Origin of the sequence: Haloferula helveola, assembly GCF_037076345.1 — a bacterium.
In the GTDB taxonomy this organism is placed as follows: Bacteria; Verrucomicrobiota; Verrucomicrobiia; order Verrucomicrobiales; family Akkermansiaceae; genus Haloferula; species Haloferula helveola.
Genome location: NZ_AP024702.1, coordinates 4,548,075 through 5,009,447, shown reverse-complemented (window position 1 = coordinate 5,009,447; position 461,373 = coordinate 4,548,075). Strand labels below are relative to the sequence as shown.

Here is a 461,373-nt window from a genome sequence, read left to right as displayed (position 1 = left end):
TCGACGACCCGGTTCCCTTTCTGGTGCAGTCGTACCTTTACTACAAACACCGTGCAAAGATCTTCAGCAAACGATGATTGAATCCCTGCAACTGCCATCGCGTGAGGACAAGCCACGGACCTCCGGCCTGACCTGCATCATCGATTCGGGCTACCCGACCTCCTACTTCGAGGACGTCGTCCGGAGCCACCACCCGCTCATCGACGCGGTCAAGTTCGGCTGGGGCACGTCGCTCGTCACGCGCGAGATCGAACGCAAGATCGCCATCCTCCGCGAACTCGAAGTCCCCTACCTTTTCGGAGGGACCTTGCTTGAGGTCGCCTACACACGCGACAGCGTGGACGAGTTCGCCGAGTTCGTGCGAAAGCACCAATGCCCGATCGTCGAGGTCTCCGACGGCACGATCAACCTGAGCTCCGACGAGAAGTGCGAGCTGATCCGTCGCTTCGCCGGCGAGTTCACGGTCTGGAGCGAGGTCGGCTACAAAGACCAGCAGCGCTCGCTCGACCTTCCGCCGTCGAAGTGGGTCGAATACATGCGCAAATCTCTCGACTGCGGCGCCTCGATGGTCCTGACCGAGGCTCGCGAGTCGGGAACCAGCGGGATCTGCCGCTCGGACGGCGAGGTGCGGTTCGGACTGATCGAGGACATCATCGGCTCCGAGATCGATCTCGGACACGTGATCTTCGAAGCCCCGAACAAGGCGCTGCAGACCTACTTCGTGAAGCGCGTCGGCGCCAACGTGAACCTCGCCAACGTCGCGTTTTCCGACATCGTCGGCCTCGAAACCCTGAGGCTCGGGTTGCGCTCGGACACGCTTGCCCCCTAAATCGCCCGCGAACCACCAGTCATCCATGAGAGACCCCGAGAACGTTTTCCACCTCGCCATTCCCTGCGCCGATCTCGACGCCACCCAGGACTTCTACGTCAACAAGATGGGCTGCGAACTCGGCCGCCGCTACGACGACCGGGTGACCCTGAATTTCTTCGGCGACCAGGTCGTCTGCCACCTCGATCCCGACGGCATCGACAAGGAGCCGAAGATGTATCCCCGCCATTACGGCGTCACCTTCCGTCACGCCGCCGACTACGACGCGCTGCTGGACAAGACGGAGAAACACGGGCTGCCGTTCTTTCAGGAGCCCTTCGTCCGTTTCGGGGGCAAGCGGGAGGAACATCGGACCTTCTTCCTCATCGATCCGTCGAACAACCTGCTCGAGTTCAAGCACTACAACGACCCATCGATGATGTACTGAGCCGATGAGCGGCATTCGTCTGGCTTCCGGAGAGTCGGCCGCGGGTGAGGCATCGGCACGAGGCGACGTGATCGTGCTCATCGATGCCCTCCGGGCCACCACAACCATCACCACTGCTCTCGCCCACGGGATCCGTGCGGTGATTCCCGTGGCGAAGGTCGAAGACTGCATCGGTGAGCTCACGGCCGGTGAGCGAGGTGGACAGAAGCTGCCGGGCGTGGACCTCGACAACTCGCCGCGCAGCTTCCTCTCCGATTCCCATCGGGGCAAACGGCTGACCATCACGACGACAAACGGCACTCGCTGTCTCGAGGCCGCCGCGACCCATCCGATGGCGATCGTCCTGCTCGGAGCGTTCGTCAATCTGACCGCGACCGCACGAGCTGCGGAGCGGATCGCGGCCCACTACGGGAAGGACATCACCATGCTCGCCGCCGGCCGACTGAAAGAAGATGCGGTCGAGGACAACCTGACCGCCGAGCTGATGGCGGAAGTCATCCGTTCCGGAGAACCGGCCGCTCCGTCTGACATCCATCTCAAGACCTTCCTCGAAGGCGGTTCCGGACGGAATCTGCTGAACCTCGGACTCCGCGAGGACATCGATTTCTGCGCCCGGCTCGACGAGTTTGATCTGGTCCCGGTCTACCGGAACGGCAAATGCCGTCCGCTGGCTGCAGACGAACCCCCACTCCACGGCTTCCCCGGCTGAGCCGCCGGGTTGACACGGTCGGCCCGGGCTATCCATAAGCAGTCATGAGATCCGCACGCCGCTACGCCTTTGGCTTCGTCGGCATCGTGGCGGGCTTCACCCTGGTCGCCGCGGCGATCAACACCTGGGTCAACCCGCTCCGGGTCACCCCGGCGCCGTGGTCGGATCCCTCGTTGGAGCAGTACCGCGAGATCTCCAACCAGATCCGCACCGGAAAGGCGGGCATCCTCCGCTCGTCGGGCCACGCCGACGCCGCGTTCGTCGGCTCGTCGCGGGTTGCCAACGGAATGGATCCGAATTTCGAAGGCTGGGGCGATCAGAAGGTGCTCAACCTCGGATGCAGCGGCGGCTTCATGTTCGAGACGACAGGCATCTCGCGCTACCTGCTCGAGCAGGAGATGCCCGAAGTCATCCTGTTCGGTGTCGATCCGGGTGATCTCTCATCCCCCTTCGACACCCGCCCTCTCGGCGACTACTACGGTTCGCCATTCGCCCCCGGCGGCGACCGGGTCGACCGCGAAATGCGCTACCTGATCGGCATTTCGACCCTCGAGATCTCGATCGAGACCCTGAGCCGGAAGCATCGCGGCAAGCTGGCGTCCTACACGCCTGAGGGCCTCCGTGTCCGCTCGGACAAGGCCGGACAACGTTCCCAGATCGACTTCATCCGAAGCCGGTTGCTCGGCGAAGCCTTCCTTGCCGAGGACGGCCGCAAGCAGCGTCCGATCAACCAGGACAAGGCGAAGGAACTGGAGAGCATCCTGAGAATGGCAAGGACCGCCGGCACACGGGTCATCCTCTACATCCATCCGCAGCACGCGGTGATGCACGCGCGGGCGGCGGACAAGTCGGATCCACCCGTGTTCTTCCGGCGGGAGCGGCCGACGCTTGTCGAGATGGTCGATCGCGTGAACGCCGAGGGACTCGCCGGCCCGCCGGTCGAGCTTTGGGACTTCTTCGACTTTCATCCGATCAACTGCGAGCCGCTCCCGATCGATGGACGCGAACGGATGGATTTCTGGGGTGACCTCGGGCACTACTCGCTGCCGGTCGGGAATACCATGCAGGCGAGGATGATGGGATGGGACGTGCCGCTGGAAATCGGCGAGGACTACGGGACACGCCTGAGTTCGGAGAACCTCGAGGAGCGACTGGAGGAGGTCCGCGCGGGCTACGAGGCGTATCTCAACGGCCCGGGAGCACGGGACGTCGAGTGGAAGGAAGAGTTGTTCAGGAAGGCGGAGTGACCCGATGATTTTCAACTCCTACCCCTACCTCTTCCTCTTCCTCCCGATCGCCCTGATCGGCTTCCACCTGCTGCGCCGCGCGCCGTTCAGGGTTTCCATCGGCTTCCTCGTGCTGATGAGCTTCCTCTACTACGGATGGTGGAGGCCGCAGGACCTTTGGGTCATCGGCGCATCCTGCGGTTTCAACTTCCTCATCGGACGACGCGTTTCACGGCTGCGCGACACCCGGCCCGGCTTCGCCACACTGACAGCGGGCGTCGTTGCCAACCTCGCATTGCTGGGCTGGTTCAAATACGCCGGCCTCTTCGACAAGACCTTTGCCGCGCTGACGGGAGAAGGCCTCAACTTTCCCGAGATCATCCTGCCGCTCGGCATCTCCTTCTTCACCTTCCAGCAGATCGCGTATCTCGTCGATGCATGGCGCGGCGAGACCGAGGAGTATCACTTCACCGACTACCTTCTGTTCGTCTCGTTCTTCCCGCAACTCATCGCGGGACCGATCGTCCACCACAAGGAGATGCTGCCGCAATTCCAGCAGCAGAAGGGACGCGGCCTGAACTCGCTCGATTTCTCGATCGGTGTCACGATCATCGCGATCGGGCTGTTCAAAAAGATCATCCTCGCCGACTACCTCGCCCGCACCAGCGGCCCGATCTTCGACCTCGCGGCGAGCCCGGAAGGCCGCGACCTGACCATCGGGGAGGCGTGGGCCGGCACGCTGGCCTACACGCTGCAGATCTACTTCGACTTCTCCGGCTACTCGGACATGGCGATCGGTTCCGCCCGGCTCTTCGGCATTCGACTGCCGCTGAACTTCGACTCCCCCTACAAGTCGTTTTCCATCGTCGAGTTCTGGCGGCGCTGGCACATGACCCTGTCGCGCTTCCTCCGCGACTACCTCTATTTCCCGCTCGGCGGCAACCGGAAGGGACCGTCGCGGCGCTACGTCAACCTGATGCTGACCATGCTGCTCGGCGGTCTCTGGCACGGCGCCGGGTGGACCTTCCTGATGTGGGGCGCCCTGCACGGCCTCTACCTCTGCATCAACCACGGCTGGCACCACCTCCGGCGGAATTTCAAGCTGCCCGCGATCCCCCGTCCGGTCGGCGTTCTGCTCACTTTCCTCGCGGTGATGTTCGCGTGGATCCCTTTCCGCGCCGGCAATTACGAGTTCGGTGCCGACGGGTCCACCTCCGCCGCGCTGGGCGCGACCCGCAACATCCTCGAGTCGATGTTCGGCCTCAAGGGCGCCACTTTCTGGCCACCTGACGCCGCCATCGTGGTCAAAGACAGCCGCGCCTTCAAACCGATCATCCTCGGACTGATCCTCGTGCTCTTCCTGCCGAGCACCCAGCAGTTCATGCGACACTACAATCCCGCGATCGGCCTGCTGAAGCCGTCCGAGGGCTTCCGCCGGAGGTGGTGGCAGTGGCGGCCCACGCTGCCGTGGCTGGCCTTCACGCTGGCCATGCTCTACCTCGTCGGCCGCGAATTCGACCAGCTGAGCGAGTTCATCTACTTCCAGTTCTAGCCGGTCGGCCGCCACCCACAGCCGTGCCCGCGACCCGAATCGGCGTTGCATGCGGGCCCTTCGCGGCCTAAACCGAGCGCGGCCGGCAGGTCTCCGCTTCAGCGATGATTTTCAATTCCTACACGTTCCTCCTGCTCTTCCTGCCGCTGACGCTGCTCGGCTTCCATCTGGTGGCCAAGCGCAAGGTCCGGGTCGGCTTCGCGTGGCTCGTGCTGATGAGCCTCGTCTACTACGGCTGGTGGAATCCGAATCCCGACGAGCCGTGGTCACCCTGGTGGCTTTCCCTGATCCTCGGATCGTCGGTCGCCAACTTCTTCTTCGGTCGCGCGATTTCCCGCAACCGCGGAGCCCCGCCGGGGAAAGTCACGCTGATTGTGGGGGTCGTCGCCAACCTCGGGGTGCTCGCGTGGTTCAAGTACGCCGGACTCTTCGCCAAGACCCTCGCCGCGCTCACAGGTGCCGGCCTGACCCTGCCCGACATCATCCTGCCGCTCGGGATCTCGTTCTTCACCTTCCAGCAAATCGCCTACCTCGTCGATGCCTGGCGCGGCGAGACCGAGGAGTATCACTTCACCGACTACCTCCTGTTCGTGACCTTCTTCCCGCAGCTGATCGCGGGACCGATCGTCCACCACAAGGAGATGCTGCCGCAGTTCCAGAAGGGCCGCTACAACTCGCAGCGCTGGGTCAATTTCTCCGTCGGCATCACCATCCTCATCGCCGGTCTCTTCAAGAAGGTCGTGCTCGCCGACAATTTCGCCGCCATCGCGACGCGGCTGTTCAGTCTCGCGGCGACCGGCGAGCGTGACATGACGGTCGGCGAAGCATGGGCCGCTGCGACGACCTACGGACTCCAGATCTACTTCGACTTCTCTGGCTACTCGGACATGGCGATCGGCGCCGCGCGCCTTTTCGGCATTCGCCTCCCGCTCAACTTCCACTCACCCTACAAGGCAACATCGGTGGTCGACTTCTGGCGTCGCTGGCACATGACGCTCTCCCGCTTCCTGCGCGACTACCTCTACATCGCCATCGGTGGAAACCGCTGCGGCAAGGTCCGGCGCTACGCCAACCTGATGATCACGATGGCCCTCGGCGGCCTGTGGCACGGCGCCGGCTGGACCTTCCTCCTTTGGGGCGTGCTTCACGGAATCTACCTCTGCGCCAACCACGCGTGGTTCGCGCTGCGCAAGGCCATGAACTGGCCGGCGCTGCCGAAGCCGCTGGCAATCGCGCTGACTTTCATCGCGGTTCTGGTCGCGTGGGTTCCCTTCCGTGCCGGCAACTTCGAACTCGGGCCGAACGGATCGACCGAAGCCGCCTTGCGGGCGACGCGCTCGGTACTGGCATCCATGTTCGGCCTCAACGGCTTTGAAGGCTGGCCGGACCGCAGCGCGATGATGGTCAAGGACAGCCACGCCATCCGCGCGGTCCTCTGCGTGTTGCTCGTGTGGTTGCTGCCGAACACCCAGCAGTGGATGCGCCGCTACCAACCGGCGCTCGGCGTCGGATCGATGCCCGGCGGCATGCTCGGCCAGCGCCGCTGGTGGCAATGGCGCCCGACCCCGATGTGGGCGATCTTCCTGATCCTGCTGCTTGCCGGCACGATCTACCAATTCGACAAGCTCAGTGAGTTCATCTACTTCCAGTTCTGATCGATGACCCGGTTTCCCCAGAAGGCCTACCGCCGCTTCGTGCTGACGATCGTCGGATTCGTCGCGGTCGTTGTGGTCGGCTTCACGGCGCTGAATACCTGGATCAATCCGCTCTGGGTCACGCCTACCCCGTGGACCGACACCGGCTTCGCCGAGTGGCGTCCCGTCTATCGCCACCAGCGGACAGCCAAGGCAGGCATGGTCCGCGCCGAAGACTGGCAGGCCGCGTTCTTCGGATCGTCACGCATCGATATCGCGCTCGACCCCGCCCTGCCCGAGTGGGGCGACACAAAGGCGGTGAATCTCGCGGTCAGCGCCGGCACCCTTCCGGAAACGTCGGGCATTCTCCACTACGCGATCGAGCGTGACCCGCTCGAACTGGCCATCGTCGGAATCGACCTCGGTGACCTTATGGGCGCCGGATCCGGCATCCGCACGACCGGTTACATGGAGTCGCCGTTCAATGAGAAGGGTGACCCGTTCGAGCGAGAGCTCCGCTACCTCGCCGGTATCTCAACGTTCGAGAGCTCGATCCGCGCGATGGAAAACCGCGCCGAGGAGCGCCTTCCGGAATACACCACCCAAGGCCACCGGCTGCGGCATCAGGAGCCGGACAATGTCGCGAAAGTGATCTACCGCGACTCGATTCCGCACGCGATCCGTGTCGTGCGACGGCGTCGGACGCTCGAAGTTGAACCCAACCCGTGGAAGGTCGCCTGTCTCCAGCGCATCCTCGACGACACCAAGGCGAAGAAGTGCAAGTTGGTGGTGGTGATGCCACCCAACCACGCGACCTATCTGGGCGTTTATCACTACCTCAACGATGATGACCGGGTCCACAGCACCGACCGCGCCCTGATGGTCAAGATGCTCGCCGAGAGCAATGCCCGGCATCCCGACGCTCCGCCGGCCGTCATCTGGGACTTCAACGACTTCCATCCGCTCAATTGCGAACCGATCCCGACCGATGGCAGCCGGATGCACTGGTGGCTCGACGGCACCCACGCCCGCAAAGCGCTCGGCGACGTGATGCTCCACCGCATCATGGGCTGGCCGATCGATGGCGAAGGTCAGGACTACGGCATCCAACTGACCGCCGAGAATCTCGAGGACCGTTACCAGCAACTGCGTGACGGCTACGAACGTTTCAGAACCGAGCAACCGGAGCTGTGGCAGTGGATGGTCGACGCGATCTCCAACTACCAAGGCACCGACGAGTTGCGCGACGGCGAAATGGACAGCGACGCCCGCTAATCGCCGCCTCAGACCGCGCCTTCGATCTTCTCGAACACGCCTCCGCCCAGCAGCCGGCCACCCTCGTAGAAGGCGCAGATTTGCCCGGCTGCCAATGCCCGCTGGGGTTTCTCGAACTCGATCTGCACACAGTCGTCACCCAAGGGCGTGACCCTGCATGGCTCGGCCTTCGATCGATAGCGCGGCTGGGCTTCAACACGCATCGCACGGTCAAACGGCTCGTTGATGGTCGAGACACTACCAATCACCGCCTGCCGCGCGTAGAGCCCCGGTGTGACGCCTTCGTCCCAACCGAGGATGAGCCGGTTGTTCGCGAGATCCTTCCCCACAACCACATACGCCATGCCATCACGCGGTGATGCCACGCCGTGCCCCTTCCTCTGCCCGAGGGTGTAAAGGTGCAGGCCGTCGTGACGGCCGAGCACTTTCCCTTCGGTGTCGACGATATCGCCGGGCGAGTCCGGAATGTAGTGGCGGATGAAATCGCGCATCTTGATTTCACCGATGAAGCAGATCCCCTGGCTGTCTTTCTTGCCGGCGGTCGGCAGGTCATGACGACGCGCCACCTCGCGGACTTCCGGCTTCAGCATCTCGCCTGCCGGGAACATCGCGTGCGCCACCTGATGCTGGGTCATCAGCGAAAGGAAGTAACTCTGATCCTTGTTCGGATCCGCACCCTTCAGGATCGCGGCCTGCCCGTTCGAAAGCTCCCGGCGTCGCGCGTAGTGTCCCGTTGCCACCCGCTCGAACCCCTGCTCGAGCGCGTAATCGAGGAACACCCCGAACTTCATCTCGCGGTTGCACCAGACGTCTGGATTCGGAGTGATCCCGGATCGGTAGCCCTCGACGAGGTAGTCGACGATCCGCTGCTTGTACTGGTCGATCAGGTCGATCACCCGGAACTCGATCCCGAGCTTTCTCGCCACGGCGAGCGCATCATCGAGGTCCTGCTCCCACGGACAATCCCCCGGGAGACCCTCGGCGTTGATCCAGTTCTTCATGAAGGCACCGGACACCTCGTGGCCCTGCTCGATCAGCAAGGCCGCGGCGGCGGAGCTGTCCACTCCGCCGGAAAGTCCCACCAGCACCTTCGCCATGCGCCGATTCAATCGTCGCGCCACCACCTGCCAAGCGCCCATTTCCGGTTTTTGGAATTGGAAAATCGGGCATCCCGAGGCACAGGGCCTCCCTCCAACCGTGTCCAATTCCGCCCGTTCACCCCTCTCCGGCTGCGCCATTCTGATCGCCGCCGTCCTGATGCTCGTGTTCCTGATCGGTTTCTCGATCTGGACGCCCCTTCGCCAAGCCGACGAAATCGAGAAGTTCACCCAGGACAAACCGTCCCCGGTTCCCTCAGAGTCGATCGAACAGCGCGAGGACGATGCCAAGGCTCTGGTCGAGCGGCTCGAGACCTTCCGCAGTCAGCTCAGCGACGACAAAACCGAGGCCCGGATCGAACTGTCGGCCGACGACCTCAATCTGGCAGTCGCGCTTTTCGAACAGCTCGAACAGCTCCGCGGTGCCTTCCACGTCCGTGAGATCGCGGACGAGGTCCTGAAAATCGACATCTGCTACCAGCTCAACGGCCGCCCGCGGCTGACCAAGGAAGACGAAGAGGGCTTCGTCACCTCCGACCCGCGCTACCTCGTCGGGGAGCTGATCGCGACACCCCAGCTCGGCAAGCGCGAGCTCGCCCTCCGCGTCGAAGACCTCAACGTCGAAGACGCCGAGGTGGCAGAGGGTTTCATGGGGCACTTCTCGACGCTCCGGATTTTCGAACAATCGATGCAGGACCCGGCGGTCGGGCCACCGATGGCCAAGCTGACTCGCGCCGAGATCGATGGCGACAAGCTGGTGCTCGCCCGGATTCCGGGCGAAGCGGTCCCGGAAACGGTCAGTGACGAGGAATTTCGTGAAGGTGGCGGCAAGATCGCCATTTTCCTCGGCGCCGCGATGCTCGTTTTCCTGATTTTGGCCGGAACTTTGCTGTTTGTTGGCTACAAGGCCCAGCTTCGGAAAATCGCCGAGGAATCGGACACGAAAAGCGGGTCAACCGACGCTTGAGGCCTGAGTAAAAGAAATCGGCCCAATCGCCGTATTCCCAGTCCCAACGTATGAAAACCACTGTCACCCGCTCCGCCCTGCTTGGCCTTGCCCTCGCTGGCACCCTTTGCGCCCAGCAAAACTCGGCCTCACCCTCCGCTGCGACCACCCCACCGGTGGAAATCAAGGTCGAGAAGAAGGCCGACGAAAAGAAGCCTGCCAAGAAGGCCCCGAAATCGGCCGAAGCTCCGAAAAAGGAGGCCAAGACCGACAAGCCGGCCCCGAAGAAGAACCGTGAGGAGCAGATGAAAGAGGAGCAGGCCCGCCTGGCCCTCGAAAACGCCCTCGCTGACGAGCGGGTCAAGAAGGAGACTGCCAAGCTGCGTTCCGAAGTCGCCCGCCTGAAGGCCGAAAAGGAACTCATCGCCGAGCGGATGTCGTTCGCCGCGATGAAGCGCAAGGCGGATGACGAAGCCCAGGCCGCCAAAATGGAGGTCGAAGCCGCACGCCTCGCCCGCGAAGCGAACATCGCCAAGGCCCGCGCCGAGATGCTCACCAATGAACTCAAGGCCGTCCAGGCCGAGAGCGGCATCGAGATCACCAAACTCCAGAACCAGATTCAGGAGTTCGAGATGGCCGAGAAGCGCAAGACCTACGCCGACGCCAAGCCCGAGTACCTCAAGAAGCCGCTGAAGGCCGACGGCACGCTGGTCATTTCCGACCGCCGGATCGCGCTCAATGGCGCCATCAGCGGCTCGACCGCCGACTACATCACCGATCGGATCCACTACTTCAACAACCAGAACCGCGAGCACCCGATCTTCATCGTCATCGATGAGTCGCCGGGGGGCTCGGTCATGGCCGGCTACCGGATCCTGAAGGCGATGGAAGCCAGCGACGCCCCGATCCATGTCGTGGTGAAATCGTTCGCCGCCTCGATGGCCGCCGCCATCACCACCCTCGCCGAGGAGTCCTACTGCTATCCGAACGCGGTGATGCTTCACCACCAAATCAGTGCGACGGTGTTCGGCCGCCTCAACCTGACCCAGCAGGAGGAATTCCTGAAGGAAAGCCAGCGCTGGTGGGAACGCCTCGCAACCCCGATCGCCGACAAGATGGGCATCACCAAGGAGGAGTTCATCAAGAAGATGTATGCCCAGTCGACCAGCGGTGACTGGAGCGAGTTCGGTGTCGAGGCCCAGAAGCTCAAGTGGGTGAACCACATCGTGCAGGGCATCGACGAGACGTCCTTCCTCCGCAGCCCGGATGCCGCCCGCAGCGCTCCCGCCGCGACTCCCACCGCCTCGGTTCAGACCGGCCCCCCGGTCATGGAGGCGACGCTCGACGAGGACGGACGCCCGGTGATGTACCTCCCGCGCATCAACCCGAAAGACGTCTACTTCATCTACAATCCGGACGGCTACTACCGCCTCCGCTGAATGCGGTCCGACTTTCCCACGGCGGAGCCCTTACCGGGCTCCGCCGTTTTTGCGTACCCGTCCGGTGATCCGAAAAGATTCGCCGAACGACCCCTTGAATAGTTAAGAAATGTTGATAATTTGGATACGTAACGTTGTTTACCATCCCATGAGCACCCACACCCTTGACCAGAACGCCCCCATCGATCTCGACACTCCGGAAAGCGATCCCGCCGCCAAGACACGCCGCTGGTGGAATCCCTTCACCCGCAGCGACCGTCCCCGTCGGCAGTGGCTGGGCAAGCGCCGCCGCCTGATGGAGGATCTTCGGGCCGAGCACAATCGTCTGGTCGAGACCCTTGAGAAGCTCAACGAGCGGCTGGATGCATCCGAGAGTTCGTCGTCGCCATCGATGGAAATCGATCCGATGCCGGTGATTCGCGGGATCGAGGACATCAGCAAGGGACAGAAGGAGATTTCCATGGGGCTGTCCTCGCTCAACGAACACATGGAGCGCTCGGAGAAGGTCAGCGACCGCCTGACGAACTCGATCGATCACGTGGACCAGACGCTGGAAGGCGTTCGCAAGAGCCAGACCGATACCGCCGGCGCCGTTGCCCGGGTCGGTGAGCGCATGGAGGACGTGACCGCACGCTTCGAGTCGCTGTTCGATCGCATGGCGGAGTCCGAGAAGGAAATGGCCCGCGACTACCAAAAGCTCCAGCAGCGTACGCTCGTCGCCGTCGCCGGCATCGCCGCCACCGTGGTTTTGGTGCTGGCTCTCTTCATGACCGCGCCTTGGGCCTAACCCGCGACCGACATCAGGGAGTGCTCACCCTGACGAAAAGTCGCTGCGGCGGATCACCGGGAAGACTGGCGGACGGAATCAGTGCCTGCGTGGACTGCGCGGGCCAGTCCGACGCCTCAACCCTGCCCGCGTCCGTCCAGGTGCCAAAGTCGGTCGACCAAGAGATCGCGTAGACCCGCCCCGGAATCGAACGGAAGTTCACCACCGCTCCCTCACCGGGTGACGGGGTAACCTCGATCACCTCGAACCGGCTCTCCCGGTCGGTCGGATCGGTTCCGGCCTCAAGCTCTTCCGCATCGGTCGCTCCGTCGCCATCCGAATCACCGGGACCGAGCTCGGAGAGATCGTCGACGTAGACCAGCTCCCACGAGTCGGGAAGCAGATCACCGTCCTCATCCTCGTTGCCGCCGAATCCGATCGACAACGAGAACAGATAGCTGCGAGGCCCTTGGGATGCCCCGTAGGGATGCGGCACGATCGGTGCTTGGCCGAGTTCCAAGGTTGCACCCACATGGTCCGGGAAGTGGTAACGGTAGTAGTTGGTCGATCCCCCTTCGACGTAGGCCATCGACCCTTGCGAGTCTCCTCCGGATCCATCGGCGAACGAGTCGACGAAGCCCGCCGCCACCGTTTCTCCCGGTGCGACCGAAATCAGCGAGGTGGAGCCTGTGAACGGAACATCATTCAGCCCGACTGCGTAAACCACCTGCGACTCGCCGACCGCGATCACGGTGAAATCATCCGGACCGTTGACCCGAACGACGAAGGGCGTGAGTGGATCGGTCACGCGGGTCGTCCGGAAACGGAAACGGTCCACGCTCACCTTCAGGGTCTCTGACGTATTGTTGGTAAAGGTGTCGCTCAGGTTGATGACGAAGTTCGAAGGGGCTCCGTCCGCCGCTTGGAACCCGGGATACTCGGTTCCAACACCGAGTTGCAGCGATGTGACCGCGTAATCGATCGAGAACCGGTAGTCGCGGTTCTGGTTCGTGAGCAGGTTGCCGCCTGGATCCGGCGCCAGCCCGACGGCCACCGAACCCGCATCCGATTCATCCGGTCCGCCGCCGTGCCAAACCTCGGAACCGCCATCGCTCCAAACCACCACTTCGCCTCCCGATCCACCACTTCCGTCCACAATCGCATCAAGGAATCCGGCGGCGAGCACCTCACCCGGCTGCAACACGACCTCATCTGCAATATCGGAGAACGGATACTCGTTCGCACCAATCGCATACCCGCTCCGACTCGTTCCGACCGCCAACACGGTGAAGTCGTTGTCGCCGTTCACCCGCACCACGAACGGCGTGACCGGATCGCCGGAGACCGACGCCTCGAACTGAAAGTCGCCGAGCGAAACAATGATCGGAGCACCGCTGGTGTTGGTGTAGGTCGAGCTCTCGTCGATCACGATGTTCGTCTGCCATGCATCACTCCCGGCAACTCCGGTCGAAGTGACATTACCCATCGCACCACCCTCGTAGAAACTTTGGGCATTGGTGCAAGCATCGGGCGTCATCCCGAGGATCCAAGCGGCTAACTCGACCACGGCTTCGTCGTCGATCCGACCTTTGGCAAGCGGCGGCATCGAGATACTGGGATCCATGGAGTGCACCCGCTGGAACAGGACCGAATTCTCGAGGCTTCCGGGCTTCACCACCGCGGGCGCATCGAGCCCGAGCGACTCGATCACGGGGCCACAAAGGATTCCCTGATTCTCCAGAGGAGTCGTGAGGCGCGCGTCGAAGAAGGCACGCGAGCTCCCGGAAGGCTGGTGGCAATGGGAACAGTTGCTGTCGAGGTAGGATCGCACCCGGTGGGTCAGGTCGACCGAGCCATCATCAAACCCCGCCGACGTCAGCGCTCCGACAAGATCTTCCTCTTTGATGACTTCCTCAATGAATCCCGCCGCGCTCAGAGCCTCGATCTGGTTGCCGACAAGACCGGATGGATACTCGATACTCGCATTCAGCTGTCGCGTGCGGAAACCCAACACCGAGCCGGCCGCCGTAGTGTGGCAGAGCATGCACTGGTTTCTTGCCGGGTAGAGGTAGGGAAACGTCTCACCCTCCAGTGTGAGCATCTCCTCCCCGCCTTCCTCAAGCAGGTCCGCCTCCAGTCCGTCGGGACGCCACCGGTAGGTCACTCCACCCCAGCCATCGACACCGTGCACCATCACCCGGGTTTCCAACGGCGCTCCATCGTCGGGGCGTTCGAAGTGCTTCACGAACACGGTTCCGAACGGGAATTGCCAGGACTGGTTCTCGCTGTAGGTGATCCGCTCTGACGCGTCGCTCGGCACCCCGTCGTTGGGAATCATCACCCAGCGCTTCTTTGAAACTCCCGCACTCCAGAGAGGTGCATTGACCTCGTAAGGGATCATCGAATCCGCAGGGACGAGGTTCTCAAGGTCGGTGAAAAGACCGGTCTCGGAAAGCAGTGCCGGATATTCCCACTCAAGCGTCGAAGCGGTTCCCGCCGGCTGAATCCGGGAAATCAAACCTCCGCCTGTGACACCGCCGCCCATCTGCAGAACCAGAGGCTCCCCGGAAGAGTCGACTCCGAAGGAGCTGAGCCCCACCCAGATCACTCCCTCGCGGGCCGTCCCCACTTCCTCAACGGCGATCTCGGTCACCACCCCGCCGGTGTCGTCGTATTCTAGCGAGTAGATTTTCTGCGTACCGTTGTCGCCGAACAGGTACTTGCCCTGCAGCTCCGGCATGGCGACGCCGCGGTAAACCATGCCGCCGATGATGCATGTTCCGGTTCCGTGGTCATACTCGTGAACCGGACCGCGCTCGGTGCCGATGATCGGCGACGGCACACTTCCGAAGCCGGTGATGCTGCCTTCCTTGTAACGCCACTGGAAGTTCAGGCCGACCGTCCCACTGGGACCGTCGAGCACATCCACCTCCTCGATGGTATTCGCTCCGACGTCACCGATCCAAAACCGGTCTTCCACAGAATCGTAACTCATCCGGTGCGGCTCCCGCAATCCGATGGCATAGAATTCCTCAAGCGCATCGGCCTCCGGATCAATCATCGGATCGAAGCCGGCATCCACCCAAGGATTGTCACTGGGAATGTAGTAGTTCTGCGTGTAGGAATCGTGGGAAGGCGACGCCTTCGCCGGCTGCCGACGAATCGGATGCGAAACCGAGCCACCGGTTTCGTCCACATCGATCCGCCAGACCCCCGAGCGTGGCCGGTCGTCGATCTTCTGGACATGCGGGCCGGCGTCCTCGCTGGCGGTTCCTTCGTCGCCAAAGGTGATATAGAGAAACCCTTCCGGCCCGAAGACGAGGCTGCCTCCGTCGTGTCCCTTCACCGTGTCGTATTGCTGGATCAGGATCTCCTCGCGCGGCAGCGGCCCTCCGCCATCGAGCTCGAAGGCGCCGGTCATCTCATCCCAGAAGAACCGACTCACCCGCTGGAAATACGGTGGGCTCGCTCCCGGCGAATCTGTCGGATGATTGAGGTAGAAGACATACAACTCATCCTTCCCCGCTCCGGTGCCGAACAATGGGTGAAAGGCGCACGACATCACCCCGCCATGCTTGTGGGCGAGAATGTCCGGCGGATCCGAGCCGCTGTCCCAGTTCATGTACCAAGCGCGGTCCTGGATATCGAGCACCAGCTGCTTGGTCTTCGTGGCGTCATCGTCCGCCACCCGGTAAAACCGGCCGTCCATCTCGACGACCATCAACTCACCCGGGGCTCCCGGCCAAGGCCGGGCGTCGATGGGAGAATCCCAGGCAAGATTTGGGAACGCCGGCACGATCTCATAGCCCGTCGGCACGATCGAGGAGTTCGGCAAGACACCATCGGCATAGGGCCCGACCGGCACCGCCCCACCAAACGCCGCGAATCCTTCCGAGTAGGGCCGCAGGGAGGTCTCCGTCGTGCCGGGGAAGTCCACGGGCACGGTCGACGGCGGAACGTCTCCCGCCAGCCACTTGATCGCCCGGACAAAAATCTCTTGGAACGCCGCGCAACGCATCCCCTCCGGCTCGTCTTCGAAGTCGAAGATGTGCCCGAAGGTCGACGCGTAGACGCGACCGGTTCCGTAATCAACGGTCCACTCGATCGGCCAGTTCTGCGCAGGATCACCCACAGGCGGATCGGGGTCGGTGGCGTAGGAAAGAATGCTCAGGTTGGCAGCCGGACCGCGAGGATAGCGGACAACCTCGAGATTCGCCGCCATCCACGACACCGGAAGACCCGCGTGGATCGGATGACTGCCGAGCCGTGTGACCAGAGAGTCCGTCTGAGCGCCGTGGGCGGTCGCACCTCCGGTTCCCGGAGCGTGGAAGATCAGACTCCCATCTCCCGCAATCTCGACCGCGGTCCCCGGCTGCCCGAACTCCGTGCTGAGTCCGATCATCGACTGATACTCCGTCCAGTTCGGAAATCCCTGCAGCGCTTCGTGGAAAACCATCAAGCCGCCGCCGCCATTGACGAACCCCACCAGCGCCGTCTTCACAGCGGCAGGCCAATCGGGTGAACCATTGTCCCCACGGTAGCCGGAAATCACGACATCGTAGCTCGCAAAATCGGGCTCCCACGTCGCCCATCCCGGATCACCCGCATCGGCGGGCGGCACCGTGACGTCCATCGAAATGCCGCCGTCTCGCGAGACGATCGATTCGAGAATCGAGATTCGACGCTCCCAGTCGTGATTGCTCGCACCTTCAATGAGAAGCACACGAATCTCCGCCTGTGCGAAGCCGGTGACCAGCAAGGCACAGATCAGTCGGGACAGCCGACGAATCCAAAGGGACATGGGTGGGAGGGGGGTGACGCGGAATAGGCAGCAGCATTTATGCCGCCCGGCGGGGGGACGATATCCCAACCTCGGCAATCTGCCAACTCCCCCACCTCACGCGATCGCGTGCCCCTGCGGGCACTCCCCCACCCGTCAACCCCGCTCCAGAAGCGACTTCCCGGTCATTTCGGAAGGCTGCGCCACGCCCATCATATCAAGCAGGGTCGGGGCGACATCCGCAAGGATCCCGTCCCGAACCGAGACACCTTCCGCGTCGTCAGCAACGTAGAACGCGTGGACCAGATTGGTCGTGTGGGCGGTGTTCGGCGAGCCGTCGGCATTGACCATGAACTCGCAGTTCCCGTGATCGGCGGTAATCAGCAGCTTGCCACCGAGTCTCAGGGTTTCCTCGACGACGGCCTTCACGCCGGCATCGATCTTTTCGCACGCCGCGATCGCCGCTTCGACGACACCGGTGTGACCGACCATGTCCGGGTTGGCGAAGTTGAGGATCACCATGTCGTAATCCTTCAGCTTCGACACGACCGTCTCCGTGACCTCGTCCGCGCTCATTTCGGGCTTCAGGTCATACGTGGCAACATCCTTCGGTGACGGAATGATCACACGGTCCTCGCCCTTGAAACTCTTCTCGACGCCTCCGTTGAAGAAGTAGGTGACGTGCGGATACTTCTCGGTCTCCGCGATCCGCAGCTGCTGCTTGCCCTTTGCGGAAACGACCTCGCCAAGAACCTTCTCAAGTTCCTCCGGAGGGAAGATGACATCGCAGTCGTACTCGGCGTCGTACTCGGTGAGCGTGACGTAGTTCACGTTCGGACGACGTCCTGCCTTGAAATCGGTAAAGCGTCCCTGGTGCAGGAAAACCTCAGAGAGCTGCCGCGCGCGGTCGGCGCGGAAGTTGAAGAACAGCACGACATCGCCACTGCGGATCCGTTGCTTGTTGGCTTCGCCGAAGACCATCGGCAGCAGGAACTCGTCCGTCTTGTCCGCAGCGTACATCTCGGCAACCGCCTCGGAAGCGAGCACTTCCTTATCCTCGCCCTTGCCATGGACGATCGCGTCCCATGCCAGCTTCACACGCTCCCATCGCTTGTCGCGGTCCATCGCGTAGTAGCGACCGACCACCGTCACGATCCGGCCCCCGAACTTGGCGATGCGGTCCTCGACTTCCGAAATGTATCCGGCTCCGGCGGTCGGCGAAGTGTCACGGCCATCGGTGATCGCGTGAACGAGAATGTCCTTCACTCCGGCGCGGTTCGCCATTTCCACCATCGCGCAAAGATGGTCCTGATGACTGTGAACTCCGCCATCCGACACGAGTCCGATGAAGTGAAGCCGCTTGCCGCGCGCCTTGGCCGCTTTCATCGCGGCTTGGAAAGTCTCGTTGCTCTCGAGACTGCCGTCCTCGATCGCCTTGTTGATCCGCGTCAGGTCCTGATACACGATCCGGCCCGCACCGAGATTCAGGTGCCCGACCTCGGAATTGCCCATCTGTCCGTCAGGCAAACCGACATCCATCCCGGAGGCACTGAGGAAACCCTTGGGATACTTGCCCATCATGTCGTCGTGAAACGGGGTATCCGCGAGCAAGGTCGCGTTGCCGTCCTTCTCGGCCGTTTCCTTGCCACCTGGATTCACACCCCAGCCGTCGCGAATGATGAGCACCACCGGTTTCTTTGCCATGACGCGCCGCGTTTAACCCCCACCCGTGCCGAGGTCCAGTGACAAGCCGTTCAAATGCCGCATCCGTCCCTGACACGATGCGCTGATACATCGCCCGTCCGCCGACGTTTCCTCACCCATGAAATCCATCCTCCTGCTGCTCGCATCCGCCGCCGTCTCCGCCGCGACCCCGGTCCTGATCGGCACCCGGACCAACGGTGAGTCGAAAGGCATCTACGCCGCCGATTTCGACGATTCGACGGGCAAGCTGTCCGACGTCCGGTTGGTCGCCTTGGCGCAGAACCCCGGATTTCTCGCCCTCCACCCGGACAAGCCGGTGGTTTACGCGACCGGCAAGAACGCCGCCGCGGCCTACAGCTACGGGAAAGACGGATCCCTCAAGCTGCTGAATAGCTTCTCGACCCAAGGAACCAATCCTTGCCACCTCGAAGTGGATCCCGGCGGCAAGCTCCTTGCCGTGGCCAACTACGGAGACGGCACGCTTTCGTGGTTCCCACTCGCAGAGAATGGCTCGCTCAAGAAGCTGGGCGCTGTGATCCAGTTCGAGGGATCGAGCGCGCACCCCCAGCGGCAAACCGCACCGCATGCCCACGGAGCTCACTTTCTCGGCGATCTTCTCGCGGTCCCGGACCTCGGCACCGACCGGGTGATGCTATATCGGACCGACGGCGATTCCGGACTGAAACCGTCCGAGCCGGCTTTCGTTAAAGCCCAACCTGGCGACGGCCCGCGGCACCTGACCTTCTCGCCTGACGGCAAGTTCGCCTTCGCCATCCACGAGCTCTCGTCCGTGGCCGAAGCGTATCGAGTGGATGGCGGCAAGCTCACCAGCACCAGCCGGTCATCCACACTCCCTGACGACTGGGAAGGTCAGAACACCACCGCCGAGATCGAGGTCGACCCGACAGGCAAGTGGGTCCTTGCGTCAAACCGAGGCCACGACTCGATCGTGGTGTTCCGCTTTGACGCCGAGGACGGAAGCCTTGAGCGAAAGGCGATCGTGCCCGCCGGCGCGAAGATCCCCCGCCACTTCAAGATTGCCCCGGGCGGGCGTTGGGTCCTCGTAGCCGGACAGGACTCGAACGACATCCACGTTTTCGCCTTCGATCCAGAGACCGGAGAACTCAAGGGCACCGGAAACACCGTCTCGGTCCCCTCCCCGATCTGCGTGCTTTTTCTGCCCGTGGACGCCTGATTTCCGGGTTGACACCCGTCCCGCGCAGGGTATCTCCTTCCCGCCCGCTCCGGCGGTAATGCCTCGTTAGCTCAGTTGGTAGAGCAGAAGACTCTTAATCTTTTGGTCCTTGGTTCGAGTCCAAGACGGGGTACCAGCTTTTCAGACGGAAATCCCTGCAACTCAAATGGTTGCGGGGATTTCTCGTTTCGGGGGTCAGGGCACGAAGATGCGTGGAAACGCATGATTCTGTAACCAAAAGTGGTTACACTTGGTTACAGAATCTGGGAATCCGAGCCTCGTTAACTGAAACGGGCCATGGAGCAAACTCCACGAGTGCTCCGGCTGGTCTCCCCACTTCCCGCACCTCCCTCACCCCGCCCCTACCTGACCAGCTTCAGGAGCTCGTCGTAGCTGTCGACTTTATCGTATTTTACTTGGTCGGTGGAGATCTTGGCGAAGAACTTCCGGGCACAGTCGATCTTCGATTCTTCGATCGGCCGGATCTCGAGCTTGGACATCGATCCCTTGGTCTCGGCGATGAAATAGACATGCCGGACCTTGCCCGAGTCAAAGACCACCGCCCAATCGGGGTTGTAGTCGCCGACGGGGGTCGGGATGGCGAAACCACGGGGGAGCTTGGCGTAGACCACCACCTCGGCACTCGTGTCCAGCTCCTCAACGAACTCCCTCTCAACCTTGGAGTCGGTGAAGACGTAGTCGTAGATGTGATGGTTGGCCTTGTAGGCCTTTGAGAAGTCCTCCTTGGCCTTCTCCACGGCGAAGATCGTCGAATCGTAGCGCTCGTCGATCGGGTCGTAGGCGAGGTGCTCGATGATCATGGTGGCCTTCTGCTCCTTGATGAGGGTAGCGGCCTTGCTGATGAACGCCTCAGGGTTGGCCTTGAAACGGCCGAATACAGCAACGTTGATGCCCTTGAGGATGGCGGCCACGGTTCGGCGGGTCAGCTGGGTCCGCTCGGCCATCTCGCCGATCAGGTCGTAACTCACGGTCGCCCTAATGGAGCCTTTCATGTACTCCGTCTCCCGCTCCTTCACCTTGAAGCTATCGCGGGCAGCAAGGTCCTCGTGGGCGATGGTGTCCTCCTGTTCGCCGCGTACCACTTGGAACCGCAGCTCTTCGACCCGCAGGTCCTTGTCGAGAGCCTTGATGGACTTCGCGATCAGCTCATCGCTGTCAAAGTCAACGGTGTAAGCTGCCTTCCGGTTGATCTTCTCCCACAGGTCCTGGAACTCCTTCTTCTTGAAGTTCTCGTTGAGGACGTTCGGCTTGGCCTTCCGGCCGTCCTCGATGTCGGGCAGGGCGGCGTCGGAGTAAACCGAATCGACGAGCTGGAAGAGCTGGGCGGCATAGGCCCTCAACTCCTCGGGAAGCTCGGCCAACGTGCCCTCCTTCTTGGCCATGTGATAGGCCTCGGTGACATTGTCATCGTCATCGACATAATCCTGCTTCACGAGGTAGCGGTGAAGCTTGGTCGCCATAGCCGGCGTGACCTTGATCTCGCCATCCTCGGTCTTGAGGATCTTGTCGGTGAAATACTTTTCGGTTGCCTTCCGTGGTCGGTCGGAAAGGCCGTTCCTGATGTCATCCTGCAGGCCACGGACGAAGTCGTCGTAGGATTCGTTGGCGATGACCGTCAGCACGTTGATCTGATGGGCGGTCGCAGGGTTATCCATCCGCTCGCCGTGCTGGTTCACGCATAGCCGCATTCCCCGACCCACTTCCTGTCGCCGGGAGATGGTACTATCGCTGTGCTTGAGGGTGCAGATGTTGAAGACGTTCGGGTTGTCCCAACCTTCCCGCAGGGCGGAGTGGGAGAAGATGAACCGCACCTGCTTCTTCCGCCGGTCGAGGTCCGAATCGTGCGGCCCCGGAAACGACAGGAGAGTCTCCTTGTCGCGGAGAATCAGGTCGTAGGCATCCACGTCGTCCGCTGTGCCGGCGTCCTCGCCGCGTGACTTAACCGTCGGGTCAACCAGCCGCTTGCTCTTCTTATCGATGGAGAAGTAGCCGTTGTGGGTATCCGCCGCGGTGATCTCCTTGAGGAAGCGCTGGTAGGGGCTGTCCTCGAGATCCAGTTCCTCGTTGAGCGCCTGCTCGTATTCTTCCTCGAAGGCGGTGGCGTACTCGCCGCCGAGCTCGTTGCCATCGTCGTCGTACTGCTTGTACTTCGCCACCTCATCGATGAAGAAGAGGCTCAGGACCTTAATTCCCTGATCGAAGAGCTTCTTCTCGGCCTCGAAGTGAGCCCGGATGGTTTCGCGGATCTGGATCCGCCGGAGAGCGGACTCGGTGATGTCCCCGCTGACGGCTCCGACCTCCAGTTTCAGGTCGTTCCGGAACGAAATGGTGTCATGATGGGCATCAACCTCGCTGACAACGAACCCTTCGTATTGTGGGAGGCCACCAGACTGCTCCTTGAGGTTGTAGCCACTTCCGACCCGTCGCACGACTCGCTTGATCGCTCCCGATTTCAGTCTTACCTCGTGTTCGAGCCGGGCGTAGGCCTTCGGTTGGGCAGGCACGATCGCCTCGAGGAAAAGGTAGCAGTCCGTTCCGCTCAGGCCCTTCTGGGCGATACCGTGCACCCGGATCTTCTTCACCAGCTTCTGGTTGTAGGCATCGAGGGCGTCGAGGCGGTGGATCTTGTTGTGCTCGGTTTTGTGCGTGGCCGAGTAGCGGAGGATGAAGAGCGGGTTGAACTCCTTTAGGGATTCGATCGTCTTTTTCCCCTCCATCTTCTGGGGTTCGTCGAGAATCAGAATCGGATGGTTCGCCTTGATCACATCGATCGGCCTGCGGGATTGGAAATCGTCCAGCTCCTCATAGATCCGCCGGGCATCCTGACCAGTTGCATTGAAGGCCTGGACGTTGATGACCATCACGTTGATCCCCCCGTCGGAGGAGAAGCTCTCCAGCTTGTGTGGGTGCTTCGAGTCGTAGGTGAAGAAGCGGGCCTTCTTGCCGTAGTCCTGGAGGAAATGCTCGGCGGTGATTTCGAGGGACTTCTGGACCCCTTCCCGGATGGCGATGCTCGGGACCACCACGATGAACTTGCTCCAGCCGTAGCGGCGGTTCAGCTCGAACATCGACCGTAGGTAGCAGTAGGTCTTCCCGGTTCCCGTCTCCATCTCTACATCGAGGTGGAGGGACGAGGCAGCCAGGATTTCCTTCCGATATGAGGCCTTGACCGCCGACTTTTTGTTCTTCTTGCCGTCGATGACCGTAAACTCGGTCAGGGACGAGGACTGTGGCAGGTTCTGGCCCCGCTGGACCTTCTGAATGTTCTCCAGCAGCTGTCCGTCATCGAGCATGATCGGAGCGTTGCGAAAGGCCTCGGTGCCGTAGTCCATTTCCGATTGGGTCTGCTTCGCAGCCATCTTGCCGGGATCGAGCCGGTAGCCGACGCCCTCAACCTTCGGCTGGCCGGCGAAGCAATCGACCACGGCATCCACCGCAGCGGCTTGGTATTCCTTGTGCTTGAATTGGAGTTTCATCGATCGGCTCAGCTTTCCTTCCCAAGTTCTTGCCAGTAGAGGCCCTCGTTCATCGTCGCCAGGAACGGTGACGGCTTTCCTGAGTAAAACAGCCGCACTTCGTCGCGGGCCCGGGTCATCGCTACGTAGAGCCGTAGAGCCTCCCGCCACGACTCCTTCTGGCAGCCGTTCTTGCTGGGAAGCAGCTTCGCTCCGCATCCAACGATGAGGACGAGTGAGAATTCGAAGCCCTTCACGTCCGCCATCGAAGCGACGCTCAGCGTATCCGTCTGCTCAGTATAGTCGCCGGTAATCTTGCCCGCCTTTACAGGAAAGTCCGCCGGGCAAGCTGCGATGATGTCGGCGGGTGATATCTCCTCACTGGCGGTCACAATGCAAATCGACCACGGTATTGCGGCTCCGGTCTGGATACATTCGCGTGCATACTCCCAAGCCCGGCTCACATCTTTGCCTGCCTCGCACTCCACGGCCATCGGATAGCTGGTTTCGCGTACCGCAAGCTCGGGGTCGAGGACCTCCACGTCCTCGCCGAGATCTTTCGCCTCTTTGCCATAGGCGTTGGCCAGATAGGAGGCCGCTTCGAGAATCTGTCGACTATTCCGGTAATTCTTCAGAATCCGCTCCCGGGTGGAGTTGATGATGTCGAGACCCACCGCGCCGAGGCGAAGGTCCTTCACCATCACCCGCTGCACCGTATCTCCGGTCAGGAAGAAGCCGTCGTCGGTGCCTGTCGGAATGAGGCGAAGCAGTGCCAAATCCCGCGTTGAGAGATCCTGGAACTCGTCAATCAAGAGGCACCGGAATCTCATCTCCGGCGGCAGGGTCTTCAGTTCGGTGAGGTGCGGAACCAAGGCGAGGGTGAGGCCCAGCTCGTCAAGAATTCCGCCGGTGAACATGGTTTCCTCGTAGAGCAACAGCATTTCGAGCACGTTTTTCTTCACGGCGTCCGTGAAGCGGATCGCCCGTCCGTGCCGTTCCAGTTCTTGGTAGCCTTTGACCCGGTTCGAGGTCGGAACCGCACTTCGTATCAGGCTGAACTCCTCCCTGAGATACTTCCGGCTGTCGACCCAGTCGTCGTACTTGTACAAGTGCTCCCGGAAGTAAGTCAGCCGGGTCCGAACCGAATCTTGGTCACAGAAAAGGGCCCATGTATCGTCAAGCGTCTCCCCTGAAAGCTGGCAGAATTCGCGGGCGAATCTCTTGGGGTCCACCCGATCGATTGCACGAAGTATGTCGTCGCTCTCGTCGTGGCCAGCAGCGAGATCCCTGAGCTGATCGAGCTCCTTGGCCGGAGTAAAATGCTCCACAAGGCCGGCAAAGTAGTCGTAGAAAGCCGTCACGTGGATGTTGGCCCGCTCTTCTTCGGTGCAGAGCTGGGAAATGAGATTGTCGATCAGGCGGGTAAGGCTCCGATTGAGCGTGATGACTCCGATCCGTTCACCAGGATACCGGCGGGCAAGCTGACGGGCCCTATGCACGAGCACACAGGTCTTGCCGCTCCCTGAAACGCCGGTCAGCACGGTGGGCCGTTCATACTTTGCCTCGGCGACCCGCTTCTGCTCTGGATGGAGGAAGAGCATCCATTTGTGGAACTTTCCTGGTGAGAACAAATCCTTCAGCTGTTCCTCGTTGAGGCCGGTCAAATTGATCAGCCTTTCGGAATTCTCGATGGAGGCGATGGCCTCCCTCTCGAGTTCCTCCTGTTCCTGTACGGCCACGGCCTCGGCATGGTACTGCTCAAGCCTGGCCTCGGCAGCGTCCAGCTTTCCCTCCCGAATCTCGAAAAGCAGGTCGAGCATAAGGTTTGAGATCGCTTTGTCGACGTCACTCAGATCTTCGACAAGCTCCCCCAGTTCTTCGTCCGAGGTATCGTCATTGATCCGCGAAAGGGACCGTGCCAGCACCCGCTGCGACACGTATTCGGCCGGATCCACGCCGATCCGTTCCAGGTAGGGCAGGTTGGCCTCGGTCAAGTTCTCCATGCTGACCTGGGGAGTCTCGCGGGGTTCGTCCCGGGTAACGTGGGTCACCGTGATCCTGCGGGTCGATGGGTTGCAAGTGACGGTCAGGCCACGATTCCGGTTCAACCAGCTTTCCGTCTCATCGTGGGAGCCGATGAAAAGAAGGTAGATGAAGTTGTTGGTGTGAACCGTGACCAGTCGGTGGGCGTCGTTGCTGATATCGTACTTGATGCAGTGATCGATCCGGCTCTCGCCGTGCTTTGTGAGCTTGTTGCTGACGTCCGCCTCCAGCTCGAGGCACTTGATAATCCGGCAGGCTTCGTCGAAGGCCCGCTGGGACGCTCCACCCTTCTTCCGCAATCGCATCATGGATTCGCGGAATCCGGCTTGGTCGATGTAAATGACTTCACGCATGATATCAGACTAAACTGGGACGCTCGCTGAGGCAGGCCTCTGCTCTTTGCCTCGGGGCGAAGGACCGCAAAGATACCCCGTCAACCGCTCCGCAAGAGCCTCGCGGCGGGCACGGGCACGCTCTTGGTTCCATTCAGCATTCTCTTCGGCGAAGGTCTGCACGGACCGGAACCGGCTCTCTGCCAGATAGCGGGCCCGCTTCTCGGTAGCATAGTCGTGGTTGCCGATCGACCGGTTGAGGTCAAATTCCAGGACCGTCAGGTTGCCAAGCTGATGGAGCTCTGCTCCCCAATCCTGATGGATCCGCTCCCTCTCCATGGGATCCTTGTGGTTGGCGGATTCGATGTGCTCGATGTCGATGGGTGTCTCGAACAGGAGCGCCCCGAGATTCTCCGGCTCGGAGTCGACTTCGAGTTCGGTGAACATCGCGACAAGGCGGCAGACCAGATTCTTGGCTTTCGGAATATGGGCGATCCAATCGGTCAACAATCGCTCCCGGATCTCGCCGGAGCATTTCGCCCGCTCCAGCTGCAGGTAGGCGATCACGTCTGTCGGCTCGATATGGGTGGCATTGCTGGACATCAGGGTCATCAGCTCACGAGCCTTCTGCCTGCCTTCGTTGGTGACCCGCTGGTACCTCAAGCTGTAGACCACGAGTAGTTTCCCGAGTTCGATGACGAACTCCTCCAGTTCGCTTTGAAAGGCAACGGTGTCCCGGTCGGAACGGTCCCGGAAGCGGTGCAGGAAGTAGGCGGGCAGGTAGTGGTAGCGGCCGTAACGGCTCCACCAAATAAACCAGATCATGGCGTCGGCCTCCGGGCGGAACTGCTTCAGGCGGGCGTCCCACTCGATGAGGACCCCGATCAGGTCGCTGAAGAACCGGAGCGGCAACCGCACCTGTCGACACTTGTCGGGCTGAAAGTTTTCCCAGTTCTGGAGGCCGAGAGAAACGTCGAGCAGGCGCTCGAAGAAGGTCGTACCTGCGAGAGAGCGGGTCTCGTTGCTCAGTTCGTGGTCTGTGATGAGGATCTGCTGGGCAAGTGCGAGGACTTCCCCAATTTCCAAGACAGCCCGCTTTTGGTTTGAGTTCTCGCGATCAATCCTTTCGTACAGGGCGGAGACCTCATGGAAGACCTCCTCGGCTGCTCCCTCACGCTTCCGGAGGAACTCGAAATAGCGGATCTTGAAGACGTCCCCACCATCCAGCTCCATGCCGGACGTATTGATCGCATCAAAAATCTGGAGGGTCTTCGAGAGGGGTGCCCGGGTCTCGATGATCACGAAGTAAACTCGGGAACAGAGGTAGTCGACAAAGCTGCCAATATCCGCCTTCAGTGCGTCGAACTCATCGTCATCCCTGATCTGGTCCCTGATGCCGGTAAGGTTGCGGAGGTAGGCGTTGAGTTCGGCGGAATCATTGAGGTCATCGGCTCCGGTTTCCAAAGCCCGCTGGAGGTAGTCTTGCTGGATCTTGCCGCTCACGGCTGTGGTAAGACGCTTTTGGAAATCCAGACGCGGCCAAATCGAGAGTTCGGGCACCAGGTCTTGAAGGGCCTTCAGGATCAGGATCAGTGTTGAGATCCGCTGTTGGCCATCGATGATGTCGTGCTGAATCTCGTAGTCGCCCCATGAGCCGGTCTCGGCAGCGGAGAGCTGCATCGTCCCGATGAACATCTGTTCCCGTGGAATCCGGCCGTTCCTTCCGAAGTAGCCCATCAGGAGATCCGTCATCAGCCGATGCACTTCGGCGATTCCCCATGAATATGGCCGCTGAAAAATCGGTACGCGGTAGCGGACTCCGGGTCGCCAGAGAACGTCGTGGGGAACGCGGTCGTTCGTGAAAAGGGTGCAGCTTCGAGCCTGAATCTCGAACTCGTCCGATCGGGGTAGCGTCACCTCTTTCTCCATGGATTCGGGGGATGATTCGACAACACCGACGCACCGTACTCTGGTCTGCATCGGCTCCATGGCGTCAGAGTGTCTTGAGCTCGGTGTGGGGGCTGAGGGCCTTGAATATCTGCTCGATGTTGATCTTGGTGGAGTCGCTGGCGTAGCCGGCGTCGCGGAAGACGGCTCGCAGCGGCTCCCGCTTGGCGAGGGTCTTGCAGAAGTCCTCGGTCAGCCCTGTATCGAAGCAGGCGGCGAGCGCGTTGTCGGCCACGAAGAAGACACGCCTGCCCTCGATCACCTCTTCGGTGATCGGCAGGCCGAGATCGACCCCCCAATCCAGAAGAACTTGGAAGAGGAGGTCTTCGGGTTCACGCCCATCCTTCAGGTTATCGACCTGAAAATCGAGGCCATCTTGAGTGACCTCGTCTGGCTGGTAATAGACGTCAGCCATGTTTGAGCTATCGATCTTCAGGACGCGAAAGCCGATGTCGAGATCCTGAATGCGTCGTGTAATTTCCTGATGTCTCTCGGTATCCTTCAGCTCCCCGTCGAGACTGGCTTGAAGGCCTTCTCGAATCTGAGAACCCGCTTTGCGTATCCGATCTTTCCCAATGTCGGAAATTGTCGAGTAGCCCGCTTTGAATGCTTCACTCTTCTCTTCACACGGCTCAGGAAGCTGCACTGCAATGTACCTCCGATTTCCTCCGTCCTCAGCGTTGAGCTGAATTACTGAGTGGGCAGTAGTCCCGGACCCAGAGAAAAAATCCACGACAAGAGAGTCTTCAGCTGCACAGCTCTTTATGAATCTCTTGATGACATTCTCGTCCTTCGAAAATGGAAACACGCCTTTTCCCAAGAGCCGGGAAAGCCTCTTGGATGAAGCCCTACGATCTTGGTAAAAAACCGAACTGGGCGCCCAAGTCTCGTGTTCATGGAGATACGACTTGAGGGCAATTCGACCGTCGCTGGACGCTGGATAATGGAGCCGATCCTCCGCATCCATTCTTGCCATACGCTCCTTTGCGTATGCCCATCCATTCTTGTGGGGCTTGTATCCCTTCCAGTCGTAGACGAGGTTTGGACGAGGATTTGGACTCCGAAGGTCTGCAGGAGCATAGAGCCCTCGCTGATCAAAATAACTGAAGTGCTTGTGTTGAAGAGCTCCGTGGTCCTTTGGAAGACTGCGAAACCATTCATTGAGATCAGCCCGACACTTCTCGAAGTCCTTTCCGTTTCTCTTCCGGATCAACGATTCCTGTTTGTATATATCGTCCAATCCAGCCTTCCGCTCCCGCCACCGCACATTTCTCTCTGTCAGGAGATCCCGTGATTTGACCCAGCAACAAATGAAATCATGACTATTGGACACCAGCTTTGCGTCGTTTTTTCGCCCCCCTTCCCACACAAAGTTCCCTACGAAGTTTTGCTCCCCGAATACCTCGTTCCCAATCTTGATAAGGTTGGCGACTTCCCCATCATCAATACTAACAAGGATTACACCATCTTCCTGAAGCAGGTTTCGTGCGAGCTTGAGGCGGGGGTACATCATTGACACCCACTCAGAGTGGAAGCGACCACTCGCACTCGAGTTCTGCTTCCATTTCTCCTCGTCAAACATCGCATTACCCTCTTCATCACGTTCACCAGCTTCATCCTCGTAATCCTCCCTACTCATCGAGAAGTTGTCGTCGTAGATGAAGTCGTTCCCGGTGTTGTAGGGCGGGTCGATGTAGATCATCTTGACTTGGTTCAGGTAGGTCTCCTGGAGCAGCTTGAGGGCGTCAAGGTTGTCGCCCTCGATGTAGAGATTTCGGGTCGTTTCAAAGTCCACCGATTCCTCCTTGCAGGGCCGCAGGGTCTTGGTGATCGGGGCATTGGCGAGGGCCAAGGACTCCCGCTTGCCCGGCCAATCCAGCCGGTAGCGTTCCTGAACTCCTTCCACCAGATCGCCGGACAGTTCCTGTCGCAGCAGATCGAAGTCGATGGCCCGCTTGATCGATCCATCCTCAGCCCGACTTTCGGTAACGCAATTCGGGAACAGCTCCGCCAGCTTCGCAGCGTTGGCCTCCACAAAGTCCGGAGTGTGCAGTTTGAGTTTGTCCATAGCTTGCAGGATGAGTGAGTGCGGCGCTTTACGACTCCACGACAAAAGTGGGTTGCTTCGGCTCGGCGCTACCCGGGGTGATCTTGATCTTGAAGCCCAGCGGGACTACCTCGAACACGCGACCAATTCTTCCTGCGACATCGAACACCTGCGGGCACTCAAGATTGCCTCCCAGGGGGTGCGATCCGATCAGGTTGAGTTTCTGACAGGCGTATTCAGTTCCGTCATCGACGGATCGGATAAATAGGGCAGCAGAGGTCATGGTTGGCGAAGTTGGAAAGAGGTTGGCGGAGGGTATTCAGGTCGTGATGTCGATGCCTGCTTCGATGGCTTGGATGGCGGCCTCGATTTCGGTGTAGACCGGCAGATCCGCATCGATCTCAAGGCTGACGATGAGTGAGTATGGGACCGTCTTCTCGTGGCAGTTGTGTTCCTGCCGTCCCTCGGCGTACTTGCGGGTCGCCCACCATCCCTTGGCTCGGGGGAAGACCGCGATGGCTTCCATGGCCGCGAGGTCGGCGGCCGGACCTCGCCAGACGTCCTGAACCAGCGAGCCGGCCTTGCCTCGAAGCTTTGGGCCGATGGCCCAGCCGGGGTCGTTCAAGCTCCCGACAAGAGCTTCCTCCTCCGCGTGGAGGCGTGAGCGGAATTCCTCGAGACTGTGCTCTTTGTGCTTGTGCGTGAAGCCCAGTAGGTGGCTCGCATACTTGTATTTCTGCCCATTGTCCCAAGAGCGCGTCCCGGGATTCGGATGGATGAAGTAGGAGAGAGTGACCCGGAGCGTGCAGGTGACGTTCGGATTTGCCTGAAGCAAGTCAACCGGCCAAGGGAGCCTGATCAGGTGGCACTCGTTGAAACTGGCGTCGCCGGCCCTGCCCTTGTAAGGCTGGATGCTCTCTCCGGTGAAGAAGGTGGTTTGGTTTCCCAGGCTATCCAAGGCACGCTGCTCATTGATCACGCCGAATCCGTATCCACGCATGAGGTCCTGCATCGCCTCGTTGCCCCTCATTTGATGGGGATCGAGACCGAGGCGATCGAGGACCGCCTGGGGCCAGCGTGCGGAGTGCACAAGGAGGCCGCGAATGGTTTCCGGGCTGGCATCCGGGTAGCGCTGGGTGACCTGAGCGGCGATTCGTGCCGCCAGTGCGGTCGCGGCACTGGTGGCGTTGAAGGGAGCGATCGGCCGGAGGTTGAAATTGGATGCCGTGGTGAGAGGCGCCAAGGAGTCGAAGGCGGGATATTCGTTCTCCAAGTCCCGATGTTTTCCGAGATTGGCTCCCTCCATGACTACGTCCGGAGCGATCGGCCAGTCTTTCCGCCCAAGGCACCAAGCATGGCTGGTGCGAGTGTATGGACTGAGGTGGTGCTCCGGAGCGAGAGGGTCACAGCGACGAGCCTCATCATCGTCCTCGGTGATGGTCGTACGATGGGTGACGGCTCCAACGGAGATGGCATTCCATGCTTGGGCCGGATCCTCCACTGGGTTGCCCCGCATGGTGTCGGGATAGCTGAAAGTTTCGTCGTGCACCTCGGTGTTGCCGGCGGAAACGAGAATGACCCGTGCTTGGTCGGTTTCGTTCTGAGCACCTGCGGCGGCGATGTCCACGGCAGTTGACCAGGCGCTGGGGTTGCCGAAGGTATTCGGACCATCCGCGGTGACCGCCATGCAGAAGACCCGTGGGCGGTCCGGGGCGATACTCTCCGGCTCATTGATCGCGGCGAGTGTGACGGCACCGTAGTTCTCAGGATCATGCTCGGTGGAGCTGCGAATGAGCTTCACCGACTCGAGGCGATGTAGCTGATCCCACGTCTGGGTGGACATCATCAGCGTCCGCAGGTCCCCGAATGCGGCCAGTCCGGCCATGGGCGTGCCGTGCTTCAATTGGTTGTCATCCGCAGTGTCCCCATCGCCGAACACCGTGGACATATCGCTCTGTGAAAGAGCGGGCTCGATGAGAGGGTGTCCGCGATTCACCCCGGTATCGAGCAGGCAGACTGCCGGGGCGTCGTCGCCCGGCCACTGGATCCTCTCAAGGGCCTCGTCGATCCACTCTTCCTGATCGAGGCCGTTCAGATCGGTGAGTCCGACGCTGCAGGGCCGGGCCTTGCGAATTTCCGAGAGGCAGTTCAGCAGGTCCAGCGACGACTCAAGCTGGCTCCGGGTGCCGTGGCCAATCACGACCACGTGATCGGGGAAGACAAGGGTCTGCTCCGGCACCTCAATACCGAGCTCGGCACACTCTTGGATGAGTTGGCCCTGCCAGTCCTTTTGGTCATCTCGTCGAATCCACAGCTCGAACCAGCAGGGCTCATCTGCCTCGGGGAGCGGCTCCGGGTCTGTCCATAGGGCATCGACGGCCGCAGAGGAGATGGAGTGGATGTTGTTGAGCAGAGGGGCGTTCCGCGGATTGGTGACATTCCCAGCCTTGTCCTTGCTGTCCTTGCTGGGGTCCGCGTACTCGGCGATCTTCTTCTCGAGGACGTCCAGTTGCCCATGAGGAACGAAGATGGCGGCTTTCGTGATTTCTCGCCCTTGCTGGTCCTTTTCATGCCTAAGGTTGAGAAGGGTAATCCCCTCCCCTTTGCTGGAGGGGGCTTTCTCCAGGCTCCAGTAGGCCAAGGGAAGGTCAGGTTCCGAGGTGACGTTCAGGATGAGCCCGAAATCCGAAGATAGCGCCAAGTCCGCCCGCTCCTTCTCCACCTTATCGAATTCCTGCTGTACAGCCGCCACCTGCCGTTGGAGGTAGGAGACGTGTCCGGCTCGATCAGCCACGGGACGGATCTTGAAGTCGCCCCGACCGTCACCTTTGTAGGCGAGCTGCTCAGTGTTCGGCGTGAACCTGAGGTGCGTGAGTCGATTGGGGAGATGATCAGGCATGGGGGAGACTTATCTGACGACTCAATGGTTGAGGTGAAGTCTCCTTTCGGTGAGTGCCCCGTAAAGGGCATCGTTGGTGACCTTGGGCAGGTCGTGAATGAGCATCCCCTTGATCGCCTCCTCGGTAGCCCGGGTAATCTCCGCATAGCTGAGCCCCTTGGCGGCGGGTTGGATCCGTTTCCAGACGAGCTTTTCCTTCGCGACATCCCTCAGCAGACGTTCGATGGTCTCCCGGATCTGGGGTGGCTCAGGGAGCCCGAATTCCACGAGATCATCAAACCGGCGGAAGAGTGCCGGATCGAGTCGCCTTCCGTAATTCGTGGCCGCAATCACCAGGCTGTTGCTCTTCATCTTCTCAATGAAGACGAGGAAGGCATTCAGCACCCGCCGCATTTCCCCCACGTCGCCAGCGGCGTCCCGGGTGTAGCCGATGCTGTCGAATTCGTCGAAGAGGTAGACCGCCCGGTGCCGCTCCGCCGCCTCGAAGATGAGACGCAGCTTGGAGAGGGATTCGCCGAGGTAGCGGCTGATCAGGGAGTCGAGACGCACGACGAAAAGCGGGAGTCGAAGCTCGTTCGCAAGTGCCGAGGCGGTGATCGTCTTTCCACACCCGGGCGGTCCGGTGAAAAGGAGCCGTTGGCGGGGCCGGAGATTCCGCTCCTTCAACCTGCTGAGGTTCTTCTGCTCCTGGACGATTCGTTCGATCCGCTCCCGCAGCGAGTCCTCGAGGACGAGGTCGGAGATGTGAAGGTGGGTCTCAGTGGGTTCGAGCAGCTCCCCAGCCTCACCTTGGGGCGTGGCCAGGCTGTGGACCTTTTGGAAGGCCGATTCGGACTGGGCCTTGCGTCGTGCCTCGTTCACCAGCTCCCGGATCTCGTCGGCGAGCTTCTGGTGGCCCTTCCGGGCCTCGGCCGCGGCGAGTTGGAGTGCGACCGCATGAAAACGCTCGTTGTCGCCCGTGGAGTGGCTGGTCAAGAGGGCTTTGATCTGGGAAGCGGTAGCCATAAAGGGGTGTTTTCCTGCAATTCGGGAGCTAAAGGAACCTTGAATAATCCTACCGACCATTCGAGCAGAATCTGCCACTGAGGATGGGACAAATGCAGGGGGGGGCTGCAAGTTTTGATCGGAAAAAGCGGGTCACTCTTCGGTTGGCGTCAGGGAGCTGAGAGGGCCTCCAACTCAGCCTTCAAGGGCTTCAGCTCCTGATTGAAGGCGACTTTGCGGTTGAACTGCCTTTCTCGGCGGATCCGGGATGTGAGCTGATCGACCTGCCGCTTCAGGATTCGGAACCGCTCGCAGCGGGCGACTTGGTCTCCGAGTGGCTCGCGCTTGCGGGCCGGGAGGGGCATCAGGCCCGCCATGAGGGCGCCGTAGAGGTGGCCGAGGTCGAGAACGGTGGGCAAGGCCGGCAGGTCCTCCGGGGGCGGCCGGAACTCCGAGGTGAACCGGGAGCCCACGACCCATTGGCTTGAGTCCACCTCGCTCGGGCGCTTGAAGGCCGCACTATGGGCGACTCCCTGCTCCGAACGTAGTCGATGGACTATCGGATAGGGAATGGCCCGGTCGATGGCCTCGAGGACGGCGTCGTCGAGCGTCGGCGTCTTGAGCCGGATCTCGAAGATCTCGATTTCCGGAACCCCTGCGGTTTCAGGCAGGTTCAGGGTCTCGCGGGACAGCTTGTGGGCCCAGCGAATCTCGGCGACTTGAGAGGTGAACAGTTCGCGGACGCGCCGGCTCGGTTCGGCATGGGCATAGATCCGGGATTTGGGGATGATTTTCCCGAACGCGGTTTTCTGGGGAAAGGCGAACATAGGGATCAATCCGCTGGCTGAACGACCAGGAAGGAGATCAGCTCGAAGTCGTCGAGGCCGGAAATCGAATCGACAAGCGCCGTGGTCTTGCCCGGCTGGAACAGGCTGTCGATGTCGCCCTCTTCTTTCACGTCGATCATCGAGCGGATGGCATCATCGAGCAGACCGGAGTAGCGACTCATGTCCCGGCCGTCTTTCGTGGCCGCATTGAAACGACGGCAGAGATCGGCGTAGGGCTCTCCCCTCCCCTTACAGGCGGTCCGAGCGAGATCGAGCAGTCGTTTCACCTCAGTGTGACGGGTGACAACCTGCCCGTCATCACTGATGAAGACGAGGTAGTAAGGGTGGAGCCGGTTCTGGTGATCGATGTTCACTCCGTCTTCCCGGTTGCGGAGGGTGAAGAGCACCCCGGGCACGAGTCCGCGCTCGGGATTCGCAGGCACGATGGCGTGCAGGCCGTTGGGCGTGCGGCTGGGGTCGCCGTGTTCCTTCACGTAGCTGACGAGATCCATGCGGAAATCGTTCAAGCCGAGGTCGGTGATCGAGATTCCCGTCTTGAGGTCCTCCATGTCGATAACCTCCTCCTGGAGGCGGCGAAGCTGCTCTTTTCGGTAGGAGACCTCGTTTGCCTTTGGGTCGAGAACGTTGTCACTGCCCGTGCCGGTGACGTCGACGATCACCATGCGGTTCTCCACCCGCTCCTTGAGGTTGATGTACTCATCGAGCGAGATGTCCGGCCAGTAGTTGACAAGCTGGATGCACGCATTGGGGGAGCCGATCCGGTCGATGCGGCCGAATCGCTGGATGATGCGTACCGGATTCCAGTGAATGTCGTAGTTGATCAGGTAATCGCAGTCCTGAAGGTTCTGACCCTCCGAGATGCAGTCGGTTCCTATGACAAGATCGATGACGCCCTCCTCGTCAGGCATTACGAGCGCCTTCTCCTTCGAGATCGGCGAGAAAAGGGTCATGACGTCCTGAAAGTCGTAACCCTGGCCGAGGGTGGTCTTCGGACTGGTGGTCCCGGTGATCTTTCCGGTGTGGAGGCCGAACTTCTGCAGGTGTCGCTTTGCGATGTTCTCGTAGAGGTAGTCGGCGGTATCGGCGAAAGCGGTGAAGATAAGCACCTTCCGATTACCAGGATTGATGGGTGACTGGACCTTCGAGCTAATCTGCTGGAGAAGGTGCTGGAGCTTGGCGTCATGCTCGGGAGTAACCTTCTCCATCTCGGCAATCAGGGCGAGGATCACCGACTGGTCGTTCTCCATGGCCCGCTTCCATGACGGCAAGTCGAGGTCCTCGAGCGCGATCTGACTCTTGCCCCCCAAGGTCATTTCGTCGGGATCGGGGAGCTCGTCGTCATCCGGATCGAAGCTCTCGGCATCGATGCCAGACACCGAGAGCGTCGAACGGTTGCCCGCTTGGAAGTCCGCGATCTGCTTGAGCAGCTTCCGGTGATTGGCCTCCAGCTTACCGAGGGTGATTCGGAAGGCCTGGACGGAGCTTTCAAGGCGCTTCAAAAGGTTGACCGTCATCAGGGCTCGGATGCCCTTCTGCTGGCCCTCGAGACTCACGTTGCGGGAAATTCCCTCGAGATCGTCACTGTAGGCCTGCTCGTATTTCGACCGCCGACTCGGGAGAAGGTATTCTGCGGGCGTGTAGACGGCGAGATCAAGCTGGGTGAGCTGATCGTAGATCTCGTCGAAGCCATCGACGTCGTCCCTCGTCGTCAGCGGCGGGTGAAACGCGACAGGCGGTCGGCGCTCAGGGAAGGTTCCGATGTCAGCTGTATCGTAATAGGCCTCGATGTGCTTCCGGGAGCGGGCGATCGTGACGCTGTCGAGCAGCTCGAAGAACTCGAAGTCGAGGGCCTTGAGAATGGCCTCCGGTGTCCGCTCCTCTGCCGGCATCTTGCTCCACCGGGTGAACGCCGCCTGAGCCTGCCGGAAGATCTCCTCAATGCTGTTCTTGGTCTTGAGCTTGGAACTGAGCTTCTCCGATTCACCCTCGTAGGCCAGGGCGAGCTGGTTTCGCAGATCCGAGAAACGGTTGTTCACCGGGGTGGCGGAAAGCATCAGGACCTTTGTCTGTACGCCGGCCCGGATCACTTGCTCCATCAGTAGCTCGTAGCGGGACTTCCGCTCTTCCTCGCCCGGGTTGTTGTTCCGGAAATTGTGGGATTCATCGATCACCACGAGGTCGTAGTTGCCCCAGTTGACCTGCTTGAGGGGGGTGCCGTGGGAGTATCCGCTTTTCCGTTGGAGGTCGGTGTGATTCAGGACATCGTAGTTCAGCCGGTCGCCAGCCAAGACGTTCGTCTTGAGGTTGTGGTTGTAGGTCAGCCAGTTGTCGGCGAGCTTCTTCGGGCAAAGCACGAGAACGGACTTGTTCCTAAGCTCGTAGTATTTGATCACGGCAAGTGCTGCGAAGGTCTTCCCGAGGCCGACGCTGTCGGCGAGGATGCAGCCGTTGAAGGTTTCCAGCTTATTGATGATTCCCACCGCAGCATCACGCTGGAAATTGAAGAGCTTCCGCCAGACGACCGAGTCTTGGTAGCCTGTCCGATCGTTGGGCATCACATCCTCCGTGATGTCCTCGAGGAACTCCGTGAAGATGTTGTAGAGCATCACGAAGTAGATCCGCTCAGGGGAGTTCTCCGAATAGACTCCGGCGATGTGGTCGCAGACCTGCTCGGTCACGTCTTCAAGCTTCTCCCGGTCATTCCAGATTTGCTCGAATAGCCGCAGGTAGCCGTCGGTGAACGGCGATCCGGTGAACTTGTTGACGATGTTCGAGAGGGCGTTGCCCTGCTGGTAGCCGAGGTCCACCGCAGTAAAGCCCTGAAGAGGGAAATATACGACCGGCTCCTGGCCGTCCCCCTCCACGCATGCCATCTGCTGCATGGACGACTTCGTGGCGTTCGACCGGAAGGTGGCCTTGCCGCGAATCCACTCGGCACACTCCCGGGCGATGGCCCGCTGGGTCAGCCTGTTGCGGAGCTGAATCTCGAATTCGGTCCCGTAGAGGCTCCGCTCCCGCTCCAGCTTTGGGATGAAGAACTCCCGCCTCTCCTTCGGTAGCTTGTCCGTCGCCTCACCGTGCACGAAGGTCGGCGAGGTGAAGATGAACTCCACCGACTCAACCTGTGCCAGCTCCTCCTTCAGGGCCTCGTAGGCGTAGATCGAGAAGCAGGAGGCTGCGATTCGGAGCTTTGCTCCGGGTTGGACCGTCCTCTTGAGATCGTCACCCAGGAGGTCGTTGACGTTGTCGATTGTGTTCACTCGAAGGCCTCGGGGGATAAACGGGACGCTCTGGTCATGCCGCCACTCTACGTGACAGAGGGAAAGTCCCAGTCTGCAGGGAGGTTGGAATGGTCGGCCCTGCAGGGTCAACCCGATGCTGTGCCGGGGCGCGATACGCGCACGGATCGGCTGGGCGAGGACAGCCCTTTACCGGGGAGGTCCCCTTGGCAGCCTCACGAGGGGCCGGAGACGGTTGGCTTCGGCAGTTGAGGCGGGGTCCAGGGGGGCAGGAATCCGCGGTCAAGGGCTCCCGGAGCCGGGGTGCGGAGCCCGGGACGTGTCCCGCGCAGCGGGATCAGGTCCGCCTTCCCTATCCTGCGCCGGAAAGAGTCTGTGACCTGATCCGGAGCGAGGAACGAGCGAGGCCTCCGGACACTGTCTCTTGACCAGCCTGACTGTCTCCTGGGGGCGTTGCGGGGGTAGCCCCCGCTCGAAGGGGTAGGACCGCACGAAGTAGGTCCGAGGGGAAGGCTTTCCCCGCCACATCCGGAAGTCAGTCCAGACCTGAGAACAGCTTGGCCAGCTTCAGATCCAGTGCCGCTGCCAACTTGATGATGGTCCGAAGCTGCGGGCTCCGCTCACCGCTTTCAATCTGGAGGATTCCGACGTGGCTCATCCCTGCCAGCTCGGACAGCCGGCTCAAGGACATGCCCAGACTCTCCCGCCGTGCTTTCAGTCTGGAGACGATCTCAGCGACTCGGGTATCGGCTTCCTCCTCTTTCACCCCCCAGCTTGTAGAGGGCGATAGAGACGGTTGTGGTTGTAACAGGAGCTACAACTCGTCAATCTGGCACCCAATGAATGCCGCCCGACTTGCCCCGATCGCATTGGCCACCTTCAAGGGCGGGGGCGTCGCCCTTTCCCTACTGCTCTCAGTCCTTTGCTTGAGCTGCGGATCGAAGGACGAAATCTCCAGCGAGCCATCCAGCGAGCCAGTAGGTGCCGAAGCCGAGTTCAGAGAAGGACTGCGATACAAGGATGGGGACGGGGTCACGGCAGATCCGTCGAAGGCAGTGGAATGGTTTCTCAAGGCCGCATCGCAAGGCCACGCCGACGCACAGTGCGTGCTCGGCTTAGCCTACGCGGCAGGGGAAGGCGTGCCTGCCGATCCCGGCGAGGCTGCCAGATGGTTCCGGGAGGCCGGGGAGCAAGGCAATGCCGAGGCACAGGGTCAATTGGGAACGTTCTACATGACCGGAATGGGTGTGCCCGAGGACCACGCCGAAGCTGCGAAGTGGCTTCGCAAGGCGGCCGAGCAAGGGGAGGCCACTCCGCAGATGATCCTTGGATCCCTCTATGATAGCGGCCAAGGCGTTGTGAAAGATGAGGAAGAGGCCGCGAAGTGGTATCGCAGAGCTGCCGAACAAGGACTTGCCGGAGCTCAGTGTTGCTTAGGAATCTGCTACGAATTGGGGTCAGGCGTCGAAAAAGACCTTCCCAAAGCCTTCGCATGGTACCGAATGGCAGCCGACCAGGGCTTGGGAGAAGCGCAGTTCGCTCTGGGTCGACTCCATGAGAGCCACAAGAGTGGCCCTCAGGATGTAGAGGACTCGGTGCGTTGGTATCGCAGGGCCGCTGAGCAGGGAAATGCGGACGCGCAGGCCAACTTGGGACGTCTCTACATGCTTGGAGCAGGTGTACCAAAGGACACCGTGCTCGCCTATATGTGGTTCAATCTGGCCGCAGCGTCCGGTGACGATCGTGCTCAGAAGGCCAGGGAAATACTTTCGGACGTCATGGATCGCAGCCAGATCGACGAAGCACAGAAGCTGAGCCGGGAGTGGAAGCCCAAGAAGGCTGAGTAATGGTCAATCCACAGCGGCTCTATCGAGGAAGACCCCATGGACGGTGAGAAGATCTACAAGGGCGGATGCTTCACGCTTCTTGGCGTGGGGATCGTCTTCCTGATCTGGGTGAAGATCGACGATTGGTCTGAAGACAGTTGGAAGTCACTGTCGATCTTCCTGGCAGCCGTGCTGGTTCCGATCCTGCTCGCGCTGATCATTGCAGGCTTCAGAACCAAGCGAGATCCGAAGGACGCGATGTTCAAGGTTCTCTCGCTCGCGCTTTGTGGCTTCGGACCATTGGTCATCTTCCTGGTGATCTTTGGAGACATCGACCAGATGATGGACTGAGCCGGGAGAGGATCATCGCCGCCGGAAGGCTACGGCATGAGAGCTCGAATCTCCTCCTCGCCGAAGAATTCAACGAGGTCTTCAGCAATCTTCCTTCTGAGGTTGAGGGCTCCACTATCCTTGAGGCCGCACCACCGTCCTGCCTCCCGCATCGTTCTACCCTCCGCGAGCGCCTGGATCGCGATGCAGTGACGTTCGGGGTGGGAGCCGAGGAACAATTCCCAATCGAGATTCCGGGCGGCTTCCTCCGCGGGATCTTCTCCCTTGCCCAGGTAGTCGGACAGTGGAATCGCCTCATGGAGAGCTCCGGTCCACCCCTCCTCGAACTCGACCTCCTGATCGAGGTAGGTGAAGCGACAGGCGCCATCGAGCTGGCACCCAGGGGACATGACGTCACTCCGGCCCGTGTAGTGGCTTCTGCGGCCGCTCCTGACCGCTTTGGCGGCAAAGTAGGCTATGTTGCCCGCCGTGAACGTCCGGCCCTTCTGCGAGGCCGACAGCATCAGCCGTGCAGCCTGCAGCGTGGCGTCTTGAAGCATCTCCTCCTCATCATCCGCCCCCACCGTGGGGAAGGTCGCGGCAAGCGCCCTAAGTCGCGGAATCACGTCATCAACGAGCATCCTGCCCAGTTCGGCATTCATCGCGTTGTCGTTCGAGAAAGCGGCTGCTCCCTCGTGGTCATCGTTCGGCATTTTCATGGTCGTGTGGGTGCCGGCCCCTTCCCGAAGGCGATGCCTGTACACGCAAAAGCCCCGCTCGTGGCGGGGCTTCGACATGCCGGGAGAGGCCGGCGGTTGTTTTGCGTTTGGTTTCGGTTCGTTGGCGGGAATCAGTCGTGGAAGGCGGATCCGAGGCGACAGATCGGGAATCCGTCGAGGGTGTCTCCGGTTGGCTCAACGACCCGGTGGCGGATCAATTGCTCAAGGCAGCCCTCGTGCTCCGGGTAGTCCTTGATCGCGACATGCCCGGCCGGGATCCCCGGAACCCAGACCGTCGCGGTCATCAATGGGCCGTCGTGGTCGATCACTCGCAAGGCGATACCGCCCCGGGTGTAGTCGTCGATGCTGACGACAGCGATCGGGCTGACGCCGGCGATGGTCCTGAAATTCGGGATCGTGACCGAGTGGCGCTTCAGTGGTGGATGCGGGTCGGGTTTCCTGGGCGGCGCTATGGCCTCCCGGCTCGGACTGCGGAACCCGCGGGTGCCATTGTGTTTCAGGGCTGTGTTTCCCCCGGATGCAGGGGCGTGGTGGTGTTGTTTCATTGTCGTTGTTGGTAGGTGCGGCAGATTCGCCAGCCGCGGCGGCGTTGGACGATGCGTCCGAGAACGAAAAGGCCCCGCTGGTGCGAGGCGTGGGGAGAGTCGCGAATGGGAGGCGCTGAGAGGGCGACAGGACCCGTCAGGTAGGGGTCGGATTTTAGTCAACCAAACTAATCATCACGGCATGCGGTGTTCACGACAGGACGGTGGACACTCCGTGGACGAGCTCCTTGCTGCTTCATACACAAGGGGTGAGGAGGAAGGTTTGGGTCGAATGCTCCAAAAGTCACACGTCCGCAGCCCTCACAGACGCGGAACCTGCTTAGAATCAGAGAAAAACGGAGCTCACTCCTTTCTGAACAGAAGGAGTATGTTAGAGATTCTCGAATTTAGTCAGAAATCAGACCCTCCGTTGCATACTCCGATTGAGAGTCTGCAAAACCCTGAACTGTAACCAAAATCCGGACGGCGGGGGGGCTCGGGTCGATCCCCCTCAGACCCTACCCCAACGGAGAACCAAGGGTGAGTGAGCGTGAGAAAATTTCATCTCAGGTTTTCAGGTCTGATTGCGATCTGCCCCCCTGGTTCCCGGCTTCTCCGACGGTTCGGGAAGGCGCGGCAGCCAGCGGTAAATCGTAGCCTTACGCCGGCGGCCCTTCTCAAGGGGTCTTTCCTTCTGAAACGAGTCACCCTTCTTGACCACTTTCAGAATGTCCAATTCGCAGAATGCCTCGAGAATCATGGCTGCAATGTATTTGGTCTCCCCCAGCCTCTGCGCCAAATTGTTGGCTCCGAGGTAGAAGCTGCCGCGCTCAAGTTGGACATCTTCAACCATGGCAAGACTGCGACAGATCCGGAATGCCTCAATCTCCAAGTCCGAGGCGGGAAGCTGTTCGACGATCGACTTTTCGTTGACCGAAAGGCTCGATAGCCACTGAGCATTCAACTCGTCAATCAGAGCTTCAACGTGCTCGATCGGGAACTTGCTGGCCTCCGTGAAGATCAACTGGTTCATCTCGTAGTGGGCGGTCACGAGCAGGATCAGTTGGCTCCTTGAGACGCATTCGAACAAAAAGGGGATCATGATTTCCAGTTGCTCCAAGAGCATCCCCTTTTTCGCCGTGTATCGGTTGCCGATGTACCGCGAGTAAAGTTCCCTGATCGAATCAGGTAGATCATTTCTTGCATCAGCCTGCCTTTGGAGGAGGCGGAACTTTTCCATAGAAGCCAAAGAATCCCCACAACCCAAAGAATCCTCAGCAATCCCAGTCGCTACAGCTTCCGTACATGTTCCAGTCTCTCCACAACCACCAGATGCCCCAGACAAGTCAGGCTTTCCAGATTGCCCAGATGGCTCGGTGCCGCGAGAATCCTCAGCCACTGGTGCGCCAGAAGGCCCCACGCGCTTCCTGCCGTGAGAGTCTTCGACACCTGTGGGGCCGAGATCACCCGCCTTCGCTCCGCTGGCCTGGGATGCCTTGGAAGTAGCGCAAGACTGCTTCGGTTCTACCGGAGCGCCGGTCAGACGGGAACCCTCATCGGAGGAATTCCGCGCCTTCCCTGCCAGAGTCGTGATCCCTGCTCCCGGGCCATGGTCCCGGCCCCCGTTCAAGTGATGCCGATTCATCGCTTGGTGCGGTTGCGATATCCTTCCCGTGCCTCGATGAAGTATTCGATCGTGCTCGGACGAATTCGCACGCTCTTGCCGATTCGGATCACGGGTATCTCACCCTTGGCGACAAGGCTGTCGAACAAGCGGAGGGAGATGGCGAGGGCTTCTGCGGCCTCGTTACGCGTCAGGAGGGGTGGTTGTGCTTTCTCGTGCATGGGCACGAACACACCCCGGATCGTTATCTGGATGCAAAACTATGGTTGGGAACCGAATCCTTACTGCTTCGGACCAGCCTTGCGGTTCTTCCCCTCCTTGGTCTCGTAGCCCAAAGCCTTCAGATGGTACTGGATGATCTGTAGACTCTCCAAGGGTTTGAGAAAATCTCGACGGAGCCCTCGATTGACGTGATCGAACACCTCCGTCATTCGGGGAACACGGTCGATACGCTCATAGAATGAGGCGATACGAAACCGAATATCCGACGGAGCCGGCTCACTCTTGGATTTGTCCAAAGATGACTTCTTACGCCTGGATTCATCTTTCCTCCACTCCTGAAGAACATAGTCGACTTGCTTGAAGAAGCCTTCGTCCTTGCGCAGCAACGCGACCAGCGCTGCCTCCTGAAATTGCTTCTCTAAGAGCTCAAACTTGGGATCGTGCGTATCAGGGTCATGTTCGTCCCAATCGTTCCGATAATCCGCTGGATGAACCCATCTCAACTCCCACAGGAGACTGGCCAGCCGGGGACTGACCTCGGCGGCGGTCGTTAGACGCATCAACCTCTCGCGGTCCTGGAGAACCCACTCGCCGCTATCGTTGAGTTTCGCCTCACTCGAATGAATCTGAGGTAGCGCATCTTCGGTTTCCTTTTTCAGGGGCGGCAGTTTCGGTGCACGACTCATGCTGATTTCCTTTCCCGGATCGAGGTGACATTCTTCGGCTTCGACGGACGGATCGACCAGAAGGCCTTCGCTTCCTTCTCGCTCGAGATCCCGCGGTAGTGGCGATGGAGGAGTTCGGGACTCCCGCCGTGCCCCAATTGCAGTGAGGTTTCCCCCGGGTGGCGGAACGCGAGCAGGTGGAAGGTGGCAAAGCTGTGCCGTGCCGCATTCTTGGGCATGGAGAAGGGCTGGAACTTCTTCCCCTTGGCCCGCTTCTGAGCGGCTGCGTCAATCGCCTTGATCGTCTTCTTCAATGCGTAGCGCCGTGCGGTCACGGTGGCATCGCACAGAGGGCCCGACGGCTTCGCAAGAGGTTGAAGGAATGCTTCAAGAGCCGGCCGGATCGAAATCGTCCGGTCGACTCCGGTCTTGGTGATCGTCTCCGGGAGATGGATTTCGCCGGCATCGAGGTCGACCATCGCCCAATCCATCCGGAGGGTCTCCTGCTCCCGGACGCCGGCAAAGAACCGGACGGCCCAGAATGGGACCAGCTCGGGAGCACAAGCTCCCAGGGCTTCGAAGAAGTGCTTCACGTCCTCAGGCGAGAGAACCCCCGGCCGCTTCTTCGGCGGCTTGGGCTTCGCTGCGTTCTCCATCGGGTTGTCGGAAAGCCAGCCTCTGGACTTCGCGAAGCTGAACATGGTGGCCACGTCCCGGCGGTAGTTCTTCTTGGTGAGAAGCGAAACCTCTGCCGGTGCCTTCCCCTTCTGCTTCGGAACCCGGGTATCGACTAACCCCAGAACCCAATCCGAAACCTCGGTCGTGGTGATGGTGCAGATCGGTCGCTCGGCGAAGTCCCTGGCGAACCGCCCGCAGCGGGTTCTCAGACCGTCCACGGAGAGCCTCCGAAGCCCCTCTGCCTCCTTGGTTGCGATGAACCGGTCGAAAGCCTGCTGGACCGTCACGGACGTTCTGGTGGCCTTCCAGCGATCGGCGTACTCACGCACGACATCGATCAGGGGCGGTGGCGCCGCATCGGACGATTCACTGACGAAGTTTCGCCAGAACTCGATCACGGCCTTCTCGTCGGCTCCCAGCTTTCCGAAGGCCTTCCCCTCGATGCCGGTTTCCTTGTCCGTGTCCTTGGCGAACGCGAGTGCGTCCGTCTCATTCTTGAACCATCTCTGGAGGGTCTTGCCCCCCGGTCCGGTGTATCTCACCCTGTGGGTGTAGCGGGGATGTTTCACCTCCGCGACGGTTGCCTGTTTCATAGAGCCAGAATGGTGTGCAGCACGATGCAGGAAAGCCAAAAGTGGTTACAGTTGGTTACACCCGGCGCTGCAACCCCCATAAAATAAGGAATTGCGCAACGACTCTTAATCTTTTGGTCCTAGGTTCGAGTCCTAGACGGGGTACCATGAAAGGCGCTGAACCTCACGGTCAGCGCCTTTCACCTTTTTGGGACCGGAGCGTCCTTGAGACTTCAGTGCTTCGGATTCGGCCTGACAGTCACGCCATCCACCCATTCGCTTCCGATCAGGGTGGCGCGGGGATACTTCGAGATGCCTCGCTCGTGGTGCTGGACGAGTGAAACCAGCATGTCCACCGCCGCCTCGCCGACCTGGTCGTTGTGCTGGTTCATCCCCGCCCATGCCGCATGATCCTCACGCCACTCGTACTGGATCAGCCCGACGTCTTCCGGACAACGCAGGCCGATCTCTTCAATCCAACGCGCGACATCGTGATAAAGCGTGAAGATCACATCCGGTCGGTTGACCTCAAACCAACGCCGGAACACCTCGAGATCGATCCGCGCTCCTGACACATCGAAGAACGGTTCGGTTCTCTCGGACACGGGAATAACGCGGCTCTGCGCCGTCAGAAAACCCGCGGTGAAGCGGCCCTCAATGAGACGGTCGATCACTCCATCTAGCACCATGGCCGGACGCCGGTAGCCGAGTTCCAAAGCTTTCTCGAAAGCAAGAATCGCAAGCGAGTGGTGGTCGCTGCAGGCGTAGGACAACGCCGGGTTGCGCGTACGGACACCGGTCACCAATGCGGGGAACTCTTCCCAGAGCGGGGCCAAGCGCACGGGCAATCTATTGGAACTCATCATTCCGACGATCAATGCGCCGCGGATGTTCCTCGCACGAAATATCGACTGCCAACGGGCCAGCGAAAGCTCCGGGTCGTGCAGCCAGAACTCATCGAGAGCGTATCCGAGCCTCTCCGCCCGACGACGGCAACCTTCGACGTAGATCGGCACGGTCGGGTGATCGGCAAACGCGCTGCGGCTCTCGTTCGCGTTGACCAACGCAAGTGTCGCCTGAAAGCCCGCGGTCCGGTTCTGCCGAAGCTCCGACATCAGCTGCGCCACGGTCGGATTCAGCTGGTAGCCGAGATCCCTCGCGACCGCTTCAACCCTCTCCCGCGTTTCCTTCGCGACGCGGTGACTCCCCCGCAGAGCAAGGCTCACGGTATTCTTGGAGACTCCGGCCTCACGGGCCACATCGCCCATATTCGGCCGATCCATCAAGTGATCCTAGACGCCACGACATCGCTGCGCCAGCCTCAATATGACTGTCATACTGAGGAACCCTTCCCGAAATCGTCGGTCCCCTGCATAAATCAGGAACCATGCCATTCACCATTGGACTTGATTACGGAACCAACTCGGCCCGCGCGCTGGTGGTCGACTGCACCGACGGAAGGGAGATCGGCACCGCCGTGGTCGATTACCCGTCGGGCCATCAGGGCATCCTTCTCGACCCGTCGAATCACCACCTCGCCCGCCAGAGCCCGGCCGACTACCTCCACGCCCTCGAGCAGGCGACCCTTCAGGCGCTCGCCGAAGCGAAGAGCGCGGTGAAGGGCTTCAGCGCTGATCAGGTGGTGGGCATCGGCATGGACGGCACCGGCTCGAGCCCGATCCCGGTCGACGACAAGAACGTCCCCCTCGCCCTCTCCGACGGGTTCCGTGACAACCTGAGCGCGCAGTGCTGGCTGTGGAAGGATCACACCAGCATCCCGGAAGCCGCCGCGATCACCGCCAAGGCCAAGGACCTGCGCCCGCAGTATCTCGCGAAAATCGGTGGCACCTATTCCTCCGAATGGTTCTGGGCCAAGATCTGGCACTGCCTCAAGACCGACCCCGAGGTCTTCTCCGCCGCCTACTCGTGGGTCGAGCTATCCGACTTCATCCCGTCGGTCCTCGCCGGCGTCACCGATCCGAAGGAAATCGTCCGCGGGGTCTGCATGGCCGGTCACAAGGCGATCTACGCGGAAGACTGGGGCGGACTCCCGGATAAGGAATTCCTCTCGGCACTCGATCCCCGCCTCGCCGACCTGCGTGACCGTCTCTACGACGAAGCGCACGACGCATCGGTTTCCGCCGGCAAGCTCTGCCAGGAGTGGGCCGACAAGCTCGGCTTGCCCGCCGGCATCCCGATCGCGATCGGCGAGATGGACGTCCACTACGGGGCCATCGGCTGCGGCGTCGACGAAGGCACCCTGGTGAAGGTAATCGGCACTTCCACCTGCGACTGCGCGGTGGTTTCGGCCGACAAGGAAGTGGCCGACATCCCGGGCATCTGCGGGATCGTCAAAGGCGCGATCCTCCCGGGATTCTTCGGCGTCGAAGCCGGCCAGTCAGCCGTCGGCGACATCTTCAAGTGGTACGTGGAAGGCGTGCTCGGCGACGTCGAACTGCACGCGACGCTCACCGAAGAAGCGGCACGCCTCAAGCCGGGACAATCCGGCCTGCTGGCGCTCGACTGGAACAACGGCAACCGCACCATTCTCGTCGACCAGCTCCTGACCGGCCTGATGCTTGGCCAGACGCTCTACACGACCCGCTCGGAAATCTACCGCGCGCTGATCGAGGCCACCGCTTTCGGGGCCCGCGCCATCGTCGAGCGCATCCGTGAATACGGGGTTCCGGTCGAGCGGATCGTGTGCACTGGCGGAATTGCCGAGAAGAATGCGTTACTCATGCAGATCTATGCAGATGTCACCGGTTGCGAAATGCGCGTCTCCCGCTCGGCCCAGTCTTGCGCCCTCGGCTCGGCCGTCGGTGCCGCGGTGGTCGCCGGAGCGCACCCCGACTTCCCAACCGCCCAAGCAGCGATGACCGGACTCAAGGAAACCTCTTACCACCCGATCGCCGGAAATCAGGAAATCTACGACTCGCTCTACCAACTCTACCGCCAGTTGCACGACAGCTTCGGTGGTGTCGAAACCTCAGCGGACCTCGGCCGCGTGATGAAAACCCTCCTCGCCATCAAGGCCCAACAGTCCAACTGACCCAACCCATGTCCGACATCAACAACTTCGACGAACTCGAGATCTGGTTCGTCACCGGCTCCCAGCACCTCTACGGCCCTGAAGCCCTCGAGCAGGTGGACCGCCACTCGGCGGCCGTAGTCGACGCGCTCAACACGTCGGGTGCCCTGCCCCACCGCATCGTCTTCAAGCCGGTCCTGAAATCGGCCGAGGAGATCACGCAGCTCGCGATCGACGCGAACTCGTCGGCAAACTGCATCGGCATCATCGCATGGATGCACACCTTCTCGCCCGCGAAGATGTGGATCGAGGGCTTGGAAATCCTGCGCAAGCCGCTCGCCGACCTCCACACGCAGTTCAACCGGGACATCCCGTGGGGTGAGATCGACATGGATTTCATGAACCTGAACCAGACCGCCCACGGCGGCCGCGAGTTCGGTCACATCGGCGCCCGCCTGCGCTACCCGCGCAAGGTGGTGGTCGGCCACTGGGAAGACCCGGAGGTTCACGAGCGGCTCGCCGCCTGGTCGCGTGCGGCACGCGGTTGGCACGCCTCGCGGACGCTCAAGGTAGCCCGCATCGGCGACAACATGCGCTACGTTTCGGTCACCGAGGGCGACAAGGTCTCGGCCCAGATCCGGTTCGGCTGGGAAGTCAACACGTGGGGCATCGGCGACCTCGTCGCCAAGATCGACAGTGTCACCGATACCGAGGTCGACAGCCTTTGCGCGCTGTATGAGGAGAAGTATCGCGTCTCCGACGAACTGAAAAAGGGCGGTGCGCGCCACCAGTCGCTACGCGACTCGGCGGCGATCGAGATCGGTCTCCGCGCGCTCCTCGAAGAATTGGGTGCGACCGCCTTCACCACGACCTTCGAAGACCTCCATGGCATGAAGCAGCTGCCCGGCCTCGCGGTCCAGCGGCTGATGGAAGACGGCTACGGCTTCGCCGGCGAAGGCGATTGGAAGACCGCCGCCCTGACCCGGGTGATGAAAGTCATGGCCCATGGCCTCGAGGGCGGGACCTCCTTCATGGAGGACTACACCTATCACCTCGATCCGCAGAACCCGCTGATCCTCGGCGCGCACATGCTCGAGATCTGCCCGTCGATCGCCAACGAAACTCCGAAGATCGAAGTCCACCCGCTGGGTATCGGCGGCAAGGAGGACCCCTGCCGCATGGTCTTCGACTGCGGAGCCGGCAAGGCCGTCAACGGCTCGATCATCGATCTCGGCAACCGTCACCGGTTCCTCGTCAACGAGGTCGACTGCGTTGCCCCGCTTCACGACCTGCCGAAGCTCCCGGTTGCCCGGGTGCTGTGGAAACCCCTGCCCGACCTCAAGACCGCCACCGCGGCCTGGATCCACGCCGGAGGCGCCCACCACACCGTCCTTTCCTACGCGCTCACGTCCGAACACCTCGAGGACTTCTCCGAAATGGCGAAGGTCGAACTGAGTGTGATCGACGAAGACACCAAGCTGCGCGGCTACAAGAACGAGCTCCGGCAGAACGATCTCTATTACCACCTTGGCCAGGGCATCACCGGCTGAACCCGAACAAACCTTCCCAACAACCCATGAACTCCACACGCCTCATTCTCTCCTCAACATCCGTTGCCCTAGCGATGACCCAACTTAGCTGCGAAAAGCCCGAGTCCACCCCGACCGTCAACGCCGGCATCGTTGTTAGCGAGTTCGGCGAACTTCCCGATGGAGGGAAAGCCAAACTCTACACGCTGACCAACGCCAACGGACTGAAGGCAACGATCACGGATCTCGGCGCGACGCTCGTCTCGCTGGAGGTGCCGGACAAGGACGGCAAGCTCGCCGACGTCACCCTCGGCTTCGATGATCCGGCCGGATACCTGTCCGACGGCAACCCGTATTTCGGCGCCACCGTCGGCCGTTTCGGCAACCGCATCGCCGATGGCAAGTTCACGCTCGACGGCAAGGAATACACGCTCGCCACCAACAATGAACCCGGCGGCATCCCCTGCCACCTTCACGGAGGCGAGGACGGCTTCAACCGCGTGATGTGGTCAGGCGAAGTCGATGAAGCGAATAACGCGGTGGTCTTCACCTACGTATCGAAGGACGGCGAGGAAGGCTATCCCGGCACGCTCACCTCGAAGGTCACCTACACGCTTACGGAAGACAACGAGCTGAAGTGGGAGGCCGAAGCCACCACCGACGCACCGACCGTGCTCAACATCGTCCACCACACCTACTGGAACCTCAGTGGCGAGCCGAACACATCGATCAACGACCACCTTCTCGCACTCGATGCCGACCGTTATCTGACCACCGATGCGGGACTGATTCCGACCGGCGAGCTCGCTCCGGTGAGCGGAACGCCGATGGACTTCATCAAGGCGACCGCGATCGGCGACCGGGTTGAGACGGACTTCGAGGCCCTGAAGCTGGGTGGTGGATACGACCACTGCTGGGTCCTCACCGAAAAGGACGGCGTACGCCTTGCCGCCCGCCTCAAGGATCCCAAGTCCGGTCGCGTCATGGAGATCTTCACCGACCAGCCGGCGATCCAGTTCTATGGCGGAAACTTCCTCGATGGCACCGTGGTCGGCAAAGGCGGGGTGAAATACGGACACCGCACCGGACTCTGCCTCGAAACCGAGAACTTCCCGGACGCTCCCAATCAACCGACCTTCCCGAGTTCGGTTCTTCGCCCAGGCGAGACCTACAAGCACGTGATGGTTCACAAGTTCTCGGCCGAGTAACCGTCGACTTCACCCAGCCATGTCCGACTACAACGCCATCCGCGAGGAGTGCCTCGCCGCCAACCTGGCCTTGCCGAAGACGGGTCTCGTCGACCTCACCTTCGGGAATGTCTCGGTGGCCGATCCGGAACGGCGGGTCTTCGCCATCAAGCCGAGCGGCGTCGATTACACCGAGCTGACCGCCGCCGACATGGTGATCCTCGATTTCGACGGCAACACGGTCGAAGGCGACCTGCGCCCGTCGTCGGACACGCCGACCCACCGCTGCCTGTTCCTGAACTTCCCCGGCATCCGTTCGGTCGTTCACACCCACTCGCGCTCGGCGGTCGCCTTCGCACAGGCCGGTGTGGACCTGCCGTGCTTCGGCACCACCCACTGCGACTACTTCCACGGTCCGGTGCCGGTCACGCGCGGCATGACTCCGGAGGAAGTCGGGGGCGACTACGAATGGGAAACCGGCCAGGTCATCGTCGAGCGCTTCAAGGCCGCCGAAATCGATCCGCTGAACGTGCCCGCCGTCCTCGTCCGCAACCACGGCCCCTTCGCCTGGGGACCGAGCGGAGCCAAGGCCGTCGAAACCGCGCAAGCTCTCGAAATCGTGGCCGACATGGCCATCAAGACCCTCGCGGTGAACCCCTCCGCACCACAAGCCCCCGAGCATCTCCTGAACAAGCACTTCTTCCGCAAGCACGGACCCGGCGCCTACTACGGACAGCCGAAAACCTCTCAATCCTGACCCCAAACCCACACAACCCATGCACTACATCGCCTCAACCCTGCCCCAGCTGTCCGGTATCGATTGGACGGTCATCGGGCTGTATTTCTGCCTGCTGGTCGGCATCGTCTACTGGTCGTCCAAGCAGCAGAAGAGCACGGCCGACTACTTCCTCGCGGGACGGCATGCCGGATGGTTCGTCGTCGGTTGCTCGATCTTCGCATCGAACATCGGCTCCGAACACATCGTCGGACTCGCCGGCTCCGGCGCCAACAACGGCCTCGCCCAGGCTCACTGGGAGATGCAGGGCTGGGTGCTGCTGCTGCTCGCCTGGTTCTTCGTGCCCTTCTACTACAGCTCCGGTGTCTTCACGATGCCCGAGTTCCTCGAGAAGCGCTTCGACGCCCGCTCCCGCTGGGTGCTCTCGATCGTTTCCCTGATCGCCTACATCTTCACCAAGGTGTCGGTGACGGTTTACGCCGGTGCGATTGTCTTCCAGACGCTGCTGCCCGACACCTTCCAGTTCGGGCCGCCCGAACAGTGGGCCGAGAACGCGTTCTGGGTCGGCGCCTTCACTACCGTAATACTGACCGGGATCTACACGATCTTTGGCGGCCTCCGAGCCGTCATCTACACCGAGGTCGCGCAGACCGCGGTGCTGCTGGTCGGCTCGGCCTTCATCACGCTGTTCGGCCTCGGCAAACTCGGCGGCTGGTCCGAACTCGTCGCCACCGCCAAGCCCAACGCCGAAGCCTTCGCCCTGTGGCGTCCGCTCAGCGACCTCAACTTCCCGTGGCTCGGCGTAATGATCGCCTCGGTCATCATCGGTGTGTGGTACTGGTGTACTGACCAATACATCGTCCAGCGCACGCTCGCCTCGAAGGACCTCAAGAACGCCCGACGCGGTGCGATCTGGGGCGGCGCGCTCAAGATCTTCCCGGTCTTCATCTTCCTCGTCCCCGGCATGATCGGATGGGCGCTTCACCAGAAGGGAGCCATCGTGATTCCGACCGACGGCGAAGGCAACCTCGCCGGCGACACGATCTTCCCGACCATGGTCGCCTCGCTGCTTCCGCTCGGACTTCGCGGTCTCGTGGTGGCCGGCCTGATGTCGGCCCTGATGTCCTCGCTCGCCTCGCTGTTTAACTCCTGCGCGACCCTGTTCACGGTCGACATCTACGACAAGCTCCGCCCCGGCCAGAGCGAGACCAAGCTGGTCCGCGTCGGTCGGATCGCGACCATCGTCGTCGTCGGCTTCGGCCTGATCTGGATTCCGGTCATGAAGGTGATCTCGGAGAAGAGCAAGGGGCTCTACGACTACCTCCAGAACTTCCAGGGATTCCTCGCACCGCCGATTTTCGCGGTCTTCATCCTCGGCCTGTTCGTCAAGCGAGTGAACGCTTCGGGTGCCTTCGTAGGGCTGCTCACCGGCTTCATCGCCGGGATGTTCAAGCTCACCGTCCAGACGCTTTCGAAGTCAGGCACACTTGAAGAAGGAACCCTGCTGTTCAAGATCGGTGACTACAACGGCTACTACGCCTGCGGATGGCTCACCCTGCTGAGCGTGCTGGTGATTGTCGGGGTTTCCCTCGCAACCCCTCCTCCGTCCGAGGAGAAACTGAAGAACCTCACCATGTCGACCCTGAGCCCCGAGGCGAAGAAAACGTGGAAGGACTCCATCGGCCTCAGCGACTATCTCGGCACTGCCGCAGTGATCCTCATCATCCTCGTCGGCTATCTCTACTTCAGCTTCTGGCTGAGCTGATAGCTCTCGTAAACTCACGGGACCGGCGATTGCCCGCGCCGGTCCCGCATCCTTTCGACCCATCGTGAAAACCCTCATCGCCTCACTTGCCCTCACGACCCTCTCCGCCCTCGCCCAGGACGGAGGCTACCTGTTCCTCACCTTCCGTGGTGAAGCCACGCCGATGAGCGAGCAGATCCACTTCATGGTCAGTGAGGACGGCCTGGACTGGCAGCAACTGAACCACGGCGAACCCGTCCTCGTCAGCCACGTCGGCGAAAAAGGAGTCCGGGATCCCTACATCCTGCCGTCACCGGACCGCTCGAAGTTCTTCCTGATCGCGACCGACCTTTCGATCAACCTGACCAAACATGACTGGGGCCGCGCGGTCCGTGGCGGCAGCAAGTCACTGGTCGTCTGGGAATCAAAGAACCTGCTCGACTGGTCCGAACCGCGCCTGGTCAAGGTCGCGCCCGACACCGCCGGATGCACCTGGGCGCCGGAGGCGATCTACGACGAACAACGTGGCGAGTACATGGTGTTCTGGGCGTCCACGACTTCGGACGACGACTTCGGCAAGCAACGAATCTGGGCCGCGCACACCAAGGACTTCCGCACCTTCGGCAAGCCCTTCGTCTATATCGAGAAGCCGACCACCGTGATCGACACGACCATCGTCCGCGATCAGGGGACCTACTACCGCTTCACCAAGGACGAGAAGCATAAGGCGATCACCCTTGAGAAGAGCAAGAACCTGATGACGGGTTGGGAAGACATGCCCGACTTCTCCCTGGGGCGGCTTACCGGTTACGAGGGCCCCGCGTGCTTCCGCCTCAAATCGAACAAGCCCGGCGAGGACGGCAAGTGGTGCCTGCTTCTCGATTGGTATGCCACCGGCCGTGGCTACCAGCCATACGTCACCGACGACCTCGCCGGCGGCGAATTTGTCGAACGCGATGCCATGAAGTTCCCCTTCCATCCCGTCCGCCACGGATCGGTCCTGCCGGTAACGAAAGAGGAGATGGCTTCCTTGATCGGAAAGTGGGGCAAATTCGAGATTGGCTCCGATTCACCTCAGGTGAAGACCCGGAACATCGTCGTCGACACGGCAGCCGGAACCGTTGAGCTGCCCGTGATGCCCGGCACCGACCTGAAGGCATTCGATCCACAACTCACGACGAACTCCGGAGCCGAGATCAAGCCGAAGGGCCCCCAGGACTTTTCCAAAGGACCGGTTGTCTACCATATCGGCGCCGACCGCACCCTCGAGGTTTCGGCCGTCGAGAATCACAACCCGGTGCTCAATGGCTACTTCGCCGATCCCGACACCATCTGGTCCGAGAAGGAGAAGAAGTTCTTCATCTACCCCACCAGCGACGGCTACGACGGCTGGTCCGGCACCTACTTCAAGGCCTTCTCGTCGCCCGACCTTGTTAACTGGACCGACGAGGGAGTCATCCTCGACCTCGGGAAGGACGTGAAGTGGGCCGACCGCAACGCCTGGGCTCCGTGCATGATCGAGCGCAAGATCAACGGCAAGTATCGCTACTTCTACTACTTCACGGCAGCCCAGAAGATCGGCGTGGCCGCCTCCGACGAACCGACCGGCCCCTTCCGTGATCTCGGAAAACCGATCGTCGACTTCAAGCCCCGCGGTGTCACCGGCGGCCAGGAGATCGATCCGGACGTCTTCGAGGACCCGGAGTCCGGCAAATGCTATCTCTACTGGGGAAACGGGTATCTCGCCGCGGGCGAACTCAGCGCCGACATGGCGAGCGTGAACCGCCGGACCGTGAAGGTGCTCACGCCGGATGAGACTTTCCGTGAGGGAATTCACATCTTCTATCGCAAGGGCACCTACTACTTCCTGTGGTCGGAGGACGACACCCGGAGCCCGAACTACCGGGTGCGTTACGCGATGGCGAAGACCCCGCTAGGACCGCTGGAAATCCCGGAGAACAACCTCGTGATCGCCCGCCACGATGATGAAGGCATCTTCGGCACGGGGCACAACTCCAGCATCTCCGTCCCCGGAACCGACGAGCACTATCTCGTTTACCACCGCTTCACCTACCCCCACGGGATCGAGATGGGCGACCGCGCCGGCTTCCACCGTGAGATCTGCATCGACCGGATGGAGTTCGACGAGAACGGCTACATCCGCCAGGTGACGCCGACCCATTCCGGAGTGACCCGGAAGTAGGGCGGTTGCAGATTCTTCCCGAATCAGGAGAGCGGCTTTTCAATCCGCTCATCGCTGGGAATCGATACGAGAGATGCAGCGGCTTAAAAGGCCGTCCTCTCCAACTGCCGCTACGGCAGTTCGTAGGGTCCGTCCGGAACCGGTTCTCCGAACACCGGCGTGCCATCCGCGGCCCACTTGACCAACTGGGCCCGCGTGGCGCGGTCGTGGTTGTAGAGCGGCTCACCGTCGATGTGCTCGTAGCTGCGGGCGTGGTAGAAAATGATGTCCGTCTTGCCGTCGGGCGTCGTGGTGAAACAGTTGTGCCCGGTGCCGAACTGGCTGTTCTCCCGACTCGTCTTGAGCACGGGCTTCCGTGACTTGCTCCATGACTTCGGATCGAGCAGGTCGGCATCCGCATCGGCGGTCAGCATGCCCAGGCAGTAGTTCGCATCCGTAGCGCTGGCCGAGTAGGTCATGAAGACCTTGCCGTGGCGGATCAACACGGCAGGCCCTTCGTTCACCCGATGCCCGCGATTCTCCCAATCATATTCGGGATGGGTGAGCATCACCGGCTCTCCGGTGATCGAGGTCGGACTGTCCATCTTGGCGATGTAGATGTTCGTACCGTCGTAGGGCGGCGCGCCGCGCTGCGTCCAGACGTAGTAGCGCGTTCCCTTGTAGCTGAAGGTAGTCGCATCGAGGGAGAAGGACTCCCACGCAAGCTTGATCTTCCCCTTCTCAATCCACTTGCCGGTCAGTGGATTCGGACCGGCGCACTCCATCACATGCGGACGGATATCCCAGACATGCTCGGCCGGAGCTGCGGTGAAGTAGAGATACCAACGACCGTCGATATGGTGGATCTCCGGGGCCCAGATGTGCGCCCCCATGGCTCCCTTGTCGTGCTTTCGCCAAACGGTCTCCGGCGATGCCTTCGAGAGCCCACCGATGGTTTTCGCGCGACGCAGCTCGATGCGGTCATACTCCGGCACGGTCGCAGCCATGTAGTAGTAGCCGTCGCTGTGCAGGAAAACGTGTGGGTCGGCACGCTTCGGCAGGATTGGATTGGTCCAATCGGCCGCGTAGGCGACGGCACAAGAAAGCAACGAAGCGACCACCAGGAAAGACGGGAAGACAGGCGGAGGTTTCATCGTGACAGGTAGAATCGCAGCAGGATGTCAGAAGGGCGGTCCCGAACGATACGAAAAAGCGCTTGGGGTCCATGAATACCCCAAGCGCTTCGTAACGATCCCATCGATCAGTAAGAAATTGCCAAATGCTTCTGCTTCAGGTCACCCGGAGCCATCCGCTCCACGTGGCCGTCGGCGAAGACGAACATCCCCTTGCCGTCGCCGAAGCGGAAGAAGTCGGGAAGGTCATTGTACTGCTGCTCATCGGCTAGGCCGTCGGGCAGCTTCAGAGGCTTCTGGGCAAGGTTACGGTTGCTTTTTGGAACCGTACCATCGGCCGGAAAACCGCCTCCCGCCATGTTGCGCATCGCCCAAGCGATGGCGTGCGCGGACTTGTACTGGGCGTCCTCACCCGCGGGCGGCATGCTGCAAAGAAGGAACTGCTCGGCCGGGCGCATCAGGCGGTTCTGGGTAACGCGCCACTTCGGCGCCGCTTCTCCGGTATTCCGGTCCGGCGGACCCGAGTCGGCGAAAACATACGGATTACCACCGAAATGAGTAACGGTCCAGTCAGCACCCGGATCCACTTTCACGTTCAGGACCGGAGAACGGAAGGTGTCACCCTGGATCGATCCACCACCCTCGCCGAGCGTGTACTCCAAGGTTGCCGTGGCCCACGACTTGCCCGAGGTCCAGTTGTAGCCTGCGGGGAAGTATCCGATGTCGGTCGAGTAGGCGCTCACCGCAAGAGCCGCCTGGCGGAGATTGCTGAGCTCGGCGGCGGTGCGCGAGGCACGGATGGCCCGCTTGCCGACGACGAAAGAGATCGCGACGAGGGCCGCGACGATCACGATCACGACCATCAGTTCGATGAGAGTGAAACCGCGACGGGTTTGACGATGGGTTTGCTTCATTTCAGTGGGTTGGTTGGCGTAATGAGAAAATACCACAAATTGGGGATTGGCCCAAATGGGTAGATCACCGGATGGTGATGGGTTTCGAGGATCTCATCCCCTTCACCTCATGAGAACCCGGTCCAGGCCGCAAACCCGACATTCGCATCGAAGATTGCGCCCATTTTCCATGAAACTGTCGGGATTCCGGGCCAAAATCCGTTTCTACGGGGCGCGCCCGGCGGTAAAATCCAAGTCTTGGAATGCCCCGGCAAACCCGTCCGTGATTCCCAACACCTCCACCCGATGACCCGATTTCTTCTCTCCCTAAGTTTCCTCAACCTATTGGCCGCCGCAGCTCCTGCGGAATCACCCGGCCACTTCCATGAATGGGCCGAGAAGCCGCCGCTGGGTTGGAACAGCTGGGACATTTTCGGCACCAGTGTGACCGAGGCCCAGATCCGCGAACAGGCGGACGCCATGGCCGAGCACCTCCTGCCCTCCGGCTACGACATCCTGACGGTCGACATCCAGTGGTACGAGCCGAATGCGAAAGGTCACTACTACACGCCGGGCGCGGAGCTGGCGATGGACGATCACAGCCGCCTAATTCCTGCGGAGAACCGCTTTCCCTCCGCCGCCGGCGGCAAGGGTTTCAAGCCGCTGGCGGACTTCGTCCATTCGAAGGGGCTGCGGTTCGGCATTCACATCATGAGGGGCATCCCCCGGCAGGCGGTCGAAGCGAACACACCGGTGCTCGGAACCGACCTCCGGGCTCGCGACATCGCCAACACCGACTCCATCTGCCCGTGGAATCCGGACATGTTCGGTGTCGACGCGACCAAGGCCGGCGGCCAGGCCTACTACGATTCGATCTTCGCTCTCTATGCCTCGTGGGGTGTCGACTTCGTCAAGGTCGATGACATCTCGCGACCTTACGACGAGGTCCAGCGGGCCGAGATCGAGGCGATCCGCAAGGCGATCACCAAAACCGGCCGAAAGATCGTGCTCAGCCTCTCTCCGGGTGCGACTCCGGTCACCGCCGGCCCCCACGTCATGGCGCACGCGAACATGTGGCGGATCACCGACGACTTCTGGGACCGCTGGGGATTGCTCTACGCGATGTTCGAGAGGACCGACGCATGGACGCCGTTCCGGGGACCCGGGCACTTCCCGGATGCCGACATGCTCCCCATTGGAATCGTCGAGTTCGACCGACCGACCCACTTCACCCGCGACGAACAGTACACCCTGATGTCGCTGTGGAGCATCGCCCGCTCACCCCTGATCTTCGGTGGCGACATGACGAGGCTGGATGACTTCACGAAAGAGATGCTGACCAACCCCGAGATGCTGGAACTCAACCAGAACAGCACCAACAACCGTCAGGTCTACCGCAAGAAGAACCTGATCGTCTGGACGGCCGACGCCGTGGGGAGCGAAGACAAATACGTCGCTCTCTTCAACGCGCAGAGCAAGGGAGAGGAGCTGGATTTCGCCAATGCGGACTACGCCAGCCCGGTGATCGCCGGCCTCGGACGTTCCCAAGAAGTCGAGGTTTCGTTGAAGGACGGCAAAAGGCTCGTCCTCTATGTGAAGGATGCCGGCGACGGCTTCGAGTTCGACCACGCCGTGTGGGTCGATCCGGTTCTTCGCGGTCCTTCGGGCGAGCGCAAACTGACCGAACTGACCTGGAGCCAGGCGGACTCCGGATGGGGACAGCCCCGCGTGAACCGCACCTGCGAGGACCAGCCATTGATGGTCGACGGGCAGGAAGTCGGGGGCATTGGCACCCACTCCAACTCGATGATCGTTTACGATCTTCCCGAAGGTTTCGACCGCTTCACCGCGAAGGGCGTCGTGACCAACAAGGGGTCCGTGGTCTTTGGCGTTCTTGTCGACCGGGGTGGTGAGCAAGTTCAGGACGAGACCGAAGTGGCGGTCCAACTGAAGGACATCGGAATCGAGGGCAAGGTGATGGTGCGCGATCTCTGGAAGCGCGAGATCATCGGCGAATTCGAGGGCGAGTTCAGCCAGACCATCCCGCTCCACGGAGCCGGTCTTTACCGCCTCCGGCCCACGCCCTGAGAGTGCTCGCTAGAGCCTCTCAGCGGTGCCGCCCGAATCGGCTGAAATAGGGAGAGCGGCTTTGCAAGCCGCCCGCTTTGTCGGGAGATCCAAGCAACCGTGCAGCGGCTTTCAAAGCCGCTCTCCACAAGACCTTGGCTCTTTGCGGTTCGGAGTATGCCGCCTGCGCCTCACGGGCGCGGTTGGCATTCCGCTCAACCGCCCGCGGTCGACTCCGGTGAAGCCCCTTGGCGCTTGATCCGGATGAACTGAACGGACATCGCCGGCAGCGTATGATCAAACTCGCTTCCGACTTCCAGATCGCTCTCCTCGATCCTGACCCTGTCCGGATGGAAGATCGTGTTTATCGCCGAACGATCGCCTGACAGCGAGAACAAGGTTGCGGCCGGGTCCACCCTCCCCACCCCTTCCAAGGTGATCGACGCCTCCATCGGATCGTCTGTCGGATTGACCAGCTTGAGAATCACCTCACCGGTCCGCCGGTCGAGCGTGGACGAAAGACAGACCGGAGGCGGATCAAGGTGGACGTCATGGACGAGCTCCTGATCGAGAAAACAGCGGATGTTCCCGGGGCCCAACTCGATCTTCAGATCGTACCAGCGGCCGGACTCGATCACCCCGGGCTTCTGGTCGAGCTGGCGGTTTCCACTGGAGTGGATCTGTTCGATCGCGTGGAGGGAATTGTTCCAGCCACCCAGGTTCCACCAGTAGGTGTCGTCGTGGTTGTTGCCGCCGAAAGCGATCAGGAACCCTTCGTCCCCGCCCGTCTTCCTGGCTCGTAGCGTGTAGGCGACGGTCTTTCCGGCATAACGTTCGTTGCTCAGACGCAGCGCTCCTTCGAATGCCACATCCGTCTGCGACCACCGGCTGCCTTCTCCGAGAAACTGTCCGCCCCGGCTCCTCCAAAGCGAAGGATCCACCGCGACACCGTTCACCTTCAGATCCTCGACCTCCACGCTGGTGCGCCATGAACCGAAGCCGACCGAACCCGCAACCGTAGCGACAGCATGGTGTCGGGCACGCCGCACGGTGTTCGGCAAAAACACGTCGCCCTTGTGCTGTGAGAACATCTGCTGGACGTGGTAGTTGGCGGAACGGACGACGGTTCGCTTGTCGAAGTAGATCATGTCGGGATTCCACTGGCTGTGGTGCGCATGTCCGAACAAGGGCGCGTAGCAGGTCATGTCGACAATGTCCGCATTGCGCTCGACACCCGTGAGGTAGGCAGCCTCGGCCACCGCGTTGAACATCGAGCTACCCTTCGAGGCATACTCGCCGATGAAAATCTTCGGCTTGCTCCGATCGAACGAGTCGAAGCGGGCCACGTTCCCGAGGAACCATTCCGGGCTCTCGTAGTAGTGCTCGTCCGCGCTATAGACCTCTTGCTCCGCCATCAGGTCGTAGATCGGGATCTGCCAACCGAGTCCCGACGTCCCGATGATCTTCAGATCGGGGTGCGCCTCCCGAACCGCCTTCACGAATAGCGGAAACCGCTCCCGAAAGAGCTCGTTGTCATGCGGCTCGTTGCCGATGCAGATGAACTCGAGACCGAAGGGCTCCGGGTGGCCCATCCCGGCGCGCACGGCACCCCACTCGCTGTCGACCGGACCGTTGGCGAACTCGATCAGATCGAGCGCGTCCTGCACGCAGCCATCCATTTCCTCCATCGGCACCGCCTGCTGGGGCGGCCGGAATCCGCAGGACACCCCCACCGGAACCACGGGTAGCGGCGCCATTCCGAGGTCCTCACAGAGCAGGAAATACTCGAAGTAACCGAGCCCGTAGGTCTGATGATAACCCCACAGATTCCAGTTCGGCTTGCGCTCGGCGACATCACCGACCGTGTCCTTCCACGAGTAGGCGTTCTCCAGTCCCTGACCGTGCGCGATGCAGCCACCGGGGAAGCGCATGAACTTCGGATTCAGATTCTGCAGCGTCTCGACCAGATCCTTTCGGAGCCCTCCCTTGCGGGCCTTCCACGTGTCCTGCGGGAATAGAGAAACCATGTCCAGATGCAGCGTGCCTTGCCCCGGCGTCGACACGATCAGACGTCCGACATCGGAAGTCAGTCGGGAGAAGATCTCCGTATCGAACTTCGCCCAGCCTTCACCGATCCCCTCGACCTTCGCCGTCCCTGCGACCTTGCCATTGGCATCCTCGATCACGACATCCAGTCTCGCAGGCCCCTGCCAATCGCTCACGCGGGCATAGAGCGAGAAGTCATAGCGTGCACCGTCGTCGAGCCGGATGCCGTCGAACCCGAGATTCCGGATTCCCGCACTCCCCGGTTTGCTGATCCGCAGCACGGCGTGGTGGGGATTGTTGGCATGAATCGGAGAATCGGATGACACCTCCAGCAGGCACCGGGCCCCGTCGCGCTCGACCTTCTCCCAAGCGAAAAGCGGATGCATGTCCCGGCCCGCCGGATCATTGCCGTTCACCCCGTGATATTCGAATGACCGGTTCTGGATCAGTTCCGCATAAAGCCCACCATCGGCCGCGAAGTTGATGTCCTCGAAAAAGAGACCGTAGAGATGAGGGCTGAGTTCGACCGACGGGTTCGCGACATCGACCGTGATCTCCACGTCCGCGGCGGGGGAAAATAGCGGTATCGCAGCCAGCACGGAGCAGGCGGCGATCAAAGGGTTTGTTTTCATAAAGCTTGTTGGGGAATCGGACGCTATCGCCACAGGGAGACCGTCATTGGGATTCGAACGCCCACTGCTGGTTCGCCCCTCCGTTTCCGGTCCACTGCACGACGTTCGCTCCGTTGGCATTCGATGCCTCGAAGACATCGAGGCACCGGTTGCTGTGGGCTGCCCGCAGGGTGTAGAAGCCGCTGCCGACAAACTCGATCGTCCACTCCTGGTTCGGCTTCGCGGTCGCATCCCAAACGGCCACATTCGCGCCGTCCTTGAACGAGTCGCCGTACACATCGAGATAGCGGGAACTGGCGACGTTCATGATGTGGTAGCGGTTGCCTCCGAGATTCTTCAGCCTCCACTTCTGGGCATTGTCGGAAACCGACATCCGCTGTTCGACATTGCCGCCGAGCCCGTCCTGGGCCGTGAGGGCTTTGCCGCTGTTCCGGTTGACCAGCTTGTAGATTCCGTCCGGCAGATCATAGGCACCCGCAACGAAACACTGGTTCTCCTCCCGGAAGACTTCGACGCCCTCTTTGGATGCCGAGAGCACGAGATAGAGCGGGGTTCCATTCGGAACATCCGGGGTCGTAAAACGGATCTGCTCAGTCGTCTTGTAGCCGTAGGGCACATTGACGGTAAAGGATCCGGATTCTTCCAGTTCGCCGTCGGCCGAGCCGTTCCGGAGCGCCCAGGAAACCTCCACGGATGTGCCGCCGTGAAACATGTCGTTGAAGACCGAGAGCGAGCGGGCAACCTCGGATCCCGGCGACAGATACGGCGGATGCGCCGGCCAATCCCCCGCAGTGTTCGAGAGGCGCGTGGTATCCCAATACGCCGCATCGGCCACCAGCATCGGATGGAACCCTGCCTGGACCCGCCGGATCTGCGGATTGGCCCACGGATCAGGCAAGTTGTCTTCACCATAGAGCGGATAAAGCTCCTCGTCATTCCACGGCGGATTCTCAAGGCGCATGTCGCGCGTCCGGGTCCCGGGGATCACGCTCGCCCATGCGGAGAGCAAGGTGTAGGGGCGTATGTCGGAGGCGCCCTTGATGCGCATGTTCGCCGTCGAAGTGGCGAACCACAGAAAACCCTGCGCGGTGTTGTCCCGGTCCCACAGATGCTCCCCTGATCCGAAAGGACGGTTGGCCACGGAGAACACCTCGTCGGTGTAGCGACCCCACTGCCGGTTGTCGGTGCCGTAGTGGCGGAAGCACGAGAAGTTGGCATGACCGAGGCCGCCGCGTTTGCTGCCGGGTTGGTAGTCATACTCGGCCGCATCGATACTGATCGGACGGGTGCCGTCGACTTCCATGGCCGCCGCATACAGCGCCTCTTGGAAGTCCACGCTGTCGGTCGCGCTCCAGTCCGGCTCGTTGCTGATGCTCAGCCGGACCACCGAGGCGTGATTGCGATCCCGGGCGAAGAGCTGGCGCACGTGATTGACCATGTTCTCACGTCCCTCGATGAAATCCTGCTGGTCCCCCGCCCCGCGGATCCCGGTTTCATCGATGATCATCAGTCCCATCTCGTCGCACACGTCGAGCATGTAGGGGCTGGCGGGAATCTGGTGGATCCGGACGACGTTGTAGTTGAGCCGCTGGAAGTTATCGACCGCCTTCGGCCATCCTTCCGGACCGGGAAGGAAACCGGGATAGGTGTCGAAGGCATTGCCCTGACCGTCGTGGTCGATGCGGTCGTAGTTCGCGCCCTGCAAGCTGTCGCCGCGGAAGTTCACCCGGCATCCGTTCAGCGTGTAGATGTTGTTCTCCTGACGGCACTCGCGAAATCCGAACCGCACCGACTTTTCGTGCGATGCGCCTCCGGAGAGCGAGAGATGGAGATCGTGGAGCTTGGCGGTGTAGCCCTCCTGGTACGGCACGTTCGGCCACCAATACGATTTGGCCCCGAGGTCCCAACTCACCGGACCCACGGTGACCTTGGTTGTCGACTTCGCCTGCAGCTTGATGGGCAGCTTCGGCAGCGACGGGTATGGCCAAGCGTCACCGTTCCATGAACTCAGGCTGCCTTCCAACGCGACCGTTCTCGGTTCGTCGGACGCGTTTCGGATCCAGACGTCGTAGCACAGGGATGTGTTCGACACATAGGGCCGGACGAACGCGTCGGCGATGTACAGTTCGGGGTAAATGAGCAGCTCCGCCGAACGGAAGATTCCTTGGGGCAGAAACTCCTTCGCCCAGCTACCGGCCCCATTCGGAACCAAGGAGCGACCGGTGCTGCTCAGGAGCGCGTCGTGCCCTTTGACGTGTAGCCGGATCTGGTGGTCAGAGCCGGGAGTCACATGCCCGGTGATGTCGAAGCTCGCCGGCGTGTAGGCCTGGGTGCTGGTGGCGACGAACCGGCCGTCGACGAACAGGTCCGCCTGGTAGTTCACCGCGCCGAATTTCAGGATCGTCACCTGCGGCGCGCCGCGATCCGGCACGTGAATGGTGCGCGAATAGTCGGCCTCGGATGTCCGGAAGCCCTGCTTGTACCAACCGCCGCCGGGAACCTCGATCTCCGTGTCGACTCGCTCCCCAGCCGACGCCCCCTTGTAGGAGAAATCCCACTCACCGGACAGATCGACCCGTTGGACCGGGTCGGCCCGAAGGGCATCCAGGCATGACACCATCAGAAGCGCAGCAACCGCGATCCACCACCCCCGCCGGTGGCTAAGCGTCGGGATCGCGCGGGCCGGGCGAATGCCGGTGCCCGCGCCGACGATTGCCGACGGTGCGTGATTCATGGGTTGCTTGCGAACTTGGCCGCTCTCCGGGAGCCGGAAGCGAAAGGGTTTGGGTCCGAGGGAAACGATTCCCTCATGTTGAAGAGAACGCCTTTTCGGTGCTCAACCCGACACCGGAATCCCTGATTCTTCCGAACTTTTCAGGGCTACGGGTCAACCCGGACGCGAAGGAACAATCTCGGCTCGCCACCCGCCGGACGGGTGAAGCGGATGAACTCCACTCCTGACACCGTTTCCACAGTTACCTGGCTCCCGGCGGCGGGGCTCCATGACCCTGCCAGACCCGTGTTCTCCTCCACCTCGAAAGTGAGATCCGTCGCCGCGACCGCGCGCCGGTAGATGATGCTCAGCTTCGGCTGGGTAGGATCCACCGATGGCATCAACCCTTGGTCGGCCGCCAGCGGATTGCCGCCGAAGGCGCGCTCGAAGAGGTTGCTCACCCCGTCCCCGTCCGGATCCTCATCATCCCCGGCGATTCCCGCCGACGAAATCGAACCGAAGAAACCGAACCGCCATTCCTCCCCAGGCGTCCACGTGGTGGCGGACTGCTCGCCGGAGTCTGGTCCCTCTCCGGTGCCATTCTCGGCGCTCACGACATAGTAGTAGGTCGCCCCGGGAACCAATCCGACATCCTCATAGGTGGTGTCGGCAATGCCCGAGGCAATCGTGACGAAGGGCCCGCCCTCCGTTTCCGAACGCTTCACCCGGTAGCTCAGGGCCGACTCCTCGGAATCCCAACTCAGCGCCGCCGACTGGGAAGACGCCGCAGCGGCGACCAGTCCTGTAGGTGCCGAAGGAATCGGTAGGAGTGCGATGAGTTCTTCCGGCGGAAGCGCGGCCGAACTGAAGCGGATGTTATCCATGCTCCCGTCGATGTGATCGACGAAGTTGCCATCGAACCAGCCCCGCCCGAAGGTCCACGTAAAGTCACTCAGCGCGAGGGCGTTGTCCGCCACACTCTGGGCGGAAATGTCGAGCGATCCGATCTGCTGGTAGCCGTTACCGTCATCGAGCCACATCGAAAGGGTCGAACCATCGCTCCGAACCGCCAGAGCATACCAGGCGCCGAGCTGGGGCGAATAGTTTCCGTCGAGCGTCCAACGTGCGCCACCGACGGTGCGGAAGTTGATACGGAACCGGTCATCGATTCCGTTGTTCTGGAGGTAGAAGTCCGAGGCGGCCACGCCGCCACTCGAGCCATCGCGGCCGATCAGGGTTCGCCACCCTGTCAGGTCCTCGAGATGCACTGTGGTCTCGATGGTCCACTGGGTCGGCGACCAGCCGTGAAGCGCCCCCCCACTGACGTACCCGTCCCGATTGCCGTCCGCTAGAACCATCGCCAGTCCGTCCCCGTTGGGCGGAGCGGCAGCTGTCCAGGAAGGGCCGACATTCGAATCGAAGCCGCGCAAGAGCAGACTGTTCACGGTATCCAACGCCCCTCCTGATCCGCTGGGCTGACCGTCGGGAGTGAACGCCTGACCGGCCACACCATCCTCGAATGTCCAGAAGGCGCGGGTGGTCGTCTGACCTGCCAAAGAGGCTATCGCGGAGGAATCGAGGGCGTGGTTGTAGATCCGGAAGTCATCGATCGATCCGTCGAAGAAAGGATCCGCGGGAAACTGGCTGGCTCCAATCAGATTGAGGGCCGGCTTGAAGTCGGAAGGCCGGAGCGTGACCGCTGTCGATTCGTCGGCCAGCGATCCATTCACGTAGAGGCACGAAGTCGACGGACCCAAGGTCACTGCCAAGTGCACCCACTCGCCCGTGACAAGGGCGGGTGCGTTGAGCTGCTGTTCGACACCTCCATCCTTGATCGAAAACCGCAAACCTCCACCGCCCGCTTTCGGACTGAGGTAGAGATACTCCTCGATGCCGTTGCCGAAGTCGAAGATACGCTGCCAATCCGACCCACCGTCCCAGCGCACCCACGCGGCGACCGTGATCTCTCCGTGATTGGCAATCTCGGCGGGAAGCACGGCCGATTGCGTGCCGTCCAGCACCAGTGCCTGAGACCCGATCCATCCGGGTCCGTATGTTGCGCCCCCCGTCGCCTCGGCGTGGTTGGCGTTGCCGGAGTCGTCATCCGAATCCCCCTCGAATCCGAGCTGCGTGACCAGTGTATCCACACCGCTGGGGGTGGCGTTGACCGTGCCGGAGTAGGGCGACCGGTTCAGCGATTCGTCCACCGCCTTGATCTTGTAAAAGTAGGGAACGGGCTGGTTCGCGGATTCATCGGTGAAGGCGGTCGCCGTCACGCCCCGCGCGATCATGTCGAAAGGACCGCCCGCATCAGTCGCACGGTAGATATTGTAGCCCGCGAGATCGGCCTCGCCGTTTGCCGTCCAGGAAAGATCGACCGTGACCGCATTGGCCGTTGCCACCAGATTGGCTGGCGCGGCCGGAGCCGCGAACTCGACCGCGGCGCCCACCGGAATGAGCCGCCATTGCTGGTTCGCTCCACCTGAACCCGCCCATTGCTGCACATTCGCCCCGTTGGCCGTTCCGGAGACCGCTCCGCCCAGGTTCACATCGAGGAACTTCCCGCTCCATCGGTTGCGGATGTGGAAATAGCCATCGCCCGCATACTCGAGATACCACTGCTGGTTCACACCGGCACCGGTGCCGAACTGAATCACGTTCGCTCCGTCGTTGTAGGAGGAGTTGAGGAGGTCAAGGCTCTGCCCGCTGTGCACGGCTCGGATCGTGAAGTAGCTGTAGTCACCTCCCACCGTCGATGGCAGCGGCTGGACGTCCCATTGCTGATTCTCGTTTCCGGTGAAGGCCCATTGCTGGACATTCGCGCCACCAGCCATGCTCGCCCCGTTCACATCAAGCACCTTGCCGCTGTGCTTTGCTACGAGGTAGTAGCGACCATCGACCGGTGGCTGGACGTCCTCGCCCCAAGTGATCCTCACCATCTTCTCGGCGTTGCGATGATCCGTCGTCCCGTAGCCGGGAGCACCTGTCGTGGTCACCGAATAGGACCGCTGTGGACCGTATCCGTCGTAGAAGACGGGGCGGTCCTTGCTGAAGAAGCGATAGGTGGTCGGAACGGCCTGCCGTTCCGACTCTCCGACAAAGCCCAGCACCTGCCCGTCGGGCGCCCGGTACACGGAGGCAGCCGTCCAGTTCGGCCGGTGTTCGGCGTATCCGAGCCGTTGGCCATCGCTGGCCTTCACGAATTCGCCGCGCGTGAGTTCCGCGGTTCCCCACCAGATTCCTCCCTCCATCCCGTATTCGGCGCCGACCATTGCCTCCATCACGTTGTGGAGTTCGTCGTTCATTCCGATGTCACCGTTGGAGGCCACCGATTGAAAAAACGCCGCGTAGCTGTCGAAGCTGCCGGCGAGCTGGTGCGTACATCCTTCCTCGATGAATCCGAAGCCGTTCAGCGGGTCGTACCACGGCGCGGCCTGGTCGTTGTTGAGCGTGCTCGCACCATAGAGGCGGATGCCGGCCATGTCGGCGCCGAAGGTGTTCCGGAGTTGCCAGCAGACATCACCGAGGCGCGTCGAGTCCCCTTGCCATGTCGTGTAATCCGGCTCGTTGAAGGGGGCAACCGAGACGACCGTGCGGCCGGCGGTATTGAACTTCTGAGTGGTGACGTTGATCAACTCGGCCCACGCGAACGGGTCCACACCGTTGGTTCCCTGGTAGGAGGCATGGAGCGAAACCGTGTCGTTGTTCAGGTAGATCTGGGTGTGGGCATCCGTCCAGGCATTGACAATCGCCAGCCGGTTGTTGAATTCCGTCAACCCAGACCCGGTCAGATCTTCACCGGCAACCGGTGTGTCGCCGGTGAACGAGCAGCGGATGACGTCCACCTGCGGCTGCCCCATGTAAATCGCGCCCCGGCGGACATGGGTTTCGCTGAGCCATGCGAGATCCAGCCCCCAGATCGGGATCGACTTGGTCACACCGGGATCGCTGGTGTCGAAGAACACGTCCCGGTCCTGCGACCACGCCGTGCCCAAGGCAACGATCAGGGTCAGCGGGATCCACGCCGCCACCCGAATCGGGCGCGGGTCTGGGAGAGACTGGGTCATCTGGGTTTCTGGCGACCGTCCGAATCGTCGGTCGTCACCCCCAAAGACACATTCCGACACCGAAACCCGACATGGTCATTGCCCACCTGCGGGGCTACACTCCTTGGATCCGACCCTTTCCACCTCCCAGATTCGGATGGACACCCTGTTGGGGGGCTTCGTATTCATTGGGAAACCCCAGAAATTCGATCAAGGAACCCCAATTCACCGCCTCGGGCGCTGAAGCCGCCTTGATCCTCCAGAAATGAGCGAAATCGAGAAAATCCTGGAAGCCGCGAGCGGCAATTCGCTTCACGTCTCCGAGGAAATGCTTCCCCTCGTCTATGACGAGTTGCGCTCGCTGGCCACCAAGCGGATGTCCGGCCAGGCGCCCGGCCAGACGATCCAGGCGACCGCCCTCGTCCACGAGGCATGGCTGCGCCTGACGGCCAATGCCGACAAGAAGTGGAACGACCGGGCCCATTTCTTCCGGGCCGCGGCGATCGCGATGCGGCACATCCTCGTCAACCGGGCGCGGGCCAAATCCAGCCTCAAGCGGGGTTCCGACCGGCCCAAGCTCGACATTTCCACTCTCGAGGTGGCCGACACCGCGCAGGAGGACCGGATTCTCGACGTCGATGAAGCCCTCGTCTCGCTCGAGAAAGAGGATCCGGACAGCGCCCGCGTCGTCACCCTCAAGTTCTTCGGCGGCCTGACGAACAAGGAGATCGCCGCCATGGACGAGGTGGCGGAACGGACGATCGAGCGCAAGTGGGCTTACGCCCGCAGCCGGCTCTACCAAATCATCACCGAGCGGTGCTGACCGCCGTCGCCCCTCATGGATCGCGCCTACGAAAAGGCCCTGTTTCTCGCGGTCTCCGGACTTGAGGACGAGGCCGACATCCAAGCCTTGCTCGACGGAGCCTGCAAGGATGACCCGGCGATGCGCGAGCGGATCGAGTCGCTTTTCAAAATCCAGACCGAAGCGGAGTCGTACTTCGACGCGAAGCCCGAGGAAAAGAAACCAAGCACCCCTGAAAAGTCGGACGACTCGGAGGAGCTCGATACCCGCATTGGCCGTTACCGGATCATTGACCGGGTCGGCGACGGCGGCTTCGGAGTGGTTTACTTCGCCGAGCAGACCGAACCGGTCCGGCGCAAGGTCGCGCTGAAGATCGTGCGCCCGGGAATCGACACCGAGCATATCATTTCCCGTTTCGAAATGGAGCGCCAGACGCTGGCGCTGATGGACCACCCGAACATCGCACGGGTGCTCGACGCCGGATCCACCGCCTCAGGCCGCCCGTTCTTCGTGATGCAACTGGTGGACGGAACATGGATCACGAAGTTCTGCGACGAGAACCGGATCGGCCTCACCGAACGCATCCGGATGTTCATCGCGGTCTGCAAGGCAATCCAGCACGCCCACCAGAAAGGCATCATTCATTGCGACATCAAACCGTCGAACATCCTGATCACGATGCTCGATGGCGCCGCGACACCGAAGGTCATCGACTTCGGGATCGCGAAAGCAATGGAGGGCGAGTTTGCGAACCAACCCACCCCCTCGGCGTTCCTGTCGATCGGAACTCCGGCCTACATGAGCCTTGAGCAGGTCGACGGACGCGGCCTCGACATCGACTCTCGCAGCGACATCTACAGCCTAGGCGTGGTTCTCTACGAACTCCTCACCGGATCGACTCCGCGGGATCCGAAGAGATTCGAGCCCTTCGACCGCGACAAACTCGGCCGCATGCTCCGGCGCGAGTCCGTCCTCAGCCCTTCCGAGTCGCTCAAGGCACTTCCGCCCGAAGCGCTGGAGGAGATTTCGACCACGCGCCGGATCGAGCCCGCCAAACTGCTCAAGACCCTGCGTGGGGATCTCGACGCGATCGTGATGAAGGCGATGCAGGTGAACCGTCAGGACCGGTATGCGACGGCCAACGAACTGGCTGCGGAGCTTTCCCGGTACCTCAACCACGAACCCATCACCGCCAGCAAAGGCAATCGCGGCTACCGGCTCCGCAAGCTGGTCCAGCGCAACAAGGTCGTCTTCGCGGTCGGCACGGTGGCCGTTGTCGCCCTTGCCGGTGGCTTCGGAGTATCCACCTGGCTGTTTTTTGCTGAAGCGGAGGCAAAGAAGGAGCAAGAGCGGCTCACGGAAGCCTCCAATCGGGCGCGGGCACTCGAGGCCGAGCTCCGGAAACGGGCGGAAGCCGGCGAGGCCGTGTCCCAGGCGGCCGTGTGGATCCGCGACAACCGGCTCGAGGAAGCCAACGCTCTGGTCGAGGACATCGAACTCAGCAACGTTCCGAACTCCCTCGAAGCCGCGGACACCTTCCGCGCGGTCGGCGAATGGCTGTTGCCGCAGGGACGGTTGGAAGAAGCGGCGAAGCGCTTCGCCGCCGTGGCGCAGTCGCTCTCGACCGTCGACAAGTCGAACTCGGAGTCGATCTCCATCCACTTTGTCGCGGCCTCGGCCGCGCTGGTGGCAGCCGGAGATCTCGAACACTACGAGGAACTCCGACAAATGGCGGCAACCCGTTTCTCGGATGCCACCCACCCGTTCACCGTCGACGAGATCCTCAAGACCTGCCTCATCATCCCACCCGATCCTGACTTGCTGGAGCGTTTGAATCCGATGCTCAAGCTTCTCGACTCGAATCTTCCCTGGAGCCGCGAGGACCTTCAGCAGGAGGTCATGGAGGCGTGGCAAATGCTGAGCCTCACTCTCGGAGCCTACCGCAACGGGGAATTCGCGCTGGCCGAAAGCTGGGCCCGCCGCGGCTTGCAGCACCCGAATATCAGCCACTCGCGAGATGCTTCACTTCGTGCCGTGCTCGCGATGGCTCTCTACCGCAGTGGACGCGAGAAGGAGGGCTACGCGGAGCTCTCATCAGCCCGCCGGGCGGTCGACGAACATTTCGAAGGCGACTACATCCACTGGACCGAGGAGGGTGGCTACTGGTTCGACTGGTACAATGCCCGCATCCTCTGCGAAGAGGCGGAGAAGCTGATGGGAGACGATCCCGAAAGCACCGACTCCTGAAACTCCGCCACTGACCGGGGACGGGACATCCTCCAATTGCCTGCGCCGGTACACGAAAAGGCCGGAGCAGATGCACCTGCTCCGGCCAAAGGGCTCACTTTTTCTCGATCCGTGCGAAACCCATGCACGGATCGGGAGTCCGCGAGAGTGAAACCCCTGCCGCCGCATGCGCGACGGCAGGAGTTGGAAGTCGCACGATTACTCGCCGGTCTCTCCGAAGAGGCGACCGAACAGGCGGCCGTCGGCAGCTTGGGCCGAACCGATCGTCGCTTGGACGTCGTTGAGGTCGCCGTTCGGGGTGATCACGAAGGTCACTCCGCTGGTCGGACCGCCGCTGACTTCGGGAACGAGGACCGTGGTCCAGGCATCGAGGACGCCGAGGTCGCTGCTGTGCTCGACGCTCAGGGTCGCGGCACCGCGGGCTGCGGCATTCAGCATGCTGAAGTTCAGGACCAGTCCGCCGCCACCGGTGCTGGTCGCAGTCGGGAGAAGGCCGAGGGCGTTCTCATCCGGGCTGGTAGCACCGAGGAGGAAGGCGAGTCCGTTCGGGACCGAGTCACCGTTCTTGTCGTCCTCGAAGGCTTCGCCACCGGACCATGCGTCATACGGGGAACCACTGACCGCGACCACGCTGACCACACCGGCACCGGTGAAGTGGACGTCGTCGATGTTGTCCGCGCCCGAACCGGTCGCACCGTAGGTGCCGGCCGCAACCGGCCCGCTGCCGAAGTCGAGAGCGGCCACCACTTCGGTGCCGGTCACGTTGACCACCGCTCCGGTGTTGATGAAGAGCGTGGCGGTGTCGGACAGCGAGGTGCCGTTGATCGCAAGCGTGCCGCCGTTGACCGTGGTGTTGCCGGTGAAGGTGCTGACACCGTTCATCGTGAAGGTGCCGGCCCCGGCCTTGGTCAGGCCGCCGTTGCCGGTGCCACCGAGGAGTCCCTTGAGCGAACCGATGTCGAAGCCGTTCGAATCGATCGTCATACCGCCGCCGTTGATGGTCAGCGATGTCGAGGCGCCACCCCAGAAGTTGAGGAAGTTCGGGTCGCTCACGCTGGCGCGGAGCGTTCCGCCGTCGACGGAGACCGTTCCCGAACCGCCCGTGGCGATCCAGCGAGCTTCGAGGACACCACCGCTTTCGATCACGGTGCTTCCGTTCCAGGCATCAAGCGCGAAGCCCTTGACCTCGCCGCCGTTGCGGATGGTGATCGTGCCGGTTCCAGCTTCGATGACACCACCGGAGCCGTTGATCATGCCGCCGTCGACGGTCACTTCGTGGCTACCGCCGTTGAGCGCCATCTTCATGTCGGTTCCTGCGTTGACGTTGACCACACCGCCGTTGCCGACGTTGAGGATACCCTTGGCACCGTCGTAGCGGCCGAGGATCAGCCAGCGGTAGGTGGCGGAGGCCACGTTGACCACACCGTTGGATCCGACGTTCATCGTTCCCAGCGCGGTGTTGTTACCGGCGTGGGCGATGATCAGATCGCCTTCCGAAGTCACGGTGCCGTTGGTCACGTTGACCGTGCCTTGGTTCTGCTCGTCGAAGCCGTTGCCGTCCTGAACCATGAAGGTTCCGCTCGTCGTGATCGAACCACCGTTGATGATATCGATCTGACCTTGGGTCAGCGCGCCGGTCCAGGCGCTCGATGCGACGCGGATGCCATCCGCGCTGATCGAACCGCCGTCGACGGTCACCGAGCCGTTACCTTGGTTGCGGCCGGCGAAGAAGAACCGTCCGGGCATCGAGATGCTGCCGGTCGGGGTCACTGTAAGCGCACCAGCGTTGCCGACTCCGTCAGCGATACCGATGTCGCCAAACAGCGTGGTGGCACCGTTGAAGACAGCCGAGCCTTCGTTCACCGCGACGTAGGCGTCGGCGGTGTAGGCGCCGAAGGTCGCGGTTCCCGCACCGATCTTGGTGAGGACACCGGTCGAATCGGTCGCACCGTTGAAGGTGAGGTTGGCAGCGGCATCGAGCGACTGGTCACCCGCGAGCATCACTCCTGCGTTGAAGATCTGCTCGTTGGCCGAACCGTTGGTGATGCCGGAGGTCACCGTGAGGACTTCGGCAGCATCAGCGCCGATCGTCACGTTGCCAGCCGAAGCATCGAAGGCGAGGCTCTTGATCTCGAAGTCCGAGCCGAGGATCGTGGCTTCGTTGGCGGCGCCATCGGCCGAGAAGACCACGTCGGTCGGGACATCCGGTGCCACAACGGTGCTGCTCGCGCCGGTGTCATCGGTGGCCCAGTTGAAGCCCGCGCCGTCCGGAGAATCCCAGTAGGCATCTTCGCCGCCCTTCCAGAAGGCGGTGGCGGGAGCGAGCGAGGTGATCACCAGTTGCAGCTCATCGCCGGCGACCTGGAGTTCCCAGTCGTATCCGGTCGGAGCCGAGCTGGAGACCGAGAAGTCGTTGACGTCGATGCCGGTCGCGCCGCTGATCAGCGTGCGGGTGCCGAGACCGAGCGTTCCGACCACCTCGAGATCGATGGTGACGGTGTTGCCCGGAGCGGTGTAGGTGCCACCGGTGATCGAAACCTGGTCAGCGGAAGCGCTGCCGACCTCGAAGGTCATGTAGTTCCAGGTCGCGAGCGACAGACCGTTCTGCAGTTCGAGCACATCGGTCGCGGCTCCGTTGACGAAGTCGAATTCGGCGTCGTCGCTCAGCACCATCGGACCCGCGAACGAGCCGCTACCACCGAGGCGGGTGTAGCCGGCAACGGTCGTCGCGCCGGTGAAGGTGTGAGCTCCGTAGAGACGAAGGATACCTTCCCCGATGACGTCGAGGCCACCACCGGTCGAAACCGCATCTTCAAGCAGCGCGTCCTGCACCCCGAGGGTGAGGGTGTTGGTGTCGATCGTCACACCGCCCGCGAAGACATTCACGGTTTCGGTTCCGGATCCCGTGAAGTTGATGAAGTTCGGGTTGTCCAACGTGGCGCGAAGAGTCGCATCATCGAGATTGACGGTCTTGTCGGTGCTGCCACCGCCAAAGATACCCGCAAACTCAAGCAGACCGCCATTTTGGACGGTGAGGGCGTTGGAGCCGGCGTTATCGTAGCCGAAGTCCACGAAGGTGTTGTCACCACCGATGATCTGGCCGCCGTTGATGTTGATCAGGCGTGCGCCGCCGTTACCCCAAGGTCCGGTCACGAGGTCGGTGCCTGCATTCAGGTTCACCGTGCCGCCCGTGTTGACGTTGAGCGTACCGTCGATGCCGTCGTAGGTTCCGACGATCAACCAGCGCTGGGTCGCGGTGCCGACGCTGACCGTCGCACCGTTATTGACGTTCATGACGCCGGAGCTGCCTGCTCCACCGCCCGAACCGACGCGCAGGTCGTTTTCGCAGTTCACCGTGGCGTTGGTCACGTTGATGGCACCGGAAACGACGTCCGCCGCACCACCCGCACCGACAGCCACGATGTTGTCGAAATTCAGGATACCGCCGGTGATGTTGGCGATACCGGTCGTCACGTGGGCAGGATCGCCGTCGCCGAAGCGACCGAGTTCGATACCGCCGAGGTTCATGGTGCCACCCGACTGGTTCAGCGTGGCGCTACCACCGAAGCAGCCGAGCCACATCGTTCCGTTCGCGGAATTGAAGGTGCCCGCCTGCATATTGAGCGTGGCGGAGCTGCCGAAGTCACGGCCCATGTCGAAGTTGTCCTGCTCCCACCAGCCGCCGGGGTTCGCGCCGTAGATATCGACGACTCCCGAGGTGTTGACGGTCATCGTGCCCTGACCGGCCGCACCGAGCATCACACGCGAGGCACTGAAGTTTGCCGTGCCGGTGATGTTGTAGGTGCCGACGCTGCCCGCATCGAGACCGATGAAGGCCCAGTTGCCGGTGCCCGTGGCGAGATCGCCCGCGCTGTGGTCGAGCTTACCCGAGTTTCCGCCCTGACCCACGAGGATGTCGACCGGAGTGAAGGTCGGGGTCGCGGTGATGATTGGCGTGTTGCCGGTGGCGATATCGACGCCGATGGACTGACCCGTCGGGTCACCGCTCCAGTTGGCGATCGTGTTCCAGTCCTGCTCGACTCCAGTGGTGCCGCCGACCCAAGTGATCGGAGGGGCAGCCGCTTGGGCCAAGGGCGTAGCAAACGCCGCGAGGGAAATCGCGGCGAGCGGTGTCAGCGGGGAACCTTCGAAAAGGTTGGGCTTCGTGGCGTTCGGTTTCATTGGGCTATTGTTGGATTCAGAGAGGTTTGCCGGGCCTTGGGCCGCTCGACGGAGGGAGCTGCTCCGGCAAGGCTCGGGAGGAATGCACGCAGGGGTTCGCTTTGCGCTGGGGATTCGGGTTTTGGGTCTGTTGGGGGGTTCAAATCCCCCGATTGGGTTGGAGCGGATGAATGGGATCGACCCGCCTTGTCCTGAAACACACGGATCCGTCGCGAAACCCGACACGGATGCGCAAAAAAAGTTTTCCGGACTTCACACAACCCGTCCCGGCGATCCGTCCAATGCCCCTGCACTCCCGGCGGTCACCCACCCCGAATCCCTTGATTCACCGGCCCTTAGCGGCCACCCCAATTCCCGCGAACGAAACAGAATTGCTGCTTCACCAATTTCGGTCGTCAGCGCCCGTCAGGACCGCCCCATCCCCAATCCTCACCTTTTGAAAACTCGGCACGGACCCGTCTAGAGCCCTGTGACCTCTTCGTCATACGAGACCAAGACCAACGATGTCCAACTTGGCAAATCTGGGCGCTTGCAAGCAATCGTGCACCGTGCACTCTGCGCGGTGTTCACGTTTCGTTCCCCTTTTGAAACACGACCCCAACAACCACCTCGACGACTTGGCGCGCAAGTTTGCCGCAAGTTCACGCCAAGCGCCCGCGGCAAAAGCCGAGCCGCATCGCCACGGTAGAGGTCGCTCCAACTGGGGAGCTTACCTGATCGCGCTGATACTCGCGGTCATCGCCGCAGTCGCGGTTGCGGCGATCCTGCTGAGCCGCTGACTCAGGCGGTGCCGTTCTCGATAATCGAGAGGAAGCTCGACGGCTCGAGAGATGCTCCGCCGATGAGTGCACCATCAATGTCGGTGCAGGCCATCAGTTCGGCAGCATTGCCCGGCTTCACGCTTCCGCCGTACTGGATTCGGATGCGCGCGGCAGCATCGGCACCGAACTGCTCGCCAATCAGCGAGCGGACGAATGCGTGCGCCTCCTGGGCTTGCTCAGCCGATGCCGTGACCCCGGTGCCGATCGCCCAGACGGGCTCGTAGGCGATGACGGTGTCGATCAGATCCTTCTCGGTGACGTCTTTCAATCCGACGGTCACCTGGCGGCGCAGCACCTCCTCAAGCTTGCCGCCTTCACGCTCTTCCAGCGTCTCACCAATGCAGAAGATCGGACGCAGGTTCACCTCGCGGGCCTTAAGCACCTTGGCGTTGATGACCTCGTCGGTCTCGCCATAGATCGAGCGTCGCTCACTGTGCCCGAGGATCACGTAGTGCACGTAGAATTCCTTGAGCATCATCGGGCTGACCTCGCCGGTGTAGGCTCCCGAATCGAACTGCGAGCAGTTCTGGGCGGCGAGCGCCACGGAGGAAACATTGCCGAACAGCTCGCTCGCCTTGGCCAGAGAGACATACGGCGGAGCGATCACGATGTCGCTCGGGAAGGTCTTGTGCTGGACCTTGGGAAGGAACGATTTGCCGAAGTCCTCGGTCTCCGAGGGCCCCTTGTTCATCTTCCAGTTCGCGGCGAAAATCGGTTTGCGTTGCATGGCTTGTCGGGTGGGGTGAGCAGATTGCGGGCCGGGACCGGGTCAGGCTTCCGAGAGGGCGGCAACCCCGGGCAGTTCCTTGCCTTCGAGAAGTTCGAGCGACGCGCCGCCGCCGGTGGAAATGAAGGTCATCTTGTCCTCAAGACCGAACTTGTTGACCGCGGTCACCGAGTCACCGCCGCCGACAATCGTGACGCCATCGGTTTCGGCCACCGCCTCGGCGATCGCCTTGGTCCCGATCGCGAAACTACCGATCTCGAACACGCCCATCGGGCCGTTCCAGACGATGGTCTTCGACGCCTTCACCGCTTCGGCGAACTCCTCGATCGCCTTGTCGCCGATGTCGATGCCTTCCCAGTCGGCCGGGATCGCGCCGCCTTCGGAGTAGGGCGCGGTGACCTGGGTCTCGGCACCGTCCTTGAACTCCTGCGTGATGCGAGTGTCGGCCGGCAGAAGGAACTTGGTCCCCTTCTCTTCGGCGTTCTTGAGAATATCCAGCGCGAGGTCGAGCTTGTCGTTCTCGACCAGGCTCTTGCCGACCTCGTAGCCCTGCGCCTTGCGGAACGTGTAGGCCATGGCACCGCCGATGATGAACGCGTCGGCCTTTTCCATGAGCGCATTGATCACCTCGATTTTGTCGGAGACCTTGGCGCCGCCCATGATGACGAGGAACGGACGCTCCGGGTCGCGGAGCTTGTCGACGAGATACTCGAGCTCGCGCTCCATCAGGAATCCCATGGCGCTCTTCGTGACATGATGCGTGACGCCTTCGGTCGAGGCATGCGCGCGGTGCGCCGTGCCGAACGCGTCGTTGACGAAGATCTCGGCACTGCCGGCAAGTTGCTCGGCGAAGGCCGCGTCGTTGGCCGTTTCCTCGGAATGGAAACGGGTGTTCTCGAGAAGCAGCACCTGGCCGGACTCGAGGCCCGACCGCAATGCGGCGACTTCGTCACCAATGCAATCCGGAGCCAGCTTGACTTCGCAGCCGAGCAGTTCTCCCAAACGCACCGCAGCCGGAGCCAGCGAGTACTGGGGATCAGCCTGACCTTTCGGACGTCCGAGGTGCGAGCAGAGCACCAGCTTCGCGCCGCCTTCCATCAGCTGACGGATCGACGGCAGCGCCGCCTGGATGCGGGTGTCATCGGTGATCGCGCCGTCCTTGAGGGGCACGTTGAAATCGACACGCATCAGGACTTCCTTGCCCTGGACATCGAGACCGCGGATGGAGAGTTTGGCCATGGACGGCAGTGCCGCATGACCGCTGGCTTTTAGTCAAGCACCGCTTGATGCGCTTCCCGTCAACACCTCGGGGTGGGACGCCGGAGCCGACCGGTTGACCCGCGCCTCGACCGCGACCAGGCACACATCGTCCTCGTATTGGTAGACTTTCCGGAAGCCGGAAGCAGTTCCGACAATCTGGGCCGGCATCGCCGCCAAGGGACCGTCGAGTGCCTGGTCGAAGGCACTCGCCAACCGCTCCGGCCCGAACGCCTCGCCACTCCGGTCCTCGGCCTCGATCAGGCCGTCGGTGTAGAGCAGGAACACATCGCCCGCGTCGAGTTCCTCGCGATGCGACACGTATTCGGTTCCCGCGACCAAGCCGAGGGGCGGCTGGTGCTGGGGCGACGTCCACAGCGGCTTCGGCAGCCGGCCATTTCCCCGACGCGCCTTCAGCGGTGACGGATGCCCGGCCACCGCCCAGCTCATTTCCGACTTCGCCGGATCCAGAACCATGAGGAATGCGGTGACAAACAGCGTCTGTCCGCTCCTCGCGATCACTTCGTGCAGACCTTCATTCAAGGTGCCGAGGAACTCGCCCGGATTGCCGAGAGCTGAACCGTGGTTACCGACCAGCGCCCGGAGGATGGCGGTGACGAGAGCGGAGCGCGAACCATGGCCCATCACATCCGCGATCAGCACACCGACCCGCCCGTCTTCGAGTTCGATCAGATCAAAGAAGTCGCCACCCACCGTGCTCGCCGGCTGATAGAAGTGGGCGAAACCGAGACGCAGCGGAAAATCGGATCCCGCCGGCGACTCCGGATAGGCCGACGGCAACAGCGCCGTCTGGAACTCGCGGGCCATTTCCAGATCCTCGCGGATCACCGAAGTCTTCGACTCCACCTCGGCCTCGAGTTCGCGCTGGTAGCGCAGCACCCGGGAAGTCATCACCCCCACGTCTTTCGCAAGCGCCTCGATCTCGTCGCCGGTGCGGATGGACTCGATGTTGAGCAGCGCTTTCTCGGGATCGGTCGGAGGACCATCGAGCGGATCGGCCCGATGCAGCCGCGCGGTATCGGCCACGGCGCGGGCCGCGTCGCCGAGCAAATTCATCGGACGCAGGATCTGGCGGTCGATCAGCACGTAGCCGAGCCCCCCACAAACGAGCACCCCAAAGCCGGCCGCCAAGGCCACCCAGCCGAGCTGGGCCCTCACCGGAGCGACCACGCTCGACCGCCGCGAAGCGAAAATCACATAGCCCCCGGGATCGGCGTGCCGCTTGTCCTCGAGCGACGACTCGATCGCGGCGAACCCGGTCATCCACAGGTCGCCATTGGTGTCCTTCAGGGTCGTCCATCCGCAGCGCCCCACCAGCAAGGTCAGCATCGAGTCGTGATCGAAGACCAGAGCGGAGCCCTCCTTTCGGTCGAGCGGTCGTGAGATCACGACTCCGTCGGGGAGAATCACCTCGATCTTCTCCGCTTCCGCACCGACTCCCACGGTGGCGAAGAGAGGTGAGACCTCGATGACCATCTTCACCACGCCAACCGGCTGTCGGTCGGGACCTTGGAGTGAGAACACGAGATCGATCGAGTGCACTCCGGCACTCTCGTCGAAGTGAAGCACGTCCGCCCGGAACTCGCCTTCCTTCAGCCGGACACCTTCCTTCCACCAAATCTCGTCCGACTGATCAAAGTCGCTCGTCTTCCGCGACGCCGCGATGAGGCGTCCCACCGTGTCCGCGACGATCAACTCGGCGGTCGAAGGGTTGGTCTCGATGAACTCCACCAGGCGCTCCGCCGCGACATTCGAGATCACCGATTCCAGTTCCGGATCTCCGGGCTCCAGCGATGGCCACGCCTTCTCCAGTTCCACCAACTCCTTGTCGGCCTCAGCCGGATCCGCCTCGGCCTCAGCCGACTTCTCGATCGCCAGTTCCTGCACGGCGTCGCCCGCCGAGATCCACGTCCGCAGCTTGCCGGCCTCCCCGACCACCATGTGATCCATGTCCTCCGCGAGTGCGTGCGCCTCCGCCCCGTGGGCTCTACCCCGCTCGGCGAGCATGTGCTTGAAACCCACCGTCTGGAGGACCACCACCCCGACCACCAGAGGCAGCAACGCGGCCACGAGCAGCGCGACGATGAACTTGCCGCGCAATCCGGGTTTGAGGGGATTCACCCTGACAGCCTAACCGGCGCGATGGAGACAAGACCAGAAGAAGTCTGCGCGGAGCCGGTGGCAGGAGTCCGCGGCGAAACACCGGCCCCACGTAAGACATGGAAATCTGTCATACAGATTGACCCGTTCGGCCTGAGGCCTGCATCTTCCCCGCATGATCGATCGCATCCTCGCCAAGCGCATTGTCCCTGTCGTCGTGCTCGATGACGCCGAGTCCGCCGCCCCGCTCGCGGAGGCCCTTCTGGCCGGAGGCCTCGACATCATGGAGATCACCTTCCGCACCGCCGCCGCCGAGGAATCGATCCGAAGCATTGCTACTTCCTTTCCGGAGGTTCTGGTTGGCGCCGGCACACTTCTGACCCCCGAGCAGGCGCAGCGTGCCAAGGACGCCGGCGCGGTCTTCGGCCTTGCTCCCGGCCTCAACCCGGAGGTGATCAAAACGGCTCGTGCGGCGGGGCTCGAATTCTCGCCCGGCGTGATGACCCCGAGTGACATCGAGGCCGCGCTTTCGCTCGACTGCAAGCTGCTGAAATTCTTCCCCGCCGGTGCCGCCGGCGGCCCGGGCATGCTGAAAGCGCTCGCCGGACCCTACGCCCACACCGGCGTGAAATTCATCCCGACCGGGGGCATCAGCTCCGCCAACCTCGCCGACTACCTCGCCCTGCCGGTGGTCGCCGCCATCGGCGGTTCGTGGATGGTCGACAAGAAACTCGTGGCCGAAGGCAAGTGGGACGAGATCACCCGTCTGACCAAGGAAGCGCTCGCCGCGGCGAGCTGATTACCGTCTTACGGGGAGCATCGTAGGTCGACGGCGATTCCGAAAACCCGCACATCGGACTTCCGCCGGAAGCCCGGAGGAGGCAGGATTCCCGGGATGGATCGCGACGCCTCCCTGCCCCTCGACCGCCGCCTGCGGCAGGAGATCCTGTTCGCCCGCGAACGGGTCTACCATTTCGCGCAGCCGACGCCGCTCGAGCGACTGGAACTCCCGGAGCTTGATATCTGGGTCAAGCGCGAGGACCTATCGCCAATCAAGGCCTACAAGTGGCGGGGCGCCTGCAACCGGATGGCGGTGCTCACTGATGACGAGCGCGCTTCGGGCGTCGTCACCGCATCGGCCGGCAACCACGCGCAGGGGGTCGCCCTCGCCGCCCGCCAGCTCGGCATCCAGGCCCGGATCTACATGCCTCGCTCAACGCCCCGGGTGAAACAGGATGCAGTACGCAAACTCGGCGGTGACCTGGTTCAGATCATTCTCTCGGGAGACAGCTACGACGAGGCCGTGTCGGGGGCGAAGGACGATGCCGAAAGCACGGGCGCCGTCTATGTGCACGCCTACGACGACCTCCAGGTGATGGCCGGCCAGGGGACACTGGCGGACGAAGTCGTTCTTTCCGGCCACGGGCCGTTTGACGTCGCGTTTCTGCAGATCGGCGGAGGAGGCATGGCTGCGGGCGTCGCCGAGTGGCTGCGCACCTACTGGCCCGACATCCAGCTGATCGGCGTGGAGGGAGAAGGTCAGGCATCGATGAAACTCGCGATCGAATCCGGCGAGCCGACCCCCCTCGCCCAGCTGGACATCTTTTGCGACGGCACGGCGGTGCGGCAGGCCGGCAGCCTGCCTTTCGAGATCTGCAAACAGCATCTCGACCGAGTCGAGACCGTCACCAATGCCGAAGTGATCCGCGCCATTCGGTGCCTTTGGGAGGGCCTGCGCTGCGTATCCGAACCGTCGGGCGCGATGGGACTCGCCGCCGCGCTGAAGTGCCGTGAGCAACTTGCCGGCAAGCGCGTGCTGGTGATCCTCTGCGGAGCCAATGTCGACTTCCTGCAACTCGGGCACATCGCCGCTTCCGAGGGCGCCGCCAACATGCGGACCAGAACGATCCGGGTCCGGATCCCCGAGCGTCCCGGGACAATGCTGCAGCTCCTCGATACCTGTTTTGCCGGACTCACGATCACCGACTTCCAGTATGGCAAGGTCGATGACGACGCCGCATGGCCGATCTTCACCGTCAGCTCCGAAGATCCGGAGACCTTGGCTGGGCTCGACGGGCGCTTGGACAAGGGCGACTTTGAATGGACCGACCTTGCCGGAGCGATCGACGTCCGGTTCCGGGCGATTCCGCTGCGCTCCGACCTGCTCGCCCACCCGCTGTTCCTCCGGCTCGACTTTTACGAACGCTCGGGCGCCCTCCACGACTTCCTCGACCAACGGGTGCGCGACCGCGCCAACCTCTGCTACTTCAACTACCGTCAGTCGGGCGAACGCATCGGCCGGGCACTGATCGGCCTCGACTTCGCCAGCGAGCAACTCCGGGAAGAATTTGTTGCAGAGCTGCCACCCCACGGCGATGGCTACCGCCTGTGCGAACCTTTGCCTTCCGACTCCGCCGCGCGCCTCACCGGGCGGCCGGAATGATCGCCATGAAGTGGCTGATTCTCTTTCTCCTGATCTCCCCGCTCACCGCAGCGGACTACGAGCTGGTCATTGTCGCCGGCCAGAGCAACGCCCAAGGATGGAAGGGCGACGCGTGCCGCTATCCGAAGGGCCCTCCGGAAATCGATAGCTCGATCCCGATGTACTACGCCTCACCGGGAGTCGGATCGTCAGGCGGCAAGTGGCTCGGACTCGGGCCGCAACAAGGACTCTTCAAGCGCGGGCATTTCGGGCCGGAAATCACTTTCGCCCGCGAGCTCGTCGCGAATGGCCGGCGACCGGCGATCTTCAAGTTCGCTCTCGGGGGAACCCAACTCGAAGGCCGGTGGAAGCGCCCCGGCCAGGGAGGTCTCTACGACGAAATGGTGCGCGAGCTCGCGAAGGCCGGCCGAGCGTTCCGCAAGAGCGGCCACCGGCTCGTGTTCGGCGGGATGATATGGATCCAGGGTGAGTCCGATGCCATGGATGCCGGCAGCGCCGCGCGCTATCGGGAGAACCTCACCGTGCTCCTCAACGACTTCCGCAGGAACGTCGCGGGAAACCGCCGGCTTCCCGTCGTGCTCGGCGTCGATGAGCAGCACAAGTTCGTCGTCCGCCGGCCGATCATTGTCGAAACCCAGAAGTCGCTTGCGGAATCGGATCCGAAGATCGTCTTCACGACGATGCACCACCTCAAGAAGGCCGACGGCACCCACCTGACGCCGAAAGCCCTCGCCGAGCACGGCAAACGGCTGGCCGGCGCCTATCTGCAAATCGCGCGCTAGCCGATGCCAATGGGAGAGACTAACGGACAGCCATCTCGGACGAATGGGTACTGCCGGGTTCCCGAACCGCTCCGAACTCGCCGAGTGTCACCTCGATCTCGTGCTCACCGGAGGTGAAGTACGGCACACACGTTCCGTCGAGCTGCTTTCCATCGATCGCCAGGCCGACGACACCCGAGTTGACCCGGCCGGGATTCGACACCCGGATGTGATACGTCGCTCCCCGTACTTTGCGGGTCACCGAGAATCCGTCCCACGCGGACGGAATGCACGGATCGATCACCAGCCCGTCGTGCGCCGGACGCACCCCAAGGATGAAACGCGTCGCGGCCTGATAGGTCCACGAAGCCGTACCCGACAGCCAACTGTTGCGACCGAGCCCGAACTGCGGATGCTCGTCCCCTAGGATGTTCTGCGGATAGCAGTAGGGCTCGACCTCGAACAGGTCGATGTCGTCGTTACGCTTCGCCGGATTGATCTGCGAGTAGTATTCGAACGCCCGGTCCCCACGTCCGAGCATGGTTTCCGCGATCATCACCCAAGGATTCGAATGGAGGAAGATGCCACCATTCTCCTTGGCTCCGGGCGGATACGTCGTCACCCCTCCGATCTCCGGATCGTAGGCGTTATACCCGGGCCCGCTCAGCTTGATCCCGAAGCGGGTGTTGAGACGTTCGTTGACCGCATCAAGGGCGCTCAGCGCACGCTCGTCGGGAGCGAAGCCGGCCAGCACGGCCCACGACTGGGCGTTGGTGTAGATCGCACCGTGGGCGTTGTCGCTCGAGCCGAGGACCTCGCCGGACTCCATGAAGTAACGGACATACCACTCCCCATCCCAGCCGACGCCGTTCACGCGCGCGCCCATTTCGGCGTGATCGGACTCGTAGCGGGCAACCAAGTCGCGTTTCCCAAGGAATCGGCAAAGGTCGGTCAGCTCACGTAGGCCGACACCGTAGAGACAGGCGTTAAACAGACTCTCCGCATCTCCGGGAAGATTCACGGTGTCATTCCAATCGGCGTAGCCGAGAAGCGGAATCCCGTGGCGACCGACGTTCCGCTTCGTCCATTCTAGGGCACGCTGGAGGTGATCGAACACGCTCCCGCCCTCCCGTTCATCGATCGGGATGGCACCTTCGTAAAAGCTGATTTCCTCATCGAGGAATCCGTAGTCGCCCGTCTCCTTGAGAAACGCGCACACGGCCGAAACGATCCATAAATGGTCATCACCGTAGACCAGCTTGCCCTTCTCTTTCTCCTCCTCGGCATCGCCGCAATCGGCGTGCATGGTCGCCGGGTAAAACTGGTGCATCGCGGAACCGTCCGGCTTCTGGATGCTGAGCAGCTTCCTCAGCAACTCCTTCGCCTCGGACGGAGCACCGGCCATCCCGCCCATCACATCCTGGGAGCTGTCGCGGAACCCGATGCCACGCGTGCCGATGCCGAGTTGGTAGAGCGACAGGTAGCGCGACCAGTTCATGGTCATGTAGCACTGCCGCGGATTGTGGATGTTCACCATCGCATCGAACTCGGCGTCCGGTGTCTCGCACTGGAACACTGAGAGGTTCTCTTGCCAGAAGTCCGCGAGCCGACCGAACGCGGCATCCACTTCAGCCGGATCACTGTATTTCTCGACCACGAAGGGAATCCGCTCGCGCCGGTCCTGACCAAGCATGGTCACCGTCCGGACCTCGTCTCCCGAAGCGACGGATCCCATGCCGATCGCCAGCGCGCCGATGTTGTCGCCCCGACGCGCCTCGCAATTCGACAAACGTCCGCCCTCCGCCAAAGCACCGGGACAGGCCCACGTGCCGTATTCGTTGTCACCGAGAAACGCTTTCCGATCACTCTCGAACGAATTCACCGGACGGCTTGCGGAAAGGAAGTTCACGGCATCGTCCTTGCGCAGGAAAGGATACTGCAGCAGCGCCATCCGCCCGTATTTCAGCGAGAGCTTTTCGCTCATCATCGTCTGCGGAACCCAATCGGCATTGGTCAGTTGCTTGAGCGCGTCGAAGTGGCTGTATTCGACCACCGGTACGATCTCGATTTCGACCGGACGGCCACGCAGGTTCGTCACGCGGATGTCGCGCAGTTCGACCGCCTCACCCGCCGGGATGAAGATCGTGACCTCGGTCCGGATACCGGCGATCTCGGTGGTGATCTTCTGATACGAAAGCCCGACGCGGCACTCGTACGAGTCGCACGGATCAAGGCATGGCGTGAAGAACGGACTGATCACCGAAACCTCGTCGCCATCCCGAACGCGGAGGTAGAGCGTCGTGCCCTTGAACTCCGACGCCGGCATCTGCGGGATGTACTTCGTGATCCGGTTCAGACCCGGGTCACCGGCACAAAGCAACGCACCGCCGGTGTGGTCGACGATTCCCCCGAAAGCGAGGCAGCCGACATAGTTGACCCACTTCGTGGGAGTGCGCGGATCGGTAATCACATACTCGCGCCGATCGTTGTCAAAGAAGCCGTATTTCATGAATCCGGAAGAACCGAGTCGTCGTCCGCTGCCGCTCACTCACCCTTGTAATAGATGTCGAAGCCGTCGCCTTCGGCGCCGGGGTCCTGGGTCATGAATTCGACGTGACCGTCAACATAGAGGAAGTGCCGCCCATCGCCATGGCACGGTCTCTCGGCATCCTTCTTGATATCACCCTCGTAGCGCAGGCCGTTGCCCTTCCACAGTTTCGAGTTCCGGCCCCAGTCCTCGATAACGAGGAAGGTGCGCGCGGGATACTTCAGCGCCTGCTGGCGTTGCGGAGAGAAGGCGCCGTTGCCCAGCCAATCGCCGTCGCCGGTCTTCATTCCGACCACCCGTGGATTGGCGAGATAGCTCTTGTGGAGATTCTTCCGACCATCCTTGTCGGATGGGCAGTTGAAGATCTCCCCGCCGCCGCTTTCGAAATAGGTCTGCTTCTCAGCGTTGCCTCCATTCTCGGGATAACCGGACACCATCTCGACGCAGAGCCGATCGATCCACCCGTCGGGAGGCCCACCGTGCGGATACTGCCCGAAGTTCTCCGACGCGTAGCCATTCATCAGCATGCCGACCTGCCGGAGATTCGATGCGCAGGTTGCCGCACGGGCTTTCTCCAGACCGCGCCTTGCGACTACGAAAACGAGTGACGACAGCGCGGCAACGATCACGATGACGACGAGCAGTTCGATGAGCGTGAAGCCTGAGGACGCCGGGCGGCGTGAAAATCGGTGTTTCATGGGTTTGCTGATGGGTTGACCGGAAACTCCCCCGACACCAGCGCTCGCACAAGGTCATGGTGCAGCGATTTTCGACCGCTTTTGGCTGTGTTTGCGCACCACATGAATCGTGCACTCTCGCCAATCCCGGCAGCATCAGGCTCCGCGCCGATTGAGTCGTGACCGAATCCAGTCAGAGGGCGCTATTTCAGTGTTTAGTCACTGATTTTCACACCGTCGACATCTTGAACAAACCCGTGAGGAGGTGTCCTCTGACCACGATCAAACCCGAATCTTGGTCGAACGAAACCTCAGACAACCCATGAAAATCCAACAGATCTTCCCGTGCATCGCCGTTCTGGCGGCAACCCAGCTCGGGGCAACCAACCTCGGAGCCGCCATCGAAGATTGGCAATTTGACGAAGCCGCCGACACCCAGCTTTCCGGCCTTATCAACTCGGTCGGCTCGGCAGCCTGGGGCGGCGATGTTCCTAACGTCGTGACCGACGGCAACGGCAACCTCGACTTCACCGTCAGCGTGGATGACCCGGAGACCGCGGAGACGGACGAATCCACCAACAGCCTGTTCCGGAACAGCGACCTCACGACTGCCCAATCCACCGGAAAGTTCGAACTGGCCTTCACCTACACCGCTGCCGACCTGAGCACGGGAGACCTGACCGGTGCCAACGTCGGTTTCACGATCCGCAACCTCGCCAACACGGACCTTCTCAACGTCCGGCTCCAGAAGCAAAGCGGTACACTCCGACTTCAACGCCGGGACTCGAACACGGGGACCAACACGGATCTTGAGGACTTCGGAGTGACCAGCCTTGCCGGCCCCTTGTCCGTGCGGGTGATCCTCGATCTTGATACCGACACCTACGACGTCGAGTGGACTCCGGATGGCGAAGGCACCCGCTGCCAAACCAATATCCCGATGGACCTGCCGAGTCTGAATATGGAGCGCCTGCGGATGTATGCCAGCACCAACGCGACCGACTGGGGCGCTACCGATTCGGTGCAGGTGGAATTCCTGACGCTTTCCAATTACGTTGCTTCGGCCGCACCGTCGACGACCGCCATCGAGGACTGGCAGTTCGATATCGACTCCCAGAGTCTCGGCCACGCCCAGAACGACGCGGGAGCCGCCAACTTGGGCGGTAATGCGGACAATGCCGTGACCTCCAGCGGCGACCTTGTATTTACCCAAGGCATCGACACCGGAGACAACATCTTCCGCAATGGCGGGATCACCAATCCCGATCAAGGTACCGGACGCTTCCAGATGGACTGGCATGTCTCGTCGGCTGACCTTTCCACAGGTGACCTCACAGGAGCCAATGTCGGATTCGGAATACGCGATGACGGCAACACCGACCTGTTCACGGTCCGGCTTCACAAGCAGAACGGAACCCTGCGGCTCCAGCATCGTGTCGGAACTACCAATACCAACCTCGTCGACTTCGGCACCACCACCCTCACGGATCTCACGGTCTCGGTCATCGCCGACATGGACACCGATACCTTCAGTGTCTCGTGGCAGCTCGCCGGCGACCTCGGAGGATGCTGGTCCGGCATTCCGATGGCAGCCACCGGGCTTGAGTTCGACATCATCCGGACGGCCGCAAACACCAACACCAACGACTGGGGCGCGACCGACCAGATCGCGATCGACTACCTGACCATCAGCGAGCTCTCCGACACTCCGGCCGAACTCAGCCTCTCCGTTCAGTCCGGCCCCGGAGCGGGCGAGATTACCTTGGTCTGGCCGACAACCACTCCGGGAAGCGCCGTACTTCAGGAGTCCACCGACCTCGGCGGCACCGACCCGTGGTCGGAAGTCGTAGGAAGCCCGGTCATCAACGGGCCCAACTACGAGCTCACGATCACCATCGGCCCCGACAGCAACTTCTACCGTCTCAACACGACTCCGTAACCAAGGAGGGGCTCCCTCCGGGTGCCCAACCATACCTAGTAAAAGACCGGCATCCCCAAGATGCCGGTCTTTCCGTCCGAATCCCTCCTCGCATCCCTTCGCATGCGCAGCCCAAACCCATGACGCTCCGCTTCCCAAAAACCCTCCTGCTGCCGTGTCTGGTCCCCAGCCTGCTGGCGATCGACCCACCGATCGATGGCGCCGCCACTCCCGCAGGTCCCTCGACCATCGCCCTTGCCTGGACGGACACAACCACAGCTGAAACCGGATTCCGCGTCTACCGGAACGGCTCCCCGGTTGCCGATCTGCCCGCCGACACCACGCACTACTACGACCGTGGTCTTACCAGCGAGACCTCCTACTCTTACGAGGTCACCACGTTGGACGGCGGAGCAGAATCGACCCCGCTGAATCTCGGAAGCGCGACCACCACCATCCGGATGAACATCCTGTTCTTCTTCGCGGACGACATGGGCGCGAAGGACATTGTCGGGCTCCGCAACCCGGCCATCGATGGACCTACGATCCACGAAACCCCGGCCCTCGACTCGCTGATCGCTCAGTCGCTGGTCATCGACAACGCCTACTGCTCCGGGCCCCGCTGCGTCGTCGCGCGCAGGTCATTGCTCACCGGCACCTACGATTGGAATCCCGATGTGCTCGAAACAGGTGGCGGCATTCCCGAGACATCCGTGACGTACGGAGAAGCCGCGCAGGGAGCGGGCTACCGGACCTGCTACATCGGCAAGTATCACCTCGGCCAGAGCGACGACAGCCCGGCCCGCGGCCCGGCGGAGCAAGGCTTCGATGTGGCGATCGCCGCCGGCCATGCCGGCGCCCCATCCTCCAATCCGACCAACGGCCTCTCCTACTTCCCCGACCCCGGCACCCTGCTCTACGAGACGCTTTCGGATCCGGTCTATAACCAGGGCTCCGGCAAGGGTCTGAACATTCCGGCTGCCAGCGCCGACGAATACCTGACCGACCGACTGACCGGCGAGGCGATCGACTTCATCGATGACAGCGTCACCAGTCACCCGACCGAACCGTTCTTCGTCACCCTCGCCCACTACGCGGTGCACACGCCTGCGGAGGCGAAGCAAAGCGACATCGACCATTTCACCACCAAAAAAGCGTCCATGGCTGCTGAACTCGCGAGCCACCCGGGCGGCACCGGTTTGATCCGCGACTACTCATCGGCCACCCGCATCGTGCAGGACAACCGCGTCTATGCCGCGATGATGAAGAGCTACGACGACAGCCTCGCAGCGCTTCGTGCCCATCTCGCCGCGACTCCCGACCCCCGGAACCCGGGACTGATGCTGTCCGACACCACGGTGCTGGTCGTTTCCTCCGACCACGGCGGCAAATCGACCCACGGCTTCGGGACTGGAGCCAATCCTTCGAAGGAGCTCGAAAACGACGCGACGGACGCCGTCAACACCGGTGACTTCTCGAACAGCTACTCCAACTATCCGACATCGAACTACCCGCTCCGTCAGGGCAAGACATGGGTCTATGAAGGCGGCCTCAAGATCCCTTTGATCGTCCACTATCCTGGCGTGACCTCTCCCGGAGTCTCGAAGGCATTCGTGCACGGCGCTGACTTCTGGGCGACCTTCGCGGACATCACCGGTGCGGGCCAGCAACCGGCCGAAGCACGGGACTCGGAAAGCTTCATGCTCGCCGCCGGACAATCCGGGCGCTCGGCACGTCCCGACATCCACCACTTCTTCACCAACGCCTCCACCGGAACCGCCAATCCGGCCCTCGGGGCCTACCGCAAGGGCGACTACAAGCTGCTCTACTTCATGAACCAGCGCCGGGTGGAACTCTACCATCTCGCGGCCGACGTCTACGAACGCAACGACCTCTCCGGATCCCGGCCCGACCTCGCGGCCGAGATGCTCGACACATTGTATGCCAAGGTCCTCGACGCCGGCACGAAGATGCCGAAACCGGGCAGCAACTCGTGGCGCAGCGAGCAGGAGGTGCTGGTCGACAACGCGGTGATCGGCGCTCTGCCGACGCCACCCGACGCCGCACCTTCGGGCCTCTCGCTCAACCAGCTTTCCGATCATGCGATCGAGTTGTCCTGGACCGTCAACGCAACCAATGCGACCCACTCGGTAATCTATCGATCCGGCCCCGACGAACGGGCACTCAATGGTGGCAGCGATTCGTATCGTGAAATCGCCTATGTCCCGGTCGGACAGACCAGCCATGTCGATGCGAACTTCACTTCGATCGACGGCGAGAAATACAAATACCGGGTCGAAAGCGAAAACCTCGGAGGATGGAACGGCTGGACGATCGATCCCAGCGGGCTTTTCTCCGACGGCAGCAACAACAACGGGGTCACCAACACCGGGAACGAGATCCTGACCCTCGCCACCGGCGCGTTGAGTCCGGCGCTCGTCGCGGCAGACGACACGATCACTGTGCTGCCGGGAGAGGTCCGCGAGTTCACCCCCCTTCGCAATGACTTCGGCGATGGCTCGCTTGAGATCACTTCGATCACGCCGCCCGCAAGCGGCACCGTCACCACCAACGGTTCCACGATTACTTTCGAGGCTCCCGGTGATTTCATCGGTGGTCTGACGATGAGCTACACAGTCACCGACGGGGCCTCGCAATCCGACACAGCAACGGTGACCTTCATCCTTCCCATCGCACCCGCCGACGAAGTCGTCGAGGAGTGGAACTTTGATGACGTCGCAGGAACACAACTCGAGAGCTGCGTGAGCACCAACGGCACGGCATTCACCGGAACCACATCCGACAAAGTCGCTACCAACGGATCAGGGCAGCTGCTCCTCCAGCAGGACTCGACCAATCACTTCCGCACCAGCACTCCGTTTCCCGGAAGCCCGTTCACCACGGGTAGCTTCGCACTGGAAATCCAAGTCGACTCGATCGACTTCACGAACTCGAACAATGGCACGGTCGTCGGTTTTTCGCTGCGCGACGACCTTGGCACCGACTTCGGAAACATCCGGCTTCGCAAGGCCGGCGGCACCTTGGTACTGGAGAACCGTATCGGATCCAGCAACGAGCGTCTCTACGACTTCGACCAAGGCGGCGGAGCGGTGAATCAGGTCAATGACCTCCTGATCGAGGCCGTGCTGAATCTCGACACCCGGAAATGGAGCGGATCGCTTACGATCGGAGGCGGCAGCACGATCACCCTTCCGCTTCTGGACGCCGATCCGGCCGCAACGGGGGGACTCTCGCTCACCCGGTTCCAAGGTCAGCAGGATGCGGCCAACTGGGGGGCGGGCGACACGATGCTGATCGACCGCGTCACGGTGCGCCGTCTGACCGGCGACCTCAGCCTCTACGAGCAATGGTCGACCGGCCAGCCGTGGAACGGCAGCCTCCTGACCGCACCGGACGATGACGCCGATCGTGACGGGCTCACCAATTTCCTCGAGTTCGCGCTCGGCTGTCCACCGACTTGCGCCGCTCATCCGTCGCCGGTCACGGCTGGCGATTCCGGATCCGGACCGGTCGTCCGCTTCACTCCGGTCCGGGATACCGCGGCCATCCGCTACTTCGTCGAACGAACGCTCGACCTCAGTGATTGGTCTTCTCTGGCACCGGTCGAGATCCTCACACCCGCCGGCGTCTTGGTCGAAGTCCCGCTCCCTGCAGGCGGCGTGGGATTCGGTCGGGTGGGAGCCGAATGACTCCCCCGCAACGGGCGCATTTGCAGCGTTTCGGCACGAGTTTTCGTCCCTGCATCCAATTGAACCGGTGAGCCAATCGTTCACTCTCGGAGCAAATCCAAAGCCTTCCAATACCCATGACCCGACGCAGCATTCCGATTCTCCTCGCCCTCACCACGCTCGGTGAAGGCGCGCTAGTTTTCAACATCGACGGCATCGGCCCCGACGCCAGCCCGACCGCATCGGCGGGCGCGATCGGTGCCGGGGACGACGGCACGGTCAACGTCGCTTACAGCCAGTCACCGGCCACGATCAACGGCGAGACCTCCGTCACCCTGATCCTCACCGTAACCAGTCTGACTCTCGACGGAAACGGCTTTGACGATGATACCGCCGTTCTCAACTTCTCCCTGGTCTCCTCCGGCGGAACGATCAACCACACGACCGACCTCGGGGTCTCAGGAAATGGAGCCGGTCGCATCAGCGACGTGTCCGAGTCGCTCACCTTCGCTTACACCGGCGGCACGATTACCCTCGGCGCCGGTGCCGCCGCCGGCGACATGGGAGTCATCGACTTCATCGGATTCAACCAGATCGGGCTTTCTCAGTTCGACAATGTCGATGGTGATATCGCCACGCTAGCTCTCGGTACGGGCTCTCCGGTAAACGTCACTACCAATGAGTTCTCTTTCTCGGCCGACCCTGGCGACATGACCGTCGGCTACGCCCAGGGCGGCGCCGCCAACGATGGCTTCAAGGTGAATCACTTCCGGAGCCGCTTTTCGTTTGATGTCGTCTCCGTGCCGGAGCCATCGGTTGCTTTTGTTGTCGCGCTCGGAGCCGGAGTCATCCTCCCACGCCGACGTCGGTGACAAGGAGCGGCACCCTCCGGGTGCCGTTACTCAATTCCCGGCACCCGAAGGGTGCCGCTCCTTGCTCGCCTTGACATCGGACCTGAATATGTTCGTATGAACACATGTCGACATGGCCAGCCATCCGCTTTCTCCACGCTGGCGCCGACATTCGCCACACGCTCAACCGACTTCCCCACTGGCAGCAGGAAGGCGCCTGCTACTTCCTCACCTTCCGCCTCGCTGACTCGCTCCCTTCAACTCTGCTGAACCAATGGCGGGACGAACGCACCCGTTGGATGGCATTTCACCCCCAACCTTGGGACGAGAAGACCGAGCTAACCTACCACCGCCGATTCTCGACACGGATCGACCACTGGCTCGACGCGGCGCACGGAGAATGTCGCTTACGTCACCCTGAAGTCAGCCGAATGGTCGCGAAGGCGCTTCGACACTACGACCGCGGCCGCTATCTCCTCCATAGCTCCGTGATCATGCCCAATCACGTGCACCTGCTCGTCTCTCTTGCCCCGGACCGCACCCTCGAGCACATCGTCACCTCGTGGAAAAGCTTCACCGCGGTTCAGGCCAATCGCATTCAAGGCCGCAGCGGGCCCTTCTGGCAGAGAGACTACTTTGACCGGCTCATCCGTCACCATAGGCACTTCGGGAACGTCGTCCGCTACATTCGGAAGAACTCTGTGAGCGACTCACGGTCCCACCTCTACGAAGCAGAGTGGGTCAAGGAGGGACTCCCTCCGGGTGCCCGTTCACCCAAGGCACCTTGAAGGTGCCTCTCCTTGCAGTTCGTTGGCACGAACCACATCCGAGTACCACAGCGCCGAGCTCTTCGGCGTGCGCTTCAGCGTCTGACGATCCACATGCACGAGCCCGAACCGGAACTTGTAACCCGAGGCCCATTCGAAGTTGTCCATCAAAGACCACGCGAAATAGCCCCTGAGATCCACGCCATCCCCGATCGCCTGATGACAGGCCTCGAGATAGCCGCGGTAGAATGACAGGCGGTCCTGATCATCGACCGTTCCGTCGGGCAAAACGACATCATCCATCGCACAGCCGTTCTCCGTGATGTAGATCGCCGGGCTGCCGTAACGGTCCGCAATCCACTTCAGCAGCTTCCGGCAGCCCCAGGGCACCACCGCCCATTTGAACTCGGTAAGCTCCCACTCGGGATCGACGGAGAGATCCACCTCCTGGTCCTCGGAAATCCCGCCATTGCCGTAGACACTCTGCTCCGCACCATCCTTCGACGCCCCCGCGGCGAACATCGTCGTGTAGTGATTCAGCCCGAAAAAGTCCGATGAACCGAGCAACGACCGCCTTTCCTCATCGGTGAACTCCGGCAACCGGTCGCCCACCCGCTCCCGCATCACCTCGGGATAATCTCCGGTCTTGAAAACCGGATCGGCAAACCAACCGAGATAGAACAACAACGCACGCTCGGCCGCCTCATGGTCCTCGGGCCGATCCGTCAACGGCTCGCGCCAATCGCAGTTGTTGGTAATACCGATCTTGCCTCCCTGATGCTCGAATTCGCTACGATAGCATTGCACCGCCTTCGCATGCGAACGGAGAATATGGTGCCCCGCGATGTATGGCTCGACGTTCGACTCCCGGCCCGGAGCGAATACCCCCTGCCCGTAGCCGAGGATCGTCACGACCCAAGGCTCGTTGAAGGTGATCCAGTGCTTCACCCGGTCACCGAACTCCTCGAAGCAAAGCCGTGCGTAAGCCTCGAAGTCATCCGCGATCTCCGGATTGAGCCAACCGTCACGCTCGGTCTGCAGCGCCAGCGGAAGGTCCCAGTGGTAGAGCGTGACCCAAGGCTCAATCCCGTGCTCCAGAAGCGCATCGATCAGGTCCGAGTAAAAACGGATTCCTTCGCGTTTGATGGACCCCTTCTCCAATCTTCCGGTCGGCATCACGCGAGGCCACGAGATCGAAAAGCGATACGCCTTCAGACCGAGTGACGCCATCAGTGCGACGTCCTCACGAAACCGGTGATAGTGATCGCATGCGAGCTGCCCGGTGTCCCCTTCCGCGACCCGTCCGGGCACTTGGCAAAAGGCATCCCAGATCGACGGACCCTTGCCGTCGGCATCGTGCCCGCCTTCGATTTGATAGGCCGAGGTCGCGGTGCCCCAGGTGAATCCTTCCGGAAATCTCATGCGCTGTTCCTCTCTACTCCGGCTTCAGGTCACCGAATGGTCCGGGCATCTCCTTGAGGTGCGCCTGCAACGCCATCTTCAACTCATCCAGTTTCGCTGCATACCGGGAGTCGCCCGCCAGATTCCTCTGCTCCTTCGGATCCTCCGCCAGATTGTAGAGCTGGTCCTGATCATAGAACGCGGGATACTTGCCGATCGACATGTGCTCCGCATCGCCCCCGCCCGGGATGGCCTGCACATGGGAAAAGGGAGTCCGCGGGTTCTCGGTGTAAACCGGCCGACCCCGCCGCTTCTGGTTCTCGTTGAAGCGATCCAACACCTGCTGCCGTTTCTCGACCGACATGCCCGCGACCGGCTCCGGGTATCGGAGTGCGATGTACTTCCAGTCTCCCTGAATCACACCGCGCACGAATCCCAACTCGAAGAACAGTGATTCGTGCACCTGTTCCTTATCACCCTTCAGGACGGGAACGATCGACTCCCCATCGAATCTGGCATCGCCCGGAGAAACGTCCGCCAACTCCAGCAAGGTCGGCGCGAAGTCGAGATTGCTGACCAAAGCATCGGTCCGCTTGCCCACCGGGAACGGCCCGTTGTGGCTGATGAAGCCCTCGGAGTGGACGCCACCCTCGTAGATCGTCCCCTTCGCCTCCTGGCCGTGGTCATTGAAATAGACAATGATGGTGTTCTCCAACTGCCCGGTCTCCTCAAGTTTCGTGACCAGTGCTCCGACCATATCGTCGAGCCACAGCAGGTTCGGCCTGCCCCATTTCGCCGGCACGCCGGCTTCCTCAAGCCTCGGTTCGAGCGTCTCACGCGGCGGAAGGACATCGAGCGGCTCATCCAGCATCCCGAGCGCGGTGATGCGCGGATCCGCCTTGTAGGACCGTTCCGGTTCGCCGGGGCCATGAGGAATGGTGACCGCACAGTAGAGGAAGAACGGTCGCTCATCCTTCTCATCGAGAAAGTCGAGGGCACCCTTGGCGATCCAGTCGAGGTTGTGCGACGCCAGCGCCTTCACGCCGATGAAGTCGGGATTGTCGTAGTAGAGCGAGGCACCGAACTCGAATCCCGCTTCGTGGATCGCGTCGAGCTGCTTGTCGTAGTTCTCCCGGAGGACCTTCAGCATCGCCGGGTCGTCAGCCTTCGCCAACCACTCGGGCTTATCCATCCCGTTCACCTCCACCACGTGGTTCTTCCCGACGATACCAGTTCGGTATCCGGCATCCCGCAGCAGCTTCGGCAGGGTCGGCATGCCTTCGGTGATGAAGGTATTCCACTCGACCGAGGTCTGGCCGCCGAGTTCCCGCTGACGGTCGAGAAACACCCCGGCCATCGACCGGCTGGGATACATTCCGGTCAGCACGGCAAAGCGGCTCGGCGTGCACACCGGAGAAGTCACATACTGGCGATCGAACACCGTCGCATGGTCCGCCAACCGGTCGGTATTCGGCGTGAAGTTCCGGAACTTGCCGTTCGCCTGCCTGCCTTCAGGCATCCAGTTCATGTGTTGCTTGAACTGGTCGTCCGTGATCAGGAACAGGATGTTCGGTCGCTTGGAGCCAGCTACGGCCTCCGGCCCGGAGTCGCTTCCGGCCTTCACCGTTTCGGTGCCGTCCTTCGGTTTTCCACATGCCGACACAAACAGCGCGGCAAGCAGCGGAATCAGCAATGGATGAATCAATCGCATCGGATCAGAGACTCAGGAACTTGTCGGTGGCGGCACGGAAACGCTTCACGACATCCGCGAGTCCCGGCTCGTCGATCAGGCTCTTCTTTTCGAGCGGATCGCTTTCGTAATCGTAGAACTCCTCGAACTTGAGCTTGGACGGATCGCCCTTCTCGACCCAGCGGACGTAGCGGTAGCGGCCGTCACGGAGCGCATAGCCCATCAACTCACGGGCACCTCCGCCACGGGGATACTGGCTGATCGCGTAGTCCTTCACCGTGGCCTCCGGATCCTCAATTACCGGGACAAGGCTTTCCCCCTCGAGGGCGTCCGGCCTCTCAAGCCCCGCGATGTCGCAGAGCGTCGGGAAGATGTCGATGAACTCAACCGGCGATGACGACTTGGCCGCCACACCTCCTTTGGCACGCTTCGAGATGATCATCGGCACCCGGGTCGCCTGCTCGTAGTTGGTATGCTTGCACCACATGCCGTGGTCTCCGAGGTGCCATCCATGGTCACCCCAGAACACCACGATCGTGTTCTCCGCCACACCTTGCTTGTCGAGCGCGTCGAGCAACTTGCCGACCTGCGCATCGATGTAGGAGACACATGCCATATAGCCGTGGATGAGTTCCCGTTGCTTCTTATCGGGAACGACCTTGCCCTTGAGACCCTCGTAGCCGGCATAGCTCCCGTTCTTCAGCTCCCATGAATCCTGGAAGTGCACCTCCGGAGCGCCCTCCGGCATCTTCTGGAATTCCGCCAGGCGGATGTCATCGCCGGAATAGAGGTCGGCGTACTTCTTCGGTGCGACGAACGGCAGATGCGGTTTCTTGAAACCCACCGCGAGAAAGAACGGCTTGTCGGACTTCGAGAGTTCGCCGATCAACTCGACTGCCTTGTCGGCAAAGATGCCGTCGTCGTAGGCGTCGTCCGGCACGTCCTGATCGATCTCGACCGCAGGCGTACCACCGAGGGCCTCCTTCATCTTGTTCCAGTTCCCCCGGTTCTCCCGCTTGGCGACCTTGGCCCGCTCGACGAATTCCGAACCGAGGAAACCCATCTGGGAGTCCGGATTGTCGGCGGTCTTGATGTAAGGCCGACTCCACGAAGCCGGGTCATCCTTGATCTGACCGTCGACACTCCGGGGGTCGAAGATCTTGCCGAGCCCGACCGACTCGTAGCCGTTTGCCTTGAAGTGCTGGGGCAAAGTCACGACATCAGGGAGATTGTCCCGCAGCCGGGTCTTGAGGTCCCACACCTGCGTTGTGTCGGGCCGAAGCCCCGTCAGGAGGCTTGCCCTCGACGGACCACAGACCGCCTGCTGGCAGTGGGCATTGAGGAAGGTCGTGCCCTGGCCGGCGAGCCGGTCGATGTTCGGCGTTTTGATGACGGTGTCGCCGTAGCAACCGAGCATCGGCTTGAGGTCATCGACCGCGATGAAGAGAACATTGGGCTTCTCGGCGGCCGAGACCGTTGCTGCGAGCAGCAGCGCGAATAGTGAGGATTTCATCATGGGTTCACTTGGACTTGCTATCGGAGTCGAAAGGGTTTCTACCGCCCTCTTTTGCTCCTGTTTGCTGTTTGAGATCGTTCAGAAGCTTCCGCATCTCCGCCGCTCTTTCCGGATAGGTTTCAGAAAGGTCCTTCGCTTCTCCGGGATCCGCTGCGAGATCGTACAGCTCCAACTGGCCGCTTCCGTGGTTTTGGAAGAGCTTCCACCTGCCGTCGATCACGGCCGATGCGTTGCGGTCGCCCGTCGACTGGGGACGACCGCGGGGCGAATGGAAGAACATCGGCCCACGCTCCATTGACTCGCCCTTGAGCAAAGGAAGATAGCTGACGGAGTCCACGGCCTCGCCGGGGTCTGCCTTGAGGCCGACTGCCTCAAGGACGGTGGCGTAGTGATCGGTTCCCAGCGTTGCGGCCTTCGTGGTCCCGGGTTTCACGACACCGGGCCACTTGACAATCATCGGCACCCGCAGCCCTCCATCGTACAACCAGCCTTTGCCATGACGATACGGCAGGTTTGTCGTCGCCAGCGGGCGCCCGCTCGATCCGCCACGCGTTGAAAGTCCGCCATGATCGGACGTCATCAGCACGAGGGTGTTCCCAGAGAGCTCCAGTTCCTCCAGCGTGTCCAGCACCCGACCCACACTGTCGTCCATGCTCTTCACCATCGCCGCATAGACCGGATTGTTCTGCACCGTCTTGTCCGTCGCTCCATCCGAATCCTTAAAATCCGGATCCTTCCACTTGCCGCCCTCAGGGTCTCCGTTCAACCGCTTCCGCGCCTGATCCACCATCCCCTCGGGCGCTTGGAACGGCGTGTGCACGGCGTAGTGGGCAAGCACGAGCAGGAACGGCCTCTCACGATTCTCTTTCAGGAAATCGACCGCCTCATCCGTCAGGCGATCGTTCAGATACTCCCCTTCCTTCCCGTCGACCACCGGAAACACCTCGTTCTCCTTATGCTTCCCGTCGGGAGTCAGGTGAAACGGATAGAAGTAGCTGTTCGGGCCCCCCGCAGCACCGGCGATCCGGCTGTCGGAGAAGCCCTGCGTGTCCGGACCTCCGCCCTCCTTGCCGAGGTGCCACTTGCCGATGTAGCCGGTGACATATCCGGCATCACGCATCACCTCGGCAAAGGTCACCCGCTCGGGAGCGAGCGTGTGTTTCCGTCCTTCGAATCCCGGAACCCCATCGCGAGCCGGCAGGCGCCCGCTGAAGATCCCATACCTCGACGGCACACATCGGGGATGGGCGCAGTAGGCGTTCTCGAACACCAAGCCTTCCTTTCCGAGGCGGTCGATGTTGGGAGTGTCGTGAAAGGTGCTTCCGTGCACCCCGATATCCTGCCGACCGAGATCGTCGATCAACAGAAGAACGACATTCGGCCGCGCGAGCAGCGGAGCGGCCAGAAGCAGAAGTGACAGGATTACTTTCATTCGCCGCGCAAGATGAAGCCGAGGTCGTCGAGATAGATCCGACCTTCCACCGGCTGGTTGGACTTCAGGTGAAAACGAATGCCGTATAGCTCGCCCATCGCCTCCAGTAATCGAGGATCGTCCAGAACGATCGAGAGCTTCTCCCAACTGCCCGCGAGTTTCCTGAGCGGCACGCGTCCAACCGGCATCCAGTGGTCGAGATTACTCTGGAGCACGATCTGGACGAACGCGTTGGGATCATCGCTGTGGAGATCAGGCGACCCGCCAAGCAGCCCGATCACGCCGCCGATGCGCTCGCGTTCCAGACCCTCGGGCAGCGACTTGATGGCAAGCAGGGTGTTCTTCTCTGCCACGTCCTCCGCCGCTTCTAGGGTCATCATCGCGACCGTCTGGTTCGGCCGGGCCTGGCTGTCGGCAGCGAGTTGATAGCTTGTTTCCAAACCGGACATCGACGCATCTCCGGCGAACTCCCAAACCACCTGATCCCGCTGCTTCACCTCGGTCCAACGGATCGTTGCCTCTGCCTGAAGACCGTCAGCGGTCGCCTTGATCCGTGATTCACCCGGACCTTCAGGAGTCACCTCAAACACCCCAACCGAACTCGCGGTGTCGACTTTCTTCAAACTGGCGCCGCCCACACCTTCTAGGTCCAAGCTTACTTCCGAAAGCGTACCGCCCCACGCGCCGTCGTCTCCACGAACGAGCACAAATCCTTCCACAGGTAGATCCGCAGGCGCCTCGGCCGGAACGAGAATCTCAAGCGACGGCTTTCCGGCAAACTCCCCTTCCAGCTCCTCGCTCTCATCACTCACGACAAGCGCGCAGAAGCCCGGCACCTCAAAGCCGGACGCATCGACCGCTATCTCACGCGCGGCATGACTCCACTCCGGCCGCTGCTTCAGTGGATTCCAGAAGTACTCACGTTGCGAAAATCGCCAGGCCTTCACACTGCCCGTCAGTTCCGCCCCGTCCAAAGCGACCCCATCGATCCTCACCGGCCGCCGGGTCTTGTTGATCAGCATGACCCGCGGCTTGCCATCGCGCAGGGTCGCGAATCCCGCCACGCCTTCGGGCAAGCCCGAGATTTCCAAAAGCTCGGATCCCATGTGCTCCCGCCAGAGCATCATCGCGTGGAAAACCGCGCGAGCACCCTCGCCGTTCACGCCGAACAACCCGTGCCCTCCCGCTCCGACATCGGAGAAGTAGTCCCACTGGTTCGCGAAATCGACACCGCTCTCGGCCATCGCCCCGATGAAAAGGCAGGTCCAAAGCCCACTGGAGAGATCGACGGTCGGGCGCGTCTCCATCACCTGCTTGTGCCACTCGGTGACTCCAATCTCGATTTCGTCTTCCCGGCCCGGCTGATACTTGGCGATCCACTCCCGGATTCGCTCCACAGCCTTCGCCACATCATCGGCCTTGGCGAAGCGCTCACCCTCGGATTTGCCTCCGCCGAGCACCGGGTAGGTATGGAAAGTCACGAAGTCGAGCAGCTCGCCCGACTCACGGATCAGCGTTTCGACAAAGGGCAGCTGGTCATTCGAAGCCGTTGGCCCTCCGACCTTGATGCCCGGGTCGACCGCCTTCATTGCCTTGGCGAAGGCCGCAAAGCGCCGTGCATACTCGTCTGCATCCACGACCTTTCCGTCAGGACCGACATGGCCGAGTTCCCACTCGCCATCGAGTTCGTTGCCCACTTCCCAGTAGTCGACGCGGTAGCCCTCCTTCTTCGCCCACTTCACCCACTCGGCCGCCATCTCCGGGGTGCCGGTGCCGGCGTTGACCGTCACGATCGCCGCCGCTCCGCGGTCACGGACGTACTCGTGCAGCGCCCGGACATCGAGGTGCCCGTGAAAGTCCGACAGCGAACCGTCGGCACTCCCCAGCCGGAGTCCCGGAGCATACTCGGAATAATCGATCTGCCACTGCGGGCCTTGCCGCTTCGACGCATCGAAGTCCTCACCCTTCCGGACCCCGTTTCCGTTCCAGTAGACCTCATCGGACCACGATCCGCCCGGGAGTCGCAGCAACGATGGCTTCCAGCGCTCGACGGCGTTCCGCACATCCGCGGCTTCGAGATCGCGCTTCTGATACCAGAGCGCGACGTTGCCACCGAGGAGGCGGCCGAGATCCACCGGTCGCTCCTTTTCAGGAGTCCGGATCTCGATCCCGGCGGCAACCCACAACGGCAGTCCCGCCGTCAAAATCGCCAGCATCCTCGTGGTCCTCATTCCCTCCGATTTGACACCCTTTTACTCGGTGGCTTCGAGCGAAACCTTGCGCAGCGAAACATCACCCTTCAGGTCCCCGAGCAGGAACTTGAGCGTGGGCGCATCCGTGCCGTCCGTCTCCTTGGGGGTGATCCGGAGTTTCTTGCTGGTCCAATCCGCAGTGATCGGCACCCGATTGAAGTAGGCAAATTTTCCCGGGCCCGTCGTCACCACAACCACCACTTCCTTGCCTTTCTCGAGGTCGCCTTTGATATCGAAGCTCAGCGAGTAGGTCCTCCCCGCCTCGACCGCCACTTCCTGAATCAGTTGCCGGTTGCCGGGTTTGCCGCTCGCGTCGGCGGCCTTGATGGTCAGCACACCGTCGGCGACCGCCCGATCCGTCGCTGGGGTGTCCTTGATGGAGAACAATTTCCAAGGTGCCAACGGTTTCTCGAACTCGCCGTTCTTGATGAGAGGCTCTGCCGAGCCAAGGCCAACACAGGCGCCGATCAGCACACTGTAGCAAAAGATTTTCCTGGTCATGGGTTCAGTCGTGTTTGGATTGGATGAGTGAGGGTTCAGGGGAGTTCGGAAACCTTGAGTTCACCGACCGATACCGAATCGGTCGCCCCCCAGTCGGTGGTGTTGGTGTTGGCGGTCATCCGCACTTCGTCGAAATTCAGGCCCGTGGCCGACATGGCGATGCCGGTCGAGCTCTGCTCCGGGCCGGCCCCGAGCTGCCAGTAGACGTCAAAGGTATCGGCATCGAGGTCCGCCACCACCCGCACCCGCAAATCGGCGATCGTGGTGGCGTTGAAATCTTCCAGATCGGTATTCGAGGTCCCGACCCGGTGCTGGAGTCGCAGCTCGCTGTTCTGGCGCTGGAGACGCACCAGGAAGAGGTCGGTGCCGCCAGCATCCCGGAAACCGAATCCGACATTCGCACCGGTTGCATCACCTCCTTCGATGGTTGCCGAAGGATAAGTCCACTCCATTTCGAAGACTCCGGTGGTTTGCCCCGGAACCGTCAGCGTCGCGTTGCGGAAGACATTATCGGAGGCGTCCGCTCCGACGCCGAACACCAGATTCCCGGCACCATCGGTCTGCACCTGGTCCTTGTTCCCCGAGAACGAGGCGCTACCTGCGGAATTCGCAAGCCCCGTGAACTGGGTGCCCGCGACGTCCTCGAACTCCCAGTGTTCCAGCACCGTGGCCGAAGGAGGAACAGTCTCGTTGGTCACCGAGATCTGGACTTTGGCAAATGCCGAGGCTCCTGCGGTATCGCTGACCTCAACCGTGAACCAGCCCGCCCCGAGATCTCCAACTGCCGGCGTTCCGGTCAACGCGCCATCGCTTCCGATCGACAGCCACGCCGGACCGTCGAGCTTGGTGAAGGTCAGGGTGTCGCCGGGATCCGAGACATCACCCGCGAGGCTCCCCGTGTAGGCGGCATCGGGAGTCGCATCCGCCTTGAGCACAGGGTCGGAAAGAAAGACCGGCGGCACATTGTCGTCGAAGGTGATCCGGAAGAAGCGCCGGGCGGCGGTCGCCGCAAGCTCGGCCGGCGAGGCGGGCACATCATTCGCATCGTCCGTCCACGGATCCACCAGATCATCATCACCGAGGACTCGATAGCTCACCCCACCGCTGTCGGGCCACGCGAGCTCGACCATCCCCGATCCAACCAAATCAATCGAAACGTCGGGGAGGAAAGCTCCATCACCGGTGGTCGACGGCGCCGCGAGGTTCAACCGCTCGGCGCCGTTGGTCGTCGTCTCGGCCCGCATCGACCGCGAGAGCTGGTAGACGATCGCCGCATAGGCGTCATCCGCCGCGAGGTTGCGCGTCTCAAGGGGATCATCGACGTAGTCGTAGAGATCGACGCCATCGACATTCCCGGACCCGTCCACCCACTCGATGTAGCGGAACCGCTCGGTCCGGTAGGCGTAACCGTAGCGGCCGCCGTTGTTGAAGTGGGTGATAGCGCCGTGATGCACGGCTTCCCGGGAACCGTCGAGCACCGGCACCAGACTCCGCCCGCGCAGCGGTCGGCCGGTCGTTACGGTGTTGCTGCTCGGTTGCTCGGGGATCGGAAGCCCGGTCATCTCGCAAAGCGTCGGGTAGATATCGATCGTGTTGACCGGCGTGGCCGTCGAGTTGGTTCCGGGCGCCTTGGGATCCCGCGGATCATAGATAATCAACGGGCAACGGGTCGCCTCCTCCATCGCCGAGTGTTTGCCCCACCGGCCGTGATCGCCGAGGTGGAAACCGTGATCACCCCAGAGCACGATGATCGTCGTCTCATCCAGATTCTTGCCGGCCTGCACCGGGTCAGCGGTCACCGCCAGCTTGTCGATGAGTTCCCCGACCAGCGCATCCACCATCGATACGCAGGCATAGTAGCCGTGGACCAGCTCGCGCTGCTGCGCCTCGCTCGGCGGCCAGCTCGTATCATACGGCGTGTAGCCTTGCAGCTCGCTGTGAAAGTCGAGCGTCGCCCCCGTGAAGGTGCTTTCGCCGGCCGGATGGGCGCTGAAAGGAGCCAGCGGCATTGAGCTTCGGTCGTAGAGATCCCAGAACTGACGAGGCGCGTAGAACCCCAGGTGCGGCTTCTTGAATCCGACCGCGAGGAAGAACGGCTTGCTGCCGGAGGAAAGCGTATCGATCAACGCCAAACCCTCCTCCTTGATATGATGATCGCCGTAGTTCGCGAAGGGCTCGGTATCGGAATCATCGACCGCCGGCTTGCCCGACGGACTGTAACCGGACGCAGCCTTCACATAGGCGATCGACCACGAGAGCGGGTCGTCGATGTTCGCCCCGTCGGGAAACTGGTCATTGGCGTCGAGCGCGCTCCCGGTGTCGCCCACGGTTCGCGGGTCATGGAATTTCCCGGTGCAGGCGGTCTCGTAGCCCTCGTTCTTGAAGTGCTGCGGCAGCGTGATCACGTCCGGCAGAAAGTCCGGATGGCGGATCGCCTTGAAGCCCATGACCCCTGTCTCCTCCGGCATCAGACTGGTCGTAAGCGCCGCCCTCGAGGGCCCGCACACCGTCCAGTTGCAGTGGTGGTTCAGAAAGGTCATGCCCTGCGAAGCGAGCCCGTCGATTTCGGGCGTCAGCGCCACCGGATCACCGTAGCAACCGAGCGTCGGCACGAGATCGTCGACGGCAATGAAAAGCACGTTCGGCTGCTCCGCCCGGGACACGGGAAGCGCGAATACGGAGGCCAACACGGCCGGCAGGATAAGTCTCATGGGTTTGAAACGGGTTTTCAGGGTTTGAAGCCAGGTTGGGCGGGTCTGACGCTGTGGAACAAAAGCCGATTCCCCCTCCAAAACAAGCGCACTTCGCAATCAAAAACCGATGATTTCCACTGCAAATGCGCCCTCTTGACTTGCCGCCAATCCAAACTTCCGCACAAGCTGTCCGCCATGACAGCGAAGAAGAGGCCGCGGGCGAAGCTTCCCCAGTTCGACGATGGACCATCCCCCGACCAACCGAGCATCCTCGTCGCCTTCGATTGGTTCGACCACCGCATCTACAAGGGCATCGCACGTTTCGCGGTCCAGGCGGGCTGGCACCTCTCCCCTTACCTCTTCTCGGATCGCAATGTCCCCTTCAATTGGCCGGGCGACGGCGCGATCACCTGCTACGGTCCGACCCTTGCCCCCTTCATCGACTCGCTGACGATGCCGAAGGTCGATGTCAGTGTGGCCAAGATGCCGCATACGGTCCCGCGGGTCCTCAACGACAACCTGCTGATCGGCCGGCTCGCCGCGGAGCACTTTCTCAAGCGCGGCTTCCACCACTTCGCCTTCTTCCGCTGGCCCGCGGTCGAGGTGAACCCGATCCGTGAGGCATCCTACCGCGCGGCGCTTCTGGAGTCTGGCGTCGACAAGGATCACTTTCACATCATCCGGCAGCCGGGACCGAAGGTGCTCCGCGACTGGGCCGCCCACGAAAAGGCGATCCTCGAACAACTGGAAAAGCTCCCCCGCCCGCTGGCGGTGTTCACCGGACAGGACAACCTCGGCGCGACCCTGATCGAGGTCTGCGTTCGAAATGGCATCCATGTTCCCGAAGAGATCTCCGTACTCGGCGTCGATAACATCGAGTTTCTTTGCGACTGTCTCGCGGTGCCGATGTCGAGTGTCGACACCCGACTCGACGAGCTCGGCTATCAAGCCGCGAAGCAACTGCAGCGCCGCATGGACGGAGAGATCGCTGACGATGCCCCGCCGCTTCTGATCGCGCCCGGGCGCGTGGTCAACCGCCGCAGCACCGAGGTTCTCGCCGTACCGCATGCGGGGGTGGCCAAGGCCCTTCGGCTGATGCGTGCCGCCTTCAGCACCCCGATGACCCTCGAGGATGTCTGCGAGCACGTCGGGATGTCGAAGCGAGGCCTCGAGAAGGCCTTCCGCACCCACCTGCAGCGTTCGCCCGCGGCCGAACTCCGACGGATCCGGATCGACCACGCCAAAAGGATGCTCACCGAGACCGACATCAAGATCGAGGCGATCGCACGCGAGTGCGGCTACTGCAACAGCTCGAACCTGAGCCTTGCTTTCAAGCGCGACACCAAACTCTCACCACGAGCCTACCGCCGGAAGTTCCGCACGGAGGAACACCCTGCCTAGACCGGGACCGACGCGGCCTCCTGTTCATCGAGCTCCTTTTCGATCTCCCGCATCTGACCGTCGGTCAGGCGGTAGAAGAACATCGCGACTCCCTGGCCGACGATCAGCACCGCGGGAATCAGCGAGAACAGGAGCAGGATCCCGTGCTTGGAGGTATCGGTCTGCTCCATGTTCGCTTTGAATCCGCACCACGTGAGCAGCATGCCGGCAAACCATCCGCCGATCGCCATGCCGAACTTCTGGGAGAACACGGCAGCCGATACGACAAGTCCCGTAATTCGACGGTTGTGCTTCCAGCGGATGAAAGCTGCGACATCGGTATACATCGTCCAGACCAGCGCGACCGGAGGACCGGCGGCGAAAGAACCGAGCAGGTTGATGATGTAGATCCAACGCGGGTTCTCCGGGAAGAACACGACACTTGTCATCTCAAGCCCGAAGATCGAGTAGGCCCCCGTCTCGACTCCCGGCATCGTGATCCGCAGACCCGGATCGATCCAGTACGGCAACGCCATCCCGATGCCACCGATGATGGTCAGCCAGATGATCAGCTTCCGCTTTTCGAAGAACTTGATCAGCAACCCCGTGCACATCACGCCCAGGATCATCGCCATCCACCCGCCCGATCCGAAGCTGGCCACCTCGACGTCGCTCGTTCCCGGAACGACATACTTGAAGTAAAAGATGTTCGATCCGTTCTTGATCGCAACGGCGGTCAGGTTGATCAGCCCGGCGAAGACCAGGATCAGCCAGGGCCGGGTGGTCACCAGCGTCTTGATGTCCTCCCCCAGCTGTTTTCGGTCAGATGTCGTCGCTTCAGGCGCCACGCGCTCTTTCGTGGTCGCGAAGGTGAGCAGGAACAGGATCGTCGCCATCGCCGCGAAAAGCAGCATCGTATTGCGGAACCCGATCACGTCGTCGCCACCGCCCAGCGACTCCTTCAGCGGCGGCAGGAACTGGACGATGACCCAGCCACCGAGGAACGCGAAAATGAATCGGATCGAGGACACCCTCGCCCGCTCCGCCGAGGACGGACTGATCACCGCCATCAGACCGGAGTAGGGAATGTTCACCGCCGTGTAGAGCATCGACACCAGCGTGTAGGTCAGTGCGGCGTAAGCGATCTTCCAACCCGGCGAGAGGTCGGGCGAATAGAACATGAAGTAGCCGGCGACTCCGAACGGAATGGCGAACCAGAGAATGAACGGCCGGAAGCTACCCCACCTCGTACGGGTCCGGTCGGCAATGACTCCCATCACCGGGTCGTTGACCGCGTCCCACACCCGCGACAGCAGGAAGATCCAACTCACTGCCGCCGCCGAGATCCCGAAGACGTCGGTGTAGTAGAAGAGCAGGAACATGTTGAACATCTGGAAGTAGAGGTTCGAGGCCAAATCCCCGAGGCCGTACCCGATGCGCTCGACCCAACCGAGTCGTCCGTTCTGTTCCTTGCTCATTCTAAATTCGCTTATCCATCCGTTCATCGCCGGATCATCCGGATCGCTTGAGGAGAAAAACCTCCTCTCGATTTTCTGTCAGTCTCCAAACCATGCGGCCGGAGGCTCGTTCGAACCTCCGGCCATCCCCCAAAGTCCCTCAACGGGACCGAACCGGCAGAAGCTCACCGGTCGCTTTCCGTGCGACCGATACCCGAGGCGGCCGACATGCTGCCGGACCTGAAAGTTGCAGTGTGGGTTTCATGGGTTGGATGTCGCGCGAGATGGATTCACACCACGGACACGACCTGACCAACTAGCGTTCCAGCCAAACGGGTTCAATCTTCGCTCACGGTGAACTTTCGGCCCATTTGGACTGAAATCACGCACTCGCCCGGGAGGACGGTGAAGCTACGAAGCCCGAGTCGGCCTCTGTCGCAACGGCTAGGAAAATGGTGCGCGATAGTGGGTTCGAACCACTGACCCCATCGGTGTGAACGATGTGCTCTACCACTGAGCTAATCGCGCTTGAGCGGTTGCGGGGCCGAGGGATTAGGGAAATCCGGAGACCGATGCAAGCCTGATGGTCGACCGAATTCCGCTCAGAATTCGACCGTCTCGCCGAGAACCCCGCAGTCCACCGAGCCGTCGTGGAACTCGCGCAAGGCATCGCGGAGCGCTTCCGAATGATCCGACTCACCGTGGATCAGCCAGACCTTCGACTTCGGACCGCTCATCGCTTGGAAATATTCCAGCAACTCCGAGTGGTCGGCGTGACCGGAAAACGAGTCGATCGCCTCCACCGAAGCGCGGACCTTGTAGCGTTTGCCAAAGATGCTGACCTCCTTCTTTCCATCGCGGATGAACCTCCCGAGCGTGTTCTCGGCGCAGTAACCGACAAAGAAGACGGTGTTCTTCGAGTCACCGATCCCGTTCTTCAGGTGATGGCGGATCCGTCCTGCCTCACACATGCCGGAAGCAGCAATGATGATGCATGGCTGGTCGGACTGGTTCAGCTTCTTCGACTCGCTGACCGCGCGCACCAGGCGCAGGCCGTCAAAGACGAACGGATCCTTCTCGTCCTCGAACATGAATCCGTAGACATCCTCGTTGAAGCACTCGGGGTGGAGACGGAAGATTTCGGTCGCTCCGACGGCGAGCGGACTGTCGACGTAAACCGGCATGTGGGGCAGATGCTTCTCGTGGAACAGCCGGTTGAGGACGTAGAGCACCTGCTGCGTGCGCTCGACCGCGAACGCCGGGATCATGACCTTGCCGCCTCTCTCGAAGGCACGCTGCAGGATCCCGAGAAAGTGCTCGTCAGCACCCTCCGGCATCTCGTGCTCGCGACCTCCGTAGGTCGACTCCATGAGGAGAAAATCGATATCCGGCACGTTCACCGGGTCATTCAGGATGCCGTTGCCGCCCCGGCCGACATCACCCGAAAACAGAAAGCGCTTCTTCTTTCCACCGTCGTCCTGGTCGGTGATCTCGAGCAGCACCTGGGCCGCTCCGAGAATGTGACCGGCGTCGAAGAAGGTCAGCGTGACGCCATCGGCGATCGGGAGCGGACGCTCATAGCCAACGGTGATGAACTGCCGGAGGCAACGCTCGGCATCCTCTTTCGAGTAGAGCGGTTCGACCGGCGGTTCGCCATCCTTGGCCCGTCGCTTGTTCAGCCACTCGACATCCTGCTCCTGGATGTGGGCGCTGTCGGCGAGCATGATCGTGCAGAGGTCACGCGTCGCGAAAGTGGCGTAGATGTTTCCGGTGAAACCCTTCCGGCTGAGATTGGGAAGATTGCCGCTGTGGTCGATGTGCGCGTGGGACAGGACCACGATGTCGATATCGGCCGGATCGAAGTGCGGAAAGCAGCAGTTGACCTCATACGACTCATGCCGCCGGCCTTGATACAAACCGCAATCGAGGAGGATCCGCTTGCCGTTGACTTCGAGGAGATGCTGCGAGCCGGTGGTGGTACCGGCGGCACCACAGAATTTGAGTTTCATACCGCCTAACATCGACCAGCCTCTCCCCTTGGAAAAGGAGAATCTGGAAGGCCTGCCGACGGATCCGGATCAATCCTCGTCGCCGAGCGAATCGATCCGCTCGCGACGCGCGAGACGTCGGCCCCAGAGGCGTTCCTTGCCGCGAAGCTTCTTCAATCCTCCCGACTTCATGCGGGTGATCTTGCGCACGGTCGCCGCGTGGGGCGGCACGCTCGCCTTGCGGTCGCGGGCCTTGCGTCCGCCCTTCTTCTTCGCGGCGGGCGGCTTTTCGGCCGCCGGCTTCGCCTTCTTCTTTTTGGCTTTCTTGGAGGGCTGCCCCTCGCCGCCCGCACGCTTCTTCGGAAGCACGAGAGTGCTGTCGGAGAACAGGAGAACGTGACCTTGGGTGAGCAACCAGAAGAGATCCACCAACCACTCCTTCGGCGGCTCCTCGACGCCCTCCGGCAGCACGGCTTTCCAAAGCTGTTCGAGCTTCGAGTCGGGATTGGCGTCAAGCCAGCGCACGATCGCCGCCGGACGCTCCGAGAGCTCGTCGAAGTTGACGAGCGGATGGGGACGGGCCGGCCCGCAGAAGAGTTTGCCCTGCTTCTTGAAGATCGCGAGATGGTCGGACTCGAGCATCCGGCAGATCGTCGGAATGATCATCGCGGGATGACGCCGCGCGTGACTCCCCGCGATGCGGATCGCGGCAAGAACCCCTTCGGACACGGCCCTCGCCGAAACGTCACCCGGAAGCTCGGTCTGATGCACTTCTTCGAAGGCTTCGGAGAAACCGCGCGTGATGAAGTCCCTTTCGATCTCGGCACGGTCGAATGTCCATGCGTCGTCATCACCGCCGACCGGACGCCAACGGACCCGCTTCTTCATCGTTTCAAGCCACTCGTTCACCGCCTCCTCACCGCGCTCGGTGCGAACCTTCGCGGCGTAGCGGTCGAACGGCATGTTCGAGAAACGCTCGCGATGCAGGCGTCGCAGGTTCGCCTGATAGCTGTGGAAGTTCGGCGGCCCGAGCCACTCACCGGAGATCCCGCAACGCGCCACGACCTGGAAGTTGCCGCTCGGCGGTTCGGTTTCGATCTCCTCGCTTTCGTAAAAGTCGGCGAAGCCGTCGGACTGGAAGAAGTAAGCGGCCGCCTCCTCTTTCGTCAGGAACAGGCAGTCGTCCTTCTTGCCGTGGAAAAGCGCGGGACGCTTCGGATCGACCTTCACCTCGAGGCGGTAGCGTTCGCGTGACCCGAGAAACAACTGTGCGAGATCGAATAGCGAATAGACCCGGGCGCGGTGGTGGATCTCCTTCACGATGAGATGCACCGATTCGATGTTGGGAATGACAGTGACCCTCACTCCGTCTGCCGGCGCGGGAAGATCGCGTGGTCCTCCTTCGCGACCGCGTTGCCCCTGCGGGCCACGTCCGCCCTTGCCTCCACGAAAGCCTCCTCCTTCGCGACGCCCGCCGCCCTCACCACGACCTCCGCCTTCACGACGACCGCGTCCACCGTCGCGACCACCGCGTCCGCCGTCCCGTCCACCACGCCCGCCGCGTCCACGGCGGTCGCCGGGATCCTCACCCCGGTGGTCGTCGTACTTCTTCGACGGCGCGTCACTCCGGGCCCATGCCGGACCAAGATCCAGGGCGGACAGCAAATCCTCGGGTTTGTCAGAACCTTCGCTCACGCCCGCGATGCTACCTTTCTCGGCGACGATGACAAACCTGTGATTGCATCTTTACCGACAGCAATCCGGCAGGCCTTCCTCAACCCAATCGAGCGTCCGCGCCGCCGCTCCCTGATGGGCCTGCAGGCAGCCCCTCGCCTTGTCGGGAGCGACATTTCCAACCAATGCCCTGCGGATGCCCTCGGACAGATCTCCGGTTTCGGGCACCCGGATGACGCCTCCGGAATCGGACATTTGGGTGGCCAGAGGCTCGAAATTCTCCATGTGCGGGCCGAAAACGACGGGCACTCCCGCAAGAACCGCCTCCGCCGGACTTTGACCGCCGACCCCGAGAAAACTCTTTCCGATCACCACGGCGTCGGCATGAGCGGTCCAGTCCCGGAGTTCCCCGGTCGAATCGACCACCAGCACGACATCCTCGTTCACCTCCGGCGGAGCGAAAGCGGAACGGAGCACCACCTTGAAGCCCGCCTTCTCAAGCGCCTGGGTCACCTCCCACCTCCGCTCCGCGTGACGCGGCACGATGAGTGGAAACGCCCCGGCCTCCCGCACGGCCGCAGCAACCAACTCCTCCTCACCGGCGTGGGTGCTCGCGGCCAACACCACCTCCCGCCCGCCGGAACAGACACGGATCATCTCGGCGAATTCGGGTCGCTGTTGGGGAAGCGCTGCTCCGGTGGAGTCGAACTTCAGACTGCCTGTGCAGCGGACCTTTTCGGAAGGAACCCCGAGAACCTCCCAAAGCGCCGCGTCAGCTTCCTCCTGAAGGGCCACCCGATCCAGCCGTGAGAATACCGGTCGCACCAACGACGCGAACTTGCGGAACCGCCGGCGCGAGCGTGGCGACATCCGTGCGTTGACCAAACTCACCGGAATTCCGGAAGCCTCGCAGCGGAGCATCAGGTTCGGCCACATTTCACCCTCCACAAGCATCACCGCCGCAGGCTCGAAGCGGGAAAGATAGCGATCCACACAGATCCGAAAATCGATCGGCTGGTAAACGACCCGAACCCCTTCGGGCGCACCTTCGACACCGACCGCGTGACCGGTAGCGGTCGCAACCGCCAGCACGATCTGACGTTCGGGATCCCGCTCGCGCCACGCGCGGATCAACTTCAAAGCCAGCAGTGTCTCGCCAACGCTGACCGCATGGACATGGACCGCGCCGGCATGCTCGAATTCGGCGTCACCGCGGTAGAGCCCAAGCCGTTCCGACAAGCCGGTGCCGAACCCACCGCGCCGCCCCATCTTCCACAGCCATCCGGGAAATGCCGCCAGCACGTAGGCCGGCAGCAGCAGACGGTAGAGGAGGATCGGCCACGACATCGCGGCGCAGGCTAGGAATCCCCTTCGCGAGCGTAAAGCAGGATGGCACACCCGCCGTAGCACCTGTGCTCGAGAAGCTCGAATCCGTCCGGCACCCGCGCATCCGCCTCGGCCGGCTGCTCGACCACGAGAATTCCGCCCGGCACGACCCGTTCCGGCAAGGTCCCGGCAGCGAACATCTCGCCGAGGTGATCGCGATCGATGAGGGATTTCGCATACGGAGGATCCGCGAAGACCAGATCATAGATCCCCCGCTCCCGTCGCAGCCATCGATGAACGTCAGCGCGAACCACCGATCCGCCTGCGAGCCGACAGGCCGCCAGATTTTCTCCAAGCACCCGCTCCGCCGCGCGGCTTTCGTCGACAAATACACAGCTCGCCGCCCCCCGGCTGAGCGCCTCGAGACCCAAGGCTCCGGACCCCGCGAACAGGTCGAGACATCGCGCTTCTTCGACGCGCGGCCCGAGGATCGAGAACAAAGCCTGACGCACGAAGTCCGTCGACGGCCGGGTCTCCCCCTTCGGCACCCGGATGGCCCTGCGCCCTGCCGTTCCCGCAATGATCCTCACGCCCTTCCCTTGCCACCCGGGAGGCAGCGCCGCAAGCATCGCGTCGGCAACTACCTGGCTTCCAGAATCTCGGCCAACGGCACAACCGACCCGCCGTCCCCCAATTCAAGCTCCACCCCCTCGGGCGTCCACCATGCCGAAAGGTCCGTGAAACAGCGATCGCCAGCGCCGAGCGATCCGAACCGCACCGCGTACTCGCCGTGGCCGATCCGGCTCGCCACCAGATCCTTGGCGGAGCATGGAATCACCACGCGCGTCACTGCCGCGGCACCGCCTTGGTTCGCCCAACCATTTCCCAGCAGCGACACCTGGTCCCCGATCAGACGCAGATCCGGACATTGGAGCGTCCCTTGCCTCAACAGGAAGCTGCCATCCACCCGATCAAATCGAACCGCCACAGAGGACGAAGCGACCTCAACATCCGCACCCACCACACGAGCCAATCCGGACCAGCTTGAGGGAGAAGTTCCCCATCCTCCCGCTTGAATCAAACCTTCGAATGAACCGGTGGTGGCCTTCAACCGGTCGGCGTCGGACCACTTCTTTGTGTCCGGACATCGAACCGAGAACCCGGCCAGAAAAGGCAATCCTTGGATTAGTTTAACCGACAGACTTCCAGTTATTTGCAAACTTTCTTCCGATTGATTCAAATAATACAGCCGGAGACCTAGAGCCTCACCCTCGACCCCAAGCTTAACATCCGTTTGAAACAATTCTCCTTGGCCAATCGCGACGGTAGCCGATCCGAAGCCCTCCCCGGAACCCCCGACAGGAAGAACAAGGTCGATGTCCCGAAAACTGACCAAGGACTCGCCGCGCCTCCCACCACTGACATCTGCTCGACCGTTGCTGATCTTCACCCAAATCGGATCACGCTCCGGCGTCGGAGGGGCGGATTCGACCACCGGTTCCGGACCGACTTCGGACACACCCGGAGAGGGCTCGCTCCCTTCGACCGCCGCCGGAGGGGCCGACGCGGCAGGTCCGGGCGGTCCGGGCGGGCCGGGCGGGCCGGGCGAGCCGGGCGGCACAGCTGGTGTCGGCGAAGGGATGCGTTGGACGACAGCTGGCGGTGAAACCGGAGGTGCAGCTTCCGATCCCATTAGCAGGATCAGCAGGTCGACGCTGAGATGAAACTCCGGGCGATCGATATCCACTCCTCGGATCCCCAAGTCCCCGGTGGCCAAGGCCGCGTAGTGAGGCCAGATGCGGATCGACCCGACTTCGAGGACCGGATCCGTGGATCGCAGGCCGGGCGGCGAGGCGACCTCCAAACCTACGATTTGAAATCCGTTCCACGGAGTCCACGAGAGCGCATCGATCGAGACGTCCGTGCCCAACCGCTTCTCAAGCCGCTTGCACGCCTCCTCCTTCACCCAAGGGGTGGCGAGAAGGATCTGGATGAGCAGGAAAAGCGCGACCGGCAGCAGCAGGATAACCACTCCGAGCGCCTTCAGGCGTCGTCGGCGCTGCCGACGCCGGTTCATCTCACCGCTTCGGTGCGGGAACTTTCAGGATACCCGCCTCACCCAATGGGAAGCGGATCACGAGACTCTTGTCGAAAAGCCTCGTACCCTCGGAGGAGACCTCCTGCATGCGATAGACGAGCAGACCGAATTTCCCGTCACCGGTCTTGCCGATGGCGAAATTCTCCTTGGTCTTCCCAAGCGGTGTTTCCTCTTCGAACTTCCACTCATGTCCGCTCCACTCGCCGAGGATACTGTTCTTGTCGGCATTGACGTCCTCAAGTCGCTTCAGCGTGCCGTTCGGTGAAACAAAAGCGTCGGCTTCCGGGTCATACTTGAGAGTCGAAATCGGGCTGGAGCCGTCGCTATTCGGCATGACGACCGTAATCGCCCACTTCTTGTCGCTCCCTTCCTTCAGCTGGAGAATCACGGCATCTACAGCCTTGAACTCCCGTTTGCCCCAGAGTTCCAGATACTCGTCATACTGCTCCTTGGTCAGACCGAGCTTCGGATCAAAGGGCAGCGGCACGCCCGGAGGCGCCTTCTTCTGATGCTCCTCGAACCAGTCCGGATCCTTCCGGGCGGCTTCCTCGACCATCGCGACATACTTGTCGAGTTCGGCGGGAGGCACGACCACGGTGGTCGCTCCCTTCACGAACTCATTGGCAGGCAAATAGCTCAGTGCCTTCGGGACTTCCGCAGCGTGCAGGACAATTGAACCGATCAGTGCGGGGACGAGGATGGCGGGGAACTTCATGAACAAGGCGGAGGCTGTGGCCGGAACCGAGGAAAAACAAGCGGCAATCGGGCGCAGCTCAGCGTCGGTCGAGAAAGTCCGATATCTCGACAGCCAACGCTTCCGGCTGCTCTTCAGGGGCGCTATGGCCGCTGGATTCGAGCACCCGAAGCTCCACACGACCCTTCGATTCCGCCAGCGAGGTCTTCAGGGCCTGCAGGGGAATAATGGCGTCGTGTCTGCCCGCGATCACCCGAACGGGCATGTCGATCTCCGCGATCTCGACCCGGTCGCGACTCAAGTCATCCAAGGATGCCCCGAACCCACGATAGGCGTCGTGAAGCCCTTCGATCCGCAACTGCTGTCGGTAGGTCTCAAGGACGTCGTCGGTGAGAACCTCCTTCCGATGATAGGCCGGCTCGAGAAGCGCCCTGAACCGCCGCTTGTCATCGAGAATGAGCCGCAGCCCGGGGTAGACGGCCTCACGCAGCACTCGGGAGCGAATGAAGCTGTCAGGGGCGACTTCCATCCGCAGCGCCGGGCTCACCAGCACCAACCGGCGCACGCGCTCCGGGGAATCTCTCGCGATTCTCATCGAGAGATAGCCGCTGTATGAGTGCCCGACCCAGTCCGCCTCGCGGATCCCCAGCTCGTCCAGCACGCCACACACCATTGCCGCCTGCCCTGCCAGAGAGTACGCGTCGGAAGCTTCCGGCCGCTCGGTGAGCCCGAAGCCGTTCAAGTCGATCGCAACAACCTTGCGCGTCTTGCCGAGAATTGGTCCGAGCTCGCGGAAGGTGAAGGTGGACGTTCCCAAGCCGTGCAGCAGCACCAGAGGCTGGCCTCGGTTTCCCCATCGCCGGATATGGACATGCTGGTCTCCGACTTCAATGAAGCGCTCCGGAGGAACTCCGGCAATGGCCTCCCCGTATGACTGGAGTCCGCCACAGGACGGAAGAGAAATCAGCACCGCCGCAACGAGCGCGGACATTGCCAACCACCTGCTCCCCTTTCCAATCACGCCTCACACGGACGCGGGATTCGCCTGGCACGCAAGGGAAATGAAAGGCCGCTCAACGCTTGAGTCCGCATGCGGGGAGCTTTTTCACACTGGAATGCCACATCGGCTTGAAGCTTCGACCAAGGCGGGTCGTTCCGGACAATTCGAGCTTCAGCCCGCCTCGGCTGAAATCTTCCGCACCATCCGACCGCACCACCATGTCCGACCTGCCGATGAATCGGATCGGCCGACCCGCACCGGCCGCTTCGCGAATCTTCCTCGTAAACTCGGCTCCGGAAAGCTCGCTCCGCAGTTCCACGACGTAGCTCCGTCGGACGACCTCGTTCCCATCGGTGACCGGGAATACGATCTGGCCAACCTGCAGTTCACCGAGGGTCTCCCGCTTGCCGGAGGCATCGCCGCACTCGACCCGGAACGCCGGTCGGTTGAGCGTGACCTCCTTCACCCCGGAACTCTCCAGAGTCAGCACCATTCGTGACTTCCCGTCGGGACCGAAGTGCAACGCATCGATCGAAGCGAGCCGGATCCGCTTTTCGATTCCGTAAGGCTTGGCCAGCACACTGACGACAGGATCGTGAATCTTCACTTCCGCCGATGCGGGAAGCGCCACGAACCCAAGCATGAATGCCAATTCCCTCATATTCCTACAGTGGCGCCCGGCGTCTGTGGCCCAAGGAATGGATTGTGGAGATTTCGTTGCATGAAACTCCATCCGGCGATTTCGCCTCTTTTCAAGGCCCCCATCATTTCTTTACAAAACCCGACGAGCTTTGACCGATGAAACCCTTCCCCCTGCTCCTCCTTTTTGCCCTGCCGCTGGCCGCGCACCCCAATCACGAAGCGTCGGTCCACAATGACGACCTTGACCTCAAGCAGGCTCACACCGATCCCCCGGCCCGCAACCAGGTCTCGATCCGTGTTGCCGGCAAACGCCGGATCATCCAGTCGAACGGGATCCCCGATCACGACACCGGACAGTTCCCCAGCCGCAACAATCCGAACTCGATCACCGAGCAAAGCTACAGTTTCGAGATTCCGGTGAAGCCGGAGGTCAGCAGCCGGGGTACTGCTGTCGGACACAACCTTTTCGGGGTGGCCCTCAATGGCGTCGTCTTTGATCCGGCGACTGCCGAGTACTATCGAAACGACCGGAGTTCCGATTGGAACTACGAGGCACTCGGCGGCGCGGTGGATCTCGGACTCGACGACCACCACGCCCACGTCCAGCCCACCGGTGCCTATCACTACCACGGCCTGCCGAGCGGACTCTTCGAACGGCTCTCCGGCGGCAAGCAACAAATGACTCTCGTCGGTTGGGCCGCCGACGGATTTCCGATCTACGGCTTGTACGGATACAAGGACCCGAAGGATGCCAAAAGCGGGGTCGTCAAGGTCCGCTCCAGCTACCGGCTGAAGCAGGGCACGCGGCAGGGGTCGGCAGCACCTCGGGGAAAGCACGACGGCACCTACACATCGGACTACGAATACGTCGACGGCTTGGGAGATCTGGACGAGTGCAACGGCCGCTTCGGGGTGACGCCGGAGTTCCCCGAAGGCAGCTACCACTACATCCTCTCCGAGGACTATCCGTTCATCCCGCGCCTCTTCCGTGGTGAGCCGAACCGGACGTTCATGAAAGGCGGACCCGGCGGCGGACAGCGCGGAGGACCTCCGGGGGGCGGACCACCTGTCGGGGGAGGCCGTCCGCAGGGTCCTCCACCCGGGTCCGACAGACGCCCTCCTTTCGGCCATCCGCCTCACGGCAATCCTCCGGAAGGACCGCCCCCGGGCCGTCGATGATGCGGTTTACAAACCGGACGGTTCGGGCGACTCTTCCCCCGTGATTCGGATCGCATGCATTCTGAGCATTGCCGTCGCCGCCTGTTCAACCGGCAGGGATGTCGGCGCCCCGCACCACCCGGATCTCAGCCTGACCAAGCTCGCCCTCGAAGCGGAGGGAGGCTCAAAGCTCTTCCGCAGCTATCAGCCCAACGGGCCCGTGCTCTGGAGCCAAGGCTGGACATGGAAGCTTGATCTCACCGGAGTCGCGTGGGACCGGTCGAACACCGCCACCGTGATCACCCCGCGCCACGTGGTCATGGCCGCCCACTACACGCGCAAGGTCGGCCAGAAGCTCGTATTCCATGACCGCACCGGAAAGCGGCATGCCCGGACCGTGGAGCGCATCATTTCATTCAAAGACCGTGGAGTCGGAGGCGACGTCGCAGTCGGACTGCTCGATTCCCCGCTCCCGGCTTCCATCAGAACCTACCCGCTTCCAGCTCTCGGCGAACAGGATGGAGCCTCATTGGTCGGCGCCGTGGCTTTGGTCACCGAACAAAAACGCAGCCTCTACTTTCACCAAATTGGCTCGGTCTATTCCCAGGGCTTGGTTTTTAGATTCGACTCCAGGATTTCATCCAATCGCCGCAAGCATCTGGTCGCCGGTGATTCCGGACACCCTTCCTTTCTGCTCAGCAAAGGGGAGCTAGTACTGCTCGAAACTCATACCGGCGGAGGGCCAGGGTCGGGGCCGTTCTACGGCTCGAGACTCGTTCAGAAACAAATCGAGCGCATCGTCGAAGAACTCGATCCGAAGTATTCGGTCCGGACCATCTCCATCGACAAGCGGGCTCTCGACGAGGCGGAAACCGGACGGGAAGCGATGCCCAAGCCGCCGCCACGCCCAGCCCAAGCGTCTCCGCAACCCGCCCCGCCTTCCAACAGTGGCACACCACGGCGACCGCGCCCTCGCGTTGTCCGTCCTCCCGAAGAACCTACTTCGACACCTTGACCTCGTAATCGCCGAGCGCCCACTGGATGCCGGCGAGATAGTGACGCAGCACCTTGGGGTGCCAGTACATGTCGTGATTGTGCCCGAGTGAGCAGTAGAACACGCGGCCCTCGCCCCAGTGCCGGGCCCACGCGACGCCGTAGTCGTTGTCGTCGCGCTTCATGCCCCCCACCTTCTGGCTCTTCTCGGGATTCAGGCGCAGCAGCATCTCCACCTTGCCCGAGTCATAGGGATCCTTGAACTGGTAGATCTCCTCTTTGAACTCGACCGGATCGCCTTCGAACATCGCCACCAGCGGGTGCTTCTCCTTGCCGGGTTCGACATAGATATGCACCTGCGCTCCGGCACCCCAAGGGTGACCGTTGAAGTAGCCGTTCATCATCTCGCCGTACTTCGGCCAGTTGTAGAAGGTGTCGGTCGCGGCGTGGATGCCGACGAAGCCCTTCCCGCCCTCGATGAATGCCATCAGGCTGTCCTGAAGCTCCTTCTCGTCGGTCGCTCCCTTGAACGCGTTCTGGGTCGTGCTGAGGAACACGATCGCGTCGAACTCGTCGATCTTGCCGGGCTCGAAGTTGGAGAAGTCGTCGCTGACCACCGCCTCGAAAGCTCCGGTATCCTTGCCGAGCTCGGTCAACGCCACCTTGCCGGTCGCGATCGACGCGTGGCGGAAACCCGCGGTCTTCGAGAACACCAGAATCTTGCGAGCCTTCTTCGGCTTGGCATAGGCCTCGTCCGGAATCGCCGCCTTGATCTTTTCAAGCGCGCCGTCCGGAGGAGACTCCTTCTTGGGCGCCCACGCGATGAGGCCGGCTGCCAGACAAAGGCCGAGGGGCAGGAGGATGGAGCTTTTCATGATGGGTCGGAGTGTCAGGCGTCGAGGGACGTCCATGCGGCATTGGCATTCGACGATGCCACCACCGCTTCAATGAAGGCCATCCCGCGGATGCCGTCGTCGATCTTCGGATAGTCGGTCGCGGTTTCCTCGGGCTCGACTCCGTCGGCAACGGCGCGCACGTGGTTGGCGAAGTTCTTGTAGATGTTCGCAAACGCCTCGAGGTAGCCCTCGGGGTGCGACGGAGGCGTGCGGCTCGCCGACGCGGCGTTGGCGCCGAGGTAACCGTTGGCGGTGCGGTAGACCTGCATCGGCTGGTCGAGCCACTTCACCAGCATCGTGTTCGGCTCATTCTGGTGCCACTCGATGCCACCCTTTTCGCCATAGACGCGGAGGTTCAGGTTGTTCTCCTCGCCCACGCTGATCTGGGAGGCGTGGAGCACGCCCTTCGCGCCGCCTTCGAAACGAAGCAAAACGTTGCCGTCGTCATCGAGCGCGCGGCCCGGAACGAACGCGGTAATGTCCGCGGCGAGTTCGGAGATTTTCAGGCCGGTGACGTACTCGGCGAGGTTCTCGGCGTGCGTGCCGATGTCACCGATGCAGCCCGCCGCGCCGGAACGCTTCGGATCGGTCCGCCATGCCGCCTGCTTCTGGTCGGAATCCTCAAGTTTGGTGGCGAGCCATCCCTGCGGATACTCGACCACCACCTTGCGAATCTTGCCGAGCTTGCCGGACGCCACCATGTCGCGCGCCTCCTTGATCAGCGGGTAGCCGGTGTAGTTGTGGGTTAGTCCGTAGAGCTTGCCGCTCTTTTCGATGATGCCCTTCAGCTCCTTTGCCTCGGCCAGATCGAAGGTCGCCGGCTTGTCCGAGAGAACGTGGAAGCCGGCCTCCAGAGCCGCCTTGGCCGCCGGGAAGTGGACATGATTGGGCGTCACGATCGCCACGAAATCCATTCGCTGGTCTTCGGGAAGCGCCGCTTCCTTCTCCATCATCTCCTCGAAGCTGCCGTAGCAGCGGTCCGGAGGAAGGAAGAGGTCGGCACCCGAATCCTTCGAGCGCTGGGGGTCGGACGAGAAGGCGCCGCAGACCAGCTCGAGCTGACCGTCGATGCCGGCGGCAATGCGGTGAACGGCTCCGATGAAGGCGCCACGGCCTCCACCGACCATTCCAAATCGGATCTTGCGTTTGAATGCGGACATGGGTCTGGAAAATTACTGGTTGTCGCGGTCGAAGGCGGCGTCGAAGGCGGCTTCATTCACAGGGAAGTCGAGGTCCTTGACGTAGGCACAGCTCTCGGTGGCACCGTGGAAGCGGTCCATGCGGCCGTCCTCCCATTCGATCGACAGCGGACCGGTGTAGCCGATGTCGTTGAGCGCCACGATCACCTCTTCGAAATTGATGTCGCCGCGGCCGACACTACGGAAGTCCCAGTAGCGACGCGCGTCGCCGAAGTCGGTGTGACCGCCGAACACGCCGACGTCACCATTGCCGTGCCCCCACCAGGCATCCTTCATGTGGGCGTGGTGGATCTGCTCGGCGAAGGTGCGGATGAATTTCACGTAGTCGACACCCTGGTAGCCGAGGTGCGAGGGATCGTAGTTGAAGCCGAAGCGCTTGTGTCCTTCGACGGCCTCGATCGCGCGGGCCGCACTGGCGATATCAAACGCGATTTCGGTCGGGTGCACTTCGAGCGCGAAGTAAACATCCTCGGCTTCGAAGGCGTCGAGGATCGGACCGAAGCGCTTGGCGAAGTCCTCGTATCCGGCATCGAGATAATCCTGACTGGTCGGCGGGAAGGCGTAGAGGGCGTGCCAGATCGACGATCCGGTGAAGCCGTTAACCACCGCCTTGCCGGTTCCGGCAGCGCGGCCGGCCATGTAGTCCTTGCCGGCGTCGAGGAACTTCCGGCAGGCCTTGGCCGTGTCCATCATCTCCTTGGCGGCGCGCTGGCGGACCCCTTCCGGGTCGCCGTCGCCCCAGACATGGCCGGGAAGGATCGCCTGGTGACGCGCGTCGATCGGATCGCAGATCGCCTGGCCGACGAGGTGCGACGAGATTGAATAGGCGCCGAGGTCGTTCTTCTTCAGAAGCTCCCAGCGGGCAGGAATGTAGTCGGGATCATTGAGCGCGGCCTGGACGTCGAAGTGATCGCCCCAACAGGCGAGTTCGACGCCGTCGAAGCCCATGGCTTTGACCTTCGGCAGGAGTTCTTCCGCGGGAATGTCGGCCCACTGGCCGGTGAATAGCGTGACTGGACGTGGCATGGATTCTCTCGGGGTTGTGGATTGGCTAATCTAGCGCGAGCCTAACGGCCTCCCTTTCACCGGATCGATGGGAAAATGGCCGGATGTCGGGGAAAATCGCGTCTTTCACTCGCCTTTCAGCGACTCGTCGAAGGCCTGCCGCAGACGCTCGGTCACCCGCCTGTCGGCGAAGCCCCGGCCGTCCCAGTCGGAAACCCAGACGACGCCCCTTGTGGCGGATGTCAGGAACAGCTCGTCCGCCTCCCTCGCCTCCGCGATCGGAAGCGATTGTTCCTCGACCTTAAGCCCCAGCGAAGTCGCCAGATCGATCACCCGGCGACGCGCCGTCCCGGGCAAACAGCCGCAGTCCAGACTCGGAGTCACGACGGTTCCGTCCATTACCGCGAAGACATTCGCCGTCGCCGCCTCGCTGACATTTCCGCGCGTGTTCGGAAAGATGAGCTCGTCAGCACCCGCCTTCCGCACGTGATCGAGCGCCACAAGGTTCTCCGCGTAGCTCGAACACTTCACCCCGGCCAAAGGTGACCCTTCGTTCCGTGGCCATGGCGAAGTGATGACCCCAACCGACTCCGGTGGAAGCGCAATCGCTTCGACCGCGAGCACGGTCAGCGGCTGGTCACCATCCAGATCGTCAATCCGGCCGCGTCCACCCGTCCGCATCAGCCGGACTTTCGCCCGTGGAGCGGCGAGCGATGAGAGCACCGGGTCAATCGAATCGAGGATCTTCGACTCATCGGGCGGAGCCATGCCGAGCCGCAAGCAACCGGCTTGCAGGCGCTCGAAGTGGAGTTCCGGCGCGACCAGGCGACCGTCGACCGCGAGCATGGTCTCGAAGACACCGAGACCGTGCGTGAAGGAGCGGTCCTCAAGCACTCCACCGACCTCCTCCAGCGTCCAGACCTTCATCGGGGAAAGCCTGCGCGCTATGCCCCGAAGCTGGAATCCAAAACGCGGCGTAACGGGAAAGTTCCTGTAACGTTGAGCCAGCCGGGGACGTTACCCCACGAACCCATGAAGATCCTTGCCCTCCTGTTCGCGCTGTCGGCCACCGCGATCCACGCCGCCCCGGACCGCCCCAACATTCTCTGGTTCTTCCTCGAAGACCTCTCCCCGTGGGCCGGCTGCTACAACCATCCGCTGAATGTCGGCCACACCCCGAACATCGACTCGCTCGCGAAACAGGGTGTCCTCTTCGAACGCGCCTACGCCCCCGCTCCGGTCTGCTCCCCCTGCCGCTCGGCGGTGATCACGGGAGCCAGCCAAATCCGTTCGGGCGCCCATGAACACCGCTCGTCGCGAGTAAAGGGTGGTGAGATCCAACTGCCCACCGGTTGGAAACTCCTCCCCCAACTGCTCAAGGAGGCCGGCTACTACACCTTCAATGCCGGCAAGACCGACTACAACTTCCAGTGGGACTCGAACGCGGCCTACGATTTCAACGGCAAACAGAAGAAGAAGCCGTGGACTCCGGCCGGCGACAAGCCGTTCTTCGGCCAGATCCAGATGGCCGGCGGGAAGGGCAACGGCGACAAGTTCCCGAACGACCGCAAGGTGGAGGTCGGAAAGGTCAAGGTCGCTGACGACTACCCACAGGACGAGTTCCACATGGGGCTCTTCGCCGAGCACCTCAACACCGTCCGCAAGAACGACGACCAGGTCGGAGAGATCCTCAATCAACTGAAGGCCGACGGTCTGATGGAGAACACGATCATCGTCTGGTTCTCCGACCACGGCGCGAACCACCTGCTCCGGCACAAGCAGATGTGCACCGAAGGCGGCCTCCATGTACCGCTCGTAATCACGGGTCCGAAAAAGTGGATCACCGGAGAAGCCGGCAGCCGTCGAAATGATCTGGTCAGCCTGCTCGACCTCTCGGCAAGCACCTGCGCGTGGGCCGGTGTCCCGGTGCCCGACTGGTTCGAAGGCACACCTTTGTTCGCGGAAGGCCGCAAGCCGGCCGAATTCGTCGCCTCCGCCCGCGACCGCTGCGACCAGACGATCGACTCCGTCCGCAGCCTGCGCACCGACCGTTTCCGCTACACGCGGAACCTGCTCACCGACCGCAACCTCTACCAACCGCAGTACCGGGATCCGCGCCCGGAGATGAAGGTCATCCGCGCCGCCTATGCGAACGGATCACTGGATCCGAAGCTGGCGAAGATCTACTTCGGGGAACGTCAGCCCGAGGAGTTTTACGACCTGAAGAACGACCCGCATGAGCTGGTGAACCTGGCCGCCAATCCGGAGTTCGCTGCGGAACTCGAGCGTCACCGCGAGCTGATGGACGGCTGGCTCGCGAAGGGCGACATGGGCGACAACCCTGAGCCGAAGGCGACGATGGTCTACGAAGGCACCAAAAGCCCGTTCGCCAAGAACGCCCACAATCCGGAATACGAAAGCGTCCGGCCGGATAACGACGGCGACGGTCTGTCCGACCTCTGGGAAAAGAACAACGGGCGCGATCCGGCGGACGGCCGCTTCCGCTTCGACTTCGATTGCGGTGGCTGGATGACGGAGGGCTGGACTTCCTCGGGCACCGACGCTCTTCCGGGAATGCAAGGATTCCTCGAGTTCCATCTCACTGCCCCGAAGGCCGAACTTGTTCGCGACGGACTGAAGCTGAGCGGCGCGAAGAACTCGGAACCGCTGCGCATCCGTCTCCGGACCGACAAGCCGGTTCAACTTTCGTTTGGAACTGAACCCGAGAGCAACGCCAAGGGAGTCGAGATCTCTCCCGGCAAGCATTTCCAAGAGATCGAACTCAAGCCCGAGTGGCCCGAAACCACCAGCAAGGTCACCCTTGGCATCGAAGGCGAGACCGGAACCAAGGTCGAGATCGACTGGATCCGCTAGGCACCCGCACCTCCCTTAAAGCAACTCCTTCACGAAGACCCGCGAGTCCCGGCCGCTCTCTTCGAGCTGCTTGCGCCGCGACTCCGGCAAATCTTCTGCCTTCCCTTCCTCGTAGCCCATCCGGTCGTGGAAAAACGCGGCCGAGCGTGTCGTCAGCGCGAACACCCGCGGCAAGCCCTTGCTCTGCGCCACGTGCTGCGCGTGACGGACGAGATCGGCGCCGTAGCCCCGGCTTTCGTGGTTCATCTTGACGTAGAGGCAAGCCACCTCCCCGATCGACATTTCAGGATACACATGTAGGGCCACGCAGCCGACGACGTTGCCGTCGATCGTCATCACGTGGTAGTCGCCCAGCTTCGCCAGAATGTCCTCGTAGTTCCGCGGCACCAACTTCGTCCGGCGCACCACCCGTCCGATCATCCCCAGCAACTCGGGAATGTCCTCGTCGCGCAACGGACGAATCTCGCGGTAGGCATCGGCGTGGATCATCGTTCCGACGCCCTCGTTGGAGAACAGCTCATCGACGAGAACACCCTGCCGCCGGCCATTGAGAACATGCACCCGCGGCACTCCGCGCTGACATGCCTTCGCCGCGGCAACCAACAGGTGCTGGCCGGTGACATCCCCGGCCGCCGCCAGTGCCGCCGCTCCGGAAGCCGGCACGGCCGGAACCGGCTCGCCATCGATGAGGATCGCTTCCTCAAGCAACGTGATGAGCTTCACCGCACCCATCCCCAGCGTGAAATCCACGACCTGCGGGTCGAGCGGATCATTCGACGAAGCGTCGGCCACGACCGTCTGGCCTCGCCCGTGGATCGCCTTGGCCTCCTCGATCGCCCCGGGATCGCCCAGCGGCTTGGTCATCCGCGCCGACTTGATCTCACACTCGAGCGTCCAGTCGTAGAGGTCCTGCAGATCGCCTCCAAGCACGCCGAGGACGAGTTTCACCCCGACCGCCTCCAACGAGGCGAGGTCGAGAAGCGTTTCCGCCACCGCAGGCTCCGGCAGCAGTCCGGCCTCGATCAGCACGACGAAGACCTTCCCGCGGAACTGCGGAACATACTGGAGAACTGCCCTGACGTCACCCTGCGCGGCCACGCGGCTTGTTAGCAACCCGGACCGGCTCGCGCAAGCGGCAGCCTTTGGAGTGCGGTGGCAGAACCCCGTCAGGGGTGGCGACACCGCTTTCGAACCGACCCTCTCCGCCGGATCACCTCAATCCCGGCCAAACCCCAAAAGCGGTGTCGCCGGTCGCAGACTCCCTCTGCCACCGCACTCCAAATCTCACTTGAGGATCCGCTTGCGGACGCACAGCACTCCGGCGAAGTGGACGAGCGGATAGGTGAGCACGAAGACGATCCCGATTCGGAACCGAAAAAATTCCCCGTAGCTGGGATCAACTACGAACATCCATCCCAATACACCGGTCAGACCGAGTATCACCAAAGCGGAAGCCACAAGCAACGACCACCACAACACCCGGCTCACCGACAACTGCCGGACGAGAAACGGCGATCCGAGTACAACAGCCGCTCCGAGAACCCATGCGAAGTCCGGGCCTTTCGATTGGAATGACATGTTATGAAAATCGATAAGGCTCGGAATCACGCTCAACCAAATCTCCCATCCGTGCATAACCTCAAGCATTTGTCCGCTCGAGAGATAACCAGACTCGATCAAGGGCAACGCATTGATCACCAGCATCAACACCGCCGCCGCAATGAACAACCCGCGCGCAACCCGATCGGAAAGCCGGTCCTTCATCCCTTGCGTCTTCCCGCAACACCCACCACCAAGCCAAGCAGCCCGAGCACGACAACCCCCGCATCGCCGATGACGGCGTAGAGCGACAGCGCGGGTCGGGTCGGAATGCGGACATCCGCAAGCAGCCAGCCACGGGTGAGGTGGCTGCCATCTTCGTCGCGCAGTTCCTGGGGCTCGCCGGTGACCGGATGCGCGGAGCTTCCAACCGAATTCACCGCCGCACTCACTCCGGTGTTCGCACAGCGGACCATCGGCCGTCGCAGTTCGATCGCACGAAACTTCGCATTCGCATAGTGCTGCGCCGCCGCCGGACTGTCCTTGAACCATCCGTCGTTGGTGACGTTCAGGATCAACTGCGGACCGGACCGCACGAAGCGGCGCATCAGCCTCGGAACCGTGTCCTCGAAGCACACCGTCGGGATCAGGCCAACCGTTTCACCCTCCACTTCGGCAATCAGCGGATCAAAGCTTTCCCCTTTGGAAAACGCACCACCGTACTGCGCCCCCGACTGCTGCTCGTACAGCGTCTTCAGGAAAGGCAATTCCTCCACGAGCGGGATGTACTCCCCGAAGATCACCAAGTGATGCTTGCGGAAGGTTTGCAGGTCATTCTGCGGATTGAGCAACACCAGCGAATTCCAGACCCGCGCATTCTCCTTCTCGACCATCGCATCGCCAAGCATCTCGCCCTCGATCTCGTTGAGGCCCATCACCAGCGTGAAATCGCCTTCGCCGAAGACGCGCGACATCGTCTGCAGGTTCTCGTCCCATGTCCCCCAACTGCCGTCCTCCAACCGGAGAATCCGGCCAACCAGCGACGACTCCGGCCACATGACCCAATCCGGCGTGTTGAGCACCACGTCCCCTCCTTCTGCAGCCGCCTTCTCGAAAGCTTCGGCATCCTGTTCCTCGATCGCCCTCAGAGCTTTCAGCGTCTCCTCCTCGTAACCGAGGTGAATGTCGGTCGGCGACCAAAGACGCCGCGCCGCTTCCTGCGGAATGTTCAACTGCACCAATAGTACTTTGAGCCGGACGCCCTCCTGCTTGCCGACGGTGTGAAGCCGCCAGACGCCGTAGCAGAACGCCAGCGCGATCAGGGTCGCCGCCACACCAAAGTCAATGTGCGGCCGGAGCTTTCCTCCCTTGGCTTCCTGCCAAAGCCGCAGGCCAGTCTGAACCAACACCGCCTGGAGGAACACAGGCAGGAACGACAAACCACAGATCCCGAGCAGGTCCGCCGACTGCGCCATCACCGGCGTGCGGTGGAAGGCGACACCGAGCGAGTTCCAGCCGAAGCCGGTGAACACCCAACTCCGCAGCCATTCGGTCAGGCACCAGACCGCAGCCACGCAAAAGGCGATCCTCAAGGAACGGAGCGACTGACGCCAATGGTTGTCCTTCTTCGCGGACTTCTCGCGAACCTTCTTCGCGATCCTGCTCTCATCATCCCCTGATACAGGCGCCTCGCGCCACGGGTTCGCGAATTTGGCCGCGAACATTCCCCACAACGCGGGATACAGCGAAAGGAAGGCCGCGACCGCGATCCACCCAACGGGGCTGACAACCCGCAACCACTCGAAGGCGATCACGAAGGCGCCGAGGCCGGCGAGATAACCAAGGCCGAAGCCGCGCCATCCCGGACGCTTGCCCCCGGCCGACCACACCGCCGCCAGCAGCGGAAGAAATGCGACCCAGACCAGCCCGCCGAGATCGAAGGGCGGCACCAGCACCGCCATCGTCACGCCGCTCGCCAACGCAGCGGCCGGACGCAGCAAGCCACGCCCGACCTTCGCTCCAGCGGACGCTCCCTCGCTCATGCCATCCGCGACTGCGCGTCCGCCTCGATCGCGGTCCACAGGCTGTCAAGGGCAGCGCCGACCTCGGCCTTGCGCTCGGCGAGACTGCCACCGGGAGCCGCCTTGCCGAAGAGGTAGAACTTGATCTTCGGCTCGGTGCCGGAAGGGCGCACCGCGAACGAGCGGCCGTCGGCCAGATCGACAAAGATCATTCCTTCCTTCGGCAACTGGTCGCCTTCCTCATCGAACAGGTCCTGCGTCGAGAAATCGCGCATCCGCTCCACCGCGGCACCATCGAGTTCGGTCGGAGGATTCACCGAGTAGGACTTCGCCAAAGCCTGGATCTTCGCCGCACCGTCGGCACCTTCCATGACCATCGCCTTGCCCCGTTCCTCATGGTAGCCGAACTCGTCGTAAATCGAGTCGAGCAGGTCGGGCAAAGTGGTGCCGACCGACTTCGCGTAGGCCGCGACTTCGGCGAACATGACTGCCGCGCCATTCGCGTCCTTGTCGCGAACAAAGTCGCAGCCGAGGTAGCCGTAGCTCTCCTCGCCGCCGAAAAGGAAGAAGCGCGAATACTCGAGCCGCAGCTTGCGGGTCGTGTCCTCATCGAGCGACCGGTAGTCGCCGCCCTTCTTGTCCTCCGGAATCGCGTCCTCGTATTTCTTCAGCTTGGCCGCGATGTACTTGAAGCCGGTGAGCGTGTTGACCACTCCCAGTCCGAACTTGGCCGCGATCGCCGTCTGCAGCTCGGTCGTAACGAAAGTCTTCACGAACAGCGCACGGGCCCGGGTCGTGTCGTTGAGCCAGCCGACCTCAAACGCCGCCATCCCGCGATACCACGCCATCAGCGAGCCGATCTGGTTGCCGGTCAGCAGACGCATCTCGCCCTTCGAATCGCGGGCGACCACGCCCATCCGGTCACTGTCGGGATCCGTGCCGATGACGATCTGGGCGCCCTCCTTCTCCGCCAAAGCGACCGCCATCTCGAGGGCCGCGGCATTCTCCGGATTCGGCGACGCGACCGTCGGAAAGCGACCGTCGCGAACGTCCTGCTCGGGCACCGTCAAAACTTCGAATCCGAGCTCGCGAAGCATCGGCACCGTGATGTGCCCGCCGGTGCCGTGGATGTTGGTGAAGACGACCTTGGCCGATCCGCCCTCAAGCAAGGACGGCTGCATCAGGAGCGACTTCAGGCGATCCATGTAGCGGCGGTCCATCTCCTCGCCGAGAATCGTCACGCTGCCCCGCTCGCCTTCCGGCACCGGCTCGTAGACCTCGCTGTCGATCGCGTTGACCTGGGAAATGATGGCCGACGCGTGGGGCTCGACGATCTGGGCACCGTCGTTGAAGTAAGCCTTGAAGCCGTTGTCGTGCGGAGGGTTGTGACTGGCCGTCAGGACCACGCCGGCATCGGCACGAAGCTCGCGGATCGCGAAAGACAACTGCGGCGTCGAGCGGGCATCCTCGAACAGATAGGCATCACAGCCGAGATCGGCACAGACCTTCGCGCAGAACTCGGCGAAGTCGCGCGAGAAGTGGCGGGTGTCATGGGCGAAGACGAGCTTCGGTTTTCTACCTTCCGGAACCGCTCCCTTGGCACCCGCGATCAGGCCTCGCACGGCGCGCGAGACATTGAAAAAGTTCATCGTCGCGGTCCCAACGCACGGATGCTCCGGTCGCTCGTTCGGTCCGCCGGCTCCTTTCTCGACCTCGGTCACCACGCGGCCGATCGTCCGCCCCCGCAAACCTCCGGTGCCGAAGGCCAGCGTTTTGTAGAACCGATCGTTCAGCTCCTGCCACTCTCCGGCCCCCGCAAGCTCGCGGACCGCGGCCTCGGCCACCGGGCTGGCCGCCCCGGCAAGCAGCAGGTCGATGTTGGCGCGGGAGCTTTCGAGAAGGTCTCCGGCGGCGGTCGCTTGGTCGAGTAGGGCTGGGAGGTCGCTCATTTCGCGCTGGATGCTAGCGGGCATCTCCGGCATGGCAACGCCTCCCATGAGACAATTGCTCTCCGAGGCCATCGCCCGACGCGCGCCGCTGCCCGACGCGGCGACCGACGCGTTTCGCGTGTTCGACGGCATCGGCGACGGCCTCCGGGACCTCGAAATCGATGAGTTCGCCGGTCGCTGGCTGGTCTCGACCCGCGACCGCAGGCTTCCCGACGGTGCACTCGACGCCTTCCGCGAAAGTGGTCGGTCCATCTACCACAAGCGGCTCGACCAGCAACAGAAGGAGTCCCCCGAGCACCTCTGCGGTCCTGAGCAAGACGAGCCCTTCGTAGCGCGGGAGAACGGCCTCAACTATGAGATCTCCTTCCAGTCCGGCTACTCGCAAGGCATCTTCCTCGATCAGCGAGACAACCGCTTGCGACTCCGCGAGGAATCCACGAGCGGCCCGACCTTGCTCAACACCTTCGCCTACACCGGGGCCTTCTCCGTTTCCGCCGCTGCGGCTGGAGCGGAAACCACCACGCTCGACCTTTCCCAGCCCTACCTCGACTGGGCCAAGCGCAACATGCTGCTGAACGGCATCGATCCCGCCACCCAGCACTTCTGCAAGGGCGACACCTTCCACTGGCTCCGTCGCTTCGCGAAACAGGGCCGCAAGTTCGACTCCATCGTTCTCGATCCCCCGACCTTCTCCCGTGACAAGGACGGCAAGGTGTTCCGTGTCGAAAAGGACTACACCCGCCTCGTCGCCCTCGCCGCCGCGTGCCTCGAAAAGGGCGGGCGTCTCCTCGCCTGCACCAACTGCCGCCAACTCACCGATCGCGCCTTCGAGTCCCAGGTCCGCGCCGGCTTCGACCGCCCCGTCCGGATCGAATCCTCCCCCATGCCCCCCGACTTCACCGCCCCGCCCTACCTGAAGTCGCTGTGGGTCATGGGTTGACTGCTAGGGCGCGGCCAAACGCCTCGTCGATTCCCTTTACAATCCTGCCAAAGAGCTCCATCTCGATGAGGGATTCAGCGCTGGTGAAGAGGCTGGTGATCACCATCGATGTCTGGCAGAGCGAGTGGGCGCAAAGAGTGCCCGGCATTCCGAGTCCTTCATGGCTAGGCGCACGAAGCATCGGCGCATTAGCACCAAAACTCTGAGTGCCGAGTGAGGTTGAGATACCGTTGGCTGCGGCGTGAATCTTGTGGCTCGCCCGCTTGTAGAGGACTCGCATGTGTTCTTGCCCATGTTCCTCATCGAGCCGCGCCTCGAGATCCCTGAACTGAGGATTCTTGTCCTGCAAGGTCGCGGAAGCCCATCCAAACGGGTTCTTGAACGAGTCGCCGTGCTTCTCAAGCATCTCTTGGAAAGCCGTCTCCAGGTCCTTCGTGCAGGCATCGGACGGCGGTTTGATTCCTCTTGCCGCCTCAAGTTCTTGCTCCAGTTGGTGACACTTCAGCTCGTCGACAATCTCGTGATCCAGATAGGCCTCCGCGCAGGCTTCCCCGCGGAGCCGAATGAATGTGGCGGTGACCGCGATCTCGTAGAGAGATCTCCAGCGGGCGAACGCCGCATCAGGAAAGCCACCCTTCAAAAGATGGAGAATCTCCTCGGCCATCAGACAGGCTCTCGAGTGATTCCGTATCAGTGCCGAGAAAAGGTGCTCCCCCGGGGATCCATTCGAATTGACCTCTTGGATGAGCTTGGTCCCCCAGTCGAGGTTGAGGGAGATAAACTGCTCCAGTCGGTCGAGCCCCTCCTTCCACAGCAGATACGTTCCGTTCCGAATGTTGTCGAGGTATCCGGCTCGCTCCTTGAGGGTTCTTGACCTAGACGCCGTAAGGCTCGCCAAACGCACCTTCATCTGGCTTTCGAGAACGTGAGGGAAAGCCTCTTCGATTGTCTTTTGGTCATACAGCCGCATCGCTTCGTTGGGATGCTTGCGAAATTCCTCATCAAGGTAGCTCTGGAGGTTCCTCATCATGCGGTGTCTAGGCATCACGCTTCTTGTCGTGGGCCTTGGCCTCGGGCGTGTCGTGAACCTCGCCATCGCACTCCACGACGAGCGCTGCATCATGGCAGTAGAAGTCGCAGATGTAGTCCCCGAACTGATGCTGTCTCCGAAACTTCGCGCCCCCGAGCTTCCGGTCTCGCAGCAGTTCCCACAGCATCTCCTCCGCTGGTGTCTGGTTCTCCCGCAACTCCCTCGCCCTCTCCACCATCCCCGCAAACTCCAGCCCACCCCGATAATGCCGGCCATCCACCTCCCTCTCCCCTTGGGAGAGGGTCGGGGTGAGGGTGCCCGTAGGGCTTGCCTCCCTCTTCATCCCGCAGCACCTCCTCAGCGACTCAATCGCCCGATTCACCCCGAGATACTGGTGATTCCTCGCCACCAACTTCCCCGTCGCCCCCTTCGCATCCACGAACCTGCAAAAGTTCTCCAGCAGGTCCAGCAGCCGCCCCTTCTCGCAGGTCCCGCGCAGCAGCGTGTTCAGCGAAATGTCCGGCGTCTCGTCCTCCGCCGCCACCTTCTTCCAATCGGCGAAATGCTCCCACGCCGCGGTCAGGCTGCCGATCTTGCTCTGCACCCCGTTCGAGACGAGCAGGAAGCCATTGTAGTGGAATAGCTGCGGGATCGCCTCCTTGTAGTCCGCCAGGTTCTTGTCGAAGGCTTCGCGCACGTTCACCCCCGGCTTCTTCAGCTCGATCAACACCAGCGGCAGCCCGTTCACGAAACCGATCAGGTCCGTCCGCCGCGTGTAGAGTTCGCCCGCGATCCAGAACTGCGAGACCAGCAGCAAATCGTTTTTTCCGGGGTCGTCCCAATCGACCACCCGCACCACCTCCGTGCGCTGCCCGCCGCGCTCACGGTCCGGGATCTTCACCTTCACCCCGCCTCGTAGCAGCTTGTCGATCTCCCGGTTCGCCTCCACCAGGCTAAGCGCCGAACGATCCCGCGTCAGCTCCTCCACCGCCGCGTCCAACGCTTCGGCGGGAAGCTCCGGGTTCAAGGATTCGAGCGCCGGCTTCAGCCGTCCCGTCAGCACCACCTCTCGCTTCGCCTCGCGGCCGAGGCTGCTCGCACCCGAAGACCACTCGTCGTAAGCATTCACCGAGTCCCAGCCCAGCTCATGCTCCATGAGTTGGATCGCGGGCTGCTCGATCAGGTGGTCTTCGGTGTAGCCGCTCATGGTTTCTCTTCGATCGCAGCCAGAAACTGCCGGACCAATTCATACGCCCGGCGGGCTTGTTCCTGGCGAGTCTCGGGATCGGTTTCGTTGTGGAACTCCACCACCTGCATCGGGCCATACGATTCCACCGATTCGAATTTCACCCCGAGGTATTCGATCGCCTTGGAAACATCCGCGTCATCCTTCCGTGAGCGCCACGCTTCCGCCAACTCGGAAATCCCGCCCGCGTAGTGGTCGAGACAGTAACAAATGTCGTAGGCGTCCTTCGGCTTGTCCCGCCCAATCAACGCAAAGGCCTTCATCACGAGGAAATCCGGAACCGATGCCACCTGCAGCGACACCGTGTTCGTGGCTCCGCTCACCATCTCACCCTTCAGCTTCTGGGAAAGCGGACTGTGGAAGGCCGCCGCGCAACCGTCCGCCTTCAGCACCCGGAATCCCTCCAGCAACTTCGGTTTGTTCTTCCGCGTCTTGACCTCCTTCGGCGCAAGAAATTCGACCTCGACCACCACCGGCTTCTCGCCATCACCCAGATCCACCTCCGTGACGAACTGGAACTCCTTCTCACCCTGCCAATATCGTTTAGTTCCGAGCAACAACTTCAGCATCTCGGCATACCGCCCCTCATCCAGCTTGCCCGCATCAAGCGCCAGATCGACATCGATGCTGCCAATGTGTGGCTCATCGGTATCAGCAATCACCAGATCCGGCACCCATCCGCCCACCAATACGAGGCAATCCTCGAAGGACGCGAGCACCTGCATCACATCGACGATCACCCGTCTCGCCGCCGTCACCTGCCGGGGCTCGTAGTCGTCCGCGAATCGTGGCTCGTCAGACATGGTTTCCCTCTCCTTCCCACACCGGTTTCAAGCATTGATTCATGATCGCTTCCGCCGCCTCGGCTCCCCTGCCGCCCACGTGGAGCAGATCCAACCAAGTGATTACGGGATTGGTGCAACCAAGCCGTCCGTCACTGTGGTTCCCCATGTAAAAAACACCGGCATCATCAGGAATCAGGACCACCAGGTTCTCCCCGCTTGCCACCCGCTTCGCCTCGGTCACCTCGATGAACTCATCCAACGCCGCATCGCTCACATAAAGCCATGTCTTGTTCTGACGGACACACGGAGCCTGGAAGTCCGCCGCACTGAATGCCGCATAGTCGACCTCTCCTTGCGCATCGTTCAAGCTTATCAGCCTCCTGTGCAGTTCCTGCGGTTTCAGCAACGTGAAATAGCCCAACTTCTGATGCCGATCAAACCGGTAGGCATTCCCCCAGGTTTCCATGAGGCCGACAGCATCCTTCACCCGAAATGTTCCATCATCGAGTGTTTCCAGCCACGCCTCCTCGCGCAGGTGGGTGACCACCTTGTTGACCAATCCGATGCTCACGCCCGGCTCACAGTATTTCTGCAGCGAGGTTTGAGTCCACTTCGCCCCTGCATTCTGTGGGGCAAGAAGAGCGAGCAAGACCCTCGCGGAAGCCGCCGTGCCAAGATTCGCTTTCGGCTTCGGTCGCGTGTGTACGGGCTTGTTTCCGGTCCTTTCGATGTAAACTGCCCCCGGAACCACCAAGCGGCAGTTACCGGCGAGGTCATACCAGCTCCAGCCGTGCTCTTCGCACAATTCCGCCATCCGTGGCGAAATGTAGGGGGCTGCCAGAACCGGAACCCTGGTTTCCCTGGAACCGTCTTCCAGAAACCTGTTCCGAAGACTCACGAACGGGAACTGCGACGGGCGCGGCAGATTCTTGCACTCCACCCACAGCTCGATCTTGTCCCCGCTTCGTGGAAGTCGCAGTTCCCCCATGATGTCGAATGCTTTGTCCGAGGCTGCAGGGTTCCGCCAAACCTTGACCTCGCCCCCCAATCCGGGGATTTCCTCAAGAATCGAAAGGAGCTGCTGCTCCAGCTTCCGCTCAAGCAACTCGGGCTTCTCATTCACGAACTCGGAGCCTTTCACGTAGACATGAAAACCCAGCTTTCCGTGAAACGCAACCCAAGTTTCACGGATTTGCTATTTTCACGTTTTCGTGAAAACACTATATTCATGAAGCAATTCAGCATTTTCACTCGAATCGCCCTTTTCACCGCTCGGTGAAACCCGAGCCCCACCGATCTCCCAGATTTTGCGCGATTTCTGCGAGATCCCGGAAAAATCCCGGATTCCACCGGCTGGATCTCCCAATCCACCACCCGCCCATCACGTGGAGCTTTGCTCTTTACGTGACCAACCTCCGTCCGCTGCCCTCCGTGCTTGGTGTCCGGGATCTTCACCTTCACCCCGCCGCGCATCAGCTTGTCGATCTCCCGATTCGCCTCCACCAGGCTCAGTGCCGCGCGATCCCGCGTCAGCTCCTCCACCGCTTCCCTCCCAGAGCAGGCTGACCACCCTGTCCGCCGTAGCCTTGGCGAAGGAGGATCGTCATAGGCGTTCACCGAGTCCCAGCCCAGCTCATGCTCCATGAGCTGGATCGCCGGCTGCTCGATCAGGTGGTCTTCGGTGTAGGAGATCATTCTGACATTCCCTAACTCAGGCACCTAATTAGCTTTTACACAGTCAAAGTCCACAACCTCCAACTCAAAGCGATCCCTGCACTCCGTCGCCCTCGCTAGCACAACATCCGTAGGCCACCCGACTAACCATCCCTTTACCAGATCAACATCCGGCTCCGTCGAGCGGCACCCAAAAATCACCCTCGTCACCAGGCTTTTATTAATACTCACAATCGACGGCGGCACCCCCTTCCGAAAGATTCGATATTCGTCTTCGTGCGCCCACTCATGGTGCTTCGTAAAAATGATACTGTTGACCAGTTCATGGCTCTCCGTCTTGTCGTAAAGTCGGAGATAGTTCAGTTCGGGAAAGCCACGCGAGTACTTCACATCCTTAAACACCACGCCAGTTGACGTTCTTGGGTCACGAAGAAGGGCCTCCTGGTACGGAATTCCGCACGGAACGCCCATATCGGAAAACTCGAACTCGATCGCTACGCCTTTGTGATTGTCGGCGTAGTAGGAGAACATCGGGATCGAGTTGGGCTTCTTCGAAAGGCAAAAAACGCTGGATCGGTTGTAGGTCTCATCCCAAGTCTTGAGGCCGATATTGCAGAACTGATCCCCCTGCCGCCAGAGCCTCTTGCTCTTCGCAACCTGAAGAGGCTCCTTAAACTCCGGATAAGCTTCCTCCATTCGACTCAAGTATGACACCCATTCCTCATCTGTGGAGTCATTCACATGCAGCCGTAGATTACAGTCGAATGGATCGTTGAAGTCCTTTGGTGCGGCGAACCAAATCTCAGTCTTCTGGAGAATCGCTGCAGTGAACTCATTCACACTGCCGTCGGCGTTTCGCAACGACCTGTATTTGTAGAATTTCTTTACTTCGTCCATGGCTATCAATCGTTCCTTTTTTCTTTAGCGTGCGATCAATATCGCTCAAGCCCCGCCAACGTGCCGCCGCTGATAGCGCCAACGTTCACCAATCGCTCGAAGAGATTCATCGTCAAGACGGGCATTCTTCCATCCCGCATCGAAGCCAATGTCGTGAGACCGCGGCAACTGTGAATCGGTCAGTTCACGAACAAGAATCCTGGAGGGAAGCATCGCAGCGAGACCGACGAAGATCGCCTCCCGCCTCCGCAGACCCGAAAGCATCTTGGTAAGCCCTGCCATTGAATCCGGGAGTACAGACCGGACGTGATTTCGGTCCGACTCGTTAGTAATTCGAAGCACGATCCAGCTATTGCACTGCGACAGAACCGTAGCTTCGACCTCGCTGGGCGCCCAAAAGAAATGCTCTGCCGCTTTGACTCATCAATTCTTCGAATTTGTCGATTGCGGCAATGAACTCGGTTCCACGAAAGGGCGTAAAGTCGTCAGGGTCAGGCATGGCTTCAGGTCGTTCGCGAGAGCAGCTTGGGAAGCAGCAGGTCGCGGGTTTGGCGGAGATTCCGGATCCGGTCATTCAATTGCTCCTTCTGATCGAAGAGCGGCTCAACGAGGCGATCGAAAGCCCGAGCAACGCCCTCCGGCGGCACAGCGAGTTTCAGAGACGTGATGACCTTTGCATTTGCCTGAGGCTGCGCAGAACCACTGAGATTCGTGCGGATAAATGCTTTGTAATCGTCTGACTCAACCAATGTGCCGACATGACGATTGCTGAATGCGGGGTCGATCCGCAGACGGACCAAGTATGAGGCGAAGACGGCTTCCGGGTGGCGCTTGTTCAAGCGCTTGGCGTACCCGGTTGTTGCGCCCGTCCGAGCAACAACAATATCGCCACCCTTCAGCGAGAACTTAGCCAACTTCTTCTCCTCGATTTCGCAGTAGGGCACGGCAGCCCAATCAAGGTTTTCAGGGACGATGTCCGTGATTCGCAGAAACTTTGGACCGATCTGTTCTGACGAGGCGCTAGCCGTGTATCCGTAATCCACCGATTCACACAAATCAGCCAGAGACTTCACCTCCCACCCTTCCGGGATGGGGCCGAGGGGGGAGTCGACGAGGGGGACGCATTCGTGGCCGGGGAAGCGGAAGTGGACGAACCACTCGCGGTAGAGGGATTGCGCCATCTCCTCCAGGATCCGGATGCGCCGCAGGTTGTTCTCGATCAGGTCGTCGTAGGCCGAGAGGATCCCTGCAATCCGGCGTTGGGTGGGGAGGTCGGGCACGCAGATCGGCATTTCTTTGAGCAAGCCGATTGCCATTCGAACTTGATTCGCTGCTCCCCTCGCATGGGCTTTGATGTATTCATGAAAAGCCTCGCTCCTGCCGACATAACCCAACCAAGTTTTGTCCACCGCTGAAGTCGAAGGCCGGAGCAGAACGGCGTTTTGATTGAGCAGAGCTCCGTTTGCTCTAGCAGGAACAATACCTGGGCGACCGACGACAGATCCAGGCTGAGTTGGGTGCGAACCGACAGTGCAAATAATCAGGTCGCCTGTGCGGAGCTCGTGCTTCGCATACTTCGGGAAAGACGCTTCCGAAAGGAATCTGCAATCCGAGAGGTCAACGGTCTCCCCGTGAATATCGCTAACTCGAACCACGGGGATTCCAGATTCCGAATACTCGCTTTGATTCCACGCTCCTCCGTTTGTGAACGTTGCGATCTCGCCAAGGGAGGTCTGACAGAACCCGTTCTTCATGCATCCTCCATTTTTCGGTGAAATACATAGACCCTTGATTGGATCATTTTGACCTCGTCCATCGGAATCACTTCCACGGTTGATTCCTGGGGCTCGAAACCAGGACTCATCACGATGAGCTTTGTATCCCTGACTTCGCGCAGTCGAAGAGCATGCCAGTTGTCGACGAGCTCAATCCTTTTCTCGTCCTTCCACCACTTCTCCCTTCCTACGATAGCCCCAATAGAACCGGGAAGAACAGCGACGGTGCCAGGGATGTCTTCTGGCAGAAGCATATTGACCGGCACCCCCGCCGCCTCGAAGAATGAAGGAAAGTCAGCAGGAGCGATTTTTCCTGGATGAGCACTCCAATCAGGAAACTCGGTCGCGAATTTCGAGAGCATGTCCCGTTGAGGAAAATCGACACCTATCGACAGCAGGATCGACTCGATGCACGCCAAGCCACACGACCACCGGGTTTCTTGCTGGATTTTCGGTAGGTATTTCATGCCGTCTCCAGAATCTCCGCCACGTTTGCCTCGATCCGTTCCTCCAACTCCCGCGCCTCGGCGTTGAGCACTTCGAGTTCCTCGTTGAGGGCTTCGAGCCGTTCCTTGAAATCCTCGTCGCTGAGTTCCTCGCCCTTGGCGACGCCGACGTAGCGGCCGGGATTGAGCGACCAGCCCTGGGCCTCGATTTCCGCACGGGTGGCCGCCTTGCATAGGCCTGGGACATCGACGTAGCCGGTGGCGTCGCCGAAGACCTCCTCCCATTTCGCCTCGGAGCCGTGCTCGAACTCGAGGTCCTCGCCGCGGTAGAAGCGGACGACATTGGCGAGGAACTCGTTCTGCGCCGGGGTGAAGTCGCGGTGGGCGCGGTCGAGCTGGCGGAAGACGTGGCGGGCATCGAGGAACAGGACGGTGTCGCGCAGATGTTTCGGACGGCTCGGAGATCCGTCCCTACCTTTGTCGAGGAACCACAGGGTGCAGGGCAGCGTGACGGTGTAGAAGAAGTTCGACCCGATGCTGACCATGACGTCCACGTGGCCGCTTCGGATGAGTTTTTCCCGGATCTCCTGCTCGGAGGCGCGGGCGTCGGCGGCGGAGTTCGCCATCACGAAGCCGGCCCGCCCGGTGGCATTGAGCGCGGAGTGGAAGTGCTGGATCCAGAGGTAGTTGCCATTGTCGGTGCGCGGCAGGCCGAAGGCGTAGCGCGGGTCGTCGGCGAGGCGCTCCTTGTCGATCTTGCTGACGTTGAAGGGCGGATTGGCGAGGACGAAGTCGAAGCGGCCGACGGAGTCGTGGAGGTCCTCGTAGTAGGTGTTTCCCTGGCGGATGTCGCCGCTGAGGCCGTGGACGGCGAGGTTGAGCCGGGCGAGGCGGCTGGTTTCGGTGACCCGCTCCTGGCCATGGACGGAGATCTCGGCGGTGGGGTTGCGGTGGTGGTTCTCCACGAAGCGGGCGGACTGGACGAACATGCCGCCGGAGCCGCAGGCGGGATCGTAGATGCGCCCGTGGTAGGGCTCGAGGATCTCGACGATGAGGCGGACGATGGAGGTGGGCGTGTAGAATTCCCCGCCCTTCTGCCCCTCGGACATGGCGAACTTGCCGAGGAAGTATTCGTAGATGAGGCCGAAGGTGTCGCCGCCCTTGTCCATGGGGATGGAGGCCATGACCTTGAGCAGCTCGGCGAGGGTGCGGTTCTCGAGGATCTGGTAGGTCTTCGGCAGGACGTCGGCGAGGTCCGGGTTCTCCTTCTCGACGGCGCGCATGGCGTCATTGACCGTCTGGCCGATGTTGCCGCCCTCGGGGAGCTGGAGCAGGTGGCCGAAGCGGGCCTCCTCAGGCAGGTAGAGCACGCCCTTCGCGTGGTAGTCGGCCGGGCCGATCTTGCGGCGAGACGGACGACCGGGGCGGTCGTCCCTACCTTTCAAATCCTCGGCGGCGGCCTGGAAGCGGACGTCGGCGTAGCGGAGGAAGATCAGGCCGAGGACGATCGGAGAAAACTCGGAGGGCTTGAGGGCGGCATTGGCCCAGAGCTGGTTGGCGGCGTCCCAAAGCGTCTTTTCCAGCTCGGAGTGGGAGTCGTCGGCGGAGGCGGGTTCGGTCCAGTGCATGGGGGTTGAAGCGGTTCTAGCAGATGGTGGAGTCAGGGCAAGGAAGGGCGGGATTGGATGTTGATCCTGTCCGTTGCGAGATTATTGCCCCCAGCCCGGCGCGTTGGACGACCGGGGCGGTCGTCCCTACCCTTCGTCGGCGCCTTCGCCTCCGCTTTCGGCTGGCCGGATTCCGAAGATGCGTTAGGGATCGGGCATCATGAAAGGTTCCGGCGCATCCGTGGTCAGCATCCATCCGTATTTCAAGGTCCACGCGGGCAAGCTCGACGAGTTCAAGTCGCTGCTGGCCGACTTCGTGGCGAAGACGAAAACCGAGGAGAAGTGCCTGTGCTACGACTTCTCGATTCAGAACGATGAAGTCATCCATTGCCGCGAGTCCTACATCGGGGCCGAGGGCGTGCTGACCCATCTCGACAACGTCGGCGAGATTCTCGGCAAGGCCTTGGCGATTTCCGACCTGCTCCGTCTCGAGTTCCATGGTCCCGCAGCCGAGCTTGAAAAGCTCAAGGAACCTCTCGCCGACCTGAATCCGGATTGGTTTGAGTTCGAGACCGGCGTCTGAAGAAGCGTCCCCGGGAGGAATCGAACCTCCATCTAAGGTTTAGGAAACCCTTGTTCTATCCGTTGAACTACAGGGACCGGTGACGGCGGGAGACTGGACGGGGATGCGCACGGAAGCAAGCCCGGGACTTGCCGGATTCCGGGGCACCCGCAACGATGGCCCGGAGTGAGCACCCGGAACACCCGACCCACCCTGCTCCACCGCGCCGAATACCTGGCTTTCCGCGGTGTCGAGACGCTGCTGTCGGGCGCCTCGATGGAGAGCTGCGTCACCGTCGGACGCCTGCTCGGGCGGCTCTACCACGTCATCAGCCCGAAGTACCGCCGGCTGGTGCGGCGCAACCTCCGGATCGCCACCGCCGGGGATGCTCCGTCGGCCGAGACCCTCGACGCGCTGGTGCTCGAGACCTTCCAGCGGACCGGCGCCAACTTCATCGCCTCGCTCCGCACCCCGACGATGTCTCTCGACGCCATGCGACGGCATGTGACCGAAGAGGGCCTGCACGAACTCGGCGGATGTGTGCGTCGCGGCAGCGGGTTGGTGGTCGCCATGGCCCACATGGGAAACTGGGAGGCGATGACTTCCCTCGGCGCGAGTTTCGTGCACGAGGGTGTTTACGGTGGAGTCTACCGTCCCCTCGACAACCCGCTGATGGATCGCCTGACCCGCGAGCGACGGACCAAGGACGGCGCCCTGCTGTTCAGTCGTGAGGACGGCTTCCACGCGCCGGCGGCGATGCTGAAGACACCGGGCGCACTCGGAGTGCTGGCCGACCAGCGGGCGGGCGGACGCGGCATTGCGATGCCGTTCCTCGGCAAGATGACCACCTGCTCGCCCCTTCCTGATCTTCTGGCACGGCGGGGTCGCGCCCGGGTCTGCACGCTGTCCATTTCCACCATCGGACAGGCGCAATGGCGGATGGAACTCCGTGAGCTTGAGGGACCGATCAACACCCGCTCGGTGATGGCAGGACTTGAGAAAGCAATCCGCCTGAGCCTCCCCGACGTCTTCTGGTTCCACAACCGCTGGCGGACCGATCCTGCGAGGCCGCTCAGCTTCTTCACCAAGATTGATCCGGCAGTGGCGGCAGAGGCGACGGTTCCGCTGCGACTGATTCTGACGACTCCTGCGCACGCGGATGAGCTCGGCATTCGCCAGATGCTCCTCCGGATGCTGGAAAAGCGGCCGGACCTCCGGATCGACCGACTCTGCACGACCCCGACCGAGACGATCGATCCACGGATTGTGCATCACGAATGGGACCCGACCCTTCCGCCCGAGCAAGCCGACGGATTCCTCGACAAGATCGACCGCACCCATCCGGCACCACTCGACGGATCGCTGCTTTTCGCCGGAGAAGTCGGACTGGCCCGCGCCGCCAAACGGGCCGGCCTGAGGGCCATCATCGGGCTCGGGGTCAGCGGCAAACCGTGGACCCGATCGTTTGAAACGCCCGCCTCTACTGAAGATTGGTTGGAACTTGCTGAGCTCATGGCACGCGTTCCGCAGCGTCACCGTTCATGACTGAACCGCTTCCAATCCTGATGCTTACGGACGGCAAGCCCGGCCATGAGAACCAGTCACTGGGGCTGATCGAAGCGATCGACAAGCTGACGCCCGTCGAACTCCGTCGGGAAAAGGTCGAGCGTAACGCGATCGCCGGACTTCTGCGGGCGCAACTCCCGGAGGTCGCCCCCGCCCTGATCGTCGGCGCCGGGCACTCGACCCACGCACCGATGCTCAAGCTGGCCCGCCAGAGCGGCGCCCCGTGCGTGGTCCTGATGAAGCCTTCGCTGCCGCTCTCGCTTTTCGACCTGTGCCTGATCCCGGAACACGACATCCGCGAGAAGGAATGCCCGCCGAATGTCGAGGCGACCATCGGCGCGATCAACCGGGTGCCGCCCCCCGACGGCAGCCCGCGGCGCGGCGGCCTGATCCTTCTCGGGGGCCCCTCCTCGACCCATGGATGGGATGCCGATTCGATCCGCGAGTCGGTGACGACGATCGTTTCCTCCTGCGGCGACCGCCCGTGGCGGATCACCGACTCAAGACGGACGCCCGACGGCCAACTCTCCGAACTCGCCAAGGCTTGTCCGGCTCTCGTGTGCCACCCCCACGCCGACACCGGCCCGGAGTGGCTCCCCCAGCGTCTCACCGAAGCCGCCGAGGTGTGGGTGAGCGAGGATTCGGTCTCGATGATCTACGAAAGTCTTAGTAGCGGAGCCAAGGTCGGACTGTTCGCGTGTCCGCAGAAGAAAACCAACCGGATCACACGTGGCGTCGATCGCCTCTCTTCGGAAGGCTGGGTCACGAGATTCGCCGACTGGGACCCCGCAACCGGCCTCACCGAGCCTCCACGGATCCTCCGCGAGTCGGACCGCTGCGCCGGACTTGTGCTCGGGCGATTCTTTCCCGAGCGTCTGCCCAAGACATGAAAGTTCTCCAGGTTCTCCCCGAACTCAACTCCGGCGGCGTCGAGCGGGGAACCCTGGAGCTTTCCGGCCATCTGGTGGCAAAGGGCCACGAGTCCCTGGTCCTGTCCGGCGGCGGGCGCCTAGTCGAGCGGCTTGAGAAGGCCGGCAGCCGGCACATCACCCTGCCGGTCGGCCGCAAGTCGCCGGCATCCCTGCTGTTGGTTTCCAAGCTCCGGAAGCTCCTCGAAGCCGAATGCCCGGACATCCTCCACTTGCGATCCCGCGTTCCGGCATGGCTGCTCTGGCTGGCGTGGAGAAAGCTGCCCGCCAGCGACCGCCCGAAACTGGTTACCACCGTTCACGGATTTTACTCCGTCAGCCGATGGTCCGAAATCATGTGCCGTGGCGAGCGGGTGATCTGCGTTTCCGAAAGCATTCGGGAGTACGTGCTCAAGAACTACCCGAAGACCGACCCATCGCTGCTGCGTGTCGTGCCCCGCGGGGTCGAGCCCGCGGAATACCCCTACGGCTTCCGTCCGGACGCCGATTGGATCGAATCTTTCCACGACCTGTTTCCCGAGACGCGCGACAAGCGCTTGATCACCCTGCCGGGTCGCATCACGCGGCTCAAAGGTCATGAGGATCTGATCACCATCCTTGGCAAACTCGCCGACCAACCTGACCTGCACGCCGTCATCGTCGGCGGCGTCCATCCACGGAAGGCATCGTACTTCGACGAGATCCGTGCGAAATTCAAAGACGCCGGACTCAGCGACCGCGTCACCTTCACCGGCAACCGGGACGACCTCCGGAACATCCTAGCGATTTCCACGGTCGTCCTGTCGCTGACCCGCCAGCCGGAGTCGTTCGGCCGGACAACCCTCGAAGCACTGGCCATGGGCATCCCGGTAGCGGGCTATGCCCACGGCGGCGTCGGCGAGCAACTCGACACCCTCTATCCGCAGGGCCGGATCCCGCCATTGGACGTCGAGGCCGCCGGCGACGTGATTGCGAAGCTTCTGGAAACGCCCGGCGACGTGATGCCGGAGAATCCCTTCACGCTGGGACGCATGCTCGACGGCACGCTCGACGTTTACCGGGAGTTGCAGGACTGATCCTCCTCGCCCGTGTCAATGAAGCGATGCGGCCAAACCGGACGATCCTCTCTGGAGCCCGTGCGGAAGCTTTCCCAATCGGCAAGCTTCTGCCGATCCCGTGCCTCGCCCCGCTCCCGCATGCGCCTTCTCCGCAGATCCTCGTCGCACCAAACGAAATGAAGTTCAGGATCGGTTCCGAGTCTCGTCCGCAACTCCTCCGGCCACGCTTCCCTCTGCCACTCCGAAGTGAACGGACCACAAATGACGACCGGGGCGTGGGACAGGTTCGCGCGGGCGACATCGAACAGCGCTTCATAGACCGGCAGGCGATAAGCACGCTTGTACTCCGGCGAGTCCCGATCGTCGGGATCGAGCCCGGCCAAGGTCATCCCCGCCGTCACCAACCGCCCCGCGAGCGTGTCGCTATCGAGCAGGCAGGCACCCAGCCGCTGGGCGAGACTGCGGGAGTAGGTCGACTTCCCCGCCGCCGGAGCGCCGCATACCACATGACATTCGTGCATGGGCCGCTCATAGACCGAGACGCTCCCCTCCCCAAGCCCGGCGACGCCCCGACCGCGGATTTATCGTTTGTCATTCGGCCGTCGCGAAGCAGCCTGCGTGCGTGTCCGCATTTCCCTTCGGTCCCCGCTCGCCGCTTTGCGAAAGCCATGCGGAGGAGGTGGCATCAATGTGGACGCACGGGATCGGCACCCTGATGGCCGTGGTGGCAATGGTGCTGATGGTGCTCGCGGCCGACGGACAACCGCTCGCCACCGTCTCGGCCGCAATTTTCGGCACCACCCTCGTGCTGCTCTACGGTGCCTCGACGATCTATCACTGGGCGCGCGGGCCGAAGCTGAAGAGCTTCCTCCAGATCCTCGATCATGCGTGCATCTACCTGCTGATCGCCGGCTCGTACACGCCACTGACCCTGATCGCCCTTCGCGGTCCGTGGGGCTGGTCGCTTTTCGGGGTGATCTGGTTTCTCGCCATCGCCGGTGTCGTGTTGAAGGCCAGCATGCGGAGCAATCGCGAAGCGTGGTGGTCGACCGCGCTCTACCTCGTGATGGGCTGGCTCATTGTTCTCGCCCTCAAGCCGCTGCTGCACGCGATCCCGGCGGCGGGTTTCGCGTGGTTGGTCGCCGGCGGGCTCTGCTACTCGCTCGGAGTAGGCTTTTTCGTCTGGCAAAAGCTGCGCTTCAACCACGCGATCTGGCACGCGTTCGTCATCGCGGGAAGTGCGTGCCACGTCGTCGCCACCACACTCTACATTCTCCCCTGACCGATGCCCGAGCTTCCTGAAGTCGAGACGACCCGCCGCGGCATTGCCCCCCATCTGGTCGGCAAGCCGATCACCGGAGTGATCGTCCGCGACTCACGACTCCGGCATCCCGTTTCAGCGGACATCGAGGACATCTGCGGCAAGCCCGTCACCGGCATCCGGCGACGCGGGAAGTACCTGATCGCCGATACCGATGACGGGGCACTGCTGATCCACCTCGGAATGTCAGGGAGCCTGCGCGTCTGCGAGCGGACGGAGGACCACCGCAAGCACGACCACGTCATCTTATGCCTGCCCGGCACCCGGGAAATCCGCTACCACGATCCCCGACGCTTCGGAATCGTGCTTCACCTGCCGGCGGGCGATCCGCTCGATCACCCGCTGCTTGCATCGCTCGGACCCGAACCGCTGTCGGATGAGTTCACCACCGCCCACCTCAAGGCTGCCTGCAAGGGTCGCACGGCGCCGATCAAACAGGTCATCATGGACGCGGGCATCGTGGTGGGCGTCGGCAACATCTACGCCAGCGAAGCCCTGCACCGGGCGGGAATCCGACCACGAACGGCTGCCCGCCGGGTCTCGGGTCCGAGGCTTGCGCGACTCGTCGCAGCGATCCGCGAAGTGCTGGCCGCTTCGATCGAGCAAGGCGGCACGACCCTCCGTGACTTCGTCAACTCCGACGGCCAACCCGGCTACTTCCGCCAACGGCTGTTCGTCTATGGCCGCGCGGAAGAACCCTGTCGCAGTTGCTCGACACCGATCCGTCACGCCGTCCTCGGACAACGCGCGACTTACTGGTGCCCGGTGTGCCAGCGCTAGGAGTCGGATTCCCCTCCGGAATCTTCCGTCGGCGCGGTCACGACCTTGGTCTTCGCCCACTCGTCACCAAGACGCAGTCCCTTCTCCGGCTTGCTATCGCGGGAGATCAGGATGATCGCTTCGACCAACCCGAAAATGGGAATCAGGAGCGCGGCATTGCGGATCAAGGCGCTTTCCCAGTCCTTCACGATGTCGCCGCCGTCGGCCTTCTCGACCTTCAGCTTCATCGCCATCTTGCCGACACTTTGGCCCTTCATGAAGGGCAGCGAGTCACGGACGATCCAGTATCCGGCGAAAACCAGCCACCCTACCTTTTCCAAGGCACCCGGGAGAATCATCGTCGCCAACCAATACAAACCACTGGCAACGAAGCCATCGATAAGACCTGCCAGCAACCGGCTGTTGAGCGGAGCGATGCTGCCGGCCTCGAGATTCTCCTCATCCTCCTCGGAGTCTTGCGGAACCTTGGTCACCTCGACGCTGCCACCCTCGTTCGCCGGTGCTGGCGGAGGAGTGCCCGCAACATCCACCGGCGGCGGCTTCGGCGGCGGGCTCAGACTTGGCGGCGGAGGGTCCTTGCGATCTTCATCCTCAGGCATCGCCTAACACCCTAGACTCCGGATCCCGCCCCGTCGAGTTTCCAGAGCAGCGTCAGGCCTCCCCGCGCAACTTTTCGAACACCCGATGCGAGAAATAGCGCTCCATCCGGTCGGGGAAAACCGTCACAACGCGGGCCGATACACCGAGGCGGCGCTTCACCTCCATCGCCGCGGCGAGGTTCAGACCGGAACTCGGACCGACAGGAAAACCCATGCTCCAGAGCCGACGGGTTTGCCGAAGGCATTCCTCCTCACCGACCGGGAGCTCCTCGAGCACACCGGCCTGAACATCGGCCTTCCAGTCCTCGTAGAGTTTGGAAAGGCATTCGACGACTCCGGGAACTTCCTTGCTGAAGGCGAGGCTGCAGCATTCGGCATTGTGCCCGAAGGCGTCTCCCGCATGCGGGATCGCGGCCACCGCCCGCACCCCGCAACCGGCCTCGGCAAATGCTTCCCAGAGACCGCGCAAGGTCCCGCCGGTTCCGACGCCACTGACGATCGCGTCCACCGTGCCGCAGTCCATCTGCGAGAGGATCTCGGGCCCCGTCCCCAAGCGGTGGGCCTCAGCATTGTCGGGATTCTCGAATTGCCGAACCGCGAACCAACCTTCGGAATCCGCCGCCGCCACGGCGGCTCCGAGAACATCCGGCATCCCGCCGTCGACCCGACGCACTTCGCCCCCGTAAGCCCGAATCATCAATCCTCGCTCGGCCGTGGCCGTTGACGGGATAAAGGCGACGAATTTCAGCCCCATCTGGGCACATGCCAGAGCCAACGCGATACTGGTGGAGCCGCTCGACGCCTCGACCACCGTGTCTCCGGCACTGATTACACCCCGCCGCCACGCCTTCTCAAGAATGTGGCGGGCGATGCGGTCCTTGGTCGATCCACTCGGATTCATGAACTCCAGCTTGCACCAAACCGGGCCGAGGCCGGATTCCGGCTCGACGGGGACCAGCGGCGTCGGGGGCACCTGACGGATGAAACGCCCGCCTGCCCCGAGTTTCCGGGCTTCCTGAGTCTGCATGGCCGGATCATCCGCCGACCCGACCCTGCCCTGCCAAGCCGGAATTCCCGAGAAACAAAGATTTCACCAGAACCGTGGCTCCGGGATTCCCAGCAACTCGCATTTCGGAAAACCGAACCACGAATGGACGCAGACATGCTCGAATTGCCACGGAATCGCCCGTGCCTCCAAGATTCGTGTCCATTGGCGTCCATTCGCGGTTTCCCCTGTCGTGGACTTGATGCCCGAATCCTGCATTTTCCTTGACTCCATCGGCACTAAACCCTACCTCCCCGCCCCCACGAACGCCCATCACACGTCATGGCCACCGCTCAAGTCATTCTCCGCGAAAAGATCGAAGGTCTCGGTTCCGAGGCCGATGTCGTCAAGGTCCGCGCCGGTTACGCGCGCAATTTCCTCATTCCCCAAGGCAAAGCGTTCGAGGCGACCCGTTCCAACCTGCGCCACGTCGAGGCCCTCAAGATCGCTCGCGGCAAGCGTGAGGCCGAGGAGCTGAACGATGCCCAGGCACTCGCGACCAAGATCTCGAAGCTGCGTCCGAAGTTCACGCTCGAGACCGGCCAAGGCGGCAAGGCGTTCGGTTCGGTCACCTCGATCGACATCCACAAGGAACTCGAAGCCGCCGGTATCGAAATCGACCGCCACGCGATCGATCTCGAGAAGCCGATCAAGCGTTCGGGCAAGGTGGACGTCGTGGTCCGCGTGCACCCCGAGGTCAGCACGACCCTGACGATCAACGTCGAGGCCAAGACCGAGGAAACCGGCGAAGACGAGTAAGCCGGACGGCACTCAGCATTTTCCCAAGCGGGCGGGTTCCTCGGAACCCGCCCGTTTTGTTTGAAGCCCTAGGGTGCTGTGAACAACTTGATGGTTGTTCACAGACAATTCACCGATTGCCCCCGTTGACCCGAACGGGTCCGGCGGGGCATGTTCACCCGCACCCATGGCCACCGAGACTCAGGCTCCTTCGCTGCAATCACCCGCCACTCCGGATCGTGAAGACGTTTCACGCACGCTCCCGAACGCCCTCGGGCCGGAGAAGAGCATCCTTTCCTCGATGCTCAAGGACCCGGAGCAGTGGATCGTCCGCGCCCAGGAAGAAGGCCTGAGCCGGGACCACTTCTACCTGCCGGCCCACGGACTCCTCTACGAAACGGTCGTCGACCTGAACAACAAGGGCACCGAGATCGAGCTCGTCTCGCTGGTTCAGCTTCTCCACGACCGCGGGATCCTCGATCACATCGGCGGACCGTCGGCGATCACCGACATCTACACTTATGCGCCCAATGCGGCGCACTTCGCGACCCACCTCGGGATCGTGAAGGAGAAGCATGTCCTGCGCTCGATCATCCGCACCTGCACGGAGTCGATTTCCGAGGCCTACGACAACCCGGAGGACACCGCCCAACTACTCGACCGGGTCGAGCAGGAGGTCCTCGGCATCCGCCAGAGCAGCGAAACCGCCAGCGGCTTTTCCATCAAGGAATCCGTCGGCGAGGTAATGACCCGCTTCCAGGAGATCCTCGCGGGCGAAATGGAGGTCCAGGGAGTCGCCACCGGCTACAGCGATCTCGACACGATGAGCAAAGGCCTGAAGCCGGGTGAAATGTTCGTCGTGGCGGCCCGCCCCTCGATGGGCAAGACCTCGCTGATGATGAACATCGTCGAACACATCTGTGTCGATCAGAACGTCCCGACGATGGTCTTCTCGTGCGAAATGACCGCCTTCCAGATCGTCCAGCGTCTGGTCTTCTCACGGGCGCGTTTCGCGATGAGCAAGCTCGGCAAGGGCTTCAAGCCGGCCAAGGAAGAGCTGCTCAAACTGAAGCGCGCGGCGCAGGAAGTGGCCGCGGCCAAGCTGTGGATCGACGACACCGCCGGGATCCCGATCGAGACCCTGCGGGCCAAGGCACGGCGACGGAAACGCGAGGACGGCATCGGCCTGATCGCGATCGACTACCTCCAGCTCCTGAAGTCGAACAGCCGTCAGGCCGCCAACTCGCGGGAACGGGAAATTGGTGAAATCTCCGCGGGTATCAAGGCTCTGGCGAAGGAGCTCGGCGTGCCGATCGTCGTCCTCGCCCAACTCAACCGGGGCCCGGAAGGACGGACGGGGTCGTCGCTCGGTGTGCCCCGGATGTCGGACCTCCGGGAATCGGGAACCATCGAGCAGGACGCCGACATGATCGGGCTGCTCTACCGAAGCGCCTACTACGCCGAAAGCGAGGAGGAGAAGGAGGAGCTCGCCGGCAAGGCGGAACTCGTACTGGCCAAGAACCGGAATGGTGAGACCGGCCACGTGCCGCTGACCTTCATTGCGGAACTCATGCGATTCGAGACCCGGGCCCGGGAAATGGACTGAGTCAAATCCGGGCTCCAGACCCACCAAATTATGACGAAATTGCCAATATTTCAGAATCGGCAATCGTTGGGCACGATATGTGTTAGATTAAAAGGTTGTGCATCGATTCGCCTCTCGTCGGACCCTCTGGCGCCTCAAGTTCAGTTCGCTTTGCTTTCTGGCCTGCGGCGCCACGTGGATCGCGCTGCCCGCGGCGCTCGTCTGGGGAATGTTTTTCCATGACCCGCGGGGCATTCGCCTGACGATCATCCTGCTCGGATCCGCCTTCGGGGTGGGGCTGCTCTATCTCATGACAAGCGGGAACCTCCGCTGTCCGCTTTGCCGGGGACAACTGTTGAGAAAGCTGGCGGCAACGCCGGTGAGCCCGAAAGCCTCCCGGGCCTTCGGCAGCGTTCGGGCGGCAATCGCGCTGAGAGCCCTGTTCACCCGTTGGTTCCGCTGCTTCCACTGCGGCGAACCCTGCAATACCCGGGAACCCCGTCAGCGAGGTCATTGAGTTCGGGTGCATTTGGCGTTGCGCCGAAAGCCGCACCGGCGTCCTCTGGGGCAGATGTCGACCCTTGAGATCCCGGAAAGCTGTGGCGTGATGGTCCTGCACGGCTGCACGCTCTTTCCTCATGGCGGAATGCCACTCCGGATCTTCGAGCCCCGCTACCGCCAGATGCTCTCCGAGACGCTCGAAGGTTCCTGCTTTTTCGCCGTCGGCCGTCTCCACGCGGCAGAGGAGACCGATGACCCCGCCGAGTGCACCTCGCCGATCGGCACGATCGGCCTCGTCCGGGCATCCCGCGAGATGGACGACGGAACCTCGAATCTTCTTCTCCACGGGGTGATCCGGGTCCGTTTCGTCGAATGGGATCTGGAAAGCCCCTACCCGAAGGCGCGGATCCGCCCGATTGCCCAGGTCTTCGAGCCCGAGTCCCAGTCTGCCTCCGCCCTCGAATCCCTCCACGAGGCGGCCGAGGAGGCGGTCGGTCACTTCGCCGGTGAGGTGCAGGACGCGTTCCGCTCGATGGCCCAGTCGATTGATGATCCGGCCATCCTCGCCGACGTCATGTGCCAGCAGTTCGTCCACGATCCCGACGTCCGCTACGAACTCCTGAGCATGGACTCGGTGGCGGCCCGGATCGCGTGGCTGTGCTCGGAGCTGAACAAGTAGCCGGGCGACAAAGCGACGTCCATTTGCGAACCGATTCGACTTGCCCTCGGGGTGGCTTGCGGGCTGAAGTTCGCCCACCCAGATCATGAGCACCGAGGCACAGTGGTATGTCATGCAGGAGGACCAGCAATTGGGTCCCTACACCGGCGAGCAGCTCGTCAGCTTCGCCACCGGCGGCAACATCACCCGCGAATCACTCGTGTGGGCCGAGGGCATGGAAAACTGGCTGCCAGCCGGCGAAGTGGAAGGCGTCTTTCCCGTGCAGGCCCAGCCCGTCGCACAAGCCACCGCCAGCCCCGCAGGCTTCAACGTGAACCCCTACGCCGCTCCCGCGACGGGCATGACGACCCAAACCGTCCAACCCGGCGGCGAGTATCCCCACGTGTCGGTGAAAGGTGCCAGCTTCGGCATGTGGCTCGGTCTGCTGCTGACAGCGGTGGCTCTGATCATCATCCCGATCGCACTCATCGGATCCCAAGGTGATCGGATGAGCAACGGTGCGGCCGGGATCCTCTCGATCCTGATGATCGGCGGCTACGTCCTGAATCTGTTCGTGGCCATCCTCGGCTACATCTATCTGTATCGGGTTTGGAAATGCATTGAGAACGGCGGGTTCGCAAGGGCGAGTGCGGGCAAAGCGATCGGCTTCATGTTCATTCCGCTCTTCAACCTCTACTGGATCTTCCAAGCCTTCTACGGGCTCAGTGTCGACTGGAACAAGACCGTCGAGGCCTACCCTGAGCTCGCACCCGCGCCCCGCTTGTCCGAAGGCCTGTTCATGACCTTCTGCATCCTCATGATCGTCTTCTACCCTGTCGCCATCTTTCTCGCCTTTCCGGTGATGGCGCAGATCTGCAAGGGCATCAACTTCTTCGCCTTCCGTCCGACCAAGCATCTCGGCGGCACGGGCTTCTCGCTGCGCTGAGCCTGGCGCCCGCCGCACGACGGCACGAAAAAAGGCGGCCCGACCGGGCCGCCTCTTTCGAAAAGTTATCGAGAAGCCAGGGATCAGCCCCCGATCTCGGAGCGGCCGCTGTGGGAGGCGCCGTCTTCCATCACGATGCTCTTGGTCTTGATGTCGCCATCGAGCCGGCTCTTCGCCTTCAGCTCGCAGCGCTCGGAGGTGATCTTGCCCTCGACCTTGCCGAAGACCTTCACCTCACCTGCGGTGACGTCGCCCTTGACCTGGGCATTCTCGCCGATGGTAACCCGGCCTTTGTCGGAGATGATCTCACCTTCGATCTTGCCGTCGATGATCATGTCGTTGGAGAAGCGGATCGAACCGTTGATGTCGATCCCGCTAGCCAAAACGTTCGTTGCGTTCGCCATGCCTGCAATCGAGCAGAGCCGGAGCCGCTTGGCAATCGGGATTTCCGTGCCAGTGAGGTCGGACGATCAAGCTCGTGCGAAGTCATGCTGATTTGGAGAGATCGGGACCAGGATGAATGGGATGGATAGGATGGTTTTCCCTTCGAATCACGCGTTTCCAAGGGCAGCGCAGCGAGGTTCCCGCCTTGGGTCCAGAGGGCCGATTCAGCAATCCTATCCATTCCATCCATCCTGGTCCCCCGATTGGCAAAAATCCGGGCCCGCCTCCCCCGCATGATTACCATTGCCAGTGAGGCGCGGATTTTCCGTGCGGGGGCCCGCCGAATGGCGTTAGAACGTCGCTGAACCCAGCGTTTTCAAAGCATGCCACGCGTCACCATCACCATTCCCGACAAGAACGCTCAGCCCTACCGCTTCGCACTGGACCGGAAGAGCGTGACCCTAGGCCGGGGTAGCGAGAACGACATCGTCATCGACTGCAGCTCGATCTCGGTGCACCACGCCGTGATGGAGCGGATCGAGGGCGGCTACCAGCTCCGTGACCTCGGCTCGACCAACGGCACCAAGTACAAGGGCAAGGCCCGCGATATCATCGAGCTCACCGACGGCATTTCCGCCAAGATCGGGGACGTTGCCTTCGATTTCAGCCTGACCGCCGACGAGCAGCTCGAACTCGCCAAAGAGCGCCCCGACGGTGAGTCGCCGATCATCCGGGAAGAGCCGGAGGAAACCGACGAGCCGAAGCGCAAGAAGGCCGCGGCACCCGCCCGTAAGCCGCCGGCTCCGGTTACTCCGCCGAGTCCTGCCGCCAGCTTCTTCATGACCATCCTCTTCTTCGTGCTGGCAGCCGGAGCGTTCTTCATCGGTCTGTCGATCCGATACAGCAAGGAGAACCCGGGACGGTCGATGGTCGCCGACATCAAGAACGGCGTGCCACCTCAGGAAGCACCCGCGGAACCCGCCGAGGACGCACCGACACCGGCCGAATAGTAGCCGGGCAAACGAAAACGGCCGACAGTCGAGACTGTCGGCCGCTTGGAAGTTCTTTTGCGAACCGAAGACTCAGCGCCCTCCCCGGCCGCCGAAGCGACGATCACCGCCGTCGCCGTCGTTGCTGAGAATGCGCTCCTTCATCTGATCGTCCAGCAGAGTGGATGACTCGACGTAGGCACGCGCGGCGGCCTCGTCCTCGCGCATCCAGCGAGCGGCGGTCATGCCCACGGCACGGCTGCGATCACGTTCGTCGCTGATCGTTTCCGCCAGAGCCAGGGACTCTGCCGGATCACCATCGCGGTTCATCCAGAGATAGCTCTGGGTCGCGCTGTCACGCACCTCACCGGCAGGCTGGGATTCGATGAAAGCCAGCGCTCCAGCCTGATCCTGCGAAACCCAGTTGCCCATCACCCGGCGAATCGCGTCGCCCGGATCTTCGGTCTCCTGGCTGGCGACCCAGCTTGCAGCTCCGGCCGGGTCCGTCCTCGACCATTCCGACGCGACATCGCGGATCGCTCGGTCGCGCGAATCTCCCGCCTCAAGCGAGGCAATCCGGCTGGCCGCAGCCTGCGGATCCGAATTGGCGAGCACGCCGATCGCTTCGCTCAGCGCGCGCTGCTTGGCGTCGCCCGAAAGGGTCTGAATCCAGGCCTCGGCCGCAGCGAAGTCGGTGCGTGCCCATTGTTCCGCGATTTCTCCGTAGGCGCGGGCTTGATCACCTTCTCCCAGCGTCGCCGCAAGCGCGGCCGCCCGGGACGGATCACTCGCCGCCAGTTCGGAAATCACCGACACCACGGCATCGCCCCGGCTCCGCTCGTCGAGGCCGTTGGCCCATGCGAGGGCGGCGTCGGGATCAAGCTTCGCCCACTCGCGGGCAATCAGCTCGGCACCGTCGTCGCCTCCCGGGCCACGCCCGCGGCCCATGCCGGCGAACTCGCTCGGATTCTCGGTGAAATACTTGGCGGCATTGACCGGGTCGACACTTGCCCAGCTGCGCAGGATGGTCGGGCGGGCGAACATGCCACCCATTCCCATATCCTTCGAGTAAGCCAAGGCCCCTTGGGGGTCGATCTCCGCCCAGCGGCTGAACAGCAGCACCGAAGCGAGGATCCGGTCGGACATCGGAAGACCGTCGAGCTTGCCGGCCTCTTCGGCCAGCTGGTCGGCGTCCATCCCGGCATACATGTCGATCAATGCCTGCAGACGGGCCGTTTGACCCGGCTCACGCATGATTTCCTCCATGCTGCGGGCCCCCGCACGTGCCGATCGGTCCGACACCCGGTCGTCAGCACGGTCGCTTTTGGGACGCAGCTTGGCCGGAGCCTGCATGGCGCTATTGCCCGAATCGGCGTCCTCCGGACTGCCTCCGGAGTTTCCGATAATGAATCCTCCCGCGCCTCCGACGAGGAGAGCGGCCAGTCCGATGGTGATCGATTGGTTCATGAATCTTGGGCGGCAACACCCGACGTCATGAAAAGTTGCGGAGCCGTTCCGGCGCCTGCGTCATTCCTGCCCGGAGCCTTCCACCGGCTTCACTTCAAGCTCGGGCAAAACTTCCTTCCGGTCGCCCACCCGCTCGATCGAGGCGAAGAACGCGCCGATCTTGCGGTCGGCCGGCAACTGACCGCCAAACCACGCTTCGAGGTCGGCGGGACCCGCGTCCAGATCGATCTCCATCGCGACCGAACTGGCGCGTTCGACCACTTCCAATTGGACCTCCCGCTTGGCGACCCGCACGTGAGCTGTCCCCGAACGGAGCAGGCCGATCCGCCTCCGCTCGTCATCCGGAGCGGACTTGGGAAGGAGCGACATCCTCACCCGGTATCGACCCTCCCGGGCGACATCCAACTTCCAATGGCCGCTGGCGCCCGGCAGCGCGTTGCGCGTCTTCGCGACCCTTGACTTGTCGAGGTAAGCCCGGATCTGCGCCTGTCCGCGAAACTCGACATGAGTCCCGGTCTCCGCCTCCAGCGAAGGCCACCAATCGGCACAGGTGAGATCCACCACCGGACACCGGTCGTCGCCGACCCGGTAGCGGACCGGACTCATCAGCGACGGCTGCACCGAATCCCACCAGCGGCCGTAGTCCACCAATAACCGGCTCGCCATTCCGTCCGGACCGGGAAACAGGTTCTCCCGCTGCTCCGGGTCATTCTCCATGTCGAACAACTCGAGTCCGACCAGACGCCACTTCGGAGTCCTCACGGAAAAGCCGCGGGTTCGATGCCTTGCCGGACTCTCATCCCCCGGCCAACCACCGGCATGGAAAAACAAGGTCCGCTCCTTCGGAAACTCCGATTCACTTTTCAGCGCCGCGGACAAATCCATCCCGTCGCCCCTCCACTGCGCGGGCATCGCGACACCACACAGGGAGGCAACGGTCGGCATCAGGTCGAAATGCGCTGCCAACGCATCCACCTTCCTCCCCGGAGCAATCTTGCCGGGCCATCGGACGAAACACGGAACTCGAACCGTCCCGTCGTCCGCGATCCCACCGATACCGACACTCCCGCCACCGCCGTCAGAAACGAACACGACGATGGTTTCATCCGCGACTTCACGCTCTTCAAGGGTCCGCAGCAATCCTTTCAGATTCGCCTCAAGCTCACTGAGGCGCTCACCGGAATCTGCCGACATCTCGGGAGCTAGCCAAAGGAAGAACGACTTCCCCTTTTCCACCTCCTCGTTCAGCCACTTCGTTGCCCGCTCGAAGACGACTTCGGCCGCCCCGCCCTCGGTCTCCACCCAGCCGGCTCCCGACCGCAGCAGAGGAGCGGTCCGCACGTTCCCCCATGCATCGGGGACCGCACCGATCCCGGCTCCTCCGTGAACCAAGATCTCTTCGAAACCGCGATCTTCGGGACGACACGGAAACGCGTCGCCAAGCTGCCAGAGCCCGAAAATCCCGGTCGAGTATCCCGCGTCCCGCATCAGCTCCGGCATGGTCGGAACACCCGGGCGGAGCAGGTTCCGCCCCACGAAGCCGTGGCTGACGCCAACTGCGAATTCATGCCGTCCGGTGATCAGTGCCGCCCTTGATGCCGCACCCGTCGGACTGACGAACAATTGCTCGAACGCGGTCGACTCTTCACGCAACCCCTGGAGCACCGGTGCATCCTCCTCGTCACCCTCCTCCGACCCGAGATGGCTCCAGCCGACATCGTCGGCAACGATGATGATCACGTTCGGAGCTCCGGCGGCCACGCAAAGGAAAAGCGCCTTTGCGATTGCCGTGAGCAGCCAAATCCGGAGCATGGCAGGACTACGGAGCCTATGACCGACACTTGCAAGCCCTACCGCGTACTCTTCGTTTGCATGGGAAACATCTGCCGCTCCCCGGCGGCGGAGATCATCTTCCGGCACCGCGTCGGAGAAGCAGGCCTCACCGATCGCATCGAAATCGATTCCGCCGGGACAATCGGCTACCACGCCGGCAACCCGCCCGACCCGAGGATGAGCGAAACGCTCTCCGCACGCGGCTATGAGATTGCCGGAAGCTCGAGGAAGATCCGCGCCCGGGATCTCGAGGACTTCGACCTCATCCTCTGCGCCGACCGCGACAATCTCGACGACGTCCGCTCGCTCGACCCCGGCGGCGAGCGTCACGACCGGATCCATCTGATCACCCGCTACTGCATCGACCGCGAAGCCGACCATGTTCCGGATCCCTACTACGGCGGACGCCGTGGTTTCGAAGAGGTCGCGGACCTCGTTGAAGATGCCTGCGACGGCCTGCTCGCCGAACTCACCGGAACCAGCGGTCCCGTTCGCTGAATTCGTCGATCCTTCACACGCCCTTCACCCCTTTCCAATCATCTCCCCGCCATGGAAGCGCAGCCGCCACCGGACAACCCCCAGGCCCAATACCTTGCTCAGTCGCCCTTCCGGCACCTGAGACCGGAACTCTGGGAGCGCAGCAAGGTCGCGCACATCACTCTCGTTTCGATCGGCACCCTGCTGCTGCTGCCGGCCGCCTACGTCTTTTTCGGAATGTTCATCTTCATTACCTTCGTCGGCGGCATGGGAGGGTCGTCTTGGGGCGGAATGGACGCGGAGACCATTTTCCTGATGATCAGCGCGGTGGGCTCCGCCGGTTTCGGAGTGCTCGCATGGTCCGCCCTCGGCTTCCTGTTCTTCAAACGCAACGACGCCCGCTGGCAACGCGCCTGCTGGATCTTCAGCGCAATATTCGGAGGCTTCACCACACCATGCGCGATCGGATGGCTGATCTACATCGGCAACCAGTCACCCTCCGGAGAGGAGATCGTGTGGGTACTGCTCGTATTCCTTATATTCCTCGCGGTGGCGCTCTCAACCCTCGTCCTCGGAATGCGCTACGCGCGTGCGGCCCACGGAGCCCTCAAGGAACCCGTGCCCGCACAGAACGCCCCCTACTACGGGTGACGTAGAAACAACCGCGCTCAGCCCTTTGCCGGCAGGCTTGCCGCAGCCACGGCCTGACCGTGGCGTTTGGTCTTCTCATCCGGCACCACCAGGCGGATCGACTGGTCGGGGAACTCCTGCCCGAGCACCTTCTCGGCTTCGGAGATGATCACATCGCCGCCGTCACCCGAAGTTACCCGGCCGAGGATCAGCAGATTGCGGATCTCGTAGAAGTCGGCGTAGTGGGCCACCGAGTATCCGAAACACGTGCCGATCGTCTCATAGATCTTCCGCGCCCGGTCGTCGCCACCCTTCATCGCCTCCTGGACCTTCACGAGCTGCTCGGGGAACGGCATGTCGCCGAACTCGAAACCTGCCAGCGGAGCGAGTCGCGCGACTCCCTGCTGGGAAAAGAACTGGACGCCACACCCGCGATCCCCGCTCCATTCGTCGAGAGGCCCTTGGTCACGATAGTCGACCGGAGCGAATGCGAGTTCGTTTAGCCAGGGACGGATGTGACCGGAGCCGTCGACGTAGCCGGCCGCTTCGCTGGTTCCCATCGCCACGCCCAGCACGGCGTTCTCGCCGAGTGCCATCGATCCCGCCAGGGCCGTGACTTCACCGTCGTTGACGACTTCGAACGGCACCCCGTTCCAGCGCTCCTTGAGCGTGCCGAAGATGCCGCGGATGTGTTTCTCGAAATCCTCTTCCGAGACCCCGCGGAACAGCGACGCCGCGCGGACCTCGTTGTTGACGTAAACGCCCGCCGAGCTGCCACCGATGGCATCGACCCGTGGCAGATGCGCCGCCGCGCGCTTGAGGGAATCGTGAATGCCCTCGAGATGATACTCGGGGTCACTCTGGAAGTAGGGATCCCAAACGACCTCCTCGGAGAAGACGACCTCGCCGTCGATCACCGCCGCGCACTTGCGGTCGGAACCACCGAGGTCAAAGCCGATCCGGCAGCCGTCGAGGTGCCGGCCCAGCGGCATCACTTGGTCATTTGCCTCGGGCAGGTCGTCCGCTTCGGCGGCTTCGATGGAGATCCCGCCACCGAAGATCTTGCGGCCGATGAAGTCCCAGTCGAACGCCCGATCTCCATCGGCGGAGTAGATCAGCCCCAGCTTGGCGGCCAGCTCAGGAGCTCCCGCGATCCGGATGCGGTTGCCGCCCTTCTGCCAGAGCAGGAACTTCAGAATCCGCTCGAGGTAACGCAGGTTGATCTCGGCGTGCTCGGCGGCATCCGGAAGCATGAGGGAATTCCACCGGAAAACCGTGCCGTCCGGACGCTCGAGACTGACCGCCACATCGCGCGCACCCGAGGTCTCGCCGGCAACCCGGCGATACAGACGGTTCCATGCCACCGCCGGAACAAACCCCGGGTCGAGAACAGGACGACAGGAGGCGAGAGAGGAATCGAAGGCGGGGGTTGCGGCGGTGCTCATGAATCGGGCTTGTCATACGGCGAACAAACTCGGGAATGAAATGTTTTAATGCGCAACGTGACCGTGAAAGAGCGAAAAGTCCCGCGCCTCCGGGGCGTATTCATTCCTGTCCCTGTTTGCTATTGCAAATCGGTCTCAATTGGATGAACTTCCCGCGAATGCCGCACGCAACCGCCCACGATCTGGAAAACGACAGCCTGCAGAGTCTTGCGCAGGCGACCGTGGGCTGTGATTTCCGGATTCGTTTCCTCGAAGGGCCGGCCTGCGAGCAACTGCGACGTTTGGGCTTCTGTGAGACCCTTCAGGTGCGGAAATTGGCAAACGGCCGCAATCTGATCTGCTCGGTCTGCGGCACCCGGATGGCCCTCAGCCGCGAGTTGGCCGATCAGGTTCTGGTTTCCCCGCTCCCCGCCTGATTTCCCGATGACCGACGAACGGATCGAAACGGTCGTCCTGGCCGGCAACCCCAACGTCGGCAAAACGACCCTTTTCAACGCGCTGACCGGGGCCAATGCCAAGGTCGGAAACTTCGCGGGGGTCACGGTCGAACTGAAAACCGGTCACACGTTCACTGCCCACGGCCGCAAGGTCAGGATCCTCGATCTGCCAGGCTGCTACTCGCTTCAGGGCGGCTCCCCGGACCAACAAGTCGCCCATCGCGCCCTGCGCGGCGAGATCGGGGAGATCGGCCGCCCGGATCTGGCGATCTGCGTCCTCGATGCCTCCAATCTCGAGCGCCACCTGAACCTCGCGCTCGAGGTGATCGAGACCGGCCTGCCGGTGGTGATCGCGCTGAACATGATCGACGTCGCCGAGTCGTCCGGGCTGCGACTCGATCCCCAGAAGCTCTCCGAAGAACTCGGCGTCCCGGTCGTCCCGATCCAAGCCAACCGCGGCAAGGGTCTCGTCGAACTGAAGCAGGCGATCCGTCATCCGCTGCCTCCGGCCGCTGACGCTCCGTGGAGCACAGGCTCCGACGTCGAGGACGCCCGTCGCTCGCGGGTCCTCGCGCTCTGCGAAATCGTCGCCCGACGCCCGACGGCCCACACCAGTACGGTTTCCGACCGGCTCGATTCGGTTCTTCTCCACCCGGTGCTCGGCTGGCTGTGCTTCATCGGCATCATGCTCGCGGTCTTCTGGACGATCTTCTCCCTTTCGGAGACTCCGATGGGATGGGTCGAAAGCGGACAGATCTGGCTGCAGGACCTTGTCGCCAACTCGATGGCCGAGGGTGACCTGCGGGACCTCCTCGTCGACGGCATCATCGGAGGCGTCGGCGCGGTCGTCATCTTCCTGCCGCAGATCCTGATGCTGTTCTTCTTTATCGGGCTGCTCGAAAGCTCCGGCTACATGTCCCGGGCGGCCTACCTGATGGACGGGGTGATGTCCAAGGTAGGCCTGAGCGGTAAAGCCTTCCTCCCACTGCTCAGCAGCTACGCGTGCGCCATTCCGGGCGTCATGGCGACCCGCACGATCGACTCCGCGAAGGAGCGGTTGGTGACGATCTTCGTCGCACCGTGGATGAGCTGCTCGGCGCGCCTTCCGGTCTATCTGCTGCTGGTTCCGATGCTGCTCGGCGGTTCCGAAGGCGGCCTCGTACAAGCGCTTATCTTCACCGCCATCTACGCGGTCGGAACCCTTACTGCCTTCGTGGTCGCACGCGTGCTCCGCGGCCGCCTCGGCCCCGAGGAAATCGTTCACCACTTCATCCTCGAACTGCCGCCCTACCGGGCGCCGCAGTGGGGCTACATCTTCCGACACCTGCTGGAGCGGGCAGGCGCGTTCCTGAAAAAGGCCGGCACCTTCATCCTGGGTCTGATGATCCTGCTGTGGGCCGCGCAGACCTACCCCAAGCTCGACAGTGAGGATCCTGCGGAACGCTTGGAACATTCGATCGTCGGCCGCATCAGCCAGGTGATCGAACCGGTGGTCCGGCCTCTCGGCTTCGACGGCCGCACCGGCACCGCGATCCTGACATCCTTTGCGGCACGCGAGGTGTTTGTCGGTTCAATGGCCCAGCTCTACCACGTCGAGGAGTCCGACGACGAAACGCAGACCCGCCAGCGCATCCGCGAGCGCATCGCCAACGAGAAGCGCCCCGACGGCAGTCCGTTGTTCTCGCCGCTCGCGGTGATTTCACTGCTGGTGTTCTACATCTACGCGCTGCAGTGCCTGCCGACGTCCGCTGTGGTGGCGCGTGAGGCCGGCTCGTGGAAATGGGCGGTCGGCCAATTCGTGTTCATGTCCGCCTTCGCGGCGATCGCCTCGCTTGTCATCTTCCAAGTCGGGAGCCTGCTCGGATTCTAGCGAGATGGAAGATTGGCAGACATGGGCGGCGGGGGCGATTGTCGGTCTGACCTTGGTCTTGTTCGTTCGCAGGATGGTGGCCGGCAAGAAGACCGGCTGCGGCGGCGACTGCAGCTGTGACTCGACAGATCGCGGCCGGAGCCAACCGGACGCGCCCAAGAGCCAGCGCCGAAGGGGCGACGGCATTTAGCCCCGGGGTTCACCCCGGGGAAAGCTTCTGCATGCGATATTGAGCGCCGAAGGTGCGATGGCAGACGTGTTTCGACCTTTCGGTCCGCGCCTTCGCCCCTCCGGGGCTTGAATGGTCTCCCGCTCAGATCCCCCGGGGTGAACCCCGGGGCTAAATGCCGCCGTCCCTTCGGGACTGGAGCCCGCAACATAGGGCATGCCGTGGCGCCGAAAGCATCGGCTACCCGTCTCGACCTGTTCGAACAGCCCAGGCGTGTGGCTCAGGAGCCGGTCTTCACCGGTCGGCCTGCGGCGCCTTGTTGTTCTGCGCGTCGGGCCGAGGCCTGCACCACTTCGATGATCCACGCGACCGCGCCGAAGAGGATAAACAGGGCAACGACTCCGTAGAGTAGCGTGATGTAGCCGCCACCTTCGGTGAAGCCGTAGTTATGCAGGCCGGTATCGAGCATGTTCACGTGCCACCACGAGAAGGTCACGACCGCGGCGAGGAAGATCGACGCCAGGTGCAATCCCCACTCCTTGAGGAAGCCCCCGACACGGGCATGGAGGATGGCCAAGGTCGCGAGCACGATCATCAGCGCTCCGTTCTCCTTGGGATCCCAGCCCCAGAAGCGGCCCCACGAGTCGTTCGCCCAGATACCACCGAGAACGGTGCCCACAAGCGAAAGGAAAAGCGTGAGGCACACCATCCCGTAAACGGCACGCGTCAGGGAGCGTCGCAGGCTCTTGTCGCCGCCATCGAGGCGAAGGCCGCGGAGCAACACATAGATCATTCCGAGCGCCGCCGCCACCAGGCCGCCGGCATAGCCGAGCGTGATGGTGATGACGTGGGTGGTGAGCCAGTAGTTCGAACGCAGCACCGCGATCAGCGGATCCATGTGGTCCTTTCCATCCCCGACCTCGAACAATCGGGCGAGAACGATCAGGACGATTCCAACGATCGGCAGCATGCCGAGAGCGAACTTGCGCCTCGTCAGCAACTCGACGAGCGCGCCAAAGAACACGGCGGCTGCGGTGATGAAGATGATCGTGTCGTAGAGGTTCCCGACCGGTGGCCGTTGCATGATGATGCATCGCTTGACGATCGGAATGACCACATAGGCCCAACCGGCGAGGGTGGTCGCCCAAACGAAGTAGCCGAGCGCGTCCTGCGCCTTGCCGCGGACCATCCACATCGCGATCGCGAAGACCGTTCCCAGCAGGAACCAGATCATCGCGTAGAGGAACCAGTTCTTCCGGTAGTAGTCGGCCTCGAGCTCGATGCTGCGGTACTCTCCGCGTGACTCGGCGCGCGCGACGATGTCCGCCTTCAACTCGCCAAGGTGCTTGCGGAACTCGGACTGACTCTCGGTTACCGACCTGACGGCGGTCTCGAGCATCTCCATGTCCTTGACCGAACCTTCAACATCACGGGTCTGCATCGACATCACATTCATCACCCGCTCGCCCGGACTCAACCAATGGCCGTCGTCCTTCGCCTTCGGAGGAAACAGGAACAAACCGAACTTCGAGGCGTTGGCGCCGTCGAGCAGTTGCTCAAGCAGTCTCTGGACGTGCGGTGGAATCGGCTGTCCGGAATTCTGACTCTCCTGCAGCACCTGACGGATCACCGGTGCGGTGGCCATCACGGCACTGACGTTGGCGCGCCTCGCGGTGTCTTCGTTCTCCGGAAGGCCGTCGACCGTCATCATCGCCAGTCCGTTCCGGGCCATTCCGAAGACGCCGATCAGTTGCTCGTAGCTCTGGAAATTCTCTGCCAACGCGAGGACCTGGGTTTCGAGCGGCGAACGCTGCTTTTTCTCCAGCTGGCTGTAACTGCGGGCCAACTCGTAGAGACGTTCACGGCCGGGCTTGAGCTCCTCGTAACTGTAGCGGTCGCGCTTCTCGCGCGTTTCCAGTCCGATCGCCCCGACGACCGCCGAGTCTTCGATCCGGAACGAGGGCTGCTGCTCGGCGAACTCGGGACGGAACAGGAGATCCATCATCCACGCGATCGGCTTGAGCTTCACCGGATCGCCGTCCTCGGTGGACTTTACCTCCATCGAGCGGGCACCGTAGAGCCTGAGCATGGTGAACCCCGCATAGGTGGTCAGCGGCTTGATGCGGCCGCCATCCTGGACCGGAATCGACTCGGCCATTTCCAAGGTCTCCGCATCCCACGGCTCGTAGCCTTCCACCACGCGAACATCATCGGGCGGCGACGCGTCGCGGGCGACAACCGCCAGCACTCCCACGAAAAGGAGGATGCCGAGTGAGAAGAGAATCCAGCGCGCTACTTGGTTCATGGGGTCGAAGGGGTTCGCGGTTTGGTCGAGCCGAGAATGAACTGGAAGAGCTTCATCAGGAAATGGACGCCCATTCCCGTTGCAACGACCCACAGGCTCCACTTCGGCCACTGGTCGGCGGGATTGGACACGACTTCGAATCCGGAGAACTCGGGGCCGCCCGTCTGCTGCGGTCCGCTGCTCATCGTCCGTTGGAAAAACGTGTAGCCGCCGCGCCGCATCGGCTCGTTCATGAAGATCTCGACCGGCACCTCCTCCTCGTCGATGCGGCGGATCTTGCTGCGGAACGACTTCGGTCGAGTCGAGTTCGGGAAGTAGACCGGGATCGCGTCGTCGAGCTGGACCACATACGGCACCGGAATCGTCTGCTTCACCATCCGCACGGCGAACTTCCGTCCGTCGGCCTCCACCGTGACCGGAGCAAATGCTTCAAGACCGCTGGTGGGTTGCGGAACCGCGAGGATGAAGGGCGAACCTTTGGAGCCGTCCCCGTAAACAACGCGCGCATAGCAGGCGGGGGCATTGAGCTCGCCCTCAGGGCGGACCGGCAGTTCCCGAAGCGTCCACCCGTCGATGGCCGCATTGCCGGCATCGGGTCCGGCCTCGACCACGCTTGCATTCCGCATCCAACCGGTCAGTTCGAGATCGATGGGCAATCCGGCGAAGCGGACGGTTCGCGAGTCGCCCCGGCCCAAGCCACGGAGTTCGGGTTCGCCAGCGACGTGCACCTCTCCCACGACCTTGCCTTCCTTGATCTCGAGTACCTCGATCGTCGGGTCGGTCAGCGATACCGCATAGTCCGACTTTTCCCCTTCAAAGAGGAACATCACACCGCGTTCTTCGAAAAGCTGGGCCACACCACCGGCGGCAACCATGAAGATGATGCCGAAGTGGGCGACCACCACACCCGCGGTTTTCCAGCTTTTGCGGATCCGGATGATCCCGCCCAGCGTCATGTTCAGCAGCAGGAATGCACAGACCCAGTAGCCACCCGGCATAGGAACCACGAGGTGACGGTCAAAGTAGGGCACCGGCACCTGCGCCAGCACATACCACGACGTCCAGTGGAAGTATTTCTGGAGCGTCGCCAGCAGGCCGGCATCCACCATTTCGAGGGTCGCGAGCCAAGTCTGGATCCCGAGCAGGACCAGCAGGAAAGTCGCGAGTCCCATCCCGGAAAGGAACTTCCAGATCAGTTGGGAAGGTGTCTTGGATTTGCTCATTTTGCCGGTGCGGCAGGCGCCCATGCCCTACGTGGCAAGGGCCGGATGTCGTTCACTTTGCAGTCTCCAAACCCGCCACGAAGGCCTTCAGCGCCTCATCTTCCGAGGTCACCTCGACGGTCGGGCCGAGCATCTTCACCGTAAGAATCCCCTGGGGTCCGGCAGCCACCACTCCCCGCAGCGACCAATCCGACTCCGCGGCCTTGCCCATGCCCCCTCCGAAGTCACCGTCCACCGAGACCCAGACGCCCTTGAATCCGGCGACTTCGATCGGTTTCAGCTTCTCGAGACCGGCGGCATCGAGCTTCTCCGCACCGAATTGGCCAAGCCAGCGGTTGACGTTTTCCAGCACTCCACCGCGGCTCAGCGAGACGTAGGCCTCGCCCTTCGTGCCGAAAGTGTAGTTGAGCAAACGGAACGAGCTCCCCGGAGCGGCTTTCCATCCTTCGGGCACGGTTTCGGCGACGACCGGGGACGGAGGCGTCTCCACACTCGTGGCGGGTGCCGGACGTCCTTCCTTGAAGCGTTCGTCACTGGTTGCGTCGAGCTGCAGATTTTCATCGCGCATCGTCGTCGGGCGCGTTTCGGTCGCTGTGACCTCCTCGCGCTTGCCACAGGCACCGAGTATCAGCGAAAAGCCCAGCAACATTGCGGTTCGTCTCATCAACCGCCCGATACCCCCGCTCCCCATTCCGCGCAAGTCCTACCGAGTTCTCTCCCTGTCTGTGGAAACCATCGAGTTCTTCAACCGCCACCGCAACCGCCTCGAATACGAAAAGGTCTACGGCGAGGGCTTCCTGCGCTTCACCTACGCCAATCCGCTGGGAGCGCTGCCCCTCCACGCCTTCGTCAAACGCGCCGCCTTCTCGAAGTGGTACGGACGCCGGATGGATGATCCGGCGACCCGCTCCAAGATCGGGCCATTCATCGAGACCTACGGCCTCGACCCCTCGGAATTCGCCGACCCGCCCGAGTCGTTCCCCCACTTCAACGCCTTCTTTTACCGCAAGCTCAAGCCGGAGGCGCGGCCGATCGACACCGTTGCCCCAGCGGTTTTCCCGGCCGACGGACGCCATTTCGGCTTTGCCGAGGCTTCCCGGATCAATGCGGTGTTCGTCAAAGGACAACGGTTCGACCTCGGCAAGCTGCTCGGTGACGATGACCTCGCCAGCCGCTTCCAACACGGCTCGCTGGTTCTTTCGCGCCTCTGCCCGGTCGACTACCACCGCTTCCACTTTCCGTGCTCGGGCACGCCGCAGGAGACCACTCTGATCAACGGCCCGTTGTTCTCCGTGTCACCCATCGCCTTGCGTCGGAAGCTCTCCTTCCTCTGGGAAAACAAACGCTGCCTGACCAAGATCGAGACCGATGATCTCGGGCTCGTGCTGATGCTTGAAATCGGCGCCACCTGCGTGGGCTCGATCCAGCAGACTTTCACGCCGGGGCAGCCGGTCCGGAAAGGAGATGAGAAGGGCTACTTCGCCTTCGGCGGATCCTCCACCATCACCCTTTTCGAACGCGGAGCGGTCCAGTTGTCGGTCGATCTGCTCGAGCACAGCGGAAACCGCCGCGAGCTGTACGCCCGCATGGGCTCACCGATGACGGTGGCCTGAGGGAGTGGCGCATTCCATGCGCCATATCATGGGACGGCGGCTTTCAGCCGCCCGTTTGATAACGCGGTCTGGAGACCGCCGCGCCCACTCATGGCGCTTGGAAAGCGCCACTCCACCTAATCCTCGACCGGCGGCGGGAACGGCACGTCGCTGACAATCCAGTCCGGGTTCTTCTCGGTAAAGGTCCCGAGCGTCCACTCGCTCGGGATCAACGCAACGAGGTGACCGTGGATGTCGCGCACCAGCTTCACGTCCATCGACAACTCGGGAAGATCCTCGGGGCGGGTCTCCCCCTCCTTCTTTCGCATCCATCGGGCAAACCCCCACGATGCATGCTCCAAGCGCGTCTCGGCATCGTACTCGCCCTGCAACCGGTGCTGCAGCACCTCGAACTGGAGAGGCCCGACGGCACCCAGCAGCGGCACGTAGGCGCCGGTGGTATCCAGCGGCCGGAACTCGGTGACCACCCCTTCCTTGAGCATCTGCGCAAGGCCGGCCCGGAAGCGCTTGAACTTCGCCGTGCTGGCGTTGTGCAGATAGGCGAAGCACTCCGGCGGGAAGCGCGGGATCTCATCGAAGACGAGTTCCTTCGAGGAAGACAGCGTGTCGCCGATCAGGAAGTCGTGATTGCCAACCAATCCCGCCACATCACCGGCGTAGGCGTCATCGACCGTCTCGCGATCCTGCGCGAACAAACGCATCGAGTTCGACAGGCGAACCTTTTCGCCGGTGCGCGTGTGGATCACGTTCATGTCGCGCTCGAACTTGCCGCTGACAATCCGGATGAAGCTCACCCGGTCGCGATGCTTCGGGTTCATGTTCGCCTGGATCTTGAACACGAAAGCGGAGAAGTCGGGTGAAGTCGGCTCAACCGAAGCCTCACCGCTCCGGCGCGGGGCCGGTGGCGGCGCCAACTCGATGAATCGGTCGAGCAACATCTGGACGCCGAAGTTGTTCGCCGCACTTCCGAAGAACACCGGCGTCAATTCGCCGGCCGATACCGCACCAAGATCGAAGTCCGCACCGGCGCCCTCAAGCAGTTCGAGTTCCTCGCACACCTGGTCGTAGACATCCGGGTCGAGCTTCTCTCTGACCGCCGGTTCGCTGATATCGCTGACCGCGACAGGCGCCCGGAAGGCACCGCCCGGCGTCCTTTCGAAAAGGTGCACCTGTCCCTTTTCCCGGTCATAGACTCCCTTGAAACGCGGCCCGTCGCCGAGCGGCCAGTTGAGTGGGAAGGCGTCGATTCCAAGCACGCTTTCCAGATCATCCAGCAACTCGAGCGGCGGCCGTGCCGGACGGTCGAGCTTGTTCATGAAGGTGAAGATCGGCACACCGCGACGGCGGCAGACTTCGAACAGCTTGCGGGTCTGGCTCTCAATGCCCTTACCGGCATCCACAACCATCACGGCGGCATCGACGGCCGTGAGCACGCGATAGGTGTCTTCGGAGAAATCCTTGTGCCCCGGGGTGTCGAGGATGTTGACGACGCAGTCCTTGTAGTCGAACTGCAGCACGGTCGAGCTCACCGAGATCCCCCGCTGTTTCTCAAGCTCCATCCAGTCCGAGGTCGTGGCCCTCTGGTTCTTCCGGGCCGTCACGCTGCCCGCCAGATTCAGGGCGCCCCCGTAGAGCAGGAACTTCTCGGTCAGCGTGGTCTTGCCGGCGTCCGGGTGGGAAATGATCGCAAACGACCGGCGGCGGGACACTTCCCGTTTGAGTTCGGCACTGGAGACACTCGACATGCGGCCCGATGGCGTAGGCGCAGCCCGCCGCGCCATCAAGGGCGATCTCACCGACAACGAAAACGGCGACCCCGGTCAGGGGGTCGCCGTGAAAGGAATCCCGGAAGCTTACTCGCCGCCGCCGATCTCGATTCCGAGCACGATCTCGCACTCGGGCATCTTCTTGCGGATCTCGTCCGCACCGGCTGCGTCCACTTGGGTCTGCCAGAGGTAGAGCTTCCGGAGCTTCGGCAACTCGGAAATCTTCATCACGCCGTCCTTGGTGACCGCCGTGCCGTAGAGATTCAATGACTCGAGCTCGACCATACCGGCGACCGCATCGAGGCCCGCATCGGTCACACCGGTCTCGGAAAGCCGGAGCATCCGCAGCTTCTCGGCACCGGCGAGCGACCTCAGGCCTTCGTCGGTGACGGTGGTTCCCGAAAGGTCGAGCGACACCAGCGAGCCGACGACCGGCTGCAGTTTGGCGAGGTGCTCGTCGGTGAAGTTCTTGCGCATGCTGACCGCGGTGAAGGTCAGGTCGCTGGATTCCTGCGACTCGAAGTTCAGTGCCGAAGGGAATTCCTCACGGACCTTCTCGACGACCTCCGCGAGCTTCGCGCGTTCGGCGGCCTCAGCAGCGGCAGCGGCCTCGGCGGCCTTCGCCTGGGCGGCAAGAACTTCCGGCGGAACCAGCTTCTCGGTGGCCAGCTTGATCGGCTCCGGCATCTCGGCATCGACCACCTTCACGTCGGGCGAAGCGCCGGAGTCGATCCACCACTCGATGATCTCGATCTCGTGAGCCTCGAGCTGCTTCTTGCCTTCCGGCGGCATGTGCTCGTCATCGTCCTCCGGCAGGTGGACGCGGAACATGATACTGCTGTCCTCGGCATTGCCCGGCTCGATCCCCTCACCTTCCTTGCCGCCCTTCACGAGCAGCTCGTAGGTGTCCATGCGGAACTTGCCCTTCTGCTTCTCGGCGCCGTGACAGGACACGCACTTCTGATCGAAGATCGGCTGGACGAGGTGCGTGTAGACGATCTGCTCCTCGACCGGGATGCCCGGATCGACCGCTCCACCGCCGGCACCCTCACCACCCTCTTCCGGCAGCATCTCCAACTGCTCCTCTTCCGGAACCACTTTGTTGTAGAGCTCGCGGACCTCGTTCGGGGCCTCGTCGGTCAGGTAAGACTTGCCATGGGTGATCGAGCCACCGTCGTGGCTGGCCACACCCATCACCACTCCGCTGCCCAGCAGCGTCACGAAGTAAAGCCAGTTACCGGCACCGCCGGCGACATCCACCCAGCCCTTGATCACGAAGGCGGCCACCATCATCGCGGCGAAGCCGGTGCCCCACCACAGGTGGTCATTGACGAGTTCCTCCGGGTAGTCGCCCGGGTTGCTCTGCCAAAGAAGGAAACCGAAGATCACGGCCACCACCGAGGAAGCGGCGGTGAAGAACGCCGGCACGATGGTCGAGGCTCCCTTGTCCTTACGGAACAGCTTCCCGAACTCGAGAGCGAGGACCAGCACCAGCATGCCGATCGGCAGGTGCAGGACGAGCGGATGGAACCGCCCGAGGAACCTCTGCCACTGGGAAAGGGCGCCCTCCGCCGGTTCACCGGCGATCAACGGCATCGCGATCAGCCCGGCAATGGTGGCAAGGCCGACAATGGTAAAGAAAACGGCGCCGGCCTTGGATCCGCCCTTCGGCGGTTCTTCAACGGGGGCGGCGGCCTTCTCAGGAGACTCGGATACGGATTCTTCAGACATCAGCGCGGGAAACTACGCTACGGAAAATCCAATATTTCGTAGCATTCGGTCAGATATCCACGACCGGACCTTCCTTTTTTCCCTGCTCTTTCGGCATCTTTTTTCCGAAAAACGGGAGAAAGCGTCCCAGATCGACCCCCAGCACGCCCAAGGACTTCGCTAGAATGAGAAGCGCCGTGGCCTCGTCGAGGAACGGCAGCGGGTCCGGAGCGATCCCCAAGGTCAGCAGGTAAAACCCGGACAGGGCGGCAAAGAAGAAGGCGAGCGGCTTTTTCACGAGCATAGAATACCCCAATTGCAGGCGGGATCAATCATCGGCCTGCAACCGGGGAACTAGCGCCATTTCAACTACTTCCGAGACTTCGCGGCTTTCTTGGCCACTTTCTTGGCAGCCTTCTTCGCAGCCTTCTTGGCGGCGGGCTCCTCCTTTGCGATCTTCTTGGGCAGCTTCTTCGGAAGTTTCTTCGGCAGCTTCTTGGCTTCGGCGGCCTCCGCCTTCTCGGCAGCCTTTTCTGCCGCGATAACCTCCTCGGCACTGCGTTTCGGCGCCTTGCGTCCGCCCTTCTTGGCCTGACCGAAGAACTCGTCGTCGTCCTCGCCACCGTGGTTGAGGATGAACTGGAGGTCTTCGAGACCGAGGTTGGAAGCGAAGCCTTCGTCGCCGAGCACGTTGGTGACGAGCTGGGTCTTCTGGTGCTGCAGGATCCGGATCTTCTCTTCCACCGTGTCGCGGGTGAGCAGGCGGTAGGCAATGACCTTGTTCTTCTGGCCGATCCGGTGGGTCCGGTCGATCGCCTGGTTCTCGACCGCCGGGTTCCACCACGGATCGTAGAGGATCACGTAGGAAGCCGAGGTCAGGTTCAGGCCGGCACCACCTGCTTTGAGCGACAGCATGAAGACCGACGCGTCCTTGGTCGTCTGGAAGCTCTCGATCTCGCCCTTCCGGTCCTTGGTCTGTCCGGTGAGGTAGTGGAACGGACGGGCCTCGAGTTCAAGACGCGCCTTGATCAGGTCGAGCATCGAAACGAACTGCGAGAAGACGAGCACCTTGTGGCCTTCCTCGTAGAGCTGGTCGAGGAGGTAGAAGAGCGACTCCATCTTGGCGCTCTCTTCCTTGAGATACTTCGGATCGATCAGGCCCGGGTGGCAGCAGATCTGCCGGAGCCTCATGAGACCCTGGAGAATCGCGAACGAGTTCTTCTTCACCGCTTCGTCGGAGTCGAGTCCGAGGAGCGCCTTCTGGATTCGCTTCAGCTCGGCCTTGTAGAGGTCCTGCTGAATACCGTCCATGGTCGCGTAGACCTCTTCCTCGGTCCGCGGCGGAAGGTCCTGGGCGACCTGCAGTTTCGTCCGACGCAGGAGGAACGGCCGCAGACGAGCCGCAAGGCGGTTCTGCGAGAGCGGATCCTTGCGCTTGTCGAAGCGCTTCTTGAAGTAGGCACGGCTGCCAAGCACGCCCGGCATCGCGAAGGCCATCAGTGACCACATGTCGAGCAGGCGGTTCTCGATCGGCGTTCCGGTCAGCACCAGACGGTTCTCCGAATCCAGCTCGCGGGCGCACTTCGCCGCCTTCGAATCCGGGTTCTTGATCTGCTGGCCCTCGTCGAGAATGACGGTGAGCCACTTGATCTCGTTGAGCAGATCCCCGCACACCCGCAGCTGGGCGTAGTTGAGGATCAGCATGTCGATGTTCTCCTGGGTGTCCTTGACGTCGAGATCGTCGCGGTTGCGGAGGATCTTGGCGCGAACTCCCGGGGCGAACTTCACCGCCTCGCTGGCCCAGACATCGAGGACCGATTTCGGACACACGATGAGCGCCGGGCGGTGGCTCTCCTTGTTCTTCTCGCGCTCGTCGAGCAGCCAGAGGATGTAGGTGAGCGACTGGATCGTCTTACCGAGACCCATGTCGTCCGCGAGGATGCCGCCGAAGCGGTTGGTCGCGAGGTAGGCGAGGAACTGATAGCCCTCGACCTGATAAGGACGCAGCGTCGCGTTGAGGCGCTCGGGCACCGGAGGCGTGACCTCGATGGTAATGTCGCCGGCGCGGTCCTTGATCCGCTTCCAGGCCTTCGGATCGAAAACCTCGGCCGCCTTCGGATCAGCGAGCTGCAAGGCGTGCATGCGGTGGGTCTCTCCGGAAAGGTCGAACGGATCGAGACCGAGCCGCGTGACCGCGTCGCGCTGTTCGGGATCGAGTTTGATCTCGAGGCGCATCCACGAGCCATCTTCCATTCGGACATACCCGCCGCGCGCGGCAACGAGTTGGCGGATCTGGGCCTTGGAAAGGTTGACGCCCTCGACGTCGATCACGATGCGGAGGTCGAACCAATCGATGTCCTGGTTGATCACCTCGAAGCGGACGGCGGCGGTCACCGGGTCGGCGAGGATCGACTTCAGGCGGACGTCGATATCGAGATCGAGGTCCTTCGGCATCGCGTCGATCCACTCCGCGAACTTCTCGGGGAACTGCTTGGTGATCCGCGATTTGAACGCACCGAGTTTCTCGTCGTAGGTGAGGCCCATTTCCTCGAGCAGCGTCGGGACGGGATAGAGCGCCTCGCGGGCGAAGCGGAGCAGCTGTTTGCCCTTGAGGGCCTTCTGGTCAACGACCTCCCAGCCCTCTTTGGTAAGCTTCTCGGTGCGGCGGTCCTTCGCTTCAATCGCTGAGACCTCGACCACCAGGTGCTCGGTTTCGGCGGCGGTCAGGCCTGCCACCAGCTTCAGCTCGAAGCGCGGCTTGAGCTCGAGATCGACGACCCGCTTCTTCAGCGACTCCGGCAGGCTCGCGCCGATCTTGCGGAGGAACTCGACGCCTTCGAGCGAATCGATCACCCGCTTGGGGATCAGATAGCGCGGCATCACTTCCGTCTCCTCGAGCCAGCGCGGCGGACCCGGGAAGACGGTTTCGTCCGATTGGTAAAGTTCCTTGCGGCCGGGAAGCATCCGGACCGAGTGCGACACGTTCTCGCCTTCGGAAGTGACGAGTTGCAGCGCGTAGCTGCCCGGGTCGTACGGATCATCCTCACAGACCCAACTCAGCGGACGGTCGACGACCTTGAACTCGCGTTCGTCGAGATTGACCAGATACCCCTTCAGCGCCGGCTGGCGGAACAGGCGGTTCATGAAGCGGCACGCTTCCTCCTGATCGAAGTCGAAGGTCGTGTCTCCGTGCTCGCGATAGTAGGCAAGGAAGTGTTCCCAGAGCACCTGGCTCGGCGCATCCATGCGCAGCGCCGCCTCACCGAACAACGGCAGCAAACGCTCGATCTCATTCTTCTCGCGAAGCTGGATCCACGGAGTGTCTCCCTCGCTCAACTCGAGGCGGGCTTCGTTGATGGTCGCCACCAGGCGGAACTTCACCTCGACCGGCGGACCGAGCGGCGGGCGCTCGTTGACCTGCTCGATGCGGTCATACCAGGCCGCGACCTCGCGCTCCTGCTCCCAGTCCGCCATCTTCTTCTGAACGTAGCTCAGATCGGTGATGACGTTCATGAACTCCGGGTAAGGGAGCTTCTTCTTGTAGAAAGCGTAGGCGAGGTAGTTCCAGAACTCAATAATGTCGCCGGGCGGCATCGGCCACAGTTCGAGCGGCTCATAGGTGGTGATCTCCCACCGAGGCGTAAGGCGCACCATGTCGTGATCGTGGATCTCGCCCTCGATCACATAGCGGCGGTAGCGCTTCTCGACCTTCGAAACGAAGTCCGCCTCCTTGTCGTCAAGCTCGCGGCCGAGCTTGTCCTCGATGACGTCCAGAATCGGCGTGTCGTCGAACTCGTTGGGGGACTCCGGCAGGTCCTCGCCCCGGTGCATCCGCTCCATCATCGTCGCGTACTGGCAAGCGCCCGAGACGATCTCGTCCTCGGCGGTGCACGACCCGAACCAGCGGTTGCCCTGAAGGCGGAGACTGGTCCGGTGGGTGCCCGACTCATCCTCGACGCGACCCTGGATGAAGAGATGGTTTCCGAAAATCTGCGTGACGGCCCCCTCCTGCTGGAGCGTCTCGCCTTTGCGGCGTGCCTCCTCGGGGAAACTGTTCAGAAAATTGAGCGTCGCTCGATCAGGATTCATGATGGTGTCAAAAATCCGCCTGCGTCCGGACGGAGGAACCGTAGGGAGGGAACCACCGCCACCCGGAGCGGAAGCGGGCCGGAAGGATAGATCTCCCCTTTTCGATCCGGCAACAAAAACCTGAATCGCTGCGTGGTTCGACGGAGAACTTGCACCGGCGGAGAAGATCAAGACCTGCCGAGGGCCTGCCCGCGCTGTCCCGATCGATGATGCAGATGGGCAAAAATACGCAGTTTAGCATGGCCAGCCAGACCGATGGTCGCTTGGTTAGACATCAGCTGTTCTGAGCATCATCCCCCAGCGATTGGCGACGCTCTCCTCCCTCCTTCCGGCATGCCCTCTCCCCAGTTTTCTCCGATCCCACGGCCCCGTCTGAATGCATCCGTTGTCGCCCGCTTCGCGATACTGATCCTGCCAGTCACAGTCTTCGCCCAAGGCCCTGCGGTGTCGGGCACCCAAACCGCGGATCTCGACGACACCAACAGCAACGGCGTCGCCAGCCCGGGAGAGGATATCGACTACGACATCCGGCTGAACAATTCCGGCTCGGATGCCAACAATGTCCGGGTGACCGACACGATCGACGGGAATGCCACGCTCGGCGCGGTGATGGTCGGGCCGATCGGCATCGATGAAACCTACGCGGTGACGGGCAACATCGGCATCAGCGTGCCGGCTGGCGTCGGTGTGCTGGTGAATGACCTCGATCCCGACGGCGGCGTGAGTCCGGGGCTCGCTGTCGAAAGCTTCGACAGTTCGAGCACGCAGGGCGGCACGGTCGCGGTCGCGCCCGACGGCTCTTTCACCTACACTCCCCCGACGGGATTCACCGGCACCGACAGTTTCACTTACAAGGTCCGCGACGCCCAGAACCTCGTCGGACTGAGCCCGGGTGTCGTCACGCTGAATGTCGGCTCGCCTGTTTGGTTCGTGAACGATCTCGACGCCACCCCGGACGACGCCACGGCAGGCACCGCGGCCAACCCGTTCAACTCGGCTGCCGCCTTCGCCGCTCGGAACAACGGAGCTGCGGGCAATCCGGGAGACGGTCATGCGATCTACGTTTTCTCAGGCAGCGGCGCCACCCTGGGGCCATTCTCTTTGCGAGCCTCTCAGGTGCTCCTCGGCCAAGGCGTCGCTCTCAGCAGCGGCAACCTCGGCTTCGCACTCGCCACCTATTCGACCGGCCTCCCCGCCCCCGGCGCCCCGCCGGTCATCACCGGCGCATCGAATGCCATCCTGTTGGCCACCAACAATACGGTGCGCGGGCTCTCCGTAGGCAACATCCCGCCCGCCACCAACGCGATCTCCGGCTCTTCATTCGGAACCCTGACGCTCTCGGACTTCAGCACGAGCGGCACCGGCGGGATCCTCGATCTGAGCAACGGAACGCTCAACGCCACCACCGGGATCACCCGCCTCGACTCGGTCGATTGCGGCACCGGCATCTCGCTCAGTTCGGTGGCGGGCAGCGGCCTCACGGTGTCCACCGGCACAAGCATCGCGAATTTCCTCAACAACGGTATGAGGCTGACCAACTGCACCGCACCGGTGGCGCTGGCGGATCTCGACCTGTCGACGACCGCTCCGCAGACCAACGCCGGAGCCGTCGGAATCTTCGCCAGCAACTGCACAAGTATCGCTTCGACGAGCGGCACACTTTCCACCGCCGACGCGGTCGCGGTCGACATCGACAACTCCGCCCTCGGGCTCGCTCTCGACCGCGTGAGTGTGGATGGCGCCGACCGCGGCATCGATCTCGACACTACCACCGGGACGTTTTCGATCACCGGCGACGGCAGCAACTCGGCGAACGGATCCGGCGGCACGCTCGCCAACACCGTCAACGACGGCATCGTCCTGTCAGCCGCCGGCGGACTGTCGGTCGCGCAGCTCAATATCCAGAACACCGGTGGCAGCGCGGTCCACGGCCGTAACGCCTGTTCGAACCTGTCCTTCCGCCACGGAAATTATTCCAACATCGGAACCATTCCGGCTCCGGGGCTCCACGCGATCGACTTCGACAACACCGACGGCAGCGGCACCTCCTCGGTGACCGGCACACTCGACATCCAGAACATCTCGGTCAGCGGCATCGTCTCCAGCGGCTTGGTGATCCACAATGAGTCGGACAGCCTCATCGCCACGGTGAACGGCTCGTCGAGCTTCACCGCCGGCAACCCGACCTTCGGCCTGTTCGGCATCCACGTCGAAGCCAACGCGGGCGCTGCGGTGAATCTCGCGGTCAACGGCGTGACCTTCGACCAACTCGAAGGCCAGGCGGTCCGGTTCGAGCACGACAGCTTTTCCCCCTGCCAGCTCTCGATCACCGGATGCACCAGCACCAACGGCGGTGGCATTGACGACTCGCTCGGGGGCGGAGGGATCTCGGCGACGGCTTCCGGCACGGGAGCGCTGACCGCTTTTATTACCGGAAACGTGCTGAGCGACATCACCGGCGAGGGCATCAGTCTCGACGGGGCTCTGGGTGCTACGCAAAACGTCAACGCGTCGATTTCCGGCAACACGATCACCGCCACCCAGCCGGTTCCCTTCCTCCTCGGAGACGGAATCGCCGTGCGGAAGGACAGCGGAGGCCTGTGGCAGGTCCTGGTCTCGAACAACAACCTCAGCCCGAGCGCCGGATCCGCCTCGAACCTGCTGCGGGGGATCTACGCGAGGACGCGCGACAACGGCGGCACACTGACCCTCGAGGTCGCCGACTGCACCATCAGCGGGACCGACGAGGAGGGCTTCCGCCTTTTCTCCGACCAGGACCTCCCCGGACCGGGGGCAACGACCAATCTGACCCTCATCAACAACGACATCAGCAGCACCGGCCCGGACACCATCGGTCTCCGGCTCCGGGACTTCACGACGCTTTGCGCCAATATCGACAATCCGTTGCTGGCAGTGACCGACACGATCGACATCAACCTCGGGACCGCGCTGGGGCCGATCGCCTCGGTTACGCAAGCCGATCCGGCCGGTCCTTCGCCCAACCTCTCGAGCGAGAACGGCGGCGCGGCCATCCAGACCACCGCACCCGGACCGCCGGGCACCAGTCTCATTTTCTCCGCCCCGCCCTGCCCGCGCCCCCTCCTTCCAACCCCCTGATCTCCATGTCCGAACCATTTCTCGCAGAAATCCGGGTCGTCGGATTCAACTTCCCACCTCGCGGCTTCGCCCAGTGCGACGGGCAGATCCTGCCGATCAACCAGAACCAGTCGCTCTACTCGCTGCTCGGCACGACGTACGGCGGGGATGGTAGAACCACCTTCGCCCTGCCCGACCTCCGCGGCCGCGTGCCCGTTCACGAAGGAGCCGGATTCACCCTCGGCCAGAAGGGTGGCGAGGAAGTCCACACTCTCAACGCCACCGAGATGCCCGCGCACACCCACGAGCTGATGGCTTCGACTTCCCCGGCATCGACCGGCCAGCCGGACTCGGGCGTCCTTTTCGCGAAGTCGTCGGATCCGATCTATCACGCGCCCACGACCACCGTCGCCCCCGCCGCAGGGACCCTCACCACCGTGGGCGGAGGTCAGGCCCACAACAACATGCAGCCCTATATCGCGATCAACTTCTGCATCGCGCTGCAGGGCCTCTTCCCCTCACGCAACTGATCCCATGTCCGAGCCCTACGTTGGAGAAATCAAGATGTTCGCGGGCAACTTCGCGCCGCGCGGCTACGCCCTCTGCGACGGGCAGCTGCTCTCGATCTCACAGAACGACGCGCTTTTCTCGCTGCTCGGAACGATCTACGGCGGTGATGGCAGGACGACCTTCGGTCTTCCCGATCTTCGCGGTCGGCTGCCGGTTCACTACGGTTCCGGCCCCGGGCTGACCAACCGCAACATCGGAAGCAAGGGCGGCGCACAAAGCGTCACCCTCACCGTCAATCAGCTCCCGTCCCACACCCACGGCGGGGCCGTCCACTGTCCGGATAACGCCGAGACCACGGTGCCGGTCGGCGCGGTCCCGGCACGACCGGGTCATGATCTCTACATCGACGACGCCCCGGACACATCGCTGAACTCCGCCGCCGTCACCAACACAGGGGGCAGCCAGTCGCACGACAACCTGATGCCCTCCCTCTGCGTGAACTTCATCATTGCCCTCGTCGGCATCTACCCCAGCCGCACCTGAGCCATGTCCGAACCCTTCATTGCCGAAATCAAGATCTTCGCCGGAAACTTCGCCCCGCGAGGCTGGGCCCTCTGCGACGGCCAGCTGCTGCCGATCTCCCAGAACACCGCGCTCTTCTCGCTGATCGGAACGACCTACGGTGGCGACGGACGGACCACCTGCGCGCTGCCGAACCTCCAGGGACGGGCGCCGATGCATCCCGGCAACGGGCCGGGTCTCACCCCGCGCGCCCTCGGCCAACAAACGGGGCAATCGACGGTCACGCTCACCGGGGCCCAGATGCCCACCCACAACCATGGCTACCGGATCTCCAGCGCCCGGGCCGATGAGGAAGGTTCGCCGCAGCCGGAGAACCGAACGCCGGGAAGACCGCAACGATCGAAGACCTACCTCGGTCCGCCGACTTCCCTCGCCAAGCAAGCCGACCTCCAAGCCACCGGCGGTGGCCAGGCGCACAACAACCTGCAGCCTTTCATCGTGGTGAATTACATCATCGCCCTCACCGGCATCTATCCCTCACGCAGTTGATGGAGTTCCGCTTCAGCCACCCCGAACTCGCCTCCCGTCCGGTCACGCCGGCCGACCGGGAATTCCTGCGTCTGCTCTACCACAGCACGCGCCAGGACGAACTCGCGGTGACCGGCTGGCCGCAAGAGCGGATCGACGCCTTCCTCGACCAGCAGTTCGAGGCGCAGAGCGATCACTACAGCAAACACTTCAACAACGACGGATTCACCATCCTCGCCGAACAGGAAAAAGACGTCGGGCGCCTCTATCTGGAAGAACGGGAAGACGAGATCCGGGTGATCGACATCTCCCTGCTGCCGGAACACCGCGGCCAAGGCATCGGCGGTTCGGTCATGCGGGACGTGCTCGACCTCGCCGGCAGCCGCGGCAAGTGCGTGCGCATCCACGTTGAGCAAAACAACCCCGCCCAGTCCCTCTACCAGCGTCTCGGCTTCCGCAAGATCGACGAGCATGGCGTTTACCTCCTGCTCGAACGCGCCCCCATCCCCAGCCCCGCCTGAGTCCATGTCCGACCCACTCAACCGCCGCCGCTTCGGCCGCAACATATTCGCCACCGGAGTTGGAACCCTGCTCGCCGGAGCCGGCTTCCATGCGACCGCACGCTTCGTTCTCGCCACACAAGAGCGCCGCACCCTCCACTCGCTGACCGGGCTCTTCCCGCAGGTGATCATCGAGGACGTTACCGAAGGAAAGGGCCGCACGGTCCGGGCCGCGGCATCGATCGACGACTTCGACGCCTTTCTCGACCCATCCCGAAGGCAGGCCGCCTTGCCCGACACCGAAATCCGTGCGGATGGCGATGCACTCTATTTCCGCCACTCCGGTACCGACTACATCGTCCGGCTACTCCTGCCGCGCGACTTCGCCCGCCTTCACGGCACGCCGCTCCAGATCGCCTGATCCGAAATGACCGTGCACCCCCCGATCACTCGCGAAACCTTCGAGCCGCTTGCCAGCCAGCAGGTCGAGTTGCGGAGCGCGGACGCGGAATTCACTGCCACCCTCAACGAACTCACCCCACTGCCGTCGCACAATCCCGAGGCGGATCGCCCGCCGTTTTCATTCCTCCTGCAAGTCGACGCCCCGCAACTCCCGCAGGGCATCTACGAGATCCGGCACCCCTCGCTTGCCGAGCCGGTCAGCATCTTCCTCGTTCCGATCGCCGGCGACGACGGGCACACCACCCTCCAGGCCATTTTCAACTGATGTTTCTCCCCCGCACCGTTCTCCCGATCCTCGCGCTCTTCGCAGGACCGCTCCACGCCCAGGGCAACCTCGACGTCACGATCCCGTCGCTGCCCGCCGGCAAGCAGGTCCAGATCGTTTACACCACGACCGTCAACGGCACACCCACCGGCATCAATGCCGACGGCACCTTCGAGATCTCCCAGCAGGCAACGATTGCCGCCACGGGCCAGAGCAACACCGTGACCGACGACCCGGCCGAACCGGGAGCAACCGATGCGACCATTGTCGACGGCTTCGTAAATACTCCACCGACGGTCTTCGGCGGGTCCACACCGTCGGTCACGTCCGCCGGCGCCACCGTCTACAGCTTCCGGATTGATTATCGGGACGACGGCGTTTTCACCGTGGTCGACGCCGACTCGATCGACGCCAACGACGTGGTCGTCACCGGCCCCAACGGTCCCGTCCCCGTGACCAGCGGCACCGCCTCGGGCCCCGACGCCGCCCTCCTGTCCGGCAGCTATACCCTGACACCACCTGGAGGAAGCTGGGACCCTTCGGACAACGGCACCTACACGATTTCGCTGGTGGGCAACCAGGTATTCGACCAGCCGCTCTCAGGGATGGAGCCATCACTGGCCGCCGTCGCGGTACCGACCCTTTCGACCTTCGATGTCGAAATCCTCACTCCCCCCGGCTTCGCCAAAAACTTCGCGCCCGATGTCATCGGCGAAGACGGGATTTCCACGCTCACCTTCACCATCGACAACACCGCCAATCCGGTGGCCGCGACCTCGGTCGACTTCACGGACAACCTTCCGTCAGGCGTCGTGATCGCAACCCCGGCCAATGCCTCGACGACCTGCGTCGGCGGAACCCTGACTGCGGTATCGGAGACGGGCACCGTCTCCTACACAGGAGGGACCGTCCCCGCCGGCACCTCCTGCACCGTCACCGTAGACGTGACCTCCTCAACCCCCGGCAGCTACCTCAACACCAGCGGCGACCTGACCAGCTCGATCGGCAACAGCGGCCCCGCCAGCGACACGCTGACCGTCGCTCCGCCTCCCCTTTTCTCGAAGGAGTTCTCGCCCGCCAGCATCGCTTTCGGCGGAACCTCGACCCTGACGTTCACCATCGACAACTCTCTGAGTCCGCTCGACGCGACCGCCATCGATTTCACCGACAATCTCCCAGCCGGGATGACGGTCGCCACTCCCGCCAACGCGTCGACCACCTGCACCGGCGGCACCCTGACCGCGACATCGGGAACCGGCGTGATCTCTTACACCGGCGGAAGCGTCGCCGCCGGAGCCAGTTGCACCGTGACGGTCGATGTGACCGCCATGGCCCTCGGTGATCTCGTCAATACCAGTGGCGATTTGACCTCGTCACGAGGCAACAGCGGCACAGCCACCGACACGCTGAGCGTCGTCGACAACACCCCGCCGGCCATCACCTGCCCGCCCGGCATCACCGTCGAGTGCGATCAGCCCACCGACCCGTCTGCCACCGGATTCGCGACCGCCATCGACGATCTTGATCCGAATCCCGTGCTCGGGTTCGCCGACTCCACCATTCCCGGATCCAACGCCGACAACTTCACGATCGTCCGGACGTGGACCGCCATGGATGCGTCCGGGAACCAGAGCTCTTGCCAGCAAACCATCACCGTTCAGGACACCACCGCACCGGTGATCACCTGCCCGGCGGGTATCACCATCGAGTGCGATGATTCCGAGGACCCGTCGAATACGGGATCCGCCACCGCGACCGACAACTGCGATCCGAACCCGGCCATCACCTTCAGCGACAACATCACGGCCGGCTCCAACGCCTACAACTTCACCATCACCCGCACGTGGACCGCCACCGACGCCACGGGCAATGCCAGCAGTTGCGACCAGACGATCACCGTTCAGGACACCACCGCGCCGGCCATCACCTGCCCTGCGGACACCACCATCGAGTGCGACGAATCCGAAGCTCCCGCGAATACCGGATCCGCCACCGCCATCGATGGCTGTGATCCGAATCCGACGATCACCTTCAGCGACAACATCACGGCCGGCTCGAACGCCTACAACTTCACCATCACCCGCACCTGGACCGCCACCGACGCCACGGGCAATGCCAGCAGTTGCGACCAGACGATCACCGTCCAGGACACCACCGCACCGGTGATCACCTGCCCGGCGGACACCATGATCGAGTGCGACGAGTCCGAAGACCCGTCCAACACGGGAACCGCCACCGCGACCGATGCCTGCGACCCGGACCCGGCGATCACCTTCAGCGACAACATCACGGCCGGATCGAACGCCTACAATTTCACCATCACTCGTACGTGGACGGCCACCGACGCCTCGGGCAACTCAAGCAATTGCACCCAGACGATCACGGTTCAGGACACCACCGATCCGGTGGTCGTGTGTCCTCCGGATGTCTCGGTCCTCAGCACCGAGCCCACCACCCCGGCTGATACCGGCTTCGCAACGGCCACGGACACGTGCGATCCCAATCCGGTCGTCACCTTCAGCGATGCCACGGCACCCGCTCCGAATGGCGTCGATTCCATCCTCACCCGTACCTGGCGCGGCACCGACGCCAGCGGCAACGAGGGCAGCTGCCAACAGGTCATCACGATTCTTGCGGGTCTCGACCTCGTCGTAACCGCTGCGGAATCGGTCGACCCCGTCACCGCCGGGAACGTTCCCCTTCCGAATCTCACCCACGAGTTCACGGTCACCAACAACGGGCCGATCGAGGCGACCAACATCGTGCTGAGCCTGAGCTTCACGGAGACGACGGGAATCAGCGCCTCCGGCATCACACCCGAAAGCGGCACCGTGACCGATCAAGGCCCCGGCGCGGCGCAGTGGACCATCCCGACCCTCGCCATTGGCGCCAGCGTCACGCTCGAGGTCGACTACGGAGTCGATGCCGCAGCAACCGCCGCCGTCGACGCCGTCTCGTCGACCCTCACCGCCCAGTCCCTTGACCAGCCGCAGATCAACACCGGCGACGAGTCGGCGACGGTGGCGACCTCGGTCGTCCGCGAAGTCGACATCGTGCCCTCCATCGAGGTTCTACAGGATCCTTTGGTCGCCGGTGGGGACGCTCTTGAAACCTTCCGGGTTCTGGTGACCAACAACGGCCCGAGCGACGCCAGCGGTGTCGCGATTTCACTGCCAGGCGTCCTCCCGGCAGACGTCAGCTTCACCAACTTCGACACCGCGTCCGGCACGGTTGCCGGAGGCACTTGGACGATCGGGGACCTTCCCGCGGCAGGCAGCGCGTCCCTGATCATCACCGCCCAAGCAGGGTCCGGCGCGTCGAGCGGCACCGACGTCATCCCGCTCACCGCTGTGGTGAGCTCCATTACGGAGTCACAGTCCGAGACTTCAAACGACTCTGCTTCCGCTGCCACTTCGATCATCAGCGCGGCGGATACCGGCACCGGAATCACCGTCGCGCCCACCGTCAACCTGCAGAGCGGGCTATTCGTCAGCGAAGTCACGGTGACCAACAACAACAGCGAAGCCATCCCCGCCTTCCGGCTCTACGTGAAGAACCTTCCGGCGGATGTGGAGGTCCACAATGCGACCGGCTCGCGGACTTTCGGCACTCCGCCAAGCGAGCTGCCCTTCGTTCTCCACAATCAGCCCCTCGCGGCGTCGGACAGCGTGACGCTCAGCATCGAGTTCTTCCGGGCGTCTCTCGACCCCGGATTCACTCCGCAGTACGAGATCGAACTGCTTCCCATCCCCGAGCCTGATCCGACTGCGGCCCCCGCCGGCCTCGCTGTGGCACGCAACGAACGCCTCCCGAATGGCGACCAGTTGATCGAGATCGTCAGCACGCCGGGCTCGACTTACGCGGTCGAGTACAGCGCCGACATGACCACATGGGTCCGCGTCGTGCCGGCCGTGACCGCAGTCGCCAACCGCCTCCAGTGGATCGACAACGGGCCACCGAAGACCGTAAGCCACCCGTCCACGGTGGGCAGCCGGTTCTACCGCTTCGTCCTGATCACCCCTCCAACACCGTCCTCCGAGTGACTGCACGCCTCCTATTTGCCCTCCTTCCGGCGACTCCCGCCTTTGCGGGTCCAGCCTCCCCGAAGAGCCCGATCGAACCGCCCGCCGAGATCAGCCCTTGGCGCATCGGCACCGGCGTGATGTGGCGCAACATCGGCGATCTTTCGGTCAGCCCGGACCTCGCCAACGGCCGCTTCGCAGGCAATCTGTTCGTCCCCGACCCGGCGGCTGGCCCCGCCAACGCGAACGCCGATCGCACCTATGACGACGGCTACGTCAACCAAGGCGCGGCCACACCCGGCACCGGACTGACGACCTTCTGGGGATATCAGAATGCGTCACAGGTCGGCGGAGGCAATCTGACCTACACGGCAAGCGGTGGACTTGGACTCTCGGCTCCAGGTCCGGGATCGGACGATGCCGACGCCGAAGCGGCCCCCTACATCGAGGTCAGCTACCTGCAACCCATACGGGCCGATCTCCTGATCGGACCCACCGCGAATTTCTCCTTTGTCAGTCTCGACGGCCGAACCGCGAGCCCGATGGCCCTTTCCGACGCTTCGACGGTCGACAGCTACGCGTTGAACGGCGTGATCCCGCCCTTGGCCGGCTACATGGGAACCTTCGCCGGCCCCGGACCTCTCATCGGCAACCAACCAACTACTAGAACCACCGTACTAACTCCAGCCGGCGGGGGCGGCAGCTACGCATTCGACAGCTCCACCGACCTCTACAGCCTCGCCCTTGGCGGCGAGGCGCACTGGCTTCCGACCGACCGCTGCTACATCGGCTTCGGCGCGGGCCTCGTGCTCAACTACGCCGAGTGGGACGCCGGCTGGTCCGCCCGCCTGATCGATCCTGCCACGGTCGCCCTCTCGACCTACGGAGCGCGTTCGAGCGGCGATGACTTCCTTCTCGGCGCCTACCTGAAGACCAGCGGCCGATACCGCTTCACCGACCAGTGGAGCATCGAGGCATTCTTCCGCTACGACTGGAACGAGTCGCTCGACGGCTCCGCGGGACCGACGACGTTCAAGATCGACCTCTCGGGTTGGAGCGCCGGGTTCGGCGTGGGATTCACTTTTTGAACGCCGGCCGTTTGCCCGACCGGCCGCCTGCGGCGGTTTGACAGCCCGGCGGAGCTGCGGCTTGATGCCGCCGTGACGGAAATCCAGCGCTTCGAGGGCGGCTACCTGCTTACCAATTCCTATCTGGCGCCCACGCCACAAGGCGGCTGGGTGATGATCGACGCCCCGATGGAGGCGGACCAGTGGCTGGAACAATCGGGGATCCGGCCAACCGCCCTGATCCTCACCCACCAGCACTTCGACCATGTGATGACCGCGGCAGCGATTTCGGCGATGGGAGTGCCGGTCTACGCATGGTCCCCATTCGACCGCTCACTGACGCTGGAGGAAGTGGTCCGGGAATGGGGCATGCCCTTCGACGTCGACGCCTACTCCGTCGATCACACGCTCAAAGGACGGGATACCCTTGAAATTGAAGGACTTGAGTTCCGGCTCGCCCATCTGCCGGGACACTCTCCCGACAGCGTGATCCTGCATCAACCGGAGGCAGGGGTGGTGTTCGCTGGCGACACGCTCTTCGCAGGATCGACAGGGCGCCCCGACCTTCCGGGTGGCGACATGGACCTTCTTTGTGCCGGGATCCGGGAGAAGATCTACACCCTGCCGCCGGACACGCGGGTTTTGCCGGGTCACGGACCCGAGACGACTTCCGGCACGGAAGCTGCAACAAATCCCATTTGCCGCGCTTTCTGAAAGCAAAGCCCCACCCCGACGGCGCTGCCTTTATCAAAGATTTCCGCTGGAAAAGCCCGACTCCCTCTGGGACTTTCGCAAAGGATCCATAGCGAACGACGTTCATATTCCATGCCCAAGGACGCCCCATCCCAGACTCCGCTGCCGGAATCACTCCGGAACCAGCTCGACGAATTCCGCCGTCAGCTGTGGCGGACGAAGATCGCCGAGGCGGTTTTCGCCGGCATTTTTGGGCTCCTGCTCTCTTATCTCGTTGTGTTCGCCCTCGACCGGGTCTGGACCACACCGGGCATCGTCCGGCTCGCGATTCTTGTCGGCGGCACGTCGCTGGCGGCGATTTTCGCGCCGATCTGGCTGCACCGTTGGGTCTGGCGGCATCGCCGCGAGAACCAGCTGGCCCGGCTCATCGCCCGAAAGCACCCCGGCCTTGGCGACCGGCTTCTGGGGGTCGTCGAACTCCAAGGGCAGAACGAAGACGCCGACAGCCTCTCGCCCCGCCTACGTGCAGCTGCCATGGAGGCGGTCGCTGCGGAAGCCGCCCGCCGCAAGCTCGACGACTCGCTTCCGGTGTCGCGTCACCGCCGCTGGTCGCTGGCGGTGGTCGGGCTCTTCCTTCTCGCCGGCGCCGCGCTGACGATCGTGCCGCAGGCCGGTCTGAATTCGCTCAAGCGCTGGCTTTTCCCCCTGTCCTCGACTCCGCGCTACACCTTCACCTTGATCGACGGTGTGCCCAGCGAGCTACCGGTTCCGGTCGGCGAGGCATTCGCCATCGATCTCTACCTTTCGGAAAACTCCGAGTGGCAGCCGCTTGACGGCCGGGCCCGCTACGCACGGCAGGATCCGGTCACGTCCCAGCTCGATGGCCGCCTTTACCGGTTTGAGTTTCCCGGCCAGCAAGAGCCCGGCGATGTCCGGGTGGAAATCGGAGACGCAAGGCATTCCATCCGGGTGCTGCCATCGCTGCGTCCGACGCAGGAGCGGACGGTCGCCGAGATCCGCTATCCCGAGTATCTCCAGCTCGATCCTGAGTCGGTCGACCTCGCAACCGGCGTGGTCAATGCCGTCCAAGGCTCCACGGTCCAACTGACCGTCGAGACCAGCCGTGCGCTCAGCCAAGCCACCTACGGTCCGCTGGGCTTCCCGGACCGGGCACCCCTGGAACCCGGGGCATTGGTCGAAGACGGCGAGGCCGAGGCCAGTGAGCCATCTGCCATGCTGGTCCGGAACCAGCGGGCCACGACCAACGAGATCGAGATCGGCAAGGAATCGATCGAGGTACCGATGCACTGGACCGACTCGCTAGGACTCGCCGGGGCGGAGGGCTTCAAGGTGCGCATCGAGGCGATGCCCGACGAGGCACCGGTCTGCTACATGGAAGGCATCGCCGCCCAACACGCGATCCTCGCGGTGGAAACGATCGACTTCGAAGTCACCGCCAGCGACGACTTCGGCATCCGCGAATACGGGCTCGAATGGTATGGCGAGCCGACCCAGGCGGGTGCCGGAAAGGTTTCGACGGGTGACCTCATCCTGGAGAAGGGCGCACCCGATCTGATGCGGAGTTCCACGCCAGCTTCGTTTTCACCCAAGGCCTACAACATCGGCCCCCAGAAGCTGTTCCTTCGTGCCTACGCCGAGGACTACCTGCCGGATCGCGGGCGGATCTACTCGCAGCCGATCATTGTCTATATCCTTAGCGAGGAAGAGCACGCCCAGATGCTGAAGAACCGGTTCGACCGGGCCATCAGCGAGCTTGAGGACCTTGCCCGGCGCGAGCGCAGCCTCTTCGAAGAAAACCAGCGCCTCGAGCGGCTCGACGGCGAGGAACTCCAGGATGAAAAGAATCGCGAGCGCCTCCAGAAGCAGGAGGAAGCCGAGCGCCAGCAGGCGGAGAAAATGAAAGAGCTGGCCGATCAGATGGAGGAACTCCTGAAGGACAGCGCACGCAATGGCAGCATCGACAAGGAGACGATGCGCAAGATGGCCGAGTCGATGCAATCGATGAAGGAACTCGGCGAGCAGGATATGCCAGAGGTTGAAGGCAAACTCGGCGAGGCGGGCGACCAGAAGAACACCGAGCAAAAGTCACAGGAGGACCTCAAGAAGGCGGTCGAGGATCAGAAAAAAGTCCTCGAGAAGATGCAGGAGACCATCGACAAGGCGAACGACGCGAACCAGCGCTTCGAAGCGAGCACCTTCGTCAGCCGGCTCAAGAAGGCGGCCTCGGATGAGGATGCGGTCGCTTCGGCATCACTCGAGGGTTCCGAGAGCTTCGGACTCCGCCGCGAGCAGATGGACCCGGCGGCGATCGGCATTCTCGACGATGTCGTCGCGCAACAATCCGACACCACTTCCGACGTGCGCTGGATCCTTGAGGATCTCGGGCACTTCTTCACCCGGACCGACAAGGCCGAGTACGGAGACATTCTCCGCGAAATGGTCGACTCCCAGATCGAGTTGGGCATGGAGGACGTCCGCACCCGGCTGAGCAACAACCACTCGTTCATCGCCGCCAAAGGCGCTGCGGGTTGGGCCGAGAAACTCCGCGAGTGGGCCAAGAAGCTCGAAGGCGCTTCCGACGACGGAGGCGGCGGCGGTGGTGGCGGCGGAGGAGGCGGCGGTGAGGATGAAGATTTCGAGTTCATGCTGCGGGTGATGAAGCTCGTGCAGCAGGAACAGGACTTGCGCGCCCGCACCCGGGCCTTGGAAACCCTGAAACGCTCCTTCGAACTGGAGAACACACCATGAAGTATCTACTGCCCCTCGTATTGCTCCCGACCTTGGCCTTCGCCGAGGACAATCCCGAACTGGCCGAGAAGATCGGACGTCATCAGGAAGGAGCACGCGACCTGTCCGACGAGCAGGACGAACTGGCCGCCGACGTTCAGCAGCTGACGATCGAACAGACCCACCCGAAAGTCATCGAGATGTTCCGCGCGGTCGAGGATGCCATGGATGATGCCAGCGAACTCCTCTACGAGCACGACACCGGCGGCGAAACGATCGCGGCGGAAACCGATGTCATCGAGAAAATCTACGAGGCCGCCAAGGAGCGCCAGAAGCAGTGCAGCGGAGGTAACCCGTCGAGCCCGGGTGGCGCAATGATGGAGATGATGGAGCGCATGATGGGCAAGCAGCCCGGCGGCCAGAAGCCGGGTGACAAGCCCGGCGACCAAGGCGGTGAAGGCATGACTGGAGACTCCGACGCAGCCAACGAGGGCATCGCCGGTTCCGCCGAGGGCAAGGTCGAGGAGCGTAGGGTTCCCAAAGGAGCCGGCACCGCCGGCAAGGGCCTTCCCGGAGAATTCCGTGACGCCCTGAAGGCCTACAACCGCGGAGCCGAGAAGCTCGTCCGCTGATCTGATGCGTCTTTCGTTCCGCCTCCCGGCAGCGGCGATTCTCGTCGCTGGTTTCGTCGTGCCCGCGACGGCGCAGGACCTGCGTCGCCGACCCGACGACCCGATCCCCGCCCAGCTCGAAACCCTCTACGAACGCGGCCTCTCCTATTTGGCCAAGAGCCAGAACGACGAAGGTTCGTGGAATGACCAGATGGGCAGCGAGCCCGGAGTGGTTGGACTCTGCACCATCGCCTTCCTGGCCCACGGCGAGGATCCGAACTACGGACCTTACGCGAAGAACATCAAGAAGGCGGTGGAGTTCATCCTCTCCCGCCAGCGCGAGAGCAACGGCTACATCGGCTCCTCGATGTACAATCACGGCTTCGCGACCCTTGCCCTCGCCGAAGCCTACGGTGCGGTCGATGATCCGAAGATCGCCCCGGCGCTGAAGAAAGCCGTCGAGCTCATCCTCAACGCCCAAAGCCGCAACGCGTCCGGAGGCTGGCGCTACACGCCGGAGAGCCGCGACGCCGACACCACCGTCTCGGGTTGCCAACTGGTGGCGCTGCTCGGAGCCCGGAATGCCGGGGTGCCGGTGCCGGACGAAGCGATCAAGAAGGGCTTGGCCTACATGGCCCGCTGCCGAGGTGGCGACGGAGCCTACGGCTACACCTCGGCGGGCGGCGGCAAGCCGACCCTCACCGCGATCGGCGTGACCTGCCTGGCGCTTGCGAAGGAAAAGGAAGGCAAAGGATTCACCAACAGCCTCGGGTATCTGCGGGACAACCTGAACTACCGCGACCGTCACTACCCGTATTACTTCGAGTATTACATGTCGCAGGCCCTCTTCCACGCTGACGAAGCGGCATGGAACGAGTGGAATTCCAAGAATCTGCGCTACCTTTCAACACTGCAACGCCCTGACGGCTCATGGCCCGGCAACAAGGGCGAGTCATTCAACACCGCCGGCGCCCTCCTTTCGCTGGCCCTCAACTACCGCTATCTGCCCATCTACGAGAAATGATCCGCCATCTGCCCCTGATTGCCGCCCTGATTGGCACCGTCGCCGCCGATGATGCCCCAGCCGACCTGCTGCGCCTGACCAACGGCGAGTTGGAGGGACGGTTCGGTGGAATCAACCGGGACGGCGTTCTCCGCTGGGACCGGGACGATGGCATCGCTCCGATGGAATTCAGGACCGACAAGGTCCGCCAGATCGTGCTTCGGGGAGGCAGCAGCCTCAAGCCGGGCAAGGACACTTCCCATCTTTTGCTGCTGAATGGCGACCGCCTTCCGGCCAAAGTCGTCTCGCTGGATGACGAAACCATCACGCTGGACACGGAAGTGGCCGGCTCGATGGTCGTTCCGCGCGATGCGATCAAGAGCCTCGCTCCCAATCCATTCGGTGGAAAGCTGCTCTATGCCGGACCTTTCCAAGCCGACGAGTGGAAGATCACCGGTCTCGAAGAGGACGAGGAAAAGCCCGACGAGGAGGCGAAAGAGGACGATGCCGAAAAGCCGGAGGAGAAGCCCGAGAAGCCGGCCGCCGAGAAAAAGGATCCCGGTTGGCGCCATGTCGGATCGAAGTGGTACCACACCAGCGGCAGCAACGCCCTCCTTCTCGACCCGTCACTCCCGGACCGTTCGGTCTTCCGTTTCCACCTCGAATGGCGCAGCCGGCCTCCGATCTCGATTGCTTTCCACGCCGACTTCAAGGAGCCGAAGGTCGAGGAGGACGTCGATGTGAAGGGCAACCGGCAGGTAGTCCGTCACTCGTCGAGCAGCTTCGTCGATAGCTTCGGCAACGCCCTCGTCCTGACGCTGCGGAGCAGCTACGCCCAGCTCTACCGCTGCGGCTACGACGCCGATGGCGAAGCCTTCAACGATCAGGTCCGCTCATCGTCGACCACAGTGCGCGTCGATGACTCCGGCGAAGCCGATTTCGAACTGCGCACGGACCGCACGAAGGGCACCGTGTCCCTTTTCGTGAATGGCGAGTACTCGCTGCAATGGCAACTCGACCCGGTCGATCCCGACAATCCGGACAACAACTCGATTCCGGCAGGTGGCGGCATCGGATTCCAAATCCTCGATGACGACTCCCCGGTGCGCATCTCCGACGTAATCGTCGCCGAGTGGAACGGGATGCCCGACTCCGCCCGCAGCCTTGAGAGCGATGACTTCGATGTCGTCCTCCTGACCAACGGCACCGACCGCTTCTCCGGCAAAGTCCGCTCGATCCGCGACGGCTCGCTCACTCTCGAGGGCCAGTATGCGGAACTCACGATCCCGATGGAGGAGATCGCCGAGGTCCACTTCGCACGGTCCGCACTGCGGGAGACCGAGGAGAGCGCCGATCGAGAGATTCGCGTCCACTTCCAGCCGCTCGGCCGGCTCAGCGGGATTCCCGGAGTCACCGCCGGCGGCAGCATGAAGCTCCGGTCACCACTGATCGGGGAGCTCGCGGTCGACCTCGACAGCGCCGTGATCCTCGAGTTTCAATCGGGCAACCGTTTCCTGAACTACTGGGACGAAGACCTATGAGACGCGTCCTGCCGATTCTGACTCTGGCACTCGCCGGTGTTGCCTTCGCCGACCAACTCACCGTGACCGACGGCGGCACTCTCACCGGCGAAGTCCTCTCGATGGGTACCGATGGCGTGCTGAGCATGCGTGCCGCTGTCGCCAAGGACCCTGTCCGGATCCGAGCCGAGAGTGTGCGGAAGGTCGCCTTCGCCAGCGCCTCTTCAAAACCCGGTGATCATGACGCCAAGGTCACGCTGACCAACGGGGATGTGATTCCCTGCGACCTGACCGGAGTCGACGACAAACGGCTCACGGTATCGACGCCGTTCGCCGGACTGCTCGAGATTGATCGCAAGTTCGTTTCGCACGTGCAGCTCGGAATCCGGCCGCGGCGACTGATCTACTCGGGCGTCGGCAAACTCGATGACTGGAGCGCTTCGGACGACTGGCGGATCGACGACGGCAAACTCATTGCTTCCGGCCGCGGATCCATCGGTCGGGACTACGGCGAACTCCCGGACTCCTTCGCACTGAGTTTTCTTCTCGAGTGGACCCGCCGACCGAACTTCAAAGTCTACTTCTGTTCCGAAGACACCTCGGCGGGTGGCGGCAAACACGACCGCTACTACCTCCAGTTCGCCAGCGCCGGTTTCGAGCTGAAGCGCCAGAGCTCGGGCAAGACGACCTACCACACCCTCGGCATGGTGAATCGCGCACCGGAGGCATTTCCCGACGACAAGGTCACCGTCGACCTCCGGATCGACCGTGCATCGAAGATGATCCTGCTCTACCTGAACGGCGAACTCGAAGGCCGCTTCCCCGACCGCCTCGACGATGTACCTCAGGGGCGGTGCGTCGCCTTTCTCTCATCCGGCAGTGGCGATGATCACCTGAGCGTGTCCCAGATCGACTTCCGCGAGTGGGACTCCGCCGGCGACCGCCACAAGAGCGAAGAGCGAGGCGAGAAGGACGTCGACGCCGTCATCGACCACGATGGCCAGCGTTTCAGCGGCAAACTCCTGCGCGCTGCCGAGAAGGACTCCCGGGGCATCTTCCTGTTCAAGAGCCCCCACTTCCCACAGCCGCTCGAAATCCCGGCCGACCGGGTTTCCACCCTCTTCTTCGCCAAAGGTGGTGACGAGCCGCCTTCGTCCCCTCTCGTTTTCGGATTGAACGCATCCGGGACCCTGAGCGCCTCGGGTTGCCGTTTCGACGGTGACACGATGAACCTGATCCACCCGCTGCTGGGTGAAATCGCGGTCAGCCGCGAAGCGGTGGAATCCCTCGACCGGCGCGAGGAACCTGAAACCGAGGAGGAAACCGACGAACCCGAAGCCGACGAGCCATGAAGACCCTTTCCCTGTTCCTGCTGCTCGCCGCGCTGGTCACGCCTTCGATCGCCGACGAGAAAATGGTCATCCGTTTCGACAACGGAGACCACTTCCAAGGGATGCTGGGGGGCATCGACGGGGAATCGGTCCTCTGGAAATCCAACGCGATTTTCGGCACCCAGGCCTTCAGCCTTGAACGGGTCACCGACATTTCCCTACCGCCCTCGAACGAACTCGAATTACCCGAGGGAAATCATGTCGCCGTTGCCACCCTCACCAATGGTGACGAGGTGCGGGGCAGCCTCCTCAACCTGACCGAGAAGGAAATCGTGATCCTCACCAGCTTTGCCGGCGAGCTGACATTCCGCCGCGACATGGTCGCCAAACTCGACATCGAGGATCGCCCGGAACTCTTCTACGTCGGCCCGACGGGCATGGACGGCTGGGTGCAGTCGGACGATGGCGGCTGGACCTACGATGCCGGGGCGCTCATCTGCGAAATGGGATCGAGCATCGGTCGCGACATCGGCCGGCACGACAAGATCAAGATTGCGTTCGACATCGCGTGGAAAGAAGGGGCGCGCTTCCGCCTCTACACCCACGCCGACAGTGATGATCCGGACGAGATGCAGAACGGCTTCGAACTCGTCTGCCAGAGCCAGTATGCCTACATGCGCAAGCGCGTGACGCGCAACAACCGCACGGAGTCGATGACGATCGGCACCACCGGCGGGGTCCGCGAGTTCCAAGAGAGGGAAAAGGCACGCGTCGAGATCCTCCACGACCTGGTGAACGGCCGGGTGCGCTTCATCCTCGACGGCCGGATCGTCGCGGACTGGCGCGAACCGGCCCCGATTCCCGACAAGATGGGCGGCTTCATCCACTTCTCGGCGGACCGCTCGAACGACACGCGAATTTCCCGCATCCGGATCACCTCTTGGGACGGAACGATCGAAGGCGAGTGGCGCGAAGCGCCGGCCGGCTTCCTCAACATCGAGGAGGAACCCGAGGACGAGGATCCGAAGCCCGAGGAGGAGAATCCGGACATCGTGCTGCGCAACGGCGACCGGATCGAGGGAACGATCGCCGGGATCAAGGATGGCAAGGTCCGCCTCGACACTTCCTTCAAGGAATTCGATATCCCGGTATCCCGGCTTCGCAGCTTCCCGCTCCGAACCGCCGAGGAGGCCGCTGATCCGGAACTTTGCTGGGAGCCGATCCGGCGCAATGGCGACGTCAGGGCATGGTTTGTCGATGGCGGGCGGATCACTTTCCAGCTCACCGGCCTCAAGGACGGCGCGCTGGTCGGAACCTCGCAAACCTTCGGCGAGGCGGCCTTTGAGCTCGATGCCTTCTCCAGGCTCGAGTTCAACCTGTATCCCCGCGGATACCCGAAGGCCGGCGAATAGCCCCGATTCGGTTTGAATCCTCCGGAAGGCTCCGCGAGCCTTCCGGCATGGCTGACATCAAGATCACGATTCACACCGACAAGGGGGACATCAACGGGACCCTCTTCGCCTCCAAGGTGCCCGTCACCTGCGCGAACTTCCTCAACCTCGCCAAGCGGGGCTATTACGACGGGGTGAAGTTCCACCGGGTCATCCAGAACTTCATGATCCAGGGCGGCGACCCGACCGGAACCGGACGCGGCGGCCCGGGCTACAAGTTCGCCGATGAGATCGATCCTACCCTCAAACACAGCAAGCCCGGGATCTTCTCCATGGCCAACGCCGGCCCCAACACCAACGGCTCGCAGTTCTTCATCACCCACCTGCCGACCCCGCACCTCGATGGCAATCACGCCGTGTTCGGAGAAGTGACCGAAGGCCAGGATGTGGTGAACTCGATCGCCCAAGGCGACGCCATCAAGTCGATCACCATCCACGACGACATTGCCCCGCTCCTGGAAGGACAGAAAGACCACGTGGAGCACTGGAATTCGATCCTGGATCGGTAACGGCCAGAGCTGCTTTTGCAGATCGTTTAAGAAAAGCTAATAAATGAAGTCTTCAGACTTCTCATTTTAAAACAGTCACTCCGGTGACTGTTTTTGCTTTCTATACACCCTATAAAAGATATTTTACGCCATTTTTAGGCGACTTTCCGTCCTCCACGATCGCGTAAGAATATCAGGAGCACTTGAAAATCCGCGGATTCGGGTGTCTTTTCGGGCCGTGGTCAGCACCCACTGACCTCATCCCCTAACCCCCCAACAACATGACCCCCACCCGCTCCCCCCGCGGCGGACGGTCGACCCTCGGAAGTCTGGCGATTGCATTCGCCGCTTTCGGGATCACCACCGCCCAAGCAACCGAAGACGTGCCCCGTGGCACGCTCACCGTCGATCGCGACATGGTTCGCGTTGGCGTTCACTCCCAACTTGACTGGGAGATCACGTATCCGACCGGAGTCACCGACATCGTCGACGTCGACCCGAACGGCACCATCACTCCGAAGCGCGACGTCCGCATGAAGGTCCGTGTGCTTGGAGTCGCCTTCCAGTCGGGCAACAAGCTTCTTCCGCTCGACGGCTACTGGGCCAAGAACGGCAGCTCGTGGTCGCGCTTCTTCTACGGCATCGGCACCCAGGTCATCCCGGGTCTGGTTCTCGTCGACGAGCAACTCAAGGCGGGTGACTACGTCGACTTCGGCGCCCGTGGATGGGACGGCCGCGGCTGGCTCCCGTTCCACCACACCCGTGTCGCGGATCCCTACGTGACCGTCCTGAAGGATGGCGACACCGCCCCCGACTACACGCCGGCCTACAACCAGGACACCATCGAAGGATTCCTCGCTCCCTACATTGCGGGCGACAAGATCTCGATCGGCGAGCGCGACCTGATCGTGCTGTGGGAAGCCTCCACGGCCAAGATGGGATCGAAGTATTTCGACATGCAGGACCTCGTTGTCCTCCTCACCTTCGAATGAAATCCAAGCCCCCCGGAACGATGAAAACACTCTCCCTTCTCGCCCTCCTTCCGCTCTGCGCCGCAGCCGCTCCGATGAGTGACCGGGTCTCGAGCGCGGAACTCAACAACCGCCGCCAGTCGCCGTCGCCGCTCAGCCAGCTTGAGCAGAATACCGGCGAGGAGATCAAGGTGGTCCGCCCGGCCGAGCAGAGCCTGATCAACCAATCGATCATCCTCAGCGACGGGCTCAACTGGACCCTCGTTCCGAAGGGGGCTGTCCTTCACCTCCCTGCCGATCACTCCGCCCGCGTCGGCACCAAGCCGATCGGCAATCTCCTTCCGTGGAAGGATTTCCTCACCCTGAACCACGCCTGGATCACCTCGGAAGAGGTAAGCATCCGCCAAGCCGAAGGTGTACAAGCTCTCGATGAGAAGCGCACCGCCCACTGGTCGAAGCAGGACAAGGTCATCGTCGCCGTTCATCTCGGCGGTCCGATCTCGGTCGCCGCACCGACCCCCTCCACCGCAACCGCAAGCACCCGCTGAACCATGAAAGCCACCACTCTGATTGTCACCCTGATCGGTCTCGCATCGCTCGACTGCCGGGCTGACGGATGGATCAACTTCGTCCGCCAGAACCAAATCGATACCGGAGTGGTGTGGGACATGCCCGTCAACCCGATCGGCAACGCTCCCTCAGCTCTCACCCTCGAGGAGGGAGGCGCCCTGTTCCAGCTCTGGACCATCCGACAGGACACCGCCACCGACTACCTGCTCGACCAGAAGGTCGTGGGCACCTACCTTCCCTCCGGTGCAATCCGGATCGAAACCGGTGACCCGTATCCGAAGCTCCACCGCACCCGGGCCGACCAGCCGTTCACCGTCCACTTCGACGTTGATGGTCTACTCTCCGGCCCCGGCGTGCCGGACGCCGCAACTCGCGTGCTGGTCGAACACCACCTCGCCCCCTACATCGGAGCCCAAACAACCGTCGACCCGCGCGTCGCGACCGGCGGCACCCCGGCCAGCAGCGGGTTCGTTTCCACCAACGGCACCACCACGCTGAACTTCGCGGCCTCGAGCCTGCCCGCGACCGATCCGACCAAGGCGCTTGGTGAGGAACACTTCGTGATCCACGCGCTTGCCGACGGCAGCATCCCGCAGACGCAGCTTGCCTCCAACTTCGTCCAGATCTGGCCCGTAGCCGATGGAGCGATCCAAGGCATCTCCAATGGAGACGTCGTCCGGATGAAGGCTCCGAACCTGAGTCTTGTCCTCAAGGACCTCTACCCTTCGAGCACCACCTACCTCCAGGTCTATGAGGGTTCCCCGGCTCTTGGCACCGAGGGAACGGTCATCGAGGGCAGCGCCCTGGTGATCGACCAGGACACCAGCCTCGACCGCACCCTTGTCATCCGCGACTGGGGCGATGCGGTCCAGAAGGATGGCACTTACACGCTCGAACTCGTAACCATCACCCCTTTCGGAACCGAACGCCTGTCGTTCGTCCAGTTCACCGTCAATCGCGAGCTTGCCGTCAATGCGCTGATGGGCGACATCGAAACCGGCTCCGGCCGGATTCCCACAGGCACTGCCCGCTGATTTCAACACTCCCCCCAATGTGAAGGTCCGGTTGGCCGGCTTCGGGCAATCCGAATGCACAGCCCCCGCCCGATCCGGCTGACCGGCCTTCACCCCTTTTCTTTCCAATCCGGGAAGGTCTCATCGAGGATCTCCCGGATTCTTTGTTTCTCGGATCCGGAAAGGTGCGGAGCGATCGAGTCGTCGCCGTCCGAGAGTGCTCCACGCAAGCGTGCCAAGGTCCTTTCGCTGACCGTCGCAGGCATTCCGCGGAATGCCTGCGAGTAGATCATGCACGAGCAACGGTTCTTGAAGAGACGCCGGTAGAGTTTGAAGTCGGCCAGGGACTCACCCGACTCGGTGCGGGGAAACCGCGCGCCATAGTCCCTTTGGAAGGCGTCATCCCCCTCGATTCCGTCCCCGAGATCCGCTTCGTTCCGGAACAGAAGGGCATCAACGATCTTGGACGCCATCGTATCGGCAATCCTCCCGGCCTGGCCCTCGTCGGGATTCGATGACGGATCAATCGCCTGCGAAAGGTAACGGGCACGGCCGTACCGAACCCTTGCCGCGGTCATCAGGTTGTGCAGATTGACCTGATGTTCGAGCACGGCGAGCGCGACAATGTCACTGGTCCCTCTCGGATACTTCGCGACGTCGATTCGTTCGGACAGGTCATCGACATCCTCCGAGGAAGGCTCGGTCGGACCGCCTTCCTCGAAAAACGAGTTTCCGAAGTGTGGATGATCGCTGCTACCGGTGACATAGTAGCCGCCCCAACGTTCCTCGATCGGTGTTTCATGGGTGACGGTGACCGAACCCAGACTGAGCAATGGACGGCCGTCGCGGTCGGGAAAAACAGAGCGGATCAGCATACCCGGAACGTTCTCGGTCCGGGTGGTGCCGTGGCACGAAAAGCAATCGCTGGTGTCACGATCGAATACCAGTCCCGTAGGACCGCCCGCCTCGACGAGGTAAAACACGGGGCCGAGCACCGGGTCCTGCGCGATGACCTCAATCGCCCCGCCGGGAACATACCCGACGTAGGCCTCCTCGGAGAAATAGAGCGCTCTCGGATTCCCCGGATGAATCCGCGAGATCTGCTTGCTGGTCTTCGAGAACACGAGCGTCTGCGAACTCTCAGGGACATTGAGCACCTTGAGAACAAACCGCAGCTTCTCCAACCCCGTGGCCCCTTCGGCTTGGATCTCACCCCGCTCCAATCCACGGGCTAGAGCGGCAACCGCGTCGGTCGGCTCGGTCTCCGAATAGCGCATCGGGGGCAGGTCCCACAGATCGACCTGCTGACCAGCCGCCAGACCGGCCCCGCAGAGCCATGGAAGGAACATCCTCACGCCGGGATTCAACGGACCGAAACGGGCGGATTCCACGCATATTCTCCGATTTTTCCCGATGATCCGGCAACCGTCCGCGCACGCCTGCTTCTACATTGGACGTTCGGTCAAAGCGGTACATCCTCCGCGCCCGCCGATGCTCTCCATCCAGAATCTCCGCGTCGAATACGGCGCACGCGTCCTTTTCAGCGAGCTCTCCTTCGCGGTCCAACCGAAGGAACGGATCGCATTCGCCGGCCACAATGGCGCCGGAAAGTCGACGCTGATGAAGTGCGTCGCCGGAACGATCGAACCGAGCGGCGGAGGGGTCATCACTCCGAAGCGGTTCCGGATCGGCTACCTCCCGCAGGAGGGAATCCACATCCACGGACGGTCGCTTTGGCAGGAAACCCTCTCCGCCTTCGGCGAAACCCTGGAACTCCAGAGAAAGGTGGACCGACTCTCGGCCGAACTCACCAAACTCGATCCGCGTTCATCCCCCTATGCGGAGATGCTCGAGGAGATCGGGGAGATGGAACTCCAGCTCGAGGCCGCCGACCCGGCACGGATGAAGCCGAAGGTCGAGTCGGTGCTCCAAGGTCTCGGATTCCAACGATCGGACTTCGAGCGCGACTGCGGCGAGTTCTCCGGCGGCTGGCAGATGCGGATCGCGATGGCCAAGCTGTTCCTGCAGGAACCGGACGCGCTGCTCCTCGACGAACCGACCAACCACCTCGACATCGATTCCCAACGCTGGGTCGAGCAGTATCTCCACTCCTATCCCGGGGCCATTCTCATCATCTCGCACGATCTCGCGCTCCTCGACGCCCTGTGCACCCGGACCATCGCCTTCCACCACGGCCGGGCCGAAGAGTATTCCGGAAACTACTCTTATTACCTCAGGGAGTCGGTCCACCGGAAGGAAGTCCACAAACGCCGCTACGAGGCCCAGCAGAAAGAGATCGCCGAAACCAAGCGCTTCATCGATCGCTTCCGCGCCTCCGCCAACAAGGCGTCGCTCGTCCAGTCGCGCATCAAACAACTCGAGAAGGTCGAACTGATTCCGCCGCCGGAGCAGGACGACGCGGTCATGAACTTCCGCTTCCCCCAGCCTCCCCAGTCCGGGCACACGGTCGCGAAACTCGAAGCGGTGACCAAGTCCTACGGCGCGCTCGATGTCTTCAGCGGCTTCGATTTCGAGATCAACCGCGGAGAGAAATACGCGGTGGTCGGACCCAACGGCGCGGGCAAGTCGACCTTCTGCCGCCTGATCACGGCGCAGGAACCTCCGACCGCGGGCACCCACGCCTTCGGTCAGAAGGTCACCGTTTCCTTCTTCTCGCAGAACCACGCCGACGAACTCGACCCCGACAAGACGGTCCTGGAAACGGTCGAGGAAACCGCCACACGCGAAGCCGCCGGCCAGTGCAGGAATATTCTCGGGTGCTTCCTGTTCCGCGGCGACGATGTCTTCAAACGAGTGGGTGTTCTCTCGGGCGGCGAGCGATCCCGGGTGGCACTCGTGCGCATGCTCGTGCAGCCGGCGAACTTCCTGATTCTCGACGAGCCGACCAACCACCTCGACGTGCAGAGCCAGGAAGTCCTTCAGAACGCCCTGCTCGATTATGAAGGTACGGTGCTCATCGTATCCCACAACCGGTCCTTCCTCGATCCTCTTGTCACCAAGACACTCGAGTTCCGCCCCGGCGAGCAACCGCGCCTGTTCACGGGAAACATCACCTACTACCTTGAGAAGACGGCGTCGGAAACCGAGGACTCCCCGAAGGGATCCATCGCCCCGTCCTCCGCGAAAACTTCTGCCCCCGCCTCACCAAGCGGCGTCAACCGCAAGGAGCAGAAGCGTCTCGAAGCCGAGCTCCGGCAAAAGCGTTCGCGGCTCCTGAAACCTCTCGAATCCGAACTCGAGACCTTGGAAAGCAAGATCTCGGAGTTGGAGGGCGCACAGGCGACACTGACCGCAGCCCTCTCTTCGGAGTCGGTCGCGGCCGACCCCGACAAGCTCCGCGAGACCGCCAATGCGGTCCAACAGATCACCGAGAAACTCGACAAGGCCTATACCCGGTGGGGCGAGCTCTCGGACGAAATCGAGAAGGTCCGATCGACACTCGAAGCCAGCTCCTAGACGACCCTCACGGCACCTCCGAAACGGACTCGGACACGCTTCCCGACGCCTCCCGAAATCGACATCTCGGCACCTCGCCGCCGATCCGGAAAAATCTCGTTTTACCCCTTATTTTCTAAAGTCATTCGACCGTCTTGACATTCGTCACCGGTTCCGCGAAATCCTCGGCATGGCAAAGAAACCATCAACCATCAAGGAGCGCTACTCGAAGACTCAAATCCTCGAACACATCTCTTCGGAGACTGAGCTGAGCCGCAAGGAAGTGTCCGCAGTTCTGGACAGCCTGACCGGTGTCATCGAGGGCCACATCAAGAAGAATGGAGCCGGCGAATTCGTCCTGCCGGGCCTGATGAAGATCACCACCGTCCGCAAGCCTGCCGTGAAGGCACGCAAGGGCATCAACCCCTTCACCAAGGAAGAGGTCATGTTCAAGGCCAAGCCCGCCACCACCGTGGTCAAGGTCCGCCCGCTCAAGAAGCTCAAGGACATGGCTGGCTGATCGGACATCCGTCCACCCATCATCTTACCATCGGCGGCCTCCGGATTTCCGGGGGCCGCCTGCTTTTGTACGGGAGACGGCGGGTGCTACTCGACCCTCAGGGCGGCGGCCACCGACTCGCTGACCTTGGCCTCGTCGCCATCGACCTCGATCTCGACGATCCCGGCGAGCCGGTCGCGACCCCGCAAGCGGATTCCGGCGCCCGGGCGCAGTCCGCTCTGCTGAAGCCAGCTCAGGAAATCCGGTTCGTCGCGGGCAACCCGAACGAGCCGGTAGTCGCCGGCCTCGCAATCCGCGAGCGATCGCGACCGGTCTTCCCCCACCACGCCATCCGCGCTCGGGATCGGATCGCCGTGGGGGTCATATTCCGGGTGACCCAGCATTTCATCGATCCGCTCCACCATCCGGTCGGACAGCGCGTGCTCCAACACCTCGGCCTCTTCATGGACGTGCGCCCAATCGAGATGCATGACCTCGACGAGGAACAGTTCGATCAACCGGTGCCTCCGGAGAACCTGCAACGCGGTCGTCCTCCCCGGGTCGGTCAGCGTCACTCCCCGGCGGGGCAGGTAGTCGACGAAGCCGTCGCGCTCGAGTTGCTTCATCATGGTCGTGACGGTTCCCGGCGTCAGCCCGAGCGACTTGGCAATCGCCCCGATCGGCACCAGACCGCTGTCGTCTCCGGCGTCGTCCGCCAATCCGAAGATCGCCTTGAGATAGTTCTCGACCGTGCTGCTGGGCATCGCCGCAGACCTTAGACTTTGAGGAATCAAAGTCGAGTGGTGATCCGTCTCGAAATGAGCTCAGATCCACGCCGCCCTCCAGAGACATCTGCGAATTTCCGCCCGGCTGACTTTGACCCCACGCTCGAGCGTCTCCCAGTCCGCAGCATCCAGCAGATCGAGCGTCCTCACCCCGATCAACGCGGGCAGTGCCACCGACATCGTCAGCCGACGCCCTGCCATCGACCGTGCGTAATCCAGTCCATCCCGCATCCTCTCACGAGCGACGGCGCGCCAGCGGGCGGCTTCGGCAAGCACCGTCGTCCGATCGGTCGGATCCTCCACCGGGAGGTAGCATCGGCCATTCCGAAGATCCTTCGGGAGATCGCGAAGGATATTCACGAGCTGCAAACCGCGCCCGAATCGCTCACCGATTTCCCCAAGCTCTTCCGGGGCCGATTTCGAGAATCGGTTGCCGAGGGTTTCGAATCCGATCCGCGTCCAGAATACCCCGACACAACCCGCGACCCGGTGACAGTAGTCTTCGAGTTCGGCTTCTTTGGTAAGCCTGCCGGAGCCGACTTCGAATCGTTCGACGTCCAGTCGCTGACCGGAAGTGATAATCTCGAAGACTCCCCGGACAAGATGCCGCTCCGCCGGAGCAAGCGACGCGTATGCTGCGAAAACATCGTCGAGGCGCGACATCAACGCCTTCTCTCCGGGATGGGTCTGGGTTTCGACAAAGCCGCGGATTCCTGAGCGCCAATCGGATCCCTCCCCTTTGACCTCGGCGACGAACCCATCAAGCCACGCCAACCGCGCCTCCGCCGCAGCCTCCGCGGTATCAGCCAGAGTATCACTCGAGCGAGCCAACAGATAGGCCACCGACACGGGTGCGCGCATCGGAGCCGGAAGAACCCGGAGAGAAAGATAGAACGAGCGCGAAACATCGCGCAGCACCCCGACATCGCCACCCTTGCTCATCGCCGCCTATTGAACGGCATCGAGACGCTGACGGTTCCACGCCAGTGCCTCCTCATACTCGTCGGAAGCCGGACGTTCCCGGCTGAGTTGCTCCCAGACCTTCACCGCCCGGGTGAAGGAGCTGGAGGACAAATCGCCATTTCCGGCCAACTGGGCCGCATGACCGAGGTCACCGAGAAGGTAGCCGAGCGACCTTCGGATCTGCTCCCCGCGTGCGATTCCGTACGGGGTATCCAGTAGGTTCTCGAGCATCTGCACCGCCTTCTCCTCCGCCTCGATTTCGGCATCCCGCTTCCCTGAGAAGCCGAGCATCCTCCCGCGTTCCCAAGTCAGCAGTGCGTACCGGTAACGTGCCACCGGATCCGAGTTATCCCCGATTGCCAGACCTTCGAGAAGCCGCAGACCTTCGTCGTAGAGCTCCATCGCCTCCTCGCTCTCACCCCGGTCACGGAGAATACCTGCCATCAGCCCACGCTGGGCGGCGAGACGCGATCGCGCGATCGCGCTGTCCGGACGCTGGGGCAGGATATCGAGCAGCAGCTTCACCGCTCCCTTGGACATCGCTTCCGCATTCGAAACGTCACCGGCCAGTAGCGAGGACTCCGCGATCGAGCCGTAGCACCCGGCCAGTTCGAGTCGGAGGCTGAGATCTCCCGGCTTTTGCTCGATCAGCTCCAGCAACTTCTCCGAGGCCATTTTCCGCAGCGTCCGGGCATCGCCCATTTCCCCCATGCCATCGAGAATCGTCGCCGAAGACAGATAGCAGGCGACCAGCTCCGAGCGCAGAATCGCAGCGTCCGGCCGCGAGTCAGCCAATGCGTTCAGACTCTGGGTCGCCCGGTGCAACATTTCCAATGCCCGGCCTTCCTCGCCGGATGCGGCGAGTTCGCTCGATTCATGAACGTCGAGCGTCGCGAGAAGGTAGGTCACCCGGTCGGCATCGACGTCGGCCTGGGGCACCGCTTCGAGGGCAGCTCTCGCCTCGGCGAATGCCCCATCGGCCTTGGGGTCGTTCCGATCCTGCAGAAGCAACGCGAGGATCAGCCGGTCGGTCGCCAGCCGCAGCTCGAGTCCGGGCTCCGGATCGAGGTCCTCGGCTGAAGCCATCGCCTCCTCGAAGCGCATTGCCGCCTCATCAGGCTCTCCTTTGGCGAGCGAGATTTCAGCAAGTTGAAGTCGGGCCCGCGCACGCTCGTCGGAGAGCTCTCCGACATCGGCGGTGCGATCCATGAATCGGATGAAGTAGTCCTCCAGACGACTGAGCCGGAGCTGTCGCCCGTCGAGTGGCGGAAGCTGGCGGTGCCCCTTTTCCATCGCCCATGCAAAGAGCCGGTCGCCGATCGAGCGCGACTCCTCGATCCGGGCCAGCCAGGTCGTCCTTTCCGACTGCAAGGTCTGGCGTGCTTCTTCTTCGGCCTCGGCGGACGCATCGCGCTGCCGCTCGGCCACGGCGAGCTGTTCCTCCAACGACTCCACATCCGACACCCGACCGGCCGACTCCTTCGCGAGTTGGCTCTTGACCAGTTGCCAGACGAAAATCATCGCCACCAAGGCCGCGGCGAGTCCACCGGCGAGGAGCGTCGAACGCCACGCGGCACGCTGGGCTCGGCGACGCTGGTCGAGAACCGCATCGCGCTTCTGCTCTTCGTCGATCGCGACCTCCTGCTCGCGCATCATGCGGCGGACCTCCATGGCATTGGCCGGACGATCGACCGGATCCAGCGCCAGACACTGCTCGATGATCTCGCGGTAACGACGCTCGAGTTCGTTGGCGGGCGCGTCCGGCCAGTCGACCTTGCCCTGCCCTTCGAGCGACTTCGCAATCCGTGGCAGATCCGCAGCGATCCCTTCGCGAGTGATTTCCCCCTCGGCCGGAGCGACCTGCTGGAAGGTCGTATCGCAGCGCGGGAAAGCGCCCGTCAGGAGACGGAACGCGAGCGTTCCAAAGGCATACACGTCCCAGCGGTATCCTTCTTCCTCCAGATACCCCGCAGGGTCCCGCAGTTGTTCGGGCGGTTGGTAAAGACAGGCGTCGGAAAAATCATGGTTCACAATCCCCGGCATGTTTCCCAAGGCCCAGTCGACCAAGGTAACGCGGCCCTCATCATCAAAAAACACATTGCCCGGCTTCAGGTTTCCGTGGGCTACCTGCCGGCCGTGAAGAGCCGCGAGAGCCTCGAGCACTCCGAGAACCACCTCCCACGACGACTCGCCGGGGAATGCGTTGATCCGGTGCTGCAGACTGCGCGGCCGCCAGTGACCATCGTCCGCCGGATCCGCAAGGCACGCGGTCACTCTCGCCGCCGGCCGCGCCTGAAAATCGGCTTCGAGTACCGGCAGAACTCCTTCCGGCCATCCTCCCCGCTCGAGGCGCTCGCAGGCCTTCTCAAGGAGCGTCCGGTTGATCGCCATGCCGTCCAGCAGCTTCACGGCCGTCACCGTTCCGTCGGATTTCACCGCACGGAAAACCGCGCCGCTCGAGCCCGAGTCGAGCAATTCACGGTCGCCGAAGGCGTCGAGGTGCGGCGCATCCATGGGGGAATTCTAGTCAGCTTGTGGCGTGAGCCAACCCCGCAATCCGCCTTCCCATCCACAAAAATTCGTTGAGGAACGTGAAATGCTACCCTGAAAGACCTCGTAACCGCTTGAAGCCCGAATTCTTACGCTCATGAAACCAAGCTGCCCTGGCAATCCCCTCGAACGCTACAGCTCCCGCCGCGAGTTCTTCTACGTCGGTCTTCTCGGAGGCCTCGGAATGACGCTCCCGGGATTCCTCAAACAGCAGGCCCGGGGCGCGCAGAAGTTCTACGAGACGGTCGAAGGCCCCGCCAAAGGCATCATTCACATCTTCCTGCCGGGCGGCATGGCCCATCAGGAGTCCTTCGACCCGAAACCGTTTGCGCCCGCCGAGTACCGCGGTCCGTTCGGCGCGATCGATACTTCCCTGCCGGGAATCCAGTTCGGCCAGAAGATCCCGCGACTCGCGAAACTGGCCGACAAGATGACCGTCATCCGGTCGATGTCGCACGGTGAGGCCGCCCACGAACGTGGCACCCACAACATGTTCACCGGCTACCGCCCGTCCCCGGCGCTGGAGTATCCCTCGATCGGCTCGGTGATTTCCCACGAACTGGGATCCAAGAACAACCTGCCTCCCTACGTCTGTGTACCGAACGTCCCGAACGAGTTCGCCAACTCCGGCTACCTGTCCTCCGCCTACGGCCCGTTCGCGCTCGGTTCCGATCCGGCCCAGAAGAACTTCCAGGTCCGCGACCTCAACCTCCCGGGCGATGTCAGTGAGGAACGCTTCGCCCGCCGCAAGTCGTTGCTTGAGACGGTCGACTCCCACTTCCGCGAGTTGGAGAAGTCAGACGCCCTCGACTCGATGGACGCCTTCTACCAGCACGCCTACAAGCTGATCTCGTCCGAAAAGGCCCGCGAGGCATTCAATCTTGAGGCCGAGGACGCCAAGATGAAGGAGCGCTACGGCAACACCCAAGCCGGCCAGAGGATGCTCCTCGCACGACGGCTCATCGAAGCCGGCACCCGCTTCGTTTCGCTCACGGCAGGCGGCTGGGACCACCACAACAACATCAAGAACGGCATCGAGCAGAACCTGCCGCCGGTCGACCAGGCGGTCTCCGCACTGATCACCGACCTCGATGAGCGCGGCATGCTCGACGAAACGCTGGTCGTGGTGACCTCCGAGTTCGGCCGCACCCCCAAGATCAACCCCACCGGAGGTCGCGACCACTGGCCGCGGGTGTTCTCGGTCATGCTTGCGGGTGGAGGCGTGAAGCGCGGCTACGTCCACGGTTCGTCGGACGCGCTCGGCGGCGAAGTCGATACCGACGGCGTCACCGTCGCCGACCTCGCGACCACGCTCTACAAGCAGATCGGCATCACCGCCGACAAGGAACTCATGGCTCCCGGCAACCGCCCGATCGAAATCGTCGATGGCGGAAAGGTGCTGGAATCCATCCTCGCCTGACCCGCCGGCCATTCTCCCGATGATCCGACGCCTGCTCCACGGACTCGCCACCGCAATGCTCGGCGTCTCCGCCGCCTTCGGTTCGTTCACTCCGGAACTCAGCATCATCACGCCCCGCGGAGGGCAGATCGGGACCGAAGTGAAGGTCCGCCTTCACGGCAAACGTCTCGACCAGCCGCAGGAACTTCTTTTCCAGTCGCCGGGGATCGAATGCCTCGGTTTCGAACTTGGAGAGGGTGACAAGGAAAAGCCGCTCTTCGCACGTCTGCGCATCGCCCCGGATGCGCGGCTCGGCGAACATCTGATGCGGCTCCGGACGACCGGCGGCGTTTCATACCTCCGCAGTTTCTGGGTGGGCCCGTATCCAACGGTGGGCGAGGCGGAACCGAACGACGACTTCGACTCCCCGCAGACCGTGGCCATCAATTCGACCGTCGAGGGGGTCGCCAAGACCGAGGACGAGGATTGGTACAAGGTTTCCTTGAAGAAGGGGCAGCGGATCTCGGTCGAGGCCGAAGCGATGAGGCTCGGCACGGCGTTCTTCGACGTCTACGTGGCGGTGCTCGATCCGAAAGTATTCGAACTCGCATCCTGTGATGATGCCGCGCTGCTCAGGACGGACGCTTTCGTGTCGGTCGTGGTGCCCGAGGACGGCGACTATCGGGTCGTAGTACGAGAAGCGGCGTACGAAGGAACCGACGGCTCGCGCTACCGGGTCCACATCGGCGACTTCCCACGGCCGTCCGCCGTTTTCCCTCCGGCCGCGAAGCCGGGAGAGACCCGTGAGTTCCGGTTCATCGACGGCAAAACCGGCATGGAGACGAAGCGCTCCGTCACGATTCCGCCCGATGCGGCGGGACATTTCCCCATCTATGCGGAGACCGAAGGAAAGCGCTCGACCTCGCCGAACTGGATCGGAATCTCGAACCTCGAGAGCATCGAGGAGCAGGAGCCGAATGACGGCAGCAAGGAAGCCAACACCGCGCCCGCCGCGCCCTGCGCGATTCATGGCATCCTGTCGAAGAAGTCGGATGTCGATTGGTTCCGATTCACCGCCAAGAAGGACGAGAATCTCGAGATCCGGGTGATCGGTCGGGAACTCCGCTCACCGATCGACTCCGTCCTCATCCTCCGCGACGCTTCCGGCAAGGGCCTCGCCAACAATGACGACCAGGGTGGACTCGACTCGATTCTCCCGTGGAAGTGCCCTGCGGACGGTGAGTATTTGCTGAATGTCCGGGACAAGCTGATGCGCTCGGGACCGGACTTCGTTTACCGGGTCGAGATCAACAAGCGCACGCCGGCCATATCCGCGAGCTTCCCGACTGCCGAACGAAACAACACGCAGGCGCGGAAGATGATCTGTGTCCCGCGCGGCAATCTCTACGCGACACCGGTCAACATCACTCGCAAGAACCTCGGCTGCGATGTCCGCTTCGAGGCTCTCTCACTACCTGCCGGCGTGACGATGGAGGTACCGCCGGTCCCCCGCTCGCTGAACAACTTCCCGCTTCTGTTCCGCGCCGCCGCCGATGCTCCGGTCGAAGGCGGTTACCATCAGTTCCGGATCCACGCGACCGGCGAAAAGATTCCCCAGGTGTCCGGGCCGTTGAACGAGCAGATCCACCACATCGACATCAACAATCAAGGTGCCTACCACAGTTCGGACTCGGAACAGGTCGCTGTCGCCGTGATCGAGGAGGCACCGTTCCACATCCGGGTCGAGACCCCGCCCGCGCCGATCGTCCCCCGAGGAACGATCCGGCTGAAGGTCCGCGCCGACCGCGGCGAGGGTTTCAATCAGAAGATCACTCTGAGGATGCTCTGGAAACCTCCGGGCATCGGCGCCCAGGACACGGTCGCCATGGAGGGCGACAAGTCGGAAGCCACCTACGAGATCAACGCCACCCCCGAGGCCCCCGCCGGCGAATGGAAGATCTGCATCCTCGGCGAGGCCGAAACCCCGAAGGGCCCGGTGATCGTCTCGAGCGAGTTCGTTGTCTTGCGTGTGGCTGAACCGTGGCTGACCGCCAGCATTGACCTCGGAGCAACGGAGCAGGGACGCGACACGGCCGTCGTCTGCAAACTGGAGCAATCCCGGGAATTCGAGGGCACCGCCACGGCGGAGCTCGTCGGACTGCCTCACGGCACGTCCACCGCACCTCTTGAATTCCAGAAAGGCGTGGAGTCGCTCACTTTCCCGGTGACCGTGGCGCCCGACGCGGCGGTCGGCAAACACAGTGGCCTTTTCCTCCGCATCCGGATTCCCGATGGTGGCGGCGAGGTGCTTCACCAATGCGCGCAAGGCGGAACCCTGCGGATCGACAAGCCCCGACCCGCCGCACCTGAGAAGAAAGACGAGCCGAAAAAGGAAGCTCCCAAACCCGTGACCGAAGCTCCGAAAGTCGAGAAGCCCTTGTCACGGCTCGAGCAGCTGCGGAAGCAGGCCAATGCCGAGTGATCAGGCGAGCGCCTTCTCCCAATCATCGGGCCGGAAGCCCACAAGCGCGACGCCTTTTCCGACCGCGAACGGACGCTTCACCAGATTGCCGTTCCCTTCGAGCAACGAGAACGCCTCGTCCTCGGTCATGGTGGCGATCCGGTCCTTGAGTCCAAGCGAGCGGTAGTCGCCGCCTGCGGTGTTGAACAACCGGCGGAGGTCACCACCGTAGGCCTTGAGCATCGTCTTCAGTTCGGTCCGAGTTGGCGGAGTCTCCCGGATAGGAATCTCCTCGAATCCGATGCCCTTGTCCTTCAGCCATCGCACCGCCTTGCGACAACTGTCGCAGCTCTTGTAGGCATATACTTTCATCCGCCCCGATCTTGCGCGGGAAGCGATTCCACGCAAGGCTGACGACCCCGTCCGATGAGCCAGAAAGCGATCCTCCTCCAGCGCATCCGCAAGGACCTCCGACAGCAACTCGACCGGCTGCGAGCGGCGGCCAGCGAGGCCCATGCCGCGGCCACCGACCCGGGCAGCAAGGCGGAGAGCAAGTACGACACCCGCAGTCTCGAGGCATCCTATCTCGCCTCCGGGCAGGCGCGACAGGTCGAGGCCATGTCGGACGCCTTGGATCGCCTCGACCAGTTCGAGGCTCCCGACTTCGGGATTGAGGACGCGGTGGGACCGGGCGCACTGGTAGAAACCGACCTTGATGGCGAAACCGAGTGGTTCCTGCTTCTCCCCGCGGGTGGTGGGCACGTGGTCGAGGATCAGGGACGGGAAATCACCCTCCTCAGCCCTTCAAGCCGGCTCTATCAAGAGCTCTGCGACCGCCATCTCGGCGACACGCTCGACGACAGCGGCCACCTCGTTACCGAGATCGCCTGAGCCGGAAGCCTCAGAATCCTTCGAGCACGATCTTGCCTCTCGCCGTGCCGCTCTCGATCCGTGCATGAGCCTCGCGCAACGTCGCGGCATCGATTCGGCCGGCAACTTCGGTCAGTGTGGTCTTCACCCTCCCCGCCTCGACAAGCCCGGCGACCTCGTTGAGCAAGCCCCCCTGCTCCCCGACGTCCGGAGTTCCGAAAAGAGGGCGGGTGAACATCAACTCCCAGCGGAGCGAAACCGACTTCCGCTTGAGCGGCATCACATTCAGCTCGGGCGGATCATCGATGAGCCCGAATCGTCCCTGAGGCGCGATCAACTCGATGACATCGGCCATGTGGCGATCGGTCTGGGTGGTGGAGAAAACGAAACCCGGGGCCCCGAGTCCCAGCTCCGCCACCTGCGGAGCGAGGGGCTTGCTGTGATCGATCACGTGGTGCGCTCCGCACTCAAGCACCCATTCGCGGGTCTCCGGACGCGACGCCGTGGCGATGACGGTAAGGTCGGTCAATGCACGCAATAGCTGGATCGTGATCGAACCGACACCCCCCGCTCCGCCGATGATCAGAATCAGTCTTCCGCCCTGCGGGGTCGGTCGCCGGACTTCCAAACGGTCGAACAGCATTTCCCAAGCAGTGATGGATGTGAGCGGCAACGCTGCGGCCTCGGCATCGCTGAGGCTCGACGGCTTGCGGCCGACAATTCTCTCGTCGACACACTGGAACTCGCTGTTGGACCCTGGGCGGTCGATACACCCGGCGTAGTAGACCTCGTCACCGACACGGAAGCCCTCAACCCCTGCTCCGATCTTTTCCACCACGCCACAGGCATCGAATCCGAGCACCCGCCAATCTCCATCCGGAGGTTCGACGCCCTTGCGCTGCTTGGTATCCACCGGATTCACCGAAACCGCACGCACCCTGACCAACAGGTCGCGTTCGCCGGGTACCGGCACTTCCAATTCGACATCCTGCAAGGCGTCATCCCGGTCGATCGCTCCGGGGGTCCGGTAGGCAACGGCTTTCATCATACGCTCTGTCATCGGTCTTTCAGGATTCATCCATCAGGAACCGCCCTTCATCCAGAGGACTTTCCTCGCGAAATCTACCCACACTTCGGTGTCGACGAACACCTGCCCGCCAATCATTCCGTCGATCCCTTCGGGCAGGCTGTCGATGTTCACCACATAGAACTCCATCCCCGGACGGCTCGACGAGCCATTGCCCAACTTCGCTGGCGTGAAGGTGCCAAGAACGTTCCCACCCCCTTCGACTTTCTCCATCTTGAGCCCGAGGCGCTCGATCGCCGCCTTCTGGATCAGGGGTTGCTCGTTGCGATGATCGATCAGCATCTTGATCGTCTTGCCGTCGACATCCAGCGTCACCACGGTGCCTTGCTCGACCTTCTCAATCGGGCAGTCGATGAACCCCTTGGCCTTGAGCACCTCGGCCAGTTCGACGGCCTTCAACCTCGCTGCCTTGTCCTCGGGTGATTCCCAAACACGGATGTAGAGCTGATCCGCCTCCGACAGCGACGTTAGTGGAACCGTGACCGTCTTGCCGGTATCGAGTTTGAGCTCCACGGTGTCGGGTGTCTTCGAAATGATTTCGGCTTCGATCTTCTTGCCGTTCTTGCCGGTGAACTCGCGCCCATGGGCGACCGACAACGGCCAGAGGACCACCAAGGCACTCAGAATGATTCTTTGCATGCCGCCATGCCGTCAAAGACCGGCCCGCAAGTCAATCCGCACCGGCGGACTGCAGCACGCGCTCATCGAACCACTCGGGCACCGGAGCCTCGTAGGTCATCCGCTTTCCTGAGATCGGGTGGCTCAGCGAAATCCTCCAAGCGTGCAGGCACATCGGCGGATCTTCGGTGGAAAGCGTCTGCCGGTCGCCGCGCAGCATGTCGCGCAAATACACCGGATCACCGACGATCGGGTGGCCAGTCTGCCACAGATGGATGCGGATCTGGTTGGTGCGGCCCGTCAGCGGAGTGATCTTGAGCAGGCTGGTGCCGTCCTCGCACCGGTCGACGACCGCCACACGGGTGAGTGCCTCGACGCCTTCCTCCTCATCGATTTCCCGCGCGCCAAGCTTGGCCGGAGCATCGCCAATCGGAGCGTCGATCTCGAATTCATCCTCAAGCGGGTGTCCATGCACCTTCGCCAAATACGACTTCCCGACCTCACCCCGCGCGAACTGTGGCTGGACGATCCGAGCGAAGTGCCGGGTCCGGGTGCAAACCACAACTCCGGTGGTGTTGGCATCGAGCCGATGCGCCGGACGCGGAATCTCCGGCGCCCACGCGTGGCGCAGGAAATACTCCAGGGTGTTTCTATTGAACCTGCCGCAGGGATGCACCGGTAGAGGAGCCGGCTTGTCGATCACCACAAGCGCCTCGTCCTGGGCGAGAATCCGGACCTCGCCATTGACGTCCGGTTCGACCATTTGCGGCAGCACCCGGACGTATTCCTCACCCGCACGCACGCGATCGCCCTCCGACGCGACCTCATCGTCCGGACCGAGAATCATTCCGGAATCGATCCGCTCTTTCCAAGCGTCCCGTCCGAAGTAAGGAAACATCGCGTCAAGGGCGTCGAGCAGCGTAAGCCCGTCGCGTGACCCGGGAATCCGGATCGGCTTCCGGTTGTCGTATGGAGTGCTGCCGGGAAGGCTTCGCGCCAGCTCGTCGAGCACCACCTGCCTGCCGCCAATCGCCGCCAAGCTGCGGGCTTCGTCGCTCCGGTAGCAGTAAGGGCACGACTCGCCCGCCACGTAACGGGGGTCCTCGGCTTCCTCTTCGGTCAGAGGCGTCTGGCAGGCGAAGCAGACCACCGAACCCGATTCGCGCAGCCCCGGGTCGAGCCCGACCCGGTGGTCGAAGACAAAGCATTCACCGTCGTAGTGGTCGCCACCGACCTCTTCGAAGTACTTCAGGATGCCGCCGTCGAGTTGGTAAACCTGCTTGAAACCCATCCGCTCCATGAACGGAGCCGCCTTCTCGCAGCGGATCCCGCCAGTACAGAAAGTCACGACCGGCGTGTCCTTGAGTTTGTCCGGCAAGCGGCTGACCGCCTCGGGAAAGTCGCGGAAGTGGCGGATACCGGCCGGCAGCGCGCCTTTGAATGTGCCGAGCTTGATCTCGTAGTCGTTGCGCGTGTCGTAGAGCACGACCGGACGCCCCTCATCGAGCCACTGCTTCAACTCCTTGGGCGCGATTCGCGGCGAAGTGTGGGCGGCAGGGTCGATCCCCTCGACGCCGAAGGCGATGATCTCCTTCTTGAGGCGAACCAGCATTCGTGAGAACGGCTGCTCGTCGCTTTCGCTGTATTTGGGCTGCAAGTCACCCATCCCCGGCATCTTGCGGAGTTCGAACACCAATTCCTCGATGGCCAGGTGCTCACCTGCGACGAACAGGTTGATGCCCTCGGGTGCGAGCAGGATGGTGCCTTTCAGTCCGTGGTTCTTACAGAAATCCAGCAGGCGGGTCCGCAGCCCCTTGAGATCCGCCATCGGCGTAAAATGGTAGGCGGAGATGTTCGTCACACGCGACACGCGAAGAAACTGTGGTGATCCCCGGCCAATGCCAAGTCACGAGAACACGTTATCGTCCGCTTTTCCCCAACAAATACACCGCGAACGAAGCCAACCAGTGCTCTCCTTCGTAATGTCCCGTACGTACGAATGCCAAGCCGGCAGCTTCGTGTGCGGCCGCTGACCTTTCGAGCACGGACACCCGCGGATCGTCGCACGACAAAGCGGATGCGATTCCCTTCATCGCCCATGAGCGGCTGAGATTCAGCCCGGCCAAATGGATCAGATGACCGTCCGAGGGATCACTGATCTTCACCGGATTCAGGAGGTTGCCTGCCTCTTCCTCCCCCAATCGGGGGAGGAAACCTTCGAGCCATCGCTCAAACCGGTCACGATCGAGCACCCTCCGCATCAGGTCCGCCTCGTTGAGCCCGGGTGAAAAGAAGTCGTTGCCGGACGGCTCGTAGCGGGTGGGGTAATTACGATCCTCGCCGTAGAACCGGAGCGACCGCTCGATCAGCAACTCATCAAGCTCGCGATCTCCCACCCCGCGCGCGTAGTCGAGCATCTGCGCCAGAGGAAACGCCGACTCGGGGTGGAAGCCGCAGCGCACCGGCCAATCCATCTTCGGCAGATAGTCCGTTGCGAGCCGCACCAACGTTTCCTCCAGTGGCTTGAATCGCTGCGACCAGTCCTGCGCCTGAACATCATTCCAATTCGCCAGCTCAAGAGCCAGCCGAAGCGCCCATGCCCATCCATACATCCGTTCAAACGAACGGTTTTCCGGCTCAAGGAAGTAATCCGCCTCGGCCCGCAGACCGCCCGCGGACAGCCGCGAATCGAGCATCTCTCTCACCCGGTCCGAAAAACCGGCCTCAGGGAACAGACGGACCAGCCGCACCAGCATCCAGTGCCCGTGGACCGACGAGTGCCAGTCGAAGTGCCCGAAGAAGACCGGATGCATTTGCCTGGGCGTCTTCAATTCACCCGCACCCGTCAGCACCGCTCCGGGCTTGTTCGGATACTCCCGGTCGATCCCGGCCAACGCCAGAGCCACGAAATCCTCAGCTTGTTCCTCAGTCACAACAGGATCGGGATCGCACCATCCAAGAGACCGACCAAGCATGAAACCACCCCGCCCATTCCACGGCTTAGGGAGTTCCGAGCATCTTGACGGACACTGAATAAAATAGACTACATCACAACCAGAACAGACAATCGCCCGTTTTCTCAGAGAAGCCCAGCATCATCCCCCCATCACCGCCGTGGAAACCCTGACCATTTCAACCTTCGTTCTCTTCTTCCTGATCGTCATCGGCTTTTCCCTGTGGAAAAGCCGAAGGACCCAAGGCACGACCGAGGACGAATCCTCCTACTTCCTCGGAGGCCGCTCGCTGAGCTGGCCGGTGATTGGGATTTCCATCGTCGCCGCGAATATCTCGTCCGAGCAGATGGTCGGCATGGCCGGCGCCGGTGCCGCCAGCCAGGGACTGGCCGTAGCGGCTTGGCAGCTGATGGGCTCGGTTTTCATCGCGCTCGTCGCGATCACCCTGCTTCCGAAGTTCCTGCGCGCGGGCATCTACACGATGCCGGAGTTCCTCGAGTATCGCTACGACAAGGCAACGCGCAGCGTGATGGCCCTGATCACCGTCGTGATCTACGTCGGAGTCCTCCTCACCGCGGTGTTGTACACCGGCGCCACCGCCCTCAAGATCCTCGTCGGAATCCCGATGGGCAGCGGCGTCTGGATCATCGGGGCGATCGGCACCCTCTACGCCGCAACCGGCGGGCTGAAGGCGATCGCATACGCCGACCTGATCCAAGGCATCGCGCTGCTTGCGGGAGGCATGATCGTCTTCTTCCTCGGTCTCAATGCCTCGGGCGGCTGGGCCGACTTTTCGACCGCGAATGCCGACAAACTCAAACTCCTGCTCTTCGAAGGTCATCCCGGCTACAAGGACCTGCCATGGCACACGGTCTTCAGCAGCATGTGGATCGTGATGGTCTACTACTGCGGACTGAACCAGTTCATCGTTCAGCGGAATCTCGCGGCAAAGACACTCCGCGACGGGCAACTCGGAATGATCTTCGCCGGCGCGCTGTGGCTGCTGGTTCCGTTCGCAATCGTGATGCCCGGGATCATGGCAGCGAACCTCTTCCCCGAGGAAATCGCCGACAAGGCGGACGGCGCCTACCCAACCCTGATCAAGCAACTCGTCGGCCCGGGACTCCGCGGTTTCATCTTCGCCGCGATCGCGGGAGCGATCGTTTCGACCCTCGCGTCGTTGCTGAACTCTTCATCGACGATTGCCTCCATCGACCTCTACCAGCGCCTGATCAACCCGAAGGCCAGCCAGTCCCGGATCGTCATGCTCGGACGGATTCTGACGGTCGTTTTCGTCATCATCGGCTGCATCTCAGCTCCGCTGCTCACCGACGGCGTCTTCGGATTCATCCAGCAATTCCAAGGCTTCATCTGGCCCGGTGTGGTTGCCGCGTTCCTCGGAGCCTTCCTACTCCCGCGAGCTCCGTCGCAAGCCGGCTTTGTCGCACTCGTCCTCGGCCCCTTCGCCTACTCCTTCTTCCAGATCGCCACCAAACAGGGACTGTTCGCAGGCATCCTCGGCGAACCGTGGTTCGAAATGCATTTCCTCACCCAGGTCCTCTGCGCCTTCGGGGTCGTGTTCGCGGTGATGATCGGGATCACGCTCGCCCGTCCACTGCACGAACCCCGCGTCCTGCCCGAACGCGAGGACGTCGCGCTGACCACCGAACCGGTCGTGAAGGTCGCCGCCTTCGCGGTCATCGCCGCCGTTGCGGCCCTGTTCCTCATCTTCCGCTGACCCGTCATGTCCGTCATTGCCCGCATCGAACCGCGCATCATCCCGACGTATCCGGTCGGCGAGCCCGAGAAGAACCCGATGTTCTTCGAGCGCCGCGTCTATCAGGGAAGCTCCGGAAAGGTCTATCCGGTTCCCTTCATCGACAAGGTGCACGACGAATCCGTGCCGGTCTCTTATCAGGCCGCGACCCTTGAGAACGACTTCGTCCGTCTCGTAATGCTTCCCGAGATCGGGGGAAGAATTCTGATCGGTCAGGACAAGACCAACAACGACTACGACTTCTTCTACCGTCAGGACGTGATCAAGCCGGCCCTCGTCGGGCTCGCGGGCCCGTGGGTCTCCGGCGGAGTCGAGTTCAACTGGCCGCAGCACCACCGGCCCGGCACGTTCATGCCGACCGACGTCCACATCGAGGACGAAGGCGACGGAGTGTTCACGATCTGGATGTCCGAGCACGACCCGCTGAACCGGCTGAAGGGCATGCACGGGATCCGCCTGCGTCCCGGCTCCTCGCGGGTGGAGCTCCGCGGACGTCTCTACAACCGCACCCCCCACACCCACACCTTCCTCTGGTGGGCCAATGTCGCCGCCGAGGTTCACGACCGCTACCAGTCCTTCTTCCCCCCGGACGTCCATTACGTCGCGGACCATGCCGTCCGCGCGATGTCCAGTTTCCCGATCGCCAGAAATCCCTACTACGGCATCGACTATCGCGAGCGCCCCGGAGCAGACGATCTCTCGTGGTATGCCAACATTCCGGTTCCGACCTCTTACATGGTCTGCCAGACCCGGTTCGATTTCTTCGGTGGCTATGACTTCGCCAGGAATGGCGGCTTCGTCCACGTCGCGGACCGCCACATCGCACCCGGCAAAAAGCAGTGGACCTGGGGCAACGACCGCTTCGGTTGGGCATGGGACCGCGAACTGACCGATGAAGGCGGGCCTTACGTTGAGCTGATGGCCGGCATCTACACCGACAACCAGCCGGACTTCACCTATCTTCTACCTTACGAAACCAAGACCTTCACCCAGTCGTGGTGGCCGATCCAGAACATCGGCCCGGTGCAGCAGGCAAACAACGAAGCCGCACTCGCTCTCGACATCAGGGAAGACCGCTCCATCGCCATTGGCCTCTGCGTGTCGGAGCCCTTCGACGGCCAGCTTCGCCTCTCCACCCCATCCGGCTTGATCGGCACACTGCCCGTGAAGCTGGTCCCCGGCGAATCGCTAGCGGATTCCGGTCTAAGCTTCCCCGGCGAAAATCCGGCGGAGCTTCTGGTCGAACTGCTCGACAGCGAAGGACGTGTGGCGCTCGCTTATCGGCCTGTCGACACTTCGGAGCTGTCCCGGGAAAGGGATGTGGCGACCGAGCCGCCCCTTCCGGACGATGCGAAGACGAATGAGGAACTTTACCTGATCGGCGAACACCTCGAGCAGTACCGTCATCCGACCCGGGAGCCCGAACCCTACTGGCTGGAGGCCATCGAGAGGGATCCGGGTGATTGCCGAGCCCGGACCGCACTCGGACGCCGGGCATTGCTTCGCGGCGAGTTCGAGAACGCCCGCGCGCACCTCACCGAGGCCGTCGGCCGCCTGACATCCCGCCACCCGAACCCCGTCACTGGAGAAGCCCACTACCATCTCGGACTCGCTTGGCGCTACCTTGGCGACTCCGAGGCCGCGTTGCGCTGCCTCCACAAGGCGGCGTGGAACTACGAGTGGCGCAGTAGTGCACACTACCAGATCGCCACGATCGAATGCTCCCGCCACTGTTGGAACTCCGCGCTGGAACAACTCGACGCCTCCCTCGCCACCAATCGGGATCACAACAAGGCCAAGGTTCTCATGTCTCTGGTCCTGCACCGGCTGGAACGATCGGAAGAGGCAACGCGCACCCTCGAACCCCTGCTCGCCTCCGATCCCCTCGACCATTGGGCTCGCGTCGTGCGAGGACTCGTCGAAGGAAAGGGCATCCGGATTCCAGACGCTTGCCGCAATGATGCCCAGACGGTTCTCGACCTCGCGTTTGATTTCGAGGAAGCAGGATTCTTTGCGGAAGCCATCGAGCTGATCGAGGCACACCATGCCGCCGAGACCACCCCCGTCGCCGTCCCCAATCCGCTCGAGCGGACGACGATGACCGCCTACGTGCTCGCGTGGTTCAAGCACCGCACCACCTCGACGGATGCCGATGCCACGCTCACGGCAGCCCGCGAGTCTTCCCCGGACCACCTGTTCCCTTCACGCATCGAAGAGATGAAGGTGCTGGAATGGGCAATCTCGCGACCCGGGCCGGATCCGGTTGCGGCTTACGGTCTGGGGAATCTGCTCTACGACAAACGTCGTCACGCCGACGCCATCCGCGCATGGAGCTCCGCGGCCGATGCCGGTAGCCGCAACCCTCAAGTCCATCGCAATCTCGGAATCGCGATATGGAACCACCAAGGCGACGGCGAGAAGGCTGCCGCTCATTACAAGACCGCGCGCGAACTCGCTCCCGATGACCCGCGGCTTGTCAGCGAGTCCGACCAACTGGCCCGCAAGCGGAACCGTCCGCCGGAAGAACGCCTGCGCTTTTTGGAAGCCCACTCGGAACTCGTCCTCAGACGCGACGACGCAACCGTCGAACTGGCGGCCCTTCTCAATCTTTCGGATCAACCCGCGAAAGCTCTCCAGCTTCTGTTGTCACGCCGGTTCCACCCATGGGAAGGCGGCGAAGGCTCCGTCGTCAGGCAATACACCACGGCACGGCTCAAGCTCGGTCAGGCCGCATTGGACAAAGGAGACGCCGAGGCCGCCCACCGGGAGTTCGGCCTCGCCATGGAGACCCCCGAAAGCTTGGGCGAAGCCTATCACCCGCTCCAGGCGAAGGCGGACGTCAACTACTGGCTGGGACGCAGCCTCACGATGCTGGGCCGCCAGGATGAAGCAACCGCAGCTTTCGAGGCGTCGGCGTCCGAGCGCGGAGACTTTACGGAGATGGCGGTCGCCGAGCACTCGCCCCTCTCCTACTACCGCGGCCTCTCGCTGATCGAACTCGGCCGCGAGAACGAAGCGGTCGGACTGTTCGAAGACATGCGGCAATTCGCGCGGACCATGTTGTCGGAGCCGGCCAAGATCGACTACTTCGCCACCAGCCTGCCGAATCTGCTGGTTTTCGATGAGGATCTCCGGTCCCGCCGCGACGCCGACGCCTGGCTCCTGATCGCTCTCGCCAGCCACGGCCTCCGCGCATTTGACGAAGCGGAGTCCGCCGTCGAAAAGGTGCTCGCATTCGACGCGGCAGAGCCGGGCGCCGCCGCACTCAAGACCACTCTCACGCAGACCTCCGTCCCATGAAAACGCTGACTCTTCTTCTGGCCACCGCCACTCTGGCGTCCGCCGCGCCGCTTACCGATCTCGACACCGAGCTGAAGAAAACGTGGCCGAACAACCGGACGGTCAACATCGTGTTTCATGGCCACAGCGTTCCTTCGGGATATTTCGTCGCGCCCGATGTCCGACCGTTCGAATCCTACCCCCATTTCTTCCACCGCGATCTCAAACAGCGCTACCCGAACGCGGTGGTCAACGTGATCACGACCAGCATCGGCGGAGAGAACAGCATCCCGGGAGCCGCCCGCTTCCAAGCAGATGTGCTCAAACACAAGCCCGATCTGATCTTCATCGACTACGCTCTCAACGACCGCAGCCAGGATGCGGCTGCCGTTGAGACCGCGTGGAGATCGATGATCACCGCCGCGAAGACCGCCGGTGTCCCTGTCGTCCTGTGCACTCCGACGGGCGACACTCGCGAAGATCTCTCCGATCCCGCCAACCGGCTCCGGGTCCTCGCCGACATGATCCGCCGTCTCGCCAGCGAGGAAGACGTCTTGCTCGCCGATGTGTCGGCCGCATGGGTCGCCGAGTTGCAGTCCGGCACGCCACAAGCCGACCTTCACTCGACCGCCAACCATCCCAATGCCGCCGGTCACCGGGTCGCCGCCGACGCGATTCTCCAGAGCTTCGTCAGCGCCACTGAAGACTCCCCATGATCCGACTCCTGCTTCCAGTCGCACTTGCCAGTTCCCTGATGGCGACCGAACCGGTCGACCTCTCGGGCGACTGGCGCTTCGCACTGGACCCGTCGGACTCCGGCCTCCGGGATCAACCGGACAACTGGCGGTTTCCGGATACCATCCGACTGCCCGGAATGCTCACCGCACAAGGATTCGGCGAGTCACCTTCAATGGAATCCGACTGGACCATCGCAAGCTGGCCCCAGCCCGACCTGTTCCGCGAGTGGCTCGACACCGACAATTTCAAGTCGCCCTATTTCCTGACGCCACCACGCCACTATGTCGGCCCGGCATGGTATCAACGCGAGTTCACCGTCCCGGCAGAGTGGAGCGACCGGACACTGAGGGTTGAGTTCGAGCGCGTACACTGGGACAGCACGCTGTGGATCAATGGGCAACGCATCGGCCGACAGGACGCGCTTGGGACTCCGCACGTTTTCGAATTCGGGCCGCTCGATACCGGAGCACACACCATGACGCTGCGGATCGACAATCGCCTGGACGAGGTCAACCCGGGCCCGAACGCCCACTCGGTGAGCGACCACACCCAAGGCAACTGGAACGGGATCGTCGGCTCGATGACCCTGGATGCCCCCGGGAACAACCGCATCGAGCACGTTGGCGTTTTTCCGAGCAACGACGGTAGCGTCCGGCTGATCGTCAGCGGCCAAACCGACCCCAAGCTTCACGAAGCGTCGCTTCTGGCCGAAATCCGTTCTCCTGACGCCTCAAACTCGGCCTTCGCCAAAGCCGTCGCCTTCGCCCGGGAAAAGGACGGCACCTACCGGATTGAGCTCAATGCGAAGCTCGAGTCGGCTCCGCAGCTGTGGGACGAGTTCGATCCGCAGCTCTACTCCGCCCAGGTCCAGTTGTTCACCGGCGACGATATGGCGGTCGATGAAGTCGACACCACCTTCGGCTTCCGGGAGGTCGAAAACCGTAACGGAATCCTGCATCTCAATGGCCGCCGTGCCTTCATGCGCGGCACGCTCGAATGCGCGATCTTTCCAAAAACGGGTCACCCGCCAACCGACCTCGCCTCGTGGGAGCGCATCATCCGCATCTGCAAGGATCACGGGCTCAACCACATGCGCTTCCACTCGTGGTGCCCGCCGAGAGCCGCGTTTGTCGCGGCCGACCGACTCGGGTTCTACCTCCAGCCGGAAGCCTCAGCCTGGGCCAAGGGGTCCGCGGAAGTCGGGTCCGGGCGTCCCGTCGACCGGTGGATCAACGCAGAGACCAAGAGGATCCTCAGCACCTACGGTAACCATCCGAGTTTCGTCTTCATGGCCTACGGCAACGAGCCGGGCGGACCGAAGCACAAGGAGTGGCTGGCGGACTGGGTGGATCGGCAGCGCTCGAAGGATCCGCGCCGGCTCTACACCACCGCCGCCGGCTGGCCGGTAATGAAGGGAAGCGACTTCCACATCCCGATCAACCCCCGCATCCAGGGCTGGGGTCAGGGGCTCGGCTCGATCATCAACTCGACACCTCCTTCGACCACCTTCGACTGGCGCCAATATGCGGACAAGCATCGCGACGCCCCCATCATCGCCCACGAGATCGGCCAGTGGTGCGCCTATCCAAACTTCGAAGAGATTGCCAAGTACGACGGATTCTTCCGTGCCGGGAACCTCGAGATTTTCCGCGAAACGGCCGAAAGGAACGGCCTGATCGATCAGGCCCGCGACTTCCTCATGGCATCCGGAAAGTGGCAGGCCGGCGCCTACAAGCACGACATCGAAGCGGCGCTCCGCACGCCCGGCTTCGGCGGTTTCCAGCTACTCGACCTCCACGACTTCCCCGGTCAAGGCACCGCGTTGGTTGGCGTGCTTGATGCCTTCTGGGATTCGAAGGGCTACACCAGTGCTGAGGAATTCCGGCGATTCTGCGGCCCCGTCGTTCCTCTGGCGAGGATCCCCAAGCTCGTCCTCACCCAGGACGAAACCCTCGAAGCCGAGCTCGAACTCGCCCACTTCGGCCCCGAGGACTTCCATGCATTCCAACCTGTTTGGACCATCGCCGATGGCTCCAAGGTATTGGCGACGGGCGAGCTTGAGGCACGCCCGCTCAAAGCCGGCGAGGTCCACCAGCTTGGCACCGTGAACGTCAATCTCTCCGAGCTCCCCGCTCCTGCCAAACTGACTCTCAGCGTGAAGGGCACAAACACGGACGCCGAGAACTCGTGGGACTTCTTCGTGTATCCGTCCGAGCTGCCTGAGGCACCGGAGGTTTCGATCACCCGCTCCCTTGCCGACACGGTCGAAGCCCTTGAGGAAGGAAGCTCCGTTCTATGGCTCGCCGACTCTTCCGAGGTCGCCGACGATCCGGAATTCCCGCTCCAGATCGGCTTCTCGCCGATCTTCTGGAACACCGCTTACACCGATTGGCAGCCACCCCATACGCTGGGGCTCCTCAACCGGACCGACCACCCGGCTCTCGCCGACTTCCCGACCGACACTCACTCCAACTGGAACTGGTGGGAGATCGTCAGCCGCTCCCGCCCCTTCATCCTCACCGAGCACCACGAGTTGAAGCCCATCGTCCAGCCCATCGACGACTGGGTGACGAACCGCAAGCTGGCGCTCGTCTTCGAAGCGAAGGTCGGGAAGGGAAGCCTGCTTGCCTGCTCGGTCGATCTCACCCGTGGGATGGCCAGCCGCCCGGCCGCGAGACAACTCCTCCACTCACTCAAGCGATACGCGGCTTCCGATCGCTTCCAGCCCACGGTCGAAATGAGTCGCTCCGACCTCGAACGCCTCGTCCGCCGGCCGTCGAGACTCGCCGGAATGGGAGCCAAGGCGGCGGCGAGCAGTGCCGCCCGTGGATTCGAAGCCGCAAAGGCGATCGACGGCAATCCCGGTACTTTGTGGCACACACCTTTCGGAGCCGACAAGCGGCCTTTGCCGCACGAACTGACCGTCGATCTCGGATCCGCAACGCCGATGCGCGGAGTGATCATCACACCCCGCGGCGACGGAAACCGCAACGGGCGGATTTCGGAAATTCGGATCTATGACGACCGGAAACGCCTCGTGACCATCGCCCAACTTCAGGACTCCGCTCGCGCACGGCGAATCATGTTCCAAGAGCCACTGACCACCACCTCACTCCGCTTGGAGATCTCCGGGAGCTTCACCCCTCCCCTCGTCTCCATTGCCGAGATCGACATCGTGCCATGAAGCTCCACCGACTGCTGCTGTCTCTTCTCGGCACGCTCTGCGCACACGCCGGCATCCTCGACCTTTCCGGTGAGTGGAGATTCGCACTCGACCCGAAAGACCACGGTCTCGGCGCGGGTCCCGATACGTGGCGATTTCCAGACACCATCGAGCTGCCCGGCACCACTGCGGGCCAAGGCAAGGGACCGGAGCTCGAAGTGGAGCTCCGGATGGACAAGGAGACGATGAACCGGCTCCGCGAGCGCCACCCGTACGTCGGCCCGGCCTGGTATCAGCGCGATGTCACGATTCCCGACGACTGGAAGGGCAGCGACATCCGGCTGACACTTGAGCGCGTGCTTTGGGAATCCCGTGTTTGGATCGACGGGAAGCCGGTCGGAGAGCCGCAGAATTCACTCTCCGTTCCGCATCGCTACAGCCTCACCGACCATCTCCGTCCGGGGGAGACGCACACCCTGACCCTCCGCATCGACAATCGCCAAATCGTCGATATCGGAACCATCGGCCACGCCTACACGGCTGGAACTCAGACGATCTGGAACGGGGTCATCGGCGATATCCAACTGGAGGCGATCCCGAAGCGACGCCTGGATCATGTGGAGATCCGCACCACACCTGGCCGTCCTGAAGTCAAGTTCGCCTTCGAGATTACGAACCGGTCCACTCCGATCAACGGAACTATCGAAGTCCGTCTCGCAGCCCCGGATCAACCCGAACGCCTACTGGGTAGACGGCCCTACCGACTACCAAAAGGAACCTTCGTACAGGAGCTCTTCCTTCCCGATCGCCCCGATGGTTTAAGCGACTGGTCGGAGTTCAACCCTGAGATCCACCGATTGACCGTTTCGTTGGAAGCAGGTGGCGAACGCCACGTGTTCGAACGAAACATCGGTTTCCGGGAATTTGTGGCGGACGGACGTCACCTCCGGATCAACGGCGAGATGACCTTCCTGCGTGGCAATCTGGAGTGCGCCATCTTCCCGCAGACCGGTCACCCCGACGCCGAAGGCCCGCAGTGGGAGAAGATCATGCGCACCAGCCGTGACTACGGCCTGAACCATTTGCGTTTCCATTCGTGGTGCCCGCCGGAAGCGGCGTTCGAAGCCGCCGACCGCCACGGCATCTACCTGCAGGTTGAGCTCCCGAACTGGACCTTCAAGATGGGACAAAGGCCTGAAGTCGACGCCTTCTTCATCGCGGAAGGCGAGCGGATCTTGCGTGAATTCGGCCATCACCCCTCCTTCGTCATGTTCGCACTCGGCAACGAACTTGTCGGCGATCTGGCGGCGATGGACCGCATGGTCGAACACTTCAGGAAACTTGCGCCCGATGTCCTCTTCACCTCGACCAGTTTCGCCTTCTCGCCCCGCGGCAAGCTTCCCGGACCCGCCGACGACTTTTTCATCTCCCAGCAAACGCAGTCCGGCTGGGTCCGCGGACAGGGCTTTCTCAACTCGACCTTCCCCTCGACCGACACCGACTATGCGGAAGGACTCGAGTGCCTTTCGATTCCTCTCGTCACCCACGAGGTCGGCCAGTATGTCGTTTATCCCAACCTCGCGGAGCTTCCCAAATACGAATCCACGCCGCTCCGCTCCACCGCGTTGGAGGTGATCCGGAAGGACCTTCAGAGCAAGCACATGCTCGACGACGCCCACCGCCTCACACGGGACTCGGGCAAGCTCGCCGCCCTGCTCTACAAGGAGGACATCGAGCGCGCGCTCCGGACCAAGGACCTGGCCGGCATCCAGCTACTGCAACTTCAGGACTTCCCCGGACAGAGCACCGCGACAGTAGGATTGCTCGACTCCTTCTGGGATTCAAAGGGGCTCATTGAACCGGAACGCTTTCGCGACTTCTGCTCGCCCGCCGTCCCGCTTGCCCGGATGAGGAAATTCGTCTGGGAGAACACCGAGACATTCGCTGCGGAGATCGAACTCGCAAATTTCACCGGCTCGACGCTCAAGACCGGCTTTACCGCCACCTTGCTCGAGCCCGACGGAGAAACGCTAGCGCAGGCGACCTTTCCATCCGGACCCTACCCGCAGGGAAACAGCCTGGAAATCGGCCGATTCGAGACCGGACTCACATCGGTGGACTCCGCGACCCGCCTCACCCTGGTGGTCGAGTCCGGAAACAAGACACTCCGGAATTCGTGGCCGATATGGGTCTATCCATCGGAAGAAGATACCCCGGACGCAATCGTTCATCATGGCGCGTCCGAGGCCTGCCTCAAGGATCTGGAAGCGGGCAAGACCGTGCTTTTGCTTCCCAAAGGCAACGCGATCCGCTCACCGATCGACGCCCGGTTCATCCCGGTCTTCTGGTCACCCCTCCACTTCCCGGACCAGCCCGGCACGCTCGGCGCCACCATCGACACCGATCACCCGCTGTGGAGTGACTTCCCCACCGACACCCACACCAACTGGCAATGGTGGGAGCTGACGGCCCAATCCTCCGCCGTCGACCTTGCGGGATCGGTCCGCGAGATCGGCATGCCGTTCCGCTTCATCGACAAGTACGACCGGAACGCACTCCCTGCGGCAATCTTCGAGGCCAAGGTCGGCGAGGGCAAACTTCTCGTCTGCACGCTCGACGTCACCAGCCGGCCCGGCGAGCGGATCGTCGCCCGGCAGCTCTTCCGCGCGTTGAGGAAGTATGCGGCATCGCCGCAGTTCGATCCGACCGGCGCGCTTCAACCCGAGAAGCTGCGGGAGCTGTTCCGACCCGCCGGAGTCATCGCCACCGCGTCGTCAGCGCATCCGGGATTCCCGGCCACGCAGGCGATCGATGGTGACGCTGCGACGATCTGGCATTCGGACTGGCGGGAAGCCTCGGCGAAATTCCCGATCACCTACACACTCGATCTTGTCGAACCGGCCGAACTCGTCGGTGTCCGCGTCCAGAACCGCACCGACAAGACCAATGGCCGGGTGCGCGAGTTCGCCATCGACGCCTCCTCGGACGGCGAAACGTGGAGTCCGGTTCTGACTTCCGCCACACTGGCAGACAGCGGCGAAGCGAAAGACTTTGTCTTCAGAAAGCCGATCGAGGCACGCGCCCTTCGCTTCCGCGCGCTCTCCAGCCACACCGGCAAACCCATGGCCAGCCTCGCCGAATTCGCCCCGATCCGCTCCGACTCCGCCGACGTGCGGGACCTCGGCATCATTCCCGGATTCAACGACTGAACCCCACGACATTTCCACCAAGCTGTCTACGCCGATGGCAGACTCCGCCGACAAACCCACCGTTGCCCTCTTCATCGAGACATCCCGTGCCTACGGCCGGGATCTCTGTCTGGGCATCGCGGACTACTCCCGCTCCCATGGCGAGTGGAACTTCCTGATCCAGGAACGGGACCTAAGGGGTGGCATTCCGGAATGGCTGGAAACATGGAACGGCGACGGAATCCTGTGCCGATTGTCCGACCCCGAGTTGGCTGACCTTTTTGCTAAAGCATCCTGTCCGGTCGTCGATCTCTACGGACAAATCCGCCACCCCGACATCCCGTTCCTCGACACCGACGCCTCCGCGGTGGCCGACATCGCTGCCCGGTTCTTCGTCAATTCGGCCTTCACCAGTTTCGCCTTTTGCGGCTTCCCCGGCCTGTGGTTTTCCGACGACCGGAGTGCCGCATTCCAGAAAGCGGTCAATCGCTATGGCGCGGAGGTCCACGTTTACGAACCTCCGGTCTCATGGAAAGTAACGGACGTCGCGCGACGCGAGTCGCTGCACCCGACCGGCTCACCGGAGCTCGCGAAATGGATCCGCTCGCTTCCCCCGCGCACGGCGATCCTCGCCTGCAACGATGTCCGCGCCCAGCAACTCATCAAGGTCGCCGCCGCGGTAGGACGCGGGATCCCCGAGGACCTCGCGGTCATGGGGGTCGATGATGACCAATTGATCTGCGAATTGTCATCGCCGCGACTCACCAGCGTGCGACCCGACACCCGGGTTCTCGGCTACACCGCCGCCCATTGGCTGCACCAACTGATGCAGGGGCGCACCTTGCCTTACCACCAACTGCTCGTTCCGCCGGTGCAGATCACGGAGCGCGCATCGACCGACACCATCGCCTCGGACGACGAGATCCTCGTCAAAGCCCTCCGCTTCATCCGCGACCACGCTCACGAATCGCTCGACACCTCACAGGTGATCGATCATGTCGGCAGCTCGCGATCTTCGGTCGACAAACGTTTCCGAAAAGCACTCGGTCGCACGGTGAAGTCGGAGATTGTCCGCGCCCGGCTCAACCGGGCCTCGATTCTCCTGCGTGAGACCGAGATGAGTTTGGAGAAAGTCGCGAACGCATGCGGCTTCACCACCGCCTCCCACTTCCTCCGGATTTTCAAGCGGGAGTTCGGCGTCACACCGGGCGAGTTCCGTCGCGGACCGGTCGCCGACGCCCCGTCCGCAATCAGGCAATCGATCCGTTAATTCAGGGAATTGCGGCAACTGACGCTCGGGCACTTGCTGAGAGGATGAAAAATCCCCGCCCACACGTCGCGCCTCCGAAGTCCCGAACCGGATTCACCCTCGTGGAGCTGATGGTGACCATCGTCATTGTCGCCGTGCTCGCGACCCTCGCCTTCATGGGCCTCAGCCGCGCAACCGAGAGCGCCAAGATCGCCACCAACATGAACAACCTTCGCAATCTTGCGCCGATCGTAACCGGCATCGCGGATGACGAAGGCGCCTACCCGCCGGGCTGGAGCTTCTCTCAGGGCGAATCATGGGCCGATCTGGTCGTGCGGGAGATGAGCCCCGACTCCTACCAAAACGCACTTCTCCTTTCTCCCTTCGAAGCCAAGGACATCGATCCGGGCCTGAAGCAGACCGCGATCAGCAACTACGGGGTCAATCCTATCATTTTCCCGGCCCAGGGATACGCCGGAGAGCGTGCCTACCGGGTGACTCCTCCGAAGCTCCAACGCCCGTCCGAGCAGATCCTGCTCGGCGACGCCCTACCTCGTTCGTCCGCCGCACCCTACGGCTTCTCCATGGTCGTTTGGTGGGGCCTCCGAACCACCACCGGCAATACCGGGAGCCCGCCGACATCCCCGAGGAACCGGGCAGGGCGTTCCGTCAGCCTCCCCTCAAACATCGCCGAGATGACCGATTGCGGAGGCAAGGGGCTGCCGGCATTCCGTAACCGCGGAAAGGGGCACTTCCTCTTTGCCGACGGACACGTTGAGGCCCTCCTGCCCGACGATCTGAAGTTCAAGCACTTCGCCATCTCCTACTGATTCCGTCAGGAGACCGCACTTGTGGCAATTCAGGCAATGCCGGTGTGAGAACAGGCCATTCCCGCGGAGAATCCGCACGCCATTCTGCCCAACAACGATCGCTCGATCCGAACATGAACCAAAAACCCAACACGATCCCCCACAGCTTGCTCGCGGCCACCGTTATCGTTACCGGAACGGCCACCGCGGGAAACGTCACGCTTCTGCCCGATGCCGTGAACCAGTTGGACTCCAACACGACGTCCTACTCCGATGCGAATGTCACCCTGACACCGCTCCAAGGCGGAGTGCCCGCCACGTTCAATGCCAACGCTGTCCGTCTTGGCATCGACGATTTCGGCACCAACGTGAACGCTTTCAACGACCCCGACACCGATGCCACCAACGGCAATGGCGAAGAGATGCGGTTCGAGTTCGCCGCCAATGCAGGCCTCACCGGTCTGTCATGGGACTTTGCACGCGCCGACGGACCGAGTCCCGATGACGGCATCAACATCTCGGGGTTCACCTCCGACCCGGGAGTGTCGATTGCCGGCCCCGGCGCCTCGGCCAGCTACAGCAACGGGACCGTCAACATCCAGCTCACCGGGGCTGCCTTTGTTGGGACGGATGGCGTCCTGACCCTTTCCAATCCCGGCGCGAGTGCTGGCGCGACGCTACTGATGACGGTGGCTGACACGACCCAGGCCGGCGCCCAGTTCCCAATCACCTCGATTTCCTACGAAGACGCCGTCCCAACCAAAGCGCCGGTGCTCGATCCACCACTGCCACCGACCCTGTCGCCCGGCGTCGGAGTCTCCACCACACTCACGGCTTCCCTCGAGCCCGGCACCGCTCCGGGGCCCAGCTATGTTTGGGAATTCGATGACGGCGGCGGTTTCGTTCAGGTGGCGACGACGGAGAGCTACACGTTTGTCGCCGGTCCCGCCGCCGACGGCGACTATCGGGTCACCGTGACGAACGCGGTCGGCAGCGATACCGCAACCATCGCCGTTACGGCGATCGACGACGGCGACGGCATCGACAACCAGTGGGAGGTCGACAACTTCGGCGACTTCCAGACCTACGGCGCAACAGACGACGTCGATCAACCGACACCGGACGGCTTGGACAACGCGGGCGAATTCGCCGCTGGCACCGACCCAAACAATCCCGACACGGACGGCGACGGCCTGCTCGATGGCGACGAAGCCGCAAACAATGCGGATCCACTCGTCGCCGACACCGACGGAGACGGGTTCTCGGATGGTTATGAAGTTAACACCGCCGGCACCGCAGCCAACGATCCGAACGACGCTCCTCTGGTCGACTCCGGCCGGAACTCGATCGGCGTAACCTTCGCATCCGCTGCAGGAAACGCAGCCGGGATCAACCTCGGACCGCTGGCGCTCGCCGGAGCACCGGGCTTCGTTCAGAAAAACTGGAACGCGACCGGTGCACTCCCCCAAGCCCAGACATCGACGAGCGAGTCCGACATCGTGACCCCCTCGGGAGGGACTCTCGTCGACAGTAGCGGCAGTGCCACCGCCGCAAACTTCATCATCGGTTCGGCCGGCACCTTCAGCCGTTTGAACAACCCCGATCAGTCGATCAGCGGATTGTACTCCGGCTATCTGTTTGCCACTGCCGCCTCACCAACAGCACTGATCGATATCGCCGACATCCCGTATGCACGCTACGATATCGTGTTCTACGTCATGGGCTTCAGCCAGAACGTCGCCGCAAGGATCGCGGAGATCAACTCGGGCCTTGAATACGGATTCCGCACACCGGCCATCCTGCCCGCGGGAAGCGACCCGGTATGGTTCCGAGGCGCCGACCAGACCAATGCTTCGAACGGCACCTTCGAGAACTACCCGGTCTCGACCCATGTGATCTTCCGCGGCCTGTCTGGCACCGATCAGAGCTTCGACCTCAACCAAGTGACGGACAATGGCGGCATCGCCGCGTTCCAGATCATCGAGGACCTCGACACCGACGGCGACGGAATGGGCGACAACTACGAGATCTCGGTCGGACTCGACCCGAATGACGACGGGACGACCGACCCCGTGAAGGAGGGCGCCAACGGCGACTTCGACGGCGACGGCATCCTCAACATCGACGAGCATGACGACGGCACCAACCCGACCGATCCGGATACCGACGGCGATGGCTATACCGATGACGTCGAGACTGACACCGGCATCTTTGTTTCCACCTCGGACACCGGCACCGACCCGAGGCTTCCGGACTTTGATGGCGACGGCCTGCTCGATGGCGTCGAAACCAATACCGGTATCTTCGTGGACGCCAACGACACCGGCACCGACCCCCTCGTGGCCAACTTCGACACCGACCAGGACGGCTGGAGCGACGAATACGAAGTTGGAGCCGGCGGCACCAACCTGGCAGATCCTGAAGATCCGGGTGGACCGAATCCCACCGGCTTCGCGATCGGATTCAATGCGATCGCTGGTGTCGGTGGCGGCCCCACGGTGGAGTTCGGACCGCTGGTCTATGCCGGTGCTCCGGGCGTCGAGCAGAAGAACTGGAACCGGACCATCGACCTCGCCAACAACACGACCGACGCGAGCGGCACGATCGCCAAAATCGCCACTCCGAATGCGGGTGAGATCGTCGACTCGGCCGGCAATGTCATCGGTGATGCCGGGAGCGGTGTCGGCGTGACCTTCACCGCAGGGTTCGGCGCCTACTCGTCTTTCCCGGACAACGCCACCCCCTACGGCCGCCTTTACAACTCCTTCATCTATGGCCGCTCCCAGGAGGCGACCGATGCATCGATCACCCTGACCGGCATCCCCTACGCGAACTACGACGTCTACGTCTACTTCGGATCGGAAACCAACGGCAGGACCGGCACCATCAGCAGCAGCGCTGCGGGGACCACCTATTCCTTCACCACCCAGGTGGTGGACGGATCGCCCGGGACCTTCCTCCAGACGACCGACACCGGGTCCGGAAATCCAGCCGCCAACTATGCGGTCTTCTCCGGTCAAAGCGGCGGAACCTTCGACGTCACGGTCACACCGGGAGCCCTCCAGAACTCGATGGGAATCTACGGCATCCAGGTCGTCGAAGCAGCGGCGTCCGGTGATCCAACCCTGACCCTGAGCAATCCGCAGATCTCGGGAACGGTCTTCACCGCCGACTTCACGACGGACACGGCGGGAACCTTCATCCTCGAGCGGAGCGAGACCCTGAACAACGACTGGATTCAGATCGGCTCGTCATTCTCGGTCGGGGTCGGCACGAGCCAGGTCACGGATCCATCGGCACCCGCAACCAAGGCATTCTACCGGGTCAGCGAACCCTGAAGGAGCACGAAAGGGATCTTGGACAACGCGTTTCCATACACCTCGCACATGAGCACCACACCGTGGAAGATCTCCGCTCTGGCGGCAGCCGCATTGGCCGTCGGTTGGGCGCCCCCCGCATCGGGGGCCGTCACGACACTGTCCCCTGCGACGATCAGTTCCGACACCAACACGACCTCGTTCAGCGACGGGAACGTGACACTGACACCGTTCGTCGGTGGCACGCCCGGGACCTTCAACGCTCCGAGCGGAGCCGAGCCCCGACTGGGCATGGACGAGCCCGGCACGAACTTCAACGCGTTCAACGACCCGGACACCAATCCGAACAACGGCAACGAGGAGCGCTTGGTTTTCGCCTTCGCCCCGACGGTCGGACTGAGTCAGATCACCTACGACTTCTCAAGGGCGGACGGTCCCGGGCCTGACGACGGCGTCATCATCTCCGGGTTCACATCGGATCCCGGAGTGACCTTCTCCATCACGAACGTGAATCTGTTCGCGGTATACAATGCGGGAACGGTCCGACTGAACATTCCGGGCGGACTTTTCAGCGGCACCGACGTGGCCATCAACTTCGATCCCGACGCCAGCCGGGGCCAAACCCTCGACTTGCGCGTCACCGACACCACCCAAGCGGGCGCCCAGTTCGCCATCCGCAGCATCAGTTACGATGCGGTTCCGGAGCCCGGGATGACACTTCTCGGTGTTTTCGGACTTCTCGGCCTGCTCCGGCGCCGACGCTGAACATTCATGGAAAGTGGTAGCTGAGCGCCCCGCAGCAGTCTCGGTGGCCGCGCGGGGCGCTTTCTTGCCAGTGTCACCGTTCTGACCCTATCTCAACCGCACATGCGATTCCGATCCACAGCTCTCGGACTGATCACCTTCGCCCTTCCGGCCTCGGCCATCACCTTCGGCGACCTCGACGCCGAACTTCGCAAGGAATGGCCGACGAACCGGACGATCAACATCGTTTTCCATGGCAACCAGGTCCCGGCCGGCTACCAGAACCCACCGGCGGTCGATACATTCGGGTCTTACCCACATCTCTTCCGGGTCGCCCTCAAGGACCGGTATCCCCACGCGGTCCTGAACTCGATCGTGACGGCGGCCAATGGAGAGACCAGCGACCTCGGCGCCGCCCGCTTCGCCGCAGACGTGCTTTCGCAGGACCCCGACCTCATCGTTCTCGACTACGCGCTCACCGACGTCGGCATCTCCCTCGCCGCCATGGAAACCGCGTGGCGTGGGATGATCGACGATGCCCAGGCGGCCGCCGTGCCGGTCATCGCGCTGACCCCGCACGGCACACCCACCGATGATCTCACGGACGGATCGACCGACTTGCGTCAAAGGATCGACCTCGTCCGCACCATCGCGGCGAGCGAGGGCATTCCGGTCGCCGACGGTTCGCGTCTCTGGCTCAAAGCCGCCGCTGCCGGCGCCTCGTCCTCGCTACTCACTGCGGCGGGGCTGCCGAACCCCGACGGTCACGAACTTCTCACCGAGTCCCTGGTGACAACCTTCACCCAGCAGATCGGCTCGCGGCTCACCCTTCCCGCCACCGTTTTCCCGACCAATGTCGGCGAGTCCACCTTCACCAGCAACGACCGCCTTCTCACTTTCACGACCACCAACAGCTTCTCGACAGGACCCGGGGGCAACTGGATCGGCGACAGCAACGGGACCAACGTCAACGCCTTCGATGATGGAGAGACGCTGACCATTGGGATCGACCTGACCAGCCGCCTCAGCGGATTCGGAGTGCGCTGGACCAATTGCACCATCCGCATCAGCGGCTTCCTTGCCGATCCGCAGGCCCAGGTGGCAGCCATCGGCGGATCCGTCGGAAGCGCCTCGTGGGACGGCGCGACCAACTCCCTATCCGTCACCGCGCCATGGGACGGCGGAACCATCCGCAACGTCACCTTCGACAACCCCGACGCCACCCTTGGGTCCACGCTCGTCGTCTCCATCCCCGAACCGCCGAACGCCGCTAACGCCCAAGCGACCTTCACCCACTTCGACTACCTCGCGTCCGGCGCGGCGCTGCCGGCCCCGCTCGTTCACTACGGCTTCGAAAGCAGCGGCATCTCCGGAGCCAGCCTCCTCGACTACTCGGGGAACGGCAACGATGCATCGATCGTCGCTTCCGCGACGGCTCCCGTCGCGGGCGAGCCCGGCCTGCCGGGAGAAAGCTTCCGCTTCACCGCCGGCGATGATCCGGACGGCGTGGTGCGGGTCGCGTCGGGCATCACCCCCTCCGGAAACGCCCCCCGGACCATCGCCCTTCGCTTCCGCCAGGCTGCCGATGCCGGCCAGGACAAACTCTTCGGCTACGGCACCAATAGTAGCGGAAGGGCCATTGACCTAGGACTCGAGGCGGGCGGCCTCCGTCTCCGCCATTGGGGAGGTAACATCACCTACGGCAACGGTTACGACTTCACCGGCAGCGACGGCGGTTGGCACCATGTGGTGCTCCGGGTCAATGATGGCGCCACCACGTTCGCAGATGTCGATGTCTTCCTCGACGGCGTGCCGCTCCCGCCCGAAGCCGGCGGCGCGACCGGCGTCACCCTCGATACCGCTCCCTCGCCGCTCGCGATCGGCTCCAGCACCACACCAAGCTCCGCTCTCGGATTCGATGGCTGGATCGATGACTTCCGGATCTACGACTCGGCCCTGACCGACGCGGAGATCGCGAATCTCGCCGAGCCCCCTCCGCTCCCCACGATCCTCGAGTTTGCCGCCTCGCCGCAGAATCGTGTCCCGGCGGGCTCGACCGTGACCCTGTCCTGGAGCGTCGAGGACTCAACCGTCCTGACCCTGAATCCCGGCGCCATCGATGTCACCGGACTCACCAGCTATGCGGTCACTCCTACCGCCAAGACTACCTACACGCTGACCGCGGCCGACGACACCGGTCGCAGCGACTCGGAAACGATCACCCTTTCCGTCGGTGACACGCCCTTCCCCAACGTCATCGTCTTTTTCCTCGATGACTTCGGCTGGGCCGACTGGCAACAGAACGGAGCGCCGACCGGTTCCGTCTTCCACGAAACGCCCCACATGAACCGTCTCGCCGCCGAGGGCCGGTACTTCCCGAACGGCTACGCCTCGACTCCCGTGTGCTCGCCGACCCGCGGCGCGCTGATGACCGGCCAGGCACCCGCTTTCAACAGGCTGACCGACTGGATCACCGGCGCCGGGGATACAGGAAAACCCGTCCGCGAAGCCGAGTGGGTCAAGGAACTCCCGCCCACCACGCCGAACTTCGCGAGCATCTTCCACGACTGCGGCTACCGCACGATCCATGTCGGGAAATGGCACCTCGGATCCGGCTCGGACCCGGCCGCGAATCCGTTGAACTTCGGCTTCGAGATCAACATCGGTGGCAACCAATACGGCACGCCCCCGGCACCCGAGCGCTACTTCGCCTCAGCGAATGGGTTCAGCGCCTTACCCAACCTCGGATCGTCCGTCGCCCCCGACGGCAGCTACCTCACCGACGTGCTCACCGAACAGGCCGTCGCGCAGATCCGCGACGCGGCCGCCGATGGCACCGCCTTCGCGATGTATCTCTCGCACTATGCCGTTCACACGCCGATCCAGGCGCCGGCCGCGACGGTCCAGAAGTATCAGGACAAGCTCGACAACAACCCGGGTACGGACTGGCAGGGACAGACGAACCCGACTTACGCCGCGATGGTCGAACACACCGACCTCTCGCTCGGCGCGATCCTTGCCACGTTGGAGGATCCCGACGGCAACCCGGGCACGGACGATTCGATCGCTGACAACACCCTCATCGTCTTCACCGCCGACAACGGCGGGTTGACCACCTACACCTCTAACCGACCGCTTCGCGACGGCAAAGGCGGCAACTACGAAGGCGGCATCCGCGAACCATGGGTGTTCTGGTGGCCGGGAACCATCACACCGGCGGTGGTCGAGGAACCGATTGTCACACACGACATGCTCCCCACCCTGCTTGATCTCGCCGAGCTTCCGGCACCGGCCGAACATGTGATGACCGGCGACAGCGTCGCGCCACTTCTGACGGGCGCGCCATTCGAGCGCTCCCGGCCCCTCACCTTTCACTACCCCCACTGGTCGCCGCAGGGAGGCTCTCCCTACTCGGCCATCCGCCGGGGCGATTGGAAGCTCGTGTATCTGTATGCGACCGGAAGCTGGGAGCTCTACAACCTTGCCACCGACCCCGGCGAGTCGACCAACCTGATCGGCACAGAGACCGACCTCCATGCGATCCTTTCGTGGTTCATGGTCGACGACCTCGACAATCTCGATGCGAACTACCCGCGCAACACGTCCACGCTGGAGGAACTCCCGCCCGTGCCGCTCGTTCGCGACGACAACGATTCCGACGGCGACGGACGATCCGATCTGGACGAGAAGATCGAGGGGACGAACCCGAACGACGCGACCTCAATGTTCACGCCTTCACCCGCGATCCAAGGAGGTGATTTCCGGCTACCCTTCGATGGACTGGAAGGCAGGCGCTATCGGGTTTGGGCTTCACCGGACCTGACCGAGGGTAGCTGGGATCAGGTCTGGCTGGCCGGACCTCTTCCCGCCGACACACCACTCGTTTTCCAGACACCTGCCAACCGCTCTCGGGAGTTCTACCTGCTGGAGACCCTTTACCCATGAAAACGCTCGCTCTTCTCATCGCAATGCTGCCGTTGTCCCTGCTCGCGGAAAAAGAGGACGTGAGCGCATACAAGGTCACCCAAGTCACTTGGGGCGAACCGGTCAAAGGCGTGCCGGCTTCCGAGATCAAGCCGGCCGAGCTCACCGGAAAGGTTGTCATTGTCGAGGAGTTCGGAGTCCTCACCCCGGCCTGCCTGCAGCGGCTCAAGGAACTCGGCCGTCTTCGCAAGAAGCTGGACCGCGACAAGTCCGACGCGGTGATCATCGCGATCCATCGTCAGCGGCAGGTCTCCGATGAAGACATCGCCAACGCCGTCAAGGACGAGCGAGCCGAGGGGGTCATCATCCGAAAAAACGGCTTCCTTCCCGCATCGATCGGTTCGATGCCCCACGCGGCGGTCTTTCTGCCGGACGGCTCGATGCTTTGGCATGGCGACTCCACCGAGCGCGACTTTGACCGCAAGGTCGACGAAGCTCTGGCGACCGATGCGAAAGACGGGCCCTGAGCCCGCCGTTGCCTACTGATTGCCCTGTCCGATGCGATTGTTTGCCCTCCCTCGGAAAACCGGAAAATCCGGCTTCCGAGTCGCGTTTCCCGGAAGGCTGATCGTTGTCGCCCTCGCCGCGACGCTTACTGCTCAGGCGGACCCGAAGCCCCCGGCACCCACCGGGCCACCGCCCGGCATCGTGGTGGCGGCAAGCCCCGAGCCGGAGAAGATCTACCTGTTCTCCCCCAGTCTGGAGATTCTCGATGACGGAGAACTGCTCGTTTCCTACGACAGTCGCGGCACGACCTACATCCGCGCTTCCGGCGACAAGGGGCTGAGCTGGGAGCCGCGCGGTTCGTTCAAGGGGCAGAAGTGGTCGACGCTGTTCTCTCACCGGAAGGCGCTCTACGCGATCGGAGTGACCACGCCGGGAGGAGCCATCGCGATCCGCCGTTCGACCGACCGCGGAAAGTCGTGGACCGAACCGGTTGACGGAGAGTCCGGATTGCTTGCCGAGGGTGACTACCACTGCGGGCCAGTCCCGATCATAGTGCACGGAGGGAGGATCTGGAGAGCTTTCGAGGAGTTCTCCGCCGAACGCCCGCGACGTCGTTTCAGCGCCTTTGTCATGTCGGCATCGGAGGACGCCGACCTGCTGCGTTCCGGGAGTTGGAAAACGACGAACCGCCTGACCGTCGACCGTCGGTGGCTGAACACCCGAAACGAGGAGTGGCTCGAGGGCAACGTGGTCGTCACTCCCGACGGAGAACTCGTCAACGTGCTGCGTTTCGAGTCCCATCAGGCTGAAGGCGCCGGCTTCGATCTGCCTCTCGCGAATAAGGACATCCGCCGCTTCGAAGTGGCGGCCATGATGCGGATCGACTCGAACAAGCACCGCCTCACCTTCGACCCGGACACCGGCTTCCTGCCCTTCATCGGCGGCGAATCCAAATTCACCATCCGGAAGGATCCCGAGGGCGGACGATACTGGACCCTCGCCAACAAGGTCACGCGACACGATTCCGGTTCGAGTTGGGAAAGGAGCCCCCACCACCAGCGCAACGTGGTGTCCCTCGTTTCATCCCCGGACCTCAGGACATGGGAAGAACACTACCGTCCGCTCAGCTTCGCACCCAGGACCGTGGTCACCAAGGCAGGCCCGAAAGTTGGCTTCCAGTATCTCGACTGGCACTTCGACGGTGCCGACATCATCGCGGTCTGCCGGACGTCGTGGGGCGGAGCGAACTATCACGACTCGAACTTCATCACCTTCCACCGGATCCCGAACTTCCGCACCGTGACGATGTCCAACTCGCCTGCCGACCTGAGCAGACCCGTAGCCACCGAAACGGAGTCTCCCTAGGCCCGTTCGACCGTTTCAATCCGCCATGAGAATACTGCTCTTCCTCCTATTCACCGTCGTTCCGACCTTCGCCGAGTCGCAGCCGAACGTCCTCTGGCTCGTGCTTGAGGACACTTCGCCGCATTTCATCGGCTGCTATGGCAACGAGTCGGCAAGAACTCCGAACATCGATCGGCTTGCCGAACGAGGGATCCGTTTCACCCGCGCCTTCGCCAACTCGCCCGTCTGCTCATCGGCGCGGACCACGATCATCACCGGCACCCAGAACAATCTTCTGGGGACGGGCCATCACCGCAGCGCCTATCCCCTGCCGGACTTCATCAAAGGCTTTCCGAGCTTCCTCCGTTCAAAGGGCTACGCGACCTACAACAATTCGAAGACCGACTACTCGACCTCTGACGAACCGCGCCTGATCCGCGAGTCCTGGAACGAGTCCTCCGGACAGGCCGGCTGGCGGAAACGCCCGGAGGGGTCCCCGTTCTTCACGGTGGTCAACTACAACGCCTCCCACCAATCGCGGACGATGACGGAGTCCTACGATTGGTACAAGACCAACGTTCTGGAGAAACTTCCGACCGAAAAGCGCCTCCCGGACTCATCGATCGGACTGCCGCCCTTCCTCCCCGACAAACCCGTGGTGCGACGCGAATTCGCCCGCGTCTACAACAGCATCACGCTCGCCGACCATCAGATCGGCAACATGCTTGCCCGACTCGAACAGGACGGACTCACGGACGACACCATCATCTTCTGCTACGCCGACCATGGTGAGGCCATGCCCAGAGGAAAGGCGAACCCGATCGGACTCGGCTACCGCGTCCCCTTCATCATCGTCTTTCCCGAGAAGTGGAAGCACCTGAGTCCCTGGGGCGAGCCCGGCAGCACCACCGACGAACTGATCTGCTTCGACGACCTGGCGCCGACCATGCTCAGTCTTGCCGGTGAAACGGCAAAGCCATGGATGACCGGCCGGGCGATTCTCGGAGAACACCGGCAAGCACCCCGCCCGCTGATTTTCGGTACCCGCAACCGGATCGACGAAACCGAGGGCTGCTCGAGAAGCGTGACCGACGGTCGATACCTCTACACGCGGCGATTCCTACCCACCCCCGAAGTCGCGCCGATGAAGTACTTCGACGTCGCCAGCATCACCCGCGAACTTCGGAAACCGGACGTTCTCTCGGATGAAGCACCGGACCCGTTCGCCCCCGGCGCCTGCGAGGTCCTCTACGATCTCGAAGATGACCCGTGGGAACTCCGCAATCTCACAGCCGAGCCCGCCCATACGGACCGGCTCGAGGAACTCCGGAAGTCACTGTTCGACCACCTGATCGGGAGCGGAGACGTTCTTCTGCTTCCTGAGTTCGAATTGGCGCGAATCTCGAAGAAGGCCACGCCTTACGAGTACGGACAAGCGATGTCCGAGGAAAGGCGCCGGGCGATCCTCGAAACGGCGGACCTGGCAAGTCGCCCGGAACCTTCACCGCGTCTTGCCGAACTCCTGACCGACGACGATCCGGTCGTCACCTACTGGGCAGCGGTCGGCCACCGCCTGCATCCGGAACTCCTGACCGATGAAACACCGCTGCCCGAGTACCCGCCCGCCCGGATCGAAGTGTCCGCGGCCTGCTTTCTCACCGGGAATGGAAAGCCCTACCGGGATGAACTGATCCGATTCGCCAAGAGCGACAACATGCAACTGCGCCTCCAGGCACTGCAAAGGATTCAGGAGTTCGGACCGACAGCACTCGAGTTCCGCGAAACGCTCGAAGCGTGTCTCGCCAGCGGCGACCTCAACACCCGCAGCTCCGCCGAGGTTACCCTGTACCTGCTCGGAAAGAGGAAGCTGAGCTACTGAGTTTCAACCACCGGCACACCGACCAATCCGGGTCTCGAAGTGGAAGCTCCCGGAGGGACAAATTCCCTCCATTCATCGAGGATAAAAACCACCTCCCTCAGTGCGCAAAAATCGCGAGGAGTGGTGGAGCATAGCGGATTCGAACCGCTGACCCCCTGCATGCCATGCAGGTGCTCTACCAACTGAGCTAATGCCCCGATCACTCGGACGCCCGCCGGAGCGGGGTGCGCGGTTGATAGGAGCAACGGTGCGGCCGCGCAAGAAGTTTTTCAGCCGTTGCCGGCCAACCCACGGACCAGTTCGGCAAGCTTCCGGGTCGCCTCGGCGTGGACCCCGGGCAAGGGCAGTCCGGAATCCGCCACATCGCCCGTCACGGGCCGACGGGTCGAAATCCGAACCGCAGGCTGACCCGCCTGATACAGGGCCGATTCCAAAGGCGCTTGGTCGATCTCGACGGTGATGACGCGCCCCTCTAGACCGGTGAGCAGCCCCGGATCCGAGGCGGAGGCAATCAGCTTGGCGTCGGCACCCGTCGCCTCAACCACCAGAATCCGCTCGAACGAGCCCAGCTTGCCCAGAAGGCGCTCGAGAGCTTCCTGGCGTGGCGACCCAGCATCGTAGGCATGCGGCACGAATGCGAAGACCACCGGTCGGCCCAGATTCTCCCCTGCAAGGGCTTGGGCGATCCCCATCACCGACGCCACACCCGTCGCATTGGCTTCGACCCCGCCACCGTCCGGAGACGCGTCGTAGGCCGCCAGCACGACCAGCGGCTCCCGCTCGTCACCCGGCAAGGTCGCCCGGATGATCGGCCATGAACCGTTGGGCGTCGGCGGCCCGGGCGAACTCTCGATCCGGTAGCCCGCATTGCTCGGACCCAGCGTCCCTTCGATCATCGCTGCAGCCCTCGACAAGCCCCGCTCCCCTTGCTCGGTGCCGACGTGTCGGGGTCCACAGATGTTGACCAGCTTGTTGACGTCATCCGCCAGCCCGTCCGCCGAAATCTCGGTCCGGAATTTCTCGGGTTCGTGAGCCTCCTGCTGCTGCTGGCCGCGATGCCAAAGCCAGACCCCGAGCACCGTCGACGCCACCAGCCAAAACGGCAGCAGCACCAGCATGATGACGATCTTCGACTTCCTCGCCGGTCGCGCTTCTACCTCCTCATCGGTCACGCCCCTCCCTTGCCGCATCCGACGATCCGCGCAAGCGCCACTTTGCCGAAAAACACCCCTCCCCTTCGCCACTCCATGGCAGTTTGATGATTCATGAACTTTTATTTTGACTCATCAAAGTCCTGCGATTGAATCACGCCCATGCGACCCCTACGGTTCATCCTTTCCGCTCTCGCCGCACTCGGCCTCGTTGGCTGCGGTGAGGACCAGAATTCGACATCCGATGGCACACCGAAGGTCGTGACGACGATCGCGATGATCGGCGACGTTGCGCGCGAAATCGGCGGTGAGCATGTGAGCGTCGAAAGCCTGATCGGAGAAGGCGTTGATCCCCACCTCTACAAACCGTCGAGCCCCGACCTCAAGAAGCTGCAGGCTGCCGACCTGATCTTCTACAACGGCCTGATGCTTGAGGGCAAAATGACCGACACCATGGTCCGTTTCGCTCGCTCGGGAAAACCCGTGCACGCGGTCACGGAGACCATCCTCGGGGACTCGAACTACGTCATGAGCGACGAGGCGGACCACTTCGACCCGCACGTTTGGATGGACGTCTCCGGATGGATCAAGGCGGCGGGAGAAATCGAACTCGCGCTTTCCGAACTCGCGCCGCAGCACGCCGCGGATTTCAAGACCAACCACGACCACTACGTCGCCGAACTCGGCAAGCTCGACGAATACGCGCGCACCAGCCTCGGGAGCATTCCCGAAGGTCAGCGGGTCCTGATCACAGCACACGACGCCTTCGGCTACATGGCCCGAGCCTACGGACTCGAAGTCAGGGGCATCCAAGGCATCAGCACCGAGTCCGAGGCGGGACTGAAGGACATCAACGATCTCGTGAATTTCATCATCGAAAGGAAGATCCCGGCGGTCTTTGTCGAGAGCTCGATCCCGCGCAAGTCGGTCGAGGCGCTCGTCGAAGGCACCCGTTCCCGCGGTCACGACGTCAGCATCGGCGGCGAGCTTTTTTCCGATGCGATGGGGACCACCGGAACCTACGAGGGCACCTACATCGGGATGATTGACCATAACGTGACGACCATCACCCGCGCGCTCGGCGGAACCGCTCCCGAGAAGGGAATGAACGGCAAACTCAACTGATCGGCCCATGCAGCACGAACACCCGCCTGACTACCCGTTGACCGTCCACGACCTGACCGTGGCGTATCAGCGCAAGCCGGTGATCTGGGACGTCGAGCTGAACATTCCCGAAGGCAAGCTGGTGGGAATCATCGGCCCGAACGGCGCCGGAAAGTCGACCCTCATCAAGGCCTGCCTGGACCTCATCCCGAAGACCTCGGGCTGGGCGAACATCTACGGCGAGCCCTATCGCAAGAACCGCCATCTCGTGGCCTACGTTCCGCAGCGTGAAAGCGTCGACTGGGACTTCCCGGTGTCCGCGCTCGATGTGGTCGCGATGGGCACCTATCGCAGTCTCGGTTGGTTCAAGCGGGTCGGTGCCGCCCAGCGGAAGACGGCGCTCGAAGCCCTCGAGAAGGTCGGGATCCGCCATCTGGCCAAGCGCCAGATCAGCCAGCTCTCCGGCGGCCAACAGCAGCGGGTCTTCCTGGCGCGGGCGCTGGCGCAGGATGCCAAGGTGTATTTCATGGACGAGCCCTTCGCCGCGGTGGATGCCGCCACCGAACAGGCGATCGTCACCCTGCTCAAGGAACTGCGCGAACGCGGCCGGACCTGTCTCGTGGTCCATCACGACCTGTCGACCGTCGCCGAGTACTTCGATTGGACCGTCATGCTCAACATGCGGGTCGTCGCTTCAGGACCGACCGAAGAGGTGTTCACCGACGAGAACCTGAAGAAGACCTACGGCGGCCGCCTCGCGCTGCTGGACCGCGCCGCCAACGCGCTGACCCGCCCCCACTGATGCCCTTCTCCTTCCACGACTTTGTCGAGGTGTTGACGCTGCAAAGCTACAACACGCGGCTGGTCGTCGCCGCGACATGGTGTCTGGGCATCGGATCCGGCCTCGTCGGCAGCCTGCTGCTGCTGCGCAAGCGGTCTCTGATGGGCGACGTGCTCTCGCACGCCACACTGCCGGGCATCGCCATTGCCTTCGCCATCGTCGCCTCGCTCGGTGGCGCCGGAAAGAGCCTCCCCGCCCTGCTGGTCGGCGCCACGCTCTCCGGACTGGCGGGAGTCGCGGTGATGCTCGCCATCCGCCGCACCACCCGCCTGCGCGACGACGTCGCGATGGGCTTCGTCCTCTCCGTCTTCTTCGGCACCGGTGTGGCCATCCTGCGGATGGTGCAGAATCTGCCCGGTGCCTCGGGGCTGACTGACTACATCTACGGACGAACTGCATCCATCGTACTTTCCGACCTTCTCCTGATCGCCCTTGTGACAACCGCCGTCATCGTCACGGTGGTTCTGCTACTGAAGGAATTCACGCTCCTCTGCTTTGACGAAGCTTTTGCGGCATCAGAGGGATGGCCCGTCTTGCTCCTTGATACCCTAGTCCTTGCTCTGGTGACGGCAGTAACCGTGATCGGCATTCAAGCCGTCGGCTTGATACTCGTGATCGCATTCCTTATCATTCCGGCTGCGTCAGCCCGTTTCTGGACAGAAAACATGAAGCTGATGCTCGTGATATCTGCTGCAATCGGCGGAATCAGCGGGCACTTCGGAGCACTTCTGAGCGACTTGTTTGCCGACCTCCCTTCCGGACCAGTCATCGTTCTTACCGCTTCATCCATTTTCCTCATCAGCATGTTCTTCGGCGGCAAGCGGGGCGTCCTGCCACGCTACATGGATCACCTGAAGCTCAAGCGCCGGGTCGGGCGCCAGCACCTCTTGCGCTCGGTTTACGAGATCCTCGAAGCCTCGGACCAACCTGTTTCCAACCGCCCGGTCACCCTGCAATCCCTACTTCAGCACCGCAGCTGGACGATGGGACAACTGAAACGAAAACTCTCACTCGCGCGTCGCGAGGACCACCTCGAACCGACTTCCGATCCGTCGGCCGTGCTTCTCTCCGAATCCGGATTCGGCGAAGCCGCCCGCATCACCCGCAACCACCGGCTGTGGGAACTCTACCTGATCCACCACGCCGAAATCGCGCCGAGCCATGTCGATCGCGACGCCGATATGGTGGAACACATCCTCGGGCCCGAGATGGTCCGGGAACTCGAAGCCGAACTCGCACCCGATCTCCAGATCCCCGCCAGCCCCCACCTGATCTGAGCGGAGAGCTTGGAGAATCGAGCTGAGAGTCAGACCTCCGCTCCACGCTCCACGCTCCACGCTCCACGCTCCACGCTCCACGCTCCACGCTCCACGCTCCACGCTCCCCATGAACTGGAACTTCACCGACACCTGGATCGTCGTCACCGGCGTGCTGTGCGCCGTCGCGTGCGCGCTTCCGGGGTGCTTTCTGGTGCTGAGGAAGATGAGCATGATGGGCGATGCGATCAGCCATGCCGTGCTGCCCGGCCTCGCCATCGCTTTCCTATTCACCGGTTCCCGCGCGAGCCTGCCGATGTTTGTCGGTGCGGCCGTCACGGGAGTGCTGACCGCCCTATTCACACAGTGGGTCAACCGCTTCGCCAATGTCGACCGGGGCGCGGCGATGGGCGTGGTGTTCACCACCCTGTTCGCGATCGGGTTGGTGCTGATTGTCCGCGCCGCCGACCATGTCGATCTCGACCCCGGCTGCGTTCTCTACGGGGCGATCGAAACCAGCGCACCGATCGTGCCGTCCGAAGTGCCGCGCGCCGCGATCATCAACGGCATCGTTCTGCTCCTGAACCTTGGCGTGATCACACTGCTCTACAAGGAGCTGCGGCTGAGTTCGTTCGACCCTTCCCTCTCCGACACACTCGGCTTCTCGTCGTCGCTGCTCCACTACCTGCTGATGACCATCGTCGCCGTCACCACCGTGGCGGCATTCGAGTCGGTCGGCAGCATCATCGTGATCGCGATGCTGATCGTCCCCGCGGCCACCGCCCAGCTCCTGACCCACCGGCTGCTCCCGATGCTAGTCATCGCCTCGGCGGTCGGCGCGGCATCCGCGGTGCTGGGCCACATCGGCGCCCTCACTCTTCCCTCGCTGGTCGGGTTCACCGACACGACGACCTCCGGCATGATGGCATTTGCCGCAGGCGTCCTGTTCACGCTGGCGTGGCTGTTTGCCCCCCATAACGGGATTGTCACGCGACTGCTGCGGAAGCCCGAACCCCGACCGACCGATCTTCCGACCTCATGACTGCCCCCAGATTGCTTGCCGCCACGCTCGCTGCATTTCTCGCTCTTCCCCTTGGCGCCCAAGAGCCGGAGATCGCGCGGCACCACCACGCCTCTCCGATTCACCGGCATCACGAACACCCGATGCCGGAAAATTCCGGTCCCTCATTCTCCGTCACCCTCGGCTACGACAGCCGCTACGCCTCCGAAGGCCGGGATAGCCTGGATGGCGACGGCCTGCTCACCTCGGCGTTCGAGGCGACTTGGAACGACTTTCTCTTCGGCGTTTGGTACGGGGAGAGCCCGTCAAATGCCTACAATGAACTCCAACTCGGACTGGAATACGGGATCGAGATCGGCCCTCTCGAAGTTCATGCGAGCTACACCCACCTGCGCTTCCCGCACGACGGCGAACTCGATCACGAACTCAGCGCCGGAGTCTTCATCGACTCCATCCCCGGTGGGTTCCAACTCGGACTCGATGGCACCTATTCGTTCGATGCCAATGGCACGTTCTACGAATTAAGCCTCACCCGTCCGTTCGAGCCGATCGAGTGTCTCACCTTTGAGCCCGGTGTCGTCTTCGGAGCGAACGACGGCTACGTCGCCGACGGACACCACGGCGCGAACCACATCGCACTCTCGCTGGCCGCACTGATTTCCATCACCGACAACATCGAGCTCTCGACCTACGCGAGCTACAACTTCGCGCTCGATTCGAACCCGATCATCCACGGCGATGACGCCCTGCTGAAGGACTTCTTCTACGCCGGCGCGGGAATCACGCTCTCGTTCTGAGCTGCCTCAACGGCAGGCCATCAGCCCGTCGTAAATCGCTCGCGCGGCGGTTTGCTGGTACCACACCGTCGAGCAACGGCGGCGCTCGCTCGAGTTGCTGATGAAGCCGCACTCCACCAGAACCGCCGGACAGCGCGTTTTCACCAGCACGGTGAAACCATGCCGCCGGATGCCACGATTGCGCACCTGGCAGCGGGCCGGAAGACGGCGCTGGATGGCCCCGGCAATCATCCTGCCGGTGGTTCCCCAGTAGTAGGTCTCGGCACCTTTGATCGCCGTGTTGGTCGAGGCGTTGAAATGGATGCTCACGAATACCGCGCTGCGATAGCGGTTGGCGATCGCGGCACGACTCGAGAGAGAAACGAACACGTCGCTGCGGCGGGTCATCACAGTGCGGATGCCGCGCTTCTTGAGCAGCGCCTCCAGCTGGTTCGCGACCTTGAGGTTCAGCGTCGACTCACGCACTCCTCCCCAATAGGCCCCCTTGTCCTTGCCGCCATGGCCCGGATCAATGATCACGGTCGAAAATCTCGCGGCACTCGCCACGCCCGCAAGCACGACCAGTGAGGCGAGGGCAGCCAGAACCCTCGAGAAAAGCGTGTGTCCCATCACGGCCTGCAGCCTAGATGATTAAGCTTTCTTGATCAAAAACTTTTTAAAACTTTTACCCCTCGCTCTCCTTGGCAGCCTCGGGTTCGTCCGATCCGTTCTCGTCGGGCTCCTCGATTTCCTGCCTCACCCGTTTCGAGAGGAACGGCCGGACGATGAGTCCGTAGAGCACGTAGGCACTGAACAGCACGGCCGGCATCAGGTAGTAAAAGCGGATCGTGACCATCACCACCACCGCCGCGATCACGATCACGACCGGCGTGCCACGGGTTTTCCAACCGACTTTTTTGAAGCTCGGGTAGCGGACATCGCTGATCATCAGGATCGACAGCGCCAGCATCATCGCGGCGAGCACGTAGATCCAGACACCGAGATTGCGGTCGGTCTTGTTGAAGAAGATGACCAGGAAGGTCAGCGACGAGATGAAGCCGGCGGCCATCGGGATCGGGATACCACGGAAGTCGGAATCGGAGTCGGCCGTTTTGGGCATCGCGGCCAGACAGTTGAAGCGCGCGAGCCGGATCGCCCCGCACAGGACATAGAGACAAGCGAGCACCCACCCGACCGCGGGAATCCCAAGCGCCTTCTCGAGAGGAAAGAGCACCGCTTTGGCCATCAGGAGCGACGGCGCCATGCCGAAGGAGATCACGTCTGCCAGCGAGTCGAACTCGCGCCCGAAAGGCGACTCCTTTCCGCCGAGCCGCGCGAGACGGCCATCGAGAAGATCGAACAGGCACGACGCGAAGATCAGCAGGATCGCGCGCTCGTAGAACGGCTGCGCCAATTCAAATTCGTAAGCGCCCTTTTGCGGAGTCGCGACGAGGATGCCTTGGAAAATGGAAAGCACCGCGAAGAACCCGCACACGAGGTTGCCGGCCGTCATCAGGTTCGGCAGCAGGTAGATCTTCGGTTCGTCTGGCGATTTCGGGTGGAGCATCCGGCCGCACTCTGGCCCAGCATTCCCGGCTGAAACAGTGGAAAATCGCGAGGACCCGGCCTAGCCTCCGCCATGGCGACGGACGAACTCAGTGTCGACTCCCCGATGGGCGAGATCCTCGATGCCCTGCCGGGAGCCCGGCGGGCACTCTTCTCACGCTACCATCTGGGCGGCTGCCAGAGCTGCGGATTCCCGCCTGAGGAGACCTTGGCCAGCCTTGCCAAGCGCGCCGGCGATCACGATCCGGAAGCGATGCTTTCCCACCTGCTGGCGGCCCATGAACACGACAAGGGCATGCTCGTTTCTCCGGCCGAGGCGAAGGCGATGCTGGAATCCGAATCCCCGCCGCTGCTGGTCGACACCCGCACCCGCGAGGAGCACGAGGCGGTCTCGCTGCCGGACTCCACTTTCATGACCGAGGAGGTCCAGCAGCGATTGTTCGCCGGCGATCCCGGCCAGTCGATCCTGCTCTATGATCACAGCGGCCGACATGTGCTCGACCACTGCTCGTGGTTCCAAGGCCACGGCCTCAAGAACACGCGCGGCATCGATGGCGGCATCGATGCCTGGTCGCGCGAAGTCGACCCGGAAGTCCGTCGCTACCGGATCGAAATCGACTGACCGTGTGCAGGCTCAGGCTTTCGCCGAGAGCTTCACGACCCGCTCCTCACCCTTCTTCATTGAGAACTTCTTGAGGAAGACGAAGTCGTCCGCAGCAACCCCTTCCATTCCCTCCGGAAGCTCGATGCTGGGAGCGGACTGCATCCGCTTCGGCAAACAGCGAAGGTACTGGCCCTCGAAGTCCGCACGCGCGGTCAAGTGAAGCTCCATCCCGCTCTCGGTTTTCCTCCACTCATGCTCCAGCGCGTGCGGCAAACGATCGGGATCAAAGCGCGCGTCCCAAGCGGGATCGCCCCAGAATGCCAGCACGTCACGGTCGTGGATCAACCCCACGGTATCCTTCTCGATCTTCACACCCGATGCCTGGAGTTTGCCCAGCGCTTGGTTGAAGGCCCGGTCCGTGCGCATGCATGATTCGATGTCGTCGGCATCGAAGTCGACCTCGAGCGCGGCCGGGAAACGCGTCCGCGTCTCCTCGATGACCCGCGCGTCGTTCAGGAAGAACGCTTCATTCAACGAGAGGCTGCCGCGCGAGTCCTGCCAAAGCCGGAGCGTACCCCAACCGGCGCGTCCGAACCACGTCGGCACCACGTAGCCGACGAACTGTCGGAACCCGCCGGAGCTCATCGCGCTCACGACCATCGACTCGTCGGTTCCGCGTGCGTCGCCGATCAGACAGTTGCCGGCCGCGACCCATACCTTGGGCTCATCGCTATCGGCCAATACGGGGAGCTTCTTGCTGTCGAGCCACTCGCCCAGCTTGGCCGGATCACCGGTAAACATCGCGCCACCGAGGAAGCGGGCGAACTCGTTCTTCAGGCTTTTCCCGAGAACATGGAACTTCCCGCCGTGGCTGGCGATCAACCCGAGCCCGAACGGCATCTCGAGGTTGAACTGCGTCGCATGCGAGCTGGTGACCAGCAACTGGGGACGATCCTCGTTCCATGCCTTCTCGAACATCCCGACCGTGCCATCGGGCTCGGTCTCCGCGTCCCACTGCCCCTTCACCGGTTTGGCTCCGGCCTCCTTGATGGTGTAGCCGCCCTTCCCGCCATCGCTCAGGGTCAGGCCGGACTCGACCAGTCCGAGATTGATCCCGGTGGTCGTCAGCGCCCTGTCGATCACGAGCGGCTCCCGGGTCTTCACGACCCGCAACGCGTCGTCCGGAGTCGCGCCGGTGATGAGCCCCCAGCGGACGTCCGCATACGGGTCGTCATCCACCTCCCGCGACACCCGGTTGAGCGCCCGGACGAACTTGCCGTCGAACGTGGAAGCCGGACCGACGACCGCAAGATAGCGGGGCCGCTCGGCCTCGAGGATATCCCCCAGACTCTCCGCCTTGCCGTCGAAGCGTTCGAGCTTCGCTTCGTGGACTTCCGCCAAGGCCTTGCCCACTCCGAGCCACTCAGCGGACACCTCCTTCGGCACCGCCACCAGGTATTCCGCCGCCTGGGCCATGCCGGCGGCTCCGATCAACATCAATGCGATTCTTTGCATGCCCGATCAGCGGCTCTGACACCGTTCCTTGTGCAGCATTCCTTGCTTTCGCCACGCATTCCTGTGAATCCTTGCGCCACCGTGAAAAGACGAGGATTTCTCCAATGCGCCGCGCTGTCGGCGGCTCCGCTTGGCTCCGCAACCGCGCAAAGCAGCGACCCTGCGCCCCCGAAGGCGCGACCCAACCCGATCGGCGTCTCGTCGTATTCGTTTTGGGGTTTCCGGCGCGATGAACTCCGCGACCTGACCGTCTGCCTCGACCACGCCGCGCGAATGGGATTCGAAGGACTGGAGATCCTCCAACGCCAACTCACATCGGTCGAGAACTCGGACCTGCAGAAGATCAAACGCCACGCGTTTTTGAACGGCCTCGATCTGATGGGCTATTCGACGCACCAGGGCTTCCTCTCGCCTGACAAGGAGAAGCGGCAGAAGAACATCGACCACACCATCGACTGCATCGAGCAGGCCTACGCGCTCGGCATTCCGACGATGCGGGTCAACTCCGGCACTTGGGGTACTTCGAAGGACTTCGACGAACTGATGGAGCGTCGCGGAGTCGAACCACCGATCGAAGGCTACACCGAGGAAGATGCCTACGGCTGGGTGATCGACGCCTATGAGAAGATCGTGCCGGTCGCAGAGAAGTGCGGCGTCGTGCTCGGGCTCGAGAACCACTGGGGACTCGGCGTCACCCCTGAAGGCATCCTGCGCGTGACCCGGGCGGTCGACTCCCCCTGGCTCAAGGTCACCCTCGATACCGGCAATTTCCTCGAAGACCCCTACGACCGGCTGAAGCAACTCGCCGGTGAGGCGGTGTTGCTGCAGGCGAAGACCTACGTCGGTGGTGGCGTGTGGTACACGCTCGACCTCGATTACCCGCGGATCGCCGGCATTCTCCGCGACGCGGGATTCGGTGGCTACGTTTCACTCGAGTTCGAAGGCAAGGAGGACCCGCTGACCGCGATTCCGAAGAGCCTGAAGATGCTGCGCGAAGCTTTTGCCTGACATGTCCGCCCTCGGCAAAGCGCTGGTCGTGTTCGGCGTCGTCGCGGTCGTCATCGGACTGGCGCTGTGGTTTGGCGGCCGCTGGTTCGGCTGGCTTGGAAAACTGCCGGGCGACATCCGGATCGAGGGCGACAAAGGCGGGTTCTACTTTCCCGTCGTGACCTGCATCGTGATCAGCGTGGTCGCCACGATTGTCCTCTCGCTGATCCGGCGCTTCTTCGGCAACTGAAACCCGAACCGCCTTCCGTCAGAGCCAGCTCAGTCCGGCGAAAAGTGCCCACGCGAAACCACCCAGCAGCAGGATCGCGACGACCCACCAGTACCATTGGATCGGCACCCTGCGGTGAGGCGCGTTGCCGAATTCCCTATTCACGAATTCGTCGTAGTCGAAGTCCTCGTCGGGAAGATCGAGACCGTCGTAGCTCGAGTCCTGTTCCCACGACTTCCGCTCCTGCCGCACCTTCGCCTTCCGGCGTTTCCGCTTCGGTGGCTTGGAGCAGTTCGGACATCCCTTTCGGCCCACGCGCAGCTCCGCGCCACAGCCGGGACAGATCCAGAGGTCCTCGCTCATCGCGGACAGAGTGACGACTTTCGCATCGCGATTCCAGCAGCATCCTCGACTCGCCACACGGGATCCGGCCGATTAGCTTGCGGGTGTGTTCGCGCGGATCGGCAACCAGACTCTGGGCTTCCTCTCCTACCTCGGGGAGTTGGGGCAGCTGATCGCGCAGATCGCCGAGTCGATCAAGAACGGCAAACTCCGGGGCACGCTGATCCTCCGGCAGATTGCGGAAATCGGTTACCGGTCCCAGCCGGTGGTGATCATGACCGGTGCCTTCACCGGTGCCGTGCTCGCCGCGCAGGCGCTGTTCCAGTTCAGCCCTCTCGGGATGGAGAGCGGTGCCGGAGCGTTGGTCAGCGTGGCGATGCTGCGCGAGCTCGGCCCATCGATCACCGCCCTGATGCTGGCGGGGCGGGTCGGTGCGTCCATGGCCGCGGAAATCGGCACCATGAAGGTGACCGAGCAGATTGACGCGCTGCGCTCGATGGGGGTTCACCCGATCGACTATCTGGTGACGCCGCGGATGATCGCGATGTTCATCGCGATGCCGCTCCTCATCGCCGAGTCGGCCGCGTTCGGAATCGGGGCGTCGTTGGTCGTCGGCACCGGCCCGTTCGGCGTCAATGCGGCCTACTGGATGGACCAGGTCCACCACTACACCGACCTCTCCGACATCCTGATCGCGCTGATCAAGGGCGTCGTGTTCGGATTCCTGATCGTCACGGTCTCCTGCCACCAGGGCCTGACCGTGACGAATGGCGCTGTGGGGGTGGGTCAGGGAACGACCCGTGCCATGGTCTTCTCCGCGCTCGCCCTGCTGGTCTTCAATTTCTTCCTGACCTTGCTCCTCAACATGGTCTTTCCGGCGGGCTTCGGCGGTTGAGGCCGTCGGGAGCACGCAGAAATCGCCTTGACCCGCTTGGCGGAAAATCGCCATAATCCCCTGTTTTTCTTGCAGGTTATGCGGCTAGCCACCCCCATCCCCCGGAGATTCCCCCCGTCCTTGCTTCTCGCGGCCTCGGTCGCGATGTCGGGGCTGGCCGCGGCCACACCCGAGGTGGAGCCGGAGGCGGTGATCCAAGCCATCCCGGAGCCTGCCACCGCCTTCCTCGGCGTGCTGGGGTTGTGCCTGATCCTCTTCCGACGGTTCCGCTCCTGAAGCCGCCGGAGACGCGTCTACGACTCCGGTCTTCCCCCCGACCGGAGTCGTGGCCGACCGTCCGCAACTTTTTGCGGTTTCCGGTTTTCTGCAGCTGACATCCGCCCGTGCCGGAGGAAGATTTCCGCCGTCCCGGCTTCCGGGGTGTCACACGCCGATGAGCGTCCTCCGCCTCTTTTCGATCCTGGTTCTTGTTTCGGGTGTTTCGGCGGAAGCTTTTCCCCCGACGTCTCTTGAATTCCTGCCATTGGAGGACCTGCCCGGCGGTTCGGTGAGTGCCCAAGTTTCGGGTATCTCCTCCGACGGCACCGCAATGTGCGGGCAAAGCTCATCGACAAGCGGATCCGAGGCGACCCGATGGCTGCTTCCATTCAGTGTCGAGGGTCTCGGAGACCTTCCCAACAGCCCGTTCCTGTCGAACGCCGCCGACATCTCCGGTGATGGATCCCGGACTTGTGGCAGCGTGGTGCTCGGCGTCGGCGTGGTCCGTGCCTCAAGGTGGGTCGAAGGTCAGGGCCACACCCAACTCGGCACCCTCAACACGAGCGGTTACCAGAACTCGGATGCCCGCGGAATTTCCGATGACGGCAGCAAGGTGGTGGGCATCAGCACCAGTCCGAACGGCCTGCGGGCCTTCCTTTGGACCGCCTCCGGACCGGCCAGCGGATCGATGCAGAGCCTCGGTGTGCTCACACCCAGCCCGTCTCAGACCGGCGACAGCGTCAGCGTGGTCTCTCAGGCCGACGACATCTCCGCGGACGGCAGCACTGTGGTCGGATCGAGCACCTACACGGTCTTCCGGAACACACCCGATCCGGATCCGAACGACGGCTTCACTCCTCCGCCGACTCCCATTGAGCAAGGCAGCATGGCGTTCCGCTGGACCGCATCAGGCGGCATGGTGGGTCTGGGTGACCTGCCCGGTGGTGCGCTTTCTTCCCAAGCCTTCGGAGTCTCGGACGACGGTCGCGTGATTGTCGGATCCGGCGAGTCGGCAGCAGGCGGCGAAGGTGTCGTGTGGACCGACGGCACACCGGCCGGAGTCGGAGACATTCCCGGCGGAGCCACCTACTGCCGGCTGCTCGCCGTGAACGGAGCTGGAACCGTGGCGGTCGGCGAAGGGACCGACGACACAGGCAAGGTCGCCGTCATCTGGGACGCATCGAACGGATTGCGGAAGCTTTCGGCCGTGCTCGCGAATGCCGGACTCGAGCTCTCTGGGTGGTCGCTCACCGGAGCCACCGCCATTTCCCGGGATGGCGACGTGATCGCCGGCAACTCCATCAATCCCAGCGGTCACAACGAGGGGTGGGTGGTCTCCGGCATCAACCACATCCTGAGCGGAGGCACTCCGGAGGAAGTAAGCTATCCGGTGCCGGTCACCGCGTCGCTCCGGGTGGCCAGTGGATTGTCCGCAAACAACGCCACCGCCCATGTCACTGCCCGAAGTGATGGATATGAGCGGTCATTTCCGGTCAGCATGTCTCAGGGAACGGGAAGCCGCGTGCTCTACCTGCCCCACGGCGCGAGCTACGGGCTCACGGCGGAATTCGGCAAACTCGACGGCGGCGCACCCCAAACCGTGGTCCTCGGACCCGCAACCACGGTGTCCTTCGTACTTGATGGAGACAGCGACGGCGACGGACTGCTGGACAGCGAGGAAGTCGCGCTAGGCACCGATTTCAACCACCGCGACACCGACAGGGACGGCCTCAGCGACTTCGATGAGGTCAGGACCCACGGCACCGACCCGAAACGCGCCGACACCGACGGCGACCGGGTGAACGACTCCGCTGAAATCGGTGCGGGAACGGATCCGCTCAACCCAGCCGACAAACCCGTCGCGATCACCGTCTCGGTCAGCCTTGCGAAAGGAGTGATCCAACCCGGCCCGGATGCGACCATCCATGTCGGCACCCAGTCGGGCACCGTCACGCTGAACAAGCGGAAGGGCAACCTCACATTCTACGCCCGCTCCAATACCACCCAGCAGATCCACGCGGAAATGGATCCGCTGACTTCGGGAACTCCCGTGGTTCTCGCGCTCTCCACCCGCAATGCCAAACTCGGGCTGACGCTCGACTTCGACACGGATGGGGACGGACTCATCGACAGCAAGGAGGCCAAGGCGAGAAGTGACAGGAACGACCGAGACTCTGACGACGACGGAATCCCGGACGGAGAGGAAGTGATCCTCTACAAGACCAGCCCCACGCGTGCCGACACCGACGGCGACGGTTTCACCGATCCCCAGGAAATCGCGATGGGCAGCAGCCCGACGAGTGGCAAGTCGAAGCCCGATGCGTTCATCGAGCGCAGGGTCGAAATGGATCTCGGAATCGTCTACACCGACCTTTCCGGTCTCTACCACGACGACCCTGTGGACACCGCCGGATTTGCCTACTGGCTTAGCAGTATCGCCGGCAGTCCGAGGGCTGCAGGTGAGTTATGGATGCGCCAGTCGCTCGATGGAAAGACCCTGCAGTGGCTGATCCGTGGCGACGGACCCGATCTGGATGTCACCAAGGTCATGAAGCCGCCGAAATTCTCGAAACCGGTGACCATGACCGGCGAGGTTGTCGAACCTCACGCCGCCGGCGAGTCGTTCGGATTTGAACAGAGCTTCGGCTATTCGGTCAGCGCCAAGGGGCGCCCGTCGCTCAACTTCATCCTGGCCGGTCCCGGGTTTTCGCAACCCGTGGCGACCGGACAGCCCGGTGAGTGGGTGGATCTCGCGGACCCGACCGGTGACATGCCGTGGCGCCTGACCGGTGCGTTGGTCGATCCGACACTGACCGGCACGCGGCCCGGCCTGCTTTCCGGGACGGTCGATCTCGCCGGAGAGATCGCGGTTCCCGATGGCAGCGGCTCGTTCGTGGTGGAGCGTGAGCTCACAACGAACCTCGAACTCGTGTTCATCAACGGAGCCGGCATCCACCAAACGCTGGCCGTCGACACCGCCACCTTTGCGAAGTGGATCAGCACGATCGCCGGCAGCCCTCGTGATGCCGGGCAACTATGGATGCAGTACTCGGGTGACGGCACCACGCTCAAGTGGTGGATTCGAGGCGACGGCCCGGATCTCGATGTCAGTCGGGTGATGCGCCCGCTTTCCTCCAAGAAGGCGTCTCCATTCGATTTCGAGGTCGTCGAACCCCACGCTCCCGGGGACAGCTTCTCATCGAGCCAGATCTTCGGCTACCGGGCAGCCCGCAAAGGCGGCCCGACTCTCGGTTTCACCTTCTCTGGAAAAAGCGGGTTTTCGATGCTGGAGCTTCCGCAATTCCATCTGGCTCTGAACGTCGCTGAGGCCACCGGAGAACGTCCCTACGAGTTCTTCGGCATGCTCGTCGATCCCGCCCTCACCGGCTCCATGCCCGGGATTCTTTACGGAACCGTGAGTTTGGCCGCGGAGGAAGCGGTGATCCTCGGCGACAGGTTCCAGCGGCCCTGACCCCCTGAAATCAGCCCAAGAAGTTCAGATTCGGGGAGGAATCGGCCAATCCGCGTGCATTCGTGGATCCACGCTTGATCGAATTATCGCCTGACAGGCCCGTTTTCCGCTGGCACGGTTTCGCCGAACGTTGTGCCTTCACTGCCCGTCGCGATGCCCCAATTGACCCGGAAACCGATCCGATGCTGCGCCGTAGTCCTCGGCATGGCCAGCCCCTGCCTCCACGCAGCCGGCCCCGACTTGCCCGAATTCGTGGAATTGCCGGATCTCGGGGGCGGAGAGGTGTTGAGCCGTGCTTGGGGCGTATCGGCTGACGGTCTGATGGTCTGCGGCCAAAGCGATTCGGCCAGCGGCACGGAAGCTGCCCGGTGGACGCTTCCCGGCACGGGACTGGGCCTCGGTGACCTGCCGAACAGTCCGTTCCAGTCCAACGCGGCCGACATCTCGGGTGATGGGACCAAAGCCTGCGGCACGGTGGTGCTGGGTGTCGGAACCGTGCGGGCTTCCCGCTGGATCGAAGGCACCGGCCAAACGCAGCTCGGCACCCTCAACACTTCAGGCTACCGGAACTCCGACGCCCGCGGAATCTCGGACGATGGCCAGAAGGTCGTCGGCACCAGCACCAGCAACAACGGCTTCCGCGGTTTTATCTGGACCGCCACCGGTGCCACCAGCGGCACGATGCAAAGCGTCGGGGTGCTGACACCCACGCCCACCCAGGTCGGTGACAGCTACGGGATCATTTCCCAAGCCGACGACATCTCGGCAGATGGCCAGACCGTCATCGGAACAAGCACTTTTACGATCTTCCAAAGCGTTCCGGATCCCGATCCTACCGACAACTACGTCCCGCCTCCGGTAATCGTCGAGCAGGGCAGCGAAGCGTTCCAGTGGACTTCCGCCAGCGGCATCAGCGGGCTCGGTGACCTCCCCGGAGGTGCGCTCTCTTCCCAAGCACTCGGCATTTCCGACGACTCGCAGGTGATCGTCGGAAACGGTGAATCAGCCGACGGGCTCGAAGGCGTGGTCTGGACAGCAGGCGTCCCGATGTCGGTCGGCGACCTGCCGGGTGGCGACACCTACTGCAAGCTTCTCGCCGTCAGCGGCGACGGCACATTCGCGGTTGGGGAGAGCAGCGACGACACCGGCACCGTCGCGGTGATCTGGGACGCCGCGAATGGTCTGCGGAAACTCTCGACAGTGCTCGAAGGTCTCGGCGTCAGTCTGACCGGCTGGACGCTCACCAGCGCGGTCGGTGTTTCGAGCAATGGCGATGTGGTCGCGGGCAACGGCATCAATCCCTCCGGTGAGCAGGCGGCCTGGGCCATTTCGGGAGCCTCGATTCTGACCGAGGTGATCGTCCCAATCCCCGACGACCTCGTCGACAGCATACGCATCACGCGGGGCAAGGCGGCCCAATTCACCGCCGAAACCGGCCGTCAGTACCAGCTTCTCTACTCGACCAACCTCGGCGACTGGTTCCCGTCGGGCGATCCGCACTCCAGCGCGAATGCCGGATCGAGCTACACCCACGCCCTGCCCTTCGAACCCGGTCTGGACACGGCCTTCTACCTGCTCGGCCCGAACTCGAACCCGCAGGATGCCGACACCCCGATCACGATCATCAACGGCACCCTGCTCCACTTCACCTCGGAGCCGGACTACCTCTACCAGTGCGAGTATTCCGACAACCTGGTCGACTGGTTCCCGATGGGTCCGCCACTCGACACCGGCCTCGACAGCGGCCCGGTCGAACGGGTGATCATCGATAACTCCGCCGGTCCCTTGCATCCGGCACGCTGCTACCGATTCGACGTCGGACTAAGCGAACTCCCCTGACCCGCCCCAACATCAGGCCGACATCCGGACCGCCGTGCGGTCGGGCTCGAGGAAATGGCGCCAGCTGTCGTCCGGCGAACCGTTGTATCCGCGTAGCCCGAAGATCGGCCGCCACTTAGGAGTCACCGGCTTCTTTAAGGGATGCATGTTCGCCTCCTTCGGAAGCTTGTTGGCCTTGCGCGTGTTGCAGCGGATGCAGGAAGTGACGATGTTTTCCCAAGTCATCCGCCCGCCCTTGTCGCGCGGCATCACGTGATCGAGATTGAGCTCGGGCTCGGAGAACTCCTTCGCACAGTACTGGCAGGTGAACTGGTCGCGCAGGAAGACGTTGCGGCGCGTGAGCCGGACCTGCAGCCGCGGAAACTTGTCGTAGAGCGACAGCACGATGATTCGCGGCACGCCGAGGACGATGCTCACCGAGTGGACGAGTTCCTTGACCGCTCCGGATTCCGAGTACTCCGCCCAGCTCGAAAAGTCATGGGTCCGGAACTTCTCCTCGCCCTCCGTTTGCAGCGCCTGGGCATGCCCGAGACAGAGAAGCTTCAGCGCCCGACGCGCCGAGCAGGTTTGCACCGGCTGCCAGAAACGGTTCAGCACCAAAACTGAACGATTAAGAGAAACTTCCATTCTCCATATCAATAATTGCAGCGCAGACTACCGACAAAGCGTCTCGGTTCAATCCGAAAGATGCTCTGAAGCGACAGTTCGGTGACGATAACGTCACGCGTCGCACACGGTCCCGCCTTGCCGACGCTTCACCGGCATCCGTTGCTCTCCCGCGCATGGACACCCTCTGGATGATTCTCGCCTTCGCGCTCGCCGCCTACGCCATTGTGGCGAACGACTCGATCCAAACCCTAGGCACCTTTCTCAGCTCCAACGCAAAGCGACCGTGGTGGATCCTCTGGATCTGGATCTCCGGAATCATGATCGTCACGGTCACCTGGGGCTGGATGATCAACGCGGGAGACCCCGCTTTCGGACGGCTCAACTCACCGGGCAAAGAGGTGCCGTTCCCCCATTCCTACGGCGGATACTTCACGTGGCTCTTCGTCCTCCCCCCACTCGCGCTCGTGCTGCTGACCCGCGCCGGTATTCCGGTCAGCACCTCGCTGCTGGTCCTGACCGCCTTCAAAGGTCTGGTCGCCGCCCAGCAGGGCAAATCGGCGCAGGGTGCCATCGACCTCTTCGGATCGATGATGCAGAAGTCGCTGGTCGGCTACGCCATCGCCTTTGTCCTGGGCCTCGTCATTTTCTTCCTCGTCACCGGCGCACTCGAGCGCCGGTTTTACAACGAACCGGACGAGGTCAAGGACAAGCCCCACCCAGGCTGGATGGTCTTCCAGTGGCTCTCCACGGGGTTCCTGTGGAGCATGTGGCTGGTTCAGGACCTCGCGAACATTTTCGCCTATCTGCCACGGGAGCTGCACGTCGGCGGCCTCGTGCTTTCCCTCGGCGGGATGGTCGCGCTTCAGGGCTATCTGATCCGACAGAAAGGTGGAAAGATCCAGGCAGTCGTCACCTCCAAGACGAACACCCTCGACGTCCGTTCGGCGACCTTCATCGACCTGCTCTACGGCGTGGTCCTACTGATGTTCAAGGTCGACTACATCCCGGCCCTTTTCGAGAAAATGGGGATGGACGTGCCATGGCCGCCGAAGATGCCGATGAGCACGACCTGGGTCTTCCTCGGCCTGCTGGCAGGCCGCGAGATCGGTCTCGCGATGAAGCTCCGTCACCGCGGCAAACCGGTGGTCGCCCGTATCGTGTTCATGGATGCCGGCAAGGCCTTCCTCGGCTCGGTGGTCGCGATCGTGCTGGCCCTCGCCCTCCCGATCTTCGTCACCAAGGTGGTCGCTGACGAACCTGCCGCCGACGCGCCCGCGGAGACGGCAACGGAACAGGAAAGCGACTCTCCCGACGAAGATTCCTGAGCGGTTTGCCGACGGGCTTCAGCCTTGGTTTTCCGGCATCGGTTCCTCGTCGAGGGCGTGGCCGTGGCGAATGTCGCGAGCGGCTTCCATGAACACGGCATCCTCGCCGATGTTCACCGCCAGGTCGCCGATCCTCTCCAAGGACCTCAGGATGAAAATCAGATGGAGGTAGAGCTCGGAATTCCCTTCGGAGCGGCCGAGCGAGTCACTCAGCGAATTGGTGCAGCGCTTGTAGGCGCGGTCGAGCTCCTTGTCGCGCTCGCTGAGTGAGGCACCCAGTTCGACATTTCCATCCGCATAGGAAGCGACGGCATCGGCGAGGATCGACGAAGCCATCGAGTAGAGAAGGTCGGCATAGGTGAACTCCGCCACCTCTCCGCAGCGAAGGATCTTCCGCACCCGTTTCGCAATGCCCACCGCGTGGTCGGACACCCGCTCGAGGTTGGTCGAGATCTTCATCGAGGAAATCACCATCCTCAGGTCGGTCGCCACCGGCTTGAAACGGGCGATCGCCTCCATCCCCATCCGGTCGACCCGACGCTCCGCCTCATCCACCTCGTTGTCGTCCGCAATCACCGTCCGGCACAGGTCGAGATCCTGTTCGACCAACGCCCGGATGGCCCGGTCGATGTTGTGCTTGGCCATGTCCGCCATGGAGAAGACCTCGGAGCGCAGCGCCTGCAGCGCCGAGTCGAAGTCTCCGAGGTAGTGCGATGCTTGGGAATTCATGATTCAACAGATGCGACCGCAGGCCGGCCGCTGAGATAGGCTTCGGTCCGACGGTCTTTCGGACTGGCGAGCATTTGGGAAGTTGTACCCGATTCGACGAGTTCGCCACCGATCAAAAGGTGCATCCTCGAACAGACCGCGGCCGCCCGCTCGGTGTGCTGGGTCGCGAGAACAACGGTGTGGCGCCCGGCGAGCGAGGCGATGAGCTGCTCCATCCGACTCGATTCGAACGGATCGAGTCCGTCGAAAGGCTCGTCGAGCAAGAGGGCCGCGGGACGTAGCGCGAGCGCACGGGCGACGCACAAGAAGCGGCGTTGCCCATGGCCGAGAGCCAGCGCGGGCTTGCCGGCGGGAACGTCACCCAACCCGCAGCGCTCAAGCGTTTCGCTCACCCGCTGACGCAGCTCGGCGCGGTTCTTGCATTGCTCCCGCAAAGCCGCGGCGACGTTGTCGAAGACCGAAAAGGAAAACGGTGCGCCTGCGGAGGGGATCATCACGACCCGGCTTCGCAGTCGGCGCAGATCCGACCTGGTGCGCACGATGTCGAGGCCGCCGATCCGGACATCGCCCGACCTGCGGGTGACGACACCGGTGAAGTGTTCAAGACCGACAATCGCACGAAGCAGGCTCGTCTTTCCGGATCCGGTCGGTCCCAGCAGACCCGTCACCGCGCCAGGTTCGAAAGCAAGGGTCGCGGAACGGATCACCTCATGGCTGCCAACCCGCAGCCGGAAATCGATGAACTCGATTCCGGGCAGCTGGCCTTCCGACCAGTTCTCAACCTGTTCCGCTTCTGTCATGACGACGCCCTTTCCAAGGCCTTGGACTTTCTCCTGCCCACTCCCAGCAACCAAGAACCCAAAAGTGTCACAACCGAGACAACCGCGACGACCTGCCACCACTCGGAAACCGGCGGCGCCTTCTGCGTCTGGCGCAGCTCGTATACCAGCCAGCCAACCGTCAGGGCCCGGGCCACTCCGACCACCACCGCTCCCGTCAAGGCCGGACCCACGACTGGATATCCGACGACCCACAAGGTCCTGAGGCGCGACAAACCCAACGCAAGCGCCGATTCGAGAATGCCGACCGGCAGCTCGGACAAGGCACGGGCCGAAATCCGCCAGATCACCGGCGTGCCCGCGACCATGGCCACCATGCCCCACATGGCGGGCGACTCATTCACTCCCCGGGAAACCAGAAACAAACCCAACAGCACCGAGGTGAGCAGCGTCGGCAATCGACCGATCGACCCGATCAGCGAATCGAACCATCTCTCGGGCACCATTCCCGCCCGCGCGCCAATGACACTTCCCAGCAGGGAGACAGGCACCGCGATCAGCGCGCCCAACCCGACACCCGAACACACCTCGGCGATGCTGGAACCACCGGCATTCGTTCCAGCCTCGGCGATAAGGTGCGGCCAGAAAACGAATCTCATCAGGGCAAGGCGCGAGATCGTCTCCGGACGCGACCCAGACGCAAAACGGTGAATGTGACGGTGTCGTCACACGGCTACGTGCATCTGCGTAGTCGCAGACACGATTACGCAACCGCCGGATCCTTCGGTGCCGTCCGGGCCTTGCGCCAGCCGATGAAGAACAACATCGCCAGTGGCAACCCGTAGTCGCCCCACCGCTCGATCCACTCGAAGATGTTGAGAAGACCTTTCCCCGTCACGGTGTCGGCCGGCACGTAGAGAAACTCGGTGAAGAGCTTCCATACCAGAACCAGCCAAACGATCGGGCGCAGCGGCAGAAGGAACACGAGGAAGCCAAGTGCGAGTTCCGCCCAGCCGATCGCGACGATGGTCGAGACATCGGCATCGACACCCACGGCCTGCCAATGGTCGATCAGCATCTGCTTCTTCACGCCGAAGCCGAACCCGGCATGCCCCACCATCAGGGCACCCACACAAAAGCGGGACAGCCACCATATGGTGTTCGCCTTCGCGGCGGTCATCGCCGGCTCGACATAGGCGCCCAGCCAATCCTTGCGACTCATCACGAAGCCGCCGGCCATCAGCAGCAGTAGAAATGGCGGGCCCCAGTTGCCTGCCCGTTCCCAGAACTCCCAAGTCTGCATCTTAGGCACATGCATGGAGTCGGTTGCCAGTGAGACCACCCACTCGCCATCAACCTGCTCCTTCTTCAGATTTCCCGCGAGCGGCCGGAGGATCGCCGTCCACAAACCCCACAGAAACATCCACATCACCACGATCCGACGCGGCTTCCACAGCAGCACAAGCGCCATCAGGACGTCGAACGCTCCGATCAGCGGTTGGAGCTTCCAGGCAATCCCGGGCTCGATGCCTTGGGATTGGAAAAACGGAAGCCACCCGGACTTGGTGATCACCCCCCAAGCCCCGTGCCCGATGAAGCAAAGGGCGGCAGTCACCCGGAAGGTCCAGTGGAACTGGGCCTGCAGCGTTTCAAGACGGCCGTCGTGCGGTTTGAAGATTCCGGACCAGTTGAAAGTCGAAGCGCTGGGCAAGCTCATGAAAATGATCGCGCCCATACCGCTCCGAAGATCCGGAAATTTCATGAGTGCCGCAGTTTGCCGGTTTTGGTTCGGGACCGGGCATCATCACTTGACGGCGCTGGAGCAAGCGACGGACGCTCGACGCATGAGAATCCCTGTTCGCATCCTCGGCATTGGCTTCACGGTCATGCTGGCATTCCACGCCGCCCAAGCGGGTGAGCTTGGAGCGAAGACTCCGGTTTCCCAACCTCCTTCCCCTTCCGGTGGCGACTGGTGCAAGTCGCTCGTGGACTTTCCGAAGCTCTACAAGAACGACGAGAATCCCTACCTTCAGGAGCTGAATCTCTACCTCGTCTATCACCACCAGTACACCTACATCGACGGCAAGGACCGCAACGGACGGCACTTCAACGATGTCTATGACGAGAACCGCCGTTTCTGGTGGGGGTTCAACGGGCGCTTCCTCGACTACTTCAAGTTCAAGTTCGCCTCGAACGCCTCGCGCGACCTCGGTCCTGCCGGAGGCAGATGGCAACTCGGACACGAGAACTTCCGCAGCGCCTACGTGAGCTTCGACGCCGGGCGGGCGTTCGGCATCGAGGCCGTCGACAGCCTCGAGTTCGGCTACGGCCGCCGCTCGATCCGGATGACCGATCAATGGCAGCGCTCCGCCACGCACATCAATACGATCGAGCGGGCCGACTTCTCCAACAAGATGTGGCCGAACGATGAAGACGGCTCGAACCCTCTCGCCGCGTGGCTGAAATTCACGAAAGGCCTCTCCACCGTGGATATCGCTGTGGTGTCCACCGACGAGTCGGGATACATGCCGAGTTGGAATGCAGGCACCATGCTCTTCGTTTCGTGGGAGGGTGACTTCGCGGGAATGACCCCTTTCGACATGAACGATCTCTGGTTCTCCTTCTTCTACCAGGATGCCGACATTCCCGAAGACCGTCTCGCGGGCGGCATTGAGTGGGCACTCGCGGGCGTCTCGCGGATCGGCCGGGGCCCGTGGGCCGTCCACACGTCGCTCGGCATCGGTGACAATGGCGACCAGACCAATCCGCGCCGCGAAGGCATGTTCTGGGGCGGCTACGTCATGCCGATGTACTGGATCGTCGATGGCAAACTGAAGCTGGTCCTCCGCTACCAGTATCAGGGGGCCGAGGAACCGGACGGCATCCGCCTCAACGGCCGCTACGCTCGCGTCGCCGAGCAGCGTCTCGGCCTTGCCCTGAATGGCGGCCGCGGCGACGAGCACCACAACCTCTACGCCGGCCTGAACTGGTATCTCTGCGGCGAGAACGTGAAGCTCATGACCGGAGTCCAGTACGACCGCCTCGAGTCGGACGGACAGCGGATTTACAGCGGCTGGACCACCAGTGTGGCGGCACGCTTCTTCTTCTGAGCGGAATCGGCAAGCCCGGCATTCCGACCGGACAGACACGAAAAACTGCTTTCTCTCGCAGAAGGAATGGGCCATCAATGTGGTCTATGTCTGCGAATGTAATTCGGACCCTCTCGGTCATCGCCTTTTTGCCGTGGACGGCACTCCATGCACAGGACGATGACCCGAACGCCGCCAAACTGGAAAAACTCGAGGCGTCGGCGGTCTCGTTCGTCGATGCCTACAACAAGGGCGACGCTGCGGCGCTGGCCAAGCTGTTCCTTCCCGACGGCGAGATCACGCTGGCCGACGGCGGCGTGGTTTCGGGCCGCGATGAGATCGAGGAGTTTTACGCCGAGATCTTCTCCCCGGAAGAGACGCCGCAAGCCGCGCTCGAGGCGGGCTCGGTGCGCTTCGTCACGCCGGCCATCGCGATCGAGGAAGGCACCTTCCACGTGACCGCTCCGGATGGCGAAGTCATCTCGCACAACTACACCGCGGTCCAGGTCCAGCAGGACGACGGCTCATGGCTGACCGCCAGCGTGCGCGACTCGCTGGAGGACACCGCCCCGCCGAGCGAGAAGATGCTCGGGCTCGAGTGGATCGTCGGCGACTGGAAGATCCAGGCCGGCGGATCGACCACCTGGATCACCTTTGACTGGAGCGACGACGGTCCGTTCATCGACGGCCGAGCGCTGACCGAGGAGGCCGGCGAGGAAAGCACGTCGGCCACTTGGCGCATCGCCTGGGATCCGAAACGAAAGGGCTACACCTCGTGGGGCTTCGACGCCCTCGGCGGCTTCACCAAGTCGGAATGGACCGAGGTCGACGAGGCCAGCTGGATGCTGCGCACCCGTGGCGTCACCGCCGATGGTGAGAGCAACGTTTCCACCCAGACCCTCGTCCTCGATCCCTCCAGCGAACATTTCGCATGGACCACCCGCGACCAACTGCTCGGTGGCGAGGCCCAGCCCGAACGGACCGTCAGGGTCGTCCGCCGCCCGCCGGAACCGAAGTCCGCCGCCACCGAGTGAAACCCCTAACCTCCTATCCGATGAAACTTCTCTGCAAAGTCATCACCATCCAGGTGATCTGCTTCTCTCTCTTCTTAAACGACGCGATGGCGCGCGGCTTCGGCTCCCAAACCAACAAGGGCGGACTCTCAAGGAGCGCCCCTTCGAAAGCGAAGTTCTCCAAGCCCTCCAAACCGACCTACTCCAAACCCGCTTCGCGCCCGGCTCCGAGCCGCAGCCCGATCACCGGTTCGAAGATCAAGAAGCCGACCTACCAGCGCCCCACCGCCAAGCCAGCCACCCGACCGACCTACAACCGGCCGACCACGCGGCCGTCCACTCCAACCACCCGGCCCTCGACGAAGCCGTCCACGAAACCGACGACCCGGCCCACCACTCCCACGACCCGGCCCTCGACGAAGCCCTCGACAAAACCGACGACGCGCCCATCGACGAAACCAACGCTTCCCACCAAGCCGACAACGCGTCCGTCCACCAAGCCGACGCTGCCGACCAAGCCGTCCACGAAGCCGTCAACCCGCCCCTCCACCCTTCCATCGAACCGACCGGTCACCCGGCCTTCGACCCGCCCGGGCAACATCACCTACCCCAAACCGGACAAGCCGATGACCCTGCCGAGCACCCGGCCCGGGACCGGCAACAATCGGCCCTCGACGAAGCCCGGACTCGGCAACAACCGGCCTGGCACCGGCATCAACCGCCCGGGCATTTCCCAGCCGAGCAAGCCCAAGCCGCTCCCCGGGATCCGCCCTGGTGCCACCGTGCGGCCCGGTCAGAACACCCGTCCGGTCCAGCGGCCGAGCTTCAGCCGTCCGCCGAGCAACAACCGCCCCGGCGGACGTCCGGGTGGCGGCAGCTGGTGGTCCGGAGGCAATACCAACATCGGCTCCGGAAACACGGTCATCAACATCAACAACAACTTCCAGAAGAACGTCAACTGGTCGACCAACCGCCGCTACTGGGGCTACAACCCATGGTGGAGCCGGCCCACGACCCGCCCATGGTACGGCGGCTCCTGGAACTGCGGATGGAACAACCGCTGGTACCGCCACCATCACCATCACTACTGGGGCGGCTACCGTCCTCTGCCGGGATACGTGATCTACGACGACCGCAACGACTTCGCCGAAGCGATCGGCTGGGGCCTCGTCGCGTGGGGCCTCGGCAAGCTGATCTTCGACAGCGGCTACAACAACTACTCGAACCCCTACCCGGCCCAGCCCGTCGGCAACGTGACCTACTCGCAGCCGATCACCGTGGTCGCCGCCGAGGCGACAGGAACCGAAGAGCAGTTGGCCGATGCCACCGGCAACTCGGAAGCCTTCATCGCCCGCTCGCAGGACGCGTTCAAGATCGGCGAGTATCTCGTCGCGCTCGAACTTTGTGACAAGGCGATTGAAGCCGCTCCAGGCGACGGCGCGCTTCACGAATACCGAGCCCTCATCCTGTTCGCCCTCGGCAAGTTCGGCGAAGCGGCCGGCGTGCTGAACCCGGTGCTCGCCTCGGGTCCCGGCTGGGATTGGACGACGATGGTCACGCTCTACAGCTCGCAGGAGGTCTACACCGACCAGCTCCGGAGGCTTGAGGAATACTCGGCCGCCAAGCCCGATGACGCCGGCTCGCATTTCCTGCTCGGCTACCACTACATGGTCTGCGGACACCTCGACCGCGCCACCGAGGAGTTCGAGAGCGCGGCGACACTCCAACCGGCCGACAGCGTGTCGCAGCAACTCGCCGACCTCTGCAAAGCATCCACGAATTCCGCAAGCGACGCCGAAGAGGAGCCCGCGGAGGATGAGGAGCCGCTTGAGGAAATGCCCGTCCCGGAAGTCGTGCCGCTTGAGAGACTCACCGGCACCTGGGTCGCCGACAAGGGCGAGGACGGCACCATCACCCTGACGCTGAAAGCGGACGGCAAGTTCGTCTGGGACTACACCAAGGACTCGAAGTCGAGCGCCTTCGATGGCGAGTTCAGCATGAACGACGGCGGCCTGCTCGTCCTCGATACCGAGGACACCCAGATGGTCGCCGCGGTCCAGATGCCCGAGGAATCCGAGCTGAAGTTCGTCCTCGCCGGCGGTCCGCCCGGGGACCCGGGACTCGACTTCAAACGGAATTGATTTTCGGTGGTTGCCATGGACGGGCGGTGGGGAAACCTGCCGCCCGTTTCGTTTCCCCGTCTTTACTTCCGGACGCCGGCAGCCTAACAAGCAGGTTGCCATGAAGCGGGTCCTGTTCCTCCTCCTCGTTCTCCTAGGTTTCGCTCCCTTCGCCGGAGCCCAAGACACGAAGAATCAGGACCCCGCGTTCGAGCCGGCACCACTGGTCGTCTGGAACCGCGAGATCACGGTCTTCCGCGCTCCGCTCGGGAATCTGACACCCGAGCAAAGACTCAGCAACGCGCTCTCGAAGATCGCGGATGTCGAGGACTTCGAGCTCTACGAGGACATCCGCGGCGAGCGGACTTCCCTCGGCGATCTCAAGACGGTCTCGTTCATGATCGGCGATGAGCACCTGTTCGCAGTCGTCGAGACCGATCTCGACCCGACGACCGGCGAAACGCTCGACTCGCTTACCAAAACAATCATCTCCCGGCTTGAGGAAGTCCGCGACGCCAAACGGGAGCAACGCAGCGTCACCGTGATCCTCAAGGGCGTCGGTGTCGCCATCGCAGCGACCGCGGCTTTCCTGGGCCTCCTCTGGTTCCTCCGCTTCCTCGGCCGCAAGCTCCGCCGTTACATGGTCCAGCGGACTTCGAAGCTGAAACAACTCAAGGTTCGGAACTTCGACTTCCGGCCGATGATGCTCCAGGCCATCCGAAGGGTGATCGTCATGATCGGCTGGGGCGTCGCGCTGTTCGCCGGTTACGTCTGGATCGTCACCGTGCTCGGGCAGTTCCCATACACCGCCCCGTGGGGCCATGCATTGGGCGAGCGTCTCCGCACCCTCACCGCCGGACTGCTCCAGAGCTTCGTCGACGCGCTCCCCGGCGTGATCATGGTGATCGTCATCTTCGCCCTGACCCGCTGGGTCGCGCGGCTGGCCGACAACCTCTTCCGCCAACTCGAGCACACGAAAGACGACGACAGCTGGCTCGGCAGCGATACCGCACGCGCCTCGCGCCGCATCGTCGTCGTGCTCGTCTGGATCTTCGGCATCACGATCGCCTACCCCTACATCCCCGGCTCGGAGAGCCCCGCCTTCAAGGGCATCAGTGTCTTCGTCGGCCTCGTGCTCTCGCTCGGTTCGACCGGCCTCGTGAACCAGGTCATGAGCGGCTTTGTGGTACTCTATTCCGGGGCGGTCCGGACCGGAGAGTATGCCAAGGTCGGTGACACCGAGGGCGTGATCCAGGACATCGGACTGCTGTCGACGAAAGTGCTCACGCCTAGACGCGAATACGTCACCGTGCCCAACGCGGTACTCATCGCCAAGGAGACACTCAACTACTCGCGGATCGAGGAGAACGAACAACGCACCGAGCTCTCGACCAAGGTGACCATCGGCTACGACACGCCATGGCGTCAGGTCCACGCGATGCTCCTGCTCGCCACCGAACGCACCCCGGGCATTCGCAAGAAGCCGGAACCGCGGGTCATCCAGACCGCCCTCTCCGACTTCTACGCCGAGTACGAACTCCGCTTCGTCCCCTCGGATGTCGCGAAGAAGGGCGTGATCCTTTCCGACCTCCACCAACGCATCCAGGACACCTTCAACGAGTTCGAAGTCCAGATCATGTCCCCGAACTTCAGGTCCCAGCCCGAGGAACCGGTCCTCACACCGAAGGACAAGTGGTTCCTCGCTCCCTCCGAGCCCGAGGGCGACAAAAAAGGCGGAGGCAAAAAGGCATAGCCGACCTCACCCGAACCCGGACCGCGCGGCGCCGCCACGCACCTCAGCCGGACCGCGCGACCCCAGTCGCGCACCGAGGTGGCGCTCGAGGTGGCTCTCGCGGTCCCGTTGCCACGGTCCCGTCAACGCCCAATGTTGAGGCCCCTGCAGGCCCGCGCTCCTTGTTCATCCACCGCGACCGACTCGTTTCCACGTGACCTCACAGACCCTGTCCACTATCAACTCACCTGACCATCGCCTGCCATGAAATCGACTCCGCTTCTCGCCCTCACCGCCTCGGCCATCCTGACGACCGCCCTGCATGCCGGCACACCCACCGCACCCGAGCCGGTCATGACCACCACCACCGACAACGGGTGGGAGATCACCCTCGGCCTCTACGGCTGGGGAGCGGGCCTCAATGGCGACATCGGCGCGGGAGGATTCACCACGCCGGTCGACATCTCCTTCGGCGACATCCTCGACACCCTCGACATGACCGCGATGGGAATGATGGAGGCACGCAAGGGTCCATGGTTCGCCCAACTCGAGGGGCTCTATCTCAGAAACTCGCTTACCCTGACGACCTACACGCCGCTCCGGAACACCCCGGCTCAGGCGAAGCTGACCGCGCAAACCACACGCCTCGAACTCGTCGGCGGTTATAGCGTGATCGATACCGATTGCACCCGCCTCGATCTGTTCGCCGGTGCCGTTTACTACGACATCGACAACGAACTCCGCCTGCTCGGACGTCGCGTCGTTACCAGCATCGGCTCGGGCGAAGGCTGGCTCGATCCGGCGATCGGCTTCCGCCTCAACCAACGGCTCGGTGGCCCGTGGAGCGCGCAGCTTCGTGGCGAGGTCGGCGGCTTCGGCGTCAGCTCGGACTTCCTCTGGCAAGCGGTCGCGCTGATCGGCTACGACCTCGGTGAATCATCCACCCTGTTCCTCGGCTACCGCCATGCCGCGGTTGACTATCAGAAAGGCGGCTTCCTCTACGACGCCGCTTCAGGAGGCCCGATCCTCGGGCTGGCTCTGACGTTCTAGTTCCGGCGGGCTCAAGTGCGCAACGGGGAGAGCGGCTTTTCAAGCCGCCTCATCCAGCCCGGCGAAGCGAATGATCCCGCGACTCGCAAAGCCGCTCTCCGAAACACCGGAGCAGTCAGACGCGTACCATCGCGCCTCCGACTCCACACCCGGGCGACTTCTGCTTGCCGTGTGGAAATCCCGGCACCTAGTCTCGCCGATGATGCCGACCCCCGATTCTCCGGAAGTCGCCGTGCGACCCATCCTGCTGACCTCCCTCATGACCGTTCTCGCCACCCTCCTCACGGCCAGTTGCGGGATCAATTACCGGGACGTCCCGAAAACTCCGAGCGCCGCGCTCAAGAAAGCACCGTCCTCCGGCGTCGCTGGGCAGTTCGAGGCCGCCGCCCGACGCCACCCCGGAAAGTCCGGATTCGCTGCCTTGGGAGGCAACCGCGAAGCGTTCACCAGCCGCGTCGCTCTGGCCGACTTCGCCCGCGAGACCCTCGACGTCCAGTACTACATCTGGACCGCCGACACCATCGGACTGACGCTCGCCGACCACCTGATCCAGGCCGCCGACCGCGGCGTGCGCGTCCGGTTCCTGCTCGACGACGTGAACTTCAAGAAACGCGACAGCACCACCGCCAAGATCGCCGCCCACCCGAACATCGAGGTCCGCATCTTCAACCCGCACCGCTACCGGAATCTGCGCACCACCGAGTTCCTTGCCAACTTCGGCCGGCTCAACAAGCGGATGCACAACAAGATCATGGTGATGGACAACTCCGTCGCCATCATCGGCGGCCGCAACATCGCGGACGAATACTTCGGTCTCGGCGAAAGCTTCAACAATCGCGACCTCGACATCGCCGCGGCCGGCCCGATCGTCCGCGATATTTCCGCCACCTTCGACGAGTTCTGGAACAGCGCGGGCGCCATTCCCATCGAGGGATTCGTCCGCGAGGTGCCGGACATGAACGATTTCCGGGAGCAGCTCGCCGTCTTGCGCGGCAACATCCGGCCGGAACGCTACCCGTTCCCCCTGAAACAGGACGTCGATGACCTGCGCGGCCGGATCGACGACATCGCCGACAAGATGGTGTGGGCCAAAGGCGAAGTGCTTCACGACAGCTTCGAGTCGATGCGCGGCAACGATCCGGACGGAAAGATGAACATCCAACTCCACTCGGAGATCGCCGCCGCCAAGCGCTCGGTGAAGATCGAAGCCGCCTACTTCATCCTCCGCGACAGCGGCGTTGAGACCACCCGCCAACTCACCGAACGCGGCGTGAAGGTCCGCACGCTGACCAACGCCCTCGCAGGCAACGACGTGGTGGCTGCCCAAGCCGGACACACCAAGCGTCGTCCGCAGGTCCTCCGCGCCGGCATGGAGGTCTATGAACTGCGCCCCGACGCACCCGCGATGCTCTCGCAGGTGGCGCCCTACGCGACGAGCTCCCGGTCCGCGCTTCATACGAAGTCCCTCGTCATCGACAGCGAGAAGACTTTCATCGGCAGCTTCAATCTCGACCCGCGCTCGGCGGACATCAATTCGGAGATCGGACTACTGGTTCACAGCAAGGCCTTCGCCAAGCAGGTCGAGGACTTCCTCGATGAAGGCGTCCGCCCGGAGAACGCCTACCGCGTCACGCTCGACGACAAGGGCAAAACCCTCTGGACCGCCGAGGTCGATGGCGAAACCAAGACCTGGACCCACGATCCGGAGACCAGCTTCGGCCGACGCTTCATGAACGGCCTGATGACCCTCCTGCCGATCGAGGATCAGCTGTGAACACCGGGAAGCGATTGTTGTCTCGGCGGCTTCCCTGGATTTGTTTGCCAGGAGGACAACTTGGGCATTGCGGCCGGTCGGCTACTACTGGCGATGGCCGGACTACCGGATAGGACCTGAACGACCGGGCGATCTGTTTCATGGAGGCCAACCCCCACGAATAGACGCCCATCTTGGGGCAAAGTCCTTGTCGGCGGACGGCCTCGGAGCTTAGGTGACTCTAACTGCCCACACGATACGCAGTGCCCATCGAATCCAGAGTCATCCTTACCAAGCTCTTCCGGCCGGAACCGCCGAAGGATGTCATCGCGCGGCCAAGATTGCTGGCCCGACTGGATCAGGGAAAGGACGCGCCGCTCACGCTGGTCTCCGCCCCCGCAGGATATGGCAAGAGCACGCTTGTCAGCCAGTGGCTGGGAAGCTTCGGAGCGGGCGAGACGAGCGCCTGGTATTCGGCCGACCCGAGCGACAACGACCCCGAGTCCTTTTTCCTGCATCTGGTCAGTGCGATTCAGGTTGCCCTGCCGGGCGCGTGCGAAGACTCCGCCAAACTCGCGAGATCAAACCGCCTCCCAGATCACGAAGAGGTCGTGCGCCTGTTCAGCAATGAGCTGCTCAAGCTGGAAGGCCGCGTATACCTGGTCGTGGACGACTTCCATTTCCTGAGTCACGAAGGAATCCGCGATCTCCTGAATCTGCTCCTCGCCCATCCCCCGTCCAACTTCCACCTGATCCTCGTCACCCGCCGGGACCCGCCGATCCTACTGAACCGCCATCGTAGGCAGGGCCAGCTGAACGAGTTCCGCCTCGGCGACCTCAGGTTCAATGAACAGGAGGTCGACACCTTCATGGAGGCCAACCTTCCGGTAATCCGTCCGGCGGAGCTCAAGGAACTGGCCCTCAGGCATCTCGAAGGCTGGCCGGTGGCCCTACGCCTGCTAATCGTCGCCCTGCGCGATACGAAGGACGTCGCGGACTTCACAAGGCGAATGCCCGCGGCGCCAGCCTTGGTAAGCAACTTCCTGATCGAAGGGATCCTCGACCAGATTGATGCCGAACGGCTGGCGGCCATGCTCGGAGTCTCTTTGGTGGATCGCTTCAATATCGGCTTGTGCGACGCGATGTTTCCGGGGCTGGACGGACGGGAATTTGTCGATTGGCTGGTGGCTTCCGATCTGTTCGTGATCCCCCTCGACAAGGACCGGGGGTGGTTCCGCTTCCACCACTTGTTCCAGGATACCCTGCAGGCCGAATTGAAGCTACGCCAGTCCCCGGAGGAAATCCGTGGCACCCACCAGCGCGCGGCGATGTGGTTCGCTTCCCAGGAACTAATCGGCGAGGCGCTCGATCATCTTCTCAAAGCCGATGACCTCGATGCGGTGACCGACCTGCTGGTCGCAAAGATCTCGAACATGGAGAATCCTCCCGGCCGCGATCGGACCACCCGGTGGTTTGCGAAGGTTCCGCAGTCGGTGATCGACGCCCACCCGGTGCTGTTGGGCACCCGTTGCATTCAGCTCATCCAAGATGTCCGCATCGCGGAGGCGTATGAGACTGCGGATCGTTTGGAAGCGGCTCTGGTGGGATTTGATGGGGACGCGAAGCTGCGACTCTACCTCCACGGCGTCGCGGTATGGGCCTGCACCTTCCAACTGGCTGCCGAAAAGAAGTGGGACGAAATCGTGACCCGCGCCGAGGGCATCCTGGATCAACTGTGGCCGGAAGAGACCGAGCTGCGCGGATTGCTGTGCATGCCACTGAGCAACGCCTGCCGGGCGCACGGTGACGTCCGGCGCGCACGAGAATCGATCGACCGGATCCGGCGGGAATTGGAGGCGGCAGGAGCGCCGTATCCGGAAGCCTTCCACTCCGAGTGCCACTTGAATTTCCACCTCGGGGACAGTCGCCGCCTCAGCGAGTGCTCCGGGACCTTCCTCGAACACTGCCGGGAACACGGTTTCCGATCCTATGCCGTCAACGCGCGATTCCAATCCGCATGGGCGAGCTACCAACTGAACGATCTGGAAACAGCGGCGGGATTCTGTGCGGAACGGGATGACGATGTCGTCTTGGCCAACCCCCAGGACTACCTTCTCAATCGGCGACTGGAGGTGATGATCTGTCTGGCCCGGGGACAGGTGGACGAGTCCAGGGAGTTGCTCGTGCCGATGCACGGATTCCTTGACCGCCACAAGGCTCCACGGACGATCTTTTGCTACGAATCCACGAGGGCCCTCGTCGCGCTGCGGGAAGGGCACCTCTCCGAAGCGCTGGCCTGGGTGGACTCCCACGGTTCGCGGCCCTTCGTCGCCAATCTTCTCGACGATTTCGCCGGTATCCCCCTGCAGATCCTGTTGGCGACCAACACCCCGGAAAGTTTGCGGAAAGCGGGAGAGATCCTCGGCCGGACCGTGGACGCGGCGGCAGAGATGAACTCGGTAGCGGCTCGCTTCGAGCTGCTTGCTCTGCGCGCGCTCTGGAATCATGCCATGGATCGCGGAGAAGAGTCTCTCGCAGACCTCCGCGAAGCCCTGCACTTGGCACAGCCCGGAGGATCGGTCCGTGTCTTCGCCGACATCGCGGCCAGCCTGCCCCTCCTCCTGACCCTTCTCCAAAAACTCGAACTCGACGAAGAGGGCATCGCTTACGTCGGGAGCATCTGGGGTGCTGCGTCGGTTCCTTCGGCAACTTCCGAAGGAGACGTGGCGGTCGAAGTCCCCCGCCCCCCGGCCGGATCACTCGTCGAGGCGCTCTCCAAGCGGGAATACGAGGTCCTCCTCCATGCCGCGAAGCGCCTCAGCAACCGGGAAATCGCAGAGACGCTCTTCATCTCCCCGGGCACCGTGAAACGCCACCTCAACAACATTTACGAGAAGTTGGGCGTGCATGGCCGCAAGGAGGCGGTCGCCAAGGCGACGGGGCTGGGACTGCTGCAGTAATCATCCGACGCAGCGTCGGAATTGTACCCTCTTTTGTACCCTTTCGGGCCATGCGCTGCAGCGGGGATTCCGCCACCTTCGGGGGCAGATGAGGGAAAGCACTCACTCCCTGACCATGTCGGCCCCGGCCGTCTACCGGATCACGGTTCCGGGCAAGCTCGGCGACGACTTCGCCCGGCACCTCGAAGGGCTGAACCTTAGCGAGATCACCGGCAACGGCGGCACTTGGGTCAGCGTTCTGGTGGGACGCCTCATCGACCAAGCCGCGCTCTGCGGACTGCTCAATTCCCTCTATGACCTCCAACTCCCGATCCTCTCGGTCGAGTGCATCGATGTCGAGGCAACGGATCGAGAATCCACGGCCAGCTCCCTCTGAATCCGCCGAAGCGACAGCACAAGCCAGAAGAACACACGAAAGCAACCGATCCCATGTCCAATATCCTCGAAGGAATCAAAGTCGTCGAAGTCGCCTCAATGGCGGCAGCGCCCAACGCAACGGTCATCCTCGCCGATCTCGGCGCGGAAGTGATCAAGATTGAACCGCTCAGCGGTGACCCCTGGCGCTACGGGCACCTGACGCCAGGACTCCCGCCAAGCAAGATCCCGTGGACCACGTTCATCCAGAACCGCACCAAGAAGTCGGTCGCCCTCAACCTCAAGAGTCCTGAGGCCCAGCAGGCCCTCCACAAGCTTGCAGAAACGGCCGACGTCTTTCTGACGAATTCACCCCTCCCGGTACAGAAACACCTCAAGCATACCTACGACGACATCAAGGCGGTCAAACCCGACATCGTCTTTGCTTCGATCAATGGCTTCGGCAAGGAAGGGCCCGACAAGGACGCACCGGGGTTCGACGCCACCGCTTGGTACGCCCGGACCGGAATTATGGAGGAACTTCGCCCCAAGGACGGCGATCCGGTCGCCTTGCCCGTCGGCCTTGGTGACCTGGGCACCTCGGCGACACTCGCTGGTGCTGTCCTGGGAGGCCTGTTTCACCGCGAACGTACCGGGAAAGGGTCAGAGGTGTTCACTTCACTGATGCACAACGGACTCTGGGCGAACTCCTCCATGATGCAGGCGGCGTTGGTCGGCACGCCCCCGATGCCGAAATACCATATGGAAGAATGGCCAAACCCAGTCGCCGGCGCTCGCTACAAGACGAAGGACGGTCGCTTTATCATCATCGTGGAAATCAATCCGAACAATATCGAGAATCTCCGCGAAGCCTTCGGCGCCGATCATCTCAAGGGCGATGAACGTTTCGCAACACCACAACTGAGACTGAAGAACGCCAGGGCCTTGTTCGACGAAATGCAAGGCATCGTTGCACAACATGATCTCGAGGTCGTCAGGAAACGCCTGAGCGAATTCGGCGTGAACTTCAGTGTTGCGCAAACCACGGCCGAGTGCACCGGAGACGAGCACATGATCGCCAACGGCTGCTTCCCGGACGTCGAGGGATCCGACGGCATCCGCACCGTCGACAGCCCGATGCAGATCAGTTCCGACGGCTACGAGAGGGTGAAGCCGAAGACCCCTCCCGGCGTTGGCGAGCACACGATGTCGGAACTGACCGCCCTCGGCTACAGCGAGGACGAAGTCAAGGCGCTGGCTGAAGCCGGAGCCGTCGGCCTGCCGAAGTGAACGGCCTTTCACAGGAAGAAAGCACCCAAATTCAAAACAACCAAGAGACCGAACCATGAGCGATGAACCCAAATTCTTCGAGGACTACGAGATCGGCGAGTCCTTCGTGACCCCCGGCAGAACGATCACCGAAACCGATGTCGTGACGCATGCCATGCACTCCGGAGATTGGCAGCCCCACCACACGGATGCCGAGTTCTGCAAGACCCAGCCTTTCAAGAAACCGATTGCCCACGGCACTCTGACCTTCGCCTTTAGCGTGGGGCTGATCTTCCGCGCGGAAAGCGCCAATCCCAACGTGATGAACTATGGCTACGACAAGATCCGCTTTCCAGCTCTCGTCTTCCCGGGCGATACGATCAAGGTCGAGGTGAAGATCACCGCCAAGAAGGATCACCACAAGATCAAGACCCATGGCCTGCTGACGCAGACGGAGACCACGGTCAATCAGCGGGGAGAAACCGTCGCTTTCGTCGAGCACATCCTTTTCGTGACCAGGCGGACTCCCCTCGACTGAACCCAACCCTCGCGGATGACGCGATCTCGCTCGTGGCACCCGCAGTCGACGAAGATGCTCTCGAGAGAGAGCACATTGCCGGAAACTGGCTTATGAGTGGCAACGAATCTCCAAGTTCGAAACTGGATATGTTTCGCGGCATGGATATTGCCTGGCTGGGCGGCCAATGGGTCGACCGAGAACCGGAGAAGACCTTCCTGATCTGGGCTCCCTTCGAGGGCGAGGAACGAAGGTGGAGCTATGCGGAGTTCGCCAGCGATGCCAATCGGTTCGCCGCCGGCCTACATGACCGCGGAATCGGCGCCGGTGATTTCGTGCTCGTCCATCTTGAGAACTGCCCGGAGCTCCTGATCGCCTGGTTCGGCTGCGCCATCCTGGGTGCCGTCCCGGTGACGACCAACTCCCGGGCGGTACCGGCCGACGTCCGCTATTTTGCCGAAGTCATGCGGCCCGTCGCCGCAGTCACCCAGCCTTCGTTTGCCGCCATGGTGCGCGAGGCCTGCGGAGACGCCACCTGCATGATCATGACCGAAAGTCAGCCCCCAACCGATGGTCCGACGCAGGGACCGGAGGAGTTTGGAGCCGAGCCCTTTTCGCAATTCTGCAGCGACTCTCCTCTTCCCGATCTGCCGCGGGATCCCGCGCGGGATTTTTCGGTGCAGTTCACCTCCGGGACAACCTCTCGCCCCAGGCCCACCGTCTGGACCCACGCCAACGCCTTGTGGTGCGGAAGATCCATGGCGATGAGCATGCGTCTCCGTCGCGAGGACGCGACACTCGTCTACATGCCGCTGTTTCACGCCAACGCTCAGGTGGCCTTGCTGACCACCCTTTGGTCCGGGGGCACGGTGGTGCTGCAGCCGAAATTCTCCGCTTCACGGTTCTGGGACACATGCGCCCGATATGGCGTGACCTGGGCATCAATGATCCCCTTTGCCTTCAAGGCCCTCCAGGGCCGACCCGTCCCCGAGCACCGGGTCCGCGTGCTGATGTCGCTGGCTCGATTGCCGGATCCAGAAAGAGAGTTCGGGGTTGAGACCATAGGCTATTGGGGAATGACCGAGACCGTGGCTTCCGCGATCATCGCGGATGCGGATCATGTCGGCCCGCCCGGAACGATGGGGCGTCCCTCTCCTTTTTACGGAATCGAGGTTCGCAAGGAGGACGGCTCCCCGGCCGGGCCGGGCGAGCAGGGACTTCTTTTCATCCACGGCGAGCGGGGCGTCTCCCTTTTCAAGCAATACTATCATAACCCCGAGGCGACCGAGGATGCCTTCGATGCGAACGGCGCGCTGGATACGGGTGACATGGTCCGGATCGACGAGGACGGCTGGTTCTTCTTCGTCGGCCGCGACAAGGACATGCTGCGGGTCGGCGGCGAGAATGTGGCCGCGTCCGAGATCGAACGCGTCATCACCGAGTCGGGCCTCGTCGAGGAGTGTGCCGTGGTCGCGCAGAAACACCACATGCTGGGTGACGTGCCCGCCGCGTTCGTCATCCTCAACGACGCGGGCAAGGCTCTCCCCGAGGCGGATCTCATCGAGAAGATCACCGCCTACTGTCGTGAAAACCTAGCGGACTTCAAGGTGACCCGATCCGTGCAAGTGGTCGACGAACTTCCCCGCACGACCCTCGACAAGGTGGCGAAGAATCAACTTCGGGATCGCTTGCCACCAATCGACGCGGATTGATCCCCAGGGAAAACAGCGAATCAGGATGAACACGCACAAACAATGGAAAGGAACTAGAGATGGGCTGGATTGAGATATTTATACTTCTATTCGCGACCACGAATGCGGGAAAGGCTGCGATCGTCAGCCTGACCATGACCCGAAACGCGGATGCTTCCCTCAAACGGAAGATCGCCTTCCGTTCGGTGCTGATCACGACGGTCGTTTGCATCTTATTTACCTTGGCCGGGGCCGTCATTCTGTCGGCGTTGAAGATTACCGTGGAAGCCCTGTTGATTTCCGGCGGCGCCATTCTCTTCGTCTTTGCGCTCAATCTGGTCATCGCAGAAGACAAGCCGGAAACCGCAAGCGGCCCACCCCCTGCCCCGTCCATCGGTATCGCAGCCTACCCGCTCGCGGTACCGCTGATGGCGTCTCCTCAGGGCCTTGTCGCCATTATCGCAATCGAGGCGACTCTCCGACAGGGATTCAGCCCTGGAGCCATCATGGATGTCGGAATCCTGCTCGGGATCATCCTGATCATCATGGCCATCAACCTTGGGGTGCTTTTGGGCGCGGAGCGTATCTTTGCAAAGATTCCGCCCGAGTTCCTGAAGGTGGTGATGCGGATTGTGGGCGTGCTACTTTGCGCACTGGCAGTGCAGTTGATGATTGCCGGATTCGATGGGCTTGGACTGATCCCTGCCGGCGAGAGCTCAAAATAGCATTCTTCCCAAACTCAAGAATTTCAACACCCCCATTCAAGCAACCGAAATTGGAATCATTATGAAAAAAGTCATTATTGAAAAATCAGGCGGAATCATCCGCGTGAAGATCAATCGCCCGGAAGTCATGAACGCCTGCGATGGCGAAACGTACGACGCGATCGCGGATGCATGGGAAGAACTGGAGGGCGACCCCGACCTGAGGGTGGGGATCGTTAGCGGCGAAGGCCGCGCATTCTGCGTCGGAACCGACATCAAATGGGTCAAGTCGCCCGATGCGGAGGGTTTCGTGGATCGCCTTTACCCGCGCATGTTGACCCTGACGAAACCTGTAATCGCAGCCATCCATGGTCACTGCAACGGCGGCGGTTTGGAGCAGGCGCTGGCCGCCGACATTCGCGTTTGCAGTGAAGATGCTCATTTCGGCTCGGGTGAAGTTCGGCTCGGCTGGATTCCGGGCGGCTACGGCACCCAGCGACTGCCTCGAGTGATTCCGTTGGGTCCGGCACTTGAACTACTGTACACCGGCGGTCGCATTGACGCCTCGGACGCCTATCGGCTTGGCCTCGTCAATCATGTGGTCCCGGCGGATCAATTGATGGAGAAGTGCGAACAGATCGCCTCGGAGATCACCAAGTGCGCGCCGCTGGCCGTCCAGAAGATGAAGCAAGTCGTCATGCAGGGACTCGACATGCCCCTCACCCAAGCCGTCAGGCTCGAGAAGGAGTATTTCGAATGGCTCATGCGGACCGAGGACTCGAAGGAAGGCGCCCTGGCTTTTGCTGAAAAGCGCGCACCCAACTGGAAGGGGAAATAATCGATGAGCAAGTACCAGTTCATCACAACCGAGCGGAAGGGTAAGGTCGGGATCGTAACGTTCAATCGCCCCGAGGCGATGAATGCCTTGAATGAGCAGGTGACGACCGAAGTCACCGATGCCCTGATGGAATTCGACGCCGACCACGGCATCGGCTGCATGATCCTGGCCGGAGGCGACAAGGCATTCTGCGCCGGCGCCGATCTGAAATGGATCGCCTCGCAGGACTTCGAGAGCGCCTATCTCACCGATCTGGCCGCTTACATGGACCAGGTCGCCGGGCTGCGCAAACCGGTCATCGCCGCGGTTCGCGGCTTCGCCTTCGGCGGCGGCACCGAGATCTCGCTGATGTGTGACATGATCATCGCCGACTCGACCGCCAAGTTCGGCCTGACCGAAGTCACACTGGGCGTCCTCCCCGGGGGCGGAGGTCCGGCACGCCTGGCCAGTGCCGTGGGCAAGGCCAAGGCGATGTACTACGTGCTGACCGGAAAATGGTTCGACGCCGCGGAAGCCGAGCGAATTGGCATGATCACCAAGGCCGTCGAGGACGGCAAACACCTCGAAGTGGCCATGGAGATCGCCACAACGATCGCCAACAACCCGAGACTGGCCGTCCTCGCGTGCAAGGAAGCGGTGAACGAGCAAGCCGAGACGCCGCTCATCCCGGCCCTGAAGCTCGCGCGCCGTCTCTTTCATGGGCTCTTCAGCACTCCGGATCAGAAGGAGGGCATGGCTGCTTTCGCCGAGAAGCGGAAGCCAAACTACAAGGAGTATTAGCGGCAAGCGTCCAGTGAACCCGAAGCAAATCTTGAACATGAAGCCGTACCGGGAACTCCCCTCCCCTGTAACTTCCATGGTCACACTCGTTCTTGCGACCGCGCCGATCGCCCGGGCGGAAACGGGCGCTCTCGACAGCAACCCTCTATCCGGGCCCGACGACCCTCATACGCTCGCCGGGGAGATGCGGCAGGAAAAGGCAGATCTGCTCGACCGCAACTTGCTCGAGTTATGGGAGGAGTGGAAAACCGGGGTCACTGACAGAACCGGATTCAGTTTCGGTGGCGACTACACGGCGGTCGGTTTCGCCGCCAGTGACAGCCCCGGCGACGATACCTCCGCTTCGGGAATCTTCCGGCTGTTCGGATCGTGGGACCTGGTGAATCCCAAAGGCAAGAACACCGGCGGCCTGGTCTACAAGGTCGAGCACCGGCACCGCTTCACCGACGTGCCACCCGCCGCCTTCGGCTTTGAAGTGGGCTACGCGGGAGCCCCCGAGCCGGTCTTCAACGACGACGGTTTTCGAGTCACGGAACTCAATTGGAAGCAGTACTTCTGCGACGACCGGGTTGTGGCGAGGGTCGGCTTCATCGACATCAAGTCCTACTTCGACGTCTACGGTCTCGCCAGCCCCTGGAACGGTTTCCACAATCTCGCGTTCTCGACGGGTTCGAACACCCAGTCGGTGCTGCCTGACGGTGCGTTTGGCATAATGATCGGCGGCTACCTGACGGACCACGTCTATGCGGTGGCCGGGATCGCCGATGCCAGCGCGGACCCGACCTCCGTGTTCGGAGGATTCGAGACATTCTTCAGTGATTTCGACACCTTCAAGTCCCTCGAAATCGGATTCACCGGCGGAGGCAAGCGGCTCTTCCTCGACAATGCACACATCGCGATCTGGCAGCTCGACGACAGCAAGGAAACCGGTGGTCAGGGCGGCTGGGGAGTGAACGCTTCGGTATCGAAGCTGCTCGCCGACCGGTGGTTGGTGTTCCTGCGTGGTGGCTGGGCGGACGAAGGCGCGGGCGCCTACGAAGCATCGGTCAGCACGGGCTTCGGCTACATGAACGAACCCGGCGGGCATTTGCTCGGCGTGGGCCTCAACTGGGGGCGCCCCAATTCGGACACCTTCCCCGTGCCACTCGATGACCAGTGGACCGCTGAAGTCTTCTACCGACTGCAGTTGTTGGAGAATTTCCAGCTCACACCGAGCCTCCAGTTTCTCATCAATCCGGCACTCAACCCTAACGAACACTTCGTGGCCCTGTTCGGGTTGCGTACCCGACTGACGTTCTGAACATGAACCCGCAGGGGGGATTTCGAGGTTGAGACCGAGACTATCGTTTCATTCGCCGCCTACTGGAAGGGATCCGCCCTAGATATCCATTGAAAACCATGAAGCAACAACTGATCAACTCGCTCGCCGTGGCCGTGCTTGGCATTTCGACGGGGGCCCATGCCCAAGACGCGGCGATTGAGCTGGAGAGCCGCTCCGTTCCCGCCAAGTCCACCGACGAGATCGCCCGCGAACTCGCCAACCCGAACAACTCGCTGGCCAGCCTGACTTTCAAGAACCAGTATCGCTTCTACGATGGGGACATCCCGGGCTCGGCGAGTCAGGACAACTTCACGCTCCTCTTCCAACCGGTCTTCCCCTTCTCCCTCGAACCGACCTCCTCCGGCGGCAAAGCCAACCTCTTCGTGCGGCCCGCCTTCCCGATCCTCTTCGAGCAGCCGATCATCGATCCAGCAACCGGCACTTGGGACAGCGTCACCGGCCTCGGCGACATCGGCTTCGACATCGGCTACGGGGTGACCGAACCCAACGGCTTCCTTTGGGCCGTGGGAATGGTGGGAACCCTGCCGACCGCCACCGACAGCCGCATCGCCGGAGGCCAATTTAGAGCCGGACCCGAAATGCTGCTGGCCAAGTTCGAGGAGTGGGGTGTTTACGGGATCTTCCCCAGCCACCAGTGGAATGTCGCCGGCTGGCGCGACGGCCAGTTCAACACCTCGCAGTGCCAACTTTTCCTCATCTCCCTTCCCGGGGGCGGCTGGAGCGTCGGCAGCACCCCGATCCTCAGCTACGATTGGAAAACCAACGACTGGACGATCCCGCTCAACCTGACCGTCGGCAAGACCGTCATGTTCGGCAACACTCCGGTCAAACTCCAGGCTGAGATCAACTACTATATCGATCGCCCCGACGCCTTCGGCTCGGACTGGATGATCGGCTTCAACGTTACCCCGGTTATCGACAACTTTGTCGAACGCTGGATCCGCGGAAACTGAACCAACAACTCGATGGGTTTCCTATCGAATCCTCGCGGCACTCCTGCCGCCGTTTGCCTCCTCCTGACCTAGTCAACACGCCAACCTCTAGAACGATGAAACCACTCAGAGCCCTCGCAGGTGCCGCCCTGATCTCCGCCTTCACGTCGATGGCGGTACAGGCGAAGGAACCCGCAAAATCCACGGTTATCACCAATGCCGTCGTGTTCGACGGGGTGAACGAGGAACTCCAGAAAGGAGTCGATGTCCTCATCGAGGGGAACCTGATCAAGCAAATCGGCAAGGACCTTGCCGCGCCGGATGGCGCCGAGGTGATTGATGCCGCCGGCAAGACTCTGATGCCCGGGCTCACCGATGCGCATTGGCATCTCATGCATGCCCATATTGCCAGCATGCAGATCTTCGTGAATGACCTTGGCTATCTGACCCTGGTCGGGGCGGAAGCTGCCGAAGCCACGCTGATGCGCGGTTTCACCACGATCCGCGATGTCGGAGGGCCGGTTTTTGGAATCAAGAAGATGATCGAAGAGGGAAGATGCGTGGGGCCCAGGGTTTATCCTTCAGGTGCCTATATCACGCAGACCTCCGGCCATGGCGATTTCCGCTTTCCTACGGCGATCCCGAGGAAAGACGGAAGAGAGCTTCTCGATGGGGAAATCATGGGCTGGACGAGCATCGCGGATGGGGTGCCCCAGGTGCAGAGGCGGGTGCGTGAGAACCTGATGAGAGGTGCCACCCAGATCAAGGTCATGGCGGGCGGAGGCGTGGCCTCACTGAGCGACCCTCTGGACGTCATGCAGTATACGCTGGATGAGATGAAGGCAGCGGTGGAAGTCGCAGCCACATGGAACACCTATGTATGTGTGCATGCCTATTCGGATCTCGGGGTCCGCGGAGCCTTGGAAGCGGGGGTCCAGTGCATCGAGCACGGCAATATGATTACGGAAGACACCGCGAAGCTGATCAAGAAACAAGACGCATGGCTTAGCTTGCAACCGTTGTTGAATGATGAAGACCGGATTCCATTTCCTGAAGATTCTTTCGAGAATCAAAAATTCCTAGCGATGACCGCTGGCACGGAGAAGGCCTACGAGTTGGCGAAAAAGTATGATCTGAAGCTCGCCTTCGGCACGGATTTGCAGAACGGCGCGGAGATTGCGGCCAAACAGGGGAAGTCACTCGCCAAACTCAAAAGGTGGTATGAGCCGTGGGAGGTGTTGAAAATGGCCACCAGCACCAATTACCAGCTCTTCAAGATGTGCGGTCCCAGGGACCCCTATCCCGGAGTGAATGGCGTGATCAAGGAAGGTTCGTTGGCGGATTTGCTCCTGGTCGATGGCAACCCGCTCGAGAACCTCGATCTCGTGGCCGATCCGGAGAAGAACTTCGTCCTGATCATGAAGGACGGGAAGATCTACAAGAACACGATCAATAACTAGCACGATGAGACCATGGCACGCGCCATCACCAAGAAACTGGCGTCTTCGAAGTGAAACCCCATCTGAAGAATTACATCACAGCCAGAACCAACGAATCATGAAGAAGCAAAAGCACCTCACGGGCCTCACCATGGCCCTCGCGGCCACGATCCTCTCGGCATCCGCCCAGGACGAACCCGCTTCCAGCACCCTCATCTCGAATGCGAAGATCTTCGATGGCGTCAACGAAACGCTGATCGAAGGAAAAGACATCCTCATCGAAGGGAACATGATCTCGAAGATCGCGGCGGGAATCGAGGCACCGGAAGGCGCTACCGTCCTCGACGCGACAGGCAAGGTGGTGATGCCGGGGTTGATCGACATGCACTGGCACTCCGCGTTCAACAGCCTCTCGGTCCCCGCCCTGCTCAATACCGACCAGGCGTATCACCTGCTCGTCGGAGCGAAGAGCAACGAGAAGGCGTTGCTTCGGGGATTCACCACCGTGCGGGACATGGCGGGGAACGTCTTTTCTCTCTGCAAGCTGACCGATGCGGGCGTTTACGATGGACCCAGGATTTTCCCGTCCGGTCCGGCGATCAGCCAGACTTCGGGACACTCCGATTTTCGACCTCCAACCGCCGTGCCGATCGATCCGGGCGCACCACTCAGCTACGCCGAGCGCATCGGCCACTTTGTCGTGGCGGACGGAGTGCCGGACGTGCTCCTGCGCACTCGCGAAGCTCTCCGCATGGGGTCCACCCAGATCAAGATCATGTCCGGAGGAGGCGTTTCTTCCAACTACGACCCGCTCGACGTCACCCAATACACCATCGAGGAGACGGAGGCGGCGGTCGCGGCAGCCGCCGACTGGAACACCTACGTTTGCACCCACGTCTTTACCGACGAGGCGGCCCAGAGGGCCGTCAAGGCCGGGGTCCTGAGCATCGAACACGGGCATTTGCTGACGGAGCCGACCCTCCGCCTCATGAAGGAAAAGGGAGCCTTTCTCAGCATGCAGCCGATTCTGGACGATGAGGACGCGATCCCATTCCCCGAGGGATCCGAAAACCGACGCAAATTTGTGCAGGTCACGGAAGGAACCGACCGGGTTTACCGGCTCGCGAAGGAGATCGGCGTGAAGACCGTTTTCGGGACCGATGCACTGTTCGATCCAGGGCTTGCATTGAAGCAGGGCAAGTTCGTCGCGAAACTCGGCCGCTGGTACTCGCCGGTCGAAGCGCTGCGTCAGGCGACATCGACCGCCGGGGAGTTGCTGGCCATGTCAGGCCCCAGAAGCCCCTATCCGAAAGGGCCGCTCGGAGTGGTGAAGGAAGGTGCTTATGCCGACCTGATCGTCGTGAACGGGAACCCCCTCGAGGACTTGAATCTGGTCGGTGATGCCGAAGAAAACTTCGCCGTCATCATGAAGGACGGGAAGGTCTACAAGAACACCCTCGAGCCTTGAGGACGGGCCACGGCAATGAATGGGAGAACGGATGCGCTCCGCGACGCGCGACCATCCCTCCCGCAGCCCGCACGAAGCTCCGAATCCTGACCCCATGATGACCCGGCTACTGGTTGCCGTCCCGCTGCTCCTGACAGCCTTCTCGGCCTTGCTTCCTGCCGCCGCCGAGGAAGCGAGGGAGGTCACTTGGAAGGATCTACTCCCGAGCGAAGCGGTCGAGTTCGACGACCCCTTCGCCGAACTGTCCAAGGAGCAACTCCAGAACCTCGGGATGATCGCCCGGGTCCGGAATCTGCTCGCCCGCGATGCGATCGATCCCGATGGAGAAAGCGCGCGCAACGAGAAGAAGCTCGTCGCCGAACTCGAAGCCCAGGGGATCGACGTCGATTGGATCCTGTCCCAGAGGGACCGGGTCATCGAGCAGCGGAAGAAGCAGGCGGAACAGGTCGACGCAAGCATGGCCGGGAAGACCATCCGGATCCCGGGCTACGTGCTCCCTCTGCGGGAGGACCAAAGCCGCATCACCGAGTTTCTCCTGGTCCCATGGGTCGGCGCCTGCATTCACACCCCTCCTCCGCCGCCCAACCAAATGATCCACGTCTCGGCTCCGGACGGGGTCGAGAACCGCGGGCGTTTCACCCCCGTCTGGATCGAAGGCACCCTGCATTTGGAACCGGCGGAATACCAACTGTTCCTCGTCGATGGAAGCGGCACCGTGAAGGTCGCCTACAACATGACGGCACCGATCATTTCGTCCTACTCCGCATCCGACTCCGACACGCTGGCCGAGGTCGAGGTGCCTGAGGAGGCGCTGAAGGGTCACGGGCTGTGGCAGGCGTGGCAGACGCGGGTCTCGCTGCTCTTCACCAAGACCATGACCGACATCAGCGAACGCCGGAGCTCCGGGCCGCTGCTGTGGGGCCTGGTGGTCGCGTTCCTCTACGGCGTCGTGCACACCCTGGGCCCCGGGCATGGAAAGGCGGTGGTCGTTTCCTATTTCATCGGCCACGGCGGAAGTCTCGGTCGCGGCATCCGGATGGGCACCCAGATCGCGGTGTTTCATGTCCTGTCGGCGATCCTCGTGGTGTGGCTGACCGATTTCGCCGTCCGCCAAACCACCGGTCAGGCGCCCTCGGACTACCGCATGGTCCGACTCGCGAGCTACGCCACCATCGCCGGCATCGGTGCCTTCATGCTGTGGAAGGCGGTCCGGTCGTCAGGGCGAAGGGAGCACCATCACGACCACGGGCATCACCACGATCACAGCGACGGGTGTTGTTCCTGCGCGTCTCTTCACGAGAAGAAGGGACCGTCCGGCTGGCTGGCCCTCGCGGTCGGTTCGGTCCCCTGCACCGGTGCCCTGCTGGTCCTGCTCTTCGGCATGGCCAATGATCTCCTGATACCCGCCATCCTACTCGTCTGTGCGATTTCCCTCGGCATGGCTGTCGCCATGTCCGGGATCGGGCTGCTGGCCATCGTCGGCAGGAACTCGGTCGAGCGCCGGCTCGGCGAAGAACGACGCGGCCGCTTCGCCAGCCGTGCCCGGATCGCGGCCGCCGCGCTGGTTCTGGCGATCGGTTGCGGCCTGTTCCTCGTGACCTGGTCCCTTCCGACCGCCTCACCGAAACCGCTCTCGCAGGCAATGAATCCGTGAGCCGCTGGCGGACTTCGTCACACCGGGGCAACATTCTTTTCGTCGCACCGTTCTTTGAGACCGGAGTTTCGGGCTTGAAGCCTGCGGTCCGATTTCCCGTCATATGCTGCTATGGATACGGATAGAGAGCCTCGAGCGACTCCAGCTTCCCGTCGCACTGGGCACACTGTCCCGCTGTCGTCTTGGTTCATTCGCGTGGGCACCCTAACAGCCCTCCTGTTGTTCGCTTCCTGCGCTTCGCCAAGCGTTGAGATCCGGAACAAGCCGGTCGCCGGCGCGCCTGCCGCCGAACTTGCGGGACTGGACGGTCGGAGCCGTCGGGTCCTGAGGCAGGATGGATTGGATCGTCTTTACCGGTCCGATCCTTCGGCGGCGCTGAAGAAGCTCGACGAACTCCAGAAAGTGGAGCCGAGCGACGAGCGGTTGCTCGCGCTCGCCCGGCTGTGCGGAGCGCTGGGAGACGAAGTCGCGGAGACGGACCCGGAATTCGCGGCGGGCTGTTACCTCGATGCGGCGCGCTTGAGCTTCGATCATGCCCTTCAAATGTCGCCGTCGGGGGCTGCGCGAGACCTCCGCCTGATCTACAACGACAGCTGCGCAGACCTGGCCTGCCTGCTTCAGAGCCGACGCCGTGTCAGGAAGCTGCACGCCACATTCAAGGGTCCCATCGGAGTCCACCACCTGAACCTGCGCACCACCGGCGCCGGAACGATTCGCCCAGGATCGTTCGATGAGCTCTACGCCGCCGACAGGATCGAACTGAAACACGCCGAGCTTGAGCGTCGATACAACGACGGAATCGGCGGTGTCGTCATCGGGCGCCGCCCTAAGGACCAGATCGACGATCTGGAAACCAGATTTGTCCCGGACTTCGGCCTGATCCTCCACCTCAACGCGACTGTCGGGTTTTCCGAGACCGGGAATCGTGCCGAGATGATCGTCAGCGACCTGTCCCGAACCGGAAGCGTCCAAGTCGGAGGCCGATCGGCGCCTCTGGCAGGCGAGTGGACGGCCGCCCTTGCCTACCTGTATCAGTACGCGCCCACTCCGGAAGACGGGTTTCTCGGCATGCTCCGGCCGGCGAAGGAAGAAGGAGAGACCGATCTCTACGAGCTGACCCCTTACCAAGCCGACAAGATTCCGTTGATCTTCGTCCACGGCTTGATGTCGAGCCCCGACACGTGGATTACGATGATCGCCGTACTCGGAAGCGATCCGGTCCTTCGCCAAAACTACCAACCCTTGGTGTTCCAATACCCCACCGGTTACCCGATCATCCGCAATGCCGCCGAACTGCGGTCACATCTGGCCGCCTATCGCGCCATGGCCAAGGCCCGAGGCGGCGGCGCCGCACTCGACCGGATGGTCATGATCGGGCACAGCATGGGAGGAATCCTGACCAACATCCAGATCCGCAAAAGCGGTGACCGCGTCCGGAACATGTATCTCAATACACCGATCGAGGACCTCGATGTCGGCGAAGCCCAGCAGGAGAAGCTGCGGCGCCTGATGGTATTCGACTACGATCCCTCGATTCGCCGGGCCATCTTCATCGCCGCCCCACACCGGGGAAGCGACTTGGCCAGAAACTCGCTCGGCCGGTTCGGATCGTGGCTCATTCGTCTCCCCGGCGACATTCTGAGCACGGGGCTCTCGATTACCCAACTGGACCGTCTCCCCGGCCTCACCGAGTTCAGCAAGAATCAGCTGACTTCGAGGCCAGACAGCATCAAGAGCCTCCGCCCCGACTCCCAGTTCCTCGCGAAGGTCCTCGAACTCCCGGTCAACCCCCGCGTCGATTACCACACCATCGCGGGGCAAGCGGATCCGTCGGATTCCATCGCCGACTCAAGCGACAAGGTTGTGCCCTATTGGAGCTCACATCTCGACGACGTCGCGAGCGAGCGGATGGTGGCCGCGAGCCACGTGACGATCACCGGAAACGACGACGCCATCGAAGAGGTCCGACGACTGCTCTACCTCCATCTTGGCAAGCAGCTTCCGCAAACGGCACAGGAGGAGGAACTCCCCGAGGTCAAACCGAAGACAAGGATCCAACTGGGACGCCCTGTCGGCCGTTAAGCCCGGCATCTCACGGAAAGTCCGGAAACCGTCCCCGCACGACCCGCGGAGGCTTGGCGAGGGTCTCCGACGGCAGTTCGGCGAAGAGCTCCCGATACTCGCCGGCGAACCGCCCGAGTTCGGTGAATCCCAGATCCAGCCCGACGGCTCCCACGGTCGTTTCGCCGATCCGGGAACGCAGGAGCATCGCGTGGGCACGGTTCAGGCGGAGCCGTCGCAGGTAGGTTCCCGGAGAAACGCCAGCGCACGCCCGGAAGGCCAACTGCAGCGACCGCAGACTCACGTCGAGCCGCAGCGCGATTTCACCCGGGCTGGTCAGCGGAGGCGAAGCTTCCATGCAGATCTCAACCGCCCGCCTGAACAACTGCCGCGACTGCCTTCGATCATCCATCTGCTCGTCAGTCCCGAAAAAGCACCCGTCGAGCAGGCTTGCGACGATCGAAGTCGTTACCGTGCCTGCATCGACCGGCTCGGACATCAATCTCTGAAGGCAAGTCGCGATCCGCTCCCGCCCGCCGTCTTTCATTCGGGCGAACAGGCGGTCGGGAGAAAGCGCCGAATCGTAATCGCGACCGGACAGGCGGGCGAACTTGTCGGCAAATTCCCGAACCGGCAGCACGGCTACCAGATTGTTGGTTCCGGCAGGCATCATGACATCCAGACTCTTGCGATAGTCCGCATAAGCGATGGAGTCCGGCGGATGGCCGCGTCCCTCCCAGCGTCCGGACTGCCCCTGGGTGTCGGTCAATGCGAAGGCGATCCGCTCGCTGCCGACCGCCCCATTGATCGAAACCGCCGCCGGATACCGCTCCTGATAGATCAGCGCGCGGCCGTCGGTGACGAAACTGCAACCTCCGGGGCCTTGGGAAGCGGTGAGCTGGCGGAATTCCAAGTCCCATACCGGAGCGAGTGACTCGGAGTAGTGATCGACGTCACGAAAGGGCACCTTGCCCTTCATGAAGCGAGCGCTGTGGTCATCGTCAGACATTTCGCAAATTGCATATCGAAATGATTCGCGCGGCGCGAGAACCAAACTAGTAATGCTACTTACGAACAAAAGGCTAACAGGGTCTCTGGAGCTGATTTTCCGGAGTCCTTGGGCCTGCGTTCCGGCTACCAAACCTACCTCCGAACACATGAAACTGAACCGAACCGTGAGTCGGGCTCTCGCGCCCGCCCTTGTTGCCCTAACAGGCACTGTCCACGCCGCCGACAAACCGAACATCCTGGTCATCTGGGGTGACGACATCGGCTGGTCCAACCTCAGCTGCTATGAAGGCGGACTGATGGGCTACAAGACGCCGAACCTCGATAGCATCGCCAACGGAGGCGTCCGCTTCACCGACCACTACGCCCAGCCGTCCTGCACCGCGGGTCGGGCCGCATTCATCACTGGCCAGTATCCGATCCGCTCGGGAATGACGACGGTCGGCCAACCGGGCGACGCACTCGGGCTTCAGGCCGCATCACCCTGCCTCGCCGAGTATCTGAAGGAAGGCGGCTACAACACCGGCCACTTCGGCAAGAACCACCTCGGCGACCGCAACGAGCACCTTCCGACCGCCCACGGGTTCGACGAGTTCTACGGAAACCTCTACCACCTCAACACCCAGGAGGAGAGCGAGCAGCGGGACTACCAGAACTTCGCCGAGGAATACTCGGGCAGCCTCGAGGCCTACGAAGAGAAGTTCGGCACGCGCGGCGTGATCCACTCCTTCGCCACCGACACCGAGGACCCGACCGTTCACCCGCGCTTCGGCAAGGTCGGCAAACAGAAGATCGAGGACACCGGCCCGCTGACCCAGGCCCGCATGCACAACTTCGACTCCGCGGAAGTCATCCCCAAGGCGCTCGACTTCATGAAGCGCTCGGTCGACAAGGACGAGCCGTTCTTCTGCTGGCTCAACTCCAGCCGGATGCACCTCTACACCCGCATCGACGAGGAGTGGCTGAAGAAGGTCGAGAAGTCGACGATGGAGATGGACTACTACGGCGCCGGCATGCTCCAGCACGACCACGATATCGGCACGGTGCTGAAGGCGCTCAAGGACATGGGCATCGATGACAACACGATCATCGTCTACTCGACCGACAACGGCCCCGAGCACAACTCATGGCCGCACGGGGGCACCACCCCCTTCCGCGGAGAAAAGATGACCACCTATGAAGGCGGGGTCCGCGTGCCCTGCTTCGCGCGCTGGAACGGCAAGATTCCGGCCGGACAGGTGCTCAATGGCATCCAAGGGCACCAGGACCTGTTCACCACCCTCGCCGCGGCCGCCGGAATGCCGGACCTCCCGGAGAAGATCCTCAAGGAGGACAAGCAGTTCATCGACGGCGTCAACAACCTCGATTACTGGATGGGCAAGTCCGACAAGTCGGAACGGAACCTCATCTTCCACTACTACGAGAGCAAGCTGATGGCCGTTCGCATGGGTCCGTGGAAGTTCCACTTCTCGACCAAGGAAGATTACTACGATCCGATCCAGCCGCGCACCGCGCCGATGGTCTTCAATATCCGGACCGACCCGTATGAGAGCTACGACACGACCGACGCCTACGGTCACCTGATGCAAAAGGTCTCATGGCTGATGGCGCCGATGGGCGAGCAGATGAACGCCCACCTCAAGTCGCTGGCCGACTATCCGCCGGTGCAAGGCGGCAAGTCCTTCGACATGTCGAACGTCGTCGAGCAGTTCATCAACAACCCGCGGCAGTAAGCCACTGACTCCCCAACCGGCCGGCACCTCGCCGGCCGGTTGACGTTTGGCCCCTTAGCGACGGACCGCCATGAGCACCAAGGAAGCCAAGCCCGCTCGCCTCGGCGCCAACCAATCCATCGGCGCCGTCTGGTGGTACTTCCTGTTCCGCGGCCTGGCCATGCTCGGGATCGGGCTCTTCATGATCTTCAAGCCGGGCCTGAGCCTGGTCGCGTTCACCCAGGTGATCGCGATTCTGATCACGCTCGACGGCGTTCTCGCTCTGACGGCCGCCTTCACCGGTCAGGCGCAATCACGCGGTTGGTCGATTTTCCGTGGCGCGCTCATGCTCGCCGCCGGGGCTTTCGTCTTTCTCCAACCGGCCCTCGTTTCCTCGGTCGCGATCAAGACCGTGCTCTTCATCGTCGCTCCCTTCGTGATCATCAGCGGCATCTTTGAAATCGTCGGCTCCTTCAAAGAGGTCGATGGCGAGAAGCGAGGCGGCCTCTTTGGCGGAATCGTCACGACGCTGTTCGGGGTTCTTCTCATCGTGGCCCCCATGTTCTTCGGAGAATGGGTGGTCCGTCTTCTCGGCATCGCCGCGGTCCTGATGGCCATTCCCCTGCTCCTGCTCACCATGAAGTTCCGCAAGATTTCGAAAGGCATGGCTGCCGCCAGCTAGAGGCGCCGTCCCCTGAAAACTCTCAACTCAAACCCATCCGAGCATGAAACCCACCTGCCTCCTCCCCTTTCTCGGACTGCTCTCGAGCGGCCTTGTCCACGCCGCCGACACGGCGGACGCCATCTACCACGGCGGCGCCGTCATCACCGTCAATGACGATCAACCAACCGCCGAGGCGGTGGCGGTCAAGGACGGCAAGATTCTCGCGGTCGGAGCCAAGGACGAGGTCCTGAAATCGAAGGGCGACGACACCAAACTCATCGACCTGAGCGGCAAGACGATGCTGCCCGGCTTCGTCGATTCGCACGGCCACACCTACATGATCGGCCTGCAGGCGAGCACCGCAAACCTGCTTCCTCCACCGGACGGCACCGGCAAGGACATCGCCAGCATCCAGAAGCTGCTCGCCGACTGGGCGCTGAACAACAGCAAGGTGGTGGAACGCGTCGGCTGGATCGCCGGCTTCGGCTACGACAACTCTCAACTCGCCGAGAATCGCCATCCGACCAAGGAGGACCTCGACAAGGTCTCCACCGAAGTGCCGGTCCTGATCATCCACCAATCCGGCCACCTCGGCGTCGGCAACAGCAAGGCGCTGGAGCTGGCCGGAATCACCGCGGAGACCAAGGATCCGGATGGAGGGGTTTTCCAGCGGAAAGAGGGATCCACCGAACCCAACGGGGTCTGTGAGGAATACGCCTTTTTCATGCTGATTGGCCAGTTGGCCGCCAACTTCGACAACCCGATCAACGACACGCTCGTCTTGGAAGGTGCCAAGCTCCAGGCATCCTTCGGCTACACCACCGCCCAGGAAGGCCGCGCCATGGGCGCCGGCCTTGAAGCGATGGAGAGGGTCGCCGATTCGGGTAAACTGCCGATCGATCTCGTCGCTTACCCGGACGTCCTTGAGGTCGAGAACCCCAAGCCAACGATGGACTACAAGAACGGCTACCGCGTCGGCGGCGTGAAGTTGACCATCGACGGCTCGCCGCAAGGCAAGACCGCATGGTTGACCCAACCTTACTTCGAGCCACCGCCCGGCAAGGACAAGGACTATGTCGGCTACGCGGCGATCGATGAGGAGACCACCATGAAGGCCGTCGAGAAGGCCTTCGACAACGGTTGGCAGATTCTTTGCCACTGCAATGGCGATGCAGCTTCCGACCGCTACATCAAGGCGCTGACCGCGGCGAAGGCGAAGCACCCCGATCTCAAGAACCGGCCTGTGCTCATCCACGGCCAGGTCCTGCGTGAGGATCAGGTCGAAGCCTACCACAAGCTCGGTGTGTTCCTCTCGCTTTTCCCAATGCACACCTACTACTGGGGCGACTACCACCGTGACTCGGTGCTCGGTCCCGAGCGCGCGACGAATATCTCGCCCACCGGCTGGGCCCTGAAGCGCGGCATGATGTTCGGCAGTCACCACGATGCGCCGGTCGCCCTGCCCGATTCGATGCGAATTCTCTCCGCCACCGTCACCCGCAAGAGCCGCACCGGCAAGGTGCTTGGCCCGGAGCACCGTGTCGATGTTCCCACCGCACTCAAGGCCCTGACCATTTGGCCGGCCTGGCAGCACTTCGAAGAGAAGACCAAGGGCAGCATCGAGGTCGGCAAGGTCGCAGACTTCGCGATCCTCTCCGACAACCCGCTCGAGATCGACGAGGACAAGCTGGCCGAGATCAAGGTGCTTGAAACCATAAAGGGCGGAACATCGGTCTACACGCGCCCGCCCGAGGGCGCCTCGATCTCCACGCCGGCCTCCTTCGGCATCACCCTCGACCACTCGCCTGATGAGCACTGCGAGGGCAGCCACATCCCCGGCTTCAAGCCCGTCTGCGGCGACGGCTGCTTCAACCACGGCCTCAGCGTCATGCTCCGTGCGATCGAGAGTGCCTCAACTACACAGCCGGGGCCCCTCACCGAACCTTGATATAAGCCGCAGACCCGCCGGGAACCGATTGGGGAAATCGTCTGTTATTTACATGTTTTCGCTCCCTGCTTTAACTAACGATTCCATGAAAGTAAGATATATCCCTGCTGCCATCTGCTTCCCGCTCATGGTCCACGGCCAGGACGCGGGCTCGCCCACCAAAGATGCGCTTTCCGACGCCTACCCGGGGAAGGCTTACTCCCCCTACGCCCAGCGCTCGTTTCCGTCGCGGGTCTATTGGGGTGACACCCACCTGCATACCCGGCTCTCGGCCGACGCCGGGCTGTTCGGAAACACCCTCGGTCTCGACGAGGCCTACCGGTTCGCCAAGGGCGAGGAAGTCGTCGCATCCACCGGCCAACCGGTCCGCCTGGCACGCCCGCTCGACTGGATCGTCATCACCGACCACTCCGACGCGATGGGCTTCTCCGAAGACATCGCGAAGGGGTCGCCGAACATCCTGAAGTACGACAAGGGCAAGGAGTGGTACGCCGGCATGAAGGCTGGCGGAGAGGAAGCCGCGACCGCTGCAAAGGACCTGATCACCAACTTTGCCCAAGGGACACTTCCCGACGGCATGCTCGATGAATATTCTCCCGGCGCAAAGACCTACGGCTCGGTCTGGCAGCGCTGCATCAAGGCCGCCGAGGAACACAACGACCCCGGCACCTTCACCGCGATCATCGGCTTCGAGTGGACCTCGCGAACGCCACGTGGAGCAACTCGATCGGCGCCTCGGAGCTCGGGGCCGTGTGGACCGACCCTGACTTCGACCCCGCCCTGTCCGCCTTCTACTACGCCCGCGTGATCGAGATCCCGACCCCGCGCTGGGTGGTTTACGACGCCTTCCGCTTCGGCATCGAGCTCCCGGAAGATGCCGAGAAAACCGCTCAGGAGCGCGCCTACACTTCGCCTATTTGGTATACGCCGTGATCCGAACCGCCAAACAACCCGTCCAACCCCAGGGAATGCCATGAGAACCACCAAAACAGCGATCTTGATCGGAGGACTTGGCTTGTGCGCGAGCGCAAGCGCCGAAACCGCCCACTCCAGCGACGTCACCGTCGATCCCGCCGCGATTCAGGAAACCAAGCAGCTCGGCGACCGCAGCTTCTCTCCGTACGCCAACCGCAAGTTCCCTACCCGCCCGCTCTGGGGTGACCAGCACCTTCACACGAGTTGGTCCTTCGATGCCGGCTTTGTCTGCACCATCGGCGTCGAGGAAGCGCTGCGATTCGCCCGCGGCGAAACGGTTGAAACCACTTACGGCGTTCCCGCACAGCTTTCGCGTCCGCTCGACTGGGTGGTGATGACCGACCACTCGGACTCGCTGGGTTTCACCTCCGAGATCCGCGCCGGCAACGAGGAGTTGATGAAGGACAAGTTGCTCAAGAAGTGGAACGAGACGATGGCCAGCGGTGACCTCGACGCGATCACGGCCGTCGCGATGGACGCGATCCAACGCCAAGGCAAAGGAACACTCCCGGAGGCGGCGAAAGATCCCGAGTTCCTGCAGTCGGTCTGGGAGAAATACACCAAGATCATCGAAGGCTACAATGACCCCGGCCGCTTCACCGCGTTCATCGGCTACGAGTGGACTCCGAATCCAGGACCGGGCAACAACATGCACCGCAACGTGGTCTACCGCGACGGCAAGGAGATCGCCGACAAGATGTCGCCCTACACCACCTTCGAGAGCCAGGACCCCGAGGACCTCTGGAAGTGGATGGCCACCTACGAGGAAAAGACCGGCGGACGCGTCCACGCCATTCCGCACAACGGGAACCTTTCGAACGGTCTCATGTTCAATGCCGTCGAGACCTACAGCGGTGGCGAACTGACCAAGGAGTATGCCGAAACGCGGATGCGCTTCGAGCGGATCTACGAGACCACCCAGATCAAGGGCGACGGCGAGTCGCACCCGAGCCTCTCCCCCAACGACGAGTTCGCCGACTTCGAACTGTGGGACAAGGGCAACCTCAACCTGACCCCGAAGAAGCCGGGCATGATCCAGTACGAGTACTCCCGCGAGGCCTACAAGAACGGCCTGATGCTGGAGAAGAAGCTCGGCGCGAATCCGTTCAAGTTCGGCCTCGCCGCAGGCACCGACGCTCACACCGCCCTTGCGGCGGTCGAGGAAGACAACTTCTTCGGCAAGCACTCCGGAGTCGAGCCGTCGCCCTCACGCTGGGAGCACATCACTTTGGCCTTCGACGGCCGCGAGATCCTCGGCTGGGAAATGGCATCCGCCGGCTACACCGCGGTCTGGGCCACCGAGAATACCCGTGAGGCGATCTGGGACGCGATGCACCGCAAGGAAGTCTATGCCTCGACCGGTCCGCGCATGAGCGTGCGCTTCTTCGGCGGCTGGGAATTCACCGAGGAAGACGCCATGGCACGCGAGCCCGGCTGGGTCGGATACGACAAGGGCGTTCCCATGGGAGCCGACATGGAGAAGGGCCCCGACGGCAAGTCTCCTTCCTTCCTCGTCGCCGCCATGCGCGACCCGATCGGCGGCAATCTCGACCGCATGCAGGTCATCAAGGGCTGGCTCGACAAGGAGGGCAAAACCCACGAACGGATCTACGATGTCGCCGTTTCCGGAGACCGGAAGATCGGCGAAGACGGCCGCTGCAAGGAGAAGGTCGGCGACACGGTGGACGTGAAGAACGCCACTTGGACGAACAGCATCGGCGCACCCGAGTTGTCCGCCGTCTGGACCGATCCGGATTTCGATCCCACCGAGCCGGCCTTCTACTACGTCCGCGTGATCCAGATCCCGACCCCGCGCTGGACCGCCTACGAGTGCAAGCGCTTCGGCATCACCATGCCCGACGAAGTGCCGATGAAGATTCAGGAGCGCGCCTACACTTCCCCGATCTGGTACAATCCTTGACTACGCCGGGCCACGGCACCGCCACCTTTCGCATGAACCTTCGACCGTTCATCCCGCTCTTCGTCCTCGCCGTGGCAAGTTGCGCGGCCGGGACCGGCCCCACGAACCGGCAACTCATCGAGGCGGGGATCCAAGCACAACGCGAGGCCGGCCATCCCGGTTACGATCCGGCCCACGTGTTCATCGTCGATCCGGCCAGCCAGCGCATGCACGTGTTGGATCGCAAGACGGGAGCCGTCGCGGTTTCGGTTCGTTGCGGAACCGGCCGCAACGGTCTGGGCTTCGGCGATTCCCAGACTCCGCCCGGATTCTTCACGATGGGTGGCGTCCGCATCGCGCGGAATGCCGACACCTCCATCCAGACCGGTGACTCGAAGAAGGGCGTGTCCGGGGTCTATGCCGAGATGCTGTATCCCCCCAGCCATCCGGACCCGAAGCTCCGCGGACGGGTTCCGAACGGTGTGGTGATCCACTCTTACAACCCGGAGGCGAGTGCGATGCTCCGCGAGCGAAGGGAGAAGCGGTTGATCGGCCGCCGACCCTGCACGACCGGTTGCCCGGTTCCGAGCATCGACGAGGTCCACAAGCTGGTTCCCTATCTCCGGGCCGGTGCCGGGAGTTTCGATCCCGATGCCCGCCCCAACGGGGACTTGCGAAACCTGATCGCGCGCGGCGCGGTCAAGGAATACTCCACCCCGCGGCTCGGCACTCCAATCTTCATCCTTTCCCGCCCCGAGCGGTAAAGGAAACGCCCACACCATGAACCGCACGCTCATTCCCATGGTTTCGGGAGCCTTCAAAGGCCTCTTGCCGGTCCTGCTGGGCATGCTGAGCGCGCAGGCCTGCCAGATCTGCCTGCCGATGCCAACCGAGTCCCTTGCGGACCGGGTCCTATCGGCGGAGCATCTCATGCTTGCGAGGGAGCACCCGGAGCGGCCCTACCACCTCCAATCCGTTGGCACCCTCAAGGGAGACCTTGCGCAGGTTCCGCCCGCCGATGTGTTCCTCGATTCATCAACGCGGCGGAAACTCTCCAACCACCCTGAGATGAGCCTGCTCTGTGGCTGGTTCGGGCAGGAACAGGGATGGCGGAGAATCGCGACTCACGACGACACCCTCGCCCCGGTCGTCGCGACCATCCTTGACCGGGCGGAAGAGTGGAAGGCGGATCCGGATGCCCGGACCGCCTACTTCGCGAACTTTCTCGGGAACGATGATTCGGAGCTGTCCGACCTCGCTCACCTTGAAGTCGCCCGCGCGTCCTACTCGAAGCTCCTCGCCTACGCCGACCGGATTCCCCGCGAGCAACTCCATGAAAAGCTCAAGAATCTCCGCCGGATGAAGTGGCACGCGCTCTACATTCTCTTCCTCGGAAAGAGCGACGACCCGCGGGACCACGAATTCATCCGCAAGGGGGTGACCGACTCGGCGCGCTACGGCCTGGCCACGCGCACTGCTGCCTTCGCCACCGCGCTCATCGAAATCGACGGTCCGGCCGCGATCGACCGGCTCACCGAGCTCTACCTCGGCGAGTCCGAGCGCCGCCCCGAGGAGCTTGCCGCCCTTCACGCGACCCTCATGACCCATGGCAACGAAGGCACGCCCGAGCTTCGCGATGCTCTGGTGGCCGCCTATGGCAAACTGCTGGCGCGAGCTCCCTCGCTCGCCCCCGATCTGGCAGATGACCTGACGCGCTGGCAGCGCTATGACCACGCCGAGGCATTTTCAGCACTCCTCGCCGAGACCACCCCCGACCTCACCGCCACGGCGAGAATCCGCAACCACTTGCGCGCTTCCGCATCCGTTTCGAAGCCGTCGAGCACCATCGAACCCGGCAACACGACCACGGTCCTCGCCGTTGCCGGAGGCTTGCTGTTGATTCCATTGCTGCTCGCCTTCAACGGCCGCTCGAAGCAACCCCAAGCCGCCTGACTTCCTTCCCGTCGCATCATGAAAATCCTCAAGGAACCCCTGCTCCACTTCGTCCTGATCGGAGCGCTGCTGTTCGCGCTCTACCAAGCCAACGAGCCCGAGGCCGGTGAACCGGGTGAGAACGAGATCGTTGTCTCACCGGGGCGCATCGCGCAGCTCTCGACCATTTTCCACAAGACCTGGCAGCGCCCGCCGACGCGAGGAGAACTGGAGGGCCTCATCGACGACTTCATCCTCGAGGAAATCTACTACCGCGAGGCCACCGCCGCAGGTCTCGATCACAACGACACCCTGATTCGTCGCCGGCTGCGGCAGAAGATGGAGTTCCTCAGCGATGAGATCGGAGTCAGCGCCGCGACCGACGACGAACTGCGCGAGTTCGTGAGCGCCGATCCGGAGCGTTTCGGCCGGCCCACGGAATTCACCTTCCGGCAAGTCTTCTTCAACCCGTCCAAACTCGGCGAGGATCCGGACGGCGCGATCAACTCGACGAAGGCGGAGTTCGACGATGGCAACGAGCCCGAGGGACACCCCACCCTCCTGCCCTCCGACATGACCGGGGCCACCCCCGACCGGATCGCGGCCACCTTCGGCGAGGATTTCGCCAGGGCGATCGAGCCGCTCGAGGTCGGCGAGTGGAGCGAGCCGATCCGATCCGGGTTCGGCATCCATTTTGTCCGGGTCGACGAGCGAACCGAGCCCGTCCTTCCCCCTCTCGACGAGATCCGCAACGAAGCCGTCCGCGAATGGGAACACGACCGCCGCATGGCGTTCCGCGAGCGTTTCCAAGCGGAGCTTTTGGACAAGTATGAGGTCACCGTCGAGTGGCCCGCCACCGACAACCCGGAAGGATGATGCGCGCACCCAACTCCATCGTCGCCCTTGTCCTCGGCTGGTGGCTCGCCTTCGGAGCCTCGCTCAGCGCCCACGAACTACGCCCGTCGTACTTGCAGATCACCGAACTCGAAGGCGAGACCTATGACGTGCTCTGGAAAGTGCCGGCGCGTGGTGACAGCATGCGACTCTCGCTGGATCCGTATTTCGATGAACGCGTGAAACCCGTCGGCGACCCGGTCGACGCCTTCGTCGACAACGCCCACATTCGCCGCTGGAAGATCGAGTGCCCCGGAGGCATCGCCGGCACTGAGGTCACGATCGGAGGGCTCGAACGAACCTTCACCGACGCTCTTGTTCGTGTCGCCTACGCCGACGGCACCGAGTTCGTGACCCGCCTGCAACCGGACGACATCACCGCCACCATCACCGCGGCCCCGGGCACGGGAGCCGTGGCGTGGACCTACTTCGTGCTGGGCGTCGAGCACATCCTGCTCGGCATCGATCACCTGCTCTTCGTCCTCGCATTGCTTTTGATCATCGACAGCCGCCGCAAGCTGGTCGGTACCATCACCGCCTTCACGCTCGCACACAGCATCACCCTCGCCCTCGCCTCCCTCGGCTACGTCTCGCTCCCCGGCCCGCCGGTCGAGGCGGTGATCGCGCTGAGCATCGTGCTGGTCGCGATGGAGATCCTGCGCAAGCGCCGCGGCGACCATCCCGCCACCGCCCGCTGGCCGTGGGTCGTCGCCTTCGGCTTCGGCCTGCTCCACGGCTTCGGCTTCGCCGGGGCGCTCGGCGAAATCGGTCTGCCGCAGAAGGCGGTTCCGCTCGCGCTGCTGACCTTCAATGTCGGCGTCGAGGCAGGACAACTGATCTTCGTCGCCGCCGTGCTGCTTCTCGCAGCGGTCCTGAAGCGCCTGCCGGTCCAGCTTCCCGAATGGCTGAAAGCGGTGCCTCCCTACGCCATCGGCTCGCTCGCCATGTTCTGGGTGATCGAGCGGAGCTGGGACTACACCTTCGGCATGCTCATTTCCTGACTTATCCAAACCCCGACCAACCATGAAAACTGAAACCGTCCTTTGCATCACCGCCCTCACCGGCGCCTGCTTCGCCCAGTCCGACGCCGAGACGTCGATCTGGGAACGCGAACGTCTCGCCGGCGATCTGTTCGGCGTCCGCAATACCCTCGGCTCGCACGGCATGGACCTGCGGCTGGAGGCCACCAACTTCTACCATGGCGACCTCGACGGCTCCGGTCCCGAGCAACTCGAGTTCGGCGGCAAACTGGACCTGTTCTTCGCCATGGACGGCCAGAAGGCGGGCTTGTGGCCGGGACTCTTCCTCAACGTCCACGGCGAGTACCGCTACGGCGACGCCTCGGCGCAGGCCGGCGCACTTACCCCGGTGAACGCGGCACTGATTTCTCCTCGCGACTCCGACGACGTCTTCGCCTTCACCAACGTCGTCCTCACCCAGGCTTTCAGCGAATCGGTGCTGCTCTCGGTCGGCAAGTTCAACACGATTGACCTTGCCGACCGAATCTTTCTCGGCGGCCGCGGTGTGGAAGGCTTCATGAACACCTCGTTCGTGGCTCCGCCCATCGCCGGCCGGACCATCCCCATCTCCACGCTCGGCGCGATCCTCAGCGTGCTCGACGAAGGCAAGCCGCTGTTCAACATCGGCGTGCTCGACTCGCGCTCGCCGCTCACGGGTTCCGGCTTCGATGGTCTCGATGACGACGAGATGACTTTCCTCGCCGACTACACCTTCTACACCAAGATCGGCGGTCTTGACGGAACCCACACGATTTCCGGCAGCTACTCGACCATCGATGCCTTCTCACTCGATGCCAACGACTACCTGCGCCCGCCGACCGGTCCGGGCATCATCCCGACCCGCCAGGGCGATTCGTGGCAGCTGACCTACACCTTCGAGCAATTCCTCTGCCAGGACTCGTCCGATCCGAAGAAGGGCTGGGGCATCTTCGGGATCCTCGCCGTCTCCGACGGCAACCCGAACCCCTTCGAGACCAGCGCCGTGCTCGGTCTCGCTGCGAACGGCGTCAACGGCTCGCGCCCGAACGACAACTTCGGAGTCGGGTTTTTCTGGAACGGCGTCAGCAGCGACCTGAAGAAGACCGTGCGGCCGATCGCCCGGGTGCAGGACGAATACGGTGTCGAGATCTTCTACGATGCCGAGATCTTCCCGTGGTTCCGTGTCGGAGCCGACATCCAATGGGTGCGCCCCGTCCTCGCGAACAACGACGACGCGATCTTCGGAGGCTTGCGCACGCGGGTGATTTTCTGAAGAATCTGGTGAAACCGTTCAGCCCATGAAGACCTGTCTGCTCATCACCGCGTGCCTGACCACCGTCGGGCTGGCCAACGAACCCGACCTCGCCAAGCAGCTCGCCAATCCGGTTAGCTCGCTGATCAGCGTGCCGTTCCAAGGCAACATCGACTTCGGCAACGGACCGGCGGACGGCCAGCGTTTCACGTTGAACATCCAGCCGGTCATCCCGATCACCCTCAACGAGGACTGGAACCTGATCTCGCGGACCATTCTGCCGGTCGTCGATGTCGAGGGCACGCAGTTCGGCGGTGTCGGTGACGAGTTCGGGCTCGGAGACGTCGTTCAGTCATTCTTCGTCTCACCGGCGGAAAGTGATCCGATCTGGGGCATCGGCCCGGCATTCCTTTTTCCGACCGCCACCGACTCCTCCCTCGGTGCCGAGAAGTGGGGGGCGGGTCCGACCGGTGTGGTGCTGAAGCAGAGCGGACCTTGGACCTACGGGGCGCTCGCCAACCACATCTGGGACTTCGCCGGTGACGGTTCGCGCGGCGGAGTCAACGCGACCTTCCTCCAGCCCTTCGTCAGCTACATCACGCCGACCAAAACAACCCTGACGCTCAACGTCGAGTCCACCTACGATTGGCAGAACCACCAATGGACGGTCCCGGTGAACTTCGTCGTCAGCCAGCTTCTCACGCTCGGCGACCAACCGATCCAGGTCTTCGGCGGTGCGCGCTACTACGTCGAGAAGCCGACCCAGGGTCCTGAGTGGGGTCTGCGGTTCGGAGTGGTGTTCCTGTTCCCGAAATAGGAACATCGTCCGCGATGTCCACCTGGCTCCGGATCCTCATCGCACAAGCGCTGACCGTGCCCGCACTCGTCCTCGCGGAGGACGGTCCGCCACAGGACATTGCCCGAGAGCTCGAGGCGGAACAACGCGGGTCGGGCGACTGGCTTTATCCCCTTTTCGACGATTGGGACCGGGCGCGGACACGGTTTCAGGAGAAGAGCCAACTGAACTGGAGCGCGTCGTATCACAGCGTGCTCCTGGGTGCGGCACTCGGCAATGGCTTCCCCACCGGAGCATCCGGTGACTTCACTTTGCAGGGCGTCTGGACGCCGACCGGCTACTGGGTCGACAACCCGACCGAGATCCGGTTCCGCATGCGCGACCGCCATGCCTACGGGGGGCGCGCGGCGTCGGAATTAGGCCCGGATCTCGGAGCCGCGTGGGGACTGGTCGACGGCTTCAGCAACAGCGGGTTCGAGGTGCCCGACTTCTTCCTCCGCCACCACTTTGATGAGGCCGGCCTCGAGCTGCGCTACGGCCAGCTCTCGATCGACTCGCAGTTCGGCAGCCATCAACTCGCGAGTTCGAAGTCGTTCTTCCTCAACCAGGGATTCGCCTCCAACCCGGCAGTGGCTTTCCCCCGCTTCGGTGCGGGATTCACCGCGCTCAAGACCTTCGACAACGGCTTCAGCGTCGGCCTCGGATCAACCACGGTCCAAGGCACGCAAACCGGCGACCAGGTGAACCTTCAACTCGGGTCGGACGACCTCTTCCACGCGCTGCAGTTCGCCTACGACTTCAAGGATTCGAATGAACTTCCCCGGCGGCTCCAGATGCTCGTGTGGCACAGCGACGCGGTGAACGATGCGAACCGCCCGGAAGGCCAGGGCGTTTCCTTCACCTACGAGCAGCAACTCGACAGCGCGGGCACCCGCTACTTCATCCGCGGTGCGTGGTCCGACGGCGGAGCAGCGGCTTTGGACTACCTGGTAGCCGGAGGAGTCGTGTTTCCCGTCAATGGCGACGACCTGTTCGGCGTGGCCGCAAGCGTGGGCCGAGGTTCATCCGGCGGGCAGCCCATACAGGGAATCCTCGAAACCTTCTACCGCTGGCAGCCACGACGCAATTTCACCGTCTCACCCGACCTCCAACTGCTCGTCGGCGAAGGCCTGAACGGCGGTCCCGGAGTCCGCCTAATCGGTGGACTCCGGCTCAAGCTGAGTTTCTGAAGCGCTTCGGCGGATATGTCGCCGGAGCGCCCCGGCTACGCATCACTCGCCAGCCTTGTCGTTCTCCTCGAGCCACTTCTCGCGCGCCGCGAGGTTCTCCTCGAGCCCTGCGATCTTATCGCGCTCGTCGGCTGCCTCATGATAAAGGCGCAAGGTGCGTGAGAGATCCGAGGCGATGTCCTGCTTCGCATCCCGGAGCAGGTGCTCAAGGTCCTGCGCCTGCTCCTGATCCGCGGTCTTTTCCGGAGCATCGGCCGGTGTCGCGACTTCGACCAACTGCGCCTTGCGTGCCTCGAGCAAGCCCTCCACCCGGGCCAACTCCTGTTCGCGCAATTCCCTCTCCGCCGGAGTGAACTTCCGGTCCTTCAGGAATGCCTTCACCGTGTCGCGACGCCGTTCGAGATCCTCGATCGCACGCTCGAGGGCCTGCTGAAGTTCGCGGCGCTCCTTGCCCGACTGCACCTTGTCACGACGGTTCTGCCTCCACTCTTCGCTGATACGGCTGTTCTCGTAGTGGACCCCGTTGAAGTAGTAGCCACCGTCGCTCTCGTACTTCGCGACATCCTCGCCGGCCGGCATCGACTTCGCCAGCTTCACGACATCGTCGGCACGCTTCTGGATCAGCGCATCGAACTTCTCGAGATCCTTCTTCAGCCCCTCCGTCGCCGGACCCGCTCCGGTCCGCAACCGCTCGAGGAGCTTCCGGCGCTCGCGGTCGTAGGTTTCGATCATCCCCTTCAACCCGCCGATCGCCTCACTCTTGATCTGGGAAATCCGGCGCTTGGAATCCTGCGAGTCCTTAAGACCGGAAAGAACCTCGACCACCTTTCCCACCTTCTTGTCGGTTTCGCCGACCCGCTCCCGTAATTCCGACACCACTTCGTCGAGCCGCTCCTGACGCATTTCGATGTGGGTCTTGAGGGTTTTCACCGACTCCCGCCGGGCTTCCATATCCATCTCCTCGGCGGCGAATCCCGGGAGAACCGACAACAGTGCAAGGGCTGCGAGTGCTTTCATGGTCTTCCGATCTAACGCACTTCCTCCAAGTTCGCCAACCCGGAAAGCGACACCGAAAAGTCAACCATTCCGCAACAATCCCGGACTTGCCCAAAAAGGCCGTTTCCTGTTGTCTGCTAGATGCGCAGGAAACGTGGAAACGGGCTCTGCGAACCACGCATTGCTCTCCATGAAACTCATCAACAAGCTCCTCGCCGAGTTTTTCGGCACGTTCTGGCTCGTGTTCGGCGGCTGCGGCAGCGCGGTCCTGGCATCGGCCTTCTTCGCGATCGAGGCCCAGACACCGATCAACATCGGGATCGGCCTCATCGGCGTATCCTTCGCCTTCGGTCTTACGGTGCTCACGATGGCCTATGCCATCGGTCACGTGTCCGGATGCCACCTCAACCCCGCGGTTTCAGTCGGCCTCGCGGTCGGCGGTCGGCACCCGTGGAACGAAGTCGGCCCCTACATCGTCGCTCAGATCCTGGGTGGAGTCGCAGGCGCAGGAGTTCTCGGCGTGATCGCAAGCGGTCAGGAAGACTTCAAGTTCTCCGACGGTTTCGCCGCCAACGGCTACGGAGCGCTCGAGGTCGGAGGCTCGCCGGGCGACTACTCGATGATCGCCTGCCTCGTCGCCGAGATCGTCCTGACCTTCTTTTTCCTGATGATCATCCTCGGCGCCACCGACAAGCGCGCACCTGCCGGATTTGCACCGATCGCCATCGGCTTCGGACTCACTCTGATCCACCTGATCGGCATCCCCGTCACCAACCTCTCCGTCAACCCCGCCCGCAGTACGGGACCCGCCGTATTCGTCGGCGGATGGGCCATCCAGCAGCTCTGGCTGTTCTGGCTGGCCCCGGTCGTCGGCGCGGCGCTAGCCGGAGTTCTCTATCCCCGGGTCGCCGGGGCAGGCAACGACTGATTTTCCCAACACCAACCCGTAACAACATGAAACCAACAAGACACCCGTGGCTCCTGATGCTGACTGCCGGCATCGCTTTCGCCACCACCGCATTCGCCCAGGACAAAAAGCCCAACATCCTCATCATCTGGGGTGACGACATCGGCTGGAACAACCCGAGTTGCTACAACCGTGGCATGATGGGCTACAAGACGCCGAACATCGACCGCCTTGCCGATGAAGGAGCACTCTTCACCGACTGGTACGGTCAGCAGTCCTGCACCGCCGGCCGCGCCGCCTTCATCACCGGCCAGAGTCCGTTCCGGACCGGCCTGCTCAAGGTCGGTCTGCCGGGCGCGAAGGAAGGGATCTCGATCAAGGATCCGACCATCGCCGGCCTTCTGAAGAACCACGGCTACATGACCGCACAGTATGGCAAGAACCACCTCGGCGACCTGGACGAGATGCTGCCGACCAACCACGGCTTCGACGAGTTCCTCGGCAACCTCTACCACCTCAATGCGGAAGAGGAGCCCGAGAACGAGGACTACCCGAAGAACCCGGAGTTCAAGAAGAAGTTCGGACCGCGCGGCGTGATCAAGTCGAGTTCCGACGGCAAGATCGAGGACACCGGCCCGCTCACCAAAAAGCGGATGGAAACGGTCGATGACGAAGTCACCGCCGGAGCCCTCGACTTCATGGAGCGCGCCAAGAATGCCGACAAACCGTTCTTCCTCTGGTGGAACTCGACCCGGATGCACATCTGGACCCACCTCAAGGAGCAGTCCGCGGGCAAGACCGGTCTCGGCGTCTATGCCGACGGCATGGTCGAGCACGACAACCACATCGGCCAGATCCTCGACAAACTCGACGCCCTCGGTCTCGCCGAGAACACCATCGTGATGTACTCGACCGACAACGGCGCCGAGTGTTTCTCGTGGCCGGACGGCGGCACGACGCCCTTCCGCAACGAGAAGAACTCGAACTGGGAGGGTGGATACCGTGTGCCTTGCGTGATCCGCTGGCCCGGTGTCATCAAGCCGGGAAGCGTCTACAACGACGTCTTCTCCCACGAGGACATGCTCCCCACCCTACTCGCCGCCGCCGGTGAACCGGACGTGAAGGAGAAACTGCTCAAGGGCCACAGCGCGATGGGCCGGGACTACAAGGTTCACCTCGATGGCTACAACCTGATCCCCTACCTCAAGGGTGAGACCGAGGATGCGCCGCGGAAGGAGTTCTTCTACTGGACCGACGACGGCAGCCTCGCGAACCTCCGCTACGACCGCTGGAAAGTCGTCTTCATGGAGCAACGCGGCCACGGCTTCGACGTCTGGCAGGAACCGCTCGTGACACTTCGGCTGCCGAAGCTCTTCTGCCTGCGCACCGATCCGTTCGAGCGGGCGGACCACGAGGCGATCGGATATCCGAAATGGCGACTGGAACGCGCGTATGTCCTTGTGCCCGCACAGGCATTCGTCAGCCAGCACCTCGCCACCTATCAGGAGTACCCGCCCCGCCAGAAGGCCGGCACCTTCGGCCTCGATCAGGTGCTTGAGAAACTCCAGGAAGGAGCCAGCCACTAACACTCTCCGGGGGCAGCGAAGCCCTCGGGACGCATCGCAACCCACCGCGCCCGGACCCGTCCGGGCGCGGTTTTCCCGTCCTCATACCATGAAACTCCTTTTCCCACTCGCCCTCGCATCCGTTCTGTCCGCCGTGGCCGACCCCCTCCCGTCCTGGCAAGAGACGGAAACCAAGAAGGCAATCGTTTCGTTCGTTGAGAACGTCACGACTCCCGGATCCGCCGACTATGTCGACCCGGCTGCGCGGATCGCGACTTTCGACAACGACGGTTGTCTCTGGTCGGAGCAACCGATCTATTTCCAAGCCTTCTACATCTTCGACCGGATCAAGGAACTCGCTCCCCGGCACCCGGAATGGAAAGAGGAGGAACCGTTCGCCTCTGTCCTGAAGGGCGAAGTGGAGAAGGCACTGGAGGGCGGCGAGGAAGCCTTGCTGAAGATGGCCATGGCGACCCACGCCGGGCTGACGGATGAGGAATTCCGCGCGACGGTTGGCAAGTGGCTCGCGACCGCACGCCATCCCAAGACGAAACGCCCCTACACCGAGATGGTGTTTCAGCCGATGCTCGAACTGCTCGCCTATCTCCGCGCGAACGAATTCAAGACCTTCATTGTCTCCGGTGGAGGAATCGATTTCCTCCGGGTCTTCGCGGAAGACGTATATGGCATCCCACCGCAGCAGGTCGTGGGATCCAGCATCAAGGCGGGCTACGAAGTCCGGGATGGCAAACCGGTGATCGTGAAGCTGCCTGAACTCGACTTCATCGACGACAAGGAAGGCAAGCCGGTCGGCATCCACCAGCACATCGGGCGCCGCCCGATCTTCGCCGCCGGCAATTCCGATGGCGACTTCCAGATGCTCGAGTGGACAACGTCGGGGGAAGGCGCTCGTTTCGGGCTGCTGGTTCATCACACCGATGCCGAACGGGAGTGGGCCTATGATCGTGAGAGCCACGTCGGCAGACTGGATCGGGGCCTGAAGGAGGGCCCAGATCGCGGCTGGACCATCGTCAGCATGAAGGACGACTGGAACCGGGTGTATCCGGCAGCCCCCTGACACCCTCTCCCAAAATCGTACTCGTCCTCCTACTCGTCCCTCATCCTCGATTCCTGTCGCAGTCGTCGAGGGCGAGAACGAGTAGGAGAACGATGACGACGATGAAGACCCGCTTCCCACTTTGCGTCCTTCGCAACCTTTTGTAGAAACGCAATCCGATGACTCCACGCGAAGCCATTCTCCGCATCTCCGACTCGATGAACGCCTCGGTGATCGGGCAGCAGACCGTCGTAGAACGAATCCTAGTCGCCCTGCTCGCCAATGGCCACCTGCTGATGGAAGGCCTCCCGGGTGTCGCGAAGACCCGCTCGATCAAGACGCTCTCCAGGCTGATCGAAAGCGACTTCAGCCGCGTCCAGTTCACGCCTGACCTTCTGCCGTCCGACGTCACCGGATCCGACATCTACCGGGAGCAAACCGGAACCTTCGATTTCCAGCCCGGCCCGATCTTCGGGAATCTCGTTCTTGGCGATGAGATCAACCGCGCGCCAGCGAAGGTGCAGGCCGCGCTGCTGGAAGCGATGGAGGAGCGGCAGGTCACGGTCGCAGGAAAGACCCACCGCCTCCCGGACCTGTTCCTCGTGCTGGCGACTCAGAACCCGATCGAACAGGAGGGCACCTATCCATTGCCGGAAGCGCAAATGGACCGCTTCCTTCTGTATGTCCACGTCCCCTATCCCGATCCGGCCAACGAGGCCGCGATCCTTCGTCTGGTCCGTGGGGAAAAGGCGGGCACCGCGGCCGAACCGCCACCACCCGTGCCCCAGCAGCTGATTTTCGACGCTCGGAAGGAAGTCAACGCGGTCCATGTCGCTGATGCTGCCGAGCAGTACATCGTCGACCTGATCACGGCCACCCGTCACCCGGAACGCTTCGGTGACGACCTGGCGAAGTGGATCCGCCTCGGAGCAAGTCCGCGCGGCACCATCGCCCTCGACGCCGCCTCCCGCGCCCATGCCTGGCTGCACGGGCAGGACTTCGTTTCTCCCGAAAACATCCGCGCCGTCGCTCCCGCCTGCCTCGCGCACCGGATCCACCTCTCCTATCAGGCCGAGGCCGCGGGAAAGACACGAACGGAGGTCGTCGATGCGTTGCTGGAGAAGGTCGTGGCAGTTTGAATTTCTACAAAAGGCCGCAAAGGGCACGAAGGAACAAGATACAGTAGGTATGCATCCGAGATTCCAACGAGCCGACGAACTGAGTCGCATCGCGATCGGTGCGGCGATTGAAGTGCACAAGCACAAAGGCCCTGGGCTCATCGAGTCGATCTACGAGCGCTGCCTGATGCATGAGCTCAAACTGAGGGGAATCGAGGTGCGACAGCAGGTGCAAGTCAGGGTCGAATACAAAGATCTCGTCTTCGAAGAAGCCTTGCGCCTCGATCTCTTGATTGAGGACAGCCTGATCCTCGAACTGAAGGCCGTGGAGAAGGTCGCACCGATTCACAAGGCTCAGTTGCTGAGTTACATGAAGCTGGTCGACGCACCGGTCGGCCTCCTCATCAACTTTCACTCCCTGCGTCTTGTAGACGGGGTCAGCCGTATGATTCTCCACGGCGCTGACCAGCATATCACTTAGCGACCTTCGCGAACTTCTGTAGACCTCTACCTCCATGCCGGCCCTCGTCAGCATCGACCTCGACCATCTCCTCCTTCTCAAGGCGGAGGCGCGGGGCTTCTCGTTCCTGCCGAAGCAGCCGGTCGGATCGCTGCTTGCCGGCCGACACCAGTCGCGCCTGCGCGGGCGGGGCCTCGCCTTCGAAGAACTCCGCCACTACCACGCCGGCGACGACATCCGGACGATCGATTGGCGCGCCACCGCCCGACTCCGTTCTCCTCACGTCCGGGTCTTTGCTGAGGAACGCGAGCGACCCGTCCTGCTGGTGGTCGACCAACGTTCCCCGATGTTCTTCGGCAGTCGGCGGGCGATGAAGTCGGTGGCCGCCGCGGAACTTGCCGCGCTCGCCGCATGGCGGACCCTCGATGTTGGCGACCGTGTCGGAGGCATCGTCTTCAACGAGGCCGAGGCGATCACCATCGCCCCGAACCGGGGACCCACCCAGGCACTTCGGCTGTTGCACGAGATCACACGTTTCAACCAGCGCCTTGCCGAAGCTCAACCACCGTCGGGTGAAATCACTCTCAACAAGGCTCTCGACCTAGCCCTTGCGCGCGCCAAACACGATCACCTCGTGATCCTCATCACGGACCTCGACGGTGCCGACGAGGAAACCTCAGAGCGGGTGACCCGCCTCGGCATGCACAACGACGTCATGGTCGTCGCCGTTTATGATCCGCTCGGCGGCCAGCTCGCCGGCGCCCCCGGAATGAAGGCCACCGACCGCGGCAACCACTGGGAGATTCCCGCTGGCTCCGCCTTCCGCAAGGCATTCCGAGCGGAGTTCGGTGAGGCGGTCGCCTACTGGCAGAAACTCTTCCGCGATCTGCGGATCCCGCTCTTCCCGGTCTCCACCGCGACACCGGTCATTGATCAGATCCACGAACTTCTCGGACACCATGGCTGAGGATCCGGGCAGTCTCGACAAACTCCACGACATCGTCCTTCCCGACGCCGTGCCGTGGTGGCCTCCGGCTCCCGGATGGATCGTGCTCGCGGTGGTGGTACTCGCCGCGCTCAGCCTGCTCACCAGACGCCAACTGAAACACCGGAAAGCAAACGCCTACCGCAGGGCCGCCCTCGCGGAATTGTCGAATGCCTCCTCCTGTCACGACATCGCCCGCATCCTCCGGCGGACCGCTCTCGCCATCGCTCCGCGGGAAACCGTCGCCGGCCTCGATGGCGACGCGTGGATCAGTTGGCTCGGAGATCAAGCGAGTATCGAAATCCCGGCAGCCGCGGGCAAAGCACTGACGGGGAGCGTCTACGATGCCTCCGGCAGTGAAGCACCCCCGGAAGACCTCGCGGCCTTCGCCGACTCGTGGATCCGCAACCACCGCCGGCCATGCTGAGTTTCGCTTACCCACTGCTCCTGCTGCTGGCGCCGATCCCCCTCCTCGTGCGCTGGCTCGCTCCACCCCTTGCCGCCCAAGCTCGATCCCTGCGGGTTCCTTTCGGGGCACGTCTGCAACGCGCCATCGCCAGAAGCCCGCTGAGTTCACCGGGCGGAAGCAATTGGATCGCGCACCTTGCCCCGATCGCGATTTGGTGCCTCTCACTTGTCGCCCTTGCACGCCCCCAGTGGATCGAAGATCCGATCGAGAAGCAGACCCCGACACGCGATCTGCTGCTGCTCGTCGATCTCTCCGGCTCCATGGACCAGGAGGACTTCACCAATGCGGAAGGAGAGACCGTCAGTCGGCTGGATGCGGTGAAGGAAATCCTCGGAGACTTCCTCGAACACCGCGAGGGCGACCGGGTCGGACTGGTCGTCTTCGGTGACTCTCCCTTCCTGCAAGCTCCCTTCTCCACCGATCTCTCACTTTCACATCGTCTCCTCGACGAAACCGCCGTCGGGATGGCCGGCCCGCGCACCGCATTCGGCGACGCCATCGGTCTCGGAATTCGTCTGTTTGAGGAAAGCGAGGTCCCGGCAAAGACGATCATCGCGCTGACCGACGGCAATGACACCAAGAGCCAGGTCCCACCCGTCGAAGCCGCCCGCGTGGCCAGCGACCGGGACATCCGGATCCACACCGTCGCGATCGGTGACCCGACGACCGTGGGTGAGGACAAGCTCGACCAGCAGGCGCTCGACGACGTCGCGCGCACGACCGAAGGGCAATCGTTCTTCGCCGCCGACCGGGAGGAACTCGCAGGCATCTATGATGAGCTCGACCGTATCGAAACCCGCGAGATCAAGACCCTCAGCCATCGGCCGCGCCGCGATGTATTCCACTGGCTCATCCTCGCCGCGCTACTCGTTTCATTCGCATCACGCATCTCGATCCGGAGCCTTCGCGCTCTCCCGGAAACCGAACGACGCCCTCTTCGGGTCCATCCCGTGACCGGCGAACTCGAACTCAGCTAACCGATCCATTCCCCCAAAACATCGAAGGCCTTTCTCAAAAGCATCCACACCATCCGATAACTTCGCGCCCTTCGCCAGCTTCTGCAGCAACTCCCCGCCCCCATGCCCGACACCTTCCATTTCCTCCGACCCGCCGCGCTCCTGCTCGCGCCGGTGGCGGTGCTCATCTGGTGGGTGTGGCAGCGCAGATCGGACCCGTTGGCCGGATGGCGGAATCAACTCGAGCCCGAATTGCTGGAGGCCCTCGTCGACCACGGAAGCTCGAAACGTTCCCACCGTTGGCCCGTGCTTGTCGCATGGCTCCTGGCGGTGGTCGCCCTCTCCGGCCCCTCGTGGAAACCGGAGCCCAGCCCTTTCACCGAAGACGCCACACCGCTGATCATCCTCTTGAAGGCGGATGTGAGTATGGACACCGCCGATCCCCTGCCCACGCGAATGGAAAGGGCGCATCTGAAGATCCGTGATCTTGCCGCCGCCAGAGAGTCGCAGCCCCTCGGATTGATCGCGTACGCCGGAAGCGCCCATCTCGTGCTACCTCCCACCAAGGATACCGAAGCCGTCGCGATGACGGCCGCAGAGATCACCCCGGAAATCATGCCGGTGCAGGGCGACCGACTGGATCTTGCGATCGATCGGGCCATGCCGCTCATGAACGCCACGGGTGGCACGCTGCTGGTCATCACCGATGCATCCACAGCTGCGACGGATCGCCTCAGCGAGTCTTACGGCTCAGCCGGCAAGCCATACGTTCAAATCCTCGCAATCACCGGAGCAGGCGTGTCGACGGACGGGCTCGGACAAGTGGCGGACAGCCTCAACTCCGATGTTATCGCAATGGCGGCCGACGACTCGGACATCGACCGCATCGTTGCCCGCGCCGCGCGGACACCCGTCGCAGTCACCGCCGATGGCGGCACCAGATGGCAGGACGGCGGCTACCTGCTCGTTCCGCTCCTATGCGTCCTCGCACTCAGCCCCTTCCGGAAGGAAGCCAAACCGGAGATGCAGTCATGAAAATCGCCGCGGTATTCGTGCTCAGTTCCGGCTTCTGGTTGACCGCCGACCAGCAGGGCCAGCGCGCTTTCGATGGCGGAAGATTCGATGCCGCCGCCGAGAACTTCGAAGACCCGATGTGGAAAGGCGCGGCGTACTACCGCGCAGGGGAATTCAAATCGGCACAGGCGGCCTTTGCGCGTCTCGACACCGCCGAGGCACACTACAACCGCGGCAACTGCCTGATCTTTCTGGGCCAATACGATGACGCCATGGCGAGCTACGACCGTGCCCTCGCGCGTGTCCCGGGCTGGCAGGAGGCACGCGACAACCGCAATATCGCCCTCGCCCGTGCGGAGAGGATGCAGCAGGAGGGCGGCGAGATGGGCGATCAGCAGATCGGCGCCGACGAGATCGTCTTCGACAAGAAGAAGAGCGGCGGCGAGGACACCAGCGTCGCCGGAGAACAGGCAACCGACTCGGCATCGATGCAGGCGATGTGGCTCCGGCGTGTTCAAACCGAACCGGCCGATTTCCTGAAGGCGAAGTTCGCCTACCAGATCCGATTCGAAGAGGAGGTCGGGCCATGACTGCCGTCTTCAGCAAGCCACTGCGCGTACTGAAACCCCTCTGCGCCGTCGCATTGCTTCTGTCCGACGCAGCCGGTGCGGAAGCGTCGGCGAGGCTTGACGTTCCGAATCCCGAAGCGTGGACCGGCCAGCGCCTGCCTTTCTTCATCGAGTTGCGGGCTGACGGGACTTTCAGCGGAGCCGCCAGCTTCGATATCCCCCAACTCCCGGGCACCTTCGTCCTGCGGGTCGGCAATCCGATCATCGGGTCATTGACGGAGGGCAACACCGAATACTTCACCCAGCGTCACGAGTTCGCCGTGTTCTCCCAGAGCGACGGTGAGCTGCGGCTGCCCCCGATCACCGTGCGGTTCGCCCACAAGAAGGGATACACCGGCCCGGACTTCGAAGAGACCCTCACCACCGAGCCTGCGACTCTGAATATCCGGCGTCCCCCAAAAAGTGACTCCCTGGGCCTTCTCGTGACCACCGAGTCACTGTCGGTCGAGGAAACCTGGGATCCCGAACCGGGCCCCACGTCGGTGGGAGGAGTCTTCAAACGCACCATCACCCAACGGGCCACCCAACTCACCGGCATCGCACTTGCTCCGGCGCCGGTTGCCGCACCCGCCGGCATCCGGGTCTACTCCGGCGAACCCGAGGTAAGGGACCGAACCGAGCGTGGCGAGTTCCGCGGCGAGCGACGCGAGACGATTACCTATCTGGTGCAAGAGCCGGGCCTGCACACCCTGCCCGAGATCCGTTACGACTGGTGGAACCCGAAGACCGAGACGCTTGAATCGAAGACCCTCCCGTCCATCTCCTTCACCGCCACGGCACCTCCTCCACCACCAACACCGTCATCTCCCGTTCGGTATCTCCCATGGGCTCTTGCGGGACTTGTGATTGTCATCGGATTCGCCTTCCGAAAACGGATCGCGATCGCTGCGATCAGGTTGCGAGACACCGTCGATCCGCCCCACCGCCGGGCCGCCCGGGCATTCCTGTCCGCCTGCCGCCGCGGCAATGCTCGCGAAGCGGCCGAACTCTGGCCCGAGGCACGTAGGGCGCTGCCGGATGGTGAGAGAAACGAAGACCTCTCGGTTGCGATGAACGATTTGATGCGTGAGCTCTATGGCCAGGATACCGCCGGTCCTTCGTGGGATGGGCGGGGGCTCGCAAGCGCCTACCAAGCGGCACTCCATACCCGTGGCCCCGATTTTCAGCAGAAGGCATTGCCACCCTTGAATCCGTGAAGCCGGACCGTGGCTCAGGCTACCGTTTCCGGACACGGAGACTCCCGACGCACCATCCGAAGGTTTGCGCAAGCCCCGACAACAGGCCTAGGTTCGCAAGGAGGCGCGAATGACGAAGCAGTTGAAACGGAAACCAACGGACTCCCACCCACGGGAAAGCTTTCCGCTGAACCGCGAGTTCCGTTTCGTTGGGTACGCCTGCCTGCTGATCTTCAGCGCCCTGCTGGCCGGCTGCGGCAAAGGGTCCGGCACCGGCGGCGGAGACCATTCGCTCCGCGAACTGCACGACCGCCAGCGGGCCATCGACCTCGAGCTTCAGGAGCTTTCCCACGCCACACTCAACAGCGGCATCGGCGCGATAGGATACCGCTCGATCAACTACTTGGACGCCGACCATCCGGAGTGGATCGAGATCGACTTGGGCCGTGAGGTGGAGATCGATGAGATCACCCTCGTTCCCACCCTCTGGCGAAGCATGCGATCCGGATTCGTGTCCGACGGGTTCCCCCAAGCCCTGAGGGTCATCGTCGGATCAGACGGCCCGGCGGACAACACGCTTGTCGCCGACATCCCGGACACTTCGCACCTGCTGCCGAGGGTGGCTCCACTCATTCTCCCGGCCGGCGGCACCAAGGGATCCCGGGTTCGGATCGAAGTCGATCGACTCGGCACCCGGGCGTTCGACAACCAGCACATCCTCCAACTCGCCGAAGTGCTGATCTTCAGCGGTGAGGAGAATGTCGCGCTCCACCGCGAGGTCCGCTCATCTTCCAACAGCACCGATTTGCTCGCTTGGAATCGGGACTGCCTGGTCGACGGCATTCTCCCTTACCTGATGAATTCCGGACGCGGCGTCGCCAGCCTGGCTTACGTCAGCCCGACGACTCTCGGCGACGAGCCGAGCATGACGCTTGATCTCGGAGCACCGGTTGAGGCGACGGGGATCCGCCTGCATGCCGTTGATCAGACGGATACGGTGCCGCAGGCATTCTCCGGCGACTTCGGGCTTCCCGGCTCCGTCCGGATCGAGGCATCGGATCATGAGGACTTCTCGGATCCCCTTCCTGTGACTATCGCCGAACTCGGATCGCTCTACCGGATCGGGCCGATCATGGAGTGGTCATTCCCGACGACAACCGCGAGATACTGGCGACTCACCGCGATCGACCCGTTCGTTTCCTCGGAAGCCGGGAGGCTGGCGGCGCGACTCGGCTTCGCGGAAATCGAGATCCTTGATCAGGGAGTCAACCGGGCCCTAAACGCCATCCCCACCACTTCCTTTCCGGAAGCGCCATCCTCCCGCCGGATCTCCTCGGTGACGGACGGGCACAATCTCTACGGCACCATCCTCCCCCTTCGCCAGTGGCTGAACGAGCTGGCACGGCGCCATGAACTCGAGGCCAAGCGCCCGGCCGTCGCCACGGCCATCGCCAGGAAGAACCTCCAGATCCGCAAGCAACTGACCCTGATGATCGGCCTGACGGGCCTTCTCGCGATCGCGGTCGTCGGCGTGGCTCTCTACTCGAAGTTCAAGGCGGTGCGCCTCGAACGACGGATCCGCGAACGTATCTCCGCCAACCTCCATGACGAACTCGGCGCCAACCTGCACGCGATCGGCCTGCTGGGTGACTTGGCGAAGGACTCCGTGGACTCAAAGGACGACTTGCTCGATATCGTCGACCGGATCCGGTCCCTGACCGAGCGCACCGGCTCCGCGGCGAGGAACTGTGCGAACATGCTCGCCGCCAAGGGCGTCTGTGAGGACCTTGTCGAAGACCTTAGCCGCGATTCGGACCGAATTCTGGCCGATCTCGAGAACTCGCTCAGCGTCCGGGGTCAGGAGCACCTCCATCAACTGACGCGTCGCAAGCGGATGGACCTCTACCTGTTTCACAAGGAGGCACTGGTCAACGTGATCCGCCACTCTGGCGCAACCACGGTGGAAACCGTTCTTGAGAGTGTCCCGGGAAAGGTCTCGCTGCGTATCACCGACAACGGAAAGGGGCTCGACGGCGCACCACCGGCATCGCTCCGACGCAGAGCGCAGTTGATGGGCGCGGAGCTGAGTATCGAACAGCCTGAAGCCGGAGGCACCTGCCTGTTCTTGAATCTCAAGACCCGCCGCCTAGGCTTCCGCTGATGGCCCGATCAATCCGTGTGATGCTGGTGGAAGACAACCCCGAATACCGGGAGGTAATTCGGCTGGCACTGGCGCGTGACGAGGACATCGGTGGCATCCGCGAGTTCGGAACCGCCGAGATCGCCCTGCGGAGTCTGCGTGATCCGACTTCGGAGCCTCAGCCCGATGTCCTGCTACTTGACCTGCGCCTTCCCGGACTGAGCGGGCTCGAGGCGCTCCCGACATTCGTCGAGCTCCTGCCTGCGGCGAAGATCATCGTTCTCACGCAATCCGACCGCGAGGCCGATGTCCTCAAGGCGATCGCCGACGGCGCCTCCGGCTACCTGCTGAAGTCCTCGACCGTGACCCAGATCCGCGAAGGCATCCGGACGGTCCTCGATGGCGGCGCCTCGCTCGATCCGAGAGTGGCCTCGTTCCTTCTGAAATCCCTGAAGGACCGGTTGCCAAAAGCCGAACCGGAGACCCAGCTTTCGGAACGCGAACTGCAAATCCTCACACTGCTCGGCGAGGGCCTGGTGAAAAAGGAAATCAGCGACCGCTTGGGCATCAGCTACCCGACGGTCGACTCGCACGTACGACACATCTACGAGAAACTGAAGGTCCGCAACGCCCCCTCGGCGGTCAACGTCGCGCACCGCCTCGGAATCTTCCCGACCGGCGACTGAAGATCAGTCGACTTCGATCGTGAAAACGGATCCCGCCGGATTCTTCGCATCGTCAGGACTCCATCGGATGAAGCAACCGTAGTGGAGAGCCTGCTCCTTGCGTCGCGGGTCGATTTTCAAACCCGACTTTCCGTCGGCAGCGAATTTGAAACTCCGCTCGATCACATCCAGCTCGACCTCTGCTTCTTGTGAGAACGCTTCCGACGTACTCGTGAGGACTCCGGGAATGATTTGCGTAAAGTCGAACTCGGACTTCTTCCGGTCCTTACCGAGCACCGCGAGAGACGACTTCTTCGCCAATGCCTCGAAGGCCTTCATGTCGCCACCGAGCTTCTGCAACTCGCGACCGTAGAAGTTCAGGATCTCCGCCGTCACCTGGAGGCGCAGTTCCTTGCCGGCCAACCCTGCATCGTCCGTGAGTTTCGAGCTGACGAGAAGCGCACCACGTTTTTCCTCAAAAGCCGCCTCGAACGCGCCACCTCCTTCGAACTTCCCGCGTATGGTGGTCGTCTTCATGTTGCTCGTCGGCTTGTCATCCGTCTCAAGGCTCGCCGGATCGATCGCGTGCTCCTCGATCACGCCGTTCGGAAGAACCTCGGCAAGGGTGATCGACAGAGGGATCTTCACATACGGAAACACCTGCTTGTCCTTGAACAGCGGGTAGATCACTCCCCCGCCGTCGACAAACAACTGGAAGCGCATTTCGCGGTTGTCGAAGGTCGAGAAGGTGCCTTGCAGGCCATCTTCCTCAAGCGAAGGCAATTCGGCGTGAACCACGGCAACGGTCAGGACCGTAGCCACAACAGACGGGATCAGGGTTTTCATAATCTTGGCGCCCATGGGGTGGCGGTGAAACTCATTTAACAGCGCTCTTCGGAACGGGGAAAGAGCGCGCTGCGCCTCAGGGGGTCACGTAAACACATGATGGACGGAACCCGGCCTCATGATACCCTCACCGTTTCAGTCGTGTCGTGCCTTCCTGCCAACCCATCCGCAGGAAGGGCCCCACCGGGACGCGCTGCTCACAGATCCCATCAACCCATCAAACCCATGAACCTCAGAAAGCCAGCACTGGCCCCAGTACGCATTGTCGACGACATCCTTCAGCTTTCCTCAAGAGCCGGCGCGTTTCCCCTCTCCGCACTATCCGTCCTCGCCGTCGCCCTTGTCGGCAGCCCTCTGGCATCCGCTGCCGACGTCACCTTCGACGCGAGTTCCGGCAACGGAACGCTCGAAGATGGAGCGGGCACGTGGGACATCGGCACCACCAACACCTGGACAACCGACGGCGGCGTCACCAACACCACCTACGCGGACAACGACAATGTGACATTCGGCGGCGGAGCATCCGGCACGGCCGGAACCGTAAGCCTCGCTGAGAATGTCGCCCCGCGGTCGATCGTTTTCGATCCCGAATTCGATGGCGACTACACCATCGACCTCAACGGCTTCGACCTGAGTCCCAGCCTCGACAACTTCGGATACGTCACAGGGAACAGCGGATTCGCTCCCGTGACGATCACGGACACGGTGGGAACTGGCTCCTTCGTCGTCCCGGGTAACAGCTCGTCCATCAGCCTGACCGGCAGCCCGCTTACGATTGACGCGAAGATCACCGGTGCCGGACGCCTCTTCATCCTCGGCGGCGGCAGCCTCACCGTCACCAACCCCGCGAATGACTTCACCGGGATCTTCTACAAGCAAAACGGAGGTAACCTGACCTTCTCCTCGATCGCCGACTCCGGGGTCCCGAGTGCGGCTGGTGCGGGCAGCTCGGTGCAGGTCGGATTCAATGGCAACCTCGTTTACACGGGCGGCGCCGCTTCAACGAACCGTGACCTGCGCTTCTTCGGCAGCGCCAACGGCACCATCACCCACAACGGATCCGGCGCGCTGGTGTGGACCGGTGCGTTCGTCAATGACTCCACGGGTGCGAGTTCGACCTTCACCTTCAACGGTAACAGCAGTGACGACAACGAGATCCAAGGAGTGATCGGTGACGGAGCGAATCCTCTGAACGTCAACAAGAACGGAGGAGGAAAGTGGATCTTCTCCGGTGCCAACACCTACTCCGGAACCACCACGGTGAACACCGGAACCCTCCAGATCGGCAATGGAGGCACGACCGGATCCCTCAACCCGGCCGGAACCATCGATAACACTGGCGGCGCCACGCTGGTTTTCGACCGCAGCGACACCGTAAGTGAAGGCGTCGACTTCGGATCCATCTCCGGCAATGGCAACATCACCCAGAACGGCTTGGGCACCCTGGTCATGAGCTACGTGACCCACGGGGGCTCCACCACGGTCAACTCAGGCGTCATGCGATTCGAGAACGATACGGATCTCGGCGCGGTCGACTCGAACAGCTTCTTCATCAACAACGGCTCCACACTGGAATTCTTCTCCGACGACGGCGGCGGCGCCAACCGGACGGTGACCAACAACAAGACCTTCACCTTCGACAGCAACGGTGGCGGGACCGTCGACTTCCAGAAAGGCAACCACCTGCTGCAGGGCAATGGCACGACCTTCCAGAACTTCATCACCACCGGTGGCACCACATGCGTCGTGAAAACTTCGGGCGGCGGCTTCTGGAATCTCCAAGGAACCGGCAAACCCAGCTTCACGGTCGCCGACGGCCCCGACGATGTCGACCTTCAGCTCGCTGTGGTCTTTGGCAACGGGAACCAGATCAACAAGGACGGCAACGGTAAGCTTCAAGCGATCGTCGGCATCGGTGTGAACAGCCAGGTCAACATCAATGCCGGAACCCTCGACATGGGAGGCACCGCCCAGTTCAGCGGCGGCAACCTGAGCGCGGCCGTCAACAACGACGGCATCCTCGGCTTCAGCACCACCGCGGATCAGGAAATCAGCGGCGTGGTCAGCGGCATCGGCGACATCGACAAGTCCGGATCCGGCGTGCTGACCCTCACAGGAACCAATACCTACACCGGTTTCACCGACGTCACGGGTGGCACGCTGCTGGTGAATGGCGACAACTCCGGCGCAACCGGCGCCGTCACGGTTTCCACCGGAGCCACACTCGGCGGCACGGGAACCATCGGTGGAGCGATCAGCATCGACGACGGCACCCTCGCTCCCGGAGCTTCAATCGGCACTCTCACCGCCGACGCTGCCATCACCGACACCGGGAGCGGCACGCTTCTGATCGAGGTCGATGGCAACAATGGCGACCAGCTCGTGGTCAACGATTCGATCGATGTCTCCAACCTCGACCTGAGCATCAGCGAGATCAATCCGCTGGTCGGCACCGTGATCATTGTCGACGGAGACGCCTCGGCCACGGTCACGGGCACCTTCAATTCTGTTCCTGCGGGTTACAACGTGATCTACGGATACGACGATGGCGGCGACACCAACAATATCGCGCTCGAGTCGGCCGCCTCACCGTTTTCGACCTGGGCTTCGATGACCGGCGCGACCGATGATCCGAACGTAAACGACGACACCGACACGCTGATCAACCTGTTCGAGTTCGCCTTTGGCCTGAACCCGCTCGTCAACGATGCCAACCCGCTCGATCCGGCCGGACCGACCCCGGGCACACCTACGACGGAGGTCACCTTTGGCCCGCTCGATTTCGACGCGCAGTTCGTCCGCCGCAAGGACGGCTCGGTGAACTATGTGGTCGAATTCAGCAACGACCTCTCGACGTGGGAGGCGACGGCCGAGACCCCGACCGTGGTGGCGAATATCGATGCCGACTACGAGATCGTCGAGGTCAGCTACCCGATCATGCTTTCGAACGGTAAGAAAGCCCGGTTCTTCCGGCTCGTCGTGACCCTCAACTGATCCGACCGAACCGATGCCTGTGACCATGCGAGTCGGCAAATGGCAGGGAGGGCGGACTGCTCTCGCCTTCCTGCCGGCCTTGGTCACGGGCACCATGACCGCGACAGCGGCCATCACCTACATCGATCCCGCCGATATCCCGATACCGACGAGCTTTGGCGGCATCTATCTCGACCTGAACACCGGAACGGCCAACGGATCTACCGAGGGCAACTCGGTCGGCGTCAACAGCTACACCATCTCCTACTCGGAACCCGCATCCGGGGATTGGGACGTGAACTTCTTCTTCGGAGGAGCCGCGATGGTGCACAACGATTCGATCAACATCTACCGCGCCGGAGACGGCACAGACAACTTCTCGGCAGTTCACAATCTCGAAGCGGGGACGCTGGTTAACGGTGCTTCGACCGGAACCTCACAGCCATTGGCAGCGCCGACTTTCGGAGGCTCCGGAGCCTACCCTGCCGATCCGCACATGGGGGCATCGGCCCTCCAGTTCGTGAACGGAGCAGACGGCTACATCGGCTTCGTTCTCGACGAGGGAAGTTCGCCGCTTTACGGCTGGATGCTGGTCCAGTTTCACGACGACGGAACACCGGGCCTGATCAAGGAGTGGGCCTATTCCGACTCGCCGATCGAGATCGGCCAGATTCCCGAGCCCCATCCTGCGGCGTTGCTGACCTTCGCCGCGTGCACCGTGCTTCTTCGCCGTTACCGCAGACGCGGCCGGCACGCTCAAAACCCATGAACCGCCCATCCGCCATGTTCAACCCATCCAAAACCCACACCGGTCACCGGACCGGATTCACTTTGATCGAACTCCTCGTCGTGCTGGTGATCGTCGCGGCGCTGTCCGCGATCACCTTCGTGGTCGCGCAGAAGGTCCGCGCCGCAGGAAAGGATGCCACCTGCATCTCCAACCTACGCCAGCTCGCGATGATCGCGGAGTCCACAGCAGCCGAAACCGGATACTACCCGCCGATGCTCAGCCAGACCACCAACGAGAACGGAGGGTCATCCCACGTCGGCGACGCGTTCCCCGGCATCATCCGCGGAATGGAGTGCGGACAGTGTCCGGCGGCGAAGTACACCGGGCTCGACAAGAACAACAATCCGATCACCAGCTACGGCTCGAACCCGATGGTGATGGTCTACACCAAAGACCGGACGCCCGCCCCTGTTCGTCCGGCCCAGATCAGGCGACCGTCGGAGGTCTATCTGATGGCCGACAGCGCCCAGCATGGCCCGCCCAACACCCGGTCGCTCGGCTTCAGCGCACGCTGGTACGGCCAACGCGAAGGCGATCCCGATGACGCCGGCAAGCCGCTCACCACCGCCGAGATTCCGAGCGGAGGATTCTGGGACGCCGACGTCTCGACGATGCCGATGCGACACAACGGACACGCCAACGTCGTCTTCTGCGATGGCCATGTGGAGTCGATCAGCGACATCAGCGAGCTCCGGCAGAAGAACTTCTACTGGAACTATTGAGACGGCCGAACCGATGAAGACCCTCTTCCTCCTACTGACAGGTGTATTGTGTACATGCGCCGTGCTCCACGCCTCCGAGCGGAGGCCCAACATTCTTTTCATCCTCACCGACGACCAAGGATATGGCGATCTCGGGCGGCACGGACACCCGTTGCTGAAGACGCCCAACCTCGACGCACTCCATCAAGGGAGTGTCCGATTCGAAAACTTCCATGTGAGCCCGTCTTGCTCACCGACTCGGGCGGCCTTGCTGACAGGGATGCACGAGTTCCGAAGCGGCGTGACGCACACGGTCGCCCCCCGCGAACACCTCAGGAAGGAAGCGGTCCTGCTTCCCCAGATTCTCGGAGAGGCCGGGTATCGCTGCGGGTTCGTCGGCAAGTGGCATCTGGGGAACGAACCCGGATATTCCCCGGACTCGCGAGGCTTCGGATGGACGTCGACCAACGTTGGAGGACCAAGGGAGCACTTCGATCCCGTCATCATCCGGAATGGTGAACGCGAAAGACGGAAAGGCTACCGCGAGGACATCTTCTTCGATGAGGCCATGACGTTCATCAAGGAGTGCGGTGACCAGCCCTTCTTCTGCTACCTCGCCACCTACTCACCCCACACCCCGCTGGCAGCCCCCGAGTCGTTCGTTGCGCCGTATCGCGATCGCGTCACCGATTCGCAAGCCGACTACCTCGGCATGGTGGCCAACATCGATCACAATGTCGGCCGCATCCTCTCGTTCCTTAGGGAGCAGGACCTCGAAGACGACACCATCGTGATCTTCATGAACGACAACGGCGCCACCGAAGGACTTGACGTCTTCAACGCCCACATGCGCGGGTGCAAGTGCACGATCTGGGAGGGAGGCACGCGAGCCATGTCGTTCTGGCACTGGCCCGGCAAGTGGCAGCCGCGAGCGGTGGACAACCTCACCGCACATCTCGATGTGTTGCCGACGCTTTGCGAACTTGCCGGCGCGCAGCTCCCGGCCGGACTTGGCGACGAACTCGACGGGTTCAGCCTCGTGCCCCTGCTGGAAAGCAGGGCCGCTTCCGGATGGCATCCCGACCGCATGCTTTTCCACCACGTCGCCCGATGGCCGGGTGGCCTCGCTTCCGCCCACAGGCACTCGATGTGCGCCGTCCGCCAAGGTCACAAACTGCTGCTTCGCAGTGTTCCGTGCGACGATCCGCATTGCCCTCCCGACGGAAACCAGTGCACCACCCTGCGACGGGTCCGCGATGGCGCGAGATCCGCCACCTACACGAAGGACAACGCACAGTTCCACTGGGGTGTCAGCGCCCCGGCCCGCTGGGAACTGTTCGATGTCTCCGACGACCCGGAGTGCCGGCACGATCTGTCCGCCGGCCACAAGCAGCAGGCTGACCGGATGGCGAAAGCCTACGATTCATGGTGGGACCGAACCTATCCGGAAATGGTTGCGGCCGGAGGGGATCGCAAGGCGAGTCGCAACGCCCGAGACACCCCATCTCGCTCGACAACAGTCGCAACACCTGTCCAAGCGAAGGAGGAACCTCCCGCCGCGGACAACCGGAAAGCGCTGTTTCCGTTGATCGACACGGATGCTGACGGAACAGCGAGCCGCGACGAGTTCATGGGCTTCTACCGGGAGACGTTCCACCGCAAGGATCTCGACGGCGACGGCGCCCTATCCGACGGGGAACACCCTGCACGACCGTTGCAAGCGATGGACGCGGACAAGGACGGCAAGGTGAACGTGAAGGAGTGGGATGCTCTCTTCTCCAAACAGTTCACCAGATTCGACAGCAATAAGGACGGATCCCTCAGCGAGAGAGAGTGGCAGGACGCGGGAAGCGGCGGCGATCCCGGGAAGCCTGCGGAAGATCTCAACCCGCGGGGACCGGCGGGACTCTTCCCACAGATTGACAAGAACGGGGACGGCAGGATCAGCGTCGAAGAACAGACCGCGTTCTATCATGGCACATTCAAGCGCAAGGACTCCAACGGTGACGGTGTCTTGTCCGACGGCGAACATCCCGCGAAGTCACTTGCCGCAATGGACCAAGACGGCGACGGCAAGGTCTCGCCCGCCGAGTGGGACGCGCTCTTCCGAAAACAGTTCAACCGCAAGGACGGGGACAAGGACGGCTTCGTGGACGAGGCAGAGTGGAACGGGACGCCCAAGGCTCCGACCCCGAAGAAGGAGGCTCCGCCTGCCACTGAGGCCGCACCCGCCCCATCCCTCGATCCGGAGACAATGATCGGAGAACTTGCGGACCTCACGTCACCGCCGTCCACCCGACAGGCGGCCGGATTCGATAGCTCAGGGAGCCTCAAGGCAATCTACTTCGAGGGGCTACCCTACCAGGGGAAACCCACAGAGGTCTTCGCGTGGCTCGGGCTTCCGGAGAATACCGCGACACCGGTGCCGGGCATCGTCCTGGTTCACGGAGGCGGAGGCAGCGCTTTCCCCGAGTGGGTGGAGCTCTGGAACCGCCAAGGCTTCGCGGCCATCTCGATCGCGGTCGAGGGGCAGACTTCCAACAAGGCGAACGGGACCGGTCCTTGGGAACGTCATCCGTCGGCAGGACCGGCACGCGTCGGCATCTATGGCGACTCGGACGCTCCAATGTCCGACCAATGGATGTATCACGCTGTCGCAGACACGGTTCTGGCCAATTCGCTGCTTCGCTCCTTGCCGGAAGTCGATGCGGAACATGTCGGCGTGATGGGAATCTCTTGGGGCGGAGTGATCACCAGCACGGTGATCGGAATCGACCCGCGCTTCGACTTCGCCATACCCACCTACGGGTGCGGCGACCTCTCACAGGCCGGCAACCAATACGGGCGGGCGCTCGGCAACAACGCGGTCTACAGGAAGCTTTGGGATCCGATTCTCCGCCTCGATCGGGCCAAGATGCCGGTGCTTTGGTTTTCGTGGCCCGGGGATCAGCACTTCCCACTCGACAAGCAAGCGAGTTGCTACACGGCTGCGCCCGGACCAAGAATGGTGTCGTTGGTCCCCGGCATGGGCCACGGACACGGTCCCGGTTGGAAGCGTCCGGAGAGCTATGCTTTCGCACGCTCCGTGGTGGATGCCGGATCGCCATGGTGCGTCACCGGCAGCGTCGATAACGCCGACGGACTCGCCACCGCTGAGTTCATTTCTCGCAAGAAGCTCGACCGCGCGGTTCTGATTTCCACCAAGGACACCGGAATCACGGGTTCCCGCAAATGGATCGAGTCGCCGGCCAAGCTTGAGCAAAGGCGGGACACGTGGCACACCGAAGCCGAGCTTCCCGAGGGAACGACGGCCTGGTTCGTGAATGTCCAATCGGGACCTCTGGTCGTCAGCTCCGAGTATCAGGAAATCGACCGGTAACCGCTCCACGATTCGTGACCCTACCAAGACCATTCGCCCTGCTCCTCTGCACCCTTCCCCTGCTCGCAGGGGAAACCCCACGGCCGACTTTTTCGTGGGACCGGGTGCCGGTCTACCAGATGTTCGGAAGCAACACCCGGCTCCTGACGGACGAGGAGGTCGAGCACATTTCGGACACAACAGACTTCCTGTGCATCGAGAAGCAGCATGGAGCCCGATTGCTCCGCGGCTCCGATCGAGGAGCTGCTCATGAGTTCGCGAGATTCAAAAGAAACAATCCCGACGCAACCTGCCTGTTCTACTTCAACTCCGCCTTCGCCTACCCGTTTGCAAGCGGCTCACGGAGCCTGCGGAAGGGAAATGTTCCTCCCCACCTTGAGCGTTTCCTGATCCGCGACCCCAAGACCGGTGAACTCGCCGATCGGGGCAATGTGCTCTACTTCGACGTACTGAACCCGGGGTTGCGCAAGTGGTGGTCGTCGGAGGTCGGCCGATACATACGGGAAACGGGAGCCGACGGTCTGTTCGTGGATCAGATGCATGGCTTCTCCCATCTGCGCCCTCGAGAGAAGCGTCCCGACGTCCGGACCGCGCAGGCCGAGATGATGCGCATGGCGAAAGAGGCGATCGGTCCGGACAAGATCCTGCTGCTCAACAACGGCGCGCACATCCCGGAGCTGTTCGCGATCGGCGACGCGTTCATGTTCGAGCACTACTCGACCGATCTCCTGACCAAGGAAGCAATCCTGCGCGACTGGAACCTGATGCGACGTATCGCGGACGCGGGCAAGAGTTCGGTTTGGAGAATCGGCGTCGAGGTCGGACACAAGGAGGACGGGAAGAAGCTCACCGACTCGGAATACCAGCAACTCGCGCGACAACGTCTCCCCTACTACCTCGCGGCCTTCCTCGCGGGGGCCTGCGAATACTCCTACTTCCAGTATGGATGGGGCTGGGGCCTCGAAACGGGCCCACTGATGGACTACCCGGAAATGAAGAAGCCGCTCGGCAAGCCGCTCGGAGAACGTCGTCGTCCGGACCCGCACAGCTGGGTCTTCCTCCGCGAGTTCGAGCACGCCAGCGTGCGCGTCGATCTGGAGAAAAAGGAAGGCTCGGTGACTTGGAAGTGACAGCCCGGGTCGCTCAGGCCGGGAGATCCACCGGGGTTTCGGACTTGGAACGCCGAACCGGCTCCAGGCATCGGAATTCCTTCGCCAACTCTTCGATGAAGTTGTCGTACTGGATCAACTCCATCCGGCCGTCGTGGTGTTCGACAATCGCGGTGAGGCTCTCGACCCAGTCGCCGGAGTTCAGATAACGGATGTCATTCACCAGCTTGTCCTCCGGCGTGTGAATGTGACCGCAGATGATCCCGTCGCACTTCCGCTTGCGGGCGAATTCCTGGAGCTGGTGCTCGTAGTTGTCGACGAAGCTCACCGCCGACTTCACCTTGGCCTTCACCTTCTTGCTGAGGGAGAAATACTCCTTCCCGCGCCACGCCCGGAAACGGTTGTAGAGGCGATTGATGACGAGCAACGAGTCGTAACCCATCGCACCCAGCCACGCGAGCCACTTGTGGTTGGTCGAGACGCTGTCGAATCCGTCGCCGTGCACCACGAGGTAGCGCCTGTTGTCGGCGGACTCGTGAATGTGTTCCTTCACAAACCTGATCCGTCCGAATGCCAGCGGAAGAAATCGGTCGAGGATGTCATCGTGGTTGCCGCGACAGTAGATGATCTCGGTATCCTCCCGTTCCATTTTCTTGAGCACCTTGCGGACGAAGCGGCTGTGGCGCTTCTTCCACTTCGAGCCGCGCCGTAGTGCCCAGCCGTCGATGATATCTCCGTTGAGCACCAGCTTTTCGCAGGTCGTGTGCTTCAGGAAATCGGTCACCTCGTGGACCTTGCTGTCCGACGTTCCCAGGTGGATATCCGAGAGGAAGATCGTGCGGTAGCTCCGGGGCTCACACTTCTTCTTCAACTGGTGGCTTGAGGGACCGCGCCCGGCAGCGTCGGAGACCTCGTTCAGTTTCGATTCGAAGACGTCGATCACGCGGCCCCAGCCCAGCGGAGCGACCGAAGCCCGCGCCTGCTCGCGCATCTCGCCCTGCAAACGCCGGAGAGCGTCGTTGGCGAGTTCGGCATACTCGGTCGAGTTCCCCTTGGGTGCCTTCAGGCCGTTGATACCATGAGCGACGTACTTGCCGGAAGCGGCGTAGTCGTAGCTGACCGTCACCAAGCCGGATGCCATGCCTTCGAGGAGGACATTGCCAAAGGTCTCGGTCTCGCTCGGGAAAAGCAGGATATCGGCCGAGGCGTAGTGACGGGCGAGATCCTCACCCGTCTGGACGCCGGCAAAATGGACAAAGGGATTCCTGCTCTTCAGCGCCTCGCGGATCGGCCCGTCGCCGACGCAGACGAACCTCATGTCCGGCACCTTCTCCCGCATCCTCCGGAAGCACTCCATCGCCAGCGCCAGGTTCTTTTCCGCCGCCACACGGCCAACGATGATCGCGACCGGCGTACCTTCGCGGACGCCCCACTCGGCGCGCAGCGAAGCACAGCGGCGGCCGGGATTGAACAGCTCGGTATCGACGCCGCGGCCAAGCAGCGCGACGTTCCGGAAACCTTCCCGCTCGAGCATCTCGACGACGTCGGGGGTCGGAGCCATCGTCACTTCCGCGCGACTGTGAACTTTCCGCAGGTAGGACATCGCCGCCGGCTGGAGACCGCCGAGGCGGTACTGCTCCATGTACTCGTGGAAATTCGTGTGGAACCCAGCGATCACCGGGATCCCGAGAACGTTGGCAGCCTTGATCGCCGAGATACCCAGCGGACTCTCGGTGGCGACGTAGATCGCATCGGGCCGGCGCTTCAGCCAGCGCTTCCTCAACTTGAACGGTCCGGGAAGACCGATCCGGACTTCCTTATAGCCCGGCAGAGTGATCGACGCCGCCAAGGTCTCGCCCGCTTTCCGATCTCCACCGGTGCGGATGATGTGAACGATGTGTCCGCGCTTGCGCAGACCGTCCGATAGCCGACCCAAGGTCATGGCGACGCCGTTGACGTCGGGCGCGAAAGTGTCCGTGACGATGTCGATTCGCATGAGATGGTTAAGGTTGGTTAACTAACCAACCCCGTTATCCCCGGAATCGACTCCGCGCTGGACTCCAATCAAGTGGCGATTCCGCCACAAAACCCACTGGCGATCAGTGAGCTAGGCGGCCCAATCAACGCCTCCATCGCCGCTCGACGCGGTCGAACACCTCGCCGTCGGCCTCCTTCGCCACGGCCATCCAGCCCTCCTCCTCGAGCGTCACGGCATAGAGATGGTTCTTCGCGTAAGCCGATTCCATCCACGGCCGCACCTTCTTCAGATTTGCCGGGATCGACCGGACCTTGGTCCCCCATGCCCCTGCCCCGAGATAGGGAACCCCTCTTTCCGTATCCACCTTGCCGTCGAACATCGGCGCCGATCGGGAGTGCACGTGGTGGTCATTCTCGAACACCGCATCGACCTGATACTTCTCGAACAGCGGGCACCACAGCTTCTGAATGCCGACCGCGTCCTCCTTCGTTCCGCAACCCCAGGCCGGCCGGTGGTAGCAGACGAAGAGATGCTTCACTTTCTCCCGCTCCTTCAGGCGCGCCTCCAGCCAGTCCGTCTGGCTCGCAAGCGTCGCGGCATGACCGGAGTCGAGAAGCACCAGTGAGAGCCCTGCCTCGAAGTCGATGGCCTGACGCGCCTCGCCCGCTTCCTGCATCCGGAACAGGCTGAAGAACTCGTCGGCCGCCTCGGGACCGGGAGCATCATTCGGGCGGTATCCGGCACCGGTGATCTCGTGATTGCCGATGGCCACCACCATCGGCACCTGGCGACCGTCAGGAGTGCGGGCGTTTTCGACCCACGAGTCGATCCACTCGAACCAGCGGCCGACATTCTGGTTGTTGGTGTAGGCGAGGTCACCTCCGAGCAGAGCGAACATCGGATCTTCAGCACCAGCACGCGCGTTCATCGCGTCGAGCAGTCCCCGCGAGTGAAACATGTCGCCACCGGTGACAAATCGGAGCGTCTCGGCCTTCGAAGGTGCGGTCCGGAAAACAACATCGCGATCGCCCAGGCGGAGTTCGATGTCGGTTCCGGATGGGAGTCCCGTCAGCTCCGCACTTGCCACGGTATGCGCCGACTTTGCGAAGGGCACCCGCTCGACTTCCACAAGCTTCCAGTCCGTCTCGCCTTTGACGCGAACCCGGAGTTCCGGCAACTCGTCGGAGTCTTCCTTCTTCTCCACTCCGACCTGACGGCGCCAACCGGCGGTTGGCTTCGCTCCGGCGAGATACTCCCACTCGGCGCCTTCACCAACGATCTCGCGCTCTCCGCCGTCCCAGCGTGCGACGACCTTCAGGTCGAGGGTGAAGTCGGAACTCTGGAGGCCATCATTGAACCCGACCGCCGAGAAGATGCGCTCTCCGGCTTCAACTTTACCCAAGGAGATCTCTTCCCACTTGTTCGCCTCGTGCTTTTGGATGACCTGCTCGCGACCATCGACCACCCGGACGTTCTTCCGCACCGCTTCGCGACCGTCGATGGCCAGCGTGAAGGCATCGTCGTAGCGCGCGAGGAGCACCAGTTCCGCCTTCTCCGGAAGATCCCCGGGCACCGCGATCTTCCGCCGGACGTAGACCTCGGCGAACCGGCCCTCCATTTCCCGAATCACGGTGGCGTCGTCGGCATCGCCATAGCCGAAGCCGCTCTTCCCGAGCGTCCAGCTCCCCGATCCGCCGGATGTCTCGACCCAGCGGACCGACGCCTCGCTCTCCGGGGCGGTCGACCATTGGACGAAGGGGCCGTGCACCGAGGCGTCGAGCGATAGCGTCAGAGACAGGAAAGAAAGCACGCGGAACGGGTGAAACATGGCCATCGACCTACCCCGGAGCCCCAGCCCCGCCAACCTCCAATTCGCACTTCGCAGACGGCCGTCGGCGCCTACACTCCGCCGCATGTCATCCAGTTTCGGCCACGCCTTCCGCCTTCACACCTTCGGCGAATCCCACGGGGGAGCCGTCGGCGTGATCATCGACGGCTGCCCGCCCCGCATTCCCCTGACCGAAAAGGAAATCCAGCACGAGCTCGACCGCCGGCGCCCCGGGCAGTCGGACATCGTCACCCCGCGCAAGGAATCGGACACCTGCCGGATCCTCTCCGGCGTCCAGGACGGGCAAACGCTCGGCACCCCGATCGCGATCACGGTTGAGAACGAAGACCAGCGCCCCGGTGCCTACGAGGAAATGGCGGTCAAATACCGCCCGTCGCATGCCGACTACACCTACGACGCCAAGTATGGCATCCGCGCGCTTTCGGGCGGTGGACGCGCTTCGGCCCGCGAAACGATCGGTCGCGTGGCCGCCGCGGCCGTCGCCAAGCAGGTGCTCGCGGCGCTGGCTCCGGGGATCGAGATCCTTTCCTGGGTGAAGTCGATCCACGACCTCGAGGCCGACGTCGATCCCGCGACCGTCACTTCCGAAATGATCGAGAGCAACATCGTCCGCACCGGCGACCCCGTCGCGGCCGAGAAGATGATCGAGCGAATCAAGGAGGTGCGCGCCGACGGCAACTCGATCGGCGGCGTGGTCGAATGCGTCGTTCGAGGCGTCCCACCGGGACTCGGCGAACCGGTCTTCGATAAGCTCGAGGCCGAACTGGCCAAGGCGATGATGTCCTTGCCTGCGACCAAGGGCTTCGAAATCGGTTCGGGCTTCGCCGGCACCCGCATGACCGGCCGGGAGCACAACGATCCGTTCCGCATGGTCGACGGCAAGGTTCGCACAACCTCGAACCGTTCCGGTGGCATCCAAGGCGGCATTTCGAACGGCGAGCCGATCGTCTTCCGGGTCGGGTTCAAACCGACCGCCACCATCATGACCGAGCAGGACACCGTGACCAACGACGGTCAGGACACCCAGCTCAAGGGCCGCGGCCGTCACGATGCCTGCGTGCTTCCGCGGGCGGTGCCGATGGTTGACGCGATGGCGGCGCTCGTCATTTGCGACCACCTCCTCCGCCAACGCGGCCAGTGCGGTCTGTAAGCCGGCCGCGCGCCACCCAAGGCCTTGTCGCTTCCCGAATCCATTCCCCAGATCAGCCTTGGCACCGCGGCCTTGCTGATCTTCGGCGCCATCGCCTCGCTGGCGATGCTGCGGGGATTGCTGCGGATTCTCTGGGGCACCATCTTCCTTTGCGCTTCGGGATTCGCCGCGTTCTTCTCGTGGCAGCACGCACCGGCCCTCGGCCGGCAGTTCCTCGGCAAGGAGTCGGCATTGCTCTCGGCCGCGCTGCCGCTGGTCGTCTTCCTGCTGACCTTCTTCCTGCTGCGCTACCTCGCCCGAAGCGTCGTGCGGCCTCTGGGCGAGCCCAATCCGGACAACGCCGAGAAGAACCGCCGCTCGCCGATCCGCTGGGCGGTCACGCTGCTCCTCAGCCTGATCCCGACCGCGCTCCTGTGGTTTGCCGGCGCGACCTTCCTCCGTCACGCCGGCTCGGTCGCCGAAATCCGGACCTACGCCGAGTCCTTCGACACCGCCGTCACCCCCGACAGGACCGCCTTCCTCGCCAAACTGAAGGAGAACATCGAGCAGGCGCTGCCAGCCGACTGGTTCAGCTCGATCGACCCCCTCGCCGACGAGGCCCGCGTGGCGCTGGCCAAGCTTATCTCAGCTGCCGAAAGCGCGCCTCCGAAGGCAATCCCGGTCCTTGAGGAGCCGGACATCCGCGACATCGTCCTCTCCGACCCCGAGCTCCGGCAACTGGCCCGCGAAGGCCGCTACTCCGAGATCCTCCGGGATCCGCGCCTCGACCGGATGCTCGAAAACGACAACCTCCGCGAAGTCCTCGCCAATACCAAACTCTGAACTCCTCCCCGAAATCCCTTGGCGGCCTTGGCGTCTTGGCGGTTCAATTTCTCCACCGATCACGGATCACGTCCAACATGTCTTTCCTCGTCACCATCGGCCTCGAAGTCCACTGCCAGGTCAAAACGAACACCAAGATGTTCTGCTCCTGCGAAACCTCCTTCGCCGAGGAACCCAACACCCGCACCTGCCCGGTCTGCCTTGGCTTGCCCGGCGCCCTGCCGGTGCTCAACCGCCACGCGATCGAAAAGACCCTGCTCGCCGGACTCCTGCTCGACTGCGGTTCGCCCGAGATCTCGAAGTGGGATCGGAAGAACTACTTCTACCCGGACATGCCGAAGAACTACCAGACGACGCAGATGGACCTGCCGCTCTGCATCGGCGGCGAGGTTCCGGTCTACGACTTCAACTACCCCACCGACGTCCGCAAGAACATCGCCCGCCCTGGATTCAAGGTCCGACTCAACCGCATCCACCTTGAAGAGGACGTCGCCAAGTCTACCCACCTCGGCACTTCGTCGATCATCGACTACAACCGCGCCGGCACGCCGCTGATGGAGATCGTGACCGAGCCGGACATCGAGTCGTCCGCCGAGGCGTTCTCCTTCCTGCGCTCGTTGCAGATGATCCTCCAGCAGGGCGGCGTCTCCGATGCCGACATGGAAAAGGGACAGCTCCGTTGCGACGTGAACATCTCGATCCGCCGCGAGGAGAACGATCCCTACGGCAACCGGATCGAGCTCAAGAACCTCAACTCGATTTCCGCCGTACGCCGCGCGATTGACTACGAAATCGAGCGGCAATGGGAGGATCTCCAGCGAGGCATCGAGCAGATCCAATCGACCCGCCGCTGGGACGACGACCGCGGTGAGTCGCAACTCCTCCGCACCAAGGAGGACGCCCACGACTACCGCTACTTCCCCTGCCCCGATCTCCTGCCCATCCACACCGAGCCTCTGTTGGAGAAGGTCCGCCCTCTGGTGACCGAAAGACCACACGAACGGGCGGAGCGCTACGAGAACGAGTTCGAGATCACCGCCTACGATGCCTCCGTGCTCGCTTCCGATGTACCACTGGCATCGTACTTCGAGGAACTGGCGGCCAATCCGAAGGTCCCCGGCAAGAAAGCGGCCAACTTCCTGCTCAACGTCCTGCTCGGACTGCTCAACGAACGCTCCGTCGCGATTTCCGACGCGCCCGTTTCGGCGACCAAGACCGGCCAACTGCTGGAACTCGTCGAGTCGGGCCAACTCGCTCTCAACCAGGCCAAGGAGGTGCTTCTCGTCCTGCTCGAATCTCCAGACAAGGAACCTGCCGCCGTTGCCAAGGAGATGGGCTTCGAGCCTGCCGACGCCGGCGAACTCGAGACCTTCTGCGATCAGGCGATCGAGGCGAACCCGAAGCAGGTCGGTGAGATCAAGGCGGGCAACGAGAAGCTGGTCAACTTCCTCACCGGCCAGGTGATGAAGCTCTCCAAGGGCAAGGCAAATCCCAAGCAGGTCACCGAGATCCTCCGCTCCAAGTTACTCTGACTTACCGGTGGACCGAGGGCTTTGGCCCGAATAGCAATTCCTCAAGCCGGGCAGTCGGTACTTTCCGCAGGTAATGGAGCGCTGGCTTCAGCCGGCATCTTGACAAACAGCGAAATCGTCAAGCCGGCCGACAGGGCGGTGGAGCGGTAGGAATCTGGATCTCGCAATTGCCGGACGATGGCTCCGGGGCCGGCTGAAGCCAGCGCTCCATTCGCGAAATCGGCTGAAGAAGCGCCGGTCGGGTGCGCATCTCATTTCACCGGTCCTCCCCCAACAGCCAGTCGGCGACGGCTTCGACGTCCCCGAACTCGGGGATCCAGGCGAGTTCATCGGGAAGATCGGTGGTGAACTCGCACCGCAACCGCACGGGATGGGCGCCCGAGTCGATCGCCGCATGCTGGTTGTATATGCGGTCATCGACCAGCATCGTCTCGCCCGGGTCGAGGGCATACTTCTCATAGCACTCCCTCAGGCGGTCGACCTTCGCCGTGTCGTGCATGAACTCGCCGTGCCGCACACATTCAATGACCAGGAAGTCGGTCACCGGCGCGAGGATGTCATTGAGGTAGGCGGTCTTCGCCGCGACATCGAAGGTCGCCGACATCGTGAACTGCCGGTAGCCTCGGGCGTTCAACCGCTTCAAGGTCTCGATCACCTTCGGGTAGAGCGGCCGGTTCCGGAAAAAGTCCTGATCCGCACAGAAGTCGCGGTCCATTTCCTTCCCGAGTTCCGGATGTGTCTTCAACTCGAGCGCGCCATACTCCGGCACGATCGGCAGGACCTCCGGCAACTGCTCCCATTTCAACCCGGCGTAGCGATCCCGGTAGTTCGGATGCCCGGTCAGGAAATGGAAGTAGGCATGGTTCAGGTCCGCCAGGACTCCGTCGACGTCCCAGAAGATGTTTTTAATGTCTGCGGGATTCATGACGCGCCGGAGTTTATGAATGGGGAGAGCGGGTTTGCAACCCGCTGCCCTTTTCCTCGACCCACCCAATTTCAATCTCGACCGGGAAACCACGAATGGTCCCGATTTCCGTTGGCCTCCCTCGTGGCTCCCGGTAGCTCTGTCATCCATGACCCGATCGCGACGACAATTCCTCTCCGGAGCCGCCCTGTCGGCCGGAAGCCTGTTCCTCGGAGCGGGACGGGCGGCCGGTGCTCCCGCGAAGATCGATACTCCCTTCAAACACTCGGTGATGGGATGGTGCTTCAATGGCCGGGACATCCCGCCGAAACAACTGGCCGAATGGTGTGTGAAACTCGGCATCCATGGAATAGAGGGCATTCCTCGCGAGTCCTACAAGGAGGTCATGGAGCTCGGCCTCGAGATCTCGCTGGTCGGAAGTCACGGGTTCGCCCAGGGGCCCTGCGATCCGAAGCACACCGACATGGTGATCGAGAAGCTGACCGACGCAATCGAGGTCGCGTCCGACGTCGGGGCCAAGCGGGTGATCACCTTTACCGGGATGCGCTTCGACGGGATGGACGACGAAACCGCCGCCGGCCTCTGCGTGGAAACGTGGAAGAAGGTGCTCCCGCTAGCGGAGAAGAAGGGCATCACGATCTGCCTCGAGCATCTCAACTCCCGCGCCTCGGAGGGGAAAATGACCGGCCACCCGGGCTACTTCGGGGATGATGTCGATTTCTGCGTCGACCTCATCAAGCGCGTCGGGTCGGAGCACTTCAAGCTCCTGTTCGACATCTACCACGTCCAGATCATGAATGGCGATGTGATCCGCAGGATCCGCGAATACAAGGACTACATCGGCCACTACCACACCGCCGGAAACCCCGGCCGCGGCGAGATCGACGCCAGCCAGGAGATCAACTACCCGCCAATCATCCGGGAGATCGTGAAGACCGGCTTCTCCGGCTTCGTCGCGCAGGAGTTCATCCCGACTTGGGACGACCCTTTCCAGTCGCTGAAACACGGAGTGGAAACCTGCACGGTGAAAGGTTGATCCTCCCGGCGGGGAATAGGAGGGAGGACACTCCCGTCCTCCGAAACTCCGAACCATCGGCGGACAGGCGTGTCCGCACTCCTTTCGTCCCACGCTCACGCCCCACGGGCAACCTTCTCATGAAATGTTCGGGTTCGTCCGTATCGGTGCGGATTCCCTTTGCATTGGCAGCTAGTCCCCATTCTTAATCCGGCGCAATGCTCTCCCAGGAACCCATTGAATGGCCGGACGAGGTCGAGATCCTCGTCGACCGTCTGGAAACCGAATCCGCCGACCGTGACCTCAGCCGCGAGGAACGCGCGCTGATGGATGTTTACGAAACCGTCCCGATCCTCGAGAGCAACGATTGCCTCCATGAATTCTGGCAGAGCGGACTGGATCACCAGCGGGTGATCCGGTCATTCGACATCGTCGGCGCGACCGCACTCGTCGACCCTCTCAACGCAAGCCGCTGGTGCGCGACCCGCGCCGAGGATCGGAATGACTACAGCGAGACCGAGGAGGAATACCTCGCCACGATCGAAGAGGACCTTCCCGGGGCGATGGACGAACTCGTCGACCTCGTGCTCGCCTTCATCGAAGAGGAGCTGGACTAACAGGAGTCCAAAGGTACGGCTGACCGCCCCCGGTCAGCCGCCGATCCACGCAGGCGCACCACGCCGCCTTGCCACCCCCGCTCAGCCTTCGACCGCCTCGGCGAAGTCGCAGAAAAACTCGACGACCTCCTCGAACCTGAGCCGCGTCGCTTCGTCTGCGATCAGCCCGAGTTTCGCCCAAGCGATGGCCCCGTCCCCGATGTAGAGCGTCGCCTTCGATTTCTTCAACGCAGAGGCAAGCCACTTGCGTCTTTCGTCGGTCAACACCTCCTGAAGGATTGCCGGATTGCCGGTCCGGACATCCACCGCTTCATCGAATGCCTCGTCACCGCTCTTCCAACGCCCCTTTCCTCCGCTGTCGCGCTGTCGCAGACCGCCGAGCAGGCCGGCCGGCGCCATCTGTGCCCTGAGGCGACGGTCCTTGAGTTCGAGTTTCACCAGACTCTCGATCTGCCGTGTGCCTTTGAGACCTTTCCCCGGAGCCGAGAACGAAACCTCTCGCCCACGATATTCCCCGTGAAGCGAGGGATCCGGCCGGACGAAGCCACCCATTTTCACCGGCGGCTGGTCGAGTTCCAGCCCGAAGCGCTCCGCGAGTAGCCGGTACTGGGTGGCGATCCTCGATGATGAGAACTTGAGAATGATCCAGAAGATCCCAAGACAGCCGGCGACCGGGAGGATCAGAAGCAATGACTCGGGGCCCATGCCCCGAAACAACCGCCCCCGCCCCCCGTGGGCGAGTCCTTTTTGGCCGGAGCCTGTCACGCGGTCGATCCTCCTCCACGCTCGAAGCTCGCCGTCGGTCCAATCCACCGATAGGCTGGCCATCCATGCGCGTTACCCCGCCCATTTTCGGAAGCTTCGGCCTACTGTTGGTGTCGTCGGGTTTCGCCGAGCGACCGACGGTCACCCTCGGCCCGTCGGACGGACTCGCGCTCGACCAGCCGCGCGTCGCGGTCGAGTTCCTCGACGACAGCGACACCCCGCTCGGCCCGGACATTTCGAACTCCTTCCTGCTCGATACCGGTGCCGAGCGAATCGTGATCGCTGGCGGCGCTTTCTCCGAGCTTGATGCCAACGGCTACCAGACCGACGGCACCATTCTCGAACAAGGTGTCAGCGGATTCACCACCTTCGATGTGTCGGTTCCCTACCGGATGGACTTCGCCGGAACGGCGGGTGACATCGTGACTCTCAACGGTGTGCGCGCGCTGTCGAATCCGACGTCGGACTTCGGCTCGTTCGGAGGAATCGTCGGCATGCCGGGAATGGTCGGCCGCGTCACCAGCCTCGACTTCTCGGGTTTCGGCACCGGCGACCTTTTCGATGCGTTCGTCGGCGTCGACATGCGAACCGACGTCCCGGCGAGCGGCGGTCACCGTTACACCATTCCGCTCCAGCTCTTCGATTTCCCGATCACCGAGCCGGACCCGCCGACCACGGCCGACGGCATCCCTTTCCTGACCGCGATCGTCGATACCTCGACCCGCCGACGGCGCGGCCGCTTCCTGCTCGATACCGGCGCCCAGATCAGCATGCTCTCGGAGCGGCTCGCGTTCGACCTCGGTCTCGACACCGATGGCGACGGAAACTTCGTCAACGAGCAGATCAGCTCCACCGTGATCAGCGGGGTCGGCGGCAACATCACCGTGCCGATTCTCGACGTCGGACGGTTGCTCGTTCCGACCACCGGGGGGACCGACCTCGCGTGGACCGGTGTCGCGGTGATCATCCTCGAGATCGACCCGCGGATTGACGGAATCTTCGGCAGCGACCTGCTGACCAGCGGGTGGATCGAGGCGTTTCTGCTCGGAGGCGGCGACGGATTCATCCAGCAGGCCCAGCTCGACTTCCTCGAATCCGACGACCACCGGGGATTCATGATGCTCGACATCACCCCGGCCCTCGACACTCCGGCTCCCGGAATTCCCGCGGTCGACCTCGACTCCGATCACGTTGCCGACGACTGGGAGCTGCTTTTCTACGATGATCTGGGAAGTCCGGTCGGCGACTCCGACAACGACCGGCTGGACCTGATCCTCGAGAACGCACTGAACACCGACCCCCGGCGTTTCGACAGGAACCCCCTTCACATCACCCGCAACCCGGACGGCACCGTGACGGCGCGCTTCCCGAGGAATGCGGAACTCCCGTTCACCTCTTTGACGCTGGAGAGTTCACCCAGCCTCGGCGGCGTCGGCACGTGGACTCCGGTCGTCCCGGACTCGATCGAAACCGTGTGGTTCGACGCCCTCACCGAACAGGTCAGCATCACGCTTTCTCCACCTCCCGGAACCAACACGCTCTACTTTCGGTTGAGTGCCGAGGTATTGCCGACCGAGTAGGCCGGGAAATTTTCGACCACTTCGGGGATTCTACCGTGACGACTTGCATCGCGGAAACTCCGCTGCAAGGGTGGGACGCTATGAATTCGATGATCATCGTTACCGACCTCGGACACATGAAGGCCTACCGCATCACCCGTGACGACCTTCAACCGGACACTTCGCCCGCCTTCGAAGACGTCGCCGACATCGATCTCGAAAACCAGCACAGCAAGGTTTCCGACCGCGTGACCGACAAGGCCGGCCGGTTCAGCTACGGCCCGGGCAGCAAATCGGTGGGCGAGCGGCACAGCGAGCAGGACGAAGCCGAAAAGTCCCAGCTCCGGGGCATCGCTGAGGCGGTCAACGGCACCGCAGGCTCGGACAACACCGACATCTACCTCGCCGCGCCCAAGGAAATCGTCGGAGATCTCGTCGACTCGCTCACGCCGCTGGTCCGGAAAAGAATCCGGGCCAAACTGGCGCTGAACCTTGTGAAAAGCTCCAAGCTGGATCTGCTGGACCGGTTCCAGCTGAGGTGAGGCAGCTCTCCAATCGGCACGACGGCGGACCGGGGGCGGTCCGCCCTACCTTCCGAAGGACAAAAGGACTTGGACTGGCGGCACCTGAGGCGGCACGCTCCGGCGGTGCCTCCTGAGACCCTCCATCTGCATCATGGCGACTGCCTCGAGGTGCTGCCGACGCTCGGGGCCGGATCTCACGATCTGGTGGTCACCTCCCCGCCCTACAATCTCGGGATCGCCTACAGAAGCTACGACGACACCCGTAGCAGGACCGAGTTCCTCGACTGGTGCCGCCAGTGGGCAAGGGAAGTGAAACGCGTCCTCGCGGATGACGGATCGTTTTTCCTCAATGTCGGAGCCGCTCCATCCAACCCGTTGTTTCCCCATCAGGTCCTGCTCGCGCTGACCGAGGAGCTCTTCGTCCTCCAGAACACATTCCACTGGATCAAGTCGATCACTGTCGAGACCCGCGCCGGCGAACCGATCAGCGTCGGTCACTTCAAGCCGATCAACTCGAAGCGCTTCGTCAACGACTGCCACGAGTACGTCTTCCACCTGACAAAGACCGGCAACGTCCCGCTCGACCGAAGGGCCGCCGGCGTGCCCTACCAGGACAAGTCGAACATCGCACGCTGGGGCCACACCGGCGGACAGGACCTCCGCTGCCGCGGCAATACCTGGTTCATCCCCTACGAGACCATCCAGTCCCGCGACAAGGAACGCCCCCACCCCGCCACCTTCCCGGTCGCCTTGGTCGAGCAGTGCGTGCGGCTCCACGGCAAGGGCGAAGCGACCCGTCTCATCGACCCCTTCCTCGGTATCGGAAGTTCGGCCGTGGCCGCCACACGGATGAATCTCGCAACCTTCACCGGCATCGAACTCGACGAGCGCTACCTCGGGGTCGCGCGCGAGCGGGTGGCAGCCGATTCCTGACCTTCACCCGTTCAAGGTTGGACGTTCGATGTTCGATGTTCCACCCTGCGCGCGTGTCCGAGCAGATCCCCGTCGAGGAGTTCACCAAGGTTGAATCGATTTTCGTCCGCCACCGCAACGTGCTGGCGGTCCGCGCCCAGTTCACGCCGATCTATACCGACTACTACCTGCACCTGATGCAGCACCAGCTCCGCAATCCACCGGAGCTCGACGGCATGCTGAAGGACCTGCTGGCGGCGCTGACGCTTCACGTGGTGGCCCGTCCCTGGGCCGAAACGATCGCCTGGACGGTGAACCTGCGGGCGCCCCGGGTGAACTTCTTCGCCACCGGCAGTTCGCTGGAGGAACTCGTCACCGGCCGGCTCTTCACCGAAAACGTCCGCGAGCCCGACCGCAACCTGTTCTACTCCCAGACCACCACCCAGCCGGGGGCGGAACCGCGGACCTCCACGCTCCAGGTCGACGGCAACGATCCCCTGTTCTGGATCGAGCAGTACTACACCCAGTCCGAACAGCGCCCCTGCCGCGCCTTCAGGCTGGAGGACGAGACCTACATCCTGTTCGTCGCGCAGCCCGACTACGACGAGGAATGGTTCGCCGCGCTCGACGAAGCGACCGCCGCAACGCTCGAGCGCGACCAGGAAACGAAGTTGCTCGAGACCCGGCGCTTCCGGTTCCGTTGCGGCTGCGACCTCGACCGCATCCTCCCCATTCTCGGCGGCTGGCGCGACAAGCCGGAGGAGCTTTTCGGCGACGAGGACAAGATCACCATCCAGTGCCCCCGCTGCGCCGCACGATACGTCGTCACCCGGGACATGCTCTGAGCCACATGCCGGACTGGAGGGCCATCGCCAGCTCGCTAGGCAAGCCGCCGACCGGCTCACCCACTCCAGTTGGGGGCGGCTGCATCCACGACAGCTATGTCTGGGGCGAATGGTTCATCAAAACCAACTCGGCCGATCAGGCGGACAACTTCCGGGCCGAGGCGGAAGGACTTGAAGCGATTCGCCGGACGAAAACGATCCGCTTGCCGGAGGTGCTGGGCCACGGAGCCACGGGCCAATCCGCGTGGCTCGCACTTGAGGCGTTGGAATTGGTTTCCCGTGGCGACGACGCCGTGCTCGGCGAGCATCTTGCCGCGCTGCATTCGACCACTGCCGACTGGTTCGGCTTCCCTTCCGAAAACTTCATCGGTGCCACCCCGCAGCCGAACGCCGCGACCCACTCATGGGTGGAGTTTTTCCGTGAGCAACGCATCGGACACCAGTTCCGGCTCCTAAGGAAAAGTGGCATCAACTTTCCCGGATCGGATCGCTTTCTCGATCGACTAACCGAACGTCTTCCCGCTTCCCCGCCGGCTTCCCTGATCCACGGCGACCTGTGGGGCGGCAACAAGGCGTTCCTCGGCGACGGCACCCCCGTGGTGTTCGATCCCGCCGCGCACCACGCCGACCCGGAATGCGATCTCGCCATGACCGCGCTGTTCGGAGGATTCTCGCCGCGCTTTTACGAAGCCTACCGGTATCACCGCCCGGCACCTGAAGACGTCGAATCCCTGCATGAAATCTACCGGCTCTACCACATCCTCAACCACGCCCTGCTCTTCGGCGGCGGCTATATTTCGCAAGCTCGCGGCATCCTCGCTCGCTACGCTTAGCCTCGTCGCCTGCGCTCCCGATCCTCTGGCGATTCCTTCGCCCTCCCGAACCGTCACCCGCGACCAGGCGATCGCCACCGCCTATGCCTACACTCAGGTGAAATGGACACCCGAGCCTCGCCACGTCCGGCACGGTCTCGACTCGGACGGAATCCTCGTCCACACGCCCGACTCCGGCCTGTCGGAGCATGGATTCTCAAACGGCTGGTGGCGCAGCGGCGAGGAAATGACCGGCGTCGCCTACCAATGGGGAGGCTTCGACACGCCCCGGCAATTCCTCAACTCGCTCGAACGCGGCGAATTCGCCGGCGACATCTCCACCGCCGAGAAGCGGCGACTCGGTGACGACGGAACCAGCGCGGACGCCTGCGGCATCGACTGCTCCGGCTTCATTTCCCGCTGCTGGCGGCTATCGCGTCCCCATTCGACCCGCGAGCTGCCGTCGATCTGCCAACCGCTGAAGGCTTGGGCGCATCTTCAGGCGGGCGACATCCTGCTGAATGACCGACACGTCCTGCTCTTCCGCTCGTGGGGCCCGGACGGGAAAAGCATCCACTGCTACGAAGCCGGTCCCTTCCCGGTCTGGCGGGTCAATGCCGCCCGGATCCCGGTGGCCAAGCTGGAGCGCGAAGGCTACCGGCCCTGGCGCTATGAGGGCATCCGTCCGTGACAGATGCTGCCCCCGATCCTGCTTGCCACCCGCCGATCCCCCGCCAAACCTTTCCGCATGCCGACTGCTGCTTATTTGAAGGACCTTTTCGGACTCGAAGGGAAAACCGCCGTCGTGATCGGCGGCACCGGTGAACTCTGCGGAGTGATGGCCGAAGGCCTCGCCAAGGCGGGCTGCGAAGTCGTCCTCGTGGGCCGCATCCGCGAAAAAGCCGAGATCAAGCTCAAGACGATCACCGACGCGGGCGGCAAGGGCTACTTCATGCCGGCCGATGTCACCTCGCGCGAGTCGCTCCACACGCTGCTTGAGGAGGTCGTGAAGACCTCCGGCAAGGTCGACATCCTGATCAACGGCGCCGGCATCAACGCCGCCACGCCGTTCCTCGAAATCGAGGAGGAGGAATTCCATCGGATCATCGACACCAACCTCACCGCCGTCTTCCGCGGCTGCCAGGTCTTCGGCGAATACTTCATCGAACAGGGCATTCCGGGCTCGATCATCAACCTCGGCTCGATGTCCGGCCTCGTGCCGCTGTCCCGGGTCTTCATCTACTCGGCCACCAAGGCCGCCGTCCACAACCTCTCCAAGAACCTCGCCCGCGAGTGGGCCGAGCACTCGATCCGGGTCAACACCCTCGTTCCCGGCTTCTTCCCGGCCGAGCAGAACCGCAAGGTCCTCGACGAAAGCCGGGTGCTCGACATCCTGCGCCAGACGCCGATGAGCCGCTTCGGCAACCCGGACGACCTGATCGGAGCCACCCTGCTGATGGCCTCCAACCGCGCCGGGGCCTTCATGACCGGCAGCGAGATCGTGATCGACGGCGGATTCAACGCCATGAAGATCTGAACCCGGCCGGTCTTTCACGATTCCAAAGTGAATCTCCCGCGCCGCTTGCACCGCGCGTCCTGCGGGTGTATGGCCTCCGCCGCCGGTCGTCGCACCCCGACGGCCCCGAAAGATTTTACCCATGATCAAGTGGATTCTTCAGAAGATCGTTGGTTCCAAGAACCAGCGTGAGATTCGCCGTATCCAACCCACGGTCGAGCGCATCAAAGAGATCGAGGAGGCCCTGCAGAAGGAGCCCGAGGAGAAGCTCCTGGAGCTGACCGAGAAGTGGAAAACGCACCTCTCCCGCTACCTCGACCTCGACGCCCCGCCAAAGCCGGTCCTCCAGCGCGCCGACCAGGAGCTGCTCCGCGAGGCCGCGACCAAGGTGGAGGCCCGCCTCGCCGTGCTCCGTGAGGAATTCCCCGAACTCCCGGCCTCGGTCGAGCCGAACATGGAGTCGATCGAAGCCGCCAAGGAGGCGTTCCACAACATCGAGGAGAACTTCCAGCAGGCCCGCGCCCGCTACCTCGACCAGATCCTGCCCGAAGCCTACGCGGTGGTGAAGAACGCCGCCCGCCGTCTCTGCGGAAGGACGATCAACGTCTGCGATCAGGATCTCCTGTGGGAGATGGTCCACTTCGACGTCCAGCTCGTCGGCGGCATCGCGCTGCACCGTGGCATGATCGCGGAAATGCAGACCGGTGAGGGCAAGACCCTCGTCGCCACCCTGCCCGTTTACCTCAACGCCCTGACCGGCCTTGGAGTCCACGTCATCACGGTCAACGACTACCTCGCCCGACGCGACTCCGAGTGGATGGGCGCGCTGTTCAAGTTCCTCGGCCTGACCGTCGGCTGCATCCAGAACCAGATGGCTCCGTGGGAGCGCCGCGAGCATTACGGCTGCGACATCACCTACGGCACCAACTCGGAATTCGGCTTCGATTACCTCCGCGACAACGGCATGGCCGGCTCGAAGGACGACCAGGTCCAGCGCGGCCACTACTTCGCGATCATTGACGAAGTCGACTCGATCCTCATCGACGAAGCCCGGACGCCGCTCATCATTTCCGGTCCCTCGACCGTCTCGAGCCACCAGTTCGACCGCTACAAGCCGCTCGTCGAGCAGCTCGTGAAGCGCCAGACGGTCCTCTGCAACGACTTGGTCAGTGAAGCCAAGGAACTCCTTGAGAGCGACCCGGAAGCCGCGGGCCGCAACCTTTTCAAAGTGAAGCTCGGCCAGCCGCGCAACCGCCAGCTCATGCGCCTGATGCAGGAGCCGGACACCCGCCGCCTGATCGAGAAGACCGAACTCTCCTTCTACCAAGACGCCCAAAAGAAGGAACTCTTCTCTCTCAAGGAGGAGCTGTTCTTCACCATCGACGAGAAGGCCAACGACGCCGACCTCATGGAGAAGGGCCGGGAGTATCTGTCACCGGACGACCCGGAGTCCTTCGTGCTTCCGGACCTCGGCAGCATGCTGGCCGAGATCGATGCCGATCCGGAGCTGACCGACGAGGAACGCGTCGCCCAGAAGGAAAAGGCCCAGGACCAGATGTCCCATCAGGCGGAGAAGATGCACAACATCTCCCAGCTGCTGAAGGCCTACTGCGTTTTCGAGAGGGACGTGCAGTACGTCGTCGAGGACGGCAAGGTGATGATCGTCGACGAGAACACCGGCCGGAAGATGCCGGGACGCCGCTGGTCGGACGGACTGCACCAGGCGGTCGAAGCGAAGGAGAACGTCACCATCGAAAAGGAGACGCAGACCTACGCGACCATCACGATTCAGAACTACTTCCGTCTCTACGAGAAGCTCGCGGGCATGACCGGCACGGCCGAAACCGAAGCCGCCGAGTTCTCCGACATCTACAAGCTCGACGTCCTCCCGATCCCGACCAACCGGCCGAACCAGCGCGAGGACCTCAACGACCAGGTCTTCAAGACCCGCCGCGAGAAGTACAACGCGGTGATCAACAAGATCCAGGAGTCGCATACCAAGGGCCAGCCGGTGCTTGTCGGCACGGCCTCGGTCGAGGCATCCGAAACCGTTTCCCGGATGCTCCAGCGCGCGCGCATCCCCCACACCGTCCTGAATGCCAAGATGCACCTGCAGGAGGCGGAGATCGTCGCCGCCGCCGGCCAACGCGGTGCGGTGACCATTTCCACCAACATGGCGGGTCGCGGCACCGACATCAAACTTGGCGCAGGCGTCGCGGATGTCGGCGGACTGTTCGTCATCGGCACGGAGCGCTACGAGTCCCGCCGTGTCGACCGCCAGCTGCGCGGCCGTTGCGCGCGTCAGGGCGACCCGGGCATGAGCCAGTTCTACATCTCCTTCGAGGACGACCTGATGCGGAACTTCGCCGCCGCGGAGCGCATGACATCGATGATGGAGCGCTTCGGCATGGAAGACGGCGAGGCACTCGAGCACTCATGGCTCAACCGCTCGGTCGAAACCGCCCAGAAGCGCGTCGAACAACGCAACTACACATGGCGGAAGCGGATTCTCGAATTCGATGACGTGATGAACAAGCAGCGGGAAGTCGTCTATGGCTACCGCAACGAGGTCCTCAGCACCGAGAACCCGCGCGACCTCGTCAATGAGATCATCGATAAGTCGATCCCCGAGCACGTGGAGGAATTCCTCAGCGGACGCGACGAGGAATCGCCCGACTACAACGAACTGCTTCACTGGGTGAACGCCACCCTGCCGATCCGCATCGAGCCGGGAGACCTCGACCTCGCGAACAGCAGCGCCGAGGAGATCTCGAACTTCCTGATCAAGCGGGTGAAGGAGACCTACGAAGTCCGCGTGTCCAACCTGCCGCCCGAAATCCTCGAAGGCGAGGAGCGGCGGATGATTCTGGTCGCGATCGACCGCCAGTGGCAGACGCATCTTTACAATATGGACGCGCTCCGCGAGGGCATCTCGTTCCGCGCCCAAGGCCAGAAGGATCCGCTCATCGAATACAAGAACGAGGCCTACAAGCTGTTCATCACCCTGATGGACGGCATCGAGCGCGAGGCCCTGCAGAACCTTTTCCGCTCGGCCTCCAAGATCGAGGAGTTCCTCAATCAGCTCCACTCGCAGCAGACCCAGCTGCAGAGCGCGGGCGACGGGATCAGCGAGGCGAACGTCGCGACCAGCGGCAGCTCGGGCAACCTGAATCCCCAGGCTGGCGGCGGCGGCAAGGACCTGAAGCTCAACCTGCCGAAGCGCAAGCCGCCGTCGTTCAACGTCGAGACGGTCGGCCGCAACGCCCCCTGCCCCTGCGGCTCGGGCAAAAAATACAAGCAATGCTGCGGCCGGGAAGCGTAAGCGCTGAGCCGGACAAGGACCGCCGAATCCCCTGAATTCCGGGATTTCGGGCCTCCCGATGGGGATCCGGCCCTACCAATTCCCGCCTTGACAAGGCCTGCCTCGCGGATAGCCTCCGCGCCCCGACTCAAAAGGAAACCGAAAGAAGCAAGAATGAGCGACAAAAGCATGCGTGGAGTGAACGTCAAAAAGGGCGAACCGGTTGACCGGGCCCTGAAGCGCCTCAAGACCAAACTCGATACCGAAGGGATTCTCGAGGAAATGCGTCGTCGCCGGGCCTTCGAGTCACCGACCCAACGCAAGCTCCGCAAGCAACGCACCGCTCCGAAGCGTCACAAGGTGCGCTGGCGCTACATGAGCCCCGCCCAGGAAGCCAAGGCGGAGGAACAAGCGGCGGCAGCAGCCAAGGCTCCCTGAGCCCCTCTTCCCTGAGTCGAACGGATTTGAAAAAGCGGATGCCTCCCGGCATCCGCTTTTTTCGTGGAATCGATCGAAGCAATGGCAGGAACCGTTGCAGGTCCTGAGGAGTTTCCTTCCTTTACGCCTTGGCGTCTTGGCGGTTCCAAATCTCCGGAGCATCGGAGAACTAGACCGAAAGAGTTCTCGAGGAGAGCGGCTTTGCAAGCTGCTGACTCCTCCGGGTTCCCGGCCCCCGAACCATGCGGCTTGAAAAGCCGCTCTCCACATTACGCGTAGCGTTTGACCAGCAGCGAGGCGTTGTGTCCGCCGAAGCCGAAGCTGTTGCTCAGGGCCACATCGACCTTCTGCTCGATCGCGGTGTTCGGCACGCAATCGACAGCGCACTCGGGGTCCTGGTTATCGACGTTGATCGTCGGAGGAATCACACCGTCACGGATCGCCATCAGGCAGGCGAGCAACTCGGCGCCACCGGCAGCTCCGAGCATGTGTCCGGTCATCGACTTGGTCGAACTGACCTTGAGACCGTTGCGGACATGATCGCCGAAGGCGAGCTGGATGGCCTTCACCTCCGCAACATCTCCGAGACCGGTCGAGGTCGCGTGAGCATTGAGATAATCGACGTCTTCCGGATTCAGCCCGGCGTGGCGCAAGGCCATCTGCATCGCGCGGGCCGGACCCGATCCGTCCGGAGAAGGAGCGCTCAGGTGGTAGGCGTCGGCACTCGCACCGTAGCCGGCCAGCTCGGCGATGATCGTCGCACCACGGCGCTTGGCGTGCTCGAGCTCCTCAAGCACGACCACACCGGCACCCTCGCCCATGACGAAGCCGTCGCGGTCCTTGTCGAAGGGCCGTGAAGCCGCCTGCGGATCGTCGTTCCGCGTGCTCAGCGCACGCATGCTGCCGAAGCCGGCAAGACCGCAGGGCAGGATACTCGCTTCGGCACCGCCGGCCACCATGGCGTCGGCGTCGCCGAATTTGATGATCCGCCACGCTTCACCGATCGAGTTGTTCGACGTCGCGCAGGCCGTCACGATGGCCATGTTCGGACCACCGAGCCCGAACTCCATGGAAAAGATTCCGCTGCCGATGTTGGCGATCATCATCGGGATCAGGAAAGGCGACACCTTGGCGCCCTCCTTCTCGACCAGCTTGGCGTGCTCGTTCTCAAGCGTTCCGAGGCCACCGATACCGCTGCTGACAATCGCACCGACACGGGTCAGGTCGAGACCTTCGGTTTCCCCGATCCCGGATGCGTCGTAGGCCATACGGGCGGCGCCGACGGCGAGCTGGACGTAGCGGTCGGCACGACGGGCATCCTTCGGATTCCGGAAGTAGCTCTCGGCGTCGAAGTCCTTCACCTCGCCGGCGATCTGGCAGCCGTAGGGGCTCGGATCCAGGTGGGTGATCCGGCCGATCCCGCTGCGACCTTCCTTCATGCCGCTCCACGTGGTTTCGGCATCGTTGCCCAACGGACTCACGCAGCCCACTCCGGTGATCACAACTCGTCGTTCGCTCATCATAAATGTCGCCCTGACAGGGTCTTCGTCCTTAGAGGCTCCGCCGCCCGCGCGCAAGCCTCATCCCAAGGGCCGCGCCCCCCTCCGCTCGGTCTTGGCCCCACACTCGGGGCAGCTCTGCACGGCATCGCGTCCGGAGGCCTCGAAGACCGCCAGACAAAGGCGGCAGACCACCCGGTTCCGCAGCGAGCGGCGCTCCGCATTGACCGCTGACCAGCGGGAGATCCACGCGAAGAAGATGACCAGCACCATCGACGCTCCGAGGACTCCGACCGCGAGTTCCGTGAGGGACAGCTCGATCATCGTTCGATCACCGATTCGACCGCCATCCAGCCGGCCTTGCCCCCGTTTCCTGTGACCCTCGAGCGAGAAAGCCAGTCGATCACCGCCTCCTGTCCGTCGCGGACGTTGCGGGGCATGACTTCAAGCACGCGGCCGTCCTTGTCATACTGCAGAATGAATCGCCATCCGACTGGGCCGGTGGACGCCGCGCCTTCGAGCGCCAGCTTGGCATGCTGCAGTTCGACCCCGGACTCCGCCTGAAGCACCCGGGCACCCAGCAGCACCTCGCGGGGCGCGTCGGCCTCCGACTGTATTCCGGATTCAGGCAACGGCGGCAGCACGGCGGGACTTCCGGTGTCGCTTCCGAGTCCGGCCCCGTCGCCGTCAGGAATTTCCGCCAAGCGCGGCCGGTACGGAATTCCGGTATCGGTCGCCTGCCTCAGGGCGTCCCTCCTCAGAGCCGCGTACGACGGATCCGCAGCCGGATTCCAGCGCGAAGGAAACGGGCCGGCCTCCGTGGCCCGGCGTTCCAGCCATTCGCCACCCTCGGTATCCGAAACGATCATTAGCACCCCGCGCGACGGCTCTTCGGCATCCGGATCACCGATCCGGACCCGGACCACCGCAGCCAGTCCGACCGCCACGAAACCGACCAGCACCAGAGCGGTCACGAACGACATCGTGCTGGAAACCGGCACCCGCCAGTTGAAGGCGAGCCCGGACTCCTGATCGCGGCGCTGCAGCTTTTTCCGACCTCGGAACATCACTCCTTACCCAGGGATTTCCCGACAAGATACACGCGGAACCCGGCCTGCAGGGCTTCCTCCGCGACCCGTCGCTCGTACTCCGATGAAATCGATTGATCCGAACGGATGCAGACATTCGGAATGCCGGACGTCTCGGCCCGGATCTGCTTCAGGCGCTCGAGCAGTTCCTTCTCGCTGACCTGCTCCCGCTCCAGCCAGAGCACGGGCGGATTGCCGGGTGTCAGCGTGATGGTGCTCGCATCCGAAAGTCGCGCGATCTGGTAGCGCGAAACGGGAAGCTCCACCTGCACTCCCGACTGGCTCATGAACGACTGGCCGAGAAGCAACGCGACCAGCAGCAACGCGAACAGGTCGAAGATCGGAACCGCATGCAGGAATCCGACGCGCTCAGGCAATGTCCCGACGAGCTTCATCCCCTGCCGCTCCGGTCCTTGCGGGTCTCCATTTCATCGCGGATCGACACGATGCCGGTCTCGGCCCGCGCGTCGCAGATGATGTTCACCATTTCGATTCCCGTCCGCTCGATGCGGTGGAAGAGACGCTTCGCCCGGCCGAGGAAATACAGGTAGAAGAGATACGCCGGTATGGCGACGATCAGTCCGAAGCCGGTCGTCACCAGCGACTGGAACACGCCCTCGGACAGCTTCACGGAGGAAACCGCCTGGCCGCTGTCGCCGAGTTCCTGAAACATTTCGGTCAGACCGAGGACCGTCCCGAGCATCCCGGTCAGCGGAGCGATCAGCGCGACCGCGAGGATCGCCCGCACATTCTTCTCGATCCGCGGCACCTCGAGCTGTCCGGCTTCCTGGGCGACGTCGCGCAGGTCCGAGCGCTTCATGTGGTGCCGCAGCAGGATCGCGTGGGCCACCCGGGCCACCGGACCGGGCGAGCGGGCGGCCTCGTGCAGCGCCTCCGCGTAGGCCTTGCGGCGGGCGTGGTTCGAGAGCCCCACCAGCAGGTCACCGACGTTGATCCGCGCGCGGTGGAAGAAAAACAGGCGCTCGACGACGAAAACCGCTCCGAAGAACGCCAACCCGAGTTGCAGCCAGATGATCGGCCCGCCTCGCTCCAGGAGGCCTGAGGGGGTGAACAGCTCGGTCGGCATGGCGGAGTCTAATATGCTCCTCCGACCGATGACCAGCCCGGGAAAGGGCCGAATTCGCCAGCGGATTTCCGCCCGGGTTCTCCCTACTCAAGACGCCGGGAAAGGGTCACCGTCTGGAGATAGCCGCCGGAAGCCCCGTCGGACGAAAGGAAGAACTGGTTGTCGCTGCGCAGGACGATCATCTGGGTCTGCTCGTCGGGCATCACCGGGATCATGTTGTTCTCCTGCACCGTCCATTCGCCGCCCTGTTCGTAGGCCAGGCGGTAGGCGACTTGCCCCTGCGGAGCCGGAACCAGCACCGTGTCGCCGGACTTCATCGTTTTCTGGCCGGCGCCGCCGGAGAACTGCATCGCGATCGTGTGCGGCGAGAGATTGTGAACCCGCAGCCGGCCGACCGGCAGTTTCGATGGATCGTCATTGATGACGTAGCCCTTGTAGGTGCCCTCCGCGGCAGGGGCGAGCAACACCGTGACCCGCCTCGCCGATGCCGGGAGCGCCACCAGCGATACCAGCGTCGGGTCCTCCTCGCGGAGCTTCGCGAGTGCCTCCGGAACCGGGGAATCGTCGCCGTCGTTTTTCTCCCGCACGATCTGCAGGGGCACCGACTCGTGCTCCTTGTCCTCCTCGGTGACGGTCCGCTCGACCGTCTCGCCGCCATTGCCGGACTTGTGGATCTTGAGAATGCGCGGGCCGTTGTAGTTGACCGGCTCGGAGTAGCGGAAGGCCCGGGCAACGATCTTGCCCTCCTTGTCGGCTGACTTGAACGACAGGCCGCGGATCTCATCGCCCCAGGCGACGACGTCGATCTTCATCGAGACACGGTCCTCGTCCTGGGCGACGAGAGAACCGCTGCAGACGGCACCGAACAGAGCGGTGAGGAACAGCTTAGATTTCATCGGGAGAAAGCCAGCGGAAGGAGACGAGTTCGAACTTGCGACCGAACAGCTGGTTGATGTTGGAGAGACTCCCGCCGCGTGCTTCCGGAGGATCCACCGGGTCGAGATACTCGGGATGGCGTTGCACGACCGCCTCGCAGTAGGCAGAGGCAAGGAGGTTGCCGTCGGCATCAAGAGCCTGCCCACAAGCGCGTACTTTGAAGGTATCGGAACGGGTCGAGATCGCCGGACCGATGACTTGCAGCACGTCGGCCTGCGTGACCCACGACGGGATACCCGTCGAGCGGTATCCCTGCTCCATCTCCGACTGAGCGCCACGACCGGAGCCGCCTTTGCTCAACATGTCGCGGTCGGCGAGGATACTCGCCACGGCACCGAAGTTGTTGTCCCGGGAGGTCACTGCCCAATCCTTGTAGCCGCGCTCCGCATCCTGCGGCCGACCGCCGAGGTCACCTCCGTCGAGATCGGCCCGCGGTGCGCCCTGCTTCTCCGGAAGCCTCACCCGTTCCTCTCGGGCATCGAGGTCCTTGAAGCCATTGCGCCGCCCGTCCATGCTGATGTTCACGCCGGACTCGTCGAGCGCCATCTGCAGGGCTCCGCAGCGGTTGAGTTCGCGCTCGCGGGGGAAATCAGCGAGCGCCCGGTTGACGAAGTGCGACAGCGAAACGAACGGGCCGCGGATCCGCACCTGCTTGACGATCTCCTCGGCCAGTAGATCGATTTCCTCGTCGGTCAGACGGCGGTAGCCACCGAAGGAATCGTCATTCATGCCGGTCGGAGGCAGGGCCGATGCGGACGGCTGTTCAAGACTCCGAGGGAATGCCGCATCCGGAAGATCACCCCGCTCGGCCTGGTGCTTGAAGTACTTCGACGACGCCAGCATCGCCTTCCATGCGTTCTTGTCGGTGCTGTGAATGTTGAACGCACCGTCGACCATCAGTGAGGCCGCCACGGTTGACGGATTGTTGAGCTGCGAACTCTGCGTGCCCGGGTCGACCACCATGGTCGGGTTCTCGGGGATGCCCCCGCCGTAAGGGATGCTTGAGAAGAAGTAGCGGTCCCACAGGCTGCTGTTAAGGATGTGGGCCATGTCGTAGTAGATGCGCTTCGTCTGAAATGCCCCCGAGTGATTCAGGGAACCCATCAGGACGTAGTCGGTACGGCTTTGCTCGACCTGGGCCCGCCGCACGAAAGGCGTCGCATACGAATTTCCGAAGGCATTGCCGGGTTGGTGACCGACCGAAAGCGTCACCGCATCACTCGTGAGATCGGCGTGCTGGAGCTGCGCCATGGAGGTGAACTCGCGAGGCACCGCGAACAGCACCGTCTTGGAACTGCCACGAACCGAACTGTGACCCCAGTTCACCGGATCAAAGGCAAGGTTCCTCGTGAATCCGGTGCCGGTGTTGCCGCCGGGCTCGAATGGAAGCAGCGCCTGGCTGTCGTTGCTTTCCATGAAATACGGCGGAGGGTTGTAACTGGCGATCGGCGCGTGGATGTTGGTCGCCTGCAGGTTGAAGTCGGCGAAGGTCCGGAGCGTCGACGCGCGCTGCCCCATCTCGTAGCCATTCGGCATGAGCTGCAGGTAGTTCATCCCCGGCTGGCTGATCTGGAAGCTGTAGAGCATCATCGGCACCGGCCCGCGGAGACGGGCGGCATTCCTGTCGTCGAAGCGCCTCTGGTTCGGACCGAAGTAGCCGTTATCGAGTTCGAAGCCTTCGATCCGACGCAGCCAGTTGTAGCCCCGACCACGGCTTGCGAGGCGCATCTCCAATGCGACCAGCGTTGTCTGCCAGCTTTCGCGGACATCGAGCGTCTTCGGCAGCGTGACGGTCGTCGGGGTGGTCATCTCCACGCAGCGATTGAAGTCGAAGGGCGAGACATCGGTGAAGGGCGCCATGTCGACTACGGTCCTGCGATTCGCGGAGTCATACGGACGAACCACGTTGCGGGCGATCGTGTAGGCCCGGCACTCGCCCGGCTCGAGGCGGCCTTTCTCGATGCGGAACACCGCCTGGTTGAGCACCGCCTTTTCGCTGCCACCGCTCTCAAGCGTTCCATCCCTCGGGATGTAAACGCAGGTGTTGTTGATCTGCCAGATTCGCGAAGGGCGATTACCGAGGGGCGTCTGGTTCTTGATCTCGAGTTCGATATCCTGATCCCACTCGAGCGGAACCGGATAAGGGTTGCCGAGGGAAACGGCGATCTTCGCGGTGGGCGACACCTCGTAATTGTTCCCGCGTCCCTCCTTTTCCATTCTCACGCCGAACAGGATCCGGAAATCGACGATGGTCGGTGCGATCGCCGCCGAGTCGGGGCCGGAGTTTTCCGTGACCTGAAGTGCGTCGCTGGTGATCTGGCGACCCCGATTGAAGAAGTCCGCGATGTGGTCCCACTTGAGGTGCTGCAATTCCCGGAAGGCGGTCCGCGGAATCACCCTCGCACCGGCGCGGGGGTAGTTGTCGTAAGCGTCCGCCGGAGCTGTCGTGGGAAGTTCACCCGCGAGAGCTGTGGAAAGATCGACCCGCAGTCCGCTCTCCAGCGTGTTGGCGAGCACGCCCATGCTGTCCGTGGTCGCCGAGTGAAACGCGAGTTGCCGCGGGTAGAGTCCACCACCGACCGGCAAAACCAGATCGGCGGTCTGGATCGATGCCATCGCCGGCAGGATCGAGTCGGCATCGGCCAGTGCCGGCGGGTAGTTCTCAAAACCCTCCACCGTTTCCCAGCCGCGACGCTGCGCCGGCAGGGATGCGTAGGTGGTCGGATCCTCGTTCTCCCGCTCCATGTCGATCCGCGCCTTCACGCCTTCGTCCGCAACCCAGTAGGCGTAGGAACCGTAGAACTCCCGATCCGCGTTGGCCCGGATCGGAATCAGGGGAGCTGCGACAAAGTCGCGATCGTTGCCCGAACCGACCGTGTTCTCGCCAACGAGCACCGCGGCCTTGGTCGGATCCGTCACGCCACCGGCAGGATCCACCGCGCAGTCGGGATAAGCAGGCGTCACATCGAGATCGCCATCTCCGGAATTCTCGGCACCGCTGACGAGCCACCGTTGGGCCCTCGCCGAAGGCGTCTTGGTGTAAATCTCGTCAGGCGTGTCGTTGTTGACGAACACCCCCGTCCAGTGGCGAGTGCCCGACACGAAGCTGGTCAGTCCCTTCGCCGTGCGATCCAGCGAGGTATCGTTTCTCGGAGCCTCGCCGGAGCTGATCGGCGAGCCGTCGGCGGCACCCGCGAAGTCGGCGGTCGCGGTGACTCTCTGGTCCGGCCCAACCGCGCGCTGAAGTTCGCCGATTGCGATCGTCAACGCCACCCGCGCGTTCGCACGCGCCGCCTGCATCGCGTTCGACTGGGAAGACGAGCGAACGCTGATGGTCGACAGACTCAGGAGCCCCACTGCCAGCAAGGTCAGCAGGAGCATCAAAGACACCGTCACAATCAGTGCGAAACCGCGACGCTTTCGCCTCTTGAGAGGAACTCGGATCATGGACATGGGAATTTTTTGGGTGATGACGTTATTAGGCCAAATCACCGGATAATGTTAACCGACGGGCTCGATTGACGATGTAAATACGCGCGAAGACGGGATACCTCAAGGACAGAAGTTCTGTTTATGGCCCAAAAAATTCCCTAAATTTACGTAACCTAGCCGACCGAGCCGGTATCGACCCAGCCTCCGATTCTCGCAGCGCGGAGGAGAGAGCGCACGTCGCAAGCCATCGATCCCCCCGCTCCCGAGCGTCGCACCTTACGATTTTTGACTTTCGGACGCGTCGGCCCGTTACCAGAGCCCGTATTTGCCGAAGCCCACCGCGTAGAGTCCCATCAGCAAATTGGCCACGAAGTGCATCACCACGCAGGCCCCGAGATTCCGCGACCAGACGCAGAGAGCGTAGGTCAGAGAGCCATAGATGAGCGCTCCGGCGTAATCGACCGGGAGGTGGGCGAGCACGAACAGTCCGGTCACGACGAGAAACGAAAGCCACGACGGCTTGCCGAAGGGTTGCTTCCAATAGTCGCCATCGAAATCGAGGACCATCCGCATCAGGAACGATCGCCAGAAGATCTCCTCGACCAAGGCGACGACGACCGCCGCACGGACAAAGCGCATCACCAGCGCGAACCAGTAGGCAGCGCCGCCCTCTTCAAAATGCTCCGCCGGATTGAAGCCGTCGCGCCGCGAGGCCAGACCGAGCCAATTCCACCACCCCTCGCTCTGAAGACCGAGCGAGTCGTAAAGGTAAGTCGGCAGCAGCCAGAAGCCGATACCCACCGCGCCGAAGCACGCTCCGATGAGCACCCATTTCAGCGACCAGTTGAACTCGTAGCTTTTCCACCAACGCACCAGCACGACAAGGCATGCGATCGTCTGCAGTGGATAGATCCAGTACTCCGGTGCCCTGCGCCACCACGGCTGGCTCGGCAGGTCGACCTTGAAGAAGCTGCCCGCTGCCGACAGCAGCATCAGGAACAACATGAAGATCGCGAACGGCACCACCTGCCGCCGGATCCAAAGCGACGGCTCTTCCAGTCGCAGCCGGTCCGCCGAGGAACCGGACTTCGGAGCTGGTGGGTCGGCCGCCATCGGAAGGTCCTCGGGTCAGAGCCGGCCGACAAAGGCCTCCATCTTGTCCATCGCCTTCCGCAGGTCGTCGAAGGCGGTCGCGTAGCAGCAACGGAGGAACCCCTCGCCCGAGGGACCGAAAGCCGTTCCCGGCACTGCCGCGACTCCCTCTTCCTCCAACAGGCGCATCGCGAAGTCCTTGCTCGTCAGCCCGGTCTTCCGAATGTCCGGGAAGACGTAGAAGGCGCCTCCGGGCGTGTGGCAATCGAGTCCCATCGCGTTCAATCGCTTCACCAGGAAGTCGCGACGCTGATGATAGCTCTCGCGCATTTTCAGAACCGCGCCCTGGCCGTTCTGCAAAGCCTCCACCGCCGCCACCTGGCTGGTGATCGGAGCACACAGCATCGAGTACTGGTGAATCTTCATCATCGCCTCGATCACCGGCTGCGGCGCACAGGCGTAACCGAGTCGGAAGCCGGTCATCGCGAAAGCTTTCGAAAACCCGTGAAGCAGCACCGTGCGCTCGCGCATGCCCGGAAGCGATGCGATCGACACGTGCGCGTCGTCGGCATCGTAGCGGAGTTCGCTGTAGATCTCGTCGCTGAGGACCATCAGGTCGTGCTCGACGCAGAGCTTGGCGATTCCTTCGAGATCCTCACGGCTTGCCGTAGCCCCGGTCGGGTTGGTCGGGAAATTCAGCATCACCACGCGACTCTTCGGCGTGATCGCTGCGGCCAGCGCCTCGGGTTTCAAAGAGAAGCCGTCCTCCTTGGTCGTCTCGACCGCGACGGCAGAGCCGTAGGCCATGACGATGCTCGGCGAGTACGAGACGTAGCACGGCTCGTGGTAGATCACCTCCTCGCCGGGATTCAGCAGCGCACGCAAAGCGAGATCGATCGCCTCCGAGACGCCGACGGTCACCAGCACCTCGGTCGCCGGATCGTAGTCGACCTCGAAGAAGTCGCTCACGTATTCCGAAATCGCCCGACGCAGCGAGAGCAGGCCGAGATTCGACGTGTAGCTCGTCTGACCTTTTTCAAGCGAGTAGATCGCGGCTTCCCGAATGTGCCATGGAGTCACGAAATCCGGTTCGCCGACGCCGAGGGAAATGATCCCCTCGCGTCCCTGCACCAGCTCGAAGAAGTCGCGGATCCCCGATCTGGGAATGGCCGCGACCTGCCGGGCGATCTTGTCCTCGTAATTCATTCGAAAAACCCGACAGCCGCCGGGCGCGGCATTTCAGGGGTGATCCCCCCATCAAGCAATCCCGAATCCTGCCCGCATGCGATGGCTCACGAGCTCGCGGCACCCGGTTCCGCAGTCGGTTCCACCGCCACCGGCCGGACTCCCCGAATCCGCCGGACCAGCCGCTGCACGTCCTCGAGCATCAGGTAGATGCTGGGGACCAGGAACAGCGTGATCACCGTCGCGAAAAGGATCCCGAAACCGAGCGATACCGCCATCGGAATCAGAAAGCGGGCCTGCATGTCGGTCTCAAGCACCATCGGAATCAGACCGGCGAAGGTCGTCAGGGAGGTCAGCATGATCGCGCGGAAGCGTTTGCCACCGGCGGCCACCGCGGCCTCGCGCATCGGGCGGTCGTCGCGATGGCGGTTCACGTAGTCGACCAGCACCAGGGAGTCGTTCACGACCACCCCGGCCAGCGCGACCAATCCGCACATCGACATGATCGACAAGTTCAGCCCCATCACCAGGTGACCGCCGATCGCACCGATGATGCCGAAGGGAATGACCGACATGATGATCAGCGGCTGCCAGTAGGAGCGCAGCGGAATCGCGATCAGGACGTACATGATCACCAGCGCGCCGATGAATCCGGTGCCGATTTCACGGACACTGTCGGCCCGGTCCTTCTGTTCGCCCTCGAAGGCAAAGCTGACACCGGGATAGCGAGCACCGAGCCCGGACAGGGTCTTCTCCACCAACGAAGCCGCGACCTCGCCTCCATTCGTCTCACCTACGGTATCTGCCGTAATTTTGATCGACCGGCGCCGGTCCGTCCGGCTGATCACCGAGGAGCCTCGGCCGAATTCATACTCGACCGCCTGGCGGAACGGGATCTCCTCGCCCGCCGCGGTCCGGATCTTCATCTCCTCCAGCGCATCGAGCTGGCGCCGGTCGCTCTGCGGAAAGCGGATCATCACCTTCACCTCGTCGCGACCGCGCTGCAGACGCTGGGCCTCGTTTCCGTAGAACGCGTCGCGCACCTGGCGGGCGACATCCTCGAGTTTCAGCCCGGCCGCCCGGCCGGCGGATGTCACGCGGATCAGCCGCAGCTCGTCCTTGCCCTCGCGGTCCGAGTCGGAGATTTCAACCACTCCATCATATTCGCCAAGCGCCTCCTTGACGTGCTCGGTCGCGGCACGCAGCCGGTCGAGATCCGAGCCCGTGAGCGACAGGTCGATCGCGTTCCCGCCACCCGCGGTTTCCGAGCTCATGGTCAGCTCGACCAGCCCGGGAATCTTCCCGGCCTCCTTGCGCCACATGTCGATGAACTTCGACGCCGCCGTGGTCCTTTCGACCGCGGGAATCAACTCCAAGGTCACCTCGCCGAGATGGGTCGCCTTGGGCGGACCGGTGGGCGAAATACTGGTCAGGAACGGCTGTGTGCCCGCACTGGTCAGGTAGTGGCGAAGGATCGACTCGCCGGTTTCCGCCTCGATCTGCGACGCCACCCGGACGGCGGCATCCTCGAGACGCTGCGACACCTCCTGCGACGCGCTGAACGGCACCCCCTGGCTCAGCTCGAACTTGGCCGAGACGATGTCGCCTTCGACATCGGGGAAGAAGTTGAACTTGATGTGACCGCCGCCCACGAAGCCGAGCGTGGCCAGCAGCAGCGCCAGGAATGCGGCTCCGGTCACGTAGCGCCAGCGCAGGCACGTATCGAGGGCCGGCTTGTAAACCTTCTTCACGAAGCGCTCGAGACCGTCGGCAATGGTCCGTTGGAGACGGAAAAGCGGATTGCTCGGCTTCTCCTTCCGATGGGGCGCCAGCAACGAAAGGTGCGCGGGCAGGACGAACTTCGACTGGAGCAGCGAGAACGCGAGTGTCGGAATGACGATCAGCGGGATGTTCGGCCAGATCTTGCCGCTGACCCCGCTGAGGCCGAGCATCGGAGTGAAGGCGACCATGGTCGTCAGAACGCCGAAGACCACCACGGTTCCCACCTCGTGAGTTCCCTTCCACGACGCCTCGCGCGGATGCTCGCCGCGCTGGATCCGCGAGTACACATTTTCCCCGGTCACGATCGCGTCATCGACCACGATTCCGAGCACCAGGATGAACGAGAACAGGGAGATCATGTTGATCGAGATGTCGACGTGCGGCATCAGCCACAGGCCGCCGGCGAACGACACCGGAATCCCGAGGGCGACGAGAAAGGCGAGCGACGGGCGGAGGAACAGGGCGAGAACCGCCAGCACCAGAACCAGACCGAGCCCGGCATTGCGGAACAGCAAGTCGAGCCGGCCTTGGAGGTAAGAGCTCTGGTCATTCCACTTCGCGATATGCACTCCGGTCGGCAGACGCTGGTCGGCATGCGCGACGTAGTCATCGATCAACCGCACCAACCGCAGCGTATCCTCCTCACCGACCCGGAAGACATTCACCAGCACCGCAGGTTTGCCATCGAAGCGGGTCGACAAGTCCACATCCTCGAAAGCGTCGATCACCGTCGCCACATCCTCGAGGAGGATTTCCGATCCGTCTTCCCGTGCCGCCACCGGGATGCTGCGGAATTCATCCGCGGTGAATCGCTTGCCGAGGGCGCGGAGAAGCAGCTCGCCCCCTTCCGTACGGATCGATCCGCCCGGCAGGTCGACCGACGTCTGACGGACCGCCTGGGCAATCTGACCGTGGGAAAGACCGAGCTCCCGCAGCCGTTCCTCAGAGACCTCGATCGAAAGCTCGTACTCCCGCGTGCCCGCCAGTTCGATCTGCGAAACCTTCGCCTTGCCGGAAAGCTTCTCCGCCAGCCACTCCATCACCGTGTCGGGTTTCGGTGACTCGTAGACCAAGAGGTCGTCACGGATCTGCTCGGCGATCCGGTTGAGCGTCTTCTCGTCCACCGGACCGTCGGTCGTCACCGCCAGACTCATCACCGGACTCTTGGCGATGATCTCCTCGATCAGCGGCTTCTCGGCTTCATCGGGAAAGTTATCGATCGCGTCGACCCGGCTCTTCACATCGTCGAGCACTTCGCGAACGTCGTAGCCGGTCTCGACCTCGATACTCACCACCCCGACATTCTGCGCGGCGGTCGAGCGGATCTTCTTGATACCGACCAGATCCGCCACGGCCTCCTCGACCGGCACGTTCACGCCGCGCTCGACCTCGACCGGTGTCGCATTCGGGTAAGGGATCTGCACCTGGACCGCATCGATCGCGAGCTCCGGAAAGATCTCCTTCCGCAACTTGAACCAGGTCGAGAACCCGGCAAGCAGCAGGGCGAGCATCAGGAAGTTGCCCGCCACGTGGTTCCGGCTGAACCATCTGATCGCAGCTTCCATCGTCAGCGGGCGGATTCGGGCTCAACCATGGCCTCTTTCGGAGCGCCTTCGGCAGACTCGGCTTCGGTGGTTTTCACCTCCACTTTCATTCCGTCGAGCGGCGCTTCAAGACGCGTGCGGACGAGCTGGTCTCCCGGCTCGAACCCGCCACGGGTGATCAGGAATTCACGCTCGGAACGAAGGACTTCCGGCTGGCGCTTCCACAGCTCACCATCGTTCACCACCCATACGTCGTCGCGTCCCCGTACTACCTCACGCGGTACCTCGACCACATTCTCCAGCGTCCCCGCAGGCACGACCGCATCCACAAAAAGACCGACGGGCGGATAATCTCCCGTGCCCTCAGCCGGCAGCACTTTTGCGATGCCGTAGCCCGAAAGGGTCGCACGCTCGACCTCGCCTTCGATCCGGTCGAGGACGGCCGGCCACGAACGCGTCTCGGCCCCGATGGTGGCGGTCAGCTCGAACTCCGGCCGGACTCCATCCTGCAGGAATCCGAAGTCCCGCAGCGGAAACGGCAGCCGGACCTCCAGATTCTGGTCGGCAAAGATCTCCGCCACCCGCGAACCCGGTGAGACCAACGCGCCGATCTCGATGTCGGCCCGCCTCACCCGGCCGTCGAAAGGCGCCACGATGGTGGTCCGCTTCAGATCCCGCTCCGCGCGTGCGAGTTCGGACTCGGCGGAGGCCACCCGCGCCTTGGCACTGCGAATCTGCGGCTCGCGTCTGACCAACGGCGGAGCCTTTCCCTGACCCAGTTTCTCCCAGTCACGCTGGGCTTGCATCTTCTTCGCCTCCTCCTGCTCGAGCATGAGTTCGGCATCAGCCACCGCCGCCTTGGCCGCCTCGACCGCCGCGAGGTAGTTGGCGTCATCGACCCGGGCGAGCACCTCACCCTTAACGACCTTTCCTCCCTCGACGAGCTCAGGGGAAACAAAGACCACTTTCCCACCGACCTCGCTCGACAGCACCACCTCCTGCCGGCTGATCACGACCCCCTGCGTCTTGAGCTTCACCTCATGATCCACCACCTCGACCGGTGAGACAGCAACCGTAGGGTCCGAATCCTCCCGGGCCTCCGGATCCACCTTCACCTTGTTCACCACGAAGAAGATCATGATCCCCGCCCCCGCGAGGACGATCAGGAGTGCCACAACGAACGAAGTGACAGCGTGGATCGCGCCCTTGCGTTCGGCTTCCTCCTGCTCGGGTGTTTCGGTCGATTCGTCGTTCATGTCAGATCCGGTAGTCGCCTCCGAGGGCGAGATGAAGATTCACACGGTTGTCGAGACGCAGCCGCTTGAGCGTGACCCGCTGGGTCGCGAGTTCGATCCGCCGGCTCTGCGCGGCCAGCAAGGTGAGCACATCGCCGGTGCCGAGCGAGAAGTCGCGCTCCGCCGATTTGGCACTTTCATCAGCCAGCTCGAAGGCGTCCTCGATCGACTTCGCCCGCGCGGCGAGAAACCGGTCGGCCGCAAGCGCCGTCTCGACCTCACCGAAACCACCCAGCACCGTCTGCTGGAGATTGGCCAGCGCCTCCCGCTCCTCGGCATTCCGCGCCTCAAGCTGGGACTTCAACTGCCCGCCCGAAAGGATCGGCTGGACGACCTGTCCGGCGATCGACCAGACACCGAAGTCACTGTCGAAAATATTCTGCAGCTGGTCCGTACTCTGGCCGCCACCCGCCGTCAGCTTGAAGCTCGGATAGAACGCACGGCGGGCCTCATCGATGCGCTTGCCCGCCGCCGCCAGCTGACGCTCGGCCGTCAGGATATCCGGCCGACGCAAAAGAAGCTCGGAAGGCAATCCGGACGGCGGCATCGAGGAAAGCCCCGGAAGCTCCGCCGCGCCGACCAGCTCGGCCGACGGATATCGGCCCAGCAGGATTTCCAACTGCCGGATCGCCTGATCGCGATCTCCCTTCCGCTGCGCGAGCGCGGCCTCGGCCGTGGCGACATCCGTCTCCGCCAACCGTAGCTGCGACGCGCTCGCCTCCTGCCCGCCGGCAGCGAGCTCGAAACGTCCGCGAACGAGCTCGGCGGTATCCTTGCGGACCTTCAGCACCTTCTCGGCGAGGGCGATCTGCTCGTTGGTTTCCGCCACCAGCAACCAGCTGCGGACGATCTGCGCCGCCAGCGAGGCACGGGCGCCCCGATAGGCGTAGCCTTGGGACTGGAGGTCGGCGAGCGCGGCCTGCTCGCCGGCGCGGATCTTGCCCCACAGGTCGATCTCCCAGGAAAGATTCAGTTGCGCGCCATAGGTGTTGGTGATCGAACTCAGCACGCCACCACCGCCTCCGACCGGCAGGCCGATGAAATTCTGCCCCCGACGGCTGGCATCAAGCGCGGCATTCACCTGCGGTCGAGCCGCCGCACCGGCACCTTTCGCGACCGCCGCGGCACGCTCGACACGCGCCGCCGCGGCCCGGAGGTCGCGATTCGACTCGTAGCCTTCCGCGACCAAACGGCTGAGCTTGCGATCCCCGAAGCGATCCACCCAGCGATCATCGATCCCGGCCTTCCCTTCACGGGTGGCGGTCCACGACCCCGGCGCACCGCCCGCCTCGTCCATCCGGCTGCCCGGAGGAGCCAGCGTGCAGGCCGGAATCAGCAGGACCAAGAGGCCGACCGTCCATCTGAACTCGCTCACGTTCAAAACAGAAATTCGTCTTGATTACCTTTGGGCTTAGCAACTTCTGCTATTTGAACTCCCTCTCGCATACCGGCAGCGGCGTAGCGGATGAAGCGGGACAAGGTCACCTCCATCGAAGGCTGGCCGGAGTCACCATTCGACAGGTGATTGAGCGTTTCCGAGTGCGCCATGGTGTGAATCATCGCCCCCACGGTGAAGTGAATCCGCCACAGCAACTCCTCGGACGAGACCTCGGGAAGCGCCTTCGCGAAGGCCTTGCGGAAACGCCCGAGCATGACCTCGAAACCCCGCAACACCACGTCCGGCAATCGGGGCATCTCGTCCCCGAAAATCCGCCCCATCAGCTTGTAAAACATCCGTTCCGACAACTCGCTGCGCCGGACCTGGGTCGCAAACGGCCGAACGAAGGCGTCGAGCAACTCTTCGAGCGGCACCGGCTTGCTTCCCGATCGACGCTCCAAGACATCCAGTCGCGCCACCCGCTCCTCATTGATCGGATTGATGTAGCGAGCCATCACCTGCTCCACCAACCCCTCGCGATTGCCGAAATGGTAGTTCACCGCCGCCACGTTGGCGTCCGCCTTTTCGGTGATGTCACGCACCGAAACCCTCTCAAACCCCCGTTCGGAAAACAGATCCTCCGCAGCATCCAACAAGCGTTGGCGCGTTGCCGCACCACTCTCCACCCTCGTTTTCGTCGAGCTCATGCGCGTGAAGCTAGGGAGCGAAATCATCGTGTCAAACGATTGATTCAATCTTTCATTTAAACGAAACGGTTCTTGGAAACTCAAGGGTTCGCGCGGCCCACTCAGCCCCAGTTCTCCGCGCTGCAACGCGGGCGGAGGCTCACTTGCTCCTCGGGTGAATCATGCGAGTCTGGGGCATGCCCGACCCCAAAGCACCCCGCCGCGTCCTCATCCTCGGGGCCGGTTTCGCCGGCCTCTCTTGCGCCAGGAAGCTCGCGAAAAATCCAAATTTCAGCGTCACGCTCGTCGACCGAACCAATCATCACCTCTTTCAGCCCCTTCTCTACCAAGTCGCCACCGCGTCACTGGCCGCTCCGGACATCGCCCGCTCGATCCGCCAAGTGGTGGAAAAGGCGCCGAACATCTCGGTCATCATGGATGAGATCCGTTCGATCGACTCGAATGGCAAGACGGCGACCGGGCGCTCCGGCAAATCGTATCCGTGGGACTACCTCGTGCTCGCGACGGGGGCCCGGACTTCGTTTTTCGGCAATGACGACTGGGAAGAGCACACGCTCGGACTCAAGACACTCGCCGATGCTCAAGCCGTCCGCCGGACCGTGCTCGCCAACCTTGAGCGCGCCGAACGCACGGACGACCCGGACGAGCGCAGGCGACTGATGACTGTCGCCATCGTCGGCGGCGGACCGACCGGGGTGGAACTCTCCGGAGCCTTCGCCGATCTGGTGCGGCACTCGATGCGCCACGAGTTCCGGCACATCGACACATCCGAACTCAGAGTGGTGCTGATCGAGGGATCGGAGCGCATCCTCGAAGCCTATGACGAAGACCAGAGCGCCTACGCCAAGGAACGGCTCGAATCGCTCGGGGTAGAGGTCATGATCGGTCGCCGGGTGAACGGAATCGACCCGGAGCTGCTGCACTTCACCGACGGCGGAACCTTGGAGTCGGCCGCCATCATCTGGGCGGCAGGAATCGAGGCGACCCCGCTGACCCGGGCCATCGGAGTCGAGCCGGCCGACCGCGCCGGCCGGCTTGCACCGAAGCCCGACCTGTCGCTTCCGGAGTATCCCAAAATTTTTGTCGCAGGCGATCTCGTGCGGATGACCGATCTCGACGGCAAGCCGGTTCCGGGCGTGGCTCCTGCGGCGGTGCAGATGGGCGAGCACATCGCCGCGGTGCTCAAAGAGGAGCTCCGGCTCGAAACGACGCGCTATGCCTCAAAGAAACACGAACTCCGCCCCGGGTTCCGCTACTTCGACAAGGGATTGATGGCCATCATCGGAAAGAACGCCGCCGTGGTGAAATCGGGCAAGCTGCGTCTGCAGGGCTTCCCCGCATGGACCGCGTGGCTGCTTGTGCACATTCTTTTCCTGATCGGCTTCCGGAACAAGCTGGCGGTCCTGCTCGGCTGGGCCTTCGCTTACATTCGGAACAACCCCGGCGCCCGAATCATTGTTCACCCTCCTACCGAGGTGGCGAACTAAACCATCTCCCACCTCAGACCGTATTTCTCCATGAACTCCAGAAACCTCATCACCGCTGCCGCCGTGGCCACTGTGGCCGTCGGCGCCTTCTTCGCCGGCCGCATGTCATCGCCGGCACCCGGCTCCGACGACCCGACCGCGGACGCCTCCGCCATCCCGCAACGTCCCGACCGTCCCGGCTCCTCTGGATCCTTGGCGGGTGGAGAACGGACCCGGCCACGCAGCGAACGCACCGAGCGCGACACGACCGTCGGCAGCCGCATGGAGCGCCCCGGCGAGGAGATGATGCGCATCATCCAAGGCAAGGATCCGCTCCTGAAAGCGCAGGCTTGGCTGGACTTCATCAACACGCTCGACGCCGACCAGTTCGAATCGGTGGTGGCGGAACTGCGCGGAGCCGGTCTGCAGCAGTCGAACATGTCCGAGTACGGCATGCTCCTGACCGCCTGGGCCAAAGTCGACCCGCTGGCCGCCCTCGACTACGCCAGCGAGAACACCGGCAGCCCGTTCGCCCGCAACACGATCCTCGCGGCATGGGCGGCCACCGATCCAGAGGCGGCGATCATGTGGGCCGGAGCCAATCACGACGGTGATGGCGCGAACCCCTGGATGGTCGGCGTGATCAACGGGCTCGCCGCCTATGATCCGGTGCGCGCGACCGAGTTGATGAACGATCTGCCTTACTCCCGCGAACGCGGCGAAGCGCTCGGTGCGATCATGCCGCAGATTCTGGCCCAAGGTGCCGATGCCGCGAAGGACTGGGTGAACTCCCTGGCCGATGAACGACTCCGCGACGGAGCGATCGGCCGCCTCGCCGACGAGCTTGCCCGTCAGGATCCGGAAGGCACCGCCCAGTGGCTCGCCTCCAATCCGGGCGAAGCTGCCCGTCGCTCAATGGATGACGTGCTTTCGACCTGGGCGCGCAGTGATGTCGATGCCGCGACTTCCTACTATTACGACCTCCCGCAAGGCGACCTCCGGACCAGCGCGCTGCGTGGCCTGACCAACCAGATGGCGACCAATGACCCGCAGGCCGCCGCCGCGTTCCTCGATGCCAATGCCGCCGATGCCGATGACCGCGTTTACCAGCAGTTCGCGTGGCACTCCTTCCGCGAGGACCCCTCGCTGGCGGCCAACTACATCGGCCGCATCCAGGACGTCGAGGAACGCGACTCGACCTACCGCCGCATGCTCGACGGCTGGCTGCGTCGCGACTTCGATGCAGCCTCCGCGTGGATCGGTAGCGCCCAACTCCCCGAGGACGTGAGCAACCACCTCAACCGCCGGATCGAAGAACAGCAGCAGCGGCAGAACTAGGCGGTCGCCGGCATGATCCGGGCCCGCGACTGAAGCGGCCGGAAGTTTGCTGCCTTTCACAGGTGTGCATTCTGGGCGATGGTCGCCAGCGATGGCATTCCATATCCAGGCGGAGCTCCGCTACACAATCCAGCAGCGGAGCACGATGCTGCTCAACCTGCACGCACTCTCGACCACCAACCAGATCCTCTCGGACGAGCGATTCACCATCACGCAGGGTGCGACCTGTGAGTTTCTTCCCCAGCAACCCGGTGAGAGCCGCTTCGCCCGACTCGACACCGGCGACCTTGACCATCTGCTCATAACCTACGAGGTCAAGGCGGAGACCAACCCCGGCTCGCGACTGATCCGCCAGATCAGCAGCATCCCGGTTGGCGGCATGCAGCGCAGCCACCTTCCGTTCCTCTTTCCCAGCCGCTACTGCCAGTCGGACCGCCTGGGAAGACTGGCGAACCGTCGCTTCGGACACATCAATCACCCGCTCGCCCAAGCCCGGGCGATCTCGGACTGGGTGTTCGACAATATCGAGTATGTCCCCGGCACCTCGGATGCCACCACTTCGGCCTGCGACACCATCACCCAGCGTGCCGGCGTCTGCCGCGACTTCGCCCACCTCGCGATCGCGCTGTGCCGGGCACTGTCAATTCCCGCCCGCTATTTCGCCGGCTATGCCTGCAACATGCAGCCGCCTGACTTCCACGCCTGCTTCGAGGCTTGCGTCGGAAACCAGTGGTTCATCTTCGACCCCACCCGGCTGTCCTCCCCGAACGGACTGATCCGTATCGCGACCGGCCGCGACGCCGCCGATGCCGCGGTCGCCACCATCTTCGGGGCGATGCAACTGGAGACGCAGATGGTCTCGTGCACGGCCGACCGTTTCACCCCGCTCGGACAGTCGGAGCTCGACGGCAAGGCAATCCTGCTTGAGCCATGAATCCGCCTGCCGTCACCGACCACCTGCTCCGGATCCGCCACCGGACCTGTTACCGGTATGCCTACCCCGTCAATTTCGAACCTCACCGGCTCGTGCTCCGCCCACGTGAGGGGCACGATCTGCGGGTGGAGAACCTGTCGCTCAACATATTCCCCGATGCCACCATCGTCTGGACCCGCGACATCTTCGGCAACTCGATCGCCCACGCGACCTTCCCCAACACCGCAACCGAACTGATCGTCGAGTCCGACGTGACCGTCCGGCGTTTTTTCGACCCGGCTTCCCCTCCCCATCTGGTCCACAGTCCCAGCACCTATCCGCTCGCCTACGACACCCTCGAGCACGGGATCGTCACCGGCTACCTGACACCGGTCTACACGGAAGAAGCCGATGCGATCCGCTCGTGGATCTCCACCCTGCCCCACCCCGGCACGTTCCCGAGCACCGAGTCATTCGTCATCCGGCTCGCCGGAATCATCTTCGAGTCCTTCGCCTACCAGCGCCGGGAACAGAAGGGTGTGCAGACGCCGGATACCACGCTGTCGCTGAAAAGCGGTTCCTGCCGCGACTTCGCCACCCTGATGATGGAGGCGCTGCGGCATCTCGGCATCGCGGCGCGTTTCGCCAGCGGCTACCTCGATTGCCCGGCCACCCGGGCCGCACGGGGATCGACCCACGCATGGACCGAGGTCTACTTCCCCCGGCTCGGCTGGAGGGGTTTCGACCCGACGACGGGCAAGTCCTGCGATCACCGGCACATCGTTACGGGGACAAGTCACCACCCCCGCGGAGTTATGCCGGTGAGCGGCAGGTTCTTCGGCCCGGCCAACGCGTTCGTCAGCCTGACGGTCGGAGTGGAGTTCTCGTCACCCGAAGCGGACTTGCCCCCTGCCAATCCCACCCCCTAGCCTGACCCAATGATCAAAGCCGTATTTCCCATTCTCGTAGCGGCGTCACTGGCCTCGGCCGACGAACCGCTCCTCCACGCGGATCTCGATCTACTACGGAAGCCGGAGACGGGCGCTGCGGAAGCCGCTCGGTTGAGCGGCTGCGACGGAAAGGAACACATCCTCACCGGCTACCGGCTCCTGCGTTGTCCGCAGCCCGACGGGAAGGCTGACATCCATCTGCTGCTCGCGCACCGGCGGTTCGACTTCAGCGACCGCTACACTTCGCCCGAGGACTACGATGCGGAGGAAACCGAATCGCTTTTCGCCGGCAGCGATGACCCGGACGAGGCGGCGGTTCCGGCATCTTTCGAAGCCACCCTCGATCCGCTGTCCGACGCCCACGTGATGGTGTTCGACGGCGACGGCGACGAGCTGAGGCCTTTCGGCGGCAACAACTACATCGATCCGGGGTATGTCTTCGACTTCGATGGCGACGGCATCCTCGATGTCGCGCAATCCACCAACTACGGCGTGCGCGAGGCCGAGGACGACTCCGTCGAGGCCTTCGCGATCGACAGCATCGAGACCGAGTCGCGGGAGTGGTTCCGGGTAATCTTCAACTGGCATCCCCGCCGCGCGGATGACGCCAACGACTGGACCTTCGAATGCTACGACGACAACGACGACGGCATTCCCGAGATCGCCTTCGGCCCGGAGGACGCCGCGTCCGATGAGGAAGCCAGAAAGGTCGTGTTCCGCTGGGACAAGGAGAAGTCCGGCTACTTCACCGACACGCCCCACCCTCACGTCCGGGTGATGAAGGAAGGCGAAACCTTTGCCGAAATCGCGAAAGCCGGAGGCCTCGGCTATCCGCTCGTCGACGACCCGGAGATCGCCGATGCCGATGACGACGAAGGGCCGCCGGCGCCGAAGCAGGCGGCATTCGAATACCGGTCCCTCAAGGGGGCCGATGACGAGGCGCTTGCCGAGTTTTTCCACGGCAAGCGACGTGCCGACAGCTTCCTCGGCGATCCGGATGCTCCCGAAACTGCCGTTCCCGACGGTTTCTGGGGGAAGGATCCCAAAGCGGCCGCGCTGGCGTTCGCCGATCTCAACCGCCTTCCGGCCCACCGCCGCTCGTGGAAGCTGGCCATCGACGACCGGGGCGACATCGCACCCCCGGAAAGTGGGTGGCTGGTCTACCGCTGGAGGTCGGCCGGTTGCTACAGCCTCAGCACGCGCAGCTTCGGCCTCCGTTTCGGATCTGACGAGCCGCTGCTGGCCGTCACCGAATACAACTCGATCGGAGTCGTCGGACGAAATCGTTGGGCGGACCAACCGGCCCACGGTGCCCGCCTGATTCCCCTCTCTGAAAAGGAAGCGCGCTTCCTCGCCGACACCCTCTTCTGGCTCGATCGCGTCCGCTCATGGAATCCGAAATCGGACGACCGCACCTTCGGCTCGATGTCGACAGCCGACGGCTTCGGGACACTTGAGATCCACCCGGACGAAGCCGCGCCCTCCGAGCTCATTTCAGAGACCGTCTGGGCCACTCGCAGCCTGACCGAGAACTGGGACGCCGACTACAACCGCACGGTCGCGATCAATCTGATCGACTTCCTCCTTCGCCAAGCTCTGCCGGACCACCTCGGCGATCGATGGGAGGTTGCACCCGAACTGGAGGCCCAGTCGCTCGTGACTCCGACCGACGAACGGCTGAAGGGACGCGAAGGCGACGACATCCGCCAACAGTTGGAGGAAACCCTGTCCGGAATGCTCGAGCAAGATGGCCTGCCGGCGTCGATGATCCACGAGGTCGCCGAGGCCGCCGGCAACGAGGCATTGGTCGAACTGAAGCCCGAACTCGACGCGATTCTCGCCTCGTTGCCCCCACCCGGCCCGGAGGACGAAGAGTTCAGGAAACTCGAGAAGCGCTTCGAGCGCGACCACTTCGGAGCGCCGCTGGGAGATGAACCGGACGAGCACAAGCAGGCACACGAGCGGCTGCTTGAGTTGCGGAAGGCCCGGCGTTTCGACCGTGCGGCCATCCTCCGCGAGCCCTTGGGATGGACCGTCGAGAAACTTCAACTCGCCAGCAACCCCGCCAATCTGATGCAGGCGGTCATGGACGACTCGCCCCACGCGCGCTGGGCACTTCTCGAACTCCGGAGAACCGATCCGGAAGCATGGGCCGGCCTGCTTACCGAACAGTTCCGTGCCGCGGCACTCGAAGAGAAGCGCTCGCTGATCGAAACGCTCGCCGCGGGGCGTCCGCAGGCGGCGGCCAAGCTCATCGACTCGCTGACCGACAAGCAACGCCGGGACCTGATCATCGAGATCACCGACTTCCACCTCGAGCAGGAAGACGGCAAGGCGGCCGGATGCGCACCGGTCCTGATGGAGCTGATCCGCGACAAGGACATCGACTACATCCGCCGTGGTGAGGCGATGCGCGTGCTCTCGCTGATGGAACTCGGGGACGAGATGGAGAAGGAGTTCACCCGAGGGATGATCGATGAAGTCCGCGAGCCCCAAGAGGGCAAGTATGGCATGACGACCCAAGGATCGGCGATCATGGCTCTGTCGAAGTTGCCCGCAGGAGACGATGGACTCGACGCCATCGCTGCCGTCGGCGAAGCGCGCTACGGATCGTTCAGGGCGGCCATTGAGGCCCTGCATATCTTGACCAAGGACTCCGCTCCGAAGGACCCGCGACTCGCCCGGCTCATCCGTCCGCGGTTGAAGAAGAGCGATGGCATGATGAATGACGTCTTCTTCTCCGCCCTCGCCCTCGACCTGCGGAATCTGGCACCCGAAATCGGCCCGCTCGCGAGCGAAGGCCCGCGATTCCCCGATGGCGACGGAGCCTCCTACTCCGGCGGCAAATTCAAAGGCCCTGTGGGCGAGCGCTACCACGCCGCCCGCGAAGTCGTTGCGCTCTGGTCGGAAGACGATCCCGAGACGCTCGGCCGCATGTGGGTCCACTTCGTGGTCGCGCATCCCTTCGAGTTCGAATCCGAGCGCCACAGCGGTGCCGTTTTCGAGTCACTGCGCGAACGCGCCAAGTCGGCCATCTCGGCTCTCGAACCGGAGTATCGTAAGAACACGATCGCGGCAGCGACGGAACTGAACCCGATTCCCGACTACGTGACGGGCGTGGCGGAGTGGCTCGCATCGATCCATTGAGCCCCCGCCGGAAAGTCACGCTCGCCCGTTGCGGAGCGACGCCTGAGCCGTCAACTTCCTCCGAGTGAAGCACGTCGCGGTCATCATCGAGACCTCCACCCAGTACGGCAGGAACCTGATTTCGGGTATCGCCCGCTTCGGACGCCTGCACGACTGGCAGGTGCTTTTCGAGTATCGTGGCAAGAACACCGCCGAGCCGACCTGGCTGGAGGACTTCGAAGGCGACGGAGTGATTACCACCAGCCCGTCGCCCACCCACTCGCTCAAACTTCGGAAGCGCGGCATTCCGGTTATCAACCTCGGCACCGAAAGCGGGCACGGAGGAAACCCTCTGCCGCTGGTCGACAGCGACCACCGCATCGTTGCCGAGATCGCCGCCCGGCACATGATTGCCAAGGGCCACCGTGACTTCGCCTTTCTCGGCTACAGCGACCATCCGGTCTCTCTGGAACGTGAGGCGGGTTTCACCGAGTATCTTGCCAGCCAGGGGTTCGAGACACTCCTTCACCACACGCCGGAGCGTGATGAGCGGAGCTTCGAAACGCTGCACAAGGGCGACGCGAACTTCATCAAGTCCCTGCCGAAGCCGTGCGCGCTCTTCTGCTGCTGGGACGAGGTCGCCTACCGCGCCGTCCATACCGCGCTCAATCTCGGCATCGCCGTTCCCGAAGACCTCGCGGTGGTCGGTGTCGACAACGATCCCATTTTCTGTGCCACCGCGCGGATCCCGCTCTCAAGCATTGATCCCGATATCGCGCGGATGGGTTTCCTCTCTGCGTCGTGGCTCGAGGAAATGATGAACGGTAACGAGCCGGACTCGATCGAACTCGAGCGCCTCGTCCAACCGAAGGGCCTCGTCATCCGCCAGTCGAGTGCGCTGGAGGCGGTCAGCGATCCGCTTGTCCGGCGATTCCTCGAACTTCTTCGCCAGCAGCGTCCCGGCACCCTGACGATCGAGATTCTGGCCCAGGCATGCCACGTCTCGCGGCGGCTTCTCGAGCAACGGGTCAAGGCGGCCACCGGCAAGACTCCCCGCCAGCATCTGAGCCAGAGCCTCGTCGAGTCGATCCAGCGCTTCCTCAAGGAAACCGACTACACACTGGCCCATATCGCCGACGTGCTCGGCTTCGAACACTCGGAGCGCCTGAGCCACCTTTTCCGCAGGGAAACCGGCCAAACCCCCGGAGATTACCGGAAAACATGGCGAAACTAGCCTTCGCAAAATCACAAGGTGAGTTCCCCTCTTCGTAATGCAGGCAGTTGAGGACAGGCGTATGGTCCTACCAACATCGAGCACGTCGCTCGCTCAAAAAACCAACTGCCCGTAATTACCATGTCCGTTCCAACTGCCATCAGCTTCCCGGTCAACACCACCAAGGGTGGAACCACCCGGGCGGCTCGCTAAGCGAATCGTTTCGATCACAAGCCGGGCTCACCGTATGGGAGCCCGGCTTTTTCTTTGTACATGCGGCGATTCCGGCACACTCCCGCCCTCCCGTGCCGCTCTTGCCTTCGAAATCCAGACCGCTAACTTCCGACGCATGCGCACCCTCACCCTGCTCCTGATCACCAGCCTCGCCGTCTTCGGCCAGGACAAGCCCGAGAAACCCGCGAAGAAGGACACCCCTGCGGAAAAGGACAAAAAGGAGGCGGTGGCCGAGCCCGTCACCCGCGAAGGCACGGTCCAGATCGACGGCACCAAGGTCGACTACGAGGTGACCACCGCCAAGCTGCAGATCAAGAAGGACGACGGGACACCCCGGGCCGCGGTCTTCCACGTCAGCTACATTCGCAAAGGCACCGAGGATCCGTCGAAGCGTCCGGTGATGTTCGCCTTCAATGGCGGGCCCGGATCATCCGCCGTGTGGCTCCACCTCGGCATGCTCGGACCCTACCGGGTGGATCTGCCCGGCGACGGCGTCGATGCGCCGAAGCCGCCTGCCCGACTGATTTCCAATCCCTACTCGATTCTCGACGTCACCGACCTTGTGTTCGTCGACCCGGTATCCACCGGCTACAGCCGCGCCGAGAAGGACACCAAGCCGTCGGAATTCCACGGCGTCCGTGAGGACGTCGAGTCGATCGGCGACTTCGTCCGTCGCTGGGTCACGGAGAACGACCGCTGGTCCTCGCCGAAGTATCTCCTCGGCGAGTCCTACGGCGGGATCCGGGTGGCCGGCCTGTCGGAACACCTCCAGAGCCGCTACGGCATGACCCTGAACGGCGTGGTGTTGCTTTCCTCGCTGCTCGACTTCCGCACACTCCGCCCGGCCGATGGCGATGCGCTAATGTACTCGGTCTACCTGCCGACCTTCGCTGCGGTCGCTCACTATCACGGCAAGCTGAAGGGCGAACGCGACGACCTCATCAAGCAGGCGGACGAGTTCGCGTTCGGCGACTACGCGCTCGCCTTGCTCAAGGGCAACGCCATCAGCAGTGAAGAGAAGCAGAAGGTCGCCAAGCGGCTCTCCGAACTCACCTCGCTCGACACGCAACTGCTGCTCGATCTCGACCTGCGCCTCGATCCGTCTCGCTTCCGCGCCGAACTGCTGCGTTCCGAAGGCAAGACGGTCGGACGCTTCGATGCCCGGGTCGCGTGGCCGTCCGAAAGCGCGGCCGACGACTATCCGAGCTACGACCCGTCGTTCTCGCTGGCCTTCGGCGCCTACTCGACCGCGATGCTTTCCTATTTGAGCGAAGAGCTCGGCTGGGAAGAGGAGGCTCCGTACGAAATCCTCACCGGCAAGGTCCACCCGTGGAACTGGAGCGCGAACAATTCGGTGGTGAACCTCTCCGGCAACCTCGCCAAGGCGATGCGTGACAACCCCTACCTCAAGGTTCTCGTCATGGAAGGAGCCTGCGATCTCGCTACCCCTCCCGCCGGTATCCAATACTCGATCCGCCAGATGACCGAGCTTCCCGAGTCGGGGCTGAAGCGAATCGAGCGGACCGAGTACGACGCCGGACACATGTTCTACCTCAATCCGCCGGACCTGAAGAAGTCCCGGACCGACCTCGTCGACTTCATCACTGCCGCGCCATGATCGACCAACCGCCGCCGATGCTTCCCGCCAATCCGGTCGCACCCCCCGTGCCGACCGAGGAGGAGCGCACGCTCGGGATGCTCTGCCATCTGCTCGGGCTGCTGACCGGATTCATCGGACCGTTGATCCTGTGGCTCGTGAAAAAGGACGAGTCGGCCTACATCAACCATCACGGCAAGGAAGCCCTCAATTTCCAGCTCTCGGAACTGCTCTACTTTTTCGTGCTCGGATCGATCACCTTCGTCCTGATGTTCTTCTTCATCGGCCTGCTCCTGCTCCCCGTTCTTTTCGTTCTCTGGGTCCTTGCCGTCGTGGCATCCGTCCTTGGTTGCACCGCCGCGAACCGCGGCGAGTGGTTCCGCTACCCGGGATCGATCCGGTTCATCCCCTGAATCCGGCGGCCCCACCCATGAGCCGAACTCATCGGCGGCTTGCGTAAAGTTTCGCCTACCGAATTTGACGGTCGGGCATGTCTGGCAGGCGACCCGCTTCCCTTTCTGGCGTAACTCGCCATGAAAGCACACCGCCTCCTCGCAGTTGTCGCCGTCTCCACGGCCCACGCCGGAATGACCCCTGAGCCCGCCGTCGAACCGCCGCCGGCCGAGCCATGGATCAAGCCGACCCTCAACATCCGCGCCCGCTACGAGTACGGATCGATCGACTCGCCCGCCCTGCGCTCCTCGACCGCCTTCACGGTCCGGGAACGTGTCGGACTGGTGACCCGCGATTGGTACGGATTCAGCGCCTTGGTCGAAGGGGAATTCCTCCAGGCCATCGACGATTCCTACGATTCGGGTCCGGGCGCCGCGACCTCACCGCACGACCCGAGCCGCACGCCGATCCTCGACCCCGAGAACAACGAGCTCAACCAGGCCTACATCCAGTACAAGGGTTTCGACACCGTGTTCAAGGCCGGCCGCCAGCGCATTATCCTCGATAACGCCGCCTTCATCGGCAACGTCGGATGGCGCCAGAACGAGCAAACCTACGATGCGTTTAGTATCACGAACACGTCGATCGAAGACCTCACGCTGTTCTACGCGTATGCCAACCGCGCCAACCGAATCTTCGGCTCCGACGCGATGGGCCCCCTGCGCAACTTCGCCGGCGACATCCACCTCTTCAACGCCTCCTACTCGGGCTTCGGGGATTCCACGATCACCGGCTACGCCTACCTGATGGACTTCGACGAGACGGCGGCCAACGCCGGCTACGTCAGCAACAACACCTACGGCATCAGCGGTGAGACCCCGATCGGCCCGGTCACGCTCTATGGCGAAATCGCCTACCAGACCGACACCAGCAGCTCGCCGATCTTCAAGCCGGACGACGCTTGGTACGCACACTTCAAGGCATCGGCCAAGGCAGGCACCCACACGTTCACGCTCGGTTACGAATACCTCGATGCCGACTTCGTCACGCCGCTCGCCACGGTGCACGCCTTCAACGGTTTCGCCGACGCGTTCATCGGCACCCGGATCGGCCTGACCCGGAACCCCGGCATCAGCGACCTCTACCTCACCCACGCCACCCCGCTGCCGTTCTGGGGCTTGAACTTCAACCAGACCGTCCACGTCTTCGGTGACAACGGTTCCGGCTTCGACTACGGCTGGGAATACGACGCGGTGCTGGCGAAGAAGTTCAGCGAGAACTTCCTCGCGATCGCCAAGTTCGCCTACTTCGACTCCGAAGGCCCGACCGGCAATCCGCTCGTGATCAATCCGGCTCCCTTCGACACCACCCGCTTCAGCATCGAGCTGAACTACACCTTCTAATCCAGCATCGGTTGCCACTCGACGGGTCCGGGGGCGCATCTCCCGGACCCGTTTCTTTTCCCGCTGGCACGCCGGCCCCACCGGTTCCATCTTCCGACCGTGACCGATCCCCCGCCACAGCCGACCCGCGATCTACGAGGTCGGCCACTTCGTGATCTGCGGATCTCCGTCACCGACCGGTGCAACTTCCGCTGCCGCTACTGCATGCCCGCCGAAGTGTTCGGACCGGGTTACCGATTCCTGCCTCGAGAGGAGATCCTCAGCTTTGAGGAAATCCACCGGATTTCACGGATCGCCACCAAGCTGGGCGTTCGCAAGATCCGCCTGACCGGCGGCGAACCGTTGCTACGTCGCGGACTCGCCGACCTCGTGGCGATGCTGGCGACGGTCGACGGGATCGATGACATCGCACTGACCACCAATGGCGTTCTGTTGGCCCATCATGCCGAGGCCTTGGCGCTGGCGGGACTCAGCCGTGTGACGGTCAGCCTCGACGCGCTCGATCCCACTGTATTCTCGCGAATGAACGGCGTCGGCGCGAAAGTGGACCGGGTGCTCGCGGGCATCTCCACGGCAGCGAACTTCGGACTCCCCGTCAAAGTGAACTGTGTGGTGCAGAAGGATGTGAACGAATCCGAGATCCTTCCGCTCGTCGACTGGGCGAAGGACAGCGGCGTCACTCTCCGTTTCATCGAGTTCATGGATGTCGGTGAGACCAACGGTTGGTCCACGGAACACGTGGTCCCCGCCGCCGAGATTCTCGATCGCATCCGCTCGCGCCATCCGCTGGTTGCCCTTCCACCCAATCACACGGGAGAAACCGCGACACGTTGGCGCCACGCCGACAGCGACGCCGAGATCGGCGTGATCGCATCCGTCACCGCTCCCTTCTGCCAAAGCTGTAGCAGACTCCGGCTTTCCGCCGACGGGCACGCGTTCACCTGCCTCTTCAATCCGACCGGGCATGATCTCAGGCCCCTACTTCGGGGTGGCGCACCGGACTCGACGCTTGCAGCGGCATTCGCCGGAATCTGGAGCGAGCGCACTGACCGCTACTCGGAACTGCGTGGCGAAACCACACAGGCGAAGGCCGAGATGAGCTACCTCGGCGGCTGATATTGGATCGGCGCGTCGCCGAGCGCTTCGCCAACCATCGCCGCGATTCCGGCGAAGGTTTCTTCGATGAGACTCATCGGGCGTCCCTTGTTCCAGAAGACCGCCCACTCCCTCTCGAGCGACTCCGCTCCCATCGGCATTGCGACCAGCGTCCCCTCCTGAAGCTCGCGTCGTGCGACCCATGGGGCCACCACACCCACTCCCATGCCGATCTTCGACATCTCCTTGATCGCCTCCATGTCACCCAGGACCAGAGGAGCCCGGGGGCGTACCCCCATTCTCTCGAAGTGCCTCTCCACAAGACGATGCGTCTCGGTGGCCTTGGCGTAGATGATGAACTGGACCGTTTCGAGGTCCGACGGTGTCGGCTCACCGGTCTCAAGCCACGGGTGGACCGGTGGCAGCACGAACACCATTTCGTCACGGAAGATCGTGCGGGACTCGTAATCGTCCGTTTCCTTGGGTTTCAGCCCGAGCACCACGTCGAGTTCGTGGTCGGCCAGACGGTCGATCAGGCCGGCGGTGTCACCCGCCTCGATCGACGGCTCGCAGCGCGGAAAACAATCGCGGAACTCCCGGAGAACGGTCGGCAGCAAAAACTGACACAATGAATGCGGCGCACCGATCCGGATCCGCGCCTGGCCCCACCGCTTCATCCCGTCGAGCTCGCGTCCGGCCTGCTCCAATTCCTGCAGTATGGTCCTGCAGCGCTTCAGCAGCACCGCCCCCTCGCCGGTCAGAACGGTCTTCTTTCCGAGCCGCGACAGCAGCTTGCAGCCGATGCTGTCCTCCAGCGCCTTCATCGAGTGACTGATCGCCGACTGGGTCAGAAACAGCTTTTTCGCAGCCATGGTGAAGCTGCCTTCGTCGGCGACTGCCACAAAGGCCCTCAGCTGACGAAGATCCGGAAGCAGCTCACTCATGAACTCGACTCATCCACAGGGACGCGTGGGTCCAGCATGGTTTATGCCAAAGGCGGAGGGTTGGCATTCTTTAAGCTAGACGCGTCCTCTCCCATGGTGGATTCCCGCTCGCCCATCCGTCTCGGCTTCGTGCCTCTCAATGACTGCGCACCAGTCGCGGTCGCTCATGAGCTTGGAATCTTCGAGAAATACGGCCTCAACGTCCGGCTCTCGCGCCAACCGGGGTGGGCAACCGTCCGTGACATGCTCTTTTACGGAGAACTCGACGCCGCCCAGTCGATCGCCGGGCTGGCCTTCTACCTGGCACTCGGTCTCAGCAAGCTTCGCCGCGAAGTCTCCGTGCCGCTGATCCTGAGCGCGCACGGCAACGCGATCACGCTCTCAAACGAGCTTCCGCAGGACATCATCCGCAATGGCGAGGGCCTGGCCGGATTCGTCCAGCACCGGTGGAAGAAGACCCGCCCGATCACTTTTGCCGCCGCCCATCGGTTCTCGTCCCACCACATCCTGCTCCACGCATGGCTGCGTCGGCACGGACTCGAACCGGGCCGCGATCTCGAGCTGGTGTTCCTGCCGCCGCCGCTGATGCCCCAGAACCTCGCGGCCGGCCATATCGACGGCTACTGCGTCGGTGAACCGTGGAACTCCGAGGCGATCCTCGCCGGCAATGCCTGGTGTCCGGCAACCTCTTCCGAGCTTGCCACTGGCCATCCGGAAAAAGTGCTGCTGATTGACGGCACCTTTGTCGGTGAGCGACGCGACGAGGCAATCGCGCTCGGCGCCGCCCTACTCCACGCCTGCCGCATTTGCCAGGACCCGGACTTCCGCGATGAACTCGTCGACCTGCTCGCACGGCCGAGCTACACCGGGTGCTCGAAAAAGACGCTGCACAACAGCCTCGGACCGGTCTTCCTCAGCGGCCGCGGCGATCTCGATGCGTCCGACTTCCACATCTTCTACGGCACCGACCTGAATTGCCCGAGCACCGACAAGGCATCGTGGTTCCTCTCCGGGATGCGCTCGGTCGGCCTGGTCCCCGAGACCATTACCGGCGGCTCCCTGACCCGCCTCTACCGTCAGGATCTTTTCCGGGCCTCGGAAAAGGCACTTCTGCCCGCCTGAGCGCGGCATGATCCGCCTTCATGGCAGGAATGAGAAAGTGGCGGCGGCCATTTCCCCGCGCCGCACGGCCGTGGCACATGAGCCGCTGAATGACGGATGACTCTGAACCGTCAATTACCATGAAAATCCGCAACACAATCCTCATCACCGCATTCGCCGTGGGCTCCTCGCTCCACGCCGAGCAACTCGATGTCGAGAAGGACGAGCTCAAGTTCGGCTTCATCAAGCTGACTGACTGCGCGCCGATCGTCATCGCCAAGGAAAAGGGCTTCTTCGAGGAAGAAGGCCTGCAGGTCGAAGTGATCGCCCAGCCGAACTGGAAGCAGCTCCTCGACAACGTCATCACCGGCGAACTCGACGGCGCCCACATGCTGTCGGGCCAGCCGATCGCCGCAACCATCGGCTTCGGCACGAAGGCCCACATCGTCACTCCCTACACTCTCGACCTCAACGGCAACGGCATCACCGTTTCCAACGCGATCTGGGAGCAGATGCAGGAGAATGACGAGTCGCTCGACACACCGACTCCGAAGCACCCGATCACCGCCGACTCGCTCAAGCCGATCGTCGAGGAAGCCAAGGAAGACGGCAAGAAGCTGCCGATGGGCATGGTCTTCCCCGTCTCCACCCACAACTACGAGATCCGCTACTGGCTGGCCGCGGCGGGCATCAACCCGGGGATGTACACCTCGACCGACCTGAAGGGCTTCACCGACGGCGACATCGAGCTTTCCACCACCCCACCGCCGCAAATGCCGGCCACGCTCGAGTCGGGCAAGAACGTCGCCTACTGCGTCGGTGAGCCGTGGAACCAGCAGGCCGTCGCGAAGGGTATCGGCGTCCCGGTGACCACCAACTACGACATCTGGAAGAACAATCCGGAGAAGGTTTTCGGCGTCACCAAGGCCTGGGCCGACGAGAATCCGAACACCCTGATCGCAGTTACCAAGGCGTTGATCAAAGCCGGCAAGTGGCTGGACGCGCAAGAGGACGGCAAGCTCGTCAATCGCGAGGAAGCCTGCCGCATCCTGTCGCAGCCGAACTACGTCGGGGCTGATTTCGACGTCATCAAGAACTCGATGACCGGCTACTTCTACTTCCAGAAGACCGACAAGCGGGAGATGCCCGACTTCAACGTGTTCTTCAAATACAAGGCCTCCTACCCCTACTTCTCGGACGGTGTCTGGTTCCTGACCCAGATGCGCCGCTGGGGCCAGATCACCGAAGCCAAGCCTGCCTCCTGGTATCACGACACCGCCAAGAGCGTTTACCTACCGGAGGTTTACATGGCCGCTGCCAAGCACCTGATCGAGGAAGGCTCGCTCAGCGCCGATGAGATTCCTTCCGATGACTTCGACGGCTACAAGGAGCCGACCGACGAGTTCATCGACGGCATTCTCTACGACGGCAAGAAGCCGATCGAATACCTGAACAGCCACAAGATCGGCAACAAGGACGACCCGTCCCTGTCAGCCAGCTGAACTCATCACCCGACCCCCTTGAACACGACCCGGAGGCCCGAGCGGCCTCCGGGTCCACTCGCATCATGAGCGCCGCTCATCCGGAACAGGCGCATTAATAAACCCCGCCGTTGCACGGGCGAGCAAAGCTGGCACGCACACGGCTTATCTGAATCCGTCCAACAACTCACCACCATGGCTGATTCGACCAAAGACAAGATCAAGTACGGGCTGCTGAAGGGCATCGACGTCAGCGGCTTCAAGGTCCTCGACCCGCCCGTCCGGCTGCTTTTCGGCGAAGAGCCGCGCAAGCAGGTCCAGGATATCGCGAAGTACATGCTGCTGCCGATCGTGTTTGTCCTCGTCTGCCTCGCGGTCTGGACCGTGATGGGACCGAATCACAAAACGAAGTCGGGCGAAGTGCCGACACCGGCCCGGGTGATGACTGCCTATCAGGACAATGTCCGGTTCGATGAAAGGCAGCAGGAGAAAGCCGATGACTTCATTGTCGCTGGCACGGAGAGGGAGGAAACCCTCGCCGAAACCCAGGCCGAACTTGCGAGACTTGAAGAGGAAGCAGGGCGGCTTGCGAAAGAGTCAGCTTCCGTCGCCGCCGAAGCGAAGCTTGAGACCGAAAGCAAACTCTCTCCCCTGAAGGCCAACCTCGACGAACTCAAGGCCGTGCACAAGGCGGCGGAAGACACCCGCGATGCCGAAATGGAGAAGCTCGCGGAAGCCGTCGTGGCCAAAGAGGCCCAACCCGAGCAACTGGTGGCCCTTCTTCGCCAAAACGAGGCTATCGAAGATGCCGAAAAGGAAAAGGAGGATCTGATCAAGGACCAGATCGACGAGGTTCTCGCCAACCCGCCAAGCGAGGTGAAGGAGGCCCAGATGGCGGCCAACCGCGTCGCTGACGAAGTCCAGCACTACAAGAAGCGGATCGCCATCCTCACCAACGAGAACCGCAACGTGAAGGAGGCCGAGTACCTCGCCAAGGTCGAGGAAGGCACCGCCGGGCTCGCTACGGCGGAGGACCCGAAGAAAGTGGTTCGGGAGGCGAAATCGATCGCCAAAAACGCCGAACGAGCCGAAGACGCCAAGACCCAGACGTATCCGCGGACCGCCACCATCTTCTGGCAGACCAAGCGCTCGATCGCGACCGTCTTCGTCGGTTTCCTGCTCGCCGCCGCGCTGGCGATTCCGATCGGCATCATGTGCGGACTCAACCGCATCGTGATGGCCTGCCTCACGCCGATCATCTCGATCTTCCGACCCGTTTCTCCCGTCGTCTGGTTGCTGATCTTCCAGATCATCATCGGAGCCTTTTTCCCCGATCCGGAGACTCATCCGCTCTTCGTCACCCTGAACAACGACAAGTGGTTCGGCTGGATCGTCAATCCGATCGCCTTCCTGCAGACGAATCCGGCGATGATCTTCTCCGCCTGCACGGTGGCGATGTGCGCCCTCTGGCCCGCGCTGGTGAACACCGCGCTCGGCGTGTCGTCGATCGACAAGGATCACCTCAACGTCGCCAACGTCCTGCGACTCGGTTTCTGGTCGCGTCTGTTCAAGATCATCATCCCGTCCTCGCTGCCGCTCGTCTTCGCCGGCCTGCGGATCTCGCTCGGAGTCGGCTGGATGGTCCTGATTGCCGCCGAGGCGCTGTCGTCTTCCGACGGTCTGGGCAAGTTCGTCTGGGACGAATACCAGAACGGTTCGTCGCAGTCGTTCGCGAACATCATCCTGGCATGCTTCGTGGTAGGGATCATCGGCTTCTTCCTCGATCGCATCATGATCTTCCTCCAGCGCCTTGTGTCGTTCGACGATGGCAGCGCGACCGCCTGATCCCGCAGCAACTCACCCGCAGTTCCATGTCATTCCTCGAACTGAACAACGCATCGATCGCCTTCGGCCCCGCCGGCAATCGCACCGAGGTGCTCTCCGACATCAACCTCTCGGTTGCGGAGAACGAATTCGTGGCGGTCATCGGGTTCTCGGGCTCGGGCAAGTCGACCTTGGTCAATATGCTTTCCGGGCTCCTTCCGCCGACCGGCGGCGAGGTCCGGATGGCCGGCGAGAAGGTTACCCGTCCGAGCCCGCGCCGCGGCGTGATGTTCCAGTCCTACTCGCTGCTCCCATGGCTGACGGTCTATGGAAACATCCACCTCGCGGTGAAGCAGGTGTTCCCGAAGAAGTCGAAGGCCGAGCTCCGGGAACACGTCGAGCGCTACATCGACATGGTCCACCTCACCCCGGCCCGAGACAAACGCCCGCACGAACTCTCAGGCGGCATGCGCCAGCGGGTTTCGCTCGCCCGCACCCTTTCGGTGCAGCCGGAGGTCCTGCTGCTCGATGAACCCCTTTCCGCCCTCGACGCACTGACCCGCTCGGTACTGCAGGACGAGATCCTCCAGATCTGGGAGCAGGAGAAGAAGACGGTGGTGATGATTACCAACGATGTCGATGAGGCGATCATCATGGCCGACCGCATCGTGCCCCTCACGATGGGCCCGAAGGCTACGCTTGCCGAGGCATTCCCGGTGACGCTCGAGCGACCGCGCGACCGGAGAACCCTCACCGAACTGCCTGAATACAAGCGCCTCAAGGCCGACATCACCTCTTATCTTGTCGGTCTGAACAAGGAGGCACGCGAACTGCGTGGCAGCAACATCATCGAGATGCCCGATATCGCCCCGCGCGACTTCAAGGCGCCGTCGAAAATCCGAGGCCTCAAGTGGAAGAACACCGGATGAACCCGCTCCAATTTCCCAACCGATCCAAACCGATGCGATCCGTCGAAATCTTCAACCTCGCGAAGCTCTACCCGAATCCCTACGGCGAGGACTTCAAAGCCGTCGTCGACTTCAACCTGAACATCGAGCAGGGCGAATTTGTCGGACTGATCGGCCACTCCGGTTGCGGCAAGTCGACGGTGCTCACGATGCTCGCCGGCCTGAACCCGATCTCCGACGGCGGCGTGGTTGTCGATGGTCGCGAGATCGAAGGTGCCGGACCGGACCGCGCCGTGGTTTTCCAATCCCCCTGCCTGATGCCGTGGCTCACCGCCGCCGGCAACGTGATGCTGGGCGTGAAGAACGTCTATCCCCATGCCTCGAAGAAGGAACGCCAGCAGATCGTCGAGTATGCCCTGTCGTCGGTCGGCCTCGCGGACTCGATGAAGAAGTATCCGCGCGAACTCTCGGGAGGCATGCAGCAACGGGTTGGCATCGCGCGTGCGATTGCCCTCAAGCCGAAGGTCCTCCTGCTCGACGAGCCGTTCGGCCGCCTCGATTCGCTGACCCGGATGGAGCTCCAGGACGTGATGCTGGACATCCTCAACCGCGAGAAGATCACCACGGTCCTCGTTTCCCACGACGTCGACGAGGTCGTGTTCCTTTGCGACCGGGTCGTCATGATGACCAACGGCCCGGCGGCGACGATCGGCGAGATCCTCAGCATCGACTTCGATCGCCCGCGTGACCGGGCCTCGATGCTTCATGATCCGCTCTATTTCCGCTGCCTCGACCACCTGGTGTCGTTCCTCACCGAGCGCGCCCACCTGCGGACCGAGCCCCGGATCCACGATTCGTCGAGCCTCCTGACCTTCACCGGTCGCAAGCTCGAGTCGGCCGCCGACCTCGCGCAGGCGGTCGCGTAGGGCTCCAAGGCCTGCAAACCGAAGGTTTCAGGTGATCCCGGCGGTTCCATGAGTCGCCCTCATCTTCGAAATGATCCCGTTCCCGGTGGCGCGGGGCCCGATTTCGGCCGGATCGCATGCCAGCTGCTTGGAAACGATAACCACCACTCATTCCGCCATGCGTCTCATCAGCGATTCGGGCTTCACAACCGAGCAGGAAGTTTATCTGACGGCCTTCGTCGCCGGCCTCAAGGAAGGCCGCGACCTGATGCCGCATCTCGGTCAGGACGCTGAAGGCCGCTTCACCCACGAGGAGGAAGAGACGGTTTTCGGAACCCCGGTTGACGAGCTCAGCCGCGAGGAGCGCATCAAACACGCGAAGAACGGCCTCGATTGCTACGACACGATTCTCGCCAACGGCTCCGAGAACCAATTCCCGGAAGCCGACGACGTCTTCCGCTACAAGTTTCACGGCCTGTTTTACGTCGCTCCGGCCCAGGACAGCTTCATGCTCCGCTGTCGCATCGCCGGCGGAGCATTGAGCACCTACCAGTTCCGCGGGCTTGCGGAAATGGCCCAGGACTGGGGACCTGGACACGCCGACCTGACGACGCGGGCCAACCTGCAGATCCGTGAGATCGAACCCAAGAACTGCGCGAGTGTCCTGATGAAACTCGCGGACCTCGGACTGACATCGCAGGGCTCCGGTGCCGACAACGTGCGCAACATCACGGCAACCCCGACAACCGGATTCGATCCGGACGAACTGATCGACGTCCTGCCCTACGCGAGGGCGATGCACCACTACATCCTCAAGAACCGGGACCTCTACGGCCTGCCGCGGAAGTTCAACATTTCTTACGACTCCGGAGGTGGCGTGTCGGTCTGCGCCGATACCAACGACATCGGCTTTTACGCGGTCCGTGTCGGCGAAAATGACCAAGGCGTCGAGCCCGGCGTTTACTTCCGGATGCAACTTTGCGGGATCACCGGTCATGAGCAGTTCGCCAAGGACTGCGGTGTCTTGCTCACCCCGGCCGAGACGATTCCCGTCGCAGCAGCCCTGATCCGCGTCTTCATCGAGAACGGCGACCGGACCAATCGCAAGAAGGCCCGCCTCAAGTATCTCGTCGACGACTGGGGCTTCGAAAAGACCCTTGAGGAGACGGAGAAAAAACTCACCTTCCCGCTTCGCTACTTCCCTCTCGAGAAGTGCGATGCACCGAAGCCGAAGGACAAGCAGGGCTACCTCGGCATCCACCCGCAGACCGACGGCAAGAACTATGTCGGCGTCCTCACACCGGTGGGTCGCATGACGGTTTCACAGATGCTTGCGCTGGCAGACATCGCCGACGAATTCGGCCGCGGCGAACTGCGTCTGACGGTCTGGCAGAACCTGATCATCCCCGGTATTTCCGACGACAGGCTTCAGGCCGCACTCACTGCCATCCAGGCGACGGGCCTGAGCCACAAGAACAACACCATCAAGGGCGGACTGATCGCATGCACCGGCAGCAGGGGTTGCAAATACGCGGCCGCCGACACCAAGGGCAGCGCGGTCGCGCTGGGCGACCATCTGGCCAGCAAGCTGATCCTCGACCAACCGGTGAACATCCACCTCACCGGCTGCCAGCACTCTTGCGCCCAGCACTACATCGGCGACATCGGCATGATGGGCACCAAGGTGAAGACCGACGACGGTGAATCGGTCGACGGCTACAACATCGTTCTCGGTGGTGGTGTCGACGACCAACAGGCGATCGCCCGTGAGGTTTGGAAGTCGATTCCGGCAACCGAGATCGACTCGCTCGTCGAGAAACTTCTCTGCGCCTACCTCGCGCATCGAGAGGAAAACGAATCGTTCGCCGCCTTCAGCCGTCGCCTGAGTCCGGAAGAGATCCAGTCCCTCACCGCGGAGGCGAAGACGGGAGAAGCCGCCGCCTGAATCCAGCGCAAACCCAGGTCGTGGTCAGCACCCTCCAGCCTCCGTCGAATGACAAGCCGGAATCGGCGGAGCTGAGGACGTTGATCGACCAGCTCATCGACGAACAGAAGCAGCTTCAGACGCCGGTCGCCCGCTTCTCCGAGTATCACGATCGGCTACCGGATCTCGCGGATCACTACCGCAATCTCATTCCGCTGTCGAAGCCCGGACAGGGCGAGCAGTACGCCTTCGAGGTTTCGCTCGACCGTTGCACCGGCTGCAAGGCCTGCGTATCGGCCTGCCACTCGCTCAACGGACTCGATGACCACGAGGCATGGCGCGACACCGGAACCCTCCTCGGCGGAGAGAGTTCACCGGGATGGCAGCAAACGGTCACTACGGCCTGTCACCACTGCGAGGACCCCGGCTGCCTGAACGGCTGCCCCGTCGGCGCTTACGAGAAGGAAGACGACACCGGCATCGTCCGCCACCTCGACGACCAATGCATCGGGTGCTCGTACTGCATCCTCAAGTGCCCCTACGACGTCCCCAAGTATTCCAAGAAGCGGGGTATCGTCCGGAAGTGTGACATGTGCCATCAGCGCCTGGCCGACGGCGAGGCTCCGGCCTGCGTCCAAGCCTGCCCAACAGAGGCGATCCGGATCGTCAAGGTGCCGGTCACGGGCAGAACCGGAACGCTCGCACCGCCCGGCCACTCAACCCTTTTCGAGTCAGCGATCCTCAATGGTCGATCGACCCTTCCCGGTTCCGACATCACGCTGCCCACCACGCGCTATGTCGGTCGAAACGTCCCCGCATCGGCGCACGCAGCCGATCGCGAGGCCCTTGTCCCTCAGCACGCCCACTGGCCGCTTGTCTTCATGCTGGTGCTCACGCAGGCCGGGATTGGACTGCTCGGAAGTGGTTCCCTCCGTCCGGACACCGGCCTCCTCGTCGCGGGTGCGATCCTCTTCAACCTCGGCATGGCTGCCGCGACCCTTCACCTCGGCCAGCCACTGAAAGCCTGGCGGTTTTTCCTCGGCCTCCGCACCAGCTGGCTCTCCCGGGAAATCCTCGCCTGCTCCCTTTTCGCTCCCATCCCACTGCTGCTCGCCGCGCTGCCGCTAGCTCCGGACTTCCCTTACAAGGATTCACTCTTCGGCCTCGCACGCCTTTCGGTTCTGCCGGTTGGCCTCGCCGCCGTCTTCACCAGCGTGATGATCTACCACGATACCCGTAGATCACTCTGGCTGTTCCCGCTCTCCATGCCCCGTTTCTTCGGTACAGTTTTTGCCTTCCTTGGCACCGGACTGGCGACCATCCACCCCGCATTCGGCCTCTTTGCGATCCTTGCGATCGCCGCCAAAACGCTTCCGGAATTGCTGACCATCGGCTTCGGGCTCTCGGAGCGGGCGTGGTCGCCTCTCCGTCACAGCGGCCGGCTGCTTCTCGGCCCTCTGGAACCCGTCACTCTGTGGCGGTTCGGCCTAGCGATCGCCGCCATGATTCTGGTCATCCCGGCTCCCTGGCTCGCCATCCCCATCCTGCTCGCCTCCGAGATTCTCGAGCGACAGCTGTTTTTCCAGAGCGTCCACGCCCCGAAGATGCCGGGGCACACAGGAACCTCGCACTGAGCAGGTTGCGCATCTTCAGCAAGATGCGCGGAGCTCTTGCAAATCGGTCGGCTGCGAAGTGTCGCGGCCGCATGCATCGTGCATTCGGTGGAATGGGATTCCCCCTTCCATCAGGGACCTCAACCAAACGATGCCATGCAACACGCCTTCCATCCGCTCGCGGTCGCCTCCGCCGTCGCCGGGATGTTGCTCCCGGGTGCATCGATGGCGTGGCAGACCACTCCTGTCGCCGATGACCCGGCGCTTTTCATGCCCGGATCTCAACCGGGCTCAGTCGTGCTTCCTCCCGTTTCGCAGTGCACGAATTGCCACGCTGACTTCAACCCCGTCTCGGAACCCCACCACACCTGGCAGGGTTCGATGATGGCCCAAGCGACGCGTGACCCGTTGTGGCTTGCAACGATGGCGGTCGCCGGACAGGACTCGATGTGGGCGCTGGGCAATGCCAACGCCATGGACCTCTGCCTCCGCTGTCACACGCCGACGGGCTGGCTCGGCGGACGCAGCGACCCCACCAACGGTACCGCGTTGTCCGTGTCCCTCGGTGACTTCGACGGTGTCTCGTGCGCCGCCTGCCACCACATGCTCGACCCGTTCCCCGGGCTCAACCTCCAGCCCGAGATCCCCGCGGAAACCGATCCCGACCTCATCAGCGCCGCCGCCACAACGCATGCCGCCGATATCGGGGTTCTTTCCTCACTGACGCTCTTCGACGGCAGTCCGTTTTTCAACACGACGACGTCTTTGCCGGTCAACTACGGCACGGTGACGACTGAAGAACTGACCAACTACATCGAAACCGGGGCCGGCCAGATGTTTGTCGACCCGGACACCCGCAACCGCCGGGGCCCAAGGATCGATGTGAGCACCAAGAGCCACAAATTCTACTACTCTCGCTATCACAAGAGCCGGCAGATGTGTCACACCTGCCACGATGTCTCCAACCCCGCGTTGGCCCACGTCCTGATCGGTCCCGGCACCGCCGAAACCCAGTCAGCGGCCTCGTATTTCCACGTCGAGCGAACGTCGAGCGAGTTCGAGTTGAGCGACTATGCCAATCCCGGCGGAGCGCCAACCGGCGAACCCATCGCTGCGGCAGGCGTCGCAAATGCCTCCGACTGCCAGGACTGCCACATGCCGCGCGTGCCCGGCGGCTTCGCCAAACAAGGCATCCAGACCCGGACCGATGTCGCCAGCCACCAACTCACCGGCGGCAACTACTGGATGACCCGCATTCTAGCCAGCGGCGACCCTACCGGCCCGATCCCCGACAGCTACAACCAGTCGATTCTCGACGGCACCCGGCACCCGGGCTCGGGCATCGAAGTCACCGGACTTCAAGGCGCAGGAACCGCTTTGCTCGACGGTGCGGACCGGGCCCTCGAGATGCTCGAGCAGGCCGCCACCATCGAAGTCGTCTCGGACGGCCCCGGCGAAGCCGTCCTCCGCATCGTCAACCACACCGGCCACAAGCTGATCTCCGGATTTCCCGAAGGCCGGCGGATGTGGCTCAACGTCCGCTATCTCGACCCCAGCGGGAGCATTGTCTCGGAGATCAACCCCTACAGCCCGTTGGTGGTGGGAACCGACGGGTCGGGAAACCGCACGTGGATCTCGGGGGGAGACCTGACCATCACCGACGATCCACTCGTCTATGAGGCAAAAATGGAAAGTGCCCTCACCACCGAGTCGACGACGTTCCACTTCGTTCTCGCCACGGACCGCCACAAGGACAACCGGATCCCGCCCCGGGGTTTCAGGATTGCCGACGCCTCCGCCCGCCTTTGCCAGCCCCGCTGGGATGGCGCCGATGCCCACGACTACTTCACCGCTGAGGAATACGCCGGAGGCTTCGACGAGATTCGTCTTCCCGAGCCAGACGGCAGCGCCGGATGGACCGCCACCCTCTACTATCAGTCGACATCGAAGCCCTACATCGAGTTCCTGCGCGACGAGATCAATGGTGATGCCACCACCCTCCTCGCCGTTCCTCCACCGTCCGGAGTGCCGGGCGCCTACCTGATCCAGACCGATCCCTTTTTCTCCACGCTCAAGGGATGGGGTGACGCGATTTGGGATCTGTGGCTGAACAACGAAGGTAGTCCACCGGTCGCCATGACCGTCGCGATCAGCCGTCCGCGCATCGTTTCGATGTCAATGACCGGAAGCTCGCATACCATTGACATCCATGGACTTCCGGGAATCCAGTACCAGCTCGAGTATTCCCCCGATCTGTCCCCGGATTCTTGGACGGAAGTCGGTCCCGAGCTCACCGGGGATGGCTCCGAAATGACGCTGTCAGATCCGAGCCCGCCCTCGGCCCCTGTAGGGTTCTACCGGGTCGAAGCGCACCTTCCGTAAGCGCACCAGCGCCTTGCGGACGCTCAGGATGACTCGTGCTCATGCCACCAATGACCCCGATGCGCCCCGAGCTTACCACTTTGTTCCAGCTTTGTACGCATCCTGCGGATGATTTGGAGCGCCTCGCCGATGATCGAAGAACTCCTCAAATCCCGCCAAGGACCACTGACTGAGGATCTCGTTCAGGAGCCCGGGGAGTTCGGTCTGGGAAAGGTGCCCGCCCGACTGAAGCCGGCAGCCACCACCACCTCGATCTGTGGCTACTGCGCGACCGGCTGCCAATTGAAGCTCCACCTCGATCGCGATGGCAACGCGATCAACCTCAGCCCGCAGGCCAGCTATCCGGTCAATCTCGGCATGGCCTGCCCCAAGGGCTGGCAGGCGCTCGACCCGCTGACCGCCGATGACCGGGGCACGGTGCCGCTTCTGCGCGACCCGGCCACCGGCCAGCGCAAGCCGGTGGATTGGGAAACGGCACTGGGAGTATTCGTCGATGGCTTCAGATCGATCCAAGATAAGCACGGCCGGGACGCGGCCGCCTTTCTCTCCACCGGACAGATCCCGTTCGAGGAAATGGCTTTCCTCGGCTGTCTCTGGAAATTCGGCATGGGCTTCCTCCACGGCGACGCCAACACCCGCCAGTGCATGGCCACGGCGGTCACGGCCTACAAGCAGTCGTTCGGATTCGACGCCCCGCCCGCGACCTATGCCGACTTCGAGGAAAGCGATGTGATTGTCCTCGTCGGGGCCAACCTTTGCATCGCGCATCCGATCCTGTGGCAGCGGGTCATGCGCAACCGGCGAAACCCGAAGATCATCGTCATCGATCCCCGCTCAACCGAAACGGCACAAGCCGCGAACCTCCACCTGCCGATTCGCCCGAAGGGCGACCTGCCGCTCTACTACGCGCTCGCCCACTGCATCCTGCGCGACGGACGAATCGATGAAGCCTCAGTCGCGCGGACCGAGGGCTACGCGGAGTTCGCCGAATTCGTGAAGGCCTTCACCCCGCAATCGGTCTCGGACGTCACCGGGATCGCCGCCGAGACCATCGAACAACTCGCCGCCACCGTCTCCGAGCCGGGCAAGCGGGTCTCGTGGTGGTGGACGATGGGCGTCAACCAGTCCCATGAAGGCGTCCGGACCGCACAGGCGATCATCAATCTCTGCCTGATCACCGGCAACATCGGCAGACCGGGAACCGGACCGAACTCCATCACGGGACAATGCAACGCGATGGGATCGCGCCTGTTCTCCAACACCACGTCGATGGTCGGTGGCCACGACTTCGCCAATCAAGCCCATCGCGAGAAAGTCGCCCGTCGACTCGGGATCGGCGAGGACCGCATTCCGAAGGACACCTCGCTGGAGTACGACCGGATTCTCGCCGCGGCGGAGGCGGGTGAAATCAAGGGCCTCTGGATCGTCGCGACCAACCCGTTCCACTCATGGATCGACTCCGGGCGTCTCGCCGCGCTGCGCGACAAGTTGGAGTTCCTGGTGGTGCAGGACATGTATCACTCGACCGAATCGGCCACCGAGGCCGACCTCTTCCTCCCGGCCGCCGGATGGGGCGAAAAGTCCGGATGTTTCATCAATTCCGAACGCCGGATCGGCACGATCAAGCCGGTCCGTTGGCCTCCCGGCCAGACTCTCTCCGACTTCCGGATTTTCCGCCTGATCGCGAATGCGTGGGGATGCGCCGACATGTTCTCGGAATGGACCGACACGGAGTCCGCATTCCGCATCCTGCGGGACCTGACCGAGGACCAACCCTGCGACATCACCGGTATCACGGACTACGAACACCTCGACCGCATGGGTGGAATCCAGTGGCCGTTCCCCGCGCGGACGGAGACGGGTGACGCGGACACCGAACCCGCCCCGGAAAGAAGGCTCTTCGAGGACGAAAACTACTACACCGATAGTGGAAAGGCTAAGATCCTGTTCTCACCTCCTTCGGCCCTGCCGGAACCGCCGGACACCGGCTACCCGTTCCTGATGCTGACCGGCCGGGGGACAAGCAGCCAGTGGCACACCCAATCCCGCACCTCAAAGTCCGACATCCTACGCAAGCTCTACCCAGCGGGTGCCTATGTGGAGATCCACCCGGAGGACGCGGCAGAGTTCGGCATCGAGCCGAATCAAGCGGTCAACGTGAGCTCGCGGCGAGGCACCATGACCGCCTCGGCATACCTCGCGCCGACGGTGCAGCGCGGCCATATTTTCATCCCGATGCACTATCCTGAAGTCAACCGGCTGACCCATCCGTCCTTCGATCCCCACTCGCGGCAGCCGAATTACAAGGCTTGCGCGGTGACGATCCGGCCGGCCAGTGCCGGGCACCGCTGACTCCGACGACCCAGCCGGGAGTTGAAATTCGGCCGCGGCGAACCGAGACTTTCGCGTTATGCCGATGATCCGCCACCTGTTCACGTCTCCGGGCCACAACTTCTACGGCCACCACGGGCAGGAACCAGGCAGCCATCCCATCCAGGAACATGGCGAGATCGAACTGGTCGCCGGGAAGGGCATCGTCGGCGACCGCTTCTTCGGCTGGAAAGAAGACTACAAGGGTCAGATCACCTTCATCGACATGGCCGTGATCGACCGGATCCGTGAGCATGCCGGGAATCCGGATCTGCCTGCGACCGCATTCCGAAGGAATGTCGTCACCTCGGACATCGACCTGAACGCCCTGATCGGAGAGCGTTTCCTTCTGAATGGCATCCCCCTCGAGGGCACTGAAGAATGCCGCCCCTGCTACTGGATGGACGAGGCATGCGGCAAGCCGGGCACCGAAGAACTGATGCAAGGCCATGGTGGCCTGCGGTGCCGGATTCTGGAGTCGGGCCGGCTCAGACCCGGTGCTGCCACACTTGAAACCCCGGTCTGCTGATTCGATGGATGCCTTGATCACACCTATCGAGGCGGATGCGCTGATCAGCACGTCGTTGGGCGTCCCCGGGCACGAGACCGTCCCGCTTACGGAGACACTGGGCAGAACGCTCTACGGTCCGATTGTAGCCGACCGCGATCTACCGCCCTACTCGCGGGCGATGATGGACGGGATCGCACTCGATCTCTCTGCCGCCGACCTATCAACACCCCTTGAACTCGCCGGTCTTCACGCAGCCGGCGAGCCGCCTCCCCGCCCTCTGAAGCCCGGTGAAGCATGGGAGATCATGACCGGGGCCATGGTCCCCGAAGACTGCGATACCGTCATCCCCTATGAACACCTCAGCTCCGATCACCGCTCGGTCATCGAGCCAGCAACGGCCGGGCAGTTCATTCATCGCGCCGCCAGTGATGCTCAGGCGGGAGACACCCTGGTACACGACGTCCGGCTCATCGGACCCGCGGAAATCGCGATCGCGGCGTCGGTGGGACTGACCGAGCTCAATGTCGGGATCCGCCCGAAAGTGGCACTGATCTCGAGTGGTGATGAGGCGGTTCCGATCAGCACCCGCCCCGAACCGTGGCAGATCCGGCGCTCCAACGGGGCCATGCTCGAAGCTTGGCTCAACAGAGGCGGCAACGATCCGGTGATGCACGCCCACATTCCTGATGATCCGGCATCCTGCAGCAAGACCCTCAAACAGGCGATCGACCAAGCCGATCTCATTCTGGTCTGCGGTGGCATTTCAAAGGGAAAGCGGGACTTCATCCGGCCGGTGCTCGAGGAGATCCTCGGGCCGCCCGCTTTTCATGGTGTCGCGCAGCGACCCGGCAAGCCGCTTGCCTTCTGGTCGGGCCCACCGGCGGTCTTCGCTCTTCCTGGAAACCCGGTGTCCGTGCTCGCGACCTTCGCCCGATATGTGATTCCTTCACTCGCCCAACTCGAAGGACGGGATCCGAGCGAGCGTCACCTAGCTTGTCCGCCATCGATCGAGGCCCTCCCCCGACTGACATGGCTACTGCCCCTTGGTGCGGATGGCACGCCGCTCCCCCCGAAGAACTCCGGCGACTTCATCTCGATTGCCGGCGTTGACGGATTCCTTGAGATACCTCCCGCGCCGGAGTTCGACGCCGGTCAAGCCCTGCGCCATTATCCTCTCCACATCTCATGAGCGAAGAAACGAAGCTGTCCCACATCGATGCGAGCAACCGTGCCAGCATGGTCGACGTCTCCGGCAAATCGACAACCATCCGGATCGCCACCGCCGAGGCACAGGTCCGCGTGAACGAGGCGGTCGCAGCGCAGTTCGACGGAACCGAGCTGGTCTCGAAGAAAGGCCCGGTTTTCCAAACCGCCATCCTCGCGGGGGTCATGGGAGCGAAGCAGACAAGCTCGCTCATCCCCCTGTGTCACCCACTGCCACTCGACAGTGTGAAGATCGACATCACCTTCGCCGACCGAACCGCAACCGTCCGATGCACCGCCAAGACCACCGGCAAAACCGGGGTCGAAATGGAAGCGCTGACTGGAGCCAGCGTCGCCGCCCTCACGCTCTACGACATGTGCAAGGCAGTGGATCCCGGCATCACGATTTCACAGGTCCGGCTGCTTGAGAAATCCGGAGGGAAGTCCGACTACCAAGCTTGAGCCCGCCGCATTCATCGGCAGCGAATCATCATGAAAGTCCTGATCCTCGCCGGAGGCCGGAGCAAGCGGATGGGCCGAGACAAGGCGAATATCGTCCGCCCCGACGGCACCCGACAACTCGACTACATCTTCGAGTTGGCGAAGTCGGTATCCGACGACGTGTCCCTTTCATCCAACGACCCGAGTGTCCAACTTCCCGGAATCGACTCAATCCCCGACGCACTTCCGGAGAACGGTCCGCTCGGTGCCATGTTGACCTTCGGCAGCCTCGTTGAGCACACAGGCACGGTTCTGATCATCGGCTGCGACTTGTTCCTTCTGGATCGACCAACCTTGGAAGCCCTCATTGGGGGTCATCGGCAGGACGCTTACGCCACGTGCTTTTCAAATCGCATCGACGGCCGTCCCGAACCGCTTTGCGCGATCTACTCGGAAGCGGCGCTCGACCGCCTCGACAACGTCGTCCTTGAACGTGATGGGAAGTGCGCGAGGCACTTCATCGAATCCCTGAACCCGACCCTTCTCCAGCCGCCCAATCCCGTCGCTCTCGACAACGCCAACTCCCCGCACGACTTGGACGAGGCCTTCGCGAAACTTACGCACGGCGTGACTCCCAAAACGGTCCGGATCCTCTACTTTGCCAAGTTGCGAGAGGCTCGCGGACTGGATGAGGAAGCAGTCGAAACGCTCGCATGCACCTGCGCCGGGCTCTACGAGGAACTCCGATTCAGGCACCGGCTCCCGCTCGATATCGACTCCCTGCGCTGCGCCCGCAATGGCGACTTCTGCGACTGGGACACCCTCCTCGAACCCGACGACGAGATCGTCTTCATCCCACCCGTTGCCGGCGGATAATCCTCCATTTCCACCGATGTTCGCACTCACTGCCCAACCGATCGACCCCGAAGCCATTCGCAAGAGGGTTCTCGACCCTGCCGCGGGCGGTTTCTGTTCCTTCGAAGGATGGGTCAGGAACCATCATCAGGGTCGCTCGGTCGACCGCCTCGAATACGAGGCCTATCCCGCGCTCGCCGAAAAGGAGGGACTGCGGATCCTCGCCGAAGCCAGCGAACGATTCGACATCCATCACGCGGTTTGCGTGCACCGTACCGGCACCATCGAAATCGGCGGGCTAGCCGTCGCCGTGTGCGTTTCGGCGTCGCATCGCGATGCCGCCTTCGACGCCTGCCGCTACATCATCGACGAAGTGAAAGCCCGCGTTCCGATCTGGAAGAAGGAATACTTCAGTGATGGAGAAGCCGGCTGGGTCCGCTGCGACCACTGCGCCACCCATCATCACCACTGACGGCTCACAGTTCCGAGATCGCCTGCATCAGACGATCCGCGGCCTCTTGGTAGCCGTCCTTTCCGCGGAGCTGTTTGAGATCGTCCGGAGTCAGGATGATCGGTTCGCCGATATGGAGTTCGATCCGTTCGAGCCGGATGCGACCGGATCCCCGGGGCAATGCCTCACGGGCACCGCGAATCCGGATCGGCTGGATCGGCACCGCTGCCTTCACCGCGATCAGCCCCACTCCGGGCTGCGCCTCCCCGAGCGAACCGTCCATCGTCCTTGCCCCTTCGGGAAACACCAGAACCCGATGCCCCTCCTTGAGCGTCCGGATAATCGTCTTGAGACTGCTCATGTCCGGCTTCTCCTGATCCACGGGAACCGCGTTCCACTGGCGGTAGATCCACTTGAAGATCCCTCTGAAGAGTGTCTTCCGGGCGAGGAAATGCATCTCGTCCCGGTACAATCCACCGATCAACGGAGGATCGAGAAAGCTCTGGTGATTCGACACCACCAACACCGGCCCAGTCCGGATCAGCCGCTCAAGACCGCGCACCCGGAGACCGAACAAGGTGCGGAATCCGCTTCGGAATGTCAGCCAACCCAGCCAGTAGATCCACCGCATCATCGATCAGTCCCGTTTCAGTCCCTGCTCCGAAAGGATTTCCAGAGCAGCATCGACGCCACTCTCGATCGTGTGCTTCGAGGTATCCAACACCGCGGCACCCTCGGCCACCTTCAGCGGCGCGGTCTTGCGACTGCTGTCCTCGCGGTCGCGATCATGAACTGCATCGACCTCGCCGGCCGCAACCCGGCGCTCCGCACGGACATCCGCATCGGCATCGACGTAGATCTTGAACGGGGTATCCGGAAAAACGACCGTCCCGATGTCCCTGCCCTCCATCACCAGATCGGTGAACTTGAGGAATCCTCGCTGCAAATCGACCAGCTTCTCCCTGACCTCCGGAACCGCCGAGACGAGTGACACCGAGCGATTCACCTCTTCGGTCCGCAGCTCCGGACCGAGCCGGACTCCGTCGATCGCGATCGTGGAAAGCCGGTTCTCGACTCCGCATTCGATGTCCATCTGTTCCAACGCCTTCGCGACTGCCTCGGCATCCGAGGGATCCACGCCACTCTTCAGAACCTTCCAGGTCACGGCCCGGTACATCTCGCCGGAATTGACCATGGTCAGTCCGAGTGCTTCGGAAAGCAGCCGCGCCAGCGTGCTCTTTCCGGATGCGGCGGGTCCGTCGATGGCAATGGCAATGTGTCCGCTCATGAATTCGTAGGTCGCGTTGGCAGGGCGTATTCGGCCGCATCCCGGCAACCGCGCAAAACGGCGTCGAGATGGTGGGAGAATCCGGGGTACGAGGTATTCACACAAGCGGTGTCGAGCACCCGGGTCTCCCCATCGGCAAAGAGTCCGGCGATCGCGAAGGCCATCGCAATACGGTGGTCGCCGTAGCTCCGGACCTCAGCGCCTTTCAGCGGCGCTCCACCCTCGACCTCCATTCCATCTTCGAATTCCTCCACAACACCGCCCATGGCCCGCAGGTTCTCCACGGTCGTCGCCACGCGGTCGGTCTCCTTGACCCGGAGCTCCTTCGCTTCACGGATCCGTGTCCTGCCCTTCGCCAGAGCGGCGGCTACCGCGATGACGGGAATCTCGTCGATGAGGTTGGGAATCTCAGCCCTCACGAGATCCGTTCCGGAAAGCTCCGCGCCGTGAATCTCGACATCTCCGTAGGGTTCCCCGCCTCCGGCCTCCACCGGCCGTCGGATGACGGTCGCACCCATCCGCTCGACAACGTCGAGCACCGCGGTGCGGGTGGGATTCAATCCGACATTGCGGACCACCAGACGCGCACCCGGTCGGGCCGCCGCGGCGACAACCCAGAATGCCGCGCTCGAGATGTCTCCGGGGACCCTGAACTCCCGACCTTCCGGAACCTGTCCGCCCTCGATCGAAATCACGTTGTCGGCCTCCGACAGGCTCAGCCCGAAGGCTTCGAACATCCGCTCGGTATGATCCCGGGTCACCGCCGGCTGGACCACCGTCGTCTCGCCTTCGCAGAACAGACCTGCCAGCAGCACCGCACTCTTGACCTGCGCGCTGGCCATCGGGAGTTCATAGCGGATCGGCTGAAGCTTCGAAGCGTGAATTCTCAATGGAGCGCATCCCGGCTTCGCCCCAAGGGTCTCGATCCGGGCGCCCATCAGGCCGAGCGGGTCGGTGATGCGACCCATCGGGCGGCCGGACAGCGACTCATCGCCGAAGAGTTCCGACTCGAATGATTGCCCTGCCAGCAAGCCGGCGAGAAGGCGCATGCCGGTACCGGAATTGCCGCAGTCGATCGGCTCCGCAGGAGCCTCCAGTTGCATCGCCTTGCCGTGGATCCGCATCGCCGTCGGGCCGAATCCGGGCATTTCCTCAAGGATATCGCAGCCAACCCCGCAAGCACGCACCGCCGCGAGCGTGTTCAGGCAATCCTCGCTCGGAAGAAACCCTGTGATGGTCGAGGTGCCCCGCGCCAGTCCGGCGATCATCGCCGACCGGTGGGAAATGCTCTTGTCTCCGGGGACTTCGAGATCCGCATCGAACGACCCGATCGGCCGAACCCGAAACTCGCTGATCTGCTTATTCGAACTCATCGTGCTGTTGTTCCCGGCCCGCCTGGTGCCTGTCGCGGGCAAGTTCCAGCCAACCGAGGAGCGCTTCATGGTCGCCACGCTCGAGCATGGCAAGCATTTCACCGAGCGCCTCGCCCGCCTGACGCACGGATGCCGAGACCGCCGTCGCGTTTTCCATCAGAATCTCCGCCCACATCGCCGGGTCACCACTGGCAACCCGCGTCGTATCCCTCAATCCGCCCCCGCCGAAGCGGGCATCGCCGGGAGTTTCGAGACCGACCATCGCGGTTGCGGCCGCCATCACGTGGGGAAAGTGGCTGATCCTCGCCACCAACTCGTCGTGCGCGGCCGCATCCATCCAACGCACGCGGCAACCCACTGCCCTCCAGAAGGACTCCAGACGGCCCACCGATGGATCGCCGACCTTGTCGTCATCTGTCAGAAGACACATCGCCCCATCGAACAGATCCGAGGTCGCCGAACCGATTCCCTGGGTCTCGGAGCCAGCCATCGGGTGTCCGCCGATGAATCTGAATTTCCGTCCTTCGAGGACCGAGCGAAGGCTCTGGTGGACCGCCGATTTCACGCTGCCCACATCCGTCAGCAACGCATCATCCGGCAAACCCTCGTCGATCGCCCGGGTCACCAGTTCCGGCATTACCCCGACCGGCACGCTCAGGACCACCAGATCCGCGCCAGCCACAGCCTCCTTGAGATCGGTGGTCGAGATGGCCACTCCAAGTTCACGAGCCTTCTCGACCGACTCCTCCCGTCTCGCCCACAGAGTCACCTCCGTCATGCCCTGCAGGCGGAGTGCGAGTGAGCCGCCGAGCAGACCGCCGCCGAGAATGGCGACCTTGTTGAACTCCATGGATGGCATCGGAATGCAATTGAGCCGGACTCCAGGCCCGGCTCAATCGAAACGAAAGTGGGACCTGACTAGCTTCAGGGAACGCGGAAATACTTCTTCTCGGCGGCCGGATAAGTCGGATCCGCCACCAAGGTGCCGCTCGGGATGCCCTTCACATCGATGATCTTGTTGTTGTAAGGGCTGAAGACGAAGCCGGGCTTCCCGGGAACCGGACGGGCCACTTGGTTGTTGGGCTTCGGAGCCGGCTTCGGCGGCTCGGGATCCGTCACGTTCTCAGTGATCTTCGGCGTCTCGTCCGGCTTGTCCATGGACTCGCTCGTCGTGCCTTCGTCCGGCTTGTCCGGTTGGTTGGGATCGCCAGGCGTTCCGGCCGGGTTGTTCTGCGCGACGTCCGGACCCGGAACAGGAGGCTGCTCAGGATAAGGCGTGCACGAGGCGAGGAACGCCGCCACCAGAGTCAGAGATGCCGAGGCAGGAATGACAAGTTTCATGGATCAGAAGGGATTGGGGTCGGTTGAAACCCCGCATTTCCGGGGCCGGCAATATCTTTGGACCTGCTTTCCGGAAGGTCAAGCCACGGACTGACGCGTCCTGTCACGGAGCTTGCCCTCGAACCAGCCGGAGGCATCCTAGCGCCGTGTACGAAACCCCCATCACGGTAGAAGGCCAGGTCATCCGCGTATTGAAGCCGGGACTATTCGAGGTCGAGCTGCCGAATGGGAAGCGAACCTGCGCCCATCTTTCCAAGGAGCTCGCCGCAGATGACGGCCAACCCGAAGCCGGGCAACGGGTCGGACTCGAAATGACTCCGTTCGACTTCGACACGGCCCGCATCGCCAGCATCGACACAGCCAGCTAGGCCGAAGTTTCGGGCGGGGGAACCGAACACCACCCGCCGTGGTCAAAAAAGAAGCGGCCCGGTCGATCCTCCTCTGGAAAAACCCAAAAACCAGAGGTGCTTTCAACCGGGCCGCCTGCTATTTGTCGCGACCCGCGAACCATGGCAGATTCTAGCCCCCGGTCAAGTAGCAACTTCGATTTTTTTCGCCGACCGGAAGCAAGCCCATCCGCCCGGCTCCCTCCTCCCCAGCAGATGCCCGTCTTTCCCCTTGGCCGTTTGCCCCGGTGGAATTTAGGACAGGGGCAGCATGACGCCCGAAAAACTCATGGCCGCGAACCGCGGCGAGATCGCCATCCGGATCTTCCGGGCAGCCAACGAACTCGGACTCCGAACGGTCTCGATCTACGCCGAGGAAGACCGCTTCTCCCGTCACCGGTTCAAGGCTGACGAAGCTTACCAGTTGGACTCCGAAAAAGGCCCGGTCGGCGCCTATCTGGACTACGAGGGCATCGTTGCTCTCGCGAAAGCCAAGGGTGTCACGATGATCCATCCCGGCTATGGGTTTCTCTCGGAGAACGCCGCCTTCGCCCGCGCCTGCGAACGGGAGGGCATCACTTTCATCGGCCCCTCCCCTGAGTTGCTCGAGCGGATGGGCGACAAGACCGCAGCCCGGGAGCTAGCCCAGAAGTTCGAGGTTCCGGTTCTACCCGGAACCGAGGACGCGGTCACCGATCCGGATGAAGCCGCGAAGATTGCCGAAGAGATCGGGTTCCCTCTGATCATCAAGGCCGCCTTCGGTGGTGGTGGACGCGGGATGCGGGTGGTCGACCGCCCGTCGGACCTGCGGGGCCTACTTGCGGAAGCACAGGGCGAGGCCGAGAAGGCTTTCGGAAATCCCGCCGTCTTCCTCGAGCGCTACATTTCTCGCGCCAAGCACATCGAGGTCCAGATCCTTGGTGACCGGCACGGCAACGTGGTGCATCTCCACGAGCGCGACTGCTCGGTGCAGCGACGCTATCAGAAGGTCGTCGAGATCGCGCCGTCGGTGGAACTCGACCCGGTCGTCCGTGGTGAACTGTGCGACGCCGCCGTGCGTCTCGCCAACGGCATCGGCTACAACAATGCCGGCACCGTCGAGTTCCTCTACGACATGGATCGGCAGGACTGGTTCTTCATCGAAATGAACCCGCGGATCCAGGTCGAGCACACCGTCACCGAGTGCGTCACGGGGATCGACCTCGTCCGCTCTCAGATCCTGGTAGCGAAGGACTTCAAACTCCACGAGGACGAGATCTCGATTCCCGCTCAGGATGAGATCCCGTGCAACGGCTACGCGATCCAGTGCCGCATCACGACCGAGGATCCGACCCGCAACTTCGCGCCCGATTACGGACGTATCCTCAACTATCGCTCCGCGGCCGGCTTCGGCGTCCGGCTCGATGCCGGCTCGGGAGACGCCGGTTCGGTGATCACTCCCTTCTACGACTCGATGCTCGTCAAGCTGACGACCATGGGCCGCAGCTTCGATATCGCCTGCCAGCGGATGGACCGCGCCCTCCGCGAGTTCCGGATCCGCGGCGTGAAAACCAACATCCCGTTCCTCGAGAATGTGATCGCGGATCCCACCTTCCGCTCGGGCCAGGCACACACCAAGCTGATCGACTCGAAGCCGGAGTTGCTGAAGTTCAAGCCCCGCCGGGACCGCGCCACCAAGCTGCTTGCCTATCTTTCGGACGTCACGATCAACGGCAACCCGACCGCCAAAGGCTGGAAACCACAGCAGCCGATCCCCCTTCCCCGCGTCCCCCATACCCAAAAGGACATCAGCTTCTCGGGCACCGGATCGAGGGAGCTGTTGCTGGAAAAGGGTCCGGACGAATTCTGCAAGTGGATCCGCGAACAGAAGCGCCTGCTGATCACCGACACCTCGATGCGCGACGCGCACCAGTCGCTTATCGCGACGCGGATGCGCACCACCGACATGCTGAGGATCGCGGACGCCTACACGAACGGGCTGCCCGCGATGTTCTCGCTCGAGATGTGGGGTGGCGCGACCTTCGATACCGCCATGCGCTTCCTCAAGGAATGCCCTTGGGAGAGGCTGCGGCGGCTGCGCGAGAAGATCCCGAACATCCTGTTCCAGATGCTCTTCCGCGGCTCCAATGCCGTCGGTTACTCGAACTATCCCGACAACGTCGTCGCGGGCTTCGTCAAGCACTCTGCCGACGCCGGGATGGACATCTTCCGGATCTTCGACTCGCTCAACTACCTGCCGAACATGAAGGTGGCGATGGAAGCCGCCCGCGATCACGGCAAGGTGCTGTGCGAAGCGGCGATTTGCTACACCGGTGACATCCTCGACGACTCCCGGACCAAGTTCTCGCTCGATTACTACATCTCGAAAGCCAAGGAGCTCGAGAAGATGGGAGCGCACATCCTCGCCATCAAGGACATGGCAGGCCTCTGCAAGCCTCAGGCCGCCTACAACCTCGTCGACGCGCTCAAACAGGAGATCGAGATTCCGATCCACTTCCACACCCACGACACGTCCGGACTGAACGCAGCATCGGTGATCGCGGCCGCGCGAGCGGGCGTGGACATCGTCGACCTCGCGATGGCCTCGATGTCCGGCTCGACCTCACAACCGAACCTGAATTCCGTCTGCGCGGCGCTCGCCAACTCCGAGCTCGATCCGCAGCTCGACTTCGACACGCTCAACGAGGTCTCGGACTACTGGGAAGCCACGCTCGAGCAGTACGAACCCTTCGACTCGGCTCCTCGGGCCGGCACCGCGGAGGTCTACGAGCACGAAATGCCCGGCGGCCAGTACACCAACCTACGGGAGCAGGCGAATGCGATGGGACTCGGCCACCGTTGGCGCGAGATCGCCCGCACCTATGCCGAGGTGAACCAACTCTTCGGAGACATCGTCAAGGTCACCCCCTCTTCGAAGGTCGTCGGCGACATGGCCATGTTCCTGATCACCCGGGGCATCAAGCCGGCCGACGTGACCAAGCTGAAGCCCGGTTCGATCGACTGGCCCGAGAGTGTTATCGACATGCTGGCAGGCGGACTCGGTCAACCCGACGGCGGCTGGCCCGCCGACCTGCAGAAGGTCGTGCTCAACAACAAGCCCTCGACCACCCGCCGCCCCGGCGAACTCGCCGAGTCGGTCAACCTCCGCCAGACCCGCGAAAGCCTCGCCGACCTCGTCAAGCGGGATCCGACCGATGACGATCTGTATTCCCACCTGATGTATCCCCAGGTCTTCGCCGACTTCCGGGACGTTAGGGTCAAGTACGACAACCTTAGTGGACTCCCGACACCGGCGTTCTTCTACGGCCTTTCGGCCGGCGAGGAAATCGAGGTGGAGATCGACCCCGGCAAGACCCTGTTCATCAAGCTGGTATCGATTGGCGAAGCGGACAAAGACGGCCAACGCACGCTTTTCTACGAGCTCAACGGAATGCCGCGGGAGAGCGTGGTAACCGATCGGGCCCTCGCGGCCGACGCGGGACCGGCACGCCAAAAGGGCGACGCGAACGACCCGAAACAGGTTTGCGCGCCGATGCCCGGCATGGTCACCGAGATCGCGGTCTCGCCCGGACAGGAAGTCAAGGAGGGCGAAAAACTGGTGGTACTCGAGGCCATGAAAATGCTGACCACGGTGAGCGCCACTGCGGACGGCACGGTCAAGGAGGCGTTCGTATCGAAAGGCGACCAGGTCGACAGCGACGATCTCCTCCTCCGACTTGAGTGACCCGCCTCAGCGCCGCCAAGCTCCGATGACGACCCCGATGCCTCCGACAAAGAACAGCAACGGGAACCACAGCGAGTAGCCTGGCGCGCGGGATTCGCCCTCGAGCACGGCCAGCGCCGGGTCGTCGGGACTGACCCGGCACTCGGCGACCGAGCCAGCAGGGTAGCGCTCGACCAGTTCGCGCGCGCCGGCTTCCGACGAACTCCACGATGATCCGCGAAGCCGGTAGCGGTCGGATTCGTGGTTCTTCTCCTCGAAGTCATAGCTGTAGCGGACCCGGAAGCGGAATCCCTGGGGCATGTCGTCGCCCCAATCCGGATCATCGCGGCGCGATTCGACCGCCGACTCGAGGATCGCGCACGGTACTTGCGGCCACGAGTCGATCCGGCTGGCGCGTGAGAAACTCCTCCACATCAGCCACGAGAAGACCGCACCCGCGAGGGCCAGCAGCAGCCCGATGAGGGTCAGATAGATGCGAGCTCCAGTGGTGCGTTGGGCCATGCGGGGGATTTGGCGCCGATCCGGGCCCGCGCCAAGGACGAAGCGCGGGCGATTTCCCCTTTTCCGGGCCAGCGGGCACCGCTAGGACAGCGGCATGAGCACGTTCGCACAGAAAGTTCAGGAAGACCTCAAGACCGCCATGAAGGCGAAGGACACCGACCGGTTGCAGGTCATCCGGGCTCTGAAAACCGCCCTGACCAATGCCGCGATCGAGAAGGGCGGACTGGGAACCGAACTCGATGACTCCGAGGCGATGGCGATCGTCCGCAAGCAGGTCAAGCAACGGCAGGATTCCGCCCAGCAGTTCCAGGACGCGGGACGCGAGGAACTGGCCGCCAAGGAACTGGCGGAGATCGAACTGCTGAACGCCTACCTCCCGTCACCGCTGTCGGCCGAGGAAATCACGGCACTGGTTGAGGAGGCGATCGCCGAGACCGGCGCCACCGGCAAGGCCGACATGGGCAAGGTGATGAAGCTTCTTCAGGAACGGGCCGAAGGGCGTGCCGACGGCAGGACGCTCTCCCAGGAAGTTGCCAAGCGCCTCTCCTGATGGGCTGTGCGGGCGTCATCGTTGCCTCCGGCAGCAGCCGTCGGATGGGCTTCGACAAGCTCGCCGCGCCGCTTGCGGGAAAACCGGTGCTCCGGCGTTCGCTGGAAGCGCTACTGGCCGTGCCGGAAATCACCCGGGTCATCGTAGTCTGCGGCGAGGAGCGGTTCGATGATTTGCTCCGGGGCGATCACCCGAAGCCGGTCCTGCGCGTGGATGGGGGTGCCGAGCGGCAGGATTCCGTCTACGCCGGACTCTCGGCGGTTAAGGCTTCAGAAGAACTCGTCGCGGTGCACGACGGAGCCCGCCCCCTCGTCGACCCCGGGGACATTTCGGCGTGCATCGCCGCCGCGCGGGAGCACGGAGCCGCATCGCTCGGCCGCACCGTCACCGAAACACTCAAGCGCACCGACGCGGACGGACTCGTCCTGGGCGGACTCGATCGCTCGAATCTCTGGTTCACCGAAACCCCGCAGGTCTTCCGCACGGATCTGTTGCTCGAAGCCTACCGCCAAGTTCGGGAGCAGGGCCTTGTTGTGACCGACGAGGTCTCCGCCATGGAGCCGATGGGAATCGCCACCCGGATGATCCAATCGACCCGCCCGAACCCGAAGATCACCGTCCCGGCGGATCTGGAAGCTGCCCACGCCCTGCTTGCCTGAATGCGTGCCGACTACCAGACTTGCCGTAGTAGAGCGGGATTCAGGATCGCCCTCGCGCGGTTGCCGGAGAGCGAGTGCTCCGCCCTTTCCGTGCATGTCCCCGCCGGCGGCCGCGACGATCCGGCCGGACTCGCCGGCCTCGCCCACTTCGTCGAGCACATGAGCTTCAAGGGCACCGACTCCCGGACCGCGCGGTGCATCAGCATCGAAACCGAGGACGCCGGCGCCAGCCTGAATGCCTTCACCAGCGAGGACCAGACCGTCTACGAAGGAAGGGGCGACGCCGACTGCCTTCCGTTGCTGGCCGACATCGTCTCGGACATGGTCTGGCGCTCGAATTTCCCCGAATCGGAGATCGGACTGGAGCGCGACGTGATCGCCGAGGAAATCGTGATGTACTACGAGTCTCCGACCGACCACATCGGTGATCTCATCTCGGGAGCCTTATGGACCCCCCACCCTCTCGGAGAACCGATCGCGGGAACGCTTGAGAGCGTCGCCCGGGTCGATCGTCAGGCCCTGCTCGATTTCACGAGCTCGCATCATCGCCGGGAAGATGTGGTCATCTCGGTGGCCGGACCCTTCACCATGGAGCAGGTGCTCGAACATCTGGAACCTCACCTACCCCAGGCTCTTCCGGCGCCACCCTGCCAACCATACATCGGACCGGCGGGCGGGACTTCGGAACTCCTAGAGGCCCGGGAAACCGCCCAGGTGCAACTTGCGCTCGCCTACCGCACTTTCGGGCGAACGGACCCGCGGCGGCACCCGGCACGCTTGCTCGCCACCATCCTCGGAGACGGCGCGAGTTCGCGACTTTTCCAGAAACTGCGGGAGGAACGCGGACTCTGCTATCAGATCGGCTGCGACGTCACGTTCCTCGCCGACACCGGTGCGCTCGAGATCCATGCCGGACTCGACCCGGACAGCCGGGACGAGGCGCTCGCGTGCATTCGCGAGGAACTCGACGATCTCGCGAGGAACGGCCCCGACGAGACCGAACTCGCCCGCGCCAAACGCCTCCACGAGAGCCAAACCCGGGCCACCATGGAGAGCACCGCGGCCCATGCTTCATGGATCGGCGATTGCGTGCTCCACCACGACGAGGTGATCACACCGGAAGCGGCGCTCGCCGAGCTAGCGGCGGTGGCCGCGACCGAAGTCCGCGATGTTGCCCGGGAGTTGATCCAACCGGAAAACGAGGCGCTCGCCGAGATCCACCCGGTCTAACGCTTCACTCGTCGAACTCCCCGGTCGTGTATTTCTCGGCGCCCATTCCGGAATAGGCGCGTCCCTTGTAGATCATGGTGAACCGGCCACCGGTCTCCTTGGCCATTTCGCTCATCGCGCGAGCCTCCTCGCCCGGTTCTTCCATGGCAAACGTATCGATCGGAACGCCGGTCGGGTTCATCCCGTCGATCCGGTTGAGCACGTCGTTCAGGTCCGACGGCTCACCATCCGAGAGCAGATAGATGATTTCCGGCGGCGGGCTCATCGAGAGCGCCATTTTGAGCGGTGAATACCACACCGTGCCCAAACCGGGCTTCATCTCTCCGATCTTCTCCTCGAATACCTTCTTGATGTGATCGCTCGCGGGATACCACGGGACCGGCGGCGTCTCGTTGAGACCGTTCCAGCCGTTGTTTGCCTGGTTCGGGCCGTCGGTCTCGATCGTCCATGCCGTCTGCGAAAAGAAGATGACATTGAAGTTCATGCCCTGCTTCAGCGCGCGGACCGAGCGGGTGAGCTCCTTCTTCAGGGCGTCCATCCGAGTCCCGCCGCCTTCCGCATCCGACATCATCGATTCCGAGTAATCGACGACATAGACCACGCGCCGGCCCTTCCGAGGCGTACCGAAGAACGACGACCCGCCGCCTCCGTCGCCGTCGCCATCACCGGAGCCGAATCCCGCCGCAAAGTCGTCGTCCGTGCCGAACGGCACCGTCGGATTCGACTCCTCGGGCATCGGCACGGCAACCGGCGCCTCCACCGAGGCGGCGATCACCCGGGCCATCGACGAACTCGAACTGCTCGGCTTCGGCTTGACCGCATTCGCCATGTCGGGCTTCTCCACCGGATTTTCCTCCGGCGGAGTGACCGGCTGGTAAGTCACGATGGTGTCCGCGTCATTCAGCCGCGGAAGGATCGCGATCAGCCACAGCACCGCTCCGATCAGAACGATCACGATGACCGCCACGACCAGCGACTGGATCGTGTCGTTCCGCCGCTGGCGGGCGACCAGCAGCTCAAGCTGCGCGGTCGAATCGGACGGAGGCGGCTCGGTCGTGATAAGGTTGGGCTGCATCAAGGGTCGATTCGGGCTTCTTCAAGAGAACGCCATGAACCAACTCCCGATGCCAGCCAAACCTTAGGCCAATCTTTGGCGAATCAGCGGACTTTCACGTGCAGCGTCATGCGACGGGAACCGTTCTCCATGCGGTCGTGGAAAGTGACCGCCTCGAACTGCTCGGCGGCGGCCAAGCCTTTGGCCACACGGGGAAGCTGCTCGCGGAACTCGGCCAGCGCATCCGGATCGGGAATGATTTCCTCACCGTTCTTGTCGACCAGTTTCACAGCTTCGTCGAGGTAGGCACGAAGCACATCGAGATCGAGCTTCATCCACGATCCCTGCCGTGCCGGACCGTCCGCGCCGGCCTTGCCAACGAGGTCGAGGGCCTGTGTCTTGGAAGTCGAGGCGGCAAACCACTCGTCACTCACCGTAACGGACGGTTTGACGTCGTCGGAAAACGCGAAGGCGTCGAAATACCAGGTCACGAGGTCATCCTTCTCGGAATTGGTCGGCTTCAGCATGTGGAGCTCGGGACCTTCCATCTCTTTGACCGTCGCGAGGATCGCCCGCACCGATTCGTCGACCGCGGCCCATGACTCCTTGAGCTTGCTGCGATCCTTGACCGGCGCCACGTACGACGCCCGGATGAAGCGACCTTCCTCGACCACGCCCTTGGGGACGTTCGGGATCGGCGGGAACTCCGCATTGAGATCGACCACGATCGCACTCTCCTCTCCGAGGCCGTTGTTCATTGTGCTCAGCGCTGCCCAGAGCTTCAGGAGATCCTCGCGGAACATTCCGTCGAACATCTGGTAACCACCCTTGAGTTCCATGAGTTCGTCGCTCTCGACATCGAGCCGGGCGAGATGACCGGTCACCGCGTAGGCGGTCTCCGCCAGCAATTCGACGAGACCCGCCGCCTTCTCGCTGTAGTCGGCGTCCGACACCCAGTCGGCGAAAAGCAGGACGTTCTCGCCTTCGCCGAGGGCGGCGAGCTGGTGCTTGGCGCCGTAATCAATGGCGCCTTGGTCGCCGCCGCCGATGATGTCGAACTTCACGCCCTCGTCGACGCTGATCACACCACCGATGCTTGCCGGATCATACATGGCCAGAAGTTCGGCTTCGCGCTCACCCACCATATCCAGCAGTGCCGCGATCTCGCGGGTGTCGCCGAATCCGTCGACACCTTTCAGACCGTCGCGGCAGCCTTCGGCGATCGGCTTGAGGCCAGCCGTGGCGGAACTCTTGAGCAATCCCTCGGAGCCGTAGAAGACACCGTGGACCTTTTTGCCGCCAAATCCGTCGATGAACGAGACGGCGTCGCTTGCGGCTAGCGAACCTGAGAGATCGTCCGCCAGCGGACAGGCCTCGGCACTGCCGCCGATATAAACCAGCAGGTAGTCACCCATCTTGCCTGCGGCGAGGACGAGGTTCTTTTCCTTCAGCGCGGCGACGATCTTGTCGACGTTCTCCTTGCCGAGCATTCCGTCCATTTCCTCGCGGCCGCCCTCGAGTTCCTCGGCGAGCATCTCGCCCTTGAACAGGCTTCCGGAGAACTTGGCCCCCGCCTTCTCGAATTCGAGCGGCTCGGCCCCATCACCCGCCATCGCGAGGAACGAACGGACCTGCTCCTCCGCCATGCCCATCGCCTCGGCGTCGCTAATCTTCAGACCGGCCATGACCGGAGGCACCTGGACCGACTCCACGATCGGCATGTATTGACCGATGTCCTTGGCGAATTCCATCAGCCAGGCCTCGTCATCGATATCGGACATCGCACCCTCTAGATCCCCTTCCGCCGCACCCTTGGCGAAGGCATTGGAGAGAATCCGGAATTGGTAGTAGCTCATCCGGTTCTGCAGTTTCTGCATCGAGTCGAACTGCTCGGCCGAGCCATCACCGGTTGCCAGGAAGAACTCCTCTCCGAGGAACGGCCGAACCTCGCCCGCACCTTCGCCGATCGCCTCCTCGGGATCGAAGCCCTCCTCTTCCTTCGCGGTCTCGCGGATGAACTCCCAGATCTTGAGCTTGCGGAGGCCGTCCACCATGCCGACGCCGTCGTAAATCGCCATGAATGTGTCGGAATCCGCCGAAAGGTGGCTGGCGAAACCGAGCATCTTCGCCCGCTCCTCGGCGCTCAGCGCAGGAGTCGGATCGACGGCTTTCTCAATGACTTCAGCGACCTCGCCGGCCGCCTCCTTGACCGACTCGCCGGCCTTCTCGACAACCGGTTCGGTTTTCTCGCAAGAAGCGTAAAAAAGCAGGTGGAGGGGGAGGGCGAGCGCCCACAAGCGGGATGTTTTCATACGTGACGGCACACTAGCGACCGGTTTGAAGCACGGGCAATTCCAATTCCTGCGTATTTTCCGAACGCCGGCCAGCGGTGCCGGTTTTACTCCGCTCCGGCGTCCCGCTCGCCCAATTCCCGGACCCAGATGTTGCGGAACTCGATGGGATCGTTATGCCATTGCAGACGCAGCGGCCCCTTCGCCGGATGGGTCTTCGGATAACTCGCCAGCTTCTTGTGCTGGGTCGGACCGAGGTAAGCTTGTGCATTCTGCACGACGACACCGTTGTGGACGACCGTGACCCGAGCAGGCTCGCTGAGGCCGTCGTCTCCGTAAACCGGAGGCGTGAAAGTGATGTCGTAGCTCTGCCACTCTCCCTGCGGTGCGCTGGCGTTTACCAGCGGCGGATACTGGCCGTACATCGCTCCCGCCTGACCATCAGGATAGGTCTTGTTCTCGTGACTCTCGAGCACCTGGATCTCGTAACGCCCCATGAGGAAAATGCCGCTATTCCCGCCCTTCTGGCCATCGACCTTGCGTCCGGCGGGGATTCTCCACTCGAGATGCAACTGGATCGGACCGAACTCGTCTTTGGTCACGAGGTTCCCCGGAGAGGCGAACAGCACGCCGTCCTCGACCTTCCACTCTCCGTTCCAAGCCGACGTCTCTTTGCCGCCAAAGAGCACCTTAGCGTCCGCCGGAGCGGGAACCACCACCGCTCCCTTGGTCTCGACCTTGACCGGCTGCGGCCGGGTGCCGTCGTGCACCACCCATGGCACCCCCGGGAGTTGGGGATTGTCCGGCTTGACGCCGAACCCGTCGGCCATGCCCGGCCCATGGAAACCCAGCCAAAACAGCGATGCGGCGGAAACCGTTAGAGAAACCTTGGTCATCCCCGAACTACCCGGCATCGAAACGCGATCTTTCCCATGATCCGGGACTCGGGTGTTGCGGGCGGCGCGCTCCTGTGGAATTTTGGCGCCGCTCCCGGTTGACATGGCGAATCCCACCTCCTTTCTGACCACCAGCGATCGTTTTCCCTTCGATTTGGTGCGACCGCACCTCGAGATGGTCGAGACCGCGATCCGCGAGCAGGTCCGTGCCTTCGACCCGGCGGTCGAGCCCTACGTCAGCTACGTGTGCAACACGTCCGGCAAGCGCATCCGGCCGGCTCTCGCGATCCTCGCGGGCGGCGCGCTCGGCCAGACGGGTGGGGCGCAGCGGAAGATCGGTGTCGTGCTTGAGTTGATCCACATGGCGACCCTCGTGCACGATGACATCATCGATGGTGCCGTTACCCGCCGGATGGTCCCGACCGCGAACGCCAAGTGGGGCAACGGTCTATCGGTCCTGCTGGGGGATGCGCTGTTTTCGCACGCCTTGGCACTCGCGACGGAGTTCGACGACATCTCGATCTGCCGCAAGGTCGGGCGGGCGTCGCGCGAGGTCTGTGAAGGTGAAATCGTCCAGACCCAGCGACGCTTCGACCTCAGCCTGACCAAGGCCGACTACTACCGGATCATTGAGATGAAGACCGGCGCTCTGTTCGCCGCGGCCACCGGCATCTCGGCCGCCTTGACCGGTGCGGACGAGGCGACCGAAGCCAAGCTTTTCGACTACGGCATGCGCCTCGGCACGGTCTACCAAATCTACGACGACTGCCTCGACATCGTCGGCAGCGAGGACAGCGTCGGCAAGACGCTCCGGACCGACCTCGAGAAAGGCAAGCTGACGCTGCCGATCCTCAACCTCCTCGAGTCGGCATCCGAAAGCCAGCGCACCAAGCTCAACAAGCGGATCATCGAGCAGGAGCCGCTCGACCTGACCGTGCTCGTCGGCATCGCCGAATACGAGGGAGCCATCGAATCGGCGGTCGATACGGCCATCGGAATGCTCGACCAGTGTCGCGACGACCTCGCGATCCTGCCCGACAACGAGTACACCGCCGCCTTGCACCAGATCACCCGCTTCCTTGAGTCGCTGCTGGTGAAGTGCCGCCGCTGAGGCCGGCCACCTGAGGCACCGGGCCCGCTTTGCGGCGAGAAATGACGGACTTTCTCCGCTTTTTCGCAACGCCTCGGGAAGTTCGACGGGAGCTGACACCCGAGTTTTTGAACCGGTCTTGCCACGCTGCCGGGTCGACCCGACGGATCTCAAAAAGACCGTTTCACGCCCCTTAACAATCGGGGTGAACCACCAAATATGGCACCTTTTCTACGTTGACCCTACTAGATCGCGGAATAGACTGACTTGCATCGGTTTTTTCCATGCGATGCGTTCAATGTGCCTCCTACAAGGACAAGGTCCTCGACTCCCGGATGTCGAAGGACGGCACGACGATCCGCCGTCGCCGCGAGTGCGCCGCGTGCGGCTACCGCTACACGACCTACGAGCAGATCGAGCGGACCGAGCTCCGGGTGGTGAAGCGGGACGGAGCCCGCGAGGCGATCAACCGCGAGAAGCTGCGCAACGGCCTGATCAAGGCCTGCGAGAAACGGCCGGTCTCGATGGAGCGCATCGACCGCGCCGTCGAAGAAATCCTTTCCGAACTGCACCGCGACCACGTCACCGAGGTCCCCTCGTCGAACATCGGCGCCAAGGTGATGGACAAGCTGCACCAGATCGATCCGGTCGCCTACGTCCGCTACGTCTCCGTCTACCGGCAGTTCGAGGACGTCGGCGAATTCATCCGCGAGATCCAGGCGCTCGAGACCCGCGCCGCCCGTGACCCGATGCAGCGCCGCCTGTTCAAGGACTGACACTTTCCACCGCCCCCGTGAACGCATCTCCCCCGCCCCATACCGCGCCCCCTCAAAGAACCCCGTGATCGCACTGATCGGCAACCGGCCGGCCATCCAGGTCGGCAACTACCAGGTCCACGACTACGACACGCGCTGGCTCGGCGACGCCCTCGAACGCGCCGCCGCCGCCGCCGAACGGCAGGACTTCCCCTTCCTCGACGAGATCCGTCAGGGAATCGAGGAGTATCTGGAAACCCGCTGCAGCCTCGAACTGCTCCCGCTCCCGACCCTCTTCGAACGGGTCCGCATGATGCTCGAAAAGATCGGCTGCTCCCCGATCGCCTCGAAACTCGAACCGCTGGCCCCGCCGGTCACGCTGTCGCTCGAGCACGCCGCCCGCACCGCAGGCAATGGCTTCGAACTCGCATTCTTCGAGTATCTCCGGAGCGAGTTGCGCGATCTCCGCGATGCCGGCGCCGAGGAAATCCACTTCACCCACCTGCGCGAATGCGTGGCGCTGCTCCGGCAGTCGGACAGTTGGGATGACGAGTCCGAGCGCCTGCTGACCGACATCCGCGGATTTCTCTACAACCACCATCGGGATCACCGCGACCTCCCGCGCCCCCTGAGGATGCGCGTCGAGAACGAGAGGATCGAGTAGCTCCGCTTGCGACGCCCGGATTCGCGTGCCAAGCTCCCGACATCCGCCGGCTGAACCGATGCCTGAAAAGACGCTCTTCGAAAAAATCTGCGACCGCGAGATCCCCGCAACGATCGTTCACGAGGACGACCGCTGCATCTGCTTCAAGGACATCTCCCCACAGGCGCCGATCCACTACCTCGTGATTCCCCGCAAGCCGATCCCTCGGGTTGCCGAAGCGTCCGCGGACGACGAGGCGGTTCTCGGGCACCTCCTGCTGATCGCGTCGAAGGTCGCCCGAGACGAAGGCTTCGCGGAAAACGGCTTCCGTCTCGTGATCAACAACGGCCGCGACGGCGGTGAAGCCGTCCCTCACCTGCACGTGCACCTGCTGGCCGGACGCCCGCTCGAGTGGCCTCCGGGCTAGCCCCTTGTTCGATGTCGAGATTTCTACGCTCTCCCGCCATGTTCCGCAGTCTCTTTGCTCTCCTCGCCGGCATCACCACCGTTTCCGCCGCCGAACCGGCTCCGCGGATGACCCGTGCCGTCTTGGTCCACGGGATCTGGCAAGGTGAAGGCCGGTGCTTCGGCTTCCTACGGCACGACCTTGAGTCCCGCGGCGTCGAATGCCTGGTTCCGAGCCTCAAACCGGCCGACGGACGCGACGGACTCGAGCCGATGGCAAAGCAACTGGACACGGAGATCCGCAAAGCGTTCGGCCCCGATGAATCCTTCGTGCTGATCGCTTTCAGCATGGGCGGCCTCGTGAGCCGACACTATCTGCAGGACCTCGGCGGCGCCGGGCGCTGCGAGTCGTTCATCACGATTTCGACCCCCCACCACGGCACGGAGATGGCGAAGTTCCACTATGGCCGCGGAGCCGCCGAAATGCGGCCGGGCAGCGTGTTCCTCCGTGACCTCCAACTCGGTCAGTCACGCCTCGGCGACATCCCGCTGGTTTCCTATCGGACCCCGATGGACGCCGTCATCGTTCCAAGCGAAAGCTCGGTGTGGGACCGGGCGGAAAATGTCGAGATCCCCTGCCCGCTTCACCCGCTGATGACCGCGTCACTGAAGCTCCGCAAAGACGTGCTACGGCGTTTCTCGTACCCGGGGCGCTGACCGGAGATCAGTCGGCGAGGATCTCGGCAAGCTTGGCGAGGTGCTCCTTCGGCTTCACCTTGGCCAGCACGGCCTCGATCCTTCCGTCGGCACCGATGACGAAGGTCGTTCTTTCGGTCCCCATGAACGTCCGTCCGTACATCGACTTCTCGACCCATACTCCATAAGCCTCGACGATCGCGTGATCGGTATCGGCGATGAGCGGATACGGCAGCAGCTGCTTCTCGATGAACTTCCGGTGACTGTTCTCGTCATCGACACTCACCCCGAAGATCTCCGCCTTGTCTTCGAGCGTCTGCCAACCGTCCCTCATCCCACACGCCTGGGTCGTGCAGCCGGGCGTCGCGTCTTTCGGATAGAACACGAGCACCACCCGCTTGCCGCGGAGGTCGGCCAGCCGAACCGTGCCGGTCCCGCCGTCTGCCGAAACGACGGATGCCTCGAACTCGGGAGCCGGATCACCAACCTGGGGTCTCATGCGCGACACCTCAGGCCAGCCCGCGGGCTTTGACAAGCACGCGAAGGCCAGGCGCGGTCACTTGTTGCGCTTCAGCTTCTCGCGCATCCGCTCCTGCGCCTCACGCATCTTCTCCTGAGCTTCACGCATCCGTTCCTGCTGGCGGTTCCGTTGCTCCTCGGCCTTGCGAGACCGCTCTTCCTGTGCCCGGCGATTCGCCTCTTCCTGCGCGCGACGGCTTGCTTCCTCCTGCGCCCGGCGGTTCGCCTCCTCCTGGCGTGCCCGTTCCTCGCGGGCCCGCTGCTCGGCGGCTTCCTGCTGGCGCTTCGCCATCTCGTCCCGCTGCTTTGCTGCTTCCTCGGCCGCACGACGGCGGGCGGCCTCCTGCTCGGCGGCACGCTTCTGCGCCTCATTCGCCTGGCGTTGTTCCTCGGCACGACGCTTCTGCTGTTCGGCCCGCTCTGCGGCAGCCCGACGCATCGCCTCCTGTTGGTCACGAAGCTTCTGCTGGGCCTCGCGCATCCGCTCGGCCGCGGTAGCCCGTTTCTTTTCCTCGTTCTTCGCCTGTTCGGCCGCTTCCGCCGCCTGGCGTTCGCGCTCCATCCTCGCCTTCTCGGCTGCGTCATTCGTGGAGCCTCCTTTGCCAACCGTGGTGTCGCGGGCCGTGCGATTCCGTTCCCGAAGCGCCTCTGCCAGCTTCTCCTGAGGCGTCATCGGCCGGGTCCGCTCCACGGGCTTCGGTTGCTCAGGCTTTACCGGCACCGACGGCGCGACCTCCGGCTCCTTCGGCTCGTTGCGGGTCACTCCGCCCGGCTTCTGCTGGCGTTGCCGCTCGCGGATCGTCTCAAGCAACTTCTCCTGCGAAGTCATCGGACGAACCCCGGGCGGCAGATCCGGCTTCCCGACCGGCTGGTTCGATGGCTTGGCCGGCTTGCCACCGACCGGCACCTGCATCGAGGGCTTCCCGGATGGCTTACGCGCCGGCTTGCGGGTCGGCTCCCATCGCTTCTGCGCCACCGCAACCTCCTGCCGGTTCTCCTCCAGTTTGGTCGCGCGCTGCTCCTTGACCTTTGCCGCCCACGACTTGACCGCGACCTGCTGGTTCTGGCGCATCTCGCGGTACTTGTCGGCCCATTGCGAGGCCACACCTCCGGGGCCCCGCACGACCTCGACCCTGTCGAACTTGCCCGCGAGATGACCCGGACGGACTCCCGGATTCCACGGAGCATCGAGATTCGGAGTGAAAACCTTCCAGCGGTTTCCGACTTCCCGTCCGCGACGGTTGGCCGCCGAACCCAGACCGACCAGAGGATCGCAGTCCAGCTGGCGCACCGGCCACGGCACCTTCACTTTCGGCAGTATGTCGCGATACGACGGACCTCCCACGACAAGACGTTTCCCCGCGTAGTGAAGATTCGTGCACGGATCCGACACCCGCCGGAGCGCAAAGTTCCGACCGGCCGGCAAGCAGTGCTTCCAGATCGGCTCCGCCATGTGGCGTTCCATCACGTAGCAAAACCAATCGTCGCCGATGCCGAAGTCGACTTCGACACTGACACCCCAACCCCGACCGGTCGCGCAGAGCGTTTCCGGCGGCAAGGGAGCCCATCCGACGTGGCCACCGCCGTGACGCCAGGCCACCCACGCGGGCGCCCACTCGCCTCCAGGCACCCAGCACCAGCCGCGACCGGCCAGCAATACCCATCGACCGTAGTGATAGGTCGCCCAACCGAAGGGTTCGTCCGACGCCCACGTCCACCCGAGGTTGGTGCAGATCCAGCGTCCGTGGGTGTATGGCCGCCACGAGCGATCCTGAACGACCACCGTCGGCTGGAAAATGTAGCCGTAATCCGGGGTGTCGAACCAGCTTCCGTGGCTATCGAGGCCGTCATAGAAAAGTCCGTAGTCGGCGACCGGCTGGCGGAACTCCTCCGGCTCCGGATCCGTCCAGTCATCGATCACCTCGCGACCCGCGAGTTCCATTTCGCGATCGCTCAGTTCCGCCTCCCGATTGGCGACATCGGTCTCGCGATCCACCACCCTCATTTCCTGATCGCGGAGTTCCGCCTCGCGCAGCGCCAGCTCCTGCTGCCTGCGTTCGGCCTCCGCCATCGCCTCGGCGGCCTCCTGTTCCCGCGCCTCGAGCTCGGCCCTTTCTCTCGCTTCGCGTTCGTCCCTGAGTCGCTGCTCCAAGGCATCCCGCTCGGCGGCGAGACGCGCGGTCTCTTCTTCCAGCTTCAGTCGCTCGGCCTCGGCTGCCGCCTTCGCCGCCTCAAGTTGCTCCAATTCCTGCTGCTTTCGGGGATCCGCACCTTTCTCGGCGGGCGGCTCGCAGGAAACGAGAAAGAGGGCCGGCAGAAGGAACAGAGGCGTTTTCATAACGATCAATGGTGGGGTTGCAGCTACGACACCGCAACCTGATCGTTTATTCATTCCTCTCAATCCGCTCTCACGCCGAGAGTCGCGACCTCGTAGTCGACCCGAGCCGGACCGCCCCTACCTCCCGGAACCTCTCGACGAATCACCTTCGACCCCAGCAATTCCTCCATCATCCGGAGCTCGAACTGGATGGCATTCGGGTAGAGATCGAAAATCGGCTGCAGCGGGTGGTGGTATTCCTCGATCCGGAATCCTTGGTCCGGGTCATACTTGCAGCGCCCGAAGCATCCTTCCTTCTCGCGCAGCGCCGACAGCAGGGTGGCTTTTTCCACCAGCGACTTGGCTTTCGAAATCTTCGGCTGCCAGTCTTCGCGAAGCTTCTGGAAGTGCTGCAGCAGCATCCGCTCGGGTGCGGTATCACCGAACAGATGCCGGGCCGCGTCGAGCAAGGCGACCGACAGGCCGCCGCCGGCATCCGGGAACAGGCAGGACGCTTTCTCGGTCAGCCGATACATGATTTCCGGACGACCGATCCCCTTCCGCGGAATCCGCCAGGTTTCGAGATAGCCGCGTTTCCGCAAGGCCTCGCACTGGTCCTTGATCCCCATGTAGCTGCCGCCCAGCCGCCGCTGGAGTTCCGGCACCGGCAAGCCGCCGGACAGCTTCAGTTCGTCAACGATCCGAACCCACTGCTTCTTGACCAGATCTCGAACCCCCCGGGCAAACACGGCCCCAAACTTGGATGTCGCGCGAGCCAGTTCAAACCAATTCACGCCCCGGCCGCCGCAAAACCGCAAGATCGGTGCCGCAAAATCCGGAACCATTAATCATTTTTTTCTGTAAATGAGGCGCCTTAGAGCCAATCTTGGACCCATGCACGATCTGAGCCGCATCGCTCCTCTGTTCGACATGAGGGCCGATTTCGTCCACGCCTACCCTTACGGCTCGGGCCACATCAACGACACCTACTGCGCGTGGTATGATCTTGCGGGCCATCGCATCCGCTACATCCACCAAAGGATCAACCACAAGGTCTTCAAGGACCCGGTGGCCCTGATGCGGAACATCGAGCGGGTCACCCGGCACGCGCTCGAGCGGCTCGTCGAACAAGGCCACCCCGAAGCGCGACGCCGCACTCTGACGACGATTCCCTCGGTCGACGGCCACGCTTGGGCGATCGACCCCGAAGGCAACTGCTGGCGCACCTATCCCTTCATCGAGCGCGCCCGCGGCTACGATGAAATCCAGTCCGAGAAGCAGGCCGAAGAGGCGGCCAAGGCATTCGGAGAATTCCAGAAGCTGGCGGCCGACCTGCCCGGCGAGCGACTCCTCGAAACGATCCCGAATTTCCACCACACCCCGAAGCGCCTCGAAGCACTCGAACAGGCGATCGCCAAAGCCGACCCCCAGCGTCGGGAGGCGGCCAAGGCGGAGATCGAGGTTGCCTTCGCCCGCGAGGACGACACGCGCCGCGTGACCGATCTGATCGAGAGTGGCGAAGTGCCGGAACGGGTGACCCACAACGACACCAAGCTCAACAACGTGCTGCTCGACGATGTGACATCGGAAGGCGTGTGCGTGATCGACCTGGACACCACGATGCCCGGCTCGGTGCTCTACGACTTCGGCGACATGGTGCGGACCGCCTGCCCGACGACCCGTGAGGACGAGGTGGATGTTTCGCGGATCGGGCTTCGACTCGACCGCTTCGAGGCGCTGCTGCGCGGCTATCTGAGTTCCGCTTCGAGCTTCCTCAACCAGACCGAAGTCGACCATCTCGCATTCTCCGGCAAGCTGCTGACGCTTGAGTGCGGCATCCGATTCCTGACCGACTTCCTCGAGGGCGATGTCTACTTCAAGACCAAGCGCCCGGGTCACAACCTCGACCGCTGCCGCGCCCAGTTCGCGTTCCTGAAAGCGATCGAAGCCAAGCTTCCGCAGATGGAGGACATGGTCCAGACTGTCTCCGGCAAGGTCGCCAACATGGTCTGACCGGCCCGATACGTTTCATGAAGATTCTCGTCACTGGCGGAGCCGGCTTCATCGGCTCCCACATCGTCGAACACTACCAAGGGAAAGCGGACGAAATCCGCGTGCTGGACAATCTCCGCACGGGCTACAGCCGCAATCTCGACGGACTGGAGCACCGGTTCATCGAAGGATCGATCACCGATCCCGATGCCGTCCGCGAGGCTGCGGAAGGTGTCGATCTCGTCTTCCACATGGCCGCTCTGGTCAGCGTGCCGGAGTCGATGGAAATGCCGGGCGAGTGCGTCGACATCAACGTCAAGGGCCTCCTCAACGTGCTCGATGCGGCCGCGGCAACCGGTGCCCGCAAGCTCGTGTTCGCATCGTCAGCCGCCGTCTACGGCGACAACCCGACGGTTCCCAAACTCGAGACCATGCTGCCCGAGCCGAAGAGCCCGTATGCGGTGACCAAGCTCGACGGCGAGTACTACCTCGACCTCTATCAGCGGGAACGCGGACTCGAAGCCGCCGCGATCCGTTTCTTCAACGTGTTCGGTCCGAGGCAGGACCCGCAAGGCGCCTACGCCGCCGCGGTCCCGATCTTCATCGAGAAGGCACTGGCCGGTGAAGACATCACCGTGTTCGGCGACGGTGGCCAGACACGTGACTTCATCTTTGTGAAGGACATCGTCGGCGCCCTTTCCTTCGCCGCCGAGACACCCGGCGTCACCGGAGTCTTCAACGCCGGCTACGGCGGGCAGATCACGATCAACGACCTCGCCTCGAAGATCATCGAGGCGGCGGGATCGGCATCGAAGGTCGTTCACGCGCCCGAGCGCCCGGGTGACGTCCGTCACTCCCGCGCCAGCGCGGACCGTCTGCTGGGCGCCGGATGGCAGCCCCGCCACGACCTGGAGGACGCCCTCGCGGACACCCTCGACTACTTCCGAGGCAAGGCCGGAGCACCCGCCTGAACTGGCCCGCTTTTGGCTTTCCGCCATCCGGAGGTCCATTCATGGTCCGGGCATCATGAGCGAATCCTTCGACCGCCCGGAAATCCCAGCGACCGGCATCATGTCCGGCCTCGATGAAGACGACCGCCGACTGCTCGGCGACTATGGTGAGTTCCTGCCCGTCCACCCGGAGCAACTCCTCATCACGGAGGGCAAGGAACAGGACTCCCTCTACTTCATCATTTCCGGAACCCTGCACGTCCACACCGACACCAAGGAAAAGCGCACGCTCGTGGCCCGCGTCTGCGGCGGCGAAACACTCGGCGAGGTGAACCTTTTCGACCCGTCGACCGCCTCGGCCTCCGTAACCGCCAAGGAGTTTTCCCAAGTGTGGAAAGCCAACCGTGACGACCTCGAACAATTCACTTCGGCCTATCCCGAAGCCGCGGCGCGACTGCTGACCGGCATCCTTGCGGAAATGAGCAAGCGCCTCCGCCGGATGAACGAAAAACTCGCGACCCGCGAAGCCGAGGCCGCCTTCCAAAGCTTCTGGTCCTGACGATGGATCCACTCTCCATCGTTGCCGCAGTCGATGCGTCATCAGGATTCGTCGTTGCCTTTTTCGCGCTGCTGATCGGCCATGCGGTCGCCGACTTCGCCCTGCAGGGTGAGTTCCTCGCGGTGGCGAAGAACCGCCACGCCGAACTCAGCAAATTCTTCGGAGAAAGCCCGGCGCCGAAAGGCATCTGGATCTACGCGCTCGGCGCCCATTCGCTCATCCACGCCGGCGCTGTATGGCTCATCACGGGATCGGTCGCACTCGGCCTTCTCGAGTTTGTGCTCCATTGGGTCATTGACTTCGCCAAGTGCGAAGGCTGGACCGGTTTCAAGACCGACCAGTTCCTGCACGTCGCCTGCAAGATCGCTTACGCGGTGATGATCACGACGAATTGTCCGTGGATCGCGTGGACCCCCTGATCGGCCCGAGCGTTCACTTCTCGTCCAGCGTCCGCACGCCGTCTTCACCCGGTGCCATCGCTTCGAGCGACCGGGAGATATTCGAAGCGTCGCCTTCGGCAAACAACTCGAGCGCCTCGCGTCGGCCTTTCACGCGGACGAGACCCAGCGGGATTCCTCCCTCCTCACCGGCGGTCTCACGGAGCTCCGCCGAGTAGACCACGGTCGCACCCACGTGTTTGGTCAGCCCCTCGAACCGGGAGGCCAGGTTCACCGCATCACCGATGACGCCGAACTCGATACGTTCCGGTGACCCAAGCTCGCCCGCGATCACCTCGCCCACGTGCATGCCAATCCCGATCTTGAGCGGTTCGAGACCGGCCGTTTCCCATTCGCGATTCAATCGCTCCAACTCGCCCTCCATTTCGCGGGCAGTCTTCAGCGCCGCCCTCGCGAAGGTCGCGGTATCGCCCGACTCAAGAGCTCCCCAGTGTGCCATCACGGCGTCGCCGATGAACTTGTCGAGCGTTCCTCCGTTCCGGAACACGACGCCGACCATCGCCGTCAGGTACTCGTTCAACTGCCGAACCAACGAAGCCGGATCGGAACGCTCCGAGCGTTCGGTGAATCCGCGCACGTCCGAGAAGAGCACCACCACCCGCCGCATGCCGCCGGCGGCGACGCGCTGCCATTCTTCCGGATCGTCGACCAATCGATCCGCCACGTCTCTGGAAACAAATCGCCGGAACTGGTGCCGGAGACGACGTTTCTCAAGCCGCTCGCGGATCAGATGATAGCTCTGCGCCGCCACCCCGGCCGCGATCACGGAAACGACCGCCCCGGCGACCGGAATCCGCACCGAGCCCATCGCGAGCCCCAGGACCGAAACGGCCGCCAGCAGACAGACCAGACCGATCACACCCAGCAACGCGAGCAACCCGCGCCGCATCGAACTTGCCCAGAGCGCCGAGACCGCTCCGGCGGCGAGTAGCATCCACGACGGCGATCCGAACGGCCGGACAAACGCCCCGGCCAATCCGCAGGCTGCTGCCTGCATGTGCAGCTGGGGGCCGCTCAGAGGACCCACCGGCGTCGGATGAATGTCCTGAAAACGCGAGGCCGTCGGCCCGAGCACGACCACCTTGTCGCGAAAGAATCGACCCCCGTCGTAGTTCCGTTCCCAAATCGCATCGACGAAGATGCCATACAGACTTGCAGGAGCGTAGACGCCGGTTCCGCCTCTCTCGGCGGTCGTGGCGAAGCGCAGCTCCTGATCGCCGTCCGGCACCGCGCCTCCAAGGGCCTCGACCATTCGCGCCGCCAACGAGAATCGCTCCGGTTCACCTTCCAGCACCTCGCCATTCTCCGCGCCGAGCGTTGACCGATAGCGCGCACGGCGGGCAATTCCATCCCATGGATCGATCGGGAAATTCACGAATCCCACTTCGCCTCCGGCATCAAGAAACGCCTCGGCCGGCTCCACCAGAGTGAAGATTTCCCGGCCCTCTTTCCCGGCCCCGACCGGAGCGAAAAGCGAGGTCAGCACGACCCGGTCCGAGTGCCGTTCGATTTCCTCGACCAGCGCCGCATCCGACTCCGGATCGCTGGGGTTGCTGAAAACCAGATCGACAACGATCAGCCGCGCCCCCGCATCACCCAGCCGGTTGATTGCTTCGGCCCAGACCTTTCGGTCCCACGGAAACCGTTCGCTCATGGCCTGCAGCGCCTCGCTTCCGGCAAGCTCCTCCTCGGTGATACCGGGAAGCGTCAGACTCGCTTCATCGATCCCTAGCAGCACCAGATCCTCGCGCTCCGCAGGCCCGCCCGTGATCCGCAGCAACTCGTCGGACACCATCCGGTCCACCCTTTCGGTCAGGCTCCTGCCCGGGGGGAATGCCCACAAGGCCAGCCAGACGAACGCAACCCCGGCCAACGCCAGGACGAGCGCGTTCCAGCGTCTCACCGATGACTTGCTTGTCATGCAATCCCCCGTTCCATAGGCTACCGTGAACTAACACATTCGCTCCTCGATGAAAGCCCCCGGCTTGATCCTCTTCCTCACCTGTCTGGCCGCGCCGGGCGACATCCTGTCCGACTCGTCGGCGTTCCTCGGTTCGCGCTCTCCCGAATACGACCCCGGCGAGTTCGTCCCGGGGGTCGCGGCCGAGAACCCGGTTCGCGTCCCCTTTTCCCCGGCCGATTCCGATTTCGGCGTGCAGCAGATCCTCGGCACTTATGACGGGCCTCCGCCGATCCGCGCCTTCGGCTACTTCGACGTCAACTACACCGACAACGCCCCTGCGCCCACCCGTGCGCTGGAGGACGGATCATGGTATGTGTCCGGGCTCGTCGGTGCCGACTGGCGACCGCTTCTCGGCAGCGGTTGGTTCGCCGATCTCGGGGTGGTTCAGGAGTTCTACCGCTTCGACAACGGCAACGCGCTCGATTTCGAGAGCTTCCAAACCCACGCCGGAGTGGTGAAGACGCTGGTCGATATCGATGACACCCTGCTCTACGCGCGCTACGAATACCAACGCCTGACCACCGGCAGCTGGTCGGAGACCGATTACTCCGCGCAAAGAATCCGCGCCGGGCTGCAGAAGGATCTTTTCGTCCGCTCGCGCCACCAACTGGCGGGCGGGATCAGCATCGCCTACGACCTCGACGCCAATCCGGAACGCCTCGAACGGATCGAGTACGCGGCCGAGCTGAGCTACACGTGGTGGATCCGCGACGACCTCGGCGCGACCGCCTCGTGGCGCGGCGCCTACTGGGACTTCGACAACCTCGGCCGGGAGGACTGGAACCATACGGTCGGCCTCGAGCTTGCCTGGCGTTTCAGTTCGAATGCGACGGCCTACAGCCACGTCTTCTATAGCAACAACGATTCCAACACTCCCCTCGGTGCCAACGATTTCGAAGCCTGGACCGCGGGCGTCGGGATCGGCCTCAACCTCAGCTTCTGATCCGACATGAAAGCCATCCCCGTTCTCCTTCTGCTGATAGGATCCGCCGCGGCGGACACCCTGCAGTCGGCAAAGGTCACCCAGGCGGTCAACGACGTGAAGGTCTACACGAACTCGAAGTCTCCCAGAGCCGCATCGATTGGCGAGACGATCCGCGGTGCGAACTCGCTCACCACCGGTCGCAAGTCGCGGGCCGAGCTCGCCTTCCAGGACAACACGATCACCCGGCTCGGACAGAATTCGGTGTTCCGATTCCGCGACGGCAGCCGCGACGTCGAGCTCCAGCAAGGCTCGGTTCTGCTGCAGGTTCCCAAGAGCGCGGGCGGCGCGACGATCCGCACCGCGACCGTCACCGCTGCGATCACCGGCACGACCTCGATGTTCGAGTACAGCCCCGGCGAATGGGTCAAACTCCTGACCCTCGAGGGCACCCAGAAGCTTTTAATCAAGGGACAGAAGAATCCGGTGCTCGTTCCGGCCGGACAGATGATCGTGATGCACCCGAATGCCCGCGTCATCCCGCAGCCGGTCACGGTCGATCTCGCCAAACTCCTCGCCACCTCCCAGCTCGCAGGTGACAAGGTCTTCGGCCCGCTCCCGCAGGCCGCCCAGATCGCGATCGCCAAGACCGTCGAGCAGCAGAAGCAGGCCAAGCGTGACGGCACCCTGCTGCCGACCCGCGACGTCATTTCCGGTCCCGGAGTCCGCGGTGGAGGCAAGCAACGGGACGTCCGCCAGCCCCGCAACCCGCCGACCCCGCCACGCGAGCCGACCAACCCCGACTTCCCCGGCAACGACAACCGCGGTTAGGGGAAAACCCGCACGAATCCGGGCGGAGAAACCGCTTCCCCCCCGGGACCTTTCGGTATTCCCTCTCCTCGCACACATGGAACTCGACCTCATCGACGTCTACTTCGACCTCAAGGACATCAAGCCGCGAGAGCTCGAAGAGACCCTTGAAGACCCGTTCGCCATCCGCTTCATCCCGGACAGCGACTCATCGGATGCGGAATCGCGCTTCTACGCGATCGGACGCACCGTCGCCGACCGGCTCCTGTTCCTGTGCTTCTGGACCGACGGCAAGACCGCCCGGATCATCGCCGCCCGCGAGGCGACCGAGGCGGAGCAGCGGTTCTACGAACGCAAGTACGCCGAGTTCAAATAATCTCCAGCATGAAGACCATCACCCAGTGGGAAGAGATTCCCGAGTTCGAGGACGAAGAGGCCGAGGCGAAGTTCTGGCTGGAGCATGAACTCGACGGCCGCCTCATGGCCGGATCGATCCACCAGCCCGATTCGAGGGAATCGACGACCATCACCCTGCGCTTCGATCCCCGCATGCTCTCGCGGATCAAGCGGATCGCGCGCACCCGCTTCCTCAACTACCAGTCGATGATGAAGCAGTGGCTGGCCGAGCGGCTCGAGGACGAGCTTCGGAAGCAGTGAGTTTCCCCAGCCTCCCGGGTTTCGCAGCACCCCGATGAACGCCTTGCGCAGGCCCGCCCCGTGGTTCGGCGCGTTCGCGGTCTGGTTCGGCGTTCTATGGTGGCTCTCATCGGGGGTTCCCGACTTCCCGGAAACGCTCCAGTTCCGTTCGTCGGACAAGATTCTGCACATCGGCTACTTCTTCGGGGGCGCCGGATTGCTTTCGGCCGGACTTTTCCTGCGCCACCCGGACGCACCCGCACGGAAGCGCATCGTGGTTTCCGTCGTCGCCCTGACCCTCGTCGGAATCCTTGACGAGTTTCACCAGAGTTTCGTTCCCGGCCGGCAAGGAAACGACCCCTATGACCTCGCCGCCGACATCATCGGAGCGTTACTGGGCAGCTTCGTATTCCAACCCTTCCGGCGCTTCCTGAAATGAGCACCTCCGAGAAGCGGCGCTTTCCGAAGCTGGCGATCGTGTCCATCGCCCTGACCCTGATCCTTCTGGCCCTCGTGCTGACCGGAACCGTCAAAGTCTTCAACATTCCCACAGGGGGCATGGCGCCAACGGTTCAGAGCGGCGACTCGATCATCGCGACCCGGACCTACCGCGCTGCCGACGGGTTCGAACGGGGAGAAGCGGTGATCTTCCACCCGCCGCACGATCCGTCCTCGTGGTATGTCCAGCGGATCGTGGCGATTCCCGGTGACCGGATCGAAGTCATCGACGGCCACCTTGTCGTCAACGGCCAAGCAGCGCTTTCGCCGGAAGACCTTCACTCCATCCCGCCGGATCGCAGCCGGCTGCCACCACCGTTCCTGACTTTGGCACCCAGCTACCCCCTGACCGTTCCTCCGGACGAGTTCTTCATGCTGGGCGATAACTTCGAGAACAGTCTCGACAGCCGCTACTTCGGAACCGTCCCGGCGGAAAACATCACCCACACGCCCCGGCGCATCATCTGGCCGCTCGATCGCGGCAGCAAGATCGACTGATCGATCTGAGCCGCGCGGGCCTTGGCAGCACGGAGTTCCCCGGCAAGAATCCCCCAGATCCCATGGACGACCTCTTCTCCCAGTCGCCGGCAAGCGAGAAAATCGACGCGCTCCGCGCGGAGATCCGGCGCCACGACGAGCTCTACTACAACCGGGCGACGCCGGAGATTTCCGACGCGGACTACGACAAGCTGTTCCGGGAGCTCGAAAAACTTGAGGAAGCCCACCCGGAACTCGCGGATCCGAACTCACCGACCCAGAGGGTTGGCGGCGATCCGATCGAAGGATTCACGCAGGTGAAGCACCTCGTGCCGATGCTTTCGATCGACGATGTGTTCGAACTCGACCCGGAAACCACCGATACGCCGGAGTCTGAGCTCATCGAGTTCTACCAACGACTCCGCAAGAACCTGGGACGCGACGATATCGACGTGACCGTGGAGCCGAAAATCGACGGCGTCGCAGTCTCCCTGGTCTACCGCCACGGCACTCTCGACTATGCGGCGACCCGGGGCGACGGAGAGACCGGCGACGACATCACTCACAACGTCCGGACCATCCGCAGCGTCCCGCTGGAGCTGCCCGGCGAAGCTCCTGAGCTTCTGGAAGTCCGGGGCGAGATCTTCATGCCGAACGAGGCCTTCGCCGCGATGAACGCCGAACGCGACGAGCAGGGCCTGCCGACTTTCGCCAATCCGCGTAACGCGACCGCAGGAACCCTGAAGCAACTGGATCCCAAGAAGGTCGCTGAGCGCCCTCTTGCCTTCCTCGCCCATGGCCTCGGCGCCTACGAGGGACCGGAACTCGCGACCGAGGACGGGTTCGCGGCCTTGCTGGAGAAACTTCGGATCCCGCGCAACGAACCCCTGATTCACGCGACCGATCTCGACAAGCTCCTCGAAGCGATCGGCCGGATCGATCGTGAACGCCATGACCTCGATTACGGAACCGACGGCGCGGTGGTGAAGGTCTCCAGTTACGAGGAGCGTCGTACATTGGGTTTCCGGTCCCGCGCGCCACGGTGGGCGGCGGCCTACAAATTCCGGCCCGAGCAGAAGGAAACCCTCCTCAAGGCGGTCACCGTCCAGGTCGGCAGAACCGGAGTCCTCACGCCGGTCGCGGAGCTGGAACCGGTGCTCGTTTCCGGAACCACCGTTTCGCGTGCCACCCTTCACAACGAGGAGGAAATCCAGCGCAAGGACGTGCGGATCGGGGACACCGTCCTGATCGAAAAGGCGGGCGAGATCATCCCCGCGGTCGTCAAGGTCATCGACGGCAAAAGGCCGCCGGACTCGAAATCCTTCTCGCTGTTCGATCACGTCGGCGGCAAGTGCCCGTCGTGCGGCGGACCGATCGCCAAAGAGGAGGGATTCGTCGCATGGCGCTGCGGGAACTTCGAGTGTCCGGCTCAGGCGGTCTCGAAGATCAAGCAGTTCGCCTCGCGCAAGGCCCTTGATATCGACGGTGTCGGCGAAACGGTCGCCGAAGCATTGGTTTCCCGGGAACTTTGCTCAGCACCGCTCGATCTCTTCGCCCTGTCCGAGGAGCAACTGGCCAACCTCAATCTGGGCAGCGACGACGAACCCCGCCGCTTCGGCGAGAAGAATGCGGTCAAGGTGATGGCCGCCCTGGAGCGCGCCCGGAGCAAGCCTCTCGACCGCTGGCTATTCGCGATGGGCATCCGCCATGTCGGAGAATCCGCGTCAAAAGAGCTTTCCAGACTTCATCGGACCCTGCCCGAACTCGCCTCCTCTCCGATCCTGATGGCTCTGAGGGAGTCCGCGAAACTTGAGGAGGAGCGCAAGGCGGTTTCGCCGCGCAACAAGGACCATCCTCCGGCGAACGACGAAGAAAAGGAACACCGCCAACAGGAACACGATCGGCTGAAGGAACGGATCACCGAACTTGCCGATCAACTCGCCCCCTATCAGGTAAGCCCCGACGTCGGCCCCGTTGCCGCCGAGAGCGTGCTCGCGTTTTTCGAATCGGATGCCGGTTCACACGTGCTCAAACGCATCGACGAGCTCGGCCTGGAGCCCGTATCCGGCAACCACCTCCCCGAACCCGGCAAGGCCGATACGTCCGACATGCCGCTTGCCGGCAAGACGATCGTGATCACCGGCACGCTCAGCATGGGACGCGATGAGATGAAGCGCCTGCTTGAGTCGAAAGGGGCGAAGGTCAGCGGGAGCGTGTCGAAGAACACCGACTACCTCGTCGCCGGCGATGGAGGAGGATCGAAACGGGATAAGGCGGAGAAACTCGAGGTGAAGATCCTGAACGAGGAAGAGCTTCGCGACCTTGTTCCCGACCTCTAGCCCGAGCCGAAGCGACTTCGTGCGCAACTCCCCGCAGGGTCACGGGTTTGTGTTGGCATGAGAACGTTCTCTGCCCTCGCGCTTTCCGCCATCGCCGCCGCGCTGCCCTGCACCGCGATCGAGACCGCCAAACCGCTGGTCTCGATCTCGGTCAAACAGCAGACGCTCACCGCCGATCACGATCGCAACGGTCGGTTCGGTGACAGGTCCGAAAAGACCGTTACGCTCCGGGTTGAGATCCGAAACAGCAGCAGATCCCAACTCGAAGACGTCAAACTGAGCGGAATCGCACTCGTCGTGCGCGAGGGCGAGCGTTCGGAGACCGTGCGCCGTCACGAACTGGCTGCCGTTGAACTTCCGGCCATGAAGCCGAACGAGAAGGTCACCGTTGACCTCGGGAAGATTGTCTTGAGCGAGTACGAGTGGGGCGGCAGCAAGACCGAAGAATCCCTCGAGGAGTGGAAAGTCGTCTGCATGCAGGGTGACAAGGAAGTCGGCAGCGAAGTCACCGAGGAGTATTCGATCCTTGCCGTTGAGCAGGCAAAACAGGAAGAACCGGAGCGTCGGCGTTTCGATCCGACCGACTTCCGCGACCGATTCAACAGACGTCGTTGAATCGCTGCAGCTCCTATCTCACCGGACCCTCTGAGCCATCACGAGAGATCCGACCACGAGAGCGGCTCCGGCCAGCAATCCCCAACCCGCAGACTCCCCCTCCAGCAGGAGGAGGGACTCCGTCATGCCGGCGAGCGGGATGAGGAAGCGGTAACCCGCAAGCAACGGTACAGGATGCTTCGTCGACAGATGGTTCCATAGCCCGAAGGCTGAGGCGGAGACCACCGCCAACCAGAGAGTCAGGAGCATCACTCCCGGTGTCATCAACCTCCCCGCTTCGACGAAAGCGGGCGCTCCTGCGATCAATAGTAAGAGCCCTCCACCAAGTAGCGAATACCCCGTCGCCGCGCGGGCGCCGATGGTCTCCCGCATTCGCCCGAACTGGATCAGCCCGACCGCTCCCAGCCCCGTGGCCAATACCATCAGAGTGGCCCCGAGAACCGGTTGACCCGCCCCGGCACCGGGCGCTGCGGTGGCAAGGGTGACTCCGACCCCACCGATCGCGATCGCAACCCATTGCATCCCACTGGGCCGGGGTGCTCCCGCCATCAGCGGCGCGAGGACCATCCACCAAAAACTGCCGGTGGCGGTCAGCAACCCGGTAAGGCTTCCACTGGCAACGGCGATCGCGAGATAGAAGAACAGATACTGCCCGAAAGTCTGGGTGAGGGAAAATCCCAACAACCTGAGTTTCGGAGTCGCGCGGAACTCCCTGACGGGCCGCTTGGCCACAATGAGAAGCAAAGTTCCCGCGAGCACGAAGCGGACTCCGGCGAACCACCAGAACTCGATCGGACCCGCGTCAATCCCCGCTTCCTCCCAGAGTCCGTAGACGGTCTTGATCGCAGGAAAGGCACTCCCCCACAGCCCGGCACAGAGGAGCACCGGCGGCAGAACACGGATCCAGCGGTGATCACCCTCCACGCCATCGAGACTGCCCCGTCCCAACTCCTCGGGAAACCCGAATCGGGTCAGTAGCGCATGGTCACTCCGAAGTGCGTGCGTCCGCCCCTCCCGTCGACCCACCACCCGTGGTCGGCGCGGAAGTCGACGTAGTCCGAGAGCCGAACCCTGAGCCCGAGTCCCGTTCCGGAGATCGAGACCGCACTGCCCTTGCGGTTCTCCAGCCAAGCGTGATCGAAGAAGCCGACTCCCCTGACACGGAGCCAGTCGACCGGCGCCCACTCCGGGGTTACCAACTCGACACTCGCCTGCCATCCGTTGTCGGCGAAAAACTCACGCTCCGCAACTCCCCGGACCGTCTGGTAGCCACCCGCCGCAAATTGTTCCGCAGGGAGCAACCGGGAGTCCGACCACTGCCCCGCTCCACGGAGACCGATGCGCCAATCTCCTCCCGGCGACCACCATCCCTGACCGGACAAACGGCCGATCAAGTACGAGGACGTCGCCGAGGGATCGTAGGCCTGAAAGTCCGCATCGTCGTTGCCGGAGATCAACCCTCCCGGCGAACCCACCAGCGACGCCTGGAAAGCGACACCCGCGTCTTCCCATCGACGCTCCAACTGGTAGGCGACCTTCGCATGCACGAACCTCACTTCACCCGGCGAAAAGGCTCCCGCCCCGAACAACACGAACTGGTCGGTTCCCTTGACCTCGAAGCCGCTTCGCAGGCTGTGCCGCCACGAGCCCATCGCGGGCAGCGGAAGCTTGTGCAGCGCCCCGAAGGACCAAGAGGTTCCCTCATTTTCAAATACCTGGCCGGCGCCAAGGGTTCGAGTCAGGACCTCGGCATAGGCGGCGTCCAACTGCAGCGACTGATGCAGCGAGTGAAACGGAATCTCCCAGCTGAGCGCATGCGCATGGAGCGATGAAACCGGAGTGCCGAGCACGGTTTGCCAAGCAATGAGATGCTCACCCGGCGTCATTCCCGCCGCACCGATCAGGATCCGGTCGCGACCGACGAGATCGGGCCCGCTATTTTCGTACCCGACGTTTACCCTCCATGGCTTGGCGGACTCCAAGCCGATCAGGATGTCAGCGGTCGCGGGCTCTTCGCCAGGAGAAACGAACAGCCGCGGACGCCGGAAAACATGCCGACCATACCAAGCCAGTTGATCATCCAACGCCGAACGCATGACCGGCTGGCCCGATCGGAGCCAAAGCCCGCGACGAACCGATTCGGGATTCCCATACTTGGGACGCGTCACGCCCACCTTGCCGATCCGGCCGATCTCGACGACCAGACGAAGGACCCCTCCTTCGAAGTCCTGCTGGGGCGCATCGACATTGACGACCGGGTATCCTTCGAGATCAAAGTGCACGAGCACCACGTCGGCGATTGCCAGCAGATCGGAAGCCTTGAGTTCTCCCCCGACGAACGGCTGGAGTCGACGGGCGAGCAATTCCGGCTCCGGGACCTCAAGCCCGGTGGCGATGCGCAGCGGTTCAGGACCATCCTCAACCACGCTCTCTTCCCAGCCCTCGAGCTGAATCTGAAGCATTTTTTCGGCGAGTAGAGGATCCTCAGGAATCTCTCCAAGCGTTCCCCGCTGGACCGGAGGGAGTGACTCCAATGGCTCCGGCTCCGGCAGACGAGGGTCAACGCCTGGCAAAAACTGCCCGTGTAAGGGCAGGATCAGGAGAGCAATCAGACACAGGCGCATGGGAACAACAAGCTGTGAACGCCCGCGTGGCTTGAGCTGCCCGCGATGTCGTCCGTCACCGTTGGTTTTTAGCCCAGCTCATTGGTCTCCCCAAGTCAAAAACTGAGAGCTCCAAATAGATCGGTAACAAACATATTAAATGGTTCTTTATTTTTAAAAACTTTGGGAATAACAGGCTGACTTATATTTATGTTTATATAAAACTAACCATATCATGAGTTGTTAGTATTTTCTCGACCTATAACTCCCTGACAGATATGAAATGCCATCCTCTAAGCCTAGGTCGTTCCCATGATTTCGTTCCAGAGACAGCTGCCGATTTGCCTCGGCGCAGCCTGCCTTCTTCCGCTCTTTTCGGGTCCGCAAACCGGCTCCGTGCCATCGAGTCGAACGGCCGATGACGGCCGCGACTTGCCGATGTTCCCTACTGGAGCCGTCTCAGACGCTTGCTGGGCACTCGCAAGACTCAATGACGCGGAGAGTGCGCCGGATGAAACGGTCTATGCTTACCCGGACACCCCGAATAAGGTCCGCCTGTATCTGATCGATACCGCGGTCGATAACTCCGGTGGCTGGTTCGACACGAACGAGAACCTCACGGTAGGAAATTCCATCATCGTCGGCGGTGACAGTGGCTCATCGGCTTTCCTCCACGGAACCCAGATGCTGTCCATCATCGCCGGGCCCGGCTCCGGAGCCGCCCAAGGCACTCCCATCGAGGTTGTGAGCTTTGACGTGTATCCGGACGGTGAGGGCTCCGCTTCTTCAGCCGGCCTCGTGGCAGACGCGGTGCTCGAAGCAACCGAGCACTTTCAACTCAACGGTGGCACTGCGCTGATCTGCATTGCCAGCGGATCCGCGGCGGAAGGACAATCGTCGACCCTCAGGTATGCGATCGAATCCGCCGTCGAAGAGGGCCTCCCCGTGGTCGTCTCTGCCGGAAACAACAATGGAGCGGACGCATCGCGTTATGTTCCGTCAGCCTACGGCAGCACCGAGGGCGTGGTTTGCGTCGGGGCAACCGGGATCGACAACGAAGTCTACCCGGTTTCGAACATCGGCGAGGCGGTGGATCTCTACGCCCCGGGCGACGCAGTCGTTTGTTTCGGACCCGGCGGCATCGAAACCGCTGCCTACGGAACCAGCCCCGCAACCGCTCTCGCGACCGCAGCCGCGCTGATCGAGCTGTCGATCAATCCGGCCCTGTCCCCTGCTGAGCTTGAAGCCCGACTGAAGACAGAGGCTTTCGCAGCGGAGGTTGCCCTTCTTCAAATTAGCACAGATAGTGATTCGGACGGCATGGACGACGAGTTGGAGACCTTTTTTGGCAGCAACCCATTCGATCGGACCAGCCGTTCGCGGGGTTTGCATGTGGACTCAACCCGAGATCTAATCGAGGTGTCGATGGAGATCCCTATCGAACTGCTCACGCTCCCCGGCACCCAAGTGCTCAGCGACGGCAGGGCATGGAGAATCTGGCGCAGTAACAATTTGAGCGAGTGGAGTGATCTCTCGTGGTTCGCAGTTCCCACTGTCGTGCTCGGCGAAACCGGTCTGGCCTCGATCCGTTTCGCTGTACCCGCTGGGGAGTCTCGGAGCTATTACCAATTGGAAGTGTCACCCGACGGGGACACTTGGGCGACGCGAAGCATCCTCCTGTTCTCGCCAGCCCTGCCGGACCTCTCGCTTGACGGCCCCGGCACCGAGATCGAAACAAACGTTCTGGGCCTCGGCCAGCGATAGCCCACGGCAGCTGGTCGGAATATCGAGTGGAGTTCGCATTTCCTTTCCAGTTTGTCAGTCGGAGCTCTAGCTCACGACACTGTCCATGGGGTCAAGAGCTGTTCGGGCCTTTCGTTGGCACCTCCGTTAGCGGGCAAACGATGACGTGAGAACCCTGTGGTAGTGTGAAAGTGAATCGATATTGTGAGGCAAGCGCGGACCCCGAGGGAGTCGACGCGTTAGCCCCGTGCCGACACATCGGCATCAAGCGCGCCGACTGGGTCAAGGAGTGTTTGGGGGCATGCACAGGGGGCCGAGGGGTTGGCGGGCAGCTCCCGACGATCGGCTGAGCGGTCCTTGGAGGACTCCATTGGAGACGAAGACAAACGTCCTCGCGACGCATGAGTTTCATCCGGTGAGGGGAGGGCGCAAGATCAAGTGTCCTTCGAAGGATCATAAGGGATGAATACCGCTGGCATATGGCGGGCATTGCCATCTGCTGACAGTGCTCGGCGACCACAGCCACTACAATCTCCTACTGTAGCCCAGCAAGGACGAAGGCCTTCACCCAACTGCTCCCGCTGGCTTGCCACCGACGGACTACCGTAGACGCTGCCGGCTGAGAATGCTTTGCCGCAGGGAGACAGCGCCGGGCAATTCACCGCCTGCGTGACGTAGCTACTTCGTCGGGTAACAGAGGCATTTCGTAGACGGCAGACACAGAGCGAGAAGGGGCACTTCAATCTCACGCTCAACGCCGAAGTGATCTCAAGCACCAAATGCTGGCATGACCTTGCACATTGGTGGAAGGGTTTCGGACGAAGGTGCGAAGTCCATTTCCAAAACCGCCCCCACGAGACGCAGGGAGGAGCCGCCCATTCGTGCCGATACGTAGGCGCTACGTCCTCCTACGGACAAGGCTGCCCGAGGCGGGCGTGGATTGATATCGGGAGGAACGTGGATTCCAACAGCGAGATTACCGTCCGTAACGTTTTCAGGAACACTGAGGCGGCGTTCCGGGGCCAGAATGTGGCGCTGCGCCAACTGGAGAAAGCCTTTGGGATGTCTGCTACTGCCCGAAAAAGATCGGTGCGGTCGACTTCAATCTCCGTGAAGGAACGCACAAGGGGCACCACGAACAGCTCTCTGAAAGGCGGGTCAGCCGCCGCAGAGATACAACAATGACCCCGTCCGCCGGGAAGCCACAATGACCCGCAATGTCCCCTTTCGGATCGGCGACCTTGAGTAGCGCCTTAACACGAAAGTGCCCGCGGGCCAGACCCGCGGGCTTCGAAATCTTCCAGTAAAGACAGACCAGTTTCGGTCTACTTGACTTCGCCGGCTTCCGACGTCTCCTCCTCGGCCTCAGCCTTGGGGGCTGCCTTTTTCTTGGCTGCCTTCTTTGCAGCCGGCTTTTCCGGAGCCTCCTCCACAGCGGGGGACTCTTCGGCGACTGCGACCGGAGCCTCGTCGGCTTCGTCCAGACCCGGAAGGTCAACCCACTCGATGATGGCCATCGGCGCGGAATCGGTCATCCGGGCACCCAGTTTGGTGATACGGCAGTAGCCACCCGGACGATCCTTCGCGGCGGGAGCGACTTCATCGAACAGCTTCTTCGCGACGTCCTTGTGGCGCAGGAATGCGACAGCCTGACGACGGGCATGGAGGTCGCCGCGCTTTCCGAGCGTGACGAGCTTCTCGGCGAGCGGCCGGAGCGCCTTTGCCTTGGCAAGAGTGGTGCGGATCCGACCGTGCTCGATCAGGCTGCACGCCAGGTTGGCGAGCAAGGCACGGCGCTGGTCGGCAGTGCGCTTGAGTTTGGCGGTTTTGTTGCGGTGTCTCATTGGGATGGTCCCTTTCTGAATCAGTCGTCGAGGTTCTGGGCGATAAGATCGGCAAGTCCGACCGGTGCCTCGTCTTCCACACCGAGGCGCGGCGCGGGAGCGCCAGCCACCGGACCGGTGAGCAACGAAGGATCGAGGGACATTCCGAGACCGAGACCAAGCTCCGAGAGCTTGTCCTTGATCTCGTTGAGCGACTTCTTGCCGAAGTTGCGGTACTTGAGCATCTCGGCCTCGGTCTTCATCGCGAGCTGACCCACGGTCGTGATGTTCGCGTTGTTGAGGCAGTTGGCGGCACGAACCGAAAGTTCGATTTCGTTGACCGACATGTTGAGAAGCTTCTTGAGTGCGGCGTTCTCCTCGCTGGCTTCGGCCGGAGCCTCCTCGAAATCAACGGCGTTCTCGTCGTAGTTGACGAACACGTCAAGGTGGTGGCGGAGAATCGCCGAAGCCTGGAGAAGCGCGTCCTGCGGGGTGATCCGCCCGTCGGTCCAGATATCAAGGACCAGCTTGTCGTAGTCGGTCATCTGACCCACACGGGTGGAATCAACCGCATACTTGACGCGGGTGACGGGCGAGAAAATCGAGTCGATCGCGATCACACCGATCGGTTGGTCCTTGCGCTTGTTCTCATCGCCGGTCGAAAAACCACGGCCGACGCGGACCTCGAACTCGCAGTCGAACTTCACCTTCTTGTCGAGGTTGCAGATGACCTGATCCTTGTTCACGACCTCGTAGAGATTGTCTTCCTGGATGTCACCGGCGGTCACGACCCCCTCTTTCTCGACCTTGATCGAGAGAATGCGGGGCTCCTTGTCGTGGTGTTTGAATTTCACCTTCTTGAGATTGAGGATGATGTCGGTCACATCCTCAACCACGCCGGGGAGGCTGGAAAATTCGTGCTGAACGCCGGCGATGCGGACCGAGGTGATCGCGGCACCTTCGAGCGATCCCAGAAGGACACGGCGAAGGGAGTTGCCAAGGGTGTGCCCGTAGCCCCGCTCGAACGGTTCGGCGGTGAACTGGGCGTAGATGTCGCTGGCGGTCTCCTCGTTACGGACGAGGCGGTTCGGAATCTCGAAACGAGACAGTGTGGTAGTTGACATGGTATGGTTCGATGTGCCGGGTTTCCCTCCGACGAGCGTGGCTTTTCCCGCCTTTCGGCGGGGGCCCGGAGGACCTACGGCGGTTCGGTAGGCTCGCGCGGGCGGGGACTTAAGGGGATGACCCGCCGCTTGGCAAAGCAAATTTTCGGAGGAAAAGGCCACCGCCCGGGACGGGCCGGAAAAGCCTAACATTTCCCAATCAAAAACGTGTCGCCTTCTAGCGCCGACCGTGTCATGTTGAAGTGTGAATTTCGCCACAGTCAGAAAGCAGACAGCGATGAAATCCAAGCGGAACCTCACGCGCTTCACCTATGAGAGCACCGCCTTCCAAGGCTGGCGGCTCTGCATCAGCCGGGGTGGAGCGACCTTCACGAAGTACTTCTCCGACAAGCAATATGGCGGCGGAAGGAAATCGCTGGAGGCTGCGGAATCAGCCCTCGATGAGATCAAATCGACTCTCGAGCGCTCCCGCCGGGTGCAGGGAAAGCTGAGCGACACCACTGTCCGCAAGATCGAGAAGATTCTGGACAAGGCCTGAACGGCCGTCCCGGGAGTCCGAAATATTCCGCTCCGCGCTTGCGCGGCGGGGATCGCTCGATTTGCTGCCCGATATGGGCCAAGCTCCCCCCGTCATCCACTGGTTCCGCCGGGACCTTCGTATTCTCGACAATACCGCGCTGCTCCACGCCTCCCGGAGCTACCCTTCCGTTGTCCCGACCTACATCCTCTCGGACTGGAAGGCGAATCACCGCTGGACCGGCCCGAACCGTCAGGCTTTTCTCTGCGATTCGCTCAAGGCGCTTGCCGGAAACCTCGGGACGATCGACGGCCGGCTGATCATCCGCACCGGAGACCCGATTGAGGAACTCGGGCGACTCGTAGAAGAAACCGGCGCGGCGGCAATCTATTACAACCGCGATCCCGACCCGCACGGGAAGCTCGTTGAGGAAAAGCTCGCCCGGAAATGCTCGGAGTGGGGAATCGAGTGTCATGGCTGGAACGACGTCACTCTACACACCCCCGATGAAGTCCTGACCAAATCGGGTGACCCCTATCGCGTCTACACTCCCTACAGCAACAACTGGCTATCCTTGGATAAGCCAACCCCTCTGCCCAAACCCGGCAAATTGGACACCCCGAAGAACCTGCGATCCGACCCGCTCCCCCGGCTCTCCCACTGGAATCTTGATACCGCTGCGGGCGGTATCGTCGAGGCGGGAGAAAAGGCTGCTCTCGGCCGCCTGAAAACCGCCGTGTCAGCTCGCTTGGCCGACTACGGAGGAATGCGTGACTGCCCCTCGGCTAGCGGGACTTCGAGACTTTCGCAAGACCTGCGCTACGGCTTGGTTTCAATCCGCACGGTGTATCGGCGCGTTCATGAAGCCCGCAAGGCCTCTAGATCCCCTTCAACTCGGGAAAGCATGCACACCTACATCAAGGAGCTGGCATGGCGTGAATTCTACATGGCCATTCTCCATCACTTTCCAAACGTCCTCAAAGAAGAATTCAACCCCGACTGGAGGGGGCTGCCTTGGGAAACCCCGGGCGAGAATTTTGAAGCCTGGAAGGAGGGACGAACTGGATTCCCGATCGTGGATGCCGGAATGAGAGAGCTGTGCGAGACGGGATTCATGCACAACCGGGTCCGTATGATTGTCGCGATGTTCCTGACCAAGGACCTTCACATCGACTGGCGGGAAGGTGAGTCCTACTTCATGCAACAGTTGGTCGATGGCGAGATCGCCTCAAACAATGGCGGCTGGCAGTGGTCGGCAGGCACCGGAGCGGACGCCGCACCGTATTTCCGGATCCAGAATCCGTGGTCGCAGTCGAAGCGACATGATCCGGACGGCGAGTACATCAAACGCTGGATTCCCGAGCTCAAGGACGTCGAGGCAAAGCTTCTTCACGAAGCCCCCGAAGGAAACGAACCTCTCGCGAAGGATTACCCTCTACCATGTCTCGATCATGGCGAGGAACGAAAGCGCACTCTCGCAATCTTCAAAAAACACAAAGAACAGCTTGGAAGATGATTTTTATGCCTTGAACGGGCAAGTTTGGTAGCTCAATTGCACGTAGTCTCACCATGCACCGACGCCGCTTCATTACCACGCTTGGCTCCGCCGCCCTCCTCCGCCCCGCCTTTGGCGCCGATACCGCCCCCGCTTCAGCGCCGCTGCCCATCAATCTCTCGCTGAAGTGCGGGATGGCAAATTTTGGAGCGTCCTTGGAAGAGAAGTTCTCGATTCTCAAGAAACTGGGCTACGACGGCGTCGAGCTGAACTCGCCGGGAGGTGAAAACAAGCCGGAGGCACTCAAGGCATCGAAGACCGTGGGGCTTCCGATCCACGGCGTGGTGAACTCGATCCACTGGCGGGTCCGGCTCTCGGATCCTGACCCCGCGGTTCGCGAGAAGTCTCTTGAAGGACTCCTGACCGCCATCCGGGAGTCGCACTCGGTCGGCGGCTCAGCCGTGCTGCTCGTGCCCGGCGTAGTCGATGGAGGCACCACCCATGAACAAGCTTGGGAACGCTCCATCACCGAGATTCGGAAGGCCCTTCCGTTGGCCGCTGAATTGGGGATTCACATTCTTATCGAGAATGTGTGGAACCGCATGTTCTACGACGAGAAGGCGGGGGATTCGCAGAGCGCCGAGAAGCTGGTCGCCTACCTCGACGAAATCAATTCGCCGTGGGTGGGCTCTTACTTCGACATCGGCAACCATCAGCGCTTCGCCAAGCCGGCGGAATGGATCCGCGCACTCGGCAAACGGATCGTGAAACTCGACGCCAAGGACTGGGGCCTGAAGAACGGCTTCTGCAAGATCGGCGAGGGTGACGTCGACTGGCCCGATGTCCGCGCCGCCCTGAAGGAGATCGGCTACACGGGTTGGGCAACGGCGGAAGTCGCAGGAGGAGACGAGGAGCGCTGCGGGGAAATTCTCGCCAACATGCGCAAGCACTTGTTGGGCGCCTGACCGCCGGTTATTTGCCTTGGCCGTGAGTGATCCCTATCACGATCGGTTCTCCGGCATCGCCCGACTCTACGGAACTGGCGCGCTTGAAGTCTTCAGGCGCTCGACCGTCATGGTCGCGGGCATCGGCGGTGTCGGCTCATGGGCCGCCGAGAGCCTTGCCCGATCGGGAGTCGGCCATCTGGTCCTTGTCGATCCGGATGACCTCTGCGTAACCAATACGAACCGCCAGATCCACGCGGACGACGGAACCTATGGCCGCCCCAAAGTCACGGCCATGGCGGAGCGCCTGCGGAGGATTCATCCCGGAATCGAGATCACCGAGTTACAGTCGTTCTACTCGGAGAAGACCGCCGACGAGGTATTCTCAACCAAACCGGAAGCGGTAATCGATGCGATCGACTCCCTACGCGCCAAGTGCCACCTGCTCGCAACCAGCAGGAGTCTCGGTGTCCCCGTCATTGCTTCAGGCGCGGCGGGAGGCCGACGCGATCCGACCCGGCTCCGGGTGGCAGACCTCGCCCACACCAGCAAGGACTCGCTTCTGGCATCGGTTCGCAAAAAGCTGCGGACCGAATTTGGCTTTCCGAGCGCTCCGGAACGGGGGCGGGCGCCAGATTTCGAGATCGAGGCCGTGTTCTCCGACGAGACACCGCTCTACCCGACCTGCGAGGGTGGCGTCAGTCATGAGCGGCCTTCGGAACTGCCTGCCGGTCTCCGTTGCGATGCGGGCTACGGCTCCGTGACCCACGTCACGGCCGCCTTCGGTTTGGCCGCCGCCGGCAGAGTGCTTGATTGGCTCGTGCCGTCCTGACCGAAGCCATGAACGAAGAAAGGCGGCCCAATGGCCGCCTTCCTCAAAGCGAATTTCGATCGCCGTCCTTTACTTCACACCCTTCTTGGAAAGGCGGGTTCCCTTGGTCGCACCCTGGCGGGCCTTGAACTTCGGGTTGGACTTGCAGATCACGTAGGTCGTGCCCTTGCGCGAAACCACTTGGCAGTCCGTGTGGCGGCGCTTGGCCGAGGAAAGGGATGAGAGAACTTTCATGGTTCGGGAAATCGGTTGAGCCCTCGCGGGGCCGCGGAAAATAGGGAACCCGAACGTCTTGTAAAGGCGATTCTGCGAGGAAAATCGTGTTCATCCGCCCTGTGCTGTGGTCCTCTTTGCCCACGCCGCGCCGATGAGCGACAATTTCTACCAGAAGACCACCAACGAGCCCGCGAGTTCCTTCGACATTTCCCTGCGGCCGCCGGCGTTCTCGGAGTTCATCGGACAGGAGAAGGTCAAAGAACGGCTGCTTCTGATGGTCGAGGCTGCGGAAAAGCGGGGAGATGTTCTCGACCATGTGCTGCTTTCCGGCCCACCGGGCCTCGGCAAGACCACGCTCGCCAACATCATCTCCCGCGCTTCCGGATCCCAGCTCCACACCACGTCGGGCCCCCAGATTGAAAAAGCCGGGGATCTCGCGGGCGTGCTCACGAATCTCCAGAAGGGCGATGTTCTTTTCATCGACGAGATTCACCGCCTCCATCCAGCCATCGAGGAATACCTCTACCCCGCGATGGAGGATTTCCGGCTCGATATCATCATCGATTCGGGTCCATCGGCACGCTCGATCCAACTCAATCTGCCGCGATTCACTCTGGTGGGGGCGACGACCCGCTCAGGCATGCTGACTGCCCCGCTCCGCTCGCGCTTCGGCCTGACCAACCGGCTCGACTACTACTCGAAAGAAGAACTCGCCCGGATCGTCGAGCGTTCCGCCGGCCTGCTCGAGATCCCGGTGAAGCCCGACGGTGCCCTCGAGATCGCCAGCCGCTCGCGGGGCACCCCCCGTGTGGCCAACGCCCTCCTCCGGTGGGTACGCGACTATGCTCAGGTGAAGGGCGACGGAACCATCACGGGCCCGATCGCCGACGCCGCCCTGGCGATGATCGAGATCGATTCGGACGGACTCGATGAGATGGACAAACGCCTGCTCGAAGCTCTGATCTACAAGTTCAACGGCGGACCCGTAGGCGTCGGCTCGCTCGCTGTCGCGGTCGGTGAGGACGCTGCCACGCTTGAGGAGGTCCATGAACCCTTCCTGATCCTTCAGGGCTTTCTCCAGCGTACCCCGCGGGGACGGCTCGCCCTGCCCGCCGCCTACGAGAAAATCGGGGCTCCTCCGCCGCCGGGCGGACAACCCAACTTGCTCTGATTTCCTTTTCCCCTCGGCACCCGCACGAGCTACCTTCAATCCGTCGTATGCAATCCATCGTCGCTGAAACCATCGAGCGCTGCCGTGAGCGCGGAATGCGCCGCACCAAAGCGCTGGAGCAGTTGCTCGCCACACTGGTGGAATCGAGCCGGCCGATGACGCTCGCCGAACTCGCCGTCTCCGAGCGTCTCAGCGACCAATGCGACAAGGCGACCGTCTTCCGGCTGCTTCAGCGGCTCGCCGAGAAAGGCATCGTGCGAAGGCTCGGACTGCACGAGCGGGCCGCCTACTTCACACTTCTCGTCCCGGGCAAACACCAGGACTATCTGATCTGCACCGAGTGCGGTTCCATCGAAGCGGTGAAAGCCCCCTGCCCCGTGCACGCCCTTGAAGACGAGATCCGGGAAAAGACGGGTTTCAGGAATCTTTACCACGAGCTCGAGTTCTTCGGCACCTGCCCCTCCTGTACATGAACCGCCTGATCCGGATCGCCCTGACCCTCTTCGCTTCCGCCACGGTGCTGATCCTGCTGATCCGCCAACGGGCACTTCGACTGCAGAAGGATCTCGAATCCGTCACTGGAGAACTCGCCAACGAACTGGCGAAACAGGAAGGACAGATGATCGCCATCGGCATCCTGCTTGCAGGGTTACTGGCGGCAGGTGGGTTCGTGCTGGTGATCATCGCGATCGCCCGCGGAAGAAAGCCACAACGTCCCCATGAAGGATGAGGATCTGCCCGGCGCCTTCCTTCGCTTCATGGAAGTCGAGCGCAGCGCCTCCGCCCACACCCTGGACCGCTACCGTCGCGCGATTTCCGGCTTCCGCGACCGATGGAAAGAGGAGTTCCCGGGATGGAGAAACCTCGGCGGCGACGACTTCCGGGACTGGCTGTATGAGCTGATGAAGGCCGGATTGGCCCGCTCCACCATTCGTCTCCGGTTCTCCGCGCTTCGGTCGTTCTACAAGTATCTTGTTCTCCGGCAGGGCTTGGCACGGAACCCGGTCACCGAAGTCCAACTGCCGAAACCCGAGAGGAAACTGCCGGTCGTCTTGTCGAGATCCCAGATCGAGGAGCTACTGAGCCTGCCGCTGCAGACGGAGCACCGCGCGGGCACTCCCGCCTGGTTACCGCTCCGCGACGCGGCGATCCTCGAGCTCTTCTACTCCTGCGGGCTCCGGATTTCGGAATTGCGGTCACTCGAGGTCAGCGACATCGACTTCCTCGGCGAAAGCCTCCGGGTAAAGGGCAAGGGTTCGAAGGAAAGGCTGATTCCGGTCGGCGGCCCCGCCCTGAGCGCACTCCAACGTTACCAACGGGAAGGCGCCGTAACCTCGGGTGCTCTTTTCCTGAGCAAGCGGCGCACGCGTATCACGCAACAGGCGATCGACCTGTTGCTTCGCAAGTATCTCGATCGCTCTTCGATTCCCTTCAAGGTCTCCCCTCACAAGCTGCGGCATTCCTTCGCGACCCACATGCTCGATGCGGGAGCCGACCTGAGATCGGTCCAGACCCTTCTGGGACACTCGTCCCTCTCCACCACACAGATCTACACCCACGTCACCAAGGAGCGTCTCCGGGAAGCCTATGACAAGGCTCATCCGCGAGCCGGTGACTGACGGCACCAACCGGGTCGATCAAGCCGATGGTGGCCACGGCCCCTTGGAGACACAAAAAAGTCGGCCGCCCCTGAGGACGGCCGACTTAATTCGTTGATCGGAAACTTCCGATTAGAAGCCAACCGCAAGGGTCACACCGGCGACGATGTTCTCAGCACCAGCGGTGCCGTAGAAGTCGGTGGAGAGGCTGCTGTCAGCGTCGGCATACTTGACGTAAGGCGTCAGGGTCACACCTTCGCGGAATTCCCACGGAAGGGCGGCCGAGAGATACCAGCCTTGGAATCCGTCAGCGGTACCGGTGGAACCGGGCTTGGCGGAGACCTGGGCACCATGGCCGTCGGCAAATGCGAATCCAGCACCAAGCTCAAGAGCAAGGCAGTCGTTGAATTCCCAAGTGTAACCCACCGAGTTATCCCAGTACCAGCCGTTGAGGGCGTCGAAGTCGTAGTAGAAGGTCGAGGAAAGATTCAGGCCGAAGCTGAAATCGTAGCTCGCACCAAGGTAGACTTCCTGGGTGTTCGAGAGGTTGAAGCCAAGCGGAGCGAGGATGGAACCTGCGTCCGGGAAGTAGTAGTAGATGTAGCCAAGCTCGAGGGAGAAGGCATCAGTCACGCTCCAAGTGGCCGCAGCATACAGATCAAGCTCGTCAAAGTTGATCTTGGTGTTGCCGCCAATGAACGACTGAGGCACGTCGTAGCTGGCATACCATGCACCGGCGCTGAGGCCGAAAGCTCCGAAGTCCGCGGCAATATCAGCACCGGCCTCGATGAGGTCGTCGCCAAGGTCCACAAATCGGAACTCGTACATGTTGTGATAGCCCACGTGGACTTCACCTTCGATTTCCGCCGAAGCGTAGCCAGCCACGAGGGTGGAGGCAGCGGCCAGGGCGCCAACGGTTTTGCTGTAGTTGCGCATCGTTTTTCGTTTTTCGGTTGCTGCGAGGAAACCCCCGAGCACGGCGGGTGCCGGACTTCAGGAGAGACTTGTTTGGTGCTCAGCATCCGCTGTGCCATTTGCTTGGCGGACACTGTCTTTCGTCGGTTTTGTTAAGAAACCTTAGAAGTAATGTCCAGCAAAAAACCCGCGGGTGCGTTGCTCGCGCAGCGGTAGTTAGGGAACCGGAAGGATGCTGGCAAGGGTATTTACGAGTATCCGACGCCATTTACCTCTCCGCATCGGGACCAGCTTACGGCGGATCGGGAAATCATGAGGGTCGCCATGCCCCCGATCCTAGCGGGGCTCGCCGCTGCAGGGGGGGTGCCAGACACGACTGACCCGGTGGTTGGCACGGTCGTTGCTTACCCCGGTCCGAGTTCAACACCAACCACCGCGAAATAACCATGCGTATGCTAAAAAAACTGATGTTCCTCTCCCCCCTGCTGCTGACGGCTACGGCCTTCGGCCAGGAGGAAGTGGATGAAACCAAAGCCGGATATGATGAATTGATCGCGGGTCAGGGCGATTACGCCTATGCCTTCGACTTCTTCACCACCTCCATGCTGTGGACGGTGATTGCCGCCGGTCTCGTCTTCATCATGCACCTCGGCTTCGCCACTCTGGAAGCCGGCCTGTGTCAGAAGAAGAACACGGTCAACATCCTCTTCAAGAACTGCTTCATCATCGCGATCGGTATCGTCACCTATGCGCTGGTTGGCTTCAACACCCACTACCCGGGCGACTTCAACGGCTGGTTCAAGCTCGGCTCGATGATCGGTGACCTCAACGCCGACGGTGGTGACACCTTCGGCTACGGCGGCGTCGCCCTCTGCATGACCGGTTACGGTGACTTCATCTTCCAGGCGATGTTCGCGGCGACCGCCGCGACGATCGTTTCGGGAGCGGTTGCCGAGCGCGTCAAGTTGCCGACCTTCATGATCTTCGCGACCATCCTGGTTGGCTTCTGGTATCCGGTGGTCGGCTCCTGGCACTGGGGCGGCGGCTGGCTCGGTGACCTGAACGGTGGCAACGGCTTCAAGGACTTCGCCGGTTCGGCGGTGGTTCACGCCTTCGGTGGCTTCGCCGCTCTGGCCTGCGTTCTCGTCCTCGGCCCGCGTCGTGGCAAATACACCAGCGAAGGCATCAAGCCGATCCTTCCGCACAACCTGCCGCTGGCGGCGATCGGTGTGTTCCTGCTCTTCTTCGGCTGGTTCGGATTCAACGGCGGCTCGGTTCTTTCTGCCGCTCCCGGCCCGCTTGGTCTCGTCTTCACCACCACCACCCTCGCAGCCTGCACCGGTGCTCTCGGCGCTATGGCAACTTCCTGGGTGACCCTCAAGAAGCCTGACCTGTCCATGACCCTGAACGGCTTCCTCGCCGGCCTCGTGGGCATCACCGCCAACGCCGACATCGTCTCCGCGACCGGCGCTCTCATCATCGGCCTGATTGCCGGCGTCATCGTCGTCCTCTCGGTCCTGATGTTTGACAAGATTAAGATCGACGATCCGGTCGGAGCCATCTCGGTTCACGGCGTCTGCGGTATCTGGGGTATCCTCGCCGCAGCGATCTTCGAGGTCGTTCCCGAGGGTGGCGAAAAGCAGTTCGGCATCGTTGGCCAGCTGACCGGTGTCGCAGCCGTTGGTGCTGCCGCCTTCATCTTCTCCTTCGTCGTGTTCTTCATCCTCAAGCTCGTCATGGGCGTGCGGGTGGACGCACAAGAGGAAGAGGAAGGCCTCGACGTTGCCGAGCACGGCTCGCCAGCCTACACCGACTGATCCTCAGTCTCCGATTATCTTCACAAGCAGGCGGTCCGGATGGGCCGCCTGCTTTTTTTGCGGTGGCAGGCATCGGCGGTCTGGACTAATCGCAGGTCGTGACGCGGCGCAGTAGATTCCTCCTCGCACTTCTGATCCCTTGTTTGGCCTGGGCCGCGTGGCAGTGGTTCCGCCCCTACGAGTGGGCTCCCGACCCGGCCGCTCTAGCAAAAATCAACTTTTCCCAAGTCCGCCGTGACCGCGACTATCACTGGCTGGACGTGAGGGTCCGAATTCTCGACCCGGCCCGGCACGACCTCTCCAAAGGCGTGGCATTGGTTTTCCCGGACGGGCGGGAAAAGCGGCCCGACGGACTCACTCTTGAAGGACAGGGCGAGAGCGGACTGGATGCCGATGGCCCCTCGCTCGCCCATGTCGAAGCCATCTCCTTTCGATTCTGGATGGAACCCGGAGATCTTTCCGGTCCCCTGCAGCTCCAACTGAATGACGGGCTCCTGAAGGTTCGATCGAAGTCCGGGCCACCGGAACTCGAGGACGGCGAAACCGAAACATTCTACACCTGCCGTTGGTGATGAAGCTGCTGCTCGTCGACAACTCCAACACCCGGACAAAGTTCGCACTGAGCGATCCCGATGGCTCCATTACAGCCACCTTCTGGACTCCGACCAGTTCCATCGAGCCCGATGTGCTGGCGCAGAAGCTTTCGCACCTCGACTTCGACGCTGCGGTCATCTGCTCGGTGGTTCCGGACAAGCGGGGAATGATCGAGGCCTACCTTTCGGTCCGCGGCCCTCTGCACCGGATCACTCACGAGAGTCCTCTCAATCTCGCGATCGACTACCCGAAGCCACCCAGCATCGGAGCGGACCGCCTCGCCAATGCAGTCGGGGTGGTCGCCCGCCATGGCGCTCCCGCGATTGTCATCGATTTCGGCACTGCGGTGACTTTCGACATCGTGTCGAAGAAACCTGCCTATGTGGGCGGCGTCATTGCTCCAGGACTGGGCGCAATGAGTGACTATCTCGGCCGCAAAACCGCCCTGCTTCCGCAAATCGAGCTAGCTGAGCCCGAGTCGGCAATCGGCAAGTCAACGGCCGGAGCCATGCAGGCGGGAGCGGTGATCGGCTATCGAGGCTTGGTCCGCGAAATCATTGCCGCGATCCGCTCCGAACTCGGCGGACAGGTCAAAACGATTGCCACCGGCGGTGACGCCGGCCTGATCGCTTCCGGCGTGGCGGAAATCGACACCGTCGACCGCGATCTGACACTCGCCGGCATCGACCGCATCGGTCGACGGGCATTCGGTTGAAAAATGGCAGGAAATGGGGTGCCTCCACCCCGGAAATTCGTCTAGAACGCCCGCGATGGCTCATAGCGAACTTGCCCTCGGAATTGATTTTGGCGGCACCTCGGTGAAGACCGGCGTGGTCTATCGGGGCAACATCATCGACAGCGCTCCCCCCATCGCCACACAGGATTTCGATGGCCCTGAGCCACTCCTCGATGCCCTGGCCCGGGCGGTTGGAGATCTCCGCGGGCACCACCCGGGCATTGCTGCCGTCGGGATTGGAATGCCGGGATTCGTTGACTTCGAGAAAGGCATCGTCCGGAACCTCACCAACGTCCCCGGATGGCAGAGTTACCCGCTCAAGGACAATCTTCAGCGTCGACTCGACCTGCCGGTGGTCGTTGAAAACGACGCCAACTGCATGACCTACGCCGAGTGGAAGCGGGGCGTCGGAAGAGGCATCGACGACCTGATCGCGATTACCCTCGGCACCGGTGTCGGCGGTGGCGTGGTCGCCAACGGCCGGATGGTCCGGGGCAGCCAATTCGGCGCCGGGGAAGTCGGCCAGATGTCGGTCGACTGGGAAGGCAAGCCGGGCCACTACGGTAATCTCGGGGCTCTTGAGGAGTACATCGGCAATCAGCAAATTTCAGCGAGGGCCGAGGAACTCTACTCCGAGTCGGGCAGCAGCAAGACGCTCAGCGACATGACCCCTGCCCTGCTGTCGAAGTCCGCCCACGCCGGCGACCCGGTCGCGCTCCAGCTTTGGGACGAGATCGCCCGCCGCCTCGCCTGTGCCCTCGTCAACTGCTGCTGGCTCCTCAATCCCCGCGCCATCATCATCGGGGGCGGGGTTGCGAAGGCAGGCGACCTGCTCTTCACGCCGCTCACCAATCACATTTACTCGCAACTCTCGGCACCGTTCAAAGACCACCTGATGATCCTTCCGGCCAGGTTCGGAAATGAAGCCGGGATCATCGGCGCCGCGACCCTTGGTCTGGAAAACGCCGGCTTCGAAGTCGCACCCTGATCGCCTTTCGCCGGCATTTCACGGTTCCCAAGCTCCGGTCGGAACGCTACTTCCCCGCCCGTGCCTTACGATTTCCACACCCCCATCACCCGCAAGGGAACCGGCTGCATCAAATTCGACCGCCGTCCGGAACTCGACCCGTTCTGGGTGGCGGATATGGACTTCGCCTCCTGCCCCGAGATCCTTGAAGCGCTCCACAGCCGTGTCGACCACGGCGTCTTCGGCTACGCCCAGGCCCATGCGGGGCTGAACGAGGCCATCGCAGTCTACCTGCAGGAACGTCACGGCTACTCGCTCAGCTCCGAGCAGCTTGTCCATCTCGGCGGGCTGGTCCCCGCGCTTTCGATCGCCGCCCGGGCCTTTTGCAAGCCGGGCGAGGCGGTGATGACCTGCACTCCCGTCTATCCTCCCTTCATCAACGTCCACCGGGATGCAAAGGCCGAGCTGATCACCGTCGACCATGTCCGCTGCGATGACCGCTGGACGTTTGATTGGAACGGTCTCGAGGCTGCGGTCACTGAAAAGACCCGGGTGTTCCTGCTCTGCAATCCCCAGAACCCCCTCGGGCGGGTATTCGATGCGGACGAAGTCGAGCGCATCGCCCGCTTCTGCTCCGACCACGATCTCGTGTTGGTTTCCGACGAGATCCACTGCGACCTGATCCTCGATGAGGCGAGCACACCCCATCACTCGGCGCTCCGTCTTCCCGACGAGCTGAGACAGCGGTGCATCACGCTGATGTCCCCCAGCAAGACGTGGAATATCGCCGGTCTCGGCTACGCGCTGGCGGTGATTGAGGACGATTCGCTGCGTCGCCGGTTTTGCGCCGCCCGCGGACACACCCTCACAGAGATCAACGCGCTCTCCTATTACGCCGCGGAGGCCGCCTACCGCGACGGCGAACCGTGGCGAAAGGAGCTGATCGACTATCTCCGCGACAACCGCGACGCGCTCCTGACCTTCTTTCGGGAGCGGCTTCCTCAACTCAAGCCGGTCGTCTCGGAGGCCACCTATCTCGCATGGATCGACGCCCGCGACCTCGGCGTCGACAATCCGGCGTCCTTCCTCAAGCAGGAGGCCGGTCTGTTCGTCTCCGACGGGGCCTTCTTCGGCTGGCCCGGCTGGTTCAGGTTCAACTTCGCCTGTCCCCGGGCCCGGATGCTTGAAGGCCTCGAAAAGATCGCCCGGGCCTGCGCGAAGCCCGCTGCCGCAGCGACCGACTGATCGCCGCCCGACTTGATGATTGGAAATCCTGCCGCTCCGTCCTATTCACCCTCCATGCGAAACTTCATTCCGCTGCTCCTCGCTGTCATCCTGCTTCCCCTCGCGAAGGCGGATCATGTGATCATGACCGGTGGCCCGGCACTTAGGAAATGGGAGGACTTGCGGGTCAGCCAGGATCGGCACGACCGGTGGTGGGCAAACTTCATCCGGGCCTCGACGCTGCGGATGGTCGAAATCCGCAAAGCCTACGGCGGGAATGCCCGCATCGTCTGGATCGTCCACCGCCCCGGTTACCAGAGTCGTGCGGGCGAGGATGGAAAACCATACACCAGCTGGATCACAGACCTCGCCCGGAAGCGCAACGTGTCGCTGAAATGGGTGAGCTCGAATGGCAATGTCATTTCGACCCTCAACAGCCTGCCCCGTGGATCGGTCCAGACTTTCGACTACTTCGGGCATAGTAACAAATACTGCTTCATGCTCGACTATGGCAACGAGATCATGGCCGCGTCCACGGTCTGGATCCACGAGGACGACCTCAACCGCATCAGCCGCTCGATCTTCGCCAAGAACGCCTACTGCAAGAGCTGGGGCTGCCACACGGCGGAAAGCATGAGCAAGAAGTGGAAGAGCCGTCTCGGCGTTCCGCTTGAAGGCGCTGTCGGCCCCACTGACTACACCGTCGTCGGCCAAGGCAAGCTGCCGGTCGTCAAGGGCCGCTGGGCCCGCTGATCCCTTTCGCATTCACCATGAAGTTCCAAGAACTCAAAGCCCTCTTCGAACAGCCGCTCTTCGAGTTGCTGAAGCAATCCCGAGCCGTCCACGAGTCCCACTGGGACGATCCGGAAGTGCAGCTCTGCACGCTGCTATCGATCAAGACCGGCGGCTGCTCGGAGGACTGCTCATACTGCGCGCAGTCGGCCCGCTACAACTCGGGTGTCGAAGTCGAACGACTGATGGAGAAGGAGGCCGTCATGGAGCGTGCCCGCGCGGCGCGCGAGAGCGGCTCGACCCGTTTCTGCATGGGTGCGGCATGGCGGGGCGTCCGCTCGGGAACCCAACGCTTCGAACAGGTGCTCGATATCATCGGGGATGTTTCCAAGCTCGGTATGGAGGTCTGCGTGACACTCGGTGAATTGGGACCCGACGAAGCCAAGCGGCTGAAGGAGGCCGGTGTGACCGCCTACAACCACAACGTCGACACTTCCCCCGAGCACTACCCGAACATCGTCACCACCCACACCTACGAAGACCGGCTTCGGACCATCCGCAACGTACAGGACGCGGGCATGTCCGTCTGCTGCGGCGGCATCCTCGGCCTGGGGGAAACCAACGACGACCGTCTGCGGATGCTTGAGGTGATTTCGGAATTCAACCCGCAGCCCGAGAGCGTTCCGATCAACTCGCTGATGCCGATGCCGGGCACACCTCTCGAAGGCGGCGACCCTGTGGATGTATTCGATTTGGTTCGCATGATTGCTGTCACCCGAATCGCCGTTCCAAAGGCCAAGGTCCGCCTCTCCGCCGGTCGCACCAGGCTGTCCGACGAAGCCCAGGCCCTCTGCTTTTTCGCCGGCGCGAATTCGATTTTCTACGGCGACAAGCTCCTCACCGCCACCAATCCGGCGGTCGAAAAGGATCGCGCGCTGCTCGGCAAGCTGGGTCTCGGAACCCTCGCGCCCGATCGAGGTCTGTGCGCGCCGGAAGCTGACGGCGAAAAGCCGCTCCAGCCCTGCTGCGGCTGACGGAGTGACGCTTCCAAAGCGCCATGTCAGGGCGCGGCGGTCTCCGGACCGCTCAACCGGTGCCTCCACCCCGCTCTGATGTCATTTCTCCGCCGCCTCTCCAACCACCTCGGCAAGGCCACCCTGGTCGTGGTGCTTGGCATCTCGGGCACCGCACTGGTCCTCGTTCTGCCAGCGGTCGCCCGTCACTTCACCGACGTCGTCATCGGCGAGAACCGACCGGATCTGGTCCTTCCCACCGCTTTGGTCGGCCTGGCAGCGATCGCGCTCAGACAGATCCTGCTGGCCCTCCGGTCACTCAGTTCGCAGTGGCTGGAGGCAAAAGTCGTGCACGAACTCCGCGTCGAACTCTTCGACAAGCTCCAGCGCCAACCCATCCGCTGGTTCGACCGCAACCGCTCCGGAGAAGTCATGAGCCGAGTGTCGACCGACGTCCCGGCGATGCAGAGGATGTTGGTCGAGAGCATCGACATCGCCTTTCCCGCGCTGCTCCAATTCCTCGTCGTGCTGGCGGCCCTCTTCTGGCACGACTGGCGTCTGGCCCTCGTCACGATCGCTCCCCTGCCCCTGATCGGACTCGTCTCATGGAGACATTCGCTGGTTGCCGAGCCCCAGTGGCGGGAGTCAAGCGAGGCCACCGCCGCGCTTCACGCGCTGCTGCATGATTCCCTCTCCGGCATCCGCCAGATCAAGGCATACACCGGTGAGCCGGAGTCCTTTGACCGCTTCGAGACGGCCAGCCTGACCTCCCGGCGGAAATACATGCGGGTCATGCGAAGCCAGTCCCTCGTCTGGCCCGCGATATCCATTCTCGCGGAGGCGGGGATCATCGCCATGGTGGCTTACGGTTCCTGGCGGGTCCTCGCCGGCGAGATCGAGGCCGGCACCCTGTTCTACTTCCTTTTCGCGTGGGGCTTCCTCTTCGAGCCGATCTCGAAGATCAATCCGTTCACCCAGACCGTGAACCGTGGCAGGGCGTCCGCCAAGAGGGTGGCCGAGATCCTCGACCGGCCGGACGAGGCGGGCCTCGTGGAGGGCATCCGGCCCGACTCGGTCCGTGGGGACCTGCGCTTCGAAGGCGTGTCGTTTTCTTACGATCCGGAGTCCCCGGCGGTCTCGGGAATCGACCTCCATGCAAGCCCCGGGCAGACCATCGCTCTGGTAGGCCCTACCGGAGCTGGAAAGTCGACACTGCTGAACCTGATCGCGCGCTTCTATGAACCCGATCAAGGCCGCATCCTTCTCGATGGCCGGCCGTTGTCGGAGCTCTCGAAGGAGTGGTTGCGCGACCACCTTGGCTATGTCACGCAGGAGAGCTTCCTTTTCAACGCGAGCCTGCGTGACAACCTGCTGCTCGCGAAAAAAGATGCGACGGATGAGGAAATCTGGACCGCACTCGACGCGGCGAACGCATCCGGCTTCGTCCGTCAGCTTCCGGACCAACTCGACACACTCGCGGGTGAACGCGGCACGAGATTTTCAGGCGGGGAACGGCAACGGCTCTCGATCGCACGCGCCATCCTCCGGAACCCGCCCATCCTGCTTCTCGACGAAGCCACCTCGGCTCTCGACAACAAGACCGAGAGGCTTGTTCAGGAAGCAATGGAACGACTGCGCTCCAAACGCACCTGTTTCGTCATCGCCCACCGCCTGAGCACCATCGAGTCCGCGGACCAGATTCTCGTGCTGAAGGACGGCAGGATTGCCGAGTCGGGAAGACATGCCGAACTGGTCGAACGCCGGGGCGAGTATTTCCGATTGCAGGTCGGCCAAGCGGATTGAGGGGAAGCTTGCCCGTCCAGAGCTGAACTGCTCAACTCAACGTTACTTTGGCCCTGACCCACCGACTTCTTCTAACACTCCTTGCGGCAGGGCTGGGCATTGCCTCTTTCCCTCCACTCCATTGGCATCCGCTGGCCTTGGTCGTGCCGGTTGTCTTCCTATTCTCTCTGAAGGGCGCGCGACCGGACCAGGCACTCGTGCTCGGCGGAGCCTTCGGCCTCGCGCTCTACGGCGGCACCCTCAACTGGTTTGCCGAGATCTTCGGACTGATGGCGGTCCTGCTCTTCTTCATCCTCGCACTATTCCCGACCATCTTTGCCGTCGTCATG

369 protein-coding genes, 5 tRNA genes and 1 pseudogene (2 of these 375 running past the window's edge) are annotated in these 461,373 nt (G+C 62.7%); 235 read left to right on the top strand and 140 right to left on the bottom strand.

Annotated elements, in window-relative coordinates; all coding sequences use genetic code 11:
• From HAHE_RS18955 to HAHE_RS18920, 8 genes are all read left to right on the top strand, one after another.
• On the top strand, positions 1 to 77 hold the final stretch of the coding sequence (locus HAHE_RS18955; protein WP_338686679.1) for an ATP-grasp domain-containing protein. It extends 1,099 nt beyond the left edge of the window; only the last 77 of its 1,176 coding nucleotides appear in the window; the start codon falls outside the window, past its left edge; the stop codon is at positions 75 to 77.
• Positions 74 to 829, top strand: a complete 756-nt coding sequence (locus tag HAHE_RS18950) for a phosphosulfolactate synthase (RefSeq protein WP_338686678.1) — start codon at positions 74 to 76, stop codon at positions 827 to 829. Before HAHE_RS18955 ends, HAHE_RS18950 begins: the two co-directional genes overlap by 4 nt.
• Positions 830 to 854: 25 nt before the next feature.
• A complete protein-coding gene (locus HAHE_RS18945) occupies positions 855 to 1,256 on the top strand; it encodes a VOC family protein (protein WP_338686676.1) in 402 nt (133 codons plus the stop codon).
• A 4-nt stretch (positions 1,257 to 1,260) separates the two neighbouring features.
• Complete coding sequence (locus HAHE_RS18940; RefSeq protein WP_338686675.1) at positions 1,261 to 1,965, top strand: 2-phosphosulfolactate phosphatase; 705 nt, start codon at positions 1,261 to 1,263, stop codon at positions 1,963 to 1,965.
• Between the two features lie 44 nt (positions 1,966 to 2,009).
• A complete protein-coding gene (locus HAHE_RS18935; RefSeq protein WP_338686674.1) occupies positions 2,010 to 3,212 on the top strand; it encodes a hypothetical protein in 1,203 nt (400 codons plus the stop codon).
• Positions 3,213 to 3,216: 4 nt separating this feature from the next.
• Complete coding sequence (locus HAHE_RS18930) at positions 3,217 to 4,743, top strand: MBOAT family O-acyltransferase (RefSeq protein ID WP_338686672.1); 1,527 nt, start codon at positions 3,217 to 3,219, stop codon at positions 4,741 to 4,743.
• A gap of 104 nt (positions 4,744 to 4,847) precedes the next feature.
• Positions 4,848 to 6,398, top strand: coding sequence for an MBOAT family O-acyltransferase (locus HAHE_RS18925; protein ID WP_338686670.1), 1,551 nt, complete (start codon positions 4,848 to 4,850; stop codon positions 6,396 to 6,398).
• A 3-nt stretch (positions 6,399 to 6,401) separates the two neighbouring features.
• Complete coding sequence (locus HAHE_RS18920; RefSeq protein WP_338686668.1) at positions 6,402 to 7,652, top strand: hypothetical protein; 1,251 nt, start codon at positions 6,402 to 6,404, stop codon at positions 7,650 to 7,652.
• A gap of 8 nt (positions 7,653 to 7,660) precedes the next feature.
• On the opposite strand, the gene mnmA is transcribed toward HAHE_RS18920, so the two are convergent.
• Positions 7,661 to 8,749: a tRNA 2-thiouridine(34) synthase MnmA gene (gene mnmA, locus HAHE_RS18915; RefSeq protein WP_338686666.1), complete on the bottom strand. Its 1,089-nt coding sequence runs from the start codon at positions 8,747 to 8,749 to the stop codon at positions 7,661 to 7,663.
• Positions 8,750 to 8,849: 100 nt separating this feature from the next.
• Between mnmA and HAHE_RS18910 the strand changes: the two genes are divergently transcribed.
• The 3 genes from HAHE_RS18910 to HAHE_RS18900 all read left to right on the top strand — a co-directional run bounded on the left by HAHE_RS18910 (position 8,850) and on the right by HAHE_RS18900 (position 11,921).
• Positions 8,850 to 9,716, top strand: coding sequence for a hypothetical protein (locus HAHE_RS18910; RefSeq protein ID WP_338686665.1), 867 nt, complete (start codon positions 8,850 to 8,852; stop codon positions 9,714 to 9,716).
• Between the two features lie 50 nt (positions 9,717 to 9,766).
• Positions 9,767 to 11,134 carry a ClpP family protease gene (locus HAHE_RS18905; RefSeq protein WP_338686664.1) on the top strand — a complete coding sequence of 456 codons (1,368 nt, stop codon included), beginning with the start codon at positions 9,767 to 9,769 and terminating at the stop codon, positions 11,132 to 11,134.
• 148 nt (positions 11,135 to 11,282) lie between these two features.
• Entirely contained in the window at positions 11,283 to 11,921 is a 639-nt protein-coding gene (locus tag HAHE_RS18900; RefSeq protein ID WP_338686663.1) for a hypothetical protein, read from the top strand.
• A gap of 13 nt (positions 11,922 to 11,934) precedes the next feature.
• On the opposite strand, the gene HAHE_RS18895 is transcribed toward HAHE_RS18900, so the two are convergent.
• Positions 11,935 to 16,701, bottom strand: coding sequence for a ThuA domain-containing protein (locus tag HAHE_RS18895; protein ID WP_338686661.1), 4,767 nt, complete (start codon positions 16,699 to 16,701; stop codon positions 11,935 to 11,937).
• Positions 16,702 to 16,836: 135 nt separating this feature from the next.
• Positions 16,837 to 18,384: a 2,3-bisphosphoglycerate-independent phosphoglycerate mutase gene (gene gpmI / locus HAHE_RS18890; RefSeq protein WP_338686659.1), complete on the bottom strand. Its 1,548-nt coding sequence runs from the start codon at positions 18,382 to 18,384 to the stop codon at positions 16,837 to 16,839.
• A gap of 118 nt (positions 18,385 to 18,502) precedes the next feature.
• Here gpmI and HAHE_RS18885 point away from each other — a divergent pair, with 118 nt between their 5' ends.
• A complete protein-coding gene (locus HAHE_RS18885) occupies positions 18,503 to 19,579 on the top strand; it encodes a lactonase family protein (protein WP_338686657.1) in 1,077 nt (358 codons plus the stop codon).
• A gap of 60 nt (positions 19,580 to 19,639) precedes the next feature.
• Positions 19,640 to 19,715: transfer RNA gene (locus HAHE_RS18880), tRNA-Lys, on the top strand.
• 226 nt (positions 19,716 to 19,941) lie between these two features.
• Here the strand turns inward: HAHE_RS18880 and HAHE_RS18875 are convergent.
• From HAHE_RS18875 to HAHE_RS18830, 10 genes are all read right to left on the bottom strand, one after another.
• Positions 19,942 to 23,076: a type III restriction-modification system endonuclease gene (locus tag HAHE_RS18875; protein ID WP_338686656.1), complete on the bottom strand. Its 3,135-nt coding sequence runs from the start codon at positions 23,074 to 23,076 to the stop codon at positions 19,942 to 19,944.
• An 8-nt stretch (positions 23,077 to 23,084) separates the two neighbouring features.
• Complete coding sequence (locus tag HAHE_RS18870; RefSeq protein ID WP_338686655.1) at positions 23,085 to 25,451, bottom strand: UvrD-helicase domain-containing protein; 2,367 nt, start codon at positions 25,449 to 25,451, stop codon at positions 23,085 to 23,087.
• A gap of 9 nt (positions 25,452 to 25,460) precedes the next feature.
• Positions 25,461 to 27,359 (bottom strand): DUF262 domain-containing HNH endonuclease family protein, encoded by a 1,899-nt coding sequence (locus HAHE_RS18865; RefSeq protein WP_338686653.1) that lies wholly within the window; start codon positions 27,357 to 27,359, stop codon positions 25,461 to 25,463.
• Between the two features lie 64 nt (positions 27,360 to 27,423).
• The gene (locus HAHE_RS18860) at positions 27,424 to 29,445 is read right to left on the bottom strand and encodes a site-specific DNA-methyltransferase (RefSeq protein WP_338686651.1); all 2,022 of its coding nucleotides are present in this window, start codon (positions 29,443 to 29,445) and stop codon (positions 27,424 to 27,426) included.
• A gap of 28 nt (positions 29,446 to 29,473) precedes the next feature.
• Positions 29,474 to 29,707 (bottom strand): hypothetical protein, encoded by a 234-nt coding sequence (locus HAHE_RS18855; RefSeq protein ID WP_338686650.1) that lies wholly within the window; start codon positions 29,705 to 29,707, stop codon positions 29,474 to 29,476.
• A gap of 36 nt (positions 29,708 to 29,743) precedes the next feature.
• Positions 29,744 to 32,323 carry a S8 family peptidase gene (locus HAHE_RS18850; RefSeq protein ID WP_338686649.1) on the bottom strand — a complete coding sequence of 860 codons (2,580 nt, stop codon included), beginning with the start codon at positions 32,321 to 32,323 and terminating at the stop codon, positions 29,744 to 29,746.
• A 21-nt stretch (positions 32,324 to 32,344) separates the two neighbouring features.
• The gene (locus HAHE_RS18845; RefSeq protein ID WP_338686647.1) at positions 32,345 to 33,328 is read right to left on the bottom strand and encodes an ATP-binding protein; all 984 of its coding nucleotides are present in this window, start codon (positions 33,326 to 33,328) and stop codon (positions 32,345 to 32,347) included.
• Between the two features lie 149 nt (positions 33,329 to 33,477).
• The gene (locus HAHE_RS18840) at positions 33,478 to 34,134 is read right to left on the bottom strand and encodes a DUF4391 domain-containing protein (protein WP_338686645.1); all 657 of its coding nucleotides are present in this window, start codon (positions 34,132 to 34,134) and stop codon (positions 33,478 to 33,480) included.
• 5 nt (positions 34,135 to 34,139) lie between these two features.
• Positions 34,140 to 37,415, bottom strand: coding sequence for a helicase-related protein (locus tag HAHE_RS18835; RefSeq protein ID WP_338686644.1), 3,276 nt, complete (start codon positions 37,413 to 37,415; stop codon positions 34,140 to 34,142).
• 514 nt (positions 37,416 to 37,929) lie between these two features.
• Positions 37,930 to 38,160 (bottom strand): helix-turn-helix transcriptional regulator, encoded by a 231-nt coding sequence (locus HAHE_RS18830; RefSeq protein ID WP_338686643.1) that lies wholly within the window; start codon positions 38,158 to 38,160, stop codon positions 37,930 to 37,932.
• A 73-nt stretch (positions 38,161 to 38,233) separates the two neighbouring features.
• On the opposite strand from HAHE_RS18830, the gene HAHE_RS18825 reads away from it, so the two are divergent.
• Positions 38,234 to 39,241, top strand: a complete 1,008-nt coding sequence (locus HAHE_RS18825) for a tetratricopeptide repeat protein (RefSeq protein WP_338686642.1) — start codon at positions 38,234 to 38,236, stop codon at positions 39,239 to 39,241.
• Positions 39,242 to 39,277: 36 nt separating this feature from the next.
• Positions 39,278 to 39,571 (top strand): hypothetical protein, encoded by a 294-nt coding sequence (locus HAHE_RS18820; protein WP_338686640.1) that lies wholly within the window; start codon positions 39,278 to 39,280, stop codon positions 39,569 to 39,571.
• A gap of 29 nt (positions 39,572 to 39,600) precedes the next feature.
• On the opposite strand, the gene HAHE_RS18815 is transcribed toward HAHE_RS18820, so the two are convergent.
• From HAHE_RS18815 to HAHE_RS18790, 6 genes are all read right to left on the bottom strand, one after another.
• Positions 39,601 to 40,269 carry a hypothetical protein gene (locus tag HAHE_RS18815; protein WP_338686639.1) on the bottom strand — a complete coding sequence of 223 codons (669 nt, stop codon included), beginning with the start codon at positions 40,267 to 40,269 and terminating at the stop codon, positions 39,601 to 39,603.
• A 131-nt stretch (positions 40,270 to 40,400) separates the two neighbouring features.
• Positions 40,401 to 40,835, bottom strand: a complete 435-nt coding sequence (locus tag HAHE_RS18810; protein ID WP_338686637.1) for a hypothetical protein — start codon at positions 40,833 to 40,835, stop codon at positions 40,401 to 40,403.
• 553 nt (positions 40,836 to 41,388) lie between these two features.
• Positions 41,389 to 42,054, bottom strand: a complete 666-nt coding sequence (locus HAHE_RS18805) for a hypothetical protein (protein WP_338686635.1) — start codon at positions 42,052 to 42,054, stop codon at positions 41,389 to 41,391.
• 401 nt (positions 42,055 to 42,455) lie between these two features.
• Entirely contained in the window at positions 42,456 to 42,659 is a 204-nt protein-coding gene (locus HAHE_RS18800) for a helix-turn-helix domain-containing protein (protein ID WP_338686634.1), read from the bottom strand.
• A gap of 60 nt (positions 42,660 to 42,719) precedes the next feature.
• Positions 42,720 to 43,346 (bottom strand): hypothetical protein, encoded by a 627-nt coding sequence (locus HAHE_RS18795; RefSeq protein ID WP_338686632.1) that lies wholly within the window; start codon positions 43,344 to 43,346, stop codon positions 42,720 to 42,722.
• Positions 43,343 to 44,596, bottom strand: coding sequence for a hypothetical protein (locus tag HAHE_RS18790; protein WP_338686631.1), 1,254 nt, complete (start codon positions 44,594 to 44,596; stop codon positions 43,343 to 43,345). The genes HAHE_RS18795 and HAHE_RS18790 overlap by 4 nt, the downstream gene beginning before the upstream one ends.
• Before the next feature lie 40 nt (positions 44,597 to 44,636).
• On the opposite strand from HAHE_RS18790, the gene HAHE_RS18785 reads away from it, so the two are divergent.
• Positions 44,637 to 44,743: transfer RNA gene (locus HAHE_RS18785), tRNA-OTHER, on the top strand.
• Between the two features lie 65 nt (positions 44,744 to 44,808).
• Here the strand turns inward: HAHE_RS18785 and HAHE_RS18780 are convergent.
• Complete coding sequence (locus tag HAHE_RS18780; RefSeq protein ID WP_338686630.1) at positions 44,809 to 45,858, bottom strand: LacI family DNA-binding transcriptional regulator; 1,050 nt, start codon at positions 45,856 to 45,858, stop codon at positions 44,809 to 44,811.
• A gap of 104 nt (positions 45,859 to 45,962) precedes the next feature.
• Here HAHE_RS18780 and HAHE_RS18775 point away from each other — a divergent pair, with 104 nt between their 5' ends.
• The 6 genes from HAHE_RS18775 to HAHE_RS18750 all read left to right on the top strand — a co-directional run bounded on the left by HAHE_RS18775 (position 45,963) and on the right by HAHE_RS18750 (position 55,005).
• A complete protein-coding gene (locus HAHE_RS18775; RefSeq protein WP_338686628.1) occupies positions 45,963 to 47,627 on the top strand; it encodes a ribulokinase in 1,665 nt (554 codons plus the stop codon).
• 8 nt (positions 47,628 to 47,635) lie between these two features.
• Positions 47,636 to 49,156: an L-arabinose isomerase gene (gene araA, locus HAHE_RS18770; protein WP_338686626.1), complete on the top strand. Its 1,521-nt coding sequence runs from the start codon at positions 47,636 to 47,638 to the stop codon at positions 49,154 to 49,156.
• A gap of 26 nt (positions 49,157 to 49,182) precedes the next feature.
• A complete protein-coding gene (locus tag HAHE_RS18765) occupies positions 49,183 to 50,343 on the top strand; it encodes an aldose epimerase family protein (protein ID WP_338686625.1) in 1,161 nt (386 codons plus the stop codon).
• Positions 50,344 to 50,362: 19 nt separating this feature from the next.
• The gene (araD, locus tag HAHE_RS18760) at positions 50,363 to 51,079 is read left to right on the top strand and encodes an L-ribulose-5-phosphate 4-epimerase AraD (RefSeq protein WP_338686624.1); all 717 of its coding nucleotides are present in this window, start codon (positions 50,363 to 50,365) and stop codon (positions 51,077 to 51,079) included.
• 19 nt (positions 51,080 to 51,098) lie between these two features.
• Entirely contained in the window at positions 51,099 to 52,823 is a 1,725-nt protein-coding gene (locus HAHE_RS18755) for a sodium:solute symporter (RefSeq protein ID WP_338686622.1), read from the top strand.
• A 64-nt stretch (positions 52,824 to 52,887) separates the two neighbouring features.
• On the top strand, positions 52,888 to 55,005 hold the full coding sequence (locus HAHE_RS18750; RefSeq protein ID WP_338686620.1) for a family 43 glycosylhydrolase: 2,118 nt from the start codon (positions 52,888 to 52,890) through the stop codon (positions 55,003 to 55,005).
• A 110-nt stretch (positions 55,006 to 55,115) separates the two neighbouring features.
• On the opposite strand, the gene HAHE_RS18745 is transcribed toward HAHE_RS18750, so the two are convergent.
• Complete coding sequence (locus HAHE_RS18745; RefSeq protein ID WP_338686619.1) at positions 55,116 to 56,138, bottom strand: glycoside hydrolase family 43 protein; 1,023 nt, start codon at positions 56,136 to 56,138, stop codon at positions 55,116 to 55,118.
• Between the two features lie 107 nt (positions 56,139 to 56,245).
• Positions 56,246 to 57,031: a type II secretion system protein gene (locus HAHE_RS18740; RefSeq protein WP_338686618.1), complete on the bottom strand. Its 786-nt coding sequence runs from the start codon at positions 57,029 to 57,031 to the stop codon at positions 56,246 to 56,248.
• A gap of 285 nt (positions 57,032 to 57,316) precedes the next feature.
• Here HAHE_RS18740 and HAHE_RS18735 point away from each other — a divergent pair, with 285 nt between their 5' ends.
• The gene (locus HAHE_RS18735) at positions 57,317 to 59,098 is read left to right on the top strand and encodes an NPCBM/NEW2 domain-containing protein (RefSeq protein ID WP_338686617.1); all 1,782 of its coding nucleotides are present in this window, start codon (positions 57,317 to 57,319) and stop codon (positions 59,096 to 59,098) included.
• Between the two features lie 194 nt (positions 59,099 to 59,292).
• Here the strand turns inward: HAHE_RS18735 and HAHE_RS18730 are convergent, their stop codons facing one another.
• From HAHE_RS18730 to HAHE_RS18720, 3 genes are all read right to left on the bottom strand, one after another.
• Positions 59,293 to 61,755, bottom strand: coding sequence for an alpha-L-arabinofuranosidase C-terminal domain-containing protein (locus HAHE_RS18730; protein WP_338686616.1), 2,463 nt, complete (start codon positions 61,753 to 61,755; stop codon positions 59,293 to 59,295).
• Positions 61,756 to 61,798: 43 nt separating this feature from the next.
• A complete protein-coding gene (locus HAHE_RS18725) occupies positions 61,799 to 64,489 on the bottom strand; it encodes an RICIN domain-containing protein (RefSeq protein WP_338686615.1) in 2,691 nt (896 codons plus the stop codon).
• Positions 64,490 to 64,635: 146 nt separating this feature from the next.
• Positions 64,636 to 68,535, bottom strand: a complete 3,900-nt coding sequence (locus HAHE_RS18720) for a LamG-like jellyroll fold domain-containing protein (RefSeq protein WP_338686613.1) — start codon at positions 68,533 to 68,535, stop codon at positions 64,636 to 64,638.
• A 244-nt stretch (positions 68,536 to 68,779) separates the two neighbouring features.
• Between HAHE_RS18720 and HAHE_RS18715 the strand changes: the two genes are divergently transcribed.
• Both HAHE_RS18715 and HAHE_RS18710 read left to right on the top strand, forming a co-directional pair.
• Positions 68,780 to 69,337, top strand: a complete 558-nt coding sequence (locus HAHE_RS18715; RefSeq protein ID WP_338686612.1) for an ECF-type sigma factor — start codon at positions 68,780 to 68,782, stop codon at positions 69,335 to 69,337.
• A gap of 15 nt (positions 69,338 to 69,352) precedes the next feature.
• A complete protein-coding gene (locus HAHE_RS18710) occupies positions 69,353 to 71,563 on the top strand; it encodes a serine/threonine-protein kinase (protein WP_338686611.1) in 2,211 nt (736 codons plus the stop codon).
• Positions 71,564 to 71,761: 198 nt separating this feature from the next.
• Here the strand turns inward: HAHE_RS18710 and HAHE_RS18705 are convergent, their stop codons facing one another.
• Complete coding sequence (locus HAHE_RS18705) at positions 71,762 to 75,745, bottom strand: beta strand repeat-containing protein (protein ID WP_338686610.1); 3,984 nt, start codon at positions 75,743 to 75,745, stop codon at positions 71,762 to 71,764.
• A 584-nt stretch (positions 75,746 to 76,329) separates the two neighbouring features.
• On the opposite strand from HAHE_RS18705, the gene HAHE_RS18700 reads away from it, so the two are divergent.
• Positions 76,330 to 76,524, top strand: coding sequence for a hypothetical protein (locus HAHE_RS18700; RefSeq protein ID WP_338686609.1), 195 nt, complete (start codon positions 76,330 to 76,332; stop codon positions 76,522 to 76,524).
• A gap of 1 nt (position 76,525) precedes the next feature.
• Here HAHE_RS18700 and tpiA read toward each other — a convergent pair whose 3' ends face one another.
• From tpiA to HAHE_RS18685, 3 genes are read right to left on the bottom strand one after another with little or no spacing between them, the layout of a single operon-like run.
• Positions 76,526 to 77,293, bottom strand: a complete 768-nt coding sequence (gene tpiA, locus HAHE_RS18695; RefSeq protein ID WP_338686608.1) for a triose-phosphate isomerase — start codon at positions 77,291 to 77,293, stop codon at positions 76,526 to 76,528.
• A gap of 42 nt (positions 77,294 to 77,335) precedes the next feature.
• Positions 77,336 to 78,532 carry a phosphoglycerate kinase gene (locus HAHE_RS18690; protein WP_338686607.1) on the bottom strand — a complete coding sequence of 399 codons (1,197 nt, stop codon included), beginning with the start codon at positions 78,530 to 78,532 and terminating at the stop codon, positions 77,336 to 77,338.
• 33 nt (positions 78,533 to 78,565) lie between these two features.
• Positions 78,566 to 80,692 (bottom strand): PP2C family protein-serine/threonine phosphatase, encoded by a 2,127-nt coding sequence (locus HAHE_RS18685; RefSeq protein ID WP_338686606.1) that lies wholly within the window; start codon positions 80,690 to 80,692, stop codon positions 78,566 to 78,568.
• Between the two features lie 154 nt (positions 80,693 to 80,846).
• On the opposite strand from HAHE_RS18685, the gene eda reads away from it, so the two are divergent.
• The 3 genes from eda (at position 80,847) to HAHE_RS18670 (ending at position 83,896) form a co-directional block, all read left to right on the top strand.
• Complete coding sequence (gene eda / locus HAHE_RS18680) at positions 80,847 to 81,470, top strand: bifunctional 4-hydroxy-2-oxoglutarate aldolase/2-dehydro-3-deoxy-phosphogluconate aldolase (RefSeq protein ID WP_338686605.1); 624 nt, start codon at positions 80,847 to 80,849, stop codon at positions 81,468 to 81,470.
• A 96-nt stretch (positions 81,471 to 81,566) separates the two neighbouring features.
• Positions 81,567 to 83,114 (top strand): pyridoxal-phosphate dependent enzyme, encoded by a 1,548-nt coding sequence (locus HAHE_RS18675; RefSeq protein ID WP_338686604.1) that lies wholly within the window; start codon positions 81,567 to 81,569, stop codon positions 83,112 to 83,114.
• Positions 83,115 to 83,119: 5 nt separating this feature from the next.
• On the top strand, positions 83,120 to 83,896 hold the full coding sequence (locus HAHE_RS18670) for a sialate O-acetylesterase (RefSeq protein ID WP_338686603.1): 777 nt from the start codon (positions 83,120 to 83,122) through the stop codon (positions 83,894 to 83,896).
• A gap of 19 nt (positions 83,897 to 83,915) precedes the next feature.
• Here the strand turns inward: HAHE_RS18670 and HAHE_RS18665 are convergent, their stop codons facing one another.
• Both HAHE_RS18665 and HAHE_RS18660 read right to left on the bottom strand, forming a co-directional pair.
• Entirely contained in the window at positions 83,916 to 86,384 is a 2,469-nt protein-coding gene (locus HAHE_RS18665) for a GH36-type glycosyl hydrolase domain-containing protein (RefSeq protein WP_338686602.1), read from the bottom strand.
• 35 nt (positions 86,385 to 86,419) lie between these two features.
• Positions 86,420 to 87,121: a type II secretion system protein gene (locus HAHE_RS18660; RefSeq protein ID WP_338686600.1), complete on the bottom strand. Its 702-nt coding sequence runs from the start codon at positions 87,119 to 87,121 to the stop codon at positions 86,420 to 86,422.
• Positions 87,122 to 87,422: 301 nt separating this feature from the next.
• On the opposite strand from HAHE_RS18660, the gene HAHE_RS18655 reads away from it, so the two are divergent.
• From HAHE_RS18655 to HAHE_RS18640, 4 genes are all read left to right on the top strand, one after another.
• Positions 87,423 to 89,039 (top strand): hypothetical protein, encoded by a 1,617-nt coding sequence (locus HAHE_RS18655; protein WP_338686599.1) that lies wholly within the window; start codon positions 87,423 to 87,425, stop codon positions 89,037 to 89,039.
• A 119-nt stretch (positions 89,040 to 89,158) separates the two neighbouring features.
• On the top strand, positions 89,159 to 92,728 hold the full coding sequence (locus tag HAHE_RS18650; protein WP_338686598.1) for a sulfatase-like hydrolase/transferase: 3,570 nt from the start codon (positions 89,159 to 89,161) through the stop codon (positions 92,726 to 92,728).
• A gap of 116 nt (positions 92,729 to 92,844) precedes the next feature.
• Positions 92,845 to 93,579: a hypothetical protein gene (locus HAHE_RS18645; RefSeq protein ID WP_338686597.1), complete on the top strand. Its 735-nt coding sequence runs from the start codon at positions 92,845 to 92,847 to the stop codon at positions 93,577 to 93,579.
• A gap of 104 nt (positions 93,580 to 93,683) precedes the next feature.
• Positions 93,684 to 94,346 carry a transposase gene (locus HAHE_RS18640; protein WP_338686595.1) on the top strand — a complete coding sequence of 221 codons (663 nt, stop codon included), beginning with the start codon at positions 93,684 to 93,686 and terminating at the stop codon, positions 94,344 to 94,346.
• Here the strand turns inward: HAHE_RS18640 and HAHE_RS18635 are convergent.
• From HAHE_RS18635 to HAHE_RS18605, 7 genes are read right to left on the bottom strand one after another with little or no spacing between them, the layout of a single operon-like run.
• Positions 94,329 to 95,747 (bottom strand): GH1 family beta-glucosidase, encoded by a 1,419-nt coding sequence (locus tag HAHE_RS18635; RefSeq protein WP_338686593.1) that lies wholly within the window; start codon positions 95,745 to 95,747, stop codon positions 94,329 to 94,331. The genes HAHE_RS18640 and HAHE_RS18635 overlap by 18 nt on opposite strands.
• 13 nt (positions 95,748 to 95,760) lie before the next feature.
• A complete protein-coding gene (locus HAHE_RS18630; protein WP_338686591.1) occupies positions 95,761 to 97,437 on the bottom strand; it encodes a sulfatase family protein in 1,677 nt (558 codons plus the stop codon).
• A 4-nt stretch (positions 97,438 to 97,441) separates the two neighbouring features.
• Positions 97,442 to 98,932, bottom strand: a complete 1,491-nt coding sequence (locus HAHE_RS18625; protein ID WP_338686589.1) for a sulfatase — start codon at positions 98,930 to 98,932, stop codon at positions 97,442 to 97,444.
• A 4-nt stretch (positions 98,933 to 98,936) separates the two neighbouring features.
• A complete protein-coding gene (locus HAHE_RS18620) occupies positions 98,937 to 100,364 on the bottom strand; it encodes a sulfatase (protein WP_338686587.1) in 1,428 nt (475 codons plus the stop codon).
• Positions 100,361 to 102,595, bottom strand: coding sequence for a glycoside hydrolase family 44 protein (locus HAHE_RS18615; RefSeq protein WP_338686585.1), 2,235 nt, complete (start codon positions 102,593 to 102,595; stop codon positions 100,361 to 100,363). The genes HAHE_RS18620 and HAHE_RS18615 overlap by 4 nt, the downstream gene beginning before the upstream one ends.
• Before the next feature lie 21 nt (positions 102,596 to 102,616).
• Entirely contained in the window at positions 102,617 to 103,117 is a 501-nt protein-coding gene (locus HAHE_RS18610; RefSeq protein ID WP_338686583.1) for a carbohydrate binding domain-containing protein, read from the bottom strand.
• 35 nt (positions 103,118 to 103,152) lie between these two features.
• A complete protein-coding gene (locus HAHE_RS18605; protein WP_338686581.1) occupies positions 103,153 to 105,828 on the bottom strand; it encodes a sulfatase-like hydrolase/transferase in 2,676 nt (891 codons plus the stop codon).
• A 177-nt stretch (positions 105,829 to 106,005) separates the two neighbouring features.
• On the opposite strand from HAHE_RS18605, the gene HAHE_RS18600 reads away from it, so the two are divergent.
• Positions 106,006 to 107,211, top strand: coding sequence for a substrate-binding domain-containing protein (locus HAHE_RS18600; RefSeq protein ID WP_338686579.1), 1,206 nt, complete (start codon positions 106,006 to 106,008; stop codon positions 107,209 to 107,211).
• Here the strand turns inward: HAHE_RS18600 and HAHE_RS18595 are convergent.
• From HAHE_RS18595 to HAHE_RS18550, 10 genes are all read right to left on the bottom strand, one after another.
• Positions 107,208 to 108,668, bottom strand: a complete 1,461-nt coding sequence (locus tag HAHE_RS18595) for an MFS transporter (RefSeq protein ID WP_338686577.1) — start codon at positions 108,666 to 108,668, stop codon at positions 107,208 to 107,210. The genes HAHE_RS18600 and HAHE_RS18595 overlap by 4 nt on opposite strands.
• 432 nt (positions 108,669 to 109,100) lie before the next feature.
• Positions 109,101 to 109,175: transfer RNA gene (locus HAHE_RS18590), tRNA-Val, on the bottom strand.
• Positions 109,176 to 109,249: 74 nt separating this feature from the next.
• Positions 109,250 to 110,656, bottom strand: a complete 1,407-nt coding sequence (locus HAHE_RS18585; protein ID WP_338686575.1) for an MBL fold metallo-hydrolase — start codon at positions 110,654 to 110,656, stop codon at positions 109,250 to 109,252.
• Between the two features lie 69 nt (positions 110,657 to 110,725).
• The gene (locus HAHE_RS18580; RefSeq protein ID WP_338686573.1) at positions 110,726 to 112,330 is read right to left on the bottom strand and encodes a hypothetical protein; all 1,605 of its coding nucleotides are present in this window, start codon (positions 112,328 to 112,330) and stop codon (positions 110,726 to 110,728) included.
• Positions 112,331 to 112,381: 51 nt separating this feature from the next.
• On the bottom strand, positions 112,382 to 113,656 hold the full coding sequence (locus tag HAHE_RS18575) for a 3-deoxy-D-manno-octulosonic acid transferase (protein ID WP_338686571.1): 1,275 nt from the start codon (positions 113,654 to 113,656) through the stop codon (positions 112,382 to 112,384).
• A gap of 11 nt (positions 113,657 to 113,667) precedes the next feature.
• Entirely contained in the window at positions 113,668 to 114,264 is a 597-nt protein-coding gene (gene rsmD, locus HAHE_RS18570; protein ID WP_338686569.1) for a 16S rRNA (guanine(966)-N(2))-methyltransferase RsmD, read from the bottom strand.
• A gap of 11 nt (positions 114,265 to 114,275) precedes the next feature.
• Positions 114,276 to 115,085: a hypothetical protein gene (locus tag HAHE_RS18565; protein WP_338686567.1), complete on the bottom strand. Its 810-nt coding sequence runs from the start codon at positions 115,083 to 115,085 to the stop codon at positions 114,276 to 114,278.
• Between the two features lie 628 nt (positions 115,086 to 115,713).
• Complete coding sequence (locus HAHE_RS18560) at positions 115,714 to 116,448, bottom strand: hypothetical protein (protein WP_338686565.1); 735 nt, start codon at positions 116,446 to 116,448, stop codon at positions 115,714 to 115,716.
• A gap of 58 nt (positions 116,449 to 116,506) precedes the next feature.
• Positions 116,507 to 117,418, bottom strand: coding sequence for an alpha/beta fold hydrolase (locus tag HAHE_RS18555; RefSeq protein WP_338686563.1), 912 nt, complete (start codon positions 117,416 to 117,418; stop codon positions 116,507 to 116,509).
• An 82-nt stretch (positions 117,419 to 117,500) separates the two neighbouring features.
• A complete protein-coding gene (locus HAHE_RS18550) occupies positions 117,501 to 118,070 on the bottom strand; it encodes a hypothetical protein (protein WP_338686561.1) in 570 nt (189 codons plus the stop codon).
• 155 nt (positions 118,071 to 118,225) lie between these two features.
• Here HAHE_RS18550 and HAHE_RS18545 point away from each other — a divergent pair, with 155 nt between their 5' ends.
• Together HAHE_RS18545 and HAHE_RS18540 are read left to right on the top strand one after the other, a co-directional pair.
• Entirely contained in the window at positions 118,226 to 119,248 is a 1,023-nt protein-coding gene (locus tag HAHE_RS18545; RefSeq protein WP_338686559.1) for a YHYH protein, read from the top strand.
• Between the two features lie 40 nt (positions 119,249 to 119,288).
• Positions 119,289 to 120,242, top strand: a complete 954-nt coding sequence (locus tag HAHE_RS18540) for a hypothetical protein (RefSeq protein ID WP_338686557.1) — start codon at positions 119,289 to 119,291, stop codon at positions 120,240 to 120,242.
• Here the strand turns inward: HAHE_RS18540 and HAHE_RS18535 are convergent.
• The 4 genes from HAHE_RS18535 to HAHE_RS18520 all read right to left on the bottom strand — a co-directional run bounded on the left by HAHE_RS18535 (position 120,226) and on the right by HAHE_RS18520 (position 124,247).
• Positions 120,226 to 121,095: a ThuA domain-containing protein gene (locus tag HAHE_RS18535; protein WP_338686555.1), complete on the bottom strand. Its 870-nt coding sequence runs from the start codon at positions 121,093 to 121,095 to the stop codon at positions 120,226 to 120,228. The two genes, HAHE_RS18540 and HAHE_RS18535, sit on opposite strands and share 17 nt — an antisense overlap.
• Positions 121,096 to 121,109: 14 nt before the next feature.
• A complete protein-coding gene (locus tag HAHE_RS18530) occupies positions 121,110 to 122,276 on the bottom strand; it encodes a Gfo/Idh/MocA family oxidoreductase (RefSeq protein ID WP_338686553.1) in 1,167 nt (388 codons plus the stop codon).
• Between the two features lie 12 nt (positions 122,277 to 122,288).
• Positions 122,289 to 123,341: a sugar phosphate isomerase/epimerase family protein gene (locus HAHE_RS18525; protein ID WP_338686551.1), complete on the bottom strand. Its 1,053-nt coding sequence runs from the start codon at positions 123,339 to 123,341 to the stop codon at positions 122,289 to 122,291.
• A gap of 105 nt (positions 123,342 to 123,446) precedes the next feature.
• Entirely contained in the window at positions 123,447 to 124,247 is an 801-nt protein-coding gene (locus HAHE_RS18520) for an aminotransferase class IV (RefSeq protein WP_338686549.1), read from the bottom strand.
• 105 nt (positions 124,248 to 124,352) lie between these two features.
• On the opposite strand from HAHE_RS18520, the gene HAHE_RS18515 reads away from it, so the two are divergent.
• Positions 124,353 to 126,194 (top strand): sulfatase-like hydrolase/transferase, encoded by a 1,842-nt coding sequence (locus tag HAHE_RS18515; RefSeq protein ID WP_338686547.1) that lies wholly within the window; start codon positions 124,353 to 124,355, stop codon positions 126,192 to 126,194.
• A gap of 15 nt (positions 126,195 to 126,209) precedes the next feature.
• Here the strand turns inward: HAHE_RS18515 and HAHE_RS18510 are convergent, their stop codons facing one another.
• The 4 genes from HAHE_RS18510 to HAHE_RS18495 all read right to left on the bottom strand — a co-directional run bounded on the left by HAHE_RS18510 (position 126,210) and on the right by HAHE_RS18495 (position 131,703).
• Positions 126,210 to 127,292, bottom strand: a complete 1,083-nt coding sequence (locus HAHE_RS18510; RefSeq protein ID WP_338686546.1) for a GNAT family N-acetyltransferase — start codon at positions 127,290 to 127,292, stop codon at positions 126,210 to 126,212.
• A gap of 186 nt (positions 127,293 to 127,478) precedes the next feature.
• Entirely contained in the window at positions 127,479 to 127,958 is a 480-nt protein-coding gene (locus HAHE_RS18505) for a hypothetical protein (RefSeq protein WP_338686545.1), read from the bottom strand.
• Complete coding sequence (gene lnt / locus HAHE_RS18500; protein WP_338686543.1) at positions 127,955 to 129,775, bottom strand: apolipoprotein N-acyltransferase; 1,821 nt, start codon at positions 129,773 to 129,775, stop codon at positions 127,955 to 127,957. Before lnt ends, HAHE_RS18505 begins: the two co-directional genes overlap by 4 nt.
• The gene (locus tag HAHE_RS18495; protein ID WP_338686541.1) at positions 129,772 to 131,703 is read right to left on the bottom strand and encodes a phospho-sugar mutase; all 1,932 of its coding nucleotides are present in this window, start codon (positions 131,701 to 131,703) and stop codon (positions 129,772 to 129,774) included. The genes lnt and HAHE_RS18495 overlap by 4 nt, the downstream gene beginning before the upstream one ends.
• A 46-nt stretch (positions 131,704 to 131,749) precedes the next feature.
• On the opposite strand from HAHE_RS18495, the gene HAHE_RS18490 reads away from it, so the two are divergent.
• A complete protein-coding gene (locus HAHE_RS18490; RefSeq protein ID WP_338686539.1) occupies positions 131,750 to 132,643 on the top strand; it encodes a class I SAM-dependent rRNA methyltransferase in 894 nt (297 codons plus the stop codon).
• Here HAHE_RS18490 and HAHE_RS18485 read toward each other — a convergent pair.
• The 9 genes from HAHE_RS18485 to HAHE_RS18445 form a co-directional block, all read right to left on the bottom strand.
• Positions 132,633 to 133,766 (bottom strand): DUF5677 domain-containing protein, encoded by a 1,134-nt coding sequence (locus tag HAHE_RS18485; RefSeq protein WP_338686537.1) that lies wholly within the window; start codon positions 133,764 to 133,766, stop codon positions 132,633 to 132,635. The genes HAHE_RS18490 and HAHE_RS18485 overlap by 11 nt on opposite strands.
• Positions 133,681 to 134,880, bottom strand: coding sequence for a type I restriction endonuclease (locus tag HAHE_RS18480; protein WP_338686535.1), 1,200 nt, complete (start codon positions 134,878 to 134,880; stop codon positions 133,681 to 133,683). Before HAHE_RS18480 ends, HAHE_RS18485 begins: the two co-directional genes overlap by 86 nt.
• Positions 134,877 to 135,722: a nucleotidyl transferase AbiEii/AbiGii toxin family protein gene (locus tag HAHE_RS18475; protein WP_338686534.1), complete on the bottom strand. Its 846-nt coding sequence runs from the start codon at positions 135,720 to 135,722 to the stop codon at positions 134,877 to 134,879. Before HAHE_RS18475 ends, HAHE_RS18480 begins: the two co-directional genes overlap by 4 nt.
• Positions 135,715 to 136,752, bottom strand: coding sequence for a type IV toxin-antitoxin system AbiEi family antitoxin (locus tag HAHE_RS18470; RefSeq protein ID WP_338686532.1), 1,038 nt, complete (start codon positions 136,750 to 136,752; stop codon positions 135,715 to 135,717). The genes HAHE_RS18475 and HAHE_RS18470 overlap by 8 nt, the downstream gene beginning before the upstream one ends.
• An 89-nt stretch (positions 136,753 to 136,841) precedes the next feature.
• Positions 136,842 to 137,399 carry a hypothetical protein gene (locus HAHE_RS18465; protein ID WP_338686530.1) on the bottom strand — a complete coding sequence of 186 codons (558 nt, stop codon included), beginning with the start codon at positions 137,397 to 137,399 and terminating at the stop codon, positions 136,842 to 136,844.
• A gap of 24 nt (positions 137,400 to 137,423) precedes the next feature.
• Positions 137,424 to 138,275 carry a DUF2971 domain-containing protein gene (locus tag HAHE_RS18460; protein WP_338686529.1) on the bottom strand — a complete coding sequence of 284 codons (852 nt, stop codon included), beginning with the start codon at positions 138,273 to 138,275 and terminating at the stop codon, positions 137,424 to 137,426.
• 503 nt (positions 138,276 to 138,778) lie between these two features.
• On the bottom strand, positions 138,779 to 140,029 hold the full coding sequence (locus HAHE_RS18455) for a restriction endonuclease subunit S (RefSeq protein ID WP_338686527.1): 1,251 nt from the start codon (positions 140,027 to 140,029) through the stop codon (positions 138,779 to 138,781).
• Positions 140,026 to 140,517 carry a hypothetical protein gene (locus HAHE_RS18450; protein WP_338686525.1) on the bottom strand — a complete coding sequence of 164 codons (492 nt, stop codon included), beginning with the start codon at positions 140,515 to 140,517 and terminating at the stop codon, positions 140,026 to 140,028. The genes HAHE_RS18455 and HAHE_RS18450 overlap by 4 nt, the downstream gene beginning before the upstream one ends.
• Complete coding sequence (locus tag HAHE_RS18445; protein WP_338686523.1) at positions 140,514 to 142,124, bottom strand: class I SAM-dependent DNA methyltransferase; 1,611 nt, start codon at positions 142,122 to 142,124, stop codon at positions 140,514 to 140,516. The genes HAHE_RS18450 and HAHE_RS18445 overlap by 4 nt, the downstream gene beginning before the upstream one ends.
• A 199-nt stretch (positions 142,125 to 142,323) precedes the next feature.
• Between HAHE_RS18445 and HAHE_RS18440 the strand changes: the two genes are divergently transcribed.
• On the top strand, positions 142,324 to 142,686 hold the full coding sequence (locus tag HAHE_RS18440) for a hypothetical protein (RefSeq protein WP_338686522.1): 363 nt from the start codon (positions 142,324 to 142,326) through the stop codon (positions 142,684 to 142,686).
• A gap of 5 nt (positions 142,687 to 142,691) precedes the next feature.
• Here the strand turns inward: HAHE_RS18440 and HAHE_RS18435 are convergent.
• Positions 142,692 to 142,763, bottom strand: a tRNA-Arg gene (locus tag HAHE_RS18435).
• Positions 142,764 to 142,851: 88 nt separating this feature from the next.
• Here HAHE_RS18435 and HAHE_RS18430 point away from each other — a divergent pair.
• The 3 genes from HAHE_RS18430 to HAHE_RS18420 are packed head-to-tail and all read left to right on the top strand — an operon-like array spanning position 142,852 to position 146,215.
• The gene (locus tag HAHE_RS18430; protein ID WP_338686520.1) at positions 142,852 to 144,210 is read left to right on the top strand and encodes a lysophospholipid acyltransferase family protein; all 1,359 of its coding nucleotides are present in this window, start codon (positions 142,852 to 142,854) and stop codon (positions 144,208 to 144,210) included.
• Entirely contained in the window at positions 144,207 to 145,121 is a 915-nt protein-coding gene (locus HAHE_RS18425) for a mitochondrial fission ELM1 family protein (protein ID WP_338686519.1), read from the top strand. The genes HAHE_RS18430 and HAHE_RS18425 overlap by 4 nt, the downstream gene beginning before the upstream one ends.
• Positions 145,118 to 146,215: a glycosyltransferase family 4 protein gene (locus tag HAHE_RS18420; RefSeq protein WP_338686517.1), complete on the top strand. Its 1,098-nt coding sequence runs from the start codon at positions 145,118 to 145,120 to the stop codon at positions 146,213 to 146,215. Before HAHE_RS18425 ends, HAHE_RS18420 begins: the two co-directional genes overlap by 4 nt.
• Here HAHE_RS18420 and HAHE_RS18415 read toward each other — a convergent pair.
• On the bottom strand, positions 146,194 to 146,718 hold the full coding sequence (locus tag HAHE_RS18415) for an ATP-binding protein (RefSeq protein WP_338686515.1): 525 nt from the start codon (positions 146,716 to 146,718) through the stop codon (positions 146,194 to 146,196). The two genes, HAHE_RS18420 and HAHE_RS18415, sit on opposite strands and share 22 nt — an antisense overlap.
• Positions 146,719 to 146,819: 101 nt before the next feature.
• Here HAHE_RS18415 and trhA point away from each other — a divergent pair, with 101 nt between their 5' ends.
• A complete protein-coding gene (gene trhA, locus HAHE_RS18410; protein WP_338686513.1) occupies positions 146,820 to 147,479 on the top strand; it encodes a PAQR family membrane homeostasis protein TrhA in 660 nt (219 codons plus the stop codon).
• A gap of 3 nt (positions 147,480 to 147,482) precedes the next feature.
• Positions 147,483 to 148,298 carry a bifunctional DNA-formamidopyrimidine glycosylase/DNA-(apurinic or apyrimidinic site) lyase gene (mutM, locus tag HAHE_RS18405; protein WP_338686511.1) on the top strand — a complete coding sequence of 272 codons (816 nt, stop codon included), beginning with the start codon at positions 147,483 to 147,485 and terminating at the stop codon, positions 148,296 to 148,298.
• Here the strand turns inward: mutM and HAHE_RS18400 are convergent.
• Positions 148,295 to 148,897: an RDD family protein gene (locus HAHE_RS18400; protein WP_338686510.1), complete on the bottom strand. Its 603-nt coding sequence runs from the start codon at positions 148,895 to 148,897 to the stop codon at positions 148,295 to 148,297. The two genes, mutM and HAHE_RS18400, sit on opposite strands and share 4 nt — an antisense overlap.
• A 52-nt stretch (positions 148,898 to 148,949) precedes the next feature.
• On the bottom strand, positions 148,950 to 149,924 hold the full coding sequence (locus tag HAHE_RS18395) for a cysteine synthase family protein (protein ID WP_338686508.1): 975 nt from the start codon (positions 149,922 to 149,924) through the stop codon (positions 148,950 to 148,952).
• Positions 149,925 to 150,224: 300 nt separating this feature from the next.
• Here HAHE_RS18395 and rplI point away from each other — a divergent pair, with 300 nt between their 5' ends.
• From rplI to HAHE_RS18375, 4 genes are all read left to right on the top strand, one after another.
• Complete coding sequence (gene rplI / locus HAHE_RS18390; protein WP_338686507.1) at positions 150,225 to 150,701, top strand: 50S ribosomal protein L9; 477 nt, start codon at positions 150,225 to 150,227, stop codon at positions 150,699 to 150,701.
• A 166-nt stretch (positions 150,702 to 150,867) separates the two neighbouring features.
• The gene (gene dnaB, locus HAHE_RS18385) at positions 150,868 to 152,286 is read left to right on the top strand and encodes a replicative DNA helicase (protein ID WP_338686506.1); all 1,419 of its coding nucleotides are present in this window, start codon (positions 150,868 to 150,870) and stop codon (positions 152,284 to 152,286) included.
• Positions 152,287 to 152,836: 550 nt separating this feature from the next.
• On the top strand, positions 152,837 to 153,445 hold the full coding sequence (locus tag HAHE_RS18380; protein WP_338686505.1) for an LON peptidase substrate-binding domain-containing protein: 609 nt from the start codon (positions 152,837 to 152,839) through the stop codon (positions 153,443 to 153,445).
• An 85-nt stretch (positions 153,446 to 153,530) separates the two neighbouring features.
• Entirely contained in the window at positions 153,531 to 154,370 is an 840-nt protein-coding gene (locus tag HAHE_RS18375) for a DUF4339 domain-containing protein (protein ID WP_338686503.1), read from the top strand.
• An 83-nt stretch (positions 154,371 to 154,453) separates the two neighbouring features.
• On the opposite strand, the gene HAHE_RS18370 is transcribed toward HAHE_RS18375, so the two are convergent.
• Positions 154,454 to 154,774 carry a polymer-forming cytoskeletal protein gene (locus HAHE_RS18370; RefSeq protein ID WP_338686501.1) on the bottom strand — a complete coding sequence of 107 codons (321 nt, stop codon included), beginning with the start codon at positions 154,772 to 154,774 and terminating at the stop codon, positions 154,454 to 154,456.
• A 363-nt stretch (positions 154,775 to 155,137) separates the two neighbouring features.
• On the opposite strand from HAHE_RS18370, the gene HAHE_RS18365 reads away from it, so the two are divergent.
• Complete coding sequence (locus HAHE_RS18365) at positions 155,138 to 155,764, top strand: FHA domain-containing protein (protein ID WP_338686499.1); 627 nt, start codon at positions 155,138 to 155,140, stop codon at positions 155,762 to 155,764.
• 72 nt (positions 155,765 to 155,836) lie between these two features.
• On the opposite strand, the gene HAHE_RS18360 is transcribed toward HAHE_RS18365, so the two are convergent.
• Positions 155,837 to 157,210, bottom strand: coding sequence for a hypothetical protein (locus HAHE_RS18360; RefSeq protein ID WP_338686497.1), 1,374 nt, complete (start codon positions 157,208 to 157,210; stop codon positions 155,837 to 155,839).
• Between the two features lie 60 nt (positions 157,211 to 157,270).
• Positions 157,271 to 159,022: a sulfatase-like hydrolase/transferase gene (locus HAHE_RS18355; protein WP_338686495.1), complete on the bottom strand. Its 1,752-nt coding sequence runs from the start codon at positions 159,020 to 159,022 to the stop codon at positions 157,271 to 157,273.
• Positions 159,023 to 159,040: 18 nt separating this feature from the next.
• On the opposite strand from HAHE_RS18355, the gene HAHE_RS18350 reads away from it, so the two are divergent.
• Together HAHE_RS18350 and HAHE_RS18345 are read left to right on the top strand one after the other, a co-directional pair.
• Positions 159,041 to 159,541 (top strand): low molecular weight protein-tyrosine-phosphatase, encoded by a 501-nt coding sequence (locus HAHE_RS18350; protein ID WP_338686493.1) that lies wholly within the window; start codon positions 159,041 to 159,043, stop codon positions 159,539 to 159,541.
• Positions 159,542 to 159,592: 51 nt separating this feature from the next.
• Entirely contained in the window at positions 159,593 to 160,171 is a 579-nt protein-coding gene (locus HAHE_RS18345) for a hypothetical protein (RefSeq protein ID WP_338686491.1), read from the top strand.
• A 17-nt stretch (positions 160,172 to 160,188) separates the two neighbouring features.
• Here the strand turns inward: HAHE_RS18345 and HAHE_RS18340 are convergent, their stop codons facing one another.
• Complete coding sequence (locus HAHE_RS18340) at positions 160,189 to 161,595, bottom strand: ROK family protein (RefSeq protein ID WP_338686489.1); 1,407 nt, start codon at positions 161,593 to 161,595, stop codon at positions 160,189 to 160,191.
• Positions 161,596 to 161,753: 158 nt separating this feature from the next.
• Between HAHE_RS18340 and HAHE_RS18335 the strand changes: the two genes are divergently transcribed.
• The 3 genes from HAHE_RS18335 to HAHE_RS21780 are packed head-to-tail and all read left to right on the top strand — an operon-like array spanning position 161,754 to position 164,092.
• Positions 161,754 to 162,011, top strand: a complete 258-nt coding sequence (locus HAHE_RS18335) for a FeoA family protein (RefSeq protein WP_338686487.1) — start codon at positions 161,754 to 161,756, stop codon at positions 162,009 to 162,011.
• A gap of 7 nt (positions 162,012 to 162,018) precedes the next feature.
• Entirely contained in the window at positions 162,019 to 163,902 is a 1,884-nt protein-coding gene (gene feoB / locus HAHE_RS18330; protein WP_338686485.1) for a ferrous iron transporter B, read from the top strand.
• A gap of 4 nt (positions 163,903 to 163,906) precedes the next feature.
• On the top strand, positions 163,907 to 164,092 hold the full coding sequence (locus tag HAHE_RS21780) for a FeoB-associated Cys-rich membrane protein (protein ID WP_353415564.1): 186 nt from the start codon (positions 163,907 to 163,909) through the stop codon (positions 164,090 to 164,092).
• Between the two features lie 259 nt (positions 164,093 to 164,351).
• Here HAHE_RS21780 and HAHE_RS18325 read toward each other — a convergent pair whose 3' ends face one another.
• The 3 genes from HAHE_RS18325 to HAHE_RS18315 are packed head-to-tail and all read right to left on the bottom strand — an operon-like array spanning position 164,352 to position 168,263.
• Entirely contained in the window at positions 164,352 to 166,376 is a 2,025-nt protein-coding gene (locus HAHE_RS18325) for a cytochrome c biogenesis protein (protein WP_338686483.1), read from the bottom strand.
• On the bottom strand, positions 166,373 to 167,599 hold the full coding sequence (locus HAHE_RS18320; protein WP_338686482.1) for a cytochrome c biogenesis protein ResB: 1,227 nt from the start codon (positions 167,597 to 167,599) through the stop codon (positions 166,373 to 166,375). Before HAHE_RS18320 ends, HAHE_RS18325 begins: the two co-directional genes overlap by 4 nt.
• A gap of 52 nt (positions 167,600 to 167,651) precedes the next feature.
• Complete coding sequence (locus HAHE_RS18315; protein WP_338686481.1) at positions 167,652 to 168,263, bottom strand: hypothetical protein; 612 nt, start codon at positions 168,261 to 168,263, stop codon at positions 167,652 to 167,654.
• A 61-nt stretch (positions 168,264 to 168,324) separates the two neighbouring features.
• Between HAHE_RS18315 and HAHE_RS18310 the strand changes: the two genes are divergently transcribed.
• Positions 168,325 to 169,212: a phosphatidylserine decarboxylase gene (locus tag HAHE_RS18310; protein WP_338686479.1), complete on the top strand. Its 888-nt coding sequence runs from the start codon at positions 168,325 to 168,327 to the stop codon at positions 169,210 to 169,212.
• A 116-nt stretch (positions 169,213 to 169,328) separates the two neighbouring features.
• Here HAHE_RS18310 and HAHE_RS18305 read toward each other — a convergent pair whose 3' ends face one another.
• The 4 genes from HAHE_RS18305 to HAHE_RS18290 all read right to left on the bottom strand — a co-directional run bounded on the left by HAHE_RS18305 (position 169,329) and on the right by HAHE_RS18290 (position 176,777).
• Positions 169,329 to 170,957, bottom strand: a complete 1,629-nt coding sequence (locus tag HAHE_RS18305) for a peptide chain release factor 3 (protein WP_338686478.1) — start codon at positions 170,955 to 170,957, stop codon at positions 169,329 to 169,331.
• 108 nt (positions 170,958 to 171,065) lie between these two features.
• Positions 171,066 to 172,709, bottom strand: a complete 1,644-nt coding sequence (locus HAHE_RS18300; RefSeq protein ID WP_338686477.1) for a c-type cytochrome domain-containing protein — start codon at positions 172,707 to 172,709, stop codon at positions 171,066 to 171,068.
• A 49-nt stretch (positions 172,710 to 172,758) separates the two neighbouring features.
• The gene (locus tag HAHE_RS18295) at positions 172,759 to 172,986 is read right to left on the bottom strand and encodes a hypothetical protein (protein WP_338686476.1); all 228 of its coding nucleotides are present in this window, start codon (positions 172,984 to 172,986) and stop codon (positions 172,759 to 172,761) included.
• Between the two features lie 71 nt (positions 172,987 to 173,057).
• Entirely contained in the window at positions 173,058 to 176,777 is a 3,720-nt protein-coding gene (locus tag HAHE_RS18290; RefSeq protein WP_338686474.1) for a DEAD/DEAH box helicase, read from the bottom strand.
• A 333-nt stretch (positions 176,778 to 177,110) separates the two neighbouring features.
• Between HAHE_RS18290 and HAHE_RS18285 the strand changes: the two genes are divergently transcribed.
• From HAHE_RS18285 to HAHE_RS18190, 20 genes are all read left to right on the top strand, one after another.
• Entirely contained in the window at positions 177,111 to 179,894 is a 2,784-nt protein-coding gene (locus tag HAHE_RS18285; protein ID WP_338686473.1) for a beta strand repeat-containing protein, read from the top strand.
• A gap of 5 nt (positions 179,895 to 179,899) precedes the next feature.
• On the top strand, positions 179,900 to 180,403 hold the full coding sequence (locus tag HAHE_RS18280; RefSeq protein WP_338686472.1) for a phage tail protein: 504 nt from the start codon (positions 179,900 to 179,902) through the stop codon (positions 180,401 to 180,403).
• 4 nt (positions 180,404 to 180,407) lie between these two features.
• A complete protein-coding gene (locus tag HAHE_RS18275) occupies positions 180,408 to 180,926 on the top strand; it encodes a phage tail protein (RefSeq protein WP_338686470.1) in 519 nt (172 codons plus the stop codon).
• A 3-nt stretch (positions 180,927 to 180,929) separates the two neighbouring features.
• Positions 180,930 to 181,454, top strand: a complete 525-nt coding sequence (locus HAHE_RS18270; RefSeq protein WP_338686468.1) for a phage tail protein — start codon at positions 180,930 to 180,932, stop codon at positions 181,452 to 181,454.
• On the top strand, positions 181,454 to 181,954 hold the full coding sequence (locus HAHE_RS18265) for a GNAT family N-acetyltransferase (protein WP_338686466.1): 501 nt from the start codon (positions 181,454 to 181,456) through the stop codon (positions 181,952 to 181,954). The genes HAHE_RS18270 and HAHE_RS18265 overlap by 1 nt, the downstream gene beginning before the upstream one ends.
• 4 nt (positions 181,955 to 181,958) lie before the next feature.
• A complete protein-coding gene (locus HAHE_RS18260; protein ID WP_338686464.1) occupies positions 181,959 to 182,354 on the top strand; it encodes a hypothetical protein in 396 nt (131 codons plus the stop codon).
• Between the two features lie 6 nt (positions 182,355 to 182,360).
• Positions 182,361 to 182,660 carry a DUF6916 family protein gene (locus HAHE_RS18255; protein ID WP_338686462.1) on the top strand — a complete coding sequence of 100 codons (300 nt, stop codon included), beginning with the start codon at positions 182,361 to 182,363 and terminating at the stop codon, positions 182,658 to 182,660.
• On the top strand, positions 182,660 to 186,703 hold the full coding sequence (locus HAHE_RS18250; protein ID WP_338686459.1) for a DUF11 domain-containing protein: 4,044 nt from the start codon (positions 182,660 to 182,662) through the stop codon (positions 186,701 to 186,703). Before HAHE_RS18255 ends, HAHE_RS18250 begins: the two co-directional genes overlap by 1 nt.
• A complete protein-coding gene (locus HAHE_RS18245) occupies positions 186,700 to 187,770 on the top strand; it encodes a hypothetical protein (RefSeq protein ID WP_338686458.1) in 1,071 nt (356 codons plus the stop codon). The genes HAHE_RS18250 and HAHE_RS18245 overlap by 4 nt, the downstream gene beginning before the upstream one ends.
• A gap of 72 nt (positions 187,771 to 187,842) precedes the next feature.
• Complete coding sequence (locus HAHE_RS18240) at positions 187,843 to 188,463, top strand: MBL fold metallo-hydrolase (protein ID WP_338686456.1); 621 nt, start codon at positions 187,843 to 187,845, stop codon at positions 188,461 to 188,463.
• A gap of 111 nt (positions 188,464 to 188,574) precedes the next feature.
• Positions 188,575 to 191,211 carry a hypothetical protein gene (locus tag HAHE_RS18235; protein ID WP_338686454.1) on the top strand — a complete coding sequence of 879 codons (2,637 nt, stop codon included), beginning with the start codon at positions 188,575 to 188,577 and terminating at the stop codon, positions 191,209 to 191,211.
• Positions 191,208 to 191,822, top strand: a complete 615-nt coding sequence (locus HAHE_RS18230; RefSeq protein ID WP_338686452.1) for a hypothetical protein — start codon at positions 191,208 to 191,210, stop codon at positions 191,820 to 191,822. Before HAHE_RS18235 ends, HAHE_RS18230 begins: the two co-directional genes overlap by 4 nt.
• A 4-nt stretch (positions 191,823 to 191,826) precedes the next feature.
• Positions 191,827 to 192,825: a prenyltransferase/squalene oxidase repeat-containing protein gene (locus tag HAHE_RS18225; RefSeq protein ID WP_338686451.1), complete on the top strand. Its 999-nt coding sequence runs from the start codon at positions 191,827 to 191,829 to the stop codon at positions 192,823 to 192,825.
• Positions 192,822 to 194,345, top strand: coding sequence for a hypothetical protein (locus HAHE_RS18220; RefSeq protein WP_338686450.1), 1,524 nt, complete (start codon positions 192,822 to 192,824; stop codon positions 194,343 to 194,345). The genes HAHE_RS18225 and HAHE_RS18220 overlap by 4 nt, the downstream gene beginning before the upstream one ends.
• The gene (locus tag HAHE_RS18215) at positions 194,342 to 195,676 is read left to right on the top strand and encodes a hypothetical protein (RefSeq protein WP_338686448.1); all 1,335 of its coding nucleotides are present in this window, start codon (positions 194,342 to 194,344) and stop codon (positions 195,674 to 195,676) included. Before HAHE_RS18220 ends, HAHE_RS18215 begins: the two co-directional genes overlap by 4 nt.
• Entirely contained in the window at positions 195,673 to 197,067 is a 1,395-nt protein-coding gene (locus tag HAHE_RS18210; protein WP_338686446.1) for a hypothetical protein, read from the top strand. Before HAHE_RS18215 ends, HAHE_RS18210 begins: the two co-directional genes overlap by 4 nt.
• Positions 197,068 to 197,114: 47 nt before the next feature.
• On the top strand, positions 197,115 to 197,615 hold the full coding sequence (locus HAHE_RS18205) for a peptidylprolyl isomerase (RefSeq protein ID WP_338686445.1): 501 nt from the start codon (positions 197,115 to 197,117) through the stop codon (positions 197,613 to 197,615).
• 260 nt (positions 197,616 to 197,875) lie between these two features.
• Positions 197,876 to 198,586, top strand: coding sequence for a hypothetical protein (locus tag HAHE_RS18200; RefSeq protein ID WP_338686443.1), 711 nt, complete (start codon positions 197,876 to 197,878; stop codon positions 198,584 to 198,586).
• A 20-nt stretch (positions 198,587 to 198,606) separates the two neighbouring features.
• A complete protein-coding gene (locus HAHE_RS18195) occupies positions 198,607 to 199,113 on the top strand; it encodes a hypothetical protein (RefSeq protein WP_338686442.1) in 507 nt (168 codons plus the stop codon).
• A 3-nt stretch (positions 199,114 to 199,116) separates the two neighbouring features.
• On the top strand, positions 199,117 to 200,169 hold the full coding sequence (locus tag HAHE_RS18190; RefSeq protein ID WP_338686440.1) for a hypothetical protein: 1,053 nt from the start codon (positions 199,117 to 199,119) through the stop codon (positions 200,167 to 200,169).
• Positions 200,170 to 200,258: 89 nt separating this feature from the next.
• On the opposite strand, the gene HAHE_RS18185 is transcribed toward HAHE_RS18190, so the two are convergent.
• Complete coding sequence (locus HAHE_RS18185; RefSeq protein WP_338686439.1) at positions 200,259 to 201,539, bottom strand: hypothetical protein; 1,281 nt, start codon at positions 201,537 to 201,539, stop codon at positions 200,259 to 200,261.
• Between the two features lie 100 nt (positions 201,540 to 201,639).
• Here HAHE_RS18185 and HAHE_RS18180 point away from each other — a divergent pair, with 100 nt between their 5' ends.
• Together HAHE_RS18180 and HAHE_RS18175 are read left to right on the top strand one after the other, a co-directional pair.
• The gene (locus HAHE_RS18180) at positions 201,640 to 203,625 is read left to right on the top strand and encodes an ABC-F family ATP-binding cassette domain-containing protein (RefSeq protein ID WP_338686438.1); all 1,986 of its coding nucleotides are present in this window, start codon (positions 201,640 to 201,642) and stop codon (positions 203,623 to 203,625) included.
• Positions 203,626 to 203,794: 169 nt separating this feature from the next.
• The gene (locus tag HAHE_RS18175) at positions 203,795 to 204,124 is read left to right on the top strand and encodes an HU family DNA-binding protein (RefSeq protein WP_338686437.1); all 330 of its coding nucleotides are present in this window, start codon (positions 203,795 to 203,797) and stop codon (positions 204,122 to 204,124) included.
• An 86-nt stretch (positions 204,125 to 204,210) separates the two neighbouring features.
• Here HAHE_RS18175 and HAHE_RS18170 read toward each other — a convergent pair whose 3' ends face one another.
• Genes HAHE_RS18170 through HAHE_RS18160 form a run of 3 tightly spaced genes read right to left on the bottom strand, consistent with a single transcriptional unit; the run spans position 204,211 to position 208,365 of the window.
• Positions 204,211 to 204,867 carry a metal-dependent transcriptional regulator gene (locus HAHE_RS18170; protein ID WP_338686436.1) on the bottom strand — a complete coding sequence of 219 codons (657 nt, stop codon included), beginning with the start codon at positions 204,865 to 204,867 and terminating at the stop codon, positions 204,211 to 204,213.
• A gap of 60 nt (positions 204,868 to 204,927) precedes the next feature.
• On the bottom strand, positions 204,928 to 205,830 hold the full coding sequence (locus HAHE_RS18165) for a phytoene/squalene synthase family protein (protein WP_338686434.1): 903 nt from the start codon (positions 205,828 to 205,830) through the stop codon (positions 204,928 to 204,930).
• A gap of 6 nt (positions 205,831 to 205,836) precedes the next feature.
• Positions 205,837 to 208,365: a protein kinase domain-containing protein gene (locus HAHE_RS18160; protein ID WP_338686432.1), complete on the bottom strand. Its 2,529-nt coding sequence runs from the start codon at positions 208,363 to 208,365 to the stop codon at positions 205,837 to 205,839.
• 133 nt (positions 208,366 to 208,498) lie between these two features.
• Here HAHE_RS18160 and HAHE_RS18155 point away from each other — a divergent pair, with 133 nt between their 5' ends.
• Positions 208,499 to 209,821 carry a DUF1501 domain-containing protein gene (locus HAHE_RS18155; protein WP_338686431.1) on the top strand — a complete coding sequence of 441 codons (1,323 nt, stop codon included), beginning with the start codon at positions 208,499 to 208,501 and terminating at the stop codon, positions 209,819 to 209,821.
• 19 nt (positions 209,822 to 209,840) lie between these two features.
• On the top strand, positions 209,841 to 212,282 hold the full coding sequence (locus HAHE_RS18150; protein WP_338686429.1) for a PPC domain-containing protein: 2,442 nt from the start codon (positions 209,841 to 209,843) through the stop codon (positions 212,280 to 212,282).
• Here the strand turns inward: HAHE_RS18150 and HAHE_RS18145 are convergent, their stop codons facing one another.
• Complete coding sequence (locus tag HAHE_RS18145) at positions 212,283 to 212,633, bottom strand: arsenate reductase family protein (protein ID WP_338686428.1); 351 nt, start codon at positions 212,631 to 212,633, stop codon at positions 212,283 to 212,285.
• A gap of 54 nt (positions 212,634 to 212,687) precedes the next feature.
• Here HAHE_RS18145 and HAHE_RS18140 point away from each other — a divergent pair, with 54 nt between their 5' ends.
• Entirely contained in the window at positions 212,688 to 213,152 is a 465-nt protein-coding gene (locus HAHE_RS18140) for a hypothetical protein (RefSeq protein WP_338686426.1), read from the top strand.
• A 10-nt stretch (positions 213,153 to 213,162) separates the two neighbouring features.
• Here HAHE_RS18140 and HAHE_RS18135 read toward each other — a convergent pair whose 3' ends face one another.
• From HAHE_RS18135 to HAHE_RS18120, 4 genes are read right to left on the bottom strand one after another with little or no spacing between them, the layout of a single operon-like run.
• Positions 213,163 to 214,176, bottom strand: coding sequence for a zinc-binding alcohol dehydrogenase family protein (locus HAHE_RS18135; RefSeq protein ID WP_338690830.1), 1,014 nt, complete (start codon positions 214,174 to 214,176; stop codon positions 213,163 to 213,165).
• A 36-nt stretch (positions 214,177 to 214,212) separates the two neighbouring features.
• Positions 214,213 to 214,857, bottom strand: a complete 645-nt coding sequence (locus HAHE_RS18130) for a hypothetical protein (RefSeq protein WP_338686425.1) — start codon at positions 214,855 to 214,857, stop codon at positions 214,213 to 214,215.
• Positions 214,858 to 214,888: 31 nt separating this feature from the next.
• Complete coding sequence (locus HAHE_RS18125) at positions 214,889 to 216,706, bottom strand: sulfurtransferase (RefSeq protein ID WP_338686424.1); 1,818 nt, start codon at positions 216,704 to 216,706, stop codon at positions 214,889 to 214,891.
• A 49-nt stretch (positions 216,707 to 216,755) separates the two neighbouring features.
• A complete protein-coding gene (locus HAHE_RS18120; protein ID WP_338686423.1) occupies positions 216,756 to 217,769 on the bottom strand; it encodes a DUF2891 domain-containing protein in 1,014 nt (337 codons plus the stop codon).
• Positions 217,770 to 217,950: 181 nt separating this feature from the next.
• On the opposite strand from HAHE_RS18120, the gene HAHE_RS18115 reads away from it, so the two are divergent.
• From HAHE_RS18115 to HAHE_RS18055, 13 genes are all read left to right on the top strand, one after another.
• Positions 217,951 to 219,528, top strand: a complete 1,578-nt coding sequence (locus tag HAHE_RS18115) for an SLC5 family protein (protein ID WP_338686422.1) — start codon at positions 217,951 to 217,953, stop codon at positions 219,526 to 219,528.
• A 6-nt stretch (positions 219,529 to 219,534) separates the two neighbouring features.
• The gene (locus HAHE_RS18110) at positions 219,535 to 222,867 is read left to right on the top strand and encodes a DUF5107 domain-containing protein (protein WP_338686420.1); all 3,333 of its coding nucleotides are present in this window, start codon (positions 219,535 to 219,537) and stop codon (positions 222,865 to 222,867) included.
• Positions 222,864 to 223,562 (top strand): SGNH/GDSL hydrolase family protein, encoded by a 699-nt coding sequence (locus HAHE_RS18105; protein WP_338686419.1) that lies wholly within the window; start codon positions 222,864 to 222,866, stop codon positions 223,560 to 223,562. Before HAHE_RS18110 ends, HAHE_RS18105 begins: the two co-directional genes overlap by 4 nt.
• Positions 223,559 to 226,768, top strand: coding sequence for a discoidin domain-containing protein (locus tag HAHE_RS18100; protein ID WP_338686417.1), 3,210 nt, complete (start codon positions 223,559 to 223,561; stop codon positions 226,766 to 226,768). Before HAHE_RS18105 ends, HAHE_RS18100 begins: the two co-directional genes overlap by 4 nt.
• A complete protein-coding gene (locus HAHE_RS18095) occupies positions 226,765 to 229,956 on the top strand; it encodes a discoidin domain-containing protein (RefSeq protein WP_338686416.1) in 3,192 nt (1,063 codons plus the stop codon). The genes HAHE_RS18100 and HAHE_RS18095 overlap by 4 nt, the downstream gene beginning before the upstream one ends.
• A gap of 34 nt (positions 229,957 to 229,990) precedes the next feature.
• Positions 229,991 to 231,205 carry a DNA-binding transcriptional regulator gene (locus tag HAHE_RS18090; protein ID WP_338686414.1) on the top strand — a complete coding sequence of 405 codons (1,215 nt, stop codon included), beginning with the start codon at positions 229,991 to 229,993 and terminating at the stop codon, positions 231,203 to 231,205.
• Between the two features lie 44 nt (positions 231,206 to 231,249).
• On the top strand, positions 231,250 to 232,014 hold the full coding sequence (locus HAHE_RS18085; RefSeq protein ID WP_338686412.1) for a type II secretion system protein: 765 nt from the start codon (positions 231,250 to 231,252) through the stop codon (positions 232,012 to 232,014).
• A gap of 113 nt (positions 232,015 to 232,127) precedes the next feature.
• Positions 232,128 to 235,331, top strand: coding sequence for a hypothetical protein (locus HAHE_RS18080; protein WP_338686410.1), 3,204 nt, complete (start codon positions 232,128 to 232,130; stop codon positions 235,329 to 235,331).
• Between the two features lie 48 nt (positions 235,332 to 235,379).
• Positions 235,380 to 236,075 carry a hypothetical protein gene (locus tag HAHE_RS18075; protein WP_338686409.1) on the top strand — a complete coding sequence of 232 codons (696 nt, stop codon included), beginning with the start codon at positions 235,380 to 235,382 and terminating at the stop codon, positions 236,073 to 236,075.
• A gap of 102 nt (positions 236,076 to 236,177) precedes the next feature.
• A complete protein-coding gene (locus HAHE_RS18070) occupies positions 236,178 to 239,999 on the top strand; it encodes a sulfatase-like hydrolase/transferase (RefSeq protein ID WP_338686408.1) in 3,822 nt (1,273 codons plus the stop codon).
• The gene (locus HAHE_RS18065; protein WP_338686406.1) at positions 239,996 to 240,505 is read left to right on the top strand and encodes a hypothetical protein; all 510 of its coding nucleotides are present in this window, start codon (positions 239,996 to 239,998) and stop codon (positions 240,503 to 240,505) included. The genes HAHE_RS18070 and HAHE_RS18065 overlap by 4 nt, the downstream gene beginning before the upstream one ends.
• Before the next feature lie 31 nt (positions 240,506 to 240,536).
• Positions 240,537 to 241,850, top strand: coding sequence for a hypothetical protein (locus HAHE_RS18060; protein WP_338686404.1), 1,314 nt, complete (start codon positions 240,537 to 240,539; stop codon positions 241,848 to 241,850).
• A gap of 25 nt (positions 241,851 to 241,875) precedes the next feature.
• Positions 241,876 to 243,708: a sulfatase gene (locus HAHE_RS18055; protein ID WP_338686402.1), complete on the top strand. Its 1,833-nt coding sequence runs from the start codon at positions 241,876 to 241,878 to the stop codon at positions 243,706 to 243,708.
• Positions 243,709 to 243,829: 121 nt separating this feature from the next.
• Here the strand turns inward: HAHE_RS18055 and HAHE_RS18050 are convergent.
• Both HAHE_RS18050 and HAHE_RS18045 read right to left on the bottom strand, forming a co-directional pair.
• Positions 243,830 to 243,905 (bottom strand) — tRNA-Ala (locus HAHE_RS18050).
• A 72-nt stretch (positions 243,906 to 243,977) separates the two neighbouring features.
• A complete protein-coding gene (locus tag HAHE_RS18045) occupies positions 243,978 to 244,880 on the bottom strand; it encodes a M28 family peptidase (RefSeq protein ID WP_338686401.1) in 903 nt (300 codons plus the stop codon).
• Between the two features lie 141 nt (positions 244,881 to 245,021).
• Here HAHE_RS18045 and HAHE_RS18040 point away from each other — a divergent pair, with 141 nt between their 5' ends.
• The 5 genes from HAHE_RS18040 (at position 245,022) to HAHE_RS18020 (ending at position 249,878) form a co-directional block, all read left to right on the top strand.
• Entirely contained in the window at positions 245,022 to 245,984 is a 963-nt protein-coding gene (locus HAHE_RS18040; RefSeq protein ID WP_338686400.1) for a metal ABC transporter solute-binding protein, Zn/Mn family, read from the top strand.
• A gap of 7 nt (positions 245,985 to 245,991) precedes the next feature.
• The gene (locus tag HAHE_RS18035) at positions 245,992 to 246,765 is read left to right on the top strand and encodes a metal ABC transporter ATP-binding protein (RefSeq protein WP_338686399.1); all 774 of its coding nucleotides are present in this window, start codon (positions 245,992 to 245,994) and stop codon (positions 246,763 to 246,765) included.
• Positions 246,765 to 248,081, top strand: a complete 1,317-nt coding sequence (locus HAHE_RS18030) for an iron chelate uptake ABC transporter family permease subunit (protein WP_338686397.1) — start codon at positions 246,765 to 246,767, stop codon at positions 248,079 to 248,081. Before HAHE_RS18035 ends, HAHE_RS18030 begins: the two co-directional genes overlap by 1 nt.
• 109 nt (positions 248,082 to 248,190) lie before the next feature.
• Positions 248,191 to 249,102, top strand: a complete 912-nt coding sequence (locus HAHE_RS18025) for a metal ABC transporter permease (RefSeq protein ID WP_338686396.1) — start codon at positions 248,191 to 248,193, stop codon at positions 249,100 to 249,102.
• The gene (locus tag HAHE_RS18020) at positions 249,099 to 249,878 is read left to right on the top strand and encodes a hypothetical protein (protein WP_338686395.1); all 780 of its coding nucleotides are present in this window, start codon (positions 249,099 to 249,101) and stop codon (positions 249,876 to 249,878) included. The genes HAHE_RS18025 and HAHE_RS18020 overlap by 4 nt, the downstream gene beginning before the upstream one ends.
• A 6-nt stretch (positions 249,879 to 249,884) precedes the next feature.
• On the opposite strand, the gene HAHE_RS18015 is transcribed toward HAHE_RS18020, so the two are convergent.
• Positions 249,885 to 250,487: an N-acetylmuramoyl-L-alanine amidase gene (locus tag HAHE_RS18015; RefSeq protein WP_338686394.1), complete on the bottom strand. Its 603-nt coding sequence runs from the start codon at positions 250,485 to 250,487 to the stop codon at positions 249,885 to 249,887.
• A 55-nt stretch (positions 250,488 to 250,542) separates the two neighbouring features.
• The gene (gene pssA / locus HAHE_RS18010) at positions 250,543 to 251,424 is read right to left on the bottom strand and encodes a CDP-diacylglycerol--serine O-phosphatidyltransferase (RefSeq protein ID WP_338686393.1); all 882 of its coding nucleotides are present in this window, start codon (positions 251,422 to 251,424) and stop codon (positions 250,543 to 250,545) included.
• Between the two features lie 72 nt (positions 251,425 to 251,496).
• Between pssA and HAHE_RS18005 the strand changes: the two genes are divergently transcribed.
• Positions 251,497 to 252,045, top strand: coding sequence for a rhodanese-like domain-containing protein (locus HAHE_RS18005; RefSeq protein ID WP_338686392.1), 549 nt, complete (start codon positions 251,497 to 251,499; stop codon positions 252,043 to 252,045).
• 12 nt (positions 252,046 to 252,057) lie between these two features.
• On the opposite strand, the gene HAHE_RS18000 is transcribed toward HAHE_RS18005, so the two are convergent.
• Entirely contained in the window at positions 252,058 to 253,524 is a 1,467-nt protein-coding gene (locus HAHE_RS18000; RefSeq protein ID WP_338686391.1) for a hypothetical protein, read from the bottom strand.
• 99 nt (positions 253,525 to 253,623) lie between these two features.
• Between HAHE_RS18000 and HAHE_RS17995 the strand changes: the two genes are divergently transcribed.
• Complete coding sequence (locus HAHE_RS17995; protein WP_338686390.1) at positions 253,624 to 254,550, top strand: sugar phosphate isomerase/epimerase family protein; 927 nt, start codon at positions 253,624 to 253,626, stop codon at positions 254,548 to 254,550.
• A 1-nt stretch (position 254,551) separates the two neighbouring features.
• Positions 254,552 to 254,779: a DUF2905 domain-containing protein gene (locus HAHE_RS17990; RefSeq protein WP_338686389.1), complete on the top strand. Its 228-nt coding sequence runs from the start codon at positions 254,552 to 254,554 to the stop codon at positions 254,777 to 254,779.
• An 18-nt stretch (positions 254,780 to 254,797) separates the two neighbouring features.
• Here the strand turns inward: HAHE_RS17990 and HAHE_RS17985 are convergent, their stop codons facing one another.
• Positions 254,798 to 255,121, bottom strand: coding sequence for a hypothetical protein (locus tag HAHE_RS17985; protein ID WP_338686388.1), 324 nt, complete (start codon positions 255,119 to 255,121; stop codon positions 254,798 to 254,800).
• An 85-nt stretch (positions 255,122 to 255,206) separates the two neighbouring features.
• Between HAHE_RS17985 and HAHE_RS17980 the strand changes: the two genes are divergently transcribed.
• The 4 genes from HAHE_RS17980 to HAHE_RS17965 all read left to right on the top strand — a co-directional run bounded on the left by HAHE_RS17980 (position 255,207) and on the right by HAHE_RS17965 (position 261,564).
• Positions 255,207 to 255,995 (top strand): ABC transporter permease, encoded by a 789-nt coding sequence (locus HAHE_RS17980; protein ID WP_338686386.1) that lies wholly within the window; start codon positions 255,207 to 255,209, stop codon positions 255,993 to 255,995.
• A gap of 120 nt (positions 255,996 to 256,115) precedes the next feature.
• On the top strand, positions 256,116 to 256,271 hold the full coding sequence (locus HAHE_RS17975; RefSeq protein ID WP_338686385.1) for a PEP-CTERM sorting domain-containing protein: 156 nt from the start codon (positions 256,116 to 256,118) through the stop codon (positions 256,269 to 256,271).
• A 157-nt stretch (positions 256,272 to 256,428) separates the two neighbouring features.
• On the top strand, positions 256,429 to 259,725 hold the full coding sequence (locus HAHE_RS17970) for a hypothetical protein (protein WP_338686384.1): 3,297 nt from the start codon (positions 256,429 to 256,431) through the stop codon (positions 259,723 to 259,725).
• Positions 259,726 to 259,929: 204 nt separating this feature from the next.
• Entirely contained in the window at positions 259,930 to 261,564 is a 1,635-nt protein-coding gene (locus tag HAHE_RS17965) for a hypothetical protein (RefSeq protein WP_338686383.1), read from the top strand.
• Between the two features lie 12 nt (positions 261,565 to 261,576).
• On the opposite strand, the gene HAHE_RS17960 is transcribed toward HAHE_RS17965, so the two are convergent.
• Positions 261,577 to 262,161, bottom strand: coding sequence for an HNH endonuclease (locus HAHE_RS17960; protein WP_338686382.1), 585 nt, complete (start codon positions 262,159 to 262,161; stop codon positions 261,577 to 261,579).
• Positions 262,162 to 262,361: 200 nt separating this feature from the next.
• On the opposite strand from HAHE_RS17960, the gene HAHE_RS17955 reads away from it, so the two are divergent.
• Positions 262,362 to 263,498, top strand: coding sequence for a hypothetical protein (locus HAHE_RS17955; RefSeq protein ID WP_343218220.1), 1,137 nt, complete (start codon positions 262,362 to 262,364; stop codon positions 263,496 to 263,498).
• 18 nt (positions 263,499 to 263,516) lie between these two features.
• On the opposite strand, the gene phoU is transcribed toward HAHE_RS17955, so the two are convergent.
• The 4 genes from phoU to HAHE_RS17935 form a co-directional block, all read right to left on the bottom strand.
• Positions 263,517 to 264,227 (bottom strand): phosphate signaling complex protein PhoU, encoded by a 711-nt coding sequence (gene phoU, locus HAHE_RS17950; protein ID WP_338686379.1) that lies wholly within the window; start codon positions 264,225 to 264,227, stop codon positions 263,517 to 263,519.
• Entirely contained in the window at positions 264,224 to 265,027 is an 804-nt protein-coding gene (locus tag HAHE_RS17945) for an ATP-binding cassette domain-containing protein (RefSeq protein ID WP_338686377.1), read from the bottom strand. Before HAHE_RS17945 ends, phoU begins: the two co-directional genes overlap by 4 nt.
• Complete coding sequence (locus HAHE_RS17940; protein ID WP_338686376.1) at positions 265,024 to 265,665, bottom strand: ABC transporter permease; 642 nt, start codon at positions 265,663 to 265,665, stop codon at positions 265,024 to 265,026. Before HAHE_RS17940 ends, HAHE_RS17945 begins: the two co-directional genes overlap by 4 nt.
• Before the next feature lie 104 nt (positions 265,666 to 265,769).
• Complete coding sequence (locus HAHE_RS17935; RefSeq protein ID WP_338686374.1) at positions 265,770 to 266,723, bottom strand: hypothetical protein; 954 nt, start codon at positions 266,721 to 266,723, stop codon at positions 265,770 to 265,772.
• A 127-nt stretch (positions 266,724 to 266,850) separates the two neighbouring features.
• On the opposite strand from HAHE_RS17935, the gene HAHE_RS17930 reads away from it, so the two are divergent.
• From HAHE_RS17930 to HAHE_RS17835, 20 genes are all read left to right on the top strand, one after another.
• Positions 266,851 to 268,116 carry a hypothetical protein gene (locus tag HAHE_RS17930; RefSeq protein WP_338686372.1) on the top strand — a complete coding sequence of 422 codons (1,266 nt, stop codon included), beginning with the start codon at positions 266,851 to 266,853 and terminating at the stop codon, positions 268,114 to 268,116.
• Positions 268,117 to 268,202: 86 nt separating this feature from the next.
• Positions 268,203 to 269,129: an SgcJ/EcaC family oxidoreductase gene (locus HAHE_RS17925; protein ID WP_338686370.1), complete on the top strand. Its 927-nt coding sequence runs from the start codon at positions 268,203 to 268,205 to the stop codon at positions 269,127 to 269,129.
• 20 nt (positions 269,130 to 269,149) lie between these two features.
• Positions 269,150 to 271,249, top strand: a complete 2,100-nt coding sequence (locus tag HAHE_RS17920; protein ID WP_338686369.1) for a tetratricopeptide repeat protein — start codon at positions 269,150 to 269,152, stop codon at positions 271,247 to 271,249.
• A gap of 100 nt (positions 271,250 to 271,349) precedes the next feature.
• On the top strand, positions 271,350 to 272,981 hold the full coding sequence (locus tag HAHE_RS17915; RefSeq protein ID WP_338686368.1) for a mechanosensitive ion channel family protein: 1,632 nt from the start codon (positions 271,350 to 271,352) through the stop codon (positions 272,979 to 272,981).
• Positions 272,982 to 273,224: 243 nt separating this feature from the next.
• Positions 273,225 to 274,010, top strand: coding sequence for a hypothetical protein (locus tag HAHE_RS17910; RefSeq protein ID WP_338686367.1), 786 nt, complete (start codon positions 273,225 to 273,227; stop codon positions 274,008 to 274,010).
• A gap of 199 nt (positions 274,011 to 274,209) precedes the next feature.
• The gene (locus HAHE_RS17905) at positions 274,210 to 275,784 is read left to right on the top strand and encodes a phospholipase D family protein (RefSeq protein WP_338686365.1); all 1,575 of its coding nucleotides are present in this window, start codon (positions 274,210 to 274,212) and stop codon (positions 275,782 to 275,784) included.
• A 242-nt stretch (positions 275,785 to 276,026) separates the two neighbouring features.
• Positions 276,027 to 278,723, top strand: coding sequence for a helix-turn-helix transcriptional regulator (locus tag HAHE_RS17900; RefSeq protein ID WP_338686364.1), 2,697 nt, complete (start codon positions 276,027 to 276,029; stop codon positions 278,721 to 278,723).
• A gap of 115 nt (positions 278,724 to 278,838) precedes the next feature.
• Positions 278,839 to 279,099, top strand: a complete 261-nt coding sequence (locus HAHE_RS17895) for a hypothetical protein (RefSeq protein WP_338686362.1) — start codon at positions 278,839 to 278,841, stop codon at positions 279,097 to 279,099.
• 53 nt (positions 279,100 to 279,152) lie between these two features.
• A complete protein-coding gene (locus HAHE_RS17890; RefSeq protein WP_338686360.1) occupies positions 279,153 to 280,367 on the top strand; it encodes a CaiB/BaiF CoA-transferase family protein in 1,215 nt (404 codons plus the stop codon).
• Positions 280,368 to 280,422: 55 nt separating this feature from the next.
• Positions 280,423 to 280,884 (top strand): MaoC family dehydratase, encoded by a 462-nt coding sequence (locus HAHE_RS17885; RefSeq protein ID WP_338686359.1) that lies wholly within the window; start codon positions 280,423 to 280,425, stop codon positions 280,882 to 280,884.
• Between the two features lie 140 nt (positions 280,885 to 281,024).
• Complete coding sequence (locus HAHE_RS17880) at positions 281,025 to 282,575, top strand: AMP-binding protein (protein ID WP_338686357.1); 1,551 nt, start codon at positions 281,025 to 281,027, stop codon at positions 282,573 to 282,575.
• Positions 282,576 to 282,634: 59 nt separating this feature from the next.
• Positions 282,635 to 283,279 carry a MarC family protein gene (locus HAHE_RS17875; RefSeq protein WP_338686355.1) on the top strand — a complete coding sequence of 215 codons (645 nt, stop codon included), beginning with the start codon at positions 282,635 to 282,637 and terminating at the stop codon, positions 283,277 to 283,279.
• A 61-nt stretch (positions 283,280 to 283,340) separates the two neighbouring features.
• Positions 283,341 to 284,096, top strand: coding sequence for an enoyl-CoA hydratase/isomerase family protein (locus tag HAHE_RS17870; RefSeq protein WP_338686354.1), 756 nt, complete (start codon positions 283,341 to 283,343; stop codon positions 284,094 to 284,096).
• 3 nt (positions 284,097 to 284,099) lie between these two features.
• Entirely contained in the window at positions 284,100 to 284,876 is a 777-nt protein-coding gene (locus HAHE_RS17865) for an enoyl-CoA hydratase-related protein (RefSeq protein ID WP_338686352.1), read from the top strand.
• A gap of 76 nt (positions 284,877 to 284,952) precedes the next feature.
• Entirely contained in the window at positions 284,953 to 286,176 is a 1,224-nt protein-coding gene (locus tag HAHE_RS17860) for a carbohydrate porin (protein ID WP_338686351.1), read from the top strand.
• Positions 286,177 to 286,274: 98 nt separating this feature from the next.
• Positions 286,275 to 287,171 (top strand): hypothetical protein, encoded by an 897-nt coding sequence (locus HAHE_RS17855; RefSeq protein ID WP_338686350.1) that lies wholly within the window; start codon positions 286,275 to 286,277, stop codon positions 287,169 to 287,171.
• Positions 287,172 to 287,266: 95 nt separating this feature from the next.
• Positions 287,267 to 288,610 carry an amidohydrolase family protein gene (locus HAHE_RS17850; RefSeq protein ID WP_338686349.1) on the top strand — a complete coding sequence of 448 codons (1,344 nt, stop codon included), beginning with the start codon at positions 287,267 to 287,269 and terminating at the stop codon, positions 288,608 to 288,610.
• Positions 288,611 to 288,707: 97 nt separating this feature from the next.
• Positions 288,708 to 290,057, top strand: a complete 1,350-nt coding sequence (locus HAHE_RS17845) for an amidohydrolase family protein (protein WP_338686347.1) — start codon at positions 288,708 to 288,710, stop codon at positions 290,055 to 290,057.
• A 94-nt stretch (positions 290,058 to 290,151) separates the two neighbouring features.
• Complete coding sequence (locus HAHE_RS17840; protein ID WP_338686345.1) at positions 290,152 to 291,711, top strand: DUF3299 domain-containing protein; 1,560 nt, start codon at positions 290,152 to 290,154, stop codon at positions 291,709 to 291,711.
• Positions 291,712 to 291,906: 195 nt separating this feature from the next.
• Entirely contained in the window at positions 291,907 to 293,793 is a 1,887-nt protein-coding gene (locus tag HAHE_RS17835; RefSeq protein WP_338686344.1) for an alpha/beta fold hydrolase, read from the top strand.
• Between the two features lie 10 nt (positions 293,794 to 293,803).
• Here the strand turns inward: HAHE_RS17835 and HAHE_RS17830 are convergent, their stop codons facing one another.
• Entirely contained in the window at positions 293,804 to 294,781 is a 978-nt protein-coding gene (locus HAHE_RS17830; protein WP_338686343.1) for a helix-turn-helix domain-containing protein, read from the bottom strand.
• A gap of 148 nt (positions 294,782 to 294,929) precedes the next feature.
• On the opposite strand from HAHE_RS17830, the gene HAHE_RS17825 reads away from it, so the two are divergent.
• The 13 genes and pseudogenes from HAHE_RS17825 to HAHE_RS17765 all read left to right on the top strand — a co-directional run bounded on the left by HAHE_RS17825 (position 294,930) and on the right by HAHE_RS17765 (position 309,080).
• Positions 294,930 to 296,513 (top strand): arylsulfatase, encoded by a 1,584-nt coding sequence (locus HAHE_RS17825; RefSeq protein ID WP_338686341.1) that lies wholly within the window; start codon positions 294,930 to 294,932, stop codon positions 296,511 to 296,513.
• Positions 296,514 to 296,583: 70 nt separating this feature from the next.
• Positions 296,584 to 297,174 carry an HdeD family acid-resistance protein gene (locus tag HAHE_RS17820; RefSeq protein ID WP_338686339.1) on the top strand — a complete coding sequence of 197 codons (591 nt, stop codon included), beginning with the start codon at positions 296,584 to 296,586 and terminating at the stop codon, positions 297,172 to 297,174.
• 43 nt (positions 297,175 to 297,217) lie between these two features.
• The gene (locus HAHE_RS17815) at positions 297,218 to 299,104 is read left to right on the top strand and encodes an amidohydrolase (protein WP_338686337.1); all 1,887 of its coding nucleotides are present in this window, start codon (positions 297,218 to 297,220) and stop codon (positions 299,102 to 299,104) included.
• Positions 299,105 to 299,156: 52 nt separating this feature from the next.
• The gene (locus HAHE_RS17810; protein WP_425510994.1) at positions 299,157 to 299,912 is read left to right on the top strand and encodes a DUF3604 domain-containing protein; all 756 of its coding nucleotides are present in this window, start codon (positions 299,157 to 299,159) and stop codon (positions 299,910 to 299,912) included.
• A pseudogene (locus HAHE_RS17805) lies at positions 299,798 to 300,037 on the top strand (DUF3604 domain-containing protein); the annotation flags it as partial. The gene HAHE_RS17810 and the pseudogene HAHE_RS17805, both read left to right, overlap by 115 nt.
• Positions 300,038 to 300,077: 40 nt before the next feature.
• Positions 300,078 to 302,000, top strand: a complete 1,923-nt coding sequence (locus tag HAHE_RS17800; protein WP_338686332.1) for a DUF3604 domain-containing protein — start codon at positions 300,078 to 300,080, stop codon at positions 301,998 to 302,000.
• Between the two features lie 32 nt (positions 302,001 to 302,032).
• Entirely contained in the window at positions 302,033 to 302,743 is a 711-nt protein-coding gene (locus HAHE_RS17795; RefSeq protein ID WP_338686331.1) for a L,D-transpeptidase, read from the top strand.
• Between the two features lie 16 nt (positions 302,744 to 302,759).
• On the top strand, positions 302,760 to 303,932 hold the full coding sequence (locus HAHE_RS17790) for a hypothetical protein (RefSeq protein WP_338686330.1): 1,173 nt from the start codon (positions 302,760 to 302,762) through the stop codon (positions 303,930 to 303,932).
• 18 nt (positions 303,933 to 303,950) lie between these two features.
• Positions 303,951 to 304,787: a peptidylprolyl isomerase gene (locus HAHE_RS17785; protein WP_338686329.1), complete on the top strand. Its 837-nt coding sequence runs from the start codon at positions 303,951 to 303,953 to the stop codon at positions 304,785 to 304,787.
• Positions 304,784 to 305,806 (top strand): HupE/UreJ family protein, encoded by a 1,023-nt coding sequence (locus HAHE_RS17780; RefSeq protein ID WP_338686328.1) that lies wholly within the window; start codon positions 304,784 to 304,786, stop codon positions 305,804 to 305,806. Before HAHE_RS17785 ends, HAHE_RS17780 begins: the two co-directional genes overlap by 4 nt.
• Before the next feature lie 22 nt (positions 305,807 to 305,828).
• Entirely contained in the window at positions 305,829 to 307,076 is a 1,248-nt protein-coding gene (locus tag HAHE_RS17775) for a carbohydrate porin (protein ID WP_338686327.1), read from the top strand.
• Between the two features lie 25 nt (positions 307,077 to 307,101).
• On the top strand, positions 307,102 to 307,872 hold the full coding sequence (locus HAHE_RS17770; protein ID WP_338686326.1) for a hypothetical protein: 771 nt from the start codon (positions 307,102 to 307,104) through the stop codon (positions 307,870 to 307,872).
• Between the two features lie 14 nt (positions 307,873 to 307,886).
• A complete protein-coding gene (locus HAHE_RS17765) occupies positions 307,887 to 309,080 on the top strand; it encodes a carbohydrate porin (RefSeq protein ID WP_338686325.1) in 1,194 nt (397 codons plus the stop codon).
• 42 nt (positions 309,081 to 309,122) lie between these two features.
• Here HAHE_RS17765 and HAHE_RS17760 read toward each other — a convergent pair whose 3' ends face one another.
• The gene (locus HAHE_RS17760) at positions 309,123 to 310,097 is read right to left on the bottom strand and encodes a hypothetical protein (protein WP_338686324.1); all 975 of its coding nucleotides are present in this window, start codon (positions 310,095 to 310,097) and stop codon (positions 309,123 to 309,125) included.
• A gap of 169 nt (positions 310,098 to 310,266) precedes the next feature.
• Here HAHE_RS17760 and aqpZ point away from each other — a divergent pair, with 169 nt between their 5' ends.
• The 13 genes from aqpZ (at position 310,267) to HAHE_RS17695 (ending at position 323,237) form a co-directional block, all read left to right on the top strand.
• Positions 310,267 to 311,004, top strand: coding sequence for an aquaporin Z (aqpZ, locus tag HAHE_RS17755; RefSeq protein ID WP_338686323.1), 738 nt, complete (start codon positions 310,267 to 310,269; stop codon positions 311,002 to 311,004).
• A gap of 56 nt (positions 311,005 to 311,060) precedes the next feature.
• Positions 311,061 to 312,569 carry an arylsulfatase gene (locus tag HAHE_RS17750; protein ID WP_343218219.1) on the top strand — a complete coding sequence of 503 codons (1,509 nt, stop codon included), beginning with the start codon at positions 311,061 to 311,063 and terminating at the stop codon, positions 312,567 to 312,569.
• A gap of 88 nt (positions 312,570 to 312,657) precedes the next feature.
• Positions 312,658 to 313,626: an HAD family hydrolase gene (locus HAHE_RS17745; protein ID WP_338686321.1), complete on the top strand. Its 969-nt coding sequence runs from the start codon at positions 312,658 to 312,660 to the stop codon at positions 313,624 to 313,626.
• A 158-nt stretch (positions 313,627 to 313,784) separates the two neighbouring features.
• Entirely contained in the window at positions 313,785 to 314,744 is a 960-nt protein-coding gene (locus HAHE_RS17740; RefSeq protein WP_338686320.1) for a MoxR family ATPase, read from the top strand.
• A 49-nt stretch (positions 314,745 to 314,793) separates the two neighbouring features.
• Positions 314,794 to 315,204, top strand: a complete 411-nt coding sequence (locus tag HAHE_RS17735) for a GxxExxY protein (protein ID WP_338686319.1) — start codon at positions 314,794 to 314,796, stop codon at positions 315,202 to 315,204.
• Between the two features lie 34 nt (positions 315,205 to 315,238).
• Complete coding sequence (locus HAHE_RS17730; protein ID WP_338686317.1) at positions 315,239 to 316,150, top strand: DUF58 domain-containing protein; 912 nt, start codon at positions 315,239 to 315,241, stop codon at positions 316,148 to 316,150.
• Entirely contained in the window at positions 316,143 to 316,595 is a 453-nt protein-coding gene (locus tag HAHE_RS17725; RefSeq protein ID WP_338686316.1) for a DUF4381 domain-containing protein, read from the top strand. The genes HAHE_RS17730 and HAHE_RS17725 overlap by 8 nt, the downstream gene beginning before the upstream one ends.
• Entirely contained in the window at positions 316,589 to 317,614 is a 1,026-nt protein-coding gene (locus HAHE_RS17720; RefSeq protein WP_338686315.1) for a VWA domain-containing protein, read from the top strand. The genes HAHE_RS17725 and HAHE_RS17720 overlap by 7 nt, the downstream gene beginning before the upstream one ends.
• A 102-nt stretch (positions 317,615 to 317,716) precedes the next feature.
• The gene (locus HAHE_RS17715; RefSeq protein WP_338686314.1) at positions 317,717 to 318,628 is read left to right on the top strand and encodes a VWA domain-containing protein; all 912 of its coding nucleotides are present in this window, start codon (positions 317,717 to 317,719) and stop codon (positions 318,626 to 318,628) included.
• Positions 318,625 to 319,197: a tetratricopeptide repeat protein gene (locus tag HAHE_RS17710; RefSeq protein WP_338686313.1), complete on the top strand. Its 573-nt coding sequence runs from the start codon at positions 318,625 to 318,627 to the stop codon at positions 319,195 to 319,197. The genes HAHE_RS17715 and HAHE_RS17710 overlap by 4 nt, the downstream gene beginning before the upstream one ends.
• Entirely contained in the window at positions 319,194 to 320,432 is a 1,239-nt protein-coding gene (locus tag HAHE_RS17705) for a hypothetical protein (RefSeq protein ID WP_338686311.1), read from the top strand. The genes HAHE_RS17710 and HAHE_RS17705 overlap by 4 nt, the downstream gene beginning before the upstream one ends.
• Positions 320,433 to 320,553: 121 nt before the next feature.
• The gene (locus HAHE_RS17700; protein WP_338686309.1) at positions 320,554 to 322,572 is read left to right on the top strand and encodes an ATP-binding protein; all 2,019 of its coding nucleotides are present in this window, start codon (positions 320,554 to 320,556) and stop codon (positions 322,570 to 322,572) included.
• The gene (locus HAHE_RS17695) at positions 322,572 to 323,237 is read left to right on the top strand and encodes a response regulator transcription factor (RefSeq protein ID WP_338686308.1); all 666 of its coding nucleotides are present in this window, start codon (positions 322,572 to 322,574) and stop codon (positions 323,235 to 323,237) included. Before HAHE_RS17700 ends, HAHE_RS17695 begins: the two co-directional genes overlap by 1 nt.
• Before the next feature lie 3 nt (positions 323,238 to 323,240).
• Here HAHE_RS17695 and HAHE_RS17690 read toward each other — a convergent pair whose 3' ends face one another.
• Positions 323,241 to 324,062, bottom strand: coding sequence for a hypothetical protein (locus HAHE_RS17690; RefSeq protein WP_338686307.1), 822 nt, complete (start codon positions 324,060 to 324,062; stop codon positions 323,241 to 323,243).
• A gap of 225 nt (positions 324,063 to 324,287) precedes the next feature.
• Between HAHE_RS17690 and HAHE_RS17685 the strand changes: the two genes are divergently transcribed.
• The 5 genes from HAHE_RS17685 to HAHE_RS17665 are packed head-to-tail and all read left to right on the top strand — an operon-like array spanning position 324,288 to position 333,035.
• The gene (locus tag HAHE_RS17685) at positions 324,288 to 327,056 is read left to right on the top strand and encodes a beta strand repeat-containing protein (RefSeq protein WP_338686306.1); all 2,769 of its coding nucleotides are present in this window, start codon (positions 324,288 to 324,290) and stop codon (positions 327,054 to 327,056) included.
• A 13-nt stretch (positions 327,057 to 327,069) separates the two neighbouring features.
• Positions 327,070 to 327,804, top strand: coding sequence for a hypothetical protein (locus HAHE_RS17680; protein WP_338686305.1), 735 nt, complete (start codon positions 327,070 to 327,072; stop codon positions 327,802 to 327,804).
• 14 nt (positions 327,805 to 327,818) lie between these two features.
• Complete coding sequence (locus HAHE_RS17675; protein ID WP_338686303.1) at positions 327,819 to 328,547, top strand: prepilin-type N-terminal cleavage/methylation domain-containing protein; 729 nt, start codon at positions 327,819 to 327,821, stop codon at positions 328,545 to 328,547.
• A 13-nt stretch (positions 328,548 to 328,560) separates the two neighbouring features.
• Positions 328,561 to 331,905, top strand: a complete 3,345-nt coding sequence (locus HAHE_RS17670; RefSeq protein ID WP_338686301.1) for a sulfatase-like hydrolase/transferase — start codon at positions 328,561 to 328,563, stop codon at positions 331,903 to 331,905.
• Between the two features lie 14 nt (positions 331,906 to 331,919).
• Entirely contained in the window at positions 331,920 to 333,035 is a 1,116-nt protein-coding gene (locus HAHE_RS17665) for a putative glycoside hydrolase (protein ID WP_338686299.1), read from the top strand.
• Positions 333,036 to 333,048: 13 nt separating this feature from the next.
• On the opposite strand, the gene HAHE_RS17660 is transcribed toward HAHE_RS17665, so the two are convergent.
• Both HAHE_RS17660 and HAHE_RS17655 read right to left on the bottom strand, forming a co-directional pair.
• On the bottom strand, positions 333,049 to 335,010 hold the full coding sequence (locus HAHE_RS17660) for a glycosyltransferase (RefSeq protein WP_338686298.1): 1,962 nt from the start codon (positions 335,008 to 335,010) through the stop codon (positions 333,049 to 333,051).
• Positions 335,011 to 335,134: 124 nt separating this feature from the next.
• Positions 335,135 to 336,820 (bottom strand): metallophosphoesterase family protein, encoded by a 1,686-nt coding sequence (locus HAHE_RS17655; RefSeq protein ID WP_338686297.1) that lies wholly within the window; start codon positions 336,818 to 336,820, stop codon positions 335,135 to 335,137.
• Between the two features lie 85 nt (positions 336,821 to 336,905).
• Here HAHE_RS17655 and aroC point away from each other — a divergent pair, with 85 nt between their 5' ends.
• The 3 genes from aroC to gatB all read left to right on the top strand — a co-directional run bounded on the left by aroC (position 336,906) and on the right by gatB (position 340,345).
• A complete protein-coding gene (gene aroC, locus HAHE_RS17650) occupies positions 336,906 to 337,991 on the top strand; it encodes a chorismate synthase (RefSeq protein WP_338686296.1) in 1,086 nt (361 codons plus the stop codon).
• Between the two features lie 24 nt (positions 337,992 to 338,015).
• Complete coding sequence (locus HAHE_RS17645) at positions 338,016 to 338,813, top strand: hypothetical protein (RefSeq protein WP_338686295.1); 798 nt, start codon at positions 338,016 to 338,018, stop codon at positions 338,811 to 338,813.
• Positions 338,814 to 338,890: 77 nt separating this feature from the next.
• On the top strand, positions 338,891 to 340,345 hold the full coding sequence (gatB, locus tag HAHE_RS17640; RefSeq protein ID WP_338686293.1) for an Asp-tRNA(Asn)/Glu-tRNA(Gln) amidotransferase subunit GatB: 1,455 nt from the start codon (positions 338,891 to 338,893) through the stop codon (positions 340,343 to 340,345).
• Positions 340,346 to 340,601: 256 nt separating this feature from the next.
• On the opposite strand, the gene HAHE_RS17635 is transcribed toward gatB, so the two are convergent.
• Positions 340,602 to 341,270 (bottom strand): HAD family hydrolase, encoded by a 669-nt coding sequence (locus HAHE_RS17635; protein ID WP_338686291.1) that lies wholly within the window; start codon positions 341,268 to 341,270, stop codon positions 340,602 to 340,604.
• Between the two features lie 148 nt (positions 341,271 to 341,418).
• Here HAHE_RS17635 and HAHE_RS17630 point away from each other — a divergent pair, with 148 nt between their 5' ends.
• Positions 341,419 to 342,306 (top strand): hydroxypyruvate isomerase family protein, encoded by an 888-nt coding sequence (locus tag HAHE_RS17630; protein WP_338686290.1) that lies wholly within the window; start codon positions 341,419 to 341,421, stop codon positions 342,304 to 342,306.
• A gap of 197 nt (positions 342,307 to 342,503) precedes the next feature.
• On the top strand, positions 342,504 to 342,902 hold the full coding sequence (locus tag HAHE_RS17625; protein ID WP_338686289.1) for a hypothetical protein: 399 nt from the start codon (positions 342,504 to 342,506) through the stop codon (positions 342,900 to 342,902).
• 81 nt (positions 342,903 to 342,983) lie between these two features.
• On the opposite strand, the gene HAHE_RS17620 is transcribed toward HAHE_RS17625, so the two are convergent.
• Positions 342,984 to 343,607, bottom strand: coding sequence for a hypothetical protein (locus HAHE_RS17620; protein WP_338686287.1), 624 nt, complete (start codon positions 343,605 to 343,607; stop codon positions 342,984 to 342,986).
• Positions 343,608 to 343,732: 125 nt separating this feature from the next.
• On the opposite strand from HAHE_RS17620, the gene HAHE_RS17615 reads away from it, so the two are divergent.
• From HAHE_RS17615 to rpsU, 9 genes are all read left to right on the top strand, one after another.
• Complete coding sequence (locus tag HAHE_RS17615; protein ID WP_338686285.1) at positions 343,733 to 345,247, top strand: retropepsin-like aspartic protease; 1,515 nt, start codon at positions 343,733 to 343,735, stop codon at positions 345,245 to 345,247.
• A gap of 80 nt (positions 345,248 to 345,327) precedes the next feature.
• Positions 345,328 to 345,768, top strand: a complete 441-nt coding sequence (locus HAHE_RS17610; RefSeq protein WP_338686282.1) for a host attachment protein — start codon at positions 345,328 to 345,330, stop codon at positions 345,766 to 345,768.
• 105 nt (positions 345,769 to 345,873) lie between these two features.
• Positions 345,874 to 346,683, top strand: coding sequence for a site-specific DNA-methyltransferase (locus HAHE_RS17605; protein WP_338686280.1), 810 nt, complete (start codon positions 345,874 to 345,876; stop codon positions 346,681 to 346,683).
• A 53-nt stretch (positions 346,684 to 346,736) separates the two neighbouring features.
• A complete protein-coding gene (locus tag HAHE_RS17600) occupies positions 346,737 to 347,507 on the top strand; it encodes an Hsp33 family molecular chaperone HslO (RefSeq protein ID WP_338686279.1) in 771 nt (256 codons plus the stop codon).
• A 5-nt stretch (positions 347,508 to 347,512) separates the two neighbouring features.
• Positions 347,513 to 348,340 carry a fructosamine kinase family protein gene (locus HAHE_RS17595; protein ID WP_338686278.1) on the top strand — a complete coding sequence of 276 codons (828 nt, stop codon included), beginning with the start codon at positions 347,513 to 347,515 and terminating at the stop codon, positions 348,338 to 348,340.
• Between the two features lie 97 nt (positions 348,341 to 348,437).
• Positions 348,438 to 349,010 carry a hypothetical protein gene (locus HAHE_RS17590; protein WP_338686277.1) on the top strand — a complete coding sequence of 191 codons (573 nt, stop codon included), beginning with the start codon at positions 348,438 to 348,440 and terminating at the stop codon, positions 349,008 to 349,010.
• A 57-nt stretch (positions 349,011 to 349,067) separates the two neighbouring features.
• Entirely contained in the window at positions 349,068 to 349,856 is a 789-nt protein-coding gene (locus HAHE_RS17585; protein ID WP_338686276.1) for an SDR family oxidoreductase, read from the top strand.
• A gap of 121 nt (positions 349,857 to 349,977) precedes the next feature.
• Positions 349,978 to 353,157, top strand: coding sequence for a preprotein translocase subunit SecA (secA, locus tag HAHE_RS17580; protein ID WP_338686275.1), 3,180 nt, complete (start codon positions 349,978 to 349,980; stop codon positions 353,155 to 353,157).
• Between the two features lie 153 nt (positions 353,158 to 353,310).
• A complete protein-coding gene (gene rpsU / locus HAHE_RS17575) occupies positions 353,311 to 353,574 on the top strand; it encodes a 30S ribosomal protein S21 (protein ID WP_338686274.1) in 264 nt (87 codons plus the stop codon).
• A gap of 269 nt (positions 353,575 to 353,843) precedes the next feature.
• Here the strand turns inward: rpsU and fabF are convergent, their stop codons facing one another.
• The 13 genes from fabF to HAHE_RS17510 all read right to left on the bottom strand — a co-directional run bounded on the left by fabF (position 353,844) and on the right by HAHE_RS17510 (position 370,683).
• Positions 353,844 to 355,094, bottom strand: coding sequence for a beta-ketoacyl-ACP synthase II (gene fabF / locus HAHE_RS17570; protein ID WP_338686273.1), 1,251 nt, complete (start codon positions 355,092 to 355,094; stop codon positions 353,844 to 353,846).
• A 60-nt stretch (positions 355,095 to 355,154) separates the two neighbouring features.
• Positions 355,155 to 355,397, bottom strand: coding sequence for a hypothetical protein (locus HAHE_RS17565; protein WP_338686271.1), 243 nt, complete (start codon positions 355,395 to 355,397; stop codon positions 355,155 to 355,157).
• Positions 355,394 to 356,140, bottom strand: coding sequence for a hypothetical protein (locus HAHE_RS17560; protein ID WP_338686269.1), 747 nt, complete (start codon positions 356,138 to 356,140; stop codon positions 355,394 to 355,396). The genes HAHE_RS17565 and HAHE_RS17560 overlap by 4 nt, the downstream gene beginning before the upstream one ends.
• On the bottom strand, positions 356,140 to 356,556 hold the full coding sequence (locus HAHE_RS17555; protein ID WP_338686268.1) for an ExbD/TolR family protein: 417 nt from the start codon (positions 356,554 to 356,556) through the stop codon (positions 356,140 to 356,142). Before HAHE_RS17555 ends, HAHE_RS17560 begins: the two co-directional genes overlap by 1 nt.
• Entirely contained in the window at positions 356,553 to 357,248 is a 696-nt protein-coding gene (locus tag HAHE_RS17550) for a MotA/TolQ/ExbB proton channel family protein (protein ID WP_338686267.1), read from the bottom strand. The genes HAHE_RS17555 and HAHE_RS17550 overlap by 4 nt, the downstream gene beginning before the upstream one ends.
• 83 nt (positions 357,249 to 357,331) lie before the next feature.
• Entirely contained in the window at positions 357,332 to 358,144 is an 813-nt protein-coding gene (locus tag HAHE_RS17545) for a hypothetical protein (protein ID WP_338686265.1), read from the bottom strand.
• Complete coding sequence (locus tag HAHE_RS17540; RefSeq protein WP_338686263.1) at positions 358,134 to 361,631, bottom strand: hypothetical protein; 3,498 nt, start codon at positions 361,629 to 361,631, stop codon at positions 358,134 to 358,136. The genes HAHE_RS17545 and HAHE_RS17540 overlap by 11 nt, the downstream gene beginning before the upstream one ends.
• Positions 361,632 to 361,925: 294 nt before the next feature.
• Complete coding sequence (locus HAHE_RS17535) at positions 361,926 to 362,729, bottom strand: CAAX prenyl protease-related protein (protein ID WP_338686261.1); 804 nt, start codon at positions 362,727 to 362,729, stop codon at positions 361,926 to 361,928.
• 15 nt (positions 362,730 to 362,744) lie between these two features.
• Positions 362,745 to 363,914, bottom strand: a complete 1,170-nt coding sequence (locus HAHE_RS17530) for an aminotransferase class I/II-fold pyridoxal phosphate-dependent enzyme (RefSeq protein WP_338686260.1) — start codon at positions 363,912 to 363,914, stop codon at positions 362,745 to 362,747.
• Between the two features lie 86 nt (positions 363,915 to 364,000).
• Entirely contained in the window at positions 364,001 to 367,240 is a 3,240-nt protein-coding gene (locus HAHE_RS17525; protein ID WP_338686259.1) for an efflux RND transporter permease subunit, read from the bottom strand.
• Between the two features lie 2 nt (positions 367,241 to 367,242).
• Positions 367,243 to 368,475: an efflux RND transporter periplasmic adaptor subunit gene (locus tag HAHE_RS17520; protein WP_338686258.1), complete on the bottom strand. Its 1,233-nt coding sequence runs from the start codon at positions 368,473 to 368,475 to the stop codon at positions 367,243 to 367,245.
• Position 368,476: 1 nt separating this feature from the next.
• Entirely contained in the window at positions 368,477 to 369,889 is a 1,413-nt protein-coding gene (locus HAHE_RS17515; RefSeq protein ID WP_338686256.1) for an efflux transporter outer membrane subunit, read from the bottom strand.
• 2 nt (positions 369,890 to 369,891) lie between these two features.
• Positions 369,892 to 370,683, bottom strand: coding sequence for a TetR/AcrR family transcriptional regulator (locus HAHE_RS17510; protein WP_338686254.1), 792 nt, complete (start codon positions 370,681 to 370,683; stop codon positions 369,892 to 369,894).
• Positions 370,684 to 370,775: 92 nt separating this feature from the next.
• Here HAHE_RS17510 and HAHE_RS17505 point away from each other — a divergent pair, with 92 nt between their 5' ends.
• The 10 genes from HAHE_RS17505 to moaA all read left to right on the top strand — a co-directional run bounded on the left by HAHE_RS17505 (position 370,776) and on the right by moaA (position 384,348).
• Positions 370,776 to 372,086 carry an NAD(P)/FAD-dependent oxidoreductase gene (locus HAHE_RS17505; protein ID WP_338686253.1) on the top strand — a complete coding sequence of 437 codons (1,311 nt, stop codon included), beginning with the start codon at positions 370,776 to 370,778 and terminating at the stop codon, positions 372,084 to 372,086.
• Positions 372,087 to 372,116: 30 nt separating this feature from the next.
• The gene (locus tag HAHE_RS17500; RefSeq protein WP_338686251.1) at positions 372,117 to 373,403 is read left to right on the top strand and encodes a hypothetical protein; all 1,287 of its coding nucleotides are present in this window, start codon (positions 372,117 to 372,119) and stop codon (positions 373,401 to 373,403) included.
• Positions 373,404 to 373,494: 91 nt separating this feature from the next.
• Complete coding sequence (locus HAHE_RS17495) at positions 373,495 to 374,337, top strand: transglutaminase family protein (RefSeq protein WP_338686250.1); 843 nt, start codon at positions 373,495 to 373,497, stop codon at positions 374,335 to 374,337.
• Entirely contained in the window at positions 374,334 to 375,245 is a 912-nt protein-coding gene (locus HAHE_RS17490) for a transglutaminase family protein (RefSeq protein WP_338686249.1), read from the top strand. The genes HAHE_RS17495 and HAHE_RS17490 overlap by 4 nt, the downstream gene beginning before the upstream one ends.
• A 9-nt stretch (positions 375,246 to 375,254) precedes the next feature.
• Positions 375,255 to 378,413, top strand: a complete 3,159-nt coding sequence (locus HAHE_RS17485; protein ID WP_338686247.1) for a hypothetical protein — start codon at positions 375,255 to 375,257, stop codon at positions 378,411 to 378,413.
• A gap of 64 nt (positions 378,414 to 378,477) precedes the next feature.
• The gene (locus tag HAHE_RS17480) at positions 378,478 to 379,626 is read left to right on the top strand and encodes a DNA-binding transcriptional regulator (protein ID WP_338686245.1); all 1,149 of its coding nucleotides are present in this window, start codon (positions 378,478 to 378,480) and stop codon (positions 379,624 to 379,626) included.
• Positions 379,627 to 379,954: 328 nt separating this feature from the next.
• Positions 379,955 to 381,457, top strand: coding sequence for a S10 family peptidase (locus tag HAHE_RS17475; RefSeq protein WP_338686244.1), 1,503 nt, complete (start codon positions 379,955 to 379,957; stop codon positions 381,455 to 381,457).
• Positions 381,454 to 381,849, top strand: coding sequence for a DUF4870 domain-containing protein (locus tag HAHE_RS17470; RefSeq protein ID WP_338686242.1), 396 nt, complete (start codon positions 381,454 to 381,456; stop codon positions 381,847 to 381,849). Before HAHE_RS17475 ends, HAHE_RS17470 begins: the two co-directional genes overlap by 4 nt.
• Before the next feature lie 120 nt (positions 381,850 to 381,969).
• On the top strand, positions 381,970 to 383,232 hold the full coding sequence (locus HAHE_RS17465; protein ID WP_338686240.1) for a hypothetical protein: 1,263 nt from the start codon (positions 381,970 to 381,972) through the stop codon (positions 383,230 to 383,232).
• A gap of 99 nt (positions 383,233 to 383,331) precedes the next feature.
• A complete protein-coding gene (gene moaA, locus HAHE_RS17460) occupies positions 383,332 to 384,348 on the top strand; it encodes a GTP 3',8-cyclase MoaA (RefSeq protein WP_338686239.1) in 1,017 nt (338 codons plus the stop codon).
• Here moaA and HAHE_RS17455 read toward each other — a convergent pair.
• A complete protein-coding gene (locus tag HAHE_RS17455; protein ID WP_338686238.1) occupies positions 384,333 to 385,271 on the bottom strand; it encodes a LysR family transcriptional regulator in 939 nt (312 codons plus the stop codon). The genes moaA and HAHE_RS17455 overlap by 16 nt on opposite strands.
• Before the next feature lie 93 nt (positions 385,272 to 385,364).
• On the opposite strand from HAHE_RS17455, the gene HAHE_RS17450 reads away from it, so the two are divergent.
• From HAHE_RS17450 to HAHE_RS17385, 14 genes are all read left to right on the top strand, one after another.
• Positions 385,365 to 386,393, top strand: coding sequence for a CmpA/NrtA family ABC transporter substrate-binding protein (locus tag HAHE_RS17450; RefSeq protein ID WP_338686236.1), 1,029 nt, complete (start codon positions 385,365 to 385,367; stop codon positions 386,391 to 386,393).
• 119 nt (positions 386,394 to 386,512) lie between these two features.
• Positions 386,513 to 387,874, top strand: a complete 1,362-nt coding sequence (locus HAHE_RS17445) for a CmpA/NrtA family ABC transporter substrate-binding protein (protein ID WP_338686234.1) — start codon at positions 386,513 to 386,515, stop codon at positions 387,872 to 387,874.
• A 174-nt stretch (positions 387,875 to 388,048) separates the two neighbouring features.
• The gene (locus HAHE_RS17440) at positions 388,049 to 389,698 is read left to right on the top strand and encodes an ABC transporter permease (protein WP_338686232.1); all 1,650 of its coding nucleotides are present in this window, start codon (positions 388,049 to 388,051) and stop codon (positions 389,696 to 389,698) included.
• A gap of 26 nt (positions 389,699 to 389,724) precedes the next feature.
• The gene (locus HAHE_RS17435; RefSeq protein WP_338686230.1) at positions 389,725 to 390,606 is read left to right on the top strand and encodes an ABC transporter ATP-binding protein; all 882 of its coding nucleotides are present in this window, start codon (positions 389,725 to 389,727) and stop codon (positions 390,604 to 390,606) included.
• 32 nt (positions 390,607 to 390,638) lie between these two features.
• Positions 390,639 to 391,511, top strand: a complete 873-nt coding sequence (locus HAHE_RS17430) for an ABC transporter ATP-binding protein (RefSeq protein ID WP_338686228.1) — start codon at positions 390,639 to 390,641, stop codon at positions 391,509 to 391,511.
• Between the two features lie 157 nt (positions 391,512 to 391,668).
• Positions 391,669 to 393,435 carry a NirA family protein gene (locus tag HAHE_RS17425; RefSeq protein WP_338686227.1) on the top strand — a complete coding sequence of 589 codons (1,767 nt, stop codon included), beginning with the start codon at positions 391,669 to 391,671 and terminating at the stop codon, positions 393,433 to 393,435.
• Positions 393,436 to 393,455: 20 nt separating this feature from the next.
• Complete coding sequence (locus tag HAHE_RS17420) at positions 393,456 to 395,048, top strand: DmsC/YnfH family molybdoenzyme membrane anchor subunit (RefSeq protein ID WP_338686226.1); 1,593 nt, start codon at positions 393,456 to 393,458, stop codon at positions 395,046 to 395,048.
• Positions 395,049 to 395,183: 135 nt separating this feature from the next.
• On the top strand, positions 395,184 to 397,409 hold the full coding sequence (locus tag HAHE_RS17415) for a multiheme c-type cytochrome (protein WP_338686225.1): 2,226 nt from the start codon (positions 395,184 to 395,186) through the stop codon (positions 397,407 to 397,409).
• Positions 397,410 to 397,538: 129 nt separating this feature from the next.
• Complete coding sequence (locus HAHE_RS17410) at positions 397,539 to 399,761, top strand: molybdopterin oxidoreductase family protein (protein WP_338686224.1); 2,223 nt, start codon at positions 397,539 to 397,541, stop codon at positions 399,759 to 399,761.
• A gap of 64 nt (positions 399,762 to 399,825) precedes the next feature.
• A complete protein-coding gene (locus HAHE_RS17405; RefSeq protein WP_338686222.1) occupies positions 399,826 to 400,308 on the top strand; it encodes an MOSC domain-containing protein in 483 nt (160 codons plus the stop codon).
• 4 nt (positions 400,309 to 400,312) lie between these two features.
• Positions 400,313 to 401,479: a molybdopterin molybdotransferase MoeA gene (locus HAHE_RS17400; RefSeq protein WP_338686220.1), complete on the top strand. Its 1,167-nt coding sequence runs from the start codon at positions 400,313 to 400,315 to the stop codon at positions 401,477 to 401,479.
• Positions 401,476 to 401,955 (top strand): cyclic pyranopterin monophosphate synthase MoaC, encoded by a 480-nt coding sequence (moaC, locus tag HAHE_RS17395; protein WP_338686219.1) that lies wholly within the window; start codon positions 401,476 to 401,478, stop codon positions 401,953 to 401,955. Before HAHE_RS17400 ends, moaC begins: the two co-directional genes overlap by 4 nt.
• A 30-nt stretch (positions 401,956 to 401,985) precedes the next feature.
• Positions 401,986 to 402,810: an NTP transferase domain-containing protein gene (locus HAHE_RS17390; protein WP_338686218.1), complete on the top strand. Its 825-nt coding sequence runs from the start codon at positions 401,986 to 401,988 to the stop codon at positions 402,808 to 402,810.
• 16 nt (positions 402,811 to 402,826) lie between these two features.
• A complete protein-coding gene (locus HAHE_RS17385; protein WP_338686216.1) occupies positions 402,827 to 403,261 on the top strand; it encodes a molybdenum cofactor biosynthesis protein MoaE in 435 nt (144 codons plus the stop codon).
• Between the two features lie 4 nt (positions 403,262 to 403,265).
• Here HAHE_RS17385 and HAHE_RS17380 read toward each other — a convergent pair whose 3' ends face one another.
• The 5 genes from HAHE_RS17380 to HAHE_RS17360 all read right to left on the bottom strand — a co-directional run bounded on the left by HAHE_RS17380 (position 403,266) and on the right by HAHE_RS17360 (position 407,242).
• Positions 403,266 to 403,874 (bottom strand): lysophospholipid acyltransferase family protein, encoded by a 609-nt coding sequence (locus HAHE_RS17380; protein WP_338686215.1) that lies wholly within the window; start codon positions 403,872 to 403,874, stop codon positions 403,266 to 403,268.
• Positions 403,875 to 403,877: 3 nt separating this feature from the next.
• Positions 403,878 to 404,528: a (d)CMP kinase gene (gene cmk, locus HAHE_RS17375; RefSeq protein ID WP_338686214.1), complete on the bottom strand. Its 651-nt coding sequence runs from the start codon at positions 404,526 to 404,528 to the stop codon at positions 403,878 to 403,880.
• Positions 404,525 to 405,901, bottom strand: a complete 1,377-nt coding sequence (aroA, locus tag HAHE_RS17370) for a 3-phosphoshikimate 1-carboxyvinyltransferase (protein WP_338686212.1) — start codon at positions 405,899 to 405,901, stop codon at positions 404,525 to 404,527. The genes cmk and aroA overlap by 4 nt, the downstream gene beginning before the upstream one ends.
• Complete coding sequence (locus tag HAHE_RS17365; RefSeq protein ID WP_338686210.1) at positions 405,888 to 406,751, bottom strand: prephenate dehydrogenase; 864 nt, start codon at positions 406,749 to 406,751, stop codon at positions 405,888 to 405,890. Before HAHE_RS17365 ends, aroA begins: the two co-directional genes overlap by 14 nt.
• Before the next feature lie 74 nt (positions 406,752 to 406,825).
• A complete protein-coding gene (locus tag HAHE_RS17360; protein WP_338686209.1) occupies positions 406,826 to 407,242 on the bottom strand; it encodes a hypothetical protein in 417 nt (138 codons plus the stop codon).
• A gap of 146 nt (positions 407,243 to 407,388) precedes the next feature.
• Here HAHE_RS17360 and HAHE_RS17355 point away from each other — a divergent pair, with 146 nt between their 5' ends.
• Both HAHE_RS17355 and HAHE_RS17350 read left to right on the top strand, forming a co-directional pair.
• The gene (locus HAHE_RS17355; protein ID WP_338686208.1) at positions 407,389 to 407,610 is read left to right on the top strand and encodes a hypothetical protein; all 222 of its coding nucleotides are present in this window, start codon (positions 407,389 to 407,391) and stop codon (positions 407,608 to 407,610) included.
• 307 nt (positions 407,611 to 407,917) lie between these two features.
• Positions 407,918 to 411,352: a pyruvate carboxylase gene (locus HAHE_RS17350; protein ID WP_338686207.1), complete on the top strand. Its 3,435-nt coding sequence runs from the start codon at positions 407,918 to 407,920 to the stop codon at positions 411,350 to 411,352.
• A 6-nt stretch (positions 411,353 to 411,358) separates the two neighbouring features.
• Here HAHE_RS17350 and HAHE_RS17345 read toward each other — a convergent pair whose 3' ends face one another.
• Entirely contained in the window at positions 411,359 to 411,853 is a 495-nt protein-coding gene (locus HAHE_RS17345) for a DUF3592 domain-containing protein (protein ID WP_338686206.1), read from the bottom strand.
• Positions 411,854 to 411,947: 94 nt separating this feature from the next.
• On the opposite strand from HAHE_RS17345, the gene HAHE_RS17340 reads away from it, so the two are divergent.
• Genes HAHE_RS17340 through HAHE_RS17330 form a run of 3 tightly spaced genes read left to right on the top strand, consistent with a single transcriptional unit; the run spans position 411,948 to position 414,292 of the window.
• On the top strand, positions 411,948 to 412,403 hold the full coding sequence (locus tag HAHE_RS17340) for a GatB/YqeY domain-containing protein (RefSeq protein ID WP_338686205.1): 456 nt from the start codon (positions 411,948 to 411,950) through the stop codon (positions 412,401 to 412,403).
• Positions 412,403 to 413,062, top strand: a complete 660-nt coding sequence (gene ispD / locus HAHE_RS17335; RefSeq protein WP_338686204.1) for a 2-C-methyl-D-erythritol 4-phosphate cytidylyltransferase — start codon at positions 412,403 to 412,405, stop codon at positions 413,060 to 413,062. The genes HAHE_RS17340 and ispD overlap by 1 nt, the downstream gene beginning before the upstream one ends.
• Positions 413,063 to 414,292, top strand: coding sequence for a pitrilysin family protein (locus HAHE_RS17330; RefSeq protein ID WP_338686203.1), 1,230 nt, complete (start codon positions 413,063 to 413,065; stop codon positions 414,290 to 414,292).
• A 4-nt stretch (positions 414,293 to 414,296) separates the two neighbouring features.
• Here HAHE_RS17330 and HAHE_RS17325 read toward each other — a convergent pair whose 3' ends face one another.
• From HAHE_RS17325 to HAHE_RS17315, 3 genes are all read right to left on the bottom strand, one after another.
• Positions 414,297 to 415,367 (bottom strand): hypothetical protein, encoded by a 1,071-nt coding sequence (locus HAHE_RS17325; protein ID WP_338686202.1) that lies wholly within the window; start codon positions 415,365 to 415,367, stop codon positions 414,297 to 414,299.
• Between the two features lie 83 nt (positions 415,368 to 415,450).
• Positions 415,451 to 417,658 (bottom strand): hypothetical protein, encoded by a 2,208-nt coding sequence (locus HAHE_RS17320; RefSeq protein WP_338686201.1) that lies wholly within the window; start codon positions 417,656 to 417,658, stop codon positions 415,451 to 415,453.
• A gap of 86 nt (positions 417,659 to 417,744) precedes the next feature.
• Positions 417,745 to 418,467: a DUF1080 domain-containing protein gene (locus HAHE_RS17315; protein WP_338686200.1), complete on the bottom strand. Its 723-nt coding sequence runs from the start codon at positions 418,465 to 418,467 to the stop codon at positions 417,745 to 417,747.
• 169 nt (positions 418,468 to 418,636) lie between these two features.
• On the opposite strand from HAHE_RS17315, the gene HAHE_RS17310 reads away from it, so the two are divergent.
• The 5 genes from HAHE_RS17310 (at position 418,637) to HAHE_RS17290 (ending at position 422,143) form a co-directional block, all read left to right on the top strand.
• Entirely contained in the window at positions 418,637 to 419,644 is a 1,008-nt protein-coding gene (locus HAHE_RS17310) for a polyprenyl synthetase family protein (protein WP_338686198.1), read from the top strand.
• Positions 419,645 to 419,907: 263 nt separating this feature from the next.
• On the top strand, positions 419,908 to 420,399 hold the full coding sequence (gene nrdR / locus HAHE_RS17305) for a transcriptional regulator NrdR (RefSeq protein ID WP_338686196.1): 492 nt from the start codon (positions 419,908 to 419,910) through the stop codon (positions 420,397 to 420,399).
• Positions 420,400 to 420,463: 64 nt separating this feature from the next.
• Positions 420,464 to 421,042, top strand: coding sequence for a hypothetical protein (locus HAHE_RS17300; protein ID WP_338686195.1), 579 nt, complete (start codon positions 420,464 to 420,466; stop codon positions 421,040 to 421,042).
• 58 nt (positions 421,043 to 421,100) lie between these two features.
• Positions 421,101 to 421,448 carry a histidine triad nucleotide-binding protein gene (locus HAHE_RS17295; RefSeq protein WP_338686194.1) on the top strand — a complete coding sequence of 116 codons (348 nt, stop codon included), beginning with the start codon at positions 421,101 to 421,103 and terminating at the stop codon, positions 421,446 to 421,448.
• A 38-nt stretch (positions 421,449 to 421,486) separates the two neighbouring features.
• Positions 421,487 to 422,143, top strand: a complete 657-nt coding sequence (locus HAHE_RS17290; RefSeq protein ID WP_338686192.1) for an esterase/lipase family protein — start codon at positions 421,487 to 421,489, stop codon at positions 422,141 to 422,143.
• Between the two features lie 7 nt (positions 422,144 to 422,150).
• Here the strand turns inward: HAHE_RS17290 and HAHE_RS17285 are convergent, their stop codons facing one another.
• From HAHE_RS17285 to HAHE_RS17275, 3 genes are read right to left on the bottom strand one after another with little or no spacing between them, the layout of a single operon-like run.
• Positions 422,151 to 422,621: a peroxiredoxin gene (locus HAHE_RS17285; protein ID WP_338686190.1), complete on the bottom strand. Its 471-nt coding sequence runs from the start codon at positions 422,619 to 422,621 to the stop codon at positions 422,151 to 422,153.
• A gap of 57 nt (positions 422,622 to 422,678) precedes the next feature.
• Complete coding sequence (locus HAHE_RS17280) at positions 422,679 to 424,979, bottom strand: DUF6600 domain-containing protein (protein WP_338686189.1); 2,301 nt, start codon at positions 424,977 to 424,979, stop codon at positions 422,679 to 422,681.
• 59 nt (positions 424,980 to 425,038) lie between these two features.
• Complete coding sequence (locus HAHE_RS17275) at positions 425,039 to 425,707, bottom strand: hypothetical protein (RefSeq protein WP_338686187.1); 669 nt, start codon at positions 425,705 to 425,707, stop codon at positions 425,039 to 425,041.
• A 145-nt stretch (positions 425,708 to 425,852) separates the two neighbouring features.
• On the opposite strand from HAHE_RS17275, the gene HAHE_RS17270 reads away from it, so the two are divergent.
• Genes HAHE_RS17270 through HAHE_RS17255 form a run of 4 tightly spaced genes read left to right on the top strand, consistent with a single transcriptional unit; the run spans position 425,853 to position 428,878 of the window.
• Positions 425,853 to 426,971 (top strand): aminoglycoside phosphotransferase family protein, encoded by a 1,119-nt coding sequence (locus HAHE_RS17270; protein ID WP_338686185.1) that lies wholly within the window; start codon positions 425,853 to 425,855, stop codon positions 426,969 to 426,971.
• A gap of 17 nt (positions 426,972 to 426,988) precedes the next feature.
• Positions 426,989 to 427,921, top strand: a complete 933-nt coding sequence (locus HAHE_RS17265) for an NAD-dependent epimerase/dehydratase family protein (RefSeq protein WP_338686183.1) — start codon at positions 426,989 to 426,991, stop codon at positions 427,919 to 427,921.
• Positions 427,922 to 427,976: 55 nt separating this feature from the next.
• Complete coding sequence (locus HAHE_RS17260) at positions 427,977 to 428,459, top strand: cyclic nucleotide-binding domain-containing protein (RefSeq protein WP_338686181.1); 483 nt, start codon at positions 427,977 to 427,979, stop codon at positions 428,457 to 428,459.
• Between the two features lie 2 nt (positions 428,460 to 428,461).
• On the top strand, positions 428,462 to 428,878 hold the full coding sequence (locus HAHE_RS17255; RefSeq protein WP_338686179.1) for a DUF3307 domain-containing protein: 417 nt from the start codon (positions 428,462 to 428,464) through the stop codon (positions 428,876 to 428,878).
• Positions 428,879 to 428,891: 13 nt separating this feature from the next.
• Here HAHE_RS17255 and HAHE_RS17250 read toward each other — a convergent pair whose 3' ends face one another.
• A complete protein-coding gene (locus tag HAHE_RS17250; protein ID WP_338686177.1) occupies positions 428,892 to 430,820 on the bottom strand; it encodes an adenylate/guanylate cyclase domain-containing protein in 1,929 nt (642 codons plus the stop codon).
• 67 nt (positions 430,821 to 430,887) lie between these two features.
• Between HAHE_RS17250 and HAHE_RS17245 the strand changes: the two genes are divergently transcribed.
• The 8 genes from HAHE_RS17245 (at position 430,888) to HAHE_RS17210 (ending at position 437,177) form a co-directional block, all read left to right on the top strand.
• Positions 430,888 to 431,823 carry a hypothetical protein gene (locus HAHE_RS17245; protein WP_338686176.1) on the top strand — a complete coding sequence of 312 codons (936 nt, stop codon included), beginning with the start codon at positions 430,888 to 430,890 and terminating at the stop codon, positions 431,821 to 431,823.
• Between the two features lie 6 nt (positions 431,824 to 431,829).
• Positions 431,830 to 432,633: a FecR family protein gene (locus tag HAHE_RS17240; RefSeq protein ID WP_338686174.1), complete on the top strand. Its 804-nt coding sequence runs from the start codon at positions 431,830 to 431,832 to the stop codon at positions 432,631 to 432,633.
• A 76-nt stretch (positions 432,634 to 432,709) separates the two neighbouring features.
• On the top strand, positions 432,710 to 432,988 hold the full coding sequence (locus HAHE_RS17235; RefSeq protein ID WP_338686173.1) for a BrnT family toxin: 279 nt from the start codon (positions 432,710 to 432,712) through the stop codon (positions 432,986 to 432,988).
• Positions 432,989 to 432,996: 8 nt separating this feature from the next.
• Positions 432,997 to 433,269 (top strand): CopG family antitoxin, encoded by a 273-nt coding sequence (locus HAHE_RS17230; protein ID WP_338686172.1) that lies wholly within the window; start codon positions 432,997 to 432,999, stop codon positions 433,267 to 433,269.
• Positions 433,270 to 433,303: 34 nt separating this feature from the next.
• Positions 433,304 to 433,687: a VanZ family protein gene (locus HAHE_RS17225; protein WP_338686170.1), complete on the top strand. Its 384-nt coding sequence runs from the start codon at positions 433,304 to 433,306 to the stop codon at positions 433,685 to 433,687.
• The gene (lepB, locus tag HAHE_RS17220) at positions 433,684 to 434,244 is read left to right on the top strand and encodes a signal peptidase I (protein ID WP_338686168.1); all 561 of its coding nucleotides are present in this window, start codon (positions 433,684 to 433,686) and stop codon (positions 434,242 to 434,244) included. The genes HAHE_RS17225 and lepB overlap by 4 nt, the downstream gene beginning before the upstream one ends.
• Positions 434,245 to 434,306: 62 nt before the next feature.
• A complete protein-coding gene (gene ligA, locus HAHE_RS17215) occupies positions 434,307 to 436,562 on the top strand; it encodes an NAD-dependent DNA ligase LigA (protein WP_338686166.1) in 2,256 nt (751 codons plus the stop codon).
• Positions 436,563 to 436,619: 57 nt separating this feature from the next.
• Positions 436,620 to 437,177: a hypothetical protein gene (locus tag HAHE_RS17210; RefSeq protein ID WP_338686164.1), complete on the top strand. Its 558-nt coding sequence runs from the start codon at positions 436,620 to 436,622 to the stop codon at positions 437,175 to 437,177.
• A gap of 18 nt (positions 437,178 to 437,195) precedes the next feature.
• Here the strand turns inward: HAHE_RS17210 and HAHE_RS17205 are convergent, their stop codons facing one another.
• Positions 437,196 to 438,062, bottom strand: a complete 867-nt coding sequence (locus HAHE_RS17205; RefSeq protein ID WP_338686162.1) for a DMT family transporter — start codon at positions 438,060 to 438,062, stop codon at positions 437,196 to 437,198.
• Between the two features lie 86 nt (positions 438,063 to 438,148).
• On the bottom strand, positions 438,149 to 439,639 hold the full coding sequence (locus HAHE_RS17200) for a ShlB/FhaC/HecB family hemolysin secretion/activation protein (RefSeq protein ID WP_338686161.1): 1,491 nt from the start codon (positions 439,637 to 439,639) through the stop codon (positions 438,149 to 438,151).
• A 537-nt stretch (positions 439,640 to 440,176) separates the two neighbouring features.
• On the opposite strand from HAHE_RS17200, the gene HAHE_RS17195 reads away from it, so the two are divergent.
• Positions 440,177 to 441,544 carry a S8 family serine peptidase gene (locus HAHE_RS17195; protein ID WP_338686159.1) on the top strand — a complete coding sequence of 456 codons (1,368 nt, stop codon included), beginning with the start codon at positions 440,177 to 440,179 and terminating at the stop codon, positions 441,542 to 441,544.
• A gap of 1,304 nt (positions 441,545 to 442,848) precedes the next feature.
• Here HAHE_RS17195 and rplQ read toward each other — a convergent pair.
• Together rplQ and HAHE_RS17185 are read right to left on the bottom strand one after the other, a co-directional pair.
• On the bottom strand, positions 442,849 to 443,367 hold the full coding sequence (gene rplQ, locus HAHE_RS17190) for a 50S ribosomal protein L17 (protein ID WP_338686157.1): 519 nt from the start codon (positions 443,365 to 443,367) through the stop codon (positions 442,849 to 442,851).
• A gap of 20 nt (positions 443,368 to 443,387) precedes the next feature.
• Entirely contained in the window at positions 443,388 to 444,470 is a 1,083-nt protein-coding gene (locus HAHE_RS17185) for a DNA-directed RNA polymerase subunit alpha (RefSeq protein WP_338686155.1), read from the bottom strand.
• 277 nt (positions 444,471 to 444,747) lie between these two features.
• Between HAHE_RS17185 and HAHE_RS17180 the strand changes: the two genes are divergently transcribed.
• The 4 genes from HAHE_RS17180 to HAHE_RS17165 all read left to right on the top strand — a co-directional run bounded on the left by HAHE_RS17180 (position 444,748) and on the right by HAHE_RS17165 (position 448,258).
• The gene (locus HAHE_RS17180) at positions 444,748 to 445,008 is read left to right on the top strand and encodes a hypothetical protein (protein ID WP_338686154.1); all 261 of its coding nucleotides are present in this window, start codon (positions 444,748 to 444,750) and stop codon (positions 445,006 to 445,008) included.
• A 73-nt stretch (positions 445,009 to 445,081) separates the two neighbouring features.
• Positions 445,082 to 446,503: a deoxyribodipyrimidine photo-lyase gene (locus tag HAHE_RS17175; protein ID WP_338686152.1), complete on the top strand. Its 1,422-nt coding sequence runs from the start codon at positions 445,082 to 445,084 to the stop codon at positions 446,501 to 446,503.
• Positions 446,504 to 446,556: 53 nt separating this feature from the next.
• A complete protein-coding gene (locus HAHE_RS17170) occupies positions 446,557 to 447,447 on the top strand; it encodes a sugar phosphate isomerase/epimerase family protein (RefSeq protein ID WP_338686151.1) in 891 nt (296 codons plus the stop codon).
• A gap of 22 nt (positions 447,448 to 447,469) precedes the next feature.
• The gene (locus HAHE_RS17165) at positions 447,470 to 448,258 is read left to right on the top strand and encodes a tRNA threonylcarbamoyladenosine dehydratase (RefSeq protein WP_338686150.1); all 789 of its coding nucleotides are present in this window, start codon (positions 447,470 to 447,472) and stop codon (positions 448,256 to 448,258) included.
• Between the two features lie 69 nt (positions 448,259 to 448,327).
• On the opposite strand, the gene ykgO is transcribed toward HAHE_RS17165, so the two are convergent.
• Positions 448,328 to 448,492 carry a type B 50S ribosomal protein L36 gene (gene ykgO, locus HAHE_RS17160; RefSeq protein ID WP_338686148.1) on the bottom strand — a complete coding sequence of 55 codons (165 nt, stop codon included), beginning with the start codon at positions 448,490 to 448,492 and terminating at the stop codon, positions 448,328 to 448,330.
• 133 nt (positions 448,493 to 448,625) lie between these two features.
• On the opposite strand from ykgO, the gene ruvB reads away from it, so the two are divergent.
• From ruvB to xerA, 4 genes are read left to right on the top strand one after another with little or no spacing between them, the layout of a single operon-like run.
• A complete protein-coding gene (gene ruvB, locus HAHE_RS17155) occupies positions 448,626 to 449,645 on the top strand; it encodes a Holliday junction branch migration DNA helicase RuvB (protein WP_338686147.1) in 1,020 nt (339 codons plus the stop codon).
• A gap of 47 nt (positions 449,646 to 449,692) precedes the next feature.
• The gene (locus HAHE_RS17150; RefSeq protein ID WP_338686145.1) at positions 449,693 to 450,118 is read left to right on the top strand and encodes a Fur family transcriptional regulator; all 426 of its coding nucleotides are present in this window, start codon (positions 449,693 to 449,695) and stop codon (positions 450,116 to 450,118) included.
• Positions 450,115 to 450,375, top strand: coding sequence for a hypothetical protein (locus HAHE_RS17145; RefSeq protein ID WP_338686143.1), 261 nt, complete (start codon positions 450,115 to 450,117; stop codon positions 450,373 to 450,375). Before HAHE_RS17150 ends, HAHE_RS17145 begins: the two co-directional genes overlap by 4 nt.
• Positions 450,365 to 451,264, top strand: coding sequence for a site-specific tyrosine recombinase/integron integrase (gene xerA / locus HAHE_RS17140; RefSeq protein ID WP_338686142.1), 900 nt, complete (start codon positions 450,365 to 450,367; stop codon positions 451,262 to 451,264). Before HAHE_RS17145 ends, xerA begins: the two co-directional genes overlap by 11 nt.
• Before the next feature lie 111 nt (positions 451,265 to 451,375).
• Here the strand turns inward: xerA and HAHE_RS17135 are convergent, their stop codons facing one another.
• On the bottom strand, positions 451,376 to 452,179 hold the full coding sequence (locus tag HAHE_RS17135; RefSeq protein ID WP_338686141.1) for a hypothetical protein: 804 nt from the start codon (positions 452,177 to 452,179) through the stop codon (positions 451,376 to 451,378).
• A gap of 425 nt (positions 452,180 to 452,604) precedes the next feature.
• Here HAHE_RS17135 and HAHE_RS17130 point away from each other — a divergent pair, with 425 nt between their 5' ends.
• The 9 genes from HAHE_RS17130 to HAHE_RS17090 form a co-directional block, all read left to right on the top strand.
• Positions 452,605 to 453,975: an ammonium transporter gene (locus HAHE_RS17130; protein WP_338686139.1), complete on the top strand. Its 1,371-nt coding sequence runs from the start codon at positions 452,605 to 452,607 to the stop codon at positions 453,973 to 453,975.
• 143 nt (positions 453,976 to 454,118) lie between these two features.
• Positions 454,119 to 454,547, top strand: a complete 429-nt coding sequence (locus tag HAHE_RS17125; RefSeq protein ID WP_338686138.1) for a hypothetical protein — start codon at positions 454,119 to 454,121, stop codon at positions 454,545 to 454,547.
• Complete coding sequence (locus HAHE_RS17120; RefSeq protein WP_338686137.1) at positions 454,547 to 455,284, top strand: type III pantothenate kinase; 738 nt, start codon at positions 454,547 to 454,549, stop codon at positions 455,282 to 455,284. Before HAHE_RS17125 ends, HAHE_RS17120 begins: the two co-directional genes overlap by 1 nt.
• Positions 455,285 to 455,339: 55 nt before the next feature.
• On the top strand, positions 455,340 to 456,293 hold the full coding sequence (locus tag HAHE_RS17115; RefSeq protein WP_338686136.1) for an ROK family protein: 954 nt from the start codon (positions 455,340 to 455,342) through the stop codon (positions 456,291 to 456,293).
• Between the two features lie 60 nt (positions 456,294 to 456,353).
• The gene (locus HAHE_RS17110) at positions 456,354 to 457,517 is read left to right on the top strand and encodes a PatB family C-S lyase (protein ID WP_338686135.1); all 1,164 of its coding nucleotides are present in this window, start codon (positions 456,354 to 456,356) and stop codon (positions 457,515 to 457,517) included.
• Positions 457,518 to 457,571: 54 nt separating this feature from the next.
• Positions 457,572 to 458,249 (top strand): hypothetical protein, encoded by a 678-nt coding sequence (locus tag HAHE_RS17105; RefSeq protein WP_338686133.1) that lies wholly within the window; start codon positions 457,572 to 457,574, stop codon positions 458,247 to 458,249.
• Positions 458,250 to 458,266: 17 nt separating this feature from the next.
• Positions 458,267 to 459,262, top strand: coding sequence for a biotin synthase BioB (gene bioB, locus HAHE_RS17100; RefSeq protein WP_338686131.1), 996 nt, complete (start codon positions 458,267 to 458,269; stop codon positions 459,260 to 459,262).
• Positions 459,263 to 459,340: 78 nt separating this feature from the next.
• Positions 459,341 to 461,044 (top strand): ABC transporter ATP-binding protein, encoded by a 1,704-nt coding sequence (locus tag HAHE_RS17095; protein ID WP_338686129.1) that lies wholly within the window; start codon positions 459,341 to 459,343, stop codon positions 461,042 to 461,044.
• A 47-nt stretch (positions 461,045 to 461,091) separates the two neighbouring features.
• A protein-coding gene (locus HAHE_RS17090) for an apolipoprotein N-acyltransferase (protein WP_338686127.1) crosses the window boundary here: on the top strand, positions 461,092 to 461,373 show its 5' end (the start). The gene runs 1,119 nt beyond the window's last position; the window shows 282 of its 1,401 coding nt (coding positions 1–282); the start codon lies at positions 461,092 to 461,094; the stop codon falls past the right edge of the window.

Bases quoted from the DNA above. Each gene is read 5' to 3' on its own strand.
- HAHE_RS18950 (WP_338686678.1), top strand. From the start codon at position 74: ATGATTGAATCCCTGCAACTGCCATCGCGTGAGGACAAGCCACGGACC.
- HAHE_RS18945 (WP_338686676.1), top strand. From the start codon at position 855: ATGAGAGACCCCGAGAACGTTTTCCACCTCGCCATTCCCTGCGCCGAT.
- HAHE_RS18940 (WP_338686675.1), top strand. From the start codon at position 1,261: ATGAGCGGCATTCGTCTGGCTTCCGGAGAGTCGGCCGCGGGTGAGGCA.
- HAHE_RS18935 (WP_338686674.1), top strand. From the start codon at position 2,010: ATGAGATCCGCACGCCGCTACGCCTTTGGCTTCGTCGGCATCGTGGCG.
- HAHE_RS18930 (WP_338686672.1), top strand. From the start codon at position 3,217: ATGATTTTCAACTCCTACCCCTACCTCTTCCTCTTCCTCCCGATCGCC.
- HAHE_RS18925 (WP_338686670.1), top strand. From the start codon at position 4,848: ATGATTTTCAATTCCTACACGTTCCTCCTGCTCTTCCTGCCGCTGACG.
- HAHE_RS18920 (WP_338686668.1), top strand. From the start codon at position 6,402: ATGACCCGGTTTCCCCAGAAGGCCTACCGCCGCTTCGTGCTGACGATC.
- mnmA (WP_338686666.1), bottom strand. From the start codon at position 8,749: ATGGCGAAGGTGCTGGTGGGACTTTCCGGCGGAGTGGACAGCTCCGCC.
- HAHE_RS18905 (WP_338686664.1), top strand. From the start codon at position 9,767: ATGAAAACCACTGTCACCCGCTCCGCCCTGCTTGGCCTTGCCCTCGCT.
- HAHE_RS18900 (WP_338686663.1), top strand. From the start codon at position 11,283: ATGAGCACCCACACCCTTGACCAGAACGCCCCCATCGATCTCGACACT.
- HAHE_RS18895 (WP_338686661.1), bottom strand. From the start codon at position 16,701: ATGTCCCTTTGGATTCGTCGGCTGTCCCGACTGATCTGTGCCTTGCTG.
- gpmI (WP_338686659.1), bottom strand. From the start codon at position 18,384: ATGGCAAAGAAACCGGTGGTGCTCATCATTCGCGACGGCTGGGGTGTG.
- HAHE_RS18885 (WP_338686657.1), top strand. From the start codon at position 18,503: ATGAAATCCATCCTCCTGCTGCTCGCATCCGCCGCCGTCTCCGCCGCG.
- HAHE_RS18875 (WP_338686656.1), bottom strand. From the start codon at position 23,076: ATGAAACTCCAATTCAAGCACAAGGAATACCAAGCCGCTGCGGTGGAT.
- HAHE_RS18870 (WP_338686655.1), bottom strand. From the start codon at position 25,451: ATGCGTGAAGTCATTTACATCGACCAAGCCGGATTCCGCGAATCCATG.
- HAHE_RS18865 (WP_338686653.1), bottom strand. From the start codon at position 27,359: ATGGAGAAAGAGGTGACGCTACCCCGATCGGACGAGTTCGAGATTCAG.
- HAHE_RS18860 (WP_338686651.1), bottom strand. From the start codon at position 29,445: ATGGACAAACTCAAACTGCACACTCCGGACTTTGTGGAGGCCAACGCT.
- HAHE_RS18855 (WP_338686650.1), bottom strand. From the start codon at position 29,707: ATGACCTCTGCTGCCCTATTTATCCGATCCGTCGATGACGGAACTGAA.
- HAHE_RS18850 (WP_338686649.1), bottom strand. From the start codon at position 32,323: ATGCCTGATCATCTCCCCAATCGACTCACGCACCTCAGGTTCACGCCG.
- HAHE_RS18845 (WP_338686647.1), bottom strand. From the start codon at position 33,328: ATGGCTACCGCTTCCCAGATCAAAGCCCTCTTGACCAGCCACTCCACG.
- HAHE_RS18840 (WP_338686645.1), bottom strand. From the start codon at position 34,134: ATGTTCGCCTTTCCCCAGAAAACCGCGTTCGGGAAAATCATCCCCAAA.
- HAHE_RS18825 (WP_338686642.1), top strand. From the start codon at position 38,234: ATGAATGCCGCCCGACTTGCCCCGATCGCATTGGCCACCTTCAAGGGC.
- HAHE_RS18820 (WP_338686640.1), top strand. From the start codon at position 39,278: ATGGACGGTGAGAAGATCTACAAGGGCGGATGCTTCACGCTTCTTGGC.
- HAHE_RS18815 (WP_338686639.1), bottom strand. From the start codon at position 40,269: ATGAAAATGCCGAACGATGACCACGAGGGAGCAGCCGCTTTCTCGAAC.
- HAHE_RS18810 (WP_338686637.1), bottom strand. From the start codon at position 40,835: ATGAAACAACACCACCACGCCCCTGCATCCGGGGGAAACACAGCCCTG.
- HAHE_RS18805 (WP_338686635.1), bottom strand. From the start codon at position 42,054: ATGGAAAAGTTCCGCCTCCTCCAAAGGCAGGCTGATGCAAGAAATGAT.
- HAHE_RS18800 (WP_338686634.1), bottom strand. From the start codon at position 42,659: ATGCACGAGAAAGCACAACCACCCCTCCTGACGCGTAACGAGGCCGCA.
- HAHE_RS18795 (WP_338686632.1), bottom strand. From the start codon at position 43,346: ATGAGTCGTGCACCGAAACTGCCGCCCCTGAAAAAGGAAACCGAAGAT.
- HAHE_RS18790 (WP_338686631.1), bottom strand. From the start codon at position 44,596: ATGAAACAGGCAACCGTCGCGGAGGTGAAACATCCCCGCTACACCCAC.
- HAHE_RS18780 (WP_338686630.1), bottom strand. From the start codon at position 45,858: ATGGATCGGCCGAATATGGGCGATGTGGCCCGTGAGGCCGGAGTCTCC.
- HAHE_RS18775 (WP_338686628.1), top strand. From the start codon at position 45,963: ATGCCATTCACCATTGGACTTGATTACGGAACCAACTCGGCCCGCGCG.
- araA (WP_338686626.1), top strand. From the start codon at position 47,636: ATGTCCGACATCAACAACTTCGACGAACTCGAGATCTGGTTCGTCACC.
- HAHE_RS18765 (WP_338686625.1), top strand. From the start codon at position 49,183: ATGAACTCCACACGCCTCATTCTCTCCTCAACATCCGTTGCCCTAGCG.
- araD (WP_338686624.1), top strand. From the start codon at position 50,363: ATGTCCGACTACAACGCCATCCGCGAGGAGTGCCTCGCCGCCAACCTG.
- HAHE_RS18755 (WP_338686622.1), top strand. From the start codon at position 51,099: ATGCACTACATCGCCTCAACCCTGCCCCAGCTGTCCGGTATCGATTGG.
- HAHE_RS18745 (WP_338686619.1), bottom strand. From the start codon at position 56,138: ATGAAACCTCCGCCTGTCTTCCCGTCTTTCCTGGTGGTCGCTTCGTTG.
- HAHE_RS18740 (WP_338686618.1), bottom strand. From the start codon at position 57,031: ATGAAGCAAACCCATCGTCAAACCCGTCGCGGTTTCACTCTCATCGAA.
- HAHE_RS18735 (WP_338686617.1), top strand. From the start codon at position 57,317: ATGACCCGATTTCTTCTCTCCCTAAGTTTCCTCAACCTATTGGCCGCC.
- HAHE_RS18730 (WP_338686616.1), bottom strand. From the start codon at position 61,755: ATGAAAACAAACCCTTTGATCGCCGCCTGCTCCGTGCTGGCTGCGATA.
- HAHE_RS18725 (WP_338686615.1), bottom strand. From the start codon at position 64,489: ATGAATCACGCACCGTCGGCAATCGTCGGCGCGGGCACCGGCATTCGC.
- HAHE_RS18720 (WP_338686613.1), bottom strand. From the start codon at position 68,535: ATGACCCAGTCTCTCCCAGACCCGCGCCCGATTCGGGTGGCGGCGTGG.
- HAHE_RS18715 (WP_338686612.1), top strand. From the start codon at position 68,780: ATGAGCGAAATCGAGAAAATCCTGGAAGCCGCGAGCGGCAATTCGCTT.
- HAHE_RS18710 (WP_338686611.1), top strand. From the start codon at position 69,353: ATGGATCGCGCCTACGAAAAGGCCCTGTTTCTCGCGGTCTCCGGACTT.
- HAHE_RS18705 (WP_338686610.1), bottom strand. From the start codon at position 75,745: ATGAAACCGAACGCCACGAAGCCCAACCTTTTCGAAGGTTCCCCGCTG.
- tpiA (WP_338686608.1), bottom strand. From the start codon at position 77,293: ATGCAACGCAAACCGATTTTCGCCGCGAACTGGAAGATGAACAAGGGG.
- HAHE_RS18690 (WP_338686607.1), bottom strand. From the start codon at position 78,532: ATGGCCAAACTCTCCATCCGCGGTCTCGATGTCCAGGGCAAGGAAGTC.
- eda (WP_338686605.1), top strand. From the start codon at position 80,847: ATGATCGATCGCATCCTCGCCAAGCGCATTGTCCCTGTCGTCGTGCTC.
- HAHE_RS18675 (WP_338686604.1), top strand. From the start codon at position 81,567: ATGGATCGCGACGCCTCCCTGCCCCTCGACCGCCGCCTGCGGCAGGAG.
- HAHE_RS18670 (WP_338686603.1), top strand. From the start codon at position 83,120: ATGAAGTGGCTGATTCTCTTTCTCCTGATCTCCCCGCTCACCGCAGCG.
- HAHE_RS18665 (WP_338686602.1), bottom strand. From the start codon at position 86,384: ATGAAATACGGCTTCTTTGACAACGATCGGCGCGAGTATGTGATTACC.
- HAHE_RS18660 (WP_338686600.1), bottom strand. From the start codon at position 87,121: ATGAAACACCGATTTTCACGCCGCCCGGCGTCCTCAGGCTTCACGCTC.
- HAHE_RS18655 (WP_338686599.1), top strand. From the start codon at position 87,423: ATGAAAATCCAACAGATCTTCCCGTGCATCGCCGTTCTGGCGGCAACC.
- HAHE_RS18650 (WP_338686598.1), top strand. From the start codon at position 89,159: ATGACGCTCCGCTTCCCAAAAACCCTCCTGCTGCCGTGTCTGGTCCCC.
- HAHE_RS18645 (WP_338686597.1), top strand. From the start codon at position 92,845: ATGACCCGACGCAGCATTCCGATTCTCCTCGCCCTCACCACGCTCGGT.
- HAHE_RS18640 (WP_338686595.1), top strand. From the start codon at position 93,684: ATGTCGACATGGCCAGCCATCCGCTTTCTCCACGCTGGCGCCGACATT.
- HAHE_RS18635 (WP_338686593.1), bottom strand. From the start codon at position 95,747: ATGAGATTTCCGGAAGGATTCACCTGGGGCACCGCGACCTCGGCCTAT.
- HAHE_RS18630 (WP_338686591.1), bottom strand. From the start codon at position 97,437: ATGCGATTGATTCATCCATTGCTGATTCCGCTGCTTGCCGCGCTGTTT.
- HAHE_RS18625 (WP_338686589.1), bottom strand. From the start codon at position 98,932: ATGATGAAATCCTCACTATTCGCGCTGCTGCTCGCAGCAACGGTCTCG.
- HAHE_RS18620 (WP_338686587.1), bottom strand. From the start codon at position 100,364: ATGAAAGTAATCCTGTCACTTCTGCTTCTGGCCGCTCCGCTGCTCGCG.
- HAHE_RS18615 (WP_338686585.1), bottom strand. From the start codon at position 102,595: ATGAGGACCACGAGGATGCTGGCGATTTTGACGGCGGGACTGCCGTTG.
- HAHE_RS18610 (WP_338686583.1), bottom strand. From the start codon at position 103,117: ATGACCAGGAAAATCTTTTGCTACAGTGTGCTGATCGGCGCCTGTGTT.
- HAHE_RS18605 (WP_338686581.1), bottom strand. From the start codon at position 105,828: ATGAGACTTATCCTGCCGGCCGTGTTGGCCTCCGTATTCGCGCTTCCC.
- HAHE_RS18600 (WP_338686579.1), top strand. From the start codon at position 106,006: ATGACAGCGAAGAAGAGGCCGCGGGCGAAGCTTCCCCAGTTCGACGAT.
- HAHE_RS18595 (WP_338686577.1), bottom strand. From the start codon at position 108,668: ATGAGCAAGGAACAGAACGGACGACTCGGTTGGGTCGAGCGCATCGGG.
- HAHE_RS18585 (WP_338686575.1), bottom strand. From the start codon at position 110,656: ATGAAACTCAAATTCTGTGGTGCCGCCGGTACCACCACCGGCTCGCAG.
- HAHE_RS18575 (WP_338686571.1), bottom strand. From the start codon at position 113,656: ATGTCGTGGCCGATCCTCCTCTACCGTCTGCTGCTGCCGGCCTACGTG.
- rsmD (WP_338686569.1), bottom strand. From the start codon at position 114,264: ATGCTTGCGGCGCTGCCTCCCGGGTGGCAAGGGAAGGGCGTGAGGATC.
- HAHE_RS18560 (WP_338686565.1), bottom strand. From the start codon at position 116,448: ATGAAGTTCCCCGCCATCCTCGTCCCCGCACTGATCGGTTCAATTGTC.
- HAHE_RS18555 (WP_338686563.1), bottom strand. From the start codon at position 117,418: ATGTCCGCGCTCGTTGCGGCGGTGCTGATTTCTCTTCCGTCCTGTGGC.
- HAHE_RS18550 (WP_338686561.1), bottom strand. From the start codon at position 118,070: ATGCTTGGGTTCGTGGCGCTTCCCGCATCGGCGGAAGTGAAGATTCAC.
- HAHE_RS18545 (WP_338686559.1), top strand. From the start codon at position 118,226: ATGAAACCCTTCCCCCTGCTCCTCCTTTTTGCCCTGCCGCTGGCCGCG.
- HAHE_RS18535 (WP_338686555.1), bottom strand. From the start codon at position 121,095: ATGAAAAGCTCCATCCTCCTGCCCCTCGGCCTTTGTCTGGCAGCCGGC.
- HAHE_RS18530 (WP_338686553.1), bottom strand. From the start codon at position 122,276: ATGTCCGCATTCAAACGCAAGATCCGATTTGGAATGGTCGGTGGAGGC.
- HAHE_RS18525 (WP_338686551.1), bottom strand. From the start codon at position 123,341: ATGCCACGTCCAGTCACGCTATTCACCGGCCAGTGGGCCGACATTCCC.
- HAHE_RS18520 (WP_338686549.1), bottom strand. From the start codon at position 124,247: ATGAAGGTCTGGACGCTGGAGGAGGTCGGTGGAGTGCTTGAGGACCGC.
- HAHE_RS18515 (WP_338686547.1), top strand. From the start codon at position 124,353: ATGAAGATCCTTGCCCTCCTGTTCGCGCTGTCGGCCACCGCGATCCAC.
- HAHE_RS18505 (WP_338686545.1), bottom strand. From the start codon at position 127,958: ATGAAGGACCGGCTTTCCGATCGGGTTGCGCGCGGGTTGTTCATTGCG.
- lnt (WP_338686543.1), bottom strand. From the start codon at position 129,775: ATGAGCGAGGGAGCGTCCGCTGGAGCGAAGGTCGGGCGTGGCTTGCTG.
- HAHE_RS18495 (WP_338686541.1), bottom strand. From the start codon at position 131,703: ATGAGCGACCTCCCAGCCCTACTCGACCAAGCGACCGCCGCCGGAGAC.
- HAHE_RS18490 (WP_338686539.1), top strand. From the start codon at position 131,750: ATGAGACAATTGCTCTCCGAGGCCATCGCCCGACGCGCGCCGCTGCCC.
- HAHE_RS18485 (WP_338686537.1), bottom strand. From the start codon at position 133,766: ATGATGCAGCGCTCGTCGTGGAGTGCGATGGCGAGGTTCACGACACGC.
- HAHE_RS18480 (WP_338686535.1), bottom strand. From the start codon at position 134,880: ATGAGCGGCTACACCGAAGACCACCTGATCGAGCAGCCCGCGATCCAA.
- HAHE_RS18475 (WP_338686534.1), bottom strand. From the start codon at position 135,722: ATGTCTGACGAGCCACGATTCGCGGACGACTACGAGCCCCGGCAGGTG.
- HAHE_RS18465 (WP_338686530.1), bottom strand. From the start codon at position 137,399: ATGATCTCCTACACCGAAGACCACCTGATCGAGCAGCCGGCGATCCAG.
- HAHE_RS18460 (WP_338686529.1), bottom strand. From the start codon at position 138,275: ATGGACGAAGTAAAGAAATTCTACAAATACAGGTCGTTGCGAAACGCC.
- HAHE_RS18455 (WP_338686527.1), bottom strand. From the start codon at position 140,029: ATGAAGAACGGGTTCTGTCAGACCTCCCTTGGCGAGATCGCAACGTTC.
- HAHE_RS18450 (WP_338686525.1), bottom strand. From the start codon at position 140,517: ATGAAATACCTACCGAAAATCCAGCAAGAAACCCGGTGGTCGTGTGGC.
- HAHE_RS18445 (WP_338686523.1), bottom strand. From the start codon at position 142,124: ATGCACTGGACCGAACCCGCCTCCGCCGACGACTCCCACTCCGAGCTG.
- HAHE_RS18440 (WP_338686522.1), top strand. From the start codon at position 142,324: ATGAAAGGTTCCGGCGCATCCGTGGTCAGCATCCATCCGTATTTCAAG.
- HAHE_RS18425 (WP_338686519.1), top strand. From the start codon at position 144,207: ATGACTGAACCGCTTCCAATCCTGATGCTTACGGACGGCAAGCCCGGC.
- HAHE_RS18420 (WP_338686517.1), top strand. From the start codon at position 145,118: ATGAAAGTTCTCCAGGTTCTCCCCGAACTCAACTCCGGCGGCGTCGAG.
- HAHE_RS18415 (WP_338686515.1), bottom strand. From the start codon at position 146,718: ATGCACGAATGTCATGTGGTATGCGGCGCTCCGGCGGCGGGGAAGTCG.
- mutM (WP_338686511.1), top strand. From the start codon at position 147,483: ATGCCCGAGCTTCCTGAAGTCGAGACGACCCGCCGCGGCATTGCCCCC.
- HAHE_RS18400 (WP_338686510.1), bottom strand. From the start codon at position 148,897: ATGCCTGAGGATGAAGATCGCAAGGACCCTCCGCCGCCAAGTCTGAGC.
- HAHE_RS18395 (WP_338686508.1), bottom strand. From the start codon at position 149,924: ATGCAGACTCAGGAAGCCCGGAAACTCGGGGCAGGCGGGCGTTTCATC.
- rplI (WP_338686507.1), top strand. From the start codon at position 150,225: ATGGCCACCGCTCAAGTCATTCTCCGCGAAAAGATCGAAGGTCTCGGT.
- dnaB (WP_338686506.1), top strand. From the start codon at position 150,868: ATGGCCACCGAGACTCAGGCTCCTTCGCTGCAATCACCCGCCACTCCG.
- HAHE_RS18380 (WP_338686505.1), top strand. From the start codon at position 152,837: ATGTCGACCCTTGAGATCCCGGAAAGCTGTGGCGTGATGGTCCTGCAC.
- HAHE_RS18375 (WP_338686503.1), top strand. From the start codon at position 153,531: ATGAGCACCGAGGCACAGTGGTATGTCATGCAGGAGGACCAGCAATTG.
- HAHE_RS18370 (WP_338686501.1), bottom strand. From the start codon at position 154,774: ATGGCGAACGCAACGAACGTTTTGGCTAGCGGGATCGACATCAACGGT.
- HAHE_RS18365 (WP_338686499.1), top strand. From the start codon at position 155,138: ATGCCACGCGTCACCATCACCATTCCCGACAAGAACGCTCAGCCCTAC.
- HAHE_RS18360 (WP_338686497.1), bottom strand. From the start codon at position 157,210: ATGAACCAATCGATCACCATCGGACTGGCCGCTCTCCTCGTCGGAGGC.
- HAHE_RS18355 (WP_338686495.1), bottom strand. From the start codon at position 159,022: ATGCTCCGGATTTGGCTGCTCACGGCAATCGCAAAGGCGCTTTTCCTT.
- HAHE_RS18350 (WP_338686493.1), top strand. From the start codon at position 159,041: ATGACCGACACTTGCAAGCCCTACCGCGTACTCTTCGTTTGCATGGGA.
- HAHE_RS18345 (WP_338686491.1), top strand. From the start codon at position 159,593: ATGGAAGCGCAGCCGCCACCGGACAACCCCCAGGCCCAATACCTTGCT.
- HAHE_RS18340 (WP_338686489.1), bottom strand. From the start codon at position 161,595: ATGAGCACCGCCGCAACCCCCGCCTTCGATTCCTCTCTCGCCTCCTGT.
- HAHE_RS18335 (WP_338686487.1), top strand. From the start codon at position 161,754: ATGCCGCACGCAACCGCCCACGATCTGGAAAACGACAGCCTGCAGAGT.
- feoB (WP_338686485.1), top strand. From the start codon at position 162,019: ATGACCGACGAACGGATCGAAACGGTCGTCCTGGCCGGCAACCCCAAC.
- HAHE_RS21780 (WP_353415564.1), top strand. From the start codon at position 163,907: ATGGAAGATTGGCAGACATGGGCGGCGGGGGCGATTGTCGGTCTGACC.
- HAHE_RS18325 (WP_338686483.1), bottom strand. From the start codon at position 166,376: ATGAACCAAGTAGCGCGCTGGATTCTCTTCTCACTCGGCATCCTCCTT.
- HAHE_RS18320 (WP_338686482.1), bottom strand. From the start codon at position 167,599: ATGAGCAAATCCAAGACACCTTCCCAACTGATCTGGAAGTTCCTTTCC.
- HAHE_RS18315 (WP_338686481.1), bottom strand. From the start codon at position 168,263: ATGAGACGAACCGCAATGTTGCTGGGCTTTTCGCTGATACTCGGTGCC.
- HAHE_RS18305 (WP_338686478.1), bottom strand. From the start codon at position 170,957: ATGTCGAGTGTCTCCAGTGCCGAACTCAAACGGGAAGTGTCCCGCCGC.
- HAHE_RS18300 (WP_338686477.1), bottom strand. From the start codon at position 172,709: ATGTCTGAAGAATCCGTATCCGAGTCTCCTGAGAAGGCCGCCGCCCCC.
- HAHE_RS18290 (WP_338686474.1), bottom strand. From the start codon at position 176,777: ATGAATCCTGATCGAGCGACGCTCAATTTTCTGAACAGTTTCCCCGAG.
- HAHE_RS18285 (WP_338686473.1), top strand. From the start codon at position 177,111: ATGCCCTCTCCCCAGTTTTCTCCGATCCCACGGCCCCGTCTGAATGCA.
- HAHE_RS18280 (WP_338686472.1), top strand. From the start codon at position 179,900: ATGTCCGAACCATTTCTCGCAGAAATCCGGGTCGTCGGATTCAACTTC.
- HAHE_RS18275 (WP_338686470.1), top strand. From the start codon at position 180,408: ATGTCCGAGCCCTACGTTGGAGAAATCAAGATGTTCGCGGGCAACTTC.
- HAHE_RS18270 (WP_338686468.1), top strand. From the start codon at position 180,930: ATGTCCGAACCCTTCATTGCCGAAATCAAGATCTTCGCCGGAAACTTC.
- HAHE_RS18265 (WP_338686466.1), top strand. From the start codon at position 181,454: ATGGAGTTCCGCTTCAGCCACCCCGAACTCGCCTCCCGTCCGGTCACG.
- HAHE_RS18260 (WP_338686464.1), top strand. From the start codon at position 181,959: ATGTCCGACCCACTCAACCGCCGCCGCTTCGGCCGCAACATATTCGCC.
- HAHE_RS18255 (WP_338686462.1), top strand. From the start codon at position 182,361: ATGACCGTGCACCCCCCGATCACTCGCGAAACCTTCGAGCCGCTTGCC.
- HAHE_RS18250 (WP_338686459.1), top strand. From the start codon at position 182,660: ATGTTTCTCCCCCGCACCGTTCTCCCGATCCTCGCGCTCTTCGCAGGA.
- HAHE_RS18235 (WP_338686454.1), top strand. From the start codon at position 188,575: ATGCCCAAGGACGCCCCATCCCAGACTCCGCTGCCGGAATCACTCCGG.
- HAHE_RS18230 (WP_338686452.1), top strand. From the start codon at position 191,208: ATGAAGTATCTACTGCCCCTCGTATTGCTCCCGACCTTGGCCTTCGCC.
- HAHE_RS18225 (WP_338686451.1), top strand. From the start codon at position 191,827: ATGCGTCTTTCGTTCCGCCTCCCGGCAGCGGCGATTCTCGTCGCTGGT.
- HAHE_RS18220 (WP_338686450.1), top strand. From the start codon at position 192,822: ATGATCCGCCATCTGCCCCTGATTGCCGCCCTGATTGGCACCGTCGCC.
- HAHE_RS18215 (WP_338686448.1), top strand. From the start codon at position 194,342: ATGAGACGCGTCCTGCCGATTCTGACTCTGGCACTCGCCGGTGTTGCC.
- HAHE_RS18210 (WP_338686446.1), top strand. From the start codon at position 195,673: ATGAAGACCCTTTCCCTGTTCCTGCTGCTCGCCGCGCTGGTCACGCCT.
- HAHE_RS18205 (WP_338686445.1), top strand. From the start codon at position 197,115: ATGGCTGACATCAAGATCACGATTCACACCGACAAGGGGGACATCAAC.
- HAHE_RS18200 (WP_338686443.1), top strand. From the start codon at position 197,876: ATGACCCCCACCCGCTCCCCCCGCGGCGGACGGTCGACCCTCGGAAGT.
- HAHE_RS18195 (WP_338686442.1), top strand. From the start codon at position 198,607: ATGAAAACACTCTCCCTTCTCGCCCTCCTTCCGCTCTGCGCCGCAGCC.
- HAHE_RS18190 (WP_338686440.1), top strand. From the start codon at position 199,117: ATGAAAGCCACCACTCTGATTGTCACCCTGATCGGTCTCGCATCGCTC.
- HAHE_RS18180 (WP_338686438.1), top strand. From the start codon at position 201,640: ATGCTCTCCATCCAGAATCTCCGCGTCGAATACGGCGCACGCGTCCTT.
- HAHE_RS18175 (WP_338686437.1), top strand. From the start codon at position 203,795: ATGGCAAAGAAACCATCAACCATCAAGGAGCGCTACTCGAAGACTCAA.
- HAHE_RS18170 (WP_338686436.1), bottom strand. From the start codon at position 204,867: ATGCCCAGCAGCACGGTCGAGAACTATCTCAAGGCGATCTTCGGATTG.
- HAHE_RS18165 (WP_338686434.1), bottom strand. From the start codon at position 205,830: ATGAGCAAGGGTGGCGATGTCGGGGTGCTGCGCGATGTTTCGCGCTCG.
- HAHE_RS18160 (WP_338686432.1), bottom strand. From the start codon at position 208,365: ATGGATGCGCCGCACCTCGACGCCTTCGGCGACCGTGAATTGCTCGAC.
- HAHE_RS18155 (WP_338686431.1), top strand. From the start codon at position 208,499: ATGAAACCAAGCTGCCCTGGCAATCCCCTCGAACGCTACAGCTCCCGC.
- HAHE_RS18150 (WP_338686429.1), top strand. From the start codon at position 209,841: ATGATCCGACGCCTGCTCCACGGACTCGCCACCGCAATGCTCGGCGTC.
- HAHE_RS18145 (WP_338686428.1), bottom strand. From the start codon at position 212,633: ATGAAAGTATATGCCTACAAGAGCTGCGACAGTTGTCGCAAGGCGGTG.
- HAHE_RS18140 (WP_338686426.1), top strand. From the start codon at position 212,688: ATGAGCCAGAAAGCGATCCTCCTCCAGCGCATCCGCAAGGACCTCCGA.
- HAHE_RS18135 (WP_338690830.1), bottom strand. From the start codon at position 214,176: ATGAAAGCCGTTGCCTACCGGACCCCCGGAGCGATCGACCGGGATGAC.
- HAHE_RS18130 (WP_338686425.1), bottom strand. From the start codon at position 214,857: ATGCAAAGAATCATTCTGAGTGCCTTGGTGGTCCTCTGGCCGTTGTCG.
- HAHE_RS18110 (WP_338686420.1), top strand. From the start codon at position 219,535: ATGTCCGTCATTGCCCGCATCGAACCGCGCATCATCCCGACGTATCCG.
- HAHE_RS18105 (WP_338686419.1), top strand. From the start codon at position 222,864: ATGAAAACGCTGACTCTTCTTCTGGCCACCGCCACTCTGGCGTCCGCC.
- HAHE_RS18100 (WP_338686417.1), top strand. From the start codon at position 223,559: ATGATCCGACTCCTGCTTCCAGTCGCACTTGCCAGTTCCCTGATGGCG.
- HAHE_RS18095 (WP_338686416.1), top strand. From the start codon at position 226,765: ATGAAGCTCCACCGACTGCTGCTGTCTCTTCTCGGCACGCTCTGCGCA.
- HAHE_RS18090 (WP_338686414.1), top strand. From the start codon at position 229,991: ATGGCAGACTCCGCCGACAAACCCACCGTTGCCCTCTTCATCGAGACA.
- HAHE_RS18085 (WP_338686412.1), top strand. From the start codon at position 231,250: ATGAAAAATCCCCGCCCACACGTCGCGCCTCCGAAGTCCCGAACCGGA.
- HAHE_RS18080 (WP_338686410.1), top strand. From the start codon at position 232,128: ATGAACCAAAAACCCAACACGATCCCCCACAGCTTGCTCGCGGCCACC.
- HAHE_RS18075 (WP_338686409.1), top strand. From the start codon at position 235,380: ATGAGCACCACACCGTGGAAGATCTCCGCTCTGGCGGCAGCCGCATTG.
- HAHE_RS18070 (WP_338686408.1), top strand. From the start codon at position 236,178: ATGCGATTCCGATCCACAGCTCTCGGACTGATCACCTTCGCCCTTCCG.
- HAHE_RS18065 (WP_338686406.1), top strand. From the start codon at position 239,996: ATGAAAACGCTCGCTCTTCTCATCGCAATGCTGCCGTTGTCCCTGCTC.
- HAHE_RS18060 (WP_338686404.1), top strand. From the start codon at position 240,537: ATGCGATTGTTTGCCCTCCCTCGGAAAACCGGAAAATCCGGCTTCCGA.
- HAHE_RS18055 (WP_338686402.1), top strand. From the start codon at position 241,876: ATGAGAATACTGCTCTTCCTCCTATTCACCGTCGTTCCGACCTTCGCC.
- HAHE_RS18040 (WP_338686400.1), top strand. From the start codon at position 245,022: ATGCGACCCCTACGGTTCATCCTTTCCGCTCTCGCCGCACTCGGCCTC.
- HAHE_RS18035 (WP_338686399.1), top strand. From the start codon at position 245,992: ATGCAGCACGAACACCCGCCTGACTACCCGTTGACCGTCCACGACCTG.
- HAHE_RS18030 (WP_338686397.1), top strand. From the start codon at position 246,765: ATGCCCTTCTCCTTCCACGACTTTGTCGAGGTGTTGACGCTGCAAAGC.
- HAHE_RS18025 (WP_338686396.1), top strand. From the start codon at position 248,191: ATGAACTGGAACTTCACCGACACCTGGATCGTCGTCACCGGCGTGCTG.
- HAHE_RS18020 (WP_338686395.1), top strand. From the start codon at position 249,099: ATGACTGCCCCCAGATTGCTTGCCGCCACGCTCGCTGCATTTCTCGCT.
- HAHE_RS18015 (WP_338686394.1), bottom strand. From the start codon at position 250,487: ATGGGACACACGCTTTTCTCGAGGGTTCTGGCTGCCCTCGCCTCACTG.
- pssA (WP_338686393.1), bottom strand. From the start codon at position 251,424: ATGCTCCACCCGAAATCGCCAGACGAACCGAAGATCTACCTGCTGCCG.
- HAHE_RS18005 (WP_338686392.1), top strand. From the start codon at position 251,497: ATGGCGACGGACGAACTCAGTGTCGACTCCCCGATGGGCGAGATCCTC.
- HAHE_RS18000 (WP_338686391.1), bottom strand. From the start codon at position 253,524: ATGTTGATCGGAGCCGCCGGCATGGCCCAGGCGGCGGAATACCTGGTG.
- HAHE_RS17990 (WP_338686389.1), top strand. From the start codon at position 254,552: ATGTCCGCCCTCGGCAAAGCGCTGGTCGTGTTCGGCGTCGTCGCGGTC.
- HAHE_RS17985 (WP_338686388.1), bottom strand. From the start codon at position 255,121: ATGAGCGAGGACCTCTGGATCTGTCCCGGCTGTGGCGCGGAGCTGCGC.
- HAHE_RS17970 (WP_338686384.1), top strand. From the start codon at position 256,429: ATGAGCGTCCTCCGCCTCTTTTCGATCCTGGTTCTTGTTTCGGGTGTT.
- HAHE_RS17965 (WP_338686383.1), top strand. From the start codon at position 259,930: ATGGCCAGCCCCTGCCTCCACGCAGCCGGCCCCGACTTGCCCGAATTC.
- HAHE_RS17955 (WP_343218220.1), top strand. From the start codon at position 262,362: ATGATTCTCGCCTTCGCGCTCGCCGCCTACGCCATTGTGGCGAACGAC.
- phoU (WP_338686379.1), bottom strand. From the start codon at position 264,227: ATGAATTCCCAAGCATCGCACTACCTCGGAGACTTCGACTCGGCGCTG.
- HAHE_RS17945 (WP_338686377.1), bottom strand. From the start codon at position 265,027: ATGACAGAAGCGGAACAGGTTGAGAACTGGTCGGAAGGCCAGCTGCCC.
- HAHE_RS17940 (WP_338686376.1), bottom strand. From the start codon at position 265,665: ATGAGATTCGTTTTCTGGCCGCACCTTATCGCCGAGGCTGGAACGAAT.
- HAHE_RS17935 (WP_338686374.1), bottom strand. From the start codon at position 266,723: ATGAGCTTGCCCAGCGCTTCGACTTTCAACTGGTCCGGAATCTTCAAA.
- HAHE_RS17930 (WP_338686372.1), top strand. From the start codon at position 266,851: ATGAGAATCCCTGTTCGCATCCTCGGCATTGGCTTCACGGTCATGCTG.
- HAHE_RS17925 (WP_338686370.1), top strand. From the start codon at position 268,203: ATGTCTGCGAATGTAATTCGGACCCTCTCGGTCATCGCCTTTTTGCCG.
- HAHE_RS17920 (WP_338686369.1), top strand. From the start codon at position 269,150: ATGAAACTTCTCTGCAAAGTCATCACCATCCAGGTGATCTGCTTCTCT.
- HAHE_RS17915 (WP_338686368.1), top strand. From the start codon at position 271,350: ATGAAGCGGGTCCTGTTCCTCCTCCTCGTTCTCCTAGGTTTCGCTCCC.
- HAHE_RS17910 (WP_338686367.1), top strand. From the start codon at position 273,225: ATGAAATCGACTCCGCTTCTCGCCCTCACCGCCTCGGCCATCCTGACG.
- HAHE_RS17905 (WP_338686365.1), top strand. From the start codon at position 274,210: ATGATGCCGACCCCCGATTCTCCGGAAGTCGCCGTGCGACCCATCCTG.
- HAHE_RS17895 (WP_338686362.1), top strand. From the start codon at position 278,839: ATGTCGGCCCCGGCCGTCTACCGGATCACGGTTCCGGGCAAGCTCGGC.
- HAHE_RS17890 (WP_338686360.1), top strand. From the start codon at position 279,153: ATGTCCAATATCCTCGAAGGAATCAAAGTCGTCGAAGTCGCCTCAATG.
- HAHE_RS17885 (WP_338686359.1), top strand. From the start codon at position 280,423: ATGAGCGATGAACCCAAATTCTTCGAGGACTACGAGATCGGCGAGTCC.
- HAHE_RS17880 (WP_338686357.1), top strand. From the start codon at position 281,025: ATGGATATTGCCTGGCTGGGCGGCCAATGGGTCGACCGAGAACCGGAG.
- HAHE_RS17875 (WP_338686355.1), top strand. From the start codon at position 282,635: ATGGGCTGGATTGAGATATTTATACTTCTATTCGCGACCACGAATGCG.
- HAHE_RS17870 (WP_338686354.1), top strand. From the start codon at position 283,341: ATGAAAAAAGTCATTATTGAAAAATCAGGCGGAATCATCCGCGTGAAG.
- HAHE_RS17865 (WP_338686352.1), top strand. From the start codon at position 284,100: ATGAGCAAGTACCAGTTCATCACAACCGAGCGGAAGGGTAAGGTCGGG.
- HAHE_RS17860 (WP_338686351.1), top strand. From the start codon at position 284,953: ATGGTCACACTCGTTCTTGCGACCGCGCCGATCGCCCGGGCGGAAACG.
- HAHE_RS17855 (WP_338686350.1), top strand. From the start codon at position 286,275: ATGAAGCAACAACTGATCAACTCGCTCGCCGTGGCCGTGCTTGGCATT.
- HAHE_RS17850 (WP_338686349.1), top strand. From the start codon at position 287,267: ATGAAACCACTCAGAGCCCTCGCAGGTGCCGCCCTGATCTCCGCCTTC.
- HAHE_RS17845 (WP_338686347.1), top strand. From the start codon at position 288,708: ATGAAGAAGCAAAAGCACCTCACGGGCCTCACCATGGCCCTCGCGGCC.
- HAHE_RS17840 (WP_338686345.1), top strand. From the start codon at position 290,152: ATGATGACCCGGCTACTGGTTGCCGTCCCGCTGCTCCTGACAGCCTTC.
- HAHE_RS17830 (WP_338686343.1), bottom strand. From the start codon at position 294,781: ATGTCTGACGATGACCACAGCGCTCGCTTCATGAAGGGCAAGGTGCCC.
- HAHE_RS17825 (WP_338686341.1), top strand. From the start codon at position 294,930: ATGAAACTGAACCGAACCGTGAGTCGGGCTCTCGCGCCCGCCCTTGTT.
- HAHE_RS17820 (WP_338686339.1), top strand. From the start codon at position 296,584: ATGAGCACCAAGGAAGCCAAGCCCGCTCGCCTCGGCGCCAACCAATCC.
- HAHE_RS17815 (WP_338686337.1), top strand. From the start codon at position 297,218: ATGAAACCCACCTGCCTCCTCCCCTTTCTCGGACTGCTCTCGAGCGGC.
- HAHE_RS17810 (WP_425510994.1), top strand. From the start codon at position 299,157: ATGTTTTCGCTCCCTGCTTTAACTAACGATTCCATGAAAGTAAGATAT.
- HAHE_RS17800 (WP_338686332.1), top strand. From the start codon at position 300,078: ATGAGAACCACCAAAACAGCGATCTTGATCGGAGGACTTGGCTTGTGC.
- HAHE_RS17795 (WP_338686331.1), top strand. From the start codon at position 302,033: ATGAACCTTCGACCGTTCATCCCGCTCTTCGTCCTCGCCGTGGCAAGT.
- HAHE_RS17790 (WP_338686330.1), top strand. From the start codon at position 302,760: ATGAACCGCACGCTCATTCCCATGGTTTCGGGAGCCTTCAAAGGCCTC.
- HAHE_RS17785 (WP_338686329.1), top strand. From the start codon at position 303,951: ATGAAAATCCTCAAGGAACCCCTGCTCCACTTCGTCCTGATCGGAGCG.
- HAHE_RS17780 (WP_338686328.1), top strand. From the start codon at position 304,784: ATGATGCGCGCACCCAACTCCATCGTCGCCCTTGTCCTCGGCTGGTGG.
- HAHE_RS17775 (WP_338686327.1), top strand. From the start codon at position 305,829: ATGAAAACTGAAACCGTCCTTTGCATCACCGCCCTCACCGGCGCCTGC.
- HAHE_RS17770 (WP_338686326.1), top strand. From the start codon at position 307,102: ATGAAGACCTGTCTGCTCATCACCGCGTGCCTGACCACCGTCGGGCTG.
- HAHE_RS17765 (WP_338686325.1), top strand. From the start codon at position 307,887: ATGTCCACCTGGCTCCGGATCCTCATCGCACAAGCGCTGACCGTGCCC.
- HAHE_RS17760 (WP_338686324.1), bottom strand. From the start codon at position 310,097: ATGAAAGCACTCGCAGCCCTTGCACTGTTGTCGGTTCTCCCGGGATTC.
- aqpZ (WP_338686323.1), top strand. From the start codon at position 310,267: ATGAAACTCATCAACAAGCTCCTCGCCGAGTTTTTCGGCACGTTCTGG.
- HAHE_RS17750 (WP_343218219.1), top strand. From the start codon at position 311,061: ATGCTGACTGCCGGCATCGCTTTCGCCACCACCGCATTCGCCCAGGAC.
- HAHE_RS17745 (WP_338686321.1), top strand. From the start codon at position 312,658: ATGAAACTCCTTTTCCCACTCGCCCTCGCATCCGTTCTGTCCGCCGTG.
- HAHE_RS17740 (WP_338686320.1), top strand. From the start codon at position 313,785: ATGACTCCACGCGAAGCCATTCTCCGCATCTCCGACTCGATGAACGCC.
- HAHE_RS17735 (WP_338686319.1), top strand. From the start codon at position 314,794: ATGCATCCGAGATTCCAACGAGCCGACGAACTGAGTCGCATCGCGATC.
- HAHE_RS17730 (WP_338686317.1), top strand. From the start codon at position 315,239: ATGCCGGCCCTCGTCAGCATCGACCTCGACCATCTCCTCCTTCTCAAG.
- HAHE_RS17725 (WP_338686316.1), top strand. From the start codon at position 316,143: ATGGCTGAGGATCCGGGCAGTCTCGACAAACTCCACGACATCGTCCTT.
- HAHE_RS17720 (WP_338686315.1), top strand. From the start codon at position 316,589: ATGCTGAGTTTCGCTTACCCACTGCTCCTGCTGCTGGCGCCGATCCCC.
- HAHE_RS17715 (WP_338686314.1), top strand. From the start codon at position 317,717: ATGCCCGACACCTTCCATTTCCTCCGACCCGCCGCGCTCCTGCTCGCG.
- HAHE_RS17710 (WP_338686313.1), top strand. From the start codon at position 318,625: ATGAAAATCGCCGCGGTATTCGTGCTCAGTTCCGGCTTCTGGTTGACC.
- HAHE_RS17705 (WP_338686311.1), top strand. From the start codon at position 319,194: ATGACTGCCGTCTTCAGCAAGCCACTGCGCGTACTGAAACCCCTCTGC.
- HAHE_RS17695 (WP_338686308.1), top strand. From the start codon at position 322,572: ATGGCCCGATCAATCCGTGTGATGCTGGTGGAAGACAACCCCGAATAC.
- HAHE_RS17690 (WP_338686307.1), bottom strand. From the start codon at position 324,062: ATGAAAACCCTGATCCCGTCTGTTGTGGCTACGGTCCTGACCGTTGCC.
- HAHE_RS17685 (WP_338686306.1), top strand. From the start codon at position 324,288: ATGAACCTCAGAAAGCCAGCACTGGCCCCAGTACGCATTGTCGACGAC.
- HAHE_RS17680 (WP_338686305.1), top strand. From the start codon at position 327,070: ATGCCTGTGACCATGCGAGTCGGCAAATGGCAGGGAGGGCGGACTGCT.
- HAHE_RS17675 (WP_338686303.1), top strand. From the start codon at position 327,819: ATGTTCAACCCATCCAAAACCCACACCGGTCACCGGACCGGATTCACT.
- HAHE_RS17670 (WP_338686301.1), top strand. From the start codon at position 328,561: ATGAAGACCCTCTTCCTCCTACTGACAGGTGTATTGTGTACATGCGCC.
- HAHE_RS17660 (WP_338686298.1), bottom strand. From the start codon at position 335,010: ATGCGAATCGACATCGTCACGGACACTTTCGCGCCCGACGTCAACGGC.
- HAHE_RS17655 (WP_338686297.1), bottom strand. From the start codon at position 336,820: ATGTTTCACCCGTTCCGCGTGCTTTCTTTCCTGTCTCTGACGCTATCG.
- aroC (WP_338686296.1), top strand. From the start codon at position 336,906: ATGTCATCCAGTTTCGGCCACGCCTTCCGCCTTCACACCTTCGGCGAA.
- gatB (WP_338686293.1), top strand. From the start codon at position 338,891: ATGTCTTTCCTCGTCACCATCGGCCTCGAAGTCCACTGCCAGGTCAAA.
- HAHE_RS17635 (WP_338686291.1), bottom strand. From the start codon at position 341,270: ATGAATCCCGCAGACATTAAAAACATCTTCTGGGACGTCGACGGAGTC.
- HAHE_RS17630 (WP_338686290.1), top strand. From the start codon at position 341,419: ATGACCCGATCGCGACGACAATTCCTCTCCGGAGCCGCCCTGTCGGCC.
- HAHE_RS17625 (WP_338686289.1), top strand. From the start codon at position 342,504: ATGCTCTCCCAGGAACCCATTGAATGGCCGGACGAGGTCGAGATCCTC.
- HAHE_RS17620 (WP_338686287.1), bottom strand. From the start codon at position 343,607: ATGGGCCCCGAGTCATTGCTTCTGATCCTCCCGGTCGCCGGCTGTCTT.
- HAHE_RS17615 (WP_338686285.1), top strand. From the start codon at position 343,733: ATGCGCGTTACCCCGCCCATTTTCGGAAGCTTCGGCCTACTGTTGGTG.
- HAHE_RS17610 (WP_338686282.1), top strand. From the start codon at position 345,328: ATGAATTCGATGATCATCGTTACCGACCTCGGACACATGAAGGCCTAC.
- HAHE_RS17595 (WP_338686278.1), top strand. From the start codon at position 347,513: ATGCCGGACTGGAGGGCCATCGCCAGCTCGCTAGGCAAGCCGCCGACC.
- HAHE_RS17585 (WP_338686276.1), top strand. From the start codon at position 349,068: ATGCCGACTGCTGCTTATTTGAAGGACCTTTTCGGACTCGAAGGGAAA.
- secA (WP_338686275.1), top strand. From the start codon at position 349,978: ATGATCAAGTGGATTCTTCAGAAGATCGTTGGTTCCAAGAACCAGCGT.
- rpsU (WP_338686274.1), top strand. From the start codon at position 353,311: ATGAGCGACAAAAGCATGCGTGGAGTGAACGTCAAAAAGGGCGAACCG.
- fabF (WP_338686273.1), bottom strand. From the start codon at position 355,094: ATGAGCGAACGACGAGTTGTGATCACCGGAGTGGGCTGCGTGAGTCCG.
- HAHE_RS17565 (WP_338686271.1), bottom strand. From the start codon at position 355,397: ATGATCGAGCTGTCCCTCACGGAACTCGCGGTCGGAGTCCTCGGAGCG.
- HAHE_RS17560 (WP_338686269.1), bottom strand. From the start codon at position 356,140: ATGTTCCGAGGTCGGAAAAAGCTGCAGCGCCGCGATCAGGAGTCCGGG.
- HAHE_RS17555 (WP_338686268.1), bottom strand. From the start codon at position 356,556: ATGAAGCTCGTCGGGACATTGCCTGAGCGCGTCGGATTCCTGCATGCG.
- HAHE_RS17550 (WP_338686267.1), bottom strand. From the start codon at position 357,248: ATGCCGACCGAGCTGTTCACCCCCTCAGGCCTCCTGGAGCGAGGCGGG.
- HAHE_RS17545 (WP_338686265.1), bottom strand. From the start codon at position 358,144: ATGAAATCTAAGCTGTTCCTCACCGCTCTGTTCGGTGCCGTCTGCAGC.
- HAHE_RS17540 (WP_338686263.1), bottom strand. From the start codon at position 361,631: ATGATCCGAGTTCCTCTCAAGAGGCGAAAGCGTCGCGGTTTCGCACTG.
- HAHE_RS17535 (WP_338686261.1), bottom strand. From the start codon at position 362,729: ATGGCGGCCGACCCACCAGCTCCGAAGTCCGGTTCCTCGGCGGACCGG.
- HAHE_RS17530 (WP_338686260.1), bottom strand. From the start codon at position 363,914: ATGAATTACGAGGACAAGATCGCCCGGCAGGTCGCGGCCATTCCCAGA.
- HAHE_RS17525 (WP_338686259.1), bottom strand. From the start codon at position 367,240: ATGGAAGCTGCGATCAGATGGTTCAGCCGGAACCACGTGGCGGGCAAC.
- HAHE_RS17520 (WP_338686258.1), bottom strand. From the start codon at position 368,475: ATGAACGACGAATCGACCGAAACACCCGAGCAGGAGGAAGCCGAACGC.
- HAHE_RS17505 (WP_338686253.1), top strand. From the start codon at position 370,776: ATGCCCGACCCCAAAGCACCCCGCCGCGTCCTCATCCTCGGGGCCGGT.
- HAHE_RS17500 (WP_338686251.1), top strand. From the start codon at position 372,117: ATGAACTCCAGAAACCTCATCACCGCTGCCGCCGTGGCCACTGTGGCC.
- HAHE_RS17495 (WP_338686250.1), top strand. From the start codon at position 373,495: ATGGCATTCCATATCCAGGCGGAGCTCCGCTACACAATCCAGCAGCGG.
- HAHE_RS17490 (WP_338686249.1), top strand. From the start codon at position 374,334: ATGAATCCGCCTGCCGTCACCGACCACCTGCTCCGGATCCGCCACCGG.
- HAHE_RS17485 (WP_338686247.1), top strand. From the start codon at position 375,255: ATGATCAAAGCCGTATTTCCCATTCTCGTAGCGGCGTCACTGGCCTCG.
- HAHE_RS17475 (WP_338686244.1), top strand. From the start codon at position 379,955: ATGCGCACCCTCACCCTGCTCCTGATCACCAGCCTCGCCGTCTTCGGC.
- HAHE_RS17470 (WP_338686242.1), top strand. From the start codon at position 381,454: ATGATCGACCAACCGCCGCCGATGCTTCCCGCCAATCCGGTCGCACCC.
- HAHE_RS17465 (WP_338686240.1), top strand. From the start codon at position 381,970: ATGAAAGCACACCGCCTCCTCGCAGTTGTCGCCGTCTCCACGGCCCAC.
- HAHE_RS17455 (WP_338686238.1), bottom strand. From the start codon at position 385,271: ATGAGTGAGCTGCTTCCGGATCTTCGTCAGCTGAGGGCCTTTGTGGCA.
- HAHE_RS17450 (WP_338686236.1), top strand. From the start codon at position 385,365: ATGGTGGATTCCCGCTCGCCCATCCGTCTCGGCTTCGTGCCTCTCAAT.
- HAHE_RS17445 (WP_338686234.1), top strand. From the start codon at position 386,513: ATGAAAATCCGCAACACAATCCTCATCACCGCATTCGCCGTGGGCTCC.
- HAHE_RS17440 (WP_338686232.1), top strand. From the start codon at position 388,049: ATGGCTGATTCGACCAAAGACAAGATCAAGTACGGGCTGCTGAAGGGC.
- HAHE_RS17435 (WP_338686230.1), top strand. From the start codon at position 389,725: ATGTCATTCCTCGAACTGAACAACGCATCGATCGCCTTCGGCCCCGCC.
- HAHE_RS17430 (WP_338686228.1), top strand. From the start codon at position 390,639: ATGCGATCCGTCGAAATCTTCAACCTCGCGAAGCTCTACCCGAATCCC.
- HAHE_RS17425 (WP_338686227.1), top strand. From the start codon at position 391,669: ATGCGTCTCATCAGCGATTCGGGCTTCACAACCGAGCAGGAAGTTTAT.
- HAHE_RS17415 (WP_338686225.1), top strand. From the start codon at position 395,184: ATGCAACACGCCTTCCATCCGCTCGCGGTCGCCTCCGCCGTCGCCGGG.
- HAHE_RS17410 (WP_338686224.1), top strand. From the start codon at position 397,539: ATGATCGAAGAACTCCTCAAATCCCGCCAAGGACCACTGACTGAGGAT.
- HAHE_RS17405 (WP_338686222.1), top strand. From the start codon at position 399,826: ATGATCCGCCACCTGTTCACGTCTCCGGGCCACAACTTCTACGGCCAC.
- HAHE_RS17400 (WP_338686220.1), top strand. From the start codon at position 400,313: ATGGATGCCTTGATCACACCTATCGAGGCGGATGCGCTGATCAGCACG.
- moaC (WP_338686219.1), top strand. From the start codon at position 401,476: ATGAGCGAAGAAACGAAGCTGTCCCACATCGATGCGAGCAACCGTGCC.
- HAHE_RS17390 (WP_338686218.1), top strand. From the start codon at position 401,986: ATGAAAGTCCTGATCCTCGCCGGAGGCCGGAGCAAGCGGATGGGCCGA.
- HAHE_RS17385 (WP_338686216.1), top strand. From the start codon at position 402,827: ATGTTCGCACTCACTGCCCAACCGATCGACCCCGAAGCCATTCGCAAG.
- HAHE_RS17380 (WP_338686215.1), bottom strand. From the start codon at position 403,874: ATGATGCGGTGGATCTACTGGCTGGGTTGGCTGACATTCCGAAGCGGA.
- cmk (WP_338686214.1), bottom strand. From the start codon at position 404,528: ATGAGCGGACACATTGCCATTGCCATCGACGGACCCGCCGCATCCGGA.
- aroA (WP_338686212.1), bottom strand. From the start codon at position 405,901: ATGAGTTCGAATAAGCAGATCAGCGAGTTTCGGGTTCGGCCGATCGGG.
- HAHE_RS17365 (WP_338686210.1), bottom strand. From the start codon at position 406,751: ATGGAGTTCAACAAGGTCGCCATTCTCGGCGGCGGTCTGCTCGGCGGC.
- HAHE_RS17360 (WP_338686209.1), bottom strand. From the start codon at position 407,242: ATGAAACTTGTCATTCCTGCCTCGGCATCTCTGACTCTGGTGGCGGCG.
- HAHE_RS17350 (WP_338686207.1), top strand. From the start codon at position 407,918: ATGGCCGCGAACCGCGGCGAGATCGCCATCCGGATCTTCCGGGCAGCC.
- HAHE_RS17345 (WP_338686206.1), bottom strand. From the start codon at position 411,853: ATGGCCCAACGCACCACTGGAGCTCGCATCTATCTGACCCTCATCGGG.
- HAHE_RS17340 (WP_338686205.1), top strand. From the start codon at position 411,948: ATGAGCACGTTCGCACAGAAAGTTCAGGAAGACCTCAAGACCGCCATG.
- ispD (WP_338686204.1), top strand. From the start codon at position 412,403: ATGGGCTGTGCGGGCGTCATCGTTGCCTCCGGCAGCAGCCGTCGGATG.
- HAHE_RS17330 (WP_338686203.1), top strand. From the start codon at position 413,063: ATGCGTGCCGACTACCAGACTTGCCGTAGTAGAGCGGGATTCAGGATC.
- HAHE_RS17325 (WP_338686202.1), bottom strand. From the start codon at position 415,367: ATGCAGCCCAACCTTATCACGACCGAGCCGCCTCCGTCCGATTCGACC.
- HAHE_RS17320 (WP_338686201.1), bottom strand. From the start codon at position 417,658: ATGAAAACATCCCGCTTGTGGGCGCTCGCCCTCCCCCTCCACCTGCTT.
- HAHE_RS17315 (WP_338686200.1), bottom strand. From the start codon at position 418,467: ATGGCCGACGGGTTCGGCGTCAAGCCGGACAATCCCCAACTCCCGGGG.
- HAHE_RS17310 (WP_338686198.1), top strand. From the start codon at position 418,637: ATGGCGAATCCCACCTCCTTTCTGACCACCAGCGATCGTTTTCCCTTC.
- nrdR (WP_338686196.1), top strand. From the start codon at position 419,908: ATGCGATGCGTTCAATGTGCCTCCTACAAGGACAAGGTCCTCGACTCC.
- HAHE_RS17295 (WP_338686194.1), top strand. From the start codon at position 421,101: ATGCCTGAAAAGACGCTCTTCGAAAAAATCTGCGACCGCGAGATCCCC.
- HAHE_RS17290 (WP_338686192.1), top strand. From the start codon at position 421,487: ATGTTCCGCAGTCTCTTTGCTCTCCTCGCCGGCATCACCACCGTTTCC.
- HAHE_RS17285 (WP_338686190.1), bottom strand. From the start codon at position 422,621: ATGAGACCCCAGGTTGGTGATCCGGCTCCCGAGTTCGAGGCATCCGTC.
- HAHE_RS17280 (WP_338686189.1), bottom strand. From the start codon at position 424,979: ATGAAAACGCCTCTGTTCCTTCTGCCGGCCCTCTTTCTCGTTTCCTGC.
- HAHE_RS17270 (WP_338686185.1), top strand. From the start codon at position 425,853: ATGCACGATCTGAGCCGCATCGCTCCTCTGTTCGACATGAGGGCCGAT.
- HAHE_RS17265 (WP_338686183.1), top strand. From the start codon at position 426,989: ATGAAGATTCTCGTCACTGGCGGAGCCGGCTTCATCGGCTCCCACATC.
- HAHE_RS17260 (WP_338686181.1), top strand. From the start codon at position 427,977: ATGAGCGAATCCTTCGACCGCCCGGAAATCCCAGCGACCGGCATCATG.
- HAHE_RS17255 (WP_338686179.1), top strand. From the start codon at position 428,462: ATGGATCCACTCTCCATCGTTGCCGCAGTCGATGCGTCATCAGGATTC.
- HAHE_RS17245 (WP_338686176.1), top strand. From the start codon at position 430,888: ATGAAAGCCCCCGGCTTGATCCTCTTCCTCACCTGTCTGGCCGCGCCG.
- HAHE_RS17240 (WP_338686174.1), top strand. From the start codon at position 431,830: ATGAAAGCCATCCCCGTTCTCCTTCTGCTGATAGGATCCGCCGCGGCG.
- HAHE_RS17235 (WP_338686173.1), top strand. From the start codon at position 432,710: ATGGAACTCGACCTCATCGACGTCTACTTCGACCTCAAGGACATCAAG.
- HAHE_RS17230 (WP_338686172.1), top strand. From the start codon at position 432,997: ATGAAGACCATCACCCAGTGGGAAGAGATTCCCGAGTTCGAGGACGAA.
- HAHE_RS17225 (WP_338686170.1), top strand. From the start codon at position 433,304: ATGAACGCCTTGCGCAGGCCCGCCCCGTGGTTCGGCGCGTTCGCGGTC.
- lepB (WP_338686168.1), top strand. From the start codon at position 433,684: ATGAGCACCTCCGAGAAGCGGCGCTTTCCGAAGCTGGCGATCGTGTCC.
- ligA (WP_338686166.1), top strand. From the start codon at position 434,307: ATGGACGACCTCTTCTCCCAGTCGCCGGCAAGCGAGAAAATCGACGCG.
- HAHE_RS17210 (WP_338686164.1), top strand. From the start codon at position 436,620: ATGAGAACGTTCTCTGCCCTCGCGCTTTCCGCCATCGCCGCCGCGCTG.
- HAHE_RS17200 (WP_338686161.1), bottom strand. From the start codon at position 439,639: ATGCTTCAGATTCAGCTCGAGGGCTGGGAAGAGAGCGTGGTTGAGGAT.
- rplQ (WP_338686157.1), bottom strand. From the start codon at position 443,367: ATGAGACACCGCAACAAAACCGCCAAACTCAAGCGCACTGCCGACCAG.
- HAHE_RS17185 (WP_338686155.1), bottom strand. From the start codon at position 444,470: ATGTCAACTACCACACTGTCTCGTTTCGAGATTCCGAACCGCCTCGTC.
- HAHE_RS17180 (WP_338686154.1), top strand. From the start codon at position 444,748: ATGAAATCCAAGCGGAACCTCACGCGCTTCACCTATGAGAGCACCGCC.
- HAHE_RS17175 (WP_338686152.1), top strand. From the start codon at position 445,082: ATGGGCCAAGCTCCCCCCGTCATCCACTGGTTCCGCCGGGACCTTCGT.
- HAHE_RS17170 (WP_338686151.1), top strand. From the start codon at position 446,557: ATGCACCGACGCCGCTTCATTACCACGCTTGGCTCCGCCGCCCTCCTC.
- ykgO (WP_338686148.1), bottom strand. From the start codon at position 448,492: ATGAAAGTTCTCTCATCCCTTTCCTCGGCCAAGCGCCGCCACACGGAC.
- ruvB (WP_338686147.1), top strand. From the start codon at position 448,626: ATGAGCGACAATTTCTACCAGAAGACCACCAACGAGCCCGCGAGTTCC.
- HAHE_RS17150 (WP_338686145.1), top strand. From the start codon at position 449,693: ATGCAATCCATCGTCGCTGAAACCATCGAGCGCTGCCGTGAGCGCGGA.
- HAHE_RS17145 (WP_338686143.1), top strand. From the start codon at position 450,115: ATGAACCGCCTGATCCGGATCGCCCTGACCCTCTTCGCTTCCGCCACG.
- xerA (WP_338686142.1), top strand. From the start codon at position 450,365: ATGAAGGATGAGGATCTGCCCGGCGCCTTCCTTCGCTTCATGGAAGTC.
- HAHE_RS17135 (WP_338686141.1), bottom strand. From the start codon at position 452,179: ATGCGCAACTACAGCAAAACCGTTGGCGCCCTGGCCGCTGCCTCCACC.
- HAHE_RS17130 (WP_338686139.1), top strand. From the start codon at position 452,605: ATGCGTATGCTAAAAAAACTGATGTTCCTCTCCCCCCTGCTGCTGACG.
- HAHE_RS17120 (WP_338686137.1), top strand. From the start codon at position 454,547: ATGAAGCTGCTGCTCGTCGACAACTCCAACACCCGGACAAAGTTCGCA.
- HAHE_RS17115 (WP_338686136.1), top strand. From the start codon at position 455,340: ATGGCTCATAGCGAACTTGCCCTCGGAATTGATTTTGGCGGCACCTCG.
- HAHE_RS17105 (WP_338686133.1), top strand. From the start codon at position 457,572: ATGCGAAACTTCATTCCGCTGCTCCTCGCTGTCATCCTGCTTCCCCTC.
- bioB (WP_338686131.1), top strand. From the start codon at position 458,267: ATGAAGTTCCAAGAACTCAAAGCCCTCTTCGAACAGCCGCTCTTCGAG.
- HAHE_RS17095 (WP_338686129.1), top strand. From the start codon at position 459,341: ATGTCATTTCTCCGCCGCCTCTCCAACCACCTCGGCAAGGCCACCCTG.